This window comes from Cellulomonas timonensis (assembly GCF_900046455.1).
GTDB classification, from domain to species: domain Bacteria; phylum Actinomycetota; class Actinomycetes; order Actinomycetales; family Cellulomonadaceae; genus Cellulomonas_A; species Cellulomonas_A timonensis.
Window position 1 is genome coordinate 1 of record NZ_FCOT01000009.1, and the last position, 345,854, is coordinate 345,854.

315 protein-coding genes, 4 tRNA genes, 3 pseudogenes and 3 riboswitches are annotated in these 345,854 nt (G+C 72.3%); of the genes and pseudogenes, 224 read left to right on the forward strand and 98 right to left on the reverse strand.

All coding sequences use genetic code 11. The features are described 5' to 3' along the window. Window positions 1–3 precede the first annotated feature (3 nt). From BN3788_RS02095 to BN3788_RS19185, 3 genes are read left to right on the forward strand one after another with little or no spacing between them, the layout of a single operon-like run. On the forward strand, window positions 4–303 hold the full coding sequence (locus tag BN3788_RS02095) for a DUF4244 domain-containing protein (RefSeq protein WP_234346462.1): 300 nt from the start codon (window positions 4–6) through the stop codon (window positions 301–303). After that, on the forward strand, window positions 300–707 hold the full coding sequence (locus BN3788_RS02100; protein ID WP_315969734.1) for a TadE family type IV pilus minor pilin: 408 nt from the start codon (window positions 300–302) through the stop codon (window positions 705–707). Before BN3788_RS02095 ends, BN3788_RS02100 begins: the two co-directional genes overlap by 4 nt. Further along, window positions 704–1,057, forward strand: coding sequence for an Rv3654c family TadE-like protein (locus BN3788_RS19185; RefSeq protein ID WP_159066841.1), 354 nt, complete (start codon window positions 704–706; stop codon window positions 1,055–1,057). The genes BN3788_RS02100 and BN3788_RS19185 overlap by 4 nt, the downstream gene beginning before the upstream one ends. Before the next feature lie 32 nt (window positions 1,058–1,089). On the opposite strand, the gene BN3788_RS02110 is transcribed toward BN3788_RS19185, so the two are convergent. The 4 genes from BN3788_RS02110 to BN3788_RS02125 all read right to left on the reverse strand — a co-directional run bounded on the left by BN3788_RS02110 (window position 1,090) and on the right by BN3788_RS02125 (window position 7,271). Beyond that, window positions 1,090–3,414: an FtsX-like permease family protein gene (locus BN3788_RS02110; RefSeq protein ID WP_066582234.1), complete on the reverse strand. Its 2,325-nt coding sequence runs from the start codon at window positions 3,412–3,414 to the stop codon at window positions 1,090–1,092. Further along, window positions 3,411–4,094 carry an ABC transporter ATP-binding protein gene (locus BN3788_RS02115; protein WP_066582463.1) on the reverse strand — a complete coding sequence of 228 codons (684 nt, stop codon included), beginning with the start codon at window positions 4,092–4,094 and terminating at the stop codon, window positions 3,411–3,413. The genes BN3788_RS02110 and BN3788_RS02115 overlap by 4 nt, the downstream gene beginning before the upstream one ends. Window positions 4,095–4,135: 41 nt before the next feature. Further along, window positions 4,136–4,657, reverse strand: a complete 522-nt coding sequence (locus BN3788_RS02120) for a PadR family transcriptional regulator (protein WP_066582235.1) — start codon at window positions 4,655–4,657, stop codon at window positions 4,136–4,138. A 76-nt stretch (window positions 4,658–4,733) separates the two neighbouring features. Then, window positions 4,734–7,271 (reverse strand): DEAD/DEAH box helicase, encoded by a 2,538-nt coding sequence (locus tag BN3788_RS02125; RefSeq protein ID WP_066582236.1) that lies wholly within the window; start codon window positions 7,269–7,271, stop codon window positions 4,734–4,736. A 262-nt stretch (window positions 7,272–7,533) separates the two neighbouring features. Here BN3788_RS02125 and BN3788_RS02130 point away from each other — a divergent pair, with 262 nt between their 5' ends. From BN3788_RS02130 to BN3788_RS02140, 3 genes are all read left to right on the forward strand, one after another. Next, a complete protein-coding gene (locus BN3788_RS02130; RefSeq protein ID WP_066582237.1) occupies window positions 7,534–9,351 on the forward strand; it encodes a ribonucleoside triphosphate reductase in 1,818 nt (605 codons plus the stop codon). After that, the gene (locus BN3788_RS02135) at window positions 9,348–10,049 is read left to right on the forward strand and encodes an anaerobic ribonucleoside-triphosphate reductase activating protein (protein WP_066582238.1); all 702 of its coding nucleotides are present in this window, start codon (window positions 9,348–9,350) and stop codon (window positions 10,047–10,049) included. The genes BN3788_RS02130 and BN3788_RS02135 overlap by 4 nt, the downstream gene beginning before the upstream one ends. 119 nt (window positions 10,050–10,168) lie before the next feature. Further along, window positions 10,169–10,492, forward strand: coding sequence for an STAS domain-containing protein (locus tag BN3788_RS02140; RefSeq protein WP_452094363.1), 324 nt, complete (start codon window positions 10,169–10,171; stop codon window positions 10,490–10,492). 144 nt (window positions 10,493–10,636) lie between these two features. Here the strand turns inward: BN3788_RS02140 and BN3788_RS02145 are convergent, their stop codons facing one another. From BN3788_RS02145 to BN3788_RS02155, 3 genes are read right to left on the reverse strand one after another with little or no spacing between them, the layout of a single operon-like run. Continuing rightward, window positions 10,637–11,173: a sigma-70 family RNA polymerase sigma factor gene (locus tag BN3788_RS02145; RefSeq protein ID WP_066582240.1), complete on the reverse strand. Its 537-nt coding sequence runs from the start codon at window positions 11,171–11,173 to the stop codon at window positions 10,637–10,639. A 24-nt stretch (window positions 11,174–11,197) separates the two neighbouring features. Then, window positions 11,198–12,358 (reverse strand): hypothetical protein, encoded by a 1,161-nt coding sequence (locus tag BN3788_RS02150; RefSeq protein WP_066582241.1) that lies wholly within the window; start codon window positions 12,356–12,358, stop codon window positions 11,198–11,200. Beyond that, window positions 12,355–12,903 carry a sigma-70 family RNA polymerase sigma factor gene (locus BN3788_RS02155; protein WP_066582242.1) on the reverse strand — a complete coding sequence of 183 codons (549 nt, stop codon included), beginning with the start codon at window positions 12,901–12,903 and terminating at the stop codon, window positions 12,355–12,357. The genes BN3788_RS02150 and BN3788_RS02155 overlap by 4 nt, the downstream gene beginning before the upstream one ends. A gap of 259 nt (window positions 12,904–13,162) precedes the next feature. On the opposite strand from BN3788_RS02155, the gene BN3788_RS02160 reads away from it, so the two are divergent. From BN3788_RS02160 to BN3788_RS02185, 6 genes are all read left to right on the forward strand, one after another. Further along, a complete protein-coding gene (locus BN3788_RS02160; protein WP_066582243.1) occupies window positions 13,163–15,502 on the forward strand; it encodes a sodium-translocating pyrophosphatase in 2,340 nt (779 codons plus the stop codon). Window positions 15,503–15,522: 20 nt separating this feature from the next. Continuing rightward, complete coding sequence (locus BN3788_RS02165) at window positions 15,523–16,170, forward strand: endonuclease/exonuclease/phosphatase family protein (protein WP_159066843.1); 648 nt, start codon at window positions 15,523–15,525, stop codon at window positions 16,168–16,170. Between the two features lie 30 nt (window positions 16,171–16,200). Further along, window positions 16,201–17,829, forward strand: a complete 1,629-nt coding sequence (locus tag BN3788_RS02170) for a DUF7059 domain-containing protein (RefSeq protein ID WP_066582245.1) — start codon at window positions 16,201–16,203, stop codon at window positions 17,827–17,829. 192 nt (window positions 17,830–18,021) lie between these two features. Further along, window positions 18,022–18,303 carry a hypothetical protein gene (locus tag BN3788_RS02175; RefSeq protein WP_066582246.1) on the forward strand — a complete coding sequence of 94 codons (282 nt, stop codon included), beginning with the start codon at window positions 18,022–18,024 and terminating at the stop codon, window positions 18,301–18,303. A gap of 47 nt (window positions 18,304–18,350) precedes the next feature. Beyond that, window positions 18,351–19,133: an ABC transporter ATP-binding protein gene (locus BN3788_RS02180; protein ID WP_066582247.1), complete on the forward strand. Its 783-nt coding sequence runs from the start codon at window positions 18,351–18,353 to the stop codon at window positions 19,131–19,133. Next, entirely contained in the window at window positions 19,130–19,861 is a 732-nt protein-coding gene (locus BN3788_RS02185; RefSeq protein WP_066582248.1) for an ABC transporter permease, read from the forward strand. Before BN3788_RS02180 ends, BN3788_RS02185 begins: the two co-directional genes overlap by 4 nt. Before the next feature lie 69 nt (window positions 19,862–19,930). On the opposite strand, the gene BN3788_RS02190 is transcribed toward BN3788_RS02185, so the two are convergent. Then, window positions 19,931–22,138, reverse strand: a complete 2,208-nt coding sequence (locus BN3788_RS02190; RefSeq protein WP_066582464.1) for a catalase — start codon at window positions 22,136–22,138, stop codon at window positions 19,931–19,933. A 225-nt stretch (window positions 22,139–22,363) separates the two neighbouring features. Between BN3788_RS02190 and proC the strand changes: the two genes are divergently transcribed. The 8 genes from proC (at window position 22,364) to mmsB (ending at window position 32,881) form a co-directional block, all read left to right on the forward strand. Further along, on the forward strand, window positions 22,364–23,203 hold the full coding sequence (gene proC, locus BN3788_RS02195; protein ID WP_066582249.1) for a pyrroline-5-carboxylate reductase: 840 nt from the start codon (window positions 22,364–22,366) through the stop codon (window positions 23,201–23,203). A gap of 91 nt (window positions 23,204–23,294) precedes the next feature. Continuing rightward, entirely contained in the window at window positions 23,295–24,302 is a 1,008-nt protein-coding gene (locus BN3788_RS02200) for a LacI family DNA-binding transcriptional regulator (RefSeq protein WP_066582250.1), read from the forward strand. A 155-nt stretch (window positions 24,303–24,457) separates the two neighbouring features. Continuing rightward, window positions 24,458–26,179 (forward strand): ribulokinase, encoded by a 1,722-nt coding sequence (araB, locus tag BN3788_RS02205; RefSeq protein WP_066582251.1) that lies wholly within the window; start codon window positions 24,458–24,460, stop codon window positions 26,177–26,179. Continuing rightward, complete coding sequence (locus BN3788_RS02210) at window positions 26,176–26,862, forward strand: L-ribulose-5-phosphate 4-epimerase (RefSeq protein ID WP_066582252.1); 687 nt, start codon at window positions 26,176–26,178, stop codon at window positions 26,860–26,862. Before araB ends, BN3788_RS02210 begins: the two co-directional genes overlap by 4 nt. Before the next feature lie 51 nt (window positions 26,863–26,913). Continuing rightward, entirely contained in the window at window positions 26,914–28,422 is a 1,509-nt protein-coding gene (gene araA, locus BN3788_RS02215) for an L-arabinose isomerase (RefSeq protein WP_066582253.1), read from the forward strand. Between the two features lie 413 nt (window positions 28,423–28,835). Beyond that, window positions 28,836–29,987, forward strand: a complete 1,152-nt coding sequence (chvE, locus tag BN3788_RS02220) for a multiple monosaccharide ABC transporter substrate-binding protein (protein WP_066582254.1) — start codon at window positions 28,836–28,838, stop codon at window positions 29,985–29,987. Window positions 29,988–30,092: 105 nt separating this feature from the next. Beyond that, window positions 30,093–31,631, forward strand: a complete 1,539-nt coding sequence (gene mmsA, locus BN3788_RS02225) for a multiple monosaccharide ABC transporter ATP-binding protein (protein ID WP_066582255.1) — start codon at window positions 30,093–30,095, stop codon at window positions 31,629–31,631. Then, window positions 31,628–32,881, forward strand: coding sequence for a multiple monosaccharide ABC transporter permease (gene mmsB, locus BN3788_RS02230; RefSeq protein ID WP_082812502.1), 1,254 nt, complete (start codon window positions 31,628–31,630; stop codon window positions 32,879–32,881). Before mmsA ends, mmsB begins: the two co-directional genes overlap by 4 nt. Before the next feature lie 118 nt (window positions 32,882–32,999). Here the strand turns inward: mmsB and BN3788_RS02235 are convergent, their stop codons facing one another. Beyond that, window positions 33,000–34,187: an acyltransferase family protein gene (locus BN3788_RS02235; protein WP_082812503.1), complete on the reverse strand. Its 1,188-nt coding sequence runs from the start codon at window positions 34,185–34,187 to the stop codon at window positions 33,000–33,002. A 507-nt stretch (window positions 34,188–34,694) separates the two neighbouring features. On the opposite strand from BN3788_RS02235, the gene BN3788_RS02240 reads away from it, so the two are divergent. The 10 genes from BN3788_RS02240 (at window position 34,695) to BN3788_RS02285 (ending at window position 50,426) form a co-directional block, all read left to right on the forward strand. Further along, window positions 34,695–35,693, forward strand: a complete 999-nt coding sequence (locus BN3788_RS02240) for an ABC transporter substrate-binding protein (protein ID WP_066582257.1) — start codon at window positions 34,695–34,697, stop codon at window positions 35,691–35,693. A gap of 144 nt (window positions 35,694–35,837) precedes the next feature. Continuing rightward, window positions 35,838–37,427: a sugar ABC transporter ATP-binding protein gene (locus tag BN3788_RS02245; protein ID WP_082812504.1), complete on the forward strand. Its 1,590-nt coding sequence runs from the start codon at window positions 35,838–35,840 to the stop codon at window positions 37,425–37,427. Then, on the forward strand, window positions 37,427–38,464 hold the full coding sequence (locus BN3788_RS02250; RefSeq protein WP_066582258.1) for an ABC transporter permease: 1,038 nt from the start codon (window positions 37,427–37,429) through the stop codon (window positions 38,462–38,464). Before BN3788_RS02245 ends, BN3788_RS02250 begins: the two co-directional genes overlap by 1 nt. After that, on the forward strand, window positions 38,464–39,507 hold the full coding sequence (gene yjfF, locus BN3788_RS02255) for a galactofuranose ABC transporter, permease protein YjfF (RefSeq protein ID WP_199824727.1): 1,044 nt from the start codon (window positions 38,464–38,466) through the stop codon (window positions 39,505–39,507). Before BN3788_RS02250 ends, yjfF begins: the two co-directional genes overlap by 1 nt. 142 nt (window positions 39,508–39,649) lie before the next feature. After that, entirely contained in the window at window positions 39,650–43,672 is a 4,023-nt protein-coding gene (locus BN3788_RS18445; RefSeq protein WP_147525030.1) for an alpha-L-arabinofuranosidase C-terminal domain-containing protein, read from the forward strand. Between the two features lie 102 nt (window positions 43,673–43,774). After that, complete coding sequence (locus tag BN3788_RS02265) at window positions 43,775–44,803, forward strand: LacI family DNA-binding transcriptional regulator (RefSeq protein ID WP_187138348.1); 1,029 nt, start codon at window positions 43,775–43,777, stop codon at window positions 44,801–44,803. Window positions 44,804–45,007: 204 nt separating this feature from the next. Further along, window positions 45,008–47,134 (forward strand): glycoside hydrolase family 36 protein, encoded by a 2,127-nt coding sequence (locus BN3788_RS02270; protein ID WP_261797898.1) that lies wholly within the window; start codon window positions 45,008–45,010, stop codon window positions 47,132–47,134. 96 nt (window positions 47,135–47,230) lie between these two features. Next, window positions 47,231–48,550 (forward strand): ABC transporter substrate-binding protein, encoded by a 1,320-nt coding sequence (locus BN3788_RS02275; RefSeq protein WP_066582259.1) that lies wholly within the window; start codon window positions 47,231–47,233, stop codon window positions 48,548–48,550. A 74-nt stretch (window positions 48,551–48,624) separates the two neighbouring features. After that, window positions 48,625–49,572 (forward strand): carbohydrate ABC transporter permease, encoded by a 948-nt coding sequence (locus BN3788_RS02280; protein WP_234346439.1) that lies wholly within the window; start codon window positions 48,625–48,627, stop codon window positions 49,570–49,572. After that, complete coding sequence (locus BN3788_RS02285) at window positions 49,569–50,426, forward strand: carbohydrate ABC transporter permease (protein WP_066582260.1); 858 nt, start codon at window positions 49,569–49,571, stop codon at window positions 50,424–50,426. Before BN3788_RS02280 ends, BN3788_RS02285 begins: the two co-directional genes overlap by 4 nt. A gap of 82 nt (window positions 50,427–50,508) precedes the next feature. Here the strand turns inward: BN3788_RS02285 and BN3788_RS02290 are convergent, their stop codons facing one another. After that, window positions 50,509–51,213, reverse strand: a complete 705-nt coding sequence (locus BN3788_RS02290) for a potassium channel family protein (RefSeq protein WP_082812506.1) — start codon at window positions 51,211–51,213, stop codon at window positions 50,509–50,511. Continuing rightward, window positions 51,206–52,582, reverse strand: coding sequence for a TrkH family potassium uptake protein (locus tag BN3788_RS02295; RefSeq protein WP_066582262.1), 1,377 nt, complete (start codon window positions 52,580–52,582; stop codon window positions 51,206–51,208). Before BN3788_RS02295 ends, BN3788_RS02290 begins: the two co-directional genes overlap by 8 nt. A gap of 77 nt (window positions 52,583–52,659) precedes the next feature. Between BN3788_RS02295 and BN3788_RS02300 the strand changes: the two genes are divergently transcribed. The 4 genes and pseudogenes from BN3788_RS02300 to BN3788_RS02310 all read left to right on the forward strand — a co-directional run. Continuing rightward, window positions 52,660–53,844: an acetoin utilization protein AcuC gene (locus BN3788_RS02300; protein ID WP_066582263.1), complete on the forward strand. Its 1,185-nt coding sequence runs from the start codon at window positions 52,660–52,662 to the stop codon at window positions 53,842–53,844. Window positions 53,845–53,978: 134 nt separating this feature from the next. Beyond that, the gene (locus BN3788_RS02305; protein ID WP_066582470.1) at window positions 53,979–54,188 is read left to right on the forward strand and encodes a helix-turn-helix domain-containing protein; all 210 of its coding nucleotides are present in this window, start codon (window positions 53,979–53,981) and stop codon (window positions 54,186–54,188) included. 153 nt (window positions 54,189–54,341) lie between these two features. Beyond that, window positions 54,342–54,440, forward strand: a complete 99-nt coding sequence (locus tag BN3788_RS18450; protein ID WP_003792170.1) for a 30S ribosomal protein bS22 — start codon at window positions 54,342–54,344, stop codon at window positions 54,438–54,440. 242 nt (window positions 54,441–54,682) lie between these two features. After that, window positions 54,683–55,702: pseudogene (locus BN3788_RS02310) on the forward strand (LacI family DNA-binding transcriptional regulator); the annotation flags it as partial. Here BN3788_RS02310 and BN3788_RS20145 read toward each other — a convergent pair. The 5 genes from BN3788_RS20145 to BN3788_RS02330 all read right to left on the reverse strand — a co-directional run bounded on the left by BN3788_RS20145 (window position 55,645) and on the right by BN3788_RS02330 (window position 61,007). Next, a complete protein-coding gene (locus BN3788_RS20145) occupies window positions 55,645–56,307 on the reverse strand; it encodes a DUF624 domain-containing protein (protein WP_390619657.1) in 663 nt (220 codons plus the stop codon). The pseudogene BN3788_RS02310 and the gene BN3788_RS20145 overlap by 58 nt on opposite strands. Window positions 56,308–56,444: 137 nt before the next feature. Continuing rightward, the gene (locus tag BN3788_RS02315; RefSeq protein WP_066582264.1) at window positions 56,445–57,743 is read right to left on the reverse strand and encodes an arabinan endo-1,5-alpha-L-arabinosidase; all 1,299 of its coding nucleotides are present in this window, start codon (window positions 57,741–57,743) and stop codon (window positions 56,445–56,447) included. A gap of 1 nt (window position 57,744) precedes the next feature. Next, a complete protein-coding gene (locus BN3788_RS02320) occupies window positions 57,745–58,605 on the reverse strand; it encodes a carbohydrate ABC transporter permease (RefSeq protein ID WP_066582265.1) in 861 nt (286 codons plus the stop codon). A 15-nt stretch (window positions 58,606–58,620) separates the two neighbouring features. Then, window positions 58,621–59,586: a carbohydrate ABC transporter permease gene (locus tag BN3788_RS02325; protein WP_082812508.1), complete on the reverse strand. Its 966-nt coding sequence runs from the start codon at window positions 59,584–59,586 to the stop codon at window positions 58,621–58,623. A 74-nt stretch (window positions 59,587–59,660) separates the two neighbouring features. After that, entirely contained in the window at window positions 59,661–61,007 is a 1,347-nt protein-coding gene (locus BN3788_RS02330; protein ID WP_066582266.1) for an ABC transporter substrate-binding protein, read from the reverse strand. A 382-nt stretch (window positions 61,008–61,389) separates the two neighbouring features. Here BN3788_RS02330 and BN3788_RS02335 point away from each other — a divergent pair, with 382 nt between their 5' ends. The 3 genes from BN3788_RS02335 to BN3788_RS02345 all read left to right on the forward strand — a co-directional run bounded on the left by BN3788_RS02335 (window position 61,390) and on the right by BN3788_RS02345 (window position 65,432). After that, window positions 61,390–62,730 (forward strand): alpha-galactosidase, encoded by a 1,341-nt coding sequence (locus BN3788_RS02335; protein WP_234346440.1) that lies wholly within the window; start codon window positions 61,390–61,392, stop codon window positions 62,728–62,730. Window positions 62,731–62,796: 66 nt separating this feature from the next. Beyond that, window positions 62,797–64,305, forward strand: a complete 1,509-nt coding sequence (gene arfA / locus BN3788_RS02340; RefSeq protein ID WP_066582267.1) for an arabinosylfuranosidase ArfA — start codon at window positions 62,797–62,799, stop codon at window positions 64,303–64,305. Window positions 64,306–64,310: 5 nt separating this feature from the next. After that, window positions 64,311–65,432 carry an arabinan endo-1,5-alpha-L-arabinosidase gene (locus BN3788_RS02345; RefSeq protein ID WP_082812509.1) on the forward strand — a complete coding sequence of 374 codons (1,122 nt, stop codon included), beginning with the start codon at window positions 64,311–64,313 and terminating at the stop codon, window positions 65,430–65,432. A gap of 21 nt (window positions 65,433–65,453) precedes the next feature. On the opposite strand, the gene BN3788_RS02350 is transcribed toward BN3788_RS02345, so the two are convergent. Together BN3788_RS02350 and BN3788_RS02355 are read right to left on the reverse strand one after the other, a co-directional pair. Further along, window positions 65,454–66,011 (reverse strand): GNAT family N-acetyltransferase, encoded by a 558-nt coding sequence (locus BN3788_RS02350; protein WP_066582268.1) that lies wholly within the window; start codon window positions 66,009–66,011, stop codon window positions 65,454–65,456. Between the two features lie 23 nt (window positions 66,012–66,034). Beyond that, the gene (locus BN3788_RS02355; protein ID WP_082812510.1) at window positions 66,035–66,874 is read right to left on the reverse strand and encodes an HAD family hydrolase; all 840 of its coding nucleotides are present in this window, start codon (window positions 66,872–66,874) and stop codon (window positions 66,035–66,037) included. A gap of 35 nt (window positions 66,875–66,909) precedes the next feature. Here BN3788_RS02355 and BN3788_RS02360 point away from each other — a divergent pair, with 35 nt between their 5' ends. Together BN3788_RS02360 and BN3788_RS02365 are read left to right on the forward strand one after the other, a co-directional pair. Then, window positions 66,910–67,194, forward strand: a complete 285-nt coding sequence (locus tag BN3788_RS02360; protein ID WP_234346442.1) for a glutaredoxin family protein — start codon at window positions 66,910–66,912, stop codon at window positions 67,192–67,194. Window positions 67,195–67,248: 54 nt separating this feature from the next. Next, on the forward strand, window positions 67,249–67,959 hold the full coding sequence (locus tag BN3788_RS02365; protein ID WP_234346443.1) for a redox-sensing transcriptional repressor Rex: 711 nt from the start codon (window positions 67,249–67,251) through the stop codon (window positions 67,957–67,959). A gap of 61 nt (window positions 67,960–68,020) precedes the next feature. Here the strand turns inward: BN3788_RS02365 and BN3788_RS02370 are convergent, their stop codons facing one another. Continuing rightward, window positions 68,021–68,581: a YceI family protein gene (locus tag BN3788_RS02370; RefSeq protein ID WP_066582270.1), complete on the reverse strand. Its 561-nt coding sequence runs from the start codon at window positions 68,579–68,581 to the stop codon at window positions 68,021–68,023. Window positions 68,582–68,711: 130 nt separating this feature from the next. Between BN3788_RS02370 and BN3788_RS02375 the strand changes: the two genes are divergently transcribed. The 6 genes from BN3788_RS02375 to ccsB all read left to right on the forward strand — a co-directional run bounded on the left by BN3788_RS02375 (window position 68,712) and on the right by ccsB (window position 74,128). Continuing rightward, the gene (locus BN3788_RS02375) at window positions 68,712–69,221 is read left to right on the forward strand and encodes a MarR family winged helix-turn-helix transcriptional regulator (protein ID WP_066582271.1); all 510 of its coding nucleotides are present in this window, start codon (window positions 68,712–68,714) and stop codon (window positions 69,219–69,221) included. Between the two features lie 72 nt (window positions 69,222–69,293). Continuing rightward, window positions 69,294–69,950 carry a histidine phosphatase family protein gene (locus BN3788_RS02380; protein ID WP_066582272.1) on the forward strand — a complete coding sequence of 219 codons (657 nt, stop codon included), beginning with the start codon at window positions 69,294–69,296 and terminating at the stop codon, window positions 69,948–69,950. Continuing rightward, window positions 69,947–70,552: a TlpA family protein disulfide reductase gene (locus BN3788_RS02385; protein ID WP_066582273.1), complete on the forward strand. Its 606-nt coding sequence runs from the start codon at window positions 69,947–69,949 to the stop codon at window positions 70,550–70,552. The genes BN3788_RS02380 and BN3788_RS02385 overlap by 4 nt, the downstream gene beginning before the upstream one ends. Beyond that, a complete protein-coding gene (locus BN3788_RS02390) occupies window positions 70,549–71,403 on the forward strand; it encodes a cytochrome c biogenesis CcdA family protein (protein ID WP_066582274.1) in 855 nt (284 codons plus the stop codon). The genes BN3788_RS02385 and BN3788_RS02390 overlap by 4 nt, the downstream gene beginning before the upstream one ends. Then, window positions 71,403–73,103 carry a cytochrome c biogenesis protein ResB gene (gene resB, locus BN3788_RS02395; RefSeq protein WP_082812511.1) on the forward strand — a complete coding sequence of 567 codons (1,701 nt, stop codon included), beginning with the start codon at window positions 71,403–71,405 and terminating at the stop codon, window positions 73,101–73,103. The genes BN3788_RS02390 and resB overlap by 1 nt, the downstream gene beginning before the upstream one ends. Next, the gene (ccsB, locus tag BN3788_RS02400) at window positions 73,100–74,128 is read left to right on the forward strand and encodes a c-type cytochrome biogenesis protein CcsB (protein WP_066582275.1); all 1,029 of its coding nucleotides are present in this window, start codon (window positions 73,100–73,102) and stop codon (window positions 74,126–74,128) included. The genes resB and ccsB overlap by 4 nt, the downstream gene beginning before the upstream one ends. Window positions 74,129–74,152: 24 nt before the next feature. Here ccsB and BN3788_RS02405 read toward each other — a convergent pair whose 3' ends face one another. After that, a complete protein-coding gene (locus BN3788_RS02405) occupies window positions 74,153–74,488 on the reverse strand; it encodes a PLD nuclease N-terminal domain-containing protein (protein ID WP_066582276.1) in 336 nt (111 codons plus the stop codon). 81 nt (window positions 74,489–74,569) lie between these two features. Between BN3788_RS02405 and BN3788_RS02410 the strand changes: the two genes are divergently transcribed. Then, window positions 74,570–74,854, forward strand: a complete 285-nt coding sequence (locus BN3788_RS02410) for a DUF4229 domain-containing protein (protein WP_066582277.1) — start codon at window positions 74,570–74,572, stop codon at window positions 74,852–74,854. A gap of 25 nt (window positions 74,855–74,879) precedes the next feature. Here the strand turns inward: BN3788_RS02410 and BN3788_RS02415 are convergent, their stop codons facing one another. The 3 genes from BN3788_RS02415 to menE all read right to left on the reverse strand — a co-directional run bounded on the left by BN3788_RS02415 (window position 74,880) and on the right by menE (window position 77,803). Beyond that, on the reverse strand, window positions 74,880–75,476 hold the full coding sequence (locus BN3788_RS02415) for a M15 family metallopeptidase (RefSeq protein ID WP_082812512.1): 597 nt from the start codon (window positions 75,474–75,476) through the stop codon (window positions 74,880–74,882). Window positions 75,477–75,577: 101 nt separating this feature from the next. Then, window positions 75,578–76,447, reverse strand: coding sequence for a 1,4-dihydroxy-2-naphthoate polyprenyltransferase (locus tag BN3788_RS02420; RefSeq protein ID WP_066582279.1), 870 nt, complete (start codon window positions 76,445–76,447; stop codon window positions 75,578–75,580). Between the two features lie 93 nt (window positions 76,448–76,540). Continuing rightward, entirely contained in the window at window positions 76,541–77,803 is a 1,263-nt protein-coding gene (gene menE, locus BN3788_RS02425) for an o-succinylbenzoate--CoA ligase (RefSeq protein ID WP_234346446.1), read from the reverse strand. A gap of 76 nt (window positions 77,804–77,879) precedes the next feature. On the opposite strand from menE, the gene BN3788_RS02430 reads away from it, so the two are divergent. The 3 genes from BN3788_RS02430 to BN3788_RS19190 all read left to right on the forward strand — a co-directional run bounded on the left by BN3788_RS02430 (window position 77,880) and on the right by BN3788_RS19190 (window position 80,394). After that, a complete protein-coding gene (locus tag BN3788_RS02430) occupies window positions 77,880–78,965 on the forward strand; it encodes a DUF3048 domain-containing protein (RefSeq protein ID WP_234346447.1) in 1,086 nt (361 codons plus the stop codon). A 31-nt stretch (window positions 78,966–78,996) separates the two neighbouring features. Continuing rightward, the gene (locus BN3788_RS02435) at window positions 78,997–80,064 is read left to right on the forward strand and encodes a DUF3048 domain-containing protein (protein WP_066582280.1); all 1,068 of its coding nucleotides are present in this window, start codon (window positions 78,997–78,999) and stop codon (window positions 80,062–80,064) included. A gap of 171 nt (window positions 80,065–80,235) precedes the next feature. Then, on the forward strand, window positions 80,236–80,394 hold the full coding sequence (locus BN3788_RS19190) for a hypothetical protein (RefSeq protein WP_159066844.1): 159 nt from the start codon (window positions 80,236–80,238) through the stop codon (window positions 80,392–80,394). A gap of 6 nt (window positions 80,395–80,400) precedes the next feature. On the opposite strand, the gene BN3788_RS02440 is transcribed toward BN3788_RS19190, so the two are convergent. Then, on the reverse strand, window positions 80,401–81,366 hold the full coding sequence (locus BN3788_RS02440) for a 1,4-dihydroxy-2-naphthoyl-CoA synthase (RefSeq protein WP_066582477.1): 966 nt from the start codon (window positions 81,364–81,366) through the stop codon (window positions 80,401–80,403). Between the two features lie 86 nt (window positions 81,367–81,452). On the opposite strand from BN3788_RS02440, the gene BN3788_RS19940 reads away from it, so the two are divergent. The 3 genes from BN3788_RS19940 to BN3788_RS02455 all read left to right on the forward strand — a co-directional run bounded on the left by BN3788_RS19940 (window position 81,453) and on the right by BN3788_RS02455 (window position 86,321). Then, a complete protein-coding gene (locus tag BN3788_RS19940; protein ID WP_082812513.1) occupies window positions 81,453–82,928 on the forward strand; it encodes an o-succinylbenzoate synthase in 1,476 nt (491 codons plus the stop codon). Continuing rightward, window positions 82,816–84,558 carry a 2-succinyl-5-enolpyruvyl-6-hydroxy-3-cyclohexene-1-carboxylic-acid synthase gene (gene menD, locus BN3788_RS02450; protein ID WP_261797901.1) on the forward strand — a complete coding sequence of 581 codons (1,743 nt, stop codon included), beginning with the start codon at window positions 82,816–82,818 and terminating at the stop codon, window positions 84,556–84,558. The genes BN3788_RS19940 and menD overlap by 113 nt, the downstream gene beginning before the upstream one ends. Before the next feature lie 128 nt (window positions 84,559–84,686). Beyond that, a complete protein-coding gene (locus BN3788_RS02455; protein ID WP_066582281.1) occupies window positions 84,687–86,321 on the forward strand; it encodes a S1C family serine protease in 1,635 nt (544 codons plus the stop codon). Window positions 86,322–86,366: 45 nt separating this feature from the next. Here BN3788_RS02455 and BN3788_RS02460 read toward each other — a convergent pair whose 3' ends face one another. Further along, window positions 86,367–87,677: an isochorismate synthase gene (locus BN3788_RS02460; protein WP_066582282.1), complete on the reverse strand. Its 1,311-nt coding sequence runs from the start codon at window positions 87,675–87,677 to the stop codon at window positions 86,367–86,369. Between the two features lie 47 nt (window positions 87,678–87,724). On the opposite strand from BN3788_RS02460, the gene BN3788_RS02465 reads away from it, so the two are divergent. From BN3788_RS02465 to BN3788_RS02555, 19 genes are all read left to right on the forward strand, one after another. After that, the gene (locus tag BN3788_RS02465; RefSeq protein WP_066582283.1) at window positions 87,725–88,423 is read left to right on the forward strand and encodes a demethylmenaquinone methyltransferase; all 699 of its coding nucleotides are present in this window, start codon (window positions 87,725–87,727) and stop codon (window positions 88,421–88,423) included. A gap of 118 nt (window positions 88,424–88,541) precedes the next feature. Then, the gene (locus tag BN3788_RS02470) at window positions 88,542–89,837 is read left to right on the forward strand and encodes a geranylgeranyl reductase family protein (protein ID WP_066582284.1); all 1,296 of its coding nucleotides are present in this window, start codon (window positions 88,542–88,544) and stop codon (window positions 89,835–89,837) included. A gap of 148 nt (window positions 89,838–89,985) precedes the next feature. Next, window positions 89,986–90,348 carry an NADH-quinone oxidoreductase subunit A gene (locus BN3788_RS02475; protein WP_066582285.1) on the forward strand — a complete coding sequence of 121 codons (363 nt, stop codon included), beginning with the start codon at window positions 89,986–89,988 and terminating at the stop codon, window positions 90,346–90,348. A 12-nt stretch (window positions 90,349–90,360) separates the two neighbouring features. After that, window positions 90,361–90,912, forward strand: a complete 552-nt coding sequence (locus BN3788_RS02480; protein ID WP_066582286.1) for a NuoB/complex I 20 kDa subunit family protein — start codon at window positions 90,361–90,363, stop codon at window positions 90,910–90,912. Then, window positions 90,909–91,757 carry an NADH-quinone oxidoreductase subunit C gene (locus BN3788_RS02485; RefSeq protein ID WP_066582287.1) on the forward strand — a complete coding sequence of 283 codons (849 nt, stop codon included), beginning with the start codon at window positions 90,909–90,911 and terminating at the stop codon, window positions 91,755–91,757. The genes BN3788_RS02480 and BN3788_RS02485 overlap by 4 nt, the downstream gene beginning before the upstream one ends. Continuing rightward, window positions 91,757–93,121 carry an NADH-quinone oxidoreductase subunit D gene (locus BN3788_RS02490; protein WP_066582288.1) on the forward strand — a complete coding sequence of 455 codons (1,365 nt, stop codon included), beginning with the start codon at window positions 91,757–91,759 and terminating at the stop codon, window positions 93,119–93,121. The genes BN3788_RS02485 and BN3788_RS02490 overlap by 1 nt, the downstream gene beginning before the upstream one ends. Beyond that, window positions 93,121–94,008, forward strand: coding sequence for an NADH-quinone oxidoreductase subunit NuoE (gene nuoE, locus BN3788_RS02495; protein WP_066582289.1), 888 nt, complete (start codon window positions 93,121–93,123; stop codon window positions 94,006–94,008). Before BN3788_RS02490 ends, nuoE begins: the two co-directional genes overlap by 1 nt. Continuing rightward, entirely contained in the window at window positions 94,008–95,354 is a 1,347-nt protein-coding gene (gene nuoF, locus BN3788_RS02500; protein WP_066582290.1) for an NADH-quinone oxidoreductase subunit NuoF, read from the forward strand. The genes nuoE and nuoF overlap by 1 nt, the downstream gene beginning before the upstream one ends. Beyond that, window positions 95,351–97,975, forward strand: a complete 2,625-nt coding sequence (locus tag BN3788_RS02505; protein ID WP_066582291.1) for an NADH-quinone oxidoreductase subunit G — start codon at window positions 95,351–95,353, stop codon at window positions 97,973–97,975. Before nuoF ends, BN3788_RS02505 begins: the two co-directional genes overlap by 4 nt. Then, window positions 97,972–99,339 (forward strand): NADH-quinone oxidoreductase subunit NuoH, encoded by a 1,368-nt coding sequence (gene nuoH, locus BN3788_RS02510; RefSeq protein ID WP_066582292.1) that lies wholly within the window; start codon window positions 97,972–97,974, stop codon window positions 99,337–99,339. The genes BN3788_RS02505 and nuoH overlap by 4 nt, the downstream gene beginning before the upstream one ends. Further along, window positions 99,332–100,048: an NADH-quinone oxidoreductase subunit NuoI gene (gene nuoI / locus BN3788_RS02515; RefSeq protein ID WP_082812515.1), complete on the forward strand. Its 717-nt coding sequence runs from the start codon at window positions 99,332–99,334 to the stop codon at window positions 100,046–100,048. The genes nuoH and nuoI overlap by 8 nt, the downstream gene beginning before the upstream one ends. After that, window positions 100,045–100,938, forward strand: a complete 894-nt coding sequence (locus BN3788_RS02520) for an NADH-quinone oxidoreductase subunit J (RefSeq protein WP_082812516.1) — start codon at window positions 100,045–100,047, stop codon at window positions 100,936–100,938. Before nuoI ends, BN3788_RS02520 begins: the two co-directional genes overlap by 4 nt. Then, complete coding sequence (nuoK, locus tag BN3788_RS02525) at window positions 100,935–101,234, forward strand: NADH-quinone oxidoreductase subunit NuoK (protein ID WP_066582293.1); 300 nt, start codon at window positions 100,935–100,937, stop codon at window positions 101,232–101,234. The genes BN3788_RS02520 and nuoK overlap by 4 nt, the downstream gene beginning before the upstream one ends. A 10-nt stretch (window positions 101,235–101,244) precedes the next feature. Further along, window positions 101,245–103,218 carry an NADH-quinone oxidoreductase subunit L gene (gene nuoL / locus BN3788_RS02530; RefSeq protein WP_082812517.1) on the forward strand — a complete coding sequence of 658 codons (1,974 nt, stop codon included), beginning with the start codon at window positions 101,245–101,247 and terminating at the stop codon, window positions 103,216–103,218. Between the two features lie 15 nt (window positions 103,219–103,233). Continuing rightward, on the forward strand, window positions 103,234–104,793 hold the full coding sequence (locus BN3788_RS02535) for an NADH-quinone oxidoreductase subunit M (protein ID WP_066582294.1): 1,560 nt from the start codon (window positions 103,234–103,236) through the stop codon (window positions 104,791–104,793). Next, window positions 104,790–106,490, forward strand: a complete 1,701-nt coding sequence (gene nuoN / locus BN3788_RS02540; protein ID WP_066582295.1) for an NADH-quinone oxidoreductase subunit NuoN — start codon at window positions 104,790–104,792, stop codon at window positions 106,488–106,490. Before BN3788_RS02535 ends, nuoN begins: the two co-directional genes overlap by 4 nt. Continuing rightward, on the forward strand, window positions 106,487–107,494 hold the full coding sequence (locus tag BN3788_RS02545) for a polyprenyl synthetase family protein (RefSeq protein WP_066582296.1): 1,008 nt from the start codon (window positions 106,487–106,489) through the stop codon (window positions 107,492–107,494). The genes nuoN and BN3788_RS02545 overlap by 4 nt, the downstream gene beginning before the upstream one ends. Before the next feature lie 31 nt (window positions 107,495–107,525). Continuing rightward, a complete protein-coding gene (locus BN3788_RS02550; RefSeq protein WP_082812518.1) occupies window positions 107,526–108,653 on the forward strand; it encodes an RDD family protein in 1,128 nt (375 codons plus the stop codon). Beyond that, window positions 108,650–109,402 carry a PP2C family protein-serine/threonine phosphatase gene (locus BN3788_RS02555; protein ID WP_234346449.1) on the forward strand — a complete coding sequence of 251 codons (753 nt, stop codon included), beginning with the start codon at window positions 108,650–108,652 and terminating at the stop codon, window positions 109,400–109,402. Before BN3788_RS02550 ends, BN3788_RS02555 begins: the two co-directional genes overlap by 4 nt. Here BN3788_RS02555 and rarD read toward each other — a convergent pair. Further along, complete coding sequence (gene rarD, locus BN3788_RS02560; RefSeq protein WP_108723760.1) at window positions 109,368–110,423, reverse strand: EamA family transporter RarD; 1,056 nt, start codon at window positions 110,421–110,423, stop codon at window positions 109,368–109,370. The two genes, BN3788_RS02555 and rarD, sit on opposite strands and share 35 nt — an antisense overlap. A gap of 245 nt (window positions 110,424–110,668) precedes the next feature. Between rarD and BN3788_RS02565 the strand changes: the two genes are divergently transcribed. The 3 genes from BN3788_RS02565 (at window position 110,669) to BN3788_RS02575 (ending at window position 119,937) form a co-directional block, all read left to right on the forward strand. After that, window positions 110,669–112,066 carry an FAD-dependent oxidoreductase gene (locus tag BN3788_RS02565; protein ID WP_066582299.1) on the forward strand — a complete coding sequence of 466 codons (1,398 nt, stop codon included), beginning with the start codon at window positions 110,669–110,671 and terminating at the stop codon, window positions 112,064–112,066. Between the two features lie 180 nt (window positions 112,067–112,246). Further along, window positions 112,247–112,990, forward strand: coding sequence for a hypothetical protein (locus BN3788_RS02570; protein WP_147525032.1), 744 nt, complete (start codon window positions 112,247–112,249; stop codon window positions 112,988–112,990). Next, window positions 112,960–119,937: a DUF5979 domain-containing protein gene (locus BN3788_RS02575; protein ID WP_066582301.1), complete on the forward strand. Its 6,978-nt coding sequence runs from the start codon at window positions 112,960–112,962 to the stop codon at window positions 119,935–119,937. Before BN3788_RS02570 ends, BN3788_RS02575 begins: the two co-directional genes overlap by 31 nt. A gap of 82 nt (window positions 119,938–120,019) precedes the next feature. Here BN3788_RS02575 and BN3788_RS02580 read toward each other — a convergent pair whose 3' ends face one another. From BN3788_RS02580 to BN3788_RS02590, 3 genes are read right to left on the reverse strand one after another with little or no spacing between them, the layout of a single operon-like run. Next, complete coding sequence (locus tag BN3788_RS02580) at window positions 120,020–120,835, reverse strand: amino acid ABC transporter ATP-binding protein (protein WP_082812519.1); 816 nt, start codon at window positions 120,833–120,835, stop codon at window positions 120,020–120,022. Next, window positions 120,832–121,719, reverse strand: a complete 888-nt coding sequence (locus BN3788_RS02585) for an amino acid ABC transporter permease (RefSeq protein WP_066582303.1) — start codon at window positions 121,717–121,719, stop codon at window positions 120,832–120,834. Before BN3788_RS02585 ends, BN3788_RS02580 begins: the two co-directional genes overlap by 4 nt. Then, window positions 121,719–122,552 carry an ABC transporter substrate-binding protein gene (locus tag BN3788_RS02590; protein ID WP_066582304.1) on the reverse strand — a complete coding sequence of 278 codons (834 nt, stop codon included), beginning with the start codon at window positions 122,550–122,552 and terminating at the stop codon, window positions 121,719–121,721. The genes BN3788_RS02585 and BN3788_RS02590 overlap by 1 nt, the downstream gene beginning before the upstream one ends. A 209-nt stretch (window positions 122,553–122,761) precedes the next feature. Here BN3788_RS02590 and htpX point away from each other — a divergent pair, with 209 nt between their 5' ends. Beyond that, window positions 122,762–123,628: a zinc metalloprotease HtpX gene (gene htpX / locus BN3788_RS02595; RefSeq protein ID WP_066582305.1), complete on the forward strand. Its 867-nt coding sequence runs from the start codon at window positions 122,762–122,764 to the stop codon at window positions 123,626–123,628. Between the two features lie 133 nt (window positions 123,629–123,761). Further along, window positions 123,762–125,012 carry an FAD-dependent oxidoreductase gene (locus BN3788_RS02600; protein WP_234346450.1) on the forward strand — a complete coding sequence of 417 codons (1,251 nt, stop codon included), beginning with the start codon at window positions 123,762–123,764 and terminating at the stop codon, window positions 125,010–125,012. 69 nt (window positions 125,013–125,081) lie between these two features. Here BN3788_RS02600 and BN3788_RS02605 read toward each other — a convergent pair whose 3' ends face one another. Next, a complete protein-coding gene (locus tag BN3788_RS02605; RefSeq protein WP_066582306.1) occupies window positions 125,082–125,579 on the reverse strand; it encodes a YajQ family cyclic di-GMP-binding protein in 498 nt (165 codons plus the stop codon). 126 nt (window positions 125,580–125,705) lie between these two features. On the opposite strand from BN3788_RS02605, the gene BN3788_RS02610 reads away from it, so the two are divergent. After that, window positions 125,706–125,787: transfer RNA gene (locus BN3788_RS02610), tRNA-Tyr, on the forward strand. Window positions 125,788–125,875: 88 nt separating this feature from the next. Here the strand turns inward: BN3788_RS02610 and BN3788_RS02615 are convergent. Together BN3788_RS02615 and BN3788_RS02620 are read right to left on the reverse strand one after the other, a co-directional pair. Then, window positions 125,876–126,316, reverse strand: a complete 441-nt coding sequence (locus tag BN3788_RS02615; protein ID WP_147525033.1) for a hypothetical protein — start codon at window positions 126,314–126,316, stop codon at window positions 125,876–125,878. 88 nt (window positions 126,317–126,404) lie between these two features. After that, complete coding sequence (locus tag BN3788_RS02620; RefSeq protein WP_147525034.1) at window positions 126,405–126,602, reverse strand: hypothetical protein; 198 nt, start codon at window positions 126,600–126,602, stop codon at window positions 126,405–126,407. Window positions 126,603–126,792: 190 nt separating this feature from the next. On the opposite strand from BN3788_RS02620, the gene BN3788_RS02625 reads away from it, so the two are divergent. The 6 genes from BN3788_RS02625 (at window position 126,793) to BN3788_RS02650 (ending at window position 129,736) form a co-directional block, all read left to right on the forward strand. Beyond that, window positions 126,793–126,865: transfer RNA gene (locus BN3788_RS02625), tRNA-Thr, on the forward strand. A 63-nt stretch (window positions 126,866–126,928) separates the two neighbouring features. Then, window positions 126,929–127,005: transfer RNA gene (locus BN3788_RS02630), tRNA-Met, on the forward strand. A 79-nt stretch (window positions 127,006–127,084) separates the two neighbouring features. Then, window positions 127,085–127,255 (forward strand): 50S ribosomal protein L33, encoded by a 171-nt coding sequence (gene rpmG / locus BN3788_RS02635; RefSeq protein ID WP_066582309.1) that lies wholly within the window; start codon window positions 127,085–127,087, stop codon window positions 127,253–127,255. Window positions 127,256–127,266: 11 nt separating this feature from the next. After that, window positions 127,267–127,716: an FAS1-like dehydratase domain-containing protein gene (locus BN3788_RS02640; protein ID WP_066582310.1), complete on the forward strand. Its 450-nt coding sequence runs from the start codon at window positions 127,267–127,269 to the stop codon at window positions 127,714–127,716. Next, window positions 127,713–128,144, forward strand: coding sequence for a MaoC family dehydratase (locus BN3788_RS02645; protein WP_066582311.1), 432 nt, complete (start codon window positions 127,713–127,715; stop codon window positions 128,142–128,144). Before BN3788_RS02640 ends, BN3788_RS02645 begins: the two co-directional genes overlap by 4 nt. Before the next feature lie 128 nt (window positions 128,145–128,272). Further along, entirely contained in the window at window positions 128,273–129,736 is a 1,464-nt protein-coding gene (locus BN3788_RS02650; RefSeq protein ID WP_066582312.1) for a Tat pathway signal sequence domain protein, read from the forward strand. A gap of 73 nt (window positions 129,737–129,809) precedes the next feature. Here the strand turns inward: BN3788_RS02650 and BN3788_RS02655 are convergent, their stop codons facing one another. Beyond that, a complete protein-coding gene (locus BN3788_RS02655) occupies window positions 129,810–130,871 on the reverse strand; it encodes a LacI family DNA-binding transcriptional regulator (protein WP_066582313.1) in 1,062 nt (353 codons plus the stop codon). 179 nt (window positions 130,872–131,050) lie between these two features. On the opposite strand from BN3788_RS02655, the gene BN3788_RS02660 reads away from it, so the two are divergent. Genes BN3788_RS02660 through BN3788_RS02670 form a run of 3 tightly spaced genes read left to right on the forward strand, consistent with a single transcriptional unit; the run spans window position 131,051 to window position 134,947 of the window. After that, window positions 131,051–132,493, forward strand: a complete 1,443-nt coding sequence (locus BN3788_RS02660) for an MFS transporter (RefSeq protein WP_234346451.1) — start codon at window positions 131,051–131,053, stop codon at window positions 132,491–132,493. A gap of 57 nt (window positions 132,494–132,550) precedes the next feature. Beyond that, entirely contained in the window at window positions 132,551–133,849 is a 1,299-nt protein-coding gene (locus BN3788_RS02665; RefSeq protein WP_066582314.1) for an MFS transporter, read from the forward strand. A gap of 9 nt (window positions 133,850–133,858) precedes the next feature. After that, complete coding sequence (locus tag BN3788_RS02670) at window positions 133,859–134,947, forward strand: UDP-N-acetylmuramate dehydrogenase (RefSeq protein WP_082812520.1); 1,089 nt, start codon at window positions 133,859–133,861, stop codon at window positions 134,945–134,947. 34 nt (window positions 134,948–134,981) lie between these two features. Here the strand turns inward: BN3788_RS02670 and BN3788_RS02675 are convergent, their stop codons facing one another. Then, window positions 134,982–136,019: an adenosine deaminase gene (locus tag BN3788_RS02675; protein WP_066582315.1), complete on the reverse strand. Its 1,038-nt coding sequence runs from the start codon at window positions 136,017–136,019 to the stop codon at window positions 134,982–134,984. Between the two features lie 188 nt (window positions 136,020–136,207). Between BN3788_RS02675 and BN3788_RS02680 the strand changes: the two genes are divergently transcribed. Further along, the gene (locus BN3788_RS02680; RefSeq protein WP_066582316.1) at window positions 136,208–136,468 is read left to right on the forward strand and encodes a hypothetical protein; all 261 of its coding nucleotides are present in this window, start codon (window positions 136,208–136,210) and stop codon (window positions 136,466–136,468) included. A 22-nt stretch (window positions 136,469–136,490) separates the two neighbouring features. On the opposite strand, the gene BN3788_RS02685 is transcribed toward BN3788_RS02680, so the two are convergent. From BN3788_RS02685 to BN3788_RS02710, 6 genes are all read right to left on the reverse strand, one after another. Next, complete coding sequence (locus tag BN3788_RS02685) at window positions 136,491–137,219, reverse strand: response regulator transcription factor (protein WP_066582317.1); 729 nt, start codon at window positions 137,217–137,219, stop codon at window positions 136,491–136,493. Further along, window positions 137,216–138,745 carry a sensor histidine kinase gene (locus tag BN3788_RS02690; protein WP_066582318.1) on the reverse strand — a complete coding sequence of 510 codons (1,530 nt, stop codon included), beginning with the start codon at window positions 138,743–138,745 and terminating at the stop codon, window positions 137,216–137,218. Before BN3788_RS02690 ends, BN3788_RS02685 begins: the two co-directional genes overlap by 4 nt. A 43-nt stretch (window positions 138,746–138,788) precedes the next feature. After that, a complete protein-coding gene (locus BN3788_RS02695) occupies window positions 138,789–139,376 on the reverse strand; it encodes a hypothetical protein (RefSeq protein WP_147525035.1) in 588 nt (195 codons plus the stop codon). A gap of 56 nt (window positions 139,377–139,432) precedes the next feature. Further along, the gene (locus tag BN3788_RS02700) at window positions 139,433–140,290 is read right to left on the reverse strand and encodes an ABC transporter permease (RefSeq protein ID WP_066582320.1); all 858 of its coding nucleotides are present in this window, start codon (window positions 140,288–140,290) and stop codon (window positions 139,433–139,435) included. After that, entirely contained in the window at window positions 140,287–141,204 is a 918-nt protein-coding gene (locus tag BN3788_RS02705) for an ABC transporter ATP-binding protein (RefSeq protein WP_066582321.1), read from the reverse strand. Before BN3788_RS02705 ends, BN3788_RS02700 begins: the two co-directional genes overlap by 4 nt. Before the next feature lie 100 nt (window positions 141,205–141,304). Then, window positions 141,305–142,528, reverse strand: a complete 1,224-nt coding sequence (locus tag BN3788_RS02710; RefSeq protein ID WP_390619611.1) for a pyridoxal phosphate-dependent aminotransferase — start codon at window positions 142,526–142,528, stop codon at window positions 141,305–141,307. Between the two features lie 244 nt (window positions 142,529–142,772). Between BN3788_RS02710 and BN3788_RS02715 the strand changes: the two genes are divergently transcribed. The 45 genes from BN3788_RS02715 to BN3788_RS02935 all read left to right on the forward strand — a co-directional run bounded on the left by BN3788_RS02715 (window position 142,773) and on the right by BN3788_RS02935 (window position 178,704). Further along, window positions 142,773–142,845: transfer RNA gene (locus BN3788_RS02715), tRNA-Trp, on the forward strand. A 98-nt stretch (window positions 142,846–142,943) separates the two neighbouring features. Then, window positions 142,944–143,234, forward strand: coding sequence for a preprotein translocase subunit SecE (gene secE / locus BN3788_RS02720; RefSeq protein WP_066582323.1), 291 nt, complete (start codon window positions 142,944–142,946; stop codon window positions 143,232–143,234). 72 nt (window positions 143,235–143,306) lie between these two features. Next, entirely contained in the window at window positions 143,307–144,143 is an 837-nt protein-coding gene (gene nusG, locus BN3788_RS02725) for a transcription termination/antitermination protein NusG (RefSeq protein ID WP_066582324.1), read from the forward strand. Between the two features lie 78 nt (window positions 144,144–144,221). Continuing rightward, a complete protein-coding gene (rplK, locus tag BN3788_RS02730; protein ID WP_066582325.1) occupies window positions 144,222–144,653 on the forward strand; it encodes a 50S ribosomal protein L11 in 432 nt (143 codons plus the stop codon). Between the two features lie 80 nt (window positions 144,654–144,733). Further along, window positions 144,734–145,453, forward strand: a complete 720-nt coding sequence (gene rplA / locus BN3788_RS02735) for a 50S ribosomal protein L1 (protein ID WP_066582326.1) — start codon at window positions 144,734–144,736, stop codon at window positions 145,451–145,453. A 334-nt stretch (window positions 145,454–145,787) separates the two neighbouring features. Then, a complete protein-coding gene (rplJ, locus tag BN3788_RS02740; RefSeq protein WP_066582327.1) occupies window positions 145,788–146,321 on the forward strand; it encodes a 50S ribosomal protein L10 in 534 nt (177 codons plus the stop codon). Window positions 146,322–146,402: 81 nt separating this feature from the next. Beyond that, the gene (rplL, locus tag BN3788_RS02745) at window positions 146,403–146,789 is read left to right on the forward strand and encodes a 50S ribosomal protein L7/L12 (protein ID WP_066582328.1); all 387 of its coding nucleotides are present in this window, start codon (window positions 146,403–146,405) and stop codon (window positions 146,787–146,789) included. A 379-nt stretch (window positions 146,790–147,168) separates the two neighbouring features. Continuing rightward, window positions 147,169–150,678: a DNA-directed RNA polymerase subunit beta gene (gene rpoB / locus BN3788_RS02750; RefSeq protein ID WP_066582329.1), complete on the forward strand. Its 3,510-nt coding sequence runs from the start codon at window positions 147,169–147,171 to the stop codon at window positions 150,676–150,678. A gap of 124 nt (window positions 150,679–150,802) precedes the next feature. Beyond that, window positions 150,803–154,672, forward strand: coding sequence for a DNA-directed RNA polymerase subunit beta' (locus BN3788_RS02755; RefSeq protein ID WP_066582330.1), 3,870 nt, complete (start codon window positions 150,803–150,805; stop codon window positions 154,670–154,672). Window positions 154,673–155,133: 461 nt separating this feature from the next. Continuing rightward, the gene (rpsL, locus tag BN3788_RS02760; protein WP_066582331.1) at window positions 155,134–155,508 is read left to right on the forward strand and encodes a 30S ribosomal protein S12; all 375 of its coding nucleotides are present in this window, start codon (window positions 155,134–155,136) and stop codon (window positions 155,506–155,508) included. Continuing rightward, window positions 155,508–155,978: a 30S ribosomal protein S7 gene (gene rpsG, locus BN3788_RS02765; RefSeq protein ID WP_066582332.1), complete on the forward strand. Its 471-nt coding sequence runs from the start codon at window positions 155,508–155,510 to the stop codon at window positions 155,976–155,978. Before rpsL ends, rpsG begins: the two co-directional genes overlap by 1 nt. 48 nt (window positions 155,979–156,026) lie before the next feature. Next, entirely contained in the window at window positions 156,027–158,129 is a 2,103-nt protein-coding gene (gene fusA, locus BN3788_RS02770) for an elongation factor G (RefSeq protein ID WP_066582333.1), read from the forward strand. Between the two features lie 123 nt (window positions 158,130–158,252). Next, window positions 158,253–159,446, forward strand: a complete 1,194-nt coding sequence (gene tuf, locus BN3788_RS02775; protein WP_066582334.1) for an elongation factor Tu — start codon at window positions 158,253–158,255, stop codon at window positions 159,444–159,446. Between the two features lie 346 nt (window positions 159,447–159,792). After that, a complete protein-coding gene (gene rpsJ / locus BN3788_RS02780; protein WP_012867945.1) occupies window positions 159,793–160,101 on the forward strand; it encodes a 30S ribosomal protein S10 in 309 nt (102 codons plus the stop codon). A gap of 22 nt (window positions 160,102–160,123) precedes the next feature. Continuing rightward, complete coding sequence (rplC, locus tag BN3788_RS02785) at window positions 160,124–160,783, forward strand: 50S ribosomal protein L3 (protein ID WP_066582335.1); 660 nt, start codon at window positions 160,124–160,126, stop codon at window positions 160,781–160,783. Between the two features lie 4 nt (window positions 160,784–160,787). Next, the gene (rplD, locus tag BN3788_RS02790) at window positions 160,788–161,486 is read left to right on the forward strand and encodes a 50S ribosomal protein L4 (protein WP_066582336.1); all 699 of its coding nucleotides are present in this window, start codon (window positions 160,788–160,790) and stop codon (window positions 161,484–161,486) included. Next, window positions 161,483–161,788: a 50S ribosomal protein L23 gene (rplW, locus tag BN3788_RS02795; protein ID WP_066582337.1), complete on the forward strand. Its 306-nt coding sequence runs from the start codon at window positions 161,483–161,485 to the stop codon at window positions 161,786–161,788. The genes rplD and rplW overlap by 4 nt, the downstream gene beginning before the upstream one ends. 35 nt (window positions 161,789–161,823) lie before the next feature. Beyond that, window positions 161,824–162,660 (forward strand): 50S ribosomal protein L2, encoded by an 837-nt coding sequence (gene rplB / locus BN3788_RS02800; protein ID WP_066582338.1) that lies wholly within the window; start codon window positions 161,824–161,826, stop codon window positions 162,658–162,660. Window positions 162,661–162,672: 12 nt separating this feature from the next. Continuing rightward, entirely contained in the window at window positions 162,673–162,954 is a 282-nt protein-coding gene (rpsS, locus tag BN3788_RS02805) for a 30S ribosomal protein S19 (RefSeq protein WP_066582339.1), read from the forward strand. A 59-nt stretch (window positions 162,955–163,013) separates the two neighbouring features. Next, on the forward strand, window positions 163,014–163,385 hold the full coding sequence (gene rplV / locus BN3788_RS02810) for a 50S ribosomal protein L22 (RefSeq protein ID WP_066582340.1): 372 nt from the start codon (window positions 163,014–163,016) through the stop codon (window positions 163,383–163,385). Continuing rightward, the gene (rpsC, locus tag BN3788_RS02815; RefSeq protein WP_066582341.1) at window positions 163,385–164,209 is read left to right on the forward strand and encodes a 30S ribosomal protein S3; all 825 of its coding nucleotides are present in this window, start codon (window positions 163,385–163,387) and stop codon (window positions 164,207–164,209) included. Before rplV ends, rpsC begins: the two co-directional genes overlap by 1 nt. A gap of 3 nt (window positions 164,210–164,212) precedes the next feature. Next, window positions 164,213–164,629, forward strand: a complete 417-nt coding sequence (rplP, locus tag BN3788_RS02820; protein ID WP_066582342.1) for a 50S ribosomal protein L16 — start codon at window positions 164,213–164,215, stop codon at window positions 164,627–164,629. Continuing rightward, a complete protein-coding gene (gene rpmC, locus BN3788_RS02825; RefSeq protein ID WP_034625876.1) occupies window positions 164,629–164,868 on the forward strand; it encodes a 50S ribosomal protein L29 in 240 nt (79 codons plus the stop codon). Before rplP ends, rpmC begins: the two co-directional genes overlap by 1 nt. 7 nt (window positions 164,869–164,875) lie before the next feature. Continuing rightward, window positions 164,876–165,193 carry a 30S ribosomal protein S17 gene (gene rpsQ / locus BN3788_RS02830; RefSeq protein ID WP_066582343.1) on the forward strand — a complete coding sequence of 106 codons (318 nt, stop codon included), beginning with the start codon at window positions 164,876–164,878 and terminating at the stop codon, window positions 165,191–165,193. A 134-nt stretch (window positions 165,194–165,327) separates the two neighbouring features. Continuing rightward, window positions 165,328–165,696, forward strand: a complete 369-nt coding sequence (gene rplN / locus BN3788_RS02835) for a 50S ribosomal protein L14 (RefSeq protein ID WP_066582344.1) — start codon at window positions 165,328–165,330, stop codon at window positions 165,694–165,696. A 2-nt stretch (window positions 165,697–165,698) separates the two neighbouring features. Further along, on the forward strand, window positions 165,699–166,040 hold the full coding sequence (gene rplX, locus BN3788_RS02840; protein WP_066582345.1) for a 50S ribosomal protein L24: 342 nt from the start codon (window positions 165,699–165,701) through the stop codon (window positions 166,038–166,040). Continuing rightward, on the forward strand, window positions 166,040–166,615 hold the full coding sequence (rplE, locus tag BN3788_RS02845) for a 50S ribosomal protein L5 (RefSeq protein ID WP_066582346.1): 576 nt from the start codon (window positions 166,040–166,042) through the stop codon (window positions 166,613–166,615). The genes rplX and rplE overlap by 1 nt, the downstream gene beginning before the upstream one ends. A 2-nt stretch (window positions 166,616–166,617) precedes the next feature. Further along, the gene (locus BN3788_RS02850) at window positions 166,618–166,803 is read left to right on the forward strand and encodes a type Z 30S ribosomal protein S14 (protein WP_066582347.1); all 186 of its coding nucleotides are present in this window, start codon (window positions 166,618–166,620) and stop codon (window positions 166,801–166,803) included. A gap of 68 nt (window positions 166,804–166,871) precedes the next feature. Beyond that, on the forward strand, window positions 166,872–167,270 hold the full coding sequence (gene rpsH / locus BN3788_RS02855) for a 30S ribosomal protein S8 (RefSeq protein ID WP_066582348.1): 399 nt from the start codon (window positions 166,872–166,874) through the stop codon (window positions 167,268–167,270). Between the two features lie 24 nt (window positions 167,271–167,294). Beyond that, on the forward strand, window positions 167,295–167,834 hold the full coding sequence (rplF, locus tag BN3788_RS02860; protein ID WP_066582349.1) for a 50S ribosomal protein L6: 540 nt from the start codon (window positions 167,295–167,297) through the stop codon (window positions 167,832–167,834). A gap of 3 nt (window positions 167,835–167,837) precedes the next feature. Next, window positions 167,838–168,209, forward strand: coding sequence for a 50S ribosomal protein L18 (gene rplR / locus BN3788_RS02865; protein ID WP_066582350.1), 372 nt, complete (start codon window positions 167,838–167,840; stop codon window positions 168,207–168,209). Between the two features lie 40 nt (window positions 168,210–168,249). Then, a complete protein-coding gene (rpsE, locus tag BN3788_RS02870) occupies window positions 168,250–168,888 on the forward strand; it encodes a 30S ribosomal protein S5 (protein WP_066582351.1) in 639 nt (212 codons plus the stop codon). Further along, complete coding sequence (gene rpmD / locus BN3788_RS02875) at window positions 168,888–169,070, forward strand: 50S ribosomal protein L30 (protein WP_066582352.1); 183 nt, start codon at window positions 168,888–168,890, stop codon at window positions 169,068–169,070. Before rpsE ends, rpmD begins: the two co-directional genes overlap by 1 nt. 2 nt (window positions 169,071–169,072) lie before the next feature. Beyond that, a complete protein-coding gene (rplO, locus tag BN3788_RS02880) occupies window positions 169,073–169,693 on the forward strand; it encodes a 50S ribosomal protein L15 (RefSeq protein ID WP_082812521.1) in 621 nt (206 codons plus the stop codon). 216 nt (window positions 169,694–169,909) lie between these two features. Next, a complete protein-coding gene (gene secY / locus BN3788_RS02885; RefSeq protein WP_066582353.1) occupies window positions 169,910–171,208 on the forward strand; it encodes a preprotein translocase subunit SecY in 1,299 nt (432 codons plus the stop codon). Further along, window positions 171,208–171,786, forward strand: a complete 579-nt coding sequence (locus tag BN3788_RS02890; RefSeq protein WP_066582354.1) for an adenylate kinase — start codon at window positions 171,208–171,210, stop codon at window positions 171,784–171,786. The genes secY and BN3788_RS02890 overlap by 1 nt, the downstream gene beginning before the upstream one ends. 3 nt (window positions 171,787–171,789) lie before the next feature. Further along, window positions 171,790–172,623: a type I methionyl aminopeptidase gene (map, locus tag BN3788_RS02895; RefSeq protein WP_066582484.1), complete on the forward strand. Its 834-nt coding sequence runs from the start codon at window positions 171,790–171,792 to the stop codon at window positions 172,621–172,623. A 403-nt stretch (window positions 172,624–173,026) separates the two neighbouring features. After that, window positions 173,027–174,361: an LPXTG cell wall anchor domain-containing protein gene (locus BN3788_RS19605; RefSeq protein ID WP_147525036.1), complete on the forward strand. Its 1,335-nt coding sequence runs from the start codon at window positions 173,027–173,029 to the stop codon at window positions 174,359–174,361. Window positions 174,362–174,666: 305 nt separating this feature from the next. Further along, window positions 174,667–174,888, forward strand: a complete 222-nt coding sequence (gene infA / locus BN3788_RS02905) for a translation initiation factor IF-1 (protein WP_024286981.1) — start codon at window positions 174,667–174,669, stop codon at window positions 174,886–174,888. Window positions 174,889–174,947: 59 nt separating this feature from the next. After that, window positions 174,948–175,061 (forward strand): 50S ribosomal protein L36, encoded by a 114-nt coding sequence (gene rpmJ, locus BN3788_RS02910; RefSeq protein WP_013117849.1) that lies wholly within the window; start codon window positions 174,948–174,950, stop codon window positions 175,059–175,061. A 195-nt stretch (window positions 175,062–175,256) separates the two neighbouring features. Then, a complete protein-coding gene (gene rpsM, locus BN3788_RS02915; RefSeq protein ID WP_066582356.1) occupies window positions 175,257–175,637 on the forward strand; it encodes a 30S ribosomal protein S13 in 381 nt (126 codons plus the stop codon). 93 nt (window positions 175,638–175,730) lie between these two features. Then, window positions 175,731–176,132 (forward strand): 30S ribosomal protein S11, encoded by a 402-nt coding sequence (rpsK, locus tag BN3788_RS02920; protein ID WP_066582357.1) that lies wholly within the window; start codon window positions 175,731–175,733, stop codon window positions 176,130–176,132. A 141-nt stretch (window positions 176,133–176,273) separates the two neighbouring features. Further along, window positions 176,274–177,290, forward strand: coding sequence for a DNA-directed RNA polymerase subunit alpha (locus tag BN3788_RS02925; protein ID WP_066582358.1), 1,017 nt, complete (start codon window positions 176,274–176,276; stop codon window positions 177,288–177,290). Between the two features lie 71 nt (window positions 177,291–177,361). Then, window positions 177,362–177,889 (forward strand): 50S ribosomal protein L17, encoded by a 528-nt coding sequence (gene rplQ / locus BN3788_RS02930; protein ID WP_066582359.1) that lies wholly within the window; start codon window positions 177,362–177,364, stop codon window positions 177,887–177,889. A gap of 107 nt (window positions 177,890–177,996) precedes the next feature. Next, the gene (locus tag BN3788_RS02935; protein WP_066582360.1) at window positions 177,997–178,704 is read left to right on the forward strand and encodes an alpha/beta fold hydrolase; all 708 of its coding nucleotides are present in this window, start codon (window positions 177,997–177,999) and stop codon (window positions 178,702–178,704) included. 3 nt (window positions 178,705–178,707) lie between these two features. Here BN3788_RS02935 and BN3788_RS02940 read toward each other — a convergent pair whose 3' ends face one another. Next, complete coding sequence (locus tag BN3788_RS02940) at window positions 178,708–179,493, reverse strand: ROK family protein (RefSeq protein ID WP_066582361.1); 786 nt, start codon at window positions 179,491–179,493, stop codon at window positions 178,708–178,710. A gap of 55 nt (window positions 179,494–179,548) precedes the next feature. Between BN3788_RS02940 and truA the strand changes: the two genes are divergently transcribed. Continuing rightward, window positions 179,549–180,421: a tRNA pseudouridine(38-40) synthase TruA gene (gene truA, locus BN3788_RS02945; RefSeq protein WP_066582362.1), complete on the forward strand. Its 873-nt coding sequence runs from the start codon at window positions 179,549–179,551 to the stop codon at window positions 180,419–180,421. Window positions 180,422–180,474: 53 nt separating this feature from the next. Here the strand turns inward: truA and BN3788_RS02950 are convergent, their stop codons facing one another. After that, window positions 180,475–180,951 carry a DUF5709 domain-containing protein gene (locus tag BN3788_RS02950; protein ID WP_066582363.1) on the reverse strand — a complete coding sequence of 159 codons (477 nt, stop codon included), beginning with the start codon at window positions 180,949–180,951 and terminating at the stop codon, window positions 180,475–180,477. 86 nt (window positions 180,952–181,037) lie between these two features. Here BN3788_RS02950 and BN3788_RS02955 point away from each other — a divergent pair, with 86 nt between their 5' ends. Continuing rightward, window positions 181,038–182,720, forward strand: coding sequence for an ABC-F family ATP-binding cassette domain-containing protein (locus BN3788_RS02955; protein WP_066582364.1), 1,683 nt, complete (start codon window positions 181,038–181,040; stop codon window positions 182,718–182,720). Between the two features lie 24 nt (window positions 182,721–182,744). Here the strand turns inward: BN3788_RS02955 and BN3788_RS02960 are convergent, their stop codons facing one another. Continuing rightward, window positions 182,745–183,356: a LysE/ArgO family amino acid transporter gene (locus BN3788_RS02960; protein WP_066582365.1), complete on the reverse strand. Its 612-nt coding sequence runs from the start codon at window positions 183,354–183,356 to the stop codon at window positions 182,745–182,747. A 72-nt stretch (window positions 183,357–183,428) separates the two neighbouring features. Between BN3788_RS02960 and BN3788_RS02965 the strand changes: the two genes are divergently transcribed. The 9 genes from BN3788_RS02965 to BN3788_RS03005 all read left to right on the forward strand — a co-directional run bounded on the left by BN3788_RS02965 (window position 183,429) and on the right by BN3788_RS03005 (window position 190,874). Further along, window positions 183,429–184,379 (forward strand): LysR family transcriptional regulator ArgP, encoded by a 951-nt coding sequence (locus BN3788_RS02965; RefSeq protein WP_066582485.1) that lies wholly within the window; start codon window positions 183,429–183,431, stop codon window positions 184,377–184,379. A 183-nt stretch (window positions 184,380–184,562) separates the two neighbouring features. Next, entirely contained in the window at window positions 184,563–185,006 is a 444-nt protein-coding gene (gene rplM, locus BN3788_RS02970) for a 50S ribosomal protein L13 (RefSeq protein ID WP_066582366.1), read from the forward strand. 47 nt (window positions 185,007–185,053) lie between these two features. Continuing rightward, window positions 185,054–185,542: a 30S ribosomal protein S9 gene (gene rpsI / locus BN3788_RS02975; RefSeq protein WP_066582367.1), complete on the forward strand. Its 489-nt coding sequence runs from the start codon at window positions 185,054–185,056 to the stop codon at window positions 185,540–185,542. A gap of 115 nt (window positions 185,543–185,657) precedes the next feature. After that, the gene (gene glmM, locus BN3788_RS02980; RefSeq protein WP_066582368.1) at window positions 185,658–187,007 is read left to right on the forward strand and encodes a phosphoglucosamine mutase; all 1,350 of its coding nucleotides are present in this window, start codon (window positions 185,658–185,660) and stop codon (window positions 187,005–187,007) included. Continuing rightward, window positions 187,004–187,690 (forward strand): peptide deformylase, encoded by a 687-nt coding sequence (locus BN3788_RS02985; protein ID WP_082812523.1) that lies wholly within the window; start codon window positions 187,004–187,006, stop codon window positions 187,688–187,690. Before glmM ends, BN3788_RS02985 begins: the two co-directional genes overlap by 4 nt. A gap of 127 nt (window positions 187,691–187,817) precedes the next feature. After that, on the forward strand, window positions 187,818–188,432 hold the full coding sequence (locus BN3788_RS02990) for a DedA family protein (protein ID WP_234346453.1): 615 nt from the start codon (window positions 187,818–187,820) through the stop codon (window positions 188,430–188,432). Between the two features lie 337 nt (window positions 188,433–188,769). After that, the gene (locus BN3788_RS02995; RefSeq protein WP_066582371.1) at window positions 188,770–189,447 is read left to right on the forward strand and encodes a DedA family protein; all 678 of its coding nucleotides are present in this window, start codon (window positions 188,770–188,772) and stop codon (window positions 189,445–189,447) included. A 10-nt stretch (window positions 189,448–189,457) separates the two neighbouring features. Continuing rightward, window positions 189,458–189,964 (forward strand): YbaK/EbsC family protein, encoded by a 507-nt coding sequence (locus tag BN3788_RS03000; protein WP_082812524.1) that lies wholly within the window; start codon window positions 189,458–189,460, stop codon window positions 189,962–189,964. A gap of 250 nt (window positions 189,965–190,214) precedes the next feature. Then, the gene (locus BN3788_RS03005; RefSeq protein WP_066582372.1) at window positions 190,215–190,874 is read left to right on the forward strand and encodes a hypothetical protein; all 660 of its coding nucleotides are present in this window, start codon (window positions 190,215–190,217) and stop codon (window positions 190,872–190,874) included. 25 nt (window positions 190,875–190,899) lie between these two features. Here BN3788_RS03005 and coaA read toward each other — a convergent pair whose 3' ends face one another. Further along, window positions 190,900–191,871 carry a type I pantothenate kinase gene (gene coaA / locus BN3788_RS03010; protein WP_066582373.1) on the reverse strand — a complete coding sequence of 324 codons (972 nt, stop codon included), beginning with the start codon at window positions 191,869–191,871 and terminating at the stop codon, window positions 190,900–190,902. A 40-nt stretch (window positions 191,872–191,911) separates the two neighbouring features. Here coaA and glmS point away from each other — a divergent pair, with 40 nt between their 5' ends. Then, window positions 191,912–193,771: a glutamine--fructose-6-phosphate transaminase (isomerizing) gene (glmS, locus tag BN3788_RS03015; protein WP_066582374.1), complete on the forward strand. Its 1,860-nt coding sequence runs from the start codon at window positions 191,912–191,914 to the stop codon at window positions 193,769–193,771. A 22-nt stretch (window positions 193,772–193,793) separates the two neighbouring features. Further along, window positions 193,794–194,153 (forward strand): holo-ACP synthase, encoded by a 360-nt coding sequence (locus tag BN3788_RS03020; protein ID WP_066582375.1) that lies wholly within the window; start codon window positions 193,794–193,796, stop codon window positions 194,151–194,153. Between the two features lie 12 nt (window positions 194,154–194,165). Here BN3788_RS03020 and BN3788_RS03025 read toward each other — a convergent pair whose 3' ends face one another. Then, window positions 194,166–195,152, reverse strand: a complete 987-nt coding sequence (locus tag BN3788_RS03025) for an LLM class F420-dependent oxidoreductase (RefSeq protein ID WP_066582376.1) — start codon at window positions 195,150–195,152, stop codon at window positions 194,166–194,168. Between the two features lie 62 nt (window positions 195,153–195,214). Here BN3788_RS03025 and BN3788_RS03030 point away from each other — a divergent pair, with 62 nt between their 5' ends. From BN3788_RS03030 to BN3788_RS03055, 6 genes are all read left to right on the forward strand, one after another. Then, window positions 195,215–196,822, forward strand: a complete 1,608-nt coding sequence (locus tag BN3788_RS03030; RefSeq protein WP_066582377.1) for a bifunctional ADP-dependent NAD(P)H-hydrate dehydratase/NAD(P)H-hydrate epimerase — start codon at window positions 195,215–195,217, stop codon at window positions 196,820–196,822. Between the two features lie 94 nt (window positions 196,823–196,916). Beyond that, entirely contained in the window at window positions 196,917–198,131 is a 1,215-nt protein-coding gene (gene alr / locus BN3788_RS03035; protein ID WP_066582378.1) for an alanine racemase, read from the forward strand. Then, window positions 198,128–198,646, forward strand: coding sequence for a tRNA (adenosine(37)-N6)-threonylcarbamoyltransferase complex ATPase subunit type 1 TsaE (tsaE, locus tag BN3788_RS03040; protein WP_066582379.1), 519 nt, complete (start codon window positions 198,128–198,130; stop codon window positions 198,644–198,646). The genes alr and tsaE overlap by 4 nt, the downstream gene beginning before the upstream one ends. Window positions 198,647–198,692: 46 nt before the next feature. Beyond that, window positions 198,693–199,403, forward strand: a complete 711-nt coding sequence (gene tsaB, locus BN3788_RS03045) for a tRNA (adenosine(37)-N6)-threonylcarbamoyltransferase complex dimerization subunit type 1 TsaB (RefSeq protein WP_066582380.1) — start codon at window positions 198,693–198,695, stop codon at window positions 199,401–199,403. Next, the gene (rimI, locus tag BN3788_RS03050) at window positions 199,400–199,858 is read left to right on the forward strand and encodes a ribosomal protein S18-alanine N-acetyltransferase (RefSeq protein WP_082812526.1); all 459 of its coding nucleotides are present in this window, start codon (window positions 199,400–199,402) and stop codon (window positions 199,856–199,858) included. Before tsaB ends, rimI begins: the two co-directional genes overlap by 4 nt. A 29-nt stretch (window positions 199,859–199,887) precedes the next feature. Continuing rightward, window positions 199,888–200,793 (forward strand): sulfurtransferase, encoded by a 906-nt coding sequence (locus BN3788_RS03055; protein ID WP_066582381.1) that lies wholly within the window; start codon window positions 199,888–199,890, stop codon window positions 200,791–200,793. 32 nt (window positions 200,794–200,825) lie between these two features. On the opposite strand, the gene BN3788_RS03060 is transcribed toward BN3788_RS03055, so the two are convergent. Further along, window positions 200,826–201,452: a malonic semialdehyde reductase gene (locus tag BN3788_RS03060; RefSeq protein WP_234346455.1), complete on the reverse strand. Its 627-nt coding sequence runs from the start codon at window positions 201,450–201,452 to the stop codon at window positions 200,826–200,828. A 154-nt stretch (window positions 201,453–201,606) separates the two neighbouring features. On the opposite strand from BN3788_RS03060, the gene tsaD reads away from it, so the two are divergent. After that, the gene (gene tsaD / locus BN3788_RS03065) at window positions 201,607–202,650 is read left to right on the forward strand and encodes a tRNA (adenosine(37)-N6)-threonylcarbamoyltransferase complex transferase subunit TsaD (RefSeq protein WP_066582382.1); all 1,044 of its coding nucleotides are present in this window, start codon (window positions 201,607–201,609) and stop codon (window positions 202,648–202,650) included. A gap of 9 nt (window positions 202,651–202,659) precedes the next feature. On the opposite strand, the gene BN3788_RS03070 is transcribed toward tsaD, so the two are convergent. The 3 genes from BN3788_RS03070 to BN3788_RS03080 all read right to left on the reverse strand — a co-directional run bounded on the left by BN3788_RS03070 (window position 202,660) and on the right by BN3788_RS03080 (window position 205,418). Then, window positions 202,660–202,914, reverse strand: coding sequence for a hypothetical protein (locus tag BN3788_RS03070; protein ID WP_066582383.1), 255 nt, complete (start codon window positions 202,912–202,914; stop codon window positions 202,660–202,662). Between the two features lie 171 nt (window positions 202,915–203,085). Continuing rightward, window positions 203,086–204,234, reverse strand: a complete 1,149-nt coding sequence (locus tag BN3788_RS03075) for a glutamate--cysteine ligase (RefSeq protein WP_066582384.1) — start codon at window positions 204,232–204,234, stop codon at window positions 203,086–203,088. Beyond that, window positions 204,231–205,418: a class I SAM-dependent methyltransferase gene (locus BN3788_RS03080; RefSeq protein ID WP_066582385.1), complete on the reverse strand. Its 1,188-nt coding sequence runs from the start codon at window positions 205,416–205,418 to the stop codon at window positions 204,231–204,233. The genes BN3788_RS03075 and BN3788_RS03080 overlap by 4 nt, the downstream gene beginning before the upstream one ends. A gap of 242 nt (window positions 205,419–205,660) precedes the next feature. Here BN3788_RS03080 and groES point away from each other — a divergent pair, with 242 nt between their 5' ends. Beyond that, complete coding sequence (gene groES, locus BN3788_RS03085) at window positions 205,661–205,957, forward strand: co-chaperone GroES (protein ID WP_066582386.1); 297 nt, start codon at window positions 205,661–205,663, stop codon at window positions 205,955–205,957. A 129-nt stretch (window positions 205,958–206,086) separates the two neighbouring features. Here the strand turns inward: groES and BN3788_RS03090 are convergent, their stop codons facing one another. Then, window positions 206,087–206,377: a WhiB family transcriptional regulator gene (locus BN3788_RS03090; protein ID WP_066582387.1), complete on the reverse strand. Its 291-nt coding sequence runs from the start codon at window positions 206,375–206,377 to the stop codon at window positions 206,087–206,089. A gap of 233 nt (window positions 206,378–206,610) precedes the next feature. Here BN3788_RS03090 and BN3788_RS03095 point away from each other — a divergent pair, with 233 nt between their 5' ends. The 3 genes from BN3788_RS03095 to guaB all read left to right on the forward strand — a co-directional run bounded on the left by BN3788_RS03095 (window position 206,611) and on the right by guaB (window position 209,991). Beyond that, the gene (locus BN3788_RS03095) at window positions 206,611–207,585 is read left to right on the forward strand and encodes a MerR family transcriptional regulator (protein ID WP_066582489.1); all 975 of its coding nucleotides are present in this window, start codon (window positions 206,611–206,613) and stop codon (window positions 207,583–207,585) included. A gap of 154 nt (window positions 207,586–207,739) precedes the next feature. Beyond that, on the forward strand, window positions 207,740–208,393 hold the full coding sequence (locus BN3788_RS03100) for a response regulator transcription factor (protein WP_066582388.1): 654 nt from the start codon (window positions 207,740–207,742) through the stop codon (window positions 208,391–208,393). A 68-nt stretch (window positions 208,394–208,461) separates the two neighbouring features. Continuing rightward, window positions 208,462–209,991 (forward strand): IMP dehydrogenase, encoded by a 1,530-nt coding sequence (gene guaB / locus BN3788_RS03105; RefSeq protein ID WP_066582389.1) that lies wholly within the window; start codon window positions 208,462–208,464, stop codon window positions 209,989–209,991. 56 nt (window positions 209,992–210,047) lie between these two features. Here the strand turns inward: guaB and BN3788_RS03110 are convergent, their stop codons facing one another. Next, entirely contained in the window at window positions 210,048–210,785 is a 738-nt protein-coding gene (locus BN3788_RS03110; RefSeq protein WP_066582390.1) for an exonuclease domain-containing protein, read from the reverse strand. Between the two features lie 157 nt (window positions 210,786–210,942). On the opposite strand from BN3788_RS03110, the gene BN3788_RS03115 reads away from it, so the two are divergent. The 4 genes from BN3788_RS03115 (at window position 210,943) to BN3788_RS03130 (ending at window position 215,327) form a co-directional block, all read left to right on the forward strand. Beyond that, window positions 210,943–211,509: a DJ-1/PfpI family protein gene (locus tag BN3788_RS03115; protein WP_066582391.1), complete on the forward strand. Its 567-nt coding sequence runs from the start codon at window positions 210,943–210,945 to the stop codon at window positions 211,507–211,509. Between the two features lie 30 nt (window positions 211,510–211,539). After that, entirely contained in the window at window positions 211,540–212,664 is a 1,125-nt protein-coding gene (locus BN3788_RS03120) for a GuaB3 family IMP dehydrogenase-related protein (RefSeq protein ID WP_066582392.1), read from the forward strand. A gap of 63 nt (window positions 212,665–212,727) precedes the next feature. Further along, complete coding sequence (locus BN3788_RS03125; protein ID WP_066582393.1) at window positions 212,728–214,356, forward strand: succinic semialdehyde dehydrogenase; 1,629 nt, start codon at window positions 212,728–212,730, stop codon at window positions 214,354–214,356. Then, entirely contained in the window at window positions 214,353–215,327 is a 975-nt protein-coding gene (locus tag BN3788_RS03130) for an alpha/beta hydrolase (protein ID WP_066582394.1), read from the forward strand. Before BN3788_RS03125 ends, BN3788_RS03130 begins: the two co-directional genes overlap by 4 nt. A gap of 82 nt (window positions 215,328–215,409) precedes the next feature. On the opposite strand, the gene BN3788_RS03135 is transcribed toward BN3788_RS03130, so the two are convergent. The 3 genes from BN3788_RS03135 to BN3788_RS03145 form a co-directional block, all read right to left on the reverse strand. Further along, the gene (locus tag BN3788_RS03135) at window positions 215,410–216,669 is read right to left on the reverse strand and encodes an acetate kinase (RefSeq protein WP_066582395.1); all 1,260 of its coding nucleotides are present in this window, start codon (window positions 216,667–216,669) and stop codon (window positions 215,410–215,412) included. Then, window positions 216,666–218,747 (reverse strand): phosphate acetyltransferase, encoded by a 2,082-nt coding sequence (pta, locus tag BN3788_RS03140; protein ID WP_066582396.1) that lies wholly within the window; start codon window positions 218,745–218,747, stop codon window positions 216,666–216,668. The genes BN3788_RS03135 and pta overlap by 4 nt, the downstream gene beginning before the upstream one ends. A gap of 61 nt (window positions 218,748–218,808) precedes the next feature. After that, window positions 218,809–221,301: a phosphoketolase family protein gene (locus BN3788_RS03145; protein ID WP_066582397.1), complete on the reverse strand. Its 2,493-nt coding sequence runs from the start codon at window positions 221,299–221,301 to the stop codon at window positions 218,809–218,811. Between the two features lie 419 nt (window positions 221,302–221,720). Here BN3788_RS03145 and BN3788_RS03150 point away from each other — a divergent pair, with 419 nt between their 5' ends. Beyond that, the gene (locus BN3788_RS03150) at window positions 221,721–222,587 is read left to right on the forward strand and encodes an SURF1 family protein (protein ID WP_234346456.1); all 867 of its coding nucleotides are present in this window, start codon (window positions 221,721–221,723) and stop codon (window positions 222,585–222,587) included. Here BN3788_RS03150 and arfB read toward each other — a convergent pair. Further along, complete coding sequence (gene arfB, locus BN3788_RS03155; RefSeq protein ID WP_066582398.1) at window positions 222,553–222,981, reverse strand: alternative ribosome rescue aminoacyl-tRNA hydrolase ArfB; 429 nt, start codon at window positions 222,979–222,981, stop codon at window positions 222,553–222,555. The two genes, BN3788_RS03150 and arfB, sit on opposite strands and share 35 nt — an antisense overlap. 93 nt (window positions 222,982–223,074) lie before the next feature. On the opposite strand from arfB, the gene BN3788_RS03160 reads away from it, so the two are divergent. Next, on the forward strand, window positions 223,075–223,683 hold the full coding sequence (locus BN3788_RS03160; protein WP_066582399.1) for a GNAT family N-acetyltransferase: 609 nt from the start codon (window positions 223,075–223,077) through the stop codon (window positions 223,681–223,683). A 34-nt stretch (window positions 223,684–223,717) separates the two neighbouring features. Here the strand turns inward: BN3788_RS03160 and BN3788_RS03165 are convergent, their stop codons facing one another. The 3 genes from BN3788_RS03165 to BN3788_RS03175 all read right to left on the reverse strand — a co-directional run bounded on the left by BN3788_RS03165 (window position 223,718) and on the right by BN3788_RS03175 (window position 227,836). Next, complete coding sequence (locus BN3788_RS03165) at window positions 223,718–225,451, reverse strand: ABC transporter ATP-binding protein (protein ID WP_066582400.1); 1,734 nt, start codon at window positions 225,449–225,451, stop codon at window positions 223,718–223,720. Further along, the gene (locus BN3788_RS03170; RefSeq protein WP_082812544.1) at window positions 225,432–227,258 is read right to left on the reverse strand and encodes an ABC transporter transmembrane domain-containing protein; all 1,827 of its coding nucleotides are present in this window, start codon (window positions 227,256–227,258) and stop codon (window positions 225,432–225,434) included. The genes BN3788_RS03165 and BN3788_RS03170 overlap by 20 nt, the downstream gene beginning before the upstream one ends. Before the next feature lie 209 nt (window positions 227,259–227,467). Next, on the reverse strand, window positions 227,468–227,836 hold the full coding sequence (locus BN3788_RS03175; RefSeq protein ID WP_066582401.1) for a DUF192 domain-containing protein: 369 nt from the start codon (window positions 227,834–227,836) through the stop codon (window positions 227,468–227,470). 158 nt (window positions 227,837–227,994) lie between these two features. Between BN3788_RS03175 and BN3788_RS03180 the strand changes: the two genes are divergently transcribed. From BN3788_RS03180 to guaA, 17 genes are all read left to right on the forward strand, one after another. Continuing rightward, window positions 227,995–228,834, forward strand: coding sequence for a zinc finger domain-containing protein (locus BN3788_RS03180; protein ID WP_159066845.1), 840 nt, complete (start codon window positions 227,995–227,997; stop codon window positions 228,832–228,834). Beyond that, window positions 228,831–229,556 carry a Flp pilus assembly protein CpaB gene (cpaB, locus tag BN3788_RS03185; RefSeq protein WP_066582403.1) on the forward strand — a complete coding sequence of 242 codons (726 nt, stop codon included), beginning with the start codon at window positions 228,831–228,833 and terminating at the stop codon, window positions 229,554–229,556. The genes BN3788_RS03180 and cpaB overlap by 4 nt, the downstream gene beginning before the upstream one ends. Further along, window positions 229,556–231,151, forward strand: a complete 1,596-nt coding sequence (locus BN3788_RS03190; RefSeq protein WP_066582404.1) for an AAA family ATPase — start codon at window positions 229,556–229,558, stop codon at window positions 231,149–231,151. Before cpaB ends, BN3788_RS03190 begins: the two co-directional genes overlap by 1 nt. Further along, window positions 231,148–231,534 carry a TadE/TadG family type IV pilus assembly protein gene (locus BN3788_RS03195; protein WP_147525037.1) on the forward strand — a complete coding sequence of 129 codons (387 nt, stop codon included), beginning with the start codon at window positions 231,148–231,150 and terminating at the stop codon, window positions 231,532–231,534. The genes BN3788_RS03190 and BN3788_RS03195 overlap by 4 nt, the downstream gene beginning before the upstream one ends. After that, window positions 231,531–232,904, forward strand: a complete 1,374-nt coding sequence (locus BN3788_RS03200; RefSeq protein WP_066582406.1) for a CpaF family protein — start codon at window positions 231,531–231,533, stop codon at window positions 232,902–232,904. Before BN3788_RS03195 ends, BN3788_RS03200 begins: the two co-directional genes overlap by 4 nt. Continuing rightward, entirely contained in the window at window positions 232,904–233,827 is a 924-nt protein-coding gene (locus BN3788_RS03205; protein ID WP_066582407.1) for a type II secretion system F family protein, read from the forward strand. The genes BN3788_RS03200 and BN3788_RS03205 overlap by 1 nt, the downstream gene beginning before the upstream one ends. Beyond that, a complete protein-coding gene (locus BN3788_RS03210; RefSeq protein ID WP_066582408.1) occupies window positions 233,824–234,732 on the forward strand; it encodes a type II secretion system F family protein in 909 nt (302 codons plus the stop codon). The genes BN3788_RS03205 and BN3788_RS03210 overlap by 4 nt, the downstream gene beginning before the upstream one ends. Then, the gene (locus tag BN3788_RS03215) at window positions 234,729–235,928 is read left to right on the forward strand and encodes a sensor histidine kinase (protein ID WP_066582409.1); all 1,200 of its coding nucleotides are present in this window, start codon (window positions 234,729–234,731) and stop codon (window positions 235,926–235,928) included. The genes BN3788_RS03210 and BN3788_RS03215 overlap by 4 nt, the downstream gene beginning before the upstream one ends. Then, window positions 235,915–236,703: a response regulator gene (locus BN3788_RS03220; protein WP_082812529.1), complete on the forward strand. Its 789-nt coding sequence runs from the start codon at window positions 235,915–235,917 to the stop codon at window positions 236,701–236,703. The genes BN3788_RS03215 and BN3788_RS03220 overlap by 14 nt, the downstream gene beginning before the upstream one ends. 92 nt (window positions 236,704–236,795) lie before the next feature. Beyond that, window positions 236,796–236,999, forward strand: a complete 204-nt coding sequence (locus BN3788_RS03225) for a hypothetical protein (protein ID WP_147525038.1) — start codon at window positions 236,796–236,798, stop codon at window positions 236,997–236,999. 98 nt (window positions 237,000–237,097) lie between these two features. Further along, window positions 237,098–237,811 carry a hypothetical protein gene (locus BN3788_RS19200; protein WP_159066846.1) on the forward strand — a complete coding sequence of 238 codons (714 nt, stop codon included), beginning with the start codon at window positions 237,098–237,100 and terminating at the stop codon, window positions 237,809–237,811. A gap of 75 nt (window positions 237,812–237,886) precedes the next feature. Then, window positions 237,887–238,984, forward strand: a complete 1,098-nt coding sequence (locus BN3788_RS03235; protein ID WP_066582412.1) for an OmpA family protein — start codon at window positions 237,887–237,889, stop codon at window positions 238,982–238,984. Then, complete coding sequence (locus tag BN3788_RS03240; protein WP_147525039.1) at window positions 238,981–239,613, forward strand: hypothetical protein; 633 nt, start codon at window positions 238,981–238,983, stop codon at window positions 239,611–239,613. Before BN3788_RS03235 ends, BN3788_RS03240 begins: the two co-directional genes overlap by 4 nt. 114 nt (window positions 239,614–239,727) lie before the next feature. Beyond that, entirely contained in the window at window positions 239,728–241,185 is a 1,458-nt protein-coding gene (locus BN3788_RS03245; RefSeq protein ID WP_066582414.1) for a hypothetical protein, read from the forward strand. A 20-nt stretch (window positions 241,186–241,205) separates the two neighbouring features. Then, window positions 241,206–242,318 carry a hypothetical protein gene (locus BN3788_RS03250; protein WP_066582415.1) on the forward strand — a complete coding sequence of 371 codons (1,113 nt, stop codon included), beginning with the start codon at window positions 241,206–241,208 and terminating at the stop codon, window positions 242,316–242,318. Between the two features lie 81 nt (window positions 242,319–242,399). Continuing rightward, the gene (locus tag BN3788_RS03255; RefSeq protein WP_066582416.1) at window positions 242,400–242,822 is read left to right on the forward strand and encodes a DUF3817 domain-containing protein; all 423 of its coding nucleotides are present in this window, start codon (window positions 242,400–242,402) and stop codon (window positions 242,820–242,822) included. Window positions 242,823–242,869: 47 nt separating this feature from the next. After that, complete coding sequence (gene guaA / locus BN3788_RS03260) at window positions 242,870–244,450, forward strand: glutamine-hydrolyzing GMP synthase (RefSeq protein WP_066582417.1); 1,581 nt, start codon at window positions 242,870–242,872, stop codon at window positions 244,448–244,450. Window positions 244,451–244,510: 60 nt separating this feature from the next. Here guaA and BN3788_RS03265 read toward each other — a convergent pair whose 3' ends face one another. After that, on the reverse strand, window positions 244,511–245,962 hold the full coding sequence (locus BN3788_RS03265; protein WP_147525040.1) for a GGDEF domain-containing protein: 1,452 nt from the start codon (window positions 245,960–245,962) through the stop codon (window positions 244,511–244,513). Window positions 245,963–246,020: 58 nt separating this feature from the next. Further along, the gene (locus BN3788_RS03270; RefSeq protein WP_082812530.1) at window positions 246,021–247,595 is read right to left on the reverse strand and encodes a glycoside hydrolase family 6 protein; all 1,575 of its coding nucleotides are present in this window, start codon (window positions 247,593–247,595) and stop codon (window positions 246,021–246,023) included. A 237-nt stretch (window positions 247,596–247,832) separates the two neighbouring features. Here BN3788_RS03270 and BN3788_RS03275 point away from each other — a divergent pair, with 237 nt between their 5' ends. Together BN3788_RS03275 and BN3788_RS03280 are read left to right on the forward strand one after the other, a co-directional pair. Further along, window positions 247,833–249,023, forward strand: a complete 1,191-nt coding sequence (locus BN3788_RS03275; protein ID WP_066582419.1) for a glycosyltransferase family 4 protein — start codon at window positions 247,833–247,835, stop codon at window positions 249,021–249,023. 184 nt (window positions 249,024–249,207) lie between these two features. Next, entirely contained in the window at window positions 249,208–249,681 is a 474-nt protein-coding gene (locus tag BN3788_RS03280) for an aromatic ring-opening dioxygenase LigA (RefSeq protein ID WP_066582420.1), read from the forward strand. A 116-nt stretch (window positions 249,682–249,797) separates the two neighbouring features. Here BN3788_RS03280 and BN3788_RS03285 read toward each other — a convergent pair whose 3' ends face one another. Beyond that, window positions 249,798–250,190 carry a hypothetical protein gene (locus tag BN3788_RS03285; protein WP_066582421.1) on the reverse strand — a complete coding sequence of 131 codons (393 nt, stop codon included), beginning with the start codon at window positions 250,188–250,190 and terminating at the stop codon, window positions 249,798–249,800. After that, window positions 250,187–250,888, reverse strand: coding sequence for a LiaF domain-containing protein (locus BN3788_RS03290; RefSeq protein WP_066582422.1), 702 nt, complete (start codon window positions 250,886–250,888; stop codon window positions 250,187–250,189). The genes BN3788_RS03285 and BN3788_RS03290 overlap by 4 nt, the downstream gene beginning before the upstream one ends. A gap of 379 nt (window positions 250,889–251,267) precedes the next feature. Here BN3788_RS03290 and BN3788_RS03295 point away from each other — a divergent pair, with 379 nt between their 5' ends. From BN3788_RS03295 to pcrA, 6 genes are all read left to right on the forward strand, one after another. Next, on the forward strand, window positions 251,268–252,590 hold the full coding sequence (locus tag BN3788_RS03295) for an ATP-binding protein (protein ID WP_066582423.1): 1,323 nt from the start codon (window positions 251,268–251,270) through the stop codon (window positions 252,588–252,590). Between the two features lie 2 nt (window positions 252,591–252,592). Beyond that, on the forward strand, window positions 252,593–253,249 hold the full coding sequence (locus BN3788_RS03300; RefSeq protein WP_066582424.1) for a LuxR C-terminal-related transcriptional regulator: 657 nt from the start codon (window positions 252,593–252,595) through the stop codon (window positions 253,247–253,249). A 120-nt stretch (window positions 253,250–253,369) separates the two neighbouring features. After that, entirely contained in the window at window positions 253,370–253,720 is a 351-nt protein-coding gene (locus tag BN3788_RS03305; RefSeq protein ID WP_066582425.1) for a hypothetical protein, read from the forward strand. 28 nt (window positions 253,721–253,748) lie between these two features. Next, window positions 253,749–254,150 carry a DUF456 family protein gene (locus tag BN3788_RS03310; protein WP_066582426.1) on the forward strand — a complete coding sequence of 134 codons (402 nt, stop codon included), beginning with the start codon at window positions 253,749–253,751 and terminating at the stop codon, window positions 254,148–254,150. A gap of 145 nt (window positions 254,151–254,295) precedes the next feature. After that, window positions 254,296–255,876 (forward strand): methyl-accepting chemotaxis protein, encoded by a 1,581-nt coding sequence (locus tag BN3788_RS03315; RefSeq protein ID WP_066582427.1) that lies wholly within the window; start codon window positions 254,296–254,298, stop codon window positions 255,874–255,876. Between the two features lie 94 nt (window positions 255,877–255,970). Next, window positions 255,971–258,538, forward strand: a complete 2,568-nt coding sequence (gene pcrA, locus BN3788_RS03320; RefSeq protein ID WP_066582428.1) for a DNA helicase PcrA — start codon at window positions 255,971–255,973, stop codon at window positions 258,536–258,538. A gap of 9 nt (window positions 258,539–258,547) precedes the next feature. Here pcrA and BN3788_RS03325 read toward each other — a convergent pair whose 3' ends face one another. Next, the gene (locus BN3788_RS03325) at window positions 258,548–258,931 is read right to left on the reverse strand and encodes a hypothetical protein (RefSeq protein WP_066582429.1); all 384 of its coding nucleotides are present in this window, start codon (window positions 258,929–258,931) and stop codon (window positions 258,548–258,550) included. A gap of 197 nt (window positions 258,932–259,128) precedes the next feature. Here BN3788_RS03325 and sucC point away from each other — a divergent pair, with 197 nt between their 5' ends. From sucC to BN3788_RS03345, 4 genes are all read left to right on the forward strand, one after another. Next, window positions 259,129–260,310, forward strand: coding sequence for an ADP-forming succinate--CoA ligase subunit beta (gene sucC / locus BN3788_RS03330; protein ID WP_066582430.1), 1,182 nt, complete (start codon window positions 259,129–259,131; stop codon window positions 260,308–260,310). A 33-nt stretch (window positions 260,311–260,343) separates the two neighbouring features. Next, entirely contained in the window at window positions 260,344–261,231 is an 888-nt protein-coding gene (gene sucD / locus BN3788_RS03335) for a succinate--CoA ligase subunit alpha (protein WP_066582431.1), read from the forward strand. A 170-nt stretch (window positions 261,232–261,401) separates the two neighbouring features. After that, window positions 261,402–262,418 carry a ferrochelatase gene (gene hemH / locus BN3788_RS03340; protein ID WP_066582432.1) on the forward strand — a complete coding sequence of 339 codons (1,017 nt, stop codon included), beginning with the start codon at window positions 261,402–261,404 and terminating at the stop codon, window positions 262,416–262,418. A gap of 64 nt (window positions 262,419–262,482) precedes the next feature. Beyond that, the gene (locus BN3788_RS03345) at window positions 262,483–263,763 is read left to right on the forward strand and encodes a cell division protein PerM (RefSeq protein WP_066582433.1); all 1,281 of its coding nucleotides are present in this window, start codon (window positions 262,483–262,485) and stop codon (window positions 263,761–263,763) included. Between the two features lie 361 nt (window positions 263,764–264,124). Here BN3788_RS03345 and purH (BN3788_RS03350) read toward each other — a convergent pair. Then, window positions 264,125–264,643 (reverse strand): annotated as a pseudogene (gene purH / locus BN3788_RS03350) (bifunctional phosphoribosylaminoimidazolecarboxamide formyltransferase/IMP cyclohydrolase); the annotation flags it as partial. A 45-nt stretch (window positions 264,644–264,688) separates the two neighbouring features. Beyond that, window positions 264,689–264,785: riboswitch (ZMP/ZTP riboswitch) on the reverse strand. 33 nt (window positions 264,786–264,818) lie between these two features. After that, window positions 264,819–265,508 (reverse strand): phosphoribosylglycinamide formyltransferase, encoded by a 690-nt coding sequence (gene purN / locus BN3788_RS03355; RefSeq protein ID WP_082812531.1) that lies wholly within the window; start codon window positions 265,506–265,508, stop codon window positions 264,819–264,821. A 550-nt stretch (window positions 265,509–266,058) separates the two neighbouring features. Between purN and purH (BN3788_RS03365) the strand changes: the two are divergent. Then, window positions 266,059–267,297: pseudogene (gene purH / locus BN3788_RS03365) on the forward strand (bifunctional phosphoribosylaminoimidazolecarboxamide formyltransferase/IMP cyclohydrolase); the annotation flags it as partial. Between the two features lie 6 nt (window positions 267,298–267,303). Here the strand turns inward: purH (BN3788_RS03365) and BN3788_RS03370 are convergent. Beyond that, window positions 267,304–268,557, reverse strand: coding sequence for an NAD(P)/FAD-dependent oxidoreductase (locus BN3788_RS03370; RefSeq protein WP_234346457.1), 1,254 nt, complete (start codon window positions 268,555–268,557; stop codon window positions 267,304–267,306). A gap of 122 nt (window positions 268,558–268,679) precedes the next feature. Here BN3788_RS03370 and BN3788_RS03375 point away from each other — a divergent pair, with 122 nt between their 5' ends. Beyond that, window positions 268,680–269,063 (forward strand): DUF3017 domain-containing protein, encoded by a 384-nt coding sequence (locus BN3788_RS03375; protein ID WP_066582436.1) that lies wholly within the window; start codon window positions 268,680–268,682, stop codon window positions 269,061–269,063. A 6-nt stretch (window positions 269,064–269,069) separates the two neighbouring features. Here the strand turns inward: BN3788_RS03375 and BN3788_RS03380 are convergent, their stop codons facing one another. Continuing rightward, complete coding sequence (locus BN3788_RS03380) at window positions 269,070–270,188, reverse strand: aquaporin (protein WP_187138350.1); 1,119 nt, start codon at window positions 270,186–270,188, stop codon at window positions 269,070–269,072. 235 nt (window positions 270,189–270,423) lie between these two features. Between BN3788_RS03380 and BN3788_RS03385 the strand changes: the two genes are divergently transcribed. From BN3788_RS03385 to BN3788_RS03430, 10 genes are all read left to right on the forward strand, one after another. Next, entirely contained in the window at window positions 270,424–271,641 is a 1,218-nt protein-coding gene (locus BN3788_RS03385) for an NADP-dependent isocitrate dehydrogenase (RefSeq protein WP_066582437.1), read from the forward strand. A 143-nt stretch (window positions 271,642–271,784) separates the two neighbouring features. Then, a complete protein-coding gene (locus BN3788_RS03390; protein WP_066582438.1) occupies window positions 271,785–272,771 on the forward strand; it encodes a malate dehydrogenase in 987 nt (328 codons plus the stop codon). A 99-nt stretch (window positions 272,772–272,870) separates the two neighbouring features. Beyond that, complete coding sequence (locus BN3788_RS03395; protein WP_066582439.1) at window positions 272,871–273,149, forward strand: DUF167 domain-containing protein; 279 nt, start codon at window positions 272,871–272,873, stop codon at window positions 273,147–273,149. A gap of 109 nt (window positions 273,150–273,258) precedes the next feature. Next, window positions 273,259–279,048 (forward strand): pullulanase-type alpha-1,6-glucosidase, encoded by a 5,790-nt coding sequence (gene pulA, locus BN3788_RS03400; protein ID WP_066582440.1) that lies wholly within the window; start codon window positions 273,259–273,261, stop codon window positions 279,046–279,048. Between the two features lie 195 nt (window positions 279,049–279,243). Further along, on the forward strand, window positions 279,244–280,902 hold the full coding sequence (gadC, locus tag BN3788_RS03405) for a putative glutamine/gamma-aminobutyrate antiporter GadC (protein WP_082812532.1): 1,659 nt from the start codon (window positions 279,244–279,246) through the stop codon (window positions 280,900–280,902). A gap of 43 nt (window positions 280,903–280,945) precedes the next feature. Then, a complete protein-coding gene (gene glsA / locus BN3788_RS03410; protein ID WP_066582441.1) occupies window positions 280,946–281,923 on the forward strand; it encodes a glutaminase A in 978 nt (325 codons plus the stop codon). Between the two features lie 147 nt (window positions 281,924–282,070). Then, on the forward strand, window positions 282,071–283,189 hold the full coding sequence (locus tag BN3788_RS03415) for an ROK family transcriptional regulator (RefSeq protein WP_234346459.1): 1,119 nt from the start codon (window positions 282,071–282,073) through the stop codon (window positions 283,187–283,189). After that, window positions 283,186–284,283, forward strand: a complete 1,098-nt coding sequence (locus tag BN3788_RS03420) for a substrate-binding domain-containing protein (RefSeq protein WP_066582443.1) — start codon at window positions 283,186–283,188, stop codon at window positions 284,281–284,283. The genes BN3788_RS03415 and BN3788_RS03420 overlap by 4 nt, the downstream gene beginning before the upstream one ends. Beyond that, window positions 284,280–285,056, forward strand: coding sequence for an ATP-binding cassette domain-containing protein (locus BN3788_RS03425; RefSeq protein ID WP_234346460.1), 777 nt, complete (start codon window positions 284,280–284,282; stop codon window positions 285,054–285,056). Before BN3788_RS03420 ends, BN3788_RS03425 begins: the two co-directional genes overlap by 4 nt. Next, window positions 285,053–286,285 carry a sugar ABC transporter permease gene (locus BN3788_RS03430; RefSeq protein WP_082812533.1) on the forward strand — a complete coding sequence of 411 codons (1,233 nt, stop codon included), beginning with the start codon at window positions 285,053–285,055 and terminating at the stop codon, window positions 286,283–286,285. The genes BN3788_RS03425 and BN3788_RS03430 overlap by 4 nt, the downstream gene beginning before the upstream one ends. 74 nt (window positions 286,286–286,359) lie before the next feature. Here the strand turns inward: BN3788_RS03430 and BN3788_RS03435 are convergent, their stop codons facing one another. Together BN3788_RS03435 and purU (BN3788_RS03440) are read right to left on the reverse strand one after the other, a co-directional pair. Further along, a complete protein-coding gene (locus tag BN3788_RS03435; RefSeq protein WP_066582445.1) occupies window positions 286,360–287,721 on the reverse strand; it encodes an extracellular catalytic domain type 1 short-chain-length polyhydroxyalkanoate depolymerase in 1,362 nt (453 codons plus the stop codon). A 181-nt stretch (window positions 287,722–287,902) separates the two neighbouring features. Further along, complete coding sequence (gene purU / locus BN3788_RS03440; RefSeq protein ID WP_066582492.1) at window positions 287,903–288,775, reverse strand: formyltetrahydrofolate deformylase; 873 nt, start codon at window positions 288,773–288,775, stop codon at window positions 287,903–287,905. Window positions 288,776–288,880: 105 nt separating this feature from the next. On the opposite strand from purU (BN3788_RS03440), the gene BN3788_RS03445 reads away from it, so the two are divergent. The 5 genes from BN3788_RS03445 (at window position 288,881) to BN3788_RS03465 (ending at window position 293,308) form a co-directional block, all read left to right on the forward strand. Next, window positions 288,881–289,393, forward strand: coding sequence for a GNAT family N-acetyltransferase (locus BN3788_RS03445; RefSeq protein ID WP_066582446.1), 513 nt, complete (start codon window positions 288,881–288,883; stop codon window positions 289,391–289,393). A gap of 67 nt (window positions 289,394–289,460) precedes the next feature. Continuing rightward, window positions 289,461–289,548: riboswitch (ZMP/ZTP riboswitch) on the forward strand. 66 nt (window positions 289,549–289,614) lie between these two features. Further along, window positions 289,615–290,904 (forward strand): serine hydroxymethyltransferase, encoded by a 1,290-nt coding sequence (glyA, locus tag BN3788_RS03450; protein ID WP_066582447.1) that lies wholly within the window; start codon window positions 289,615–289,617, stop codon window positions 290,902–290,904. A gap of 86 nt (window positions 290,905–290,990) precedes the next feature. Next, entirely contained in the window at window positions 290,991–291,872 is an 882-nt protein-coding gene (locus tag BN3788_RS03455) for a bifunctional methylenetetrahydrofolate dehydrogenase/methenyltetrahydrofolate cyclohydrolase (RefSeq protein WP_066582448.1), read from the forward strand. 87 nt (window positions 291,873–291,959) lie between these two features. After that, entirely contained in the window at window positions 291,960–292,436 is a 477-nt protein-coding gene (locus BN3788_RS03460) for a VOC family protein (protein ID WP_066582449.1), read from the forward strand. A gap of 62 nt (window positions 292,437–292,498) precedes the next feature. Then, a complete protein-coding gene (locus tag BN3788_RS03465; RefSeq protein WP_066582450.1) occupies window positions 292,499–293,308 on the forward strand; it encodes an exodeoxyribonuclease III in 810 nt (269 codons plus the stop codon). On the opposite strand, the gene BN3788_RS03470 is transcribed toward BN3788_RS03465, so the two are convergent. Further along, the gene (locus tag BN3788_RS03470; RefSeq protein WP_066582451.1) at window positions 293,296–293,718 is read right to left on the reverse strand and encodes a MerR family transcriptional regulator; all 423 of its coding nucleotides are present in this window, start codon (window positions 293,716–293,718) and stop codon (window positions 293,296–293,298) included. The genes BN3788_RS03465 and BN3788_RS03470 overlap by 13 nt on opposite strands. 84 nt (window positions 293,719–293,802) lie before the next feature. Between BN3788_RS03470 and BN3788_RS03475 the strand changes: the two genes are divergently transcribed. After that, a complete protein-coding gene (locus tag BN3788_RS03475) occupies window positions 293,803–294,780 on the forward strand; it encodes an aldo/keto reductase (protein ID WP_066582452.1) in 978 nt (325 codons plus the stop codon). 69 nt (window positions 294,781–294,849) lie between these two features. Here BN3788_RS03475 and BN3788_RS03480 read toward each other — a convergent pair whose 3' ends face one another. The 11 genes from BN3788_RS03480 to galT (BN3788_RS03530) all read right to left on the reverse strand — a co-directional run bounded on the left by BN3788_RS03480 (window position 294,850) and on the right by galT (BN3788_RS03530) (window position 307,229). Further along, entirely contained in the window at window positions 294,850–296,166 is a 1,317-nt protein-coding gene (locus BN3788_RS03480; RefSeq protein ID WP_082812534.1) for an ABC transporter permease, read from the reverse strand. Then, window positions 296,163–296,882, reverse strand: coding sequence for an ABC transporter ATP-binding protein (locus BN3788_RS03485; RefSeq protein ID WP_066582453.1), 720 nt, complete (start codon window positions 296,880–296,882; stop codon window positions 296,163–296,165). The genes BN3788_RS03480 and BN3788_RS03485 overlap by 4 nt, the downstream gene beginning before the upstream one ends. After that, the gene (locus BN3788_RS03490) at window positions 296,879–298,483 is read right to left on the reverse strand and encodes an efflux RND transporter periplasmic adaptor subunit (protein WP_234346461.1); all 1,605 of its coding nucleotides are present in this window, start codon (window positions 298,481–298,483) and stop codon (window positions 296,879–296,881) included. Before BN3788_RS03490 ends, BN3788_RS03485 begins: the two co-directional genes overlap by 4 nt. Further along, a complete protein-coding gene (locus tag BN3788_RS03495; protein ID WP_066582454.1) occupies window positions 298,480–299,451 on the reverse strand; it encodes a hypothetical protein in 972 nt (323 codons plus the stop codon). Before BN3788_RS03495 ends, BN3788_RS03490 begins: the two co-directional genes overlap by 4 nt. A 209-nt stretch (window positions 299,452–299,660) precedes the next feature. After that, window positions 299,661–300,611: a hypothetical protein gene (locus tag BN3788_RS03500; protein WP_066582455.1), complete on the reverse strand. Its 951-nt coding sequence runs from the start codon at window positions 300,609–300,611 to the stop codon at window positions 299,661–299,663. Between the two features lie 215 nt (window positions 300,612–300,826). Continuing rightward, entirely contained in the window at window positions 300,827–301,774 is a 948-nt protein-coding gene (locus tag BN3788_RS03505; RefSeq protein WP_066582456.1) for a hypothetical protein, read from the reverse strand. 399 nt (window positions 301,775–302,173) lie between these two features. After that, a complete protein-coding gene (locus BN3788_RS03510) occupies window positions 302,174–303,388 on the reverse strand; it encodes an ABC transporter permease (RefSeq protein ID WP_066582457.1) in 1,215 nt (404 codons plus the stop codon). Beyond that, window positions 303,385–304,161, reverse strand: coding sequence for an ABC transporter ATP-binding protein (locus tag BN3788_RS03515; RefSeq protein ID WP_066582458.1), 777 nt, complete (start codon window positions 304,159–304,161; stop codon window positions 303,385–303,387). The genes BN3788_RS03510 and BN3788_RS03515 overlap by 4 nt, the downstream gene beginning before the upstream one ends. Next, window positions 304,158–305,189 carry an efflux RND transporter periplasmic adaptor subunit gene (locus tag BN3788_RS03520; RefSeq protein WP_066582459.1) on the reverse strand — a complete coding sequence of 344 codons (1,032 nt, stop codon included), beginning with the start codon at window positions 305,187–305,189 and terminating at the stop codon, window positions 304,158–304,160. The genes BN3788_RS03515 and BN3788_RS03520 overlap by 4 nt, the downstream gene beginning before the upstream one ends. A 118-nt stretch (window positions 305,190–305,307) precedes the next feature. Continuing rightward, window positions 305,308–306,543 carry a galactokinase gene (galK, locus tag BN3788_RS03525; protein WP_066582460.1) on the reverse strand — a complete coding sequence of 412 codons (1,236 nt, stop codon included), beginning with the start codon at window positions 306,541–306,543 and terminating at the stop codon, window positions 305,308–305,310. Beyond that, window positions 306,540–307,229: a galactose-1-phosphate uridylyltransferase gene (gene galT / locus BN3788_RS03530; RefSeq protein ID WP_390619660.1), complete on the reverse strand. Its 690-nt coding sequence runs from the start codon at window positions 307,227–307,229 to the stop codon at window positions 306,540–306,542. Before galT (BN3788_RS03530) ends, galK (BN3788_RS03525) begins: the two co-directional genes overlap by 4 nt. A 104-nt stretch (window positions 307,230–307,333) precedes the next feature. On the opposite strand from galT (BN3788_RS03530), the gene galT (BN3788_RS03535) reads away from it, so the two are divergent. The 11 genes from galT (BN3788_RS03535) (at window position 307,334) to BN3788_RS03585 (ending at window position 319,713) form a co-directional block, all read left to right on the forward strand. Continuing rightward, window positions 307,334–308,023, forward strand: a complete 690-nt coding sequence (gene galT, locus BN3788_RS03535) for a galactose-1-phosphate uridylyltransferase (protein WP_390619660.1) — start codon at window positions 307,334–307,336, stop codon at window positions 308,021–308,023. Continuing rightward, the gene (galK, locus tag BN3788_RS03540) at window positions 308,020–309,255 is read left to right on the forward strand and encodes a galactokinase (protein WP_066582460.1); all 1,236 of its coding nucleotides are present in this window, start codon (window positions 308,020–308,022) and stop codon (window positions 309,253–309,255) included. The genes galT (BN3788_RS03535) and galK (BN3788_RS03540) overlap by 4 nt, the downstream gene beginning before the upstream one ends. Window positions 309,256–309,373: 118 nt before the next feature. Continuing rightward, window positions 309,374–310,405, forward strand: a complete 1,032-nt coding sequence (locus tag BN3788_RS03545) for an efflux RND transporter periplasmic adaptor subunit (RefSeq protein WP_066582459.1) — start codon at window positions 309,374–309,376, stop codon at window positions 310,403–310,405. Further along, window positions 310,402–311,178 (forward strand): ABC transporter ATP-binding protein, encoded by a 777-nt coding sequence (locus BN3788_RS03550; RefSeq protein WP_066582458.1) that lies wholly within the window; start codon window positions 310,402–310,404, stop codon window positions 311,176–311,178. The genes BN3788_RS03545 and BN3788_RS03550 overlap by 4 nt, the downstream gene beginning before the upstream one ends. Beyond that, window positions 311,175–312,389 carry an ABC transporter permease gene (locus BN3788_RS03555; protein ID WP_066582461.1) on the forward strand — a complete coding sequence of 405 codons (1,215 nt, stop codon included), beginning with the start codon at window positions 311,175–311,177 and terminating at the stop codon, window positions 312,387–312,389. Before BN3788_RS03550 ends, BN3788_RS03555 begins: the two co-directional genes overlap by 4 nt. Window positions 312,390–312,788: 399 nt before the next feature. Continuing rightward, window positions 312,789–313,736: a hypothetical protein gene (locus tag BN3788_RS03560; RefSeq protein ID WP_066582456.1), complete on the forward strand. Its 948-nt coding sequence runs from the start codon at window positions 312,789–312,791 to the stop codon at window positions 313,734–313,736. A gap of 215 nt (window positions 313,737–313,951) precedes the next feature. Continuing rightward, the gene (locus BN3788_RS03565) at window positions 313,952–314,902 is read left to right on the forward strand and encodes a hypothetical protein (protein ID WP_066582455.1); all 951 of its coding nucleotides are present in this window, start codon (window positions 313,952–313,954) and stop codon (window positions 314,900–314,902) included. Between the two features lie 209 nt (window positions 314,903–315,111). After that, entirely contained in the window at window positions 315,112–316,083 is a 972-nt protein-coding gene (locus tag BN3788_RS03570) for a hypothetical protein (RefSeq protein ID WP_066582454.1), read from the forward strand. Continuing rightward, window positions 316,080–317,684: an efflux RND transporter periplasmic adaptor subunit gene (locus BN3788_RS03575; protein WP_234346461.1), complete on the forward strand. Its 1,605-nt coding sequence runs from the start codon at window positions 316,080–316,082 to the stop codon at window positions 317,682–317,684. The genes BN3788_RS03570 and BN3788_RS03575 overlap by 4 nt, the downstream gene beginning before the upstream one ends. Beyond that, complete coding sequence (locus tag BN3788_RS03580) at window positions 317,681–318,400, forward strand: ABC transporter ATP-binding protein (protein WP_066582453.1); 720 nt, start codon at window positions 317,681–317,683, stop codon at window positions 318,398–318,400. The genes BN3788_RS03575 and BN3788_RS03580 overlap by 4 nt, the downstream gene beginning before the upstream one ends. Beyond that, window positions 318,397–319,713, forward strand: a complete 1,317-nt coding sequence (locus tag BN3788_RS03585) for an ABC transporter permease (RefSeq protein WP_082812534.1) — start codon at window positions 318,397–318,399, stop codon at window positions 319,711–319,713. Before BN3788_RS03580 ends, BN3788_RS03585 begins: the two co-directional genes overlap by 4 nt. 69 nt (window positions 319,714–319,782) lie before the next feature. Here BN3788_RS03585 and BN3788_RS03590 read toward each other — a convergent pair whose 3' ends face one another. Beyond that, complete coding sequence (locus BN3788_RS03590) at window positions 319,783–320,760, reverse strand: aldo/keto reductase (RefSeq protein ID WP_066582452.1); 978 nt, start codon at window positions 320,758–320,760, stop codon at window positions 319,783–319,785. A gap of 84 nt (window positions 320,761–320,844) precedes the next feature. Between BN3788_RS03590 and BN3788_RS03595 the strand changes: the two genes are divergently transcribed. Further along, a complete protein-coding gene (locus tag BN3788_RS03595) occupies window positions 320,845–321,267 on the forward strand; it encodes a MerR family transcriptional regulator (RefSeq protein WP_066582451.1) in 423 nt (140 codons plus the stop codon). Here the strand turns inward: BN3788_RS03595 and BN3788_RS03600 are convergent. From BN3788_RS03600 to BN3788_RS03620, 5 genes are all read right to left on the reverse strand, one after another. After that, a complete protein-coding gene (locus tag BN3788_RS03600) occupies window positions 321,255–322,064 on the reverse strand; it encodes an exodeoxyribonuclease III (RefSeq protein ID WP_066582450.1) in 810 nt (269 codons plus the stop codon). The genes BN3788_RS03595 and BN3788_RS03600 overlap by 13 nt on opposite strands. A gap of 62 nt (window positions 322,065–322,126) precedes the next feature. Then, on the reverse strand, window positions 322,127–322,603 hold the full coding sequence (locus tag BN3788_RS03605; RefSeq protein WP_066582449.1) for a VOC family protein: 477 nt from the start codon (window positions 322,601–322,603) through the stop codon (window positions 322,127–322,129). A gap of 87 nt (window positions 322,604–322,690) precedes the next feature. After that, the gene (locus BN3788_RS03610) at window positions 322,691–323,572 is read right to left on the reverse strand and encodes a bifunctional methylenetetrahydrofolate dehydrogenase/methenyltetrahydrofolate cyclohydrolase (RefSeq protein WP_066582448.1); all 882 of its coding nucleotides are present in this window, start codon (window positions 323,570–323,572) and stop codon (window positions 322,691–322,693) included. Window positions 323,573–323,658: 86 nt separating this feature from the next. Beyond that, window positions 323,659–324,948 carry a serine hydroxymethyltransferase gene (glyA, locus tag BN3788_RS03615; protein ID WP_066582447.1) on the reverse strand — a complete coding sequence of 430 codons (1,290 nt, stop codon included), beginning with the start codon at window positions 324,946–324,948 and terminating at the stop codon, window positions 323,659–323,661. 66 nt (window positions 324,949–325,014) lie between these two features. Then, a riboswitch (ZMP/ZTP riboswitch) is annotated at window positions 325,015–325,102 on the reverse strand. 67 nt (window positions 325,103–325,169) lie between these two features. Further along, window positions 325,170–325,682, reverse strand: a complete 513-nt coding sequence (locus BN3788_RS03620; RefSeq protein ID WP_066582446.1) for a GNAT family N-acetyltransferase — start codon at window positions 325,680–325,682, stop codon at window positions 325,170–325,172. Between the two features lie 105 nt (window positions 325,683–325,787). Between BN3788_RS03620 and purU (BN3788_RS03625) the strand changes: the two genes are divergently transcribed. Continuing rightward, entirely contained in the window at window positions 325,788–326,660 is an 873-nt protein-coding gene (gene purU, locus BN3788_RS03625; RefSeq protein ID WP_066582492.1) for a formyltetrahydrofolate deformylase, read from the forward strand. A gap of 181 nt (window positions 326,661–326,841) precedes the next feature. Then, entirely contained in the window at window positions 326,842–328,203 is a 1,362-nt protein-coding gene (locus BN3788_RS03630; RefSeq protein WP_066582445.1) for an extracellular catalytic domain type 1 short-chain-length polyhydroxyalkanoate depolymerase, read from the forward strand. 74 nt (window positions 328,204–328,277) lie between these two features. Here the strand turns inward: BN3788_RS03630 and BN3788_RS03635 are convergent, their stop codons facing one another. The 10 genes from BN3788_RS03635 to BN3788_RS03680 all read right to left on the reverse strand — a co-directional run bounded on the left by BN3788_RS03635 (window position 328,278) and on the right by BN3788_RS03680 (window position 344,139). Beyond that, window positions 328,278–329,510, reverse strand: coding sequence for a sugar ABC transporter permease (locus tag BN3788_RS03635; RefSeq protein WP_082812533.1), 1,233 nt, complete (start codon window positions 329,508–329,510; stop codon window positions 328,278–328,280). Beyond that, window positions 329,507–330,283 carry an ATP-binding cassette domain-containing protein gene (locus BN3788_RS03640; RefSeq protein ID WP_234346460.1) on the reverse strand — a complete coding sequence of 259 codons (777 nt, stop codon included), beginning with the start codon at window positions 330,281–330,283 and terminating at the stop codon, window positions 329,507–329,509. Before BN3788_RS03640 ends, BN3788_RS03635 begins: the two co-directional genes overlap by 4 nt. Beyond that, window positions 330,280–331,377 carry a substrate-binding domain-containing protein gene (locus BN3788_RS03645; RefSeq protein WP_066582443.1) on the reverse strand — a complete coding sequence of 366 codons (1,098 nt, stop codon included), beginning with the start codon at window positions 331,375–331,377 and terminating at the stop codon, window positions 330,280–330,282. Before BN3788_RS03645 ends, BN3788_RS03640 begins: the two co-directional genes overlap by 4 nt. Further along, window positions 331,374–332,492 (reverse strand): ROK family transcriptional regulator, encoded by a 1,119-nt coding sequence (locus BN3788_RS03650; protein WP_234346459.1) that lies wholly within the window; start codon window positions 332,490–332,492, stop codon window positions 331,374–331,376. Before BN3788_RS03650 ends, BN3788_RS03645 begins: the two co-directional genes overlap by 4 nt. Window positions 332,493–332,639: 147 nt before the next feature. Further along, window positions 332,640–333,617 (reverse strand): glutaminase A, encoded by a 978-nt coding sequence (gene glsA / locus BN3788_RS03655; protein ID WP_066582441.1) that lies wholly within the window; start codon window positions 333,615–333,617, stop codon window positions 332,640–332,642. 43 nt (window positions 333,618–333,660) lie between these two features. Continuing rightward, window positions 333,661–335,319 carry a putative glutamine/gamma-aminobutyrate antiporter GadC gene (gene gadC, locus BN3788_RS03660; RefSeq protein WP_082812532.1) on the reverse strand — a complete coding sequence of 553 codons (1,659 nt, stop codon included), beginning with the start codon at window positions 335,317–335,319 and terminating at the stop codon, window positions 333,661–333,663. Between the two features lie 195 nt (window positions 335,320–335,514). After that, window positions 335,515–341,304 carry a pullulanase-type alpha-1,6-glucosidase gene (gene pulA / locus BN3788_RS03665; RefSeq protein WP_066582440.1) on the reverse strand — a complete coding sequence of 1,930 codons (5,790 nt, stop codon included), beginning with the start codon at window positions 341,302–341,304 and terminating at the stop codon, window positions 335,515–335,517. Window positions 341,305–341,413: 109 nt separating this feature from the next. Next, entirely contained in the window at window positions 341,414–341,692 is a 279-nt protein-coding gene (locus tag BN3788_RS03670) for a DUF167 domain-containing protein (protein WP_066582439.1), read from the reverse strand. 99 nt (window positions 341,693–341,791) lie between these two features. Further along, window positions 341,792–342,778, reverse strand: coding sequence for a malate dehydrogenase (locus BN3788_RS03675; RefSeq protein ID WP_066582438.1), 987 nt, complete (start codon window positions 342,776–342,778; stop codon window positions 341,792–341,794). Window positions 342,779–342,921: 143 nt separating this feature from the next. Beyond that, a complete protein-coding gene (locus BN3788_RS03680; RefSeq protein WP_066582437.1) occupies window positions 342,922–344,139 on the reverse strand; it encodes an NADP-dependent isocitrate dehydrogenase in 1,218 nt (405 codons plus the stop codon). A gap of 235 nt (window positions 344,140–344,374) precedes the next feature. On the opposite strand from BN3788_RS03680, the gene BN3788_RS03685 reads away from it, so the two are divergent. Further along, on the forward strand, window positions 344,375–345,493 hold the full coding sequence (locus tag BN3788_RS03685; protein WP_187138350.1) for an aquaporin: 1,119 nt from the start codon (window positions 344,375–344,377) through the stop codon (window positions 345,491–345,493). Between the two features lie 6 nt (window positions 345,494–345,499). On the opposite strand, the gene BN3788_RS03690 is transcribed toward BN3788_RS03685, so the two are convergent. Beyond that, window positions 345,500–345,854 (reverse strand): DUF3017 domain-containing protein (locus tag BN3788_RS03690; protein ID WP_147525042.1); only part of this gene is annotated, 355 nt, incomplete at its 5' end.

A 345,854-nucleotide genomic window follows, 5' to 3' on the forward strand; every position in this document is an offset into this window, starting at 1 on the left:
GGGGTGGTCGAGATGGCGGGGACGGCTGAGGTGGCGGGGATCGCTGAGGTGACGGAGGTGGCGCACCATGCGCCGGTGGGGCATTCGACCCGGCCGAGGCGGGTGCTCGCACGGGTGCGGGGGATCAGCGGTTCGGTGGCTCGCCGCGTCGTCGCCGGTGGAGACCGAGGCATGGCGACCGCCGAGTACGCCATCGCGACGATCGCGGCCGTGGGCTTTGCCGGGCTGCTGATCGCGGTGCTGCGCAGCGGCGAGGTGCGTGAGCTGCTCATGGGCATCATCCGTGGGGCGCTCTCGACATGACCGCCGGGGTCGCGGGCCGTGGGGGCGTTGAGGCTGGCGTGGGCCAGGGCACGCGGCGGGCCGACGAGGAGGGCGAGAGGGGCAGCGTCACCGCAGAGCTGGCCGTCGCCCTGCCGGCCGTCGCGGTGCTCCGGACAGCCGTCCTCGTCCTCACCGCCGCCGCGACCACGCAGCTCCGGTGTGCGGACGCGGCTCGCGCAGGCGCCCGGTCCGCAGCGCTGGGCGAGGACCAGGCTGTGGTGGTCGCCCAGGCCGTCCGGGTCGCTGGAGCAGGCGCCGCCGTCGATGTCGCGCACGACGGGGAGTGGGTGACGGTCACGGTGCGCAGTGCTACGACCGCCGGGACGCTGAGCGTCGCGCCCGTGCGGGTCAGCGGCACGGCGACGGCGTGGGTCGAGCCGTGACTAGCGATGAGGGGTCGGGGACAGTGCTCGCGTTGGGGCTGGTCGCGGTGGTGCTGACGGTGATGCTGGCGCTCGGGCTGCTGGTCGGGGCCCAGTCGGGCCGCTCGCGGGCGCAGACCGCCGCCGACCTGTCCGCGCTCGCGGGCGCCGAGCAGCTGCGCGGCACGGACGGCCCCGCGCAGGTCGAGCGGGCATGTGAGATCGCCGGGGAGGTCGCCCGTCGCAACGGCGGCGAGCTGCGTGGTTGCCGGTCGGAGGGAGGCAGGGTCCTGGCAGTGTCAGTGGCCCGCCAGACGTCCGTGGGGGAGGCCCTCGCAGTGGCGCGCGCGGGACCGGCGACGGCGCGATGAGCCATCGCCGGTCCCGAGAGGCCGACCAGGCCTCACTCGCTGCGCAGGCCTCCCGCCCGGGTCAGACGCCACAGCAGCGGCAGGCTGGCCGCTGTGGTCAGCAGTGCCACGAGCGCCGCGGTCCCGGTGGTGGCGCCGATCCCGAGCCAGTCGAACTGGACGGGCGCCCCGGCAGCGGTCTGCAGGATCGCGGCGAGCGCGGTGCCGGTGGCGACGGCCAGGACGAGCCCCAGCACCATCGGGATGGCGATCTGCCACAGGATCGACCAGCTCAGGGTGCGCCGTCGGGTGCCGAACGCGAGCAGGACGGCGAGCAGTTGCCGCCGCTCCCGCAGCTGCTCGACGATGTTGACCAGCATGCTGGCGCCGATGATCACCAGCAGGGCGCCCGTCGCGACGAGCAGCAGCTGCCTGACCGTCTCCGCAGCACGGGTCATCAGCTCGTCCCCGGACGTCACATGGGCGCTCGGATCCAGGCGGGACACGGCCGTGCGGAGGTGGTCCACCGCGTCGGGCGTCGACGCGTCCAGGGCGACGCGCAGATCGGCAGGAGTCGTCCCGCGGTCGAGGTCGATCCCGGCCAGCGCTCCAGGCGTGACGAGCATCTCGATGTAGCCGAACTCGCCACCGGGGAACCGGTGGGTCGAGGCGGGCATCGTCCATTCCTGCTGCTCGCCGTCCCTGGCGTCGCCGAGCAGGTACACGCTGCCGGCCTCCGGAACGGGAATCCCCTGTTCGGCGGCGACGAACACGTCACCGTCGGTGCAGGCGTCGATCTCGCGGCCGATCAGCAGGGTGGCGCAGTCGCCCACCTGCATGGAGACCGGCTGGGAGCCCCCTTGTGTGGACTCGACGGTGACCGACGTGAGAGTGCCCACCTGGTTGACGCCTGGAGTCTGCTCGAGGCGGGTGATCCATCGTTCGTCGGTGCTCGCGTAGTACACCTGGGCGGTGTCCGCGCCGGAGTCGTCGCCGATTGCGGCCGTCCACGCGGCGGTCATCCCGTGCATGGCGATGAGGCCGGTGACGGCGACGGCGACGCCCGATACGGAACGCACGGCGGTGCCGCTGTCGAGCTGGAGGCGGCGCACAGCGAGCTGCCAGGCGACGGGGCCGGCGCCCATGCGGCGGACCACCGCCTCCACGAGCCACGGCAGCAGCACGGCCATGCCGACGAGCAGGATGACGACGCCGGCCACGATGGCGGGGGCGTTCGCGCTGACGGCGTCCCCGCCCGAGCGGAGCGGGCTCAGCAGGGCCACGCCGCCGATGAGCAGCACGAGCCGCCCCCAGAGCCGGCGCCGCCGGATCGCCGCGCGGCGCACGACGCCGAGTGGCTCGACGCCCACCCGCTGCATCGCCGAGATGGTGACCAGCACCGCCGCGAGCGGGACGAGCACCACGACAAGCGCCGCCAGGACAGGCGCCGGCTGGAAATCGGCCGGGTAGAAGCTCAGGTCGGCGGGGACCAGGCGATGAGCGATCTGTCCGAGTCCCACGAAGAGGAGGCCGCCCAGGCCGAGTCCGAGCACTGCGCCGGCGAGCGTCTCGCCAGCGGCGATCCGTCGGCTCATGGAGGTGTCGGCGCCCACGAGCCGCAGCGCCGCGAGCCTGCGGTCGCGCGCCTCCCCGCCGAAGCGGACGGCGGTCGACACGAAGATCGCCACAGGCGCCAGCAAGAGCGCCAGCCCTACCGCGCCGAGGAGCTGCCCGGTGGGATCCGCGTGGGACGAGCCGGTCCCCGACTCGCCGAAGGCGGTGACACGCATCGCGAAGTCGTTGCTGACCTGCTCGACGCCCAGGTAGTACACGAGCTCCTCAGGACCGGCCAGGCCAGTGGGCCCGATCTCGCCGGTCACCCGGTCGCTCCACCTGCCGCGCAGCGGGGCGCCCTCGTCGGACTCCATCAGCCTGGCGAGGGCGGGCGACACCACCAGGTCACCGGGCGCCAGCGCCTGGCTGACACCGGGGGGCCGCACGGGGTCGCTGCCCTCGGCCTGGATGACCAGGCCGTCGATCGCCCGATCGCGGAAGTCGGAGCGGACATGGTCGACCAGGATCGACTGCTCGGTGGGGGGCGGCGCTTCGTCGCTTGCCGCCCAAATCCCGTCCGCCGGGCGGTCGGCGATCCGGTCGCTGCGCGCCCCCATCACCGCCGGGATCGTCGTGGCGACCAGCAGCATGGTGACGCCGATGCCGATGCCGGTGGAGATCAGGGCGAGCCGGGTCCAGCCGGAGGCTCCGCCCCCGATGCTGAGCCGGATGCCGAGAGCCAGGTCCGCGGCCCATTGCCTTGGGCCGACGCGGCGTCGCCGCCTCGTGGTCGGCGGGGCGGCGGGGGGCGCTGTGGTGGTCATCGCACGGGCTCCTGCTCGCGCACCCGGCCGTCGCGGACCACTGCCTCGCGGTCGGAGTACGCGGCGACCCGTGCCTCATGGGTGACCAGCACGACGGCCGCGCCGGTGTCGCGGGCGGCGGCGATGAGCAGCTGCATCACCCGCTCCCCGTTGAGCGAGTCCAGGGCGCCGGTCGGCTCGTCGGCGAAGACGACGCGCGGGCTCGTGACCAGCGCCCGTGCGACGGCGACCCGCTGCCCTTGCCCGCCCGATGCCTGGCCGGGCCGCTTGTCCGCGACATCGGTGACCTCGAGGCGTTGCAGCCAGTCACTGGCCGTCCGTTCGGCGGCGCGCCGCGACGTCCCGGCCAGGCGCAGTGGCAGCGCCACGTTCTCGAGGCACGTCAGCTCGGGGACGAGCTGCCCGAACTGGAACACGAAGCCGAACTCCTCGCGCCGCAGCGCGCTGCGCTCGACGTCGGACATCTGCGACAGGAGGCGCCCGTCGTAGGTCACCTGGCCGGAGTCCGGGGTGAGGATTCCGGCGAGGCAGTGCAGCAGCGTGGACTTGCCGGAGCCCGACGGGCCCATCAGGGCCACCACCTCGCCCGCGTGGACCTGCAGGGAGGCGTCATTCAAGGCCTGGGTCTCGCCGAACCTCAGGTGCAGGCCGTCGGCGGTCAAGAGCGGTGCGTCGAGCATGGTGTCTCCCTGGTGGGCGTCGAGCGGTCGCGTGAGCCGGGTCACCGTGTGACGTGGGTGGCGAGCTGGTCGAGTCGGGCCGCGGTGAGCTCGAGCCATCGGAGGTCGGCCTCGAGGTGGAAGAGGGCGTGGTCGCAGATGAGCTGGTCGGCCAAGTCGCCCTCGCTCTTGCGCCGGGTCAGCTCGCGCATGGACCGCAGGTGCTCGGCCCGCTGGGTGTCGAGCACGTCTGTCGCGTCACGGCCGGTGAGCAGCGCCAGGACGACCTTGGCGTAGAGGGTGCTCTGGAGGTACGGCTCGGGCTTCTCGGGTTCGCCGAGCCAGGCGGCGACGTCGCTGACGCCGGCCGAGGTGATGGCGTAGCGCTTGCGCTCGGGCCCGTCTCCCGGCTCCGACTCGACCTCGACGAGGCCGTTCTTGAGCAGGCGCGCGAGCGTTGAGTAGACCTGGCCGTAGTGCAGCGGGCGGTCGTGGCCGAAGCGCTCGTCGTAGGCGCGCTTCAGGTCGTATCCATGGCGGGGGCCGGATTGCAGGAGGCCGAGGAGCGTGAGTCCGACTGACATGACAGCGACTATACACACGGGCTATACACGGTGTGTATAGGCGCTCAGGAAATACTCCAAGAGATGGCGATCGGGGTCAGCGCGGCGCGTGCGCGAGGACGGCGTCGAGCAGCCGGACGGCGGCGGCCTTCTCCAGCGGGTTGTTCGCGTTCCCGCACTTGGGCGACTGCACGCAGGCCGGGCAGCCGTGCGCGCAGCGGCAGGTGGCGATGGCCTCCCGGGTGGCGCGCAGCCACGTCTCGGCCAGCTCGTACCCGCGCTCGGCGAAGCCAGCGCCGCCGGGGTAGGCGTCATGCACGAAGACCGTCGCCTGCTCGGTGTCGACGTGCAGGGCAGTGGAGACCCCGCCCAGGTCCCAGCGGTCACAGGTCGCCAACAGGGGGAGCAGGCCGATCGAGGCGTGCTCGGCGGCGTGCAGCGCGCCGGGCGCGGTCTCGGCGGTGACGCCGGCGGCCTCCAGCACCTCGGCGGGCGCCGTCCACCACACCGAGGACGTCTGCAGGGTGCGGGCCGGCAGGTCGAGCACCTCGGTGCCCAGCGGCTGCATGTCGGGGATGCGCTTGCGCTGGTAGCTGACCACCTGGGTCGTGACGTCGACGGCTCCGAAGCCCCACGACACCGGCCCCCACTGCCGCTCCTGGTCCACGGAGCGGATCTCGGTGGTGGTGACCCACTTCGCCCACGTGCCGTAGTCCACGTCGCGGCGCGAGACCAGTGCCACGGAGTCGGCGAGGTGCAGCTCGTCGACCACGAACGTGGCGCCCTGGTGCACGTAGACGGCGCCGGGGTGCACGGTGGAGTCGGCGGCGGCCGCGTCGACGGTGCCGAGCATGCGCCCGGTGGACAGCTCCACGACCCGCACCGGGTCGCCGCCGGAGCCGCGCAGGTCGGTGAGCCGGGCCGCTGACTCGTTGTGGGTCCAGTACCAGCCGGACGCGCGGCGGCGCAGCGCCCCTCGGGCCACCAGGGTGTCCAGCAGCTCGCGGGAGCGGGGGCCGAACAGCGGGAGGTCCTCCTCGCGCAGCGGCAGCTCGGCGGCGGCTGCGCACAGGTGCGGGGCGAGGACGTAGGGGTTCGCGGGGTCGAACACCGTCGCCTCGACGGGGGTGTCGAAGATCGCCTCGGGGTGGTGGACCAGGTAGGTGTCGAGCGGGTCCTCCCGCGCGATGAGCGCGACGAGCCCCTCGGCCCCCGCGCGCCCCGCCCGGCCGGCCTGCTGCCACATCGAGACGCGGGTGCCGGGCCAGCCGGAGATGAGCACGACGTCCAGCCCGGAGATGTCCACGCCCAGCTCCAGGGCGTTGGTGGTGGCCAGCGCGCGGAGCCTGCCGTCCCGGATCGCCTGCTCCAGCGCGCGGCGCTCCTCCGGCAGGTATCCGCCGCGGTAGGCCGCGACCACGCCGCGCAGGGCCGGGTCCACCGCGTCCAGGCGCTCTTGCGCGATGGTCGCCACCGACTCGGCCGACCGGCGCGAGCGGGTGAACGCGAGCGTCCGGGCGCCTGCGGCAGTGAGGTCGGCGAGCAGGTCGGCGGTCTCGACGGTGGCCGATCGGCGGGGGCGGTCCGGCTCCTCCGCGACCTGGTGCTGGCCGGTGCCGACCGGGCCGGAGCCCTCGGGCCCGGGAGCGTCCGGGACGTCCACGGGCAGCGGGGTGGCCCACGGGTCGTCCTCGGGCACGAGGCCGGACCAGGGGCCGCCGACGCCGGGCAGCTCGGGCGGCTGCCACAACGCGAAGGTCTTGCGCCCGGCAGGCGAGGTGTCGTGGGTGACCGCCACGATCTCGCGGCCGTCCGCGCCGACCAGCCGGGCGGCGCTCGCGGCGGGGTCGGAGGTGGTGGCCGACGCCAGCAGGAACACCGGGCCCGGGCCCGACGGCCGTCGGGCGGCGCCGGAGTCGCCAGGCAGGCGCGGGGCCTGCGGCGCGTACGACGCGCTGACGCGGTGCAGCCGGCGGAGCACGGCGGAGACGTGGGCGCCGAACACCCCGCGGAAGGCGTGGCACTCGTCGACCACCACGTAGCGCAGCGAGCCGAGGAACCGCGCCCAGCGGCGGTGGTTCGGCAGCAGCGCGAAGTGCAGGAAGTCCGGGTTGGTCAGGACGACGTCGGCGTGCTCCTGCACCCATCGGCGCTCATCGCGTCCCGTGTCGCCGTCGCAGGTCGCCACGCGGACATCGCGGACCCCGGAGGCCGCGAGCACGCGCTGCACTGAGCCGAGCTGGTCGGCGGCGAGCGCCTTGGTGGGGGACAGGTAGAGCACCGACCCGCGGCGGGCGACCGACTCGATGCGGCCGGGGTCGAGCGTCCCGGCGGCGACGTCGGCCCGCACGGAGGTGAGCGACGGGAGCCAGAACGCGAGGGACTTGCCGGAGCCGGTGGACGTCGCCAGGACGGTGTGGCGCCCCGACCACGCCGCGTCGGCGGCCTCGACCTGATGCCGCCATGGGCGCTCGACGCCCAGCGCGCGGTAGCCGCGCACCAGGTCGGCGTCCGCCCACGCGGGCCAGTCCGCCTGCTCGCCTGCCCGCTCGGGCAGATGGCGCAGATGCGTCAGCCGGTCGCTCCGGCGGCCCCCCGCGAGCAGCACGTCGAGCAGCTCGCCGGTCTGGACCATGGCGCCCATCCTCCCATCCGCGACTGGGCCTCCCGGGCGGACGAACGGGGTGGCGCGCAGGGCCGTGGAGCGACACGCCGGGCGATCGGAGGAATGTGCGCGGCATGCGCGCGGCTCAGCGGCGCGCGCCGGGGGCGGCCGGGACCAAAGTCCCTCCTGGCCTTCAGGTGCCCGCTCGAAGATGGCACATCTAGTTGCACAACGCCGTGCTCGCCACCACATGTAGTGGACAGGCGGATTTACTCACCGAGGAGTCGCCATCATGGACCAACCCACCGTCGTCGAGGTCGGATCGTCGATTGACGAGTATCTGGACCGCAGCGACTGGCGGGTGAACGCCAACGCGAACCAGGGGTACTCGCTCGGCGGCATGATCCTCAACACCTCCGGCAAGGTCATCGCCAACTACTGGCTGAGCCACGTCTACTCCCCGGAGATCGGTCGCGCGCACCGCGAGGGCGACTTGCACATCCACGACCTCGACATGTTCGCGGGCTACTGCGCGGGCTGGTCGCTGCGCACCCTCCTCCAGGAGGGGCTCAACGGCGTCCCCGGCAAGGTCGAGGCCCGCGCGCCCAAGCACTTCAGCTCCGCGATCGGCCAGATCGTGAACTTCCTCGGGACGATGCAGAACGAGTGGGCCGGCGCGCAGGCGTTCAGCTCGTTCGACACGTACATGGCGCCCTTCGTGCGCGTCGACAACCTGTCGTACAAGGAGATCCGCCAGGGCATCCAGGAGCTCGTCTACAACCTCAACGTGCCCTCGCGCTGGGGCACCCAGACGCCGTTCACGAACCTCACGTTCGACTGGACCTGCCCCGAGGACCTGCGCGACCAGGCGCCGCTGATCGGCGACGAGCCGATGGACTTCACCTACGGCGACCTGCAGGCCGAGATGGACCTCATCAACCGCGCGTACATCGAGGTGATGACGGAGGGCGACGCCTCGGGCCGCGTCTTCACGTTCCCGATCCCGACGTACAACATCACCCACGACTTCCCGTGGGAGTCGGAGAACGCCGAGCGGCTGTTCGAGATGACGGCCAAGTACGGGCTGCCGTACTTCCAGAACTTCCTCAACTCCGAGCTCAAGCCCGGCGACGTCCGCTCCATGTGCTGCCGCCTCCAGCTCGACCTGCGCGAGCTGCTCAAGCGCGGCAACGGCCTGTTCGGCTCCGCGGAGCAGACCGGCTCGCTCGGCGTCGTCACCGTCAACTGCGCACGGCTGGGGTACACGCACCGCGGTGACGAGGCGGTGCTGCTCAAGGAGTTGGACCGCCTGCTCGACCTGTCGCGCGACTCGCTCGAGGTCAAGCGGACCGTCATCCAGAAGTACATCGACGAGGGCCTGTTCCCGTACACCAAGCGGTACCTGGGCACGCTCGACAGCCACTTCTCGACGATCGGCGTGAACGGGATCAACGAGATGATCCGCAACTTCACCGACGACGCGGAGGACATCACCACCGAGGCCGGGCACGCCATGGCCGTGCGGCTGCTGGACCACGTGCGCGGGCGCATGGTCGAGTTCCAGGAGGGCACCGGGCACATGTACAACCTGGAGGCGACGCCCGCCGAGGGGACCACCTACCGGTTCGCCAAGGAGGACAAGAAGCGGTTCCCCGACATCCTCCAGGCCGGCACCGAGCAGAACCCGTACTACACGAACTCCTCGCAGCTCCCCGTGGGCTTCACCGACGACCCGTTCGAGGCGCTCGAGCGCCAGGAGGAGCTGCAGGGCAAGTACACCGGCGGCACCGTGCTGCACCTGTACATGTCCGAGCGCATGTCCAGCGCGTCGGCATGCCGTGAGCTGGTGCGCCGGTCGCTGTCCACGTACCGCCTGCCGTACATCACCATCACGCCGACCTTCTCCATCTGCCCGAGCCACGGCTACCTGGCCGGGGAGCACCCCACCTGCGAGCGCTGCGCCGACGCCAACCCCGGCGCCGAGCCCGTCGTGTGCGAGGTGTGGACCCGGGTGATGGGCTACCACCGCCCCGTGAGCTCGTTCAACGTGGGCAAGAAGGGCGAGCACGCCGAGCGGATCCCGTTCCTGGAGTCGGCGATCCTCGTATGAGCGAGCCGACCCGGCGCACAGCCGCCGCCGAGGCGGGAGCAGGCGACCCCGCCCCGGCCGACGCGCTCGAGATCGCGGGCATGAGCCCGCTGTCCACGTGCGACTGGCCGGACCAGCTCGTCGCGACGCTGTTCCTCCAAGGCTGCCCGTGGGAGTGCACGTACTGCCACAACCCTGGCCTGATCGACCCCCGCACCCCCGGCGAGATCCCCTGGTCGCGGGTGCGCGGGCTGCTGCGGCGACGGCACGGTCTGCTCGACGGGGTGGTGCTCTCCGGCGGCGAGCCCACCCGCCAGCAGGGCCTTCCGGCGGCGGCGCGGGAGATCCGCGAGGCGGGGTACGGCGTCGGCCTGCACACCTCGGGCGCCTACCCGCGCCGACTCGAAGAGATGCTCCCGCTGGTCGACTGGATCGGGTTCGACGTCAAAGCCCCCGCGGCGCTCTACCGGGCCATCACCGGGGTGGGCGCCGCAGCCGAGGCGGCGTTCAGGTCGCTGCGGCTGGTGCTGGACTCCGGCGTCGACGTGCAGGTCCGCACCACCGTCGACCCCACTGTGCTAACCCCGTCCGACGTCGAGGAGCTGCGGGTGACCCTGCGCCGGATCGGGGTCCGCGACCACGTGCTGCAGCAGGTCCGCCCCGACGGGACCACGCCCGAGTACCGCGCGGCGCTCGCCGCGGTGCGCTCCGGGGGCTGACGGGGCTGACCGGGGCTGACCGGGCCTGACCGCCGCGCCGCCGGGCGGCGTCAGGCCCGTGGTCTGTTTGAATGCTCCCAGCAGCAGAGGCCGAGTCGGGAGCGAACATGGATGTGGGCGTGACCAGCCGGGACGTGGGCGACCAGACGGTCGTCGAGGTCACTGGCGAGATCGACGTCTACACCGCGTCGGTGCTCCGCGAACGCCTCGCCGCGCTGGTCGACGCGGGCCGCGCGGACCTGGTGGTGGACCTCACGGCCGTGCGCTTCATGGACTCCACGGGACTGGGCGTCCTGCTCGGCGTGCTGAAGAAGGTGCGCGGCGTGGGCGGCCGGCTGCAGCTGGTAATCGACTCCGAGCGGCTGCTGAAGGTCTTCCACATCACCGCGCTCACGCAGGTCTTCACCATCCACGAGACGGTCGAGGCCGCGCTCGACGCGTGACGGCGGGGCATCGGCGCGACAGGGCCCCGGGCAGCCTCGCGGCCGGCCCGAGGCCCGTCAGCACCGGATGTGCCCACCCCCTGCCGGGCCATCCGGTGGTCATCCCCGCATGAGCCCCTCGCCGCGGGCAGGGGGCGGCCAGGGTCAGTGCCGCGTGACGGTCAGCATCGCGTGGTCGTCGAGCTCGGCGCCGGCGAGCGGCCCCAGGTGGGCCTCGAGCCGGCGCATCGCGTCGCTGAGGTAGCGCTTGACGGTGCCGGCGGCCAGGTCGAGCCGGGTCGCGATCTCCGGCACTGTGAGGTCCTCGTAGAAGCGCAGCACGACGCAGGCGCGTTCGCGGGGCGGCAGCTCGTCGAGCGCGACCATGACGTCGAGCCGCTGCGCCGTGGTGCGCTCGGGCCCGGATCCGACCTCGTCACGCGCGGTGAGGTGGCGGATCGCGGCCCATCGGCGGCGTCGGCGGAAGCCGTCGAGGTAGGTGGTCAGGATGGCTTGGCGGACGTAACCCTCGATGGCGCCGGGGTCCCGGAGCGCGCGGCTGCGGCTGAACGTCTTGACGAGCGCGTCCTGGACCAGGTCCTCGGCCTCACGAGGATCCGAGCACAGCAGGTACGCGTACCGCGTCAGCGCCGTCCCCCGGTCGCGCACGAGCGTGTCGAGGGCGCCTGCCCAGTCAGCCATCGGCGGCCCTGATGCCGTGGGCGGTCATCGGACGCTGAGGGTCTGCGGTGCGGCGACGAGCGTGGTGTTCGTGGTGAGGGCGACGTCGAGCACGGGGTAGGCGCTGTACTCGCCGGGCGGCAGCGGTTGGCCGTCGCAGCCCACGGCGGCGGCCTGCCCGTACGAGATAGCCCCGCTCGGCCCGTCTCCGGTGTAGCCCTTGGCGATGGGTGTGGGGCCGCCGCCGACGACGATCCCGTCCTGGACGAAGACGAGGCTCGCGGCGAACCCGCGGGCCTCGATGTAGACGAGCTCCGAGGCGGTGGTGAGCGCCAGCTCGAAGTCGACGACCTCGCCGGCGCCCACGGCGCTCGGCAGCGGCGAGACGAGGGAGACCGCGAGGTCGTCCATCGGCTCCAGGGCGAACGTGTCTCCGCAGGTGGGGAAGGTGGTGTCCGCCATCTCGGGGAAGGTGATCGCGACCGGTCGGCTGACCACGGCGACCGATGTGGAGCCCTCGCCCTCGATGTGGAGCGTGGCGGCCTGTCGGAGCCGGACATTGTGGGTCCCGGCGGGGATCGGGATGTCGGGCCCGTCGCATGAGCGCATCGCGAAGGCGACCCTGCCGATGGCGAGGAGCGCCCCGCCATCGGTGTTGGCCTCGATCCGGACGTAGTCGGGGGCGCCATCGGGCACGCCCACGATGCGCCCGTCCTCGGAGACCACCACGGCCTCGGGGCGTTCGAGGGAGGTCAGGCTGACGCGGCCGTCGCCGATCCCCAGGCGGGTGTCGACCGTGTCGCCTGCCGTCGAGGCGAGTGCGAACCGCAGGCCCAGCCCGGCGTGGCCCGAGGCGTAGGCCCCGATCTCGCGGGCGGCGAGCCGGGCGGGCCCGATGTCCGTCCACCCGATCTCCTCGAGCGTGCGCCCGCAGGCGTCGGAGTCGACCGACGTGGTCAGGCCGAGCGTCTCCTGAGGGGCGTGCGCGGGCGGCTCCTCCAGCCCATGCGTCGGCGCGAGGCCCAGGACGGCGAAGGTGGCGGCCGCCACCGACAGCACGGCGGTGGCGCCACGGCGTGCCGCCCGGCGGCGCCGGATCCGGGCCACCATGCCGTGGGCGCGGGCGCCGAGCAGCCCGGTGACGTGGTCGTCGACGGGCGCCGCCTCCGCGAGCAGGCGGAGCTCATGCGCGAGGTCCCTGGTCATCTGGTGCTCCTTGCGGCGGAGACGAGCACGACGTCGTGCTCGTCATGGGTGTCGGCGGGCATCGATCCCAGGTGCCCTTCGAGGTGGCGGACGGCGTCGCTGAGGTAGCGCTTGACGGTCCCGGTGGCCAGCGCGAGCTGGCGGGCGATCTCCGGGACGGTGAGGTCCTCGTAGTAGCGGAGCACCACGCAGGCGCGTTCGCGCGGGGGGAGGAGGTTGAGCGCCGCCTCGATGTCGATACGGTCGGAGGACGTCTGCTCGGGCCCGAGCCGGGTCTCGGCGCGCACCGCGAGGTGGCGGATCGCCGCCCAGCGCTGCCGTCGCCGGAGCCCGTCGATATGCGTGGTGAGGATGGACTGGCGGACGTACGCCTCGATGGACCCGGTGTCGCGCAGGGCGCGGTGGCGGCTGAACGTCTTCACCAGCGCGTCCTGCACCAGGTCCTCGGCCTCGCGGGGGTCGCCGCACAGCAGATAGGCGTACCGGGTGAGGGCGACGCCGCGCGCGCGCACGAGCTCGTCGAGCGTGCGCTCCCAGTCCGCCATCCGTCCTCCGTCCCTGCTGCCCGTGCCCAGTCCGCGCTTGCGCGGTCGAGACCTGTCCCGTCATCACCCTTCACGAACGGCGAGCCAGAAACGTTGGGGCGCGCCGCGCATCTTGCCGGTCTGGGCCGTCCGGAGGAAGCCGACCGGTCCGCCCGGCCTCGGCCGATATGTCTGACTAGACTTCGCGGGTCTGCACGGCAACGGGGCCGTGTGGCAAGGGTGTGGTCAGGGGGGCTGCGCCTGTGCCCGGGGAGGTCGCATGCTCACGCTCGGACCGACGAGCCTCACCATCGTCAGTGTCATTGCCGCCGTCGCGGTCGCCGCGTTGCTGTACGCGGTGGTGCTGCGCCGTCAGGTGCTCGCCGCGGACGAGGGGACCGCGTCGATGCAGCAGATCGCGACTGCCGTGCAGGAGGGCGCGTCGGCATACCTGTCCCGGCAGTTCCGCACGCTGGTGCTGTTCGCGGCCGTCGTATTCGGGCTGCTGTTCCTGCTGCCGGGGGACGCGGGGGTCAAGGTCGGCCGGTCGCTGTTCTTCCTGCTCGGCGCCGGGTTCTCGGCGGCCATCGGGTTCCTGGGGATGTGGCTGGCCACCCGCGCGAACGTGCGCGTCGCCGCCGCGGCGTCATTGCCGGGCGGTCGTGCGGAGGGCGCGCGCATCGCGTTCCGCACCGGCGGCGTGGTGGGCATGTGCGTGGTGGGGCTCGGGCTGCTCGGCGCGGCGTCGGTGGTGCTCATCTACCGGGGTGAGGCCCCGGCAGTGCTCGAGGGCTTCGGCTTCGGGGCGGCGCTGCTCGCGATGTTCATGCGGGTGGGCGGCGGCATCTTCACCAAGGCGGCCGACGTCGGCGCGGACCTGGTCGGCAAGGTCGAGCAGGGCATCCCCGAGGACGACGCGCGCAACGCGGCGACCATCGCGGACAACGTGGGCGACAACGTCGGCGACTGCGCCGGGATGGCCGCCGACCTCTTCGAGTCCTACGCCGTGACGCTGGTCGCGGCGCTCATCCTCGGCAAGGCGGCCTTCGGGGAGCACGGCCTGGTGTTCCCGCTGATCGTCACCGCGATCGGCGCCCTCGTGGCGGTGCTGGGCGTGCTGGTCACCCGCGTGCGCGGCGAGGAGGGCGGCCTCGCGGCCATCAACCGCGGCTTCTACACCGCGGCTCTGGCGGGCGTGGCGCTCGCCGCCGTCGCCGCGTTCACCTATCTGCCCAGCACTTTCACCGAGCTGGTCGGCGGCACCGCGGGGCTGGAGGGCCACCCCGGCGACCCGCGCCTGATCGCGGCGGTGGCCGTGGCCATCGGCGTGCTGCTCGCGGGCGTGATCCTGTGGGTCACCGGGTACTTCACCGGCACCACCTCGAAGCCGACGCTGCACGTGGCGCGCACCTCCCTCACCGGCGCCGCGACGGTGGTGCTGTCCGGCATCGGGGTCGGATTCGAGTCCGCCGTGTACACCGCCGGCATCATCGCCGCCGCGATCTGCGGGGTGTTCCTGCTGGCCGGGGGCTCCATCCCGCTCGCGCTGTTCCTCATCGCGCTCGCGGGCTGCGGTCTGCTCACCACCGTTGGCGTGATCGTCGCGATGGACACGTTCGGCCCAGTCAGCGACAACGCGCAGGGCATCGCGGAGATGTCGGGCGACGTCACCGAGGAGGGCGCGAAGATCCTCACCGACCTGGACGCCGTCGGGAACACCACGAAGGCCGTCACCAAGGGGATCGCGATCGCCACGGCGGTGCTCGCCGCCACCGCGCTGTTCGGCGCCTACGCCGAGTCGGTGAGCCGGTCGCTCGCGGGCCTTGCGCCGGTGACCTCGGACATCGTGGCGTCGATGCTCACGTACTCGATCATCTCGCCGATCACGCTCGTCGGGGTGATCCTCGGCGGCGCCACGGTGTTCCTGTTCTCCGGGCTGGCGATCGACGCCGTGACCCGTGCGGCGGGCGCCATCGTCTTCGAGGTGCGCCGCCAGTTCCGCGAGAACCCGGGGATCATGACGGGCGAGGTGCGGCCCGAGTACGGGCGCGTGGTGGACATCTGCACGCGCGACTCGCTGCGGGAGCTCGCGACGCCTGGGCTCCTCGCCGCGTTCGCCCCGATCGCCGTGGGCTTCGGCCTCGGGGTGGGGCCGCTCGCCGGGTTCCTCGCCGGGGCCATCGCCACCGGTGTGCTGATGGCCGTGTTCCTGGCCAACGCGGGCGGCGCGTGGGACAACGCGAAGAAGATCGTCGAGGACGGCCACTACGGCGGCAAGAACTCCGACGCGCACGCCGCGGTGGTCATCGGGGACACCGTGGGCGACCCGTTCAAGGACACCGCCGGCCCCGCCATCAACCCGCTGATCAAGGTGATGAACCTGGTGGCGCTGCTCATCGCGCCGGCGATCGTCGCGATCAGCGTGGGCGACGGGGCGAACCACCCGGCGCGCATCGCCATCGCGTCCACGGCCACGGCCATCGCGTTCGGCGCCGTGATCATGTCCCGCCTGCGGGCGGCCCGAGTGGACCGCGAGGGGATGTTAGAGGCAGGGTCTGGGGTGATCGCCCCGGCGCCGATAGCGAGCGCCGCCCGAGTCGAGGAGAGGGTGCGGGACTGAGCCCCACTGCCATGCGCGTCATGTCGTACAACCTCAAGGGCCTGCAGCTCGACGAGGACGCCGCCGTGGCCGTGGTGCGCCTGGCGCAGGTCGACGTGCTCGGCGTGCAGGAGCCGCCGCGCGGGCCGCTGCGCCGGGTGCGCCTGCGCAGATGGGCGGAGCGCGCCGGGTTGCAGGTCGTCGTGGGCGACTTCGCGTCGCGCACCACAGCGCTGCTCGTGCGGCCCGGCAGCGTCGTGGAGCGCCCGCGGGCGCACCGGCTGCCGTGGCGGGTGGGGTGGACGCGGCGGGGGTTCGCGACCGCGCGCGTCGACGGGGTCGAGGTGGTGGTGCTGCACCTGTCGGTGCACCCCGACGAGCGCGCCCGGCACCTCGACCAGGTCGAGGCGTATCTCGGCCAGGCGCAGGGCCCGCTGGTGGTGGTCGGCGACCTGAATGAGCCTCCCGACGGCCCCGCGTGGCAGCGGCTGGCCCGTTACGCGCAGGACACCGCGGGGGACGGCGCGGCGCCGACCTTCCGCGCGTCGGGCCCGCGGCACCGCATCGACGTCGTGCTCGCGTCGCCCGAGCTCGCGGCCAGCGGGTCGCAGGTGCTGCGGGACGCCGCCGCCCGCCGGGCGAGCGATCACCTGCCGCTCGTGGTGGACGTGGAGCCGGCGCCGGCCTGAGCGCGCCGCGCGACACGGGAGGATGGTCGGGTGAACGACGCGACTGACACCCCCGGCGGCGACCCCGCGCTCCTTGACGCGCTGCGCCACGATGTGGGCGCCGCCCGGTACACCGTGGACGGGGTCGAGGGGCTGCTGGGCCCGGTGGCCTCTGCGGCGCTGCACCGTGAGGAGGCGCTGCCCGCGCTCCGGGCCACTGCCGGCCGCGCGGATGCCTGCTCGACGCTCATGCGCCTCTTCGTGCTCGGCGTGGACGTGCCCCGTTCGCAGGCGGAGCGGGCGCTGGGCACGCTGACGGTTGACGGGGCCCGGCGCCTCGGCTTGGTGGACGCGGCAGGAGCAGGGCCGGACGACGGCGTCCGCGCACGCGTGGACCTGCGCCCGTACGAGGCCGTCGACGGCCTGGACGACGACGCGCCGCGCGACGGCGGCCCGGGAACGGCGGGCGCCGTGGACTGGTGGATCGCCTCCGACCTGGGCGAGCTCGCCACCGGCGCCGCGCTGCGCACCGACCACGTCCTGGGGGTGGGTGGGGCCTCCACGACGCTCGCGCAGGTCACCGTGCGCGGCCCCCGTGGACGCGTGCTCGACCTGGGCGCCGGCTGCGGCATCCAGGCGCTGCACGCCAGCCGGCACGCGCGGCATGTGGTCGGCACCGACATCTCCCGCCGGGCGCTCGCCTTCGCCCGGTTCAACGCGAGCCTCGCCGGGCTGGGGGAGGATCGCCTCGAGCTCCGTCACGGGTCCATGCTCGAACCAGTGCAGGGACCCGACGAGCCGCTGTTCGCCCTGGTCGTGTCCAACCCGCCGTTCGTGATCACCCCGCGCCGCCCGCTCGCCCCACAGCCCGGCGCGGACGGCGGCGCCGTGCCGCTCTACGAGTACCGCGACGGAGGCCGCACCGGCGACGCCATCGTGCGCGACCTCATCACGGGCGTCGGCTCCGTGCTGGCCCCCGGCGGCGTCGCGCAGCTCCTGGGCAACTGGGAGGTGCGGCGCGGCGAGCAGTGGCATGAGCGCGTGGGCCGGTGGCTCGACGAGTCCGGCCTGGACGGCTGGGTGGTGCAGCGCGAGCTGCAGGACCCGGCGCAGTACGCCGAGACGTGGATCCGCGACGGCGGCACCACCCCGGACCGCGACCGTGCGGCGTGGAACGAGCGGTACGGCGCCTGGCTCGACGACTTCGCCTCCCGCGACGTCGAGGCCATCGGCTTCGGGATCGTCACGCTGCGCCGCCCCGAGCGCGGCGCGCCCACACTGCGCCGCCTCGAGGAGGTCACCGGGACGGTGCGCCAGCCGCTCGGCCCGTGGATCGAGTCGAGCCTCGCCGCCCACGACTGGCTCGCGGCCCGTGACGACGCCGCCCTGGCCCGCGAGCGCGTCGTCGTCGCCGGCGACGTCACCGAGGAGCGGTACCTCCCGCCCGGCGACGCCGACCCGTCGATCGTCCTGCCGCGGCAGGGCGGGGGCCTGGGCCGGACCGTCCGCACCGGCACCGCGCTGGCCGGGCTCGTGGGCGCCTGCGACGGCGATCTGAGCCTCGGGCAGATCGTGGGGGCGCTGGCCGCCCTGCTCGAGGTCCCGGCCGCGGGGGTCGCCGCCGACGTGTTGCCCGGCGTGCGAGGGCTCGTGCGGGACGGGCTCCTGCTGCCGGCCTGATCCGGTTGGGACTCGCAGGCCAGGAGCGGGGGGAGGACTCTCAGGCGGGGCACAGGCCCTGCCGGGCGCCCATCCAGGCGACGGCGTGACGATCGATGCGCGGACCAGCCCAGGCGGGTGGTCGCCGCCGGCCGCTCCAGGCTTGGCCGCGTCGCGAGATGAGTCGTCGCACGTCCCCTGAGAGGAAGCACCATGGAGAGCACCCCGAGCCCGGGGATCCCGCAGACGCCTCTGACCCCGCAGACCCCGCATGCCTCGCAGGCCGCGGCTTCGACACCGGCGCCGACCGACCGCAGCCGGACCCGCCGCATCCTCATCGCTGTCGGTGGCGCGCGGTGGGGCGGCTCCGAGGGCGGCGACAGCGAGGACTGGCAGCGCCACGCCCCCGGCCAGCAGCGCGGTGGCCAGGACCAGGACGATGGCGGCTCGACTGACAACTCGACCGAAGGCTCGATCGACGCCACGAGCGTGTAGTCGAGAGTCCCTTGCACGGCGGCCGCCGCGCGGCCAGTGTTCGTCGTATGACGGAGACGGGTCAGCGCGGCGGGCCAGGGCTCCCGGCTTCCGGGCCAGCGGTGCGGGCGACCGACCTGCGGGTGGTCCGCGGTGGCCGCCGGGGGACGGTGGCGCTCGACGGTGTGAGCCTGACGGTGCCCTCCGGCGCGCTCGTCGGGGTGCTCGGCCCCAGCGGCAGCGGCAAGTCGACTCTGCTGCGCGCCGTCGTCGGGGTGCAGGTGGTCACGTCGGGCTCGATCGAGGTGCTGGGGCGCCCGGCGGGCAGCGCGGAACTGCGCCGTCGCCTCGGCTACGTCACGCAGGCGCCGAGCGTGTACGGCGACCTGACGGTGCGGCGGAACCTGCGGTACCTCGGCGCCGTGGTGGGCGCCCCGGCCAGTGACGTGGACAGGGTGCTGGCGGAGGTGGGCTTGGTCGACTGCGCGCACCGCCGGGTCGACACGCTCTCCGGCGGTCAGCACTCGCGGGTGTCGCTCGCGGCGGCGCTGCTCGGCACGCCCGAGCTGCTGGTGTTGGACGAGCCCACCGTCGGGCTGGACCCGGTGCTGCGGCGGGACTTGTGGGACCTGTTCGGGCGGTTGCGCGAGCGGGGCACGACGCTGCTGGTGTCGAGCCATGTGATGGACGAGGCCACCCGGTGCGACCGCCTGCTGCTGCTCCGGAACGGCCAGGTCATCGCCGACGACACCCTGCCCGGCCTGCTGGCCCGCACCGGCGCGAGCGACGCGGACGCCGCCTTCCTGGCGCTGGTCGAGGACCAGCCCTCGAACGGCCGGGGCGCGCGATGAGCGCGGCGCTGACTTTCGCGACCGCGCGCCGGGTGCTGGGCCAGGTGCGCGGCGACCCGCGCACCCTCGCCCTGGTGATCGTGTTGCCCTGTCTGCTGCTGTGGCTGGTCGCGTGGATGTTCGAGGGCACGGACGTGCTCGACCAGTTCGGGCCGTTGCTGCTGGGGTTGTTCCCGCTGATCGTGATGTTCCTGGTCACGAGCGTCGCGACGCTGCGGGAGCGGACCTCGGGGACCCTGGAGCGGTTGATGGCCTCGCCGATCGGGCGCGGCGACCTCATCGGCGGCTACGCGCTCGGCTTCGGCCTGCTCGCTGTGGTGCAGGGCCTGGTGCTCACCGGGGTCGCCGTCGGGCTGCTCGGCATGGAGGTCGCCGGGCCGCTGTGGGTGGTGATGCTGGTGGCGGTGCTGGACGCGGTGCTCGGCTCCACCCTGGGGCTGGCCGCGTCCGCGCTGGCCCGCACCGAGTTCCAGGCCGTGCAGCTCATGCCGTTGTTCGTCTTCCCGCAGCTCATCACGTGCGGTTTGCTCATGCCGCGCGACCAGATGCCCGCAGTGCTCGAGGCGGTCTCCCGGGTGCTGCCGCTGACCTACGGCGTGGACGCGTTGCAGCGGTTGGCGGCGGGGGAGGGCTTCGCCGACGTGCGCGGCGACGTGCTGGTGATCGCGGGGTTCATCGTGGCGGCGGTCGTGGTGGGCGCGACGACGTTGCACCGTCGGACCCCGTAGCGAGCACGCGCCGTGGGTCGCGGGACGGCCCACGACGCGTGCCCTGCCTGGGTGAGTGGCGCAGGCGGATCAGCCGGGGAGCGTCGCCGCGAACCGTTCCCAGACCCGGTGTCCCGCGAGAGCCGAGGTGACGTGCTCGACCAGCACGTCGGGGTCGTCCGAGCGGACGACTCCCGGCGCGGAGGCGTCGACTCCCGCGGCTGCGAGCACCGCGGCGCCGGCATCGACGAGGGCGATGGCCTTCGCGTGCCGGTAGGCCTCCTGCACGAGCTTCACGACGCGCGGGTCGGCGGCGCCAGGCGCCCCGGCCTTCGCGTCGAAGGTCGGCGCCGCGTCGGGGCCGCGGGAGGCCTGGCCGAGCAGGATCAGCGCGTCGAGCTCGATGGAGGCGGCCGTGAGCCAGGTCCGCTGCACGGCGGTGTCGGGCCGGGCCGGGTCGAGCATCCCGCCCGAGGGTGCGATGACCAGCGGGATCACCTGCTCGGCGAGCAGGGCGGCGCGCACGCGCTCCAACAGGTCCAGATCGGTGGACGGGTCCGCGACGAGCCCGGCCACCCGCCCGGCCACCGGCCACGATCCGCCCACCTGGGACAGCGCCGGGCTGGGCCGGACGTCGGTGGGCGGCTCCGTGGGCTCGGGCGCGGGCAGGCCCAGCCCTTCGGCGACGACGGCGCAGAGCTCGGCGTCGATGTTGGCCAGCGCCTGGAGTTGGCGTTCCTTGACGGCCTGCTCGTAGCACTTGCCGAGCTCGAAGGTGTAGGCCGCCGCCGTGTGCGCCTGCTCCACGGGGCTGAGGCTCCGCCAGAACATGCGGGGCTGGCTGAAGTGGTCGGCGAAGGACACCGGGAGCTCGCGCTCCTTCACGGACCCGTCCGGGATCGCGACGGGCACGTCGATGAACGCCATGTCGGCGCCCGCTGTGAACGGGCAGCCTCCGTCGAGCGAGTTCGGGCGGTACGGCGCCGCCCCGACGTGGTCGGCGGTCTGGTGCATGCCGTCGCGGAGCATGTCGTTGACCGGGGCGTGCGGGCGGTTGATCGGCAGCTGGGTGAAGTTGGGCCCGCCGAGCCGCGAGAGCTGGGTGTCGAGGTACGAGAAGAGGCGCCCCTGGAGCAACGGGTCGTCCGTCACGTCGATGCCCCGGACCATGTGCCCGACGTGGAAGGCCACCTGCTCCGTCTCCGCGAAGTAGTTGCGGGGGTTGGCGTCGAGGGTCATGCGTCCGATGGGCTGCACGGGCGCCAGCTCCTCGGGGACGAGCTTGGTGGGGTCGAGGAGGTCGATGCCCTCGAACACCTGGTCCGGGGTGTCGGGGAAGACCTGCACGCCCAGCTCCCACTGCGGGAACGCGCCTGCCTCGATGGCCTGCGCCAGGTCGCGGCGGTGGAAGTCCGGGTCCGCGCCCGCGGTGATCTGGGCCTCCTCCCACACCTGGGAGTGTGTGCCCGCCACTGGCCTCCAGTGGAACTTGACGAGGCTGGTGGTCCCTTCGGCGGTGACCAGCCGGAACGTGTGCACGCCAAAGCCCTGCATCGTCCGGTACGACCGGGGGATGCCGCGGTCGGACATGTTCCACATCGTGTGGTGCTGCGCCTCGGTGTGCAGCGAGACGAAGTCCCAGAACCCGTCATGCGCGCTCTGCGCCTGTGGGATCTCGACGTCGGGACGGGGCTTCACTGCGTGGATGACATCGGGGAACTTGATGGCGTCCTGGATGAAGAACACCGGGATGTTGTTGCCCACCAGGTCGAACGTGCCCTCGGAGGTGTAGAACTTCGTCGCGAAGCCCCGGGTGTCGCGGACGGTGTCGGCGGATCCCCGGGAGCCGACCACCGTGGAGAAGCGGACGAACACTGGCGTCACGACGTCCTTCTGCAGGAACTGCGCACAGGTCAGCGACGCCGCGGTGCCGTAGGACTCGAACCGGCCGTGGGCTGCGGCGCCGCGCGCGTGCACCACACGCTCCGGGATCCGCTCATGGTCGAAGTGCGTGATCTTCTCGCGCAGATGGTGGTCCTGCAGCAGCGTCGGCCCCCGCCGGCCCGCCTTGAGCGAGTGGTCGGTGTCACGCAGCGGGACGCCGCCTGCCGTGGTCAGCCACGGCCCCTGCTGGGCGCGCGCGTCCGGGTCGGGCGTCTCGGGCGCCCCGGTGGGGGAGACGGCCTCCGGCCCCCGCGAGCTCGGCTTGGCGGGCCAGGGCTCGTGCGGCTCGACGGGCTCGTCGACAGTCGCGGGACGGCTGGACGGGACGCTCGGCGGGATCTGGGGATCGCTCAACGCAGGCTCCTCGGGTCGGGCGCGGCTCAACACGCCGTGCACGAGGAGCCGCACGGAAGTGTCTTCACTCTCAGGCGTGGCTGGTAGGCCCGCAACCGGGCTCCCGGTCGCCGCCGTGGGCCGAGGCGGCGCCGTGCGCCGTGCGCGGCGTGGGACTCGTGGATGGCTACGCTCGTCGGGTGGCGCCAGTCGGCGGGCACGCGGTGAGCAGCACGGAGGCTGACGATGTCGGACGGGACGACGGGCGCGCAGCGTCCGCAGGTGGCGGTGCTCGGCGGCGGGGTGATGGGCGAGACGATCGTCTCGGCGCTGCTCCAGGCCGGGTGGGCTCCTGAGGACGTCGACGTGACCGAGCGCTCGGCGCTGCGGGCCAACGAGCTCTCCGAGCGGCATGGCGTGCGGTCATGCGACTCGAACGCCAAGGTCGCGCGCAGCGCCGATGTGCTGGTCGTGGCGGTCAAGCCGAATGTGGTCGGCGACGTGCTGGACGAGGTGGCCCCGGTGCTGCGCCCCGGCACGCTGGTGGTGACGATCGCCGCGGGCCTGCCGATCAGCTTCTACGAGCAGCGGCTGCCCGAGGGCACGGCTGTGGTGCGGGTCATGCCCAACACCCCGGCGGTGGTGGGTCGCGGCGTGAGCGCGATCTCCGCGGGGACGCATGCCGACGCGGACGACCTGGCCCTGGTGCGGCGGATCCTGTCCGCCACGGGCATCGTGGTCGAGGCGCCCGAGAAGGACCTCGACGCCGTCACCGCGATCTCCGGCTCGGGCCCGGCGTACGCGTTCTACCTGATCGACGCGATGGCCGAGGCGGGCGTGCTGCTGGGCTTGTCGCGGGACCTCGCGACGACCCTCGCGGTGGGCACCGTGCAGGGCGCGGCGACTCTCGCGCAGCAGGGCGGCGAGCACCCGGCCATCCTGCGGGAGCGGGTCTCGTCCCCGGGCGGGACGACTGTCGCGGCAGTGCGCGAGCTGGACGCGCATGGGGTGCGGGCCGCTGTGGTGGCCGCTGCCGAGGCCGCGCGGGACCGCTCGCGCGAGCTCGGCGCCGAGTACGCGGGCTAGCCGCCCGATGTCACCGGATCCCCTGCCTCCAGCGTCGTCGGGCAGCACGTCGTCCTCCGGGCACTCCGCCGCGCGCCGCCGCCCTCCGGCGATGAGCGACGTCGCGGAGGTCGCCGGCGTCTCGCACCAGACCGTGTCGCGGGTGCTCAACGACCACCCGAGCGTGCGCCCGGAGACCCGCGAGCGAGTCCTGGCGGCGATCAGCGAGCTGGGTTACCGCCGGAACAGCGCCGCGCGGGCGCTGGTGACGCGCCGCTCGGGCACGATCGGCGTGGTGACGACCGGCTCGTTGCTGTACGGGCCGACGAGCACGCTGGTGGGGCTGGAGGAGGCGGCGCGCGACGCGGGCTACTTCGTCAGCGTGGCGACGATCAGCGGATTCGACGCGGCCACGATGCACAGCGCCCTGGAGCACTTCATGGGCCAGGGGGTGGAGGGCATCGTCATCATCGCCCCGCAGGTCGAGGTGATGCAGGCGGTGGAGGAGTTCGACGCGCCGGTTCCGGTGGTGATGATCAGCTCGGGCGACCAGCCGGAGGCGGTGCGCTTGCACACGGTCTCGGTGGACCAGTTCGACGGGGCGCGCCAGGCCACGCGGCACCTGTTGGCGGCGGGTCGCGGGGATGTGGCGCATGTGGCGGGCCCCCAGGACTGGTTCGACGCGCAGGACCGGCTGGCGGGCTGGCGGGCGGAGTGCGCGGCGGCCGGGGTCGCGGCGCCGGACCCGATCGAGGCGGACTGGACGGCCGAGCGCGGGTACGCGGTGGGCCGGGAGATGGTGCGCGAGGGCGCCCCGTCGGCGGTGTTCGCGGCGAACGACCAGCTCGCGCTGGGTCTGCTGCGTGCGTTCTGGGAGGGCGGCCTGCGGCTGCCGCAGGATGTGGCGGTGGCGGGCTTCGACGACGTGACGGGCTCGGCGTTCTTCGTGCCGCCGCTGACCACCGTGCGGCAGGACTTCGCGGCGTTGGGGCGGCTGACCATCGAGGCGTTGACGGCGGCGCTCGAGGGCCGTTCGGTGACTCGGCACACGCTGCCGGCGCAGTTGGTGGTGCGGGCCAGCTCGTGGCAGCCGGACCTGGCGGGCAGTGCCCCCGGCTGACCTGCGGGGCCCTTGACGGGAACCGGGATGTTAGCGTTAACATGGCCTCGGCCGCCGGCGTCCGCTGGTGGCCACGATGCCCGGCGGACGCCAGCGGCTTTCCACGTGGAAGACCCGGTCCCCAGGCGACGAAGCTCGACGGACAGGACAGCGACATGACGGTGGACCCGCAGCGAGCCCTCGTGGTGGGCGTGGACTACGGAACCCTCTCGGGCCGTGCAGTGGTCGTGCGCGTGCACGACGGCGCCGAGCTCGGCTCAGGAGTGCACGCGTACCCCCACGCGGTCATGGACCAGGAGCTGACGGCCGGCCCCGCCGCCGCTGCCGGAACCCCTGTGGCGCTCGCGCCCGAGTGGGCCCTGCAGGTCCCCGCCGACTACGTCGACGTGCTCAAGACGGCAGTCCCCGCGGCCCTCGCCGCCGCCCAGGCCGAGCACGGCATCGACGTCAACGACGTGATCGGGATCGGCACCGACTTCACCGCCTGCACCATGGTCCCCACCACGGCCGACGGCACCCCGCTGTGCGAGCTCCCGGCCTTCGCGGACCGCCCCCACGCCTACGTGAAGCTGTGGAAGCACCACGCCGCGCAGTCCCACGCCGACCGCATCAACGCCCTCGCCCACGAGCGCGGCGAGGCCTGGATCAACCGCTACGGCGGCCTCATCTCCTCCGAGTGGGAATTCGCCAAGGGCCTGCAGCTCCTCGAGGAGGACCGCGAGGTCTACGACGCGATGGAGCACTGGGTCGAGGCCGCGGACTGGATCGTCTGGCAGCTCGGCGGCAGCTACGTGCGCAACGCCTGCACCGCGGGCTACAAGGGCATCTACCAGGACGGCGAGTACCCGAGCACGGACTTCCTCGCCGCGCTGAACCCCGAGTTCACCGGCTTCGTCTCCGAGAAGCTCGAGCACGAGATCGGCCAGCTCGGCGCCTCCGCCGGCACGCTCACCGCCGAGGCGGCTGCCTGGACCGGCCTGCCCGAGGGCATCGCCGTCGCCGTCGGCAACGTCGACGCGCACGTCACGGCCCCGGCTGCGAACGCCGTCGAGCCCGGCCAGATGGTCGCGATCATGGGCACCTCGACGTGCCACGTGATGAACGGCGACGAGCTGCACGAGGTCCCCGGCATGTGCGGCGCCGTGGATGGCGGCATCGTCGACGGGCTGTGGGGCTACGAGGCCGGCCAGAGCGGCGTCGGCGACATCTTCGGCTGGTTCGTCGACAACGGCGTGCCCCCGGCCTACGTCTCGGCCGCCGCCGAGCGCGGGCTGTCCGTGCACCAGTACCTCACCGAGCTCGCCGCCGAGCAGCAGATCGGCGAGCACGGCCTGGTGGCCCTCGACTGGCACTCGGGCAACCGCTCGGTGCTGGTGGACCACGAGCTGTCCGGCATCGTCGTCGGGCAGACCCTCGCCACCAAGCCCGAGGACACCTACCGCGCGCTGCTCGAGGCCACGGCCTTCGGCACCCGCACCATCGTCGAGGCGTTCACCTCCTCCGGTGTCCCAGTCACCGAGCTCGTCGTGGCGGGCGGCCTGCTCAAGAACGCGCTGCTCATGCAGATCTACGCCGACGTGACGCGTCTGCCGCTCAGCACCATCGCCTCCGACCAGGGCCCCGCGCTCGGCTCCGCGATCCACGCGGCCGTCGCCGCTGGCGCGTATGCGGATGTGCGCACCGCCGCCAAGTCGATGGGCAAGCGCACCGTCGCGGCGTACACGCCGATCGAGGAGAACGCGCAGCGCTACGACGCGCTGTTCGCCGAGTACACGCTGCTGCACGACTACTTCGGCCGTGGGGCCAACGAGGTCATGCACCGGCTCAAGGGCATCCGCCGCGAGGCGCGCGCGGACCGTCTGGGGGCCGACGCGTGAGCGGCCTGACGACGTTCTCCGCCGAGGTCCAGGCCGAGGTCGCGCGGGTCCGCGAGGTCGTCTCGGCGCTGCACGCCGAGCTGCCCCGCTGGGGCCTCGTCGTGTGGACCGCGGGCAACGTCTCCCAGCGGGTGGCCGGCGCGGACCTGTTCGTCATCAAGCCCTCGGGCGTGACATACGACGAGCTCACTCCCGAGTCGATGGTCGTGTGCGACCTCGACGGGAACCTCGTGGACGGCGACCGCTCGCCGTCCTCGGACACCGCGGCGCACGCCTACGTGTACCGGAACATGCCCGAGGTCGGCGGCGTGGTGCACACGCACTCGACCTACGCCACGGCGTGGGCCGCGCGCGCCGAGCCGGTGCCGTGCGTGCTGACGATGATGGCCGACGAGTTCGGCGGGGACATCCCCATCGGACCGTTCGCGCTGATCGGGGACGACTCGATCGGCCAGGGCATCGTCGAGACGCTCAAGGGCTCCCGCAGCCCGGCCGTGCTGATGCGCAACCATGGCCCGTTCACCATCGGCAAGGACGCGAAGGCCGCCGTGAAGGCGGCGGTCATGGTCGAGGAGGTGGCCCGCACGGTGCACATCTCGCGCCAGCTCGGCGAGCCGCTGCCCATCGCCCAGGAGCACGTCGACTCGCTGTACGACAGGTACCAGAACGTCTACGGGCGCTGAGCCCCGCACCACCCAGCTCGACCCCGCACCACGAGACCCAGGAGCATCCGCATGAGCAAGCCGTACGCCGACCGCGAGGTCTGGTTCCTCACCGGCAGCCAGGACCTGTACGGCGAGGAGACCCTGCGACAGGTCGCCGAGCAGTCCCAGGAGATCGCCCGTGCGCTGGACGCGTCCTCGGATGTGCCGGTGAACATCGTGTGGAAGCCCGTCCTGAAGGACTCGGCGTCCATCCGCCGGGCCGCGCTCGACGCGAACTCCGACGACAAGGTGATCGGCGTCATCGCGTGGATGCACACGTTCTCCCCGGCGAAGATGTGGATCGCGGGCCTCGACGCGCTGCGCACGCCGCTGCTGCACCTGCACACGCAGGCCAACGTCGAGCTGCCGTGGGACAGCATCGACATGGACTTCATGAACCTCAACCAGGCCGCGCACGGCGACCGTGAGTTCGGGTACATCCAGTCCCGCCTGGGCGTGGCCCGCAAGACGGTCGTGGGGCACCACTCGAACCCGGTGGTCGCGCAGTCGATTGGCACCTGGGTGCGGGCCGCCGCCGGCTGGGCCACGATGCACGACACGCGCCTGGCCCGCTTCGGCGACAACATGCGCAACGTCGCGGTGACCGAGGGCGACAAGACGGAGGCCGAGCTGCGGTTCGGCGTCTCGGTGAACACGTGGGCCGTCAACGAGTTGGTGGAGGCTGTCGAGGCCGTCGCCGACGCGGATGTCGACGCGCTCGTGGCGGAGTACGAGGAGCTGTACGACGTCGTCCCCGAGCTGCGCAAGGGCGGTGAGCGGCATGAGTCGCTGCGCTACGGCGCCCGTCAGGAGCTCGCGCTGCTGGCGTTCCTGGGCGAGCTGGGCGCCACGGCGTTCACGACCAACTTCGAGGACTTGGGCGCGCTGCGCCAGCTTCCGGGCCTGGCCGTGCAGCGGCTGATGGCGCAGGGCTACGGCTTCGGCGCCGAGGGCGACTGGAAGACGGCACTGCTGGTGCGGGCCGCCAAGGTGATGGGCGCCGGGCTGCCCGGTGGCGCGTCGCTGATGGAGGACTACACCTACAACATGGTGCCCGGCGCGGAGAAGATCCTCGGGGCGCACATGCTCGAGATCTGCCCGACGCTGACCACGTCCAAGCCGAAGCTGGAGATCCACCCCCTGGGCATCGGCGGCAAGGAGGACCCGGTCCGCCTGGTCTTCGACACCGACCCGGGAAAGGGCGTCGTCGTGGCGCTGTCCGACATGCGTGACCGCTTCCGCCTGACGGCGAATGTGGTGGACGTGGTGGAGCCCGACGAGGAGCTGCCGAACCTGCCCGTCGCCCGCGCGGTGTGGGTGCCGGAGCCCGATTTCGCGACGTCGGCGGAGGCGTGGCTGACGGCCGGCGCGGCGCACCACACGGTGCTCACGACGGCTGTGGGCCTGGAGGTCTGGGAGGACTTCGCGGAGATCGCGCGCACCGAGCTGCTGGTGATCGACAAGGGCACCACGCGGCGTGGGTTCAAGGACGCCATCCGCTGGAACGCGGCGTACTACCGTCTCGCGCAAGGTATCTGACATGGAGTGACGAACGGCATCGATCGTTCGACAAGTGAATAAAGCATGACGCCCCGGCCTCCCTCGTGGAGGTCGGGGCGTTTGTCATCCCCCTGAGAGGGTGAATTCTTCGCCTCTTGACGGCATAGTCGTCCCATGTTTCCGGTTGTTATCCATCTGCAACCTGGATGCCCGACTCTTGGCTTGACGAAGTGAACTCAAGACCGGGAGTCTGTGGACGTGCTCGAAGAAGAGTCGAACTCATCGGTCCACGACCGAGCCGGACGGCCAGGCATCGCTGCCCAGCCTCGTCCGGCGCGATGACGCCCACCCTGCGCGCACACAGAACAGCCGGTCGCCACCCCGGGCAACCCGGGGCGGTCGGTCCCTGACCAGCTCGAGATCAGCAGCACCTTCTCAAGGAGGAGACGGACATGAAGAGCCTCAAGATCGTGGCGCTGGGCGCAGCCCTCGCGCTCTCCCTCGCCGCATGTGCCGGCGACGGCGCCGGTGGCGGTAGCGGCGAGTCGAGCGGCGCCCCCGCAGCCGACGACGGCACGAAGACCGTCGGCGTCGCGATGCCGACCCAGACGTCGGAGCGCTGGATCGCCGACGGCAAGGCCGTGGAGGACGGCCTCAAGGCCGCCGGCTACGAGGTCAACCTGCAGTTCGGGAACGACGACATCCCCACGCAGCAGCAGCAGATCGACCAGATGATCACCAAGGGCGTCGACCTGCTCATCGTGGCGTCGATCGACGGCACCGCGCTGGCCAACCAGCTCGACGCCGCCGCCGAGAAGGGGATCCCGGTCATCGCGTATGACCGCCTCATCAACGGCACGAAGAACGTCGACTTCTACGTCACGTTCGACAACTACAACGTGGGCGTGCAGCAGGCCACGTCGCTGCTCGTGGGCCTCGGCCTGCTCGCCGAGGACGGCAAGGCGGCGGGCGCCGAGTCCGGCCCGTTCAACGTCGAGCTCTTCGCCGGCTCGCTGGACGACAACAACGCCCACTTCTTCTGGAAGGGCGCCATCGACACGCTGAAGCCCTTCATGGACGACGGCAAGATCGTCGTGAAGTCCGGCCAGACGGACATCGAGAAGGCCGCCACGCTGCGCTGGCTCCAGGAGACCGCGCAGAAGCGCATGGAGGACCTGCTCACGTCCACCTACTCCGACGGCAGCAAGCTCGACGGCGTGCTCTCCCCGTACGACGGCATCTCGCGCGGCATCATCACGGCGCTCCAGAACGCGGGCTACGGCCCGGGCCAGGACGCCGGCCTGCCGATCGTGACCGGCCAGGACGCCGAGATCGCCTCCGTCAAGCTCATCAACGACGGCGTGCAGTTCTCGACGATCTTCAAGGACACCCGCAAGCTCGCCACCCAGGCGGTCACGGCGGCTGAGTCCTACCTCAAGGGCGAGGAGCCCGAGGCGAACGACACCGAGACGTACGACAACAAGGTGAAGATCGTCCCGTCCTACCTCCTCGAGTCGGACATCGTCTACGCGAACAACATCAAGTCGCTGCTCGTGGACTCGGGCTACTGGACCGACGCCCAGGTCGCCAGCGGCCAGGCCTGACACCAGGCAGGCGCGTCCCGCAGGCGGGTCGGGGGCACGGAACTCCGTGCACCCGGCCCGCCCGCGAGGTCCCCACTCCGCACGAGCTAGGACGGTCGAGGCCGCATGAGCGACCACATTCTTGAGATGCACTCCATCACCAAGACGTTCCCCGGGGTCAAGGCCCTGCAGGACGTCACCCTCAACGTCGAGCGCGGCGAGATCCACGCCATCTGCGGCGAGAACGGGGCCGGCAAGTCCACCTTGATGAAGGTGCTGTCCGGCGTGTACCCCGCAGGCACCTACGACGGCGACATCGTGTTCGACGGGGAGAAGGTCGAGTTCGGCTCGATCAACGACTCCGAGGACAAGGGGATCGTCATCATCCACCAGGAGCTCGCCCTGGTGCCCTTCCTCTCCGTCGCCGAGAACATCTTCCTCGGCAACGAGCGCTCCGCACGCGGCCTCATCGACTGGAACAAGGCCAACTCCGACGCTGCCGCGCTGCTCGCGCGGGTCGGCCTCGACGAGCTCCCCGTGACGCCCGTCGGCCAGCTCGGCGTCGGCAAGCAGCAGCTCGTCGAGATCGCCAAGGCGCTGTCCAAGCGCGTCAAGCTGCTGATCTTGGACGAGCCCACGGCCGCGCTCAACGACTCCGACTCCGAGCACCTGCTCGGCCTGCTGCGCCAGCTCCAGGAGCAGGGCATCACGTCGATCATGATCTCCCACAAGCTCGGGGAGATCGCGTCCATCGCGGACTCGACCACGATCATCCGCGACGGCCGCACGATCGAGACGCTGGACATGCGCGGCGGCGGCGTCACGCAGGAGCGGATCATCAAGGGGATGGTCGGCCGCGAGCTCGACCAGCGCTACCCCGACCACGTCGCGAACGTGGGCGACGAGGTGCTGCGCGTCGAGGACTGGACCGTGCACCACCCGACCCAGCCGGGCCGTGTCGTGGTGGATGGCGCCAGCTTGAACGTGCGCGCAGGCGAGATCGTCGGCATCGCGGGCCTCATGGGCGCCGGGCGCACCGAGCTCGCGATGAGCCTGTTCGGGCGCAGCTACGGCCGCGACATCAGCGGGAAGGTCTTCCTGCGCGGCAAGGAGATCCGCACCCGCACGGTCAGCGAGGCCATCGGGCACGGCATCGCGTACGCCACCGAGGACCGCAAGAAGTACGGCCTCAACCTCATCGAGGACATCCGCCGGAACGTGTCCGCCGCGAGCCTGGACAAGCTGTCCCAGGGCGGCTGGGTCAACGGCAACGAAGAGGTCAAGGTCGCCGAGGACTACCGGCGCGAGATGAACATCAAGGCGCCCACGGTCATGGCCCTCGCGGGCAAGTTGTCGGGCGGCAACCAGCAGAAGGTCGTCCTGAGCAAGTGGATCCACACCGACCCTGACGTGCTGATCCTCGACGAGCCCACGCGCGGCATCGACGTCGGCGCGAAGTACGAGATCTACACGATCATCAACCGCCTCGCGGACGAGGGGAAGGCAGTCATCGTCATCTCCTCCGAGCTGCCCGAGCTGCTCGGCATCTGCGACCGCATCTACACGCTCTCCGCAGGGCGCATCACCGGTGTGCTGCCCAGCTCCGAGGCCACCCAGGAGAGCCTCATGGAGCTCATGACGAAGGAAAGGGACCACGTCCGATGAACGCATTGGCATCCCTGCAGCAGATGTTCACGAGGAACCTGCGGCAGTCCGGCATCTTCATCGCGTTCGCGGCCATCGTCGGCCTGTTCGCGATCCTCACCGACGGCGTGCTCCTGAACCCGGGCAACCTGACGAACATCGTCCTGCAGTACTCCTACATCCTGATCCTTGCGATCGGCATGGTCATCGTCATCATCGGCGGCCACATCGACCTGTCGGTGGGCTCGGTGGTGGCGCTGACCGGCGCCGTGTCCGCCGTGCTGGTCATCCGCGGCGGGCAGCCGTGGTGGGTGGGCGTGCTCGCCGCGCTGGCCGTGGGCCTCGCCGTCGGGGCGTGGCAGGGCTTCTGGGTCGCCTACGTGGGCATCCCGGCGTTCATCGTCACGCTGGCCGGCATGCTCCTGTTCCGCGGCATGACGCTCGAGGTGCTCGACAACATCTCGCTGTCGCCGTTCCCGGACCAGTACAAGGTCATCGCCGGCGGGTTCCTCAACGGGTTCCTGGGCGGCCAAGGGTTTGACGTGTTCACACTGGTCGTCGCGGCGATCGGCGTCGGCGGCTACGCGTTCAGCGCCTACCGCTCGCGCCGTGGGCGCATCGCCTACCAGCAGGCCGTGGAGAGCATGCCGCTGTTCGTGCTGCGCCTGGTGCTCATCGGGGCCCTGGTCATGGCGTTCGCGTTCCAGCTCTCGCGCAGCCGTGGCCTGCCGATCGTGCTGGTCATCCTGGGCGCGCTCATCATGATCTACACGGTCATCACCACGCGCACCGTCTTCGGCCGGCACGTCTACGCGATCGGCGGCAACCTCAACGCCGCGCAGCTCTCCGGTGTGAAGGTCAAGCGGGTCAACTTCTGGATCTTCGTCAACATGGGCTTCCTGGCCTCGATGGCCGGCGTCGTCTACTCCTCGCGGTCCAACGGCGCGCAGCCCGCGGCGGGCAACATGTTCGAGCTCGACGCGATCGCGGCCGGCTTCATCGGCGGCGCGGCCGTCACCGGCGGCGTGGGCACCGTGATGGGCGCCATGGTCGGTGGCCTGGTCATGGCCGTCATGAGCAACGGCATGCAGCTGCTGGGCGTGGACCAGTCCATCCAGCAGATGGTCAAGGGCCTGGTGCTGCTGCTCGCCGTCGCATTCGACGTCTACAACAAGCGCCGCGCGTCTACTGCCCCGGATGACCGGTCGGCGAAGGCGAAGGCGCCGAAGGTGGCGCCGGTCGAGGGCGAGCCGGTGGGCGCCAGTCGCTGACGCGCAGGGGCCGCCAGCGGCTGACGTCCGGCTGATCGCTGGACACGGCCGACTCGGCTGACATGGGTAAGGACACAAGGCAGGGCGCCGCACTCGGCGCCCTGCCTTGTGTCGTGCCTCAGGCCCCCGCCGACACCCGCTGGCGCGCCGTCTCGGTTGCTGGCCGCTGCGTCGGCGCCTCGCGCGGCGCCGTGCGCGCAGGCGATGGCGGGCCCAGCAGGCGCTCGAGGCGCTGGCGCAGGGGCCGCTGCACCGGGCGTTCCGCCACGAGGTGCAGCATCACGGCGACGGCCACGCATGCGGCGATGGCCAGCAACAGGGCCCAGTTCCGTCCCAGACGCGGTGAGAGCACCTCGATCGCGGCCCACCCGAGGTACTCATGCGTCAGGTACAGGGGATAGGTGACGAGGCCGAGGAGGGTGAGGCCGCGCCAGTCCACGTCGCGGACCCGCGGGGCCAGCGTCGCCAGCAGGACCAGGGCGACGCAGAGCACGACGCCGCCCGCCACCCAGGCGGGCGATGTCGACGTGCCCGAGGAGACGGCGTCGATCGCGCCCGGCGTCGTGGCAGCCGACGTCAGCATGGCGGCGACGACGTTCAGTGCGAGCACCGACCACCGCGCACGGCTCGAGCCACTGCGGTAGATCAGGCAGATCACCATGCCCGCGCAGAACAACGGGAGCCACTCGACCAGCGTCCACCTACCTGTCAGATGGGGGGAGAGCAGGGTGAGGGGGGCCGTGACCACGGGCGCCGCCGCGGCGAGGGCCAGCACCCGGCGCTCGGTCAGGCCGACGCGGATGAAGAGGCAGATGAGCAGGTAGAACTGCAGCTCCACCCACAACGTCCAGTAGACCCCGTCGACGCGTGGCACCCCCAGCGGATCCTGCAACATCGTGAGGTTGACCAGCACCTCGGCAGGGGAGCGCGCCTCGAAGCCCGGCCACAGGAAACGCAGCGACGCGGTGAGGAGCACCGCGGCCCAGAACGCCGGGTAGAGCCTGCTGACGCGCGAGGCCACGAATGACCCTACGGGGCGATTCCAGGCCGACATGAGGATCACGAATCCGCTGATCACGAAGAAGAGATGAACCCCGAGATATCCGTACCGAGTGATCGCGGACGCGTGGGGGAATACCTCTGACGGAAGCCCGCCCGCCCATCTCCCGTGGTCGCGGGCCGTGAAATGGAAAAGGACGACGGCGGCCGCGGCGACGAATCTGAGCAGGTCGACGACGCGCAGTCGCGGGGGTGGTGCGGGTACCTCCTCAGCGGCTGCGGGTGGGGGTATTCGAGCCGGAGACATCGAGCGAACGTACCCGCGGTGCTGCGGGAGCGCGCGTCGAGCGGGTGCTGCCAGGGCTTTCGCAGTCGGCTCGCGGGGCCACGGCGGGGTGCTCCGCCTGATGGCCACCCGATGTCCGGCGGGCGTTTTCGGCGGCGCGGAGAAAGGCCGACACTTCTGCCATCGCGGCGACTTCTCGGGCTCGGCCGGTGCCTTTCATCAGCCATTCGCGAATGTGGGCGAAGGCACACGTTAATGTCGCGGCGAGGTGGCTTTCAGGGCTGTCGGGTGGGGCCGCGGCTCCCGGATCGTCGCGATCGGCCTCCCCAGGTGACCCGGGGCGCCGAGCGGCGCCTGCGCTCCGCCTGGGGGCCGGGTGACGCCGTGCGCCGAACCAGGGCTGACCTGCGCGGCCGCCCTCGTTATCGATCCGTAATCTCCTGATTGCCCCACTTGTCGGATGTGAGCGTTAACATCGAACTCTGGGTCGATGGGGACCCGCACCGGTGCGACTCAAGGAGGAGAAGCATGGTCAGCAAGCACGCGCGGCGCGCCCTGGCGGCAGGCGCCGCGGCAGTCCTGGCCCTCGGGCTCACGGCATGCGCCAACGACTCGGACTCCGGTTCGGAATCGACGGGCGGCGGGGGCGGCGACGAACAGATCGTCATGGGCTTCGCGCAGGTCGGCGCCGAGAGCGGATGGCGCACCGCGAACACGAAGTCCATCCAGGACGCCGCCGAGGAGGCCGGCATCGAGCTGAAGTTCTCCGACGCGCAGCAGAAGCAGGAGAACCAGATCAAGGCCATCCGCTCCTACATCCAGCAGAAGGTCGACGTGATCGCCTTCTCGCCCGTGGTGGAGACCGGCTGGGACACCGTGCTCAAGGAGGCCCAGGACGCGGGCATCCCGGTGATCCTCACCGACCGCGCCGTCGACTCCGAGGACACGTCGCTGTACGTGACGTTCCTCGGCTCCGACTTCGTCGAGGAGGGGAAGAAGGCCGGCGAGTGGGTCGTCCAGGAGTTCGGCACGGAGCCCACCAACATCGTGGAGCTGCAGGGCACCACCGGCTCCGCCCCCGCGATCGACCGCAAGGAGGGGTTCGAGGAGGTCTTGGCCGGCTCGCCCAACTTCACGGTCATCGCCTCGCAGACCGGCGACTTCACGCGTGACGGCGGCAAGAAGGTCATGGAGGCGTTCCTCCAGCAGCACCCCGACATCGACCTGGTCTACGCGCACAACGACGACATGGGCCTGGGCGCCATCGAGGCGATCGAGGCGGCCGGCAAGGTGCCTGGCCAGGACATCAAGATCGTCACCGTCGACGCCGTGAAGGACGGGATGCAGGCACTGGCCGACGGGAAGATCAACTTCATCGTCGAGTGCTCGCCGCTGCTCGGCCCGCAGCTCATGGAGATCACCCAGTCGGTGCTCGCCGGCGAGGACGTCGAGCCGCGCATCATCACCGAGGAGACCACGTTCACGCAGGAGCAGGCCATCGAGGCCCTGCCCACGCGCCAGTACTGATCGCCGTCCCGCGCGCCACGGGCGCCTGGGATGGGAGGGCTCGTGCGGGCCCGACCGGATCCCCTCCGGCCGATCCCGCACGGGCCCTGCCCCCGGCCCGCGGCCGCGCACCCAGATCCGCGCCCACCGGAAGGCACCCGCGATATGGACGACCCCGCCACCCCGCCCGACTCCGGGCTCGGGCTCACCGAGCGGCCACCCGAGGCGGTGGTGCAGATGACCGGCATCGGGGTGGAGTTCCCGGGCGTCCGGGCGCTGCACGACGTGGACCTCACGCTGTACGCGGGGGAGGTGCACGCGCTGCTCGGCGAGAACGGCGCCGGCAAGTCCACCTTGATCAAGGCGCTCACCGGGGTGCGCCCACCGGACGCGGGCGAGATCCGCGTCGCCGGGCGGCCGGTCGCGATCCACGGCCCGGCGCAGGCGCAGGACCTGGGCATCAGCACCGTCTACCAAGAGGTGAACCTCTGCCCCAACCTGACCGTGGCGGAGAACATCATGCTCGGCCGCGAGCCGCGCCGGGCCGGCGGGATCGACTGGCGCGGCATGCGCCGCCAGGCCGCGGAGGTGCTGGGCCGCTTGAACGTGGACATCGACCCCGCGTCCCCGCTGTCGGCGCACTCGATCGCGGTGCAGCAGCTCGTGGCCATCGCCCGCGCCATGCAGGTGGACGCCCGGGTGCTCATCCTCGACGAGCCCACGTCGAGCCTCGACGCCGACGAGGTCGCCGAGCTGTTCCGCGTCATGCGCGGCCTGCGCGAGGACGGGGTCGCGATCCTTTTCGTGACCCACTTCCTCGAGCAGGTCGACGAGATCGCCGACCGGATCACCGTGCTGCGCAACGGCGCCCGGGTGGGGGAGCGCCGCACCGGCGAGATGACGCGGATCGAGCTGGTCTCGATGATGATCGGCCGCGAGCTCGCGGTGCTCGAGGACATCGCGCAGGACACCGAGGCCCGTGACGAGTCCGCGGCGCCAGCGGGCGCGGACACCGCCCCGACCCCGTTCCTGCGGGCCATCGGGCTGGGCCGGCGCGGGTCCATCGAGGCCTTCGACCTGGACGTGTACCCCGGCGAGGTGGTGGGGCTGGCGGGCCTGCTGGGATCGGGCCGCAGCGAGATGGCACGGCTGCTATACGGCGCGGACCACGCCGACACCGGCACGTTGGAGGTCGACGGGGCGCCCGCGCGGCTGCGCAACCCCCGCGCGGCCATCGCCGAGCGCATCGCGTTCTCCTCCGAGAACCGCAAAGCCGAGGGGCTCGTGGAGGACCTCACGGTGCGGGAGAACATCGTGCTCGGGCTGCAGGCGGCGCGCGGCTGGGCCCGCCGGGTGCCGCAGCGCACCCAGGACGAGCTGACGTCGCACTACATCGAGGCGCTCGGCATCCGGCCCGCCAACCCCGAGGCCCTGGTGCGGAACCTCTCCGGCGGGAACCAGCAGAAGGTGCTGCTGGCCCGCTGGCTCGCCACAGCCCCTCGGCTGTTGATCCTCGACGAGCCCCCCCGCGGCATCGACGTGGGCGCCAAGGCCGAGATCCAGAAGCTCGTGCACGACCTCGCGACGCAGGGCATGTCGGTGGTGTTCATCTCCGCAGAGCTCGACGAGGTGCTGCGGCTCAGCCACCGCATCGCGGTGCTGCGCGACCGCCGCAAGGTCGCCGAGATCGCCAACGGCCCGGACGTCACCGCGCGTGACGTCCTCGAGCTCATCGCGAGCGGAGGGCAGGAGTGATGCGCAGCCTCACCCGGTCGAAGGTGTTCTGGCCGCTCGTGGCGCTGGTGGCGCTGCTGGCGGTCAACGTGGTGGCGCGGCCCGGGTTCCTGGGCGTCCGCATGCAGGATGGGCACCTGTACGGGTCGCTCATCGACATCCTGCGCAACACCTCGCCGATCCTGCTGGTGGCCATCGGCATGACGCTGGTCATCGCCACGCGCGGCATCGACCTGTCCGTGGGGGCGCTCGTGGCCATCGCGGGCGCCGTGGCGTGCACGCAGATCGCCGCGTCGCCCACCCCGGGCTCGGCGTCGACGGTGCTGATCGCCATCGGCACCGCGCTCCTCGTGTGCCTGGTGCTCGGGGCGTGGAACGGGTTCCTGGTGTCGGTGGTGGGCATCCAGCCGATCATCGCCACGCTGATCCTCATGACCGCGGGGCGCGGCATCGCGATGCTCGTCACCGGCGGGCAGATCACCACGGTGAACAGCCCGTTGTACAAGTCGATCGGGGCTGGCTTCCTGCTGACGCTGCCGGTCTCGGCGATCATCGCCGGGGTGGTGCTGGCGGCCACGGCGCTGCTGACGCGGCGCACGGCACTCGGCACGCTGGTCGAGTCTGTGGGCATCAACCCCGAGGCCAGCCGACTCGCCGGGGTGCGCGCCCGCAGCATCATCTGGACGGTTTACGTCTTCAGCGCCCTGTGCGCGGCGATCGCCGGGATCCTCATCAGCTCGAACGTGACAGCCGCCGACGCGAATAACAACGGCCTGTGGATCGAGCTCGACGCGATCCTCGCCGTGGTCATCGGCGGGACCTCGCTCATGGGCGGCAAGTTCTCGCTCACCGGCACCCTGATCGGGGCGTTCATCATCGAGACGCTGCGCATCACGGTGATCTCGCTCGGCATCGCCCCGGAGGTCAACCTCGTGTTCAAGGCCGTCGTGGTGATCCTGGTGTGCCTGCTCCAGTCGCCTGTGGTGCAACGGAAGTTCCGGGCCCGACGCAGAGCCGTCGCGCAGGAGCACGGCGAGGCCGTCGAGGTGGTGGCGTGATGGCCGCCACCGAGGTGCAGGCCGGCGCCACCACCCGCACGTCGCGCATGCGCGGGACGTCGCCGCTGGCCCGCTACGGGTCGGTGCTCGCGACGCTGGTGACCCTCGTCCTCGTGTTCGTCATCGGCTCCACCCGGTACACCGGGTTCCTCGACAGCCAGACGATCCTCAACCTGTTCATCGACAACGCGTTCCTCATCGTGCTCGCGGTGGGCATGACGTTCGTGATCCTCACCGGCGGCATCGACCTGTCCATGGGCGCGGTCATGGCCCTGTCCACGATGGTCACCGCGCGGCTGCTCATCGCCGGGTGGGCGCCAGGGCCGGTGATCGCGGCGGTGCTGCTGCTGGGCTGCGTGTTCGGGGTCGGCGTGGGGCTGTTCATCCGGGTCTTCGAGGTGCAGCCGTTCATCGCGACGCTGGCCGCCATGTTCCTGGCCCGCGGGCTGTGCTTCGTGGTGAGCCCCAACTCGCTGTCCATCACCGACCCGTTCTTCGTGTCCCTGTCGCAGAGCCGCATCCGGCTGTGGCCCACCGGCACGGCGTTCGACGGGCGCACGCTGTACGCGTTCATCTCCCCGAGCGTCATCGTGGCGCTGGTGATCGTGGCCATCGCGGCGTGGGTGCTGCACGCCACCCGGTTCGGCCGCACGGTGTACGCCATCGGCGGGAACCAGGGCTCCGCCGAGCTCATGGGGCTGCCCGTGGCGCGCACCCAGGTGCTGGTGTACGTGGTCAGCGGGGTCTGCTCGGCCATCGGCGGGCTGATCTTCGCGATGTACTCGCTGTCCGGCTACGCCCTCACCGGGGTGGGCGTCGAGCTGGACGCGATCTCGGCGGTGGTGATCGGCGGGACGCTGCTCACCGGCGGCTCGGGGTTCGTCATCGGCTCGCTGCTGGGCGTGCTGGTGCTCGGCACCATCCAGACCATCATCAGCTTCGAGGGCACCCTCAGCTCGTGGTGGACCAAGATCGTGATCGGCGCGCTGCTGCTGGTCTTCGTGGTCCTCCAGCGGCTCCTGATCATCCGTCGCCGCACCTAGCGCGGACACCCGCGCGGGGGAGTGCGACCTCCCCCGCGCAGGCTCTCCATCGATGTAGCCGCCGACGGAAGGAGGACCTCCCGCACCGGCCCATCTCTGGGCTCCAGGAACACCCTCGCCGAGTGGTTGGAGCACGATGATCATGCCAAGAACCGACTCCCGTCCGGTCCGGACAGCGTTGTCCCGATCGGCGTTCACCCTCACGGCCGCCACTGCGGCCACCGTCCTCGCCCTCACGCTCGGCCTCGACGCCGCGGCGGCCGGCGGTGGCGCGCGCGCCCAGGGCCAGCAGCCCGGCGCCATGCGCGCCGCCGAGGCCCCGCCCAGCGGCGTCATACCCGCCGGCGCCTGGGTGGACGACTTCTCCGCGACCACGCTCGGGACCGACTGGTCCGTGCACGACGAGGAGCCCGACGCGCTGTCGCTCACCTCGAACCCCGGCGCGCTGACCCTCACCTCGCTGGCCGGGGACACCTGGCAGACCATCAACACGGCCCGCAACATCGTGCTGGTGGACGTCCCGGCGGGTGACTTCACCGCGATCACGCAGGTCACGGCCCCGGTGGTGAAGGACTTCCAAGGCGCCGGGCTGATCGCCTGGCAGGACCAGGACAACTACGTGCGGGCCGGGCTGTCCCACGTGGGCTTCGCCGCGGGCGGGCCGGTGGTGGTCGAGAACGGCTTCGAGACGGCGGCCATGTACTCGTCGTCATTCACCGCGCGGCCGGGCTCCACCTCGGAGATCCTGCGGCTCGAGCGCGTGGGGGACACGATCACCACGAGCTACTGGGCTGACGGCGCCTGGGCGACGGCCGCCACCGTGGAGGCATCGTTCCCGGTGGCGCAGATCGGCCTGTACGCGCTGGCCGCGCAGGACGGCACCCGGCACCAGGGGGTCTTCGACTGGTTCGCGCTGGTGGCGCCCGAGGGGGAGCCGGTGGTCCCGTCGGGGGAGGTCACGCTCCATGGACCCGGTGACCTGCGGAACCTCGTGGTCACTGACGGGCACGGGCTGGCCCTCGCGGCGAGCCGCGGGACGACGGTGACGGGGCTGACGGTGACCGGGACGGCCGCCGACGGCGTGGTGCGGCTCGCCGCCTCGGATGGGGCGTCGGGCGGCACGGGCGCGCCTCGGCCGGTGGTAGTGGCCGACGGCGCGCTGGTGATGGGCGCGGCGGGCGCGACACCCGCCGATCTGCGCTTCCTGGACGCCGGAGGTGGGCGCCTCGTCCTCGAGGTCGTCGGGCCCGAGCCCGCCCACGTGGGCGTGGGGCCGGACGGCGCGCTCGTCGTCGGCGGCCGCGACCAGGCCGTGAAGCTCACGTTCGAGGCGATCCGCGCCGAGCGCGCGGGACTCACTGTGGACGCGACCGGGCCGACCCTCGACATGAGCGACGACCTGTACGGGGTCTTCTACGAGGACATCAACCGGGCGGCCGACGGTGGCCTGTACGCCGAGCTGGTGCAGAACCGGTCCTTCGAGTACTCCACCGCCGACAACGCCTCGTACACGCCGCTGACCTCCTGGCAGACGGTGCAACGAGGCGGCGCCGCCGGGACGGTGCGCACGATCGACGACACCGAGCGGCTCAATGAGGACAACCGCGTCTACCTGCAGATGGACCTCACGGCGCCGGGCGCGGGCACAGGCGCCGGGGTCGGGGTCCGCAACGCGGGCTACAACTCCGGCGTGCACGTCGAACAGGGCAAGGCCTACCGGTTCTCCGCATTCGTGCGGCGCACCGCCGACCACGACCGGCCGCTGACCGTCCGGATCGAGGACGTGGCCGGAACCCAGGTGCTCGGCGAGGCGCAGGTTGTCGCCGCCTCCGACACCTGGACGAAGGTCACCGCTGAGATCACCGCCACGGCCACCACCGACGCGGGTCGCCTCGCCGTGCTGGCCGACGGCACGGGGACGGTGCGCCTCGACATGGTGTCGCTGTTCCCCGTCGACACCTTCCGGGGCCGGGAGAACGGCCTGCGCAAGGACCTCGCCGAGCTCATCGAGGACATGAATCCGCAGTTCGTGCGATTCCCCGGCGGCTGCGTGACCAACGTCGGCACCTTCGACCCGTATGAGGCGCCGAATTACGACCGTCGCCGCACCTACCGCTGGAAGGAGACCATCGGCCCGGTGGAGGAGCGGCCTGCCAACTACAACTTCTGGGGCTACAACCAGTCCTACGGGCTCGGCTACCTCGAGTACTTCCAGCTCGCCGAGGACCTGGGCGCCGAGCCGCTGCCTGTGGTGTCCGTCGGCGTCAACGGCTGCGGCGGGCCGCCGCCGATCAGCGACCCCGAGCAGCTCCAGGAGTGGATCGACGACACGCTCGACCTCGTCGAGTTCGCCAACGGCGGCGTCGACACCGCATGGGGCGCGGTGCGCGCGTCACTGGGCCACCCCGAGCCGTTCGGGCTCGAGTACCTGGGCCTGGGCAACGAGGAGGTGCAACGCGAGTTCCTCGACTACTACCCGCAGTTCGCCGACGCGCTCAAGGCCGCCTACCCGGACATGAAGATCATCTCCAACTCCGGCCAGACCTCCGCGGGCGCCTGGTTCGAGGAACTGTGGGACTTCGCCCGCGACCAGGGCGCCGACCTGGTAGACGAGCACTACTACAACTCCCCGGAGTGGTTCCTCGCCAACACCCACCGCTACGACGACTACGACCGCGCCGGGCCGCAGGTGTTCATCGGCGAGTACGCCTCACGCGGGAACACGTTCCGCAACGCGCTCGCGGAAGCCGCGTTCATGACGGGCATCGAGCGGAACTCCGACGTCATCGACCTCGCGTCGTACGCGCCGCTGCTCGCCAACGAGGACTATGTGCAGTGGTCGCCCGACGCGATCTGGTTCGACAACGTCCGGGCGTACGGCTCGGCGAACTATCACGTGCAGAAGCTGTTCGCCACGAACCAGGGCGACCAGGTGCTGTCCAGCACCCTCACCGGTGCGGGCGGCTCCGGCCCGGCGGAGGTCAGCGGCGGGGTGGGCCTGTCGACATGGCGCACGCAGGCCGCCTACGACAACCTGCGGGTGACCGACACCGCCACCGGCGACGTCCTCTACTCCGAGGACTTCGCGTCAGACGCGGCCGGGTGGACGCCCACCGGCGGGATCTGGGCCGTCACCGACGGCGAGTACCGGCAGACGAACGTCGCCGTGGAGGACGCGCGCAGCACCGGCCCGGCGGCGGCCTGGACGGACTACACCCTCGAGCTCGACGCCCGGAAGATCGCCGGGGACGAGGGCTTCCTGGTGATGTTCGGAGTGCAGGACTCCGGGCACTACTACTGGTGGAACCTCGGTGGCTGGAACAACACCCGGTCGGCGATCCAGCAGGCCACCGGTGGCGCGGCCGTCGAGGTGGCGGGCAGCACCACCACCATCGAGACCGGGCGCACGTACCGCGTGAAGATCGAGGTCGCGGGCACGACGGTGCGGACCTACCTCGACGGGACGCTGGTCACCACCTTCACCGACACCACCACCGACGAGGACCTGCACCACGTCGTCACCCGCGACCAGGAGTCCGGGGACACGATCCTCAAGGTGGTGAACTCCTCGCCCGAGACGATCCGCTCGGACGTGCGCGTCGACGGGGCGCCCGTGGCCTCGACGGCGACGGTCACCGAGATGACGGCGGCCTCGCTCAGCGACCGCAACACCATGGCCGACCCCGATCGGGTGATCCCGGTGGCGCGGACCGTCGAGGGGGTCGCACAGGCGTTCGCCTACGACTTCCCGGCGCAGTCGATCACCTTCATCCGGCTCCCGCCCGGCACGGTGGAGCCGCAGCCCGCGGCCTCGACCACGACGGTGCTCGTCCTCCCCGACCGCGTGCGCAGCGGCCAACCGGCACTGGCGACCGTGCACGTGCGCGCCGCACGGCCAGCTGGCGGGGGCCAGGCGCCGAAGGCCACCGGCCGGGTGCGAGTCCAGATCGGCGACCGGCTCCTCGGCGAGGTCCCGCTCTGGCTCGGCCTGGCGATCGTGCCCCTGCCACGCGACCTCCCAGTGGGCTCGCACACCGTCACGGCCGCCTACCTGGGCTCGGCGACAGTGGCCGCGTCGACAGGCTCGGACGCGCTGACGGTGCTCCCGAAGGGCCGCGCCGACGGGCCGCCGCCGGGTCATGGGGGAGGCCCGCGGCCACGCTGAGACCGATCGTCCCGGGCGTCGACGCCATCTGCGTCGGCGCCCGGGACATCTGGGCCGACCTCCCGCGAGGCTCCTGAGGCGGCGCCTCGCTAAGGTTCGCGTGTGACAGTGCCCGCCCGCCGCAAGCCCCCCGTGATCGCCGACGTCGCTCGGGTGGCGGGGGTGTCCGTGCCGACGGTGTCGCGGGTGCTGACGGGTTCCACACCGGTGTCGGACGCGAAGCGCGCGCAGGTGATGGCGGCCATCGAGACGCTCGGCTACCGCCCGAACGCGGCGGCCCGGGCGCTGGTGAGCGGGCGCCAGTCGATGATCTCGGTGCTCGCCGGCAACACGATGCGATACGGGTACGCGGCGACATTGCAGGGGGTCGAGGAGGCGGCGCGCGCTGCCGGGTACCTCGTGGTGATCACGGTGGTGGAGTCGGATGACCCGGTGGTGGTCGACGCGGCGGTGAGCCTGGTGCTGGGGCAGGCCGTGGCTGGCGCCGTGGTGCTGGAGTTCGACGCGGCGGCGTTGGCGGCGTCACGCGCGCTGCCGTCGTCGGTGCCCGTGGTGACGGTGTCCTCGGCGACGCCGGGGGAGCGCACCCGTCCGCATGCGGAGCTGGACGACCGCTCGGCCGCGGGCGAGGCGGTGGACTACCTGCTGGGGCTGGGGCACCGCACGGTGCACCATGTGGCGATCCCGTCGACGGGGCCGGAGGTCGGCCGCACGATCGGCTGGCGGGAGGCGCTCGTGGCGGCGGGCAGGCCGGTGCCGGAGCCCTTGGCCGCCGGGTGGGAGCCGTCATCCGGCTACGACGCGGGAGCGCTCCTGGCGCAGGACCCGGAGGTCACCGCGGTGCTCGCAGGCAATGACCAGCTCGCGATCGGGCTGATGCGCGCGTTCGCCGACGCGGGGCGCGCGGTGCCGGGTGAGGTGAGCGTGGTGGGCTTCGACGACGAGCCGTTCGCGGCGATGTGGTCGCCTCCGCTGACCACCGTGGCGCAGGACTTCGTGGGCCTGGGCCGGCGTGCCTTCGGGATGCTGTCCGATCTGATGCGGACGGGGATGTCGACTGCGCGGTCGACGGCGGTGCCCGAGCTCGTGCTGCGGGGCAGTGCCGCGCCTCCGCCGACGCCCCTCGACTGACGCGTCTCACATGATGGACGGCCCGCCGAGCGGGCTCGTGACTCCGCGCGCCCGCACATTTCCGCAGGTTGGCCGGTGCCTGTGATCTCTCGTCATGAAAACGTTATCAGGCTGTGATGGCACGGGCTTGCCAAGGTTTCTGATCAACGCTTTCATGAGTGCGTCGCAGGCAGCGACCACTCGACGATGAGGAGCTCGGCCCTGATGAACCGGACCATCCTGCACTGGGGAACTGGCGCCGTCAGCGCTGTGCTCGTCTCTGACGACGACGCCCCGGTGCGTCTCGCCAGCCTGCAGGCCGGTCCCTCCCAGAGCGCAGAGCCCACCCTCGTCCCGGCGCAGCCCCTGGTGGAGGTCTTCGCCCTCGGCCACGGCCACGCGCGCGCCAACCTGCGCCACACCGCCTCCGCCATCGGCGATCGCCTGCGCTACGCCACGCACACGACGCAGCAGTCGGCGGGCTGGCGCAGCCTCGTCGTCGAGCAGATCGACCCGGCCACCGGCCTGCGCGTGCGCTCCACGCTCCGCGCCGCCGAGGGCGTCGCCGCCGTCCAGACCTGGACCGAGGTCGTCAACGAGGGCGCCGCCCCGCTGGTCCTGCTCGCGGTCACCTCCCTCGCCACCGGCGCCTTCAGCGCAGAGGGCGACAGCATCGACGACGTCGACCTGCACACCGGCTACGGCGACTGGCTCGGCGAGAGCCGCTGGGAGCGGGTGCCCGTGCGCAGCCAGCGCGGCCTGGTCCAGATGGGCCTGCCCTCGCACCAGGACCAGGACGCGCGCGGGGCGCTCGGCATCACCAGCCGCAGCACCTGGTCGTCGAGTGAGCGCATGCCCACCGGCGTGCTCGAGAACCGCGCCACCGGCTCCGCGTGGGCCTGGCAGGTCGAGCACAACGGCGCCTGGCACGCCGAGCTGGGCGAGCGCCTGCGCGACCGCGAGGGCGAGTTGGCGCTGGTGCTGATGGGCCCGTGCGACACCGAGCACCAGTGGACCCAGCCCATCGCGCCGGGGGAGTCGTTCACCACCGTGCCCGTCTCCGTGGCCGTCGGCGGCGGCTGGCAGGGCGCCCTGCAGGCGCTCACCCAGCACCGTCGCGCGCTGCGCGCCGAGCGCCCCCAGCCCGAGGGCCTCCCGGTCATCTTCAACGACTACATGAACACCCTCATGGGCGACCCGACCACCGCGAAGCTGCTGCCGCTGATCGACGCGGCCGCCGCGGCGGGCGCCGAGTACTTCTGCGTCGACGCCGGCTGGTACGACGACTCGCTCACCGACTGGTGGGACAGCGTCGGCGAGTGGGAGCCGTCCACCGTGCGGTTCCCCGACGGGGGCCTGGCGGCGGTGCTCGACCACATCCGCGCGGCGGGCATGGCGCCCGGCCTGTGGCTCGAGCCGGAGGTCATCGGCGTGCGCAGCCCGATGGCGGACAGGCTGCCCGACTCGGCGTTCCTGCAGCGCGAGGGCCACCGGGTCGTGGAGCACGGCCGCTTCCACCTGGACCTGCGCAGCGCCGAGGCCCGCGCCCACCTGGACCGCGTGGTCGACAGCCTGGTGCTGGACCTCGGTGTGCGGTACTTCAAGCTCGACTACAACATCACCGCCGGCCCGGGCACCGACCTCGACGCCCCCAGCCTCGGCGCCGGCCTGCTCGCCCACAACCGCGCGCACCTGACGTGGCTCGAGGGCCTGCTCGAGCGCCACCCCGGCCTCGTCATCGAGAACTGCGCGTCCGGCGCCCAGCGCATGGACTACGCGATGCTCACCCGGCTGCACCTGCAGTCCACCTCGGACCAGCAGGAGCTGCTGCTGTACCCGCCGGTGGCCGCCGCCGCCCCCGCGTCGCTGCTGCCCGAGCAGGCCGGCAACTGGGCGTACCCGCAGCCCGCCATGAGCGACGAGGAGATCCTCTTCACGCTCGCCACCGGCATGCTCGGCCGCCTCTACCTCTCCGGCCGCCTGGACCTCATGACGTCCGAGCAGCTCGCCACCGTGCGGCAGGCCGTGGTCACGCACCAGGCCATCCGCGAGGACCTGGCCCGGTCGCTGCCCGTGTGGCCGCTCGGCCTCCCGGCATGGGACGCCCCCGAGGTGGCCCTGGGCCTGGCCACCGACGACACGACGTACCTGACGGTCTGGGCGCGCGGCGACGAGGCGGGGGAGATCGACCTCCCGCTGGCGCACCTCGCGGGCCGGGACGTCGAGGTCGAGCCGCTCTTCCCCCCCACCAGCAGCTGGGCCACGCGCTGGTCGCGCGCGGACGGCGTGCTGCACGTGACGCCCAGCGCCACACGGACCGCGCGGGTGCTGCGCATCCGCCCACAGTCCTGACCTGCGCCGTCCCCCTCGCGGGAGCGGCAGAGGCAGACAACGCACACAGATACGGCTGACATCCTCCGGGACGTCGACCCAGTTCAAGGAGCTTCAATGAAGAGGTTGTTGATGACCACGGCCACGCTGGCAGCAGCGGGGCTCCTGGTGGCAGGGTGCAGCGACCCGGGCGCCGGGGGCGGCACGGCGGACACGGGCGACATCACCTGGCCGGAGGCCACCGCGTCGCTGGAGGGCGTGGAGCTCACGCTCTGGGCAGCCCAGGCGAGCAACACGATCCCCGAGGGCGTCGTCGCGGCGTTCGAGGACGCCACCGGCGCGAAGGTCGAGATCGTCACGATCCCGGACCCGTACGAGAACGGCATCCAGACCAAGGTCGCCACCGGCGACAAGCCCGACCTGGCCTTCTGGCAGCCGACCGCCTCGATGCTCACGGCCCTCAACGCCGCGAACAACCTCCAGGTGCTCGACGACGCGCCGTGGATCGAGGACATGGACCCGGACCTGCAGGACCTCACGGGCATCCTCAACGACACCCGCTACGCGGCGCTCGTCACGAGCCCCAGCGTGCAGGGCGTCTACTACAACAAGAAGGTCTTCGCCGACGCCGGCATCACCGAGCTGCCGACCAGCTTCGAGGACATGGTCGCCAAGGGGCGGGTCATCCAGGAGACCACCGGGGTGACGCCGTTCTTCGAGCAGGGCAACAACGGCTGGTCGACGCAGTGGTGGCCGCAGGTGCTGCTCGCGGACGCTGCCGCCGACGGCTTCTACGACGACCTGAACGCCAACAAGGCGTCGTTCGCCGATGACGTGGTCGTCGAGGCGATCACCACGTTCAAGGACCTGATCGACGAGGGCCTGTTCAACTCTGACATCGTCACCGCCACGTTCGAGGACCAGGGCGACGCGCTGCTGAGCGGCGAGGCCGCCATGGCCGTGCAGATCAACGCGCTGTTCGGCCAGTTCCAGGCCAAGGCCGACACCGCCACGCTGAACGAGACGATCGGCTACTTCCCGATCTCGCCCTCGGGCAACGTCGCCACCTCGCACCCCGACCAGTCCAACGCGCTCGTCGCGTTCAAGACCGGCGACGCCGCTCGTGAGGCCGCCGCGCGCCAGTTCCTCACGTTCTGGATGACGGAGTACTACCCGACGTTCGTCGAGGAGCAGAACACCGTCTCCCTGATGACGGGCGTCGAGTCGCCCGCGTCGGTGCCGCAGGCGCTGCTCGACGTGCACGCGTCGCTGTCCGACTCGGTGGGCTCGATGCAGGCACAGGCGGTGGCCAACCCCGACCTGTTCATGAACGTCGTGGACGTCATCAACAACGTCAAGACCCCGCAGCAGGCGGCCGAGGCGACCCAGCAGCAGTTCGTGGAGCTGGCCAAGGCCTCTGGCATCGACGGCTTCTGACCCACACAGACAATCCGCATGGTGGGGCCGGGACGCGTTCCCGGCCCCACCAACCGGGGTGAGGACATCACGACATGGCGACCATGCAGGACGCGCGGGTCGAGGCCCCCAGGGCCCGACGGCGCCGACGCCAGGACCTCCCGCCGTCTGGGGGCAAGCCGCGGGGCACCCACCCGTTGTGGTTCCTCATCCCGGCGTTCACCGTGCTCGGGATCTTCTTCTTCGTCCCGACGATCTACAACTTCGTCTACGCCTTCACGAACTGGTCGAGCTTCAAGTCCGAGATCTCGTTCGTCGGCTTCGACAACTTCCAGGGGCTGCTCGCGAACGGGACGCTGCTGTCGTCCCTGAAGATCACGCTGATCTACGCGATCCTCGTGGCGGTGTTCCAGAACGTCTTCGGCCTGCTGCTCGCGCTGCTGCTGGAGAAGGACACGCGCCTCAACCGGGCCGCCCGGGTGATGTTCTTCATCCCCGTGATCATGTCCGCGCTGGCCGTCGGGTACATCTTCCAGGCGCTGCTCAAGACGGACGGCCCGCTCAACCAGGTGATCGGCTTCTTCGCCGGCGGCGATGTGAGCATCGCGTGGCTGGGCAGCACCACCTGGACCATCGTCGTCGTGGCGGTCATCCACGCCTGGAAGTGGATGGGCCTGTCGATGCTCATCTACTTGTCCGGCCTGAAGACCATCAATGAGGACGTGCTCGAGGCCGCCCGCCTGGATGGCGCCGGCGTCTGGACCACCTTCTGGAAGATCCGGTTCCCGCTGCTGGCCCCCGCGCTCACGTTCAACGTGGCCACGGCGCTGCTCGGGTCGATGAACGGCTTCGACATCGTGCAGGCGACCACCGGCGGCGGCCCGGCGCGCACCACCGAGATCCTCAACATCTTCATCTTCCGCACCTTCGGCCAGGGCCTGTTCGCCCAGGCGACGACGATGAGCCTGGTGCTCTTCGTCGTGGTTGCGGCCCTCGCGTTCCCGGTGATCGGGATGCTCCGTCGACGGGAGAACGTGCTGTGAGCACTGCAAGCGTGTCGCGCAAGGCTGTCGCGCCGCGAAGCCTCTGGTCGCGCGTGCAACCGACGTTCGTGGTGCTGCTGGTCCTGCTCCTGCTGGGCCTGCCGCTGTGGATGATGGTCGTCACGGCCGGCAAGAGCCAGGCCGAGGCGCTGTCCCCGAACCTCTCCCTGCCCAGCGACTGGCAGCTCTGGGAGAACATGACGGAGATCTTCACCCGGGGCAACATCACCGCCGGGTTCGTCGGCAGCCTGCTCATCATGGTGCCGTCCGTGTTGGTGGTGCTCCTGTTCGGCTCGATGGCCGCCTGGGTGCTGGCCCGCCGCGCGAGCCGCGCGATGACCGTGGCCTACGGCGCCGCGATCTCCGGCGTCGTGCTGCCGCCGGCCGTCGTGACGATCGTGCTGCTGCTGCGCCAGATCGGGATGTCCGGCAGCGCCATCGGCATGATCTGCGTCTACGCGGGCATCTACATGTCCGTCGTCGTCTTCTTCGTCACGGGCTTCGTGCGGACCATCCCGGTGGAGCTCGAGGAGGCCGCCCGCGTCGACGGCGCCGGGCCGGTCAAGGTCTTCGCCCGGATCATCCTGCCGCTGCTGGTGCCGGTCCTGTCGACCGCGACGATCCTCATCTGCCTGTACGTCTGGAACGACGTGTTCTACGCGTTCTTCGTGCTCAGCGGTTCGCTCGACACCCTGCCGCTCAACCTCTACAACGTGGCCAGCGCGGGGCTGTACCTGAACAACTGGCACCTGATCTTCGCCTACATCATCCTCATGAGCCTGCCGCTGCTGCTCGTGTTCATGTTCATGCAGCGCAAGATCATCTCGGGTGTCACCTCGGGCGCGGTGAAGTAGCCGCCCGCGACGCGGAGAGGCCCGGCAGGAGCACTCCTACCGGGCCTCTCGTGTCCCATGGCCCGGCTGCGCGGGCGCTCGCTCAGGGCCGCGCGGCGAACCGCTCCAGCAGGTCCGCGTGGCCGGACACGATGAGCAGGTCGTTCGCGGCGATGCGGGTGTCGGGCTGCGCGTAGACGAACTCCCGGCCCGGGCTCTTCACCCCGATCACCGTGACGCCGTACCTGTCGCGGATCTTCGACTGCTCGATGGTGAACCCCTGCGTCTCACGCGGGGGGCGCATCTTGACGATCGTGAAGCCGTCCTCGACCTCGATGTAGTCGAGCATCTTGCCGGAGACGAGGTGCGCGACCCGGGAGCCGGCATCCGCCTCGGGCAGGACGACGTGGTGCGCGCCGATGCGCTGCAGGATGCGGGCGTGCTCGGTGGAGACGGCCTTGGCCCAGATCTGCGGGGTGCCCATGTCCACCAGGTTGCCGGTGATCAGCACGCTGGCCTCGAGGTAGGAGCCGACGCCGACCACTGCCACCCCGAAGTCGCGGGCGCCGAGCTGGTCGAGGGCGTCGGGGTTCGCGGCGTCGGCCTCCACGAGCGGGATCCGCCCGGCCCACTGCGCGACCAGCTCGGGGCTGCGCTCGACGGCCAGCACGTCCTGGCCCAGCCGGTCCAGCGTGGTGGCGATGGCGGAGCCGAAGCGCCCCAGCCCGATGACGAGCACGCCCGCGTCCTTCCTCGCGGCCCGTCCGCGTCCGTGCGCCGTGGCGCCCGTGAGCTCGGTGTCAACCAATGATCGGCCTCTCTTCGGGGTACCGGATGACCCGGCGGCGGTTCCGCAGCGCGAGCGCGGCGGCGAGCGTCATCGTGCCGGTGCGGCCGATGAACATGAGGACGGTGAGCACGTACTTGCCGGCCTCGGGGAGCTGGTCCGTCACGCCGGTGGACAGCCCACAGGTGGCGAAGGCGGAGATGACCTCGAACAGCACCACGTCCAGCGTCCATCCGGTGATCTCCAGCAGCAAGAGGCTCGCCACGAGCACCAGGCTGGCGCTGACCAGGGACACGGCGATGGCGACCTGCAGCGCAGCCCGGGGGATGCGCCGGCCGAACGCCTCGACGTCCTCGTCACCGCGCGCCTCGGCGACGATCGCCAGCAGCATCACCGCGAGCGTGCTGACCTTGATGCCGCCGGCTGTGGAGGCCGAGCCGCCGCCCACGAACATCAGCGCGTCGTTGATCAGCCACGTCGCCTCGTGCATCTCGCCCACGGGCGCTGTGGAGAAACCCCCCGAGCGGGGCATCACGCCGGAGAACAGCGCCGTCAGCAGCTTGTTGCCGACGCTGAGCGGCCCGAGCGTGCCGGGGTTGGTCCACTCGAAGGCGCCGATCAGCAGGGCGCCCACGACGACGAGGATCGCGCTGGTGGTGAGCGTCAGCTTGGCGTGCAGGTTCCATCGGCGCGGGGTGCGCATCCGTCGGCCGATGTTGAGCAGCACCGGGAAGCCCAGGGCCCCGATGAACACGCCGATCATGATGGGCAACAGCACCCACCAGTCGGTGGCGTACGGGGTGAGGCCGTCCACGGTGGGCACGAAGCCCGCGTTGTTGAACGACGAGACCGCGTAGAACGCGGCATGCCAGGCGGCCTCGCCCATGTCCTCGCCGAGCATCGCGAAGCGGGGGAACAGCGCGAGCGCGATGGCCACCTCGAGCACCGTGGACGTGACGATGACGGTGCGCACCAGCGACCCGACCTCGCCGAGCCGCGTGGTCTTCGTCTCGGAGGCCGTCAGCAGGCGCTGCGTGAGGCCGATCCGGCGGGACACCGCCAGCCCGAGGATCGACGCGAGGGTCATGACGCCGAGGCCGCCCACCTTGATGGCCACCGCGATGGCCACCAGCCCGGCGCCCGACCAGTACGAGCCGGTCGGCACCGTCACGAGGCCGGTGACGCACACCGCCGAGGTGGCGGTGAACAGGGCGTCGGCGAAGGGGGCCCGCTCGCCGGTGGCCGTGGCCCACGGCATGGAGAGCAGCACGGTGAACAGCGCCACGACGCCGCCGAAGACGCCGATCGCCAGGCGTGCGGGCGACTGCCGGGCCAGCCGGTCGACCAGCTCGCGTCCCGACCACATCGCCCCGGGGAGGCCCCGAGCCATCGCACCTCCCGTACGCGCACGCGTGGACAGGGGCAACTCTGTCACGTTCGCGGCGCCCTGGAGGCTAGCGTGGCCCCATGTCAGCCGACGTGCAGGTGGTGTGGTCCCCGGCGCTGCTGGACTACGACTTCGGCGACGGGCACCCGATGGCGCCTCTGCGCCTCGACCTGACGATGCGGCTGGCCGACGCGCTGGGCCTGCTGGACGGACCCGGCGTGCGGGTGGTCGGCGCGGAGCCGGTCTCCGACGCGGTGCTGGAGACGGTGCACGACGCGGCGTACGTCGCAGCGGTGCGGGCCGCGTCCGGCCCGGAGGGCATCGCCGACGCGACGCGCGGCCTGGGCACAGCTGACGACCCCGTCTTCGCGGGCATGCACGAGGCTGCCGCGCGCGTCGTCGGCGGCAGCGTGGACGTGGCGCTGGCGGTGTGGCGCGGCGAGGCGGAGCACGGGGTGAACCTCACCGGCGGCATGCACCACGCGATGCCGGGGGGCGCCTCGGGATTCTGTGTCTACAACGACGCCGCGGTGGCGATCCGCGCGCTGCTCGCCGCGGGCGCCGAGCGGGTGGCCTATGTGGACGTCGACGCGCACCACGGCGACGGCGTGCAGCACGTGTTCTGGGACGACCCGCGGGTGCTGACTGTCTCGGTGCACGAGAGCGGCCACACGCTCTTTCCCGGCTCCGGTCATCCGCGTGAGACGGGCGGGCCGGCGGCCGAGGGCTCCGCGGTGAACGTCGCGCTGCCCGCGCGCACCGGCGACGCCGGGTGGCTGCGCGCGATCGACGCGGTGCTGCCCCCGGTGCTGCGGGTGTTCAAGCCGCAGGTGGTGGTGAGCCAGCACGGCTGCGACGCGCACGTCGAGGACCCCATCACCAACCTCGACGTCAGCATCGACGCGGAGCGCCGCGCCGCGGAATGGGTGCACGCGCTGGCGCATGAGGTGGCGGACGGCCGGTGGGTGGCCCTGGGCGGCGGCGGATACGCCGTGGTGGATGTGGTGCCGCGCGCCTGGTCGCATGTGATCGCGGAGGCGGTGCACCGCCCGGTGGACCCGGGGCTGCGGCTGCCCGAGGCGTGGCACGAGGAGGTCATCGCCCGGTATGGGCGGCGTGGCCCCGCCCGGATGACCGATGGCGCGGATGCCCAGTTCCGGCCGTGGTCGGCGGGGTACGACCCGGCGGATGACGTGGACCGGGCGGTGCGCGCGACCCGGGCTGCGGTGTTCCCGCTCCTGGGGCTCGACCCGGAGCACGACTGACCCGCTGACTCGGTCGGGTGATCTGCCTCGTCGCCGCTTTCGCGCGACCAGGCCAGGGCCTAGGGTGGACCAGCGGCCAGGGTCACGGTCGCGACGATGTCGGCGCGCAGGCCGGCCCCGCGGGAAGAGCGACGATGTCGAACGAACACCCTCCACGCGTGCGGTTCCTCACCGTCGCCGAGGTCGCGGACGTCATGCGCGTGTCGAAGATGACCGTTTACCGGCTGCTGCACTCTGGCGAGATGCCCGCGGTGCGGGTGGGGCGCTCGTTCCGGGTGCCGCAGGACGCGCTGGAGCACTACCTGCGTACGGCGGTGGTCGAGCGCGACAGGATGACCTCCTGAGCGCTTGGGCGCCCGCGCGTCGCATCAAGGCCCCGTGATCGCGTAATGTATGAGCGGACTTTCCCGTGCGTGGGCGTTCGACGTGCCGCGCGTCGATCGACCATCACCTGGCAGGGCGCCGAGCGCCCGACCACCTTCAGTTAGCGAGGACCTATGGGCTCCGTCATCAAGAAGCGCCGCAAGCGGATGGCTAAGAAGAAGCACCGCAAGCTGCTGCGCAAGACGCGTCACCAGCGTCGCAACAAGAAGTGATCCTTCCGCTCACGCGGTAGGCAGCACGTCCTCGGGCCCGGCTCTCATGCCGGGCCTGAGTCGTTGGTGGGGGCGGTGATCCGGAACCGCGCTTTTCTCCATCGATGTACTGTGGGCCCGCCAGATCGCTCCGCTCGGTCGTTCCGTGAGCCGCCCCGCTCTGGCACAGTGAGTCAGCGCCCGCATGGGCGGGTCGACGGGGAGGCACCGTGAGCAGCACCAGGCGCGCCGGCGGGGCGACGATGCACGACGTCGCCGAGCTGGCCGGCGTATCGATCAAGACCGTCTCGAACGTGGTCAACGGGTACCCCCACATTCGCCCGGCCACCCGCGCCAGGGTCGAGGACGCGATCGCCCGCCTCGGCTACCAGGTGAACATCTCCGCGCGGAACCTGCGCCAGGGCCGCACCGGGATGATCGGCCTGGCCGTGCCCGAGCTGAGCCTGCCGTACTTCGCCGAGCTCGCGGACTCCGTGATCCGCGCCGCCGAGGGCGCCGGGCTCACCGTGCTCATCGAGCAGACCGGCGCCGTGCGCGAGCGCGAGCTCGAGGTGCTGTCCGGCCAGCGCCGCCACCTCACCGACGGGCTGATCTTCTCCCCACTCGACCTGGGACCCGAGGACACCGACTCCTTCGCCGTCGACTTCCCGATGGTGCTGCTCGGCGAGCGCGTCTTCGGCGCCCCCGCCGATCACGTGACCATGAACAACGTCGAGGCGGCCCGGGCCGCGACCCAGCACCTCATCGACCTGGGCCGGCGGCGGATCGCCGTGATCGGCGCCCACGAGGGCGAGTCCATCGGCTCGGCGGCGCTGCGCGTGCGCGGCTACCGCGAGGCGCTCGAGGCCGCGGGGCTGCCGTTGGACCCCGCGCTGATCGGCGAGGCGGGGCTGTGGCACCGCTCGACGGGCGCCGAGGCGATGCACCGCATGCTCGACTCGGGCGTCGAGGTGGACGCCGTCTTCGCGTTCAACGACGCGCTGGCCCTCGGCGCCCTGCACGCGCTGCACGCACGCCGGGTGGCAGTGCCCGAGCAGATCGCCGTCATCGGCTTCGACGACATCGACGACGCGGCGTACTCCTCGCCCACGCTGTCCACCGTGTCCCCGGGGCGTGAGGAGATCGCGCGCACTGCCGTCGAGCTGCTCGTCGCGCGGATCGCGGGCGGCAGCGGGGCGCTGCCCTACCAGCAGGTGGTGGCCGACTACTCGATCGTCGTGCGGGAGTCGACGGCGGGTGTGGGCGCCGCGCCGCTGGTCGCCGGGGTCTCCGGTTCCGGCGCCGCCCGAGCGGCCTCCAGCGCGTCGGGGCGGTGCTCCACGAGCCAGCCCGTGAGCAGCAGCGGCAGGCTCACCCCCATCAGCGGCAGCAGCACCGTCGCCCAGGCCGCGACCACGGCAAGCGCGCAGAGCGTCACGAGCACCGCCGCCGACGTGGCGGGGGACAGCGCCGGGGCCAGCGCCACGAACCGCCAGGTGCGCGCCGCGCCCTCGCCGCGGCGCGCGGACGGCAGCAGGAACGCTAGCGAGACGGCGCCATAGGCGGCGATGGCAGCCAGCCCGGCCCACAGGGCCACGGGCGCCCCGTCCCGGGCGCCGGACAGGATGAGCGCGTCGGCGGCCAGCATCACCGCGAGGGCCCAGAACGGGGCGCCGAGCAGGTTCATCCGGCGCCACGAGGCGCGGTAGGCCGACCAGAAGTCGTGCCACAGGCGCTCGGAGGGTGACCCCGACCGGATGCCCCCGAGCACGGCGCCCCCGGCGGCCAGCGCCGGGAAGGCTCCCAGCAGCACGCCGCCGAGCAGCGTGCCGGCCAGGATCAGCACGTTCACGCCCACCAGGTGGGCTGCCACCCGCAGGGCCGTCATCACGCGGCCGGTCCAGCCGAAGGCTGGCTCGTCCCGGGCGGCCAGGGCGCCAGCGGCGCCGCGGGCCGCAGGGCTCAGCACCCGGTCAGGGCTGTGCGGGGCGCTCGTCACGGGACCTCCTCGTCTCGGCTCGCAGCCTACGCATCGGTGACGCGCGTGCCGAAAGCGGCCCGCCCGTCCGCCGTGAGGCCGGAGAACGACCAGGCGGCGCGTTCGCGGACGGCATCCCAGGACATGAACGCCACGGTGTCCAGCGCCGCCGACTCCCGTTGCCAGGTGAAGCGGCCTGGGCCGTGCTGGACGACATCGCGCAGATCGTCCTCGCCGACCCGCACGGTGCGGGGCCGGGCCACTTCGGCGGTGGGGCCGTCGAAGGACACGACCTCCCAGACGCCCAGCAGCGTCCGGGCGTCCGGCGCGAGCTCATGGGTCTCACGGTCGCCCGCCCACGGCTGCGGGGACACCACCGGCCACCGCCCGTGGGTCCACAGCAGGCGGCGCACCTGGGCCTCGTGTTGGTGGGGATGCGCGCCGTCGCGCACGTGGTGCACCAGGAGCTGCAGGTCCGCGCCGCCCACGGGGGAGGGGGTCGTCAGCACCGACGCGTGGCCGGGGGCCAGCCAGGTGCGGCCCCCGGTGAGCGCGTGGCTGGCCAGCAGGATCGCGGGGTCGGCGTCGTCGTCGGTGAGCGGGCGTCCGGCGTGGTCCCGGTAGGGGCCGGTGACTCGCTCGGCCACGCCGACGCGCAGGTGGTACGTGGAGAACAGTGAGTCGTAGGAGATGAGCATCGCGTGGCCGCCGCCGGGCCGGGGGAGCACGAAGGCCCCCTCGACGGCGCCCTCCACGGCTCGGGGGCGCCGGGCCAGGCATGTGCCGGGCCGGTGCCCGTCGGCGGGCTCGCCGCCCACGGCCAGGCCGGTGGCGGGGTCGAGCTCGATCACGTGGATGCCGCCGAAGAAGGACCCGTAGACCAGCCAGTGCCGGCCGTCGGCGTCGGCCACCGCGTTCGCGTCGATCGCGTTGGGGCCGTCCACGTCATGCAGGCTCGTCACCACGAGGCCGCGATCTGCCCACGGGCCGGTGGGGCTGGGCGCCACCGCCAGGCCGATGGCCGACGTGCGCGAGCCGAACGTCGAGGCGGACCAGTACATCCGCCACTCGTCGCCGACGCGCACCACCTCCGGCGCCCACAACCCCCCGGCGCCGGACCAGGCCGCGCCCGCCTCCGGCACTCCGGGCAGCGCCCAGCCGTGGAACTCCCAGTCCACCAGGTCGCGGGAACGGCGCACCTGCACCCCGGCCCGCACCGGCCCGTCCGCATAGGCGTCAGTGGAGAACAGGTAGTGGGTGCCGTCCGCATCCCGCACGGCCGTCGGGTCGTGGGCGTGGCGGGCCCCCCAGCCGCCGACGTCGGCCGGGTCGTCGATGCTGGTCATGTCAGCCCTTCGAGCCGGTGAGCGCCACGGACTCGATGATCTGGCGCTGGAAGATGAGGAACACCACGAGGATCGGCAGCAGCGCCACCACGGACGCCGCCATGATCAGCGGGTAGTCGCGCTGCGTCGCGTACTGGACGTTGAGGTTCGCGATGACCACCTGCAGCGTCTGCCGCGACGGGGTGTTCAGGTAGATGATCGGCGCGAGGTAGTCGTTCCAGATCGTCATGAACCAGAGGATGAACTGGGCCGCGATGGCCGGGCGGATCATCGGCAGCACGATCACCCGGAAGATCTGCGGGTAGGACGCGCCGTCGATCTTCGCGGCCTCGATCATCGAGTCCGGCACTGAGGACAGGTACTGCCGCAGGAAGAAGATCATGATGATGTTGCCGAACAGGTAGGGCACGATCAGCGGCAGCAGGGTGTCCACCCAGCCCGCCTTCGAGAACATCACGAACTGCGGGATCATCAGCGCCGGGAACGGCACCATGAGGCCGGCGAGCAGGCCCAGGAAGATGACGTTCTTCCCCGGCAGGTGCAGCTTCGCCAGCGCGAACGCCGCCAGCGACGACGTGATGGACCCGACGATCGTCACGCTCAGCGCCACGATCAGGCTGTTCCGGATGCCCGAGAGCACCGGGGCCTCGGTCCACATCCGGGTGAAGGTCTCCCACTGCGGCGGGTCGGGGATCCACACCGGCGGCAGGGCGAAGACCTCGGCCTTCGTCTTGAGCGCCGTGGTCAGCATCCACACCAGCGGGGCGATCATCACCAGCGCGCCCACGATCAGCAGGGCGAGCACCGCGGTGTTGACGAGGCGGTTCTGGGCCCGGGCGCCCAGGGGGTTCGTGCGGCTCATAGTCGTCTCCTGCCCTCAGTCGATCGAGAAGCTGTTGCGGCGGTTGAGCCGGAACTGGATGAGGGTGATGACGAAGACGAGCATCCCCAGCACCAGGGCCATCGCCGTCCCGTAGCCCATCTGCTGGTACTTGAACGCCTTCTGCCAGATGTAGAACACGATCGAGGCGGACGCGTACTCGGGGCCGCCCGTCGGGGTCATGATGTTGATCTCGGTGAAGATCTGGGACCCGGCGATGATGTTCGTGACGACGAGGAAGAACGTCACGGGCGCCACCATCGGCAGGGTGATCGAGCGGAACCGCTGCCAGGCGTTCGCGCCGTCGAGCGCCGCGGCCTCGAGCAGCGAGGCGGGCACGGACTGGATGGCCGCCAGGTACAGCAGCATCGAGTAGCCCAGGCCCTTCCAGATCGCCAGGATGATGATCGCGGGCTTGACCGTCGAGGTGTTCATCAGCCAGTTGGGGCCGTCGATGCCCACCATCCCGAGCACCTGGTTCACCAGGCCGAAGTCGCCGTTGTAGGCCCACTGCCACAGGATCGCGATCGCGGCGAGCGAGGAGATCACCGGGATGTAGTAGATGGTGCGCAGCGCGGTGCGGCCGGGGATCTTGCGGTTCAGCGCGATGGCGAGGCCCAGCGCGAGGGCCAGGCCGATCGGGATGCCGATCATGTAGAAGAACGTGTTGTACAGCGACGTGCGGAAGTACTCGTCGCCCCACATGTTCACGAAGTTGTCGAGGCCGATGAACGTCATCGGGCCGAGGCCGTTCCAGCTGGTCAGCGACGCGTACACCGAGAAGCCGATCGGGTACACGGTGAACACCAGGAAGCCGATCACCGGGGCGGCCACGAAGGCCAGCGCCCAGCGCTGCTCGACCCGGTGCAGGCGGCTGCCGGTCCGTCGCCGCACGGCGGGCTTCCGGGGCGGGGCGCCCGGCACGGTCTCCGGGGGTGTCGTGAGGCTCGCGCTCTGCGACATCTCGTGGTCCTTTCCGAGAGTCCCCGCCGCCCGGCAAGGGGGGCGCCGGGCGGCGGGGACGGCGTGCGGAGCGGTTACTTGCCGGCTGCGGCCTGCTCGGCCTGCGCGATCGACTGGTCGAGGAACGACTGCATCTTGGGCTGCGCCTCCTTGAGGTACGCGGCGGCGGTCTGCTTGCCGTCGAGCACCGGCTGGATGTTCGTCCACAGGTCGTCGTACCACTGGGCGCCGTAGGTCACGGCGGCGGGCATCGGGCGGCCGTAGTCCTGCACGATGTCCAGGAACTCCTGGCGGTTGGCGGGCTTGGTGGTGGCCTCGGCCGCCCAGGTGTCCGCCATGTCGATGAGGTTGGGGATCTGCACGCCGGCGTCCACGAGCGTCTTCTGCGCGGCCTCGTCCGCCGAGAGGTAGGTGACGAGCTTGGCGGCGTCGGCGGGGTGCTTGCTGGTGTTGGAGACGCCGATGCCCAGGCTGCCGACCCAGGTGGCCGACTCGCCGGTGCTGCCCGCGGGGTAGGGGATCAGGTCCCAGTCGAAGTCGAGCTTCGCGTAGGTGCTGACGTCCCAGGGGCCGACGGGGAAGAAGCCGATCTCGCCGGCCATCCACCGCTGGTAGGTGTCGAGGGTCTGGGCCTGCTCGGCCGACGGGGTGACGCCGTGCACGTTCTGCAGGTCGGCGAACCACTGGAGCGCCTCGGCGAACTCGGGGGTGTCGACGGTGACCTTGGTCTTGTCCTCGTTGGTCCAGTCGCCGCCGTTGCTCCAGACGAACGGCTGCAGGTTCCACTGGACGTTGAGGCCGGTGCCCCACTGGTCCAGCTCGCCGTCGCCGTTGGTGTCGAGCGTGAGCTTCTTGGCCACGTCGACGAACTCGTCGAGGGTGTACGGCTCGTCGACGCTGGGCAGCGGGATGCCCGCGGCCTCGAACATCGTCTTGTTGTAGCCGAAGGAGAACGGGCCGACGTCCTTGGGCAGGCCGTACAGCGCGCCCTGGCCCTGGACCTTGCCGTCGTAGCGGTAGGAGTCGACGCCGAACGTCCAGAGGTTGTCGAGGTCGACGCCGCTGGCCTCGACGTCGGCGGTGATGTCCTTGAGCACGCCGGAGTTCACGTAGGACTGCAGGTTGGCCTGCTCGATGTAGAACACGTCGGGGACCTTGTTGCCCGCGACGGCGGCCTGGAGCTTGGTGGCGTACTGGTCGGCGTCGGTGACGATGACCTCGACTGCGACGCCGGTGTCCTCGGTGAACTTGGCGATCGCGGCCTCATAGGCCTTCTTCTCGTCGGCGCCGCCGCGGAACATGAAGGTGAGCTTCTTCTCGCCGCTGTCGTCACCCGATCCGTCGCTGCCGCATGCGGTGAGCCCGAGCGTGCCGGCTAGTGCCGCGCACACCGACAAGGTCAGGAGCCTCGTCTTCTTCATCTGTGCCTGCCTCCCATGTCACGAAGCTGCTGCGAGGTCGTGGGGCGGCCCGTCAGGCGCGGTCCCGGGTGGGCGGCGATGCCCCGTCCGGGAGTGGTGCGCTGATGCGCCCACGGGGGTCGGGGGCGCAGGTGCGTCGGGTCGTCGTTGACCTCTCTGAGGTTGTTTTACAACGTTGCACAACATGGCATGACGGCGGCGGGATGGTCAAGCCACGATCGGGTAACAGTGACTGAAGCGGCGAATCCGGCGACGGCGTCACGTGCTGTGGCGGGGCGCCGATCGTCTGTTGACTCCATCGGGCGGCATGGGCATGATGCCTCTACAACGATGTAGAGACGCAGCCGATCAGCGACGACGCCGTCGGGAAGGGAGCCAATTGATGCCCTCGATCGCGCCGACCCCGCCGATGGGCTGGAACAGCTGGGACTGCTACGGCACTACAGTCACCGAGGCAGAAGTGCTGGCCAACGCCCGATTCATGGCCGAGCATCTGCTCCCGACGGGCTGGGACACCGTGGTGGTGGACATCGCCTGGTACGACCCGACCGCCCGGGCCCACGGCTACAACGCCGATGCCCCGCACGCGCTCGACGACCACGGCCGCCAAATTCCCGCCGAGAACCGCTTCCCCTCCGCCGCCGGCGGGCGGGGGTTCGGGCCGCTCGCCGCCGAGGTGCACCGGCTGGGACTGCGGTTCGGCGTGCACCTGCTGCGCGGCATCCCCCGGCTCGCCGTGCAGCGCGGCCTGCCGGTGCTCGGCACCTCCTGGTCCGCGCGCGACGCCGCCGACCTGGACTCCACCTGCGCCTGGAACCCCGACAACCACGGCCTCGACCACGACCACCCCGCCGCCCAGGCCTACGTCGACGCCCAGGTGGCGCAGCTCGCGTCCTGGGGCGTCGACCTGCTCAAGGTCGACGACATGCTGGCCCCGTACCACCCGCGGGAGATCGAGGCCCTGGCGCGCGCCATCCGGCGCAGTGGACGCGACATCGTGCTGTCGCTGTCACCCGGCACGGGCCTGTCCACCGCCCACGCCGCGCACCTCGCGGCCCACGCCCAGATGTGGCGGGTCTCTGACGACCTGTGGGACCGCTGGCCCGACGTGCACGCGCAATTCACCCGGATGGCGCGCTGGGCGCCGCATCAGCGCCCCGGCGCCTGGGCCGATGCGGACATGCTGCCGCTCGGGCGCATCGGCATCCGGGCCGAGCGCGGCGAGGACCGCCACAGCAGGCTCACGCCCGACGAGCAGCGCACGCTGCTGACGCTGTGGGTGATGTCCCGCTCCCCGCTGATGATGGGCGGAGACCTGCCCACTAGCGCCCCCGCCGTCATCGCGCTGCTGGCCAACCCGGCCGTCGGGCACGTGCTGCGGCACTCCACCGGCAATGGCGAGCTGCTTCGCGAACCGCTGGGCGACGCCGCCGACGCGGGCGAGCTCATCGTGTGGGGCGCGCGCTCGGCCGCCGACGACACCCGCTACACCGCCGTGTTCTGGACGGGCGACCGCGCGCGGACGTGCCGGGTCCCGCTGTCCTCCGTCCTCGGCCACCAAGCCGCCGCGAGCGCCTGGACCGCACGGGACCTGTGGGACGACGACGCCGGCCGCCTCGGTGTGGCCGCCCACGGCGACCTGATGCTCGACGTCCCGCCCCACGGCGTCCGCTGGCTCGCCCTGACACCCGGGCCGCCTCCGCCGCCGCCCGGCCTGCGCTAAACGACACCCACCCGCTGACCGACACCCCCGCTGACCTGCTCTCACCCCGTTGTCCAAGGAGGACGCATGCTGCCCGTCTCGCTGACCCTCGACCCCGCCTTCCGTGTCGGGCCGGTGCGCCGCCGGACCTTCGGGTCGTTCGTCGAGCACCTCGGCCGGTGCGTCTACACCGGCATCCACGACCCGGGCCACCCCACGGCCGACGAGGACGGGTTCCGCGGCGACGTGCTGGACCTCACCCGGGAGCTCGGGGTCTCCACCGTGCGCTACCCGGGCGGCAACTTCGTCTCGGGCTACCGCTGGGAGGACGGCGTCGGCCCGATCGGCGAGCGGCCCGTGCGGCTCGACCTGGCCTGGCACTCCTCCGACCCGAACCTGGTGGGCGTCGACGAGTTCATGCGCTGGGCCGCCAAGGCCGACGTCGAGCCGATGATGGCCGTCAACCTGGGCACCCGCGGCGTGCAGGAGGCCCTTGACCTGCTCGAGTACTGCAATGTGCGGGGCGGCACGCGCCTGTCCGATCAGCGCCGCAAGAACGGGACCGAGGAGCCGCATGACATCCGCATGTGGTGCCTGGGCAACGAGATGGACGGCCCGTGGCAGATCGGCCACAAGACCGCCCACGAGTACGGGCGGCTCGCCGCCGAGACGGCCCGGGCCATGCGGATGGTCGACCCGGACCTCGAGCTCGTGGCCTGCGGCTCGTCGGGCGTCGTGATGCCCACGTTCGGCGAGTGGGAGCGCATCGTGCTGGGGGAGGCGTACGAGCACGTCGACCTCATCTCCGCGCATGCCTACTACTGGGAGGAGGACGGCGACCTCGGGTCCTTCCTGGCCTCGGCCGTGGACATGGACCACTTCGTGGAGTCGGTCACCGCCACCGCCGACGCGGTGCGCGCCCACAAGAAGGTGTCCAAGCGCATCCACATCTCGTTCGACGAGTGGAACGTCTGGTACCAGAAGCGCGCCGAGTCCAAGCCGCCCACCGGCCACGACTGGCCCGTCGCCCCGGTGCTGCTGGAGGACCGCTACAACGTGGCCGACGCGGTGGTGGTCGGCAACCTGCTCATCTCGCTGCTGCGCCACACCGACCGCGTGCACTCCGCGAGCCTCGCGCAGCTCGTCAACGTGATCGCCCCGATCATGACGGAGCCCGGTGGCCGCTCCTGGCGGCAGACCACGTTCCACCCGTTCGCGCAGGCCTCGCAGCTCGCCACGGGCGACGTGCTCCGCGTCGCCATCGACGCGCCCACCTACCCCACCGCCCAGTTCGGCGACGTGCCGGTGGTCGACGCGGTGGCCACCTACGACGACGACGCCGGCCAGGTGGCGCTGTTCGCCGTCAACCGCTCCCTCACCGAGCACGTCGAGCTCAGTGTCGACACCCGTTCCATCCCCGGCCTGCGCCTGCTCGGCGCCACCACCCTCGCCAACCCCGACCACACGTGGGCCGCCACCGCCGACGACGCGACGTCCGTGCTGCCGCAGCCCAACGCGAGCGCCGCCGCCGACGGCGGGCGCCTCACCGTGCGGGTGCCGCCGGTGTCGTGGAACGTCATCCGGCTCGGGGTCTGACGGGCATGCCGACGGCGCGCTCGGCCCGTTGGCCGATCAGCGGGAGGGAGATCAGGCGTCGCGGCGCCGGGGCCGGGTTGGCACTCGTGCTGGCCCTGGCCGCGGCCTCCTGCGTGGCCACCGGGCCCGATGCGGGCCCGGGCCCCGACCTGCCCGACGGCCCGGCCGCGCGCGCCCTCGACCTCACCGGCGAGCTCCGCACCCACGACCCGGCGCTGCTGGCCGGCGCCGACGGCGAGGCGTGGCTCGTCTTCTCCACCGGCGACGAGCGCGTCGGCAACGGGGCCATCCAGGTCCGCACGTCGCCCGACGGCCTCGACTGGGCGGACGCGGGCACGCTGTGGACCGCCGCCACCGAGCCCGCCTGGGTGCGGGACGCCGTGCCCGGCGTCACCAACTTCTGGGCGCCCGAGGTCTACGAGCACGACGGCACGCACTACCTCTACTACACGGCCTCGACGTTCGGCTCGAACCGCTCCGCCATCGGGCTGCTGACCAACGCCGCGCTCGACCCCGCCGACCCGGCCTCCGGGTGGGTGGACCACGGCGAGGTGCTGCGCTCCGCCCCCGGAGAGGACAACTTCAACGCCATCGACCCCGCGATCGTCGAGGACGCCGACGGCACGCCCTGGATGGCCTTCGGCTCGTACTGGGGCGGCATCCACCTGGTCCAGCTCGCCTGGCCCAGCGGCAAGCCCGCCGACCCGCAGGCGCCGCCCCAGCAGATCGCCTCCCGGATCGGCGCCCCCAACGCCATCGAGGCCCCGGCGCTGATCCACCGCGACGGCTGGTTCTACCTGCTCGTCTCCCGCGACGCGTGCTGCCGCGGCAGCGACTCCACCTACAACATGGCCGTCGGCAGGTCCCGGGCGGTCACCGGCCCCTACGTCGACAGGGCCGGCGTCGCGATGACCTCGGACGGCGGCGAGCCGCTGCTCGCCACCCGCGACGACATGATCGGGCCCGGCGGGGAGTCCGTCTCCGGCGGCCACCTGGCATTCCACTACTACGACGCGGCAGCCGGTGGCGACTTCCGACTCGCGATCCGCGAACTGGCCTGGGATGCCGACGGCTGGCCCATCGCCACGACAGCCGACGAGCAGGCGGCCGACGCCGACGACCGCTGACGGGCGCCTCCGCTGGGGCTCCTAGAGCGCCCGCTCCAGCACGAAGTCGTCCTCCAGGCGGTCGCCCACCTGGAACCGCTTGACGCCCACCCGCTCGAACCCGTGCCGCCGGTAGAACGCCTGCGCGCGGGCGTTGAGCTGGTTCACGCCGAGCCACATGCCCACGGCGCCGCGCTCGCGGCCGGCCTGCAGTGACGCCGCCATCAGCTCCGACGCCACGCCCTGGCCATGGTGGCCGGGCAGCACGTAGCACTTGGACAGCTCGATCGTCGGGCGCAGCGTGATCGCCGCACGCACGTCGGCGTCGCCTGGCTCGCCGTCCACGAGCATCGTGTAGCCCACCGGCTCGGACGTGCCGAGCGCGTGGCCGGCGGCGTCGGCCTCGCGCGCGACGAGCACCACGCGCGCCGGGTCGCTCACGTATACGGCGAACCGCTCGGCCGAGAGCACGTCGCGGATGAACGCCTGCTGTGACTCATGCGTCGAGCCCGGGGGGCATGCGAGCGGGAACGTGATCGCGGCGAGGTGGGCGAGCGCGTCGGCGTCGGCAGGGCTGGCGGTGCTGATCGAGACGGGCACGGCGTCAGTGTAGGGAGGCGCGCTCAGGGACGGGCGCCGCGCCGGATGGCGCGCACCACCAGACTGGCCACCCACACCAGGCCCGCGAAGCTGGCCGCGTTGACCCCGCGCCGGGCCGCGCGGCGCTTGCCGCGGAACTCCCGGATGGGCCAGCCCACCTCGCGCGCGTGGCGCCGCAGCCGGGCGTCGGGGTTGATGGCGCAGGGGTTGCCGACCTTCGACAGGATCGGCACGTCATGCGAGGAGTCGCCGTACGCGTAGGAGCGGGACAGATCGATGCCGTCACGGTCCGCGATCGCCTGCACGGCGCTGGCCTTGGCCTTGCCGTGCAGCATGTCGCCGACCAGGCGGCCGGTGTAGAAGCCGTTCTGGTGCTCGGCGACGGTGCCGATGGCGCCCGTGACCCCGAGCCGGCGGGCGATGAGCTCGCCGATCTCCACAGGAGTCGCGGTGACGAGCCACACCTGGTGGCCGGCCGCGATGTGCTCGTCGAGGAGCTTCTGGGTGCCCGGGAAGATGCGCAGGCACAGCACCTCGTCGTACACGTCCTCGGCGATCGCGACGACCTCGGCGACCGAGTGGCCGGCCATGATCTCCAGGGCGCGCTCGCGGACCTCGTCGATCTGGTTCTTGTTCTCGCCGAACATCAGGTAGCGCGACTGGTGGATCGCGAAGGTCACGATGTCCCACTTGCGGAAGAACCCGCGCCGGTACAACCCCACGGCGAGGTGGAAGGCGCTCGCGCCGCGGATGATCGTGTTGTCGACGTCGAAGAAGGCGCCGACGGTGGCGTCGCCCTCGGCTGCGGCGTCGCCTGCGGGCGTGAGGTCGTCCGCTGGTTCGCGCGTGTTCTGGTCGGGCACCCGGCCACTGTATCGACGGCGCCTAGGCTGGTGTCGTGCCGCCTGCCGATCAGACTCCCGCCCGTGTGCAGCTCTTCACCCGCACCGGGTGCCATCTGTGCGATGACGCCCGTGACCTGGTGCGTCGCGTGTGCGCCGAGGTGGGAGCGACATGGTCCGAGGTGGACGTCGACGCCCCGGCCCCCGACGGCGGCTCGATCCGCGAGGAGTACGGCGAGCTGGTGCCGGTGGTCGAGGTGGACGGCGTGCGCCAGGGGTACTGGCAGATCGACGAGGGCCGGGTGCGTGCCGCGCTGGCCGAGCGAGCCCGGAGGTCCTAGGTCCTGGCGGCAGCGACCGCCTAGCCTGGGCGACTTCGAAGACGAGGGGGCCAGGTGGCGTTGCGGGAGGTCGGCCGGGGGTCGCCGGAGAAGTCGGGCGGGCACGCGGCGCCTGCGGGGGAGCGCGAGGAGCGGTCCGTCCCGTCGGCCACCATCGCGAGGCTCCCGGGGTACCTGAGGGCGCTCGGGACATTGGTGGCCCGGGGTGTGGTCACGGCGTCGTCGGGGGTGCTCGCCGGGCTGGCCGGGGTGCGGCCCGAGCAGCTCCGCAAAGACCTGTCCCTGCTGGGCGCGCATGGCCGTCGCGGGGTGGGCTATGACGTGCAGGGGCTCCGCGCTGAGCTCGAGGCGACGTTGGGCCTGACGCGCGAGCGCCGGGTGGTCATCGTCGGAGTGGGGAACCTGGGCCGTGCGCTCGCGCGCTATTCGGGGTTCCCGGACCGCGGCTTCGTGGTGGTGGGACTGGTCGACTCGGACCCGCAGGTGGTGGGGACGCGCACGGCGGGCCTGGTCGTGGAGCCGATTGAGCGGCTCGCGGAGGTGGTCCGCTCGCGCGAGGCGACGATCGCCGTCATCGCGACGCCTGCCGAGGCCGCTCAGGACGTGTGCGACCAGCTGGTGGAGGCGGGGGTCAGCGGCATCTTGTCGTTCGCGCCCCGCCCGTTGCAGGTGCCGGTGGGAGTGGACCTGCGGGCGGTGGACCTGGGCTCGGAGCTGCAGATCCTCGCATTCCATGACCATCGCAGATCAGGCGCGGGCCGCTGACGCCGACGGGGACCGCACGCCAGGCGTGCGGTCCCCGTCGGGTGCTGGATGCTGCTCAGGCTCAGGCCTGGCGGATCGCCGAGATCTCGATGGTCATCGCGACCTTGTCGGAGACGAGGACGCCGCCGGCCTCGAGGGCCGCGTTCCAGGTCAGGCCGAAGTCCTTGCGGGAGATCGTCGTCGTGGAGCTGAAGCCGGCGCGCAGGTTGCCGTAGGCGTCCACCGCGGTGCCGTTGAACTCGGTGGCGAGCTCGACGGGCTGCGTCACGCCGTGCAGCGTCAGGTCGCCGGCGATGACGAAGTCGCTGCCGGCGGCGCGCACGGACGTGGAGGTGAAGGTCCAGGTCGGGTACGTCTCGACCTCGAAGAAGTCGGCGGACTGCAGGTGGCCGTCGCGGCCGGCGTCGCCGGTGCTGACCGTGGCGGGGTCGAGCGTGGCGGTCACGGAGCTCGTGGTCAGGTCCTCGCCCACCGTCAGCTCGCCGGCGGTGATGGCGACGGTGCCGCGCACCTTCGAGATGCCGGCGTGGCGCACGGAGAACGCCGCCTCGCTGTGCGACGCGTCGATGGTCCAGACGCCCGCGGTGAGGCCGGCGGGGGGGGGGGGGGTCGTGGGGCTCATGAGAGACTCCTACGTAGTTGAATGATCAACAGGGGTTTAGTTGAGATTTCTACTAGACTTACGGCAGACGCGCAACCCCTGGACGGCGAAGAGATGCCCCGGAGCTGCCGATTCTTGGAGCGGAGGAGACATGACAGAGCAGGCGGCGACCACCACGCCACCCCAGGCCGACCAGGCGGAGGTGCGTTGGCTCACAGCCGAGCAGCAAGCCCAGTGGCGCGCGTTCCGCGACGGCAACGCGCTGCTCAACGACGCCCTCGCACGTGAGCTCGACTCCGACTCCGGGCTCTCCCTGGGGGAGTACGAGGTCCTCGTGCGGCTCTCGGAGGCCCCCGGGCGCACCATGCGCATGTCCGAGCTCGCTGACGGGCTCGCCCACTCCCGCAGCCGGCTCACCCACACCATCCGCCGCATGGAGGCCGCCGGGCTCGTCGAGCGCACGGCCTGCCGCGAGGACGCCCGAGGCGTCAACGCGACCATGACCGAGGCGGGCTGGCAGCGGCTCGTCGCCGCGGCGCCCGGCCACGTCCGCGCGGTGCGCGAGCACCTGGTCGACGTGCTCACCGCCGATCAGCTCCGGGCCCTCGGATCGGCGATGCAGGCCGTCACCGACGCCCTGCGCGGGAGCCCCGCCGCCTGACGTCGACACGCCGTGGCCCCCGCCACACTGGAACGGCACAGAGCACACGTCCGGGTTTGGGACACTGGTCCTATGGTCGCCACCACTGTCCACCTGCTCCGTCACGGTGAAGTGCACAACCCCACCGGCGTGCTCTACGGCCGCCTCGACGGATTCCGGCTCTCGGAGCGCGGGCGGGCGATGGCCGACATGGTCGCCGCGCACCTCGCCGGCGAGTCCGGGGCCGCGCGCAGCGACGTCACAGTCGTCACCGCGTCGCCGCTGCAGCGCGCCCAGGAGACGGCCGGTCCCATAGCCGCGGCCTTCGGCCTGCCGATCGGCGTCGACGCGAACCTGCTCGAGGCGATCAACCAGTTCGAGGGCCTGACCTTCGGCGTCGGCGACGGCTCGCTGCGCCACCCGCGCCACTGGCCGTTGCTGCGCAACCCGTTCCGCCCGTCCTGGGGCGAGCCCTACCGCGAGCAGGTCGACCGGATGCTCGCCGCCGTGGACACCGCGCGCGAGGCGGCCCGCGGGCATGAGGCCGTGCTGGTCAGCCACCAGCTCCCCATCTGGGTCACCCGCCGCGCGCTCGAGAACCGCCGCCTGTGGCACGACCCGCGCCGCCGCGAGTGCTCGGTGGCCTCGCTCACCAGCCTCCGGTTCGAGGACGACCGCCTGGTGGGAATCGACTACAGCGAGCCCGCTGGCGCGTTGCTGCCCGGCGTCGCCGGAGTGCCGGGAGCATGAGGCGGCAGCGCGGGCGGGCCGCGATCGTCGGCGCGGCCGTCGCGGGCCTGCTGCTCGTGACCGGCTGCGGCGCCGATGACACGGGCGGCGCCGCCGACGTCGCCGACCAGGGCTACCAGTCCGGCGACGGCTCGACGCGCACCTGGGCCGAGGACGACCGCTCCGAGCCCGTCGCCATCGTCGGCACGGACTTCGAGGGCGTCGAGCACGATCTGGCCGCCTGGCGCGGCGACGTCGTCGTGCTGAACACCTGGTACGCCGCCTGCCCGCCCTGCCGCGCCGAGGCGCCCGACCTGGCCGCGTTCGCCACCGACTACGCCGACGAGGGCGTGCGGGTGCTCGGCATCAACGGCACCGACGACGCGGGCGCCGCGCAGGCCTTCCAGCGCACCTTCGAGATCCCGTACCCGAGCATCGACGACGCAGACCGCGCCGCGATCGCCGAGCTCCAGGGCGCTGTGCCCGTGCAGGCCGTGCCCACCACCGTCGTGCTCGACCGCGAGGGCCGGGTCGCCGCGCGCGTGCTCGGCGCCGTCGAGGCGTCCACCCTGCGCGGCCTCGTCGACGACGTCCTGGCCGAGTCACAGGCCGCCACGCCATGACGGCCGGCATCGGCGAGGCGTTCGCCACCACAGCGTTCTCCGGCTCGATGCTGCTCGCCGTGCCCGTGGCCCTGGTCGCGGGCTTCGTCGCATTCGCCTCGCCGTGCGTGCTGCCGCTCGTGCCCGGGTACCTCGGCTACCTGGGCGGGATGTCGGGCGCCACCGTCGCCTCGCCGGGGGCGCCCCGGGTGCTCGCGCCCCTGGGCCAGCCGGGCTCGCCCGCCCGGCCGACGGGCGCTTCCGCGCTCCCCGCGCCTGCGGTGGACCGACGACGGCTGCTGGCCGGGGTGGCGCTGTTCATCGCCGGGTTCACGTTCGTCTTCGTCGCGTTGGGCGTGCTGGCCGGATCGATCGGCGCCGTCCTGCAGGACGGCCAGGGGTGGATCACCCGGGTGCTCGGCGTCGTCGTCATCCTCATGGGCCTGGCGTTCATGGGCTTCGTGCCGTTCCTCCAGCAGGACCGCCGCCCCCATCTGAGCCCGCGCGCCGGGCTGTGGGGCGCCCCGCTGCTCGGGCTCGTCTTCGGCCTGGGCTGGACCCCGTGCATCGGCCCGACGCTCGTGGCCATCACCGCGCTGTCCCTGGACGGCGGCTCCGCCGGGCGCGGCGCCGTGCTGTCCGTCGCGTTCTGCCTGGGGCTCGGCCTGCCGTTCCTGCTCCTCGCCCTCGGCGCCACGCGCAGCCGCCGCGCTCTCGACTTCCTGCGCCGCCACCGGCTCGCCGTCATGCGGATCGGCGGCGGGCTGCTCGTGGTGCTCGGGATCGCCCTGGCCACCGGCCTGTGGGCGTCGTGGGCGGTGTGGCTCCAAGGCCTGCTCACAGGCTCCGACCTCTTCGTCCCGGTGGTGTGATGAGCGACGACCGCACGACCACGTACACGCCTGAGGGGCTGGACGACGCGTTCTCGGCCGACGACGCGGCGCCGGTGGCCCTGCCCCGCCTCGGGGCCGTCGGCTGGCTGCGCTGGGTGTGGCGGCAGCTCACCAGCATGCGGGTCGCGCTGCTGCTGCTCATGCTGCTGGCCGTGGCCGCGGTGCCCGGATCGGTGTTCCCGCAGCGGCCCCAGGCCCCGGCGGACGTCGCGCAGTATCTGCTGGACCACCCGGCGAGCGGGCCGTGGCTCGAGCGGCTCGGCTTCTTCGACGTCTACACGTCGGCCTGGTTCTCCGCGATCTACCTTCTGCTGTTCATCTCGCTCGTGGGCTGCATCCTGCCGCGCGCCAAGGTGCACCTGCGGGCGCTGCGGGCCCGTCCGCCGCGCACGCCTCGCCGGTTCGACAGGTTCCCGGCCCAGGGCTCCGCGGAGTCGTCCGCGAGCCCCGAGCAGGTGGTCCGCGCGGCCGAGCGGACGCTGCGCGGGGGAGGGCCTCTGCCGCGGTTCCGCACCGAGGTGCGCGAGGAGCGGGCCGGAGTGTGGTCCGTGTCGGGTGAGCGCGGCTACCTGCGCGAGTCGGGCAACCTCGTCTTCCACCTGGCGCTGGTGGGGCTGCTGGTGTCGGTGGCGACCGGGCAGATGCTGCACTTCCGCGGCCAGGTGCTGCTGGTCGAGGGCGGCACGTTCGTGAACGCGCAGACGGATTACGACACCTTCGAGTCCGGCATCGCGTTCGAGCCCGAGAGCCTCGTGCCCTTCCGGCTCACGCTCGACAGCTTCACGTCCCGCTTCGACCCGGCGACGCTGCAGTCGCGCGACTTCCTGGCCGAGGTGACCCTCGACGAGCCGGGATCCGACGCCGAGGCCGCCACCATCAAGGTGAACCACCCGCTCACGGCGGGCGGGGCGAAGGTCTACCTCCAGGGCAACGGGTACGCGCCGCAGGTCGTGGTGCGCGACGCCGCGGGCGAGGTGGCGTTCGCCGGCGCCGTCCCGTTCCTGCCGCAGGACACCGTGTACACGTCGCAGGGCGTCATCAAGGTGCCGGACGTCTCCGGCGGCCAGGAGCAGATCGGGCTGGTGGGCTCGCTGCTGCCCACCGCGCAGCAGCTCACCGAGACGATCTGGCGGTCGGTGGACCCGCAGCCCCGCGACCCGGTGCTGGTGCTCGCGGTGTGGTCGGGCGACCTGGGCCTGGACACCGGCATCCCGCAGAACGTCTACCAGCTCGACGACACCGACATGACGCAGGCGCTGGACGACCAGGGGCAGCCCGTGACGCTGCACGTGCGCCCCGGCGAGACGGTGGACCTGCCCGACGGCCTCGGCACCCTGACGTTCGAGAATGTCCCGCGCTTCGTCGCGCTCGACCTGCGCCACGACCCCGCGCTGCCCTACCTGCTGGTGTTCGCGGTGCTCGCCATCGCCGGCCTGTGCGCGTCGCTGTTCGTGCCGCGCCGCCGGGTGTGGGTCCGCGCCGCCGTGGACGGCGACGACCCGCTCCGTACAGTGGTCACGGCCGGGGCGCTCGCCCGCAGCGACGACATCGGCCTGCAGGACGAGCTCGACCGCGTGCTCACCGCACTCCCAGATCAGACTGGCCCGCAGGACGCCACCAGCAACGACGCACCCGTCCACCCCGCCCCGGCACGACCCGCAGAAGAGGCCCAGAGATGACAGTCGGCGACCTGAGCACGTTGCTCGTGTGGGGTTCCGCGACCGCACTGACGATCGCGCTCCTCGCGTACACATTCGCGCTCGCCCGGCAGGCCGAGGTGTCCTCCCGCGCGGAGGCCCCCGAGCCCGCGCAGGTGGGCGCTGGCGCACCGTCGGCTGCCGGCGGCGTGTCCCGGGAGGCTGCAGTCGACGACCTGCCCGCCGGCGACGGGGCCAAGGCGTCCGGCATCGCCCGCACGACGACGCTGCTCGGCGGGGTGCTGCTCCTCGCCGGGATCATCACGCGGGGTGTCGCCGCGGGCCGCTCGCCGACGGCCAACATGTACGAGTTCACGCTCGTGGGCGTGCTCACCGCCGTCGCGGTGCTCGTCTTCATCGAGCGCAAGCGCTTCATCCCGTTCGTCGGCGTCGTCGTGCTGGGCATCTCGGTGCTGGCCCTCGCCTTCGCGCTCCTGGTCTTCTTCATCCAGGCGGACGCCGTGCAGCCCGCCCTGGACAGCTACTGGCTGGTGCTGCACGTCGGCGTCGCGATCCTGGCCACCGGCGTGTTCACCGTGGCGTTCGCCGCAGCCGCGTTGCAGGTGCTCAAGGACTCCCGGGAGACCGGCCGCAGCCACCTCGAGCAGCCCTGGCGGCGGGCCGACGGCCTGCGCCGCGCGCTGCACCGCTGGCGTGTCACCGGTCCCGCGTGGGCGTGGCTGCGCAGCGTGCCCTCACCGCGCGCGCTCGAGGCGCAGTCGTTCCGGCTCAACGCCATCGGGTTCGTGGGGTGGACGTTCGCGCTGGTCGGCGGCGCCATCTGGGCCGAGCACGCCTGGGGCCGGTACTGGGGATGGGACCCGAAGGAGGTCGGAACCTTCGTGGCGTGGGTCGTGTATGCCGCGTACCTGCACGCCCGCACGACGCGTGGGTGGAGCGGCCGTCGCGCCTCGTACTTCGTCTTCGTCGGCTACGCCGCCGTGATCGCCAACTTCACCGTCGTCAACCTGATCCCGAACGGGCTGCACTCGTACTCGGGGCTGTGAGTACTCAGGGCTGTGAGCGGAGGCTCAGGCCTCGGGTCGCGGCTCGTCCGGGTGCTCCCCTGACCGCTCGCGGTCGGCCCGGCGGCGTTGCTGCTCGAGCCGCCAGAGGAACTCCGGGTCGTCGTCCGGGGCGGGCGCGGCCATCGTCCGCGGAGAGCCGGCGGGGCCCGCGGTGCGGGACGACCGGGCCATCTGGCGCATCACGAGCCAGGCGATCGAGCCCACCACGGGGAGCACCACGATGAAGGCCAGCCAGATCAGCTTGTGGACGCCGAACCGTTCGGCCTCGTCGCTGCGCAGCACGTCGAAGATCGTGTAGACGATGAGTGCGACCGCTGCGAGGGCGAGGAGGTTGCGCATCGCCTCAGCCTAGTTCGCGCGGAGCCCGGCCGGTCGTCGCGGCCGTCCACCCGCGCGGCGTTGGCGGCATACCCTGGTCGCGTGCCAGTCGTGACGTACACCCTGTGGAGGCTCGGCCTCTTCGCCGCGGCCCTCGCCCTGCTCGTGTGGGTGGGGATGGGATCGTGGCTCGCCATCGTGGTCGCCGCGATCATCGCGTGGGCGCTGTCCTACGTGCTAATGGGCAACCAGCGCGACGCGGCGGCGCTCCACCTGGCCAAGCGCGCCGAGGCCCGGGCCGCTCGCTCCGGGTCCTCCGCCCCCCGGGACGCCGACGTGGAGGACGCCGCCCTCGACGCGGCAGAGCGCGAGCGGGGCACGGCGTAACGACGCGCCCCTGGCGGCCCGACGGTCACCATCCCCCGGACGAGTCCTCATGCATCGGGGCGCACGCCGGCTCGTCGGCGGGGAGCATCTCGAAGTGCCACATCTCGTTGGCGTAGGTGCGGCACAGGCCGAAGTCGAGCCCGTGCTCTCCCAGCCACAGCGCCCCCTCGGTGGGGCCCACGTCCACCGCCAAGCCCAGCACATGGCTCGACGACTCCGGGGGCAGCACCCACTTGGACGCCTCCTCCTGCGAGCCGTGCCGGGTGATCGCCGCGTCGACGAGCGCCTGTTGCTCCTCGGCCGAGCGCTTCGCGGAGGTGATCGTCAGGACCACCCCGTCATCGGCCGCGGCGGCCTGCGCCTCGGTGACGCGGCGGGCCAGCTCGGTGTCGACGCCCTCGAGCGCGGGATCGGCCGCGTCCACCGGCACGATGGCGTCTGAGCCTGGCGTGAGGTCGGCAGTGGTCGCAGCGCCTGCGGTTCCCCCGGCGCCGCCGGAGGCGTTCGCCCGCAACACGGCGAGCAGCACGCCGGCCGCGAGCGCGATCGCGAGCGCGGCGATCACAGCGAGAGCGCGGTGACGGCTCGATCGTGCGCGTCGGCCGTGGACGTAAAGGGTCATGGCCCCAGCGTCCGTCGGGCGCCAGTCCCGGCGCGTCCACCCCTGGGCTCCATCACCCTCCGCCTGTGGGTGGGCATGCCGAGCCGGCTGGATGACGTCGGCTAGAGCGCGAGCCCGAGGCCGAGCAGCACGCCGAAGCCGAGCTCGTAGACGCCGGTGCCTGCCAGCACGGGCACGAGCGCGAACCCGCGGGCTCCGACGAGCACGGTGAACGCGAGCAGCCCCGCGGGGAGGACCAGCAGCAGCACGAGCAGCGACCAGGGGGCGGCGAACGCGCAGGCGACGCCCAGGACGATGGGCAGCACGACCATCGCGGCGTACGCGCGCCGTGCGCGGAAGTCGCCCAAGCGCACCGCGAGGGTGCGCTTGCCCGCCAGCACGTCGGTGGGGATGTCGCGCAGGTTGTTGACCATGAGCAGCGCGCACGCGATGAGCCCGATGGAGACGGCGCCCGCCACCGCGGGCCACGAGATCCGCCCGGCCTGCGTGTAGGTGGTGCCGAGCACCGCGACCAGGCCGAAGAACACGAAGACCCCGACCTCGCCGAGCCCCCGGTAGCCGTAGGGGCGCGAGCCGCCGGTGTAGAACCAGCCGGCGGCGATGGCCAGCGCGCCCACCGCGAGCAGCCACCACTGGCCGGACAGCGCCACGAGCCCGGCGCCCAGCACGGCGCCGACGCCGAAGGCCGCGAAGGCCGCCCACTTGACCTGCGCCGGCCGGGCGAGCCCGGTGGCGGTGAGCCGCATCGGGCCCACCCGGTCGGTGTCGGTGCCGCGCACCCCGTCGGAGTAGTCGTTCGCGTAGTTGACGCCCACCTGGAGGGCGAGCGCGACGCCCAGGGCGAGCAGCCCGCGGAGCAGGTTCTCGGCGCCCAGCTGCGCGGCGGCGCCCGTGCCCACCAGCACGGGCGCCGCGGCTGCGGGCAGGGTGCGGGGGCGGGCGCCCGCGATCCACTCGGACGAGGTGGCCATCGTGCTCCTGTTCGGTCGCCGATCGTGGACGGGGCCAGATGGGCGGGCGGGTGCGCCGGGCGAGCCGGTGCGGACGTGGGTTCCCCCCGGACGTTACCGGGCGCCGCCGGGCTGACGCGCCACAGCCCCGTGGCCGGCGTCGTCCTCGGGGGCGTCCAGATGCTCGGCGAGGGCGGCGGCCACACCCTCGGCGACGGCCCGGCGGTCGACCTTGCCGGGCCCGCGCACCGGCAGCGACCCGACCACGAGCAGGCGCCGGGGCGCGGCGGCGGGGCCGAGTGCCGCGGTCACGGCGGTCCGCGCCTCGGCGAGCGTCGGGCCGTCAGAGCCGGGGCGCGGCACGACCACAGCTGTGACGGCCTGCCCCCACTCGGCGTCGGCGACCCCCACCACACATGCCTCTGCGACGGTGGCGAGGGTGTGCAGCACGCCCTCCACGGCGGCGGGCGCGACCTTCGCGCCCCCGGTGACGATGACGTCGTCGACACGGCCCAGCACGCGCAGCCGGGGCGCGCCGCTGACGTCGTCGGCCACGAGCTCGCCGAGGTCGCTCGTGCGCAGCCACCGGACGCCGTCGCGCAGGACGAACGCCTCCGCGTCGAGGTCGGGCCGCCCCAGGTACCCGGCGGCGAGCACCGGGCCGGCCAGCAGCACGCGGCCGTCGGGGTCGACGTCCACGCGCACGCCGTCCAGCGGCTCGCCGTCGTACACGCAGCCCCCGCACGTCTCGCTCATCCCGTACGTCGTCAGCACCCGCCCCCCCGCGCCGCGCGCCGACTCGACCATCGCCGGCGACGCCGCGGCGCCGCCGAGCAGCACAGCGTCGAAGGTGCGCAGCGCCTCGAGGCCGGCGGGGGAGTCGAGCAGTCGGTGGAGCTGGGTCGGCACCAGGGACGTGTACCGGCGCCCGGACGCGGGGCCTCCCGCGTCGAAGGACTCGACGGCACGCGCGAACGCCTCGGCGCGGAACGGGCCGGCGGGCATGACGACGGGCGTCGTCCCCGCGAGCAGCGAGCGCGCCACAACCTGCAGGCCTGCCACATGCTCGGTGGGCAGCGCGAGCAGCCACCGCCCATGGCCGCCGAGCCGGGCCGCCGTCGCCTCGCCCGACGCGCGCAGGGCCGACGCGGCGAGCAGCACGCCGCGCGGGGCGCCGGTGGAGCCCGAGGTCCGGATCACCACCGCCACGTCCCCCGGCGCCGTCAGGCCCGCGTCGGACGGCGCGCCCACGGCCTCCTCGGAGACCGGCAGGACGGCCGGTCCGGAGCCGTCGAGAGCCGCCGCCAGCGCCGACATCAGCGCAGGGAGGCCAGACGGGGACGGGGACACGGGCAGCAGGTGGACGGCACGGCTCACCCCGCCAGCCTAGGTCGGGGCTCTACAGTGTGGCGGTCGCCCGGCAGCCCGGCCGGGCCGCGGAAGGAGTTCAGCCGTGACTGTGACAGCCCGTCTGCGGAGGTCGCCGGCTGCCCGTCGTGTCCGCGCCGCAGCCCTGCTGGCCCTCGGAGCCAGCCTCGCGCTCGGCGCGTGCGGATCGGGCGCGCCCAGCGACCCGGTGACCGCTGACGCCGTGATCGACGCCGCGAAGGGCTCTGCCCCCGAGCCGGTGGTCCCCGAGCGCTGGCCGCTCACGGGGGTCGCCGCCGACGACGTGGTGATCCGCCCCGCCGTCGCGGTGAAGATCGAGAACCCGAAGGAGGTCCGCCCCCAGACGGGCCTGGACCAGGCCGACGTGGTCTGGGAGCAGGTCGTCGAGGGCGGCGTGACCCGGTTCGTGGCCGTGTTCAACTCGCAGATCCCCGACGAGGTCGGGCCGATCCGCTCGATCCGCCCGATGGACCCCGCCATCACCGCGCCGCTCAAGGGCCTGGTGGCGTTCTCCGGCGGCCAGGCGGGCTTCGTGACGGCGCTGGCCGACTCGGGTGTGCAGATCCTCAGCCACGACCGCGGTGACGACGGCTTCTACCGCGCCTCCACGGCCAAGGCGCCGCACAACGTGTTCGGCTTCCTGTCGACGTTCCTGGAGCAGGCCGACGCCGACCACCAGAACCTGCCCGCGGAGCAGTTCAGCTTCGCGCGCGCCGTGGCCCAGTCGAGCGCCGTGACCGCCGGCACGCCCGCGTCGTCCGTGGCGGTCCACATCTCGTCGTACTCGAACCCGGGATGGGACTGGGACGCCGCCACGTCCACATGGCTGCGCTCCGAGTCGGGCGTCCCGGCGACTGCGGCCTCGGGCGCGCGGCTGTCCGCCGCCAACGTCGTGGTGCTGCGCGTGGAGCTCGTCGACTCGGGCACCGTCGACCCGGCCGGCAGCCCCGTCCCGGAGACCAAGCTCGTCGGCTCCGGCGAGGCGCTGGTGGCCTCGGGCGGCCAGACCCTCACGGCGACGTGGTCCAAGTCGGCCACCGACGCGCCGCTCACCCTCACCACAGCCGACGGATCGAACGTCACACTGGCTCCGGGCAACACCTGGGTCGAGCTCGTCCCGAACGAGTCGGGCTCCGTCACCGTCAGCTGACCGCGGCGCGACGCCGCGACAAGGGGGATTCATGCGCAGGGCACGAGCGGCACACACGACGGCGGTCACCGGCTGGGGGCTTGCGGCAGTGCTCCTGCTCGCGGCCTGCAGCTCGCCGGCGCCCATGCCGCGCATCGAGGAGCCCGTGGTCGTCCCCCCGACGATCGAGGCCGCGAAGGCCGCCGCGCCCGCGCCGGTGATTCCCGTGACGTGGCCGCTCACCGGCGTCGCGGGGGAGCCCGCCGCCCGGCCCGCGCTCGCGGTGAAGATCGAGAACACGGCTGTGGCGCGGCCGCAGGCGGGGCTCGAGCAGGCCGACGTCGTCTGGGAGACGATCGTCGAGTTCGACGTGTCGCGGTTCGTCGCGGTCTTCCACTCGCAGACGCCGGGCGAGGTCGGCCCTATCCGCTCGGTGCGCCCGATGGACCCGCTGATCGTGGCCCCGCTGCACGGGCTGCTCGCGTACTCGGGCGGCCAGCCCGGGATCCTCGACGAGGTCGTCGCCTCCGGGGTGCAATCCCTCAGCCATGACCGCGGTGTCGCGGGCATGTACCGGGTGAGCGCGCGGTCGGCGCCGCACAACGTGTACGGCAACCCGCAGGCGTTCTGGGACCAGGTGGACGGCGAGCACCAGGCCGCGCCGCAGGAGCAGTTCGACTTCGCCCGCAGCCCGGAGCGCGCCTCGGCGGTCACGGGCGGCACGCCCGCGGCCCCGCTCGCGTTCCGGCTCTCGGCGGCGTCCAGCCCGAGCTGGACGTGGGACGGCACGGCCTGGCTCCGCTCCGAGGGGTCGAACCCGGCCACCGCCGCGAGCGGAGCCCGGCTCTCGGCGACGAACGTCGTGGCGATCACCGCCGACCACCCGGACACCGGATATGGCGCGCAGGGCGGAGCCGCGGTGCCGACCTACTCGCTCGTGGGCTCGGGCGACGCCGTCGTGGCCACCGGCGGCCAGACGATCGCGGCCCGCTGGCAGAAGGACGCGCCGGACGCGCCGCTGCGCCTCGTCACGGCCGACGGCGCCTCGGTGACCCTCGCGCCGGGCAACACCTGGGTCGAGCTGATCCCGGCCGGGAAGGGCTCGCTCACCGTCAGCTGACGCCGCTGGCGCGCGTCGCCGGCGCGTGGGTTGTCCTGCCCAGGGTGGACCTGGCGTGCGGCGGGTGCGCCTGGGGGCTGATGCGGCGCCCTCGGCCGGGTGGAGGCGCGCGCCCCGGGCCTCGGCCGGTGGGCCGATGTGGCGCGGCGGCGTCGTCGTCAGGCTGGTCGCATGACAACTCTCGACTCGCATGAGGCCATCGAGCACGACAACCACGGCGTCGCGGCGGTGCTCGCCGCGGGGGCCGTGCTGCTCGCACTGCTGCTGGGGGGCGTGCTGCTGGTCAGCCAGGTCCTCGACGTCGCCGCCTGGGCATTCACGGAGCGCTGACCGGGCTCAGTACGCGTACGGGAAGCCGGACCAGTCCGGGTCCCGGCGCTGCAGGAACGCGTCGCGCCCCTCGACGGCCTCATCCGTCATGTAGGCGAGCCGCGTGGCCTCGCCCGCGAAGACCTGCTGGCCGGCCAGCCCGTCATCGGCCAGGTTGAACGCGAACTTCAGCATCCGGATGGCCTGCGGCGACTTGGTGGCGATGATGCGCGCGTACTCCAGCGCGGCGTCCTCGAGCTGGTCGTGGTCGACGACGTCGTTGACGGCGCCCCACGCGAGGGCGTCCTCGGCCGAGTACTCGCGGGCGAGGAAGAAGATCTCCCGGGCGCGCTTCTGCCCCACCTGGCGGGCGAGCAGCGCCGAGCCGTAGCCGCCGTCGAATGAGCCGACGTTGGCGTCGGTCTGCATGAACCGCGCGTGCTGGCGCGAGGCGATCGTGAGGTCGGCGACGACGTGCAGCGAGTGCCCGCCCCCGGCGGCCCAGCCGCCCACCACCGCGACGACCACCTTGGGCATGGTGCGGATCAGGCGCTGCACCTCGAGGATGTGCAGGCGGCCCGCGCGCGCGGGGTCGATGGCGTCGGCGTGCTCGGCGTCCGGGTCGGACGTGTAGCGGTAGCCGTCGCGGCCGCGGATGCGCTGGTCGCCGCCAGAGCAGAACGCCCAGCCGCCGTCCTTCGGGCTGGGCCCGTTGCCGGTGAGCAGCACGGTGCCCACGTCGGAGCTCATCCGGGCGTGGTCGAGCACGCGGTAGAGCTCGTCGACGGTGTGCGGGCGGAACGCGTTGCGGACCTCGGGCCGGTCGAAGGCCACGCGCACCACGGGCAGGTCGCGCTCGCTGGCCCCGTCGGGCCCGGACGTGCGCTCGACGCCCCGGTGGTACGTGAGGTCGGTGAGGTCCTCGAAGCCGGCGACGGCGCGCCAGCGCGTCGGGTCGAAGGTCTGGGACACCTGAGGGGGGAGGTCGCTCACGTCCCACACCCTAGCCAGCGGACCTGCGTCGCCTGGCCCCGCGGCGCCGGTTCGAGCCCCCGGGATGGCCCTCCTAGGCTGGGGCCGTGCCCCTCGAACCCGCCGCCCCGCACGTCTTCCAGATCCCGATGCGCACCCGGTTCCGGGGCATCACCGTGCGCGAGGGGATGCTGTGGCAGGGGCCTGCCGGCTGGGGCGAGCTCAGCCCGTTCTGGGACTACGACGCCGCCGAGTCCGCGAGCTGGCTGCGGGCCGCGCGGGAGGCCGCCGAGGTGGGCTGGCCCGCCCCGGTGCGCGCCTCGATCCCCGTGAACGTCACAGTGCCCGCCGTGGACGCCGCGACGGCGCACCGCATCGTCAGTGCCTCGGGCGGCTGCCGCACCGCCAAGGTGAAGGTCGCCGAGCCGGGGCAGTCCGAGCGTGACGAGGTGGAACGGCTCGAGGCGGTGCGCGACGCCCTCGGGCCGGCCGGCGCGATCCGGGTGGACGCCAACGGCGGGTGGGACGTGGACACCGCGATCGCCCGCCTGCGGGTGCTCGACCGCGCCGCGGGAGGCCTCGAGTACGCCGAGCAGCCCGTGGCCGACGTGCCCGGACTGGCCGCCGTGCGCCGCGCGACGCATGTCCCGATCGCCGCCGACGAGTCCATCCGCCGCGCGGAGGACCCGTTCGCCGTGGTCCGCGCCGAGGCCGCGGACATCGTGGTGCTCAAGGTGCAGCCGCTCGGCGGGGTGCGCGCCTGCCTCGACCTCGCCGCCGAGGTGGGGCTGCCCGTCGTGGTCTCCTCCGCGCTGGAGACCTCCGTGGGGCTCGCCGCGGGCCTCGCGCTCGCGGCCGCGCTGCCGGATCTGCCGTACGCGTGCGGGCTCGCCACTGCCCAGCTCCTCACCGCCGACGTCACCGCCGACCCGCTGCTGCCGGTGGACGGGCAGATCGCCGTGCGCCGTCCCGTGGTGGACGCCGCGCTGCTCGCCGCCGTCGCCGCCGAGCCGGGGCAGTCCGAGCGTGACGAGGTGGAACGGCTCGAGGCGGTGCGCGACGCCCTCGGGCCGGCCGGCGCGATCCGGGTGGACGCCAACGGCGGGTGGGACGTGGACACCGCGATCGCCCGGCCGCCCCGGCGGGCCCGCGGCTGCCGGTGGCGGGGCAGGCCGCGGGGCGCCGTCCCGGGGGGGGGGCGGGGCGGGGGGGGGGGGGGGCCGTGGGGGCGGGGGGGGGGGGGGGGGGGGGGGGGGGGGGGGCGGGGGGGGGGCGGCGGCGGGCGGCGCGCGCCGCGTCTGACGCGGGCCGTCGATGGCGGGCCACGCCCCGGCCCCGGTTTACGGTGGGACCGGGACACGCACTTCCACGCCGGGCCCGCGCCCCGCCGACGACCCCGACGCCCCCGCCACCACGGCGGCGCGGGTCCTGGTGCAGGCGCTCGCGGCCCTCGGCGTGCGCGACGCGGTCCTGGCGCCGGGCTCCCGCAGCGCGCCGCTCGCGTACGCGCTGGCCGACGCGGCCCGGCCAGACGGGGATCGTCCCGTCGGCGCGCCGGCGATCCGGCTGCATGTGCGCACTGACGAGCGCGCTGCCGGCTTCCTCGCGTTGGGCCTGGCCAAGGCCCATGACGCGATCGGCGACCGGCGGCCCGTGGTCGTCGTGACGACCTCCGGCACGGCGGTGGCGAACCTGCACCCCGCAGTGCTCGAGGCGCACCACGCGGGGCTGCCGCTCATCCTGCTCACCGCCGACCGCCCGCATGAGCTGCGCGGCACGGGCGCCAACCAGACCACCACCCAGGCCGGCATCTTCGGCACGTCGACGCGCCTGGCCGCCGACGTGCCCGCGCCCACCGGCCGGCCCGGCGAGGCCGCCGACCTGCGCAACCTGCTCTCCCGGGCGGTCGCCGCCGCGACGGGCGCCCGCAGCGCGGACCCCGGCCCCGTCCATCTCGACCTGGCCTTCCGGGAGCCGCTCGTCCCGCTGGGCTCCGCGTGGCCTGAGCCGAGCGCGGACGGCCTCACGTGGGTCCCGCCCCGCGTCGTCGGGGACGTGGCCGCCGTGGATGTGGCGGAGGCCGGCGCGGTGGCGGACGTGGCCGCCGCCGCCCGCCCGGCGGGAACCGCGCGCCGCGCGACCGACCTGCCCACGGTGGTGGTCGCGGGCGATGGGGCCGGTCCCGCGGCCCGCGAGCTCGCGGAGGCGAACGGGTGGCCGCTGCTCGCCGAGCCGTCCTCCGGCGCCCTCGGCAGCCCCCACGCGGTCCCCGCGCACCGACTGCTGCTGACCCATGCGGAGCTCGGGGGAGCGGTGCGCCGGGCCGTGGTGCTCGGCCGGCCCACCCTCACGCGCCCGGTGCAGCACCTGCTCGGCCGCGCGGACGTCGAGGTCGTCGTCATCGCGCCCTCGGGCCGCGACTGGCCCGACGCGATGCGCCGGGCCGCCGAGGCGCACACCGCAGTCCCCGCCCGGATGCGCGCCGGCGCCGACCCGCATGCAGGCCCGCCCAGCTGGCTCGCCGCATGGCAGGCCGCGGGCAAGGCGGCGCTCACCGCGATCGACGAGGTGCTCGACGCGCCGACGCCCCCGTCCCGCAGCGGCACCCGTGTCAGTGGCCCGGCGCTCGCCCGTGACGTGGCCCGGGCCACGCACGCCGACGACGTGCTGGTGATCGGCTCCAGCAACCCCGTCCGGGACCTCGACCTGGTGGCCGCCTGGGACGAGCCCCGCACCGTGCTGGCCAACCGTGGGCTCGCGGGCATCGACGGGTTCGTCTCGACTGCCCTCGGCGTCGCGCTCGCGCTGCCCCGGCGCCGGGTGCGCGCTCTGCTCGGCGACCTGACCTTCCTGCACGACGCGGGCGGACTGCTGCGCGGTCCATTCGAGCCGGCCGTGGACCTGCAGATCGTGGTCGCGAACGACGACGGCGGGTCGATCTTCTCCACGCTCGAGCACGGGGCGCCTGAGCACGCCGACGTGTTCGAACGCGTCTTCGCGACACCGCACGGCGCGGACCTCTCGGCGCTGTGCGCGGCCTACGGGGTGCGCCACACCCGGGTCACCGACGTCGAGGGGCTGGCCCCGGCGCTCGCGGCGCCCGGCACGGGGGTCAGCGTGGTGGAGGTGCGTGTGGACCGTGTCGGACGGCGCGCTCTGATGGCACGGCTCGGGGCCGCCGCCGACGACGCGATCCGCCGCTCGCTCACCTGATCTGCGAGCGTTCTCCCAGGTGGCGGGCACCGCCATGACGCGAGGTCGATTCTTAGCCGGTTCCCAGGAATCCTGAAGGATGCGCCCAGCGCCGACATGTCTCATGGTGGGCACTAAGGAGGCCACCCATGAGCACCCCGGACGACCCACGCTCGGCTCAGCCCGACGAGCCGCAGCAGCCTGCCGAGCCGCAGCGCCCCGCCGAGCAGCAGCGCCCCGCCGAGCCGCACGAGGCGGACACGCAGGTTCTTCGCCCCACCGCCCAGCAGCGCGAGCCCGGCCACCAGGGCCAGCCCGGCCAGCACGGCCAGCAGCCCCCGCATCCGACCAACCCGTTCTCACCGCCGCACCCCGCGGCGCCGTCCGAGCGCGGCGGCCAGGGCGGATGGTCCGGCGGTGAGGGCGGGATGCCAGGGCAGGCCCCGCCACCCGGCGGACAGGCGCCACCGCCGTCCGGCGGTCAGCCAGGCGGTCCCGGTCAGCCAGGCGGTCCCGGTCAGCCCAGCGGCCCGGGCGGCCAACCCCCGCAGCGCCGGTCCATCTGGGGCCCGCTCGTCGGCGTGGCCATCGCCGCCGCGCTGCTCGCGAGCATCGTGACGGCAGGCCTGATGGCGCTCGTGCTGCGTGACGACAACGGGTCCAGCTCGTCGTTGGCGACGATCGGCCAGGGCTCGTCCGCGTCGCCGTCCGCGCCCGTCAAGGGCTCCACTGTGGAGAACCCCGACTGGGAGCGGGTGGCCTCGGCGGTGCAGGCCTCGGTCGTCGCGATCGCGGTGCAGACCCAGAGCGGCGCTGGCCAGGGCTCGGGCGTCATCATCGACGACAGCGGCAACATCCTCACCAACGATCACGTGGTCGGCGACGCCGTCGACGGCGGCATCGAGGTGACGCTGACTGATGGCCGGCTGTTCCAGGCCGAGGTGGTCGGCACCGACTCGGCCACCGACCTCGCCGTGATCCGCCTGCTGGACGCCCCGGACGACCTGGATCCCGCGACGCTGGGCGACTCGGACGATGTGACCGTCGGCGAGGCCGTCATGGCGGTCGGCAACCCGCTCGGCCTGTCCAACACGGTGACCACCGGCATCGTCTCGGCGGTGGACCGCCCGGTGTCGACGTCGGAGTCCGGCGGCGAGGCCGTCACCAACGCCATCCAGATTGACGCGGCCATCAACCCGGGCAACTCCGGCGGCCCGCTGTTCGACGGCCAGGGCCTGGTCATCGGCATCACGTCCTCGATCGCCACGCTGTCCAGCGAGTCGGGGTCGATCGGCCTGGGCTTCGCGATCCCGGTCAACCTGGCCAAGCAGATCGGCACCCAGCTCATCGACTCGGGCTCCGCGGAGCACGCGTTCCTCGGGGTCTCGATGACGGACGGCACGGCCACGGCGGACGGCGTCACGCGTCGCGGCGCTGTGGTGCAGGCGGTGACCGCGGGCTCGCCCGCGGCAGAGGCCGGCGTCCAGCAGGGCGACGTGATCGTGGCCATCGACGACAAGCCGGTGGCGGGCGCCGAGTCCCTCACGGCGTACGTGCGGGAGCTGACCTCCGGCTCCAAGGTCACCCTGACGCTGGTGCGGGACGGCCAGACGAAGGATGTCGAGGCGACACTCGCCACGCGTCAGGAGACCCCGACGAGCGCCCCCACCCAGACGCCGAACAGCTCCACCCAGCCAGGGTTGGAGCAGAACGGCTCGGATGTCACCCCGGAGCAGCTCTGGGAGTGGTTCCAGCAGCAGCAGGAGCAGCAGAACCGGAACTGACCCGTCGGGTCAGCCCAGCCGTGACGCGTGACGCGCTCGGCGCCGCTAGTCGGCGCCGAGCGCGTCGCGCATCGGCACCAGCTTGGCCTCGGACTCGGCGAGCTCCGCTGAGGGCTCGGAGGCGGCGACGATCCCGCAGCCCGCGAACAGCCGCACCCGGCGCGGGTCCTGCGGGTCGACGTGCGCGGAGCGCAGCGCGATGCCCCACTCGCCGTCGCCGTCGGCGCCGAGCCAGCCCACGGGGCCGGCGTACCTGTCGCGCTCCATGCCCTCGATACGGCTGATGAGCCGGGCCGCCGCGGCGGTGGGGGTGCCGCACACCGCGGCGGTGGGGTGCAGCGCGGCGGCGAGCGCGAGGCTCGACGGGTTCGCCGCGAGGACCCCTGTGACGTCGGAGGCCAGGTGCAGCACGTTGGGCAGGTGCAGCACGAACGGCACGTCGGGCACGTTGGTGGAGGTGCAGAACGGCGCGAGCGCGTCGGCGACGGAGGACACGGCGTACTCGTGCTCCTCGAGGTCCTTCGACGAGTGCGCGAGCGTCGCGGCGCGGGCCACGTCGGCGTCGTCGTCGCCGGTGCGCCGGATCGTCCCGGCCAGCACCCGCGAGGTGACCAGGCCCTTCTCGGAGCGGACCAGCAGCTCGGGCGTGGCGCCGATCAGGCCGTCGACGCTGAACGTCCAGCACGAGGGGTAGCGCGCGGCGAGGCGCCGCAGCGGCCACCGCACGTCGAGCGGCTCGCTGGTCGTGGCGTACACATCGCGGGCCAGGACGACCTTGTCGACCTCGCCGGCGCGGATCGCCGCGACGCCGTTCTCGACCACGGACAGCCAGTCCTCGGAGCGCACCGCGCCGTCGGTGTAGGAGACGTTCCCGGGGCGCACGGGCTCGGGCTGCGGGGTGGCGAGCTCGGCGAGGGTGGGGGTGGCGCGCAGTGTGGCGCCGGTGTCGATGGTGGTGAGCCAGCTCCGGGCGCCGCGGCGGCCGACGACGACCCGCGGCACCACGAGCACCCCGCCCGCGGCGGAGTCCTCGTCGAACGCGAAGGACGCGAAGGCCACGGGGCCGGTTCCGGGCAGGTCGACCTCGTCGCGCACGATGGCGTGCGCGAGCAGCTCCTGCCAGGCGCGCTCGGCGTCGGCGAACCGGTCATGCCCGGCGACCTCGACCCGCAGCGCCTCACCCCAGCCGACGATGCCGTCGCCGCGTCGCACCCAGGCGAGGGGCGCGTCCGCGGGCAGCAGGCCGAGCAGGTCGGCGGGGTCGGCACTGGCGCCGGACCGGCTGGGGAGGTCGTCGAGCGGCACCGTCCGGACCACGAGCGGGTGCGGGACGGCGTCGGGCATGGTGCTGGTCATCGCGATCAGGGTACGTCCCACCGCCGCAGACCTGAGACGATGGGCGCATGCCACGCGCCAGTCTTGAGAAGGACCCTCGTGAGGTCGCCGCGATGTTCGACGGCGTCGCCCGCCGCTACGACCTCACGAACGACGTGATCTCCCTCGGCCAGGACCGCTACTGGCGCCGTGCCACGCTCGCGGCCGTGGGGGCCCAGCCGGGCGAGCGCGTGCTCGACCTGGCCGCGGGCACGGGCACGTCGAGCGAGCCGCTCGCCGACTCCGGGGTGCATGTGGTCCCGTGCGACATCTCGCTGGGCATGTTGGGCGTGGGCAAGCGCCGGCGCCCGGACCTGGGCTTCGTCGCGGGCGACGCGGTGCACTTGCCGTTCGCCGACGAGTCCTTCGACGCGGTGACGATGTCCTTCGGGCTGCGCAACGTCGCGGCCACGCAGGCGGCCCTCGAGGAGATGCTGCGGGTCACGCGCCCGGGCGGACGCCTGGTGGTGTGCGAGTTCTCCCGCCCCACGTGGGCGCCGTTCCGCACGGTCTACACCGAGTACCTCATGCGCGCGCTGCCGCCGGTGGCGCGGGCCGTCTCCAAGGAGCCGGACGCGTACGTGTACCTGGCGGAGTCGATCCGGGAGTGGCCCGACCAGCTCGGCCTCGGGCGGCTGCTGAAGGCCTCCGGGTGGCGCGACGTGGCCTACCGCAACCTCTCGGGCGGGATCGTCGCGCTGCATCGCGCGGTGCGCCCGGCGGCCTGACACCGCACGTCACGCGCTGTCGCCCGCAAGTGAGGTAAGCCTTCGCAGACATGGTCTGTGGCCCTGGCTACACTCGGCCAGGTTGGGATGTGAACGTCTTCACAAGTAGGGCGGGACAGTGGTTGACGCAAGGAGCGATGACGCCGACGTCATCGTCGTCGGCGCAGGTCCTGCGGGATCAAGCGCTGCCTATCACTGTGCCTCCGCAGGCCTCGAAGTCCTCCTGCTCGAGAAGGCGGAGTTCCCCCGCGACAAGGTCTGCGGCGACGGGCTGACCCCTCGCGCGGTCAAGGAGCTCGCCGCGATGGGCGTCTCCCTCCGCGAGGAGGACGGCTGGATCCGCAACCGCGGGCTGCGCGTGGTCGGGGGCGGGCACCGCCTCGAGCTGCCGTGGCCCGAGCTGTCGAGCTACCCGTCGTACGGGCTGGCCCGCTCGCGGATGAGCCTGGACCACATGCTCGCGTCGCACGCCCGCGCCGCCGGGGCCAAGCTCCTGGAGCGCACCAACGTCACCGGCCCGCTGCTCGACGAGCGCACCGGCCGCGTGGTCGGCGTCACCGCCCGTCCCGTGGGCAGCGACGGCAAGCGCGCCGGCGAGGACGTCACCTACCGGGCCCCCGTGGTCATCGCGGCGGACGGCGTGTCCGCGCGGCTCGCCACCGGCCTGGGCCTCGAGAAGCGGATGGACCGGCCCATGGGGGTCGCCGTCCGCACGTACTTCCGCACGCCGCGGCATGACGACCCATGGATGGAGAGCCAGCTCGAGCTGTGGGACGGCGCCCCGGGGCGCTCGAACCTCATGCCCGGCTACGGCTGGATCTTCTCCCTCGGCGACGGCACCGCGAACGTCGGCCTCGGCTCGGTGTCCTCCACGGCCGCCGCGACGAAGGTCGACTACAAGGACTTGTTCCGCAAGTGGATGGCCAACGCCCCCGCCGAGTGGGACTTCACCCCGGAGAACCAGATCGGCGAGGTGCGCGGCGCCGCGCTCCCCATGGGCTTCAACCGGGGCCCGCTATACGGGCGGGGCCTGATGCTCGCCGGCGACTCCGCGGGCATGATCAGCCCGTTCAACGGCGAGGGCATCGCGTACGGGCTGCAGGCAGGCCGGTTCGCCGCGGACTCCGTGGTCCAGGCCGCCGCGCGTGGCTCCGCCGCCGGGCGTGAGCGCGCGCTGGCCGCGTACCAGACCCGCATGAAGGACGACCTGGGCGGGTACTACACGCTCGGCCGGATCTTCGTGAAGCTCATCGAGCACCCCCAGGTGATGCACGTGTGCACCCGCTACGGGCTGCCCCGCCCGCTGCTCATGCGCTTCGTGCTCAAGCTCCTGTCCGACTGCTACGAGCCGCGGGGCGGTGACATGGTCGACCGGACCATCTCCGCGCTCGCCCGGCTGGCGCCGGCGGCATGATGCACACACCCTCAACGCTGCGGGTCACGCCGGGACCTAGGTCCCGGCGCGGGCTCCCCACCTCGGGAGACGCTCGACCGCAACCCCAGCCATCCCTGACTTTCGTCCTGCGCGGAAGTGTCCCCACCACGACCGGGAGAGTCGAGCAATGACCAACCCGTACGTCCCGCTCCTCTTCATGATGGGGATCGCCGCGGTGCTCGCCCTTGGCGGCGTGGGCGCCAGCGCGATCCTGGGGCCGAAGCGCTACAACCGCGCGAAACTGGACGCATATGAGTGCGGCATCGAGCCGACACCGCATGCCGTCGGTGGCGGCCGGTTCCCGATCAAGTACTACCTCGTCGCGATGACCTTCATCATCTTCGACATCGAGGTGGTCTTCCTGTACCCGTGGGCCGTGAACTTCACGGAGCTCGCCACGTTCGGGCTCATCGCGATGCTGGGCTTCCTGGCCCTCATCACGGTGCCCTTCGTGTACGAGTGGCGCCGCGGCGGCTTCGAGTGGGACTAGGGGTGATCTGACATGGGTATCGAAGAGGCCCCTTCGGGGTTCCTGCTGACGACGGTCGAGAACCTCGTCGGGTATTTCCGCAAGGGCTCGTTGTGGCCGGTCACGTTCGGACTGGCCTGCTGCGCGATCGAGATGATGGCGACCGGCACCAGCCGCTACGACATCTCCCGGTTTGGCATGGAGGTCTTCCGCGCCTCGCCGCGCCAGGCCGACCTGATGATCGTCGCCGGCCGGGTGAGCCAGAAGATGGCGCCCGTGGTGCGGCAGGTCTACGACCAGATGCCCGAGCCCAAGTGGGTCCTGTCGATGGGCGTGTGCGCGTCGTCGGGCGGGATGTTCAACAACTACGCGATCGTGCAGGGCGTGGACCACGTCGTGCCCGTCGACATCTACCTGCCCGGCTGCCCGCCGCGGCCCGAGATGCTCATCAACGCGATCCTCGAGCTGCACACGCAGATCCAGTCCGAGCCGCTCGGTGTGAACCGCAAGGAGGCGGCCCGCGCCGCCGAGGCCGCGGCCCTCAAGGCCACGCCGACGTCGCACATGAAGGGCCTGCTGGCATGAGTGAGAAGTCCGGGGCGCCCGAGGGGGACAAGACCCCCGAGGTGTCCGCCGAGAAGGCAAGCGCGGCCGCGGCCGCGAAGCCGGGCGACACGACGACGTCCGAGGCGCTGGCCGCGCAGAGCACGAGCGAGGCGGCCCTCGAGGGCGGCTCGCAGCACGTCGGCCCGCTGGGCTCGCCCGAGCCCGAGGTCATCGAGGTCCGCCACGGCATGTTCGGCGGCGGCCCCGGCTCCGGCGACACGTCCGGCTTCGGCGGACTGGTGACGACCGTGGCGCTGCCGGGCGCGAGCCCGCGCCCCTACGGCGGCTGGTTCGACGAGGTCGTCGACATCCTCATCGAGCTGCTCGACGCCTCCGGCACCGGGTTCGCGAACGCGATCCCCTCGGTGGTCGTGGACCGCAACGAGCTCACGCTGCACGTGGCCCGCGAGCACCTCGTCGAGGTCTCCCAGATGCTGCGCGACGACCAGGACCTGCGCTTCGAGCTCAGCCTGGGCGTCTCCGGCGTGCACTACCCGGAGCAGACGGGCCGCGAGCTGCACGCCGTCTACCACCTGGTGTCGGTGACGCACAGCCGTCGCCTGCGCCTCGAGGTCGCCGTCCCCGACGCCGACCCGCATGTGCCGTCCACCACCGGGGTCTACCCGACGAACGACTGGCACGAGCGCGAGACCTGGGATTTCTTCGGCATCGTCTTCGACGGGCACCCGGCGCTCGCGCGCATCCAGATGCCCGACGACTGGCCGGGCCACCCCCAGCGCAAGGACTACCCCCTCGGGGGCATCCCGGTCGAGTACAAGGGCGCCACCGTGCCGCCCGCGGACCAGCGGAGGTCGTACAGCTGATGTCCCCTCACACATCCCCTCAGGGCAAGCCCGCGGCCACCGGCCACATCGTCGACGACCAGGCCACTGGCGTGCCGTCCTTCGAGGCGTCCGGCGGCGACTGGTCCGACATCGCCGAGGAGGCTGCTCGCCTCGGCGAGGAGCGCATCGTCGTCAACATGGGCCCGCAGCACCCGTCGACCCACGGCGTGCTCCGGCTCATGCTCGAGATCGACGGTGAGACGGTCACCGAGGCCCGCGCGGGCATCGGCTACCTGCACACCGGCATCGAGAAGAACATGGAGTACCGGTCCTGGACGCAGGGCGTCACGTTCTGCACCCGCATGGACTACGTGGCGAACATCTTCCAGGAGGCCGGCTACTGCCTGGCCGTGGAGAAGCTGCTCGGCATCACCGACGACATCCCGGAGCGGGCCACCGTCATCCGCGTGATGATGATGGAGCTCAACCGCATCGCCTCGCACCTGGTGTGCCTGGCCACCGGCGGGAACGAGCTGGGCGCCACGACGATCATGATCGTCGGCTTCAACGCGCGTGAGCAGGTGCTCCGGGTCTTCGAGCTGATCACCGGCCTGCGCATGAACAACGCGTACATCCGCCCGGGCGGCGTCGTGCAGGACATCCCGCCGGGCGCCCTCGACGCGGTCCGCGACGCGATCACGGTGATGAAGAAGGACTTCGGGCAGCTCGAGGACCTCATGCTGGCCAACCCGATCCTGCAGGCGCGCCTCAAGGGCGTCGGCTACCTGGGCCTGCCCGCGAGCATGGCCCTGGGCATCACCGGCCCCGTGCTGCGGTCCACCGGCCTGCCGTACGACGTGCGCAAGGCCGAGCCGTACTGCGGCTACGAGACCTACGACTTCGACATCCCGACGTCGACGGACGCCGACGCGTGGTCGCGGGTCGTCCTGCGCCTCGAGGAGTGCTACCAGTCGATCCGCATCATCGAGCAGACGCTCGAGCGGCTCCAGGCGATGGGCCCCGGCCCGGTCATGGTCGAGGACAAGAAGATCGCCTGGCCCGCGCAGCTCGCCATCGGCTCCGACGGCATGGGCAACTCGCTGGACCACATCCGGGAGATCATGGGCACCTCGATGGAGGCCCTGATCCACCACTTCAAGCTGGTGACGGAGGGCTTCCGGGTCCCCGCCGGCCAGGCGTTCGTCTCGGTGGAGCACCCCCGTGGGGAGCTCGGCGTGCACCTCGTCTCCGACGGCGGCACGAAGCCGTACCGGGCGCACTTCCGCGACCCGTCCTTCAACAACCTGCAGGCCGTCTCCATGATGTGCGAGGGCGGCCAGGTGGCCGACGTCGTCGTCGCGGTGGCCTCGCTGGACCCCGTCCTGGGAGGGGTGGACCGCTGATGTCCGTCGAGAACAGCGCACTGCCCGCCGGCGCGCGCCCGGCCGCCCGGTACGACGAGGAGACCCGCGCCCGGCTCGCCGCCGACGCGGCCCTGGTCGTCGCCCGCTACCCGCAGCCCCGCTCGGCGCTGCTCCCGCTGCTGCACCTGGTGCAGAGCGAGGACGGCTTCGTCAGCCCCGCCGGCATCGCGTTCTGCGCGGAGACGCTGGACCTGACCGCCGCCGAGGTCTCCGCGGTGGCCACGTTCTACTCGCAGTACAAGCGCCGGCCCAACGGCGAGTACACCGTGGGGGTCTGCACCAACACGCTGTGCGCCATCATGGGCGGCGACGCCATCTGGGAGGAGCTCTCCGAGCACCTTGACCTCGGCAACGACGAGACCACCGCCGACGGCAAGGTCACGATCGAGCGCATCGAGTGCAACGCGGCGTGCGACTACGCGCCCGTGGTGATGGTCAACTGGGAGTTCCTGGACAACCAGACCCCGCAGTCCGCCGTCGAGACGGTGGACAAGCTGCGCGCGGGGGAGCCCGTCGCCTCGACGCGCGGCCCCGGCAAGATCTGCTCGTTCAAGCAGGTCTCGCGGGTGCTCGCGGGCTTCCCCGACGGCCTCGCCGACGAGGGCCCGAGCGGCGGCCCGGAGACCGAGCGCGGCACGCAGCTCGCCGCGGCGGAGGGGTGGACCGCCCCGGCGTTCCCCGGCGACGCCGCGAAGCCCGACGCCACGAAGCCTGCGGCCACGAAGCCTGCCGCCGCGAAGGGCGCCACGTCGCCCGAGGTCGGCGGCCCGCAGTCGAGCGCGGAGCGCAAGCCCACCTCGGCGAAGGACTCCTCTGCTGAGGACCAGCAGAAGAAGCAGAGCTCCGACCAGGCCAAGGAGTCGTGATGACCGACGTGACGACCCTGACCCCCGTCCTGACCAAGGACTGGGGCCTCGAGCAGTCGTGGACCCTGCGGACGTACCTGGACGGCGGCGGCTACGCCGGGCTCCGGGCGGCGCTCGCGCAGGCCCCGGGCGACGTGATCACCGCGGTGAAGGACTCCGGCCTGCGCGGCCGTGGCGGCGCCGGGTTCCCCACGGGCATGAAGTGGGGCTTCCTGCCCGCGCCCGACGGCGGCCCGCGCTACCTGGTCATCAACGCGGACGAGTCCGAGCCGGGCACCTGCAAGGACATCCCGCTGATGATGGCCAGCCCGCAGCTGCTCATCGAGGGCGCGATCATCACGTCCTATGCGATCGGCTGCTCGCACGCGTTCATCTACCTGCGCGGCGAGGTCGTGCACGTCTACCGCCGGCTGATGCGCGCGGTGGAGGAGGCCTACGCGGCCGGCTACCTCGGCAAGAACATCATGGGCTCGGGCTTCGACCTGGACATCACCGTCCACGCCGGCGCCGGCGCCTACATCTGCGGCGAGGAGACGGCACTGCTCGACTCCCTCGAGGGGCGCCGCGGCCAGCCGCGCCTGAAGCCGCCGTTCCCCGCCGTCGCGGGCCTGTACGCGCGGCCCACGGTGGTCAACAACGTCGAGACCATCGCCTCCGTGCCCGCGATCCTCAAGGGCGGCGCCCAGTGGTTCCGCGAGATGGGCACCGAGCGCTCCCCGGGCTTCGGCATCTTCTCCCTGTCCGGCCACGTGCAGCGGCCCGGCCAGTACGAGGCGCCGCTGGGCATCACGCTGCGCCGCCTGCTGGAGATGGCGGGCGGCATCCGCGAGGGCCACGAGCTGAAGTTCTGGACGCCTGGCGGGTCCTCGACGCCGATCTTCACGGCCGAGCACCTCGACATCCCGCTCGACTACGAGTCCGTCGCCGCCGCCGGGTCCATGCTGGGCACGCGCGCGCTGCAGATCTTCGACGAGACGACGTCGGTGGTCCGCGCGGTGACGCGCTGGACCGACTTCTACAAGCACGAGTCGTGCGGCAAGTGCACGCCCTGCCGCGAGGGCACGTTCTGGCTGTCGCAGGTGCTGCACCGCATCGAGGCGGGCCAGGGCACCAGCGCGGACATCGACCTGCTGCTCGACCTGTGCGACAACATCCTGGGCCGCGCGTTCTGCGCGCTCGGGGACGGGGCCACCAGCCCCATCACCTCGGCGATCCAGTACTTCCGGGAGGAGTTCGAGGCGGGCACCCACACGCCCGCCGACGAGCTGTTCCCGCCCGAGCGCAGCTCGAAGTTCACCTACACCCCGCGCCGTCCGGCCGGGCAGTTGGCGGGGGTCCACGCATGACCATCACGACACCGAAGCCCGGCTCGGGGGCGGCCGCCTCCCAGGGGACGCCCGCCGCGACGCCGGCGCCGGTGGACGCCGTGACGTTCACCATCGACGGCCTCGAGGTGGCGGTGCCCAAGGGCACGCTCGTCATCCGGGCCGCCGAGCAGGTCGGCATCCAGATCCCGCGGTTCTGCGACCACCCGCTGCTCGCCCCTGCGGGCGCGTGCCGCCAGTGCCTCGTCGAGGTGTGGGCGCCGGGCCGTGACGGCAAGCTCGCGAAGATGCCCAAGCCGCAGGCCTCCTGCACGCTCGAGGCGTCGCCGGGCATGCAGGTCAAGACGCAGCACACCTCGCCCGAGGCCGACAAGGCCCAGCACGGCGTGATGGAGCTGCTGCTCATCAACCACCCGCTCGACTGCCCGGTCTGCGACAAGGGCGGCGAGTGCCCCCTGCAGAACCAGGCGATGAGCAACGGGCGCGCGACGACGCGGTTCGTGGACGTCAAGCGCACGTTCCCCAAGCCGATTGCGATCTCCACGCAGATCCTGCTCGACCGGGAGCGCTGCATCCTGTGCCAGCGCTGCACGCGGTTCTCCAAGGAGATCGCCGGCGACGCGTTCATCGACCTGCAGAAGCGCGGCGCCAACCAGCAGATCGGCCGCTTCGCCCCCGAGGTGCTCGGCTTCGAGGCCCCGGCCGGCGCGCCTAGCGGCGAGGTGCCCGTGGGCCCCGCAGAGGAGGACGAGTCCGGCGAGCCGTTCGCGTCGTACTTCTCGGGCAACACCGTGCAGATCTGCCCGGTGGGCGCCCTGACCAGCGCGTCCTACCGGTTCCGGGCCCGCCCGTTCGACCTGGTGTCCACCCCGGGCGTCTCGGAGCACGACTCGTGCGGCTCCGCGATCCGCGTCGACCACCGCCGGGGCGTCGTGCTGCGCCGCCTGGCGGGCGAGGACCCCGCGGTCAACGAGGAGTGGATCACCGACAAGGACCGCTTCGCGTTCACCTGGCAGTCCGCCCCGGACCGCATCACCACCCCGCTGGTCCGCGACGAGGCCACTGGCGAGCTCCGCGTCGCGAGCTGGGTCGAGGCGCTGGACGTCGCCGCGGAGGGCCTGCGCGCCGCGCTGAAGCCCGCCGAGGCCGGCGCCCCCGCCGGTGTGGGCGTGCTGCCCGGCGGCCGGGTGACCCTCGAGGACGCGTACGCGTACGGCAAGTTCGCCCGCGTGGCCCTCGGCACCAATGACGTCGACCTGCGCAGCCGCCCGCTGTCCGCCGAGGAGGAGGCCTTCCTGGGCAGCCACGTCGCCGGCCGCGCGATGCAGGTCACCTTCGCCGACCTGGAGAAGGCGCCTGTCGTGCTCCTCGCCGCCCTCGAGGCGGAGGAGGAGGCCGGGGTCACGTTCCTGCGGCTGCGCAAGGGCGTCCTCGCGCGGACCACGCGCGTCGTCGCGGTCGCGCCGTTCGCCAGCCGCGGCCTGGAGCGTCTCGACGGGACGCTCGTCACGGCCGCCCCCGGCACCGAGGCCGAGGTGCTCGACGCGGTGGAGCCCGGCTCCGACGTGCCGACGCTGAGCGCACTCGCCGCCGACCTCGCCCAGCCAGGCGCCGTGATCCTGGTGGGTGAGCGGCTCGCCGCAGTCCCCGGCGGGCTCACCGCCGCGCTGCGCCTCGCGGAGCGCACCGGCGCCCGCCTCGCCGGGATCCCCCGCCGTGCGGGGGAGCGTGGCGGTGTCGAGGCCGGCGCGCTGCCGAGCCTGCTGCCGGGCGGTCGCCCGGTCGCGGACGCCGCCGCACGAGTCGACGTCGCCGCCGCCTGGGACGTCGAGTCGCTGCCGACGGCGCCCGGCCGCACCGCCACGGGGATCCTCGAGGCCGCCCGCACGGGCCGGCTCGGGGCGCTCGTCGTCGGCGGCGTGGACCTGCGCGACCTGCCGGACCCGGCCGCCGCCCGCGAGGCGCTCCCCGCCGCCCCGTTCGTCGTCTCGCTGGAGGTGCGCTCCTCGGAGGTCACCGCGCTGGCCGACGTGGTGCTGCCCGTCGCGCCGCCGGTGGAGAAGGGTGGCACGTTCGTCACCTGGGAGGGTCGCCCGCGGCCCTTCCCGCAGGCGCTGACCTCCACGGCGGTGGGCGACCACCGCGTGCTCGACCGGCTGGCCGATGCCCTGGGCGTCACGCTGGGCGTGGGCACGCTGGCCAAGGTGCACTCCGAGCTCGACCAGCTGGGCGCCTGGGACGGCGCCCGGGTCGCGGCGCCCGCCACGGCGGCCCCCGCGCCGCCCGCGGGCGCCCCCGGCCACGCGGTCCTGGCCACCTGGCACCTGCTGCTCGACTCCGGGCGCCTGCAGGACGGCGAGGCGTTCCTCGCCGGCACCGCCAAGCGGCCGGTGGCGCGCGTGTCCGCCGCGACGGCCGAGGGCGCCGGCGTCGCTGACGGCGGCCTGCTCGCGGTCAGCACCGACGCCGGCACGATCGAGCTGCCGGTGGTCGTCACCGACATGCCCGACCACGTCGTCTGGCTGCCCACCCACTCGCCCGGCTCTGCCGTGCGCGAGACCCTGCACGCCGGACCAGGTGCGCTTGTGCGCCTGGCTCCCGGGACCCAGAACGACGTCACGGACGCGGAGGTGCGGGCATGAGTCTGCTCAGTGCAGTGGGCGCATCGCTCCCCACAGCGGTCGGCGATCCGACCGCCGCGGACTTCAGCAACGACAACGCCTGGATCTGGCTGCTCAAGGCCGTGGCGATCGTCGTCTTCCTGCTGGTCAGCGTCCTCATCGCGATCTGGTTCGAGCGCAAGGTCGTCGCCCGCATGCAGGTGCGGCCCGGCCCCAACGTGCACGGGCCCGTCGGCCTGCTGCAGCCGGTCGCCGACGCGATGAAGCTCCTGTTCAAGGAGGACATCACCGTCAAGGCGGCGGACAAGCTCGTCTACCTCGTGGCGCCGATGATCGCGGTGTTCTGCTCGCTGCTGACCTTCGCGGTGATCCCGTTCGGGCCCAGCGTGAGCATGTTCGGCATCGTGACGCCGCTGCAGCTCACCGACTTCCCCGTCGCGGTGCTGTACATCCTCGCGTGCACCTCGGTGGGCGTGTACGGGATCGTGCTCGGCGGCTGGTCCTCGGGCTCGACGTACCCGCTGCTCGGCGCGGTGCGGTCCACCGCGCAGGTGATCTCCTACGAGCTGGCGATGGGCCTGTCCCTGGTCAGCGTGTTCATCATCGCGGGCTCGATGTCGACCTCGCAGATCGTCGGCTCCCAGACGCAGGTCTGGTGGTTCCTGCCACTGCTGCCGGCCTTCGTCATCTACATCATCGCGATGGTCGGCGAGACGAACCGCCTGCCGTTCGACCTCCCCGAGGCCGAGGGCGAGCTCGTCTCCGGCTACATGACCGAGTACTCGTCGATGAAGTTCGCGTGGTTCTTCCTCGCGGAGTACATCAACATGATCAACGTCTCGGCGGTCGCGACCACGCTGTTCTTCGGCGGCTGGCGCGCCCCGTGGCCCATCTCGTGGATCAACGACGGCATGTTCAACACCGGCTGGTGGCCGGTGCTGTGGTTCGTCGCGAAGGTCTGGCTGTTCATGTTCGTGTTCGTGTGGATCCGCGGCTCGGTGCTGCGCTTCCGGTACGACCAGTTCATGAAGATCGGCTGGAAGGTCCTCATCCCCATCGCCCTCGCCTGGGTCGTGTGCGTGTCGATCGTGCAGGGCGTGCGGAACTTCACCGACGTGGACCTGCAGACGATCCTCTTCGTGCTGGCGGGCATCGTCGTCGTCGCCGTCGGCATCTCGTTCCTCATCCCCGAGAAGCCCCAGCCCGAGCCCGAGGGCCCGCCCCGCGGCACCGTCGACGACCCCGTGGTCATCGACGCGTTCGCGGGCGGGTACCCGGTCCCGCCGCTGCCGGGCCAGGCACTGCCCCCGTCCCCGCGCCGCTCCCGCAGCGCGGGCGACCCGACCGAGACCCCCCAGGTCACCCAGGAGGCGCACCGTGGCTGACCAGCCCAAGGACGTCACGCCGAGCGAGCCCGGCGGCGAGGTCGCGACCCCCGGCGCCTATGAGTCCCTGATCCCGAAGCGCTCGGGCATCCGGGAGGTGCTGGCCCCGGTCGGCGGCTTCGGCGTCACGTTCTCGAACATGTTCCGCCCGGTGATCACCGAGCAGTACCCGTACGAGAAGGTCCCGCCGCAGCCGCGCTACCACGGCCGCCACCAGCTCAACCGGTACCCGGACGGCCTGGAGAAGTGCATCGGCTGCGAGCTGTGCGCCTGGGCGTGCCCCGCGGACGCGATCTACGTCGAGGGCGCGGACAACTCGCCCGGCGAGCAGATGTCGCCCGGCGAGCGGTACGGCCGCGTCTACCAGATCAACTACCTGCGCTGCATCTTCTGCGGGCTGTGCATCGAGGCGTGCCCGACGCGGGCGCTCACGATGACCAACGAGTTCGAGCTCGCGGGCCCCACCCGCGAGGGCTTGATCTACGAGAAGAACGACCTGCTGGCCCCGATGCTCGACGGCATGCTGGCCGCGCCCCACCCCATGGCGCCCGGCACGTCCGACACCGAGTACTACCGCGGCGAGATCACCGGCCCCGCGCCCGCGCAGGTCGAGTGGGTCGCCGAGCACCGCCCCGACGACCCGACGTTGCCCGGCGCCGAGCGCGCTGCGGAGCGCCTGGCCCACGCCCACAACCCGGAGAACCGATGAGCCCCCTCGCCGCGGTGCTGCCGACGGTCCTCAGCGACACCGGCGTCACCAGCACGGGTGAGGCCGTGCTCTTCTGGGTCCTCGCGCCCATCATGGTCCTCGCCGCGCTGAGCCTGCTGTTCGCCCGCAAGGCCGTGCACGCCGCGATGTCCGTGGTGGTCGTGATGATCTCCCTCGCGTTCATCTACGTCGCCCAGGACGCCCCGTTCCTCGGGGTCGTGCAGGTGGTCGTCTACACCGGCGCGATCATGATGCTGTTCCTCTTCGTGCTGATGCTGGTCGGCGTCGACGCCTCGGACTCGCTGGTCGAGACCCTGCGCGGGCAGCGCTGGATCGGGATCCTCGCCGGCATCGGCCTGGCGAGCGTGCTCGTCGGCGTCGTCGGCCGGGCGAGCTACGGCGCGCCGATCGGGCTGGAGGCGGCGAACGCCGACTCGAACCCCGTGGGCGTCGCGCGGATCATCTTCGGCCAGTACGTGTTCTCGTTCGAGGTCGTCGGCGCGCTGCTGGTCACCGCGGCGCTGGGCGCCCTCGTCCTGACGCACCGCCAGCGCCTGGTGCCCCGCATCGGGCAGCGCGAGCGCCAGGAGACGCGCGTGCTCGGCGGCGGCTCGCTCACCCCGCAGCCCGCGCCCGGCGTGTACGCCCGCCACAACGCGATGGACGTGCCCGCGCTCGACCCGCAGGGCCGCCCGATCGAGGCGTCCGTCTCGCGCGTGCTGCGCATCCGCGGCCAGCAGGCCGGCACTGCGGGCTTCCGCGCCGAGATCCAGCCGTTCTCCGGCGGGGCCGACATCGGCCCGCCCGTGCAGGAGGCAGGTGACGTCGGCGAGACGTCCGGCCCGACGACACCGATCACCACACCGCGGGGCACGGAGGAGACGCCATGACCCTCACCCACTACCTGGTGCTGTCGGCGCTGCTGTTCAGCATCGGCGCCGCCACCCTGCTGGTGCGCCGCAACGCGATCATCGCGTTCATGGGCATCGAGCTGATGCTCAACGCGACCAACCTCGCACTCGTGACGTTCGCCCGCATCCACGGCAACCTGAACGGCCAGGTGATGGCGTTCTTCGTCATGGTGGTCGCGGCCGCCGAGGTCGTCATCGGGCTCGCGATCATCGTGGCCATCTTCCGTACCCGCCGTTCGGCCTCGGTCGACGACGTCAACCTGCTGAAGAGCTGAGGGCCGGCACGTGCACACCCTGACCCCCCTCGCCCTGGCCGCGGACACCCCCGCCGCCGTGGTGCAGACCGTCGAAGGCGGAGTGTTCGCGCTCGCGCCGCTGATGGTCGTGCTCCCGCTGCTCGGCGCCGCCGTGCTGCTGCTCGCCGGGCGCCGTTCCGACCGCTGGGGCCCGTGGTTCGCCGTGGCGATGTCCACCGGCGCCTTCGTGGTCGGCCTGCTGAACATCATCGGCCTGCTGGGGCGCCCCTCAGCCGAGCGGGTCCTCGACCTGCACATGTTCGACTGGATATCCGTCGGCTCGTTCGACCTCAGCGCGGGCCTGCGCCTCGACCCCCTGTCGCTCACCTTCGTGATGCTGGTGACGTTCGTCGGCTCGCTGATCCACGTCTACTCGATCGCGTACATGTCCGAGGACCCGGCGAAGCGCCGGTTCTTCGCGTACCTCAACCTCTTCATCGCGGCGATGCTGCTGCTGGTGCTGGCCGACAGCTACCTCCTGCTGTTCGTCGGCTGGGAGGGCGTGGGCCTGGCCTCGTACCTGCTCATCGGCTTCTGGAACCACAACCTGGCCTACGCGGTCGCGGCGAAGAAGGCGTTCATCGCCAACCGCATCGGCGACGTCGGCCTGCTGGTCGCCCTGATGCTGATGTTCTCCACGTTCGGCGGCGTCAGCTTCACCGACGTGGAGGCCGGGGTCCCCGGCGCGTCCACCGCGACGCTCACGGCGATGGGCCTCGTGCTCCTCGTCGCGGCGTGCGGCAAGTCTGCGCAGTTCCCCCTGCAGTCCTGGCTCGGCGACGCGATGGCGGGCCCCACGCCCGTCTCCGCCCTGATCCACGCGGCGACGATGGTCACCGCGGGCGTCTACCTCGTGGTCCGCTCCGGCGTGATCTACGACGGTGCCCCGGACGCCCGCCTGGTCGTGGTGATCATCGGCGCGATCACGCTGCTCTTCGGGGCGATCGTCGGCTGCGCCAAGGACGACATGAAGAAGGCCCTCGCGGCGTCGACGATGTCGCAGATCGGCTACATGATCCTCGCGGCGGGCCTCGGCCCGATCGGCTACGCGCTGGCGATCTTCCACCTGGTCACGCACGGCTTCTTCAAGGCCGGCATGTTCCTGGGCGCCGGGTCCGTGATGCACGGCATGGACGACCAGGTCGACATGCGCCGCTTCGGCGGCCTGGCCCGTTACATGCGGATCACCTGGGTCACGTTCGGCCTGGGCTGGCTCGCGATCCTCGGCATCCCGCCGTTCTCCGGGTACTTCAGCAAGGACCGGATCATCGAGGCGGCCTTCGTGCCCGTGGACGGCGCCGAGTGGCGCGCCTGGGTGTTCGGGACCGTGACGCTGATTGGCGCGGGCATCACCGCGTTCTACATGTCCCGCATGTTCTTCATGACCTTCGAGGGCAAGCGTCGCTGGGCCCCGAAGGCCGACGGAGAGCAGCAGCACCCGCATGAGTCGCCGCGTCTGATGACGGTGCCGATGATCGTGCTCGCAATCGGCTCGGTCGCCCTGGGCGGCCTGCTGGTGGTCGGCGGGTTCCAGACCTGGCTCGGGCCGGTCACGGGCCACGTCACGCATGACGCGCCGGTGCTGCCGGTGTGGCTGATCATCACCCTCACGATGCTGTTCGTCGTGGTCGGCCTGGTGCTCGCATGGCGCCAGTACGCCGCATCCCCTGTGCCCATCACCCCACCGCCTGGCTCGGCGCTCACCCGCGCGGCACGCGCGGACCTGTACCAGGACGCGGTCAACGACGCGCTGCTGGTCGAGCCCGGCCAGCACCTGACCCGTTCGCTCGTCTACCTCGACCGCCAGGTCGTGGACGGCGGGTTCTCGGGCCTGGCCCGGTTGGTGGTCCGCAGCGGCGACGTCGTCCGCAAGCTGCAGACGGGCTTCGTGCGGCAGTACGCCGCGACGATGCTCATCGGGCTCGTCGTCCTCGTCGTCGCCGTCCTGGCCCCCCGGATCTGAGAGAGAGCCGCGTCGATGTCCTCCGGATTCCCCTGGCTCACCGCCCTCATCGTCCTGCCGCTCCTCGGAGCCGCAGCGGTCTGGGCCCTGCCTGCCACGCGCCGCCGCCTCGTGCGGCCGGTCGCGCTCGGCTTCTCCCTCGCTGAGGTGCTCCTCGCCGTCGGCGCGGTCGTGTCCTTCGACACGGCCCAGGCCGGCGTGCACCAGCTCGTCGAGACCCACGCGTGGATCCCCGCCCTGGGGGTCAGCTACGCGGTGGGCGTCGACGGCGTGGGCCTGCTCCTCGTCCTGCTCTCGGTCGTCCTCGTGCCGTTGGTGCTGCTCGCGGCCTGGAACGAGCAGGGCAGCACCAAGGAGGTCGTCACCGACCAGCTCCGCCACTACATGGCCCTGATCCTGCTCACGCAGGTGTTCATGGTCGCGGTGTTCGCGGCGCGTGACGTCTTCCTGTTCTACGTGCTCTTCGAGGCCATGCTCATCCCGGTCTACTTCCTGATCGGGCAGTTCGGCGGGGTGCGGCGCCGGTACGCGGCCGTGAAGTTCCTGCTGTTCTCGCTGGCTGGCGGCCTGGTGATGCTCGTGGGCGTCATCGTGCTCTTCCTCGAGGGCCCCGGCGGCCCGCAGGGCTTCCTCACCGAGAACCTCGTGGGCCTCGACCTGTCGACGGACACCGAGCGCTGGCTGTTCGTCGCGTTCTTCCTAGCATTCGCCATCAAGGCGCCGATGTTCCCGGTGCACACCTGGCTGCCCGACGCCGCCGAGCAGGCCCCGGCCGGCACCTCGGTGCTGCTGGTGGGCGTGCTCGACAAGGTCGGCACCTTCGGGATGCTCACGCTGTGCCTGCCGCTGTTCCCGAACGCGGCGCAGTGGGCCGCCCCGGTGGTCATCGTGCTGGCGGTCATCTCGATCCTGTACGGCGCGCTGCTCGCCATCGCGCAGCAGGACCTGATGCGGCTCATCGCCTACACGTCGGTGTCGCACTTCGGCCTCATCGTGCTGGGCATCTTCGCCTTCACGTCGATGAGCGTCGCCGGCTCGTCGTTCTACATGGTCAACCACGGGCTCTCCACCGGCGCGCTGTTCCTGCTCGCCGGCTACCTGATCTCGCGGCGCGGCTCGCGGAAGATCGCCGACTTCGGCGGCCTGCAGAAGGTGGTGCCGGTGCTCGCCGGGACCTTCCTGGTGGCGGGCCTCTCGGCGCTGTCGCTGCCCGGCCTCTCGACGTTCATCAGCGAGTTCATGGTGCTGATCGGCACCTTCGCCCGCGACCGCCCGGCGGCCGTGGTCTCCGCGTTCGCCGTGGTGCTCGCCGCGCTGTACATCCTGCTGACCTACCAGCGGATCTTCACCGGCCCCGTCCGGGACGGCCTCGAGACGATGCCGGACCTGTCCGGGCGCGAACGGTGGGCTGTGGGGCCGCTGATCGCGATCATGCTCGTGATCGGCTTCTACCCCGCGCCCGCGCTCGAGTTCGTCAACGAGCCGGCCCAGATCACGCTCGACCAGGTAGGGATACAGGACGTGCCGTCGACAGTGCTCGTCAACGACGCGGCGACTGAGGGGACTGACAAGTGAACGCGGCCTTCATCGCACCGGAGATCGCCTGGTCGCAGCTGACCCCGATCATCCTGGTGCTCGGCGCTGCCGTCATCGGCGTGCTCGTCGAGGCCTTCGCGCCACGGCAGCACCGCCGCCAGGCGCAGCTCGCGCTCTCGCTGCTGGCGACCGCGGGGGCGCTCATCGCCGCCGCGGTGCTGTGGGTCGACGTCCGCGCCACCGGCGGCACCGTGGTGCTGGGCGGCGCGGTCATCGTCGACGGGCCCACGGTGGTCATGCAGGGGACCATCGCGGTCTTCGCGCTGCTGTCCTTCCTCGTCGTCGCCGATCGGACCCGCTCGGGGGAGGACGCGTTCGCCCCCCAGGCCTCGGCCATCCCCGGCTCGGACTACGAAGAGGTGGCCCTGCGCAAGGGCCTGCAGCAGACCGAGGTCTACCCGCTGATGCTCTTCGCCACCGGCGGCATGCTGATCTTCCCCGCCACCGGCGACCTGCTCACGCTGTTCGTCGCGCTCGAGGTGCTCTCGCTGCCGCTGTACCTGCTCACCGGGCTGGCGCGCCGCCGCCGCCTGCTGAGCCAGGAGGCGTCGATGAAGTACTTCCTGCTGGGGTCCTTCGCCTCCGCGCTGCTGCTGTTCGGCATCGCGCTGCTCTACGGGTTCTCCGGCTCGCTGCGCTACGCGGACATCGCGGCCGCGACGCAGACGGTCACCGGGCTCGACGGGCTGCTCATCGTGGGCGCCGTGCTGGTGCTCGTGGGCTTGCTGTTCAAGGTCGGCGCCGTCCCGTTCCAGCAGTGGACGCCGGACGTCTACCAGGGCGCCCCCACGCCCATCACCGGCTTCATGGCCGCGGGCACCAAGATCGCGGCCTTCGGCGCCCTGCTCCGCGTCTTCTACGTGGTGCTGCCCGGCCTCGAGTGGGACCTGGAGGCGGGCATGTGGGCCGTCGCCATCCTCACCATGGTGGTCGGCACCATCGCGGCGCTGGTCCAGACGGACATGAAGCGCGTGCTCGCCTACTCCTCGATCGCCCACGCCGGCTTCGTGCTGACGGGTGTGATCGCCCTCAACTCCGAGGGCATCGCGGGCGTCATGTTCTACCTCATCGCGTATGGCGCGGCGACGGTCGGCGCCTTCGGCATCGTCTCGCTGGTCCGTGAGCGGAGCGTCGCCCCGGTGGCGGTCGCGGTCGCCGCGGGGGAGGGCGCCACGGCTGAGGGCTCCACGGTCGAGGGCTCGGCTGTCGAGGGATCCGACGCCAGCGCCGACGGCGGTGTCGTCATCGGCGAGGCCACGCACCTGTCGCAGTGGGCTGGCCTGGGCCGCACGCACCCGTGGACGGCTCTGACGTTCACGCTGTTCCTGCTGTCCTTCGCGGGCATCCCGCTGACGGCCGGCTTCATCGGGAAGTTCACGGTGTTCTCGGCGGCCGTCGCCGCGGGCGCGTGGCCGCTCGCCCTGATCGGCGTGCTCGCGTCCGCCGCAGCCGTGTTCTTCTACGTGCGCGTCATCGTGCTGATGTTCTTCACGGCGCCTGCGGGCTCCGAGGAGGACGGTGACGGCGCGCCCGTGACCTCCACCACCACTGTCGTGTCCGCTCAGGGCCTCACAGCGGTGGCGGTCGCGGCATGCGCCTTGATCACGATTGCGCTCGGCGTGCTGCCGTCCTCGGTTCTCGATCTGGTGGCCGAGGCGGCTAAGTTCATCCCGTGAGCTCTGCAACCTCCCTCCCGCTGACCGATCCGGCGTTGGCCGACCTGTTGACGGGGCGGCTCTCGCTCGTCGAGGAGCGGCTGCGTGACGCGGTCAGCCACGCCGACACGCTCGCCGACGACGCCTCGCGGCACCTCGTCAACGCGGGCGGCAAGCGCCTGCGCCCGCTGCTGACGCTGCTCGCCGCCCAGCTCGGCGATGGCGAGCGGCGCGAGGTGCTCGACGCGGCCGTCGTGGTCGAGCTCACGCACCTCGCCTCGCTGTACCACGACGACGTCATGGACTCCGCGCCCGTGCGGCGCGGAGCCCCGGCGGCCCACGAGGTGTGGGGGAACCAGGTGGCCATCCTCACCGGCGACCTGCTGTTCGCCCGGGCGTCGGTGATGGTCGCCGGGCTGGGGCCCGAGGCCGTGCGGATCCAGGCGACGACCTTCGAGCGCCTGTGCCTCGGGCAGCTCCACGAGACCGTGGGGCCGCGTCCTGACGAGGACCCGGTGGAGTTCTACCTGCAGGTCCTCGCCGACAAGACCGCCTCGCTGGTCGCGACGTCCGCGCGGTTCGGCGCGATGTTCGCGGGCTGCCGCCCCGACGTCGTGCAGATCGTCACGAGCTTCGGGGAGAAGGTCGGCGTCGCGTTCCAGCTCGCCGACGACGTCATCGACCTCACGTCGGACGCCAGCGTCACTGGTAAGACGCCCGGCACCGACCTGCGCGAGCATGTGCCGACGATGCCGGTGCTCCTGCTGCGCCGCCGCGCCGCATCCGGCGACGGCACCGCCGCCGAGCGCGAGCTCGTGGCGCTGCTCGACAGCGACCTGTCCTCCGACGACGACCTCGCGCGGGCCGTCACGGCGCTGCGCACCCACTCTGTGGTGGACGAGACGCGCGCGCAGGCGATCGCCCTGGTCCGGGCCGCCGTGGCCGAGCTGGCGCCACTGCCCGCCGGGCCGGTCAAGGAAGCCCTCGTGTCGTTCGCGGAGTCCCTCGTGGACCGCGCTTCCTGAGATGCCCACGGGCTGACGGACGGGACTGACGATGACCGCAGAGCTCCGCCCGCCAGGCGCTGGCGCCCCGCCGTCCGCGGGTCCCGCACTCGTCACCGGGTCATCGCCCCAGGTCTCCCCGGCGCCCCGGGGCGGTGTGGTCGCGGTGCCGCCGGACCACGTGGCTGCTGTCGGACCCCGGGTCGTCGCATTCCTGGTCGACCAGCTCGCAGCGGGCATCGTGGCCCTCGGCGGCCTATGGGTCGCCACAGCGGCGCTCGGCCCGCAGGACGGCCTCGCGGTGGTGGTTCCCCCACTGATCGCCCTCATGCTCGGGGGAGCCGTCGCGCTCGGGCAGTGGATCGCCGAGGCGCGGACCGGCATGACGCTCGGCAACCTGCTCCTCGGCATCCGCACGGTGTCGTCGGCCACCGGGCTCCCCGCAGGCCTGGGCCGGGTGCTGCTGCGCAACGTGGTCATCGGCCTCGGCGGGCTGGCCGTCGGCGTCGGCGCCTACGTCGTGGCCGGCTCCGGGGCCTGGGACCCGGGCCCCGCCCAGCGCGGCTGGCACGACAAGGCCGCGGGGACGCTCGTGCTGCGGCGCTCGCCCTCGACGCCCGTGACCCGGCGCGGCACGGCCGCCGCGCCTGCGGTCTTCGTGCGGCCTGCGCATGCCGCGCCCGAGACGGCGGCCATGCCCGTGCCGTTGAGCACCGCCACGGCTGTGACCATGGGCGCAGACACGCGCGTGCCACTGGGCGCAGACACGCGCGTGCCCCTGGCCACGGACACTGCGGCGCCCTTCGCGGACCCCGCCGTGTCGCCCACGCCCACGCCCACGCCCTCGGCGGTCGTCGTGCGGCTCGTCTTCGACACCGGCGAGCGGGTCGACGTGGTCGGTGACGGCGCCGTGGGCAGGGGGCCCGCTGACCCGCACGCCGCGCCGTGGGCCCACGTCGTCGCAATCGACGACCCGTCACGGTCCATCTCCAAGCTGCACCTGGTGTTCGGCCCCGAGCCCTCGGGCCTGTGGCTGATCGACCGGGGCTCGACGAACGGGACGGTGCTCATGGCGCCAGACGGCTCGCTGTCGGCCCTCCCGCCGGGAGCCCGCGCACACGTCAGACCGGGGTGGTCGGTGCGCTTCGGCGAGCGCTCCTTCCGGGTGGAGGCCCGATGAGCGCCCAGCCGATGAGCGCCCAGCCGACGAGCGCCCAGCCGGTGTGGGGGGCCGCGACGGACATCGGCACGCGGCGGGCCTCCAACGAGGACAGCTTCGTGGCGGAGCCCCCGGTCTTCGTGGTCGCCGACGGGATGGGCGGCCACGCGGCCGGCGAGGTGGCGAGCGCCGCGGCGGTGAGCGCGCTGCGCCGGCTCGTCAAGGCCCAGGACGTGCGCGAGGAGGATGTGCGGCTTCGGCTCGAGGCGGCGCGGTCGCTGCTGCAGGCGTTGCCGCCGACGCTGGGCCGCAGCCCGGGCACCACCGTCACCGGGGTGATCCTGACCTCGCGCGACGGTGTGCCGCACTGGCTCATGGTGAACCTCGGCGACTCCCGCACCTACCGGTTGCAGGGCGACGTGCTCGAGCAGCTCAGCGTGGACCACTCCGAGGTGCAGGAGTTGGTCGACGCCGGCCACATCTCGCCCGCGGAGGCCGCGCACCACGCGCGTCGCCACGTGGTGACGCGGTCGCTCAGCGCGGCGTCGTCGCTCGCGGCCGACTACCTGCTGGTGCCGGTGGAGCAGGGCGACCGGATGCTGGTCTGCTCCGACGGGCTGACAGGCGAGCTCGACGACGCGATGATCGCGGGCCTGCTGCGCTCTCGGCCGCACCCGCAGGACGCCGCCGAGGCGCTGGTGGCGGCCGCGGTGGCCGCCGGGGGGCGGGACAACGTCACTGTGGTCGTGGTGGACGCTCCGCAGCCGTGACGGGCTGCCCGGGCTGATCCGCCGGCCCGGCCTGATCGGTGGCGACGACGGGCGGCGCGAGGGGCGCGGCGTGGTGCCGCAGACGGGTCTGGGCCCGTCGGGCGCGCAGGCCGTCGACGCTCAGCACGATGAGCGCGAGCCACACCAGGCTGAAGCCCCACCACCTCGCCGGCGGCATCGCCTCGCGGAACACCAGGACCCCGATGGCGAACTGCATCATGGGCGCGAGGTACTGCATCATCCCCACGATGCTCAGCGGGAGGCGGCGCGCCGCGGAGCCGAACAGCAGCAGCGGGACGGCGGTGATGACGCCGGAGGCGACGAGGGCGACGACGTGCCAGCCGCCGTGCGCCACGAACGTCCCGTTGCCGGAGACCTCGAGCACCATGAGGTAGCCGAGGGCGACGGGGGCCAGCACGAGGGTCTCGACGGCGAGGCCGGGCACGGCGCCGACGGTGCGGCCCACCCGGTTCTTCAGCAGCCCGTAGAGGCCGAAGGACCCGGCCAGGGCGAGGGCGATCCACGGCAGGCGCCCGGATCCGACGGTGATGACCACCACGGCGGTGGCGCCGATCCCCACGGCCGCCCACTGCGCGGGGCGCAGTCGCTCATGCAGCACGAGCACCGCCAGCGCGACGGTGACGAGGGGGTTGATGAAGTACCCGAGCGCGGCGTCGACCACCTGGTCGGAGAGCACCCCGTACACGAACACGAGCCAGTTGATGGCGAGCACGACGGCTGCCACGACGAGCAGGCCCATGGTGCGCGGGGAGCGCAGCGTGGTGGCGAACGGTCGCCAGCCGCGCGTCACGGCGAGGAGCAGCACGCAGAATCCGAGCGACCAGATGATGCGGTGCCCGATGATCTCCACGGCTCCGGCGGGCTGGAGCAGGGGGAAGTAGAGCGGCAGCATCCCCCAGAGCACGTAGGCGCTGAGGCCGGTGGCGAGGCCGACCCGGTCGAGGGTTCCGGGGTCGGAGCCGCGCGCGGCAGGCTCGGCGGCGGGGGAGTCGGTGGTCACTTGCTGAACCTATGTCCCCGGCGTGCGGGGCCGCGCGATTCGTCCAGCCGCCGCGCCGCGAAGAGTGTCCGATCTGTCCGCATCGTGGCCGCTGGCTGAGGGCGCCCTTGGTCGCCGCCGTACACTGGCCGGGCATCAGCACGCCCGGCAGCCTGCCGCGCGGCGCGCCCGGCGGACCCGTCCGTGGGCGAGCCCGCCGACCACCCCGTTGCCTGGGCTCCTCGACCGGAAGGCACCCGCGTCCCGTGAGCACGAACCGACCTCTGCGTGTGGCCATCGTCGGAGCCGGCCCCGCCGGCATCTACGCGGCCGACATCCTCTCGAAGACCGGGCTCGATGTGAGCATCGACCTCTTCGAGCGGCTGCCCGCGCCGTTCGGCCTCGTCCGCTACGGCGTGGCCCCCGACCACCCGCGGATCAAGCAGATCATCGTCGCCCTGCACAAGGTGCTCGAGCGCGGGGACATCCGGCTGCTCGCGAACGTGGAGTACGGCGTGGACCTCAAACTCGAGGACATGCGCCAGTTCTACGACGCGGTGATCTTCTCCACCGGCTCCATCCGCGACGCGGCGCTGCCCATCCCCGGCATCGACCTGGACGGCTCGTTCGGCGCCGCGGACTTCGTGTCCTGGTACGACGGGCACCCGGACGCGCCGCGCACCTGGCCGCTGGAGGCGCGCGAGGTCGCGGTGCTGGGCGCCGGCAACGTCGCGCTCGACGTCGCGCGCGTGCTGGCCAAGCACGCCGACGACCTGCTGCCCACCGAGATCCCGGCGAACGTCTACGACATCCTCAAGGCGTCCCCGGTCACCGACGTGCACGTGTTCGCGCGTCGCGGCCCCGCCCAGGTGAAGTTCTCCCCGCTGGAGCTGCGGGGGCTGGGCCACGTGCCGGATGTGGACGTCATCGTGTACCCGGAGGACTTCGAGTTCGACGAGGGCTCGATGGCCGCGATCCACTCCTCGAACCAGACCAAGCAGGTCGTCAAGACCCTCACGGACTGGACGCTCAAGGAGCCGGAGGAGTTCACCGCGAGCCGCCGCATCCACCTGCACTTCCTGCACAAGCCCGTGGAGGTGCTCGGCGAGGACGGCAAGGTGGTCGGCCTGCGCACCGAGCGCACAGCGCTCAACGGCGACGGCAACGTCACCGGCACCGGCGAGACGCACGACTGGCCGGTGCAGGCGGTCTACCGCGCGGTGGGCTACTTCGGCTCGCCGCTGGTGGACATCCCGTTCGACGAGGTTGGCGGGGTCATCCCGAACCGCGAGGGCCGGGTGGTGGACGTGGACGGGGAGCCCGTGCCCGGCGTCTACGCCACCGGGTGGATCAAGCGCGGGCCTGTCGGCCTCATCGGCCACACCAAGTCGGACGCCTCGGAGACCATTCGCCACCTGGTGGAGGATGCGGGCGGGGTGGAGAGCCCGGCGCAGGAGTTCGCCACCGCGGCAGAGCCCGACCCGCAGGCCGTCGTCGACTTCCTTGTCGCGCGTGGCGTGCAGCCCATCGAGTGGTCCGGCTGGGAGCAGCTCGACGCGTTCGAGCGCGCCCTCGGCGAGCCGCATGGGCGCGAGCGGATCAAGGTGGTCCCGCGCGAGGAGATGGTCCAGATCGCGCTGGGCACGGTGCGCCCGCAGGGCTGACGCCGGGTTTTCAGACATCCCGTCAGGAACCGGGCGCGGGGCGCCTGGGAGTGGCGAGAATCACCGCAAAAATCACCTCTGATCTGCGATGTTCTTCTGTGGCTTGGTGGCTTACTAGGGCAATGACCCCCGGTTCGCCCGGGGCAACACCTGTGCCCACAGCCGAAGAGGGATTCGTCGATGCAGCCCCGTCACCGTCACCTGCCCACTGCGCGTGTCGTCACCTCAGCGGATCGACGGCTTCGCGGTGCGATCGCCTCGGCGCTCGTGGTGTGCCTCGCGGCGCTGACCCTCGGGGTTGTCGCCGCGCCGGCCACGGCGAACACGACGCTGCCCGTGCCGACCCTGAGCAAGACGGCCCAGGCGTCCACCGGGCCGCAGGGCGAGCTCGCGGTGGTGGGCGCTGGTGAGTCGGTGACGTTCCGGCTGGTCTTCGGCTGCTCGGTCACTGTGTGCACGGGCGCGCGCGTCACGGACGCGGTGCCCGCCGAACTCGAGGTCACCTCGGTGACGTCCACCGAGGGCGTCGTGGAGCCGTGGACGTCGAACAGCGGACCCGGCGGGGTCACCCCGCTCACGGTCACGCTCGGGGACTTCGCCTCCGGCGGCGGCGGCACGGTCACGGTGATCGCACGATTCCGCGACCAGACGCCCGGGACACACGGGCCGGTGGTCAACACCGCGCAGATGACCACGGTGAGCCCAGTGGACCAGTCGCTGATCACCGCCACCGACACGGCCGCGGTGAAGGGCGTGTTCCCCGCGGCGCCGGCGGCGACCGCGACGAAGGTGTGGGGCTCCTCGACGAGCGGGCAGTCGGGCGTCGACGAGCTCGCCGCGCCGGGCGCCACGAAGTCGCTGCCCTGTCGGCGGTCAACACCTCCAACATCACGGTGGACGCCATCACCATCTCCGAGCCGGTGAACCCGGCCGCGGCGACGGCGCCCGTGGGCACGGCATTCGACCTGCTCAACCTCGCGGCCACCGCGCCGCAGGTCACCTGGCCGGCCGGCGCCACGAGCGTCACCGTGACGACCTTCCGGGGCTCGACGCCCAGCGCCCCGGCGACGTTCGCCCAGGGCCAGCCGGTCGCGTGGCCCGCCGACATCGCGCCCGGCGATGTCACCGGCTTCCGGTTCGAGTTCGCGGGGACGTTCCCGACGACCGGCTCGGCGGCCGACCGCACCGCTGGCATCGGGGTCGGGCTGACTCAGCGCGCGACGTCCCGCGCCGGCACGCCCATCCCGCCCACGGCGCAGCACGCGGTGACGGTGCGCAACCAGATCGGCGTCGACATCGTGGGCGACGACCCGGTCAACCCGGGCGACGAGGCCACCGGCTCGGCTCTGAGCCCCGAGGCCACGTTCCAGATCGTGCGCCCGGTGTGGATCGCCACCACGGCGAAGTCCGTCAGCCCGACGACAATCGCCCTCGGCGGCGAGACTGCCGTGTTCACCCTGACCGGTCGTAACGCCTCCAACCAGTCGGTCACGTCGCTGGCGCTCGGCGACCCGGCGGCGGGCAGCACCACGGGCCTGCTCGGCGGCAGTGTCCTGACGTTCGACGGCTTCACGGCGGTCGCCTGGCCGGCTTGGGCCACTGGCGCGAAGCTGCATGTGACGTCCGCGTCCGCGGCCCCGGCTGTCATCCCGGTGGCGAATGCGGCGCAGCTGACCGGGCTCACGGGCCTGGCCGACCTCACCGGCTTCGAGCTCGTCTTCGAGGGGAACGTGCCCCAGGGCGCCTCGGTGGATGTCTCGTACCGGGTCAAGCCCGCGACGTCCGCTGTCGCGGCGCCCACCGGCGTCGTCAACTGCGTGGCGGCCACCGTCGCCACCACGGACGGGCCCGATGTGGTCGGCACGGACACCTCCGACCCGGCCTGCGCCACGCTCCGTGTCGTGGACCCGGTGCTGGCCGTGACCGCGGGGAAGACCCTGTCGCAGACGAGCGTCTCGACGGCGCCGGGCTCCACGGTGATCGCTGGCCTCACCGCGACGGTGAGCGGCGGCAACGTCCAGCCCACGACCCTCGCGGTGCAGGACCCCGCCGTCTTCGGCGGCGCGGAGCAGGCGTGGTGGGACGCCATGCAGCCCACCGGGCTCAAGCTGACGATGGTGCCCGCGGAGACCACGCTGACCGTGTACGCGACGACCGATGGCTCCACGTGGACGCCTGTGCTGGTCAAGCACGGCGGCACGTCGGGCCTGCTCGTCGACGAGGAGTTCAGCGCGGCGTCCAACCCCTCGACGTGGAAGGGCGTGCGCGCCGAGATGGTCCGGGACTCGGGCCAGTACTTCGCGACCAACGGCAAGATCCAGGTCAACCTGGGATTCAAGGTCCGCACCGGCGCCGCGTTCGCGCATGGTGCGGTGCTCACCAACTGCGCTGCCGCCACCGCCGATCGGCTCGGCGCCGCGCAGGCGACCCACACGACCACTGCCTGCCCCACCGTCAATGGCGTCGCGCTGGGCGCCGGCGAGCCCGCGCCGCTGACCAAGTCCATGAACGGCACGGCGCTCGAGGGCGCCGGGACCCAGGTCACGGGGCTGCTCAAGTGGAACACCGGCGTGCTGGGCGGATCGCTGAACGAGGTGAAGGTCGGCGACTACAACCCGACCCCGGGTCACCAGGAGCGGCCGCTGGAGGGCGCCGGGAGCTTCTGGGAGTCCTTCGACGTGGTCGGCGTGGGCCCCATCGCCACCAGCCCTGCCGGGACCGCCGCCTATGACCCGTACCTGGTGTTCGACCAGGTGACGGGCGTGAAGTACTTCGACACCGTCACCGACACCTGGAAGACCGCCTCGAGCTTCGCCACTGTCTGCGCGGCTGGCGCCTGCGTCGGGACGTTCCCGGGGCTGACCCTGACCGCCACCGAGCGCGCCGTCGCCGGCGGCATCCGGCTCGTCTACGCCGAGCGTGCCGACCGCGCCGCGCGGATCGCCGCGCTGACGGCCGCGGGGGACCCGCGCGTCCTCGTCGCCCCGGCGGTGGGCTCTGGCGTCGCCACGGTGCCGGCGGGCAACGGCAACCCCCGCGAGATCAAGGTCATCGCCGTGCTGCGCGACACGCTGCGCTCGACGGGCGAGCCCGTCAACGACGCGCTCGCGTACAACGGCGCCACGAAGGGCAACGTCGTCAACGACGGGTGGCTCTCCGGTTCCACCACGAGCGGCCCGGGTCTCAGCGGCTCGGCGTCCTCGCCGGCGTCCGACCGTGATGTGGCGATCCTCCCGGCCACGCTCACGCCTGACGCGACGAAGTCGTGGAGCCGTGCCGAGCTCGGCATCCCGAGCACGGAGGCTGGCCCGTATCCGTCCGCGCGCCTGACCTTGACCGGGAAGAACTCCTCGGGCATGCGGGTCGACACGATGACGATCACCGAGCCCGCCGCTGCGCCGGACGCGGCCACGGCGCCGTTCTCGAGCTTCACGATCACGAAGATCGCGTCGATCTCCACGCCGGTCAGCACGCCGGCCGGCACCACTGTCGTGGTGCGGCTCAAGCGCGCAGGCGCGCCAGCCTTCGACGCGACGACTTACGACCGCGCGCAGGCGCTGGCGCTGACGGCTTCCGACCTCGCCGATGTGGTGCAGGTCCAGGTCGGGTACGCGGGCCGCATCGACAGCGGACAGATCGCGACGGTGGTGCTCGACACCGAGCTGCGCGCGCGCAACCGGGTGACGACGGCCCCGATCGTCACGGCGGTCACCGTCGACAACACCGTCTCGGTGTCGTTGACGGACGCGCGGGTCTGCGTGGAGTCCGGCGACCCCGCGGCCGAGGACGCCGCGAACTGCAGGGCCAAGGTCGTCGCAGCCCTCGCCAGCGCGCCGATCGCCGTCGCCGCGAAGTCGCTCAAGGTGTCCACCACCAAGACGATCACGCCCGCGGTGCTCGACCGTGACCAGCGGGGCGCCGTCGGCGCGACGCTCGAGGTCTGGAACATCGGCAACACGGCCTCGGACGGCCTGGCGCTGGTGGACACGGCCGTGACCGATGGCGCCGCCCCGATGGGGATCACCCCGGTGGCGAGCGCCGCGACCTTCTACGACGCCATCGACCTCACCGGGGTGCGGGTGACCCAGGTTCCGTCCGCGTCGGGCGGCGCGGTCACCGCGCGGCTCGACGTGCACACCGGCGGCGCCTTCACCGCAGGCGGCGCGGTCTCCGCGGTGGACGGCGGCACGCTCACGGCCACAGGCGGGGCCTGGACGGATGGCGTCGTCGTGCCGGCGGTCGCCAACGGCGCGTTGGCGCTGCCCGCCGGGGTGTCGAGCTGGGCCGACGTCGACGGCGTGCGAGTCACGTTCTTCGCGGCGTCGGGCCAGAAGCTGACGACCCCCTCGACGGCCAGCGCGAAGGTGTCGCTGACGGGGAAGCTGCGCGCGACGCTGCGCTCCACAGGCGCCGCGCCCACCGCGACGAGCACCGCCAACGTCCCGGCCGACCCGATGCCCAACCCGGGCGAGAGTGTGGTGGGCCGGGTGACCAACGGGTTCACCGGCTACGCGCAGGCCGATGACACCGCGAGCCCCGGCGCGCTGTTCACCAGTGCCCCGCACTCGTCCGCCGCGACGCTCCAGGTGCGGGCGGGGTCGATGAGCGTGGGGGTGAGCAAGGCCGTCGAGGGCGCGTCCACCACGTTCAACCCCGGCCAGTTCGCGACGTTCCGGCTGGAGTTCACGAACACGGGGACCGCCGACATCGTCGACCCGGTGGTGACGGACGTGCTGCCGGTGCTCAACGGCCGCGAGCAGCTCGTGCTCGACACCGCCGCCACGTCTGCCGCGCCCGCCACGGGCAGCAGGCCGTGGAGCCTGACGGGCACGTCGCTGCCCACCACGGGCGGCTCCCTGGCCTACGACCCTGTGACGCACCAGCTCACGTTCACGTGGCCTGCGGGGTCGGTGATCCGCCCGGGCGAGTCGGGCGTCATCCGGCTGCCGTTGCAGATCGCCGCGGGCGCCGAGGCGGGCGTGCCGATCCGGAACGTGTTCGGGCTGTCCACCGCGTCCTCGACGCGCCAGTTCACGAGCTGCACCACCGGCACGTTCGGCGCCGCCGGCCTGCCCGCCGCGTCGTGCTCGGCGAACCGCTCCGTGGGCGTCAACACCTATGACACGTTCACCGCGACGAAGGGCGTGCGCACCGACGGCACGTTCGTGGCCTCCACGGGCCCGGCGACGACGTGCGCGCCGGCGGCCGACGGGCTGAGCCGCTCGACGGCCTGTGTCGCAGTCGCCACCCCGGGCGGGTCCATCGCCTGGCAGGCCCGGGTGGTCAACACGGGCAACGTCGACGGCACGCGGCTGTCGATGATCGACACGCTGCCGCACGCCGGCGACTCGTACCTGACCCCGGGCGGGCAGTCCCGCGGCAGTGCGTGGGCGCCCGTGTGGGACGGCGTCATGCCGACGCTGACGTACGCCCTCGCGGACGGCACGCGGCTCGGCGCGGCGGACGGCGTGACTCTCACGACGTACTACTCGACGCGCGATGACAGCGGCGTGGTCCCCGCGGACTACGACGTGATCGACCCGCTCGTGTGGTCGCTGTTGGACGCGAGCGTCGACCCCGCCACGGTGCGGTCGCTGCGCTTCGTCGTCACGCTCCCGCTGGTGAACGGCCAGCGGGTGATGGTGCCGTTGGCGTCCGCCACGGTGGACTGGTCGATGACGGCGCCCGCCCAGGTCGCCGACGTGACGGCCGGGATGACCGCCTGGAACTCGTTCCGCTACCAGATCACCCCGGTCGGCAACATGGCCCGCCAGCTCGAGCCCGACAAGGTGGGCGTGCTGTTCCCGCACCGCCCGCTGACGGTGGTCAAGTCCGTCGACCAGTCGGCCCTCGCCTCGGCGTACCAGGTGGACCGCTCCTACGAGGTGCTGGTGACGTGCACCGTGCCGACTCCGGCCGGCACGACGGCGCTCACCTTGCCCGCGGGCGGTGTGCTCACCCTCGACGCGGCGAACTCGTACCGCGCCCAGCTCGCCGCCCTCCCGGACTCCGCGTCCTGCACGGTGACGGAGACCGGGGCCGCGGGCGCCGCGCGCGTGGAGTACGGCACGGGTGACTCCGCGACGCCGCTGTCCGGGCAGCCGGTGGCGGTCGTCATCGGCGCCACCGGCGCGGACGCGAACACGCTGCGGGTGCACAACACGTTCGAGTCGACGAGCCTGGCGGTCTCGAAGGTCGTGGACGCCAGCTCGAAGGCCCCGGCCTCGCAGACCTACGACGTGACGCTGGTCTGCACGCTCGCGGGCGCGCCGCTGGCCCTGCCCGCCGCGGACGCCGCGTTCACGCTCACGGGCGGCGCCTCGCGCACCGTCACCGGCCTGCCGGTGGGCGCGGAGTGCCTCGTCACGGAGACGAGGTCGCATGGCGCCGTCATCGGGTACCGGGTCGGCACGTCCTCCGTGGTGTCGACCACGGGCGCGGTGACGCTCGCGGGCCCGTCAAGCCAGGTGGCGATCGAGAACGCGTTCTCGGCGCTCGAGCTCACCAAGGACGCCAGCGCCGCCACGGTGCTGCGCGGCGACCAGTTCGACTACACCCTCGGGGTGGCCAACACGGGCCCCGCGGCCACGAGCGACGTGCGCCTGGTCGACACCCTGCCGGCCGAGGTGGGGGTCGTCCACGTGGACGCCCCGTCGCCGTGGACGTGCACCGTCACGGGCGTCGACGCGGAGGGCTATGGCGGGACTGTGGCCTGCGCGTACGCGGGTGGCTCGCAGCTGGCCCCGGGCGCTTCGGCCCCGGTGGTGCGGGTCACCGTCGAGGTGCGCCCCGATGTGGCGGTCAACGAGTTCGTGAACTCGGCGTTCGTGCGGTGGACGGACACGGGCTCGTCGAACCCGACGCCCACGGAGCGCGAGGACCCGGATGAGGCTCCGGTCAAGGTGCGGCGGATCACGGCCCAGGCCACGCCCGCCTGCGTCGCCGACGCCCGCTGGCTCACGTACGACGTCGCGCTGCACCACATCGACGCGGGCGCCACGCCCGTCACGCTCACCTGGTTCGCCGACGCGGACCAGGACGGCGTGCCGGACGGCGCGGCGCTGCACGTCGACACCATCCCCGCGGGCGGGGACCTCAGCGGCCGCCTGCTGTGGCCGGGCACCACGCTCGACGCCGACGGCGTGGCCACCGGCTGGCCGGGCATGCGGCTCGTGCGGGCGGGGGAGACCCCGACGTGGCTCAACCTGGTGACCGACCCGGCGCTGCCGGAGGCCGCCCTCACCGGTGGCGTGCTCGTCCGGGTGGACGCGGTGGACTCGGTGCTGCTCTCGGCCGTGTACCCCGCGGCCGGCTCGGCGTGCATGCTGCCGCGTGCGGCCAAGTTCTCCCTGGAGAAGACGGCGTCGGCCGCCCGGGCGGGCATCGGCGCGGGCTTCGACTACACCCTCGCGGCGCACAGCACGGGCCGGGGGGCCTCGGGCGACGTGACGGTCCGCGACCGGGTGCCGTCGGCGCTCAAGGTCGTCGGCCTCAGCACGGCGGCGCCGGCCGACGCGACGACCCCCGGCTGGTCGCAGTGCACGTTGACCGAGCGTGACGCGCAGGGCAACGGCGGCCTGGTGACCTGCGTGTTGGACGGGTGGCTCGGCTTCGGCCAGCGGGCGCCGGACATCACGGTGGCCGTGCAGGTGGCGCCCGGCGCATCGGGAGCGGTGGTCAACACCGCGTCGGTGGGCTGGACGGACGGCGGCGACCCGTCGTCGTCCGAGGTGCTGGCCAGCGACTCCGCCGAGGTGACTGTCGGCTCGCTGCCGGTCACCGGCGCCGTCGCGGCGGGGCCCGCGCCCGTCGCCGCGCCGCCGCTGGGGCGCGGGGCGCCCGTGCTGGTGCACCGCCGCCGCGCAGCCTGACGGCTGACGGCTGACGAGCAGGGCCGCCGGGGATCTCCTGGCGGCCCTGTCGCATGTCGGAGCCGGTTCTCAGAACGGGCTGTCAGATCCGCCCGTCGCGTTCGCGGAACCTGCGCAGGAACTCCTGGGTGCGGGCCTCGCGCGGGTCGTCGAGCACCTGCTCGGGCGGGCCCTGCTCATGCACCCGGCCCTCGTGGAGGAACACCACCTCGTCGGCCACATGCCGTGCGAAGGCCATCTCATGGGTGGCGACGAGCATGGTGGTGCCCTCGTCCTTGAGCTCGCCGAGCAGGTCGAGCACCTCGCCCACGAGCTCGGGGTCGAGCGCGCTGGTCACCTCGTCGAGCAGCATGAGCGCGGGCTGGGCCACGAGCGCGCGGGCGATCGCGACGCGCTGCTGCTGGCCGCCCGAGAGCTGGTCGGGGAACGCGTTGGCCTTGTCGGCGAGGCCGACGCGCTCGAGCATCGCGAGCGCGCGCTGGTCGGCGTCAGCCCGTGGCATGCGGTGCACGAGCCGCAGCGCGAGCGTGACGTTGTCGAGCACGCGCAGGTGCGGGAAGAGGTTGTAGGCCTGGAACACGGTGCCGATCCGGGCCCGGATGGCGTCCGCGTCCGCCCGGGGGTCGGTGATGTCGCGGCCCTCGACCTCGATCACGCCGTCGTCGACCTCTTCGAGCAGGTTGACGCAGCGCAGCAGCGTCGACTTGCCGGAGCCCGAGGCGCCCACGAGCACCACCACCTGGTGCGCGTGCACGTCGAGGTCCAGGTCGTCGAGCACGACGTGCTCGCCGAAGGCCTTCCGCACGCCGCGCACCCGCAGCAGCGCGCGCGAGCCTCCCTCGGGCGCCGATGCCGGGCCGGCTGCCACGGGTTCGGCCGCGCGCGTCAGCCCGCTCATCGCAGCGGCCCCGCGCCGGTGAGGGCGCCCTGGGCGCCGAGCCAGCCGCTGCGCCGCGCGAGGGCGTCGGTGAACCTGGTCAGCGGGATGGTCAGCAGCACGAACAGCACTCCGGCGACGACGTAGGGCGTGAAGTTGGCGTGCGTCGCCGTCTGGATCTGCGCGGCGCGCACCGCGTCCACGGCGCCGAGGATCGAGATGAGCCCGGAATCCTTCGACAGCGCCACGAGGTCGTTGAGCAGCGGCGGGATGACGCGCCGCACGGCCTGGGGGAGCACCACATGCCGCAGCGCCTGCGCCCGCGTGAGCCCCAGGGCCCGGGCGGCGGCGACCTGCGACGGGTGCACCGACTCGATGCCGGCGCGGAACACCTCCGCGACGTACGCCGAGTAGGTCAGCACCAGCGCGGCGCCGCCGAGCACCACCGCCGACGCGGGGATGCCCTGCAGTCGCAGGCCGGGCACGCCGAACCCGACGAGCAGCAGCACCAGCAGCAGGGGCAGCCCGCGGAACACGTCCACATACGCCGTGGCGGCGATCCGCAGCGGCAGGAACGCCGGGCCTCGCAACGTCCGGGCCAGCGCCAGCGCGAGGGCCACGATGACGATGACCACGGCGCACACCGCCATGACGCGCACGTTGAGCCACAGGCCCTCCAGCACCCGGGGCAGCGACTCGAGCGCGACCTCGGGGTCGAAGAACGACGCGCGCACCCGCGGCCATCCGGGGGCGCTCGTCAGTGCGAGCCAGGCCACCGCCGCGCAGGCGAGCGTCGAGACGAGCGCCACCAGGGTGGAGCGCCGCCCACGGGCCCGCCGGTAGGCGAGGCGCTCACGCTGGACGGCCGAGGGCGCCCAGCCTGCCGTGGGCGGCGCGTCGACCACTACCGCAGGACCGGCGCGCCGGCCGCGTCGGTGAGCCACTCGGCCTCGAGCTTGGCGAGCGTCCCGTCGGCCCGCAGCGCGTCGACGGCCGCCGACACCGCGCTGGTCAGCGAAGAGCCCTGGTCGAGCACCAGGCCGAACTGGTCGGGGTCGTCGCCGGCGGGGAGCTGGCCGACGAGCACGCCGTCCTCGAGCTCGGCGGAGGTGATGTACAGCGCGGTGGGCAGGTCGACCACGATCGCGTCGACGAGCCCCGCGGAGAGCGCCTGCTTGGCCTGGTCGTTGTCGTTGAAGACCGCGACGTCGGTGGTGGGCGCGATCGCGTCGGCAGCGACCGTGAGGCTGGTCGTGCCGACCATCGCGCCGATCCGCAGGCCCGCCAGCTCGGCGACTGTCGTGGCCTTCGCGGCGGGGTTGCCCTCGAGCGCGACGACTGCCTGCGCCGTGTCGTAGTAGCTCGGCGACAGGTCGAGGTTGGCGCGGCGCTCGTCGCTGATGGACACCTGGTTGATCGCGAAGTCGAAGCTCTTGGCGCCCGGGGCGATGATCTGCTCGAAGCTGGCGGGCGTCCACACGACGTCCGCGGCGTCGAAGCCGAGCTCGGCGGCGACGGCGTAGGCCACCGCGGACTCGAAGCCCTCGCCGTTCGACGGGTCGTTGTCGATGATCCACGGCCCGTAGCCGGGGTCGGACGTGCCGATGGTGAGCTTCCCGGCGGTGACCGTCGCGAGCGTGCCGTCGGCGGCCTCGGCGGGGGTCTCGTCGGCGGGGGCGCAGGCCGCGAGCGCCCGGGCGCTCAGGGCTGCCAGGGCAAGGACGCGGCTCGGACGCACGGGGTACTCCTCGGGGGATGGTCCTTATACCCAACTCCCAGCCCCCCCCGACAGGGTGAAATCCCGTAAGCCGTGTTTTTTTTTTAAAAAAAACACACCTTTCCACCACGGCTCTCTTTGTTCTCCCCTCGCTTGAGCACTGACAGGAGTAGGGGAACCACACGGCTCGATTGGGCGTTGTCCGAGGTACGACTAGGAGGTTCATCCCGATGGGGCACCAACATTTCAACGGCTTGAAGACGGCGGCTCTGTTCGGCGTGCTCTGGGCGGTCCTGCTCGGCATCGGCGCCCTGGTGGGCGGTGGGCGGTACATCTACCTGTTCGCGCTCTTCGGCGTTGTCATGACGGCGTACTCGTACTGGAACTCCGACAAGATCGCGATCAAGGCGATGCACGCGCGCCCGGTCAGCGAGCTCGAGCAGCCCACGATGTACCGCATCGTCCGCGAGCTCTCCACCGCCGCGCGCCAGCCCATGCCGCGGCTCTACGTGTCCCCGACCGCCGCGCCCAACGCGTTCGCCACCGGGCGCAACCCGCGCAACGCGGCGGTGTGCTGCACCGAGGGGATCCTGCACATCCTCGACGAGCGCGAGCTGCGGGGCGTCCTGGGCCATGAGCTCATGCACGTCTACAACCGCGACATCCTCACGTCGTCCGTCGCCGCGGCTGTCGCGGGCGTGATCACGTCCGCCGCCCAGGTGATGCTCATCTTCGGGGGCGGCGGCGACCGCGAGCGCGGCGGCAACCCGCTCGCGGTGCTGGCCACGGCCCTGCTGGCGCCGGTGGCGGCGACGCTCATCCAGCTCGCCATCAGCCGCACGCGCGAGTACGACGCCGACGAGGACGGCGCCCGGCTCACCGGGGACCCGCTCGCCCTCGCCTCGGCGCTGCGCAAGCTCGAGGCCGGCACGAAGGCGCGCCCGCTGCCGCAGGACCGCGAGCTCGTCGACGTCTCCCATCTGATGATCGCCAACCCGTTCCGCGGCGCCGGTGTGGGCCGCCTCTTCCAGACCCACCCGCCGATGCCGGAGCGGATCGAGCGTCTGCAGCGGATGGCGGGGCTGCCCCCGGTCTGACCGGAGCCCGTCCACCCCCAGCCCGCGGGCGTACCCGGTCGTGCTGTCCTGTGGGTGAACCGCCCCTTCGTGCGCCGCGCGCGCGCCGATACGGTGTCGGACGGCACACGGCCGGCGACCAGAGGTGGACAGCGTGGGGACCCAGGGGCAGCAGGTGGACGTCGTCGTCATCGGCGGTGGCGCGATGGGATCGGCGACCGCCTGGGCGCTCGCGCGGCGCGGAGCCGAGGTCACGCTCCTGGAGCGGTTCGAGCCTGGCCACGTGCGGGGCGCGTCCCACGGCGCCGGGCGCATCTTCCGGCTCGGCTACGCCGATCCGAACCACGTGCGGCTCGCCCAGCACGCGCGCCGCTGGTGGGATGTCCTCCAGGAGGAGTCCGGTGAGCAGCTCCTCACGCTCAACGGCTGCGTCGACCATGGGCCGGTGCTCGCCCTGCGGGCGCTCGCGCAGACCCTCGAGGACTGCGACGTCCCCTTCGAGTACATGACGGGCCTCGAGGCGCAGACCCGCTGGCCGGGCATGCGGTTCGACGACCGGGCGATCGTGCAGCCCGTCGCCGGCCGGGCCCACGCGGACCGCACCGTCGCCACGCTGCAGTCCGAGGCCGTCCGCCACGGTGCGCAGGTGCGGCACAACGCCCAGGTGCTGTCCCTCGACGTCGTGGAGGACGGCGTGCTGCTCCAGGTCGCCACCTCTGACGAGCAGGGCGAGCCGGTCGTCGAGGAGCTGCGCGCCCGGACGGCCGTGGTGGCCGTCGGGGCCTGGTCGGCGGGCCTGCTCGCCGACGTGCCCGGCTTCGAGGCGCTGCCCGAGCTGGTCGTCACGCAGGAGCAGCCCGCGCACTTCCCCGTGCTCGACGAGGCACACGTCGCCGACGACGGCTGGCCCAGCTTCATCCACCACGTGGACCCCGAGGGGCACGCGGCCGCCCGGGGCGACCTCGGCGCCGATCCCGGGTACCCGGCGCGCGGCGTCTACGGCCACCACACGCCCGGTCAGGGGATCAAGGTCGGCCACCACGGGACGGGCCCGGTGGTGGACCCCGACGAGCGGGACTTCGCCGCCGAGCCGGGCAGGCTCGACGAGCTGCGCGCCTACGTGCGCGAGTGGTTCCCCGGCGTCGACGCCGACGCGCCCGATCCGATCAGCTGCACGTACACGACCACCCCCGACGAGCGCTTCGTGCTGGACCGGGTGGGGCCTGTGGTCGTCGGGGCCGGATTCTCCGGCCACGGCTTCAAGTTCACCCCCGGCATCGGGCAGGTGCTCGCGGACCTGGCGACGGGGGAGGAGCCCGAGGCGCCCGGCGTCGACCTCGCGGCCTTCACCCTGGTCCGGTTCGCGACGACCGAGCCCGAGGGCGACGTCGTCCCCGTCGGCTGACCGGCGCACCAGAGACACAGCAGCGCCCCGGTGTGGTCCACACCGGGGCGCTGCTCGTCGCGCGTCGCGTCAGCGGTAGTTCGTGAACTGCAGCGCCGCGTCCAGGTCGGCGCCCTTGAGCAACGCGATGACCTCCTGGAGGTCGTCGCGGCTCTTGGCCGTGACGCGCACCTCGTCGCCGGTGATCTGCGACTTCACGCCCTTGGGACCCTCGTCGCGGATCAGCTTGCCGATCTTCTTGGCGGTCTCGCTGTCGAGCCCTTCCTTGAGGCTCGCCTCGAGCCGGTACTCGCGGCCCGACGCCTTCGGGGTCCCCTCGCCGGTGTCGATCGCCTTGAGCGAGATCCCCCGCTTGATGAGCTTGGTCTGGAGCACATCGAGGATCGCGAGCACGCGCTCCTCGGAGTTCGCGATCATCACGATCTTGTCGCCGCTCCACGCGATCGACGCTCCGACGTTCTTGAAGTCGTAGCGCTGCGAGACCTCCTTGGCGGCCTGGTTGAGCGCGTTGTCGACCTCCTGCCGGTCGACCTTGCTGACGACGTCGAACGAGGACTCGCTCGCCATGGTTCCCTCCCTGCCGGAGCCCTGCTGGGCGCCGTGATCCGATGGACATCCGCGGGCATGATGCATGAGCACCCCGGATTCGTTGCTATCCTTCCATCCGCACGCCGTTCGCGGCGATGCGACCCTGGCGGGTTACCCGAGTGGCCAAAGGGGGCTGACTGTAAATCAGCTGGCAACGCCTACGGGGGTTCGAATCCCTCACCCGCCACACGTGAACGGGCGCCCTCTCTTCGGAGAGGGCGCCCGTTCGTGCGTCTGGGGCTGGGCCCGGTGGGAGCGGGTGCGCCGAGGGCTGGTCAGCTCGCGCAGGTGTACGCGCCGGGGGTGACGGACACCACGGACCCCTCGAAGAGCGTGTCGAAGGCTCCGGCCTCCTGCTCGGAGGCGAAGGGGACCCCGACGGCCACCACGTCGGTGAACCCGGTGAGCGCGGCGAGCTGCTCCTCGGCGCCCGACTGGCAGGCGGGATCCCAGGCCTCGACGGTGTAGCCGGCCGCGCCGAGCTCGTCGATCGACGGCTGGAGGGCGTCGACGGCCGTGTCGCTCTGCTCGGCGACGGCCGTCCACACGACCCAGAACGGGTCGGGGGTGTCGGCGCCCAGCGTGAGCGCGTCGGGCCACTCCAGGGTCGGCGGCGGCTCGACCGTCTCCGCGGGGCTAGTGCAGCCCGTGAGGGCCGTGAGGGCGCACAGCAGGGCGAGGGCGGCAACGGGCGCGGTGCGACGTCGGGTAGGCATGCCGGGGATGGTGGCATGGGGCACGCGAGGCTCGCGACGATGCGAATCGTTTACGTGGCGGTGGCCCCGCCTCGGCGAGGCAGCCGGGTCAGGAACAGTCGCGCGCTGTGCGGAACGCGTCGGCGATCTGTTGGGCCTGGGTCGACATCAGGCGCGTGTACAGCCAGAACGTCGCGTCGACGATGGACGTCGGCGCGCCGCTGTCGCGTGCGGCCAGCCAGTCCTGCTTGGCGGCGCGCACGTCGGCGTCCATGATCTCCACGCGGAGGTCGTCGTCTGTGGGCACGGAGGTACTCTGGCGCAGCGATGCCCGCAGGGCGAGGCCCTCGGGCGAGTTCTGTGCCGGCTCCCGCGTGCAGATCACCCACCTGGGCCATGCGCGTCTCGGGATCTGGAAGGGTCTGAGGCCCGTGGTTCCGGGGCTCAGGGAGCCGATTTCACTGCAAGGCCCCAGACGTTGTAGCCTTGCACGCGCTGCCCCGATAGCTCAGTCGGCAGAGCGTCTCCATGGTAAGGAGAAGGTCAAGGGTTCGATTCCCTTTCGGGGCTCTGTTGGTGTCCGGGGGTTGTGCGACGGTTCGTCCGCCGCACAACCCCCGTCCACCGATAGTTGGCGGGGTAGCTCAGGTGGTTAGAGCACACGGCTCATAATCGTGGTGTCGCGGGTTCGAGTCCCGCCCCCGCTACCAACAGGACACACACGCACGTCGGCCGGCGACGTGCGCAACCCGTACGCAGCGCCCCGGCGGCGCGAGAGGTGGCAAGACCATGGCCAGCAAGAGCTCTGACGTTCGCCCGAAGATCACGCTCGCCTGCACCGAGTGCAAGGAGCGGAACTACATCACCAAGAAGAACCGTCGGAACGACCCCGACCGCCTGGAGATGAAGAAGTTCTGCCCGCGTGACGGTCGTCACACGGTGCACCGCGAGACCCGCTGATCTCAGCGCCTGTGGCCGTCAACACCGAGTTCATCGGACGCGAGTACCCGTCGAACGCCTTCTACGAGGTCGGGCGGGAGAAGATTCGCGAGTTCGCTGAGTCGGTGGGCGCGGCCCACCCAGCACACACTGACGCCTCGGCCGCTCATGCGCTCGGGCACCCTGACGTCATCGCACCGGTGACGTTCGCGGTGCTCGTCGCCCAGCGCGCCGAGGCGCAGCTGATCCAGGACCCGGCCGCCGGGATCGACTTCAGCCGCGTGGTCCACGCCGAGCAGCGGTTCACGCACCACCGCCCGATCTACGCGGGAGACCGTCTCGTCACGGTCCTGCACGTCGACGCGATCACCGAGCGCGCCGGGCTGTCGATGGTCAGCACCCGCGCCGAGATCGCGACCGAGGCGAACGAGCCCGTCGCGACGGTGCGGTCCACGCTGGCCGTGCGCGGGGAGGACGCATGAGCGCCCCCCGCCCCGTGCTCGCCGGCCTCGAGGTCGGCCAGGTCGTCGGCAAGCGGACCCTCACCGTCGACCGCGCCCGCCTCGTGCGGTACGCGGCCGCCAGCGGCGACTTCAACCCGATCCACTGGAACGACCGCTTCGCGACAGAGGTCGGCCTGCCCGGCGTCATCGCGCACGGCATGTGGACGATGGGCGCGGCCGTCGGCGTCGTCGCCGACTGGGCTGGCGACCCGGCAGCCGTCGTCGACTACCAGGTGCGCTTCACGCGTCCCGTCCCGGTGCCCGATCCCGGCGCCGCGACCGTCGAGGTCACCGCGACCGTCGGCGCCCTCGACCCTGAGGCCGGCGCCGCGCGCGTCGACCTCACCGTGACCTGCGAGGGAGCCCGCGTCCTCGGCAAGGCGCAGGCCCTCGTCCGCCTGGGCTGATCCCCGGGGCGGTCGCCGCCGACACGCCACCACCCGTTCTGTCGGATTCGTCCGAAGATCGCTACCGTGTCGCCAAGCCGCAACGATGCGGCCGGTCGCAACGATGCGACCAGGACAGGGGAGCGGCCATGTCACCCACTGCGTCACCTTCCACTGCGTCACCGTCCACCGCGCGCCCGTTCGACGGCGCAGGGCGTTCCCTCAGCCGCAGAGGCTTCCTCGCGGCCACCGGCGCTGGCGCCGCGGCTGTCTGGCTCGGCGGCGCCGCGGCGTCCTCCGCGACGGCGGCCGTGCCCGGCAGCCCGCGACCCCTCGGATCCGGTCATGGCTCCCGGGGCAGCGAGAGCGCCGCCCTGGGCTTCCTGCGGTCCGCCGCCGACGCCTATCCCGCCGTCAACAGCGGCCCCCGGCTCGCGCAGTCCTACGCCGACGAGCTCGGGCTGTTCAGCACCGCGTTCGTCTATGACAACGCCCTGGCCATCTGCGCCCTGCTGAGCGCCCGGCGCGGCGTCGACCCGCATGCCCGAGCGCTGGGCGACGGCCTGCTGTTCGCGCAGGACCATGACCCGGACTTCGCCGACGGGCGGCTGCGGCAGGCCTACAACGTGGGCCCGTACACCTTCTACGACGGGTCGCCGCAGCCCGACGGGCTGGTGCGGGCCGATGGCGCGGCCAACGTCGGATGGCAGTTCGGCTTCCTCGGCACGGCCGTGGGCGACATGGCGTGGCCCGGCATCGCCCTGGTGCAGCTCTATGAGCGCACCCGGGACCGCCGCCACCTCGACGGGGCTGTGCGGATCGCCGAGTGGATCGTCGACCGCACGACGTCCGCGTTCCCCCTCGGCGGCTACACGTTCGGCGTCAACGGCGCTGACGAGTCGATCCCGAATGGCTCCACCGAGCACAACATCGACGTCACGGCCTTCTTCACGCTGCTCCACCAGGTCGGCGCCGGGCGCCGCTGGAAGGAGTCGGCCAAGGTGGCGCGGGCCTTCGTGGAGCGGATGTGGGAGCCGGCGGGCGGGTACTTCTACACCGGCACGAATGACGGCACGGAGATCAACCGGGCGCCGTTGCCCCTCGACCCGCAGACCTGGAGCTGGTTGGCCCTGCGGGAGAAGCGCTACGCGAAGGCGCTCGACTGGGCGGCGGGCGCCCTGGCCGCCCGAGACGTGGCGGGCCCCGCCACATCCCAGATGCCCGCGGGCGCCGCGGTGTCCGGGGTGACGTTCAGCTCGGCGAGCCTTGAGTCGACGGCCCGTTACAACGACATCCAGGTGCACCCGCAGGGTGTGTGGCTCGAGGGCACCGCCCAGCTCGCGACGGCGTTCGCCGACCGTGGCAGCCGCGGCGACAAGGCCCGCGCGCAGGCGCTGTCGGAGCAGGTGCGCGTCGCCCAGCAGGTCCTCGGGGGTGGCCAGCACCTGGGTGGGTCGCCATTGCCCGCGGGCGGCGGCGTCGTCGCGGCGTCGAGCCTGATCGACACGGGCTTCGGCTTCGGCTACTTCCAGGTGCAGCACGTGGGCGCCACGTCCTGGCACGTCATGGGCTCGCGCGGGGCGAACCCGTTCGTGCGCGACGGCCTGAGCTGAGGCTCACGCCGCTGGCCGGCCGGGGTGCGCCGGGCCGGCCAGCGCGAGCGGTCTGCGCGGGCCGGGCAGTGGCTCAGGCCGGTGGGGGGCCCGTCGTGGTGCCGAGGCGCAGTGACACGGGCAGCATCACGGGGGCGGGGATCCGGCCCTCGAGCAGCGCCTCGATGGCGTGGCCCACAGCCGCGCCCTTCTCGGCGAGCGGCTGGACCACGCTGGTGAGGAGGTCGGGGGCGAGCCAGGGCAGGTCGAGCCCGTCGAAGCCGGCGACGGAGACATCCTCGGGCACCCGCAGCCCGAGCTCGCGCGCGGCGAGCACCACGCCGGAGGCGAGCAGGTCGGATTGGGCGAGGATCGCCGTCGGCCGATCGGGCCCGCTGAGCAGCGCCCGCCCGGCGTCGGTCCCATGCTCGACGAGCGAGGCAGGCGCCTCCCAGGTGGCGACGGGCACGATGCCGGCGTCGCGGACGCCCTCGATGCGGCGCCGGGTGATCTCCCAGGAGAGCTCGGCGGCGCGCCGCTCGTCGACGAGCCCGGCGCGGCCGAACTCGTTGAAGGGGAGCGTGACGGTGGCGATGCGCTCGTGGCCGAGCTCGAGCAGGTGCCGTCCGAGCTCGGCGGTGCCGGCCTGGTCGTCGATGCCGATTGCCGCCACGTCGTCGACGGCCTGCCCCTCGACCACGACGGTGGGGATGCCGCGGCGGCGCAGGGCCATGAGGTTGGGGTTCTCCACGGTGCCGCCCCAGATGATCGCGGCGACGTCCATGGCGGCGGTCTCCACCAGCGGGTCGACGCCGCGCTGCTCGGCGCCGCCCGAGTCGGGGATCAGCAGCACGCCGAGGCCCAGCGGCTCGAGGGTGCGCACGAGTCCGTCGAGCATCTGCACGGAGACCGGGTCGCGGAATGAGCGCCGGAGCGCGTCCCCGACCACGACGCCGACGATGCCGGACTTGCCGCTGCGCAGCTGGCGCCCGAGCGGGTTCGGCCCCGCGTAGTCGAGCTCCTCGGCGGCGCGGATGACGCGTTCGCGGGTGGCGGCGGCGATCGGCCCGGCTCCGGAGAACGCGAGCGACGCTGTCGACACTGACACTCCGGCTGCCGCGGCGACGTCGGCAAGGGTCGGGCGATCGCTCGACAGGGGAGTTCACCGCCCTTCGGTGGTGGCATGCGGCAGGCCCGGGCAGGCGCTGCGTGGGAGGTCTCGGACAGTCAGCGTACCGGTCGCGCCAAAGCAGCGATCAAATCGATTCGACATGGCGTTCCGACGTGTGGTCGAATCGATTCGTCACCATCCGCGCCATCGACCTGGAGAGAGCTGTGCGCAACCCGCGAGTCCGAGACGCGATCGGCGCGTCCCCTGCCGGCGGCGGCGCTGCCAGCAGCGACCAGGCGCTCGCGCGCACCCGCCTGACGCTGCTCGGGCTGTTCACCCTCAACGGGCTGATGTTCTCGAGCTGGCTCGCCCGCATCCCCGCCGTGCGCGACGCGCTCGACCTCACCGCCGGGCAGCTCGGCATCGTGCTGCTCGCCGGGTCGGTCGGGGCGCTGGCGACCGCCACGGTCTCCGGCATCGTCGTCACACGGTTCGGCGGCCGCTTCTCGCTGCTGCTCTCGACCATCGGGTTCGCCGCGGCCTATGTGCTCATCGGCGTGGGCCCCACCGTCGGGTCGGTGCCGCTGCTGGCCGCGGGAATCTTCCTCAACGGCGTCGCCTTCGCGATCGGCAACGTCCCCCTCAACGTGGAGACCGCCGCTGTCGAGCGGCGCATGGGCCGCACGGTGCTGCCGCAATTCCACGCGGCGTTCTCCGTCGGCGCGGTGCTGGGCTCGCTCATCGGCGCGCTCGCCTCGAGCCTGGCCGTCCCGCTGCTCGGGCAGTTCGTCGTCACTGCCGCGATCGGCACCGCGTGGCGGCTCGCCGCGCTGCCCCATGCGGTGCTGGAGCCGTCGCCCGGGCGCGTCGTGGCCCAGGACGTGCTGCCCGACGTCGCCGCCCACCCGGCCCCGGCGCGTCGGCGCGCCATCGGCTCGGCGCTCGACGCGTGGCGCGAGCCCCGCACGCTGCTCATCGGCGTCGTCATCATGGCCGCCGCGCTGTCCGAGGGGTCGGCCAACGATTGGCTCGCCCTCGCCGTGGTGGACGGGTTCGACCAGACCGAGGCCGTCGGCGCCGTCGTCTTCGGGCTGTTCGTCGGCGCGATGACTGCCGTGCGGCTGCTCGGCACCCGCCTCATCGACAGGGTCGGGCGCGTGCCGGTGCTGCGCGTCTCTGGCTGTGTGTCGCTCGCGGGGCTGCTGGTGTTCGGCTTCGCGCCCACCTTCGAGACCGCAGTGATCGGCGTGGCCGCCTGGGGCTTCGGCGCGGCGCTGGCCGTGCCCCTGGGCATCGCCGCGGCGTCAGACGACCCGATGCTGGCCGCCGGGCGGGTCGCCGTCGTCTCGGCCTTCTCCTCGGTGGCGTCGATCGCGGCGCCGCCCCTGCTCGGCCTCGCCGCCGACTCCATGGGCGCCCGCCGCGCGCTGACCCTGATCGCCGTCGCGATGGTGGTGAGCATCGCGCTCTCCCGCCGCGTGGCGCCGCTCGAGCCCGCCATCGGGCACGACGCGGCTCCCGCTAGCCTGCAGGTGGGCGCCGGAGGCTCAGCGCCGAACCCCGCCGCCCCGATGATGGGGGACGCCGACGACAGGACGCCCATCACGAGGCCGGCCAGCCCGGCGCCCCGTGAGCCCGCCGGCGTGGGCTGCCTCGAGCACTCCTGACCGCGTCGGCCCCGCAGCCGCACGCCCATCCCGCACGACGACGAAGGAGTCGCACACATGACCGCCAGGCGGATGGACGACCCTCGGCTGCGCGCAGCCTCCGCCGCGGTGTTCGTGGTCTTCGCGCTGAACGGGTTCAACTTCTCGAGCTGGGCGTCGCGCCTGCCGGCCGTCCGTGACGCGCTGGGCCTGAGCCCCGAGCAGATGGGCGCCTTGCTGCTCGTCGGGGCCATCGGCTCGCTCATCGCGCTGCCGCTATCGGGGATGGTCGTGACACGGCTCGGCGCCCGGCGCACAGTGCTGACGTTCGCGCTGGTCAACGCCGTCGGCCTGGCCCTCGCCGCAGTGGGGGTCGCCGGCGGCGTGGTGCTCGTGGTGGCGTCCGGCGCCGTGGTCTTCGGCGTGGGCACGGGAACGTGGGACGCGTCGATGAACCTGGAAGGCGCGGCAGTCGAGCAGAAGCTCGGACACACGGTGATGCCCCGCTACCACGCGGGCTTCTCGATCGGGACGGCCGTGGGCGCCGCCGTCGCGGCCGTGGCCGCCGGGCTGGGCGTGCCGGTGGGCGTGCACATCCCCGTCGCCGTCCTCGCGTCGAGCATCGGCGTGGCGCTCGCCGTGCGCCGGTTCCTGCCCGAGCGCGAGGTCGGCGCGGTGGATCCGGCGCGGCACGGCGAGACCACGGGCGCCGATCCCGCGACCGCCGTCGAGGCGCCGAGCCGCGCCCGGCGGGCCTTCGGGAGCTGGCTCGAGCCGCGCACCCTGCTGATCGGCCTCGTGGTGCTCGCGGCAGCGCTCACGGAGGGCTCCGCGAACGACTGGGTCGCGCTGGCCGTCGTCGACGGCTTCGGCACGACGGACGCCATCGGGGCGCTGGCCTTCGGGATCTTCGTGACGGCCATGACGGCCATGCGGTTCTTCGGCACCACCCTGCTCGACAGGTTCGGCCGCGTCGCCACGCTGCAGTTCTGTGCGCTGCTGTCCCTCATCGGCCTCGGGATCTTCACCCTGGCCCCGGAGGGCATGCTGTGGCTCGCGCTGGTGGGCATCGTGCTGTGGGGGATGGGCGCCGCGCTCGGCTTCCCGGTCGGGATGAGCGCCGCGAGCGACGACCCGGCCCATGCGGCGGGCCGCGTCAGCGTCGTCGCCACCATCGGCTACTCGGCCTTCCTCGCGGGCCCGCCGCTGCTCGGCCTGCTCGCCGGCGCCGTCGGGTATCGGCATGCGCTGCTCGCGATCGCCGTCCCGGGGCTGGGGGGGCTGTTCGTGCTGCACGCCGTGCGCCCGCCCGCGCCGGATGACGCCGCAGGCTCGTCGCCCGGCCTCGGGAGCGACCGCCCAGCATCGGGGAACTAGCCTGGTGACGTGACGACCTCGACCCAGACCCCGACCCTCGCCCAGCTCACCACCATGCGGGTCGGTGGACCGGTGGGCCGGTATGTCGAGGCCTCCGACGAGGCCGAGCTCATCGCGGCGGTGCGGGAGGCCGACGCCGCTGGCGAGCCGGTGCTGCTGCTGGGCGGCGGGTCGAACTTGCTGGTCTCGGACGAGGGGTTCGACGGCGTCGTCGTGCGCGACGCGCGGACCGGCGTCACCACGCCCGACGAGTCCGCGTGCGCGGGGACCACCCTGACGGCGCCTGCGGGCGCCCCCTGGGACGACGTGGTCGCGCACGCCGTCGCACGGCGACTGGTGGGGCTCGAGGCGCTCTCGGGCATCCCCGGCTCAACCGGCGCGACGCCCGTGCAGAACGTCGGGGCCTACGGCCAGGAGGTCGCCCAGACGATCGCGCTGGTGCGGGCCTTCGACCGGGAGCGCGCCCGCGTGCGGACCTTCCCCCTCGCCGACCTGGGCTTCGGCTACCGCACCTCGGTGCTCAAGCGGTCGATGCGCGTCGACCCGGGCGACGACCGCTCGCCGTGGTACCCGACGCCCCGCTACGTCGTCCTCGACGTGACGTTCCAGCTCAAGCCCGGCGACCTCTCCGCCCCGATCGCCTACGGGGAGCTCGCCGCGGCCCTCGACGTGGCCGTCGGGGAGCGGGTCCCCCTGGCGGACGCCCGCGCCGCGGTGCTCGGGCTGCGCTCCCGCAAGGGCATGGTCCTCGACCCCACAGACCCGGACACGAGCAGTGCCGGCTCGTTCTTCACCAACCCGGTGATGAGCGGCGCCGACGCGCTCCTGCTGCCCGAGGACGCCCCGCGCTATCCCGCCGGCGGCGACGACGTGAAGGTGAGCGCGGCGTGGCTCATCGAGAGGGCGGGCTTCCGGCGCGGGTACGGCCTGCCCGGGCCGGCCGCGTTGTCCACGAAGCACACCCTCGCGCTGACCAACCGCGGCGGCGCGACCGCCGCCGACCTGGTGGCGCTGGCCCGCGAGGTGCGTGACGGGGTGCGCGAGCGGTTCGGCGTGACCCTCGAGCCGGAGCCCGTGCTGGTGGGCGTCGCGCTCTGACGCCCCCGTGAGCGGCCCGGGCGGCGGCGTCGCGTCAGTCGGCGGCCAGGTCGGCGGGCTCGGACAGCCAGGCGTCCACCTCGCCGAGCAGGCGCGCCCGGGTCTGCTCTGACGTGCGGCTCGCCCGGATCGATGACTTCGCCAGATCGGCCAGCTCCGCGTCGGTGAAGCCGTGCACGGTGCGCGCGGCCTCGTACTGCGCGGTCAGCCGCGCGCCGAAGAGCAGCGGGTCGTCGGCGCCCAGGGCGACGGTCGCCCCGGCGTCCACCAGCGCGCGCAACGGCACCTGGGCCTGGTCGGGGTAGACCCCGAGGGACACGTTGGACGTCGGACACACCTCGAGCGCCACCCCGCTGCCCACCACCCGGTCGAGCACAGCGGGGTCCTCGGCCGAGCGGACGCCATGGCCCAGCCGGTCGGGCGCCAGATGGTCCAGGACCGCGTCCACGTGGGCCGGGCCGAGCAGTTCGCCGCCGTGCGGGACGAGGGCGAGGCCAGCCCGGCGGGCGATCTCGAAGGCGGGCGCGAACTCGGAGGTGTCCCCGCGGCGCTCGTCGTTGCTCAGGCCGAACCCGATCACCTCGCCGGGCCCGTCGCCCGCGTGCAGCGCCGCGAGCCGCGCGAGGGTGCGCGCCTCCAGGGGGTGGCGCATGCGGGAGGCCGCCACCACGACGCCCACCTCGACGCCGTGCTCGTGCCCGGCTGAGCGGGCCGCGTCGAGCACGATCTCCAGGGCGGGGGTCAGCCCTCCCACGAAGGGCGCGTACGACGTCGGGTCGACCTGGATCTCCAGCCGGCGGGAGCCCTCGACCGCGTCGTCGGCGACCGCCTCGGTGAGGATGCGCCGCATGTCGGCCTCGCCGCGCACGCACGCCCGCGCCGCGTCGTACAGCCGCTGGAACCGGAACCAGCCGCGCTCGTTGGCGGGCACCATCAGCGGGTCGCCGTCGAGCAGCGCCGACGGCAGCCGCACGCCGTAGCCGACGGCCAGGTCCCGCAGCGTCTCCAGGCGCATCGAGCCGGTGAAGTGCAGGTGCAGGTGGGCCTTGGGGAGCCGGTCCAGGTCGCGCACCTGACCAGTGTGCCAAAGATGAGTGTGAGAGCACTCTCACGTGGTTCTCCTGACAGGCTCCCCGGCAAGCCTCAACCTGGCGTTGTCAGGTCCGCCCGTCTGCGCGCCGGTCGCCGGCGTCGGGGGTGGGCTGCGGTGAGAGTGGGAGTCGCATGGCGTCGCGGGCAGATCGAGCATCGTACGGATGGGTGGCGCTGGGGGCCGGGGCGTCGCTCGCCCTGGGGATGATCGGCGGGATCGCCGCAGCGGAGCAGACGCGCTCAGCCCAGCGCGACGCGGCGGCGCCGGATCGCACGTCGAGCCCCCCCACGGGGGGCGGGATCGGCACGCATGTGGTCGGCGCCAGCCCCCGGCCCTCCGCGCCCGGCCGGATGGTCGAGCTGGCGCCACCGCGGTCCGCCGACCAGTCGCACGCCCAGCGCTCGCGGACGTGGTTCGCGGCGAACTGACTCGCGGCGCATGGAGCGGCCATCACCGCCCCTGCGAGGGCTGCTGCGGGGCGACGTGGCGCCCCTGCGATGTCGGACGTGTCGCCGTCGCGTCGACCAGCCGGTAGCCGACACCGCGCACGGTGTCGAAGTGCGCGGCCCCGAGCTTCTTGCGCAGGTACCGCACGTACACGTCGACGACGTTCGAGCCCGGGTCGAAGTCGTAGCCCCACACCTGCGAGAGGAGCTGCTCGCGGCTGAGGACATGCCCGGGGTGGCGCAGGAATGTCTCCGCGAGGGCGAACTCGCGGGCCGACAGGTCGATCTCGTGGCCGGCCACCTTCATCCGCCGGGTCCGCAGGTCGAGCTGCAGCGGGCCGTGCGTCAGCGTGGTGGCCTCGCCGGCCGGCTGCGGCGCCCGCAGTCGCAGGCGCACCCGTGCCAGGAGCTCCTCGAAGCGGAACGGCTTCGCCATGTAGTCGTCGGCGCCGGACTCCAGGCCCGTGACCGTGTCGGTGACGGAGCTGCGGGCGGTGAGGATGATCACCGGCACCGTCTCGCCGCTCGCCCGCAGCTCCTGCAGCACGTCCAGGCCGTCCATGTCGGCCAGGCCCAGGTCGAGCACGAGGAGTGCGTACTCGCCGGTGCGGGCGAGCGCGAGCGCCTCTCGGCCGGTGGCGACGGTGCTCGTCACGAACCCCTCGGCGTGCAGTCCTTTGGCGAGGAACGCGGCGATCCGCTCCTCGTCCTCGGCGATGAGGATCTGCGTCATCTGTGCTCCACGAGCTCGGGGCGCTCCAGGCGCTTCGCGTCGACATAGGGGATGGCGGGCAGGTCGAGCAGGAACACCGAGCCGGGCCCGGCGTGCGCGGGCCACCTCTCGAGGCGGACACGGCCCCGGTGCGCCGCGGCGATCGCGGCCACGATCGGCAGCCCCAGCCCGGCGCCCTCGGATCGGCGCCCAGTGCGGTCGGCGCGGCCGCGGTGGAACCGCTCGAAGATCCGCTGCTCCTCCTCCGGCGCCACCCCCGGGCCCTGGTCGTGCACCCACAGCCGCACCCGGCCGGCGTGCAGCTCGCTGCCGATCCGGATGCGGGTGCCGGGGGCGGACACGGAGACGGCGTTGGCGATGAGCTGCAGCCACGCCTGCGTGATGCGCTGCGAGTCCACCATGAGCATCACGTCGGCGCGTGCGGTGACCTGCCACTGGCGGTCGCCCAGGCTGCGCGCCTTGTCCAGCACGTCGTCCGTGAGCCGCCCGATGTCCGTGGGCGCCGGGCGCACGAAGTCGGGCCGGTCGGCGGTGGCCAGCGTCATCAGGTCGTCGACGAGCCGGTGCATGCGGTCCAGCTCGTCCAGCGCGAGCGACTGCACGGCCCGCACATCCTCGGGGTCGCGCGCGTTGATGAGCTCGAGGTGCCCCCGCACGATCGTCAGCGGGGTGCGCAGCTCATGGCCCACGTCGTCGAGCAGCTCGCGCTGGGAGCCGAACGCGTTCTCGAGCCGGTCGAGCATCGCGTTCACGGTGACCGCCAGGTCGGACAGGTCGTCGGACCCCGAGACGGGGATGCGCTCGGAGAGGTCGGACTCGGTGATCCTGCGCGCCGCGTCCCGCAGCAGCCGGACCGGGCTCAGCAGCCGCCCGACCACGAACCACGCCACGGCGGCGATCACCGCGAGCGAGCCGAGGGCGATCGTCGCGTACGTGAAGTAGGTCGAGCCGAGACTGGCCACCTCGGCGCCGCGGTCGACCGCCACGACGAACAGGCCGGTGGACGGGTCCCCGCCGACTTTGACGGGCACCGCGACCATCCGGTACTCCGTCATCGCGGTCCGCACGGTCCGCAGCTCGACCGGCTGGTCGGTTGGCAGCCTCCGCAGTTGGTCGAGCAGCTCGAGGTCGTCCTCGAGGCGCAGCACCACGGGACGGGAGGCGATCCAGCGCGGCTCGCCGTCGATCAGGGCGATCACGCCCTCGTTCTCGGTGAGGCCGCGCATCTGGACGGCCTTCTCGAGCACATCGGCGACCGAGGTGAACCGCGCCTTGGACCCCTGGTCGGGGTTCGGGCCCTCGCTCGCGGTGATGTGCAGCACCTCGACGGCGCGGCTCAGCGAGTTGTCGATCCGCGCGTCGGTGCTCTGAGTCTGCAGGGCGTACGCGGCGGCGCCGGCGATGAGCACGGTGAGCCCCGCGAGGCCGACGACGGCGCCGAGCAGCCGCGTCCGCACGGTGACGTGGGCGGCGCGTCGTGCGGGATTCCAGCTCGCGCGTGCCTGACGTGCGTGCGTGGCCCTCATACCAGGCCCGCTGCCTTGCCGGTGGCGTCTTCCGAGGTCACCGTCACGGGCGTCGTCGTGTGCCCTGGCCCTTACACACATTTGACGCTGCCGAACAACGCGCTCGTGTTTGCGGTGCTTTGTGGGGCGCGGGCAGCGGGTCGCCGGGAGTCGGGCTCGGGGCGGCGAGCGTGCGGGCCGGGCTCGGGCGCCTCCACTCGGTGGCCGTCCCCGACGCCCACAGGTTCCGGTCCTGGCTCGTCCACGTCCATCGCGCGTTGTCCGGGGATGGCTCCTGCGAGCTCAGGCTGGTGGTCGAGCCGGCTGGCGTGGACGTCGAGAGCGCGGCGCCCGGTGCCGTGGCGGCCCGTCCCGGGCCGGAGGGCGCCTCCATGCCGTCGTCTGACGCGTCGCCCAGCTCGTCGGCGCCGGCCGGGTCAGCACTGTCCTCCGCGGCGCCGGATGCGGCGCCGCCAGGAGCAGGGCCGCCGATGCCGAGGGCGTACGCGTCGTCCTGCGTGTGGGAGATGACCAGAGGCGCCCCGATCGGCCCCGGCCCCGGGGCCGTGTCCGAGAACGCGACAGCAGTCACGATGCCGAGCAGCAGCACCGCGGCCGAGCCGCTCGCGACCACGCTGGCGTTTCGGGGCATACCTCACAGTATCGGGGTTTTACGTGAGAGTCCCATGAGATCGCAGGTCAGACGTGTCAGCCGTCGTCGCGGCGCCGCCAGCGGAACGTCCGCACCCCCACCACCAGGCCCAGCACCAGCCACGCGCCCAGCACCGCCGCCGTGGCCCCGTGCTGCCACGAGCCTGAGACCTCGAAGGACTGCGCGCCCGCGGGCAGGAACACCGAGCGCATCCCCTGCGCCATCCACTTGAGCGGGAACACCGACGCGACCTGCTGCATCCATGTCGGCAGGTCGTTGAAGACGAAGAACACCCCCGAGATGAACTGCAGCACCAGCACGATCGGGGTGACCACCGCGCTCGCGCTCCGCCCCGAGCGGGGCACGGAGGAAAACGCGACCCCGCATACGGTGCCCGTGGCGGTGCCGAGCACGAACACCCAGGCGAACACGGCCCACGAGGACGCGCTGCGGGGCATCGGGACGTCGAACGCCGTCGCCGCCAGCGCGAGCAGCAGCGCCGTCTGCACGATCGAGACCGCGAGCACCTGGCCGACTTTGCCGAGGAAGTACGCGCTCGCGGGCAGCGGCGTGCCGCGGAGCCGCTTGAGGGCGCCCTCGTCCCGCTCCGCGGCGATCATCAGCGCCACCGACTGGAAGCTCGAGAGCATCACCCCCGTCGCCACCATCCCCGGCAGGAAGTACTGCGCGTACGGGATGCCGGGCGACGGCCCCACCCGGCCGCCGTCCTGCCCGAAGACCGTCGAGAAGATCGCCAGCATGATCACCGGGTACGCGAAGATGAACACGATCGCGTCCCGCTCCCGGAAGAACAGGCGCACCTCGAACGCGGCGCGCGCGGCGCCCAGGCGCAGCACTCCCGGGAGCCGCCGGGAGCCGCCGGGCGGCGCTGTTCGCTGCGCGGCAGCGGTCATCGGACCGGCTCCTCAGCCACCGCGGCGCCACCCGAGCCGTCCGAGCCGTCTGCGCCGCCGGTGCCGTCCGCCCCGATCAGGCTCAGGTAGACGTCCTCGAGGCTCGGCCGCAGCACCTGCAGGCCGGGGATCTCGGCGCCGGGGGCCCGCAGGGCGAGCTCGGCGACGGTCCGTGTGGGGTGGTCGGTGCGGACCTCGCGCGTCGAGCCGTCCTCCGTCCACCGCACGACGGCCTGCCGTGCGGCGCGTCCGCCCAGGTCGGCGGGAGCCCCGAGCGCCACCACCTGGCCGTCGCGCACCACCGCCACACGGTCCGCGAGCTGTTCGGCCTCGTCGAGGTAATGCGTGGTGAGCAGCACCGTCGTGCCGCCATGCCGCAGGCCGGTGACGAGCTCCCAGAACGCGCGCCGCGCCTGCGGGTCGAACCCCGTGGTCGGCTCGTCGAGGAACAGCAGCTCCGGGTCGCCGACGATGCCCAGCGCGACGTCGACCCTGCGGCGTTGGCCGCCGGAGAGCCGCCGGCAGCGGGTCCGGGCCTTGTCCCGCAGGCCCACGGCGTCGATCGCCTCGTCGGGGTCCCGCGGCGCGGGGTAGTAGCCGGCGAAGTGCCGCACCAGCTCCTCGACGGTGGCCTCGGAGAGGTCGCGGGCGTCCTGCATGACGACGCCGATCCGGGAGCGCCATGCGCGGCCTGCCGTGGCCGGGTCCTCGCCGAGCACGCTCACCTGCCCGGCATCGCGGTCCCGGAATCCCTCGAGGATCTCGACGGTGGTGGTCTTCCCGGCGCCGTTGGGCCCGAGGATCGCGAAGATCTCGCCGCGCCCCACCTCGAGGTCGAGGCCGTTGACGGCGTGCTTGTCGCCGTAGCGCTTGCGCAGGCCGCGAACGTCGACGGCGACGTCGGTGAGGGTCATGCGCACAGCCTGGCGTGCCGTCGGCCCTCGCAATAGGCCTGACACGCGAGGAGGGGCCAGCCGGATGCCGGCTGGCCCCTCCTGAGGTCGTGCGTGGCGCCTAGACGCCCTCGGCGAGCAGTCGCTGGATGCGCGTGACGCCCTCGACGAGGTCCTCGTCGCCCAGCGCGTAGGACAGGCGCAGGTAGCCGCTGGGCCCGAACGCCTCGCCGGGGACCACCGCCACCTCCGCCTGCTCGAGGATGAGCGCCGCCAGCTCCACCGAGTTCGTCGGGGTGACGCCGCGGATCGTGCGGCCGAGCACACCCTCCACCGACGGGTAGGCGTAGAAGGCGCCCTGCGGGGCAGGCAGCACCACGCCGTCGATGGCGGTCAGCATCTCCACCATCGTGCGGCGGCGACGGTCGAAGGCGGCGCGCATCTGCTCGACGGCGGACAGGTCGCCGGTGACCGCGGCGAGCGCGGCCCGCTGGGACACGTTCGCGACGTTGGAGGACAGGTGCGACTGGAGGTTCGTCGCTGCCTTGATGACGTCCGTGGGCGCGATCATCCAGCCCACGCGCCAACCGGTCATCGCGTAGGTCTTCGCCACGCCGTTGAGCACGATCGTGGTGTCGGCGAGCTCGGGCACGGCGCGGACGATGGGCGTGAACACCGCGTCGTCGTAGGTCAGGTGCTCGTAGATCTCGTCGGTGATGACCCAGATCCCGTGCTCCAGCGCCCAGCGGCCGATCTCGGCGGTCTGCTCGGGGGAGTACACGGCGCCCGTGGGGTTCGAGGGCGAGCAGAACAGCAGCACCTTGGTGCGCTCGGTGCGCGCCGCCTCGAGCTGCTCCACCGTCACCAGGTAGCCCTGGTCGACGCCTGCGACGACCTCGACGGGCACGCCGCCTGCGAGCCGGATGGCCTCGGGGTAGGTGGTCCAGTAGGGGGCCGGCAGGAGCACCTCGTCGCCGGGGTCGACGATCGAGGCGAACGCCTGGTAGACGGCCTGCTTGCCGCCGTTGGTGACCAGCACGCTGCCGGGCGAGACCTCGTAGCCCGAGTCGCGCAGCGTCTTCGCCGCGATGCCCTCGCGCAGCGCCGGCAGCCCGGCGGTGGGGGAGTAGCGGTGTGAGGCGGGCTCGCGGGCGGCGGCGACTGCTGCCTCGACGATGTAGTCGGGCGGCGGGAAGTCGGGCTCGCCGGCCCCGAACCCGATCACCGGGCGCCCCGCCGCCTTCAGTGCCTTCGCCTTCGCGTCGACGGCGAGCGTCGCGGACTCGGCGATGGCGGCGACACGGGTGGAGACGCGGGACCGGGGTGGGATCGTGTTCTGGGTCACGAGGGCCATCCTCGCAGACGCGGCACGCGTGATGGAGGCAAGTGGGCCCCATCGGGGGACGCCGCGGAGGGTCTCGCCCAGGGGCCGGGCGCCGTCCCTCGAGGGCCGGTTCGACCCACGGTCATGTCTCGCGTACAGTGGAGCCCCGGCGGTTGACGTCCGCCATGATGAGCCGTGCCCGCAGACCGTCGCCCTCACCGGCCGGGACGCGTGTGGCCCACCATGGCGTGTCGAAGGTCGCCGTAGGGCAGTGGCGCAATTGGTAGCGCACCGGTCTCCAAAACCGGCGGTTGCGAGTTCGAGTCTCGCCTGCCCTGCGCACGCGGTCACGGTCCGGCTCACAGTCGGACCGGCGCCGCGACCCGGCACGTTCCGGGACGCAGCGCACCACACGACGAACACGTAGGGGACAGCTGTGAGCGAATCCGCACCTGCCGCGGCGTCCGACGCCGGCGGTTCCGCATCGCGGACGGACCGGCCGAAGCCGGTCAGTGGCGACGGTCAGGACCGCCGCGGGCTTTTCGCGCGCATCGCGCTCTTCATCCGCCAGGTGGTCGGCGAGCTCAAGAAGGTCGTCCGCCCCACGCGTTCGGAGCTGATCACCTACACCGGCGTCGTGCTGGTGTTCGTCGTGATCGTGATGGCGTTCGTCACCGTGGTGGACCTCGGCGTCGGCAAGCTCAGCTTCTGGGTCTTCGGAGGCTGACGCACCACCCCAGGTCGGGCGGCCCCCGTCCACCCGTTCTGCAGGACAGTCGTTGAGAAAGCAGGTTCGCACGTGTCGTACGAGTCGCAGGAACCCGAGCAGGGCACTGCCGAGACGGAGCTCGAGGACGCCCTGGCGTCGGTCGAGGCGGTCGAGGCGCCCGCCGCAGGTTCTGCCGACGCCGTCGAGACCGTCGAGGCCGCTGACGAGAGCGTGACGGACGAGTCGGACGAGGACGAGCCGGCAGAAGACGCGCCGGCCGAGGACGAGTCGACGGAGGGCGAGGCTGAGGCCGAGGCCGACGTCGAGGAGGACCCGGTCGCGGCGTTCAAGGCCCAGCTCCGCTCGCAGCCGGGTGACTGGTATGTCATCCACTCCTACGCGGGGTACGAGAACCGGGTGAAGGCGAACCTGGAGAACCGGACCCAGAGCCTCAACATGGAGGAGTACATCCACCAGGTCGAGGTGCCCATGGAGGAGGTCACGGAGATCAAGAACGCGCAGCGCAAGGTCGTGCGCCGCGTGCGGATCCCCGGCTACGTCCTGGTGCGCATGGACCTCACCGACGAGTCGTGGGGCGCCGTGCGCCACACGCCCGGCGTGACCGGCTTCGTGGGCCACACCCACCAGCCCGTGCCGCTGACGCTCGACGAGGTCTTCTCGATGCTCGCCCCCACGCTGGAGCCCGCGAAGCCGTCGGCAGGCGGGGCCGCTGGCCGCGCAGCCGCCGAGATCAAGGTCGACTTCACGGTCGGCGAGTCGGTCACCGTCACGGACGGCCCGTTCGACACGCTGCCCGCCACCATCTCCGAGATCAACCCCGAGAGCCAGAAGCTCAAGGTGCTCGTCTCGATCTTCGGCCGGGAGACCCCGGTCGAGCTGTCGTTCAGCCAGGTCGCCAAGATCTGAGGCTGACACCCCACCGACGGCGTCGCGCGGCGCCGTCGGCCGCGCAAGTCACCTGAAGTTCACGAAGAAGGACCCGACATGCCTCCCAAGAAGAAGGTCACCGGCCTGATCAAGCTCCAGATCAAGGCTGGGGCTGCCACGCCGGCGCCGCCGATCGGACCCGCGCTGGGTCAGCACGGCGTCAACATCATGGAGTTCTGCAAGGCGTACAACGCCGCGACCGAGTCGCAGCGTGGGGACGTCGTGCCCGTGGAGATCACGGTCTACGAAGACCGCTCCTTCACGTTCATCACGAAGACCCCGCCGGCCGCCGAGCTCATCAAGAAGGCCGCAGGCGTCGCCAAGGGCTCGCCGACCCCGCACACGGTGAAGGTCGCCACGCTGTCGGCCGACCAGGTGCGCGAGATCGCCAGCACCAAGCTGGTCGACCTCAACGCGAACGACCTGGCCGCCGCCGAGAAGATCATCGCCGGCACCGCCCGGTCCATGGGCATCACCGTCCAGGGCTGACCAGCACCACCCGAGAAGTGCAGTGGCAGGGCCATGTGCGGCCCGACGACCACGACTGCTGACCAAGGAGAACCAAGCAGATGGCAAAGCACAGCAAGGCGTACAACGCCGCGCTCGAGAAGATCGAGCCGAACAAGGTCTACTCGCCGCTCGAGGCCGTGCGCCTCGCGCAGGCCACGTCGACGACGAAGTACGACGCGACCGTTGAGGTGGCCTTCCGCCTCGGCGTCGACCCCCGCAAGGCGGACCAGATGGTCCGTGGCACCGTGAACCTGCCGCACGGCACCGGCAAGACCGCTCGGGTCCTGGTCTTCGCGACGGGTGAGCGTGCTGAGCAGGCTCGGGCCGCGGGCGCCGACATCGTCGGTGGCGACGAGCTCATCGAGAAGGTCGCCGCGGGCTACACGGACTTCGACTCCGCTGTCGCCACGCCCGACCTCATGGGCAAGGTCGGCCGCCTCGGAAAGGTGCTGGGCCCGCGCGGGCTCATGCCGAACCCGAAGACCGGCACGGTCACGATGGACGTCGCGAAGGCTGTGACGGACATCAAGGGCGGGAAGATCGAGTTCCGCGTGGACAAGCACGGGAACCTCCACTTCATCATCGGCAAGACGTCGTTCTCCGACACGCAGCTCGTGGAGAACTACGCCGCCGCGCTGGACGAGGTCCTGCGTCTGAAGCCCGCCAGCTCGAAGGGCCGCTACATCACGAAGGCGACGTTCTCGACGACGAACGGCCCCGGCATCCTGGTCGACCAGAACAAGGTGCGGAACCTGACGCTCGAGGACGACGAGGCCTGATTCCTCACCGTCTCATCGCAGGGCCCGGTCCGTTCGCGGACCGGGCCCTGCGTGCGTCCCGGGCGGTCCGGCCCGGCGGCCGCGATTTGGCCCTCCGCCGCTCGTGACGTATGGTGAGTGCGCCCAAGACCGCCGGTCGTCGGCCTCCGCACCGTGTTCGCTATAGCGAGCGCAGCCGCGGGAGCCGCCCGAAGTCCCGCAACTGCGGAGGCCAGCGCAGGTGAGAGATTCGAGCCGCATGTAGTTCTGTGCCTTCGAGCCCCGCGCCTGCGCGGGGCTCTTGTCATGTGCGGGGTGAGGGACGATCGGTGGCACCACCACCGGAAGGATTGCCATGGCGAGGCCGGACAAGGCAGCCGCAGTCGCAGAGCTCACGGACGCGTTCCGTGACTCGAACGCGGCCGTGCTGACCGAGTACCGCGGGCTCACCGTCGCCCAGCTCAAGCAGCTGCGGCGCGCGCTCAGCGGCAACGCAACCTACGCCGTGGTGAAGAACACGCTGACGGCCATCGCCGCCAAGCAGGCCGGCATCGAGAGCCTCGACGCCGACCTCCAGGGCCCCTCGGCCATCGCCTTCGTCACCGGTGACCCGGTGGAGGCAGCCAAGGGTCTGCGTGACTTCGCCAAGGCGAACCCCGCGCTGGTCATCAAGGGTGGTGTCCTCGACGGACGCGCCCTGACCGCTGCGGAGATCAACACCCTCGCGGACCTCGAGTCCCGCGAGGTCCTGCTGGCCAAGACGGCCGGCGTGCTCAAGGCGTCGCTGTTCCAGGCGGCGTACCTCTTCACGGCGCCCGCAGCCCAGGCTGTGCGCACCGTCGACGCCCTGCGCGCCAAGCGCGAGGAGTCGTCCGAAGAAGCAGCCTGAGCCACCCGGCCCAGCAGCTCGAACCCCCCGCTTGCGCCGACCACCGAGGTCGGCGGGCACGACATGGAAGGACACGCCATCATGGCGAAGCTCACGACTGACGAGCTCATCAGCGCATTCAAGGAGCTCACGCTCATCGAGCTCTCCGAGTTCGTGAAGGCCTTCGAGGAGACCTTCGAGGTCACCGCTGCCGCTCCGGTCGCCGTCGCGGCCGCCCCGGCCGCCGGTGGCGGCGACGCCGCTGCCGAGGAGGAGAAGGACGAGTTCGACGTCGTCCTCGAGGGCGTCGGCGAGAAGAAGATCCAGGTCATCAAGGAGGTGCGCGCCCTCACGAGCCTCGGCCTGAAGGAGGCCAAGGACCTCGTGGACGCCGCCCCCAAGGCCGTCCTGGAGGGTGTCAACAAGGAGGCCGCCGAGAAGGCCAAGGCCGCTCTCGAGGGCGCTGGCGCCACCGTCGTCCTCAAGTGACCTGCGTCCTCGCGGCGTGGTGACACACCGCGAGGAACCCTCCGTGAGGAGGGCCTGACGCGACGAGACCCGCACTCTCCTCGAGGGTGCGGGTCTCGTGCTCTGCAGGTCGACTGCCGTGTCGTGGGGCTCAGAAGCCCTGGCGTCCGCGTGGTCAGATGGCTTGCGGTCTCACGCTCTGTGTCCGGGCTGGACAGGTCTATTCAGAGCGTATACGCTAGCGCTTTGCGCTGGCTTGTGCCTGCAAACCGACCCCGACCCCGTACTGCCATCGCCATGCGCGCGCTCAGAGTGCGCGTCCGGTCCAGGGTAGGGGACAGGTGAGCAGATGGCACGTCCCGCGCACAGCGTGCACTCGATCCGCAGGGAAGGACCCCTCTTGGCTGCCTCGCGCACCCCTTCTGCTCCGTCCGCCGACGCACTCGCGAAGCGCACCGCGTCGCGTCGCATCTCCTTCGCCAAGATCCACGAGCCCCTCGAGGTCCCCGACCTGCTCGGTCTCCAGACCGAGAACTTCGACTGGCTGCTCGGCAACGAGAAGTGGCAGGCCCGTGTGGCCGCCGCTCTCGAGCAGGGACGTCAGGACGTCCCGGAGACCGCCGGCCTCGAGGAGATCTTCGAGGAGATCTCCCCCATCGAGGACTTCGGCGGCTCCATGTCGCTGTCCTTCCGCGAGCACCGCTTCGAGCCGCCGAAGTACACGGCCGAAGAGTGCAAGGAGAAGGACTTCACGTACGCCGCGCCGCTGTTCGTCACGGCGGAGTTCGTCAACTACACCACCGGCGAGATCAAGAGCCAGACGGTGTTCATGGGCGACTTCCCGCTCATGACCGAGCGCGGCACGTTCATCATCAACGGCACCGAGCGCGTCGTCGTCTCGCAGCTCGTGCGCTCCCCGGGCGTGTACTTCGAGCGCACCCCGGACAAGACCTCCGACAAGGACGTCTTCACCGCGAAGATCATCCCGAGCCGCGGCGCCTGGCTCGAGTTCGAGATCGACAAGCGCGACAACGTCGGTGTCCGCATCGACCGCAAGCGCAAGCAGAACGCCACGGTGCTCCTGAAGGCCCTCGGCATGAGCGAGTCGGAGATCCGCGAGGAGTTCGCCGGGTTCCCCGCCGTGCTCGACACGCTGGACAAGGACCACGTCACCGCCGAGGACGAGGCGCTGCTGGACCTGTACCGCAAGATCCGCCCGGGCGAGCCGCCGACGATCGAGGCCGGCCGCGCGCTGATCGAGAACTTCTACTTCAACCCCAAGCGCTACGACCTCGCGAAGGTCGGCCGCTACAAGGTGAACAAGAAGCTCGGCATCGACGTGCCGCTGCGCGACTCGGTGCTGTCGCGTGACGACATCGTCGCGACGATCAAGTACCTGGCCGCCCTGCACGCCGACGTCGCGACCATCGACGGCAAGCGCAACGGCGAGCCCGTCGCGGTGCGCGTCGAGACCGACGACATCGACCACTTCGGCAACCGTCGCATCCGCGCGGTCGGCGAGCTCATCCAGAACCAGGTCCGCACGGGCCTGTCCCGGATGGAGCGCGTGGTGCGCGAGCGCATGACGACGCAGGACGTCGAGGCGATCACACCGCAGACCCTGATCAACATCCGCCCGGTCGTGGCGTCGATCAAGGAGTTCTTCGGCACGTCGCAGCTGTCGCAGTTCATGGACCAGAACAACCCGCTCGCGGGGCTGACGCACAAGCGTCGCCTGTCCGCGCTGGGCCCGGGCGGCCTGTCCCGTGACCGCGCTGGCATGGAGGTCCGTGACGTCCACCCGTCGCACTACGGCCGCATGTGCCCGATCGAGACCCCTGAAGGCCCGAACATCGGCCTGATCGGCTCGCTCGCCACGTACGGGCGGATCAACCCGTTCGGCTTCGTCGAGACGCCGTACCGCAAGGTCGTGAACGGCGTCGTCACCGACGACGTGCACTACCTGACGGCTGACGACGAGGACCGCTACGTCATCGCCCAGGCGAACGCCCCGCTCGAGGCGAGCGGCAAGTTCGCCGAGGACATGGTGCTCGTCCGCCGTAAGGGCGGAGAGGTCGAGATCGTCCCCGGCACCGCCGTGGACTACATGGACATCTCGCCGCGGCAGATGGTCTCGGTCGCGACCGCGCTCATCCCGTTCCTCGAGCACGACGACGCCAACCGCGCCCTCATGGGCGCGAACATGCAGCGCCAGGCCGTGCCGCTGGTCCGCTCCGAGGCGCCGCTGGTCGGCACCGGCATGGAGTGGCGCGCGGCGGTCGACGCCGGCGACGTCATCGTGGCCTCGAAGCCGGGTGTCGTCACCGAGGTCTCGGCCGACCTGATCGTGATCGCCAACGACGACGCGACGACGTCGACCTACCGGGTCGCGAAGTTCCGCCGCTCGAACCAGGGCACGTCCTACAACCAGCGCGTGCTGGTCGACGAGGGCGCCCGCGTCGAGAAGGGCTCCGTCCTCGCGGACGGCCCGGCGACGGACGAGGGCGAGCTCGCGCTCGGCCGCAACCTCCTCGTGGCGTTCATGTCGTGGGAGGGCCACAACTACGAGGACGCGATCATCCTCAGCCAGCGTCTCGTGCAGGACGACGTGCTCTCCTCGATCCACATCGAGGAGCACGAGGTCGACGCGCGCGACACCAAGCTCGGCCCGGAGGAGATCACTCGGGACATCCCGAACGTCTCCGAGGAGGTCCTTGCGGACCTGGACGAGCGCGGCATCATCCGCATCGGCGCCGAGGTCGGCGCGGGCGACATCCTGGTCGGCAAGGTCACGCCCAAGGGCGAGACGGAGCTGACCCCGGAGGAGCGCCTGCTCCGCGCGATCTTCGGCGAGAAGGCTCGCGAGGTCCGCGACACGTCGCTCAAGGTCCCGCACGGCGAGTCCGGCACGGTCATCGAGGTCCGCACGTTCAACCGTGAGGACGGCGACGAGCTGCCCGCCGGCGTGAACGAGCTGGTCCGGGTGTACATCGCCCAGCGACGCAAGATCACCGACGGCGACAAGCTCGCCGGACGCCACGGCAACAAGGGCGTCATCTCGAAGATCCTGCCCGTCGAGGACATGCCCTTCCTGCCCGACGGCACCGCTGTCGACATCGTGCTCAACCCGCTCGGCGTGCCCGGCCGCATGAACGTCGGCCAGGTGCTCGAGACCCACCTCGGGTGGGTCGCCAAGCAGGGCTGGGACATCGAGATCGCCGAGGGCGACGACCTGTCGTGGCGCGAGGGCGTCCCGGCGATCGCCGCGAAGTCCCCGGCCGGCAACCCGGTCGCCACGCCGGTCTTCGACGGCGTCCCGGAGGGCACCCTCACGGGCCTGCTCTCCTCGACGCTTCCGAACCGCGACGGCGAGCGCATGGTCGACGGCACGGGCAAGGCCCGGCTGTTCGACGGCCGCTCCGGCGAGCCGTTCCCGGACCCGGTGGCCGTCGGCTACATGTACATCCTGAAGCTGCACCACCTGGTCGACGACAAGATCCACGCCCGTTCGACCGGCCCGTACTCGATGATCACGCAGCAGCCGCTGGGTGGTAAGGCGCAGTTCGGTGGTCAGCGATTCGGCGAGATGGAGGTGTGGGCGCTCGAGGCGTATGGCGCCGCCTACACGCTGCAGGAGCTCCTGACCATCAAGTCGGACGACGTCCCCGGACGCGTCAAGGTGTACGAGGCCATCGTCAAGGGCGAGAACATCCCCGACTCGGGGATCCCGGAGTCCTTCAAGGTGCTCCTCAAGGAGATGCAGTCGCTCTGCCTGAACGTGGAGGTGCTGTCCTCGGACGGCGTCTCGATCGACATGAAGGAGAACGACGACGAGGTCTACCGCGCAGCGGAGGAGCTCGGCATCGACCTGTCCCGGCGACCGAACGCCAGCAACGTCGAAGAGATCTGAGGTCGAGCCTCGGCCCGGTGACCGTCATCCGTGACGGGCCGGGCCGGGGCCGACACCACCCAGCAGCACCCTCCATCCGCCGGCCGCCCACGCGGCGCCGGCAAGCGAAGGAAGTAGGACCCCCTTGCTCGACGTCAATGTCTTCGATGAGCTGCGAATCGGCCTGGCCACGGCCGAGGACATCCGCACCTGGTCGCACGGCGAGGTCAAGAAGCCCGAGACCATCAACTACCGCACGCTCAAGCCCGAGAAGGACGGCCTCTTCTGCGAGAAGATCTTCGGCCCCACCCGGGACTGGGAGTGCTACTGCGGCAAGTACAAGCGCGTGCGCTTCAAGGGCATCATCTGCGAGCGCTGTGGCGTCGAGGTCACGCGCTCCAAGGTGCGCCGTGAGCGCATGGGCCACATCGAGCTCGCCGCGCCCGTCACGCACATCTGGTTCTTCAAGGGCGTGCCCTCGCGCCTGGGCTACCTGCTCGACCTCGCGCCGAAGGACCTCGAGAAGGTCATCTACTTCGCCGCGTACATGATCACGTCGGTCGACGTCGATGGCCGCCAGGAAGACCTCCCGAACCTCCAGAACGAGATCGACCTGGAGAAGAAGGAGATCGCGGACCGTCGCGACAACGACATCAACACCCGCGCCCAGAAGCTCGAGGCCGACCTGGCCGAGCTCGAGGCCGAGGGCGCCAAGGCTGACGCGCGCCGCAAGGTGCGCGACTCCGCCGAGCGCGAGATGACGCAGATCCGCAAGCGCGCGGACGCCGAGCTCGACCGCCTCGACCACGTCTGGGACCGGTTCAAGAACCTCAAGGTCGCGGACCTCGAGGGCGACGAGATGCTGTACCGCCAGCTCCAGGACCGCTACGGCAACTACTTCGAGGGCTCGATGGGCGCCGCGGCGATCCAGAAGCGCCTCGAGGCCTTCGACCTGGAGGCTGAGGCGGAGTCGCTGCGCGACACGATCAAGAACGGCAAGGGCCAGCGCAAGACGCGTGCCCTGAAGCGGCTCAAGGTCGTCAACGCGTTCCTCACGACGACGAACTCGCCCACGGGCATGGTCCTGGACGCCGTCCCGGTCATCCCGCCGGACCTGCGTCCGATGGTCCAGCTCGACGGTGGCCGCTTCGCCACGTCGGACCTGAACGACCTGTACCGCCGCGTGATCAACCGCAACAACCGCCTCAAGCGGCTGTTGGACCTCGGCGCGCCCGAGATCATCGTGAACAACGAGAAGCGGATGCTCCAGGAGGCCGTGGACTCGCTGTTCGACAACGGCCGTCGTGGCCGCCCGGTGACGGGCCCCGGCAACCGTCCGCTGAAGTCGATCTCGGACATGCTCAAGGGCAAGCAGGGCCGGTTCCGCCAGAACCTGCTCGGCAAGCGCGTCGACTACTCGGGCCGTTCGGTCATCGTGGTCGGCCCGCAGCTCAAGCTGCACCAGTGCGGCCTGCCGAAGCAGATGGCGCTCGAGCTCTTCAAGCCCTTCGTCATGAAGCGGCTCGTGGACCTCAACCACGCGCAGAACATCAAGTCGGCCAAGCGCATGGTCGAGCGTGCCCGCCCGGTCGTGTGGGATGTCCTCGAAGAGGTCATCACCGAGCACCCCGTGCTGCTCAACCGCGCGCCCACGCTGCACCGCCTCGGCATCCAGGCGTTCGAGCCGCAGCTCGTCGAGGGCAAGGCCATCCACCTGCACCCGCTCGTCTGCGCGGCGTTCAACGCCGACTTCGACGGTGACCAGATGGCTGTGCACCTGCCCCTGAGCGCCGAGGCGCAGGCTGAGGCCCGCATCCTCATGCTCTCGAGCAACAACATCCTGAAGCCGTCGGACGGCCGTCCGGTGACCATGCCCTCGCAGGACATGATCATCGGCCTGTACCACCTGACGCTCGACAAGGACGACGCGAAGGGCGCCGGTCGGGCGTTCTCCTCGGTGTCCGAGGCGATCATGGCGTTCGACCAGGGCAGCCTGGACCTCAGCGCGCAGGTGCGCATCCGCCTCGAGGACCCGGTCCTCGCGGAGGAGGACGCCCCCGAGGGCTGGGAGCAGGGCACGCCGCTGTCGCTCGACACGACGCTGGGCCGCGCGCTGTTCAACGAGCTGCTGCCGGTCGACTACCCGTACGAGAACGGCGTCGTCGACAAGAAGCGGCTGTCGGTCATCGTCAACGACCTCGCCGAGCGCTACCCGAAGGTCGCGGTCGCCGCGTCCCTCGACGCGCTCAAGGAGGCCGGCTTCCGCTGGGCCACCCGCTCGGGCGTCACGATCTCCATCTCGGACGTCGCGACCCCCGCGGCCAAGGCGGCCATCCTCGAGGAGCACGAGGCGCGCGCGGCGAAGGTGCAGGGCCAGTACGACAAGGGCCTGATCACCGACGACGAGCGTCGCCAGGAGCTCATCGAGATCTGGACGCAGGCCACCGACAAGGTCGCCAAGGCGATGCAGGACAACTTCCCGAAGGAGAACACCGTCTACAAGATGGTGGGCTCCGGGGCTCGTGGTAACTGGATGCAGGTCCGTCAGATCGCCGGTATGCGTGGTCTTGTGGCGAACCCGAAGGGCGAGATCATCCCTCGCCCGATCAAGGCCAACTACCGCGAGGGCCTGTCCGTCCTCGAGTACTTCATCGCGACGCACGGCGCCCGTAAGGGTCTGGCGGACACCGCTCTGCGGACCGCCGACTCGGGGTACCTCACGCGTCGTCTGGTGGACGTCTCGCAGGACGTCATCGTCCGCGAGGAGGACTGCGGCACCGAGCGCGGCCTGGTCATGCCGATCGGCGTGCCCGGGTCCGACGGCACGCTGCGCCGCCACGACAAGGTCGAGACGAGCGTCTACTCGCGCACGCTGGCCACGCCGGTCGAGATCGACGGCAAGGTCATCGGCGAGGCGGGCGAGGACATCGGCGACGTGCTGCTCGACGAGCTGCTCGAGGCCGGCGTCACGGAGCTCAAGGTCCGCTCGGTCCTGACGTGCGAGTCGCGGGTCGGCACCTGCGCCAAGTGCTACGGCCGTTCGCTGGCCACGGGCAAGCTCGTCGACATCGGCGAGGCCGTCGGCATCATCGCGGCCCAGTCGATCGGTGAGCCCGGCACGCAGCTGACGATGCGTACCTTCCACACCGGTGGTGTGGCCTCGGCTGACGACATCACCCAGGGTCTGCCCCGTATCCAGGAGCTGTTCGAGGCTCGCACCCCCAAGGGTGAGGGCCCGATCGCGGAGTTCTCTGGCCGGATCACGATCGACGAGGCCGAGCGCACGCGTCGCATCGTGCTCACGCCCGACGACGGCTCCGAGGAGATCGCCTACCCGATCACCAAGCGCTCGCGCCTGCTGGTCGGCGATGGCGACCACGTCGAGGTCGGCACCCAGCTCGTCGTCGGCGCGGTCGACCCGAAGAAGGTCCTCCGCATCCTCGGCCCGCGTGCCACCCAGAAGCACCTGGTGGACGAGGTCCAGGAGGTCTACCGCTCGCAGGGCGTGGACATCCACGACAAGCACATCGAGGTCATCGTGCGGCAGATGCTGCGCCGTGTGACGGTCCTCGACTCGGGCGACACGGACCTGCTGCCCGGCGAGCTCGCCGAGCGTGGCCGGTTCGAGGACGCCAACCGTCGTGCGGTGGCCGAGTCCGGCCAGCCGGCCTCGGGGCGCCCGGAGCTCATGGGCATCACCAAGGCCTCGCTCGCGACCGACTCGTGGCTCTCGGCCGCCTCCTTCCAGGAGACGACCCGCGTGCTGACCGAGGCGGCCATGAGCGGACGCAGCGACCCGCTGCTGGGGCTCAAGGAGAACGTCATCATCGGCAAGCTCATCCCCGCCGGCACGGGCCTGGCCCGCTACCGGAACGTCACGGTGGAGCCGACCGAGGAGGCGAAGGCCGAGCTGTACCCGTCCTTCGGCTACGACGAGATCGACTTCCCCGCCCTGGGCCTCGGCTCGGGCGAGGCGATCCCGCTCGAGGACATCGACTTCGGCGACTTCCGCTGACGTCTGCCTGACCCGCACCACATGACTGGGGCCCACCGCGCGCAGCGGTGGGCCCCAGTCATGCGTCTGGCGCAGGCCGCCCGAGCGGGCGCGCGGTGTACGGTGTCCTGTTGCTTTGACGGACTTGGGTCCCGCCGGTAACGTTAGAGACCGTGCCCGCGCCGTCGGGCCCTCGTGCGTGCACGTCCCCGGACACATCAGGACATTGCGAACTGATCCGGGGTGTGCCGGGTGGAGAAGCGATCCGCCGCGTGCGACACACAGTCGATGAGAAGTCGACGTGTGCCGCCTTGCGGAGATCGGTCGACACGCCCGGGCGCGGGGGTCGGTGCGGGAGGAAAGGCCTGAGGGCTTCGCACGTGCGTGTCGCGCTTGTCGCGGCACGGGCGGGCGGCAGTGCCTCCACCAGACCGGGCTAGGACCTGGTTGACCAGAGACTCACCTACAGACTCGGAGACGTAGTGCCTACGATCCAGCAGCTGGTCCGCAAGGGCCGGCAGCCGAAGACCAATAAGTCGAAGACTCCCGCGCTCAAGGGCAGCCCGCAGCGCCGCGGTGTGTGCACCCGCGTCTACACGACCACCCCGAAGAAGCCGAACTCGGCTCTCCGCAAGGTCGCGCGCGTCAAGCTGTCCAGCGGCATCGAGGTCACCGCGTACATCCCGGGTGTCGGCCACAACCTGCAGGAGCACTCGATCGTGCTCGTCCGCGGCGGTCGTGTGAAGGACCTCCCCGGTGTTCGTTACAAGATCGTCCGTGGCGCGCTCGACACGCAGGGCGTGAAGAACCGCAAGCAGGCTCGCAGCCGTTACGGCGCGAAGAAGGGCAGCAACTGATGCCTCGCAAGGGTCCGGCCCCGAAGCGGCCGCTCATCGTCGACCCGGTCTACGGATCGCCCGTCGTCACGCAGCTCATCAACAAGGTCCTCCTGGACGGCAAGAAGTCTGTCGCCGAGTCGATCGTCTACGGCGCCCTCGAGGGTGTCCGTGAGAAGACGCAGGGCGACCCGGTCGTCGTGCTCAAGCGTGCGCTCGAGAACGTGCGCCCCGCCCTCGAGGTGCGTTCGCGCCGCGTCGGTGGCGCCACCTACCAGGTGCCCGTCGAGGTCCGCCCCGTGCGCTCCACGACGCTCGCGCTGCGCTGGCTCACCGACTACTCGCGGGCCCGCCGCGAGAAGACGATGACCGAGCGCCTCATGAACGAGATCCTCGACGCCAGCAACGGCCTGGGCGCAGCGGTCAAGCGCCGCGAGGACATGCACAAGATGGCCGAGTCCAACAAGGCGTTCGCGCACTACCGCTGGTGATCCCCGCGGACCGCGAACTTCCGAGCCAACCGACAAGGGGCTGAACACGTGGCACTGGACGTGCTGACGGACCTCAACAAGGTCCGCAACATCGGCATCATGGCGCACATCGATGCCGGCAAGACGACCACCACCGAGCGGATCCTGTTCTACACCGGGGTCAACTACAAGATCGGTGAGACGCACGACGGCGCGTCGACGATGGACTGGATGGAGCAGGAGCAGGAGCGCGGCATCACGATCACGTCGGCCGCGACGACCTGCTACTGGCACGACAACCAGATCAACATCATCGACACCCCGGGCCACGTCGACTTCACGGTCGAGGTCGAGCGCTCGCTGCGCGTCCTCGACGGCGCAGTCGCGGTGTTCGACGGCAAGGAGGGCGTGGAGCCCCAGTCGGAGACCGTGTGGCGGCAGGCGGACAAGTACGACGTCCCGCGCATCTGCTTCGTCAACAAGATGGACAAGCTCGGCGCCGACTTCTACTTCACGGTGAAGACGATCGTTGACCGCCTCAAGGCCAAGCCGCTGGTCATCCAGCTGCCCATCGGTTCGGAGAGCGAGTTCACCGGCGTCGTCGACCTGGTCGAGCAGCGTGCCCTCGTGTGGCACGGCGAGACCGCTCTGGGCGAGGCGTACTCCGTCGAGGAGATCCCGGCCGACCTGGTCGAGAAGGCGGCGCAGTACCGCGCCGACCTGATCGAGGCAGTCGCCGAGGCTGACGAGGAGCTTCTCGAGAAGTACCTCGGCGGCGAGGAGCTGACGGTCGCGGAGATCAAGCGCGGCATCCGCAAGCTGACGATCCAGTCGCTGGCGTACCCCGTGCTGTGCGGCTCGGCGTTCAAGAACAAGGGCGTCCAGCCCATGCTCGACGCCGTGATCGACTACCTGCCGACCCCGCTCGACGTCCCGGCCGTCAAGGGCCACGACGTCAAGGACGAGGAGGTCGTCGTCGAGCGTCACCCCGACGCGACGGAGCCGTTCTCGGCCCTGGCGTTCAAGGTCGCGACGCACCCGTTCTTCGGCAAGCTCACCTACGTCCGGGTCTACTCGGGCAAGGTCTCGCAGGGCGCCCAGGTGCTCAACGCGACCAAGGGGAAGAAGGAGCGCATCGGGAAGCTCTTCCAGATGCACTCCAACAAGGAGAACCCCGTCGACGAGGCCACGGCCGGCCACATCTACGCGTTCATCGGGCTCAAGGACGTCACCACTGGTGACACCCTGTGCGACCCGAGCGCGCCGGTTGTGCTCGAGTCGATGACGTTCCCCGAGCCGGTCATCGACGTGGCCATCGAGCCGAAGACGAAGGCCGACCAGGAGAAGCTCTCCCTCGCCATCCAGAAGCTCGCCGAGGAGGACCCGACGTTCCGGGTGCGCCTCGACGAGGAGACCGGCCAGACCGTCATCGGCGGTATGGGCGAGCTCCACCTCGACATCCTCGTGGACCGCATGCGTCGCGAGTTCAAGGTCGAGGCGAACGTCGGCAAGCCCCAGGTCGCGTACCGCGAGACCATCCGTCGTGCCGTGGAGAAGATCGACTACGTCCACAAGAAGCAGACGGGTGGCTCGGGCCAGTACGCCAAGGTCCAGATGAGCTTCCAGCCGCTGGACCCGGCCGAGGGCGAGCTGTACGAGTTCGACAACAAGGTCACCGGTGGTCGTGTCCCGCGGGAGTACATCCCGTCGGTCGACGCCGGTATCCAGAGCGCGATGCAGCTCGGTGTCCTGGCGGGCTTCCCGCTCGTGGGCATCAAGGCGATCCTGCTCGACGGCGCAGCGCACGACGTCGACTCTTCGGAGATGGCGTTCAAGATCGCCGGCTCGATGATCCTCAAGGAAGCAGTGCGCAAGGCTGACCCGGTTCTCCTGGAGCCGGTCATGGCCGTCGAGGTGCGCACCCCCGAGGACTACATGGGTGAGGTCATCGGCGACATCAACTCTCGCCGAGGCATGATCCAGTCCATGGAGGACGCGACGGGCGTGAAGGTGATCCGCGCCCTTGTGCCGCTCTCCGAGATGTTCGGGTACGTCGGTGACCTGCGGTCGAAGACCCAGGGTCGCGCTGTGTACTCGATGCAGTTCGACAGCTACTCCGAGGTTCCTCGGAACGTTGCCGAAGAGATCATCAAGAAGACCCGGGGCGAGTAAGTCCCACAGGTCGCAACCTGTAGTAACACCACACAACCGACCCGTAGGACCGCGCGCTCCGCGTGAGTCAGACTGACTCCCGCGTCGTTCGGCAATCTCTACCAAAGTCCTGAGGAGGACACAGTGGGCAAGGCGAAGTTCGAGCGGACTAAGCCGCACGTCAACATCGGGACCATTGGTCACGTCGACCATGGCAAGACGACGCTGACTGCTGCGATCTCGAAGGTGCTGCACGACAAGTTCCCCGACCTGAACCCCTTCACGCCGTTCGACCAGATCGACAAGGCGCCTGAGGAGAAGCAGCGCGGGATCACCATCAACATCTCGCACGTCGAGTACCAGACCGAGAAGCGCCACTACGCGCACGTCGACGCGCCTGGTCACGCCGACTACATCAAGAACATGATCACGGGCGCCGCGCAGATGGACGGCGCGATCCTCGTGGTCGCCGCGACGGACGGCCCCATGGCCCAGACGCGTGAGCACGTCCTGCTCGCCCGTCAGGTCGGCGTGCCGTACCTGCTCGTCGCGCTGAACAAGTCCGACATGGTCGACGACGAGGAGATCCTCGAGCTCGTCGAGGTCGAGGTGCGCGAGCTCCTCTCCTCGCAGGGCTTCGCGGGCGACGACGTCCCCGTGGTGCGCGTGTCCGGCCTGAAGGCCCTCGAGGGCGACCCGCAGTGGGTCAAGTCCGTCGAGGACCTGCTGGACGCCGTCGACGAGAACGTCCCGGACCCGCTCCGCGAGGTCGACAAGCCGTTCCTCATGCCCATCGAGGACGTCTTCACGATCACCGGTCGTGGCACGGTCGTCACCGGTCGTGTCGAGCGCGGCTCGCTCAAGGTGAACGAGGAGGTGGAGATCGTCGGCATCAAGGAGAAGGCGATCAAGACCACCGTCACCGGCGTCGAGATGTTCCGCAAGCTGCTCGACTACGCCGAGGCCGGCGAGAACGTCGGTCTGCTTCTTCGTGGCACGAAGCGCGAAGAGGTCGAGCGTGGCCAGGTCGTCGTGAAGCCGGGCTCGATCACGCCGCACACCGAGTTCGAGGGCCAGGTCTACATCCTGGCCAAGGACGAGGGCGGCCGTCACAACCCGTTCTACGGCAACTACCGTCCGCAGTTCTACTTCCGCACGACGGACGTCACCGGCGTCATCACGCTGCCTGAGGGCACCGAGATGGTCATGCCCGGCGACAACACCGAGATCACGGTTCAGCTGATCCAGCCGATCGCCATGGAAGAGGGCCTCGGCTTCGCCATCCGCGAGGGTGGCCGGACCGTTGGTTCGGGCAAGGTCACGAAGATCATCAAGTGATCTTCCGCAGGGCCCGGACGTTCGCGTCCGGGCCCTGCGCACGTCCCGGGTCGGGTCGCCGACTCGGGCGAGTTGGTCATCGGTGCCATGTTCTGGCACACTGTTCAGGTTGCCCGGTGCGGGCGCGCGCACTCGTGCGCTAGCGCTGATTCGCCGGGCAGAGACACGTTGAGGGCTCTGCAGGCCCCGGGGTCACCCGGTGGTGGAGAGAGCTCAGACAGCACACAACGACCTCGCTCCCGCCGTCCTGGCGTGGGATGCAGCGCAAGGGTGTGTCGCGAAAAGCGACACGCCCGAGCGCGGGGGTCGGACAGAAGCGGTTCGAGAGAGAGAAGTAGACGACGCCATGGCGGGACAGAAGATCCGCATCCGGCTCAAGTCCTACGACCACGAGGTCATCGACAGCTCGGCGCGCAAGATCGTCGACACGGTGACACGCGCTGGTGCGACGGTCGTGGGCCCGGTGCCGCTGCCGACGGAGAAGAACGTCTTCTGCGTCATCCGGTCGCCTCACAAGTACAAGGACAGCCGCGAGCACTTTGAGATGCGCACGCACAAGCGGCTCATCGACATCATCGATCCCACGCCGAAGGCGGTCGACTCGCTCATGCGCCTCGACCTGCCGGCTGACGTGAACATCGAGATCAAGCTCTGACGCTGGGAAGGAACTGATCTTTATGACCACCCAGCAGAACGCGCGCCCCGTCACGGCGCTGCTCGGCACCAAGCTCGGTATGACGCAGGTCTGGGACGCCAACGGGCGTCTCGTCCCCGTCACCGTGCTGCAGGTCGGCACGAACGTCGTGACCCAGGTCCGCTCCGCTGACACGGACGGCTACTCCGCGATCCAGCTGGCCTACGGCCAGATCGATCCGCGCAAGGTCAGCCAGCCGCTGAAGGGCCACTTCGAGAAGGCCGGGGTCCCCCCCCGCCGGCACGTGGCCGAGATCCGCACCTCCGACGCCTCCGAGTACACGCTCGGCCAGGAGCTCACCGCTGCCGCCTTCGAGGCCGGCTCGCTGGTGGACGTCGTCGGCACGACCAAGGGCAAGGGCACCGCCGGTGTGATGAAGCGTCACGGCTTCCACGGCGTCGGCGCCTCCCACGGTGCACACCGCAACCACCGCAAGGCCGGCTCGATCGGTGGGGCCTCGACCCCGTCGCGCGTCTTCAAGGGCATCAAGATGGCTGGTCGGATGGGTGTCGACCGCCAGACCACACAGAACCTGACCGTTCACGCGGTCGACGCCGAGAAGGGCCTGGTGCTCGTCAAGGGCGCCGTTCCGGGCCCCAAGGGTGGCGTCGTCGTCGTGCGCTCCGCAGTGAAGGGGGCATGACCCCATGTCTGACACGCTGACGGTCGACGTCCTGGACCCGACGGGCAAGAAGGCCGGCACTGCCGACCTGCCCGCCGACGTCTTCGACGTTCAGACCAACGTCCCGCTGATCCACCAGGTCGTCGTCGCGCAGCTCGCGGCGGCACGTCAGGGCACCGCCTCGACGAAGACCCGTGGCGAGGTTCGCGGTGGCGGTAGGAAGCCGTACAAGCAGAAGGGCACCGGCCGCGCCCGTCAGGGCTCGACCCGCGCGCCCCAGTTCGCCGGCGGTGGAGTGGTCCACGGACCGACGCCGCGCGACTACAGCCAGCGGACCCCGAAGAAGATGAAGGCCGCGGCGCTCCGCGGTGCTCTCTCGGACCGCGCCCGTGCCGGCCGCGTGCACGTCGTCTCCGGGTTCGCCCCGGGCGCCGCGCCCTCGACCAAGTCCGCGCTGAACGTTCTCGCGAACCTCTCGGGCCGCAAGAACGTGCTCGTGGTTGTCGAGCGCCAGGACGAGATCACCTGGAAGTCGCTCCGCAACGTCGAGCGGGTGCACCTGCTGGTCGCTGACCAGCTCAACACCTATGACGTGCTCATCTCGGACGATGTCGTGTTCACGCAGGGCGCGCTCGACGCGTTCCTCACCGGACCGGCGAAGGGTCGCTCGGCCACGGCCGTCGCGACCGCTTCCGAGGCAGCCGCTGAGGAGGAGACGAAGTGAGCGCCACCGTCGGCAAGGACCCGCGGGACATCCTGCTCGCGCCGGTCGTCTCGGAGAAGAGCTACGGGCTGCTCGACGAGGGTAAGTACACCTTCCTCGTGGACCCCCGCTCGAACAAGACTGAGATCAAGATCGCTGTCGAGCAGATCTTCTCGGTCAAGGTCGCTTCGGTGAACACGGTCAACCGCAAGGGCAAGTCGCGGCGGACCAAGTTCGGCCTCGGCCGACGCAAGGACACCAAGCGTGCGATCGTCACCCTCCGCGAGGGCACGATCGACATCTTCGGCGGACCGGTCGGCTGACGCCGGACCTGAGAGCAGATTGAGGACAGATCCCCATGGGAATCCGCAAGTACAAGCCGACGACGCCAGGGCGCCGCGGCGCAAGCGTCGCCGACTTCGTCGAGATCACGCGCTCCACGCCGGAGAAGTCGCTGGTTCGTCCGCTGCACAAGACGGGTGGCCGTAACTCCACCGGTCGAGTGACCATGCGTCACCAGGGCGGCGGCCACAAGCGTGCCTACCGCGTGATCGACTTCCGTCGTCACGACAAGGACGGCGTTCCGGCGAAGGTCGCGCACATCGAGTACGACCCCAACCGCACGGCGCGCATCGCGCTGCTGCACTACGCGGACGGCGAGAAGCGCTACATCATCGCGCCGAACAAGCTCCGCCAGGGCGACATGATCGAGAACGGTCCTGCCGCTGACATCAAGCCCGGCAACAACCTGCCGCTCCGCAACATCCCGACCGGTACGGTCATCCACGCCATCGAGCTCAAGCCCGGTGGCGGCGCGAAGATCGCCCGTTCGGCCGGTGTCTCGGTGCAGCTGGTCGCCAAGGACGGCCCGTACGCGCAGCTGCGCATGCCGTCCGGTGAGATCCGCAACGTCGACCTGCGCTGCCGCGCGACGGTCGGCGAGGTGGGCAACGCCGAGCAGTCGAACATCAACTGGGGCAAGGCCGGCCGCATGCGGTGGAAGGGCAAGCGCCCCTCCGTCCGTGGTGTCGCCATGAACCCGATCGACCACCCGCACGGTGGTGGTGAGGGCAAGACGTCCGGTGGACGTCACCCCGTGAGCCCCTGGGGCCAGCCTGAGGGCAGGACCCGTCGTCCGAACAAGCCGAGCGACAAGCTCATCGTGCGCCGTCGGCGCACCGGCAAGAAGCGCTGATAGGAGCCTGAGATGCCACGCAGCCTGAAGAAGGGCCCGTTCGTCGACGGACACCTGCAGAAGAAGGTCGACGTCCAGAACGAGAAGGGGACCAAGAGCGTCATCAAGACGTGGTCCCGCCGGTCGGTCATCACGCCCGACTTCCTCGGTCACACGTTCGCGGTGCACGACGGCCGCAAGCACACGCCGGTCTTCGTCACCGAGGCGATGGTCGGGCACAAGCTGGGCGAGTTCGCTCCGACCCGGACGTTCCGCGGCCACGAGAAGGACGACCGGAAGGGCCGTCGCCGCTGACCCCCGGGTCAGCCAGGTGACGTCCCTAGACGGCGACGAGACAAGAAGGCAGGACAGCAATGGAAGCCAAGGCGAAGGCGCGGTTCGTCCGCGTCACGCCCCAGAAGGCCCGGCGCGTCGTGGACCTCATCCGTGGCAAGCAGGCCGGCGAGGCCGTTGCGGTGCTGAAGTTCGCACCGCAGGCCGCGGGGGAGACCGTCCTCAAGGTGGTCGAAAGCGCGATCGCCAACGCCCGTGAGGCGGCGAAGCGCAACAACGAGCGCCTTGACGAGCAGGACCTCTACATCTCTGAGGTCTTCGTGGACGAGGGTCCGACGCTCAAGCGGTTCCGTCCGCGGGCGCAGGGTCGTGCGAGCCAGATCCTCAAGCGCACCAGCCACATCACCGTGGTTGTTGCCGAGCGTGAGAGCACGAAGGGAAGGGCCCGATAGTGGGACATAAGGTCAGCCCGCTCGGGTACCGCCTGGGCATCACGACAGACCACCGTTCGCGCTGGTTCTCCGACTCCACCAAGCCGGGGCAGCGCTACCGCGACTACGTCCGCGAGGACGTCGAGATCCGCAAGCTCATGGCCACTGGCCTCGAGCGCGCGGGCATCGCCAAGGTCGAGATCGAGCGCACCCGCGACCGGGTTCGCGTCGACATCCACACCGCCCGCCCGGGCATTGTCATCGGGCGTCGTGGCGCGGAGGCCGACCGCATCCGCGGTGAGCTCGAGAAGCTCACCGGCAAGCAGGTGCAGCTCAACATCCTCGAGGTCAAGAACGCCGAGATCGAGGCGCAGCTCGTCGCGCAGGGCATTGCCGAGCAGCTCGCGAGCCGCGTGTCGTTCCGACGCGCGATGCGCAAGGGCATGCAGAGCGCCCAGCGCGCCGGCGCCAAGGGCATCCGGGTGCAGGTCTCCGGCCGCCTCGGCGGCGCGGAGATGAGCCGTACCGAGTTCTACCGCGAGGGACGCGTGCCGCTGCACACCCTCCGGGCGTTCATCGACTACGGCTTCTACGAGGCCCGCACGACCTTCGGCCGCATTGGCGTGAAGGTCTGGATCTACAAGGGCGACATCACGGAGAAGGAGTTCGCCCGCGAGCAGGCGACCCAGGCTCCGCGCCCGGCACGTGGCCCGCGCGGCGACCGTGCCGAGCGTCCGTCGCGTGGCGGCGCCCGCCGTCCCGAGCGGACCGAAGCGCCGGCCGAGGCAGCCTCCACCGAGGCTCCCGCGGCGGCGTCCGCTCCTGAGTCCGGAACGGAGGCCTGAGCCGTGCTGATCCCGCGCAGGCTGAAGCACCGCAAGCAGCACCACCCGGGGCGCTCCGGCGCCGCGACCGGTGGCACCCAGATCTCGTTTGGTGAGTTCGGCATCCAGGCTCTCGAGCCCGCCTACGTCACCAACCGGCAGATCGAGGCTGCTCGTATCGCCATGACCCGCCACATCAAGCGTGGCGGCAAGGTCTGGATCAACATCTACCCGGACCGGCCGCTCACGAAGAAGCCTGCTGAGACCCGCATGGGTTCCGGCAAGGGTTCGCCCGAGTGGTGGATCGCCAACGTCAAGCCCGGCCGAGTGCTGTTCGAGCTCGGCGGAGTCCCGGAGCCCCTGGCGCGCGAGGCCATGCGCCGCGCGCAGCACAAGCTCCCGATGAAGACCCGTTTTGTGGTTCGCGAGGGTGGTAACTGATGGCAATCGGAACCAAGGACCTGGCTCCCAGCGAGCTGGACGCCTTCGATGACGAGCGCCTTGTCGCCGAGCTGAAGAAGGCCAAGGAGGAGCTTTTCAACCTCCGCTTCCAGTCGGCGACGGGCCAGCTCGAGAGCCACGGGCGGCTCAAGGCCGTGCGTCGTGACATCGCGCGGATCTACACGATCCTGCGTGAGCGCGAGCTCGGCATCCGTACTGCCCCGAGCGCGAGCGAGTGAGGTCACGATGAGCGCGAACACTGAGAAGGTCGAGGCGGCCACGGCCGCCGAGGAGACCACCGCCGCCGCTGCCCCGCGTAGCCAGCGCAAGACCATGCGCGGGTACGTCGTCAGCGACAAGATGCAGAAGACCGTCGTGGTCGAGGTCGAGGACCGGGTCAAGCACCCGCTCTACGGCAAGGTCATCCGACGGACGAGCAAGGTCAAGGTGCACGACGAGGCCGGCGCTGCCGGCGTCGGCGACCTCGTCACCATCATGGAGACGCGTCCGATCTCGGCGACGAAGCGGTTCCGCCTCGTCGAGATCATCGAGAAGGCCAAGTAGTCCAGCAGTACTCAGAGGTTGCCCACGGGCCTCGTGGGGCTGAAAGAGCCCCACGAGGCAACGTGTGCACGACGGCAACTATCCGTTCGGCCAGGCTCGTTCGCGAGAACCGGCAGACGACAGGAGTTCAGTAGATGATTCAGCAGGAGTCGCGACTTCGCGTCGCCGACAACACGGGTGCCAAGGAGATTCTCTGCATCCGTGTTCTCGGTGGCTCCGGTCGCCGCTACGCCGGTATCGGCGACACCATTGTCGCCACCGTCAAGGACGCGATCCCGGGCGGCAACGTCAAGAAGGGCGACGTCGTCAAGGCGGTCATCGTCCGCACCAAGAAGGAGCGTCGGCGTCCCGACGGCTCGTACATCAAGTTCGACGAGAACGCGGCCGTGATCCTCAAGAACGACGGTGAGCCTCGCGGCACGCGCATCTTCGGCCCGGTGGGCCGCGAGCTGCGTGACAAGAAGTTCATGAAGATCATCTCGCTGGCTCCGGAGGTGCTCTGACCATGGCGAAGATCAAGAAGGGCGACCTCGTGGTCGTCATCTCGGGCCGCGACAAGGGCCAGCAGGGTCGTGTCCTCGAGGTCCTCACGGAGACGCAGCGCGTCGTCGTCGAGGGCGTTCAGCGTGTCACCAAGCACGTCAAGGTCGGGCAGTCGCAGCGCGGCACCCGCACCGGTGGCATCGAGACCGTCGAGGCCCCCATCCACATCAGCAACGTGATGCTCGTGGACCCGGAGACCAAGAAGGGCACCCGGGTTGGCTACCGCAGCGAGCAGGTCGAGCGCGACGGACGCACCCGCACGGTCCGGGTCCGCGTCGCCAAGCGCTCCGGTAAGGACATCTGATGACCGCCATCGACGAGACCACGCAGGGCATCAAGCCCCGCCTCAAGACGCGTTACGCCGCGGAGATCGTCCCCGCGCTGCGCGAGGAGTTCCAGCACGAGAACGTCAACCAGGTCGCGCGCCTCACCAAGGTCGTCGTGAACATGGGTGTCGGCGACGCTGCGAAGGACTCCAAGCTCATCGACGGCGCGATCCGCGACCTGACCCTGATCACGGGCCAGAAGCCGCAGGTCACCAAGGCTCGCAAGTCCATCGCGCAGTTCAAGCTGCGTGAGGGCATGCCGATCGGCGCGCACGTCACGCTGCGTGGCGACCGGGCCTGGGAGTTCCTGGACCGGCTGCTGTCGACGGCGCTGCCGCGTATCCGCGACTTCCGCGGGCTCTCGCCCAAGCAGTTCGACGGGCACGGCAACTACACGTTCGGCCTCACGGAGCAGTCCATGTTCCACGAGATCGACCAGGACAAGATCGATCGCGTCCGCGGCATGGACATCACCATCGTGACGACCGCGACGACCGACGATGAGGGCCGCTCGCTGCTGAAGCGTCTCGGCTTCCCCTTCAAGGAGGACTGAACATGGCGAAGACCGCCCTGATCAACAAGGCCGCCGGCCCTCAGAAGTTCAAGGTGCGCGGCTACACCCGGTGCCAGAAGTGCGGACGTCCGCACTCGGTGTACCGCAAGTTCGGGCTGTGCCGTATCTGCGTGCGCCAGATGGCTCACGCGGGCGAGCTGCCCGGCGTCACCAAGAGCAGCTGGTAATCAACTACGTCGTCGGTCCGGGGCCACTGGCCCCGGATACCACGGCGAGGAAGGGCTAAAGCCCCAACATGACGATGACCGACCCGATCGCAGACTTCCTGACGCGTCTGCGTAACGCCAACTCGGCGCACCACGATTCCGTGACGATGCCGTACTCGAAGCTGAAGTCGCACATCGCGGAGATCCTGCAGGCCGAGGGCTACATCTCGGGCTGGAAGGTCGAGGACGCCCGCGTGGGCAAGAACCTCACCATCGAGCTCAAGTACGGCCCGAACCGCGAGCGCTCGCTCGCCGGCATCAAGCGCGTGTCCAAGCCGGGCCTGCGCGTGTATGCCAAGTCCACCAACCTGCCCAGGGTGCTCGGTGGCCTCGGCGTGGCGATTCTGTCCACGTCCTCAGGCCTCCTCACTGACAAGCAGGCCGCCAAGAAGGGCGTGGGTGGGGAAGTCCTCGCCTACGTCTGGTAAGTCCGAGACGGAAAGGAGCTAGCCATGTCTCGTATCGGCAGAATCCCCGTCCCGGTCCCGGCCGGCGTGGAAGTCAACATCGACGGCGGCGTCGTGACGTTCAAGGGCCCCAAGGGCACCCTGACGCACACGATCCCCGCCCCTATCGAGGTCACGCGTGACGACACCGGCTCGCTGGTGGTCACGCGCCCCAACGACGAGCGCGAATCGCGTTCGCTGCACGGTCTCACCCGCACGCTGCTCGCCAACCAGGTCACCGGTGTGACCCAGGGTTACGAGAAGAAGCTCGAGATCGTCGGCACCGGCTACCGCGTCACGGCCAAGGGCTCTGACCTCGAGTTCGCGCTCGGGTTCAGCCACCCCGTCGTCGTCACGCCGCCTGCTGGCATCACGTTCACCGTCGAGGGCCCGAGCAAGTTCTCGGTCTCCGGCATCGACAAGCAGCAGGTCGGCGAGGTCGCCGCCAACATCCGCAAGATCCGCAAGCCTGAGCCCTACAAGGGCAAGGGCGTGCGATACGCGGGCGAGCTGGTCCGCCGCAAGGTCGGAAAGGCTGGTAAGTAAGCGATGGCTCTCAAGATCCTTGGCAAGGGCAAGTCGGTTTCCCGTGCCCGCCGCCACCTGCGTCTGCGCAAGAAGGTCAGTGGCACCACCGAGCGTCCGCGCCTGGTCGTGTCCCGCTCGAGCCGTCACATGACCGCACAGGTCGTGGACGACTCGGTCGGCCGTACCCTCGCGTCGGCGTCCACCCTCGAGGTCGACCTGCGCGCCCTCGACGGCGACAAGACGGCTAAGGCCCGCAAGGTCGGCGAGCTCGTCGCCGAGCGCGCCAAGGCCGCTGGCATCGACGCGGTCGTGTTCGACCGCGGCGGTAACAAGTACCACGGCCGGGTGGCAGCAGTCGCCGACGGGGCCCGCGAAGGCGGTCTGGCCCTGTGACGACGCTGCACATCTCCGCATCGAAGAAGAGGACTCACTGATGGCTGCTCCTCAGCGCAGCAACACTGGCGCCCCCCAGGGGGGCTCCGGCGGTGACCGTCGCGACGGTGGCCGTCGGGACGGCGGCCGTCGGGGTGACGCCGTCGAGAAGAGCGCGTTCCTCGAGCGCGTTGTGACGATCAACCGCGTGGCCAAGGTCGTCAAGGGTGGCCGCCGGTTCAGCTTCACCGCGCTCGTCGTGGTGGGGGACGGCGACGGAACGGTCGGCGTCGGCTACGGGAAGGCCAAGGAGGTGCCCGCGGCGATCGCCAAGGGCGTCGAGGAGGCCAAGAAGAACTTCTTCAAGGTCCCCCGCATCCAGGGCACCATCCCGCACCCCATCCAGGGTGAGGCCTCGGCCGGAGTCGTGTTCCTGCGCCCCGCGTCGCCTGGTACCGGTGTGATCGCCGGTGGCCCGGTGCGTGCGGTGCTCGAGTGCGCCGGCATCCACGACGTGCTGAGCAAGTCGCTCGGCTCGACGAACGCGATCAACATCGTGCACGCGACGGTTGCGGCGCTGCGCGGGCTCGAGAAGCCGGAGGCTGTGGCTGCTCGCCGTGGCCTGCCGCTCGAGCACGTCGCGCCGGCTCCGATGCTGCGCGCGCAGGCCGCGGGCATTGCATCGAAGGCAGGTGCATGATGGCGCGCCTCAAGGTCACGCAGACGAAGTCCGCCATCGGCGGCAAGCAGAACCAGCGCGACACGCTGCGCACCCTGGGCCTCAAGCGGATCGGCGACGTCGTCGTCAAGGAGGACCGCCCTGAGATCCGCGGCATGGTCACCACGGTGACGCACCTCGTCGCGGTCGAGGAGGTCGAGTGACGATGGCTGATGACAAGAAGGCCACCGACGAGACGGCCGAGGTGAAGACCCCGGCCAAGAAGGCTCCGGCCAAGAAGACGACGGAGGCTGCCCCCAAGGCGGCCAAGGCCAAGGCTGAGAAGCCCGCCGCGTCGTCGGCCAAGGCGAAGGCTGAGGCCGCTGCGGCCGAGGCCGGCAACGGTGGCACCCTCAAGGTGCACCACCTGCGTCCCGCCCCCGGCGCCAAGACCGCCAAGACCCGTGTGGGTCGTGGTGAGGCGTCGAAGGGTAAGACCGCCGGGCGTGGGACCAAGGGCACCAAGGCCCGCTACCAGGTCCCGGAGCGCTTCGAGGGTGGGCAGATGCCGTTGCACATGCGCCTGCCCAAGCTTCGCGGCTTCACGAACCCGTTCCGTGTCGAGTACCAGGTCGTGAACCTGGACAAGCTGTCGGCGCTCTACCCGAGCGGCGGCGACGTCACGGTCGAGGACCTGGTCGCGAAGGGCGCCGTCCGCAAGGGCGCGCCGGTGAAGGTGCTGGGCACGGGCGAGCTGACGGTCAAGCTCTCCGTCTCGGTTGACGCGTACTCCTCGTCGGCGAAGGACAAGATCCTCGCCGCCGGCGGAAGCGTCGAGCAGGACTGATCGCAGAACGGGGTCGGCGGCCCACAGGCCGCCGACCCCGTTCCGCATCCCCATAGAACCGCCCGCTGTTTCTCAGGGGATGCCCCGTTTCCCGCAACGTGGCCGATCTCCGTTAAGGTGCCCAGTGGCCTCGAGTCGATCGCAGGTCCTCGACGCTCATTGACGGCTGCATCGCCCGGCTGTACGACACACCGCCTCGGCGGACCAGGAGGACAGGTGCTCAGCGCATTCGCTCGGGCGTTCAGGACGCCCGACCTGCGGCGCAAGCTGCTCTTCACGATCGGCGTGATCGTCATCTACCGCGTCGGCTCGTTCCTGCCGACGCCGGGGGTGTCGTACAAGAACGTCCAGCTCTGCATCGCAGAGACCTCGGACGGGAACACGCTGCTCGGCCTGATCAACCTGTTCAGCGGCGGGGCGCTGCTCCAGCTGTCCGTGTTCGCGCTGGGGATCATGCCGTACATCACGGCGAGCATCATCGTCCAGCTGCTCCGCGTGGTCATCCCGCGGTTCGAGGCCCTCCACAAGGAGGGGCAGCAGGGCACTGCGAAGCTCACGCAGTACACGCGCTACCTGACCATCGCCCTGGCGGTGCTGCAGTCGACGACGATCGTCACCGTCGCGCGCAGCGGCCAGCTGTTCACCGGGTGCTCCGTCCCCGTGATCCCGGACAGCGGATGGATCACCGTGGTGCTCATGGTCATCACCATGACGGCGGGCACCGGCCTCATCATGTGGTTCGGCGAGCTCATCACGGAGCGCGGCGTCGGCAACGGCATGTCGCTCCTCATCTTCATCTCGATCGCCGCGTCGTTCCCCGGCGCCATGTGGTCGATCGCCGGCGGCTCGGGCGGCATCACCAAGTTCATCATCGTGCTCGCCGTGATCGTCCTGGTCGTCGCGCTGGTCGTGTTCGTCGAGCAGTCGCAGCGGCGGATCCCCGTGCAGTACGCCAAGCGCATGGTCGGCCGGCGCATGTACGGCGGCTCGAGCACCTACATCCCGATCAAGATCAACATGGCCGGCATCATCCCGGTGATCTTCGCGTCGTCGCTGCTCGCCGTTCCGGCGCTCATCGCCCAGTTCGCCGACACGACCCAGGGCTGGGTCATCTGGATCACGAACAACCTGGCCACGCCGAGCGCGCCGCTCTACAACGCGATCTTCGTCGTCCTGATCATCTTCTTCTGCTACTTCTACACGGCCATCACGTTCAACCCGGACGAGGTCGCCGACAACATGAAGAAGTACGGAGGCTTCATCCCCGGCATCCGGGCCGGCCGTCCCACGGCCGAGTACCTCGACTTCGTCATCACGCGCATCACCGCGCCCGGGTCGGTGTACCTGGCGATGGTCGCGCTGATCCCGACGATCACGTTCATCGTGCTCGGCGTCGGCACCAACGTGCCGTTCGGCGGAGCGTCGATCCTCATCGTGGTGGGCGTCGGCCTGGAAACCGTCAAGCAGATCGAGTCGCAGCTTCAGCAGCGGCACTATGAAGGGTTCCTCAAATAATGAGTGCGCGTCTGGTCCTGCTCGGCCCTCCCGGGGCGGGCAAGGGCACGCAGGCATCCCGGCTGGCCGAGCGGCTCGCCATCCCGGCGATCTCCACCGGTGACATCTTCCGGGCCAACATCACTGGTGGCACCGAGCTGGGCCGCAAGGTCCAGGAGTACACCGCCGTGGGCGCCCTGGTGCCTGACGAGCTCACGAACGCCATGGTCCGGGACCGCCTGGCCCAGGACGACGCCCGTGACGGGTTCCTGCTTGACGGGTACCCCCGCAACGTCGCCCAGGTCGCCGAGCTGGACGACATCCTCGCCGCGGCGGGCCGTCCCCTCGACGTCGCCGTGGAACTCACCGCTGACCCCGAGGTCGTGGTGGAGCGCCTGCTCAGCAGGGCTCAGATCGAGGGCCGTGCTGACGACACCGAGCCCGTCATCCGCCACCGGCTCGAGGTCTACGCCGTGCAGACCGCGCCGATCTCGCAGGTCTACGAGGACCGCGGGCTGCTGGTCCGCGTCGACGGGCTCGGCTCAGTCGACGACGTCACCGAGCGCCTGATGCTGGCCCTCGCCGCGCACCTCGCCTGAGTGATGTTCGGACGCGAACGGATCGAGCTCAAGACCCCGGACCAGGTCCGCGTGATGCGTCGCGCGGGGCTGGTGGTCGCTGACGCGCTGGCCGCGGTGCGCGGCGCCGTGCGGCCGGGGCTCACCACGCGGGACCTCGATGTGGTCGCCGCGGAGGCCATCAGGTCGGCGGGGGCCACGCCCTCGTTCCTCGGGTACATGGACTACCCGGCCACGATCTGCGTGTCGGTCAACGACGAGGTGGTCCACGGCATCCCGGGGGACCGGGTGCTGCAGCCCGGGGACATCGTCTCCATCGACTGCGGCGCCATCGTCGACGGCTGGCATGGCGACTCGGCGATCACGGTGGTGCTGCCTGAGGCCGACCCCGCTGACGTCGCGCTGAGCGACATCACCGAGCGCGCCATGTGGGCCGGCATCGCGGCGCTCGCCACCGCCGATCGCCTCGGCGCCGTCGGCGACGCCGTGGAGGACGTGGTCGAGGCCGCGCACGCCGCCGGCGGGCCCGGGCTCGGCATCGTGCAGGACTATGTGGGCCACGGGATCGGCTCGGCGATGCACCTGCCGCCCGACGTGCCGAACTACCGCACCCGTGAGCGCGGCCCCAAGGTGCGTCCCGGGATGTGCGTGGCCATCGAGCCGATGCTGGTCCGCGGCGACCAGCGCACGCGCGTGCTGGCCGACGACTGGACCGTGGTCACGGAGGACGGGTCGCGCGCCTCCCACTGGGAGCACACCGTCGCGATCCTCGAGGACGGCATCTGGGTGCTGACCGCGCCCGATGGCGGCGCCGAGCGTCTCGCCGAGCTCGGCGTGGCGGTTGCGCCGCTCGACTGAGGCCACGCGCCCCGTCACCCACCGCATCCTCTGCAACGCCCGCCGCGCCAACCTTGGCACGGCGGGCGTTGCCGCGTCTTGCGTCATTCCGCGCGACGTCAGCAGCGGAGGGCGCGGGCAACTCACCCAGACAGCCGCCGTGGGCTGGGCGATTCGCCCCCGGGTGGGTGAAAAGCGGCGGGGATACGCCCGATCGGCGGGGATATCCGGCGTTTGTTGGATCACTGTCCAGTTTGTCGGATAGTCTCGCGATCGCGCAGGTCGGGGATCTGCGCGAGGGAATCCGACACCGTGGTGGGGCCAACGTCCGCAGGGCGACTGGTGCGCGCTGGATCGGGTCCCGTGTCCAGTCGGCGGGGTCCGTCAGCCCTCGCCAGCACGTCGCCGAAGCAGTGGATGGAGCATGATGCGCAGGAGCATGACGCCGGTCGGGACCGGTCACGATCGGAAGGCCGTCGGCCTGCGCGCGGTGCGCACGATGGCTGCGTGGGGCCTCGTCGGGGTGCTCGCTGTGGCGGCGGGAACCTCCGCGTCGGCCACCGGCGGAGCGGGCGACAAGGGCGGCAATGGCCACGGGGGTGGCGGCTCGGGCGACAAGATCACGATCTGCCGCTCCGCCACGGCCCCCAAGGACCAGACGCCGCCCTCCGGCAAGGACGGTGCGGTCGTGGGCGACTTCACCTGGACGGTGGAGAAGGTCAAGGCCAAGGACAAGACGGGCGCCTGGGACATCGTTCCCGGCGGCAAGTCGGTTGCGAAGAACCTCACGACCACGTTCAACGGCGTCTCTGGCGCGGACGTGCTGGCGGATGGCTGCAAGCTCAATCTCCGCTCGACGGGCCTGTACGTGTACCCGAAGGACGACGTCAACCAGCCCGCAGGCTGGTGGAACAGCGGCCGCCAGGTGCTCGTGGCCACGTGGAACGGTTGGTCCTGGAAGACCGAGCTCGACGCGAGCCAGCTGCCCGAGGGCGTCTGCGGAGCCGGCTGGGGCGTCCAGCAGGACAAGGTGTGGGGCCCGCAGTCGATCCTGCCGCCCATCGTCGACCGCAAGGCGGATATCGGCGTGCTGGGGTGGCCTCCGGTCAAGGAGGACAAGCACTCAGAGCTCGGCGCGTTCCTCACTGTTCCTGAGTGCGCCACGTCGACTCCTACCCCGACGCCGACAGTGACGCCCAGCCCGAAGCCGACGACGCCCGAGCCGACGACTCCTGCGCCGACGACTCCCGCGCCGACTCCGACCACCCCCGAGCCGACGGCTCCGCCGAAGCCTGCCGACCTGGTCGACGTGGGTGACTGGGTCGAGGGCGAGTGGGCCTGCGGCGACGTGAAGGTCGAGCGCATTCAGACGATCACGACGACGTCGTTCGAGCTGGTCGACGGCGCATGGGTGAAGAAGACCCCGGAGACTTCGACGGTTCGCGAGATGCGTGACCTGACCGCCGACGAGCTGGCCGAGTGCGAGACGCCGGCGCCCACCCCGTCCGCGTCGGTCGCTCCGACGACCGAGCCGACGCCGACGCCGTCGGTGTCGCCCTCCTCCGAGGTGCTCGCGGCCACGCCGTCGCCGTCCCCGACGTACACCTCTGAGGTGCTGGCGGCGCCGTCCGGTGGCGGCAGCGTGCTCGCCGCGACTGGCTCGACTGTCGGCCCGGTGCTCGGCGCCGCCGCGGTGCTGCTGCTGGCCGGTGCCGGCCTGGTGTTCTACCGCCGTCGGGCGGCCCGCGAGGACGCCTGACAACCAGCGGCCCCACCCGCCGAGGGGTCGCGCGCACGAAAGTGACGCCGCACAGGACCTGCGCCTGTGCGGCGTCGCCGTGCACAGGGGACACTAGGGGGAGGGCTCCCGATGCCGGGCGCCCACGGTGGCCGCGGTTTCTTCCGCGTCCCACATGCCGTAGGATGGTCCGTCGGGTGTGTGCGCCCTCTTGCGGGCTGCCGGCACCAATCCACGAACACGCGGATCTGATCGCGCGCGAGAGCGCTCGGCCAGGGCGGGTGTGAGTGGGCGGCTCGTCACCATTCAGAGAGATAGCGGAGGATATGGCAAAGAAGGACGGTGTCATCGAGATCGAAGGCAGCGTTGTCGAGGCCTTGCCGAACGCGATGTTCCGCGTGGAGCTGGCCAACGGCCACCGGGTTCTCGCCCACATCTCGGGCAAGATGCGACAGCACTACATCCGGATCCTCCCCGAGGACCGGGTCGTCGTCGAGCTGAGCCCGTACGACCTGTCCCGCGGCCGGATCGTCTACCGCTACAAGTAACCGCCACTCGAACACGCCGCCGGCCCGCAAGGGTGCAGCGGCGGCGGAGGAAGCACGCCATGAAGGTCAAGCCCAGCGTCAAGAAGATCTGCGACAAGTGCAAGGTGATTCGCCGGCACGGTCGCGTTCAGGTGATCTGCGAGAACCTGCGCCACAAGCAGCGCCAGGGCTGATGCCCTGACGCTCGGGGCGCACCCGAGCAGCACCACCCGGTCCACCGCCTCCGGCGGGGACCAGCAAGCGCACCGCCACTCCGGCGCCGCCCGACAGGGACGGCCCGGCGAACCCTCGGCTCGGAGGCCGGGGCCCGCAGAATGCGGGAGGGCAGTGCGGCAGACCTCCGAGGCACCACAGGAGCCACCAGGCACATGGCACGTCTTGTCGGCGTCGACCTCCCCCGCGAGAAGCGGCTCGAGATCGCGCTCACCTACATCTACGGCGTCGGCCGTACCCGCGCCCAGCAGACGCTCGCCGCGACGGGCATCAGCCCGGACGTCCGCGTGAAGGACCTCGGCGACGCCGAGCTCGTCGCGCTGCGCGACTACCTCGAGGGCAACTACAAGCTTGAGGGCGACCTCCGGCGCGAGGTTGCCGCGGACATCCGCCGCAAGGTCGAGATCGGTTGCTACGAGGGCCTGCGGCACCGCCGCGGCCTCCCGGTGCGCGGTCAGCGCACCAAGACCAACGCCCGCACCCGCAAGGGCCCGAAGCGCACCGTCGCCGGCAAGAAGAAGGCCGGCCGGAAGTAGCACTGACGCCGGGCTGAGCAGGCGCGTCACGCGCCGCGGCCCACGCGTCGGTCACACCGACCTCACACCTGGAAACTCGGAGAGAACAAGCACATGCCTCCCAAGACTCGTACCGCCGTGCGCAAGCCGCGCCGCAAGGAGAAGAAGAACGTCTCCCACGGCCAGGCGCACATCAAGAGCACGTTCAACAACACCATCGTGTCCATCACGGACCCGACCGGCGCCGTCATCGCCTGGGCCTCGTCCGGCCAGGTCGGCTTCAAGGGCTCACGCAAGTCGACCCCGTTCGCCGCGCAGCTCGCTGCTGAGGCTGCCGCGCGTCGTGCGCAGGAGCACGGCATGAAGAAGGTCGACGTCTTCGTCAAGGGCCCCGGCTCGGGCCGTGAGACCGCGATCCGCTCGCTGCAGGCGACCGGCCTCGAGGTCGGCTCGATCCAGGACGTCACGCCCCAGGCGCACAACGGCTGCCGCCCGCCGAAGCGTCGCCGCGTCTGATCGTCAGGTGATCCGGATCCGGACGCGGGGCTTCCCGCGTCCGGATCCGGGCCGCCTCGCCTGACCGGGTGGACCGAGACCCGGCAGGCACGCAGTACTGCAGAGCGTCATATGGCGGACGCTCGCTGAGAGGAACCCACCGTGCTCATCGCACAGCGCCCCACCCTGACCGAAGAGGTCATCTCGGAGAACCGCTCGCGGTTCTCGATCGAGCCGCTCGAGCCTGGCTTCGGCTACACGCTCGGCAACTCGCTGCGTCGGACCCTGCTCTCCTCCATCCCCGGCGCTGCGGTCACGTCCATCCGCATCGACGGCGTGCTGCACGAGTTCACCACCGTGCCGGGCGTCAAGGAGGACGTCACCGAGATCATCCTCAACATCAAGAACCTCGTCGTCTCCTCGGAGAACGACGAGCCCGTCGTGATGTACCTGCGCAAGCAGGGTTCGGGTGTCGTGACGGCCGCGGACATCGTCCCGCCGGCCGGCGTCGAGGTGCACAACCCCGACCTGCACATCGCGACGCTGAACGACAAGGGCAAGCTCGAGATCGAGCTCACGGTCGAGCGTGGCCGCGGGTACGTCTCCGCGAACCAGAACAAGTCGTTCGACGCCGAGATCGGCCGCGTGCCGGTCGACTCGATCTACTCGCCGGTCCTCAAGGTGACCTACAAGGTCGAGGCGACGCGTGTCGAGCAGCGCACGGACTTCGACAAGCTCATCGTCGACGTCGAGACGAAGCAGGCCATCAGCCCGCGCGACGCGCTGGCCTCGGCTGGCAAGACGCTCGTCGAGCTGTTCGGCCTGGCCCGTGAGCTGAACGTCGAGGCTGAGGGCATCGAGATCGGCCCGTCGCCGACGGACGCCGCACTCGCGGCCGACCTGGCGCTGCCGATCGAGGACCTCCAGCTCACGATCCGCTCGTACAACTGCCTCAAGCGTGAGGGCATCCACTCGGTGGGCGAGCTCGTCGCGCGCAGCGAGGCAGACCTCCTCGACATCCGGAACTTCGGCGCGAAGTCGATCACGGAGGTCAAGGAGAAGCTGGCCGAGCTGGGCCTGTCGCTCAAGGACAGCCCGCTGGACTTCGACCCCACGGCAGCCGTCGGCTACTACGAGGGCGACGAGGGCGAGTTCGTCGAGGACGACCAGTTCAACTGAAGCCGGGGAACGCGCAGACGGCCTCAGGTCCCTGCGCGTAGCCCATCACTGGAACTCAAGGAGTAACAACCATGCCTACGCCCACCAAGGGTCCCCGGCTCGGTGGCGGACCGGCGCACGAGCGGCTGATCCTGGCCAACCTGGCCACGGCGCTGTTCGAGCACAAGCGGATCACGACGACGGAGACCAAGGCCAAGCGCCTGCGCCCCGTCGCCGAGCGCCTCATCACGATCGCGAAGCGCGGTGACCTCGCGTCCCGCCGCCGCGTTCTGACGACGGTCCGCGACAAGTCCGTCGTGCACGCGCTCTTCACGGAGATCGCCCCGGCCATGGCCGAGCGCGAGGGTGGCTACACCCGCATCACGAAGATCGGCAACCGCAAGGGCGACAACGCGCCCATGGCCGTGATCGAGCTCGTCCTCGAGCCCGTCTCGCCGAAGCAGGCCGTCGTCCGCGAGGCCGAGAAGGCCGCGAAGAAGTCGGCCCCCGCGGCCGAGGCGCCTGTTGCCGAGGAGAGCGTCGAGGAGGTCGTCGAGGAGACGCCCGCCGCCGAGGCTCCTGCCGAGGAGACCACCGAGGACAGCGCCGACAAGGCCTGATCTCACCGCGTCGCAAGGCCCGGCCCCGATCACTCGGGGCCGGGCCTTCGTCGTGCCGCGACCTGCCCGCGCGGGCGCCGTGGCGGCGCGATGGGTAGCGTCGGAGCATGGGGTTGCCCGTCGTCCTGGTGCATGGCGTGCGGACCTCGCGCACCATGTGGCGCGCGCAGGTGGAGGCGTTGGAGCGTGCCGGGCGCACCGTGGTGGCGGTGGACCTGCCGGGCCATGGCGAGCGGCGCGGGGGGGCGTTCACCGTGGACGGCGCGGCGCGGGCGATCGCGGACGGCGTCGATGGCGTCGGCGGCCTCGCGCTGGCGGTGGGCCTGTCGCTCGGCGGGTACACGGGCATCGCCCATGCCGCGCGCCATCCGGAGCAGGTGGCCGGGCTGGTGGCCGCGGGGTGCTGCACGCGGCCTGCCCGGGTCTTCGTCGAGCCGTGGCGCTGGACGGCACGCGGCATCAGCCGGCTGCCCGACCATGGCGCGCGGCTCAACCAGCGGATGACCGACCTGTGGCTCCCCGCCGCCGCGGCTGCCGACGTCGGGGCCGGGGGCTTCTCGCTGGACGTCATGGACGACGTGCTGCGGGAGGTCGGCACCCTGCACCCCGTGGCGGACCTGCACGAGGTGAGGTGCCCGGTGTGGTTCGTCAACGGGCGCTACGACCACTTCCGCGGCGAGGAGCGGCGGTTCCTCGCAGCCGCCCGGGACGGCAGGTTGGTGGTGGTGCCAGGCGCCACGCACCTGGTGAGCCTCACCCGGCCCGCGCGGTTCGTGCGGGTGGTGCTGGAGGCGCTCGACGAGCTCGACGAGTGACCGTCAGCCTGAGCGCAGCGCCCAGGCGCGCACGCCGCCGACGATCCCGGCCTGGTTCGGCGCGACGACGACGTCATCGCCCAGCCGCGCGAGCGTCTGCGGGCTGACCCGCCGGGCATTGCCACCCCCGAGGTAGAGCCTGTCCCACCAGAACACCGGCCGCAGGCCGTCGATCGCGCGACGCACCCGGCGCGACCACAGGGCGTCGCCGAGCCGGGACCGCTCCACCTCGCCGATGTACTCGTCGTAGGTGGCGCCGAAGCGCACTGGCGCGTGGGAGAGCTCCAGATGCGGCGCCAGCACCCCGCCGTCGAACAGCGCTGAGCCGAGGCCGGTGCCGAGCGTGAGGACGAGCTCGACGCCCGTCCCCGAGATCACGCCGGCGCCATGCACCTCGGCGTCGTTGAGCACGAGGGTCGGCACCCCGAGCCGTGCCTCGAGGTCGGCGCGGATGTCACGCCCGGACCACGCGGCGACCAGATGCGGCTCGACGCGCGTGTGGGGGCCGGATCGGGTGACGTAGTGCGGGGTCGAGACGATGACCCCGTGCCGGACCATGCCGGGCATGCCGACAGTGGCGCGTCCTGCGGGCGGCAAGGCCGCGGCGATCTCGGCGATGGTCTCGACGAGGCGCTCCGGGGGGAGCGGGTACGGGGTCGGGACGCGGATCGCGGGGGCGTGCATGGTGCCCGCCGCGTCGAGCACTGAGGCCTTGATCCCGCCGCCGCCGCAGTCCACGGCGAGGGTCCAGTCGGCGCGACCGGCGTCGGGGGACTGCGTGTCGGGCATCCGTCCACGCTAGCGGGCCGCATGCGCCCTCCGCGCGACGCGTTAGCGTTTCCCTGTGAGCCTCGTACGCCTCCGTCTCGACCTTGCCTATGACGGCACCGACTTCGCGGGCTGGGCACGGCAGCCCGGCCTGCGGACCGTGGAAGCCGCCCTCCTCGAGGGCCTGGCGCGGGTGCTGCGCCAACCCACCGTGCAGATCACCGTGGCCGGGCGCACGGACGCCGGGGTGCACGCGCAGGGGCAGGTCGCCCATGTGGACGTCGACGCGGAGGCGTGGGCGTCGACGCCCGGGCGCTCGTCCCGCACCGCGGAGGAGTCCCTGGTGATCCGGCTCACCGGGGTGCTGCCGCCCGATGTCGTGGTGCACCGGGTGTCAGTGGCGCCGCCGGGCTTCGACGCGCGGTTCTCGGCGCTGCGCAGGCTGTACGCGTACCGCGTGTGCGACGACGCCGCGTTGCGCGACCCGCTGCGCCGGGCCTCGGTGCTGTGGCACCGCCGCCCCCTCGACGTCGACGCGATGGACGCGGCATGCCGGATGCTGCTCGGCCGGCACGACTTCGCGGCCTTCTGCAAACCCCGTGAGGGCGCCACCACCATCCGCACGCTCGAGGCGTTGTCGTGGACGCGCCCGTCTCAGGGAGCCGACGAGGGCCTCGTGGTCGCGCGGGTGCAGGCTGACGCCTTCTGCCACTCGATGGTGCGGGCGCTGGTGGGCGCCGCGCTCGCCGTCGGGGAGGGCCGCAGGCCGGTGACGTGGCCCGCTGAGCTCCTCGCGGGGCGTCGACGCGATCCCGGCAGCGCGGTGGCGGCGGCCCACGGGCTGACCCTCGAGGAGGTCACGTACCCGCCGGACGCCGAGGTCGGCCTGCGCGCCGAGCAGACCCGGGCGATCCGCAGCGCGGCGGACCTCGACGGGCCCTGCGGCTGAGGAGCTGGCGCGGCGCCGGAGCGGGGTGACGTCAGCGCCCGTGGCCCGCGACGTCAGGGCGCGTTGCCCGTCTGGGACTCGTCGTGGCTGGTCGGCGCGGGCCCGGGCGGCGCCTCCTCGACGTCCTCGATCACGTGCACCGCGGCCTCCTCGGCGCTCGCGGCGCCGCCTGCGACGCCCTCGTCGATGGCGAACTGGTCGTTGACGCCGGCCTGGACGGCCTGGTCGTCCTCCACCAGGCGGCCGGCACGGCCCGGCTCGCGTGACGGGTCCACGCGGGGGCCGGGGATGTCCCACACCTCGGGCTCCTCCTCGGCGAGCCGGTCGTCCAGCGTCTCCCCATGCGCCTCCTCCCACGGCGTCACCCCGAACCGGTGATGCGGCGGGCGCTCGGGCGCGGTGTACCAGGCCTCGTCGAGGAGGTCGTCGACGCCGCGCTCCTCGAGCATGTCCTCCTTGGAGAGCTGGTCGCTGTCGCCCTCGGTGACGGTCTCGGGGTCCGGGCGGGTGGCGGGGGTCTCATCACTCATACCTCCACACTCGCACCGGGCCCGGCGTCCCGCTAGGGGACGGAAAATGGTCGCGGGCAGGGTCGCCGCCCGGGGACACTGGTGGGGTGGGACACCTCGACATCAGCGCCGTGAGCTATTTCCTGCCCGATGGGCGGCCTCTTCTCGACGAGGTGGACCTGCGGGTCGCCGACGGCGCGAAGGTGGCGTTGGTCGGCCCGAACGGAGCCGGCAAGACGACACTGCTGCGCATCGTGGCGGGCGGCGAGGCTCCCCATGGCGGCGCGGTGGCGCGCACCGGTGGGCTGGGCGTCATGCGGCAGATGGTGGGGCGCATCGACGACGGGCGCTCGATCCGCGACCTGCTGGCGTCACTGGCCCCGGCCGCGATCCGGGACGCCGCCGCCGAGCTCGCGGCGGCGGAGCTGGGGATTATGGAGGTCGACGACGAGCCCGCCCAGATGCGGTACGCGACGGCGCTGGTCGACTGGGCCGATGTGGGTGGCTACGAGGCCGAGGCCGGCTGGGACCAGGTCACCGACTCGGTGCTGTCGATCCCGTTCGACCGGGCCCAGGACCGCGAGGTGCGCACCCTGTCCGGCGGCGAGCAGAAGCGCCTGGTGCTCGAGGCGCTGCTGCGGGGCCCGGAGGAGGTGCTGCTGCTCGACGAGCCGGACAACTACCTCGACGTGCCGACTAAGCGCTGGCTCGAGGCCCAGTTGAAGGCCTCGCCCAAGTCGGTGCTGTTCGTCAGCCACGACCGGGAGCTGCTGTCGCGCGCGGCGACCCAGGTGGCGACCCTGGAGCCGACGGCGACCGGCTCGGGCATCTGGGTGCACGGCGGCTCCTTCACGACGTACCCGCAGGCCCGCGACGACCGGCGCAGCCGGCTCGAGGAGCTCATGCGGCGCTGGGAGGAGGAGCACGCGAAGCTCAAGACCCTGGTGCTGACCCTCAAGACCAAGTCGGCGTTCAACGACGGGCTCGCCTCGCGCTACTCCGCGGCGCAGACCCGGCTGCGCAAGTTCGAGGAGGCCGGGCCGCCGCAGGTGGTGGCCCGCGACCAGGACGTGCGGGTGCGGCTGCGCGGGGGGCGGACGGCGAAGCGCGCTGTCGTCGCCGAGGGGCTCGAGCTGACCGGGCTGATGCGCCCGTTCGACCTGGAGGTGTGGTTCGGCGAGCGCGTCGCGGTGCTGGGCTCGAACGGCTCGGGCAAGTCGCACTTCCTGCGGCTGCTCGCGGCGGGCGGTTCGGACCCCGGGGCTGAGCATGAGCCCGCGGGCGAGACGGAGGTCGCCCCGGTGGCCCACACCGGCCGAGTGGTGCTCGGCTCGCGCGTGCGGCCGGGGTGGTTCGCGCAGAACCACACCCACCCCGAGCTGGCCGGCCGGACCCTGCTGGACATCCTGCACCGGGGCGACGGCCACCGGTCGGGCATGGGCCGTGAGCCCGCGAGCAAGGCGCTGGACCGCTACGAGCTCGTCGCTGCGGCGGAGCAGACCTACGACACGCTCTCAGGCGGGCAGCAGGCGCGGTTCCAGATCCTGCTGCTCGAGCTGGGCGGCGCGACGCTGCTGCTGCTCGACGAGCCGACGGACAACCTCGACCTGCACTCGGCGGAGGCCCTGGAGATCGGCCTCGCGGCCTTCGAGGGCGCCGTCATGGCGGTGACCCACGACCGCTGGTTCACGCGGACCTTCGACCGCTACCTGCTGTTCGGGGCGGACGGCGAGGTCGTCGAGACGCCCGAGCCCGTGTGGGACGCGGCCCGCGTCGACCGCGTGCGCTGAGCCCGGGGGCACTCGCCCGGCGCCTCACATCGCTGGCGTGCGGACGACGAGCAGGGCGGCGATCACGGTCATCACGACGGCGACCCCGGCGTCGAGCATCCGCCAGGCCCGGGGCCGGGCGAACACGGGCTGCAGCCGGGTCGCGGCGCCGCCGAGCGCCGCGAACCACGTGATGCTCGCGAGCCCGGCGCCGGCGCCGAACACCCAGCTCCCGGTGGGCCCGTGCTGCTGCGCGAGGGCGCCGAGCAGGACGACGGTGTCGAGGTAGACGTGCGGGTTGAGGAAGGTCAGCGCCAGGCAGGTGACGAGCACCGCCCCGAGCGTCGCCGGTCCCTGGGCCGCAGGGTCCAGGTGGGACGGCCGCCGCGCGCGCAGGGCGGCGGCGACCGCGAGGGCGAGGAGGAACGCGGCGCCGCCGTACCGGCTGGCGGTCAGGACTCCCGGGTGCGCGACGACGAGGGCGCCGAGCCCGGCGACGCCCGCGGTGATGAGCAGCAGGTCGGCTCCCGCGCACACGGCGACCACGGGCACGACGTGCTCGCGGCGGATGCCCTGGCGCAGCACGAAGGCGTTCTGGGCGCCGATGGCGGCGATGAGGGTCAAGGCGGTCACGAAGCCGGTGAGGAGGGTGGGCACGGCACCGACGCTAGAAGCCGTTGGACCGGAAGGCTAGCGAATGTTTCTGTAGAACCATTAGCATCGCTGATGATGACCTACGCGCCAGAGCAGCTCGCCGCCCTCGCGGCCGTGGTGTCCGAGGGCACCTTCGACGCCGCCGCGCGGCTGCTGCACGTCACGCCCTCTGCCGTGAGCCAGCGCATCAAGGCCCTCGAGGAGCAGGTCGGGCGCGTGCTGGTGCTGCGCTCGCGCCCGTGCCGCGCCACGCCCGCAGGGGAGGTGCTCGTCCGGCTCGCCGGCCAGGTCGAGCTCCTCGCGGCGGACGCCCGGGCGGAGCTCGGCGCCGAGCACTCGGGCATGGTCCGCCTCGCGGTGGCGGTCAACGCGGACTCCCTGTCCACATGGTTCCCCGCATCGCTCGTGGGGCTGCCGGACGGGGTGCTGGTCGACCTGCTCCGCCACGACCAGGACCGTTCCGCGCGGCTGCTGCGCGACGGCGCCGTGATGGCGGCGGTCACCGCTGACGAGCGCGCTGTGCAGGGCTGCCGGGTCCGGCCGCTCGGGTCGATGCGCTACCTCGCCGTCGCGTCCCCGGCGGCGCGCGCGGCCCGGTTCCCCGCGGGGCTGACCCGGGAGGCGTTCGCGGCCGCCCCGCAGCTCGCGTTCGACCGGGTGGACGCCTTGCAGCGACGGTTCGTCGCCGAGATGGTCGGCGAGGGGCTCGAGCCGCCCGTCCACCACGTCCCGGAGTCGGCGGCATTCGTCGAGGTGCTGCGCTCCGGCCTCGGCTGGGGGATGGCCCCCGAGCAGGCCGTCACGCGGGACGTGGCCGCCGGGTCCCTGGTGGACCTGGCCCCCGGGCGATTCCTCGACGTCCCGCTCTTCTGGCAGAGTTGGGCGCTGCGCACCCCGACGCTCGACGATCTCACCACCCGAGTGGTCGCCGCCGCCGCAGGCGCGCTGCACTCCTGGACGGCCCCCGGCCGGGCCCGGCGACGCCCCGAGGGTGGGGCGGGACCTGCGGATCTCACCGCGTTTTGACCCTTCGACCGACGTCCGGCTACTCTTGTGTGTCGTTGTGCGTCCCCCGTTCCCAGACGGCGGCTCCGGTGCGTTCCCACTCGCCGGTTCCCAGGGACGCCACCGATCAGCACTCACGGCGGGCCCGCCACCTGCGGGCCTTCGCTCTGACACATTCATTACACGAAACGAAGGCCAACGACCGTGCGCACGTACACCCCGAAGCCCGGCGACGTCGAGCGGAACTGGTACGTCATCGACGCGAGCGATGTCGTCCTGGGCCGCCTTGCCACTCACGTGGCCACGCTGCTGCGCGGCAAGCACAAGGCGACCTTTGCCCCCCACGTCGACGGCGGCGACTTCGTCATCGTCATCAACGCCGACAAGATTGCCCTCACGGGCAACAAGCGCGAGAACAAGCTCGCCTACCGTCACTCGGGTTACCCGGGCGGTCTGCGTGCGACGACGTACACCGAGCTGCTCGAGAAGCACCCCGAGCGGGCGATCGAGAAGGCCGTTCGCGGGATGCTCCCGAAGAACTCGCTCTCTCGCGCGCAGCTGAGCAAGCTCAAGGTCTACGTCGGGTCGGAGCACCCGCACGCGGCACAGCAGCCGAAGCCCTTCGAGATCAGCCAGGTTTCTCAGTAGGCCCCCGGCCTGCTGCGAGCACGACACAGGACGCGAGGACACCACTAGTGGCCGAGACCACGGTCGACATCGACCTTGAGGGCGACGACACGCCCACCAGCTACACCTCTGAGACGTCGGCCCCCGTGGGCCGTGGCCAGAGCATCACGGCCCCGGGGCACGCCCTGGGCCGCCGCAAGGAGGCGATCGCCCGCGTTCGCCTGGTGCCCGGCACCGGCACGTGGAAGATCAACGGCCGCACCCTCGAGGACTACTTCCCGAACAAGGTGCACCAGCAGCTCGTCAACTCCCCGCTGAAGCTGGTCGACGTCGAGGGTCGCTTCGACGTCATCGCCCGCATCACCGGTGGCGGCGTGAGCGGCCAGGCCGGCGCGCTGCGCCTGGGCATCGCCCGTGCGCTGAACGCGATCGATGAGGACGCCAACCGTGCGACCCTCAAGAAGGCGGGCTTCCTGACTCGCGACGCACGCGTCGTCGAGCGCAAGAAGGCCGGTCTCAAGAAGGCCCGCAAGGCTCCGCAGTACTCCAAGCGCTGATCTCTCAGCCGAGGCCCGATGGCCCCGACGGTCTTCTTCAGGACCTTCGGGGCCATCGGCGTCTGCCCAGCGGGGCGGTCACCGCCCCGCCCGTGAACGATGGAGGGGTCTGCTGATGGGCCGACTGTTCGGCACCGACGGAGTCCGAGGGCTCGCCAACCGCGACGTGACGGCAGAGGTCGCGCTCGACCTTGCCGTGGCCGCCGCCCATGTGCTCGGCGCGCAGGGCGCCTTCGCGGGGCACCGAGCCCGAGCCGTGGTCGGCCGCGACCCCCGGGCCTCAGGCGAGTTCCTCAGCGCGGCGGTCGCCGCCGGGCTCGCGAGCGCGGGCGTCGACGTGATCGACGTCGGCGTGCTGCCCACCCCGGCTGTGGCCTACCTGACGGCGACGCTCGACGTCGACCTGGGCGTGGTGCTGTCGGCCTCCCACAACCCGATGCCCGACAACGGCATCAAGTTCCTGGCACGCGGCGGCCTCAAGCTCGACGACGAGCTCGAGCTCGCCATAGAGCAGCGGCTGCGCGAGCCCTGGGACCGGCCCGTGGGCGCCGACGTCGGCCGCATCCGCACCGACAGCGGGGCCGCCGGCGACTCCTATGTGGAGCACCTGGTCAGCACGCTCGACGTCAGCCTGGCCGGGCTGCGGATCGCTGTGGACTGCGCCAACGGCGCCGCGAGCGACGTCGGCCCCGCCGCCCTGCGCGCCGCCGGCGCCGACGTCGTGGTCATCAACGCCTCGCCCGACGGCCGCAACATCAACGAGCAGTGCGGGTCCACGCACCCCGAGCAGCTGCAGGCCGCGGTCATCGCCGCGGGCGCGGACCTCGGTGTGGCCTTCGATGGCGACGCCGACCGCTGCCTCGCCGTCGACCATGCGGGCGCGCTGGTCGACGGGGACCAGATCATGGGAGTGCTCGCCGTGGCGATGCGCGACCGCGGGACCCTCGCGCACGACACGCTGGTCGCGACAGTCATGAGCAACCTGGGCCTCAAGCTCGCGATGACCGCGCAGGGCATCCACCTGCTCGAGACGTCGGTGGGCGACAGGTACGTGCTCGAGGCCATGCGGGCCGGCGGCTACTCGCTGGGCGGCGAGCAGTCGGGCCACGTGATCCTCTCCGCGCATGCCACCACGGGGGACGGCGTGCTCACGGCCCTGCAGCTCGCCGGCCGTGTGGCGAGCACCGGGCAGAAGCTCGAGCAGCTCGCCGCGGTGGTCCAGCGGCTGCCGCAGATCCTGGTGAACGTGCCCGGCGTCGACCGCTCGCGCGCCGACAGCGACGAGGCGCTGGCCGCCGCCGTGCGCTCCGCCCAGGAGGAGCTGGGCGAGACCGGGCGGGTGCTGCTGCGCCCCTCGGGCACCGAGCCGCTGGTGCGGGTCATGGTCGAGGCCGCGAGCCAGGCCGACGCCGAGCGCATCGCCGGCCGGCTCGCCGACGTGGTCCGGGAACGGCTCGCGTTGTGACTAACCGCGCTGTGGCCATCCCGGCCGACGTGCTCCGCGCGCACGCGCAGCGGCTGATCGCGGCGGCCCAGGAGCACCCGTCCGGGATCGTCCCCATCGTGCAGGCCGGGCACCCGGTGCTGCGCATGGTCGCGGAGCCGTTTGACGGGCAGCTCGACTCCGCGGACCTGGAGGCGCTGATCGCGCTGATGCACCGGACCATGCGGGCTGCTCCCGGGGTCGGGCTCGCCGCACCGCAGATCGGCCTGCCGCTCGCGCTGGCCCTCGTGGAGGACCCGGGCGCCATCGACGACGAGATGCGGATCGCTCGTGAGCGTCCCGCTGTGGAGTTCCGGGTGCTGGTGAACCCGCGGTACACCGCCGTCGGCGAGGAGCGCGCCGCGTTCTACGAGGGCTGCCTCAGCGTCGAGGGCTACCAGGCGGTCGTCGCGCGGCCCCGGCAGATCCACCTCACTGGCGCCGACGAGACGGGCCGGGCGCTCGACGAGGTCGTCTCGGGGTGGCCCGCGCGGATCGTGCAGCATGAGACCGACCACCTGGGCGGCACGCTGTACGTGGACCGCGCGGAGCTGCGCTCGCTCGCCGCGACGGACGACCTGGGCGGCAGCTGGGCCGCGGAGCCGCACCCCGTGGCCGCCGCCCGCGCGCTCGGCTTCGACCTGGGGACGGCGCCGGCGCGCTGACTGACTGCGCTCCGCCCACCGGGCGACCTACTGTGGGACCAACGGTCCGGGTCGCCGCCCCGGGCACGACAGCGGGGGCTGATGGGGCGTGGAGGACTGGCTCGTCCACCTAGTGGGCTCACCCTGGGTGTATGTCGCGTTGTACGCCTTCGTGACCATCGACGGGTTCTTCCCGCCGATCCCCAGCGAGTCCGCCGTGATCGCCTTGGCGGCGTTGTGGGCCTCGGGCGGCGAGCCCAACGTGTACCTGATGGCGGGCGTCGCCGCCGTCGGCGCGTTCACCGGCGATCAGATCGCCTACACGCTCGGCTCGAAGCTCGACGTGCACCGGGTGCGCCTGTTCCGGACGGGACGGGGCAAGCGCTCGCTCGACTGGGCTGAGCGTGCCCTGACGCGGCGCGGCGCGGCGTTCATCCTGGCCGCGCGCTACATCCCGGTCGGCCGGGTGGCCGTGAACATGACCGCTGGCGCGCTGGGATACCCGCGGCGGAGGTTCGTGGGCCTCACGGCGCTGGCCGGGGTCGCCTGGGCGGTGTACGCCACGCTGATCGGCATCGGGGCCGGCCGGTGGCTGGGCGACCACCCCGTGGTCGCGGTGGTGGTGGGAGTCGTGACCGGCCTGGTGCTGGGGTTGTTCCTCGACTGGCTGCTGCGCCGCCTCATGCCGGCGTCCATGGAGACCGTGCAGCTCGACCCGCCCGGGGAGGGCGAGGAGCCTGCTGCGGAGGAGGGCGGCCACTGAGCCGCGGGGCGTCGCCCATCGGTCCCGTCGGCCCCCTGGGGGGACCCAGAGTCTGAGGCCGTTGTCCGCCCTGCGGAGGGTCTCTCTCACGGACATCTCATCCACGCGGCGGACGACCGCGCCCTGGCCTGCGCGACATCATCGTCAGGGGGCCCGCACGCGGGGATTCAGGGGTCTCTCGGGGGGATAACCGATATCGCTCGACGCCCTCGGCTTCGTAGTGTCGTCCGCAGAGCCTTCCCGCGCGTGCGCCTGCCGGCCTGCCCGCCCGTGCGCTGTCGAGCACGACCGCGCACCACATGCTGCCTGGCAGCCGACCACCTGGAGCTGATGACACGTGCTGGAGGAATGGATCCTCGCACTCGCAAGCTCGGTAGTGGTCTATCCGGGGGTGCTCGCCTTCGCCGCGATCGACGGGTTCTTCCCACCGGTGCCGAGCGAGTCGGTGGTGATCGCCCTGGCCGCGATCTCCACGGCCGAGGGGGCGCCGAACCTCTGGCTGCTGGGGCTGGTGGCCGCGGTCGGGGCCTTCAGCGGCGACCAGATCGCCTACCTCATCGGCAGCCGGGTCGACGTCCACCGGCTCCGGCTGTTCCGCGGCGCGCAGGGCGCCAAGGCACTGGCCTGGGCCGAGCACGCGCTCGCACACCGTGGCTCGTCCTTCATCCTCGCGGCGCGGTACATCCCGATCGGGCGCGTGGCCGTCAACATGAGCGCCGGCGCGCTGGGCTACCCGCATCGGCGCTTCATGGCGCTCTCGGCCCTCGCCTGTGTCACCTGGGCCGCCTACGGCGTCGCGATCGGCGTGGGGGCCGGGGCCTGGCTGCACGACCATCCCGTCGTGGCGGTCGTGGTGGGGGTGTGCGTCGGCGCCGTCGTGGGCCTGCTCATCGACCGCATGCTCCGGCGGTGGCTGCGTCCCTCGGCGCAGCCGATGGTGCTGGCCCGACCCGGGACGCGTCCTGACGCCGACGCCGGCGCCGAGCCGGCTGTGGGGCGGCGCGGGCATCCGTAAGGTGAGGGGCATGCCCGACATGTCACGCCCTGTCCCGTCCCAGCCGGAACGCCTGCACCGCAACGCGGAGCACATGCACCACACCCTGACCGCACTCGGGGTGGACGGCCAGGTGCGGGAGCTCGCGGACTCGGCGCGCACGGCGCTCGACGCGGCGCAGGCCCTCGGCGTCGAGGTCGGCGCGATCGCGAGCTCGCTGGTCTTCTTGCACAGCGGCGCGCCGCTGCTCGTGGTGACGTCAGGCGCCCACCGGGTCGAGCCGGCCCTCGTGGAGGACCTGCTGGGCGGCCGGCTCGAGCGCGCCGACGCGGACGCGGTCCGGGCCGCCACCGGCCAGCCGATCGGCGGCGTCGGCCCCGTTGGGCACCCGACGCCGTTGCGCACCCTCGTCGACGTCGCCCTCGGGGCGTTCGACGTGGTGTGGGCGGCCGCGGGCACACCGCATGCGGTGTTCCCGACGAGCTATCCGGAGCTGCTGCGGATCACCGGTGGGACGCCGGCGGTGGTCGGACGCTGATTCGCGTCCTTCCTGACACTCTGTCCCGCTCCGCCGCCGCGCGCGGGTCACGCCCCGGCAACGATCGACCGGATGAGGCTAACGATCTGGTCTCGACCGGCGACGAGGGCGCCCGGGCTGCCTAATCTCGGAGCTGGGACCACACCGTCGTCGTCCCCTGCGGCCGTCCCCGCTCGTCATGAGCGGGGCGGTTCTGCAGCCGGGGGCGGACGACGGGGGGGGGCGTATGCGAGTGTGGACGACGAGTGGCATGCGCGAGATCTCGGCGCCACGCCCGATGGCCCGGCCCAGCCGAGCCCGGAGCGCCCGCATCGTGGGGGCGGCCGTGGCATCGGTGCTGGTCTTCGGCGCCTGCGCCGCGCCGACGGCCTCCCCATTGCCCGAGCCCGCCGAGCCCGCCGTCGGGGCCGACTGCCTGGCGCCCCAGGTCGTGCAGACCCTCGGGCTGTCGCTCGACGCGACCGCCACCGCGACGTCTCACCCGGACGCGCCGGACGCCGGCTCCGTGCCCGAGGGCTTCACGCCGTCCGCGGTGCTGCAGTGCCTCGCGGGCGAGACGCTCACCGACGTCTCCGGGGTCTGGGACGCCGTGACCGTCAGGCGCCTCGAGGGCGACCTCGCCCGCCTGGTCGCCGCGCTCACCCGGCCGTCCCTCCACGCCGACGAGGCGGGCGCGTGCCCGGCGGACACCGCGCCGGCGTGGGAGCTCTGGCTGATGGACGCGATGGGCAAGGCCATCCGCGCTGCGCTGCCGGTGGACGCCTGCGGCGACATTCAGCCAGAGGTGGCCGAGGCGGTCGGCAGCCTCGCCGAGGGGGAGGTCACCCACTACCCGGTGCGGCTGGCGTATGCGCGGTCGGCCGCGGACGAGCCCGTGGGCGCGGGCCCGGTGCTGCTCGTCGGGCCCTGAGCAGATCAGGGCGTGCGCAGCCGGATCAGAGCTTGCGCAGCCGGACGCGCTCGACGGCGTGGTCCTTGCCCTTGCGCAGCACCAGCGTGGCCCGGCTGCGGGTCGGCAGGATGTTCTGCACCAGGTTCGGCGCGTTGATGGTGTCCCACAGGTGCTCGGCGGTGTCCACGGCCTCGGCGTCGCTGAGCGAGGCGTACCGGCGGAAGTAGGACTCGGGGCGTGCGAACGCGGTGGCCCGCAGCGACAGGAACCGGTCGACGTACCACTGCCGCACGTCGTCGGTGCGGGCGTCGACGTAGATCGAGAAGTCGAAGAAGTCGCTCACCGCGAGGTTCGAGGTGCCCTCGGACGTCGGGCGGGCGGGCTGCAGCACGTTCAGGCCCTCGACGATCAGCACGTCGGGGCGGCGGACCACCACCTCGGCTGCCGGCACGATGTCGTAGGACAGGTGGTCGTACACGGGAGCACGGACCTCGGGGCGCCCGGCCTTGACCTTGGACACGAAGCGCACCAGCGCGCGGCGGTCGTACGACTCGGGGAAGCCCTTGCGGTCCATCAGCCCGCGGCGCCGCAGCTCCGCGTTCGGGTAGAGGAACCCGTCGGTGGTGATGAGCTCGACGCGGGGGGTCGCGGGCCACCGCGCCATGAGCTCGCGCAGCAGGCGCGCGGTGGTGGACTTGCCCACCGCGACGGATCCCGCGACGCCGATGACGAACGGCGTGCTGCCCGTGTCCTCCCGCAGGAAGGTGCTCGACGCCTCATGCAGCCCGCGCGTGGCGCCCACGTACAGGTCGAGCAGCCGCGACACCGGACGGTAGACGGCGTCGACCTCGGCGAGGTCGATCGGGTCGCCCAGGCCGGCGAGGCGCTCGACATCAGCGTCAGTGAGGGGCAGAGGCGTCGATTCGGACAGCTTCGCCCACGCGTCGCGGTCGAGATCGACGTAGGGCGTCGACGGCACAGGGTCGTGGCTCGATGGCACGCACCGATTGTGCATGATCAACGGGCACGGCTGGCGCCACCGTAGACTGGCGCCCATGTGTGGAATCGTCGGATACGTCGGCAGCCAGGAGCCCAACGGGCGCCCCCTCGAGGTCGTCCTCGAAGGGTTGCGACGACTGGAGTACCGGGGCTACGACTCCGCGGGCATCGCGATCACCGGCACCGCGGACGGCCTGACGTCGGTCGCGAAGAAGTCGGGCAAGCTCGCGAACCTCGTCGAGGTGCTCGACGCGTCGCCACTCCCCGCCGGCACCGCCGCGATCGGCCACACCCGCTGGGCCACGCACGGCGGCCCCACCGACGGCAACGCGCACCCGCACGTGGTGGGCGAGCTCGCGGTCATCCACAACGGCATCATCGAGAACTTCGTGCAGCTCAAGGCCGCGCTCCTCGCCGACGGCGCCGAGTTCCAGTCGGAGACGGACACCGAGGTCGTGGCGCATCTGCTGCACGACGCGCATAAGGAGCTCGGCGACCTGACAGCGGCGATGCTGTCCGTGGTGCGCCGCCTGCACGGCACGTTCACCCTGCTGGCCGTGCACTCGAGCGCGCCCGACACCGTTGTCGGAGCCCGGCACGACTCGCCGCTGGTCGTGGGCCTCGGCGAGGGCGAGAACTTCCTCGGCTCCGACGTGGCCGCGTTCATCGCGCACACCAAGGAGGCCCTCGAGCTCGGCCAGGACCAGGTCGTGACGATCACGCCGACCTCTGTCGAGGTCGTCGACTTCGACGGGAACCGCGTCGAGCCGCGCCGTTTCACCGTCGACTGGGACGCGGCAGCCGCCGAGAAGAACGGGTTCCGCTCGTTCATGGACAAGGAGATCCACGACCAGCCGCATGCGGTCGCGGACACGCTGCTGGGCCGCACGGACATCAACGGCCGCCTGGTGCTGGACGACCTGCGGATCGACGAGTCGGTGCTGCGCTCGGTCGACAAGATCGTCGTGATCGCCTGCGGCACGGCGGCCTACGCGGGCCACGTCGCCAAGTACGCGATCGAGCACTGGTGCCGCATACCGGTGGAGGTGGAGCTCGCGCACGAGTTCCGCTACCGCGACCCCGTCGTGAACTCCAAGACGCTGGTCGTCGCGATCTCGCAGTCCGGCGAGACGATGGACACCCTGATGGCCGTCCGTCATGCGCGCGAGCAGGGCGCGAAGGTGCTCGCCATCGTCAACACGCACGGGTCGACGATCCCGCGCGAGTCCGATGCCGTGCTCTACACCCACGCCGGCCCGGAGATCGCCGTCGCGTCCACCAAGGCGTTCCTGTCGCAGATCACGGCCGCCTACCTGCTGGGCCTGTACCTGGCCCAGCTGCGCGGCAACAAGTTCGCCGACGAGATCGCGGAGATCCTCGACGACCTCCGCGAGATGCCGGACAAGATCCAGCAGGTGCTGGACCGCGCGGACCACGTGCGCGAGACCGCCCGGTCGATGGCCGACGCCTCCTCGGTGCTGTTCCTGGGCCGGCACGTCGGCTTCCCGGTGGCGATGGAGGGCGCGCTCAAGCTCAAGGAGCTCGCCTACATCCACGCCGAGGGCTTCGCCGCCGGCGAGCTCAAGCATGGGCCGATCGCCCTCGTCGAGGAGGGGCAGCCGGTGTTCGTGGTGGTGCCCTCGCCGCGTGGCCGGGACTCCCTGCACTCGAAGGTCGTCTCGAACATCCAGGAGATCCGGGCCCGTGGCGCGCGCACCCTGGTGATCGCGGAGGACGGCGACGACGCGGTGCTGCCGTTCGCCGACGAGGTGTTCTTCGTGCCGCAGTCGCCGACGCTGCTCGCGCCGCTGCTGACGGTCGTGCCGCTGCAGATCTTCGCCTGTGAGCTGGCCACGGCCCGCGGGCTGGACGTGGACCAGCCGCGCAACCTCGCGAAGTCCGTCACCGTCGAGTGATCGCCCGAGTGAGGGGCGCGGCATGATCGTCGGCGTCGGCATCGACGTCGTCGACGTGGCCCGGTTCATGGCGACGCTGGAGCGTGCGCCAGGACTCCGCGACCGGCTGTTCACCGACGAGGAGCGCGACCTGCCTGCGAGCTCGCTGGCCGCGCGGTTCGCCGCCAAGGAGGCCATCGCCAAGGCGCTCGGCGCGCCCGGCGGGATGCGGTGGCACGACGCGACAGTGCGCCGGATCGTCGGCGGGCCGCCCGAGGTGGAGGTGCGGGGCACCGTGGCGGCGCGCGCCGAGGCGCTCGGGGTGTCCCGGTTCCACCTGTCGATCTCGCACGACGCCGGGATCGCCTCCGCGATGGTGGTCGCGGAGGGCGACCTCGGCTGAGCGGTCGACGGGTCAGCGCAGGGCCGGCACGACCTCGCGCTCGAACAGCTCGATGCCGGATCGGTCGTAGGCCGCCTCGGCGAAGTACGTGATCGCGTAGGCCAGCCCCAGGCCGTCCAGCTCGCGCAGCTTGTCGACGATCTGCTCCGGGGTGCCGACCAGCGGCCCGGTGCGGAACTGCTCCAGGACCTCGTCGGCCTTGGCGGGGACGGTGCGCGCGTAGTGGTCGTGGATCCAGGCGAGCCGGTCGTCCACGTCGGCCTGCGTCGCGCCGATGACCACGTTGTAGTTGGCGGACCGGGTGATCTGGGCGAAGTCGCGCCCCAGCGCCGCGCAGTGCTCGGCCAGCACTGCCGACTTGTGCGCGAAGCCCTCCGGGCTGCCGTCGAAGTTCGTGTACGCGGCGTGCTGCGCCGCGATCCGCAGGGTCTTCTTCTCCCCGCCGCCCGCGATCCACAGCGGCGGCCCGCCCGCCTGCAGGGGGAGCGGCGAGAGCTGCGCGCCGTCCACCTGGTAGTGCGCGCCGTCCAGCGTCGCGACGCCCTTCGACCAGAGCTGCTGGAAGATCTCCACGCCCTCCTCCAGGGCGGCGATCCGCTCCCCGGCGCGCGGGAACCCGTAGCCGTAGGCGCGCCACTCGTGCTCGTACCAGCCCGCCCCGATGCCCATCTCCACCCGTCCGCCGGAGATGATGTCGGCCGTCGCGGCGACCTTGGCCAGGTAGGCCGGGTTGCGGTACGACATGCACGTGCACATCTGGCCGAGCCGGACCCGCTGGGTGCTCGCGGCGAACGCGGAGATGAGGCTCCAGGCCTCGTGGGTCGCCTCGCCGTTGGGCTCCGGCACCGCATGGAAGTGGTCGTAGACCCAGACGGACTCCCAGGTGTCGCCCTCGTCGGCGTGCCGCGCGAGGCCGTGCATCACGGCCCAATGGTCTACCGGGTCGATGCCTGTCAGGTCCTGTCGCCAGCCCTGCGGGATGAAGAGTCCGAATCGCATGGACTGAACCTAACGGGTGAACCCGGCGCGACCGGCGCCCGTGGGGCCGACATGATGGACAGGTGATCCTCGCTTACACCTCCGCCGACGTCCGTGCCGCCGAGGAGCCGCTGCTGGCCGCTGGGCTCCCGCTGATGGACCGCGCGGCGCACGCGCTCGCCACGCGCGTCCTCGGGCTGCTGCGCGAGCAGCGGGGCCAGGTCCGTGGCGCGATCGTGGTGGTGATCGCGGGCGCCGGCTCGAACGGCGGCGACGCGCTGCACGCCGGAGCCCTGCTGGCCCGACGGGGCGTGGCGGTCACGGCCCTGCTGACGGCGGCCCGCGCGCACGAGGGCGGGCTGGCGGCGTTGCGGTCGGCCGGGGGCCGGGTGCTCCGGGTGGCTGAGGGCGGCGCCGGCGATCACGGGACGGGTGACCCGGTGTGGGCGGGCGAGGCCGTGGCCACGGCCTACGCCGCCGACGTCATCCTCGACGGGGTGCTGGGCATCGGCGCGTCCGGGGCGGTGCGCGGCCCCGCCGCCGAGGTGCTCACGCTGCTCCACGAGCTGCTGGCGGATGAGCGGGCGGGCGGGCAGGTCGCCGCTCCGCTGGTCGTTGCGGTGGACACCCCGAGCGGCATCGACGTGGACAGCGGCGCGATCCCGCGCGCGGAACGCGGCGACCGGGCGGACCGGTCCGAGCATGGCGACCCCCGGGGGCCGGTGCTCCCCGCCGACCTCACCGTGACGTTCGGCGCGGCGAAGGCAGGGCTGCTGCTGCCGCCGAGCAGCCTGCACGCGGGCCAGGTCGACGTGGTGGACATCGGTCTCGACCTGTCCGGGGTGCGCCCGGTGGTCGCGCGCCTCGAGCCGGCGGATGTCGCCGCGCTCTGGCCGACGCCCGCGCCGGACGCGCATAAGTACTCCCGGGGCGTGCTGGGCGTCGTGGCCGGGACCCCGGCCTATCCGGGCGCGGCGGTGCTCACGGTGTGCGCCGCGATCCGCGCCGGGGTCGGGATGGTGCGCTACCAGGGCTCGCCGGGGGTCAGCGCCACGGTGCTGTCCACCTGCCCCGAGGTGGTCGCGGGCGACGGACGGGTGCAGGCCTGGACCCTCGGGCCGGGCATCGACCCCGGCGACAGCGCCCAGGCGGAGCGGGTGCACGCCGCACTCGCCGCGGTGCTGGCCCAGGAGCAGCCCGCGGTGGTCGACGCGGGCGCGCTGAGCCTCGTGCCGAACCGGCTGGCCCCGTGGGTGGTGCTGACGCCGCATGCGGGTGAGCTCGCCGCGCTGCTGAGCGCCCAGGGCGAGGATGTGGACCGCGCTCAGGTGGAGGCCGAGCCGCTGCGCTGGGCCCGCCGCGCGCATGAGCTCACCGCGGCGACGGTGCTGCTCAAGGGCCCGACGACGCTGGTGGTGGGGGCGGGCGGCGCGGTGTACTCGCAGGCCGACGCGCCCGCGTGGCTCGCGACGGCCGGCGCCGGGGACGTGCTCGCCGGGCTGCTGGGCGCGATGCTGGCCGGCCGGTCCGCCGACGTGCTGGCCGACCCGTCGCTGGTGGCCGCATTGGGCGCCGCGGCGGCCCTGGTGCACGGGCGCGCGGCGCATCGGGCCAACCCGGGCGGCCCCGTGTCAGCGACTGCTGTGGCGGAGGCGATCCCCGGGACGGTCGCCGAGTTGTTGCGCGGCTGAGGGGCAGGCGCCGCAGGGCCGCGGGCCGGCCCACGTGACGAGCACCGCAGGCGCCTCGTGCCGCGCGGGGAGGACGCGGTGGGAGACTGGGCGGGTGAGCTCCTTCCCCGCTCGTGCCGTCGTCGACCTCGCTGCCATCCGCGCCAACGTGCGGTCCCTGGCCGCCCACGCGCCGACGGCGCAGGTGCTGGCCGTGGTCAAGGCCGACGCCTATGGCCATGGCCTGCTGCCCGTCGCCCGCGCCGCCGTCGACGCGGGCGCGACATGGCTCGGGGTGGCCCAGCTCGGCGAAGCGCTGGAACTGCGCGCCGGCGGGGTCGCCACGCGCCTGCTGACCTGGCTGTACGCGCCGGGGGCGCCGCTGGCCCAGGCGGTGGCGGCGGATGTGGACCTGTCGGTCGCCGCGCCCTGGGCGCTGGACGAGGTGGTGGCTGCGGCGCGGGCGGTGGGGCGGCCCGCGCGCGTGCACCTCAAGGTCGACACCGGCCTGGGCCGGAACGGGCTGACGCCCGCGCAGTTCCCCGACGTGCTCGACGCCGCGCTGCGCGCCGAGGCCGAGGGCGCGGTGCAGGTGGTGGGCCTCTGGTCGCACCTGGCCTTCGCCGACGAGCCCGACCACCCGGCGGTGCGCGCCCAGGCTGTCGTCTTCGCCGAGGCGCTCGCGCTGGTCGAGGGCCGCGGCGCCCGGCTCGAGGTGCGCCACCTGGCCAACTCGGCGGCCACGCTGACGGCCCCGGGGCTGCACTACGACCTGGTGCGCCCGGGGATCGCCGTCTACGGGCTCTCGCCGGTGCCGCAGCTCGGCGGCCCAGCCGACTTCGGGCTGATCCCGGCGATGACGCTGGAGGCCGAGCTCGTGACCGTCAAGGAGGTGCCCGCCGGGCAGGGCGTCTCCTACGCGCACGCCTATGTGACGCCGGGGACGACGACGCTGGGCGTGGTGCCACTGGGGTACGCGGACGGCGTGCCCCGGCATGCCTCCGGCTCGGCGGACCGGCCGGGCGGGCCGTTGCTCGTGGGCGGGCGACGGCTGTCTGTGGCCGGGCGGGTGTGCATGGACCAGGTCGTCGTCGACCTGGGCCCCGGCGCCCAGGACCGTGCGGGGGACAGGGTCGAGCTGTTCGGCACGGGGGCCGGAGGCGGCCCCACGGCGCAGGACTGGGCTGACGCCGCCGGGACGATCAGCTACGAGATCGTGACCCGGGTGGGTGGACGCGTGCCCCGCGTCCACGTCGACTCGGCAGGTGACAAGGCCTCAGCACGTGACAAGGCCGTGGCCGAGCCCCAGGTAGAAGGAGCAGCACGATGACGGTGGTGCAGCAGGTCCAGCTCGAGCTGCCCGACGCCGAGGCGACGCGCGCCTTCGGCCATGCCCTGCCGCGCGTGCTGCGCGCAGGCGACCTGGTGGTCCTCACCGGGGACCTGGGCGCGGGCAAGACGACGCTGACCCAGGGGATCGGGGCGGGACTGCGGGTGCGGGGCCAGGTGGCGTCGCCCACCTTCGTCATCGCCCGCGTGCACCCGCCCCTGCCCGATGCGGAGGCTCCCGGGCCGGCGCTGGTGCATGTCGACGCCTACCGGCTCGGCTCCCTCGAGGAGGTCGACGCCCTCGACCTCGACGCGAGCCTCGACGAGTCCGTCACGGTGGTCGAGTGGGGCGAGGGCCTGGTCGAGGGCCTCGCCGTCGACCGCCTCGAGGTGGCGCTGCGCCGCCCGCGCGGCGGGGAGCTCCCGCTGGACCTGGAGGACGCCGCCACAGGCGTCCGAGTGGCCACCCTCACGGCCGTGGGGGAGCGCTGGGCGGGCGTCGAGCTGCCCTCCTGACCTCGACGGTTCCCGTCTGGGGGCGTCGAGGTGGCAACCTGGTCCTGTGCCTGTCATCGCCCTCGACACCTCCGCCGCAGTAGCCGTCTCCCTGACCGACGACGCGGGCCGGACGCTCGCGTCCCGCGCCGTGCCCGAGCAGCGTCGCCATGCCGAGCTCCTGGCCCCGATGATCGTCGACGTGCTCGCCGACGCGGGCCTGGACCGCGGCGACGTGACGGCCGTGGTGGTCGGCACGGGACCGGCTCCGTTCACGGGCCTGCGGGTGGGCCTCGTCACCGCCCGGACCCTCGCCCTCGCGCTCGGCGTCCCGGTGCACGGGGTGAGCAGCCTGGACGCGCTCGCGGTCGGCGCGGCCCGCGAGCTGGGCCTCGCGCCCGGGACGGAGCTGCTGGCCGCTGCCGACGCGCGCCGCCGCGAGGTCTACGCCGCCCGCTACCGCGTGCTCGAGCCCCAGCACGACGCACCCGATGCCGGCCCGCTCGTCGAGCTGGTGGCGGGCCCGGTGGTCGACAGCGCGCAGGCCGTCGCGGCGTCGATCGGCCAGGACGTCCTCGCCGTCGGCGCCGGGGCGTCGCTCTACCCCGAGCACCTCGCCGCCGCACCCGGGGCGCCCGCGCATCCCGACCCCGCCGACCTGGCCCGGCTCGCGCTGGCCCGGCTCGCCGCCGGCGCCGAGAGCCTGCCCACCGAGCCGCTGTACCTGCGCCGGCCCGACGTGGTCCCGCCCGCGGAGCGGAAGCGCGCCTCGGCGTGACCATCGCCGTGCTCATCCGGCTCCTGGGCGGCGACGACCTGCCCGAGCTGGCGCGGATGGAACAGGAGCTGTTCGGTCCGGGCGCGTGGTCCAGCGCCTCCCTCGCCGAGGAGCTGCAGGGGCCCGGCCGGTGGTACATCGGCGCCGAGGACGCGGCCACCGGCGCGCTGATCGGCTACGCGGGCCTCTGGTTCGACGGCTTCGACGCCCAGGTGATGACGATCGGCACCGACGTCGCCCACCAGGGCGCCGGCGTGGGTACGGTGATGCTGGACGCGCTCGTGGCGCACGCCCGGGAACTGGGCGCCGGGAACGTCCTGCTCGAGGTGCGGGTCGACAACGACCCCGCGCTGCGGCTGTACGAGCGGGCCGGCTTCCGCCGCATGGGCCGCCGCCGGGGGTACTACCAGCCAGAGAACGTGGACGCGTGGACGATGAGCCTGCCGCTGCGATGACGCCGCCGGCGCGAGCTGAAGGAGTGACGATGGGTTCCGAGACGATCGATCGCCGTGCAGCGGAGCCAGACCGTGCGGATGTGCTGGTTGACGCCCAGGAGCTGATCGACCTGCTGGGCCAGGCCTCGGACAGGGGCCCGATCGCCCCGGTGCTGCTCGACGTGCGCTGGCAGATGGGCCGCTCGGACGGCCATGAGCAGTACCTGGCGGGACACCTGCCCGGCGCCGTCTACGTCGACCTGGACACCGAGCTGTCCTCCGTCGCGAGCCCGCAGCAGGGCCGTCACCCGCTGCCCGACGTGGCCGACCTGCAGGCCGCCGCCCGCCGGTGGGGGGTGCGCGGCGGTGTGCCCGTGGTGGTCTACGACGCGATCGGCGGCATGTCCGCGGCCCGGGCGTGGTGGCTGCTGCGCTGGGCTGGCGTGGCCGACGTGCGGCTGTTGGACGGCGGCCTGGACGCCTGGCGGGCCGCCGGTGGCCGCCTGGACGTCGGCGAGGTCGTCGCCCGGCCTGGCGACGTCATGCTCGAGGCCGGAGCCCTGGCGACGATCGGGCCGGATGAGGCCGCCCTGCTCGCGCGGGAGGGTCTGCTGCTCGACGCGCGCGCCGCTGAGCGGTTCCGGGGCGACGTCGAGCCGGTGGACCCGCGCGCCGGGCACATCCCCGGCGCCGTGTCGGCTCCGACGTCGGGGAACCTGGACGAGGCGGGCCGGTTCCTGCCCACGGCCGCGCTGGCCGAGCGCTTCGCCGGGCTCGGCGCCGCCGCCGGTGGCCCGGTGGGCGTGTACTGCGGCTCGGGGGTGACGGCGGCGCACCAGGTGGCGGCGCTGGCCGCCGTGGGCGTCGACGCGGCGCTGTACCCCGGCTCCTGGTCACAGTGGTCGAGCGATCCCGCCCGGCCCGTCGCGACGGGCGACGGGGCCGCCGCCGGCTGAGGCCTGCGGCCACCGCCTCGGCGCTCATGCCGTCACAGGGTCTGGGAGACCTGCTCGTAGGACAGGCGCGCGGCGCGGGGGTACGGAGTCCCGCCATCCGCCGCGTGGCCGACGTTGACGACGAGCAGCGTCTGCCAGCCGTTGTCGGCGAAGAACTCGGCGTCGATGCCGGCGGCGTCCATGCCGCCCATCGGGCCGGCGTCGAGGCCTGCGGCGCGCAGCCCGACGATCAGGTAGCCGACCTGCAGGAGCGCGTTGGTGCGGGCCATCTGCATGCGCTGCTCGGCGGCGGGCTCGAGGGCGTCGACCATGCCGGGCAGGTGCGGGGCGAGCACGGGCAGGGGCTGGTGGAACGCCGGGTCGGCGGCGAGCACGAGCGTGACAGGCGCGTCGAGGACCCGCTGGCGGTTCCCCTCGGCCATGTGCGCGGCCAGGCGCTCGCGGGCGTCGCGCTCGCGGACCACCAGCAGGCGCAGCGGCAGGGGGTTCATGGCCGTGGGGCCCCACTTGACCAGGTCGTAGACCGCGGCGAGCTGCTCGTCGGTGACCTCTTCGTCGGTGAACTGCCCGACGGAGCGCGCCGTGCGGAACAGCAGGTCGGCGATGTCGTCCGGGACGGCGAGGTGGTCGGTGTGGGGAGTCAGGGTCTCGAGAGTCACGATGCGTGAACCGGGGGCCGCCCGATTACCTTCCACGTGGAAGGTATGACTCCCGCCACACTCTGGCCGCGCGCGCAGGTGTCGGCACAGGTCACGGGGGGCGCGCTTGAGCCTGTGCGCGGGCAGCCCTTCCGGCGCGCCTATCCTGAACCCCATGAGTGAGCCCCTCGTCCTCGGGATCGAGACCTCCTGCGACGAGACCGGCGTGGCCCTCGTCCGCGGGCATGAGCTGCTGATCGACTCGGTGGCGAGCTCGATGGACGAGCACGCCCGGTTCGGCGGCATCATCCCCGAGATCGCCTCACGCGCCCACCTCGAGGCCATGGCGCCCACGCTGCGCCGCGCCCTCGACGGCGCCGGAGTCGAGCTCGGCGACATCGACGCGATCGCCGTGACGGCCGGCCCCGGGCTCGTCGGCCCCCTCACCGTCGGCGCCTCGGCCGCCAAGGCCCTCGCCGTCGGGCTCGGCAAGCCGCTCTACGGCGTCAACCACGTCATCGGCCACGCCGCCGTCGACGAGCTCGTCGACGGCCCGTTCCCCGACCGCGTCATGGCCCTGGTGGTCTCGGGCGGCCACTCGAGCCTGCTGCTGGTGGACGACATCGTCACGGGCATCACCGAACTCGGATCGACGCTCGACGACGCCGCGGGGGAGGCCTTCGACAAGGTGGGGCGGCTGCTCGGCCTGCCGTACCCCGGCGGTCCGCACATCGACCGCCTGGCGCGTGAGGGCGACCCCGAGGCCATCCGCTTCCCGCGCGGGCTCACCGCTCCCAAGGACCAGGCCGCCCACGCGTACGACTTCTCGTTCTCCGGCCTCAAGACAGCCGTCGCGCGGTGGGTCGAGGCCCGCCAGGACGCCGGCCAGGAGATCCCGCTGGCTGACGTCGCGGCCTCCTTCGCCGCGGCCGTCGCTGACGTCCTCACCGCCAAGACCATCGCCGCCTGCCAGCGGCACGACGTGTCGACGCTGGTCATCGGGGGCGGGTTCTCCGCGAACTCCCAGCTCCGCGAGATGGCGGCTGCCCGCTGCGCCGCCGCCGGGATCGATCTGCGGATCCCCCCGATCCGCTACTGCACGGACAACGGCGCGATGATCGCCGCGCTGGGGGCCGCAGTGGTCCGCCGTGGCCTCCCGCCGTCGCCGCTGGACCTGCCCGTCGACTCGTCGATGCCGCTCACGCAGGTGCTCGTCTAGCCGTTCGCGTCAGGCGAGCAGCCGCACCGTGAACCGCATGACGGCGAGCGTCGCGCCGAGGATCTGCCCGGTCAGGGACTCGGGGAGCGAGTCGCCGACCCACTCGGGGAGCGCGAAGTCGTCGCCGCCGCTCAGGCGGCCGGCCGCGGCGCCGGCCACGGCGATCCAGCCGAATCCGACCAGCGCCCAGGTGCCCACGAGCGCCGCGCGGCTGCGACGGTCGCGCTTGGCGGGACTGTCGTGGCGGTCGGTCGGACGGCTCATGCGGGGCTCCTGCGCTGAAGGATCGCTCGACGCGGTCGGAGCCACTGTCGGAGCGGGCGCCGGCATCGACTGCCTGCGGCTGTGGGCAGCCTAGCGTCAAGCCGACCGCGTCAGCAGTGCGTTTCACACCTCTTCGGCGCCTGGGTCGGGGGGTCGGCTGCGCGCTGGGGGTCAGAGTGGCCGGCCGGCGCGCATTTCCGCGATCAGGCTCGTGACCACGGCGTCGAGCTCGCCGCCGTGCCGTCGGGCCGCCGCGCGTTGCCGCTGGTAGGAGGCCCCGCGGCGCAGGATCACGTGCACGGCGTCGAGCTCGGCCGCGCAGCCGAGCCGTTCGGCGACGGGCGCGAGCTCGGCCAGCAGGCTGCGGACCGCGTCGGTGACGAGCTCCTCGTCGCCTGCCGCGTTCACGATGATGATGGCATCCATGCCGTACCGGGCCGAGCGCCACTTGTTCTCCTGCGCGAACCACGCGGGGATGGTGGGCAGCTCCTCGCCGCGGTCGAGCATCGTCGAGAAGTGCTCCACGAGGCAGTGCGTCAGGGCGGCGAGCGCGGAGACCTCGAGCGGGTTGGACGGGCTGTCGCAGATGCGGGTCTCGAGCGTGCCGAACCGCGGCGAGGGGCGCACATCCCAGCGGACCTCGTCGAACTGGTCGATGACGCCGGTGTGCAGCATGTCGCCGACATACCCCTCGAGCTCCGCCCAGTGCTCGAACGGGAACGGCAGCCCGGCCGTGGGGAGCTGCTGGAACATCAGCGCGCGGTTCGAGGCGTAGCCGGTGTCGCGCCCGCCCCAGAACGGCGAGGCCGCCGACAACGACTGCAGGTGCGCGAAGTAGGTGAGCATGGCCCGCGCGATGGGCAACACCTTGGCGCGGTCCTCGATGCCGACGTGCACGTGCAGCCCGTAGATGACCATCTGCCGGCCCCACCACTGGGTCCGGTCGATGAGCGTCGCGTAACGCTGCTTGTCGGTGACCTTCTGCTGGGCCCAGCGCGCGAAGGGGTGGGCGCCGCTGCCCATGAGCTCGACGCGCAGCGGGTCGGTGACGCCGCGCACCTCGGTGATGGCGCGCTCGAGGTCGGCGGTGGCCTGCCCCACGGACCCGCACACCCCCGAGACCACCTCGACGGTGTTGAGCAGCAGCTCCTGGCGGATTGCCGGGTGGTCGCCGCCGTGGTCGGGGCGCACCGCGTCGAGCACCGCCTGGGCGACCTGCCGCAGGTCCCCGGAGTCCTGGTCGACGAGCGCGAGCTCCCACTCGACGCCGAGGCTGGACCGCGCCGAGTGCGCGAACGGCAGCTCCACGCGCGCCCTCACACCGGCTCCACGACGAGGACCTGCTGACGCCCGTCGACCCGCGTCAGGATGATCGTGGACTCGGCGGAGCCCCGCAGCGAGAGTTGGGCGCGGAGCTGTTCGGGGACCACGGCGGTGCCGCGCTTCTTGATGGTCAGGCGGCCGACGTCGCGCTCGCGCAGGTAGGTGCGCAGCCGCTTGAGGCCGAAGGGCAGGGTGTCCAGCACGCGGTAGGCCGTCGCCGTCGGGGTCGGGCGCAGCACGTCGGAGGTGACGTAGGCGATGGTGCGGTCCACCAGGCGGCCCTGCACCGCCGTGGCCACGTCGGCGACGAGCCCGGCCCTGATCACGGCGCCGTCGGGCTCGTAGAGGTACCCGCCCACCGGTCCGACCGGCGGGGCGGCGGGGCCGTCGACGCCGCTGCGCAGCACATGGGCGCCGTCGGGCCGCAGCACGAGCGCGCTGCGGCCGGGGCCGTCGGGCGCGAGCGGGCCGAACCACAGCCCGAGTTCGACGACATCGCCGTCGACGGAGACCCACTGCGCCTCGGCGTCGTCGGGCAAGGCGGAGTGCGGCACGCCCGGGCCGAGCTTGAGGCCGAGGGCGGGGACCCGGGCGCGCAGCCCGAGCACGGCGTCGAGCGAGGGCTCGTAGGCCGCGGGGTCGAACACCCGGCTGCCGGAGGACGTGCGCCGGGCGGGGTCGGCGTAGACGCCGTCGACCCCCTCGGCCTCGAGGTCCACGGCCAGCCCGTCGCCGTGCCGCACCTCGGCCTCGGGGAAATGGCGCAGGTTCACCGTGGCGACTGACGCGCTGACCTCGTCGAGGTCGACGGCGAGGACGTCGAGGCCGACCCCGGCGAAGGCCATCGAGTCTGCGCCGACGCCGCAGGTCAGGTCGGCCACCTTGGACACCCCGGCGGCGGTGTAGCGGCGCGCGTGGTGGGCGGCGACGGTGAGCCGGGTGGCCTGCTCCAGACCGGCGGGGGTGAAGAGCATGCCCTCGGCGAAGTCGCCGAACTTGGCGTGGGCCTTGGCGCGCAGGCGGGACTGGGTCAACGCCGCGGCGATGAGCTCCGGGTCGAGGCCCTCACGCCGCAGCCGCTCCGAGAGGGCCATGGCGCGACGCTCGTCGTACGGTGGGAGTGCGCTGAGCAGCGCCCAGCCGGTCGGGCTGAGGAGCTTGGTGAGACCGGCGGCGTCCATGCCGTCGATCCTTTCACGCTGCGACGCGGGGATCCGGCGCATGCGGGGACGCCCGTTCCGCAGCGAGGCAAGATTGGCACTCGCCTTGACCGAGTGCTAACCGGTTCCTAGAGTGAACCGTGGCGACGCCCCCTGGGCGGCGTCTACCGCAGAGGCTGACTCTCCGACACCCGCGACGGCGGTGGGTCTGCGCAGCGGCGTCCGACATCACTGAAGAACTCACAAGTGAAGGGGAGGTCCGCGTGTCGGTCTCCATCAAGCCTCTCGAGGACCGGATCGTCGTCAAGACGCTCGAGGCAGAGCAGACGACTGCCTCGGGTCTGGTCATTCCGGACAGTGCCAAGGAAAAGCCGCAGGAGGGCGAGGTCCTCGCTGTCGGCCCCGGCCGCATCGACGACAACGGCAACCGTGTGCCGCTCGACGTCGCGGTCGGCGACAAGGTCATCTACAGCAAGTACGGCGGCACCGAGGTCAAGTACTCGGGCGAGGAGTACCTCATCCTCTCCGCGCGCGACATCCTCGCGATCGTCGAGAAGTGAGCTGAGGCCGGCTGAGCCGGCCTGAGCGCACGACGAAGCCCCTCCCGGCCTGGCCGAGAGGGGCTTCGTCGTGTCTGAGGGAGACGGCCGTGCTGTCGGGCAGCTCGCGCTGCCGACTGTGAGGCGAGGTCAGATGGCCTTGCGCGAGGGGCGGGCCAGGATGGCGGCGCGCTCGTCCTCGGACAGGCCGCCCCAGACGCCATACGGCTCGCGCACGGCGAGCGACTGCTCGCGGCACTCCTGGAGCACAGGGCAGGTGGCGCAGATCGCCTTGGCGGCCTCCGCGCGTCGGCGTCGCGCAGATCCGCGCTCGCCCTCCGGATGGAAGAACAGGTTCTCGTCCGCGTCGCGGCAGGCGCCTTCGAACTGCCACTCCCACAGGTCCATCACGGGTCCGGGCAAACGCGAGATCTCGGCCATCGGTCCTCCTCGACTGGTTGCCGGGCCAGTGGCGGCGATGCGCCTGGCCCGACCGCACATGACGTTCGGTCAACAAGTTGTTCACTTCGTACGGATCGAGACGTTACAACCGCGCCAGAAGTTGTTCAAGCCCCTGTCGCAACCGTTTCACCCGGATGGCGGCGTTCCGCCGTTCGGTCGAACGACCTGGACGCGCGTTGGCAACCGCGCCACACCCTGTGCACAATCGGGTCATGGCGACCGACGGACCCCCCTCGGCGCCCACGCCGATCGCGGCGTCCGCCGGAGATGGGCCAGCCCTCACCGTGGCGGCCGTGGCGCGTCGGCTGGGCGTGGCGCCAGCGACGTTGCGCACCTGGGACCGCAGGTACGGGCTCGGCCCATCCGAGCACTCCGCGGGCTCCCACCGCCGATACACCGCCGACGACGTGGCGCGGCTGCTCGTGATGCGCGGCCTCACGCTCGACGGCGTGGCTCCCTCCGAGGCGGCCCGGGTGGCCCTCGAGTCTGACATCCGCGCCGACGAGGTCGAGCCCTCCCGTCGGCGCCTCGTCTCCGTGGGCGGCGGCGGGGCCGGAGCCCACGACAGCTCCCATGCGACCCCCACCCTGGTGATCGACGCCGCGCTGCGCGGTGACGAGGACGCCTGCCGACGGCTCCTCGCGCCCCCCGAGAAAGACGACTACGAGCGCTGGTGGGCAGGGCTCGTGGAGCCGGCCCGCGCCGGGCTCGTGGCGCGCACCGTCTTGGCCCGCCCGGGGGAGGACGCCGACGCGCTGGTCGTCGAGGCCGTCCTCGCCGGGCTGCGCGCCCGCACGGCTCCCCTCGCGCGCGCCCACGTGGCCGGCCGCCGCGTCGTGCTGCTCATGGCGGCGCCGGACGAGCCGCGCCCGCTGGTGCTGCACGTGCTGGGCGCCGCGCTCGCCGCGCATGGCGTGGACGCCCGGATCGTGGCGGGCCCCGTCGAGCAGCACCGGATCATCGAGATCGCCGCGATGACCCGCCCGGCCGCCGCGGCGATGGTCAGCGAGCTCGCCGATCCCGAGCTGGCGGCGGGCGCCGCGCTCGCCGACGCACAGCCCGACGTGCCCCAGTTCATCGTCCTCGCCGACGACGCCGCGGCGCGCTCGCTCCCGCTCGGGCGATCGGTGCACCGGGCCCGGACCTTCGCCGGAGTGCTGGCCGAGGTGCTCGCGGTGAGCGCTTGAGCCGCAAGCCTGGCTGATCGCCCAAGCCGGGCGCCGACGACGCATCCTGACGTCTGGGGCCTTTCACCCGCACTGTGGTCTAACGTTGCGCCACGCCGCGTCGATAAGGACTGGTGACAGCGCGCGAGACTCGCGGGCGGCAAGGGAGGGTCCGATGGCTGGAGTCGTGGTCTGTCACGGCTCGACCGTGGTGCGCGAGCGCCTGGTGCTGACCGCCCTCGGAGTCCCGTCGCTCGCCCCGGTCCGCTCCGCCGAGACGGCCGAGGAGCTCACCGCGCTCGCGCGGCGCATCCCGCCCACGGTGGTCCTGCTCGACGCGCACCTGCCCGGGCCTGGGCCGGTCGAGGCAATCCGCCGGCTGCGGAGCATCGCCCCGACCGCCACGATCGTGATGCTCGCGGTGCCGGGGGACGAGATCGCGCTCGACCGGGCGATCTCCTTGGGCGCCCGCGGCTTCCTGGCGCCCGACGTGGGCCGCGCGGAGCTGTCGGCTGTCGCCGCCCATGTGCTCGCCAGCCCGTCCGTCGCCGCCACCGGCGCCCCGACCGCGATGCGGGCCGAGGCGACGGTCGACCACGTGGACGCCCCCACACAGCGGGGTGGCCTCGAGGAGGTCGCGCTGACCAAGCGCGAGGTCGAGGTGCTCATCGGCATGAGCAACGGCCGCTCGAACGCCCAGATCGGCGCCGAGCTGTTCCTCTCCGAGGACACCGTCAAGACGCACGCGCGCCGGCTGTTCCGCAAGCTCGGCGCCGCCGACCGCGCGCAGGCCGTCGCGATCGGCCTGCGCCGGGGCCTCATCCGCTGATCTGACGCGCCCGGGGCTCTGTCCTGGGGGGTCTTCGTGGCCCCATCGCGGCGACGTATCATCGACGGATGACCGACCTCGGAACCCCCGGATCCTCTGTCCCATCCGACCCGTTCGGGCGGATCGGTCTGACCTATGACGACGTCCTCCTGCTCCCCGGCGAGACCGACGTCATCCCCAGCGAGGTCGACACCACGACCCGGTTGACGCGCGAGATCTCCATCGCGCTCCCGCTCGTCTCGGCGGCGATGGACACCGTCACCGAGGCCCGCATGGCCATCGCGATGGCCCGCCAGGGCGGCATCGGCATCCTGCACCGCAACCTGTCGATCGAGGCGCAGGCGCATCAGGTGGACCTGGTCAAGCGCTCCGAGTCGGGGATGATCACCGACCCCGTCACGATCGGGCCCGACGCGACCCTGGCGCAGCTCGACGAGCTGTGCGGCAAGTACCGGGTCTCCGGCCTGCCCGTCGTCGACCACAAGCAGCACCTGCTCGGCATCATCACCAACCGCGACCTGCGGTTCGTGCCGCCGGAGGAGTTCGCGACGCGGCTCGTGCGCGACACGATGACGTCGATGCCGCTGGTCACCGCGCCGGTGGGCATCGCGCGCGACGACGCCGCCGGGCTCCTCGCCAAGCACAAGGTCGAGAAGCTCCCGCTGGTGGACGCCGCCGGCGTGCTGCAGGGCCTCATCACCGTCAAGGACTTCGTGAAGTCGGAGCAGTACCCGTCGGCCACCAAGGACGGCGAGGGCCGCCTGGTGGTCGGCGCGGCCGTCGGGTTCTTCGGCGACGCGTGGGAGCGGGTCATCGCGCTGGTCGAGGCGGGTGTCGACGTGCTCGTGGTCGACACGGCCAACGGCCACGCGCGGCTCATGCTCGACATGGTGCGCCGGCTCAAGAAGGACCCCGCGACGCGGGACGTCCAGGTCATCGGCGGCAACATCGCCACCCGTGAGGGCGCCCAGGCGCTCGTGGACGCCGGCGTCGACGCGATCAAGGTGGGCGTGGGCCCGGGCTCGATCTGCACCACGCGCGTGGTGGCGGGCGTCGGCGTGCCGCAGGTGACCGCGATCTACGAGGCGTCGCTGGCGGCGAAGCCCGCGGGCGTCCCGGTGATCGGCGACGGCGGCCTGCAGTACTCGGGCGACATCGCCAAGGCGCTCGTCGCGGGCGCGGACAGCGTCATGCTCGGCGGGCTGCTCGCCGGCTGCGACGAGTCGCCCGGCGACCTCGTCTTCGTCAACGGCAAGCAGTTCAAGCGCTACCGGGGCATGGCCTCGCTCGGCGCGATGCAGTCCCGCGGCGACCGCCGCTCGTACTCCAAGGACCGCTACTTCCAGGGCGACCTCTCGGACGACGAGATCATCACCGAGGGCATCGAGGGCCAGGTGCCCTACCGGGGCCCGCTCGCGGCCGTCGCGCACCAGCTCGTGGGCGGCCTGCACCAGTCGATGTTCTACGTCGGCGCGCGCACCGTCCCGCAGCTCCACGAGCGCGGCAAGTTCGTCCGGATCACCCCGGCCGGGCTCAAGGAGTCGCACCCGCACGACGTGCAGATGGTCTCCGAGGCCCCGAACTACTCGAGCCGCTGACCGCGTGACCGATCGGCTGACCGCGTGACCGATCGGCTGACCGGCCCGCCTGCCGGTCAGCCGACGGGCAGCGGGACCGTCGAGGCGGCGTCGCTGCGGCGCGCGAGCCACTGCGGCTCCGGGCCGGGGCCCGTCAGCCCACGGCCCTGCCGCCATGCGGTGAGGTGCTCGGCCCAGACCCGGTGGGCCTCGGCCTGGTAGCCGTGCAGCGCGGCCAGGTCGAGCGCCGCCAGGTGCGGGAAGCGGGCGACGATCTTGTCGAGCACGTCGAGCGTGGCCACCACGTCGACGTCGGCGGTGTGCAGGGTCCCGGGGTCGACCACCTCGTAGTGCCCGCACAGGTCCACGAGCTTGCGCTTGCCCTTGCGGTAGCGGTCCTCGTGGCGGTCCAGCACGAGCGGGTCGATCACCGGCATGGTGTCGCGCCCGGTCCGCTGGGGCAGCGTGGGCAGCCCATGGCGCTCGAGCTCCGCGTCGAGCAGGCACAGGTCGAAGCTGGCGTTGTAGGCCACGATCGGGATGTCGCGCAGCAGCGCCTCGGCGATGGCGTCGGCGATCTCCTCGAGCGCGACGGCGGGATCGCTGCCGGCGGCGCGCGCCTGCTCGGTGGTGATGCCGTGGATCGCGCTCGCGGCCTCGGGGATCTCGACGCCGGGATTGATCAGCCAGGTCTGGACCTGGGCGCCCGAGGCGTCCCGGCGGACGAGCGCCGCGGTGACGATCCGGTCGGTGTCGACGTCGACGCCGGTGGTCTCGGTGTCGAAGCCGAGCAGCGGTCCGTGGGTCCAGCTCATGTGCGTCCTCCTCGTGTGGCGCGGCCAGCATGCCATCGGCCGCCCACACGCTCGTCCGCCCACCCGCCAGGACGGCGTGTCCCGGGCGCGCCGCTGCCGGGATGCGGGCCGGTCCGCGCGGTGTGAGGGTGATGAGACCCCACCCGAGGAGGCCCCCATGCCATCCCTGACCGGAGCCAATGTCGCGTTCCTCACGAGCATGGCCGGGGTCGAGGACCCCGAGCTCGCCGTGCCGTGGACCGCGGTGCTCGACGCGGGCGGCGCCGCGGTGCTGATCGCGCCGGAGGAGGGCGACGTCGCCACCGTCGCGAACGACCTCGAGCCGGTCGCGGCGTATCCAGTGAACCGGCTGCTCGACGCCGTGGTGGCCGCGGAGTTCGACGCGCTCGTGATCCCCGGCGGCACCGTCAACGCCGACCGGCTGCGCGTGCTCCCGGCGGCGCAGGCGCTGGTGCGGGGGTTCGTCGAGGCGGGCAAGCCCGTCGCGGCCATCTGCCACGGGCCCTGGCTGCTCATCGACGCGGGCGTCGCGGACGGCGCCACGCTCACGTCCTACCCGAGCCTGGCCACAGACCTGCGCAATGCCGGCGCCACGTGGGTCGACGCCGAGGTGTCCGTGTGGCAGGAGCGGGGCTGGCCGCTCGTCACCTCGCGCCGGCCCAGCGACCTGCCGGCGTTCTGCACGATGCTGCTCGAGGTCGTGGCGGAGGCCGTGCGCACCTGAGCGCGCGGGCACGCCGGTAACCTGGTCACCGTGAGCAACGAGATCGAGATCGGACGCGGCAAGCGCGGTCGGCGCGCATACTCCTTCGACGACGTGGCAGTGGTGCCCTCGCGCCGCACGCGCGACCCCGAGGAGGTCTCCGTCGGCTGGCAGATCGACGCGTACCACTTCGACATCCCGGTGGTGGCCGCGCCGATGGACTCGGTGATGAGCCCCGCCACGGCTGTCGCGCTGGGCCGTGCGGGCGGGCTGGGGGTGCTCGACCTCGAGGGCCTGTGGACGCGGTATGAGAGCCCCGAGCCGCTGCTCGCCGAGATCGCGCGGCTCGAGCCGGCGGAGGCGACGGCGCGCATGCAGGAGATGTACGCGGCGCCCATCCAGCCCGAGCTGATCGCGCAGCGGCTCAAGGAGGTCCGGGACGCGGGCGTGACGGTGGCGGGAGCCCTGTCGCCGCAGCGCACCCAGGAGTTCTCCAAGGTCGTCGTGGACGCGGGCGTGGACCTGTTCGTCATCCGCGGCACCACGGTCTCCGCCGAGCACGTCTCCGGCCGGGCCGAGCCGCTCAACCTCAAGCGCTTCATCTACGAGCTGGACGTGCCCGTCATCGTCGGCGGGGCCTCGACCTACACCGCGGCGCTGCACCTGATGCGCACCGGCGCCGCTGGCGTGCTGGTCGGCTTCGGCGGCGGCGCCGCGCACACCACGCGCGTCTCGCTGGGCATCCACGCGCCGATGGCCACCGCCATGGCGGACGTCGCGGCGGCGCGGCGCGACTACCTCGACGAGTCGGGCGGCCGGTACGTGCATGTCATCGCCGATGGCGGCGTCGGCCGCTCGGGCGACCTGGTCAAGGCCATCGCCTGCGGCGCGGACGCGGTCATGCTCGGCGCGGCCCTCGCCCGGGCCACCGAAGCCCCCGGCCAGGGCTGGCACTGGGGCCCCGAGGCGCACCACCCGAAGCTGCCGCGCGGCGAGCGCGTGCGCGTCGGCCAGGCCGGCACGTTCGAGCAGATCCTGTTCGGCCCCGGCCACACGGCCGACGGCACGCTGAACCTCGTCGGCGCGCTGCGCCGCGCGATGGCGATGACGGGCTACTCGGACCTCAAGGAGTTCCAGCGGGTCGAGGTCGTCGTCTCGCCGTACCAGCCGCACTGATCGCGGCGTCGTCGGGAGCGCGGTTCGTCCGCATGGGCCACGCTCCCGACGTAGCCTCGGTGCATGGCGCACGACCCTGACCCCACCCGGCTGATCGACCCCGAGACCGACCCGCTCGCGACGTACGTGCTCGAGCCCGACGACGTGCGCACGCTGCTCGACCGCGTGGTGACGTCGCCCGGGGCCAAGAGCCATACGACGCCCACGCCGTACACCGGCGCGCCGATCGCCGCCATCCCGCTGTCCACAGCGGATGACGTGGCGCGCGCGGTCGTCGACGCCCGACGCGCGCAGCGCCTCTGGGAGCGGACCCCGCTGCGTGAGCGCGCCGCCGTGCTGCTCCGCCTCCACGACCTGGTCCTCGCGCGGCAGGGCGACGTGCTCGACCTCATCCAGGTCGAGAACGGCAAGTCGCGGCAGAGCGCGTACGAGGAGGTCGCCGACGTCGCGATCATCGCCCGCCACTACGCCCACCGCGCCCCGGCCTACCTGGCGCCGCGCCGTGTGCGCGGGCTGCTGCCGGTGCTGACCCGGGTGGACGTGCGCCGCCGCCCGCTCGGCGTGGTCGGCATCGTCGCGCCGTGGAACTACCCGCTGACGCTCACCCTGGGCGACGCGCTCCCCGCACTGGTCGCGGGGAACGCGGTGGTGGTGCGACCCGACCCGCAGACGGCCCTGACGGCCCTGTGGGCGGCCGAGCAGCTCGAGGAGGCCGGACTGCCGCCGGGCGTGCTGCAGGTCGTCGTGGGGGACGGCGGCATCGGCTCCGCGGTGGTCGACCACGTCGACCAGGTGACGTTCACCGGCTCCACGGCCACCGGGCGGCTCGTCGCGGCGCGCGCGGGGGAGCGGCTCATCCCCGCGACGCTCGAGCTCGGCGGCAAGAACCCCATGTACGTCGCCGAGGACGTCGACGTGGAGGTCGCCGCCGAGGGCGCCGTGCGCGCGTGCTTCTCCAACACCGGCCAGCTCTGCATGTCGATCGAGCGCCTGTACGTCCACGAGGAGGTCGCGGACGAGTTCATCGAGGCGTTCGTGCGGCGCACCCGCGCGCTGCGGCTCGGGTCGGGCCTCGACTACGCGTCGGACATGGGGTCGCTGACCTCCGCCGCCCAGCTCGCCCGGGTGGTCGAGCATGTGGAGGACGCCCTCACCCACGGCGCCCGGGTGCTCGCCGGCGGAGTGCACCGCACCGACATCGGGCCGCTGTTCTACGAGCCCACGATCCTCGCCGATGTGGCGCCTCAGGCCCGCGTGTTCCGGGACGAGACGTTCGGCCCGGTGGTGTCGCTGTACCGGGTGGCCTCCGACGACGAGGCAGTCGCCGCGATGAACGACAGCGAGTTCGGGCTCAACGCCAGCGTGTGGACCCGCAGCACGCGCCGCGGCGCCGAGATCGCCCGCCGCGTCCGCTCAGGCACCGTGAACGTCAACGAGGCGTACGTCGCCGGGTGGGGCTCCACCGGCGCCCCGCAGGGCGGCCAGGGGCAGTCCGGGCTGGGCCACCGGCACGGCCCCGAGGGCATCTGGCAGACGACGGCGCAGCAGACCGTCGCGGTGCAGCGCGGCGTGCACGGGGTGCTGGGCGGCCCCGGCATCGGGCTGCACCGGCTGTTCGACCTGGGCGCCGAGCGGTGGACCGAGGTCTACACCGACGTGCTGCGGACGATGAGGGCGCTGGGGCAGCCATGAGCGACGTGCTGGCTGTGAGCAGGCTGCTGGCCGACGCCGGGCTGCCGCCGCTGCCGCCCGCCGTCTCCGGCGTCGTGGCGGGCGCTGTGAGCCGTTCTGAGGCCGTCTACCGGGTCACGCCGGGCTTCCGGCCGGTGGCCCTCGACGTGCACGTGCCCGAGGCCGTCAGCGCGCCGGGCGACGCAGGCCGCGGAGTCCCGCTCGTGGTCTGGGCGCACGGCGGCGGCTGGGAGCAGGGCGACCGCCGCGACACCCCCGGCAACTGGCCCCACGGGTGGCTCTTCGAGGCGTGCGTCGCAGCCGGGCTGGCTGTCGCGACCCTCGACTACCGGCTCTCCGGCGAGGCCGCCTTCCCCGCCGCGTTCGACGACGTGCGGGCCGGTGTGCGCTACCTGCGCGCCGTGGCGCCGGCCCTCGGCGTCGACGGCAGCCGGATCGCCGTCATGGGGGAGAGCGCCGGCGGCCAGCTGGCCGCGCTCCTGGCGCTGGCCGGCACGGGGGTCGACATGGACGGGCTGGACGTGGGCGCGACAGACCCCGCCAGCGGGCCCGTGGGCGAGGTGGGCGACGCGTTCGCCGGGCCCGTGCAGGCCGCGGCGCTGCTCTACCCGCCCACCGACTTCACGCCTGCCGGCGCCCCCATCTCGAGCGCCTTCCCGGAGGCGGAGGGCGGCGCCGACGACCGGATGCTCGGCGGCCCCGCCACCGAGCGGCCAGCCGTCGCGATCGCGGCCTCGCCCGTGACATATGCGCGCCGCGACGCCCCGCCCGTGCTGCTGCTGCATGGCGATGAGGACTCGATCGTGCGGCTCGACCAGAGTGTGCGGCTGCGCGACGCCCTCGTCGCCGCGGGCGCGCGCGACGTGGTCCTGGACGTGGTGCCCGGCGCCGAGCATTGCTTCGAGGGCGTCGACCCCGTGCCGCCGCTGGAGCGCGCGGTGGCCTTCCTCGCGGCCCGCATCGGGGTCTAGGCCGGGACGCACACGACGCCGTGGCCCAGGCGGGCCACGGCGTCGTGTGGTGCGGCGCTGGAGCGCGCCGCGACGTGCGGGGTCAGGCCTGGGCTGCCGCCTCGGCGATCGTCGCCACCGTGAGCCGGGCGATGGCCAGCTCCTCGGCCGTCGGCACCACGAGCACCAGCGTCGGGGCGCCGTCGGGGGAGATGACCGTCACGTCGGACTTGCGGCCCTCGTTGCGCTCCAGGTCGATCGTGTAGCCCAGGCCCTCGAGCCCGGCCAGGGCGTGCGCGCGCACGATGTCGTCGTTCTCGCCGATGCCGGCCGTGAACGACAGGACGTCGACGTGGCCGAGCACGGCGGTGTACGCGCCGATGTACTTGCGCAGGCGGTGGATGTACACGTCCAGCGCGAGCTTCGCGTCCGCGTCCCCCGCCGCGATCATCTCGTGCAGGGTGCGGAAGTCGCTCTCGCCGGACAGGCCCTTGACGCCCGACCGCCGGTTCAGCAGGTCGTCGATGTCGTCGATCGACATGCCGGCGTTCCGGTAGAGGTGGAACACGACGCCCGGGTCGATGTCGCCCGAGCGGGTGCCCATGACCAGGCCCTCGAGGGGCGTCAGGCCCATCGAGGTCTCCACCGCGACGCCACCCTTCACCGCGGACACGGACGCGCCGTTGCCCAGGTGCAGGACGATCTGGTTGAGGTCCTCGAGCGGGCGGCCGACGATGTTCGCGACCTCGGCCGAGACGTACTGGTGCGACGTGCCGTGGGCGCCGTAGCGGCGGATCGAGTACGTCGCCGCGACGTCCTGCGGGATCGCGTAGGTGGCGGCGGCGTCCGGGAGGGTGCGGAAGAACGACGAGTCGAACACCGCGACCTGCGGCACATCCGGGAGCAGCTCGCGGGCGACCTCGATGCCGCGGGCGTTCGCCGGGTTGTGCAGCGGGGCCAGCGGGGACAGCGCCTCGATGCCCGCCACCACGGCGTCGTCGATCAGCGCGGGGCCGGCGAACACGTCGCCGCCCTGCACCACCCGGTGGCCCACCGCGACGACATCCGCCTCGGCCAGGTCCGGGCCGTGCTCGGCGAACAGCTCCAGCACACGGCGCAGCGCCTGGCCGTGGTCCGCGATCGGCTCGGTGAGCTTCGTGGAGACGCCCGCGTGCTTGTGCGTGAGCAGCGCGTCGTCCGCGCCGATCCGCTCGACGATGCCCGACGCGATCGCGTCGCCGCCGATCGGGTCGACGAGCTGGTACTTCACCGACGACGAGCCCGAGTTGATGACGAGCACGGTGCCGTGGGGGGCGTCGGTCTGCTGGCCCGGCTGGTCGCCGGATCCGTGGAGCGGGTTCACGCGTTGTCCTCCGAGTGGGTGTCCAGGGCCTGCGCCTGGATGGCTGTGATCGCGACGGTGTTGACGATGTCCTGCACCAGGGCGCCGCGCGACAGGTCGTTGACCGGCTTGCGCAGGCCCTGGAGCACGGGGCCGATGGCCACAGCGCCCGCGGAGCGCTGCACGGCCTTGTAGGTGTTGTTGCCCGTGTTCAGGTCGGGGAAGACGAAGACGGTGGCCCGGCCGGCGACGGCCGAGTCGGGCATCTTCGTGTTGGCCACCGACGCGTCCACCGCGGCGTCGTACTGGATCGGGCCCTCGACCGACAGGTCGGGACGGCGCTCGCGGACCAGCGCAGTCGCCGCGCGGACCTTGTCCACGTCGACACCCGAGCCGGACTCGCCGGTCGAGTACGACAGCATCGCGATGCGCGGCTCGATGCCGAACTGCGCGGCGGTCGCCGCCGAGGAGATTGCGATGTCCGCGAGCTGCTCGGCCGTCGGGTCAGGGTTCACGGCGCAGTCGCCGTAGACCAGCACGCGGTCCTCCAGGCACATGAGGAACACGCTCGAGACGATCGAGACGCCCGGGGCCGTCTTGATGATCTCGAAGGACGGCTTGATGGTGTGCGCCGTGGTGTGCAGCGCGCCCGAGACCATGCCGTCGGCCAAGCCGAGCTCGACCATCATCGTGCCGAAGTACGACACCGACGAGACGATCTCGCGGGCGCGCTCCACCGTCATGCCCTTGTGGGCGCGCAGCTTCGTGTACTCCTCGGCGAAGCGCTCGAACATGTCGCCCGAGCGCGGGTCGATGATCTTCGCGTCGGCGATCTGCAGCCCGAGCTCGGTGGCCCGCGCGCGGATCGACGTCTCGTCGCCCAGGAGCGTCAGCTCGGCGACCCCGCGCTGCAGCAGCGTCGAGGCGGCCCGCAGGATGCGGTCGTCGTTGCCCTCGGGCAGCACGATGTGCTTGCGGTCCGCCCGGGCCCGGTCGAGCAGCTCGTACTCGAACATCAGCGGCGTGACGACCTCGCGGCGCGGCACGTCCAGCGCCGCGACGATCGCGGAGCCGTCCACGTGGCTCTCGAACAGCGACAGCGCGCTGTCCACCTTGCGCTGCGAGTCCGCCGACACGCGGCCCCGGGTCTGCCCGGCGGCGCTGGCGCTGCGGAACGTGCCCGCGTCCGTGCGGATGATCGGCAGCCGCGAGCCCAGGCCCTCGACAAGCTTCGCGACCGTCGGCGGCGGGAAGAACCCGCCGTTGAGGATGATGCCCGCCAGCGAGGGGAAGCCCTCGGCGGCGTGTGCCAGCAGCAGGCCCAGCAGGATGTCGGAGCGGTCCCCGGGGGTGATGACCAGCACGCCGTCGTGCAGCCGGTCGAGCAGGTGCTCGATCGACATGGCGCCCACCAGCACGTCCACGACCTCGCGGGAGAGCAGCTCCTCGTCGCCGACGGCCAGCGTGCCGCCGACGGCGTCCATGAGCTGCCGCACCGTGGGGGCGGTGAGGAACGGGTCCTCGGGCAGGGCCCACGCCGGCGCCACGGTGCTGACGGCCTCGCGGACCTGGTCCAGCTCATCCGGGACGCAACGGTTCGCGACCACGGCCATCACGTTCGCGTGGTTGGCCTCGAGCTCGCTGACCGCGACCTCCGTGATCTGCCGCACCTCGTCGGGCGTGCGGCCGTTGCCGCTGACCACCAGCAGCACCGGGGCGCCGAGGTTCGCGGCGATGCGCGCGTTGTACGACAGCTCGGTGGGCCCGGCCACATCCGTGTAGTCGGTGCCGACGATGACGACGACGTCGCACTGCCGCTCGACCGCGTGGTACCGCTGGACGATCTCGCCGAGGGCGGCCTCGGGGTCGGCGTGCACCTGGTCGTAGGTGACGCCGATGCAGTCGGCGTAGGCGAGGTCGACGCCGTCGTGCGCGAGCAGCAGCTCGAGCACGTAGTCGGGCGTGGCGGTGGAGCGGGCGATCGGCCGGAACACGCCGACCCGCTCGACCGATCGGGTCAGGAGGTCGACGAGGCCCAGGGCGACGGTGGATTTGCCGGTGTCGCCCTCGGCCGAGGTGACGTAGATGCTGCGAGACACGGGTGTTGCTTCTTCCTCTGAAGAGATCTGCTGGGTGGCGCGGTGGAGCGGCGGGGACGGGCTACTCGTTGTCACCGCCCGTCGCCGCTGTGGCGTCGTACATCGGGCCGGCGCCCTCGGTGGCGGTCTCGCCGGCGTCCGGCCACACCCAGTCGCGCACGGCGGGCAGGTCCTCGCCGTGCTCCCGGGTGTACTCGCGGGCCTCGATGCGGGCGTCCGCCATCCGCTGGCGCAGGCCCGCGGCCTTCGAGCGCAGGCTCGGCACCTGGTCGATGACGTCGATCACCAGGTGGAAGCGGTCCAAGTCGTTGAGCATGACCATGTCGAACGGCGTCGTGGTCGTGCCCTCCTCCTTGTAGCCGCGCACGTGGATGTTCGAGTGCCCGGCGCGGCGGTAGGTGAGCCGGTGGATCAGCCACGGGTAGCCGTGGTACGCGAACACCACGGGCTTGTCCGTGGTGAAGAGCGTGTCGAAATCCCGGTCGGACAGGCCGTGCGGGTGCTCCTTCGCGTCCTGCAGCCGCATCAGGTCCACCACGTTGATGACCCGGACGCGCAGGTCGGGCAGCTCGCGGCGCAGGATGTCCGCCGCGGCCAGGACCTCGAGGGTCGGCACGTCGCCCGCGCAGCCGAGCACCACGTCCGGGTCCTCGCCGGGGACCTCGTTGCCCGCCCACTCCCAGATCCCCAGGCCGCGCGTGCAGTGCGCGATGGCCTGGTCCATCGTGAGGAAGTTCGGCGCGGGCTGCTTGCCGGACACCACCACGTTCACGTAGTCGCGGCTGCGCAGGCAGTGGTCGTACGTGCTGAGCAGGGTGTTCGCGTCCGGCGGCAAGTACACCCGGACGATCTCCGCCTTCTTGTTGATGACGTGGTCGATGAAGCCCGGGTCCTGGTGGCTGAAGCCGTTGTGGTCCTGGCGCCACACGTGGCTGGACAGCAGGTAGTTCAGCGACGCGATGGGGCGGCGCCACGGGATCTCCCGCGTCACCTTCAGCCACTTGGCGTGCTGGTTGAACATCGAGTCGACGATGTGGATGAACGCCTCGTAGCAGTTGAACAGCCCGTGGCGCCCGGTCAGCAGGTACCCCTCGAGCCAGCCCTGGCACTGGTGCTCCGAGAGCATCTCCATCACGCGGCCCGCCCGGGCCAGGTGCTCGTCCACCGCCGGGTCGAGGAACTCGGCGTCCCACTGCTTGTCGGTGACCTCGAAGACCGCCTGCAGGCGGTTCGACGCGGTCTCGTCGGGGCCGAAGATCCGGAAGTTGTGCGGGTTCTGGCGGATCACGTCGGCGAGCCACTCGCCCAGCACGCGCGGCGCCTCCGAGATGGAGCCGCCCGGCACCGGCACGTCCACCGCGTAGTCGCGGAAGTCGGGCAGGCGCAGGTCGTGCAGCAGCAGGCCGCCGTTGGCGTGCGGGTTGTCGCTGATCCGCAGCGGCCCGTCCGGCGCCATCGCGCGGATGTCAGGCTCGACCCGGCCCTCGGCGTCGAACAGCTCGTCCGGGCCGTATGAGCGCATCCACTGCTCGAGCGTGGCCAGGTGCTCCTTGGTGTCGCGGGCGCTGGCCAGCGGCACCTGGTGCGCGCGCCACGAGCCCTCGACCTGCTTGCCGTCGATGACCTTCGGGCAGGTCCAGCCCTTGGGGGTGCGGAAGATGATCATCGGCCAGGTGGGACGCGACTCGTCGCCGGCGGCGGCCCGCGCCTTGATCTCCGCGATCTCGTTCATCACCGTGTCGAGCAGCTCCGCGAACCGAGCGTGGTACGAGAGCGGAGACTCGTCGTCGAAGCCCGCGACGAACATGTGCGGCTTGTGGCCGTAGCCCCGCATCAGGTCCAGCAGCTCCGAGTCGGGGATCCGCGCGAGCACCGACGGGTTCGCGATCTTGTAGCCGTTGAGGTGCAGGATCGGGAGCACCACGCCGTCGTTGAGCGGGTGGACGAACTTGTTGGAGTGCCAGCTCGTCGCCAGCGGCCCGGTCTCCGCCTCGCCGTCGCCGATGACGGCCGTGACCAGCAGGTCCGGGTTGTCGAACGCGGCGCCGTAGGCATGTGACAGGGCGTAGCCGAGCTCGCCGCCCTCATGGATCGACCCAGGGGTCTCCGGCGCGACGTGGCTCGGGATGCCGCCAGGGAACGAGAACTGCCGGAACAGCCGGCGCAGGCCCTCGGCGTCCTCGGTGATGTCCGAGTAGACCTCGGAGTACGTGCCGTCCAGGTACGCGTTCGCGACGAGCCCCGGGCCGCCGTGGCCCGGCCCTGTCACGTACATCGTGGACTGGTGGCGCTCGCGGATCATCCGGTTGAGGTGCGCGTACAGGAAGTTCAGGCCGGGCGTCGTGCCCCAGTGGCCCAGCAGACGGGGTTTGACGTCGTCGACGGTGAGCGGGGTGCGCAGCAGCGGGTCGTCGAGCAGGTAGATCTGCCCGACGGAGAGATAGTTGGCAGCGCGCCACCAGCGGTGGATGGTCTCGAGCGTCTCGGGTCCGGCGCCCGAGCCCCCCAGGGGCCAGCTCTGCTGTGACGTGGTCGGTGGCGCTGTGGTGCTCATGCAGTCCCGCCTTTCGTCCTGCCCCCGAGCCCGCGGCGTCGGAGGCATGCCAAGCCTTTCGTCTGTCGAGACGGCCGACTGGGACGTCTGACCCATGACCGCCTTCTGGCCCCTTCTGTCATACAACCCCATGCGGCGACTCCGCGCACAGCCCGGCCCTCGCGCGCGGAGAGGGCAGCCGCCCAGGTGGGGCCGTGTTCTCGGGCCCACCAGCACCTGCGTGTGTGGGCGAACTCACCGTGCCCGCGCGCGCGGACGGTGAGTCGGAGGGCCTCCGGCGTCGTTGTCGGGTGTCGCGGCCGTCACACCCGCCGTCGACCCGTGCCGTGCGCGCCCGCTGGCCCACGCGCCCGGGTTACCGTGAGCCGTGCCCGCGACCCCGCCCCCCGCGACCGTCCGGATCCTCGACGACGGGACGGGTGGAGTCGACCACCGTGCTGCGCGCCGCGACGCGGCCCCGGATGCTGGTCCTGCTGGCGGTGCTCCTGCTGGCCGCGATGGTGTGCGCCCGGCTGGGGATGTGGCAGCTCGACCGGGCCGAGGTCAGGGGCGGCGACAGCGCGGCGCAGGAGCAGGCGCAGCGCGAGGCGCAGGAGCCGAAGGACATCGGGGACGTGCTCGCCCCCCAGACCACGTTCACCGGCGGTCTCGTCGGCCAGCAGGGGGGGGCGCGCGGCTCTTACGAGCCCGACGGGCAGCTCCTGGTCGTGGAGCGGGCAATCGGCGAGGAGACCGGCTACCTGGTGCTCACGCCGTTGCGGGTCAGCGACACCCTGCCGTCCACCCCCGGCGACGACGCCGGGGAGCCGGCGCCCGTGCTGCCCGTGGTGCGCGGCTGGGTTGCCGACCCCGCCGACGCCGCCGCGCTGGCAGTCCCGACCGGCGAGGTCACGGTCACCGGCCGCCTGCAGGCCTCAGAGGGGCCCGGGCTCGGCGGGCAGCCCGCGGGGCAGATCGACGCGATCAGCTCGGCGGAGTTGCTCGGCTTCTGGGCCGGCCCCATCTGGACGGGCTACGTGGTGCTCGCCGACGCGGCCCCCGCGGACGCCGCGCACGACGCGGGGCTCGAGCTCCTGCCGGCCCCCACCCGCGCGGGCTCCGGGCTGAACATCCAGAACCTCGCCTATGCCGCCCAGTGGTGGATCTTCGGCGGCTTCGCGCTCTTCGTGTGGGTGCGGCTGGTCCGTGACGAGGCCGCAGGCGACGGGCCGCCGCTGGACCAGACCGACGAGACTGACGAGACCGGCGCGGTCACCCAGCAGACGGGCGCCTCCGCAGCTCCTTGACCGCGCGCCTGCGCTGCTCGCCCTGCGCGCGACGCGTCCGAGAGGACCGGCTGGCGCGCGTCGGACGACGCGGCGGGGGAGGCGGGGCCAGCGCCTCGTCGAGCAGGGCCTGCGCGCGGGCGAGCGCGGCCTCCCGGTTCCGGAGCTGGGACCGGTGCTCCGACGCGGCCACGGTGAGCACGTCCTCGTCCAGTCGGGCGGCCAGGCGCTCCCGCACCCGCTCGAGCTGGGCAGGGCTCGTCCAGGCGATCGCGGTGAGGTCCACCGAGAGCTCCACCCGCGAGTCCGCCGTGTTCACGGACTGGCCTCCCGGGCCGCTCGACCGCGAGAAGCGCCACGCGAGCGCCTCGGGCGGGAGCGTGGCGCCGCCGCGTAGCCGACGTGATCCGAACATGCGTCCAGGATCGGCTACCGCGCAGGGGTCTGTCACGGGCATACTCACACCGCTGGGTCCAGGTCCCGGCGTCGCGACGTCGAAGGAGACCGCGTGTTCGTCAGGTCGTATGAGCCCTTCGACCGGCAGGACGTGTACGACGTGTGCGTGCGGACGGGCGCCGCGGGCTCGGACGCCCGTGGGTGGTACAGCGACGACGACCTGCTGCCCGACGTGTACGCGGGGTCCTATCTGCACCTGGAGCCCGAGCTCGCATTCGTGCTCGACGACGGGGACCGCGCCGTGGGCTACGTGCTCGGCACCGCCGACACCCGGGCGTGGACGGCGGCGTACCGGCGCCACTGGCTCCCGCTCGTCGCCGCGCGCCACCCCCGGGTGGAGGAGCCGGCCACACCGGAGGACTGGCTGGTGGACCAGCTCCACCACCCCGAGCAGAACCTGCGCGACGCGCTCGCCGACTACCCCGCCCACCTGCACATCGACCTGCTGCCCGAGCACCAGGGGGCCGGCCACGGGCGCGAGCTGATGCGGGCCTTCCTCGGCGCGCTCGCCGAGCGGGGCGTCGCCGCCGTGCACCTCGGCGTCGCCGTGGACAACCTCGGCGCGCAGCGGTTCTACGCCCGGCTCGGCTTCCACCGGATCGAGGCGGCGAGCGACGCGGACGTCACGTACCTGGGCCGCCTCACCGACGTGCCCGTCTGAGCACGTCGGCGGGACCCGCCCCTGCGGCGTCTGGTCAGTCGCTCTGCCAGGAGCGCCACAGCGCCGCGTACTCGCCGCCCGCCGCGACCAGCTCGTCGTGGGAGCCGATCTCGGTGATGCGCCCGCTGTCGACCACTGCCACCCGGTCCGCGTCGTGCGCGGTGTGCAGGCGGTGCGCGATGGCCACAACGGTGCGCCCCTCGAGCACCGCGGACAGCGACCGTTCCAGGTGGCGGGCCGCGCGCGGGTCCAGCAGGGATGTCGCCTCGTCCAGCACGAGGGTGTGCGGGTCGAGCAGCACGAGCCGCGCCAGGGCGATCTGCTGCGCCTGGGCCGGTGTCAGCGGCGCCCCGCCCGAGCCGACCACCGTGCCGAGCCCGTCGGGCATGGCCTCGACCCAGTCCCACGCGTCCACGGCCCGCAGCGCGCGCTCGAGCGCGTCGTCGTCGGCCGCCTCCGCCGCGAGGCGCAGGTTCTCGGCGATGGTGCCGACGAAGACGTGGTGCTCCTGGGTGACGAGCGCGACGTGCCCGCGCAGCGCGTCGAGCGGCAGCTCCACGAGCGGCACCCCGCCGACGGTCACCGAGCCGCCGGTGGGCGGGTGCACTCCCGCGAGCATGCGGCCGAGGGTCGACTTGCCCGCGCCCGACGGCCCGACGACGGCGAGCCGCTCGCCGACCCGCAGGTCCAGGTCGACGCCGTGCAGCACGTCATGGCCCTCGCGGTAGGCGTAGCGCACCCCGCGCCCCACCACGTGCTCGTCCACCGGCTGGGCCTGTCCGCGCTGCCGGTCCGGGGCGACGTCCGCGACGCCGACGATGCGCGCGAGCGATGTCGTGCCCACCTGGATCTCGTCGAGCCAGAAGATCAGCTCGCCGATCGGCCGGATGACCTGCACCGCGTACAGCGCGATCGTGGTGATCGCGCCGACCGTCGCCTGGCCGGTGGAGATCAGGTGCGCGCCCCAGGCCAGCACGCCGACCACCGGCAGCAGGAACGCCAAGTCGATGCCGGGGAACAGGACGGAGCGCAGCCACAGTGTGCGCTTCTCCGCCTCGAAGGCCACGCCGATGTCCCGGTTGAGGCGTGCCCGTCGGCGCGCTCCGAGCCCGAGCGCGTCGATCGTGCGCGCGCCCTCCACCGACTCGGTGATGGAGCCGCTGATCGTGGCGTAGGACGCGCCCTCGGCGAGGTACGCCGAGGTGGCCCGGCGCAAGTACCAGCGGCAGACCACGAGGAGCACAGGCGCCCCGGTGAACAGCGCGAGCGCGGCGAGGGGGTTGGTGGCGAGCGCCGCGACGACGGTCAGCACGATGGTCACGACGGTCACGAGCACGCGGGGCACCCCGAACCGGACGGTGTGCTGCACCCGGTCGATGTCGGTGGTGGTGCGCGAGACGAGGTCGCCCGTCCCGGCGCGCTCGACAGTGGACAGCGGCAGCCGCGTCACGGTGGTGAGGAACTCCTCGCGGAGCTCCGCGAAGACGGTCTCGCCAAGCACCATCGCGGACCGCTGCGCGTACCGGACCAGCCCGGTCTGCGCGAGCACGGCGATCGCGAGCACAGCGACCGTGCGGTTGACGTAGGCGGCGTCGGCGCCGTCCGACACGGCGTCGACCAGCCGTCCGAGCAGCCACGGGCCCGCCAGCCCGGCGCTCGCGGCCAGGGCGTTGAGCAGCACCACCCAGAGCAGTGGGCGGCGGTGCCGGCTGAGCAGCCGACCGGTGTGGCGGCGCAGCGTGGGTCCGTCAGCGACGGGCAGCTTCACGGCTGTCCTCCTTCGTCGGCTCGGCGTGCAGAGTCTCGGCGGCGTCCGCGCCGGAGGTGCGGGAGACCACCGCGCGGTAGGCCTGGGCAGCGGCGTCGTGGCCGTCCATCAGCTCGCGGTGCCGGCCCGTGGCGACGACTCTCCCGTCGACGAGCAGCGCGACCTCGTCGGCGGTGTCGAGCACCAGCGGGCTCGCCGTGACCAGCACGGTCGTGCGCCCGGCCCGGGCGCGGGCGAGGCGCCGCGCGATCCGGGACTCGGTGTGGGCGTCGACGGCGCTGGTGGGCTCGACCAGCACGAGGACCTCCGCCTCGGTGAGCAGCGCCCGTGCGAGGGCGACCCGCTGGCGCTGGCCGCCGGAGAGCGACCGGCCCTTCTCCTCGACTTCCCCGGCCAGGCCGCCGGGAACGGAGTCGAGCACGTCCGCGGCATCGGCGACGTGCAGCGCGGCGAGCATGTCGGCCTCGGTGGCGCGGCCGCGCACGTCGAGCTCCTCGGCGAGGGGCCCGGTGAACAGGGGGGGGGTGGACTCCGCGACGACGATGCGCTCGCGGACCTCGGCGAGGGGCAGGTCGTCGAGCGCGACGGCGCCCCAGCGGACTGCCGGGGGCGCATCCGGGAGCGGCTCGGGCTCGGCCCTGCCCGACGTGCCGAACCGGCCGAGCCGCAGCGCGACCGCCGCCGACTCGTCCGGGTCGGCGCTCACCAGGGCCAGGAGGAGGCCGGGCCGCACAACCAGCCCGCTGGCCTCGTCGAGGATCTCGTCGCCGTGCCCGGGGCGCTCCGCGTCGGAGCCCGCGCCGGTGAGGTCCGCGACCTTGGGCACGCGGAGCACCGCGAGCATCTTGCGGGTGCCGACGACCACACGCGTGGTGATTCGCATCATCTCGACGGCGGTCCACAGCGGCTGGGTGAGGTAGGCGGCGAAGCCGTAGCACGCGACGAGCTGGCCGGTGGTGATCTCGCCGGCGATGGCTAGGTGGGAGCCCATCCACACGACGATCGCGAGGAAGGCGCCGGGCAGCAGCGTCTGCAGCGCGTCGAGCAGCGACTGCGTCTGCGCGACGTGGACGCCGGCCTTGCGCACCTCCTGCGACTGCGCGCGGTAGCGCCCGGCGAACACCTCCTCGCCGCCGATGCCGCGCAGGATGCGGAGCCCGGACACGGTGTCCGCGCCCAGTGTCGTGAGCCGCCCCTGGGCCTCGCGCTGTGTGAGCTGACGCCGTTGCAGCGGCTTGACCAGGAACGCGAGCGCAGCCACGACGACGGGCAGGCCGAGCAGCACGAGCAGGCCCAGCGGCGTCGAGGTGCGCATCAGCACGACGGCGATCACCCCGTAGGCGACCACCGAGCCGATGGCCCGCGCCAGGTTGGCGTACAGCTCCCCGAGCCAGTGGCTGTCGGTGGCGACGGTGGCCACGACCTCGCCGGTCGGCAGCTCGGCGGTGACCCGGTCGCCAGTGCGGGTCACGTGGTGCCCCACGAGCTGGGAGGTGCGGTAGGCCGACCGCAGCCAGTTCTCGACGTCCAGGCGGTGCCCCCACACATTCGCGACGAGCTGCACCAGGCCGACCGCGGCGAGCACCGCGCAGCCCTTCCACAGCTCCGCGCCCAGGCCGTGCTCGAGCCCGCCGTCGACGATCCGGCCGACCAGGTACGGCATGACGGCGGCCGTGACCGCGCCGACGATCCCGACGGCGACCCCGGCCGTCAGCAGGCCCGCCTGCCGCCGCGCCACCCACCAGAGGAAGGCCGCGGGAGAGGAGAGCGGAGGGGTGCCGGGATCGGGCACGGGCAGATGACGCACGTCGGTCACCGTACGTGCAGGCGCCCACACGCCCGAAGCGCTTTTCCGTCGCGCCGCCCCCGGCGCCCCGCGCTCCCCGGGGTGAGGACCCGGCCCTGCTCGCCGCTGGGCCCCGCGCCTCAAAACCGCGCGTCCGAGTGGGCCTGGCGCTGGGCCCGGGGACCCAAGGGGAAGTGCTTCCCCGTCCACCACGCTGGAGCCGTGAGAGGTCACTCCTGGGGTGCGGCACGCTCGGCAGGGGCGCCGAGCGTGACCTTGCTCCCCAAGCGCAGCCCCCAGCGGGCGAAGCTGCCCACCGGCGCCTCGAGCACCGCGTGCCCGCCGCGCACCGGAAGGGTCGCGCGCCAGGGGCGCAGCACCCGGGTGACGAGGACGGTGCCGTCCGCCGCGAGCACGGCGACGTCGAGCGGCGCCCGCATGCCGATGCCGTGCACCGAGCTCTCGGGCCGCAGCACGAGCGCGTCGGGCAGCGCGCGCCGGCCGAGCAGGCCCCGCAGGCGCCGCGCCCAGGTGTCGGCGAGCTCGCCCTGGGCGACGACCCGCCCGTCGAGCGACAGCGGGACGACGGGGTTGGTCACGGTTCCTCCGAGGTGTGGCGCGATGTCGGCATTCGTGTCAGATGTCCACTCCTGCGGCTGACGCGGGTGCGGCCATACGGGGGATTCCTTCGTCTCGCCGTGCATCCGCGCCCCCGGCATCGAATCATGACCGAGGTCCACAAGTCAGGAGCGGTCGTTTGTCTCAGCAGGTCACGGTGGGTGTTCTGGTCGAGCCCACCGACGGAGTCCGCGCCCTTGTCGGTGATGCGCACGTGGTGCTCGCCGACCCCTCGGACATCACAGCGCTGCCCCAGGCGCTGCCTCGGGCGACCACGCATGTGCTGCTGCTCGGGGAGGCGCGCCACGAGGCGGTGCTGCGCCGGCACGCCGCGCTGCTCGCCGACACCGGCCCCTCGGTGACGTGGCTCGCGTTGCCCCATGGGCCCGCGGCCCTGGTGGTGCTGGCACTGCACGCCGCCGCCGCGCGCCTCGACGCGGGGCTGCTGCCCGACGCGGTCGAGGACCTCGCCCGGCGCACCTGGAGCGGTGCGTGGACGCCCAGCGTCGCCCGCCTCGAGAGCCCCTCGCCGAGCCTCGGCCAGCACGCGCGGAGCATGCTGCCCGGTGGCCAGGGGTTCGTCGTGTCCGTCGCCCCGGCCCCCGGGGTGCTGACCGTCGGGGACGCGCCGTCGCCCGAGGACGGCGCCCCCGCCCGTGAGGCCCTGTACAGCGCGGCCCCCGGCCTGCCCGACGTGGTGCTCCGCACCGCGCTGGGCGTCTCCGGCGCGTCGGAGTGCGTCGAGCTGCACGGCCTGGTGCTCGACGCGGTCGGCCGGTTCGGCCACGCACGCGCCGTCGAGCTCTTCGCGCTCCCTGCCGACCAGCGTCTCGCCGCGCCCGACGGCGCCCGGCTCGTCCGATGCGCCGTGTGCGACGCGGTCATCGCCCGCCACCACTGTCCCTACTGCCGAGTGCGTCCCGTCGACGTCGAGGCCACACCCGTCGTCGTCCCCGAGCCGCTAGGAGCACCGCTGTGAACCCCCGTCAGCGCCGAGGAGTGCTGTTCGTCCTGCTGTCCGCCCTGTTGGCGGTCGTCGTGTTCGTGGTCATCGCGGGCTACGTCGGCTCGGTGTCCAGCCAGGTCGGATCGCTGGCCACCGTGTACCGGACGTCCGGGGCCGTGCCCGCCTACGCCGCGCTCACCGAGGAGGACCTGGTGGCCGACGAGGTGCCGGCGCGCTGGCTGTCGTCGTCGGCCCAGGTCACCGCGGAGGAGCTGGTGGGCCGCCGGGTGGGGACCAACCTGGTGGAGGGCACGATGCTCACGAGCGACATGCTCGTGCCGAAGTCCGACCTGAGCCCCACCGAGCGCGAGATCGCCATCAAGGTGGACGAGGTCACTGGGGTGGCCGACCGCGTCAAGCCCGGCGACTTCGTCGACATCTACGCGGTGTTCTCCGACGTGCCGGGCCTGCCCAAGCAGGTGCGCGTGCTGGTGCAGAACGTGCGGGTGGTGTCGGTGCGCGGCAGCCAGGTGCAGGTCGACGAGCTGAGCTCGACGGGGCAGCAGCGGGTGGTCCCCGTGACGCTCGCGCTGGAGCCGAATGACGCGCTCGCGGTCACGTACGCGTCGGCCTTCGCCGAGGAGGTCCGCCTCGTGGGGCTGCCCACCGGGACCGGTGAGGACCGCACGGGCGAGCTGGGCGATTTCGACGCGAGCAGGCTCGGCGGAGTCGCCGTGCCCGAGGGGACGAAGTGATGGCCGGGATCGTCGTCATCGGCTGTGCCGACCAGTCGCTCGCCTATGAGCTGCGCGCGCAGCTCGCCGAGGCCGCCGATGTCGAGGTGGTGGCCGTCGCGGAGACGACCACCGAGCTGACGGCCCTCGTGCTCGCGCATGAGCCACAGGTGGTGCTCGTCCACGACCAGCTCGGCCCCGAGCCCGCGCACCAGGTCATCCGCGACCTGGGCCTGCGCCGCCCGGCGTCGGTGGCGCTGGTGGTCTCGAGCGACAACGACCCCGAGTCGCTGTCCGCCGCGATGGACGCGGGCGCGCGCGGCGTCGTGGCGTACCCGTTGGCCTACGCCGAGGTGCAGCAGCGCGTGGTCAATGCGCTGGAGTGGTCGCGGCACATGGGCACGCTGCTGGCCAGCAGCGGCACGGGCGACGGCAGCGTGCGCGGCCGGGCCACCGTCGTGGCGGTCGCGGGCTCGAAGGGCGGCGTGGGGACCACCACGATCGCCACGCACCTGTGCTGGGACATCCGCCGCGAGGTGCCCGCGCACAAGGTGCTCGTGGTGGACCTGGACCTGGAGAAGGGCGACGTGTCGAGCCTCGTCGCCGCCCGGTACCGGTCCTCCGTCGCGGACCTGGCGAAGGTCTCCCAGGACCTGTCGGTGCGCACCGTCCAGGACGCCGTCTTCGAGCACGAGTCGGGCCTGCACCTGCTGCTGCCGCCCGAGGACGTGCGCGAGGTCGAGTTCGTGACCCCGGCGGCGGTGCGGCAGATCATCGCGCTGCTGCGGCAGCAGTACGACCTCGTGGTGATCGACGTGGGCGCCCATGTGACCCCCGTGCAGGCGGCTGTCGTCGAGATCGCCGCCGAGGTCGTCGCCGTCGTCACCCCGGACCTGGTGAGCCTGCGCGCGCTGCGCCGCAACCTCGGGTGGTGGGAGTCGCTCGCGGTGCGCAAGCCCGAGAACGTGCACGTGCTGCTCAACCGGCACAACCGCTCCGACGAGGTGCAGCCCGAGACCGCCCGGCGGATCTCGCCCGCACCCCTGCTCCAGACCGTCATGCCGGATCTGGGCCGCCGGCTCGAGCGGGCCACGAACTCGCGCTCGCCCGAGCTCGTCGACGACGCGGCCTGGTGGAAGGCGTTGCGGGCGTTCGGTCGGGAGATCGGCGCGGTCCGCCGCGCCGCCCAGCCCGCCGGCCCCGACGACGTCGCCGGACTGGTCGAGGCCGAGTCGCGGCGCCGCCCGCGCCGGGGACCGCGACGCGGCGACGACACCGGCTCCGCATCGGTGGACCTGCTCGGCGTGCTGCCGTGGCTCGCGCTGGTGTGCGCGCTGCTGTGGCAGCTCGGCGTGACGGGCATGACCTACGTGTGGACGGGTCACGCCGCCTCCGCCGCCGCCCGGTCCGTGGCGCTGCACGCCGACGACGCGACGGTGCGCCAGGCCGCGCAGGACGTGTTCCCGGCGGGGATGCGCGCCCGGCTCGACGTGGGGGTCGGCGGGCCCGACCGGTCGAGCGTGAGCGTCGCGGCCCAGGTGCCGCTGATGATGCCCGGCGTGTTCAGCACCCCGTGGGACGTGCGGGTGGACCGCCAGGTGGTGAGCGAGCCGTGACCTTCCTCCGGAGGGGTCGGCGCGCATCGTCGGGCAGTCGCCCGACGCACCGGCTGCGCGGCGGTGTGGGCCGCGAGCGCGGCAGCGCGAGCATCGAGATGGTCGGCGCGCTGCCGATCATCGTGGTCGTCGTGCTCGTGCTGTTCCAGGTGTGCGCCGTGGTCTTCGCGACGCAGGCCGCCAATCAAGCGGTGCGGGACGGCGCCCGGGCCATGAGCCTGGGCCGCTCCGTGGAGGCCGCCGTCGACGCGTCGCTCCCGGGCGGCCTGACCGCGCAGCGGATCACCTATCCGGGCGACGGCGCCGTGCGCCTCGAACTGCGGGCGCCGGGCCTGGCGTTCCTGCCCGAGGTCGTCATCGAGCGCACGGCGGTCATGCCATGAGGACGGGGTTCAGCGAGTGGACCGGCGACGCGCGCCGTGACGCCACCGAGGCCGCCGACGCGCTCGCCTCCGCCACGGCCTCGCGTGCCGACCTCGACGAGGGGCTCGTCGCGTCGTTCAAGCGCAAGCTGCTCGACGAGGTCGACCTGCACGAGTTGAGCCGGCTCGACACCGGCCAGCGCCGCATCCGCCTCGAGCGGGTCGTGGCGCACTTGGTGTCCACCGAGGGCGTCATCCTCACCACCCGTGAGCGCAACGCGCTGATCCGCCGGGTGGTCGACGAGTCCATCGGGCTGGGGGTGCTCGAGCCGCTGCTGGCCGACGACACGGTCTCCGAGATCATGATCAACGGGCACGACACGATCTACGTCGAGCGCTTCGGCCAGGTCGAGCGCGTGGCCCAGGTGTTCGCCTCCGAGGACCAGCTTCGGCAGACCATCGACCGCATCGTCTCGACGGTGAACCGGCGCGTGGACGAGTCGAGCCCGATGGTCGACGCGCGCCTGCCCCCCGACGACCGGATGCCGCGCGGCGCGCGTGTGCACGTGGTGCTGCCGCCCCTGGCGCTCGACGGCCCCACGGTCACCATCCGGCTGTTCCCCAAGGCGTACGGCCTTGACGAGCTGCTGAACCGGGGGAGCCTCGACGCGGCGACCGCCGGACTGCTCGCGGCATGTGTGCGGGCCCGGATGAACATCATCGTCTCGGGGGGCACGTCGTCGGGGAAGACGACGATGCTCAATGCGTTGTCGGCCTTCATCCAGGGCAAGCAGCGCATCATCACCATCGAGGACGCCGCCGAGCTGTCGTTGCCCCAGGAGCACGTGGTGCGCCTGGAGACCCGCCCCGCGAACGTCGAGGGCCACGGCCAGGTGACGATCCGCGACCTGGTGCGCAACGCGCTGCGCATGCGCCCCGACCGCATCATCGTCGGCGAGGTGCGTGGCGGCGAGGCGCTCGACATGCTCCAGGCGATGAACACGGGCCATGAGGGCTCGCTCGCCACCGTGCACGCCAACACCACGGGCGACGCGCTGGTGCGGCTCGAGACGCTCGCGTCGATGAGCGACGTCGAGGTCCCGTTCCACGCGCTGCGCGACCAGGTGAACAACGCCGTCGACCTCGTGGTGCAGCTGCTGCGCGGCTCGGACGGCACGCGTCGCGTGGTCGAGGTCGGGTATGTGGCGTCGCGGCACCGCGACGACTTCGACGTGCGCCCGCTGATGCGCTGGGACCCCGAGGCGCCGAACGGCGCCGGGCCGCCCGGGCGCTTCGTGCAGCACCCGCTGCCCCAGGCGCTGCGCGACAAGCTGCGGATCGCCGGCGAGCTGCCGGCCGAGCACGCCGGCCAGACGGGAGCCGCGCAGTGATGGTCCTGGCGCTGTTGGTGTGCGTCGTGGCCGGATGCGCCCTGCTCGTCGCGGGCATCCGCGACCTGGCGTCGGTGTCCGCGCGGCGGCGCGCGCTGGTCACGGGAGCCACCGCTGACGTCGCGCTCGGCGGGGACCGCGCGTTCGTGCGGTGGGACCGCGCGTTCCGCCGCACGACCCCGGGCCGATGGGTGGAGCGGCAGCTCCTGCTGGCCGGCGTCGACGACAAGCCCGCGCTGCTCGTGGCGGGCGCCGCCGTGGGCGGCGGCGTCATGGTCGGGTGGGTGCTCGCCGTGGGGCTCGCGCCGGTGCTCGGCCTGCTGGGCGTCGTCGCGGTGGTCGTCGGCATCCGCGCGTACCTGAGCCGGGCCAAGGAGCGGCGCAACGAGCAGTTCGTGGCGCAGATGCCCGAGCTCGCGCGCGTGCTGTCCAACGCGACCGGTGCGGGCCTGTCGATCGCCGCGGCGATCCTCGTCGCCTCCGACGAGCTCGCCGCGCCCGCCGGCCCCGAGCTGCGACGCGTCGCGTCGCGCATGCGCTTCGGCGACAGCCTCGACCAGGCCCTGTCCGGGCTCGAGGACCGCCTGCCCTCGCGTGAGGTGTCGGTGCTCGTCTCGACGCTGCTGGTCAGCGCCCGATCGGGAGGCTCGCTCGTGTCCGCGCTGCGGGACATCGCGGACACGCTCGACGAGCGCAAGGAGATTCGCCGCGAGGTGCGCACGACGCTCGCGCAGTCCACGTCGACCGGGTACCTGGTGATCGGCATGGGCTTCGGCCTGCTGTTCCTGCTCAACGGGATCCAGCCCGGCACCGTCGAGGCCATGACCGCGTCCTGGCTCGGCCGGGCGGGCCTCGTGGTGGGCGGGACGCTGTTCGTCAGCGGCTTCGTGCTGATCCGCCGGATGACGAGGTTCCACGGATGAGCCCGCTGATTGTGCTCGGGATCGCGCTGCTCGGGGCGCTCAGCGTGGTGCTGCTGCTGGTGGGCTACCGCCAGATGCGCAGCGACGCGCTGGCGACCCTGGCCGTCGAGGACCTGTCCCTGCTGCGCGGCCAGCAGCGCCGCCGCGCCGAGGGCGAGTCGCCCTTCCAGCGGATGGCCCGGCGCCGGGTGCCCGGGCTGCGCCGGATGCTGGGCCCGGGGCGGCTGGCCGCGCTGCAGCGGCGCATCGACGAGGCGGGCCGGCCGGACGGCCTCACCGTCGACGGCTACCTCGAGCGCACCGCCTGGTGGGCGCTGCTCATCGCCCCGGTGTTGGTGGTGCTGCTGCTGCAGGGCAACGTGCTGATGGCGCTGCTGGGCCTGACCGTGCCGGTGGTGCTCCCGCTCAGCCGGGTCGCCGCGGCGCAGCGCCGCCGCCGTGAGCGCATCGACCGCGACCTGCCCGATTTCCTCGACGTGCTGGCGGTCACCGTGATGGCGGGGGTGAGTTTCCGGGCGGCCCTCGCGCGGGTCGCGGAGCGGTTCCACGGCCCGCTCGCCGACGAGGTCGCGCTCACCCTCCAGCAGATCGCGAACGGCGCGTCGGTGCGCCAGGCGTTCACCGACCTGCGGCGCCGCTCGTCGTCGGAGCCCGTCGGCCAGTTCGTCTCCGCGCTGCTGCAGTCCCAGGAGCTCGGCGCCCCGTTGGCGGAGTCGTTGCGGCAGATCGCGGCAGACATGCGGCGGGACAGCGGGCAGCGGCAGCGGCAGGCGGCGGCCCGGACCTCGCCCCGGGTGACGCTCGTGACGTCGCTCGTGCTGGTGCCCGGCGCCCTCGTGTTCATCGTCATCGGGCTGTACGTCGGCTCCGACGTGGACCTCGGATCCCTGCTCGGTGGGCTGTGAGCGCCGTCTCGGGCGTGCTCGGCCCCGGATCGCCCCGCGCCGCGCACGACTTCACCCGGCAGATCGTCTCGGTGGCGCTGCTCGTGCGCCTCGGGGCCATCATGGTCGGGCTGCTCGGCATGGTCGGTGAGACGATGACGGCCCCCGTGCTGGCCTGCGTGCTGGCGATGTCCGCGTCGAGCCTCGCGTGCCTGCTGAGCCCGGGGACGATGGACTTCGTGGTGCGCCACCCGCTGGCCGTGGTGGGGGACGTGCTGGTCAACCTGGCGGTGGTCGCGGTGCTGGGGGTGGAGAGCCCGATGGTGCTCTCGACGTTCCCCACCGCGCTGGTGCTGGGCATGCTGTTCGCGGCCCGGACGTCCCTGACCACCGTCGTGGTGCTCGTCGCGGGCTACCTGCTCGTGGCCGCGGGCGACCCGGACGCCGACCGCAGCTTCATGGTGGGGCTCGGGGTGCCGGCGCTGTACCTGTGCCTCACCGCCGTCGGGTCCGCCATCCGCAGGGCGCATGCGCTGCAGGTCGAGGCCGGGCGGGAGTTGGCGCTGGTCCGCGAGGTGGCGGTCGCCGCCGACGAGCGGGCCCGGCTCGCCCGCGAGATGCACGACTCGCTCGGCAAGACGCTGCACGGCATCGCGTTGGGCGCGCAGGCGCTGCCCCTGTGGGTGGAGCGCGACCCCGAGGCCGCCGTGCAGCACGCCCACGGGCTGGCCGCCGGCGCCCAGCAGGCGTCCGACGAGGCGCGCGCGCTGCTGGTGCGGATGCGCGCCGACCAGCCCGACCGCCCGTTCGCCGAGGTGCTGCACGACGAGTGCGCGCGCTGGCAGGAGTCGACGGGCGTGGCCTGCCGCGTCGAGTGCGCCGCCGTCGTGGACCTGCCCACGAGCATCCGCTACGAGCTGCTCGCGATCCTCGGCGAGGCCCTGGAGAACGTGCGGCGCCACGCCGGCGCGCGCCTGGTGCGCGTGACCTTCAGCGGCGCCCCCGGCGGCGTGGTGCTGCTGGCCGTGCAGGACGACGGGCGCGGCTTCGCCCCCCGCGCCGACGGCTCCAGCCCGCGCGGCCACTTCGGGCTGACCGGCATGCATGAGCGCGCGCGGGAGATCGGCGCGGGCGTGCGGGTCGAGTCAGCTCCCGGACACGGGACGCGCGTCCTGGTCCGCCACCCTGTCGAGGAGGACGTCCATGCAGCACCCTGAGAGCCCCCACGTGGCGCAGCGGGCGGCGGTGCTGGCCGGTGTCCCGGCCGACCACGCGGCGCTGCGGCAGGTCACGGTCGTGGTGGTCGACGACAACTCGGTGATCCGCATGGGCCTGTGCAGCCTGATCGGCGCGTCCGACCACCTGCGGGTGGTGGGCGAGGCCGCGGACGGCGAGGAGGCCGTGCGGGTGGTCCGCGCGACGTTGCCCGACGTGGTGCTGCTCGACGTGCGGATGCCGCGCCGCGACGGCGTGCAGGTGGCGGCCGAGGTGCGCCAGTGGTCCAAGGTGCTCATGCTCACGTACTCCGACGCCCCCGAGGTGGTGCGCGCCGCGATCGAGGCCGGGGCCAACGGGTACCTGGTGCATGGGCAGTTCCAGCCGCATGAGCTCGAGCGCGCGGTGCTGGCCGTGGCCGACGGGGCGTTCCTGCTCTCGGAGACCGCCGCGGGCGCGGTCCGCGGCCTGTTCGCCGCGCCGCCCGCGCCCGTCGCCCCCCTCCGGCCGGACGTGGGCCTGTCGGCGCGCCAGCAGGAGGTCATGGAGCTGGTCGCGTCGGGTCGCACCAACCCGGAGATCGCCGCGGAGTGCTTCCTGTCGGAGAAGACCGTCAAGAACCACATCAACCACATCTTCGCGAAGCTGGGCGTGCGGACCCGGGCCGAGGCCGTCTCGGTGTGGCTCGGCGGGACGCCGGACCCGGGCGCGGGACCTGCGGGAATGGGCCCGGAGTTGGGCCCGTGGACCCGGCGCGCGCCAGCAGGTCGCGCCTAGCGTGAGAAGCGTCAACGAGGGGCCGGCGCGGCTCCGGGCAGCAGACTCCGCCGACCGGCTCCCGGTCGGCACTCAGGACGGGGAGCACCACCATGACTCGCATGTTCGTCGCCACGAAGATCCGCCTGCAGAAGGCGTTGGAGCAGCGGGAGCTGGGCCAGGGCACCTTGGAGTACCTGGGCATCGTCATCGTCGCCGCGATCCTGGTGGTCGCGCTCGTGGGCGCGTTCAACAGCTTCGACCTCGGCACGAAGATCAGCACGAAGCTCGACGAGATCGGCAACGCGGGCGGCTGATCGCCCGCACCACAGCAGGGCGGCGCGGCGGCGCGGTGGCGGAGGGGCCACCGCGTCGCCGCGACGGCATGTCTGGCCCGAGAGACGTGGGGGAGACGATGACGCGGAGCCTGGTCGCGAGGGCGCGCGCGCACGGTCGAGGTGAGGACGGGCTCGCGACGAGCGCCGTCCTCGTGGTCGTCGCCGTGGGCGTCGTCGCGCTGCTGTTCCTCGCCGTCCTTCCGCTGCTCCAGGGCACCGATCAGGCCGGCCGCACCCAGACCGCCGCTGACGCCGCGGCGCTGGCCGGCGCGGAGGAGGTCCGCAAGGTCGCGCTCGACCACGTCGGCGACGTGGTGCTCGGCGCCACGACGTACGGGTCGCTGCTCGGCCCCGCGCGCGGGCACACGCAGGCCAGTGACTACGCCACCCGCAACGGCGGGGAGCTCGTGGGGTACGCCCAGGACCCGTGGCGGGACGAGGTCGAGGTGCGCACGTGGCTGCGCGAGCAGATGCCAGACGGCCAGCGCGCCGAGCGGGACGCGGTCGCGGCACTGGGGGTGGCGCTGGCCCGCTGCGCGGGGGACTCGCGCGACGTGGTGGTGGGCTACGAGCCCGTGCCGACGCCCGAGCCGACCGACCCCGAGGCGACCCCCGATCCGGACGATCCAGACGAGCCGGAGGAGGAGCCCGAGCCCGTGCCGATCATCGAGTCCGAGCACCGCTTCACCTGCCCCGGCTACGACAGCGGCTGGACACGGCCGCGCGCCGCGCTCGAAGGTCCCGTACGGTCCTGGTTGACGAGCGCACTCGAACCGCACCTGGTCCGTTGACGCAGGTCAGCGCCCGCGCCAGGTCCACGTGTCACCGCACGCCCCGACGAAAGGCCGCACGATGAGGTCCGCCGCATGAGCCCCCGACGACCAGCGCGCACCACCCGTGCGCTCGCGATCCTGGCCACTGCGGCCATGCTCCTCGGCGGTGCGACGGCCACCGCGGCGCCCGGCGACGACCGGGCGCTGCCGCCCGGCGGGGTGAGCGTGGACGGGCAGCGCATCCCGGTGCACGGCACGTTCGCCTACCGCGGGTTCCAGCTGGACACCAACCCCGAGATCCGGGGCGCGGTGCACGGCGTGCGCCGGATCGACGGCGGGACAGTCCTGTACTACTCGCTGGGCATGGCCCGCGGGCAGGGCGCGGAGAAGATCAGCCCGACGTGGGCGTTCCCGAACTCGTCGTATCCGTATCAGATGAGCCGCGCAGTCGACGTGGCGCTGATCGACCCCGTCGGGCTCATCGCGTATCGGCCCGTCGCAGACCCGACGACCACCTTCGCCTCCGACGTCACGAAGCTGGCCGGCGAGGCCGGTGCGCTGCGCGTCGGCTGGGCGGTGTTCCCCGAGTTGCCGCCGGGGGTCGAGACGGTGCAGGTGGTCATGCCGTGGGGGACAGCGGTGGGCGACGTGCCCGTCGAGGACGGCGCCCTCACCCCCGTGAGCGGCGAGCCGGCGCCCCGGCTGGGCGACGGCTGGCCCCAGACGCCCAGCGGCGCGGAGCTGGCCGGCGCGGACCCCTCGAGCCGGCTGTACACCCTGACCCGCCGCACCAGCGACATCGCCGGGACGGCAGCGGTGGAGGAGACCACCGAGCAGGTCGCGGTGACCCTCGACGCGAACGTCCTGTTCGCCAGCGGCTCGGCCGACCTGTCCGCCGAGGCCCAGCAGGTCCTCGCCACTGTCGCCGCCGACATCCAGGCCCGCGGCGCCGGCGAGGTGGTCGTGGCCGGCCACACCGACTCGGATGGCTCCGACTCGTTCAACCAGACGCTCTCGGAGCAGCGTGCGGCCGCTGTGCTCGGCGTGCTGCAGCCCGCGAGCGGCGCCGCCGTGACGTTCACGTCCGTGGGCCGGGGCGAGTCCGAGCCCGTGGCGTCCAACGCGACCGACGAGGGCAAGCAGGCCAACCGCCGCGTCACCGTCGTCTACTCCGTGCAGGGGGTCTCATGACCAGCCGCCGCCTGACCAGCCACCGCCGCTCCAGGGCAGTCGTGGCCGCCCTGGCGCTGTCCGCGATGCTCGCCGCGTGCTCATCCGACGACCCGTCGCCGAAGCCCGCGCCCACCGAGGTCGCCGAGACACAGGCCAGCGACGACTGGACCGTCGCGGAGCTCGAGCAGGCCGTGCTGGAGGGGGACATCGGCACGTCCACGGTGCTGGCGACGGTCACCGGCGCCCTTCTCGACGGCCCTCGCAGCATCCCCGCCGAAGTCGAGGTCACGGAGGTCGCCGCCGACGAGGTGAGCACGCTCGTGCGGTTCACGCTGCGCGCCGTCGACGACTCGAACCCCATGCTGCCGCTCACGTTCTTCAACCAGTTGCGGCCGCTGACCGCCGACATCCGCGACGTGGCGATCGTCGACGCCGGAGCGGGCCTGCGGCTGCTGCCGTTCGTGGGCGTGTCACAGGCAGACCCGGACAAGACGCTGTGCTCGTGCGCGGGGTCGCCCCCCCGGATGTCCCAGGTGGGGCAGCCGCTCTCGGCGACGTTCCCCGCGCTCGACACGGCGACGACGACCGTCTCGCTCGAGCTGCCCGGCTTCCCAGCCATCGAGGGCCTGCCGGTGGCGCGCCGCTGACCCTTGGGTCTCACCGGGCCCAGGAACCTGAGTCCGTGACGGGCCCACGGGCCCACGACCTGCGCGTCTATGCGCGGATAGCGTCCAGGCAGGACGAGACCCGAGGGGCGTGACGTGGGACGCACAGGCGAGGACGCCGAGGCGCGCGAGCGCAGGGCGCGGCGTGAGGCGGGCATCGGCTCGCTGGAGATGCTGGGCATGGTGAGCGTCGCGGTGCTGCTCGTCGCGGGCATCGTGGCGGGGGTGGCGGCGTACCCCGGGCAGATCACCGGCGCGCTGTGCCGCTTCTCCTCGGCGGCGGGGTTCGGCCCGGGCGGGTGCGACACGGGACCCGCGCCGGTCGTCGCCGACGGGCCGACGGATGAGGACCTCCACCCCGGCGTGTGCATGCTCAGCTCGAAGAGCGAGACGTACAACGCCCAGGTGAAGATCTGGTTCGTCACCCTCGGGGACAGCTCGGGCTTCGTCGTGCAGGAGTTCTCGGATGGCACCGTGCGGGCCACGCTGACCGACGGCGCGTCGGTCGGGGCCAACGGCGCGGTCACGAGCAAGACCTTCGACGCGGGCAAGCTCGGCGACGGCAAGAACGCCGGCGTGAACGTGAGCCTGGGCGCCGACCTGAAGTTCGAGTACGGCTCGACGTGGGAGTTCGAGGACGGCAAGCAGTGGGAGTCCATGAAGGAGCAGCTCGACGACTACCTCATCCAGCAGATGCAGCTCCAGAGCGAGGGCGCCGCGGGCATCTCGCTCTGGCTGTTGATCAGCGACGGGTTCATCGACGCGCCCAAGGACCCGAAGATCAGCTACTCGAAGATCGGCCTCGAGGCGGCGCTCAAGGCGAGCGCCGGCACGCGGCTGGGCACCGGCACCAAGGGGGCCGACGGCGAGGAGAAGCTCCTCGACCCCAAGCTCGGGTTCAACCTCTCGGCGAAGGCGTCAGGCAGCGTCATCGTGATGAACAACCATGACACGGGCGAGCGCAGCTACACATACGAGGTCTCGGGCTCCGGCTCCGCGGGAGCCGACGTGATCCTGGGGCACCTCACCGGCGAGGGGAAGGTCGACGGCGCCTTCACCACGACGTATGACGCGGACGGCAAGCTCGCGAAGCTGACGTTCAAGAGCGCGTACGAGTACGGCGGGGGCGGCTCGATCGGCAACAACACGTTCAAGAGCGTGAGCGGCGGCGTTGGGGAGAAGGAGACCAACTCGGTGGTCACCACCACGTCCCTCACGGTCGACGACACCAACCGCGAGCTCGTGTCGCAGTGGATGTCCGAGCGCACCGGCGCGGGCACGGCCCTGACGCTGCCGTTCGGCGCGATGATCCCCGACCAGCCCTCGAGCGACCCGTTCCTGCAGCTCATGTACGAGCAGGCCAAGACCAGCGAGGTGACGTACCACAACGTCAAGGACTCCTGGGAGTTCGGCATGGCCGTCAAGAAGGGCTGGGAGTTCGGGTTCAACCTGAGCGCCGAGGAGGCCACCGCGACGAGCACCGGCGCGAAGTTCCTGGGCGCGCCGGGCACCGACGGGAACCGCGCGATGATCGACGACGCGAAGTGCAAGTGAGGGGCGGGGTGGGACGAGCGATGAAGACCTGGCTGCGACCGTGGCTGCTCAGCGTGGCCGGCTACATCGGGGCGCTGCTGCTGGTGGGCGTGCTGCTCGCGGGCGGGATGGGCGAGGGCAGCGTGGGCGCGTCCTGGGCCTTCCTGGTGGTGCCGCCGCTGTTGGGCGTCGTCGCCGGCACCGTCACGCTGCGCCCGCGCACCCGCCCGACCTGGCATGCCGGGGTGGTCGTCGCGGCGCCCGTCGCTGTGCTCGCCCTCGCCCTCGGGCTCGCGGCGGCCGCCCGCGCGGGTGACGCGCTCGCCTCCGGCGCCGCGGCGACGCTCGCCGTCGTCCCGCTGGCCATCGCGCTCGCCGCAGGCGCCGCCACTGGCATGCTCGTGGCGCGCGCTTGGACACCGCCGGCGGCACGGGAGACGAGCGTACGAGGGCCGCGGGCGTACGAGCGTCGGCGGGGTCGGATGTGTATAAGGGACAGCCACTGGCATGCTCGTGGCGCGCGCTTGGACACCGCCGGCGTCCCCACCCCCACCCACCGCGTCCTACCTCGGAGGTCCCCCCGCATGATCACCGCCGCCCGTCGCCGCGCCCGGCTGCTCGTCACCGGCGCCGTCGTCGCGACAGCCCTGACCGCGTGCACGTCCGGCTCCAGCCCCAGCACCCCGGACGGCTGGACCCGGCATGAGGTGGGCCACCTGTCGGTCGCGGTCCCCGAGGGGTGGGTCGCGACAGCCGACGGCGATGAGCTGTGGACTGTCGGATGGGCCGACGCCGAGGACCTCGCCGACGCGTCCGCGCTGCTCATCGGCAGCCCCGACTTCGGCCAGGACGGGGCCGACGAGGGCCTGTCGACGTTCGTCGCGGGCGCCCAGATCGGCGGCGTGCCGGGCTACACGTCGACGGCGACCTCGACCCCCGTCGAGACGGACTCACTCGAGGTCGTCCGCAACGACTACACCTACGTCGACGGCGCGGGGACCACGTTCCAGGGGGTGTTCTGGGCAGCGGCCGCGCCCGCCTCCGGGACGACCGTGGCGCTGCAGCTCAGCGGCGTGGACCTGCCCGAGGACCTGGTCGAGGGCATCCAGGACAGCATCCGCGTGCTCGATGGGGGCGCCGCCGCCGCGAGCTGACGGCGCAAGCGCGCTCGTGGGGGAGAATCAGGGCGGCCACGACGCGACAGGCGCTGACGGCGCCGCACGAGAGGACCCGAGATGACCCACGGCGAGACCACCCCGACGACCGACGCCGGACCCGCCGCGGTCGACCCCCGGGCCGCCAAGCAGCGCGGCGCGCTGGGCCGCTACCGGGCGATGGCGTGGATCACCGGCGTGATGCTGCTCGTGCTGACACTGGAGATCGTGCTCAAGTACGTGTTCCAGGTGAACGGCGTGGGCGCGGACGGCGAGGTGAACGACGTGTTGGGGTGGTGGATCGCGCCGATTCACGGCTGGGTCTACGTCGTCTACCTCGCGGCGGTCATCGACCTCTGGTCCAAGATGCGCTGGAAGCTCAGCCGCCTGGTCACGCTCGCGCTCGCGGGCGTCGTGCCCGTGATGTCCTTCGTGCTGGAGCGCCGGGTGCACGCCGACGCGCTGGCCCGCATCTCAGCAGGTCCTGCCGCGGCCGCTCGCTGAGCGGTCCGGGGGACGGGCCTCCCGGCTGGGGCGACTATCCTGCCGGGGTGACACAGTCCTCTCCGCAGACCCCCCGGCCTGTCCTCGTCGTCGACTTCGGCGCGCAGTACGCCCAGCTCATTGCGCGCCGCGTGCGCGAGGCGAACGTGTACTCCGAGATCGTGCCGCACACCGCGAGCGTCGAGCAGATCCTCGCGAAGGACCCGGCCGCGATCATCCTGTCCGGCGGCCCCGCCTCGGTGTACGCCGACGGCGCCCCGTCGGTCGACGCCGCGCTCTTCGAGACCGGCGTGCCGGTCATGGGCATCTGCTACGGCTTCCAGGCCATGGCGAACGCCCTCGGCGGCGTCGTCGCGCACACCGGCGCCCGTGAGTACGGCGGCACGGCCGTCGAGGTGTCCGACGAGGGCACCCTCCTGGCCGGCTCGCCCGACGAGCAGTCGGTGTGGATGAGCCACGGCGACGCGGTGCACGCCGCGCCCGAGGGCTTCGAGGTGCTCGCGACGTCGGCCGGCTCGCCCGTCGCCGCGTTCGAGGACCGCGAGCGGCGCCTGTACGGGATGCAGTGGCACCCCGAGGTCAAGCACTCCCCGCTCGGCCAGAAGGCCCTCGAGAACTTCCTCTACCAGGGCGCCGGGCTCAAGCCCGACTGGAACCCTGGCAACGTCATCGCCGACCAGGTCGCCGCGATCCGCGCGCAGGTCGGTGACGCCCGCGTGATCTGCGCCCTGTCGGGTGGCGTCGACTCGTCGGTGGCCGCCGCGCTGGTGCAGAAGGCCGTCGGCGACCAGCTCACCTGCGTCTTCGTGGACCACGGGCTGCTGCGCACGGGCGAGGCCGAGCAGGTCGAGCAGGACTTCGTGGCCGCCACGGGCGTCAAGCTCATGGTCGTGGACGCGCGTGAGCGCTTCCTGTCCGCGCTCGCGGGCGTGAGCGACCCGGAGACCAAGCGCAAGATCATCGGCCGCGAGTTCATCCGCGTCTTCGAGGACGCCGCGCGCGAGGTCGTCGCGGACGCCGGCGCCCACGGCGAGGACGTGAAGTTCCTGGTCCAGGGCACCCTGTACCCCGACGTCGTCGAGTCGGGCGGCGGCGAGGGCGCGGCCAACATCAAGAGCCACCACAACGTGGGCGGCCTGCCGGACGACCTGCAGTTCGAGCTCGTCGAGCCGCTGCGCGCGCTGTTCAAGGACGAGGTGCGGGCGGTGGGCCTCGAGCTCGGCGTGCCCGAGGGCATCGTCTGGCGCCAGCCGTTCCCCGGGCCGGGCCTGGGCATCCGCATCGTCGGCGACGTCACCGCCGATCGCCTCGACACGCTGCGCGCGGCCGACGCGATCGCCCGCGAGGAGCTCACGAAGGCCGGACTGGATCGCGAGATCTGGCAGTGCCCCGTGGTGCTGCTCGCCGACGTCCGCTCGGTGGGCGTGCAGGGCGACGGCCGCACCTACGGCCACCCGATCGTGCTGCGCCCCGTGTCCTCCGAGGACGCGATGACGGCCGACTGGACGCGCCTGCCCTACGACGTGCTCGCGACGATCTCCACGCGCATCACCAACGAGGTGCCGGAGGTCAACCGGGTGGTCCTCGATGTGACGAGCAAGCCGCCGGGCACCATCGAGTGGGAGTGAGCGACGCACGGGCGTGAGCAGCAGCTCACGCCCGTGTCGCGTCTCGGGCTCTGGTCCTGCTCACCGTCGGCCGTGCTCCGCCTGCCGGTGCTTGTCCCGGTACATGGCCCGGTCGGCCTCCGCGATCACCCGGGCCGCGTCGGCGTGCTCGCCGCCGCCCACCCAGGAGTCGCCCAGCGCCGCGGTCGCCGAGACGCGCACCCCGTCGCCGATCTCGACGCTGCCGTCCAGCCCGCCGCGCCCACCCCCGCCCAGCGCGTCCCGCCGCTCGGTGCTGCCCACGGCCACCACCAGGATCTCGTCGCCGCCGATCCGGGCCGTGAGCGCGTCAGGCCCCGAGGCGCGGTCGACTCGCCGGGCGACGGCGCAGATCACCGCGTCCCCCGCGCCATGGCCGTGCTGGTCGTTGACGGCCTTGAGCCCGTCCACGTCGAGGAACAGCACCGTGACGCCCGGCACGGCGCCCGCCTCGACCCTCGCGAGGACGTCGGTCAGATGCGCGATCGCGATGCGGCGGTTCACCAGGCCGGTGAGCTCGTCACGCGACGCGAGGTGGGCGAGCGCCGCCTCGGCCTCCTCCTGGCGGCGGGCGAGCCGTCCGATGCGGATCACGACGAGCGGCACGATCGCCAGTGTGGAGACGGTGAGCAGCATCCAGTCCACGTCCCCACGGAGCGCCTGCTGGATGCCGGCGAGCACCGGGTTGAGGCCGAGCGCGAGGCCCAAGAGGGTGAGCCGCGTGATGCTCAACCGGTCGGCGGGCGCCTCAGCCGGCGCCGTCAGTGCGGAGGAGGACGGGTGCACTGACGCGGCGCCGACCGCGGCGTAGGCGACGATCCACACGAGGCCGATCCAGTGCGCGGAGCTCCCGTCGGCGGCGGAGTACGTCTGGGTCCGGGCGACCGTCCCGAGGAGCGTGAGCGTCACCGCCAGCAGCAGGTACAGCAGGGCGGGCCGGGCGGCGCGGTTCACCACAGCGATGGACAGCAGCATCCCGGCGATCCCGCTGACCAGCAGCACCATGAGGAGGGTGTTGAGGCGTTCGGGCCCGGGGGCTGCCTGGCGTACCAGGGCCGGGTGCAGGAGCACGACCCACAGCACGCTCGCCAACGCGAGCCACCCCACTCCGGCCTCGACGAGGGTCCCGCCGTCGTGGCGAGCGAACGGGGTGAGCATGAGGACGGCGCCGACGAGCAGGAGCAGGTACCCCGCGATGAGCGACCCGGCGGCGATCGGCCCCTCGGCGACCGTGTGGTCGCCGAGGCCGACCTGCGCGAGCCACACGAGGCCGTTCACCGTCAGCGACGTGAGCCCGAGCGCGAGGAACCGCCACGGGATCGATCGAGCGAATCGACGGCGGGCCAGATGCGTGAGCACCACCGCGGCGGGCGCCGCGCTCGCCAGCACGAGCACGACGCTGCGCGCCAACCCGCTGCTGACCACGTAGAGCGCGCACAGCAGGGCGCCCCCCAGCGCCACGGCCAGGTGTGCAGGAAGGCGTCGTCGCTCCACACCTAGACCATCGGCCGACTGGGGGGCGCCGTGAGGGACTCCCCGGGTGATCGCACCCTCACCCCACGCTGCAGGCCTTCCCGTCGAGGAGCCGCAGCAGCGAGGTGTCGCCCGAGGCGCCGGATCCGACGTACCCGAAGGTCACGGTGCTGCCCGGGTTGAGTCGCGCGTTCCACCTCAGGTTGCCTGCGTCCACGACCTGGCCGGACTGGCTGAGGTCCACGTTCCAGGAGTCCACGACCTTCCCTCCGCCTGTCAGGGCGAAGCGCAGGTCCCAGCCGGACAGGGGCGTCGTGCCGGTGTTGGTCACCCAGACCTGGGCGATGAAGCCGCCGGGCCAGGAGCCGTGCACCACGGACTTCACCCGGCAGGCGGGCGCCTCGACCGGCGGCACGGCGAGGGCGATGAGCTCGGCGGCCTGCTCGGGGAACCAGCCGCCGGCGGCCGGGTCCTCGATGCCCCGCTCGGGGTCCAGCGGCCCGCCGGTGCCGCGGTAGCACTTGCCGTCGGACTCGCCCGGCACCTTGATCCACACGTAGCCGTCGATCACCGGGTCGCCGGTCTGCAGAGTCGGGCGCAGTCCCAGGCCGCGCCCGGGCGGATTGCACCAGTCCTCGGCGTCGGTGTACTTCCCGGCGGGCGGGGTCCACGGGCCCTGGCCGTTGCGGCTGGTGTCGATGAGGGCGTGCTTCTGGGCGGGACGGTCACGGGTCAGGCCGGTGTCGGCGAAGGCCGTGTCATAGGCGGCGTCCGTGAGGTGCCAGGTGCTGAGGTCGTCCGGGCTCGCCGGGTAGTACTGGCTCGCGCACCACTGCGGCTCCCACCACGTCTGGGTGGACAGTGCGAGGCAGTCGGAGACCCAGCCGGCGTATCGGGAGACCTTCTCGGTGGCCTGGTAGTTCGACGCGTTGAGGAAGAACCCGTCGGCGCGCTCGACGCCCGCCTTGATCAGGCGGTCGGTGGCGTCGCCCACCCCGAGCCAGCCGTTGTGGGTGCCGTCGAGGTAGACCTTCGTGGCCGGGAGCGCGGCGAGGGCGTCCACGGCGTGGTTGAGCTGCACGAAGCGCTCCGAGGCGGCGGTGGCCTGGTCGGCCTCGGCCGGCTGGCACCACTCGGAGTCGCCGTTGACCGTGGTGTACCAGGGGATGATGCCGAGGCCGTCGGGCTCGAGCACCACGTAGGCGTCACGGTCGCCGATGCCTGCCGCGAACGCGTCGATCCACGCGGTGTACTCCGCGGTGTCCGCCGCGCCGCCGGCCGAGTACTGCGCGCAGTCGCGGTAGGGGACGTTGTAGGCGACGAGCAGCGGGACCGCGCCCTCGGCGGCGGCGGCGGTGACGTGCTCGTCGACGGCGGCCTGGACCTGGGCCGGGGTCCCGGAGGTGAACCACGTGCCCGAGGGGAAGCTGCCCAACAGCACGGCGTCGTCACGTGCCTGCCCGCTGAGCTGCTCGGCGGCTTGCAGGGTGGAGCTCTCCCAGTCGACGTACAACGAGCCGGCCTCGGGCTGCGGAGCGGGGGAGGCGCCCCCGGCGACGGCGGACGAGGCGCCCGACATCACGAGCGTCATGGCCAGCGCGGCGGCGGCAGCGGCGGGGCCGATCGGGCGGCGGGGTGGAGGTGCGACGGGCATGCGTGGTCCCCTCACGTCGGGCCGCCGGGCTGGCCTCGTTGCCTCCGCTGTGCTGGGCCCCGCGGCAGCGCGGGGCCAGGTGCGGGTGACCGGCGGTGGCGTCACGATCACCCGGGCCACTGAGCGTGTCAATAGGGATGAAGTGGACATAAACGTTTCACTGCCACGCGGTCACCCACGTGGCTCAGCATGGGCGTCCACATGCCCCCGCCTGCGGGGATGGCTACTCTCGGGAAGGTGCGAATCGCCCATATCTCCGATTGCTACCCGCCGCGCACCGGCGGGATCGAGTCGCAGGTCGGAGACCTGGCGGCCCGCCAAGCCGCGGCCGGCCACGAGGTGCACGTCCTCACCGCGACCCCGGACCCGGGCCCGTGGCATGCCATCGGCGCGGGCTCGGCGCCCGGCGTCACGGTGCACCGGATCGGCATGGCGCTGCCGTTCGAGCTGCCCGTCAACCCCCGCGCCCCCGCGGTGCTGCGGTCGTTGCTCCAGGACCTTCGTCCTGACGTGGCCCACGTGCACGCCGGAGTCGTCTCGCCCTTCGCCTTCGACGGCGCTCGGGTCGCGGTGGGGCAGGGGATCCCGACCGCGATCACCTGGCACTGCATGCTCGACGGCGCCGTCCTCGCGCTGCGCGCCGCCGTTCGCGCGACCCGCTGGCGCGAGGCGCCCGTGGCCCTCAGCGCCGTCAGCCAGGTCGCCGCGCGGCGGGTCGCGGAGGTGTTCAGGGCGCCGGTGCACGTGCTCCCCAACGGCGTCGACCTCGACGCCTGGCGGCCGGATGCTCCGGGCGGGCCGGGCCCTCCCCGCCAGGCCGGAGGCGCCGCCAGGCTGGCCGACGAGCCGCCCGGGGGAGCGCCGCTCAGGCTCGTCGCCGCGACTCGGCTGGCTCCGCGAAAACGCGCATCAGCCCTGGTCGACGTGGTCGTGGCGGCCGCGGACGAGCTCCCGGCCGGGAGCCTGCGGCTCACGGTCTTCGGTGACGGCCCGGCGCGGCGCCGGATCGCCGCGAGGGTCAAGCGGCGCGCGCCGCACCTCGTGGAACTGCGCGGACGCGTCTCGCGGGCCGAGTTGCGCGCCGCCTACGCGGGGGCCGACGTGTTCCTCGCGCCGGCCGCCCTGGAGTCCTTCGGGCTGGCCGCGCTCGAGGCGCGCGCGGCGGGCCTCGCCGTCGTCGCGCGGCGCGGGACGGGCATCGAGGAATTCGTCGCCGAGGGGTCCGAAGGCCTCCTCGCGGGGAGCGACGCGGATATGGCCCGAGCCGTGGTGCGGTTGGTGAGAGACACCCGCCTGCTCGCCGAGATCCGCGCCCACAATCGCTCGTCACCGCCCGACTTCGGGTGGCCCCGCATCCTCGACGTGGCGGCCGCCGAATACCGCCGGGCTGTCCGTTTGGCTACGGTGGACCACCGGGTGAAGCTCTGACCTGTGTGAATGTCCCCGATGTCGAGTGGAATGCGCCGATGTTTAGGCCCGGGGACATCCGTGACTAACGTCCCAACGCGGGGTGGTCGCGGTGCAGCAGAGTTCTTCCTGTGAGATCCACCGGATCTCACCGGGTTCGACACCGTCGGTCCCGGGCGTGGGGTATCTGAAAGGGATCAGCAACATGTCGAGCGTTGTCGCAACCACCGATCGTTCCAAGGGCATCCGCGTTGTCGGAGTCCTCTCCATCATCGCGGGGATCCTCCTGATCGTCGCCGGCGGCGTCACCTGGGGCGCCGTCTCCGCCAAGCTCGCCGACGAGCGCATCACCGTCTCCGAGGACGCCGCATTCGGCGGTCAGACCGTCAACTCGCCGTGGACGGCGTTCTCGCAGGCCGACATCATCAACGAGCACGCGCTGTCCGCCACCGAGGGCAAGACCTACGCCGAGCTCGACAAGGAGGACCCGCTGCGCGCCACCGCGATGAACGGCTCCTTCCTCCGTGCCTCGCTCTTCACCTCGGTCGTGGCCTTCGGTGTCGCCGCCCTGGTCATGGGCCTCGGCGTCCTGTTCGTCCTCACCGGCTGGGCGTTCCGCGCCATCGGCTCGCGCCCCGCGGTCGCGGCGGACGACGCCTCCCCGGTGCTCACCGTCTGAGCACCAGCAACCAGCACCTCGCACCATCCACTCGGGCCCGGTCCCGCAGCATCCGCTGCGGAACCGGGCCCGAGTGTGTGCCACGGTAGGCGAGCCCTCCCTCGCCGCCCGCGAGATCAGTCGCGGCGGCGCCGCGCGGTGACGACGGAGCCGACGAGCAGCGCCACGCCGCCGATCCCCATCAGGGAGATCAGCGCGAGCTGCATGTCGATCTCGGCGCCGGACGCGGTGGCCACCACCCCGAAGCCCACGGCCGCGAGGATCAGGCCCCACACGACCGTGCCGACCCGCATCGGCGCGTGCTCGCGCTCGGGCGCGGGAGCCGGCGCTGTCGAGGAGTACTGGCGAGCAGGGCCCGGCGGGGTCGGCGGAAGGGGCATCGTCGACGACGTGGGCTCCGACGTGGGGGCGGACGTGTCCGCTGCGGGCGGGTCGAATAGCCCCAGCACGTCGGTGTCCTCCGCGCGAGTCCTGTCGTCGCCCTCGTGGTCGTGGCCTTGCGTGCTCACTTGTCCTCCTCGATGACGATGTCGCCGGCGCCGATGTCGACGCTGAGCGCGAGCTGGGCGTCGGCGCCCTTCGCGACGTCCGCGGTGGAGAAGCGCTGGGTGCCGATGCCCACGCCGCTCGACCGCCGGGTCTCGCCGTCCACCCGCCATGTGACGTCGCCGACCCCGGCGCGGACCTCGGCGCTCACCGAGGCGCCCTCCGGGACGAGGATTCGCAGCTCGCCGACGCCGACCGACACCGGGACCAGCAGCGTCTCGCCGGTCAACGGCACCCCGGTGAGGTCCACGGTGCTGTCCCCGATCCCCAGGTTGTAGCCCGACGCCGCGGCGTCCCGGGTGCCGACCACGAACGTCTCGTCGCCGATCGCCCGCCAGGCGCCGTCCACGTTCCAGACGGGCTTGTTGAACACGGCGACCGGCGCCGCGACGATGATCGCGATGACGGCGAGTGTGCCGAGCACGCCGCTGGAGCGGCCGCGCAGGCCTGAGTAGACGACGCCGAGCCCGAGCAGGATGACGGCCACGCCCGCCGCCGTGAGCAGCACGGGCCCGTGGAAGACGCCGAAGCGGTCGGCCACCATGAGGCCCGCGAGCGCGAACAAGATCAGCGCCGTGATCACGCCGAGCGTGGCCGCGCTGGCCCCGCGGACGCGCGGCTTGCGCGGAGGCGCCGGGGGGCCGTCGATGAGCTGGGCCACCTGCTCGAGGGGAGGGGCGCCGGGTGAGGGCGCGCTTGCCGCGTACGGCGCATACGGCGTCGACGGCGCCGGGTAGGGCGTCGCGGGGTGCGGCGGGTAGGGATGCGGCGGGTAGGGGTTTTTTTTTGAAAGAGAAGACGACTAGCAATATTCCGGCCTGTCTCGTGGACACGGAATTGGGTATAAGAGTAGGCCCCGGGGCAGTCGGGCCCGGGCCCGACTGCCCCGGGAGGTGCGTGTCCATGTGACGATCCTGTCGTGTCCCAGGCCCCCAGCCCATCGGGCTCTGCCCTGAGCCGACCCTGATTCACCAGCGCGGCGCCCCTGAATCGGCGTGCTGGTGGCCTCGGGGTGGGCGCCGAGGTGTGATCATCGGGGGGTGCACCCCCCCGAGCCCGCACCCGCCTGGGTCCCGCCGACCCCGGCGCCGACTCGGCTGCCGCTGCGTCGGCCCCTCGGCGGCCGCGTGGCGGGCGGGGTCGCGCTGGGGCTCGCCGCGCATCTCAACGTGTCACTGACGTTGGTGCGCTGGGCGCTGGTCGGGATGACGCTGGCGGGCGGGCTGGGCGCGGCGCTGTACGTGTTCTTGTGGGTGACGGTCCCCTCGGGTGATCCGGCCACGGCGGGTGGCGAGACCCGGCCGCCGGCGCTGACCCGTCTCGCCCGCGTGCAGGGGGTGGGGGCCGAGCGGCTGCGCCGGTTGCCGGTGACCGACATTGCCACGGCGGCGGTGCTGCTCGCCGGCGCCGCGGTGCTGGTGGCGGTGCGCACCGGCGCCACGATCGACACGTCCTGGGTGCTTCCGCTCGTCCTGCTGCTGGCCGGCATCACGCTGGGCTGGAGCCAGCTCGACGCGATGCAGCGCGGGCGGATGCGCTCGCGGACGGGCGGCCGCACGCCGGTGAGCGTGCTGCGGCTCGCCGGCGGGCTGGTGCGGGCGGGGGGGGGGGTGCTCCTGCTGGTCGCGCAGGACACCGAGCCCGCGGCGCTGCTCCAGGTGACGATCGCCGCGGTGGCGGTGCTCGCGGGCGTGGCGCTGGTGCTGGCGCCGTGGTGGCTGCGCCTGGTGCGCGAGCTCGGCGACGAGCGCGCCGCGCGGGCCCGCGAGTCCGAGCGGGCCGACATCGCCGCCCACCTGCACGACTCGGTGCTGCAGACGCTCGCGTTGATCCGCGCCCGCGCGGCGGACGATCCGGCCGAGGTCGCGCGCATGGCGCGCGCGCAGGAGCGCGAGCTGCGCGAGTGGCTGTACGACGACCGGCCGGCGCCGGGCACCTCGGTCGCCGCGGCGCTGCGGGCCATCGTCGCCGAGGTGGAGGACTCCCGCTCGGGGCCCACCGGCGAGGCGGTCGCGGTGGACACGGTGGTGGTGGGGGATCGTGTCCCGGACGCGCAGACCGAGGCGCTGCTGCAGGCCACGCGCGAGGCGCTGGTCAACGCGGTGGTGCATGGCCGCCCGCCGGTCTCGCTCTACCTGGAGGTGGGCGACGAGACGGTGGAGGTGTTCGTGCGCGATCGGGGCGACGGCTTCGATGTGGACGCGATCCCGTCCGACAGGTTCGGCGTCCGTGAGTCGATCATGGGCCGGGTGCGGCGCAGGGGCGGCTCCGCGACGGTGCAGTCCAAGGAAGGTCGTGGCACGGAGGTGCACCTGTGCGTGCCCGTGCGCGACGACGCGGCGAAGCCGCAGAGAGAGGCGTGACGATGAGCGGACCTGTCGACGTGGTGCTGGTCGACGACCATCTGATGTTCCGCACGGGGGTGCGGGCGTCGCTGGATGGCAGCGTCAACGTGGTCGGCGAGGCCGCCTCGGTGGACGAGGCGGTGCGGGTGGTGCGCGAGCTGCGTCCTCCGGTGGTGCTGCTGGACGTGCACCTTCCCGGTGGTGATGGCGGAGGCGGCGCGGAGGTGATCCGCACGTGCATGGACCTGCTGGGCGGCACGCGGTTCCTGGCGCTGTCGGTGTCCGATGCCGCGGAGGACGTGGTGGCGGTCATCCGGGCGGGCGCCCGCGGGTATGTCACCAAGGCGATCTCCGGGCCCGACCTGTCCGACGCCGTGCGGCGGGTGGCCGGCGGTGACGCGGTGTTCTCCCCGCGCCTGGCGGGCTTCGTGCTCGACTCGTTCGGCACCGCGGCGGGGGACGTGGCGATCGCGGATGACGAGATGGACCGGCTCTCGGCCCGGGAGCGCGAGGTGATGCGGCTGATCGCGCGCGGCTACTCGTACCGCGAGGTGGCCAGCGAGCTGTTCATCTCCATCAAGACGGTGGAGACGCACGTCTCCGCGGTGCTGCGCAAGCTCCAGCTCTCGAGCCGGCATGAGCTCACCCGGTGGGCAGCCGCCCGACGGCTGCTGTGACGCCCCGGGCGTGAACGCGGGGCCCTGTCGAGAAGTTCCCGACACTAGTGTTGGGAAGATCACCCCGTCGGCGTCTCAGACGGGCTCTGCCGCCGCCGACGAATCCCTAGGCTGGCGTCTATGACCATCCTCTACAACGTCCTCCTCGTCCTGCACCTGCTCGGCTGGGCCATCGTCTTCGGTGGCGCGCTCGCCGGGCTCAAGAAGGCGACGCTGCCGGCTGGGGCACTGCACGGCATCCTCACGGCGCTCGTCACCGGAATCCTCATGGTCGGCCTGGCCGAGTCCGGCGTCGCCGGCCCCGAGCACATCAACAACATGAAGGTCGGCGTGAAGCTGCTCATCGCGGCTGTCGCCACCGGCGTCGTGGTCTACGGCGTGAAGAAGCCCGCCAAGGTCACGCGCGGGTTCGTGGGCGCCGTCGCCGGCCTCGTGGTGGTCAACGTCGCGATCGCGGTGCTCTGGCGCTGACCTCGGCCACCAGGCCGGAGGCCGGTCGATGAGCCCCGGGGACCTCGTCGCCGCGCTCGTGATCGCCGTCGGCCTGGTCGGCGTCGTCGTCCAGGTGCTGCCCGGCAGCGTCCTGGTGCTGGCCGCCGTCGGGGTGTGGGCGGCGTTCACTGGTGGAGCTGTAAGAGACTGGGCGGGGGTGCCCGGCTCCACGCTGGTGTGGGGCGGCATCGCCGGGGTGGTCGGGTTCTTCGTGGTGCCCGTCGTCGGCCTGCCGCTCGGCTTCGTGGGCGGGGTCTACGCGACCCAGCGGGTGCGGGACGGCGACCACGCCACCGCCTGGGCGGCCACCCGGGCGGCGGTCCGCGCCACGGGGATCACGATCCTCGTGGAACTGGCCGGCGCCCTGCTGGCCACCGCCGCGTGGGCCGTCGCCGTCGTCATGACCTAGGGCCCGCGTTGCGCCACCCGCGGCGTGCGGTGCGCGTGGGGCGTGCCCCGATGGGATGAACAGTGGGCGCAGGCGCCTCATGGCGAGGTGTTCCGGGCCGATGGGCTGGCAGAGAAGTGTCGCCGCCCATCGACCGGAGTCCTCCATGCGTCGTCTTGTCACCCTGGCCATCCGCACGCGCCTGCTCGTGCTGGTGGGCGTCGCCACGCTCGGCCTCGTCTCCGTGGCCGTCGTCTCGGGCGTCCAGCTCGAAGGCGACCTGCTCGCCGAGCGCAAGGTCACCACGCGCGCCGTGGTCCAGACCGCAGTCGGCGTCGTCGAGAGCTACGGCCAGCGCGCCGCCAGTGGCGAGCTGACCCGGGTCGAGGCGCAGGAGGCCGCCATCGAGGCGGTGAAGGGGCTGCGGTACTCCGGCGAGGAGTACTTCTGGATCAACGACATGCAGCCGGCGATGATCATGCACCCCACCAAGCCCGAGCTCGACGCCACCGACCTCAGCGACTACGCCGATCCTGACGGGACGCTGCTGTTCGTGGAGTTCGTCAATGTCGTGGAGGCCGACGGCGCGGGCTTCGTGGAGTACCAGTGGCCCAAGCCCGGCGAGGACGCCCCGCAGCCCAAGATCTCTTATGTGACGGGCTACGAGCCGTGGGGCTGGGTGATCGGCTCGGGCATCTACGTCGACGACGTCCGCACTGCCGCCATCGCCGGGGCGCGCGACCTGCTGCTCGCCAGCGCCCTTGTCATCGCGCTCGTGATCGCCCTGAGCGTCGCCATCTCCCGCAGCATCGTGCGGCCCATCGAGCAGGCGGGCGCCGCGCTGGCCAGCGGCGACCTGTCCACGCGGCTCGGAACCGGGCGTGGCACCACCGAGCTCGACAAGCTCGCCCTCGCGCTGAACGCCACGCTCGACCGCACGTCGACGGTGTCCGAGCAGGTCGGCGCCGCGGCGCTGGAGGTCGACACGGCCGCCCGGAAGCTCGTCGAGGCGAGCGACGACATCGGGCGGGTGGCCGACGACTCCGCGCGGCTCACTGTCGAGGTCGCCTCCGCGGCGAACGAGGTCAGCGAGGGCATCGACACCGTCGCGTCGGGCACGCATGAGATGGGCGCGTCCATCGGCGAGATCGCCCGCACCACCCACTCCGTCGCGCAGATCGCCGGCGAGGCCGTGGACCTGGCCCAGCGCACCGACCGGACCGTCGCCGAGCTGGGCGACTCGTCGGCGCAGATCGGCAGCGTGGTCAAGCTGATCTCCGCGATCGCCGAGCAGACGAATCTGCTGGCCCTGAACGCGACCATCGAGGCGGCGCGCGCGGGGGAGGCGGGCAAGGGCTTCGCCGTCGTCGCCGGTGAGGTCAAGGAGCTCGCCCAGGAGACCGCGCGGGCGACCGGGGACATCTCCAGCCGCGTCGAGGCGATCCAGGGCGCTGTGACGCGCGCTGCCGGGGAGATCGGGCAGATCTCGGCGATCATCGGCAGGATCGACGACTTCCAGGGCAGCCTGGCCGGCGCCGTCGAGGAGCAGACGGCCACCACCGCCGAGATGGCCAAGGCCGTCTCCGAGGTCGCGGACGGCGGGCGCGGCATCGCCACCACGCTGGTCGAGGTCGAGCGCGCCACCCAGCGCACCACCGAGGAGCTCGATGGCATCCGCGCCGCCGCGCACGACCTGGTGGCGACGTCGCAGCGACTGCAGCAGTCGGTGCTCGACCTGCGCGGCTGACCCGGCGGCTGGCCCGGCGGAGCGGCGGCGCGGGCGGCTCGCTGGGCCGGGTTGTGCCACGGGTGTCAGTGGGCGCGCCTACGCTGTGGGGGACATGACCTCGCTCTTCGACAACCTTCCGCTGCCCGGGTTCGGCCCCGCCAATCTCGCGCGCCTCCCGGCCGCCGTCCCCCCGCGCGACGGCGACCTGCCCGACGACGCTGGCCAGCCCTCCACTGGGCGCCGGCCCGGCGGGCACGGCCCCGCAGGCCACGACGACGGCCAGCACGACCACCGCTCGGCGGACGCCGACGCGCTGCTCGTCGGGCTCAACCCGCAGCAGCGCGAGGCGGTGCTGCACCACGGCGGCCCGCTCCTCATCGTGGCGGGCGCCGGCTCGGGCAAGACTCGCGTGCTCACGCACCGCATCGCGCACCTGCTCGCCACCGGCCGCGCGCGGCCCGGCGAGGTGCTGGCGATCACCTTCACCAACAAGGCCGCCGCCGAGATGCGCGAGCGCGTCGCGGCGATCGTCGGGCCGTCCGCGCAGCGCATGTGGGTCTCCACGTTCCACTCGGCGTGCGTGCGCATCCTGCGGCGCGAGGCCGCGACCCTGGGCCTGCGCTCGAGCTTCTCGATCTACGACTCCGCGGACTCGCAGCGCCTGCTGACGATGGTGGCGCGCGAGCTCGACCTGGACGTGAAGAAGTTCCCGCCGAAGGCCCTCGCGCACAAGATCTCGGCGCTCAAGGACGAGCTGGTCGACCCCGACGAGTACGCCGCGTCGGTGAGCACCGCGAACGACTTCGACTCGACGCTCGCGCAGGTGTACTCGCGCTATCAGGCGCGCCTGCGGCAGGCCCACGCGCTCGACTTCGACGACCTGATCATGCAGACCGTGCACATGCTGCAGGCGTTCCCGCAGGTCGCCGAGCACTACCGGCGGCGCTTCCGGCACGTGCTGGTCGACGAGTACCAGGACACGAACCACGCGCAGTACACGCTGGTGCGCGAGCGGGCGGGGGTCGGCGCCCGCCAGTCCGCCGAGGGCGGGCCGGACCTGCGCGGCGAGCTCACCGTGGTCGGCGACGCTGACCAGTCGATCTACGCGTTCCGCGGCGCCACGATCCGCAACATCCTCGAGTTCGAGGCCGACTACCCGGACGCCCGCACCATCCTGCTCGAGCAGAACTACCGCTCCACGCAGAACATCCTCTCGGCCGCGAACGCCGTCATCTCGCGCAACCCCGGCCGCAAGCCCAAGCGGCTGTGGACCGACTCGGGCGCCGGCGCGCAGATCGTCGCCTACGTCGCGGACAACGAGCATGAGGAGGCGCGGTTCGTCGCGGAGGAGATCGACCGGCTCGGCGACTCCGACGGCGTCCGGCCCGGCGACGTCGCCATCTTCTACCGCGCGAACGCGCAGTCCCGCGCGCTCGAAGAGGTGCTGATCCGCGTCGGCCTGCCCTACAAGGTGGTCGGCGGCACGCGCTTCTACGAGCGCAAGGAGGTCAAGGACGCGGTCGCCTACCTGCGCGCGCTGGCCAACCCCGACGACGACGTGAACGTCCGCCGCATCCTCAACGTCCCCAAGCGGGGGCTCGGCGACAGGTCGGAGGCGATGGTCGCCGCGTTCGCCGAGCGGGAGCGGATCTCCTTCGGGGCCGCGCTCGAGCGGCTCGACGACGTGCCCGGGCTGGGCACACGCGCGATCACCGGCATGCGGGCCTTCGCCTCGATGATGTCCGACCTGCGGCGCCTCGCCGAGTCCGCCGGGCCCGCCGAGGTGCTCGGCGCCGTGCTGGACCGCACCGGGTACCTGGCCGAGCTCCGCGCCTCCGAGGACCCGCAGGACGCCTCCCGCGTGGAGAACCTCGCCGAGCTGCACGCCGTGGCCGCCGAGTTCGAGCAGGCCGAGCCCGAGGGCAACCTCGCGGACTTCCTGGAGCGGGTCTCGCTCGTCGCGGACTCCGACCAGATCCCCGCCCAGGATGGCGACGACGCGGACGAGCACCAGCGCGCCGCCGACCAGGGCGTGGTCACGCTCATGACGCTGCACACCGCGAAGGGCCTGGAGTTCCCCGTCGTCTTCCTCACCGGCATGGAGGACGGCACGTTCCCGCACATGCGCTCGCTGGCCGACTCCGACCAGCTCGCCGAGGAGCGGCGGCTCGCCTATGTGGGGCTCACCCGCGCGCGCGAGCGGCTGTACGTCTCGCGCGCCGCGGTCCGCACCGCCTGGGGCGTGCCGAACGAGTTCCCCGCGTCGCGCTTCCTCGACGAGCTGCCGGACGAGCTCGTCGACTGGCGCCGGCGCGAGTCGAGCATGGACCGCTTGCGCACCCCTGGCGGCTACTCCACGGGATCGGGCGGCTTCGGCTCCGGCGGCTTCGGCTCGCGCGGCCAGTCGGGCGGCTTCCGGTCGGGCGGCGCGGAGGCCAAGCGGCGCACCACGGCGCCCGCGTCGGGGGGCTCGGGTGCGACGTTCGGCTCCGCGACCCCGCGCCCCGAGTCGGCGATCCCCGACCTGTCGGTGGGGGACAAGGTCACCCACGACGCCTACGGGCTGGGGACCGTCGTCGGGCTGGAGGGCGCCGGGCCGAACGCCGTCGCCAAGGTCGACTTCGGCTCCGAGGGCGCCAAGCGCCTGCTGCTGCGGTTCTCGCCCGTCACGAAGCTCTGACGCGCGCTGTCAGAGCGAGCGGATGAGCTCCACCGCCTGGAGGAGCGACACCTGCGGCGCCTCGCGGCGCAGCTCGCGGACGGCCTGCACCTCGCCCTCGGTGTCGCGCAGCGTGCGCAGCCGCGCCTGGTCGAGGCTCGCCCGCACGGCGTCGAGCGAGCCGCCGAAGTCGGCCTCGAACTGCCGCTCGCGCCGCCTGTCGGCCGAGGAGCCCACCGACCACATCGCCAGGGCGATGGCGCACACGGCAGTCCCGACGATCACGAACAGCCACGCGCCGCGGATCGCCTGGGTGACGAGCGTGGAGGCGATGACCAGCAGGGCGAGCCATCGCAGCGTCGTGTCGACCGGGCTGCGCGGCGGTCGCGGATCGGCATCGGTCCTGGTGGTCATACGCGCGTCTCCTCAGTTGGCGTCCGTGCGGGCCGGAATCATTGCATACGGGGCGAAGCGCGCGGGGTGGGCCGCTGTTCCTGTGGCCGAGCCGACATCTCTCGATGTGAAGATAAAGTCGTCGCGCGGCTAGCATCAGGCAGGGCGCCGTGGCCAGCCAGGCCGCGCATGCGGGTCGACGGAAGGACCAGAGCCAGGTGGACCTGTTCGAGTACCAGGCACGTGACATCTTCGAGAAGCACGGCGTTCCCGTGCTCGGCGGCATCGTCGCCACCACACCGGATGAGGCCCGCGCGGCGGCGGAGCAGCTGCTCGGCGGCAAGCCCGGCGTCGTCGTGGTCAAGGCCCAGGTCAAGACGGGCGGGCGCGGCAAGGCGGGCGGCGTGAAGATCGCCCGCTCCGCCGACGAGGCGGCCGAGAAGGCCGGCGAGATCCTCGGCATGGACATCAAGGGCCACACCGTCCACCGGGTGATGATCGCCGCGGGCGCTGATATCGCCGAGGAGTACTACTTCTCGCTGCTGCTCGACCGGTCCGAGCGCCGCTATCTGGCCATGGCCAGCGTCGAGGGCGGCATGGAGATCGAGCAGCTCGCCGTGGAGCGCCCCGAGGCCCTCGCCAAGGTGGCCGTGGACCCGCGCGTCGGGATCGACGCCGAGAAGGCCGCCGAGATCGTCGCGGCTGCCGGCTTCGCCGCCGACGTGGCGCCCCAGGTGGCCGAGGTCCTGCAGCGGCTCTGGGACGTCTACCAGGGCGAGGACGCCACGCTGGTCGAGGTCAACCCGCTGGTCAAGACCGCCGACGGCACGATCGTCGCGCTCGACGGCAAGGTCACGCTCGACGAGAACGCCGGGTTCCGGCACCCCGACCACGCCGGGCTCGAGGACGCCGCCGCAGCCGACCCGCTCGAGGCGCGCGCCAAGGAGAAGGACCTCAACTACGTCAAGCTCGACGGCGAGGTCGGGATCATCGGCAACGGCGCCGGCCTGGTCATGAGCACGCTCGACGTGGTCGCGTACGCCGGCGAGGGGCACGGCGGGGTCAAGCCCGCGAACTTCCTCGACATCGGCGGCGGCGCCTCGGCCGAGGTCATGGCCGCGGGGCTCGACATCATCCTGTCCGACCCGCAAGTCAAGTCGGTCTTCGTCAACGTCTTCGGCGGCATCACGGCCTGCGACGCGGTGGCCAACGGCATCGTCGCCGCGCTCGAGATGCTCGGCGACGCGGCCACCAAGCCGCTCGTGGTGCGCCTCGACGGCAACAACGTCCTGGAGGGGCGCCGCATCCTCGCCGAGGCCGCGCACCCGCTCGTCACGCTCGCCGACACGATGGACGGCGGAGCGGACAAGGCCGCCGAGCTCGCCCACACCGCCGCCTGAGCCCGATCACGCAGAGACGAGAGAACAACTGACATGGCGATCTTCCTGACCGAGTCATCCAAGGTCATCGTCCAGGGCATGACGGGCTCTGAGGGCACCAAGCACACGACCCGCATGCTGGCCAGCGGCACGAACGTGGTCGGCGGCGTGAACCCGCGCAAGGCCGGCACGTCCGTGGCCTTCCCGCAGGGCGACGGCACTGTCGACGTGCCCGTCTTCGGCTCCGTCGAGGAGGCGATGAAGGAGACCGGCGCGGACGTGTCGGTCATCTTCGTGCCGCCGGCGCACACCAAGGGCGCCGTCCTCGAGGCCGTCGACGCGGGCATCCCGCTGGCCGTCATCATCACCGAGGGCGTGCCGGTGGCCGACACCGCCGAGTTCTTCGCGTACGCGCAGGACAAGGGCGTGCGGCTCATCGGCCCGAACTGCCCCGGCCTGATCAGCCCCGGGAAGTCGAACGTCGGCATCATCCCGGCCGACATCACGGGCCCCGGCAAGATCGGCCTCGTGTCGAAGTCGGGCACGCTGACCTACCAGATGATGTACGAGCTGCGGGACCTCGGGTTCTCCACGGCCATCGGCATCGGCGGCGACCCGATCATCGGCACCACGCACATCGACGCGCTCGCCGCGTTCGAGGCCGACCCCGACACCGAGGTCATCGTGCTCATCGGCGAGATCGGCGGCGACGCCGAGGAGCGCGCCGCGGCCTACATCGCCGAGCACGTGACCAAGCCGGTGGTCGGCTACGTCGCCGGGTTCACGGCCCCTGAGGGCAAGACCATGGGGCACGCCGGGGCGATCGTCTCGGGCTCGGCGGGCACCGCGCAGGCCAAGAAGGAGGCCCTCGAGGCCGCCGGGGTCAAGGTCGGCAAGACGCCGAGCGAGACGGCGGCGCTCGCGCGGGAGCTGCTCTCCTGACCTGGTGAGCGGTGCGCTGCCCGCACCTCCGCGCCAACGGCGCCGCATCCCCCGGGGTGCGGCGCCGTTGGCGTCCCCGGGCGTCGCGGTTCTGACGATACGTCGTCAAATGTGCAGGTCAGAGGCCTATACGCTCGCTGGACACCCGCCTTGAGGAGGTCGCGTCCAGCATGTCCGAGCCGCATCCCACGACCGCCGTCGTCCTCGTCAACCTCGGCACCCCGGCCGCTCCGACGGCGCGCGCCGTGCGGCCCTACCTGCGCGAGTTCCTCACCGACCGCCGCGTCGTGACGATGCACCCCGCGCTGTGGCGCCCGATCCTCGAGCTCGGCGTGCTCAGCTCCCGGCCGCGCGCCTCGGCGGCGAAGTACCGGACGGTGTGGACGCCCACGGGATCGCCGCTGCTCGTCCACACGCAGGCGCAGGTCGCGGCCCTCCAGGCGGCACTCGGCCCCGACGTCACCGTGGCGGGGGCGATGCGCTACGGCGACCCGGCGCTCGGCGACGTGCTCGCAGGCCTGGTCGACGGCGGCCACGAGCGCGTGCTCGTCGTGCCGCTGTACCCGCAGTACGCCGGCTCCGCGACGGGGACGGTGCTGGAGCGCGCGCACCGGGCTATCGCCGCGCTGCCGCGCCACCCCGAGTTGCGCACCGTGCGGGCGTTCGGCGAGCACCCCGCCTACGTCGAGGCAGTGTGCTCGGCGCTCGAGGAGCGCTGGGAGGCCGTCGGTCGCCCCGACCCCGCCGCCGGCGACCGGGTGGTGCTGAGCTTCCACAGCATCCCCGTGGCGATGTCCGACGCGGGCGACCCGTACCTCGCCGAATGCGAGCGGACGGCGGCCGCGGTGCGCGCGCGGCTGGGCCTGGACGCGGACGCGTGCGTGCTCACCTTCCAGTCGCGGTTCGGGCCCGCCCAGTGGCTGGGGCCCGCGACGATCGACACGGTGCAGGTGCTCGGGGCCGCTGGGTCGCGGCGCACCGAGGTGGTGTGCCCCGGCTTCGTGTCCGACTGCCTGGAGACCCTCGAGGAGATCGAGCAGCTCAACCGCGAGGCGTACGAGCGCGCCGGCGGCACAGGCTTCGCGTACGTGCCGTGGGGCAACTCGCGGGCCGCCTGGACTGACGCCCTCGCCGAGATCGTCCGCCCGCACCTGTCCGGCTGGCTGTCCGTGGGCGCCAGTCGCTGACGACCTGCCCGGCGCGCCGTGCCGCCTGGGCGCCACACCCGCTCCGGGCGGGGACGATGTCCCCGTGACCGATCCGTCTGGAACCGACCGCCTCGACCGTGCGCGCCGGCCGCGCGTGCTGACCGAGGACAGCGCGTCCGGACCCCGGCGCCCTGGCGGCGACTCGACACTGGCGTGGCTGCCCGGGCTGCTGGCAGGCATGCAGGGCGCGTTGCTGTCCCTGCTCGTCGTCGTGCTCCCGGCCGTCACGGCGTACGTCGTCACCTCCGCCGACCCGGCGAACAGCAGCGTGGCGTGGACCCGCTCCACGGAGGTCGGCGCCGGGCTGTGGCTGCTCGGCCACGGGGTGCCGCTCGGGCTGGGCGGCAACGTCCTCAGCCTCATGCCGCTCGGCATCACCTGCCTCGCGCTGTTCACCTGCTACGCCTCGGCCCGCCGGTCGGCAGAGGCGACCACCACCTCACTCGTCGCGGGCATCTCCGGGTACACCGCGGTGACGATCGTCATCACCCTGCTCATGCGGGCCAGCATCGCCGACGTCGCCCTGGCGATTATCGGGGGAGCGGCCGTCTCGGCGACCGGGCTCGCCACCGGGCTGGCCCGGCGCCCCGAGGCCCCACGGGTGCGCGACCTCACCCGGCCCCTGTGGTCACGGGTCATCGCGCCGATCCGCACCGGCGCCAGCGCGGGCGTCCTCGCGCTGTCCTCGCTGATGGCGATGGCGGCCGCCACCAGCGTGGTGTGGGTGCTGGCTGGGAGGGCCACGGTCAGCGACATCATCCGGGTGCTCGACCTGGACGTCGTCGGGGGCGGCGTGCTCGCCGTCGCCGAGCTCGCCTACCTGCCGAACCTGGTGCTGTGGGCCCTGGCATGGCTGACCGGGCCGGGCTTCTGGGTGGGCGCGGGCACGTCCTTCACGACGGCCGGGGTCGTCTCCGGCCCGATGCCGGCGGTCCCGTTGCTGGGCGCCCTGCCGCAGCCGGGCAGCGGGGGAGGCGTGCTCGTCGCGGCTCCGGTGCTGCTGGTGCTCGTCGGGGCGCTCGCCGGCCGGTGGCTGCACCGCCGGCTGCCCTCCGACCGGGCTGTGGACCCGCTCGTCGCCGGGGTCGCGGCAGCCCTGACTGCGGGGCTCGCCGCAGCCGCGCTGATGGTGCTCGCGAGTGGCGGGGTCGGCCCCGGCCGCATGGGGGACGTCGGCGCGTCACCGCTCGCGGTGGGGTCCCAGCTGGGCGCCGGGGTGCTGCTCGGGGTCCTGCTGGTGGCGCTGCCCGCCGACCGCGAGTTCCGCGCCGCGTGCCGCCGAAGTCTCGCCCGCGTGCTCAGCCGCGGCTCGAACGGTCCATGAGGTCCTGCTGGAGAGTGGCCACGTCCTCCTGGAAGGCCTGCTCGCAGCGGGCCTTCGCCGAGACGGTCAGCGCGTCGCCCAGGCACTCCTGACGTGCGGTCTGCGCAGGCCACGTCATGACGGCGCCCGCCGACGTCAGGCCCAGCAGCGCCGTGAACGCCAGCCCGACGGACAGCATCGGCGTCAGCACCCCGCGCACCCGGGCGCGCCGCAGGGAGATCAGCGCCCGGATGCCCGCCGCGAGGGAGAGGGCCACGAAGACCAGGCTGGACACGGCCCACGGCCACGGCAGCGAGGCGGTGAGGACGGCCGCGAGCATGAGCAGGCCGAACTGGAGCACGTGCGAGCTCGCGAGGCGGGCGACCTCGGGGTAGCGGGCGGGGTCGATGACCGCTGCCACGCTCGGGTGGTTCTTCGCGGCGGCGCGCACCATCGACGGGCCGCCGATGTCGATCAGCTCGACGCACTCGTCGGCGGTGGCGCCCGAGGCGACCGTCGCGGAGAACGGGTACAGGTTCACCACCACCAGGTCGAACGGCACGACCTCGAGCTCGGCGAGCTGGGCCAGGTGCTCGGGGCGGCGGGTGTCCGCGAGGATCCCGGCGTGCACGCGCGGGTGCAGCGTCTTGACCCGGCCGTCGAGGCACTCCGGGAACCCGGTGAGGTCCTCGACGCGGGTCACGGGCACGCCTGCGGCGGAGATGGTCGAGGCGGTGGAGCCGGTGGAGACGAGCTCCACGCCCGCGGCGTGCAGGGCCGTGGCGAGCTCGGTCAGGCCGGTCTTGTCGAAGACGCTGAGCAGGGCCCGGCGGAGCGGGCGCCGCGTGTCAGGGGCGTCGGGGTCGGCGACAGGCGCGAAGGGGGTGGCGAAGCCGGACATGGGGATGACCTCCCGGGTCGGTGCGGTCTCGTGAGACGGTCAGGACCCGAGCACCCAGGCGAACGGTGCGACGGCTAGGGGTACATCCGGCCGCTCCCCGGTGGTTGAGCCCACCTCAGGCGCGCCAGTCACGGCCACGGGCAGTCTACCGGCGAGCCACCCCGCCGCGACGCATTCAGCCGACGCTGACCTGCCGCCCCTCGACCCGCATCCCCTCACGGGCGATCCGCCCGACCCACTCGACCAGCAGCGCCCGCTCGACCACCTTGATGCGCTCGTGCAGGGACGCCTCGTCGTCGCCCGGCTCCACCTCGACGGCCGCCTGCGCGATGATCGGGCCGCTGTCCACACCCGCGTCGACCACATGCACCGTGCACCCCGTGACCCGCGCGCCGTACGCCAAGGCGTCGCGGACGCCGTGCGCCCCCGGGAACGCCGGCAGCAGCGCGGGGTGGGTGTTGACCACCCGGTCGGGGAAGCGCCCGAGCGTGGCGGCGCCGAGGATGCGCATGAACCCGGCGCTGACCACCAGGTCGGGGCGGAACACCGCGATGGACTCCGCGACGGCCCGATCCCACGCCGCGCGGTCCGGGAAGTCCGCCGGGGCCACCACCGCCGTCGGCACTCCGTGCGCGCGGGCGACCTCCAGGCCGCCGGCGCCCGGCTTGTCGCTGACCACGCCGACGACGCGGGCGCCGTAGGCGGGGTCGTCATGCGCGGCGAGGAGCGCGGCCAGGTTCGACCCCGCCCCCGAGACCAGCACGACGACCCTCCCGCCGGATCGGGTGTGCGGCACAGGGGGCCGCGGCCCGTCGCCCGTGGCCGGGTCACGTGGAGCGGAGCGGGGGGGTTCGGGCGCGCTCATGGGGCGACCCTAACCTCCGGGCGGAGCATGGCCCGCGAGGCGTCCGGGCCCGATGATGCGGGACAATGCTCAGGTGTCCAACCCGTATGCCCCGCCGCCCGAGGGCGCCGTGCCTCCCACGGGAGCCGTGCCCCCGCAGGCCACAGGCCCCGTGCCCCCGCACGCCACGGGCGCAGTGCCCCCGCACGCCACTGGCGGGTCCCCTGCGCCGGGGCCCGATGCGGCGCAGCGCCCGCCCGCGCACCGCCCGCACCCGCAGCATCCGAAGCACCCGCAGCACCCCCAACACCATCACGGCGGCGGCCACGGCAGCGAGGCGGTGAGGACGGCCGCGAGCATGAGCAGGCCGAACTGGAGCACGTGCGAGCTCGCGAGGCGGGCGGCCTCGGGGTCGGGCGGGGGCAACGGCGCCGGAGGCTGGCCGGGGCCAGAGCCGTGGCCGCCGCCGTGATGGTGTTGGGGGTGCTGCGGGTGCTTCGGATGCTGCGGGTGCGGGCGGTGCGCGGGCGGGCGCTGCGCCGCATCGGGCCCCGGCGCAGGGGACCCGCCNGCCTCGGGCGCCACCGCCGACGAGTGCGTCGAGCTGATCGACATCGGCGGCCCGTCGATGGTGCGCGCCGCCGCGAAGAACCACCCGAGCGTGGCAGCGGTCATCGACCCCGCCCGCTACCCCGAGGTCGCGGCCAACGCCGCCGCGGGCTTCACGCTGGCCGAGCGCCGGCGCCTCGCGGCTGACGCGTTCGCGCACACCGCCGCCTACGACGTCGCCGTGGCGCAGTGGTTCGCGCAGCAGTACGCGCCGGACGCGCAGGCGCAGGAGTCCGGCTTCCCGGCCTTCGCCGGCTCCGCCTACGACCGGGGCCGCGTGCTCCGCTACGGCGAGAACCCGCACCAGGGCGCCGCGCTGTACCTGGACGCGCAGGGCGCCGCAGGGCGCGGCCTCGCGGGCGCCGTGCAGCTCCACGGCAAGGAGATGAGCTACAACAACTACGTCGACGCCGACGCGGCGTGGCGGGCCGCGCACGACCAGGACGCCCCGGCCGTGGCGATCATCAAGCACGCCAACCCGTGCGGCATCGCCACCGGCGAGGACATCGCCCAGGCGCACGCCCGCGCGCACGCCTGCGACCCGGTGTCGGCCTTCGGCGGCGTGATCGCCGCGAACCGCCCGATCACCGCCGCGGCGGCCGAGCAGATCGCGCCGGTGTTCACCGAGGTCGTCGTCGCTCCGGACTTCGAGCCCGAGGCCGTCGAGGTCCTCACCCGCAAGAAGAACATCCGGCTGCTCAAGGTCGTGCCCGCCGACGGCGGCCAGTTCGAGCTGCGGCCCATCAGCGGCGGCGCGCTCGCCCAGCAGACCGACGTCATCGACGCGCCCGGGGACGACGCGGCCGCCTGGACGCTCGCCGCGGGGGAGCCCGCCGACCAGGCCACCCTCGACGACCTGGCCTTCGCCTGGCGGGCCGTGCGCGCCGTGAAGTCCAACGCGATCCTGCTCGCCTCCGACGGCGCCTCGGTGGGCATCGGCATGGGCCAGGTCAACCGGGTCGACTCGTGCCGCCTCGCGGTGGAGCGGGCGAACACCGGCGACGTGGACCGGGCGCGGGGCTCCGTCGCCGCGTCGGACGCGTTCTTCCCGTTCGCCGACGGCCTGCAGGTGCTGCTCGACGCGGGCGTGCGCGCCGTGGTCCAGCCCGGCGGCTCGGTGCGGGATGACGAGGTGATCGCGGCCGCGCAGGCCGCCGGGGTCACGCTCTACCTCACGGGCACGCGGCACTTCGCCCACTGAGCAGGCTCACGCAGCGCTCCGCAGCGGGATCGCCGGGTCGGCGGCCTGGGCGCGGTCGACGCGCGGCAGGCCCGCGCCGGTGAACAGCCGGCGCGCGGCGCCCACATCGCGGGGGCGGTCGACGCTCAGCACCGCCGTCAGCTCGGAGGAGCCACGCCGGAACCACAGCACCGTCCAGCCGGTGGCTCCGTCCGATCCGGCGGGGTCACCGCGCAGCACCAGGTCGTCGTCATGGCCGCGCTGCCCGTACATGGCCAGCTCATGGCCGAACTGGGTGGAGAAGACGTAGGGCGCGTGATCCTCAGGGGTCGCGCCGGGGTCGAGCAGGCCGCGCACCGCGACCTCGGGCCCCCGCAGGGCGCCATCCCAGTGGCCGCCGGGCACCAGGCCGTGCCGGGCCGACCGTCTGCGCGCCACGTCGCCCACCGCCCGCACATGCCGTGGGCCGCCCTCGGGGGCGAAGGCCGCGTCGACGAGGAGCGCGCGGTCCGGCTCAAGCGGCAGAGCGTCCGCGAGCCAGCCGGTGGAGGGCCGTGCGCCCACCGCCGCGAGCACCGCATCCGCCGGGAGGGTCCTGCCGTCCGCCAGGTCCACCCCGTCCGTGCGCACCCGGGCGACCTGCACGCCCGTGTGCAGCTCCACGCCGTGCTCGGCGTACCAGGGGGCCGTCGCGGCGCCCACCGCTGCGCCGAGCGGGCCGGCCAACGGCGCGGGCAGCGCCTCGACGACCTGCACGTGCACCCCGGCGGCGGCCGCCACCCCGGCGACCTCCGCGCCGATCCACCCGGCGCCGACCACCACGAGCCGGGCGCCCGGGCGCAGCAGGGAGCGCAGCCGGTCGGCGTCGGGCGCCGCGTGCAGGGTGACCGCGTCGTCCCAACCGCGCGGCCGCACCGGATGCGAGCCCGACGCCGCGACGAGCGCGTCAGCGGAGACCGAGCCGTCGTCGGTGAGCACCTCCACGTCACGCGCGCCCACCCGCAGGCCGACGGCGTTGACGCCGAGCCGCACCTCGTCCGCGAGGGCGAGGGCGTCGACGCCCAGCTCGTCGGCCAGCCAGGTGGGCGCCGGGCGGTCGAGCAGGTGCTTGGACAGTGGGGGCCGGTCGTAGGGGGCCAGCAGCTCGGCGCCGATCAGCGTCACCCGGCCGTCGAAACCCTGCGCGCGCAGCGCCGTGAGGGTCTGCGCCCCGGCCAGTCCGCCGCCGACGACGACGACGGATCGGGGCGGCGAGACCGGATCACGCGGTGAGGACAGCACGCCCGCAACGGTAGTCTCCCGGGAGGGAGGCAGAGCGAAGTGAGTGGTCGAGAGAACGCCCCAGCCCCAACGCCCGAGCCCGGGCGGCAGGGCGGGTCGACCCGTGCGCGGGGGGCCTCGCAGTGGCCGCCGCTGCGACCAGCGTCGTCGCCGAGCCCGTCGTCGCCGACTCCGCCAGGGTGGTCGCGCCCCCGGTCCCGCCGGAGGAGAAGCCCCTCGACCCCCGCCAGATCGCGCGCGCCTCGCTCGCGGCCGGGCGCAACGCCTCGCTGTGGTGGGTCTCCGCGGGCGTCGTCACGGCCACCGGGATCGCGCTGCTCGCGGGGATGTCGTGGGGCGCGCTGTTCCTCGCGGTCATGCTCGTCGCGGGCGCCGTCGCGCGCGCCGTGGCGTCAGGCGACCATCCGGCCGCGCTCGCGGTGCGGTCCCGGCCGGTCGACGTGGCAGTGCTGCTCGGCTTCGCGTTCGTGGTCGGGGTGCTCTCCCAGATCGTCCCCGCGGGCTGATCGGGCTCAGACGGGCTGATCAGGCCGGGGCGGCTCGGGGCGGTCGCCGCCGGTTGACCCGGTCGCGCCGCCAGCAGCGCCGCCGGCAGTGCCGCCAGCAGTGCCGCCGGCCGTGCTCGTGCTGGTCCCCGAGCCGGCCCCCGTCGTCGTGCTCGTCTCCTCGGTGGTCCTGACATCGTCGTCGACCTCGGGCTGGAGGCCCTCGAAGGACGGCTCGGGCGCGAACGCCCGGTAGACGATCGCGGCGATCGCGGCCCCGACGAGCGGCGCCACCCAGAACACCCAGAGCTGCCCGAAGGCCCAGCCCTCGGAGAAGATCGCCGCCGCGGTGGAGCGCGCGGGGTTGACCGAGCCGTTGGTGATGGGGATGGCGACGAGCAGCATCACGGCGTAGGCCAGCCCGATGGAGAACGGCGCCAGCAGGGTGCTCGACCGCCTGTCGGTGGAGCCGAGGGCCACCCCCACGAAGACGGCCGTGACCACGCACTCGATGAGCAGCGCGCCCCACAGGCCGAAGCCCTCGCCGGCGGCGCCGGAGACCGCCGCGATGGGCGAGTGCTCGCCGAACCCGTTGGCGACCGTCGCGAAGAAGGTCTTCTCGGCGCCGTCGAGGGCCGGGAAGCTGGCGATCGCGACGAAGAGCACGGCGGCCGCGAAGGCGCTGCCCACGAGCTGGGCGATCCAGTAGGGGACGGCATCGCGCCACGGGATGCGCTGGGTGATCGCGGCGCCGAGCGTCAGGGCCGGGTTGAAGTGCGCGCCGGAGACGTGGCCGACGGCGACGGCCGCCGCGAGGTAGCCGAGTCCGAACGCGAGGCCGACGGCGAGCGGCCCGCCGCCGAGCCCGGTGAATCCGGCGTACAGGGCGACGCCCAGGCCGGCGAGCACCACGACGAAGCTGCCGAATGCCTCCGCACCGAGTTTGGCGATCAGCGCGGGCCCCAGCGTGCCCTTCCCGGGCGGGAGCCGGTAGGCGACGGACTCCCGGACGGAGCCTGGCCCGGACCTGGCCCCGCGTCGCCGAGCCTCTTCCTGGCGTGATCGGGCGGCGGCGTCGGCCGTGGCGTCCGAGGCCGGGCGGCCTGCTGTGCCGGGTGTCCCTGCGGTGTCCTTCGGCTCAGACATGGAGATTCCCGTCATGGAGTCGCGGCTCGCGGTCGGGGCGGCACGGCGCGCCGCCCCCATCCGCCGGTCGCGGAGCGGCTGAGACTCCCAGCATGCTGACCTGCTCTCAGAACCGCACCCGGAGCACGCGCCACAAGTCTCTTGATGTCGAGTAATCTGGGCGGCGGACCCCGTCGGACTCGTGGCCAGGACCCTTCGGCCACGAGCACTCACGAGAGCACAGGAGAGCCAACGCATGGCGAAGATCAAGGTTGTCGGGCCGGTCGTCGAGCTGGACGGCGATGAGATGACCCGGATCATCTGGCAGTTCATCAAGGACCGCCTGATCCACCCGTACCTCGACATCGACCTGCGGTACTACGACCTGTCGATCGAGAACCGCGACGCGACCGACGACCAGGTCACCATCGACGCCGCGCACGCCATCAAGGAGCACGGGGTCGGCGTCAAGTGCGCCACGATCACGCCCGATGAGGCGCGCGTCGAGGAGTTCGGCCTGAAGAAGATGTGGGTCTCGCCCAACGGCACGATCCGCAACATCCTCGGCGGTGTCGTGTTCCGCGAGCCGATCATCATCTCGAACATCCCGCGCCTGGTGCCGGGCTGGAACAAGCCGATCATCATCGGCCGTCACGCGTTCGGCGACCAGTACCGCGCGACGAACTTCAAGGTGCCCGGCGCCGGCAAGCTGACGCTGACCTTCACCCCGGCGGACGGCTCTGAGCCGATCCACCAGGACGTCGTGACGTACCCCGAGGCGGGCGGCGTCGCGATGGGCATGTACAACTTCAATGACTCGATCCGCGACTTCGCGCGGGCGTCGTTCGCGTACGGCCTGCAGCGCGGGTACCCGGTGTACCTGTCCACCAAGAACACGATCCTCAAGGCCTACGACGGCGCGTTCAAGGACATCTTCCAGGAGGTGTTCGACTCCGAGTTCAAGGAGCAGTTCGCCGAGGCCGGCCTGACCTACGAGCACCGCCTCATCGACGACATGGTCGCCGCGGCCATGAAGTGGGAGGGCGGCTACGTCTGGGCCTGCAAGAACTACGACGGCGACGTGCAGTCGGACACCGTCGCGCAGGGGTTCGGCTCGCTGGGCCTCATGACGTCGGTGCTCATGACGCCGGACGGCCAGACGGTCGAGGCGGAGGCGGCGCACGGCACCGTGACGCGCCACTACCGCCAGCACCAGGCCGGCAAGCCGACCTCCACGAACCCGATCGCCTCGATCTTCGCGTGGACGGGCGGCCTCAAGCACCGCGGCAAGCTGGACAAGACCCCTGAGGTCACGCAGTTCGCCGAGACGCTGGAGCAGGTCGTCGTCGAGACCGTCGAGAGCGGCAAGATGACGAAGGACCTCGCCGCGCTGGTCGGCCCGGACCAGCCGTGGCTCACCACGGAGGAGTTCCTTGGCGCCCTCGATGAGAACCTGGCGGCTCGGCTCGCCTGACCCACGTCGATGACATGCGGCGCCCGGTCGGCCCTGTGGGGCTGCCGGGCGCCGCGCGTCTCGGCCCGGCCGCGGACGGCCCCGCCGGGTCCCCGCCGCACACATCGCACTCACCGCTCGCCGTTCGATCAAAGGAGATCAGCATGACGACCCCCGTGAACGTGACTGTGACTGGCGCCGCCGGTCAGATCGGCTATGCCCTGCTGTTCCGGATCGCGTCGGGCCAGATGCTGGGCGCGACCACCCCGGTGCGGCTGAGCCTGCTGGAGATCCCGCAGGGGGTGAAGGCCGCTGAGGGTGTCGCCCTCGAGCTCGAGGACGGCGCGTTCCCGCTGCTGGCAGGCATCGACATCCACGACGACGCGAAGGCGGCGTTCGATGGCGCCAACGTGGCGCTGCTCGTCGGCGCGCGGCCCCGCACCGCGGGCATGGAGCGCGGCGACCTGCTCGCGGCGAACGGCGGCATCTTCAAGCCGCAGGGCGAGGCCATCAACGCGGGCGCCGCGGACGACATCCGGGTGCTCGTGGTGGGCAATCCGGCGAACACGAACGCGCTGATCGCCGCCTCGCATGCGCCGGATGTCCCCGCCGAGCGGTTCACCGCGATGACGCGGCTGGACCACAACCGGGCGGTGTCGCAGGTGGCCCGCAAGACGGGCGCGGCCGTCTCGGAGATCGCCCGGGTGACGATCTGGGGCAACCACTCGGCGACGCAGTACCCGGACCTGAGCCACGCGACGATCGGTGGGCAGGCGGCGCTGGGGGTCATCGCCGACCAGGCATGGGTCGAGGACGGCTTCATCCCGACGGTGGCGAAGCGTGGCGCGGCGATCATCGCGGCACGGGGCGCGTCATCGGCGGCGTCGGCGGCGAATGCGGCCATCGACCACGTGCACTCGTGGGTGCATGGGACGCCGGAGGGCGACTGGACCTCCGCCGGGATCGTGTCGGACGGCTCGTACGGGGTGCCGGAGGGGCTGATCTCGTCGTTCCCGGTGACGTCCGACGGCAGCGCCTGGTCGATCGTGCAGGGCCTGGAGATCGACGAGTTCTCGCGCGGGCGGATCGACGCGTCGGTGGCGGAGCTGGAGGAGGAGCGCGCGGCGGTGCGGGAGCTCGGGCTGATCTGAGCGGCCTCATCTGAGCGCGCCGATCTGCGTCATGCTGGGCTCGGACATGGCCCGCCTCACCCTCGGGGTGGGGCGGGCCGCTCGGATGGGGAGGCCGGTGTGCGCGTCGGGATCAGGGTGAAGCCGGGGGCGTCCCGCACCCGTGTCGGCGGGCTGCACGCAGACCGCCTGGTGGTGGCCGTGCAGGCGCGCGCGGTGGAGGGCGCGGCGACGGAGGCCGCCCTCGCGGCGGTGGCCGAGGCGTGCGGGGTGCGCCGCCGGGCGGTGTCATTGGTGGCGGGCGCGACGAGCCGCGACAAGGTCGTCGAGGTCGACGTGCCGGAGTCGGAGGAGTCGGCGCTGCGGGCCCGGCTCGACGTGTTGCGGGAGGGCGCCTGAGGACTGCTGAAACCGACAGATCGTCCTATTGCTGAAAATTACGGCAATCTGTACGGTCGGTTTCACGTATCCCTTCCGCACAGAGTCGTGCGGCGACGAAGGAGTCGACATGGCCAGGGACCACCGCACGCGCACGTCAGCCAGCCTCCTCACCGTCCTCGCCGTCGCGCTGCTGGGCGCAGTGCCCGCCTCCACAGGAAGCGCCGTCGAGGCGCGCTCCTTCACGGTGGTCGGCTCCTTCCAGGACGAGCTCGGCTGCGCCGCCGACTGGCAGCCCGACTGCGCCGCGACCGTGCTGGCGCCCACCGACGTCGCCGGGGTGCACAGCGCCGAGCTCACCGTCCCCGCCGGCAGCCATGAGTACAAGGTGGCCGTGAACGGCTCCTGGGACGAGGCGTACGGGCGCGAAGGTGGCGCCGAGAACGTGCCGCTCGTGCTGGCCGGGCCCGCGACGCTGCGGTTCGCCTTCGACGACTCCACGCACCGCATCGCGCTCGAGCCCGTCACGCTGACCGGCGGCCCCACCGCCGGCGACGATCAGATCGTCGCGGCGCCCGCCCGGGACAGCGGCGCCGGCGAGAGCTTCTACTTCGTGATGACCGACCGGTTCGCCAATGGCGACACCGCCAACGACACCGGCGGACTCACCGGCGACCGGCTGACGACGGGCCTGGACCCCACCGACAAGAGCTTCTACCACGGCGGCGACCTCGCGGGCCTACGCGGGCAGCTCGACTACATCGAAGGGCTCGGGACCACTGCCATCTGGCTCACGCCGTCCTTCGTCAACCGCCCGGTGCAGGGAACCGGCGCCAGCATCTCGGCCGGGTACCACGGGTACTGGATCACCGACTTCACGCAGATCGACCCGCACCTGGGCACGAACGCCGAGCTCGAGGCGCTCATCGCCGACGCGCACGCCCGCGACATCAAGGTCTACTTCGACATCATCACCAACCACACCGCGGACGTCATCGACTACGCCGAGAAGACGTACACGTATGTGGACCAGGCCACCCGGCCCTACACCGACGCGTCAGGGGTCCCGTTCGACCCCGCCGACCACGCCGACGGCGGGCCGTTCCCGGCACTCGACGCCCAGACCTCCTTCGCGTACACCCCGGTGATCGCCCCCGAGGACGCCGACCTCAAGGTCCCCGCCTGGCTGAACGACCCCACGCTCTACCACAACCGCGGCGACTCGACGTGGACGGGGGAGTCCGTCACCCACGGCGACTTCTCCGGGCTCGACGACCTCATGACCGAGCACCCGACGGTGGTCGACGGGTTCGTGGACGTCTATGACGAGTGGATCGACCTGGGCATCGACGGCTTCCGCATCGACACCGCCAAGCACGTCAACCGCGAGTTCTGGGAGCAGTGGACCACCCACGTCCTGGACTACGCGCATGCGCACGGCAAGCCGGACTTCTTCATGTTCGGCGAGGTGTACGACGCGGACGCGGCACTGCTGTCGCCGTACGTGCGCGAGACCGACATGAACGCGGTGCTCGACTTCGCGTTCCAGGCCGGCGCGTCGAGCTATGCGCGCGGCTTCTCGGCGACGGGCCTGCGGGCGCTGTTCGCGAGCGACGACAGGTACACCACCGCCGACACCAGCGCGGCGGCGCTGCCCACGTTCCTGGGCAACCACGACATGGGCCGGATCGGGCACATGGTCAAGGACTCCGGGGACGCGCTGCGCCGCTCCGAGCTGGCGCACTCGCTGATGTACCTCACGCGCGGGCAGCCGGTCGTGTACTACGGCGACGAGCAGGGCTTCGTCGGCGACGGGGACCTGGGCGGCACGGACAAGGACGCGCGGCAGTCGATGTTCGCCAGCCAGGTGCCGGAGTTCACCCAGCAGCGCCTGCTCACGGGCGAGGTCGCGGGATCGGTGGACCGCTTCGACGCCGACGCGCCGCTGTACACGCATATCGCCGAGCTCGCCGGACTCCGCCAGGGCTCCGACGCGTTGGCCGACGGCGCGCAGGTGGAGCGGCTGGTGGGCGGCGCCGACGGCTCGGTGTACGCGTTCTCCCGGGTGGACCGGACGGAGAAGGTCGAGCATCTGGTCGCCCTCAACAACTCCGCCACCGCGCAGACGGTGACCCTCACGACGCTGACCCCGGGCGCTGCCTACGAGGCGCTGCTCGGCGTGGACGACGGCGCCGCGGCCACCGCCACGGCCGACGGCGACGGCGCGCTCACGCTGACCGTCCCGCCGCTGGCCGCCGTGCTGCTGCGCGCCGACCGCACGGTGGGCGTGCTCGACGGGGGCGCGGGCCTGAGCGTGACCGCCCCGGCGCCCGGCGCCGCGTTGCGCGGGCAGGTCCCCGTGGCCGCAGACATCGACGACGACACCTGGGCGGAGACGTCCTTCGCGTACCGGGTGGTCGGCCACAGCGGATGGGAGAAGCTCGGCACGGCCGAGACGACCCAGCCGCGCGTCTTCCACGACGTGTCGGCGCTGCCGGAGGGCGCGCTGCTCGAGTACCGGGCCGTGTCCACGGACGCCGCCGGGAACCGGGTCGCCGCGTCTGCCTACGCGAGCGTGGGGGTGGCGGTCGACGGCGGCGCCGGCCCGGGCCCCGACCCCGAGGACCAGCTGGTCACCGTTCCCGGCAGCCACAACGCGGCGATGGGCTGCGCGGGCGACTGGCAGCCCGCCTGTGAGCAGGCACAGCTCGCCAAGCGGGCGGATGGCGTCTACGCGGGGACGTTCACGGTGGCGCCGGGATCCTATGAGTACAAGGTGGCCATCGGCGGATCGTGGGACGTCAACTACGGGGCGGGCGGAGTGCGGGGTGGCGCCAACGTCGCGTACACGGTGACGGGGAGCGCGCCGCAGCAGGTCACCTTCGTGTACGACCCGGTGACGCACTGGTTCACGTCCACCGCGCAGGGCCCGCTGCTCACCCTCCCCGGGAGCCACCAGAGCGAGGCGGGATGCGCGGCGGACTGGTCGCCGGACTGCCTGGCCACCTGGCTGCAGGACCCGGACGGCGACGGCGCGTACACGTTCACCACTGCCGTGCTCCCGGCCGGCGTCTACGAGGCCAAGGTCGCCCACAACCTCTCCTGGGCAGAGAATTACGGGGCAGGCGGTGCGCGCGACGGCGCGAACATCCCGTTCGCCGCTCCGGGAGGCAAGCCCGTGACCTTCACCTACGTCCTCGCCACGCACCTGCTGACCATCGACGTCACCGACCCCCCGACACCCGGCCTCGGCGAGGCGCAGGGGCACTGGCTCGAGGCGGGCGTCCTCGCCTGGCCCGCGTCCTGGGTTCCCGCCGGCGTGGCTCCCGAGTCGCTCGAGTTCCGCCTGCACGCGTCGCCCGATGGCGGGCTCGACGTCGCCGACGGCGCGGTCACCGGTGGCGACGAGCATGTGCTGACGCTCGACCCGGCGGGCCTGTCCGCAGCGCAGATCGCCCGGTTCCCCGCGCTCGCGGGCCATCTGGCGCTGCGCCTGCCGGACGGCCTCACCCGGTCCGATGTCGAGCGGCTGGCCGGCGGCGAGCTGCTCGTCACGCAGCGCGGCGAGGACGGCACGCTGCAGGCGGCGTCCGGGGTGCAGATCCCGGGGGTGCTGGACGACCTCTACGCGCGGGCCGCCGCCGACCGGGACCTCGGGGCCACCTGGGCGAAGGGCCGCCCGTCGTTGGCGTTGTGGGCGCCCACCGCCCAGAAGGTCGACCTGCTGCTGTGGCCCGGCACCGACGTCGGCGGGGACCCGGTCCGGGTGCCGACGCGACGCCAGGCGGACGGCACGTGGACGGTGCGGGGTGAGCGGTCGTGGGCCGGATCGGCCTACCGGTATGAGGTCACGGTCTACGTCCCGACCACTGACGCGGTGGAGGTCAACTCGGTCACGGACCCGTACTCCGTGGCGCTGACCCTCAACTCGACGCACTCGGTGCTGGTGGACCTCGACGACCCCGAGTTCCAGCCTCGGCAGTGGGTGAAGGCCAAGCAGCCGGTGGTGCGGCCCGTCGACCAGACGATCTACGAGCTGCACGTGCGGGACTTCTCCGCCTCCGACGCCACGGTGCCCGAGCGGCTGCGCGGGACGTACGGGGCGTTCGCGGCGAATGGCGCGGGACGCGCCCAGCTCCGCCAGCTGCAACGGGCGGGCCTGACGACGGTGCACCTGCTGCCGACGTTCGACCTCGCCACGATCGAGGAGGACCGCGCCGCGCAGCAGTCGCCCGAGGGGGACCTCGCGTCGTTCGCGCCGGACTCGACCGAGCAGCAGTCCCGCGTGACGGCGGTCGCGGCGGACGACGCCTTCAACTGGGGCTACGACCCGTTCCACTGGACCACGCCCGAGGGCTCCTATGCGCGCGACGCCCACGGCGGCGCCCGGGTCGCGGAGTTCCGCACGATGGTGGGCGCGCTGCACTCCGACGGCCTGCAGGTGGTGCTCGACCAGGTCTTCAACCACACGACCGCCAGCGGCCAGGCGGCCACGTCGGTGCTCGACCGCGTGGTGCCCGGCTACTACCACCGGCTCAACCTCGCGGGCGCCGTGGAGACGTCCACCTGCTGCCAGAACGTGGCCACCGAGCATGCGATGGCCCAGAAGATGATGGTCGACTCGGTGGTCACCTGGGCGCGGGACTACAAGGTCGATGGCTTCCGCTTCGACCTGATGGGCCACCACTCGGTGGAGACGATGGCCGCGGTGCGCGCCGCGCTCGACGAGCTCACGCCGCGCCGCGACGGCGTGGACGGCTCGGCGGTCTACCTGTACGGCGAGGGCTGGAACTTCGGCGAGGTGGCCGACAACCGGCTGTTCACCCAGGCCACGCAGGGCCAGCTCGGCGGCACGGGCATCGGCACGTTCAGCGACCGGCTGCGGGACGCGGTGCGCGGCGGCGGCCCGTTCGACGAGGACCCCCGCCTCCAGGGCTTCGGGTCGGGCTCGGCGACGGACCCCAACGGCGCCTCCGTCAACGGCACCGCCGAGCAGCAGCTCGCGCGCGTGCAGCACCAGGCCGACCTGGTGCGACTCGGCCTCGCGGGCAATCTGCGCGACTTCACGTTCCGCACGAGCGACGGCGAGGTGCGCACCGGCGCCGACATCGACTACAACGGCCAGCCCGCCGGCTACGCGGACTCGCCGGAGGAGGTCGTCACCTACGTCGACGCCCATGACAACGAGACCCTGTTCGACGCGCTCACCCACAAGCTGCCGCGCGCCACGACGATGGCCGACCGGGTGCGGATGAACACGTTGTCGCTGGCCACCACGGCCCTCGCGCAGACGCCCTCGTTCTGGCACGCCGGCGCGGAGCTGCTGCGAAGCAAGTCGCTCGACCGCAACTCCTACGACTCCGGCGACTGGTTCAACCACCTGGACCTGACGGGCCAGGACAACGGGTTCGGCCGTGGGCTTCCGCCCGAGCAGGAGAACGCGGACCTGTGGCCGTTCCAGAAGGCGCTGCTCGGCGACCCGGAGCTCAAGCCGGCGCCCCAGGACATCGCGGCAGCGGAGGCGGGCGCCCTCGACCTGCTGCGGCTGCGCTTCTCGACTCCGCTGTTCCGGCTCGGCGACGCGGAGCTCATCGAGCAGAAGGTGACGTTCCCGGGCAGCGGCCCCGACGCGGCGCCGGGCGTGATCGTCATGCACGTGGACGACCGGCGCCAGGGCGGCGGGGCGGATGTGGACAAGAGCCTCGACGGCCTCCTCGTCGTGTTCAACGCCTCGGACGAGGCCATCAGCCAGACGCTGCCCGGACTCGCGGGACGGCGCCACGCCCTCTCCCCAGTGCAGGCGAAGGGCTCCGACCCGGTGGTGCGGCAGACCTCCTGGGAGGCGTCGACCGGGACGGTGACCGTCCCGGCGCGCACCGTCGCGGTGCTCGTGGAGAAGCGCTCCACGGGGCGCCACTGAGCGGCCGATCTGGAGCAGGTGTCGGGGCCTCGCGCTGTCCGATCGCGCTGTGCGACGTAGCCTGAGGCCAACAGAGCGCCCCGGCGCAGGTGGCTGACTCCCCGCCGCCCCGCACCGAATACCGCCCACGTCTCGGCGAGAACGACAGCACCTCTCCTGAGCTCCGATCACCGGAGCGAACCGTGAGGAGTTCCCATGACGGCGCAGCAATCGGCACCTGCCAAGAAGAGCGTGCCCCAGAAGGCCACGATCTCGATCTTCGCGCTCGCGATGCTGAACATCGTGGCGGTGGTGAGCCTGCGCGGGCTTCCCGCGGAGGCTGAGTACGGACTGGGCTCGATCTTCTACTACCTCTTCGCGGCGGTGTTCTTCCTCGTCCCGGTCTCTCTGGTGGCGGCTGAGCTCGCCACCGGCTGGCCGGAGCGCGGCGGGGTGTTCCGGTGGGTCGGTGAGGCGTTCGGCGGGCGCTGGGCGTTCGTCGCCATGTTCGTGCTGTTCATCGAGGTGAGCGTCTGGTTCCCGACGGTGCTGACCTTCGGCGCCACGGCGTTGGCGTACACCGACGACAACCTGTCGTTCGCCGAGCGGCTGTCCTCGGACAAGGCGTACATCCTGCTGGTGGTCCTCGCCGTGTACTGGCTGGCCACGTTCATCGCGATGCGCGGCGCCTCGGCGTTCTCCGGGGTGGCCAAATGGGGCGGCATGATCGGCACGATCATCCCCGCTGCGCTCCTCATCGTGCTGGGGTTCAGCTACCTCATCGCCGGCAACCCCTCGCAGATCAAGCTGGGCTGGGGCGAGTTGATCCCTGACTTCGGGAACTTCTCCAACGTGGTGCTCGCGGCGAGCATCTTCCTCTTCTACGCCGGCATGGAGATGAACGCGATCCATGTGAAAGAGGTGAAGAACGCCTCCCGGAACTATCCGATCGCCATCGGCATCGCGGCGTTGGGCACCGTGGTCATCTTCGTGCTGGGGACGCTGGCGATCGCGTTCGTGGTGCCGCAGTCCGAGATCAACCTGACCCAGAGCCTGCTGACGACGTTCAACGACGTGTTCCGCTGGGCGGGTATCGAGTGGGCGGCGCCGATCATGGCGGTGGCGCTCGCGGTCGGCGTGTTCGCGGGCGTGGTGACGTGGGTGTCCGGTCCGTCGAGTGGTCTGTTGAGCGTGGCCAAGGCCGGCTACATGCCACGGTTCTGGCAGGTCACGAACAAGCACGGGATGGCCACGCACATCCTGATCGCGCAGGCGGGGATCGTGACGTTGCTGTCGGCGGCGTTCGTGCTGCTGCCCTCGGTGCAGTCCGCGTACCAGATCCTCAGCCAGCTCGCGTCGATCCTGTACCTGGTGATGTACCTGCTGATGTTCGGGGCGGCGCTGTACCTCAGATACAGCCAGCCCAACCGCCCACGCCCGTACAAGATCCCCGGAGGCGCCGCGGGGATGTGGCTGATCGGCGGGGCGGGGTTCATCGCGTCGGCGCTCGCGTTCTTCTTCAGCTTCTTCCCGCCCAGCCAGGTGCCGACGGGCTCGCCGGGCACGTACGTCGGGTTCCTGCTGGGGCTCGCCATCGTGTTCGTGGCCATCCCGCTGATCATCTACGCGGTGCGCAAGCCGCACTGGCGCCAGAAGGACGACGATTTCGCGCCGTTCACCTGGCAGATCGAGGGCGGCCACCCGGGTGTGGTGTCGGAGTCCTCCGTGCCGACGCCCGAGCTGCTGCGGAGCGCGCAGGCGCAGACCGGCGCCCAGAGCGGTGGCGCCGCGCCCGGGGCCGATGCGCAGGGCCCGTCCACACCGCCGCGCCACCGTGGCGAGGGCGAGCCGCCCAGCCCGGGCGAGCAGCACTGACGCCCTTCGACGACCGCTCACAGCACGAGGGAAGGACGCGCTCATGGCCCACGACGCGCAGAGCATCCAGGCGGCTGTCGACGCCGCGCACCGGGACAACGCCGGCCTGCAGGGCGGGGCGAACGCCAGCTACATCCCGTACCTGGCGTCGGTGGACTCCTCGCTCTTCGGGGTCGCCGTGGTGACGGCCGAGGGCGAGGTGTACTCCGCCGGCGACGCGGACTTCGAGTTCGCCCTCGAGTCGATCTCCAAGGTGTTCACGATGGCGCGGGCGATGGCCGACGTGGGGCCGGAGGCGTTCCACCAGAAGATCGGCGCCGACCCCACAGGCCTGCCGTTCAACTCGGTGATGGCCTTGGAGCTGCACAACGACAAGCCGCTGAGCCCGCTGGTCAACGCGGGGGCGATGTCCTCGGCGAGCCTCGTGAAGGCGGCGGGCGCCGAGCAGCGCTGGCAGCGCATCCTCGAGACGCAGCAGGCGTTCGCGGGCCGGAAGATCCAGCTCAGCCCCGAGGTCAACCACTCGGAGCAGACGACCAACTTCCACAACCGGGCCATCGCGTGGCTGCTGTACAGCGGCGGCGCGATGTACTCCGACCCGATGGAGGCCTGCGACGTCTACACCCGGCAGTGCTCCACCCTGGTGTCCACCAAGGACCTGGCGACGATGGGGGCGACCCTCGCGGCGGGCGGGGTGAACCCGGTGACCCAGGAGCGTGTGGTGGCCGCCGAGCTGGTGCCGCACATGCTGGCGGAGATGACGATGGAGGGCCTGTACACGTCGTCGGGCGATTGGGCGTACACGGTGGGCCTGCCGGGCAAGAGCGGGGTCGGCGGGGGAGTGCTGTCGGTGGCCCCCGGCAAGCTCGCCATCGCGGCGTTCTCGCCCCCACTCGACCCCGTCGGCAACAGCGTGCGCGGCATGGCGGCGGTGGCGCAGGTCGCGCAGCGCCTGGACCTGAGCCTGTACAAGGTGCCGGGCGCCGGCGACCCGCCACTGTCCGCGCTGGCCAAGGGCTGACTCGGAGCATCCCCGCAGACCCCCATGAGCCGGATGACACGCCCTTAATCGTGGATCAAGGGCTGTGTACAGTTCGCTTCTGTGGGCACAGACCGGGTGACGCCGGGCTCTCAAACTTCACTGCGTGAAGCCAACCGAGCCCGGATCGTGAATGCGGTCCAGCAGCGTGGCTCTCTCACGCAGGTCGAGCTGGCCGGGGTGACAGGGCTGTCCCCGGCGACCGTGTCGAACATCGTCAAGGAGCTCACCGGCGCCGGCGTCCTGCACACCGCCCCCACCTCGCGCAGCGGCCGGCGCGCCCAGCAGGTCACCCTCGCGCGCAACCTCGGACTCGTGGCCGGCGTGCACTTCGGCACCCGGTCCCTGCGGGTGGCGCTCGCGGACGTCGCGCACCGCATCGTCGCCGAGCAGCGCATGCCGCTGCCACCGGACCACCGCGCCGACGCGGGCCTGGACCGCGCGGCGCTGCTGCTCACCGAGATGGTCGAGTCGCTCGAGGCGAGCATGAGCGAGGTGCTGGCCGTGGGCGTGGGGGTGCCCGCGCCGGTGGACGTGCGCACCGGGCAAGTCTCCACGCTCGGCATGCTGCGCGGCTGGGACGGCGTGGCGGTGCCCGAGGTGCTCGAGCACCGCATCGGCGTCCCCGTCCACGTGGACAACGACGCCAACCTGGGCGCGCTGGCCGAGGTGCGGCTCGGCGCCGCGCGCGGCCACGAGAACGTCCTCTACCTGCGGGTCTCGCACGGCGTCGGCGGCGGCCTGGTGATCGGCGGGCGGCTCTACCACGGCCGGTCCGGCACCGCCGGGGAGATCGGCCACGTGACCATCGACGAGAACGGCCCGATCTGCCGCTGCGGCAACCGCGGCTGCCTGGAGACGTTCGTCGGGGCGCCCGTCCTGCTCGGCATGCTCCAGGCCAGCCACGGCAGCCTCACCCTGCCGGACGTGATCGCCCGCGCTCATGACGGCGACCCTGGCTGCCGGCGCGTCATCTCCGACGCGGGCCGCCACCTGGGCTTCGCCGCCGCGAACGTGTGCAACCTGTTCGACCCCGACCTCGTGGTGGTCGGCGGGCGGCTCGCCCAGGCCGGCGCCCTGCTGCTCGAGCCGCTGCGCACCATGCTCGAGCAGCGCACCGTGCCCAGCACCGCCGGCCCGGTGGAGGTCGTCGCCTCCGAGCTCGGCGCCGCGGCCGAGGTCCGCGGCGCGCTGGCCGTCGCCCTGGACCGGGTCGGCATCGCCGCCTCGATGGTGGCGACCGGATGACCCCGCCCCGAGTGTCGCGGCGCCGCCCCGGCGTCACCGCACTGCTCGCCGCCGCACTGCTGGCCGCCTCCATGGCCACGGCCGGCTGCGCGTCCGCGACCCCGCAGGACGTGCCGACCATCGCGTTCCTGCTGCCCGAGTCCAAGGCCGCCCGCTACGAGAACGTGGACCGTCCCGTCTTCGAGCAGGCTGTCGCCGAGGCGTGCCCCCGCTGCCGGGTGGTCTCCGCCAACGCGGGGCAGGACGCCGAGCGCCAGCAGCAGCAGGCGGAGTCCGCGCTCAGCCAGGGCGCGGGGGTCCTGGTGCTCGACGCCGTGGACGTGTCCGCTGCCGTGAGCATCGTCGCCGCCGCGGCCGAGCGCGGCGTCCCCGTCATCGCCTACGACCGCTCGCTCCCCTCGGCGGACGTCACCGCGTACGTGTCCTTCGACAGCGAGGACGTCGGCCGCCTGCAGGGCCTGTCCATCGTGACGGCGCTCGCGGAGCGCCCGGCCGACGGCGTCCCCGGGGTGCTGCTCCTCGGCGGGGCCGCCACCGACGCGAACTCCGCGGCGCTGCTCGCGGGCGCCCGGGCCGCCTTCGACGGCGCCGGCGTCGAGGTGCTCGCCGAGTACTCCACCCCCGACTGGAGCCCCGACAAGGCGCAGGAGTGGGTGGCCGGGCAGCTCACCCAGTTCGAGGGCCGCGTCGACGCGGTGTGGGCTGCCAACGACGGCACCGCGAGCGGGGCGATCTCCGCGATGAAGGCCGCGGGGCTCACCCCGATGCCCCTCGTGACCGGCCAGGACGCCGAGCTCAGCGCGGTGCAGCGCATCATCAGCGGCGACCAGCACATGACCGTCTACAAGGACATCGCCGAGGAGGCGCGCACGGCCGCGCGCCTCGCCGTCGACATCCTGAATGGCCTTACCCCCCGAACGACCACGATCGTCGACGGCGTCCCCGCCGTGCTGTTGACCCCTGTGCCCGTGACCACCGAGAACCTGCGCCACGTCATCGTCGACGGCGGCGTCCACACCAGCGAGGTGATCTGCGTGGATTCCTACCGTCCCGCCTGCATCGAGGCAGGCCTCATCAAGGAGCCCGGCGAGTGAATGCTCCAGTGCTGTCGCTGCGCGGCGTGAGCAAGTCCTACGGCGCGGTCCGTGCCCTGGTGGGCGTCGATCTGGACGTCCACGCGCATGAGGTCGTCGCGGTGGTCGGCGACAACGGCGCGGGGAAGTCGACGCTCGCGGGCGTCGTCTCCGGCGCGCTGCTGCCCGACACCGGGCACGTCGAGCGCGACGGGCGGCCCGTGCACCTGGTCAACCCCGCCGTCGCTCGCGCGCACGGCATCGCCGCCGTGTTCCAGGATCTCGCCCTGTGCGAGAACCTCGACGTCGTCGAGAACATCTTCCTCGGCCAGGAGGTCACCCAGGGCCCTCTGCTCGACGAGGTGGCGATGGAGAAGCACGCCTGGGAGCTGCTCAACCAGCTCGCCGCGCGCGTGCCCTCCGTCCGGGCGCCCGTGGGCGCGCTGTCCGGTGGACAGCGCCAGGCCGTCGCGATCGCCCGGTCCCTGCTCGGCGACCCGCGCGTCGTGGTGCTCGACGAGCCCACCGCCTCACTCGGCATCACCCAGACCGCCGAGGTGCTCAACCTCATCGAGCGGCTGCGTGAGCGCGGCCACGGCGTCGTGCTCATCAGCCACTCGATGGCCGACGTGCAGGCCGTCGCCGACCGGATCGTGGTGCTGCGGCTCGGCCGCGTCAACGGCGACTTCGACGCGGCGAGCACCAGCTATGAGGACCTGATCGCCGCCGTGACGGGGGTGACCCCCAGCGGGCGCAGCGGGCGCGCGGTCCGCGCGGACGAGGCCTCACGATGAGCCTGCCGGTCTCCGTCCAGACTGGCGTCCAGACCGGCGGGGCAGGGCCCGACACGTCGTCCCCCCGCGAGGCTGTGCGGGGCATCGGCCAGCGGCTGCGCACCGGCGAGCTCGGCTCGTTGCCGATCATCGGGGCGCTGCTGGTGATCTGGGTGGTGTTCCAGTCGCTCAACCCGCACTTCCTCAGCAGCGACAACCTGGTCAACCTCACGATGCAGTCCGCTTCCACGGGCGTGCTCGCGCTCGGGGTCGTGCTGGTGCTGCTCGTCGGGCACATCGACCTGTCCGTGGGCTCGGTGTGCGGGCTGTCGGCGGCGGTCGTCGCCGTCGGGTCCGTGCAACTGGGCTGGCCGGTGGCCGTGGCCGTGCTGGCCGCCCTCGTCGTCGGGGCCGTCGTCGGGCTCCTGTACGGGATCCTCGCGACCCGGCTGCGACTGCCGAGCTTCGTGTTCACGCTCGCCGGGCTGCTGGTGATCGCCGGGCTGCAGCTCAAGGTGCTGGGGACCACCGGCTCGGTGAACCTGCCCTTCGAGTCGTGGCTTGTGCGGACCGTCCAGCAGGGCTTCCTGCCGCCCGCTGTCGCCTATGGCCTCACGGTCGCGGTGGTGATCGCGTACGGCGGCGCCCTGGTGGCCGAGCGGGCGCGCCGCGAGCGGGCCGGGCTGCCGGTGAGCCCGCTGGTCGCCGTCGTGACGCGCATCGCGCTCATCGGCGTCGCACTCGTCGCGGCCGTCGCCTACCTGCAGACCAACCGCGGCCTGGGGGTGGCGTTCGCGCTGTTCCTCGGCCTCGTGGCGGTGGTGGACATCCTGCTGCGCCGCACCCGCTGGGGCCGCGGGGTGCACGCGGTGGGCGGCTCCGTGGAGTCCGCGCGCCGGGCCGGGGTGCCGGTGCGCCGCACCTACCTGTCGGTCTTCGTGGCCTGCTCGACGCTGGCCGCCCTGGGCGGGGTGCTGGCCGTCGGGCGGCTGTCGGCGGCCAACCAGGGCACCGGCGGCGGCGACCTCTACCTCACGGCCATCGCCGCGGCGGTCATCGGCGGGACCAGCCTCTTCGGCGGGCGCGGCACCGCCTGGTCGGCGCTGTGGGGCGTGCTCATCATCCACTCGATCAACAGCGGGCTCACGCTGCTCAACATGGGCGCCTCGGAGCGGTACGTCATCACCGGGCTGGTGCTGGCGCTCGCGGTCACCATCGACACGCTCGCGCGCCGCAACCGCACCGCCTGACCGCGCGACCGGCCTGACTGCGCGACCGGCGCCCCCTGCCCGTGCGGGCTGAGGGCGCCGGCCCACTTCTCAGGTTATCCGCCCACGCATGCCGTGCCGTTGAGCGCGAACGCGGTGGGCGCGGTGTTCACCCCCGTGTGCGAGCCGTTGAACCCGAACTGCACTGACCCGCCTGCCGGGACCGCCGCGTTCCAGGCGGCGTTGGCCGCGGTCACCTGCGTGCCCTGCTGCGTGGTCACCGAGCTCCACGCCTGCGTGACCTGCTGGCCCGAGGGGAAGGACCAGGTCAACCGCCAGCCGTTGAGCGGGGTGGCGGTCAGGTTCTTCACCGTGACGTTCGCGGTGAAGCCGGTGTTCCACTGGTTGACGCTGTACGCGACTGTGCAGCTCCCGGTGGTGGTGCTCGTCGGCGTCGGCGGCGCTGTCGTGGGAGGCGCGGTAGTCGGAGGCGCTGTGGTGGGCGGCGCCGTCGTCGGGGGAGCCGTCGTGGGGGTGGTGGTGTCCAGCCCGAAGAAGTGGATGGCCGCGGCGGCGTCGACGGGCAGGTTGTGCGAGACGCCCTGCATGCTGTTGGCCTCGACCGGGGCCCGGTCGCCCGTCGCCCCGTAGCGGGTGCGCGTGATCCCACTGGCGGGGGTGTCGGTGGAGGCGGGCGTGGCGCTGACGCCCAGCACGTTGGTCCACTGCTTGATCGACTCGCCGAAGTTGACGTAGCTCAGCGTCTCGTCGTTGGTGCCGTGCCACAGCTGGACGCGGGGGCGGGCGCCGGTGTAGCCGGGATATGCGTTGCGCACCAGGGCGCCCCACTCCTGGGCGGTCCTCGTGATGCGGCCCTGCGAGCAGTCGCTGTTCCACCCCGAGCCGTTGGTCGTCGCGAAGCAGGACGCCGGCACTCCGGCGAACGCCGAGCCCGCGGCGAAGACGTCCGGGTAGTTGGCCAGCAGCACCTGCGTCATCATCGCGCCGGAGGAGACCCCGGTGGCGAAGACCTTGCTGGTGTCGGTGGTGTAGCGCTGCTGCACGTACTGGAGCATCGACCGGATGCCCACCGGGTCGCTGCCGCCGTCGCGGCGCAGCGCCTCGGGGGAGGACACGTCGAAGCAGTTGCCGCTCCGCGTCGCGGACGGGTAGATGACGATGTAGCCGTAGCGGGTGGCGAGCTCGTCGAACTGCGAGCCGTTGTAGAAGGCGGGGCCGGAGCCCGTGCAGTAGTGCACCGCGACGAGGACCCCCGGGCGGGCCGGGAGGTTGTCGGGCACGAACAGGTGCATCTGCAGGCCACTGGGATTGGCGCCGAAGTTCGTGACCTCCACCAGGGAGGCCGCTTGGGCGGGTGGCGCCGTGGAGATGGCGGCGGCGGTGACGCCGAGCAGGCTGAGCGCGAAGGCGGCTGCTGCTGCGGCGACGCGGGCGACGGGGCGGCGTGGGCGGTCCATCGGTCTCCTCGATGAGCCGGTGGCATGGTGGACGTCGTCGGCCACGCACCGGGGGCGGGTGGCCTCCATCGGGACGCGGAGGCCGTCGGCTCTCGGAGCATGGCCCGCCCCTCACCGCCGCCGCGACGACGTGAATCGTTTCGCCGCCGTGCGGATCGACATCGTTGTCGATCCGGCCAGGTCAGCGGAAGACGATCGTGCGGTGCCCGTCCAGCAGCACCCGGTGCTCGGCGTGCCAGCGCACCGCGCGCGCCAGCGTCCGCCGCTCCACATCCTGGCCCAACGCGACCAGGTCCTCCACCGAGCGGGTGTGGTCCACGCGCTCCACGTCCTGCTCGATGATCGGGCCCTCGTCCAGGTCGCCGGTGACGTAGTGCGCGGTGGCGCCGATGAGCTTGACCCCGCGGTCGTGGGCCTGGGCGTACGGGCGCGCGCCCTTGAAGGACGGCAGGAATGAGTGGTGGATGTTGATGACCCGGCCCGACAGCGCCCGGCACAGGTCGTCCGAGAGGATCTGCATGTAGCGGGCGAGCACGACGAGCTCGACGTCCAGCTCCTGCACCAGCTCGAGCAGCCGGTCCTCGGCGGCGGACTTGGTCGCCGCCGTCACGGGGACGTGGTGGAACGGGATGTCGTAGAACTGCGCCAGGTCCGCCAGCGCCGTGTGGTTCGACACGACGGCGACCAGGTCCACGGGCAGGTTCTCGGAACGCTGGCGGAAGGCCAGGTCGTTGAGGCAGTGAGCCGCCGTCGATCCCATCACCAGGGTGCGCACCGGGCGGCCGGCGACGTCGAGCCGCCACTGCATCATGAACCGGCCGGCCAGCTCGACCAGGGCGCTCTCCAGGGTGTGCCGAGCCACCGAGGCAGTGACCTGCACCCGCATGAAGAACAGCCCGGTGAGCGGGTCGCCGAACTGCTGGGACTCGGTGATGTTGCCGCCGTGCTCCGCCAGCAGGCCGGCCACCGCATGCACGATGCCGGGGCGGTCGGGGCACGAGAGGGTCAGGACCCAGTGGGTTCCGTCAGGGGTGTGGAGGAGCGGGGTGGACACGGTCGCCAAGGGTAGTCGAGCACCCTGGAGCCGCAGCGCAGCCGCACACAGGATGAGCGCGTGTTCCTCCCCGGAGCGGCGCCGGGTGATGGGACGATGGGACGCATGAGCGAGCCCGAGGTGGAGATCCGTCCTGTCGACCTGGCCGACGCCGGCGAGCTGCTGACATTGCGCCGCGCGGCCTTCGTCACCGAGGCGCAGATCTACGGCGACCCGAACATCCCGCCGCTGACGCAGACGTACGACGAGCTGCGCGCGGACCTGGTGGCCGACGGCGTGATCACACTCGGCGCCTGGTCCGGGCACCGGCTCGTCGGGTCCATCCGCGTGCTGCTCGAGGACGGCAAGGCCACGCTGGGCCGGCTCGCGGTGGCGCCCGACGTGCAGGGCCGGGGGATCGGCACCCGCCTGCTGCTCGCGATCCTGCCGCTGCTGCCCGAGGACATCAACGAGGTCTGGGTCTTCACCGGCCGCGACTCGGTGCAGAACCTCGCCCTGTACGAGCGCCACGGCTACACCCACCAGCACGACCAGACCGCTGGCGACCTGACGTTCGCGTACCTGCGCAAGATCCTCGGCGACGGCGAGGCGTCACCGGTGGGCGCCGCGCACGGCTGACCCTGTCGCCGACGCCCGTCCCGGCATCCGGGAAGGGCGTCGGACAGCGGCGCCAGGTTGGTAGGCTGGCCCACGTCGCGACTGGCGCAACGGGTGGAACACCACCGGGGAGCGACGCAGCAGCAGACTTCGGGTCGGACGCCTGGGCCCTCGGTCACCACACCATTCGTGTGCGTGCCCGACGTATGCCGGGAACCCGCACGCTGACTGCGAGGAGAGACATGAGCGTCGACCAGACCCCCGTGCTCGACCAGAACCTGTCCGCCGTCGACCCTGAGATCGCCGCGGTGCTGGACGGAGAGCTCGCCCGCCAGCAGGGCACGCTCGAGATGATCGCGAGCGAGAACTTCGTGCCGCGGGCCGTCCTGCAGGCGCAGGGCTCCGTGCTCACCAACAAGTACGCCGAGGGCTACCCCGGCCGCCGCTACTACGGTGGCTGCGAGCAGGTCGACATCGCCGAGACCCTCGCCATCGAGCGGGCCAAGGCCCTGTTCGGCGCCGAGCACGCCAACGTCCAGCCGCACTCCGGCGCGACGGCCAACGCCGCCGTGCTGCACGCCCTGATCAACAAGGGCGACAAGATCCTCGGCCTCGAGCTGGCCCACGGCGGCCACCTCACGCACGGCATGAAGATCAACTTCTCGGGCAAGCTCTACGACGTCTCCGCGTACGGCGTGAACCCCGAGACGTTCCTCATCGACCCCGAGGCAGTGCGCGCCGCGGCCCTCGAGCACCGCCCCGACGTCATCATCGGCGGCTGGTCCGCGTACCCGCGCCAGCTCGACTTCGAGGCGTTCCGCTCCATCGCCGACGAGGTCGGCGCGAAGCTCTGGGTCGACATGGCCCACTTCGCCGGGCTGGTCGCGGCGGGCCTGCACCCCAACCCCGTGCCGTACGCGGACGTGGTGTCGTCCACGGTGCACAAGACGATCGGCGGCCCCCGCTCGGGCTTCATCCTGTCCAAGCAGGAGTACGCCAAGAAGATCGACTCGGCGGTCTTCCCCGGCCAGCAGGGCGGCCCGCTCATGCACGTCGTCGCCGCCAAGGCCGTCTCCTTCAAGATCGCGGGCTCGCCCGAGTTCCGCGACCGCCAGGAGCGCACGCTCTCCGGCGCGAAGCTCATCGCCGAGCGCCTGATGGCGGCCGACGTCACCGGCGCCGGGATCTCCGTGCTGACCGGCGGCACCGACGTGCACCTGGTGCTCGTCGACCTGCGGCACTCGGACCTCGACGGCCAGCAGGCCGAGGACCTCCTGCACGCCGTCGGCATCACCGTGAACCGCAACGCGGTGCCCTTCGACCCGCGCCCCCCGCGCGTCACGTCGGGCCTGCGCATCGGGACGCCCGCGCTCGCGACGCGGGGCTTCGGCGACGCGGAGTTCGCCGAGGTGGCCGACATCATCGCCACCGCCCTGGTCGACGGCCAGAGCGCTGACGTCGAGGCGCTGCGCGCACGCGTGCAGAAGCTCACCGACGCGCACCCGCTCTACGCCGGTCTCCAGCAGTACTGACCCACGCCGTGCCGCCGGACCCGGTCCGGGCGCCCCACGTGGGGCGCCCGGACCGGCCCGGCGTCCGCTCGCCGAGAAAGAGTGAGATGACCGCACAGGTTCTGGACGGCACGGCCACAGCGGCCGCCATCAAGGGCGAGCTCACGGCCCGGGTGGCCGCGCTCGCCGCGCGCGGGGTGCGCCCCGGGCTGGGCACGCTGCTGGTCGGCGACGACCCCGGCTCGCGCTGGTACGTCAACGGCAAGCACAAGGACTGCGCCGAGGTCGGCATCGCGTCGATCCGCGAGGACCTGCCGGAGACCGCGACCCAGCAGGAGGTCGAGGACGCCGTCGAGCGGCTCAACAACGACCCCGCGTGCACCGGGTTCATCGTGCAGCTCCCGCTGCCGAAGGGCATCGACACGCATCGGGTGCTCGAGCTCATCGACCCCGCCAAGGACGCCGACGGCCTGCACCCCACGAACCTCGGGCGCCTGGTGCTGCGGGTCAACGAGCCCATCGACTCGCCGCTGCCCTGCACGCCGCGCGGCATCATCGAGCTGCTGGAGCGGCACGGCATCGAGCTCGCGGGCGCCGACGTCACTGTCGTCGGGCGGGGCACCACCGTGGGCCGCTCGATCGGCCTGCTGCTGACCCGTCGGGCGATCAACGCGACGGTGACGCTCACCCACACCGGCACCGCCGACCTCGCCGAGCACACCCGCAACGCCGACATCATCGTGGCGGCGGCGGGCGTCCCCGGCATCATCTCGGCCGACATCGTCAAGCCCGGCGCCGTGGTCGTGGACGTGGGCGTCTCCCGCGCCACCGACCCCGAGACGGGCAAGTCCCGGGTGGTCGGCGACGTCGACCCGGCGGTCCGCGAGATCGCGTCCTGGGTGTCGCCGAACCCCGGCGGCGTCGGGCCGATGACGCGGGCGATGCTGCTCAGCAACGTGGTCGACACCGCGGAGCGCCTGGCCGGCTGAGCGGAGCACCTCGTCGGTGGAGTGGCCGATGAGTTCGCCTCCTCGACGTGGTCAGTACTGGTGACCACGTCGTAGGAGGGAACCCTCATGGGAATCGTCAGCCCGCACCTCTGGTACCACTCGCAGGCCGAGGAGGCCGCGCAGTTCTACACCTCGTTGATCCCGAACTCGGAGGTCACCAGGGTCATCAAGGCGCCCCCGGGGGTGAACGTCCCCGAGGGGACCGCCTTCATCGTCGAGTTCACCCTCGACGGGATGCCGGTGACGGCGTTGAGCGCCGGCCCGGCCTTCACCCTCGACGAGTCGTTCTCGATGATCCTCGCGTGTGAGAGCCAGGAGGAAGTCGACCACTACTGGGACGCGCTGCTGGCCGACGGCGGCGAGCCCAGCCAGTGCGGGTGGCTCAAGGACCGGTACGGCCTGTCGTGGCAGGTGGTGCCCACGGCGCTGGACTCGCTGCTGTTCAGCGACGACTCCGAGGCGTCGGCCCGGGCCACGCAGGCGATGTACACGATGCAGAAGTTGGACCTCCCTGCGCTCCAGGCGGCGTACGACGGCGCCTGACCCGGGTGGCCCGGCCCGGACGGCGCGGCGGCCTGTCAGCGGGATGAGGTTGGATATGCCGCGTGCTGACTATCGCCACCGCCAACGTCAACGGGATCCGGGCCGCCTACAAGCGCGGCATGTCCGAGTGGGTCGCCACCCGCAAGCCGGACGTCATGCTGCTGCAGGAGGTCCGCGCGCCTGACGAGATCCTCAGCGACTTCCTGCCGACGTCCGAGTGGCACCTCGCGCATGAGGCCTGCGAGATCAAGGGCCGCGCCGGTGTCGCCATCGCGTCCCGGCTGCCCATGAGCGCCATCCGCATCGGCCTCGCCACGGGCGTGCCGGTGGACACCGGGCGCTGGGTCGAGGCGGACCTCGAAGTGCCCGGCAAGGACGGCTCCACGCAGCAGGTCACCGTCGTCTCGACGTACATCCACTCGGGGACGGCGGGCACCCCCAAGATGGACGAGAAGTACGCGTTCCTGGACCACGTGACCAAGCGGCTCGCCGAGCTCGCGGGCTCCGGGCAGCACGTGGTGGTGGCGGGCGACCTGAACATCGCGCACAAGAACGTCGACATCAAGAACTGGAAGGGCAACCTCAAGGCCGCCGGGTTCCTGCCGGAGGAGCGCGCCTACCTGGACCGCTGGTTCGACGAGCTGGGCTGGCGCGACCTGGGCCGCGAGCTCGGTGGGGAGGGCCCCGGGCCGTACACGTGGTGGTCGTGGCGCGGGCAGGCGTTCGACAACGACGCCGGCTGGCGGATCGACTACCAGCTCGCCACCCCGGGCCTGGCCGGTCTGGCCCGGACCGCCGAGGTGGACCGTGCGGAGGCCTACGACCAGCGATTCAGCGACCACGCGCCCCTGGTGGTCACCTACGACGTGTGAGCCGCGGCGCCGGCGAGCGCGTCAGCGCCCGCGTCGGTTGCCACCACCGTGCGGTAGTACGCGATCTTCTCGGCCAGGTGCTCTTGCTGGCGGGTGAGCAGAGCGATCGTCGCGGTGACCTCGGCGGCGTGCTCCTCGAGGATGTCGAGCCGCTCGGGGATGGTCTGCTCCGCGTCGGCGCCGGTTGCGAGCGCGAGGCCGGCGTAGCGCCGCATTGTGGCGATCGGCATGCCCGTGTCACGCAGGCACCGCAGGATCTCGAGCCACCCGAGGTCTTGGTCGGAGTAGCGGCGGCGGCCCCCGGGGTCGCGCTCGACGCCGGTGAGCAGCCCGATCCGCTCGTAGTAGCGCAGGGTGTCGATGCTGAAGCCGCTGCGTCGGGCGGCCTCGGCCGGGGTGTGCGTCGCCATGGCGACAGTGTGGCGGGTGCTGGGGTGCTGGTCCGTGGGCGCGCCGCTTGACCTGGAGCGCGCTCCAGGTCCGACAGTAGGGGGATGACGACGACACCCCCCGCGGACCCGATCCTCTCCGCCCCACCGCTCGCGCTCGGCGCGATGTCCTTCGGCACCACCATCGCCGAGGACGACGCGTTCGCGCTGCTCGACGGCTATGTCGCCGCAGGCGGCGTGTGGATCGACACCGCCGACTGCTACGCGTTCTGGTCCGACGAGGCCGGCCGCGGCGGGGCGAGCGAGCTGCTGCTCGGCCGCTGGCTCGCCGCGCGGCCCGGGGTCCGGGAGCGGGTGCTGATCGCGACGAAGGTCGGCTGTGAGCCGCTGTACCCGGGCAGCTACCCGGAGTCCTCCGAGGGGCTCGCGCCGGAGGTGGTGCGCCGGGTCGCGGCGCAGAGCCTCGAGCGCATGGGCATCGACCACATCGACCTGTTCTGGGCGCACCGCGACGACCGGGCCGCCGACCTCGCGCAGACGGTGGACGCCTTCGCCGGGCTCGTCGACGACGGCGTCGTCGGCCGGTGGGGGTACTCGAACACCGCGTTGTGGCGCGTCGAGCGGGCCGCCGCGCACGCCCGAGCCCAGGGGATCACCGGGCCGAGCGCCATCCAGCTCCGCTACACCTACGTCCAGCCCCGGCCGTTCGTGCGCGACCACGATCACGACCACCGGTTCGGCTGGATCACCGACGAGGTGCTCGACTACGCGGCGAGCAACCCCGGGATCGACCTGTGGGCGTACACCCCGCTGCTGTACGGCGCCTACGACCGCCCCGACCGGCAGATCTCCGACGCGTTCACGCATCCGGGCACCACCCGGCGGCTCGAGGTCCTCGACGAGGTGGCGCGCGAGCTGGGCGCCACCCGCAGCGAGGTCGTGCTCGCGTGGCTCGTGGGAGGCGACCCGGTGGTCCGGCCGGTGGCGGGGGTGAGCAGCCAGGCGCAAGTGGAGGCCGCGCTGTCCGGCGTCCGGCTCACCCTGCCGACCGAGGCACGTGAGCGCCTCGACGCCCCCTGGTGACCGACGCCTGACGACAGAGGGCGGGCCGACGATGAGGTCGTCGGCCCGCCCTCTGTCGTTCCCGTCGAGTCAGACCCCGCGGCGCAGCGCTGTGATCGGCTCGATGGCCGCGGCCTTGAGCGCGGGGTAGAAGCCCGCCGCGAGCCCGATGAGCCCTCCGGCGACGGCCGCGGCGCCCACCACGCGCAGGTCGAGGATCGGCACCCAGGACTGCAGTGCGGACACGAGCACCACGACCGCGACGCCCAGCGACGCGCCGATCAGCCCGCCGATCAGGCCGATGATCGCCGACTCCACGATGAACTGCGCGGCGATGTCCCGGCGGGTGGCGCCCAGCGCCCGGCGCAGCCCGATCTCGCCCACACGCTCCATCACCGACAGCAGCGTGACATTCGCGATCCCCACCCCGCCGATGAGCAGTGCCACGGCGCCCAGGGCCAGGAAGATCAGGTCGACGTCGGCCTGGACGTTCTGCTGCACCGTGGAGCGGGCTGGCGGGGCCTTGACGCTGAAGCCGTCGGGGGAGTTGGGGTCGAGGGCGATCGGTGCCTGCTCGGCGACGACCTCGCCCGCCCCGGGCGCGATGCGCACCTGCAGCTCGGCGGGCGCCGCCAGGTCGAAGTCGGACCGCGCGGTGCCCATGGGCAGGATCACCGCGTCGAGCAGCTCCGTCTTGCGCTTCACGTCGTCGATGATGCCGATCACGGTGTAGGAGTCCTCGCCGATGAAGATCGACGGCTGCCTGTCGACGCGGTGCACCCCGAGGGACTCGGCGGCCCGTGCCCCGAGCACCACCACGCGGTCGCCGCGCGCGTCGTGTCCGGAGTCGAAGTTGCGGCCGGTGACGACGACGCCCCGCACCGTCTCGAGCAGGCCCTCCGACGAGGCCAGCACCGGGACCGAGGTCTGAGCCGCCTGCGACGGGTCGTTCACGGGCACCGACGTGACCTGCGCGCCCCGGACGTCCACCTCGGCGAGGGTGCCCGCCGACTCCACGCCGGCCAGACGGCTCACCCGCTCGGCGGCGTCCCACGGAATCCGCGCTTTGGCGCGCGTCTGGCCGCCGCCGGTCGACTTGGCGGGCTCGACGACCACCTGGGTGGCGGCGACCGCGTCGAACTGCTTGTTGATCTGCCCGGCCGTCGTGTTCGCGAGGCCGACGGTGACGACCACCGAGGCGATGCCGAGCACCGTCCCCATGATCGTCAGGATCAGGCGCCCGGGCCGGGCGCCGACGCCGAACGTGGCCTCGGCGAACAAGTCCCGCGCCCCGAACCTGTCGCCGCGTGGCGGCCGCTTGGCGACAGCCGGTGTCGCCCGCGCGTCGGCGAGCCCGAAGCCGTCCGGGTCGGTGGTGGGGCGGGTCCGGGTCAGGAGCCGCCTCATGCGAGCTCGGTCAATCGGCCGTCGGAGATCCGCACCCGCCGCTGGGCCCGTGCGGACACCTGAGAGTCGTGGGTGATCACCACGAGCGTGAGGCCGTCGCCGTGCAACTCGTCGAACAGGTCGAGCACCCCCGCGGAGTTCACCGAGTCCAGGTTGCCGGTGGGCTCGTCCGCCAGCAGCACCTGCGGCTCCGCGACGATGGCCCGGGCGATGGCCACCCGTTGCCGCTCGCCACCCGAGAGGACTGTGGGCAGGAAGTCGACCCGGTGGTCGAGGTGGACCCGGTGCAGCGCCGCCATCGCCCGGTCCCGGCGTTCTGCCCGGGGCACCCCCGAGTACAGGGTGGCGAGCAGCACGTTGTCGAGCACCGTGCGGTGGGGCAGCAGGTGGAAGGACTGGAAGACGAACCCGATGCAGCCGCCCCTCAGCCGTGAGCGGTCCGACTCGGAGGCGGCGCCGGTGGGGCTCCCGTTGAGGAGGTACTCCCCGGAGCTGGGCCGGTCGAGCAGCCCCAGGATGTGCAGCAGCGTCGACTTTCCCGACCCGGACGGGCCGATGATGGACAGGTAGTCGCCCGCCTCGATGCGCAGGTCCGCCGGGTGCAGCGCCACGACCGGCGGATCGCCGGGGAACGTGCGGGTGAGCGCGGCGAACTCGATGACGGCCGGGACCGGCCCAGCCGGCTGCTCGTCCAGGAGGACGTCGAGGACGCTCATCCGGCCGCCTCCGTCGCCTCGTCGGATGCGTCCTCGGCGCCGCGGATCCCCACCACGACCAGGTCGCCGGCGGCGATGGGCTCCTTCGAGTTCACGATCTGCACGTACCCGCCGGCGGCCAGTCCGGTCTCCACTGTCACGAGCTCGGTGGCGCCCTTGGCGCCCTGCCGCTCGATGCGCGACTCGCCACCGGGTCCGGCCGTGAGCGCGGCCAGCGGCACGGCGAGCACCTCGCCGCCGGTGGAGCTCACCGGAATCTTGATCCGCACGTTGTCGCCGCCCTGGAGCGTGGACAGCTGCTCTGCGGTGAGCTCGCCGAGCTGGAAGCGGACGGTGTGCCGCCCCGCCTGGCCAGTGGTCGACCCGGAGCCCGCGGGCGCCTCGGAACCCTCCGTGCCCTCGCCCTCGGGCTCTGCCGAGCTGCTGGTCGAGCCCGGGGCCTCGATGGCCTTCACGGTGACCTGCACGTCCTGCCCGAGCACCGTCACGGTCCCGGGGTTCCCGACCGCCAGCAGTGCGGCGTCGTCGGCGGAGGCGGACGCGACGATCTCGAGCGTGGCGCCCGAGACGGTCATGACGGGACCGCTGACGATCGCGCCCAGCTTCACCGCCACGTTGTCGACCCGTCGTGGCAGAGAGGCGAGGAAGACGACCTCGCTCGCGGGGAGCGCGGTGAGCGTCGCGGCCTTGGCCTCGGTGTGCATGGCCTTGGCGTCGGCCAACGCCCGCTGCGCGGAGGCGACGGCGGCGGCCTCGGCGGAGCTCCCCATGCCCGCCAGCACCTGCGTGCGCTGTGCCTCGGCCACGGTGACGGCCTCGCGCAACGCCTCGATGCTGACGGCGCTGGGCGCCTCGGGGTCGCCGGCCGCTGCTGCGGCCTCGGCGGCGGCAACCTCCCGTTGCGCGGAGCGCACGGCGTTGTCAGCCTGCAGCCGCTCCACTTCGGTGGGCCCCGACGAGGCGGTCTTCAGCGCGATCTGGGCGGAGGAGAGGCCGTCCTCGGCGGCGCGCACCGCATCCTGCGCGCCCTTGAGCGCGTCCTTGAGCTCTTTCCCTGGCGCGGGCGGCTGGTAGCCGACCTTCCGGTAGAGCTCCACCACACCGGCGGCCGTGGCCGCGTCATACACGTCCGAGTCGGGCTTGCCCGCGTCGATGCCGAGCGCCGCGAGCGCCGCCTTGAGCTGGAGGACGTCCGGCCCTGCGACACCCGCCTGCAGGCTGCGGTAGGTGGGCAGCGTGCCAGGCAGCACGATCACCGGGCGTCCCGCGACCTCGAGGGCGACGCTAGCCGCGTCGACAGTGGAGCCGACCTCGGGCACCTGGCCCGTCACAACCGGCTGGCCCTTCACCTCGCCCGTCTCGACGCGGATCTCGGCCGGGTCGTCGTACAGCGGGTCGCCCCGCAATGTCACGTCGTTGGCGAGGACGCGGCTCTCCACAGGCACGGTCACCGCGCCAGCGACCGGGGGAGCGGCGTCCGCCTCTGCCTTGGCCGGAGACGTGATGAGCTGGCTCAGCCCCAGCCCGGCGACGAGGCTCAGCACCGCGACGCCGGCCATCACGAGGATGGTGCGGTTGCCCTGCGGGATCGCGCGGCTCACTTGGCCGCCTTGGCGTCAGTGGCGTACTGCTCGATCCACGCGTCGAGCTCGGCCTTGTGCGCGTCGACGAACTCCTGCTCGAGGGCGAACTGCACCTCTCGGGTCGTCTTCTGGTAGCCGACCTTCGTCTGGCACTTCGCGTCGGCGATCGCCGTGGACATCTCCTTCTCGCGCAGCTCGGTCTCGGCGGCCTTGTCCGTGCTGCCATCCGGGGCAGCCGACTCCCAGAGCGCTGAGTAGGCGTCGGAGATGCTGGTGGCCGCGTCAGGGACCTTCGCGAAGTCGAAGCCGGCCTCGTTCATGCAGTCCGACCACTCGGCGTCGAGCGCGGTGAGCTTCGGGTCGCTGGCGACCTTCTCGTACAGCGTGCCGATCTCGTCCTGGAGCTCGACGAACGCCGGGTCCTCGTACGCGGACATGGTGGAGCCGTACGTCTCGTTGCTCGCCTTGCCGTTGCAGCCCGCGGTCGTCCAATCCCAGGTCGTCTCCGCCTCCTCGTCGAGGGCCTCCGGCTGCTCCGGCCCCCACAGGGCCTCCCAGTAGGCGGCCTGCTCGCTCTCGGACATGGCGGCGACGTAGTCGGCGTTGGGGTCCACCTGCACTGCCTCCTCGCCATCCTCCGACTCGGAGCCGATCGAGTACCCGTAGCCGTGCTTCTCGGCGAACTCCTCGCTGCCCCATTCGAGGTCCTCGTCCCACTCGAACGAGCTGCCCGAGACCTCCCGGGGGGTGTACTCGAAGCCGGCCTCCTGCATGCAGGCCGCGACGATGTTCTCCTGCTCGACTTGGAGCTTCTCGTAGTCGACGTCGTCATAGGCGCTCGTGACCGGCTTCATGTACTCCTGGAGTGGACCCTCGCTCGCCTTGGAGTCCTTCCCGGCATCGGAGTCGCCGCTGCTCCCGCAGCCGCTGAGCAGAAGCAGGGCGCAACCGGCAGCGGCGGCGGCGGTGAACGGGACGGACCTCATGGGTGTGCCTTCCTGCGGAACGGTGGGCGCGGGTGGCGATGGAGCCGGCGCGCGCGCGGGTCAGTTTGTCGGTTTTGATCCCTGACGAACCTAGCAACGGGGGGGCTGTCGCGGGTCAACCCTGCGGATGACCGGCTGTTCAGGCACGTGGCGCCTCAGGCGGACAACGCTTGACCACAGGCGGACGGCACGGCGGGTTGGCTCGCGCCTCACTTGTCCGTGGCGTACTGCTCGATCCAGGCGTCGAGCTCGGCCTTGTGGGTGTCGATGAACTCCTGCTCGAGGGCGAACTGCACCTCCTGGGCCTTCTCGGGGTAGCCGGCTTTCTCCTGGCACTTCGCGTCGGCGATCGCCGTGGCCATCTCCTTCTTGCCCAGGTCAGCCCTGGTGGTCTCGTCAGTCGTCTCCGAGAGCGCGGCGTAGGCCTCGGCGATGCTCTCGTGGGCTTCGCTGACTCTCGCGAAGTCGAAGCCCGCCTCGTTCATGCACGCGGACCACTCGGCGTTGATCGCCGCGAGCCTCGGGTCGTCCGGGACCTTCTCGAACATCCGCCTCTGCTCCTCATGGAGGTCCTCATAGGCGGGGTCCTCATAGGCGGCGTTGAGATTGCTGTACACCTCGTGGTTCGCCTTGGCATTGCAGCCGCCCTTCGTCCAGTCCCACCCGGACTCGGTGTCGACGTCTTGCTGCTCGCCGAACAAGGCCAGGCTGTAGGCGGCCGCCTCGCTCTCGGACATGGCTGCGAGGTAGTCGGCGTCCGGGCTGACGAACTCCTCCTCGCCGATCTCCGACTCCGGACCGGCCGACCAGCCGTAGCCGTACTTCTCGGCCCACTCCACAGGGCCCATCCTCTCCGCGTCGTCCAACGAGGCCGGTTGGCTCGGGACGTCCTGGGGCGTGTACTCGAACCCTGCCTCCTGCATGCAGGAGGCGATGATGTTCTCCGCCTTCTTGTGGCGCTTCGCGGACTCGTCGGCGTTGTCGCTCGGGATCGACTTCGTGTACGCGTGAAGCGGACTCTCCTTCGCCGCGGTGTCCTTCCCGGCGTCGGAGCCGCTGCTGCTGTCGCCGCCGCCGCTGTCGCTGTCGCTGCCGCTGCAGGCGCTGAGCAGGAGAAGCGCGCCGACAGCGGCGGCGACGGTGAACGGGACGGACCTCATGGGTGTGCCTTCCTGCGGAACAGTGGTTCGCGGCCGGCGATGGAGCGGGCGCGCGCGCGTGTCAGATAGTCGGTTTTGATCCCGACGAACCTAGGCAGCGGGCGGCGATCGCGGGTCAGCCTTGCGGATGACTTGGCTGTTCAGGAACGTGGACCCTCAGGCCGACAACGGTTTGCCACGGTGGAACGTCATGCCGGGCGTTGGGGCCGTGTCGGTCACTTGGCCGCCGTCGGCGCCGTGGCGTACTGGCCGACCCAGGCGTCGAGCTCGGCCTTGTGCTCGTCGACGAACTCCTGCTCGTAGGCGACCACGACCTCCATGACGGTCGCGTCGTACCCGACCTCCTTCTGGCACCTCGCGTCGGCGACGGCCGTGGCCACCTCCCGCTCGCGCAGGGCCGCCTCGGCGGCCTTGTCTGTGCCGGTCTCCGGGTCGGCCGCGTCCCAGAGAGCCGAGTACTGCTCGGCGAAGCTGTTGTTCGCGTCCATGACCTGCGCGAAGTCGTAGCCCGCCTCGTTCATGCAGTCCGACCACGCGGCGTCGACCGCGGTGATCTTCGGGTCGGCGTAGACCTCCTCGTACAGCCGGGAGATCTGCTCGCTGAGGTCGGCGTAGGCCGGGTCCTCGAAGGCGGCCATCGGGCTGGCGGCCCAGGCCTCGTTGCTCGCCTTGCCGTAGCAGCCCGCCTTCGTCCAGTCCCATTCGTACTCGGCGTCGTCGTCGATGGGCGCGTCCTGCTCACCCCAGAGCGCCAGCTCGTAGGCGGCCCGCTCGGTCTCGGACATGGCCGCGAGGTAGTCGGCATTCGGGTCCACCGACTCGGCCTCGTCGCTCGCGGGCTCCGGGCTCGAGTACCCGTACCCCTCCCTCGCGGCGTGCTCCTCGGTGAACTCGAACGCGTCCTCGCCGTCGGGATAGTCGGCGCTCGAGACCTCCCGGGGGATGTACTCGAACCCCGCCTCCTGCATGCAGGCGGCGATGATGTTCTCCTCCTCGGCGTGGACCTTCTGATAGTCGATGTCGTAGAGGGCGTCCATGTAGGCCGTGAGGGGCGCGTCTGCCTTGCTCTGCTTGCCGGGCTCGGCGTCTCCACCGCTGGCGCATGCGCTGAACAGCAGCAGCAGTGCGCAGCTGGCGATGGCGGTGATCGGGATGGTCCTCATGGGTGCGCCTTCCTGCGGGAACGGTGTGGGAGCGGGTGGCGGTCGAGCCGGCGCGCGCACCGGCAGAAGGTGGGGGGAGCCGAACCGGCGCGTCGAACTATACACAGTGTGTATACACGTGGCGTATAGAGGGATGGAGATCCTGTGACCGCGCGCGTTCGGCCCAGGTCGAACGCCGTCACCGCGTCGTCGCCACGCCGCTCGCACGAGAGACCGGGACCGAGACGGGCCGCGGTCGTCTGGTCACACGTGCGCGGGCTCTCCTACGCCCGGCGTCGTCCGCGAGTCACCGCGCGACGCCCGCCGCGCTCAGCAGCGCGTCGAGGTCGGCGTTCCCGGCGGGCGCAGGGGCCTCTCGGGGGAGCAGGGTGGCGCCGCCCCAGGACGACGGTGCCCGGCTCAGTAGCGGATGGCGTCGATGACCTTGACGCGGACCGCCACGGTCGCCGGGATGAGCCCCGCAAGCGCGCCGACCCCGGTGGCGCAGGCCATGCCGATCATGGCCGCGGAGAGCGGGAACGGCGGCATGTCCTCGATGCCGCCGCCGAAGACCCGCTCGACGGGGATGTTCTTGATGATCGCGACGGCGATGACGACGCCGACCAGGCCCGCCACGACTGTGGCGACCACCGACTCCATGAGCACCCCGAAGAACACCCGGCCCGAGGTCGCGCCGAAGCTGCGCCGGATGCCGATCTCCCGGATGCGGTGCCGCACGGTCACCAGCGCGATGTTCACCAGCCCGAGCCCGCCGAGCAGCAGCGCGAACCCGCCGACGCCCAGCACGACCCACTTGGTGGCGCTGTCCAGGGCGTTGTAGTACTCGTTCGGGTAGACGTTGACGTCGTAGCCCGGCAAGAGCGCCATGAGGTCGCGGGTGATGAGCGGCTGCAGTTCTTCGGCCATCTCCGGGGGCACCCACATCCGCAGCTCAGGGGGCCCGTACCCCTCGTTGGAGGCGGTCCAGCGGTTGACGTGGTCGGTCAAGGCGTAGGCGGCCGGGGGCTCCTGGTCCCAACTGCTCGCGTAGACGCCGATCACCTCGGCGCGCACCGGAGTGGGTCCGCCGAGGACGATGGTCGGGTGCGTGTCGAGGGCGGGCTCGCCCAGGGCCTTCCAGAACGTCTCGTTGACGACGACCGCCGGGGCGAGGCGCTCCACGTCGCTGTCGGCGAACCAGCGCCCGTCAGTGGTCTGGAACCTGTTGATCACCCCGAAGGCGGGGTCGACGACCTGCAGCTGGACCATCTGCGTGCCGGTGGGGAAGCGGAACGGCGCCTGCCCCCATCCCACGCGGGACCAGTGCTCGATGCCGTACTGCTCGACCACCCGCGTGTAGGCGGCCTCGAACACCGCGGGGTCGGGGGTGGTGGAGGTCGTCGCGACCATGTCGCCCGACCACCTCTGGTAGGCGGTGGCCATCAGCGTCACGTCGCGGCCGTTGTACCGCTCGGCCTGCTCACGGAAGGCCTGGTTCATCATCTGCACGGCGGCCGTGATGCCGGTGATGGCGGTGACGGCGACGGCCACGCCGATGAGCGCGAGCAGCACCCGCAGCTTGTGGATGCGCAGCTCGTCCCACGCCTCGACCAGGGTGCTGACGATGCCGCTCATGCGCGCACCGTGCCCGGGAGCTCGGCGGCGCCGGTGGGGACGTCCGTGGGCACGTCGCCCACCCATTCGGTCACCTGGCCAGGGGCGTTGAGCACGATCGGCACGAGCACCCCGCCGGCCAGCCGGTAGTGCCGCTGCGCGCGGGCGGCGACGGCGAGGTCGTGGGTGATGGCGATCAGCGCGGCGCCGGTCTGCCCGGCGATCTCGTCGAGCAGCGCCATGACCTCGCCGCCGGTGTCCACGTCCAGGGCCCCGGTGGGCTCGTCCGCGAGGATCACCCGCGGGCCCCGGACCAGGGCGCGGGCGATGGCCACGCGCTGCTGCTCGCCGCCGGAGAGCTTCTCCGGCATGTCCTCCAGGCGGTCGCCGAGGCCCACCCGGTCGAGCATGTCGGCGGCGAGCGCGCGTCGCCTCCAGAACTGGCGGCCGCGCGCGTACATCAGCGGCGCGGCGACGTTCTCCAGGGCCGTGCGGCCCGGCATGAGGTTGAACTGCTGGAACACGAAGCCGAAGTCCTCGCCGCGCCGCCACGCGCGCTTGCGCTGCGACAGCCGCGCCACGGAGGCGCCCTCGAGCAGGTACTCCCCGGAGGTGGGGGAGTCCAGCAGTCCGAGGATGTTGAGCAGCGTGGACTTGCCGGTGCCGGAGCGGCCGACGATCGAGATGTGCTCCCCGGCGTCCACGGTGAGCGTGATGCCGCGCAGGATCTCCAGCACGCGCTCGTCGGGCAGCAGGACGGAGCGGGTGACGTCCGTCAGCTCGAGCAGGCTCATGCCTGGCACGTCGCGTAGTCGGCGCCGGGCTGGTCGCAGGGCAGGTTCACGGTGTCGCCGACGGGCACGAACTGCAGGACCTTGTCACCGGTGGCCAGGCCCTCGGTGATCTGGACGTTCTCCCCGTCGGTCAGGCCGAGCTTGACGGCGCGCTTCTCGGAGGCGCCGTCGGGCAGCACGATCCACACGTTGCCCTCCTGCACGGAGCCCTGCACCGCGGTGACGGGCACGACGAGCGCGTCGGCGGCGGTGCCGTTGACGACCTCCAGATCGGCGCCGAGGCCCGGGAACGCGGTGACTCCCGCGGGCACCGCGCAGGTGATGGCGCCCGTGGCGGCCGCCTGGCCGCCGTTGTCGCTGCCCGACTGGTTGGCGTCGGCGCCGGCCTGGGCGGCGGCGCCGATCTTCAGCCCGGTGCAGGCGAACGGCGCCGGGCCGCCCTTGAGCGTGACCTGGGCCTCGGTGGGCGCGCCGAGCAGCCGGTACTGCTGCTCGGGGGTGAGTGTGCCGGACACGGACAGCGTCCCGGGGGCCACGGAGCCGATCGCGTCGCCGACGGACACGATCTGGTCCTTGAGCGCCGTGAGCGTCAGCGTCCCGGCGGTGGCGGCCTTGACCGTCTCGCGCTTGATCTTCGGCTTGTTCTCCGTGACCGTCTGCTCGCCGGTCTCGGGGTTGGTGGTGACGGTGGGCTCGACGGGCGTCTCGAGCAGGATCTCGAGGATCGGGGTGTCGACCTCGACCTGCTGGCCGTGGGCGGCCAGCAGCTTCGACACCGTGCCTGCCATGGTCGCCTTGACGGGCGTCGCCGGATCGGAGACCACCGATCCCTGCACCGTCACCGTGTTGGTGATCGTCGCGGTGGACACCTCGGCGTGCATCTCGTTGACCTGCGCGGACGGCACGAGGCTGTCATCGGCCTGGGACAGGTCCGCGCCCGAGAACGCCATCTTGACCAGGGCGAGCGCGATCACCGCCCACAGGATGAGGCGGATGGTCGGGAAGATGATCCTGCGGGTGACCCCCACGGTGCGGCTCCTCGCGTCATGGCTGATAGGGCGCACGGGGCGCTTCGCCGCACACCGTACCGAGTGCCTGTGACGTGGGGATCAGACCAGGGGATGACCTGCGGGTGGATATGCGCCGTCAGTTGGCGGGCCCGGCCGCCGTCGCGACGAGGAAGGCCGGCGGGGTGAGCCCGCGCACGGCGAACGCCTGCGCCACGGCCTGCTCGACCTGGCCGACCTGGTCCCGCTCGACGAGCGCGATGGCCGAGCCGCCGAACCCGCCGCCGGTCATCCGGGCGCCCCACGCGCCGGCCTCCCGTGCAGCCTCCACCGCGACGTCGAGCTCGAGGCAGGACACCTCGTAGTCGTCGCGCAGCGAGGTGTGCGACGCGTCCAGCAGCGGCCCGCACTCGCGGACCCGGCCCGCGTCGAGCAACGCGACGAGCGCCTCGACGCGCGCGATCTCCGTCACGACGTGCCGCACGCGCCGCACGGCTGTCGCGGGATCGTCCGACGCCTCCGTGAGTCGGTCGAGCGCGGTGGCGAGGCCCGCGCCCGGCGCCACCTCGCGTAGTGACTGGACGCCCAGCACACGCGCCGCGTCGTCGCACGTGGCCCGGCGGGCGGCGTACTGCCCGTCCACCAGGGCGTGCTCGGCGCGGGTGTCCACGACCAGCAGGGCGAGCCCGAACGCGTCCAGGTCGAAGGGCACGTGGCGCACCGACGAGTCGAGGCAGTCGAGCAGCAGCGCGTGGCCCTCCCGGGAGCGCAGCGACGCCGACTGGTCCATGCCCCCGGTGGGCGCCCCGGCGATCTCGTTCTCGGCGCGGACGCACGCGGCGGCGAGCACTGTGCGGCCCGCGTCGTCGGGCTCGGCGGCGGTCCCGGCGCGCCCCAGGTCGAACACGTCGTCCAGGGCGACGGCGACGGCGGCCTCCAACGCGGCCGACGACGACAGCCCGGCGCCGTACGGAACGCAGGAGTCGACCACCGCGTCGAAGCCGCGCACCGGCAGGCCTTGTGCGGCCAGGGCCCACGCGACGCCCGCGACGTAGGCCGGCCACCCCTCGACGGCGCCGGGTGCCACATCGGCCAGGCGCACCTCGCGGAGGCCGTCGGGCTCCTGCGCTGAGGCCAGGCGGATCAGGTCGTCCTGTCGGGGGCGCAGCGCTAGGTAGGTGCGGTGCGGCAGGCCGATGGGCAGGCACAGCCCGCCGTTGTAGTCGGTGTGCTCCCCGATGAGGTTCACCCGGCCGGGCGCCGACCACGTGCCGGGCTCGGGGCCATCGAACCCGAAGGCCGCCGCGAAGGCCTGTCGCACGCGGGCCTCGCCCTCGGGGCGGGTCCAGGCGTCGATCTGGGTGACGGCGCTCATCGGGCCACCTCCTGCAGCCGGGCGGCGATCCGCTCGGGGGTCGTGTCGCTGATCCAGGCGGCCATGCCGGACTCGACGCCGGCGAGGTACTTGAGCTTGCCGGGCGCGCGCAGCACGGAGAAGACCTGCAGGTGCAGCCTGCCCAGCTCGCGGCCCTCGCCGACGACTGCCTGATGCCAGCCGGAGATGTACGGCAACGGGATCTGCTCGCCGTCCGGCCCCACGAAGAACTTGTCGAGCCGGCGCAGCAGCTCCAGGTACGCCGTCGCCAGGTCGTCGCGCTCCGCGTCGTCGAGCTGTGGCAGGTCCAGCACGTCGCGGTTGGGCGCGAGGTGCACCTCCACCGGCCACCGGGACGCGGCGGGCACGTATGCGGTCCAGTGCTCCGTCTCCAGCACGACGCGGACACCGGCCTTCCGCTCGGCGTCGAGGATGTCGCGGTGCAGGTTGCGGCCGGTGCGCGCGTGGTGGGCGGCTGCCTGGCGCTGCATGGCCTGCGTGCGGGGGGTCACGAACGGGAACGCGTACACCTGCCCGTGCGGATGCGGCAGGGTGACGCCGATCTCCTTGCCGCGGTTCTCGAAGCAGAACACCTGCTCGATGCCGGGCAGCGCGGACAACTCGCGGGTGCGGTCCGCCCAGGCCTCGATGATCGTGCGCATCCGCGTGGGGCTCACCGCGGCCAGGCTGCTGGAGTGGTCGGAGCTGAAGCAGACGACCTCGCAGCGCCCGGCGGCCGGCCGCCGGGCGCTGCGAGGTCGTCTGCTTCAGCTCCGACCACTCCAGCAGCCTGGCCGCGGTGAGCCCCACGCGGATGCGCACGATCATCGAGGCCTGGGCGGACCGCACCCGCGAGTTGTCCGCGCTGCCCGGCATCGAGCAGGTGTTCTGCTTCGAGAACCGCGGCAAGGAGATCGGCGTCACCCTGCCGCATCCGCACGGGCAGGTGTACGCGTTCCCGTTCGTGACCCCCCGCACGCAGGCCATGCAGCGCCAGGCAGCCGCCCACCACGCGCGCACCGGCCGCAACCTGCACCGCGACATCCTCGACGCCGAGCGGAAGGCCGGTGTCCGCGTCGTGCTGGAGACGGAGCACTGGACCGCATACGTGCCCGCCGCGTCCCGGTGGCCGGTGGAGGTGCACCTCGCGCCCAACCGCGACGTGCTGGACCTGCCACAGCTCGACGACGCGGAGCGCGACGACCTGGCGACGGCGTACCTGGAGCTGCTGCGCCGGCTCGACAAGTTCTTCGTGGGGCCGGACGGCGAGCAGATCCCGTTGCCGTACATCTCCGGCTGGCATCAGGCAGTCGTCGGCGAGGGCCGCGAGCTGGGCAGGCTGCACCTGCAGGTCTTCTCCGTGCTGCGCGCGCCCGGCAAGCTCAAGTACCTCGCCGGCGTCGAGTCCGGCATGGCCGCCTGGATCAGCGACACGACCCCCGAGCGGATCGCCGCCCGGCTGCAGGAGGTGGCCCGATGAGCGCCGTCACCCAGATCGACGCCTGGACCCGCCCCGAGGGCGAGGCCCGCGTGCGACAGGCCTTCGCGGCGGCCTTCGGGTTCGATGGCCCCGAGCCCGGCACGTGGTCGGCGCCCGGCCGGGTGAACCTCATCGGGGAGCACACCGACTACAACGGCGGGCTGTGCCTGCCCATCGGCCTGCCGCACCGCACCTACCTAGCGCTGCGCCCCCGACAGGACGACCTGATCCGCCTGGCCTCAGCGCAGGAGCCCGACGGCCTCCGCGAGGTGCGCCTGGCCGATGTGGCACCCGGCGCCGTCGAGGGGTGGCCGGCCTACGTCGCGGGCGTCGCGTGGGCCCTGGCCGCACAAGGCCTGCCGGTGCGCGGCTTCGACGCGGTGGTCGACTCCTGCGTTCCGTACGGCGCCGGGCTGTCGTCGTCGGCCGCGTTGGAGGCCGCCGTCGCCGTCGCCCTGGACGACGTGTTCGACCTGGGGCGCGCCGGGACCGCCGCCGAGCCCGACGACGCGGGCCGCACAGTGCTCGCCGCCGCGTGCGTCCGCGCCGAGAACGAGATCGCCGGGGCGCCCACCGGGGGCATGGACCAGTCGGCGTCGCTGCGCTCCCGGGAGGGCCACGCGCTGCTGCTCGACTGCCTCGACTCGTCGGTGCGCCACGTGCCCTTCGACCTGGACGCGTTCGGGCTCGCCCTGCTGGTCGTGGACACCCGCGCCGAGCACGCCCTGGTGGACGGGCAGTACGCCGCCCGCCGGGCCACGTGCGACGACGCGGCGCGTGTGCTGGGCGTCCAGTCACTACGCGAGGTGGCGCCGGGCGCGGGCCTCGCCACCGCGCTCGACCGACTCACGGAGGCGTCGGACGATCCCGCGACAGCCGTGCGGCGCGTGCGGCACGTCGTGACGGAGATCGCGCGCGTCGAGGCGCTCGTCGCGTTGCTCGACGCGGGCCGGGTCCGCGAGTGCGGGCCGCTGCTGGACGCGTCGCACACCTCGCTGCGCGACGACTACGAGGTGTCCTGCCTCGAGCTCGACGTCGCGGTGGAGGCTGCACGGGAGGCCGGCGCGTGGGGCGCCCGGATGACCGGCGGCGGGTTCGGCGGCTCGGCCATCGCGCTCGTCGAGCGGGACCAGGTCGGCCAGGTCGAGCAGGCCGTGGCGCAGGCGTTCGCCGTGCGCGGGCTCACCCCGCCGGCCTTCCTCGTCGCGACGGCGGCCGGGCCCGCCAACTGACGGCGCATATCCACCCGCAGGTCATCCCCTGGTCTGATCCCCACGTCACAGGCACTCGGTACGGTGTGCGGCGAAGCGCCCCGTGCGCCCTATCAGCCATGACGCGAGGAGCCGCACCGTGGGGGTCACCCGCAGGATCATCTTCCCGACCATCCGCCTCATCCTGTGGGCGGTGATCGCGCTCGCCCTGGTCAAGATGGCGTTCTCGGGCGCGGACCTGTCCCAGGCCGATGACAGCCTCGTGCCGTCCGCGCAGGTCAACGAGATGCACGCCGAGGTGTCCACCGCGACGATCACCAACACGGTGACGGTGCAGGGATCGGTGGTCTCCGATCCGGCGACGCCCGTCAAGGCGACCATGGCAGGCACGGTGTCGAAGCTGCTGGCCGCCCACGGCCAGCAGGTCGAGGTCGACACCCCGATCCTCGAGATCCTGCTCGAGACGCCCGTCGAGCCCACCGTCACCACCAACCCCGAGACCGGCGAGCAGACGGTCACGGAGAACAAGCCGAAGATCAAGCGCGAGACGGTCAAGGCCGCCACCGCCGGGACGCTGACGCTCACGGCGCTCAAGGACCAGATCGTGTCCGTCGGCGACGCGATCGGCTCCGTGGCCCCCGGGACGCTGTCCGTGTCCGGCACACTCACCCCCGAGCAGCAGTACCGGCTGCTCGGCGCGCCCACCGAGGCCCAGGTCACGCTCAAGGGCGGCCCGGCGCCGTTCGCCTGCACCGGGCTGAAGATCGGCGCCGCCGCCCAGGCCGGCGCCGACGCCAACCAGTCGGGCAGCGACAACGGCGGCCAGGCGGCCGCCACGGGCGCCATCACCTGCGCGGTGCCCGCGGGAGTCACCGCGTTCCCGGGCCTCGGCGCCGATCTGGAGGTCGTCAACGGCACCGCCGCCGACGCGCTCGTCGTGCCCGTCACCGCGGTGCAGGGCTCCGTGCAGGAGGGCAACGTGTGGATCGTGCTGCCCGACGGCGCCTCCGAGAAGCGCGCCGTCAAGCTCGGCCTGACCGACGGGGAGAACGTCCAGATCACCGAGGGCCTGGCCACCGGTGACAAGGTCCTGCAGTTCGTGCCCGTCGGCGACACCGTGAACCTGCCCTGCGACCAGCCCGGCGCCGACTACGCGACGTGCCAGGCATGAGCCTGCTCGAGCTGACGGACGTCACCCGCTCCGTCCTGCTGCCCGACGAGCGCGTGCTGGAGATCCTGCGCGGCATCACGCTCACCGTGGACGCCGGGGAGCACATCTCGATCGTCGGCCGCTCCGGCACCGGCAAGTCCACGCTGCTCAACATCCTCGGACTGCTGGACTCCCCCACCTCCGGGGAGTACCTGCTCGAGGGCGCCTCCGTGGCGCGGCTGTCGCAGCGCAAGCGCGCGTGGCGGCGCGGCGAGGACTTCGGCTTCGTGTTCCAGCAGTTCAACCTCATGCCGGGCCGCACGGCCCTGGAGAACGTCGCCGCGCCGCTGATGTACGCGCGCGGCCGCCAGTTCTGGAGGCGACGCGCGCTCGCCGCCGACATGCTCGACCGGGTGGGCCTCGGCGACCGCCTGGAGGACATGCCGGAGAAGCTCTCCGGCGGCGAGCAGCAGCGCGTGGCCATCGCCCGCGCCCTGGTCCGGGGCCCGCGGGTGATCCTCGCGGACGAGCCCACCGGGGCCCTGGACGTGGACACCGGCGGCGAGGTCATGGCGCTGCTCGACGAGATCGCCGGGCAGACCGGCGCCGCGCTGATCGCCATCACCCACGACCTCGCCGTCGCCGCCCGCGCGCAGCGGCACTACCGGCTGGCCGGCGGGGTGCTCGTGCCGATCGTGCTCAACGCCCCTGGCCAGGTGACCGAATGGGTGGGCGACGTGCCCACGGACGTCCCCACCGGCGCCGCCGAGCTCCCGGGCACGGTGCGCGCATGAGCGGCATCGTCAGCACCCTGGTCGAGGCGTGGGACGAGCTGCGCATCCACAAGCTGCGGGTGCTGCTCGCGCTCATCGGCGTGGCCGTCGCCGTCACCGCCATCACCGGCATCACGGCCGCCGTGCAGATGATGAACCAGGCCTTCCGTGAGCAGGCCGAGCGGTACAACGGCCGCGACGTGACGCTGATGGCCACCGCCTACCAGAGGTGGTCGGGCGACATGGTCGCGACGACCTCCACCACCCCCGACCCCGCGGTGTTCGAGGCCGCCTACACGCGGGTGGTCGAGCAGTACGGCATCGAGCACTGGTCCCGCGTGGGATGGGGGCAGGCGCCGTTCCGCTTCCCCACCGGCACGCAGATGGTCCAGCTGCAGGTCGTCGACCCCGCCTTCGGGGTGATCAACAGGTTCCAGACCACTGACGGGCGCTGGTTCGCCGACAGCGACGTGGAGCGCCTCGCCCCGGCGGTCGTCGTCAACGAGACGTTCTGGAAGGCCCTGGGCGAGCCCGCCCTCGACACGCACCCGACCATCGTCCTCGGCGGACCCACTCCGGTGCGCGCCGAGGTGATCGGCGTCTACGCGAGCAGTTGGGACCAGGAGCCCCCGGCCGCCTACGCCTTGACCGACCACGTCAACCGCTGGACCGCCTCCAACGAGGGGTACGGGCCCCCTGAGCTGCGGATGTGGGTGCCCCCGGAGATGGCCGAAGAACTGCAGCCGCTCATCACCCGCGACCTCATGGCGCTCTTGCCGGGCTACGACGTCAACGTCTACCCGAACGAGTACTACAACGCCCTGGACAGCGCCACCAAGTGGGTCGTGCTGGGCGTCGGCGGGTTCGCGCTGCTGCTCGGCGGGCTCCGGCTGGTGAACATCGCGCTGGTGACCGTGCGGCACCGCATCCGGGAGATCGGCATCCGGCGCAGCTTCGGCGCGACCTCGGGCCGGGTGTTCTTCGGGGTGCTCATGGAGTCGGTGGTCGCCACAGTCGTGGCGGGCCTGGTCGGCGTCGTCATCGCCGTCGCGATCATCAAGAACATCCCCGTCGAGCGGGTCTTCGGCGGCGGCATCGAGGACATGCCGCCGTTCCCGCTCTCCGCGGCCATGATCGGCATGGCCTGCGCCACCGGGGTCGGCGCGCTTGCGGGGCTCATCCCGGCGACCGTGGCGGTCCGCGTCAAGGTCATCGACGCCATCCGCTACTGAGCCGGGCACCGTCGTCCTGGGGCGGCGCCACCCTGCTCCCCCGAGAGGCCCCTGCGCCCGCCGGGAACGCCGACCTCGACGCGCTGCTGAGCGCGGCGGGCGTCGCGCGGTGACTCGCGGACGACGCCGGGCGTAGGAGAGCCCGCGCACGTGTGACCAGACGACCGCGGCCCGTCTCGGTCCCGGTCTCTCGTGCGAGCGGCGTGGCGACGACGCGGTGACGGCGTTCGACCTGGGCCGAACGCGCGCGGTCACAGGATCTCCATCCCTCTATACGCCACGTGTATACACACTGTGTATAGTTCGACGCGCCGGTTCGGCTCCCCCCACCTTCTGCCGGTGCGCGCGCCGGCTCGACCGCCACCCGCTCCCACACCGTTCCCGCAGGAAGGCGCACCCATGAGGACCATCCCGATCACCGCCATCGCCAGCTGCGCACTGCTGCTGCTGTTCAGCGCATGCGCCAGCGGTGGAGACGCCGAGCCCGGCAAGCAGAGCAAGGCAGACGCGCCCCTCACGGCCTACATGGACGCCCTCTACGACATCGACTATCAGAAGGTCCACGCCGAGGAGGAGAACATCATCGCCGCCTGCATGCAGGAGGCGGGGTTCGAGTACATCCCCCGGGAGGTCTCGAGCGCCGACTATCCCGACGGCGAGGACGCGTTCGAGTTCACCGAGGAGCACGCCGCGAGGGAGGGGTACGGGTACTCGAGCCCGGAGCCCGCGAGCGACGAGGCCGAGTCGGTGGACCCGAATGCCGACTACCTCGCGGCCATGTCCGAGACCGAGCGGGCCGCCTACGAGCTGGCGCTCTGGGGTGAGCAGGACGCGCCCATCGACGACGACGCCGAGTACGAATGGGACTGGACGAAGGCGGGCTGCTACGGCAAGGCGAGCAACGAGGCCTGGGCCGCCAGCCCGATGGCCGCCTTCGAGGACCCGGCCTACGCCGACCTCAGCGAGCAGATCTCCCGGCTGTACGAGGAGGTCTACGCCGACCCGAAGATCACCGCGGTCGACGCCGCGTGGTCGGACTGCATGAACGAGGCGGGCTACGACTTCGCGCAGGTCATGGACGCGAACAACAGCTTCGCCGAGCAGTACTCGGCTCTCTGGGACGCGGCCGACCCGGAGACCGGCACAGACAAGGCCGCCGAGGCGGCCCTGCGCGAGCGGGAGGTGGCCACGGCCGTCGCCGACGCGAGGTGCCAGAAGGAGGTCGGGTACGACGCGACCGTCATGGAGGTCGTGGTCGCCTACGAGCAGGAGTTCGTCGACGAGCACAAGGCCGAGCTCGACGCCTGGGTCGGCCAGTACGCCACGGCGCCGACGGCGGCCAAGTGACCGACACGGCCCCAACGCCCGGCATGACGTTCCACCGTGGCAAACCGTTGTCGGCCTGAGGGTCCACGTTCCTGAACAGCCAAGTCATCCGCAAGGCTGACCCGCGATCGCCGCCCGCTGCCTAGGTTCGTCGGGATCAAAACCGACTATCTGACACGCGCGCGCGCCCGCTCCATCGCCGGCCGCGAACCACTGTTCCGCAGGAAGGCACACCCATGAGGTCCGTCCCGTTCACCGTCGCCGCCGCTGTCGGCGCGCTTCTCCTGCTCAGCGCCTGCAGCGGCAGCGACAGCGACAGCGGCGGCGGCGACAGCAGCAGCGGCTCCGACGCCGGGAAGGACACCGCGGCGAAGGAGAGTCCGCTTCACGCGTACACGAAGTCGATCCCGAGCGACAACGCCGACGAGTCCGCGAAGCGCCACAAGAAGGCGGAGAACATCATCGCCTCCTGCATGCAGGAGGCAGGGTTCGAGTACACGCCCCAGGACGTCCCGAGCCAACCGGCCTCGTTGGACGACGCGGAGAGGATGGGCCCTGTGGAGTGGGCCGAGAAGTACGGCTACGGCTGGTCGGCCGGTCCGGAGTCGGAGATCGGCGAGGAGGAGTTCGTCAGCCCGGACGCCGACTACCTCGCAGCCATGTCCGAGAGCGAGGCGGCCGCCTACAGCCTGGCCTTGTTCGGCGAGCAGCAAGACGTCGACACCGAGTCCGGGTGGGACTGGACGAAGGGCGGCTGCAATGCCAAGGCGAACCACGAGGTGTACAGCAATCTCAACGCCGCCTATGAGGACCCCGCCTATGAGGACCTCCATGAGGAGCAGAGGCGGATGTTCGAGAAGGTCCCGGACGACCCGAGGCTCGCGGCGATCAACGCCGAGTGGTCCGCGTGCATGAACGAGGCGGGCTTCGACTTCGCGAGAGTCAGCGAAGCCCACGAGAGCATCGCCGAGGCCTACGCCGCGCTCTCGGAGACGACTGACGAGACCACCAGGGCTGACCTGGGCAAGAAGGAGATGGCCACGGCGATCGCCGACGCGAAGTGCCAGGAGAAAGCCGGCTACCCCGAGAAGGCCCAGGAGGTGCAGTTCGCCCTCGAGCAGGAGTTCATCGACACCCACAAGGCCGAGCTCGACGCCTGGATCGAGCAGTACGCCACGGACAAGTGAGGCGCGAGCCAACCCGCCGTGCCGTCCGCCTGTGGTCAAGCGTTGTCCGCCTGAGGCGCCACGTGCCTGAACAGCCGGTCATCCGCAGGGTTGACCCGCGACAGCCCCCCCGTTGCTAGGTTCGTCAGGGATCAAAACCGACAAACTGACCCGCGCGCGCGCCGGCTCCATCGCCACCCGCGCCCACCGTTCCGCAGGAAGGCACACCCATGAGGTCCGTCCCGTTCACCGCCGCCGCCGCTGCCGGTTGCGCCCTGCTTCTGCTCAGCGGCTGCGGGAGCAGCGGCGACTCCGATGCCGGGAAGGACTCCAAGGCGAGCGAGGGTCCACTCCAGGAGTACATGAAGCCGGTCACGAGCGCCTATGACGACGTCGACTACGAGAAGCTCCAAGTCGAGCAGGAGAACATCGTCGCGGCCTGCATGCAGGAGGCCGGCTTCGAGTACACCCCCCGGGAGGTCTCGGGCAGCTCGTTCGAGTGGGACGAGGACCTCGAATGGGGCAGCGAGGAGTTCGCCGAGAAGCACGGCTACGGGTACTCGATCGGCTCCGAGTCGGAGGATGGCGAGGAGGCAGTGCAGGTGGACCCCAACGCCGACTACGTCGCCGCCATGTCCGAGAGCGAGCAGGCCGCCTACTGGGAGGCCCTGTGGGGGCCGGAGCAGCCGGAGGCCCTCGACGAGGAGGCGGAGACGACCTGGGATTGGACGACCGCGGGCTGCAACGGCAAGGCGAGCAACGAGACGTACGGCTCCACCATGTCCGCGTACGAGGACCCGGCGTTCGTCGAGCTCCAGGACGAGATCGGCACGCTGTACGAGAAGGTCGCCAGCGACCCGAAGCTCACCGCGCTCGACGCCGAGTGGTCGGACTGCATGAACGAGGCCGGCTTCGACTTCGCGAAGGTCCCTGACGCGGCCACCAGCATCTCCGACGCCTACTCAGCGCTCTGGGAGTCGGCTGCCCCGGATGGCAGCACGGACAAGGCCGCCGAGACCGAGCTGCGCGAGAAGGAGATGTCCACGGCGATCGCCGACGCGAAGTGCCAGACGAAGGTCGGCTACCAGAAGACGACCCGAGAGGTGCAGTTCGCCCTCGAGCAGGAGTTCGTCGACGCGCACAAGGCCGAGCTCGACGCGTGGATCGAGCAGTACGCCACTGACGCCAAGGCGGCCAAGTGAGCCGCGCGATCCCGCAGGGCAACCGCACCATCCTCGTGATGGCCGGCGTCGCGGTGCTGAGCCTCGTCGCCGGGCTGGGGCTGAGCCAGCTCATCACGTCTCCGGCCAAGGCAGAGGCGGACGCCGCTCCCCCGGTCGCTGGCGCGGTGACCGTGCCTGTGGAGAGCCGCGTCCTCGCCAACGACGTGACATTGCGGGGCGACCCGCTGTACGACGACCCGGCCGAGATCCGCGTCGAGACGGGCGAGGTGAAGGGCCAGCCGGTTGTGACGGGCCAGGTGCCCGAGGTCGGCTCCACTGTCGACGCGGCTAGCGTCGCCCTCGAGGTCGCGGGACGCCCGGTGATCGTGCTGCCTGGCACGCTGCCCACCTACCGCAGCCTGCAGGCGGGTGTCGCAGGGCCGGACGTCCTCCAGCTCAAGGCGGCGCTCGCGGCGCTCGGCATCGACGCGGGCAAGCCCGACTCGGACGTGTATGACGCGGCCACGGCCGCCGGTGTGGTGGAGCTCTACCGGAAGGTCGGCTACCAGCCGCCCGCGCCAGGGAAAGAGCTCAAGGACGCGCTCAAGGGCGCGCAGGATGCGGTGCGCGCCGCCGAGGACGGCCTCTCCTCCGCCCAGATCGCGCTGAAGACCGCCTCGTCGGGGCCCACCGAAGTGGAGCGGCTGCAGGCTGACAACGCCGTGCGCTCCGCGCAACGGGAGGTTGCCGCCGCCGAGGCCGCAGCAGCGGCCGGCGACCCCGAGGCGCCCAGCGCCGTCAGCATCGAGGCGTTGCGCGAGGCCGTCACCGTGGCCGAGGCACAGCGCACGCAGGTGCTGGCGGGCATGGGGAGCTCCGCCGAGGCCGCCGCCGTCGCCTCCGCGCAGCGGGCGTTGGCCGACGCCAAGGCCATGCACACCGAGGCCAAGGCCGCGACGCTCACCGCGCTCCCCGCGAGCGAGGTCGTCTTCCTCGCCTCTCTGCCACGACGGGTCGACAACGTGGCGGTGAAGCTGGGCGCGATCGTCAGCGGTCCCGTCATGACCGTCTCGGGCGCCACGCTCGAGATCGTCGCGTCCGCCTCCGCCGACGACGCCGCACTGCTGGCGGTCGGGAACCCCGGGACCGTGACGGTGCTCGGGCAGGACGTGCAGGTCACCGTGAAGGCCATCGAGGCCCCGGGCTCGACCAGCAGCTCGGCAGAGCCCGAGGGCGAGGGCACGGAGGGTTCCGAGGCGCCCGCGGGCTCCGGGTCGACCACTGGCCAGGCGGGGCGGCACACCGTCCGCTTCCAGCTCGGCGAGCTCACCGCAGAGCAGCTGTCCACGCTCCAGGGCGGCGACAACGTGCGGATCAAGATTCCGGTGAGCTCCACCGGCGGCGAGGTGCTCGCCGTGCCGCTGGCCGCGCTCACGGCCGGACCCGGTGGCGAGTCGCGCATCGAGCGGCAGGGCGCCAAGGGCGCCACCGAGCTCGTGACAGTGGAGACCGGACTGGCCGCCGGCGGGTACGTGCAGATCGTGAACTCGAAGGAGCCCATCGCCGCCGGCGACCTGGTCGTGGTGGGGATCCGCGGCGCCGAGGACGCATCCGACGAGGCGACGGAGGCGGCCGGATGAGCGTCCTCGACGTCCTCCTGGACGAGCAGCCGGCTGGGCCGGTCCCGGCCGTCATCGAGTTCGCCGCGCTCACCCGCACGTTCCCCGGCGATCCGCCGGTCGTGGCGCTGCACCCGGCGGACCTGCGCATCGAGGCGGGCGACTACCTGTCCATCATCGGCCCGTCCGGGTCGGGAAAGTCGACGCTGCTGCACATCCTGGGGCTGCTCGACCGGCCCAGCTCCGGGGAGTACCTCCTCAACGGGAGCCCCACCGGCGCCGCCTCCGAGTCGGACCGCTCACGGCTGAGGGGCGGCTGCATCGGGTTCGTCTTCCAGTCCTTCCACCTGCTGCCCCACCGCACGGTGCTCGACAACGTGCTGCTCGCCACCCTGTACTCGGGGGTGCCCCGGGCAGAACGCCGGGACCGGGCGATGGCGGCGCTGCACCGGGTCCACCTCGACCACCGGGTCGACTTCCTGCCCACAGTCCTCTCGGGTGGCGAGCGGCAACGGGTGGCCATCGCCCGGGCCATCGTCGCGGAGCCGCAGGTGCTGCTGGCGGACGAGCCCACCGGCAACCTGGACTCGGTGAACTCCGCGGGGGTGCTCGACCTGTTCGACGAGTTGCACGGCGACGGCCTCACGCTCGTGGTGATCACCCACGACTCTCAGGTGTCCGCACGGGCCCAGCGGCGGGTGCGGATCTCCGACGGCCGATTGACCGAGCTCGCATGAGGCGGCTCCTGACCCGGACCCGCCCCACCACCGACCCGGACGGCTTCGGGCTCGCCGACGCGCGGGCGACACCGGCTGTCGCCAAGCGGCCGCCACGCGGCGACAGGTTCGGGGCGCGGGACTTGTTCGCCGAGGCCACGTTCGGCGTCGGCGCCCGGCCCGGGCGCCTGATCCTGACGATCATGGGGACGGTGCTCGGCATCGCCTCGGTGGTCGTCACCGTCGGCCTCGCGAACACGACGGCCGGGCAGATCAACAAGCAGTTCGACGCGGTCGCCGCCACCCAGGTGGTCGTCGAGCCCGCCAAGTCGACCGGCGGCGGCCAGACGCGCGCCAAAGCGCGGATTCCGTGGGACGCCGCCGAGCGGGTGAGCCGTCTGGCCGGCGTGGAGTCGGCGGGCACCCTCGCCGAGGTGGACGTCCGGGGCGCGCAGGTCACGTCGGTGCCCGTGAACGACCCGTCGCAGGCGGCTCAGACCTCGGTCCCGGTGCTGGCCTCGTCGGAGGGCCTGCTCGAGACGGTGCGGGGCGTCGTCGTCACCGGCCGCAACTTCGACTCCGGACACGACGCGCGCGGCGACCGCGTGGTGGTGCTCGGGGCACGGGCCGCCGAGTCCCTCGGGGTGCACCGCGTCGACAGGCAGCCGTCGATCTTCATCGGCGAGGACTCCTACACCGTGATCGGCATCATCGACGACGTGAAGCGCAAGACGGAGCTGCTCGACGCGGTGATCCTGCCCATGGGCACCGCGCGGTCCGACTTCGACCTGGCGGCGCCCGCCGAGCTGCAGGTGCGCATCGCGCCCGGGGCGGGCGAGGTCGTCGCCGAGCAGGCACCGATCGCCCTCGACCCCAACTCCCCCGACGGCTTCAGCGTCAAGGCCCCGCCAGCCCGCTCCACGGTGCAGCAGAACGTCCAGGCCGACGTCGACCTGATCTTCCTGGCCCTGGGCGCCGTGGCACTGCTCATCGGCGGGGTGGGGATCGCGAATGTCACGCTGCTGTCGGTGATGGAGCGTGTGGGCGAGATCGGGCTGCGCCGGGCGCTGGGCGCCACCCGCCGGGACATCGCCGCGCAGTTCATCGTGGAGTCGGCGATCATCGGCCTGATCGGCGGGCTGATCGGCGCGTCGCTGGGCGTCGCGGTCGTGGTGCTCGTGTCCGCACTGCAGTCCTGGGTGCCGATCCTCGACCTGCGCGTGGTGGGCGCCGCGGCCGTCGCCGGAGGGCTCATCGGGCTCGCGGCGGGCTTCTACCCCGCGCTCAAGGCCGCGGCCATCGAGCCGATCACAGCGCTGCGCCGCGGGGTCTGACTCGACGGGAACGACAGAGGGCGGGCCGACGACCTCATCGTCGGCCCGCCCTCTGTCGTCAGGCGTCGGTCACCAGGGGGCGTCGAGGCGCTCACGTGCCTCGGTCGGCAGGGTGAGCCGGACGCCGGACAGCGCGGCCTCCACTTGCGCCTGGCTGCTCACCCCCGCCACCGGCCGGACCACCGGGTCGCCTCCCACGAGCCACGCGAGCACGACCTCGCTGCGGGTGGCGCCCAGCTCGCGCGCCACCTCGTCGAGGACCTCGAGCCGCCGGGTGGTGCCCGGATGCGTGAACGCGTCGGAGATCTGCCGGTCGGGGCGGTCGTAGGCGCCGTACAGCAGCGGGGTGTACGCCCACAGGTCGATCCCGGGGTTGCTCGCCGCGTAGTCGAGCACCTCGTCGGTGATCCAGCCGAACCGGTGGTCGTGATCGTGGTCGCGCACGAACGGCCGGGGCTGGACGTAGGTGTAGCGGAGCTGGATGGCGCTCGGCCCGGTGATCCCCTGGGCTCGGGCGTGCGCGGCGGCCCGCTCGACGCGCCACAACGCGGTGTTCGAGTACCCCCACCGGCCGACGACGCCGTCGTCGACGAGCCCGGCGAAGGCGTCCACCGTCTGCGCGAGGTCGGCGGCCCGGTCGTCGCGGTGCGCCCAGAACAGGTCGATGTGGTCGATGCCCATGCGCTCGAGGCTCTGCGCCGCGACCCGGCGCACCACCTCCGGCGCGAGCCCCTCGGAGGACTCCGGGTAGCTGCCCGGGTACAGCGGCTCACAGCCGACCTTCGTCGCGATCAGCACCCGCTCCCGGACCCCGGGCCGCGCGGCGAGCCAGCGGCCGAGCAGCAGCTCGCTCGCCCCGCCGCGGCCGGCCTCGTCGGACCAGAACGCGTAGCAGTCGGCGGTGTCGATCCACACGCCGCCTGCGGCGACATAGCCGTCGAGCAGCGCGAACGCGTCGTCCTCGGCGATGGTGGTGCCGAAGGACATCGCGCCGAGCGCGAGCGGTGGGGCGGAGAGGATCGGGTCCGCGGGGGGTGTCGTCGTCATCCCCCTACTGTCGGACCTGGAGCGCGCTCCAGGTCAAGCGGCGCGCCCACGGACCAGCACCCCAGCACCCGCCACACTGTCGCCATGGCGACGCACACCCCGGCCGAGGCCGCCCGACGCAGCGGCTTCAGCATCGACACCCTGCGCTACTACGAGCGGATCGGGCTGCTCACCGGCGTCGAGCGCGACCCCGGGGGCCGCCGCCGCTACTCCGACCAAGACCTCGGGTGGCTCGAGATCCTGCGGTGCCTGCGTGACACGGGCATGCCGATCGCCACAATGCGGCGCTACGCCGGCCTCGCGCTCGCAACCGGCGCCGACGCGGAGCAGACCATCCCCGAGCGGCTCGACATCCTCGAGGAGCACGCCGCCGAGGTCACCGCGACGATCGCTCTGCTCACCCGCCAGCAAGAGCACCTGGCCGAGAAGATCGCGTACTACCGCACGGTGGTGGCAACCGACGCGGGCGCTGACGCGCTCGCCGGCGCCGCGGCTCACACGTCGTAGGTGACCACCAGGGGCGCGTGGTCGCTGAATCGCTGGTCGTAGGCCTCCGCACGGTCCACCTCGGCGGTCCGGGCCAGACCGGCCAGGCCCGGGGTGGCGAGCTGGTAGTCGATCCGCCAGCCGGCGTCGTTGTCGAACGCCTGCCCGCGCCACGACCACCACGTGTACGGCCCGGGGCCCTCCCCACCGAGCTCGCGGCCCAGGTCGCGCCAGCCCAGCTCGTCGAACCAGCGGTCCAGGTAGGCGCGCTCCTCCGGCAGGAACCCGGCGGCCTTGAGGTTGCCCTTCCAGTTCTTGATGTCGACGTTCTTGTGCGCGATGTTCAGGTCGCCCGCCACCACCACGTGCTGCCCGGAGCCCGCGAGCTCGGCGAGCCGCTTGGTCACGTGGTCCAGGAACGCGTACTTCTCGTCCATCTTGGGGGTGCCCGCCGTCCCCGAGTGGATGTACGTCGAGACGACGGTGACCTGCTGCGTGGAGCCGTCCTTGCCGGGCACTTCGAGGTCCGCCTCGACCCAGCGCCCGGTGTCCACCGGCACGCCCGTGGCGAGGCCGATGCGGATGGCGCTCATGGGCAGCCGGGACGCGATGGCGACACCGGCGCGGCCCTTGATCTCGCAGGCCTCATGCGCGAGGTGCCACTCGGACGTCGGCAGGAAGTCGCTGAGGATCTCGTCAGGCGCGCGGACCTCCTGCAGCAGCATGACGTCCGGCTTGCGGGTGGCGACCCACTCGGACATGCCGCGCTTGTAGGCGGCCCGGATCCCGTTGACGTTGGCGGTGGCGATAGTCAGCACGCGGCATATCCAACCTCATCCCGCTGACAGGCCGCCGCGCCGTCCGGGCCGGGCCACCCGGGTCAGGCGCCGTCGTACGCCGCCTGGAGCGCAGGGAGGTCCAACTTCTGCATCGTGTACATCGCCTGCGTGGCCCGGGCCGACGCCTCGGAGTCGTCGCTGAACAGCAGCGAGTCCAGCGCCGTGGGCACCACCTGCCACGACAGGCCGTACCGGTCCTTGAGCCACCCGCACTGGCTGGGCTCGCCGCCGTCGGCCAGCAGCGCGTCCCAGTAGTGGTCGACTTCCTCCTGGCTCTCACACGCGAGGATCATCGAGAACGACTCGTCGAGGGTGAAGGCCGGGCCGGCGCTCAACGCCGTCACCGGCATCCCGTCGAGGGTGAACTCGACGATGAAGGCGGTCCCCTCGGGGACGTTCACCCCCGGGGGCGCCTTGATGACCCTGGTGACCTCCGAGTTCGGGATCAACGAGGTGTAGAACTGCGCGGCCTCCTCGGCCTGCGAGTGGTACCAGAGGTGCGGGCTGACGATTCCCATGAGGGTTCCCTCCTACGACGTGGTCACCAGTACTGACCACGTCGAGGAGGCGAACTCATCGGCCACTCCACCGACGAGGTGCTCCGCTCAGCCGGCCAGGCGCTCCGCGGTGTCGACCACGTTGCTGAGCAGCATCGCCCGCGTCATCGGCCCGACGCCGCCGGGGTTCGGCGACACCCAGGACGCGATCTCGCGGACCGCCGGGTCGACGTCGCCGACCACCCGGGACTTGCCCGTCTCGGGGTCGGTGGCGCGGGAGACGCCCACGTCCACGACCACGGCGCCGGGCTTGACGATGTCGGCCGAGATGATGCCGGGGACGCCCGCCGCCGCCACGATGATGTCGGCGTTGCGGGTGTGCTCGGCGAGGTCGGCGGTGCCGGTGTGGGTGAGCGTCACCGTCGCGTTGATCGCCCGACGGGTCAGCAGCAGGCCGATCGAGCGGCCCACGGTGGTGCCCCGCCCGACGACAGTGACGTCGGCGCCCGCGAGCTCGATGCCGTGCCGCTCCAGCAGCTCGATGATGCCGCGCGGCGTGCAGGGCAGCGGCGAGTCGATGGGCTCGTTGACCCGCAGCACCAGGCGCCCGAGGTTCGTGGGGTGCAGGCCGTCGGCGTCCTTGGCGGGGTCGATGAGCTCGAGCACCCGATGCGTGTCGATGCCCTTCGGCAGCGGGAGCTGCACGATGAACCCGGTGCACGCGGGGTCGTTGTTGAGCCGCTCGACGGCGTCCTCGACCTCCTGCTGGGTCGCGGTCTCCGGCAGGTCCTCGCGGATCGACGCGATGCCGACCTCGGCGCAGTCCTTGTGCTTGCCGTTGACGTACCAGCGCGAGCCGGGGTCGTCGCCGACCAGCAGCGTGCCCAGCCCGGGGCGCACCCCGCGCGCGGCGAGCGCGGCCACCCGGGCCGTGAGCTCGCCCTTGATGGCGGCCGCTGTGGCCGTGCCGTCCAGAACCTGTGCGGTCATCTCACTCTTTCTCGGCGAGCGGACGCCGGGCCGGTCCGGGCGCCCCACGTGGGGCGCCCGGACCGGGTCCGGCGGCACGGCGTGGGTCAGTACTGCTGGAGACCGGCGTAGAGCGGGTGCGCGTCGGTGAGCTTCTGCACGCGTGCGCGCAGCGCCTCGACGTCAGCGCTCTGGCCGTCGACCAGGGCGGTGGCGATGATGTCGGCCACCTCGGCGAACTCCGCGTCGCCGAAGCCCCGCGTCGCGAGCGCGGGCGTCCCGATGCGCAGGCCCGACGTGACGCGCGGGGGGCGCGGGTCGAAGGGCACCGCGTTGCGGTTCACGGTGATGCCGACGGCGTGCAGGAGGTCCTCGGCCTGCTGGCCGTCGAGGTCCGAGTGCCGCAGGTCGACGAGCACCAGGTGCACGTCGGTGCCGCCGGTCAGCACGGAGATCCCGGCGCCGGTGACGTCGGCCGCCATCAGGCGCTCGGCGATGAGCTTCGCGCCGGAGAGCGTGCGCTCCTGGCGGTCGCGGAACTCGGGCGAGCCCGCGATCTTGAAGGAGACGGCCTTGGCGGCGACGACGTGCATGAGCGGGCCGCCCTGCTGGCCGGGGAAGACCGCCGAGTCGATCTTCTTGGCGTACTCCTGCTTGGACAGGATGAAGCCCGAGCGGGGGCCGCCGATCGTCTTGTGCACCGTGGACGACACCACGTCCGCGTACGGCACGGGGTTGGGGTGCAGGCCCGCCGCGACCAGCCCGGCGAAGTGGGCCATGTCGACCCAGAGCTTCGCGCCGACCTCGTCGGCGATGGAGCGGAACGCCTCGAAGTCGAGCTGGCGCGGGTACGCGGACCAGCCGCCGATGATGACGTCGGGGCGGTGCTCGAGGGCCGCGGCGCGCACTGCCTCGGGGTCGATGAGGAACGTCTCGGGGTTCACGCCGTACGCGGAGACGTCGTAGAGCTTGCCCGAGAAGTTGATCTTCATGCCGTGCGTGAGGTGGCCGCCGTGGGCCAGCTCGAGGCCGAGGATCTTGTCGCCCTTGTTGATCAGGGCGTGCAGCACGGCGGCGTTGGCCGTCGCGCCGGAGTGCGGCTGGACGTTGGCGTGCTCGGCGCCGAACAGGGCCTTGGCCCGCTCGATGGCGAGGGTCTCGGCGATGTCGACCTGCTCGCAGCCACCGTAGTAGCGGCGGCCGGGGTAGCCCTCGGCGTACTTGTTGGTGAGCACGGAGCCCTGCGCCTGCAGGACGGCCCGCGGCACGAAGTTCTCGCTCGCGATCATCTCGAGCGTGCCCTGCTGGCGGGCGAGCTCTCCGTCCAGCACCGCGGCGATCTCAGGGTCGACGGCGGACAGGTTCTGGTCGAGCACGGGGGTCTGGTCGACGCTCATGTCTCTCCTCGCAGTCAGCGTGCGGGTTCCCGGCATACGTCGGGCACGCACACGAATGGTGTGGTGACCGAGGGCCCAGGCGTCCGACCCGAAGTCTGCTGCTGCGTCGCTCCCCGGTGGTGTTCCACCCGTTGCGCCAGTCGCGACGTGGGCCAGCCTACCAACCTGGCGCCGCTGTCCGACGCCCTTCCCGGATGCCGGGACGGGCGTCGGCGACAGGGTCAGCCGTGCGCGGCGCCCACCGGTGACGCCTCGCCGTCGCCGAGGATCTTGCGCAGGTACGCGAACGTCAGGTCGCCAGCGGTCTGGTCGTGCTGGTGGGTGTAGCCGTGGCGCTCGTACAGGGCGAGGTTCTGCACCGAGTCGCGGCCGGTGAAGACCCAGACCTCGTTGATGTCCTCGGGCAGCAGCGGCAGGATCGCGAGCAGCAGGCGGGTGCCGATCCCCCGGCCCTGCACGTCGGGCGCCACCGCGAGCCGGCCCAGCGTGGCCTTGCCGTCCTCGAGCAGCACGCGGATGGACCCGACGAGCCGGTGCCCGGACCAGGCGCCGAGTGTGATCACGCCGTCGGCCACCAGGTCCGCGCGCAGCTCGTCGTACGTCTGCGTCAGCGGCGGGATGTTCGGGTCGCCGTAGATCTGCGCCTCGGTGACGAAGGCCGCGCGGCGCAATGTCAGCAGCTCGCCGGCGTCGGCCAGGTCGACAGGACGGATCTCCACCTCGGGCTCGCTCATGCGTCCCATCGTCCCATCACCCGGCGCCGCTCCGGGGAGGAACACGCGCTCATCCTGTGTGCGGCTGCGCTGCGGCTCCAGGGTGCTCGACTACCCTTGGCGACCGTGTCCACCCCGCTCCTCCACACCCCTGACGGAACCCACTGGGTCCTGACCCTCTCGTGCCCCGACCGCCCCGGCATCGTGCATGCGGTGGCCGGCCTGCTGGCGGAGCACGGCGGCAACATCACCGAGTCCCAGCAGTTCGGCGACCCGCTCACCGGGCTGTTCTTCATGCGGGTGCAGGTCACTGCCTCGGTGGCTCGGCACACCCTGGAGAGCGCCCTGGTCGAGCTGGCCGGCCGGTTCATGATGCAGTGGCGGCTCGACGTCGCCGGCCGCCCGGTGCGCACCCTGGTGATGGGATCGACGGCGGCTCACTGCCTCAACGACCTGGCCTTCCGCCAGCGTTCCGAGAACCTGCCCGTGGACCTGGTCGCCGTCGTGTCGAACCACACGGCGCTGGCGGACCTGGCGCAGTTCTACGACATCCCGTTCCACCACGTCCCCGTGACGGCGGCGACCAAGTCCGCCGCCGAGGACCGGCTGCTCGAGCTGGTGCAGGAGCTGGACGTCGAGCTCGTCGTGCTCGCCCGCTACATGCAGATCCTCTCGGACGACCTGTGCCGGGCGCTGTCGGGCCGGGTCATCAACATCCACCACTCATTCCTGCCGTCCTTCAAGGGCGCGCGCCCGTACGCCCAGGCCCACGACCGCGGGGTCAAGCTCATCGGCGCCACCGCGCACTACGTCACCGGCGACCTGGACGAGGGCCCGATCATCGAGCAGGACGTGGAGCGCGTGGACCACACCCGCTCGGTGGAGGACCTGGTCGCGTTGGGCCAGGATGTGGAGCGGCGGACGCTGGCGCGCGCGGTGCGCTGGCACGCCGAGCACCGGGTGCTGCTGGACGGGCACCGCACGATCGTCTTCCGCTGACCTGGCCGGATCGACAACGATGTCGATCCGCACGGCGGCGAAACGATTCACGTCGTCGCGGCGGCGGTGAGGGGCGGGCCATGCTCCGAGAGCCGACGGCCTCCGCGTCCCGATGGAGGCCACCCGCCCCCGGTGCGTGGCCGACGACGTCCACCATGCCACCGGCTCATCGAGGAGACCGATGGACCGCCCACGCCGCCCCGTCGCCCGCGTCGCCGCAGCAGCAGCCGCCTTCGCGCTCAGCCTGCTCGGCGTCACCGCCGCCGCCATCTCCACGGCGCCACCCGCCCAAGCGGCCTCCCTGGTGGAGGTCACGAACTTCGGCGCCAATCCCAGTGGCCTGCAGATGCACCTGTTCGTGCCCGACAACCTCCCGGCCCGCCCGGGGGTCCTCGTCGCGGTGCACTACTGCACGGGCTCCGGCCCCGCCTTCTACAACGGCTCGCAGTTCGACGAGCTCGCCACCCGCTACGGCTACATCGTCATCTACCCGTCCGCGACGCGGAGCGGCAACTGCTTCGACGTGTCCTCCCCCGAGGCGCTGCGCCGCGACGGCGGCAGCGACCCGGTGGGCATCCGGTCGATGCTCCAGTACGTGCAGCAGCGCTACACCACCGACACCAGCAAGGTCTTCGCCACCGGGGTCTCCTCCGGCGCGATGATGACGCAGGTGCTGCTGGCCAACTACCCGGACGTCTTCGCCGCGGGCTCGGCGTTCGCCGGAGTGCCGGCGTCCTGCTTCGCGACGACCAACGGCTCGGGGTGGAACAGCGACTGCTCGCAGGGCCGCATCACGAGGACCGCCCAGGAGTGGGGCGCCCTGGTGCGCAACGCATATCCCGGCTACACCGGCGCCCGCCCCCGCGTCCAGCTGTGGCACGGCACCAACGACGAGACGCTGAGCTACGTCAACTTCGGCGAGTCGATCAAGCAGTGGACCAACGTGCTGGGCGTCAGCGCCACGCCCGCCTCCACCGACACCCCCGCCAGTGGGATCACGCGCACCCGCTACGGGGCGACGGGCGACCGGGCCCCGGTCGAGGCCAACAGCATGCAGGGCGTCTCGCACAACCTGCCCGTCGACGCCGCCGCGGCCATCCACTTCTTCGGGCTGGACACCACCACCCCCACGACGGCTCCCCCGACGACGGCGCCGCCCACCACAGCGCCTCCGACTACCGCGCCTCCCACGACAGCGCCGCCGACGCCGACGAGCACCACCACCGGGAGCTGCACAGTCGCGTACAGCGTCAACCAGTGGAACACCGGCTTCACCGCGAACGTCACGGTGAAGAACCTGACCGCCACCCCGCTCAACGGCTGGCGGTTGACCTGGTCCTTCCCCTCGGGCCAGCAGGTCACGCAGGCGTGGAGCTCGGTGACCACGCAGCAGGGCACGCAGGTGACCGCGGCCAACGCCGCCTGGAACGCGGCGGTCCCGGCAGGCGGGTCAGTGCAGTTCGGGTTCAACGGCTCGCACACGGGGGTGAACACCGCGCCCACCGCGTTCGCGCTCAACGGCACGGCATGCGTGGGCGGATAACCTGAGAAGTGGGCCGGCGCCCTCAGCCCGCACGGGCAGGGGGCGCCGGTCGCGCAGTCAGGCCGGTCGCGCGGTCAGGCGGTGCGGTTGCGGCGCGCGAGCGTGTCGATGGTGACCGCGAGCGCCAGCACCAGCCCGGTGATGACGTACCGCTCCGAGGCGCCCATGTTGAGCAGCGTGAGCCCGCTGTTGATCGAGTGGATGATGAGCACGCCCCACAGCGCCGACCAGGCGGTGCCGCGCCCGCCGAAGAGGCTGGTCCCGCCGATGACCGCCGCGGCGATGGCCGTGAGGTAGAGGTCGCCGCCGCCGGTGCCCTGGTTGGCCGCCGACAGCCGCCCGACGGCCAGCACCCCGCCCAGGGCGGCCAGCGTCGAGCAGGCCACGAAGACCGACAGGTAGGTGCGGCGCACCGGCACCCCGGCCCGGCGCGCGGACTCCACGGAGCCGCCCACCGCGTGCACCCCGCGGCCCCAGCGGGTGCGGCGCAGCAGGATGTCCACCACCGCCACGAGGCCGAGGAACAGCGCGAACGCCACCCCCAGGCCGCGGTTGGTCTGCAGGTAGGCGACGGCCGCGACGAGTGCGACGCCGATGAGCGCGATGCGCGTCACGACGGCGACCAGCGGGCTCACCGGCAGCCCGGCCCGCTCGCGGCGCGCCCGCTCGGCCACCAGGGCGCCGCCGTACGCGATCACCACCGCGACCGTGAGGCCATAGGCGACAGCGGGCGGCAGGAAGCCCTGCTGGACGGTCCGCACAAGCCACGACTCGAAGGGCAGGTTCACCGAGCCGGTGGTCCCCAGCACCTTGAGCTGCAGCCCGGCGATCACCAGCAGCCCGGCGAGCGTGAACACGAAGCTCGGCAGTCGCAGCCGGGTCGCGAGGATCCCGTACAGGAGCCCGACGACGGCCCCGACGACGAGGGCGGCCAGCACGGCCACGGCCACCGGCCAGCCCAGTTGCACGGACCCGACGGCGACGACCGCCGCCGACAGCCCGCACACCGAGCCCACGGACAGGTCGATGTGCCCGACGAGCAGCACCAGCACGACCCCGAGCGCGAGCACGCCCGTGGAAGCGGACTGCATCGTGAGGTTGACCAGGTTGTCGCTGCTGAGGAAGTGCGGGTTGAGCGACTGGAACACCACCCAGATCACCAGCAGCGCCCCGATGATCGGCAACGAGCCGAGCTCGCCGGTGCGCAGCCGCTGGCCGATGCCCCGCACAGCCTCGCGGGGGGACGACGTGTCGGGCCCTGCCCCGCCGGTCTGGACGCCAGTCTGGACGGAGACCGGCAGGCTCATCGTGAGGCCTCGTCCGCGCGGACCGCGCGCCCGCTGCGCCCGCTGGGGGTCACCCCCGTCACGGCGGCGATCAGGTCCTCATAGCTGGTGCTCGCCGCGTCGAAGTCGCCGTTGACGCGGCCGAGCCGCAGCACCACGATCCGGTCGGCGACGGCCTGCACGTCGGCCATCGAGTGGCTGATGAGCACGACGCCGTGGCCGCGCTCACGCAGCCGCTCGATGAGGTTGAGCACCTCGGCGGTCTGGGTGATGCCGAGTGAGGCGGTGGGCTCGTCGAGCACCACGACGCGCGGGTCGCCGAGCAGGGACCGGGCGATCGCGACGGCCTGGCGCTGTCCACCGGACAGCGCGCCCACGGGCGCCCGGACGGAGGGCACGCGCGCGGCGAGCTGGTTGAGCAGCTCCCAGGCGTGCTTCTCCATCGCCACCTCGTCGAGCAGAGGGCCCTGGGTGACCTCCTGGCCGAGGAAGATGTTCTCGACGACGTCGAGGTTCTCGCACAGGGCGAGATCCTGGAACACGGCGGCGATGCCGTGCGCGCGAGCGACGGCGGGGTTGACCAGGTGCACGGGCCGCCCGTCGCGCTCGACGTGCCCGGTGTCGGGCAGCAGCGCGCCGGAGACGACGCCCGCGAGCGTCGACTTCCCCGCGCCGTTGTCGCCGACCACCGCGACGACCTCATGCGCGTGGACGTCCAGATCGACGCCCACCAGGGCACGGACCGCGCCGTAGGACTTGCTCACGCCGCGCAGCGACAGCACTGGAGCATTCACTCGCCGGGCTCCTTGATGAGGCCTGCCTCGATGCAGGCGGGACGGTAGGAATCCACGCAGATCACCTCGCTGGTGTGGACGCCGCCGTCGACGATGACGTGGCGCAGGTTCTCGGTGGTCACGGGCACAGGGGTCAACAGCACGGCGGGGACGCCGTCGACGATCGTGGTCGTTCGGGGGGTAAGGCCATTCAGGATGTCGACGGCGAGGCGCGCGGCCGTGCGCGCCTCCTCGGCGATGTCCTTGTAGACGGTCATGTGCTGGTCGCCGCTGATGATGCGCTGCACCGCGCTGAGCTCGGCGTCCTGGCCGGTCACGAGGGGCATCGGGGTGAGCCCCGCGGCCTTCATCGCGGAGATCGCCCCGCTCGCGGTGCCGTCGTTGGCAGCCCACACCGCGTCGACGCGGCCCTCGAACTGGGTGAGCTGCCCGGCCACCCACTCCTGCGCCTTGTCGGGGCTCCAGTCGGGGGTGGAGTACTCGGCGAGCACCTCGACGCCGGCGCCGTCGAAGGCGGCCCGGGCGCCCGCGAGCAGCGCCGCGGAGTTCGCGTCGGTGGCGGCCCCGCCGAGGAGCAGCACCCCGGGGACGCCGTCGGCCGGGCGCTCCGCGAGCGCCGTCACGATGGACAGGCCCTGCAGGCGGCCGACGTCCTCGCTGTCGAAGGACACGTACGCGGTGACGTCCGCCGAGGGGAGCGAGCGGTCGTAGGCGATGACGGGGACGCCGCGCTCGGCCGCGGCGGCGACGATGCTCACGGCAGCGGACACGTCCACGGCGTCGAGCACCAGGACCCCCGCGCCCTGGCTGAGCGCGGACTCCGCCTGCTGCTGCTGGCGCTCGGCGTCCTGCCCCGCGTTGGCGGAGACCACCCGGCAGCGGGGGCACGCCTCGGCGACAGCCTGCTCGAAGACGGGACGGTCCACGTTCTCGTAGCGGGCGGCCTTGGACTCGGGCAGCAGGAACGCGATGGTCGGCACGTCCTGCGGGGTCGCGGACGCGCAGCCGGCCGTGGCCATGGAGGCGGCCAGCAGTGCGGCGGCGAGCAGTGCGGTGACGCCGGGGCGGCGCCGCGACACTCGGGGCGGGGTCATCCGGTCGCCACCATCGAGGCGGCGATGCCGACCCGGTCCAGGGCGACGGCCAGCGCGCCGCGGACCTCGGCCGCGGCGCCGAGCTCGGAGGCGACGACCTCCACCGGGCCGGCGGTGCTGGGCACGGTGCGCTGCTCGAGCATGGTGCGCAGCGGCTCGAGCAGCAGGGCGCCGGCCTGGGCGAGCCGCCCGCCGACCACCACGAGGTCGGGGTCGAACAGGTTGCACACGTTCGCGGCGGCGAAGCCCAGGTGGCGGCCCGCGTCGGAGATGACGCGCCGGCAGCCAGGGTCGCCGTCATGAGCGCGGGCGATCACGTCCGGCAGGGTGAGGCTGCCGTGGCTGGCCTGGAGCATGCCGAGCAGGACGGGCGCCCCGACGAACGTCTCCAGGCAGCCGCGGTTGCCGCAGCGGCAGATCGGGCCGTTCTCGTCGATGGTCACGTGGCCGATCTCCCCGGCGGTGCCGGACCGGCCGTGGTAGAGCCGCCCGCCGATCACCAGGCCGCCGCCGACGCCGTGCGAGACCCGCAGGTAGAGGACGTTCTCGTGGCCGCGCGCGGCGCCGAGCCGCACCTCGGCCAGCGCGCCCAGGTTGGCGTCGTTGTCCACGTGGACGGGGACGCCGATGCGGTGCTCGAGCACCTCGGGCACCGCCACGCCGTCCCAGCCGCGCAGCATGCCGAGCGTGGAGACTTGCCCGGTGCGCACGTCCACCGGCGCGGGCACCCCCACGCCCACGGCCAGCACCTCGCTCATGCTCGCCTCGAGCGACTCGACCATCTCGGTGAGCAGCAGCGCCGCGCGGTCCAGGCCCGCGTCGGCGCGGTGGTCCGGTGGCAGCGGCATGCGCTGCTCGGCGACGATGCGGTGCGCGACGTCCGCGAGCGCCACCCGCAGGGACCGGGTGCCGAAGTGCACGCCGGCCACGAGTCCGAGGTTGCGCGCGAGGGTGACCTGCTGGGCGCGCCGGCCGCTGCGCGAGGTGGGGGCGGTGTGCAGGACGCCGGCGCCGGTGAGCTCCTTGACGATGTTCGACACGGTCGCCGGGGACAGCCCTGTCACCCCGGCCAGCTCGACCTGCGTGAGAGAGCCACGCTGCTGGACCGCATTCACGATCCGGGCTCGGTTGGCTTCACGCAGTGAAGTTTGAGAGCCCGGCGTCACCCGGTCTGTGCCCACAGAAGCGAACTGTACACAGCCCTTGATCCACGATTAAGGGCGTGTCATCCGGCTCATGGGGGTCTGCGGGGATGCTCCGAGTCAGCCCTTGGCCAGCGCGGACAGTGGCGGGTCGCCGGCGCCCGGCACCTTGTACAGGCTCAGGTCCAGGCGCTGCGCGACCTGCGCCACCGCCGCCATGCCGCGCACGCTGTTGCCGACGGGGTCGAGTGGGGGCGAGAACGCCGCGATGGCGAGCTTGCCGGGGGCCACCGACAGCACTCCCCCGCCGACCCCGCTCTTGCCCGGCAGGCCCACCGTGTACGCCCAATCGCCCGACGACGTGTACAGGCCCTCCATCGTCATCTCCGCCAGCATGTGCGGCACCAGCTCGGCGGCCACCACACGCTCCTGGGTCACCGGGTTCACCCCGCCCGCCGCGAGGGTCGCCCCCATCGTCGCCAGGTCCTTGGTGGACACCAGGGTGGAGCACTGCCGGGTGTAGACGTCGCAGGCCTCCATCGGGTCGGAGTACATCGCGCCGCCGCTGTACAGCAGCCACGCGATGGCCCGGTTGTGGAAGTTGGTCGTCTGCTCCGAGTGGTTGACCTCGGGGCTGAGCTGGATCTTCCGGCCCGCGAACGCCTGCTGCGTCTCGAGGATGCGCTGCCAGCGCTGCTCGGCGCCCGCCGCCTTCACGAGGCTCGCCGAGGACATCGCCCCCGCGTTGACCAGCGGGCTCAGCGGCTTGTCGTTGTGCAGCTCCAAGGCCATCACCGAGTTGAACGGCAGGCCTGTGGGGTCGGCGCCGATCTTCTGGTGGAACGCCTCCGGCCCCACGTCGGCCATCGCCCGCGCCATCGTGAACACCTTGGAGATCGACTCGAGGGCGAACTCGAAGTCCGCGTCGCCGGCGGAGTACACCTCGCCCTCGGCCGTCACCACGGCGACCCCGAAGAGCGAGGAGTCCACCGACGCCAGGTACGGGATGTAGCTGGCGTTCGCCCCGCCCTGCAGGCCGGCGTTGTCCCGGTGCGCGGCGTCGACAGCCGCCTGGATGCTCTGCGCGTCGTGGGCCATGAGCGCGTCCTTCCCTCGTGCTGTGAGCGGTCGTCGAAGGGCGTCAGTGCTGCTCGCCCGGGCTGGGCGGCTCGCCCTCGCCACGGTGGCGCGGCGGTGTGGACGGGCCCTGCGCATCGGCCCCGGGCGCGGCGCCACCGCTCTGGGCGCCGGTCTGCGCCTGCGCGCTCCGCAGCAGCTCGGGCGTCGGCACGGAGGACTCCGACACCACACCCGGGTGGCCGCCCTCGATCTGCCAGGTGAACGGCGCGAAATCGTCGTCCTTCTGGCGCCAGTGCGGCTTGCGCACCGCGTAGATGATCAGCGGGATGGCCACGAACACGATGGCGAGCCCCAGCAGGAACCCGACGTACGTGCCCGGCGAGCCCGTCGGCACCTGGCTGGGCGGGAAGAAGCTGAAGAAGAACGCGAGCGCCGACGCGATGAACCCCGCCCCGCCGATCAGCCACATCCCCGCGGCGCCTCCGGGGATCTTGTACGGGCGTGGGCGGTTGGGCTGGCTGTATCTGAGGTACAGCGCCGCCCCGAACATCAGCAGGTACATCACCAGGTACAGGATCGACGCGAGCTGGCTGAGGATCTGGTACGCGGACTGCACCGAGGGCAGCAGCACGAACGCCGCCGACAGCAACGTCACGATCCCCGCCTGCGCGATCAGGATGTGCGTGGCCATCCCGTGCTTGTTCGTGACCTGCCAGAACCGTGGCATGTAGCCGGCCTTGGCCACGCTCAACAGACCACTCGACGGACCGGACACCCACGTCACCACGCCCGCGAACACGCCGACCGCGAGCGCCACCGCCATGATCGGCGCCGCCCACTCGATACCCGCCCAGCGGAACACGTCGTTGAACGTCGTCAGCAGGCTCTGGGTCAGGTTGATCTCGGACTGCGGCACCACGAACGCGATCGCCAGCGTCCCCAGCACGAAGATGACCACGGTGCCCAACGCCGCGATGCCGATGGCGATCGGATAGTTCCGGGAGGCGTTCTTCACCTCTTTCACATGGATCGCGTTCATCTCCATGCCGGCGTAGAAGAGGAAGATGCTCGCCGCGAGCACCACGTTGGAGAAGTTCCCGAAGTCAGGGATCAACTCGCCCCAGCCCAGCTTGATCTGCGAGGGGTTGCCGGCGATGAGGTAGCTGAACCCCAGCACGATGAGGAGCGCAGCGGGGATGATCGTGCCGATCATGCCGCCCCATTTGGCCACCCCGGAGAACGCCGAGGCGCCGCGCATCGCGATGAACGTGGCCAGCCAGTACACGGCGAGGACCACCAGCAGGATGTACGCCTTGTCCGAGGACAGCCGCTCGGCGAACGACAGGTTGTCGTCGGTGTACGCCAACGCCGTGGCGCCGAAGGTCAGCACCGTCGGGAACCAGACGCTCACCTCGATGAACAGCACGAACATGGCGACGAACGCCCAGCGCCCGCCGAACGCCTCACCGACCCACCGGAACACCCCGCCGCGCTCCGGCCAGCCGGTGGCGAGCTCAGCCGCCACCAGAGAGACCGGGACGAGGAAGAACACCGCCGCGAAGAGGTAGTAGAAGATCGAGCCCAGTCCGTACTCAGCCTCCGCGGGAAGCCCGCGCAGGCTCACCACCGCCACGATGTTCAGCATCGCGAGCGCGAAGATCGAGATCGTGGCCTTCTGGGGCACGCTCTTCTTGGCAGGTGCCGATTGCTGCGCCGTCATGGGAACTCCTCACGGTTCGCTCCGGTGATCGGAGCTCAGGAGAGGTGCTGTCGTTCTCGCCGAGACGTGGGCGGTATTCGGTGCGGGGCGGCGGGGAGTCAGCCACCTGCGCCGGGGCGCTCTGTTGGCCTCAGGCTACGTCGCACAGCGCGATCGGACAGCGCGAGGCCCCGACACCTGCTCCAGATCGGCCGCTCAGTGGCGCCCCGTGGAGCGCTTCTCCACGAGCACCGCGACGGTGCGCGCCGGGACGGTCACCGTCCCGGTCGACGCCTCCCAGGAGGTCTGCCGCACCACCGGGTCGGAGCCCTTCGCCTGCACTGGGGAGAGGGCGTGGCGCCGTCCCGCGAGTCCGGGCAGCGTCTGGCTGATGGCCTCGTCCGAGGCGTTGAACACGACGAGGAGGCCGTCGAGGCTCTTGTCCACATCCGCCCCGCCGCCCTGGCGCCGGTCGTCCACGTGCATGACGATCACGCCCGGCGCCGCGTCGGGGCCGCTGCCCGGGAACGTCACCTTCTGCTCGATGAGCTCCGCGTCGCCGAGCCGGAACAGCGGAGTCGAGAAGCGCAGCCGCAGCAGGTCGAGGGCGCCCGCCTCCGCTGCCGCGATGTCCTGGGGCGCCGGCTTGAGCTCCGGGTCGCCGAGCAGCGCCTTCTGGAACGGCCACAGGTCCGCGTTCTCCTGCTCGGGCGGAAGCCCACGGCCGAACCCGTTGTCCTGGCCCGTCAGGTCCAGGTGGTTGAACCAGTCGCCGGAGTCGTAGGAGTTGCGGTCGAGCGACTTGCTTCGCAGCAGCTCCGCGCCGGCGTGCCAGAACGAGGGCGTCTGCGCGAGGGCCGTGGTGGCCAGCGACAACGTGTTCATCCGCACCCGGTCGGCCATCGTCGTGGCGCGCGGCAGCTTGTGGGTGAGCGCGTCGAACAGGGTCTCGTTGTCATGGGCGTCGACGTAGGTGACGACCTCCTCCGGCGAGTCCGCGTAGCCGGCGGGCTGGCCGTTGTAGTCGATGTCGGCGCCGGTGCGCACCTCGCCGTCGCTCGTGCGGAACGTGAAGTCGCGCAGATTGCCCGCGAGGCCGAGTCGCACCAGGTCGGCCTGGTGCTGCACGCGCGCGAGCTGCTGCTCGGCGGTGCCGTTGACGGAGGCGCCGTTGGGGTCCGTCGCCGAGCCCGACCCGAAGCCCTGGAGGCGGGGGTCCTCGTCGAACGGGCCGCCGCCGCGCACCGCGTCCCGCAGCCGGTCGCTGAACGTGCCGATGCCCGTGCCGCCGAGCTGGCCCTGCGTGGCCTGGGTGAACAGCCGGTTGTCGGCCACCTCGCCGAAGTTCCAGCCCTCGCCGTACAGGTAGACCGCCGAGCCGTCCACGCCGTCGCGGCGCGGCGTGAGCTCGTCGAGCGCGGCGCGCACCGCGGCCATCGTCTCCACCGAGTGGTGGCCCATCAGGTCGAAGCGGAAGCCATCGACCTTGTAGTCCCGCGCCCAGGTGACCACCGAGTCGACCATCATCTTCTGGGCCATCGCATGCTCGGTGGCCACGTTCTGGCAGCAGGTGGACGTCTCCACGGCGCCCGCGAGGTTGAGCCGGTGGTAGTAGCCGGGCACCACGCGGTCGAGCACCGACGTGGCCGCCTGGCCGCTGGCGGTCGTGTGGTTGAAGACCTGGTCGAGCACCACCTGCAGGCCGTCGGAGTGCAGCGCGCCCACCATCGTGCGGAACTCCGCGACCCGGGCGCCGCCGTGGGCGTCGCGCGCATAGGAGCCCTCGGGCGTGGTCCAGTGGAACGGGTCGTAGCCCCAGTTGAAGGCGTCGTCCGCCGCGACCGCCGTCACGCGGGACTGCTGCTCGGTCGAGTCCGGCGCGAACGACGCGAGGTCCCCCTCGGGCGACTGCTGCGCGGCGCGGTCCTCCTCGATCGTGGCGAGGTCGAACGTCGGCAGCAGGTGCACCGTCGTCAGGCCCGCCCGTTGCAGCTGGCGGAGCTGGGCGCGTCCCGCGCCATTCGCCGCGAACGCCCCGTACGTCCCGCGCAGCCGCTCGGGCACCGTGGCGTCGGAGGCGGAGAAGTCCCGCACGTGCAGCTCGTAGATCGTCTGGTCGACGGGCCGCACCACCGGCTGCTTGGCCTTCACCCACTGCCGAGGCTGGAACTCGGGGTCGTCGAGGTCCACCAGCACCGAGTGCGTCGAGTTGAGGGTCAGCGCCACGGAGTACGGGTCCGTGACCGAGTTGACCTCCACCGCGTCAGTGGTCGGGACGTAGACCGTGACCTCATACCGGTAGGCCGATCCGGCCCACGACCGCTCACCCCGCACCGTCCACGTGCCGTCCGCCTGGCGTCGCGTCGGCACCCGGACCGGGTCCCCGCCGACGTCGGTGCCGGGCCACAGCAGCAGGTCGACCTTCTGGGCGGTGGGCGCCCACAACGCCAACGACGGGCGGCCCTTCGCCCAGGTGGCCCCGAGGTCCCGGTCGGCGGCGGCCCGCGCGTAGAGGTCGTCCAGCACCCCCGGGATCTGCACCCCGGACGCCGCCTGCAGCGTGCCGTCCTCGCCGCGCTGCGTGACGAGCAGCTCGCCGCCGGCCAGCCGCTCGACATCGGACCGGGTGAGGCCGTCCGGCAGGCGCAGCGCCAGATGGCCCGCGAGCGCGGGGAACCGGGCGATCTGCGCTGCGGACAGGCCCGCCGGGTCGAGCGTCAGCACATGCTCGTCGCCACCGGTGACCGCGCCGTCGGCGACGTCGAGCCCGCCATCGGGCGACGCGTGCAGGCGGAACTCGAGCGACTCGGGAGCCACGCCGGCGGGAACCCAGGACGCGGGCCAGGCGAGGACGCCCGCCTCGAGCCAGTGCCCCTGCGCCTCGCCGAGGCCGGGTGTCGGGGGGTCGGTGACGTCGATGGTCAGCAGGTGCGTGGCGAGGACGTAGGTGAAGGTCACGGGCTTGCCTCCCGGAGCGGCGAACGGGATGTTCGCGCCGTCGCGCGCACCGCCTGCCCCGTAATTCTCTGCCCAGGAGAGGTTGTGGGCGACCTTGGCCTCGTAGACGCCGGCCGGGAGCACGGCAGTGGTGAACGTGTACGCGCCGTCGCCGTCCGGGTCCTGCAGCCAGGTGGCCAGGCAGTCCGGCGACCAGTCCGCCGCGCATCCCGCCTCGCTCTGGTGGCTCCCGGGGAGGGTGAGCAGCGGGCCCTGCGCGGTGGACGTGAACCAGTGCGTCACCGGGTCGTACACGAAGGTGACCTGCTGCGGCGCGCTCCCCGTCACCGTGTACGCGACGTTGGCGCCACCCCGCACTCCGCCCGCCCCGTAGTTGACGTCCCACGATCCGCCGATGGCCACCTTGTACTCATAGGATCCCGGCGCCACCGTGAACGTCCCCGCGTAGACGCCATCCGCCCGCTTGGCGAGCTGTGCCTGCTCACAGGCGGGCTGCCAGTCGCCCGCGCAGCCCATCGCCGCGTTGTGGCTGCCGGGAACGGTGACCAGCTGGTCCTCGGGGTCGGGGCCCGGGCCGGCGCCGCCGTCGACCGCCACCCCCACGCTCGCGTAGGCAGACGCGGCGACCCGGTTCCCGGCGGCGTCCGTGGACACGGCCCGGTACTCGAGCAGCGCGCCCTCCGGCAGCGCCGACACGTCGTGGAAGACGCGCGGCTGGGTCGTCTCGGCCGTGCCGAGCTTCTCCCATCCGCTGTGGCCGACCACCCGGTACGCGAAGGACGTCTCCGCCCAGGTGTCGTCGTCGATGTCTGCGGCCACGGGGACCTGCCCGCGCAACGCGGCGCCGGGCGCCGGGGCGGTCACGCTCAGGCCCGCGCCCCCGTCGAGCACGCCCACCGTGCGGTCGGCGCGCAGCAGCACGGCGGCCAGCGGCGGGACGGTCAGCGTGAGCGCGCCGTCGCCGTCGGCCGTGGCGGTGGCCGCGGCGCCGTCGTCCACGCCGAGCAGCGCCTCGTAGGCAGCGCCCGGGGTCAGCGTCGTGAGGGTCACCGTCTGCGCGGTGGCGGAGTTGTTGAGGGCGACCAGATGCTCGACCTTCTCCGTCCGGTCCACCCGGGAGAACGCGTACACCGAGCCGTCGGCGCCGCCCACCAGCCGCTCCACCTGCGCGCCGTCGGCCAACGCGTCGGAGCCCTGGCGGAGTCCGGCGAGCTCGGCGATATGCGTGTACAGCGGCGCGTCGGCGTCGAAGCGGTCCACCGATCCCGCGACCTCGCCCGTGAGCAGGCGCTGCTGGGTGAACTCCGGCACCTGGCTGGCGAACATCGACTGCCGCGCGTCCTTGTCCGTGCCGCCCAGGTCCCCGTCGCCGACGAAGCCCTGCTCGTCGCCGTAGTACACGACCGGCTGCCCGCGCGTGAGGTACATCAGCGAGTGCGCCAGCTCGGAGCGGCGCAGCGCGTCCCCGGAGTCCTTGACCATGTGCCCGATCCGGCCCATGTCGTGGTTGCCCAGGAACGTGGGCAGCGCCGCCGCGCTGGTGTCGGCGGTGGTGTACCTGTCGTCGCTCGCGAACAGCGCCCGCAGGCCCGTCGCCGAGAAGCCGCGCGCATAGCTCGACGCGCCGGCCTGGAACGCGAAGTCGAGCACCGCGTTCATGTCGGTCTCGCGCACGTACGGCGACAGCAGTGCCGCGTCCGCGTCGTACACCTCGCCGAACATGAAGAAGTCCGGCTTGCCGTGCGCATGCGCGTAGTCCAGGACGTGGGTGGTCCACTGCTCCCAGAACTCGCGGTTGACGTGCTTGGCGGTGTCGATGCGGAAGCCGTCGATGCCCAGGTCGATCCACTCGTCATAGACGTCCACGAACCCGTCGACCACCGTCGGGTGCTCGGTCATGAGGTCGTCGAGCCCGGAGAAGTCGCCGTGGGTGACGGACTCCCCCGTCCACGTCGAGTCGCCGCGGTTGTGGTAGAGCGTGGGGTCGTTCAGCCAGGCGGGGACCTTGAGGTCGGCGTCCTCGGGGGCGATCACCGGGGTGTACGCGAAGGAGGTCTGGGCGTCGAGTGCCGGGAACGGCCCGCCGTCGGCGTGGTCGGCGGGGTCGAACGGGACCCCTGACGCGTCGGTGTAGGGCCGGGTGGCCTGGTCCACATACGTGTACGTCTTCTCGGCGTAGTCGATGACGTCCGCGGTGTGGTTGGTGATGATGTCGAAGTAGACCTTGATGTCGCGGGCGTGCGCGTCGGCGATGAGCGCCTCGAGCTCGGCGTTCGTGCCCAGGTGCGGGTCGATCTGCGTGAAGTCGGTGATCCAGTACCCGTGGTACCCGGCCGAGATGCTGGCGCCGGTTCCCTGCACCGGGCGGTTGACGAAGGACGGCGTGAGCCAGATGGCAGTGGTCCCGAGCCCTTCGATGTAGTCGAGCTGCCCGCGTAGGCCCGCGAGGTCGCCGCCGTGGTAGAAGCTCTTGTCGGTGGGGTCCAGGCCCGTCGTCAGCCGGTCGCCGGTGAGTCCGCCGGTGTCGTTGGCGGTGTCGCCATTGGCGAACCGGTCGGTCATCACGAAGTAGAAGCTCTCGCCGGCGCCGCTGTCCCGGGCGGGCGCCGCGACGATCTGATCGTCGCCGGCGGTGGGGCCGCCGGTCAGCGTGACGGGCTCGAGCGCGATGCGGTGCGTGGAGTCGTCGAAGGCGAACCGCAGCGTCGCGGGCCCGGCCAGCACGAGCGGCACGTTCTCGGCGCCACCTTCGCGCCCGTACGCCTCGTCCCAGGAGCCGTTCACGGCCACCTTGTACTCATGGCTGCCGGCGGGGACGGTGAGCTCGGCGCTGTGCACCCCGGCGACGTCGGTGGGCGCCAGCACGGTCGCGGCGCAGTCGGGCTGCCAGTCGGCGGCGCAGCCGAGCTCGTCCTGGAAGGAGCCGACCACCGTGAAGGAGCGCGCCTCGACGGCGCTTCCTGTGGAGGCGGGCACTGCGCCCAGCAGCGCGACGGCGAGGACGGTGAGGAGGCTGGCTGACGTGCGCGTGCGGTGGTCCCTGGCCATGTCGACTCCTTCGTCGCCGCACGACTCTGTGCGGAAGGGATACGTGAAACCGACCGTACAGATTGCCGTAATTTTCAGCAATAGGACGATCTGTCGGTTTCAGCAGTCCTCAGGCGCCCTCCCGCAACACGTCGAGCCGGGCCCGCAGCGCCGACTCCTCCGACTCCGGCACGTCGACCTCGACGACCTTGTCGCGGCTCGTCGCGCCCGCCACCAATGACACCGCCCGGCGGCGCACCCCGCACGCCTCGGCCACCGCCGCGAGGGCGGCCTCCGTCGCCGCGCCCTCCACCGCGCGCGCCTGCACGGCCACCACCAGGCGGTCTGCGTGCAGCCCGCCGACACGGGTGCGGGACGCCCCCGGCTTCACCCTGATCCCGACGCGCACACCGGCCTCCCCATCCGAGCGGCCCGCCCCACCCCGAGGGTGAGGCGGGCCATGTCCGAGCCCAGCATGACGCAGATCGGCGCGCTCAGATGAGGCCGCTCAGATCAGCCCGAGCTCCCGCACCGCCGCGCGCTCCTCCTCCAGCTCCGCCACCGACGCGTCGATCCGCCCGCGCGAGAACTCGTCGATCTCCAGGCCCTGCACGATCGACCAGGCGCTGCCGTCGGACGTCACCGGGAACGACGAGATCAGCCCCTCCGGCACCCCGTACGAGCCGTCCGACACGATCCCGGCGGAGGTCCAGTCGCCCTCCGGCGTCCCATGCACCCACGAGTGCACGTGGTCGATGGCCGCATTCGCCGCCGACGCCGCCGATGACGCGCCCCGTGCCGCGATGATCGCCGCGCCACGCTTCGCCACCGTCGGGATGAAGCCGTCCTCGACCCATGCCTGGTCGGCGATGACCCCCAGCGCCGCCTGCCCACCGATCGTCGCGTGGCTCAGGTCCGGGTACTGCGTCGCCGAGTGGTTGCCCCAGATCGTCACCCGGGCGATCTCCGAGACGGCCGCGCCCGTCTTGCGGGCCACCTGCGACACCGCCCGGTTGTGGTCCAGCCGCGTCATCGCGGTGAACCGCTCGGCGGGGACATCCGGCGCATGCGAGGCGGCGATCAGCGCGTTCGTGTTCGCCGGATTGCCCACCACGAGCACCCGGATGTCGTCCGCGGCGCCCGCGTTGATGGCCTCGCCCTGCGGCTTGAAGATGCCGCCGTTCGCCGCGAGCAGGTCGCCGCGCTCCATGCCCGCGGTGCGGGGCCGCGCGCCGACGAGCAGCGCCACGTTGGCGCCATCGAACGCCGCCTTCGCGTCGTCGTGGATGTCGATGCCTGCCAGCAGCGGGAACGCGCCGTCCTCGAGCTCGAGGGCGACACCCTCAGCGGCCTTCACCCCCTGCGGGATCTCCAGCAGGCTCAGCCGCACCGGGGTGGTCGCGCCCAGCATCTGGCCCGACGCGATCCGGAACAGCAGGGCATAGCCGATCTGACCGGCGGCGCCAGTCACAGTCACGTTCACGGGGGTCGTCATGCTGATCTCCTTTGATCGAACGGCGAGCGGTGAGTGCGATGTGTGCGGCGGGGACCCGGCGGGGCCGTCCGCGGCCGGGCCGAGACGCGCGGCGCCCGGCAGCCCCACAGGGCCGACCGGGCGCCGCATGTCATCGACGTGGGTCAGGCGAGCCGAGCCGCCAGGTTCTCATCGAGGGCGCCAAGGAACTCCTCCGTGGTGAGCCACGGCTGGTCCGGGCCGACCAGCGCGGCGAGGTCCTTCGTCATCTTGCCGCTCTCGACGGTCTCGACGACGACCTGCTCCAGCGTCTCGGCGAACTGCGTGACCTCAGGGGTCTTGTCCAGCTTGCCGCGGTGCTTGAGGCCGCCCGTCCACGCGAAGATCGAGGCGATCGGGTTCGTGGAGGTCGGCTTGCCGGCCTGGTGCTGGCGGTAGTGGCGCGTCACGGTGCCGTGCGCCGCCTCCGCCTCGACCGTCTGGCCGTCCGGCGTCATGAGCACCGACGTCATGAGGCCCAGCGAGCCGAACCCCTGCGCGACGGTGTCCGACTGCACGTCGCCGTCGTAGTTCTTGCAGGCCCAGACGTAGCCGCCCTCCCACTTCATGGCCGCGGCGACCATGTCGTCGATGAGGCGGTGCTCGTAGGTCAGGCCGGCCTCGGCGAACTGCTCCTTGAACTCGGAGTCGAACACCTCCTGGAAGATGTCCTTGAACGCGCCGTCGTAGGCCTTGAGGATCGTGTTCTTGGTGGACAGGTACACCGGGTACCCGCGCTGCAGGCCGTACGCGAACGACGCCCGCGCGAAGTCGCGGATCGAGTCATTGAAGTTGTACATGCCCATCGCGACGCCGCCCGCCTCGGGGTACGTCACGACGTCCTGGTGGATCGGCTCAGAGCCGTCCGCCGGGGTGAAGGTCAGCGTCAGCTTGCCGGCGCCGGGCACCTTGAAGTTCGTCGCGCGGTACTGGTCGCCGAACGCGTGACGGCCGATGATGATCGGCTTGTTCCAGCCCGGCACCAGGCGCGGGATGTTCGAGATGATGATCGGCTCGCGGAACACGACACCGCCGAGGATGTTGCGGATCGTGCCGTTGGGCGAGACCCACATCTTCTTCAGGCCGAACTCCTCGACGCGCGCCTCATCGGGCGTGATCGTGGCGCACTTGACGCCGACCCCGTGCTCCTTGATGGCGTGCGCGGCGTCGATGGTGACCTGGTCGTCGGTCGCGTCGCGGTTCTCGATCGACAGGTCGTAGTACCGCAGGTCGATGTCGAGGTACGGGTGGATCAGGCGGTCCTTGATGAACTGCCAGATGATCCGGGTCATCTCATCGCCGTCCAGCTCGACGACCGGCCCGACAACCTTGATCTTCGCCATGCGTTGGCTCTCCTGTGCTCTCGTGAGTGCTCGTGGCCGAAGGGTCCTGGCCACGAGTCCGACGGGGTCCGCCGCCCAGATTACTCGACATCAAGAGACTTGTGGCGCGTGCTCCGGGTGCGGTTCTGAGAGCAGGTCAGCATGCTGGGAGTCTCAGCCGCTCCGCGACCGGCGGATGGGGGCGGCGCGCCGTGCCGCCCCGACCGCGAGCCGCGACTCCATGACGGGAATCTCCATGTCTGAGCCGAAGGACACCGCAGGGACACCCGGCACAGCAGGCCGCCCGGCCTCGGACGCCACGGCCGACGCCGCCGCCCGATCACGCCAGGAAGAGGCTCGGCGACGCGGGGCCAGGTCCGGGCCAGGCTCCGTCCGGGAGTCCGTCGCCTACCGGCTCCCGCCCGGGAAGGGCACGCTGGGGCCCGCGCTGATCGCCAAACTCGGTGCGGAGGCATTCGGCAGCTTCGTCGTGGTGCTCGCCGGCCTGGGCGTCGCCCTGTACGCCGGATTCACCGGGCTCGGCGGCGGGCCGCTCGCCGTCGGCCTCGCGTTCGGACTCGGCTACCTCGCGGCGGCCGTCGCCGTCGGCCACGTCTCCGGCGCGCACTTCAACCCGGCCCTGACGCTCGGCGCCGCGATCACCCAGCGCATCCCGTGGCGCGATGCCGTCCCCTACTGGATCGCCCAGCTCGTGGGCAGCGCCTTCGCGGCCGCCGTGCTCTTCGTCGCGATCGCCAGCTTCCCGGCCCTCGACGGCGCCGAGAAGACCTTCTTCGCGACGGTCGCCAACGGGTTCGGCGAGCACTCGCCCATCGCGGCGGTCTCCGGCGCCGCCGGCGAGGGCTTCGGCCTGTGGGGCGCGCTGCTCATCGAGTGCGTGGTCACGGCCGTCTTCGTGGGGGTGGCCCTCGGCTCCACCGACAGGCGGTCGAGCACCCTGCTGGCGCCGTTCTCCATCGGGCTGGCCTACGCCGTGATGCTGCTCGTCGCCATCCCCATCACCAACGGCTCGGTCAACCCCGCGCGCTCCACCGCGGCGGCGATCTTCTCCGAGGGCTGGGCCTTCGGGCAGCTCTGGGTGTTCTGGGTGGCGCCGCTCGTCGGGGCCGCGATCGCCGCGATCGTCTACCGGGCGTTCGCGCCCGAGCCGTCCTTCGAGGGCCTCCAGCCCGAGGTCGACGACGATGTCAGGACCACCGAGGAGACGAGCACGACGACGGGGGCCGGCTCGGGGACCAGCACGAGCACGGCCGGCGGCACTGCTGGCGGCACTGCCGGCGGCGCTGCTGGCGGCGCGACCGGGTCAACCGGCGGCGACCGCCCCGAGCCGCCCCGGCCTGATCAGCCCGTCTGAGCCCGATCAGCCCGCGGGGACGATCTGGGAGAGCACCCCGACCACGAACGCGAAGCCGTGCAGCACTGCCACGTCGACCGGCCGGGACCGCACCGCGAGCGCGGCCGGATGGTCGCCTGACGCCACGGCGCGCGCGACGGCGCCCGCGACGAGCATGACCGCGAGGAACAGCGCGCCCCACGACATCCCCGCGAGCAGCGCGATCCCGGTGGCCGTGACGACGCCCGCGGAGACCCACCACAGCGAGGCGTTGCGCCCGGCCGCGAGCGAGGCGCGCGCGATCTGGCGGGGGTCGAGGGGCTTCTCCTCCGGCGGGACCGGGGGCGCGACCACCGGGGTCTGACCCGACGGGCGCGAGGGC

Coding starts and splice junctions, on each gene's coding strand:
- BN3788_RS02485 (WP_066582287.1), top strand. CDS start 90,909: ATGAGTGAGAAGTCCGGGGCGCCCGAGGGGGACAAGACCCCCGAGGTG.
- BN3788_RS03190 (WP_066582404.1), top strand. CDS start 229,556: ATGGCCGGGATCGTCGTCATCGGCTGTGCCGACCAGTCGCTCGCCTAT.
- BN3788_RS02315 (WP_066582264.1), bottom strand. CDS start 57,743: ATGACCAGCATCGACGACCCGGCCGACGTCGGCGGCTGGGGGGCCCGC.
- BN3788_RS03550 (WP_066582458.1), top strand. CDS start 310,402: ATGAGCCTGCTCGAGCTGACGGACGTCACCCGCTCCGTCCTGCTGCCC.
- BN3788_RS02490 (WP_066582288.1), top strand. CDS start 91,757: ATGTCCCCTCACACATCCCCTCAGGGCAAGCCCGCGGCCACCGGCCAC.
- BN3788_RS03380 (WP_187138350.1), bottom strand. CDS start 270,188: ATGTCTGAGCCGAAGGACACCGCAGGGACACCCGGCACAGCAGGCCGC.
- BN3788_RS19605 (WP_147525036.1), top strand. CDS start 173,027: ATGATGCGCAGGAGCATGACGCCGGTCGGGACCGGTCACGATCGGAAG.
- BN3788_RS02120 (WP_066582235.1), bottom strand. CDS start 4,657: ATGTCAGTCGGACTCACGCTCCTCGGCCTCCTGCAATCCGGCCCCCGC.
- BN3788_RS02280 (WP_234346439.1), top strand. CDS start 48,625: ATGGCGACCATGCAGGACGCGCGGGTCGAGGCCCCCAGGGCCCGACGG.
- BN3788_RS02300 (WP_066582263.1), top strand. CDS start 52,660: ATGTCAGCCGACGTGCAGGTGGTGTGGTCCCCGGCGCTGCTGGACTAC.
- BN3788_RS02465 (WP_066582283.1), top strand. CDS start 87,725: ATGCCACGCGCCAGTCTTGAGAAGGACCCTCGTGAGGTCGCCGCGATG.
- BN3788_RS02150 (WP_066582241.1), bottom strand. CDS start 12,358: ATGACCAGGGACCTCGCGCATGAGCTCCGCCTGCTCGCGGAGGCGGCG.
- rpmJ (WP_013117849.1), top strand. CDS start 174,948: ATGAAGGTCAAGCCCAGCGTCAAGAAGATCTGCGACAAGTGCAAGGTG.
- rplV (WP_066582340.1), top strand. CDS start 163,014: ATGGAAGCCAAGGCGAAGGCGCGGTTCGTCCGCGTCACGCCCCAGAAG.
- BN3788_RS02645 (WP_066582311.1), top strand. CDS start 127,713: ATGAGCGCCCCCCGCCCCGTGCTCGCCGGCCTCGAGGTCGGCCAGGTC.
- BN3788_RS02330 (WP_066582266.1), bottom strand. CDS start 61,007: ATGAAGAAGACGAGGCTCCTGACCTTGTCGGTGTGCGCGGCACTAGCC.
- BN3788_RS02520 (WP_082812516.1), top strand. CDS start 100,045: ATGAGCCCCCTCGCCGCGGTGCTGCCGACGGTCCTCAGCGACACCGGC.
- BN3788_RS03095 (WP_066582489.1), top strand. CDS start 206,611: ATGGCGACCGACGGACCCCCCTCGGCGCCCACGCCGATCGCGGCGTCC.
- BN3788_RS02965 (WP_066582485.1), top strand. CDS start 183,429: ATGACCTACGCGCCAGAGCAGCTCGCCGCCCTCGCGGCCGTGGTGTCC.
- BN3788_RS03235 (WP_066582412.1), top strand. CDS start 237,887: ATGAGCCCCCGACGACCAGCGCGCACCACCCGTGCGCTCGCGATCCTG.
- BN3788_RS02245 (WP_082812504.1), top strand. CDS start 35,838: ATGGACGACCCCGCCACCCCGCCCGACTCCGGGCTCGGGCTCACCGAG.
- mmsA (WP_066582255.1), top strand. CDS start 30,093: ATGAGCGACCACATTCTTGAGATGCACTCCATCACCAAGACGTTCCCC.
- nuoK (WP_066582293.1), top strand. CDS start 100,935: ATGACCCTCACCCACTACCTGGTGCTGTCGGCGCTGCTGTTCAGCATC.
- BN3788_RS03645 (WP_066582443.1), bottom strand. CDS start 331,377: ATGACCCCGCCCCGAGTGTCGCGGCGCCGCCCCGGCGTCACCGCACTG.
- BN3788_RS02100 (WP_315969734.1), top strand. CDS start 300: ATGACCGCCGGGGTCGCGGGCCGTGGGGGCGTTGAGGCTGGCGTGGGC.
- rplK (WP_066582325.1), top strand. CDS start 144,222: ATGCCTCCCAAGAAGAAGGTCACCGGCCTGATCAAGCTCCAGATCAAG.
- htpX (WP_066582305.1), top strand. CDS start 122,762: ATGGGGCACCAACATTTCAACGGCTTGAAGACGGCGGCTCTGTTCGGC.
- BN3788_RS02695 (WP_147525035.1), bottom strand. CDS start 139,376: ATGCCCCGAAACGCCAGCGTGGTCGCGAGCGGCTCGGCCGCGGTGCTG.
- BN3788_RS03675 (WP_066582438.1), bottom strand. CDS start 342,778: ATGACGACCCCCGTGAACGTGACTGTGACTGGCGCCGCCGGTCAGATC.
- BN3788_RS03110 (WP_066582390.1), bottom strand. CDS start 210,785: ATGAGCTGGACCCACGGACCGCTGCTCGGCTTCGACACCGAGACCACC.
- mmsB (WP_082812502.1), top strand. CDS start 31,628: ATGAACGCATTGGCATCCCTGCAGCAGATGTTCACGAGGAACCTGCGG.
- BN3788_RS03090 (WP_066582387.1), bottom strand. CDS start 206,377: ATGGCCGAGATCTCGCGTTTGCCCGGACCCGTGATGGACCTGTGGGAG.
- BN3788_RS02700 (WP_066582320.1), bottom strand. CDS start 140,290: ATGACCGCTGCCGCGCAGCGAACAGCGCCGCCCGGCGGCTCCCGGCGG.
- glmS (WP_066582374.1), top strand. CDS start 191,912: ATGTGTGGAATCGTCGGATACGTCGGCAGCCAGGAGCCCAACGGGCGC.
- BN3788_RS02185 (WP_066582248.1), top strand. CDS start 19,130: ATGAGCGCGGCGCTGACTTTCGCGACCGCGCGCCGGGTGCTGGGCCAG.
- BN3788_RS02145 (WP_066582240.1), bottom strand. CDS start 11,173: ATGGCTGACTGGGCAGGCGCCCTCGACACGCTCGTGCGCGACCGGGGG.
- BN3788_RS02160 (WP_066582243.1), top strand. CDS start 13,163: ATGCTCACGCTCGGACCGACGAGCCTCACCATCGTCAGTGTCATTGCC.
- nuoE (WP_066582289.1), top strand. CDS start 93,121: ATGTCCGTCGAGAACAGCGCACTGCCCGCCGGCGCGCGCCCGGCCGCC.
- BN3788_RS02115 (WP_066582463.1), bottom strand. CDS start 4,094: ATGCTCGACGCACCGCTCTTGACCGCCGACGGCCTGCACCTGAGGTTC.
- BN3788_RS03680 (WP_066582437.1), bottom strand. CDS start 344,139: ATGGCGAAGATCAAGGTTGTCGGGCCGGTCGTCGAGCTGGACGGCGAT.
- resB (WP_082812511.1), top strand. CDS start 71,403: ATGAGCGACGACCGCACGACCACGTACACGCCTGAGGGGCTGGACGAC.
- BN3788_RS02385 (WP_066582273.1), top strand. CDS start 69,947: ATGAGGCGGCAGCGCGGGCGGGCCGCGATCGTCGGCGCGGCCGTCGCG.
- tsaD (WP_066582382.1), top strand. CDS start 201,607: ATGAGTGAGCCCCTCGTCCTCGGGATCGAGACCTCCTGCGACGAGACC.
- BN3788_RS03125 (WP_066582393.1), top strand. CDS start 212,728: ATGGCGCACGACCCTGACCCCACCCGGCTGATCGACCCCGAGACCGAC.
- rpmC (WP_034625876.1), top strand. CDS start 164,629: ATGGCAATCGGAACCAAGGACCTGGCTCCCAGCGAGCTGGACGCCTTC.
- BN3788_RS02235 (WP_082812503.1), bottom strand. CDS start 34,187: ATGTCTCCGGCTCGAATACCCCCACCCGCAGCCGCTGAGGAGGTACCC.
- BN3788_RS02270 (WP_261797898.1), top strand. CDS start 45,008: ATGAACCGGACCATCCTGCACTGGGGAACTGGCGCCGTCAGCGCTGTG.
- BN3788_RS03585 (WP_082812534.1), top strand. CDS start 318,397: ATGAGGCGGCTCCTGACCCGGACCCGCCCCACCACCGACCCGGACGGC.
- BN3788_RS02950 (WP_066582363.1), bottom strand. CDS start 180,951: ATGAGTGATGAGACCCCCGCCACCCGCCCGGACCCCGAGACCGTCACC.
- BN3788_RS03630 (WP_066582445.1), top strand. CDS start 326,842: ATGGACCGCCCACGCCGCCCCGTCGCCCGCGTCGCCGCAGCAGCAGCC.
- BN3788_RS03300 (WP_066582424.1), top strand. CDS start 252,593: ATGAGCGGACCTGTCGACGTGGTGCTGGTCGACGACCATCTGATGTTC.
- rpsK (WP_066582357.1), top strand. CDS start 175,731: ATGCCTCCCAAGACTCGTACCGCCGTGCGCAAGCCGCGCCGCAAGGAG.
- BN3788_RS03225 (WP_147525038.1), top strand. CDS start 236,796: ATGACTCGCATGTTCGTCGCCACGAAGATCCGCCTGCAGAAGGCGTTG.
- BN3788_RS02325 (WP_082812508.1), bottom strand. CDS start 59,586: ATGTCGCAGAGCGCGAGCCTCACGACACCCCCGGAGACCGTGCCGGGC.
- BN3788_RS03500 (WP_066582455.1), bottom strand. CDS start 300,611: ATGAGGTCCGTCCCGTTCACCGTCGCCGCCGCTGTCGGCGCGCTTCTC.
- araB (WP_066582251.1), top strand. CDS start 24,458: ATGACGGTGGACCCGCAGCGAGCCCTCGTGGTGGGCGTGGACTACGGA.
- BN3788_RS02345 (WP_082812509.1), top strand. CDS start 64,311: ATGCCGACGGCGCGCTCGGCCCGTTGGCCGATCAGCGGGAGGGAGATC.
- BN3788_RS03220 (WP_082812529.1), top strand. CDS start 235,915: ATGCAGCACCCTGAGAGCCCCCACGTGGCGCAGCGGGCGGCGGTGCTG.
- glmM (WP_066582368.1), top strand. CDS start 185,658: ATGGGCCGACTGTTCGGCACCGACGGAGTCCGAGGGCTCGCCAACCGC.
- BN3788_RS03325 (WP_066582429.1), bottom strand. CDS start 258,931: ATGACCACCAGGACCGATGCCGATCCGCGACCGCCGCGCAGCCCGGTC.
- BN3788_RS02570 (WP_147525032.1), top strand. CDS start 112,247: ATGCAGCCCCGTCACCGTCACCTGCCCACTGCGCGTGTCGTCACCTCA.
- BN3788_RS03025 (WP_066582376.1), bottom strand. CDS start 195,152: ATGCGATTCGGACTCTTCATCCCGCAGGGCTGGCGACAGGACCTGACA.
- BN3788_RS02320 (WP_066582265.1), bottom strand. CDS start 58,605: ATGAGCCGCACGAACCCCCTGGGCGCCCGGGCCCAGAACCGCCTCGTC.
- galK (WP_066582460.1), top strand. CDS start 308,020: ATGAGCGCCGTCACCCAGATCGACGCCTGGACCCGCCCCGAGGGCGAG.
- BN3788_RS19200 (WP_159066846.1), top strand. CDS start 237,098: ATGACGCGGAGCCTGGTCGCGAGGGCGCGCGCGCACGGTCGAGGTGAG.
- BN3788_RS02615 (WP_147525033.1), bottom strand. CDS start 126,316: ATGCCTACCCGACGTCGCACCGCGCCCGTTGCCGCCCTCGCCCTGCTG.
- rplQ (WP_066582359.1), top strand. CDS start 177,362: ATGCCTACGCCCACCAAGGGTCCCCGGCTCGGTGGCGGACCGGCGCAC.
- BN3788_RS03115 (WP_066582391.1), top strand. CDS start 210,943: ATGCCATCCCTGACCGGAGCCAATGTCGCGTTCCTCACGAGCATGGCC.
- BN3788_RS03580 (WP_066582453.1), top strand. CDS start 317,681: ATGAGCGTCCTCGACGTCCTCCTGGACGAGCAGCCGGCTGGGCCGGTC.
- BN3788_RS03515 (WP_066582458.1), bottom strand. CDS start 304,161: ATGAGCCTGCTCGAGCTGACGGACGTCACCCGCTCCGTCCTGCTGCCC.
- rpsH (WP_066582348.1), top strand. CDS start 166,872: ATGACGATGACCGACCCGATCGCAGACTTCCTGACGCGTCTGCGTAAC.
- rplJ (WP_066582327.1), top strand. CDS start 145,788: ATGGCGAGGCCGGACAAGGCAGCCGCAGTCGCAGAGCTCACGGACGCG.
- BN3788_RS02850 (WP_066582347.1), top strand. CDS start 166,618: ATGGCGAAGACCGCCCTGATCAACAAGGCCGCCGGCCCTCAGAAGTTC.
- BN3788_RS03485 (WP_066582453.1), bottom strand. CDS start 296,882: ATGAGCGTCCTCGACGTCCTCCTGGACGAGCAGCCGGCTGGGCCGGTC.
- BN3788_RS02940 (WP_066582361.1), bottom strand. CDS start 179,493: ATGCCCGACACGCAGTCCCCCGACGCCGGTCGCGCCGACTGGACCCTC.
- gadC (WP_082812532.1), top strand. CDS start 279,244: ATGACGGCGCAGCAATCGGCACCTGCCAAGAAGAGCGTGCCCCAGAAG.
- BN3788_RS02295 (WP_066582262.1), bottom strand. CDS start 52,582: ATGGCTCGGGGCCTCCCCGGGGCGATGTGGTCGGGACGCGAGCTGGTC.
- BN3788_RS03555 (WP_066582461.1), top strand. CDS start 311,175: ATGAGCGGCATCGTCAGCACCCTGGTCGAGGCGTGGGACGAGCTGCGC.
- BN3788_RS03595 (WP_066582451.1), top strand. CDS start 320,845: ATGGCGACGCACACCCCGGCCGAGGCCGCCCGACGCAGCGGCTTCAGC.
- nuoH (WP_066582292.1), top strand. CDS start 97,972: ATGAGTCTGCTCAGTGCAGTGGGCGCATCGCTCCCCACAGCGGTCGGC.
- BN3788_RS02705 (WP_066582321.1), bottom strand. CDS start 141,204: ATGACCCTCACCGACGTCGCCGTCGACGTTCGCGGCCTGCGCAAGCGC.
- rplX (WP_066582345.1), top strand. CDS start 165,699: ATGGCGAAGATCAAGAAGGGCGACCTCGTGGTCGTCATCTCGGGCCGC.
- galK (WP_066582460.1), bottom strand. CDS start 306,543: ATGAGCGCCGTCACCCAGATCGACGCCTGGACCCGCCCCGAGGGCGAG.
- BN3788_RS03385 (WP_066582437.1), top strand. CDS start 270,424: ATGGCGAAGATCAAGGTTGTCGGGCCGGTCGTCGAGCTGGACGGCGAT.
- BN3788_RS03420 (WP_066582443.1), top strand. CDS start 283,186: ATGACCCCGCCCCGAGTGTCGCGGCGCCGCCCCGGCGTCACCGCACTG.
- rplR (WP_066582350.1), top strand. CDS start 167,838: ATGGCTCTCAAGATCCTTGGCAAGGGCAAGTCGGTTTCCCGTGCCCGC.
- BN3788_RS02130 (WP_066582237.1), top strand. CDS start 7,534: ATGGACCAACCCACCGTCGTCGAGGTCGGATCGTCGATTGACGAGTAT.
- BN3788_RS02605 (WP_066582306.1), bottom strand. CDS start 125,579: ATGGCGAGCGAGTCCTCGTTCGACGTCGTCAGCAAGGTCGACCGGCAG.
- BN3788_RS03080 (WP_066582385.1), bottom strand. CDS start 205,418: ATGGACGCCGCCGGTCTCACCAAGCTCCTCAGCCCGACCGGCTGGGCG.
- BN3788_RS02305 (WP_066582470.1), top strand. CDS start 53,979: ATGTCGAACGAACACCCTCCACGCGTGCGGTTCCTCACCGTCGCCGAG.
- BN3788_RS03470 (WP_066582451.1), bottom strand. CDS start 293,718: ATGGCGACGCACACCCCGGCCGAGGCCGCCCGACGCAGCGGCTTCAGC.
- BN3788_RS03020 (WP_066582375.1), top strand. CDS start 193,794: ATGATCGTCGGCGTCGGCATCGACGTCGTCGACGTGGCCCGGTTCATG.
- glyA (WP_066582447.1), bottom strand. CDS start 324,948: ATGAGCGTCGACCAGACCCCCGTGCTCGACCAGAACCTGTCCGCCGTC.
- BN3788_RS03210 (WP_066582408.1), top strand. CDS start 233,824: ATGAGCCCGCTGATTGTGCTCGGGATCGCGCTGCTCGGGGCGCTCAGC.
- arfB (WP_066582398.1), bottom strand. CDS start 222,981: ATGTTCGGATCACGTCGGCTACGCGGCGGCGCCACGCTCCCGCCCGAG.
- araA (WP_066582253.1), top strand. CDS start 26,914: ATGAGCAAGCCGTACGCCGACCGCGAGGTCTGGTTCCTCACCGGCAGC.
- BN3788_RS03455 (WP_066582448.1), top strand. CDS start 290,991: ATGACCGCACAGGTTCTGGACGGCACGGCCACAGCGGCCGCCATCAAG.
- nuoF (WP_066582290.1), top strand. CDS start 94,008: ATGACCGACGTGACGACCCTGACCCCCGTCCTGACCAAGGACTGGGGC.
- BN3788_RS03495 (WP_066582454.1), bottom strand. CDS start 299,451: ATGAGGTCCGTCCCGTTCACCGCCGCCGCCGCTGCCGGTTGCGCCCTG.
- BN3788_RS02240 (WP_066582257.1), top strand. CDS start 34,695: ATGGTCAGCAAGCACGCGCGGCGCGCCCTGGCGGCAGGCGCCGCGGCA.
- rpsM (WP_066582356.1), top strand. CDS start 175,257: ATGGCACGTCTTGTCGGCGTCGACCTCCCCCGCGAGAAGCGGCTCGAG.
- rplL (WP_066582328.1), top strand. CDS start 146,403: ATGGCGAAGCTCACGACTGACGAGCTCATCAGCGCATTCAAGGAGCTC.
- BN3788_RS02935 (WP_066582360.1), top strand. CDS start 177,997: ATGGGGTTGCCCGTCGTCCTGGTGCATGGCGTGCGGACCTCGCGCACC.
- BN3788_RS20145 (WP_390619657.1), bottom strand. CDS start 56,307: ATGACGGCCCTGCGGGTGGCAGCCCACCTGGTGGGCGTGAACGTGCTG.
- BN3788_RS03240 (WP_147525039.1), top strand. CDS start 238,981: ATGACCAGCCGCCGCCTGACCAGCCACCGCCGCTCCAGGGCAGTCGTG.
- BN3788_RS19190 (WP_159066844.1), top strand. CDS start 80,236: ATGACAACTCTCGACTCGCATGAGGCCATCGAGCACGACAACCACGGC.
- BN3788_RS02380 (WP_066582272.1), top strand. CDS start 69,294: ATGGTCGCCACCACTGTCCACCTGCTCCGTCACGGTGAAGTGCACAAC.
- purN (WP_082812531.1), bottom strand. CDS start 265,508: ATGAGCGCGCCCGAACCCCCCCGCTCCGCTCCACGTGACCCGGCCACG.
- BN3788_RS03445 (WP_066582446.1), top strand. CDS start 288,881: ATGAGCGAGCCCGAGGTGGAGATCCGTCCTGTCGACCTGGCCGACGCC.
- BN3788_RS02125 (WP_066582236.1), bottom strand. CDS start 7,271: ATGGTCCAGACCGGCGAGCTGCTCGACGTGCTGCTCGCGGGGGGCCGC.
- sucD (WP_066582431.1), top strand. CDS start 260,344: ATGGCGATCTTCCTGACCGAGTCATCCAAGGTCATCGTCCAGGGCATG.
- BN3788_RS02475 (WP_066582285.1), top strand. CDS start 89,986: ATGACCAACCCGTACGTCCCGCTCCTCTTCATGATGGGGATCGCCGCG.
- BN3788_RS02375 (WP_066582271.1), top strand. CDS start 68,712: ATGACAGAGCAGGCGGCGACCACCACGCCACCCCAGGCCGACCAGGCG.
- coaA (WP_066582373.1), bottom strand. CDS start 191,871: ATGCACAATCGGTGCGTGCCATCGAGCCACGACCCTGTGCCGTCGACG.
- BN3788_RS02135 (WP_066582238.1), top strand. CDS start 9,348: ATGAGCGAGCCGACCCGGCGCACAGCCGCCGCCGAGGCGGGAGCAGGC.
- rpsG (WP_066582332.1), top strand. CDS start 155,508: ATGCCTCGCAAGGGTCCGGCCCCGAAGCGGCCGCTCATCGTCGACCCG.
- BN3788_RS02405 (WP_066582276.1), bottom strand. CDS start 74,488: ATGCGCAACCTCCTCGCCCTCGCAGCGGTCGCACTCATCGTCTACACG.
- BN3788_RS02155 (WP_066582242.1), bottom strand. CDS start 12,903: ATGGCGGACTGGGAGCGCACGCTCGACGAGCTCGTGCGCGCGCGCGGC.
- BN3788_RS02335 (WP_234346440.1), top strand. CDS start 61,390: ATGCCCTCGATCGCGCCGACCCCGCCGATGGGCTGGAACAGCTGGGAC.
- BN3788_RS03475 (WP_066582452.1), top strand. CDS start 293,803: ATGACGACGACACCCCCCGCGGACCCGATCCTCTCCGCCCCACCGCTC.
- BN3788_RS03560 (WP_066582456.1), top strand. CDS start 312,789: ATGAGGACCATCCCGATCACCGCCATCGCCAGCTGCGCACTGCTGCTG.
- rpmG (WP_066582309.1), top strand. CDS start 127,085: ATGGCCAGCAAGAGCTCTGACGTTCGCCCGAAGATCACGCTCGCCTGC.
- gadC (WP_082812532.1), bottom strand. CDS start 335,319: ATGACGGCGCAGCAATCGGCACCTGCCAAGAAGAGCGTGCCCCAGAAG.
- BN3788_RS02555 (WP_234346449.1), top strand. CDS start 108,650: ATGAGCGCCCAGCCGATGAGCGCCCAGCCGACGAGCGCCCAGCCGGTG.
- BN3788_RS02415 (WP_082812512.1), bottom strand. CDS start 75,476: ATGACCCTTTACGTCCACGGCCGACGCGCACGATCGAGCCGTCACCGC.
- BN3788_RS03315 (WP_066582427.1), top strand. CDS start 254,296: ATGCGTCGTCTTGTCACCCTGGCCATCCGCACGCGCCTGCTCGTGCTG.
- rplN (WP_066582344.1), top strand. CDS start 165,328: ATGATTCAGCAGGAGTCGCGACTTCGCGTCGCCGACAACACGGGTGCC.
- arfA (WP_066582267.1), top strand. CDS start 62,797: ATGCTGCCCGTCTCGCTGACCCTCGACCCCGCCTTCCGTGTCGGGCCG.
- BN3788_RS03255 (WP_066582416.1), top strand. CDS start 242,400: ATGACCCACGGCGAGACCACCCCGACGACCGACGCCGGACCCGCCGCG.
- BN3788_RS02200 (WP_066582250.1), top strand. CDS start 23,295: ATGAGCGACGTCGCGGAGGTCGCCGGCGTCTCGCACCAGACCGTGTCG.
- BN3788_RS18445 (WP_147525030.1), top strand. CDS start 39,650: ATGCCAAGAACCGACTCCCGTCCGGTCCGGACAGCGTTGTCCCGATCG.
- BN3788_RS03280 (WP_066582420.1), top strand. CDS start 249,208: ATGTCGAGCGTTGTCGCAACCACCGATCGTTCCAAGGGCATCCGCGTT.
- rpsS (WP_066582339.1), top strand. CDS start 162,673: ATGCCACGCAGCCTGAAGAAGGGCCCGTTCGTCGACGGACACCTGCAG.
- rplE (WP_066582346.1), top strand. CDS start 166,040: ATGACCGCCATCGACGAGACCACGCAGGGCATCAAGCCCCGCCTCAAG.
- BN3788_RS03055 (WP_066582381.1), top strand. CDS start 199,888: ATGGGTTCCGAGACGATCGATCGCCGTGCAGCGGAGCCAGACCGTGCG.
- BN3788_RS02690 (WP_066582318.1), bottom strand. CDS start 138,745: ATGAGGGCCACGCACGCACGTCAGGCACGCGCGAGCTGGAATCCCGCA.
- pulA (WP_066582440.1), bottom strand. CDS start 341,304: ATGGCCAGGGACCACCGCACGCGCACGTCAGCCAGCCTCCTCACCGTC.
- BN3788_RS02685 (WP_066582317.1), bottom strand. CDS start 137,219: ATGACGCAGATCCTCATCGCCGAGGACGAGGAGCGGATCGCCGCGTTC.
- BN3788_RS02665 (WP_066582314.1), top strand. CDS start 132,551: ATGACCGCCAGGCGGATGGACGACCCTCGGCTGCGCGCAGCCTCCGCC.
- BN3788_RS02165 (WP_159066843.1), top strand. CDS start 15,523: ATGTCGTACAACCTCAAGGGCCTGCAGCTCGACGAGGACGCCGCCGTG.
- BN3788_RS02650 (WP_066582312.1), top strand. CDS start 128,273: ATGTCACCCACTGCGTCACCTTCCACTGCGTCACCGTCCACCGCGCGC.
- BN3788_RS03390 (WP_066582438.1), top strand. CDS start 271,785: ATGACGACCCCCGTGAACGTGACTGTGACTGGCGCCGCCGGTCAGATC.
- BN3788_RS02110 (WP_066582234.1), bottom strand. CDS start 3,414: ATGACCACCACAGCGCCCCCCGCCGCCCCGCCGACCACGAGGCGGCGA.
- rpmD (WP_066582352.1), top strand. CDS start 168,888: ATGGCGCGCCTCAAGGTCACGCAGACGAAGTCCGCCATCGGCGGCAAG.
- rpsE (WP_066582351.1), top strand. CDS start 168,250: ATGGCTGCTCCTCAGCGCAGCAACACTGGCGCCCCCCAGGGGGGCTCC.
- pcrA (WP_066582428.1), top strand. CDS start 255,971: ATGACCTCGCTCTTCGACAACCTTCCGCTGCCCGGGTTCGGCCCCGCC.
- BN3788_RS03070 (WP_066582383.1), bottom strand. CDS start 202,914: ATGAGCCGTCCGACCGACCGCCACGACAGTCCCGCCAAGCGCGACCGT.
- BN3788_RS03200 (WP_066582406.1), top strand. CDS start 231,531: ATGAGGACGGGGTTCAGCGAGTGGACCGGCGACGCGCGCCGTGACGCC.
- BN3788_RS03005 (WP_066582372.1), top strand. CDS start 190,215: ATGCGCGAGATCTCGGCGCCACGCCCGATGGCCCGGCCCAGCCGAGCC.
- BN3788_RS18450 (WP_003792170.1), top strand. CDS start 54,342: ATGGGCTCCGTCATCAAGAAGCGCCGCAAGCGGATGGCTAAGAAGAAG.
- BN3788_RS03505 (WP_066582456.1), bottom strand. CDS start 301,774: ATGAGGACCATCCCGATCACCGCCATCGCCAGCTGCGCACTGCTGCTG.
- BN3788_RS03570 (WP_066582454.1), top strand. CDS start 315,112: ATGAGGTCCGTCCCGTTCACCGCCGCCGCCGCTGCCGGTTGCGCCCTG.
- BN3788_RS02435 (WP_066582280.1), top strand. CDS start 78,997: ATGCGCAGGGCACGAGCGGCACACACGACGGCGGTCACCGGCTGGGGG.
- BN3788_RS02420 (WP_066582279.1), bottom strand. CDS start 76,447: ATGGCCACCTCGTCCGAGTGGATCGCGGGCGCCCGCCCCCGCACCCTG.
- BN3788_RS03510 (WP_066582457.1), bottom strand. CDS start 303,388: ATGAGCGGCATCGTCAGCACCCTGGTCGAGGCGTGGGACGAGCTGCGC.
- BN3788_RS03270 (WP_082812530.1), bottom strand. CDS start 247,595: ATGCCCGTCGCACCTCCACCCCGCCGCCCGATCGGCCCCGCCGCTGCC.
- BN3788_RS03250 (WP_066582415.1), top strand. CDS start 241,206: ATGAAGACCTGGCTGCGACCGTGGCTGCTCAGCGTGGCCGGCTACATC.
- BN3788_RS02250 (WP_066582258.1), top strand. CDS start 37,427: ATGCGCAGCCTCACCCGGTCGAAGGTGTTCTGGCCGCTCGTGGCGCTG.
- BN3788_RS02370 (WP_066582270.1), bottom strand. CDS start 68,581: ATGAGCCCCACGACCCCCCCCCCCCCCGCCGGCCTCACCGCGGGCGTC.
- tsaE (WP_066582379.1), top strand. CDS start 198,128: ATGACGGTGGTGCAGCAGGTCCAGCTCGAGCTGCCCGACGCCGAGGCG.
- BN3788_RS03610 (WP_066582448.1), bottom strand. CDS start 323,572: ATGACCGCACAGGTTCTGGACGGCACGGCCACAGCGGCCGCCATCAAG.
- chvE (WP_066582254.1), top strand. CDS start 28,836: ATGAAGAGCCTCAAGATCGTGGCGCTGGGCGCAGCCCTCGCGCTCTCC.
- BN3788_RS02175 (WP_066582246.1), top strand. CDS start 18,022: ATGGAGAGCACCCCGAGCCCGGGGATCCCGCAGACGCCTCTGACCCCG.
- BN3788_RS03605 (WP_066582449.1), bottom strand. CDS start 322,603: ATGGGAATCGTCAGCCCGCACCTCTGGTACCACTCGCAGGCCGAGGAG.
- infA (WP_024286981.1), top strand. CDS start 174,667: ATGGCAAAGAAGGACGGTGTCATCGAGATCGAAGGCAGCGTTGTCGAG.
- BN3788_RS03590 (WP_066582452.1), bottom strand. CDS start 320,760: ATGACGACGACACCCCCCGCGGACCCGATCCTCTCCGCCCCACCGCTC.
- proC (WP_066582249.1), top strand. CDS start 22,364: ATGTCGGACGGGACGACGGGCGCGCAGCGTCCGCAGGTGGCGGTGCTC.
- rplA (WP_066582326.1), top strand. CDS start 144,734: ATGGCAAAGCACAGCAAGGCGTACAACGCCGCGCTCGAGAAGATCGAG.
- BN3788_RS02390 (WP_066582274.1), top strand. CDS start 70,549: ATGACGGCCGGCATCGGCGAGGCGTTCGCCACCACAGCGTTCTCCGGC.
- glyA (WP_066582447.1), top strand. CDS start 289,615: ATGAGCGTCGACCAGACCCCCGTGCTCGACCAGAACCTGTCCGCCGTC.
- glsA (WP_066582441.1), bottom strand. CDS start 333,617: ATGGCCCACGACGCGCAGAGCATCCAGGCGGCTGTCGACGCCGCGCAC.
- map (WP_066582484.1), top strand. CDS start 171,790: ATGTTCGGACGCGAACGGATCGAGCTCAAGACCCCGGACCAGGTCCGC.
- BN3788_RS03460 (WP_066582449.1), top strand. CDS start 291,960: ATGGGAATCGTCAGCCCGCACCTCTGGTACCACTCGCAGGCCGAGGAG.
- rplB (WP_066582338.1), top strand. CDS start 161,824: ATGGGAATCCGCAAGTACAAGCCGACGACGCCAGGGCGCCGCGGCGCA.
- BN3788_RS03480 (WP_082812534.1), bottom strand. CDS start 296,166: ATGAGGCGGCTCCTGACCCGGACCCGCCCCACCACCGACCCGGACGGC.
- rpsJ (WP_012867945.1), top strand. CDS start 159,793: ATGGCGGGACAGAAGATCCGCATCCGGCTCAAGTCCTACGACCACGAG.
- BN3788_RS03305 (WP_066582425.1), top strand. CDS start 253,370: ATGACCATCCTCTACAACGTCCTCCTCGTCCTGCACCTGCTCGGCTGG.
- rplC (WP_066582335.1), top strand. CDS start 160,124: ATGACCACCCAGCAGAACGCGCGCCCCGTCACGGCGCTGCTCGGCACC.
- BN3788_RS02275 (WP_066582259.1), top strand. CDS start 47,231: ATGAAGAGGTTGTTGATGACCACGGCCACGCTGGCAGCAGCGGGGCTC.
- pulA (WP_066582440.1), top strand. CDS start 273,259: ATGGCCAGGGACCACCGCACGCGCACGTCAGCCAGCCTCCTCACCGTC.
- rpsQ (WP_066582343.1), top strand. CDS start 164,876: ATGAGCGCGAACACTGAGAAGGTCGAGGCGGCCACGGCCGCCGAGGAG.
- guaB (WP_066582389.1), top strand. CDS start 208,462: ATGACCGACCTCGGAACCCCCGGATCCTCTGTCCCATCCGACCCGTTC.
- BN3788_RS03430 (WP_082812533.1), top strand. CDS start 285,053: ATGAGCCTGCCGGTCTCCGTCCAGACTGGCGTCCAGACCGGCGGGGCA.
- BN3788_RS02535 (WP_066582294.1), top strand. CDS start 103,234: ATGTCCTCCGGATTCCCCTGGCTCACCGCCCTCATCGTCCTGCCGCTC.
- BN3788_RS03685 (WP_187138350.1), top strand. CDS start 344,375: ATGTCTGAGCCGAAGGACACCGCAGGGACACCCGGCACAGCAGGCCGC.
- rplD (WP_066582336.1), top strand. CDS start 160,788: ATGTCTGACACGCTGACGGTCGACGTCCTGGACCCGACGGGCAAGAAG.
- BN3788_RS02505 (WP_066582291.1), top strand. CDS start 95,351: ATGACCATCACGACACCGAAGCCCGGCTCGGGGGCGGCCGCCTCCCAG.
- BN3788_RS03635 (WP_082812533.1), bottom strand. CDS start 329,510: ATGAGCCTGCCGGTCTCCGTCCAGACTGGCGTCCAGACCGGCGGGGCA.
- hemH (WP_066582432.1), top strand. CDS start 261,402: ATGTCCGAGCCGCATCCCACGACCGCCGTCGTCCTCGTCAACCTCGGC.
- rplO (WP_082812521.1), top strand. CDS start 169,073: ATGGCTGATGACAAGAAGGCCACCGACGAGACGGCCGAGGTGAAGACC.
- BN3788_RS03145 (WP_066582397.1), bottom strand. CDS start 221,301: ATGAGCACCACAGCGCCACCGACCACGTCACAGCAGAGCTGGCCCCTG.
- BN3788_RS02580 (WP_082812519.1), bottom strand. CDS start 120,835: ATGAGCGGGCTGACGCGCGCGGCCGAACCCGTGGCAGCCGGCCCGGCA.
- BN3788_RS02480 (WP_066582286.1), top strand. CDS start 90,361: ATGGGTATCGAAGAGGCCCCTTCGGGGTTCCTGCTGACGACGGTCGAG.
- glsA (WP_066582441.1), top strand. CDS start 280,946: ATGGCCCACGACGCGCAGAGCATCCAGGCGGCTGTCGACGCCGCGCAC.
- BN3788_RS02890 (WP_066582354.1), top strand. CDS start 171,208: ATGAGTGCGCGTCTGGTCCTGCTCGGCCCTCCCGGGGCGGGCAAGGGC.
- BN3788_RS02460 (WP_066582282.1), bottom strand. CDS start 87,677: ATGACCAGCACCATGCCCGACGCCGTCCCGCACCCGCTCGTGGTCCGG.
- BN3788_RS02455 (WP_066582281.1), top strand. CDS start 84,687: ATGAGCACCCCGGACGACCCACGCTCGGCTCAGCCCGACGAGCCGCAG.
- BN3788_RS02550 (WP_082812518.1), top strand. CDS start 107,526: ATGACCGCAGAGCTCCGCCCGCCAGGCGCTGGCGCCCCGCCGTCCGCG.
- yjfF (WP_199824727.1), top strand. CDS start 38,464: ATGGCCGCCACCGAGGTGCAGGCCGGCGCCACCACCCGCACGTCGCGC.
- BN3788_RS03565 (WP_066582455.1), top strand. CDS start 313,952: ATGAGGTCCGTCCCGTTCACCGTCGCCGCCGCTGTCGGCGCGCTTCTC.
- BN3788_RS03205 (WP_066582407.1), top strand. CDS start 232,904: ATGGTCCTGGCGCTGTTGGTGTGCGTCGTGGCCGGATGCGCCCTGCTC.
- ccsB (WP_066582275.1), top strand. CDS start 73,100: ATGACAGTCGGCGACCTGAGCACGTTGCTCGTGTGGGGTTCCGCGACC.
- BN3788_RS02180 (WP_066582247.1), top strand. CDS start 18,351: ATGACGGAGACGGGTCAGCGCGGCGGGCCAGGGCTCCCGGCTTCCGGG.
- BN3788_RS03620 (WP_066582446.1), bottom strand. CDS start 325,682: ATGAGCGAGCCCGAGGTGGAGATCCGTCCTGTCGACCTGGCCGACGCC.
- BN3788_RS03100 (WP_066582388.1), top strand. CDS start 207,740: ATGGCTGGAGTCGTGGTCTGTCACGGCTCGACCGTGGTGCGCGAGCGC.
- BN3788_RS03310 (WP_066582426.1), top strand. CDS start 253,749: ATGAGCCCCGGGGACCTCGTCGCCGCGCTCGTGATCGCCGTCGGCCTG.
- BN3788_RS03000 (WP_082812524.1), top strand. CDS start 189,458: ATGCCCGACATGTCACGCCCTGTCCCGTCCCAGCCGGAACGCCTGCAC.
- BN3788_RS03130 (WP_066582394.1), top strand. CDS start 214,353: ATGAGCGACGTGCTGGCTGTGAGCAGGCTGCTGGCCGACGCCGGGCTG.
- BN3788_RS03435 (WP_066582445.1), bottom strand. CDS start 287,721: ATGGACCGCCCACGCCGCCCCGTCGCCCGCGTCGCCGCAGCAGCAGCC.
- rplF (WP_066582349.1), top strand. CDS start 167,295: ATGTCTCGTATCGGCAGAATCCCCGTCCCGGTCCCGGCCGGCGTGGAA.